Origin of the sequence: Enterococcus sp. DIV0175, from assembly GCF_050529075.1 — a bacterium.
Classification (GTDB): domain Bacteria; phylum Bacillota; class Bacilli; order Lactobacillales; family Enterococcaceae; genus Enterococcus_B; species Enterococcus_B thailandicus.
On record NZ_CP172880.1, the window covers coordinates 749,730 to 1,211,102 of the forward strand.

Sequence of the window (461,373 nt, forward strand, 5' to 3'; positions counted from 1 at the left end):
CATTTGCAATTTCTGTAGTTATTTTAAAGGCAGATGCTCGAGAAGAATCAGAAAGTTTTGAGCAATCGGTTCAAGAAATGAAACAAGCCAAACAAACTGCTAAAGGCTTGACTATTCGTCCAGAGGCATTTTCATCAACTAAAAAAATTATTTTTGCCTGTGATGCAGGTATGGGTTCAAGTGCAATGGGAGCTTCAATTTTAAGAAAAATGGTTCAGAAAGCTGGTCTTCCACAAACCGTGACAAATCAAGCGATTAGTCAGTTAGTAGATGAAGAAGGGACGCTAATTATTACCCAAGTTGAATTGCAAGAACGAGCAAAACAAAAAGCACCACATGCACAGTTTGTTGCAGTTGAAAACTTCTTGAATTCACCGAGATATGACGAGGTAATCCAACAATTAAGCCAAAAAGAAACAACCGAAACTAGGGAACTAATGGACGAACCATCAATCGAAATCGGACCACAAGACATGAGTAAAATCCAAAAAATCGTGATTGTCCACGACCAACGAGCAGGATCGGCAACGATGGGAATCAATGTCTTAAAGGAAGTGCTTCAAAAAAATGATATTCAAATTCCATTAAAAAAAATCAAGATTGATGAATTAGCTGATGATGAACATTCATTGGTACTTGCTAAAGAACATTTGACGAAAGAAATTCAAGAGCTTGCACCAAATGCTCTTCACTTACCAGTTGAAAGCATGGTTCAAATCAAACATTACGAAACCATTGCGCAACAGCTTAAAAAATCTGCTTAAAAAAGGAGAAAACGATGAAAGCACTAGATTTTAGTATGATCGAATTAAACCAAGCATTTGCTTCTAAAGAAGAAGCGATTCGTTATTGCGGAGAAAAGTTAGTTGAGGCGGGCTGCGTGGATGAAGCATACATCGACTCAATGATTCAACGTGATGAGATGTTATCTGTCTATATGGGAAACTTTATTGCTATTCCTCATGGGACAGATTCAGCAAAAAAATATGTTAAGAAATCTGGTATCTGTGTAGTACAAGTACCCGAGGGAGTCAATTTTGGAACAGAAAATGAGGAAAAAATTGCGACTGTGTTATTCGGCATCGCAGGTGTCGGAGAAGAACATTTAGCGTTAGTTCAACAAATAGCCTTATATTGTAGTGATGTTGACAACGTTGTTCAGTTAGCAGATGCATTAAGTAAAGAAGAGGTTTGTGAAAATTTAGCGATTGCATAAGGAGAGAGAAAGATGAAAGCAGTACATTTTGGAGCAGGAAATATCGGACGTGGATTTATCGGTGAAGTGTTAGCAGAAAATGATTTTGACATTACTTTTGTGGATGTCAATCGTGAAATCATTGATGCGTTGAATGAAAGAAACGGATATGTTATCGAACTTGCGGATGAGTCAAAGAAACGAATTGAAGTCCAACATGTTTCTGGAATCAATAATCAAGAAAATCCTCAAGCCGTAATTGCTGCGATTGGCGAAGCAGACTTAGTGACAACTGCGATTGGACCCAACATTTTGCCTTTTATCGCAGAATTGATTGCTAAAGGGATTGAGCAACGAGAAAAAGTACAGAATACAACACCTTTAGATATCATTGCTTGCGAAAATATGATTGGTGGTTCAGCATTTTTAGAAAAAGAAGTCCGTAAACATTTATCACAAGTTGATTTTTTAGAGAAGTATATTGGTTTCCCCAATGCAGCAGTTGACCGAATCGTTCCGTTACAAAAACATGAGGATCCGCTGTTTGTTCAAGTTGAACCTTTTAAAGAATGGGTGATTGCAGATCACGAACGAAAAAACACAGCAATCGAATTGGAAGGTGTCCTTTATGTAGCCGAGTTAGAACCTTATATTGAACGCAAGCTATTCAGCGTGAACACTGGACATGCAACAGCTGCTTACACGGGTGCTTTGCTAGGCTATCAAACGATTGATGAGGCAATGCAAGATGCGTTAGTTGTCGCACAACTAAAATCTGTGTTGCATGAAACAGGAAATCTGTTGATTGCGAAGTGGGGCTTTGATGAAAAGCAGCATGAGCAATACATTGAAAAAATTATTCAACGTTTCCAAAACAAATATATTTCCGATGCAATTAGTCGTGTTGCGCGGACACCTTTAAGAAAATTAGGAAATCAAGAACGCTTTACTCGACCAATCTTGGAATTAAAAGAAAGAGATATTGTTTCACCACATTTGACTGCGACGATGGGTATTATTTTTAACTATTATGATCCAAACGATGAACAAAGTTGCGAACTTTATGAAATGAAGCAAACAAAAAATATCGAGGAACTGATCCAAACCGTGACAGGAATCAACGATGCGAAAATGATTGGCGCAATCAAACAAAATGTGGAACGCTACGATAAACAAGTTGCGTAATGAAAAGTTCGACCATTACATCAGATAAAAAAGAGGCTGGGACTCATCAAGTTCCGGTCTCTTTCTAATTTCTAAAACAAGTGAAAGCCACTTGTCTTTTAGTAGCATGAACAATTTAGTTTCGTTTAGAAAAGAAATGAAGTGATTTACTGATTGTTTTAATAATAGTCAGATAAGTTTCTTTATCAAAATGCATCGCTTGATTTTGTCCATAAATAGTTTCTTCATAGTTTTTGGTTAGCTTGATTAAATGTTGGTGCATTGAAATCGCCTTTTCGACACGATAACTGTAGTCCTGTAAGCTTTCTGCGCGTTGTCTTGGAAATAGCTTTTCTACATGTGCTAGCAATTGTTGATAGGTTCTTTGACTATCCGAAGCGAAAAAAGCCACTTGGTAATAAAAAATGTGCCAACGAACTTTTTGACGAAAGGAAGGAATGAGTAATGGGACGAGCAAAAATATGAATAGAAAGAAAACGACGAATTTCCATAAAGACCTATCTGCGATTGTTGTATCAGAAAAAATAGGGTTATCTTCTGTTGAAGTTATTGCCTCTGAACCAGTTGTTGAGGAAACTGCTGTCGTTTCGGCTGCTGACGATTGTGACTGACTTTCTGGAACGGCTGTGGGAGTCGTTTCCTGCTCACTTTGTGCAGTTGCTGGGTTTGCAAATGCTGGTGTGGGTTCAAAAGGTAACCAGCCAAAGCCAGGAAAATAAACTTCTGGCCAAGAGTGAGCATTGCTATTTAAAATACTGTATTCCTTGAGCCCATTACTGTGGCTACCTGTTTGATAACCCATAGTAAAACCTTTTGTCCAGCGTGCAGGGATACCAAGTGTACGCAGTAAAACTACCATAGCCGAAGAAAAATTATCACAATAACCAACTTTAGAATCAAATAAAAAGTGATCGACATAGTCACGATTTGCAGGTGTGTGTGGTGTATCGACTTTTGAATAACGGAATTCGCCACTACTTTTCAAGTAATCTTGGATTGCAAGAACTTGATCGAGTAAGGTTGTTTTGGTAGTTGTTATTTCTTCAGCAAGAGAAGTTATTCGTTTTGGTAAATTTTCTGGTAGCTGAAGCTCTGTTTGATGTTCTGCTTGATCTGCACCAGTTAAAACACTATCGACTAACATCTCATAAGTATAAGAAAGATTGGTAATAGTGAATGTCGCTGTGAATGATGATGATTTATCTAAGACAAAACGTTGAGTATCTGGTAAGAAAAATAACGCACTATCCTGCATTAATGGAAATGCCGTAAGACTAGAATTTCCATAAGAGTAGGGAAGAAAAGTCTGTTCTTCTGTTGTCAACTGAAGGGTAGTTGGTTCAGCAACGATTGTTTCTGGATAATTGAGTAATTGGTGTGGCAACTCGTTTATTTTAAAAGAATCTCGACTATTTTCTGTCCAACCAGTACCAGTATAGACTCCTTTATTCTGGATTTTATAATAATGACCAGATTCTTGAACTGCCGTAAAAACGATGTCCGTTTGATCGTAGATTGGTCCCCCAAGAGTTTCATCATTTTCACTGAATCCAGTTCTTGAACGTCCTGCTTCTTGAAATGTACGAATTCTGGCATACAGTCCTTGTTTGTTGAAGAATTCTCTGACAGGAGCGCTCTTTGCTTCAATTATTTGTGTAACTTCAGGTAATCGTGTAGGAATCCAAGCACTAATGCTCAGCGAGCCAAGCAAAATAACCGTAGCAAAGAAGACGAAGAGCCATCGGTTACTCTTTTTTGGAAGTAATGATAACTGACGAATGAAAAGATAACTGAATAAAATGATAACAATAAAAATACACTCAGTTAACAAATCAAATTCGCGGAAAATACTTAACATCATGAAATAAAGCACCAGTGCTAGAAAGGGAAGCGCCCATAAGTCATAATCAATGGTTAGAGTAGCTAATAAATAAACAAGACATAACATGAGAATGAATGCTGGCAATTCAGGAAAGTAATGGAACTGATTGGTGACTAATTCGTTAAATTCGGATTGGATTTGGCTTGTCAGCTCAAAAAACCAATTACTTCTGACTGTTGCTGGAGGAAAATAAACAAACAAGCTAACCAAGATAGCAAAAAAAGCTAAAATTACTCGAATAATTTTAGAAGAAACCAGTCGGATAATCAGACAGAAGATACCAATAGTAGCAATCAACGGTAAACTTGTGGTGAGATTATTCGCAGTTAAAAAAGTTGGAGCGCCTGCACTTAATAGCAAGAAGGCGTAAAAGCTTCGCCACCATTTTTTCGCCGAAAGATTCAACTTGAGCACCTCCTAACTAAGTTTTTTTAATGGAAACTTTCGTTGACTCTCATCTTGTATAAATAGTTGATTATTTTCAAAATAAATGACGATAACGTTGATGGCTTGCTTTCTCCAACTTGAAAGTTGTTCATGGACTGCTAGAGAGAGTTCTGGAACAAACAGAAGTATCTCCTTGAAATCACGGACACTAAGGTCTGGTTGTTGTAGGTAATCATCTAAAGCACGTAACTGCGCAAAGAAAGCGGGAGAAAGTTGTGTACCTTGGTACTTCTGTTTAGCAAAAATCAGTTGATTTGGATAAGTTTTCTGGTAATAAGAAGCTAAAAAGGAAAAATATAAATCAAGCATTTTTTCAAAATTTGTTGCCGTTCCCCAAAAGAAACAGATTAAGTCAGTTTGTTGAACAGCAGGCTCATACTCACGAGAAAGCCATTGTTGATAGTAAGCGGAACGCTTCCAATCAATTTGTTTTAACGAATCGCCTTGACGATGCTCTCGAATCCCAGCAAGATTTTGAGAAGGTAAGAAGTTGTTTTTTTGTTGTTTACGTGTCAAAAAGCGCGCTAATTTTTGTGCTTCAGGTAATGTGTTATTTGGTAAGACTAGGGGGGTGAATATTATCTGTTTTGTTTTACTTTTTCGAAATAAACCTAAATAATCATAAGCGATGAATTGGACTGAAATTGTTTCAAAAATTCCTCTTTGTTGTGGCGTCCAAATGACTGATTGTTGTTGTTCTTTTTTTGAAATCATCAAAAAAGTCTGTGCTTCTGGTATAAATTCTTCTGGAAAATGTAATGTTAGGCGTGGTAAAAAAAGTGTTGGGACTTGTGACTTAGCAATGCGAACATTGACTGTTATTGAATTGTCTCGATAAACAAGTGTAGGAACGGTGAGAACCAGCTTGATTTTTGATAGTCGTCTGCTTAAGGAAAGCCAACTGAAAGTAATGTATAAGGTAAAGAGAATGACTAAAAACCAGCCAAATTGTTGATTAAATAAAAGCGTGAAGAGTAAAAATAAAAAATATATTAAAAAAATACTGCTATTAATGAGGTAATTCCAGTACTTTTTCATAACTATTTTACCGGAATTGGGATTTGTTTGAGCATTTCTGCTAAGAGTAACTCAATTTCTTCATCGGTCAACGAACGATCATGAAATAATAGACGATGTTTAAAAACAAATGGCAAGAGAACCTGAAAATCTATTGGTGCAACATATGTCCGCCCCTTGATGACTGCGTGGGATTTAGCCGCTTGAATAAAGGCTAAACTACCACGTGGACTGATACCCAATTTAATTGCTGGATGATTACGTGTAGCAGTGACTAATTCTAGCGCGTATCGTGCGACTGAAGGGTCAAGATACGTTGTTGAGACAATTTGCTTGATAGAAGTGAGGGTCTCTTTGGTGAAAATGACTTTTAATGTCGCTAAAGACTGTTCTTGTGTTTCCAATAATAAAGACAGTTCTTCTTCAAAAGAAGGATAACCAATGTGTAAACGGAATAAAAATCGATCAAGCTGTGCTTCTGGTAACGGATAAGTTCCTTCATATTCAATTGAGTTTTGCGTTGCTAAAACGAAAAAATGATTATCTAAAGGATAAGTTTGATTATCAATAGTAATATGTTTTTCTGCCATGGCTTCGAGTAATGCTGCTTGAGTTCGTGGAGTTGTTCGATTGATTTCATCTGCTAATAAAATAGTAGTGAAAATCGGTCCAGGACGGAATTCGAACTCCTTTGTTTTTGTATTATAAAAAGAAAAACCCAAAATATCCCCCGGTAAAAGGTCTGGCGTAAATTGAACGCGACTAAACTCACCTTGTATTGTTTTAGCCAAAGCTTTTACAAGTAATGTTTTTCCGACACCAGGAACATCTTCAAATAAAAGATGTCCACCAGAAAACAGAGCAACGAGCATTAATTCGATGATTTGTTGTTTTCCCACGATGACTTTTTGAACCTCGGCTATTAAATGATCGACTTTTTCTTTTACTTCATGTATTGTATTTTCGTTATTTTTATTCATTTTTCACATCACCTTCTCATAAAAAAACTTGTTTCTTTCATTGTAAAGGAAGCCGTACATTCCTACAAGCAAAGCAGTTTTGCTTAAAATAGTATGTTTTATCGATCTAAATTAAAAAATAAATGAGTTTTTAATGAAATAAATAGAAAATAAAAAATTGTTGAAGCTTTTTGCGTAGTTTATTACGACAGGTTTCTCTTCTCAGTGATCTAATGATGTGTGCAAAAAAGGAGGCAACTGTTTTAGCCAAAAAATGATTTTCCACAAAATTTTGTGATATCCCTGCGAAAAAAGCATACAGAGAAGTAGAGGATCGTAGCTTGGCTGGACCAAAACATATGAAATGGCAAAAATTGTTATCAAAAAATTCACAAAATTTATTTTTGCTGATGAATCAAATGAAAGATCTGACTTGGAAAAAAGCAGATCTTGCAGAAAAATTAGGTGTCGATGTCAAGACAATTGATCGACATTTAAGGCGTTTAGAGGTAATTGATTTTCCTGTACAACTGATTTACCAGAAAAAGTCGGTACGGCTGATTTATAGTTTAGGATACAGTGAACCTTATCTGCTATTTGATTTTTTGATTCATTCTGCATCATTTCGATTGTTGAAAGATTTAATTTTGGAAGAAAAGTATCAAGAAAATTATGATCGACCAACACAAGAACGTTTGCGAAAATGGTTGGGAGAGTATCACCTTTCTTTCTCTTATAAAAAAGGACAGATTTTTGGTTCAGAGAGGAAGGTTCGTTACTTACTCTTTAGTTTTTTGAAAGATTTTCCACATTTTTTTGTTGATGATGGAGAAGAAGCTTTTTCGGAAATTTTTATTCGTTTGTTAAAGCAACGAAAACGATTGTCTTCAGTGGAAATTTTAGGAGACAACCAAACGATGTTTTTTGAATTGTTTCCAGAACTACTTTTTCGAGAAGAACAAAAGCTATCCGTAAAAGAAAAAAACTATCTGTGTATTGTGAGATTAAGTTGTAATGTGATTACCAAAAAGCGTTGGGAACGACTAGAACAAACGAAAGACTATCGAAAGCTGACAATTGTTACCGAAAAATTAGATTCATTTTTTTGGTTAAATAGTGATTTTGAAACGTTCAACAAGCAAAGAATCACGCAAGTTCTTTATCAAGAGTGGTTGCGTTATTCAATTGGAATCCAGGAACGTTTATCGGACGAAGAAGTTCAGAAGTATCAACAAACATTGAATACTTTTCCTAATGCAAAAGAAAAACTTCATCAATTTCGATTAGCAATTCAACAAGCCTTGACGCATCCATCTGTTAGTTGGGGCCTAAATTTATTAAAAACAATGCAAGAACGCGGATACTTAGAAGTGCATCCACCCTCTGTAAAAATTGTTTTACTCTTTCGTTTTGACCATGAAGAAGCAAGACGGTTAGCTAGAATTTTGGATACCGCGCTTCGTCATCGTAAACGGACGTCTATTCATGTGTGTACGAGAAGTAAACCACCACATTATGCAGATTTGATTATTACCGATCATTTTTCACCGTTAGCTTATTCTAAAGAACAGAAAACTTATTTTTACCATTCTTCTCTTGGCGTGGAACAACTGTTAAAGGATCTTGACGAATGGATTTCGCTAAAATTATAGAATCTTCGATGAATAAAACCAAAATTTACTGTGCTATGCTATAATAACCTTGATAAAAAAGGAGGGAACTTCGTTGGAATTAAAGAAATTAGAGGTCCCAACATCTTCAATTACAGAAGTCAAACGATCCCCCATGGATGTATTTGCTCAAGCAAGAGAAGCCGGGACTGGTGTATATATTTTTAACCGAGAAAAAGTGGCAGGTGTTATGCTGACTCAAGAACAATATGAAGCATTAGTTCAAGAATTAGATGACCTACGCGAACAAAAAGTAGCAAACAAACAGCAAATGTCAGAGATGATTGCCGAGGTAAAACCATCATTTGAAACAACTGCAGCGACAACCAATGAACCACCTGTGACATCAGCGGTAGCCGGAATGGAAGAGTTGGTAGAAACACTTCAAAAAGTACTCATTACAGGAATGCCAATCGTAGCAAAAAATTTAGATGAACGAATGGTTTCACTTGGCTTTATCACGAAGAAAACAGGATTTGGCGGTGTCGTTGCCATGTTGGATGAACTAAATGAAACTGGAAAAATCAGTTATCAATTACGAAAAAGACAACAGGACCAATCCGTTATTGCAGAAATTATTGGGGAACAAGAAGCAAATTCTCCTGTTTTTGATAAATTGCTAATCAAGAAAATTTATATTCATGAAGGATAAAAAATAAGAGAGTCGCAACTAATTAGTTGCAGCTCTCTTGTTTTTTTGCGGATTAAAAAGGGTGAAGATGAAAGACTATTTTTGTGCATTCTTTCTAATTGTCGAAAGTGAAACTTTCTGGTTACGACTTTGTTTCGAATATGTAAAGAGAGTTGCCCAAAAAGCGCCAAATGCTTGAGGAACTAAATAAAGAAGCCCGAAAATAAGTACAAGCTGTGTCGGTTCAAAAGGTTGATAGAAAAGTTGCCAGTCAGAAAATTTTAAAGAATATATGTAAGAAACAATAGTGGAAATGATATTTCCAACAAGTAGCAGTCGCATTTGTCCTTTGATCTTCATCAGAAATCCACCAAGGATCGCGAGAAAGATCAGAATAATGAAGCCGGAAACCGAGTGATAATGAAAATCAAGCAATAACACAAGATACAAGTATGGAATCAGGAACAGCAGCAAAAAAATTTTTGACAGGTATTTTGTTAACATAACTAAAAACCTCCTTATACTTGTTTAAAAACCTTTAGTATAGTTATATTTTAAAAAGAAAAAAAACATTAAGCAAACCTTATCACACAATTTGTAGGTTAAATGAATAAACTCTCATTCTCTTATCTCTAAAAAAAAAGTTTTTCCCCCTAATTTTTTTAGAGAGAACATTGTATAGTGATAGGCAAGAAATTTTTATTTTGGGGAGGAAGTAAATGAGACAGAAAATCATGGGTAGACGTAGTTATTTATTTTTTTGGTTTTTTCCACTTCTTTTGCTTCCGTTTACTTGGGTGAATGCAATCGTTCAAGGAGCCGAGGTGTTAGGTTTGATTCAGGGAAGCGGATTTTTAGTAGCACGTAATTTTCCAACATTAACTATTTTTTATTTGCTAGTGAGTGTTAGTTTGTTGATACCAAGGTCTCTGATTAATAATTATAATTGGAAGCTGATTTACTTTTCTTGTATGTTGATTTTTACGTCGATGTTTGCATTATTACCAAGAATGATTATTGGGCCAACAGGACTTAGCCAAAGTGGCTTGAAAGACTTATCCGACTATTCCGCTATGTATTTTTTGACAATCCGTCCATTATTTTATTTGGCGGCTGCGTCATTTATTGTTTCAGTAATCATGTATTTGTTCGTTGAACTGAGAAGACAAGACCGCCAGAAATAGTTTCTTCTATTTAAAAAAGTGTTGAAAACTGTTCTAAAAATTGGCTTTCTTTTGATCAAATAACAGTATAAATAAAGTTTAAAAGGCAATTAAAAAAGAGATGTGAGCTTTGTAGTGAACCCAAAAAGTCTAAGTTTTTGGGCAGTACACTTGTTCACATCTCTTTTAACGTTGGTGACAACAAAGGATAAGTTTTATTGATTTAGCCAATATGTTTTTCCATCAGTTGTACGTTGCATAAATCCATATTCAATTAAGTAGCGGCGAGTCGAAACGAAATCTTCGACGTGTTGTTTCAAAATATCATTGATTGCACGCTCGGAATAATTTTTTTTCGGATCAAATTTTTGTGTTAAATAATTTAAGAGAATGATTTTTCTTTTTTCTTTACTTGGAAAAGTTTGAATAAAGTCATTATCATCTAAATAAGTTTGTAAGATTTTTTCCTGTTCAGCAGACGTGATGTTGTATCGTTCATCTAGCATTCGCGCACCTGTGTGAGGTGAAATGAATGTTTGACCACTTGCTGGTAAAAGCTTCATAAGAGCAGTCAGTCGTTTGGCTTGGCGCTCTTTTTCTTTTAATTTGAATCGATGATTTCTTACCGTTGATGGGGAGATTCCTAGGCGCTGAGCGATCACAGTGTCGCTTAAATTTTTTTCAAACAGTTGGATGATTTCGTATTGACTTTCGGATAACCCTAACGATTCTCTAGATAATTGAAGTAGGGCATGCAAGGGGCCACCATGTGCCAACCGAAGATGTTGTGTGATCGCTCCTTTTGCGGTTTGAAGTGCGCTAGGCGTAGTCAAATCTGGATAAATTTTTTCAAATTGAAAAGTTACGTCACAATAAAGGCACTGATAAGTTTCATGTTCAATTGTCCAGCCATTTAAATAATCTTGTTGTTCATAAAGTAATTCAGTTTCCATATAAAAACCTCCTTGTTTGTATTTATATTAACATTTTATCGTTTTGTTTGTAAAATGATAAACATAATTATTTTTGGTTTATTTTAGATTTTAAACTTTACAGGAAATTTACAGAAGTTCACGAATTGTTTACAACATCCATATCTGAGCTTTACAGTAGCTTGTTACACTTTACTTGTAACTAAGAGAGGAGTATTTGAATGAAAAAATTATGGTATTCTTTAGGCATCATTGGTTTCTTATTAGCAGGTTGTGGTTCGTCAGGTACAAGTACCGACTCAACTGCGCAATCAGATAAAGCAGGTTCAGAACAAGTAAAAATTGTAGCAGTTGGTTCAACTGCATTGCAGCCATTAGTTGATGCTGCACAAGATAGCTTTACCCAAGAAAACTCAAATTATCAAATTTCTGTTCAAGGTGGCGGAAGTGGCACAGGGCTAAGCCAAGTGTCAGACGGCGCCGTGACAATTGGAAACTCAGATGTTTTTGCAGAAGAAAAAGATGGAATCGACGCAACTAAATTGGTTGACCATAAAGTGGCTGTTGTCGGAATGGCACCAATCGTCAATAAAGATACTGGCGTCACAAATGTTTCTCAACAGGAATTGATTGATTTATTTACAGGAAAAATCACAAACTGGAAAGAACTTGGTGGAAAAGATCAAAAAGTCACAGTGATTAACCGTGCAAATGGTAGTGGAACTCGTGCTACTTTTGAAAAATGGGGATTGAATGACGAAACACCTGTGCAATCACAAGAGCAGGATTCGTCAGGAACGGTTCGCCAAATCGTTGCACAAACACCAGGAGCAATCAGTTATCTTGCCTTTTCTTACTTGGATGAAACAACTCAAGCTTTGAGCGTGGATGATGTGAAACCAGAGGAAAAAAATGTGGCAGACAATAGCTGGAAAATCTGGGCATATGAGCACATGTATACAAAAGGAAAACCAGACGCAGCTGTTCAAAAATTCTTGGATTACATGACAAGTGAAGATGTCCAAGAAGGACCAGTTAAAGATCTAGGTTATCTACCAATCACATCAATGAAAGTTGAACGTGATGTTAACGGAGAAATCAAATAAGAATATGAAAAAAAGCAGCGGCGAAAATCGTATCGATTCTCGTCGCTGTTTTTTTCATGTTAGTCACTTCATAAAGTAACTTCGAAAGTGGAGCCCACACCGGGATGACTTTCCACAGTAATCGTGCCGTGTAACAATTTGACATAGTCTTTGACGATTGCTAGACCTAAACCTGTTCCTCCAGAGTGTCGGCTGCGTGCTTTATCAACGCGATAAAAACGTTCAAAAATTCGTTCCTGGTCTTCTTGATCAATTCCAATTCCAAAATCTTGGACAGAAAACCATAAGTGATCATCTACACGATAACGAATAATAATTTGGCCACCTTCTTTTGAATATTGGATGGCATTTTCAATCAAGTTTTTGATAATTGGGTATAAAATTTCTGACTGAATGGTAAATGCGCCATTATTCCCCAGCAGTTTAACACTTAATTTTTTCTGTTTGATAAAGGGTTGGTAGCTTTGAATAATTTGTTCAAAGTAAGATTCTAGATAAATCGTTTGTGATTCATATAAATTTTCACCATCTTTAGATAACTGAATGATTTCGCGAATCAACTGATCTAAACGACGAGCATCTTTTTGCATGATTTCTAAAAAAGTAGTTAATGTTTCTGGATCATCTTTGGCACCATCAAGAAGTGTTTCCGTGAAGCCCATCAATGAAGTAACCGGCGTTTTTAATTCATGAGAAACATTTCCAACAAAATCTTTCTGGACTTTTTCGAGCCGACGAACTTTGGTTAAATCATAAGCTACGCCAAGAATTTGTCCAGTTCCATCTGCATTGATAAAGTAACGTAAACTGATGTCCAACGTTTGATTGCCTTCACTTAATTTGATTTCTTGCTGAACTAACGGATTCGTAGCAGAAACCTGATGAATCAAATGGATTAGCTGAGGTTCTTGAATGACCTCAGCATAAGGTTGCGAGGTCAGATAAGTCGTAACCCCAAGATGCATCTGCATTTTAGGATTTAGTAAACGTAAATGCGATTCGGAATCAATTAGAAAGACGCCAATCATTAATTCGTTCAGCAACGTGTACAACTGTTCTTCAGTGGTTGCGTAAGCACGATACATATTACTCATTTGTTCGCTTAGTGCGTTGATTGTTTGATAAAGTTCTTCCCATTGATCTGAAGTTTGCATAATGACTTCTGTTTCTTCGGGGTCGTTGACCATTTTTTTCAACACAGGTAGTACGGTATGCAAAGGTTCATTTCGCTGATAAGCAAAATAGGCGATCATTCCTGAAAGGATGCAAAAGAAAAGAAGAAAGAACAAGAATACCCAACGACGAAAATTTTCTGTGCGTGGTAAAAATCCGCTTGTTGGCTCGGCAATTCGGATCATGGCTTTTAATTGACCATTTTCTTTAATCGGTAAAGCGACATAGAGAAGCTGTTCATTTAAAGTCACACTTTGACGTAAGGAACTTCCCAATCGCCCACCGTCAAGGACAGCTTTGATTTCGGGACGAGTGTTACGGCTACCTGTCAGGTCATCATCACTGGTATCATACAAAACATTGCCATTAGCATCTAGTAGCGTGATTCGTTCAGAAGATTGATGAACAAATTCTGTCAAGGTTTCTTTGTTTTCCATTGAGTCAGGATTTGCCCAAGTAAGTTGTCGCGTTAATAGTTGTGCTTTCTTGGTCAAGTATTCTTCTTGTTGTTCAATAATTTGCTGTTGAAAATAATTTGAAATCAGTTGCCAACTACCAATAAAAACTGTTAGGAAAACGACCAAGAATAGGATACGTCTTGAGAAAATTTTCCAATTTTTCATAGTCGAGGCTCCTGAAATTTGTACCCAAATCCACGGACAGTTACTAAATATTTAGGATGTTTTGGATCACGTTCGATCTTTTCTCTCAGGTGACTGACATGAACATCGACGATTCGACTTTGACCAGCAAAATCAAAATTCCAGATACGTTCGAGCAAGGTGTCTCGATCAATTACGCGATCTTTTCGTTTCATAAAGTAAACTAACAATTCAAATTCTTTGGGAGTCAGTTCAATCAAACGACCGTCAACAGTGACTTGAAAATTAGTTAAGTTAGCGATGATTTGACCAACTGTTAAATATTCTGGCTCTTCTTCCTCAGCAGGCTTGCTTCGAGGTTCCATTCGACGAAAGATGGCTTTCATTCGAGCTAATACTTCGCGTGGGCTAAATGGTTTAATTAGGTAATCATCGGCACCAATTTCTAAGCCTAAAATTCGATCAATCTGATCATCTTTAGCGGTTAGCATCAAAATGGGTGTATCATTTTTTTCTTGGCGAAGCTTCTGTGTAATTTCCATGCCATCCATTGAAGGAAGCATCACATCTAAAATAATAAAATCAAAGGCTTGATCTAAAGCAAGTTCTAATCCCTCGCGTCCATCCGTTGCACTGGTAACTTGATAGCCTTCTTTTTCTAGGTTAAAGGTTAATAAAGTGACGATGGAAGGTTCATCATCAACAACTAAGATTTTTTTCATAAGCGCTCCTTTAAAACATATTCATGCTTTCCTATTTTAGCATAGAATCAAGGGGAGGGGCTATGTAACCAACTCAATAAATGGTATAATAATTAGGCACTTTGTTGGAAGGAAAGGAAGCGATTCAAATGATTGGTATCAGTGCTTGCTTAGGCGGTGTGTTATGTCGTTATGATGGGCAGCCAAAAGCTGTTTCGCAACTTGTCGCATTGGTTGAAAAACACGAAGCCATCATGGTTTGCCCAGAAGTTTTGGGTGGCTTACCGATTCCCCGAGATCCAGCAGAAATTGTCGGCGGAGATGGGTTTGACGTTTGGAATGGGAAAGCAAGAGTCATAACTTCCAAAGGTGTCGATGTGACAAAAGAATATCAGGCAGGTGCAATTCTTGCTTGGCAAAAATTAAAAGAACAACAGATTGATCAACTCATTTTGAAGGCAAAAAGTCCTTCTTGTGGTAGTAGTCAAATATATGACGGTACATTTTCTGGTACATTAACAGAGGGTGTAGGCGTAGCAACTGCCTATTTTTTACAACAGAAGATGAGCGTTCTATCTGATGAAGATTGGTTAGCACAACAGCAAGAAATTACGAAGATAAATGAGGTGAGTTGAATGGAAATTGAAAAAACAAATCGAATGAACGCACTTTTTGAATTTTACTCGACCTTATTGACTGAAAAACAAATGAATTATATGGAACTGTATTATGCTGATGATTTTTCACTTGGAGAAATTGCAGAAGAATATCAAGTCAGTCGACAAGCAGTTTATGATAATATTAAGAGAACTGGAAAAATTTTAGAAGACTACGAGAAAAAACTGCATCTTTTTTCAAATTACATCGTGCGTGAACAAGCCTTGGAACAACTGATGACTTATGTCACCGAGCACTATCCAAAAGATAATGAACTGATTGGTTCTATCCAGCAAATTCAAGATATCGAAGAGTAACAAACTAGAAACTAATTAAAGGAATGAAGAAAAATGGCATTTGAAAGCTTAACAGAACGTCTGCAACAGGCGATGGGAAAATTAAGAAAAAAAGGAAAAGTATCAGAAGCTGACGTCAAGGAAATGATGCGGGAAATCCGCTTGGCTTTATTGGAAGCCGATGTCAATTTACAAGTAGTCAAAGACTTCACGAAACGTGTGCGGGAGCGTGCTGTTGGAGTAGAAGTTCTTGAAAGCTTGTCACCAGCACAACAAATCGTCAAAATTGTTGATGAGGAATTAACGATTACCTTGGGTTCCGAAACAGCAGAACTAATCAAGTCACCAAAAGTCCCAACTGTTATTATGATGGTCGGGTTACAAGGGGCTGGTAAAACGACCTTTGCTGGGAAATTAGCAAACTTTTTGAAGAAAAATGAAAAAGCACGACCATTGATGATTGCAGGAGACGTGTACCGACCTGCAGCGATTGACCAATTAAAAGTCTTGGGACAACAATTAGATGTGCCTGTCTTTGATATGGGAACAGATGTCAGTCCAGTTGAAATCGTTCGTCAAGGAATGGAAGTTGCCAAAGAAAAGAAAAATGACTATGTCTTGATTGATACGGCTGGTCGTTTACACATTGATGAACTCTTAATGGATGAGTTGAAGCAAATCAAAGAAATTGCACAACCAAATGAAATTCTCTTGGTTGTTGATGCAATGACTGGACAAGATGCGGTCAACGTAGCTGACAGTTTTAATCAACAACTAGGTATTACTGGGGTTGTTATTACAAAACTTGATGGAGATACCAGAGGTGGGGCAGCGTTATCTATTCGTTCAGTAACTGGTGCACCAATCAAATTTATTGGGTCAGGTGAAAAATTAACAGATCTTGAAGTCTTCCATCCAGATCGTATGGCCAGCCGAATCTTGGGTATGGGTGACATGCTGACGCTGATCGAAAAAGCGCAACAAGATTATGACGAGAAAAAAGCAGAAGAACTTGCCCAAAAAATGCGGGAAAATTCTTTTGACTTCAATGATTTTATTGAACAACTGGATCAAGTAATGGGAATGGGGCCATTAGAAGATCTAATTAAAATGATTCCAGGAATGAATCAAGTACCAGGGATTGAAAACGTAAAAGTTGATCCAAAAGATGTAGAACGGAAAAAAGCAATGGTCTACTCAATGACACCTGCCGAGCGAGAAAATCCTGATTTGTTGAACCCTAGCCGTCGTCGTCGTATCGCTGCTGGTTCAGGAAATAGTGTAGTAGAAGTAAACCGCATGATTAAACAATTCAAGGAATCCCGTAAAATGATGCAACAAATGTCGAAAGGTGACATGAATATTCCGGGAATGGACCAAATGTTTGGTACAGGAGTCAAAGGAAAACTTGGAAAAATGGCGATGAATCGCATGGTTAAGAAAAACAAGAAGAAAAAGAAAAAACGTAAATAAGCAATTGCTGAATTGAATGAATTTGAGCTATGACAAACGATTGATTGAAATGTTGTCATAGCTTTTTTGTTAATGAAGGAAAGTGGAGGTAAGGAAAATGAAACGATGTTCTTGGGCAGAAAACACGGCATCAATGAAAGAGTATCATGATACGATTTGGGGTGTTCCGGAATATGATGATCAACGACTTTATCGCAAGCTAATGCTGGATATTAACCAAGCAGGATTAAGTTGGCAAACGATTTTAAATAAAACTGAAGCTTTTGATTCTGCGTATGATCATTTTTCTTTAGAAAAAGTGGCGGCATATGACGAAAATAAAATAGAATCTTTGCTTCAAGATAAAGGAATTATTCGTAATCGAAGAAAAGTTGAAGCTGCTATTCATAATGCTAAGGCCGTTCAAAAAATCCAACAAGAATTCGGAAGCTTTGCTACTTTTTTATGGTCGTTTTCTGATGGTGAAGTGGTGAATCATATGTATCAAACACAAGAAGAAATTCCGACAACGAGTGAACTATCTGATAAAATCACTAAAGAACTGAAGAAACAGGGGTTTAAATTTGTCGGTAGTACCACGATTTATGCATTTTTAGAAGCAGTTGGAATCATTAATGATCATGTCATTGATTGCTTTAGACATTCAGAAGTAAAGCAATCAACGATTCAAGAAGACGAATCAATTGATTGATAAAAATTCGAAGTGAAGGAGAGACATATGCGAAAAATCGTTTTTTACGGAGCTATTAGTTTGGACGGTTATCTGGCAACAAAAGAAGATGATTTACAATGGCTATTTGATACGCCGGCAGGTGAGGAAACAACTTATGAAGCATTTTATGAAACAATTGATACAACGATTATGGGGCGGAAAACGTATGAGGAAGCTAAGAAATCTTTAGGTACAGAATTGTTATACCCGGAAAAGAAAAATTATGTATTTTCGAGAAATCGATCATTGATTCTGTCAGACGCGACAGTAATCAATGATGATCCTGCCTCGTTTGTAGAAAACCTTCGACAAGAATCTGGCTCAGACATCTGGATTGTTGGTGGAGGCTCGTTGCTTAAACCTTTGTTAGAAAAACAGTTGATTGATGAATGGTGGATTCAAATCACACCAGTCTTACTCGGTGAGGGAATTCGCTTGTTTGAACCCGGTGACTATGAAGAAAGACTAGAATATGTTGGTGCACAACAATTTGGTCAGTTTCTTGAATTACATTATCGAAAAAAATAAAAAAGTTGTATGCCAAATTTTTATGTGGCATACAACTTTTTTTGCTGAATTGCTTGAAGCTGAACGCTTTGCGCGACAACCTTTATCCACGGTGCTCCCAAAGCAACTCCTAGATATAGCTTGCATCCACTTCAAAATATGAAAAGCTATTTTGAGTGACTGCTCGCTATCTTGTCGGAGCTAAGCGCTTTGAGCCACAACCTTTATCCACGGTGTTCAAGAAGTAACTCCTTCAAAATAAGAATAAATTTCACAAAAATTTGAGAAGCAATTTCTGAAAATTTATTCTTATTTATTGGAACTGTACACTTCTTTCACAACCTTTGTTTTACTTCGTCAATTTTTCCAAGAAGTCAATATACGCATTCACAATTGTTTCAAAGAATTTCATCGTACCATCAATGATTTTTCCATCTTCACCAACCAAGTTTGCAATATTACCAATGTAAGCTTCTGGTTGTTGAAGTGTTGGCACATTTAAGAAGACTAAAGATTGACGGATAATATGGTTAGCACCAAATCCACCGATTCCACCAGGAGAAGCAGTAACAACTAAACCAGGTTTTGTATCCCAAACGCTTTGACCATAAGGACGAGAACCAACGTCTAGTGCGTTTTTCAAGACTGCCGGAATTGAACGATTGTATTCAGGTGAAACAAAAATAACACCATCTAAATCTTTTACTTCGTTACGGAAACGAGTCCAAGCTTCCGGTGCATTTTCTGGTGTTTCAAGATCTTCATTATAAAAAGGAAGATCATCAATTTTAACAAAGACACTTTCATAGCCTTCAGGTAGTAAGCTTGCGAAAGCTTCAGCAACCTTTTTGTTATAAGAATCTTCTCTTAAACTTCCAATAAAAAAGCCAATTTTTTTTGTCATAAATAGAACCTCCTAATAATTATCTTTCATAACTATCTTACAAAAAATAAGTAAAACGAGCAAATAAAAACACTTGCTATTTAAATATCCAACAAAATAATCGAAAAAAATGTCTATAATCAATAAAAAAAGGAATTTATGAGACTGTAAAGAAAAAAAGCTTTACAGGGTAAAAAAAAACTGTTACACTACATCTTGTGAATAAATCAATGGAGGTGGAAATAAATAATGGCAGTTAAAATTCGTTTAAAACGTATGGGTTCTAAAAAGAGTCCTTTTTACCGTATTGTAGTAGCTGATTCACGTTCTCCTCGTGACGGACGTTTCATCGAAACTGTAGGTACTTACAATCCTTTGAAAGACCCTGCAGAAGTAGTTTTAAAAGAAGACTTAGTTCTTAACTGGTTATCAAAAGGTGCACAACCTTCAGATACAGTTCGTAACATCCTTTCAAAAGAAGGCGTTATGCAAAAACACCACGAAGCTAAATTTTCAAAGAAATAAGGTGAGCGGATATGAAAGATTTAAGTGAGCTAGTCTTAACAATCGTTCGTCCGTTAGTCACTCATCCTGATCAAGTTCGGTTAGAGGTCGTTGAATCGAAAGATTTTTATGAATACAATCTAACTGTAGCACCAGAAGATATTGGTCGTATCATTGGAAAACAAGGACGAGTTGCCAAAGCAATTCGGACTATCGTTTACGGTGTACGAATTAACGCGCCTAAAAAGGTTCGTTTAAATATCGTTGATGATAAGGAATAATCAAAAACTGTTTCGAATTTTTTCGAAACAGTTTTTTTTTGCTTTCTACGAAAGAATGATGTCCTTAAAAAGTTTCTATCGCAAAGATTACCTTATTCAACCGTAAACGTAAAACGTGGGTAGAACACAAAATGAGTTCAATCTATGTCCCGTATTTTTCTATTTTTTGACATAAAAGTAAAAAAGAATTCATTTTGAAAAACAAAACTAGAATTGACTAAACGCCCATGCTAAAATGAAGCAGAGAAAAAAGAAATGAGGAAAAATTGTGACTGAATATCTAAATGTTGGAAAAATTGTCAATACTCAAGGTTTAAAGGGTGAAGTTCGTGTTATTTCAACGACTGACTTCCCTGAAGAACGTTACCAAAAGGGTGCACAGCTAACTTTGTTCCAAGATGGAAAAGCACCGGTTGAATTGACGATCAAAAGTCATCGTAAACATAAAAATTTTGATTTGTTGAGTTTTGAAGGACACCCATCAATCAATGATGTCGAAAAATATCGTGATGGCATTTTAAAAGTGTCAAAAGAAGAAATTTCAGCGCTAGAAGAAAATGAATTTTATTACCATGAGATCATCGGCTTAGAGGTCTTGGATGAGGCTGGCGAAAAACTTGGAAAAGTGAAAGAAATCCTTTCTCCTGGAGCAAATGATGTTTGGGTAGTTCAACGTGAAAAGAAAAAAGATTTGTTGCTTCCCTATATTGCATCAGTCGTAAAGGAAGTGGATGTAGCCAATGGAGTAGTCCATGTGGAAATTCCAGAAGGGTTGATTGATGATGAAAATTGATGTATTGACCCTATTTCCTAAAATGTTTGAAGGTCCTATGGGTGAATCAATTATTGGGAAAGCTGTTGATAAAGGATTGCTAGACATCAATGTGTCTAATTTTCGTGAGTATTCTGATAACAAACACCAAACAGTCGATGACTATCCTTATGGTGGTGGAGCTGGAATGTTATTGAAAGTTCAACCAATCTATGACAATTTAAAAGCAATTGATGAAGCAAATCCAACTGTCAAGAAGCGAGTGATTTTGTTAGACCCAGCTGGTAAACAATTTAATCAAGCGATGGCAGAAGAATTTTCGCAAGAAGAGCAGTTAGTATTTATTTGTGGTCATTATGAAGGATATGATGAACGAATCCGAACCTTGGTAACAGACGAAGTTTCGTTGGGTGATTACGTTTTGACTGGGGGAGAACTTGGAGCGATGGTTATGATTGATGCCACTGTTCGCTTACTTCCCGATGTGTTAGGAAATCAAACTTCTGCGCAAACAGATTCATATTCTACTGGCTTACTTGAGCATCCGCAGTACACGAGACCTGCTGAATTTAAAGGAATGAAAGTCCCTGATGTATTAACGAATGGTAATCATAAGCTGATTGAAGAGTGGCAATTAAAAGAATCGTTACGTCGAACCGTTCAACGACGCCCGGATCTACTAGCTGACTTAGAACTAACACCGCAGATGGCGAAATTTTTAGCTGAAATCCAGCAAGAAGAGGCAGAACAGTAAAATACTGTTTGTCATGAAAATTTACTTTACACTCATTTGATAGTGTGATAATATTCTATGGTGAGTGCAAAGCACTTAACTATTACGATGTTCCGCTGTGAGTTCACTCATAAGAATGTTTGGAATAAGGAGAAGAAAACATGAATCCATTAATCGAAGAATTAACAAAAGAACAACTACGTTCTGACATCCCAGCTTTCCGCCCTGGTGACACTGTACGTGTTCACGCGAAAGTTGTCGAAGGTTCACGCGAACGTATCCAGTTATTTGAAGGTGTTGTAATCAAACGCCGTGGTGCTGGAATCAGCGAAACTTACACAGTTCGTAAAATTTCTAACGGAGTGGGCGTTGAACGTACATTCCCAGTACACACACCACGTGTTGCTCAAATCGAAGTAGTTCGTTATGGTAAAGTACGTCGTGCAAAATTGTACTACTTACGTGCATTACACGGAAAAGCTGCTCGTATCAAAGAAATCCGTCGTTAATTTATTATTCGACAAATCTGAGTCCTTGCTTAAGCAAGGACTCTTTTTTTGTATTAAATTGGACACTGCTTTTACAAAGAGTATCTTTAGCCTGGAAAAAGTAGCCAAAATAGAAAAAACGCCTAAAATTCATTTTGAAAACGTTGATTTTAGACGTTTTTTAAATTGAAAAATGTGCTGAGAACGACCGGTTTTCCAGTTTTATCTTACTCTCAAGAGACTTGTGCTTTAAAGTAAAAGTTCATAAGGGGAGATTTCTTTTGCTTTGGTAATAATAGTCGCAATTTGTTCTGGTGTTTCTTCTCCACCTTTTTTGATCCATAAATTGACAACGCCGACAATACTGGATAATAAAATTTCTTTCGCGTAATCGTCGGGTAAATTTTTACGAGAAAATTGAAGACTTTTGGACTTATCTAATTTTGAAAGAACCAGTTCATTTAAAATATCTTTGACCATCTGCATAAAATGTGGATCGCCACCTTCACTAGCTAAAGCCTGAATAAACTCAAAATCATTTTTTATGTAGATAAGTGCGTGCAAAATAGATTCATAAGGAATCAATTGAATAGGATCTTCCAAATTTTTAGGGTTTGTATCTAATAACAAAATTTGTTTGAGGTCATAAATAGCCTCCATTTCTAATTTTTCCATTAGATCATATTTATCGACGTAATGAAGATAAAAAGTTCCTCTGTTGATCTGAGACTGCTTTGCAATGTCACTTACTGTCATTGATTCAAAACCTTTTTCGTTAATGAGCTGGATAAACGATTTTTTGATTTTTTCTTTTGTTTGCGTATTTCTTTTCATTTAGATACACGACCTTTTTTGTGAAAAAAACCAGATATACGTTCATTTTCAATGAGTGAAAGAAGCATCTTCTTACTTTATATTAGTCGTTTTAAGGCCGGTTTTGAAACGTTTTACTAATAAAACTCTCACGTTTTTTAAAAAAATGAAAAAAATCTGATAAAAATTCGCAGAAAAAATAAATATACTAAGCATATAGAATAAACCAATGTTCTGTGTGCTTAATTCGTTTATGCACAAAATCAAAACAGTAAAATGAGCAGAAGGGAGGAGAAAAAGTGAAAAAGTTTACGAAAATGTTGGTCTTACAAGCAACAGTTTCACTATTCATTGCACCGACAATGTTGGCTTCGCCAGAAATCGTTCAGGCTGTGGCAACAGAGAGTGCGCAAGAAAATCAAAACCAAGTTGGCAATGTTTCGCTCCAAAAAGTTGAACAAGTCGAATCTGGTAATCTTGTTTGGACTGTATTGATTGAAAAATCATCGTCTGAAATGAATCGACAAATGACTTTCACTGTTACTGAACCTACTGATGTGCTTAGTGTTTACCAACCAGATAAAGAGCAACAAGTACAACCAGATAAAAATGGTATTTATCAAATTGGTGAAAATAATCAGCAAGCTCAAACAATGCAACTCGAGATCCAAACAAAAAAAATTCCCCAGCAATTCGATTACACGTTGAAAATTTCCCCAGTGATAAATGAGGGGGAAGAACAAGTTTTATTGAACCAGAAAGAAACGTATGATTTTTCTTTCACTGCAACAGAAGAAACAAGCAGCGAGGAAACGAACACAACAGAAGATGCGACAACAGCTACTGAAAGCTCGACAAGCGAAGCAGAAGAAACTGCCAGTGAAACGACTGAAACGACAAGTTCTGCTGAATCAGCCATGAGTTCATCGACTACGAAAACATCTGAAAGTACGAAAAGCACTTCTAGTTCAGCAACACAGCGTGCTGTGGCACCGGCAGTTGCGGCGAGAAGTGGTTTGGTACGTGCGTCGTTGGGGACAGGAAATCCAATTGTGCCAAAAGGAGCAATCAAGTTAGACGGTATTTTTTCTACGATTGCGAAAAGTAGACCTAATGGTACCAATATTTCTGCTGGAGAAGTGATTTTACCCGGTTCATCTGATCAGAACAACGGAATGCCATATGATGAAATCTCTCTTTCAGGAAGTAATCGTGCTGTCGGTGTTTGGTCTAACGATAAATATCGTTTAGATTTTAATCAAGACTTTCACGGAAGAACGTATGTGAACTTCGGAACTGAGCAAGCCGATGGATTTGCTTTTGTCATGCATAATGATGCAGCAGAAGATCAGGCACTAACGACAGCAAATGCAAATTCTGATGGACAAAACTTAGGTGTTTATGGTGGAACAAATTCATGGGGAAAAGAAGATAGTAAAAGACCCAATGTTTTTGCTATTAAAAATTCTGTCGCAGTTGAGTTCGATCTTTATGGTAACACTGATGCGAACGAAAGTGACGGCACAAATTATGATGGTCAATCGGCTGACACAAAAATCATCCCACATATGGCATATGCCTATCCTGGTGATTTAGCGAATGGTTATATCTCTATGGGGGAAAGTTCTTGGTGGAACACTGGCTTTTTAGGAATTGGTGCTCATGGATACACAGCGATGATTAATCATCGAGGTCTTACAACATTAGATGGTGTTCGAAATACCACGTGGTATGAATTTCGTTATGATTTCGATAAAGCGTCACAAAAGTTTTCTTATTATCTAGAAAATCCGGTAACAGGTGTCAAAACAAATGCGACAACGATTCCTTATGCAGATCTTGAAGCACAGCTGAAATTAAGCGCAAATGAAGGAAAAGCCTATTGGGAATTCACCGCAGCAAATGGGGCATCTAGTGGTCAAACAAAATTTGTCTTTACTCAAGTTCCAGTCGATATGGATGCAGAGGTGACTAATGATGTTGAATCAGAAGGTGCCAGCGTAGTCGATCAAAACGATAGTGAAAGCTATTCAAAAGATTTACCCGCAGCTAACTACGGCAATGAAGTAACCTTGAAATCAACCTTTACTTTAAAAGCTGATACTGAGGCAGGCTATTTCATTAAAACTTGGAGTTCTTTCATTGATCCGACTTTATATGACATTAGTCAGGGCGTTTCAAATGTAAAAGCTGAGTTCAATGGTGTAACAACTACGGGGGCAGCAACTGTTGATGAGAATGGAAATGTTGTTGTTACATTTGCAGATAAAGGACTGAATGTACCAAAGCCACTCACATCTATTGAACAAAAATTAAACTTATCTTATACAACAAAATTGAAGAACAAAGGTGAACCTACAAAAACATATCATGATAGTCAGATTTCTGGAACAGAAATTGGGAACAATACAGCTACTAACTTTAGTAGTGATGAAGTAGCCTACTGGGTTGTACCACAACCGGAACACCCAACAGTTTTATCTTGGGAAACACCTAATGTAGTGACTGAAAAAACAGAAACAAAAGATCGCTCAGAAGTAGCAGATGGTTATGATTTAACTTTCTATTGGAAAGATGAAGATGATGGTGATATTTTAAATTTCACAATCAATCGAAATGATCCTGATGCAACAAATGAGTTCGCTCAAATTGTCACAACAGGTTCAACCGAGTTTAATAGCCATAGCTGGCATATTCCTGCAGATAAAATTGTTCCAGGGGTGAACGATTATACGATTACCATGAAACGTGGCGACGAAGTTCAAACGTTGAAATTGAAATTAGATGTTACTGGAAAGCTTTCCTTTGAGACTGCACCAGACATGTTGAGTTGGACGGGAAGAAAAGCGAGTGAATCAAAAGGAACCTTGGCTAGGGATAGCGGGAACCCAATGACGCTCAGTGTCTTTGACAGTCGCGAAGATACCTCAACTTGGTCATTATATGTACAGGCTGAGTTGACAGATGCTACTGCACCATTTGATTTCGTCTTTAAAAAGGATGCCTCAAGTGCCGAACAAACAATCATGTCAGACCCTGTGCTTGTTATGCGCAAAGGGGACGTGACACCAACGGACTTTATGACGACTAAAACATGGAATGAATCAGAAGGTGTCTTACTTCAAAGTGATAATTATATGCGTGTCGGCGATTATAGTAATAAAGCAACGGTGAAATGGCGTCTGTATGATACGGAAGAACCAGAGTAGGGGGCGAGTAGATGAAGAAAAAAATCATTCAAAGCTTAACAATCTTATTTGGTCTTGCTCTTTTCAGTACCAACACAATGGCTAGCGAACAACCTAACTTTGATATGGATGAACAGCAGGTCACTTTTCGGATCGTCAATGAAAAAAATGAACAACCTGGAGAAATAGGTGGAAATAATAATCATTCATTACTGCCTAAGACCAACGAAACTAGCGTATTTATTCTTTCGTTTATTGGCACATTATTCATCGGAGTGGTGTTCTTGGTTTTCTGGTTGAGAAGGAGGCGAGACGAAGATGAAGAAACGAATTGAGTTTCTTTTCATCGGATTACTACTTTGTCTTTTGCTCCCAACTCCAGCTTTTGCTCAAGAAATTTTAGGAGAAGAAGATCAGACACCGATGAATGTCACGATTGTGGAAAGCCCAATCAAGTTAGAAAAAGTGACTGCGCCAACTTTTGGAACCTATCAAAAGTCCGCTCACGAACAAGAGATTCAAGCAACTAGTGACCTATTGATTGCTGTCAGGGACCAACGGGAAAATAAAAAAAGCCCTTGGCAATTGACCTATCAGCTTTCAACATTTACAAACGGTCAAGAATACCAAGTGAAAGTATTACTCGGACGAGGAAAATTAAGCACGAATCAATCCGGTGAAGTCGTTCAGGCTACACCGCAGAAAATCGCTGCCGATCCAAATGAGGCTGGGACAATCTTAGAAGCTTATTCTTCTCAATCAACTGAGTACTATTATCAAATTGATAAACAAAAGATTCATTTGGAACTGCCAGCGGATTTACCTACTGGGGAGTTTGTTGGCAAACAATTAGTTACTTTGTTAAATACACCGGAAATAGATTAGTTTTTATAACTAATTTTTTATAACAATCAAATTTAAAGGAGATTATTAAAATGAAAAACACAAAAATCGTAAGTATGACATTAAGCGCAATGGTATTAGCAACTTTAGGAGCAACAAGTGTTCAAGCACAAGAAGTAGTCGATCAAAAAGGTGAAACACCTACAGAAGTTGTCATCACTGATAACGACGATCCAACAGATCCTCTTGACCCAACAGATCCAGATCAAAAAATGTTAACTTTGGAAAAAGTACCAGCTGCCTATAACTTCGAATCAAAACTACAAAATGCAACATATAACTTGACTGCTGATTTAACAGATGAAATAATCGAAGTCTTCAATGACCGTATCGATCGTGAATGGTCTGTTAAAGCCAACGTTGCTTCTAATAAATTAACTCGTTCTTCTGATTCAAAAGAATTTACCGTTGATTCATTCCAAATTAATGGAACAGAAGTTGCTGCAACAGGTGCTGAAGGAATCGTAGCGAAAGCTGAAGCTACTAAAACAGCTGCAAACAACACTGGTTTGATTGAAACAGCTGTTGACAATGTGTCAATCGGTTTTACTGATGCAGATCGTGTATTAGTTGCAGGTGATACATTAGCTGGAAGCATCCAATACCAACTATACAACACAGCAGACGCAAAATAATTAGTAACAACAAGTAATAAATGAACGAATGACGAGGAGCTGCGCATTTGCGCGGCTTCTTTATTCAATGTTTAAAATAAGGAGAAATCAAGAATGTTCAAACAAATAAAGAAGTCGCGAAAGATAGTAAGTAGTTTCCTTTTGTTGTTGAGTTTGCTTTTGACAGCACCATTGCCAACATTTGCACAAGAAGATGCTGGTGAAGTCGGCTATGATATCCAAGCAGTCATTCCAGAGAACCAAATCGACAAAGAAAAAAGCTTTTTTGATTTACGAATGGAACCAGCACAAGAACAAACGATTCACGTGAAGATCAACAATACTTCCAACGCGGAGTCAACGTATAAAATCAACATCAATCAAGCATACACAAATAGCCAAGGATTTATTGATTACAATGAGAAAAAAGAATCAGAGAAAAATGATTATCCTTACGCAATTGATTCGATTGCCAAAGTAGCAGATACAGTAACTGTTCCTAAAAAGAGTAGCAAAGAAGTACCGATTACTTTGACAATGCCAAAAGACCAATTTGATGGTCAAATTTTAGCAGCAATTCAAGTAGTGAAAGAAACAGCTAAAGACCAAAAAGGGATTGTCAATAGTTATGGTTATATTTTAGGTTTAAAATTAACGGAAACAGATACAGAAGTACCACGAAAGTTAACGTTAAAAAAAGTGGAACCTGCTATTTCATTTGGAAAAACGAGTGTAGTAGCTATTTTAGACAATCCAACTATGGATGCTTATGGTCACTTAAAATATGAAGCAACTGTAAAAAATCGTAAAACGAACAAAGAAGTGCGTCATGTTACTTATGACAATGATATGCAATTAGCACCAAACTCAACCTATCGTTTTGCAATTGATTGGGAAAAAGAACCGTTAACAGCTGGTGAATACAGCTTGCATCTGGGTGTAACAGATGCGAAAGACAATGAATGGATTTTTGATGAAAACTTCACAATTTCAGCTAAACAAGCGAAAGAAATCAACGAAGCAACGATTGATGCCGGTAAGAAAGCAACTATTCCAATGTGGATCTATCTAGTCTTTGGAATTCTCCTTGGAGTAATCCTGCTAGGAATCTTCTGGATTATTCTTCTTAAGAGAAGGAAAAAAGAGGAAGAATCGGAAACAGAAACGAAATAAGATTCTATACAAAAAACTGCAAACGAAGTTGGACAGTCAGATGTCTGAACTTTGTTGGCAGTTTTTTAGTATTTTATTTTTTATTAGAAGGTTTAATATTCATTTAATTACGTATTATTTGGAGGTTTTACCTTGTCAAAAAAGCAGCACCCCAAACAAAATGATTAGGGTTACTGCTTTTTTTACTTGAGTAAAGATTCTAAACCAAGGTCAGCCAAAAAATTAGTTGAAGGCGAAAGCTTTGGATTGTAATAAAGTTCAGAAAACACAAGGTCGTCCACCTTGGTTTGATCGACAATCATTTGCGTCAAAACATTGAGTAGGTCCAACATATCTTTTTGGTTACTTATCAGTTGAGCGCCGAATAACTGTTTCGTTTTCGTATCGTACAGCACTTTGAAGGTTACAAAGAAATCTTTGACTGGATGATAGTTCGAAAAGTGCGTATAAGTTTTGGTAATCGACGAAGTTTCTAATCCATAAAAATCAGCCTCGTCTTGAGTGATTCCAGAACTACCCAGAAAGACGCCGAAAATTTCTGTTCCAATCGATCGCTGTGAGGTTGGAATTGGCTTAGGATCTGCTAAAGTAATATGACTAGCAGCTACAAGTGCTGTTTTTCGCGCATTACCAATCAGTGGGAGATAGGCTGGTTCACCATGGAAGCCAAAAGGCAGTTTGATTAAATCACCAATGGCATAGACATCCGGATCAGAAGTTTGCATAAAGTCATTCACTAAAATGGTTTGATCGAAATCAAGATCCACCAGACCCTCAACTAAGGCAACTTCTGGTTTGGGATTAACGGCAAAGACACAAGCATCAACCAGCTTGGTTTGTCCTGAGAAGAATTGAACTTCTAATTGCTCACGTTCATCAATCTTGACAGTTTGACATTGATTAAAACTTTCTGATAATCGTAAATCGATGGATTCAGGAATGTGTTGTAGCAAAATATCAGTGATTTCTTCATCAAAATAACGAAATACTGGGCGATTCATTTGCTCGATGATTGTAATTTTTTTAGTCGATTTTGTAGCTAGACTGCTAGCTAGTTCCAGGCCAATTAAGCCAGCACCAACGATTGCTATTTGATTGCTGTCGTTGATTTTTTGATAAGCTTCAATGGTTTTTGCGCGACTTTTGTAGGTGATGATGCTTGAATGGACCGCCTCTGATTCTGGAATCAATGGCGCAAAGCGATCGGAACCCATGGCTAAAATCAGTTTGTCAAATGTTTCTGTAGTAATTTGCTTAGTTGCATTATCTTGATAAAAAACTTCTTTCTTTTTCAAATCAATGTTTGTAACGGTCGTTTCAAGTAATAACTGGATTCCTAAGTGTTCAAGGGTCTCTTGGTCACCAACTTCCCCTTTTTCCATTTCGTCGGCTGAAAACAACCCTTTAAAAATTAAATTGATACTGCTTGGTATAAAGCCAAGTACGTTTGATTTTTCGATTAGGCATACTGTAGTTGTTGGGTCTAATTTTTTTAAAAATTTACTAGCGGCAATCCCAGCGTGTGAGCCGCCGATAACGATGACCTTCAATTATATTCCTTCTTTCTTTGAATAGTCTTTTAATAAACGAGTTAAAGCTTGGATATCCGCTTGGGTTTTAAAATCATTGATGATATATAAATCTTTAAATGAAAATTGTTGTATTCCAAAAGCGGAGTCTGAAATCAATAAGTCGTAGTCTTTCTTAACTTCAGCTTCTTCACAATGGATGTAAAATTTTGTATCGAACTCGTTCTTGATACTTTCCATCATGATATTTGTTTGTAAGTTGTCTCGACTACAAAAGACACCGATTTGAATCGTCAACTTAGAAAAGCGTCGCATTTGATTGATAAAATAAAGGTGAATTCGGGTAACTAATTGCTTTGTCGTTTCCAACAGAGAAAAACCGAGAATGTCTTCGGTTTCTTGAATAATTTGCTGAACCAGTTCAAAATTTGGCGTAAAAATTGATTGATTAACTAATCGATCAAATAGCATTTGTTCTTCAAAAAAGGTGATATTTCCTTTGAAATAAACAATCGTACTGTGTAACTGGGTTAAGAAATACTTCCACTCTTGGATAAATCGTGAATCAATTTCAGCCGAGTCAATTTGATAAGCTGTTTTTACGTGCTGAACAACCATTTTGTTCAACTCGATAACTTTTGTATTAAATGTTGGCCAGTCATCAGATTGAAGCAAGAAACGATTACTGCGTTCTATAACGAATAGAGAAGAAATAAACAAGTAGAGATAAGTCGCTTTGTACTCAAACTGAAACTCAGCGGACGGACTAACAGATAAAAAATAAGATTCACGAACTAATTGGTAGACAGGATCATCAAGATAATCATCACTCAGCATGGTCATTGACTCAACTGAAGGAGGATTATTTAATTTTTTTGTTCGTTTCTTTAAGATTCGAATCCAAAGATATAATTTCAGCCGAGTTGTGCTACCAAATGGCTGTTTTAATTTTTTCTCTAAAAAAGAGACAAACAACAGACTATTATGGTCGTTTTCTTTTCCTTGTATCTCTTCTAAAGGGACAGAGTTCCAAAACAACTGAAAGAAAAAGTAGCAAATTTGTAATTCATCGCCAGTTATTCTCCCTCGACGAATTTTAAGATTAAACTCGTCCAACAACTGATTTAGTCCCGTGATGTGACGGTAAACAGCGGCCTCGCTAATCAAAAACTTTTGAGATAGCGCATAGATAGAATAGGACGAATGATAATAGAGATGCCTTAGAATCTGATACTTGATTGATTCTTGCAAGTAATAATAGTAAAGTTTATCCAAGCTTGTTTGATTGCTTTTTTTTAAAGTGACTTGATTTTGTTCGTGATCGACTTCAAGACTTAAATCAAGTTCTAAGTCGTTCAGGATAAAAGTCAACTCTTCAACATTGTTATTAAAAAGAAAAGAAGTAATGGTTAAATCAATCAGTAACTTAGGAATATCTGCCGTTAAATTTTTATCTAACAAATAATGAATGATTGAAATTTGGATTTTGCCATTTTTTTCTAGCAAATTAAATAGTTCCATTGTCTGTTTCACCACTCTTCTATGCGTTCTACATTACTGCTTAATTGTAATTGTTTCCGTGAAAATAGACAAGCTTTGGGTGACGAAATGACTAAGTTAATAGTAGCTGTTTCCAAGGTGTTTTTTTGTCAACAATTTAAAAAATAAATTAAATAAATGATAAAAACAATTCAGTAAAACAGCTATACTAAAGTAGTAAAAGATGGAGGTTAACATCGTTCATCTTTTTCATTAAGCTAATACGTTGAGTAAAGATAAGACATAATTTTGTTCATATCCAGCACCTTTAGTGTTTCATAGTTATTGAATAGGATGAAGTGCAGAGAGCAGTTGTAAAAAAGTAGTACTGAATAATCTAGTAATTACAAACATAGCTGAAGTTACACGTTGAAAAAAAGAATTCTTTGATGACTTCCCCGTTACTCTGAAAGAGTGGTAGATCTATCTTTAGTAGATAAAAAAGTGCTTAATAACCCTATACATATGAAAAGTAAAAGAATTCAATTCAATTGATTTCTAGCTGGTGAAAAAGTAGTTCCATCCTTTTCATTGAATAAAAAAATGGAGAGAATAAAATGTGGGTGTGTGGTCTTATCGGTATAGCTTCACAAATCTATTTGATTACTTGTGTAGTGATTGACAAATACAGGTCCAAATAGATTAACAAAAAAGAGCGCACAGTTTTTCACTGTACGCTCTTTTTGACGTTAATTATTTAACTTTTAAAGTTAATAGAGATTTCAAATTGCTAGAATTTTCACCAGGTACGCCACTACTTAATCGTACTTCGAGAAGATCCCCAACTTTTGATTTTTGGCTAATTTTGATTTGAATCGTATCAGCTGTACGATTTGTTATTTGGCTACTGTATGCTTTGTTCTCAAAAACCTCAGCTACATAACTGTAATTTTGACAAACGACGAAACGATTACTTCCTTCAAATGCTGATTTGTCAAAATCAACATAAATGTTTTCCCCGTCGTAACTGATTTTCTTAACAGCATCATTCATTTTTTCGATGCCTAAATCAACATCTTTATCTAAAACAAGTGTTTCCAGTAATTTTCTACCACTCGTACTTTCACTTGGTTTACCAGGTGCACTATAGACTTCGATTTTTTGACCTTTCCAACCAGCGAAGACTTTGGCAACACCAGTTTTCTCGCCATAGTTTGTTGAATTGCTGTAATAACTTTTTCCTTTATAAGTTTCAAATGAATATTTACCATCCAAGTAAACAACGAAACGTTCTTCACTATTAAATTGTTCAGTCGTTAGATTTAAGTTGATATATGTTTTTCGTGTCCGTTCATTGACACCAACAGCAAGTAATTTATTTTCTTCAACAGGAGGATCAGTCGGATCAGTTGGTTCAGAAGTTAATACATTGTCCACGATAGAACCTAATTCCGCATCTGTTGTATCATAACCAAGTTCCCAAACGATTGCGCCACCGTATTCGTTTTCAATTGTCCAGTTCACTTTTTCTTCAATAGATTGAACATTATCATAAGAATAAAATTCTTTTGTGTCCGCATTGTAAATGTAAGGAGCTTTTGCTTGATCATCCCATTTAGCAACTAAGTTGTCATTCGGATCTTCGTTCGCTTGAGCTTCGAGGTCTTTGATTTGCCACCAAGGTTTTAGGCCAGCTGGTTGGTAAGGATCATCCCAAGTGCCACCGACTGGAGCACCACTACTTGCAGCACCTAATTCACCAGATTCCACATTTGCAAATCCACGTGAGTAGTAACTCATACCCACCATTAATTTGTTTTTAGGAATGTTATATGTTTCGCTGTATTCTTTCATTGCGGAAGAAACGTTGAATTTTTGGTCTTTATCTGTTTCAGTTGCATACAATCCAGAGTGATGCCCAGTTTGTGTATCAAATCCACCACGGAAATCATAAGTCATGACATTGAAGTTATCAACGTACTCATTGACTGTTTCAGGAGCGATAAATTCCATTTTTTCGTGTGAAGCTGTTACAGCAATACTTAATTGATAATATGTATCATTTTCTTTTCCTGCCACTGTTAATTTTTCACGTAGTTGTTTCATCAAGGCAATAAATTTTGTCTGGCGATCGGTGTTGTCCGGGTATTCCCAATCGATGTCAATACCATCAAAGTTATGATCTAACATAAATTTAACTGCTTCATCTGTGAAAGCATCCATTTTTTCAGGTGTTTTTGTCACAATATCAAAAGCCATATCGTTAACTGAATTGTTCCAACCACCGATTGAAACCATTGCTGCTACGTCATTTTCATCCGCCATGTCAGTGATTTGGCCGATATAGTTTTTCCCACCACCTGATACAGTATCATCAAAATCTGCCCAAGCATCGTTTGAAGTTAATTTTCCTGTCTTAGGATCAATAATCATGAAGCCATAGTTTACGTGCGTGATTTTATCGAAAGGTACGTCAACTGGATCATATCCTTTTCCATCAAGAACGCCTTGGCTATAGTTATAGTCAGCGTTATTTGGTTCATAATCTGTTTTGTAACCTTGCCAGTTAGCGAAGTAACCAATAACTTTTTTCTGATTTTGAACAGTTTCAGCTTGAACCTTTTGATAGTCATCAGCGGCTGCACCTGTAAATTTGTTGAAATTAAATGTTGCAATTCCAGCTGGAACATCTTTTACTTTTGTCCACATTGGTGCAGATCCTGGAGCTTGATTAGCTTCTGCCCAATAAGAGTTAGTCCACAGTGCATTTTTATAAATGACCATTGAACCACCAGCATAAGCTTTTGCTGTCCAAGTTTGTGCTGAAGCGATTTGTTCGTCATAATTAGCAATGATAACTTTTTGAGTTCCTTTAAAAATTTGGTTTTCTTTTCCACGTGTCCAAGAAGTGCCGTTGTCATTTGACCACATGTGTGCGTCTGTTAGGCCGTTGATGATATTTGCTGTGTCATCCATCACTAAACCAGAATTATTCCCTTGTGTTTCAGTTGCAAATGCTTGAAGTGGTGCAGAAGATAATAGTGTAAATCCTGCCATCGAAGCTGCTAGCAACGTTTTCCATTTTGTTGTCTTCATTTTTTTCTCCCCTTGATAAAATATTTTTTTGTAGCGGTCGAGGTGATTCCCCAGCAACCACATCTAAAGTTAAAGCCTATGATGTTCAAAGTAAATTTCTAAAATTACCGCGTGATAGGAAGAGAACGTTGTTATTTAATATAAAAGCAGTCTTGAAAGCAAATTGAGCTTTTTTTAGGGGGGAAATATTTTTTTTACGTGAATGTTTTTTAGCCAAAAATAATTAAAAGAAAAAAGAAACGGGGGCTTGTAAAAAGCTGGTAAAGAAAATCTGCCACTTTATCAGCCTTTTTCTTCGAGATAGTAGATGAATATACATTGAGTGAGCTGTTACTATTTTTTTGAAATTTATTTAGCTTATTACTAAACAAATCTTGCAAGGCATGCTATACTATTTTTTGTAACAGATATATAAACTGTATTACTTTATGTTGCTTGTTTATTATCTGAGTAGAAAGAAAATAAGCTGTTAAAGGAAGTTGTATGATGGAAAAAGAAATGAAACAAGGTTCTAGCGCTGTAGTAGAAAGCTTGATTAATCATCACGTAGATTATATCTTTGGTATTCCTGGAGCAAAAATCGATGGGGTATTCAATGAATTAGAAGACCAAGGCCCAGAGTTAATCGTGACACGTCATGAACAAAATGCGGCATTTATGGCACAAGCAATTGGCCGAATTACTGGTGAACCTGGAGTGGTTATTGCAACAAGTGGTCCTGGTGCAAGTAATCTAGCAACTGGATTAGTAACAGCAACTGCTGAAGGTGATCCAGTTTTAGCAATTGGTGGACAAGTAAAGCGAAGTGACTTATTAAAACTGACGCATCAAAGTATGGACAATGCAGCATTATTTAAACCAATTACGAAGTACAGTGCTGAAATCCAAGATCCAGAAACGATTTCAGAAGTGATTGCCAATGCATATCGTATGGCAAAAAGTTCAAAGAAAGGTGCAAGCTTTATCAGTATCCCACAGGACGTCGTTGATGCGCCGGTGAAAAGTGATGTAATCCAACCCTTAAATGACCCACAACTAGGATCTGCGTCTGCAAATGATATCAACTACTTGGCTGACCGTATTCGCGAAGCCAAGCTTCCTGTTTTATTGGTAGGAATGCGCGGATCAAGTGAAAAAGAAACTACAGCTATTCGCAAATTAGTAGAAAAGACTTCGTTACCAGTTGTTGAAACATTCCAAGCTGCTGGGGTCATCTCACGTCAGTTAGAATCACATTTCTTTGGAAGAGTGGGGTTATTTAGAAATCAACCTGGTGATATGTTATTAAAACGAAGTGATTTAGTAATCGCCATTGGTTACGATCCGATTGAATATGAAGCACGTAACTGGAATGCAGAAAAAGATGCAAGAATCATCGTCATCGATGAAACACCAGCTGAAATCGACTCATTTATGCAACCAGAAAGAGAATTGATTGGTGACATTGCAGCAACACTTGATCTACTTAGTGATTCTTTAGAAGCACAACAAGTATCAGTGGATGCTAACGAATATCTTGACTCGTTACAAGAAAAATTAACCGCTCGTGATGTTGTAGAACAGACAGAAGATGAAGGAATTTTACATCCATTAGAAGTCATCAATACACTACAATCAGCAGTTACGGATGATATGACAGTGACTGTTGATGTAGGTAGTCACTATATCTGGATGGCACGCCACTTTAGAAGCTATGAACCACGTCACTTACTATTTAGTAATGGAATGCAAACATTAGGTGTGGCTTTACCATGGGCGATTTCTGCGGCGTTAGTTCGTCCAAATACACAAATTGTTTCAGTTTCTGGTGATGGTGGCTTCCTGTTTTCTGCACAAGACTTAGAAACAGCTGTACGCAAAAAGTTAAATATCGTTCACTTGATTTGGAATGACGGTCACTATAACATGGTTGAATTCCAAGAAAAAATGAAATATCAACGATCATCAGGTGTTGACTTTGGTCCAGTTGACTTTGTCAAATATGCAGAAGCTTTTGGCGCAAAAGGAATTCGTGCAACAAATGTTCGTGAACTAGAACAAGCCTTAACTGACGGATTTGCTACTGAAGGACCTGTAATCATTGATATTCCAATTGATTATCGTGATAATGAAAAACTCGGAGAAACGATTTTACCAGATCAATTCTATTAAGAAAAAGGACGTGTATAAGATGACAGAGTCAAGTTTATATCAACACGGAACGTTAGGTGCCTTGATGGCTGGGTTGATGGATGGAACAGAAAAGATGGCTGAGATCTTGAAACATGGTACGTTAGGACTAGGAACACTTCATGGGTTAGACGGGGAAGTCATCGTTGTTGATGGGATTGCTTATCAAGGTCGATCAGATGGTTCGGTTGTACGTTTGAATGGTGAGGAAAAAACACCTTATGCAGCTGTAACAGATTTTACAGCGGATAAAAGTGTTGAAATCACAACGCCTCATACAGGAGATGTGTTAAAAGAAACAATTTTGGCAGAAGAAGCAGGAAAAAATTTATTTATTGCAGTGAAAATTACTGGATTATTTAAAAATGTGCATATCCGTATCATGCCAAAGCAAGAAAAACCTTACAAACGGCTTGTCGAAGTTTCGCAAAATCAACCAGAATTTCGCCAAGAAGAAGTTGAAGGGACATTAGTTGGCTTCTTTACTCCTGAACTATTTCAAGGCGTAGCAGCTGCTGGCTTTCACTTACATTTTATTGACAAAAGTAAGATATTCGGCGGACATGTGATTGATTTTGAATTGGCAAATGGCATCGTGGAAAGTAGTCGAATTGAATCACTCGTTCAACATTTTCCAGTCAATGATTCAACATTTGTTGACACAGAAATTGATTATGCTAACTTGGCAGAAGAAATTCAAACAGCAGAATAACCAGTTTTCATTTCCAACATACAAAAAAAGCGTGAGACACAAGTTATCATTTTTCAAAAAATAGCGTAATAGCTAATTCTTTTGAAAAATGCGAACGTCGTCTCGCGCTTTTTCTAAATTTAAATACCTAATAGTGGAGCCGGATCAACAAAATTAGACCATAAACTTGTTGAGATACCGAAGTGAAGGTGAACACCAGTTGAATTTCCTGTTGTTCCCATACCGCCTAAAAGTGTTCCGGCATTAACGGAGGCACCAACAGTTGTAGAGAAGCTGCTTAAATGCATATAGTAAGAATAATAGCCATCGGCATGTTGGATAATCACGTGATTTCCCGCAGACCAGTGATAGCCAGCTTCAACGACTTTTCCAGCTTTTGCTGCAAAAACAGGTGTTCCAGAAGCTCCAGCTAAATCAATTCCGTCATGAGATGTACCAGATGCACCTGTTGGATCAACACGATTACCAAAAGGACTTGTAATCACAAGTGAACTTAATGGCGCACTCCATCCAGAAGTATTTTCTTCTGGTTTTGTTACGTTGTCTGCTTCAGGCACTTCAGGAACAGAACTGACGGGTGAGCTGTCTTCTGTGTTGGTTTCTGTTTTCATTTCGTTTGAAGAATCAGACTTTTGCTCTTGTTCTTTTTGGACCGCTAGTGCTTGGGCTTGCTCTTCATTAGCAATGCGCTCCTTTTCAGCAGCTGCAGCTAGTTCTTTTTGTTTTTGCTCTTGGACTTTGCGCGCGTCTTCTTCTGCTTTTTTGCGAGCAGCTTCTTCAGCAGCACGTTGTTTTGCCAAAGCTTTTAATTGCTCTTGACGCTTTTTCTCTGCTTCAACTTTTTGTTTTTCAAATTTTTCTTTTTGTTTTTTCTCAGTAGCTAAACTAGCGGAGAGTTCATTGATTTTAACTTCTTGATCTAATTTTGCCTTTGTTAACTCGTCTTGTTTGGCTTGCAATTCATTGGTTGTTTCAGTCAAAGAGTGTAACTTTTCTTCTGATTTCTTTTGAAGCGTTTCTAATTCAGCTTGATCTTTTTGTTGTTCAGACATGATTTCTTTGTTTGCACTGATTAATTTTGTTACAGCATAAGCTTTTGTGATTGCTTCATTAATCGAATCAGATTCGGCCATCACTGACAAAATGTCGCTGGCATTTTGATTCGTTTGAACATTCCGCGCTTGTTTTTGAATTTGTTCTTCACGTTTAGCGATTTTCTCTTTCAAATCAGCAATTTTTTGAATCAAGTCAGTTAACATTTGTTCTTCAGTATTTTTTTGTTGAAGAATCTTATAACTTTCTTTTTCAATTTGGCTGACATTTTCTTTAATGATTGCCAATTCTTGTTCAGAAGCTGTTTGATTTTTTTGTAGTTGTTCAATTTTTTGATCTTGTTCATTGATTTTGTCGTCTAAAGTGTCTGCTTGCGCGGCAATTGGCGCACAAAGTAAACTTAGCGCGAATGAAAATGTGACCATTTTTTTAAGCTTAATCATAGTTTCCCCACTAACATCTTTTTTATCAATTTCAATTTTTACATTTTGTATTGTAAGGCAGAGTTGTGTGGAAGTTGTGAAGATTCATCCGTTGAGCGAAAAAAAGAAAAACTTAATATAACTGAAACAATTACAAAATAATTGATACAAACTCAATCGAATTGATAAGTGATCGTGAGTGAAAGAGAGGTATGATTGAGTAAACTGCGTAAAATAGTGAAGAGAAAGGAGCGAATTAGATGCATATAAAAGTATTTACCAAAAATAAAAAAACAGTATTTCCTATAATGAAACGATTACAAAAAGAGCAGTTAGAGCTAAAGGTGAGTTATCAATCTGCTCTGGCAAAGCTACATAATGAACCAGCAGATATTTTACTTATTACGGATGATCGCTTGACAGAGCTTTCGGAAACAGTGACGAATCGTTTTCCATTAGTTGTCGCTTGTACTCAGCCACTTTCAGAGAAAGAAAAAATTGTCTTATTCCAAAAAGGTGTGAACATTTTGTGGTCTTGGCCTGTTAGTTTTGAATTAATGAAGGCAAAAGTAGAATCTCTACGTTCAGCATTGCTGAAGCAAAAACAATTAAAAAATAATACGCAGCCTGTTTACCAGAAATTTCAAGTGTTGGAAGAAAAGCAAGTGATCTTGTTACATGAAAAAGAACTTTCTTTAACCAAATCAGAATATCGTTTGTTTGGCTTGTTACTGAATCATCCATTACGAATTTTTTCTCGTGAAGAGTTGTTGATTTTGCTAGGAAACGAAGAAGGTTCGGGAAGAGTGATCGACACACACATCAAGAATATTCGTAAGAAAATTGAAGAAGTTGCAGGAAGTGTCAACTATATCCAAACGGTTCATGGTCGTGGATATCGCTTTACCAATGCTACTCATTAAAATTACAGCTGGTGTTGGAGGGATAAGTGAGCTATAATTTCTGAATAAAAGGAGTGTGTTGTTACGATGTGGTCAGAAAAACAAAAAAGAGATGCGTATGAGCTTTTACTGTTACAACAAAAAGGATTACTTGAAGCTGAAAGTAATTGGTTAGCTAATCTTGCGAATTCTTCGGCACTCTTAGCAGATGCGTTACCAGAAACTGTCTTTGCTGGATACTATCTATTTGATGGAGAAGAACTAATTCTTGGGCCGTTTCAAGGAAGAGTTTCTTGTACAAGAATCAAACTAGGTAAGGGCGTTTGTGGGGAGTCAGCAGCAAAAAGAAAAACATTAATTGTCACAGATGTAAAAAAACATGAAAATTATATTTCTTGTGATTCAGCTGCACGTTCAGAAATCGTTGTTCCTTTAGTTAAAGACGGAAAATTAGTAGGTGTTTTGGATATTGATTGCGGAAAAGTCGCGGGTTATGATGAAATCGACAAACAATTTTTAGAACAATACGTGGCATTATTGGAACAAACATTGCCGGCTAAAACAGTTCTACTTGCTAATTAAGTTTAAATTAAGTACAAAAACAGTTCGACTGATTAAAATGGTTGCTAAAATTCAGCAATTAATTTAATCAGTTTTTTTATTATAAAAATACTTAAGTTATCATTTTTCTTCATTTGGTTTTAATGTTAATATAATTTCAATGGAATTATAAAATAATTAGAAGGTGATTAACTATGAAGAAAGAAGAAATCATTTTGGGACAAATTTATGAATGTCATGCGATTGGATTGAAAAAGAAAGTGACCGGCGAAATTATTAAAAAATTAGAGAACTCAGTGATTCTTTGTGTAGAAGAATATGATCGTATCGATCATGCAGAAGTTCAAGATAAAGCTGGAAAAGTAATGGCTAAGTATTCTGAAATTTGTAGTCAAGAAGTATCAGAATATGGTCTAATTGAAATTGCCTAATCCAGTAAGCAAAACCATTAAGCACTTGGCGGAGGTGTTTAATGGTTTTTTTTTTGAAAAAATGATTGAGATGTTTATTTGCTCTTTAAAAGTTACTGAAGAATGGCTATACTGGAAACTAGTTTTAATGATTATTTGAAAGGAATGAAGAAAATGGATATCCAAAAAATTGAGTACGACTCAGAAAAATATCAACAAACGTTAAACTTGCGAAATAAAGTCATGCGCGTTCCGTTGGGGTTAACGATTGAAGAAGAGGATTTTTCACACGAGGCGGAGCAATATATTCTTGGAGCATTTGATGATGAGTTCCTTTTAGGTGTTGGTGTGCTTAGTCAGAAGTTAGATGAATCAAAAATGAAAGTTGAGTATCTATGTGTTGATTCGCAAAGGCAAAGTGCAGGTGTGGGAAAACAATTACTCAGTCATCTTGAACTTTATGCGAAAAAAGAGCATGCGAAAACAATCGAATTAGAAGCGCGCGTAAGTGCCCAGTCATTTTACGAAAAAATGGGTTACGTTGCGTATGGGGATACGTATTTGATGGCGATTGCGCCGGTTGAGCATATTCGAATGGAAAAATTTTTATAGATTAATTGAATAAAAAGGAAAAGCGTGAGGAGAGATGTTCCTTGCGTTTTTTTGTTAAGATATAGATTTCATTTGCTTTAAGCAAGAAAAGGATTCATTTTTAGATGACAAATAGAAGTGAGTAAGGGGAATTTGCAGTTGTTGCAGTGAGTATATCTAGAAAGTTTGCATTAAAATTTATTGAGTAACTCTTGTCATTAAAGAAAACGGTTTCTTTTGAGGCGCTTTTGTGATTTAATGATCGTGGTGATAATACATATATCAATATTTTGTAAAGAATGGATAGTTTGGTAGAAAGGATAGTAGATTTTTTGGAGGTGGAAAAAAATCAATGAGAAGCAGGAGGTTTGTTTTCGTAATATTTTGTTTAGTTCTTTTAATAACGATGAGGGGATATTTAATTTTTTATTTTGAAAAGATATCAAACACATTACAACATACAAATTCAGAAAAAGTAAGGATTACTTTATCAGTAATGACTATTTTATTAGGCATAGTTATGTTTCTTCAACAATCTTTTTTTTCATTAAGAATTCCTCTATCTGTCTTTACACCATTAATCGGTTCAATCGGACTATTAATAGCGATAAGATTGAGAAGAGGGACTTATAGGAGAGTTAGTCTTTTAGCAAATAGTATCAGGATGTTAGTATTTCCGATATATTTAGTTCTCGTGTTTATCTTTCCGGCATTTTTTGTGTGAATAATAGCGAATCTATCAGAATGTCACCCTGCAAATCTTATGAAGTATTTTTTGTATAATCAATGATGAAGTTAATCATCAATCAAAATCAGATGATAGTAGATAAATTTAGTTAATATTCAGACCGACACTATAATTTTATAAAAAAGGCGACCTAGGTCTTTCTCTTTTTCGTGAAAGGCTGAAAATAGGTCGTCTTTTTGTTAGCAATAAAAGCTTTTAATGTCTTTTTTCTCGCAGGTAATTTAGCATCTTTACTTACAAGGAAGTTAAACAAATTTTCTCATTTTAAAGTGGTATATTTATCACTTCGTTTATGATTTGAATACAAAAAGCTTGTGTTTTGCTACTTTTCTCTATTTGACCAAAATAAAAAAACGTTGATTGAACAACGTTTTTTCGGATTATTGTTTGTCTCAACAATATAAATATGGAGACGGCGGGAGTCGAACCCGCGTCCAAACACATCGCCACTTAAAAATCTACGTTCATAGTCAACTCATTTAAGGTTTCGCTTTACAACTTGCCGAGTGACAGGCATTTTGTATTGCTAGTCTGATGAGCTCTTTTTCAACTTACAGACGGAAAGTTGAAACGTATCCCACTAAAGTTAGGACCCTTACTCGAGCACATGGGCGATACCGAGAGGATCTACGCTAACTGTTTTTAGGCAGCTAAAGCGTAAGAATAGTTTTCGTTTTTAGCAGTTATATTTAACTGTAACGTTTTAACGTAGACGTAACCTACGAAACGCAATTCAAGCTCAAACTGTGCCTGTCGAATCCGTAACGTCCCCGTAAAGTAACAAGGGTTACAGATGCATTATGCACAAAGATAGTATACCACATTTTTATTCATTTTCAATAAAAATGTATTGGCACTAAAATGCGAGAAGAGTTAATGAAAGGTTCAATCAATTTTATTCGCTGAATCATTTTTAGTTTCATGAAAAAATCTCGAAGCTGTACTACTTGCTTCGAGATTTAGTAACATTTTCTTGAATAAAATGGTCACTTTTTTTCTGATGTTAAACGGAATAGGAGAAGCGGAATAGCAATAGTCAAAACAATACACAAAGCCATTACCCAAGTAATCCCAACATTCATTGATGAAGGAGTTGTCACGATGCTGATCATGATCGTAATTCCGATAGATGCAAACATTTGACGAAGTGTGTTATTCAAAGCCGTTGCTTGGCTGATTTGTGAAGGTTCAATTTCTTTAAAAGCTTCGGTTAGTGACGGTGAAAAAATTAATCCAATTCCTAAGAGACAAAGCGCATAAGTCACGGACAACAAAGCTAAATTGATTTCTACTCGTGAAAGAAAGAAGGGGATAAAGGATACGAGCATCAAAAAGCTGTCAGCTATGATTAATTTCTTTGGTCCATGCTTGTCGTAAATTCGTCCAACAACAATTGAAGAAAAAGCGTTCAAAATGGCTCCTGGTAATAAGATAAGACCAGCAGTTAAGCTATCGACTGAAAGCTGCATTTGGGCAAAGATGGAGACCAGCTGTCCTAACCCAACCAAAATGATGTATGCCAGGATACTAATGCCAGTCATTTTTACAAAAGTGGGTTGTTTCAGTAAATAGATATTGATTAAAGGTTTTTTCATACGTAATTGTCGTTTCAACAAAAGACAGCCAATCAAAAAGCCAAGAATAAAAAGAAAAATCCCTAGAATCAGTCGGCCTTTCATCATGGTGATGCTTAGCATAATAAGAGAGATGGATAAGAAAGATTCGATGACTGAAATAAAATCAATCTGGACTGGTTTTGGTTGAGAATAATTAGGAAATCGCCAAAAACTGATGAGAAGGATTAAGAGCATGATTGGTAAGATACTAATAAATAAGTAACGCCAATTTAAATAATTTAAAATGATCCCCGCAACTGTCGGACCTACAGCAGGGCCAAAAGCAATGACAAAAGTAGACAAGCCCATAATCATGCCACGCTGGCTGGGTGGGTAGATTGTCATCATAGTAGTCATTTGAAAAGCCATCAAAAAACCACCGGCTGCAGCTTGTAATAGTCTACCTAATAATAAAAACCAAAAATTGGGTGCGATTGCTCCAATTGACGTCCCCACAGAAAAGACAAGTAACAAAGATAAAAAGACTGTACGACTTGAGTATTTTTCATAAACATTAGAAGTTAGTGGGGTAACAACGCCAACCATTAAGGTGTAGCCTGTGGTTAACCATTGAACAGTAGTTAATGATTCTTTCATGATGTCTTTGAGTAAAGGCAACGCTGTAACCATCATTGTTTGACTCATCATACTGATAAATGTTGCTGATAAGATGATGACAGTGATCAATTTTCGGTTTTTTACTAAAAGTTGTTTTTCCATTTTCGATTCAGGTCTCCTTGCGTTTCACTATTCATTAGCATTAAATGCTTCATAAACGAGTTTCAATTGTTCAGTAAACTGTGCTTGATTGATTTCTGGGTGGGCGTGAAAGAACGAAATCCACCATTCTTCCATTTCATTACCAAGTTGTTCTGCAATTTTTTTCCCTTTATCAGTTAAATCAACATGATAGGCACGTGATTCATTGCTTAGTGAGCGGGTAATAATTTCTTCTTTTTCTAAAAACTTCAAGTCTTTTGTTAATAAGCTTGGATCAATTGCCATCCGACGTGCAATATCTTTTTGGATTTGATGAGGATTTTTTAGAGCAAACATAATAATATCTGTTTGTGTTGCCCTTAAAAAGTCAAAACTATTTTGATGGTTCCATGATTTTTTCGTTTGGCGATAAATCGCAGCCAAATATTTACTTAAATTTATTTCATTCATAAAGATCACCTCATAAAATTTTAATGGACATCTCCATAAGTGGATATGTCCATTAAAAGATTTTTTCTTTTTTTGTCAATTTTTTTGATTTTTATATTGATTGGCACCGACTGATTGAATTAGTTAGTGAGAACTCTTACTGCTGTTGTTTTTTCTTAAGAGAAAAAGAAAAAAATCTCAAAACAGTAGTATCTGCTTTGAGATTCGTTACGGATTTTTTATTTTAAAAAAATTAAATTAAGTCAAAATGTTTCAATGCGTGGACGATGCCACCTTCAGTATTTTTCTTAGTTACGAAAGTCGCCAACTCTTTTAGTCCATCGTAGGCATTGCCCATTGCAATTTTATTGTCGCAAGCTTCTAGCAGAGCGAAGTCATTCGGACCATCACCAAATCCAAAAGTTGGGACATTGGTCAATCCTAATTCTTCTTTTAATCGTTTGACGCCAACACCCTTAGAAATTCCTTTTTTCACGGTATCAATTGAATAAGGACCGTTTCGATAAAAAGTTAGTTCAGGAAACTGTTCATGATAATACTCATCGCCACTTTGTGAAAGAATCAAAAGCATGTTGATTGGATTTTGACGAAAGGCAAAAGGATCAATCGGTGGCACTTCAGAATGAATAAAATTATAGGCATCAATCATTAGTTGATTGTGGCCAGTACACCAAATATTTTGGTGATTGTAGTACGAAAGTTCGTGGCCTTGTAACCGCACATGTTCATACATTCTTTGACATTCTTGTTCTGAAAAAAGCTCGGAATGGATTTCTTTTCCATCCACACGAATATAAGAGCCATTCATGGTAACAGCTGAAGTGATTCCAGCATCGTGCATAATCTTTTGGATTTCAATTTCTGTTCTACCTGTGGCAATGACAGGTAAGACATGATTTTCTTTTAAGGCATTCATGGCAGATGCAACTTCTGAGGTGATTGTTGAATGCGCATCCAGCAGTGTTCCATCTAGGTCAAAAAAAGTAATTGCTTGATAGTTTGACACAAAAAAAACTCCTTTATCTTTTCAATAAACCTATCTTAACAAAGAATGAACAAAAGACAAACCTTTCATGAAGAATTATTGAATATATTGGTTCGCAAGACTATTTGGAGTATACTAGAAAGAGAACTTTTTAGGAGGAAATCAATGATTTTTTTAGTTGTAGGAGTTGCTTTAACGACTATTGGTATTTTCTTTCGCTTATTTCCTTCCAAGGGAAATTTGCCATTGTATGGATACCACTCACCGTTAGCTGCTAAAACAGATGAACTCTGGCAGTTAGCCCAGAAAGTTAGTGGAAAATACTTTATTATTTTCGGCTTGATAATGGCTGCGATTGGCTATTTATTAAAAGTAACAGGAAACACGAATTACTTTTTAATTGAAATGCTGGTATTAGTTTTTCCAATTATGCCGATTTTTATTTTAACGGAAAAAAAATTACAGAAATTTGACCAGAAATCCGGAGGGGATGACTATGAACATTTTAATGATTGAAGATAACCAATCTGTTTCTGAAATGATGCAGATGTTTTTTTTGAATGAAGGCTGGGAGGCAACGTTCAAGTATGATGGGAAAGACGGGCTAGACGCCTTCTTAGAAAATCCTGCACACTGGGACATGATTACACTTGATTTGAATTTACCAACAATGGATGGCATGGTTGTTGGGCGTGAGATTCGGAAAATCTCAAGCACAGTACCTATCATTATGTTGACTGCACGCGATTCAGAGAGCGACCAAGTTATTGGTCTGGAAATGGGGGCAGACGACTACGTAACGAAACCGTTTAGTCCACTGACCTTGATTGCACGAATGAAAGCCTTGCACCGTCGAAGCGAACTTGTCGATGCAAAAGAAGAAACCAGTGAATCAGATAGTCATTTCGACATTCAAACAGAACATTTCAAAATGAATACCAAAACTCGTGAAGCTTATCTAGATGGTCAATTGATTGAAGGTTTGACACCAAAAGAATTTGATCTTTTATTTACTTTAGCGAAAAAACCACGTCAAGTTTTTTCAAGAGAACAGCTATTGGAATTAGTTTGGGATTATCAATATTTTGGTGATGAGCGAACAGTTGATGCACATATCAAAAAACTTCGTCAAAAAATTGAGAAAGTCGGTCCACAAGTAATTCAAACGGTTTGGGGCGTCGGCTATAAGTTTGATGATTCTGGTGTTGCCTAATGCGCTATCTTTATCAACAATTACTTGCTTTTTGTAGTATGATTGCCATGATTATTTTGATTGTCGGGGTTTCATTTACACAATTAACGAAGCAAACGATTGAAGAAAATAATTACCAACAGTTGTTTGGTTATGCTGAATCTGTTGAAAAAACGACACAAACATATGCTGCGAATTTTCCGCAACTGAGTCAAGATCAGGCGTTTCAAAATGCTTTGCTTTTGACAGAACAAGTGCTAACGGAGCAGAATGTTAACTTTATTTTTATTGACAAAAATGAGCGACTTATTTATCCAACAGACGATTCAATGCTGGATTTCACGATTAGTCCAGAGCAATGGAAAAATTTGCGTAACGGAAAGCAACAAAAATTTACTGATCATAAAAATATTTTAGGCCAACAGCAAGCAACTTCTTATGCATTAGTTCCGTTTAATTTGAATCATGAATTTTACGGTGCTTTGGTTGTGAGCCAACCAGCACGAAATATTGATAATAGCGTGCGTTCAGTTACCTTGAATCTTTTCAAGGGGTTTATTTTTTCAAGTATTGTTGCAGTTATTGCTAGTTATGTGTTTGCTGCTTTTCAGGTGAAGCGAATCAATCGTTTACGCAATGCAACAAAAGAAGTGACTAACGGGAATTTTGATGTCCAACTACCTGTTCATGACAAAGATGAATTTGACGAACTTGCAGATGATTTCAATAAGATGACGAATTCACTTAAAGAGTCGCAAGCAGAAATCGAAGAGCAAGAGAATCGGCGACGCCAATTTATGGCAGATGCTGCACATGAGATGCGCACGCCTTTGACGACAATCAATGGATTACTAGAGGGGCTTGCCTATGATGCGATTCCAGAAAATCAACGAGAGAATGCAATCAAGTTAATGAAAAATGAAACGGAGCGCCTTATTCGATTAGTCAATGAGAATCTGGACTATGAGAAAATTCGGACCGACCAAATTACGATGGTCATCAAGAAATTCAATGGAACAGAAACCTTGAGAAATCTTGTGACACAGCTTGAAGCAAAAGCAGAAGCAGCAGGAGATACACTGATTTTGGAAGCTCAGGAAGAAATTGATGTTTATGCTGACTATGATCGTTTCGTACAGATTATGGTAAATATCATTCAAAATGCGATTCAGTTTACTGAAAATGGTCAAATTACTATCAGTATTGAAAAAGGTTATCTTGAAACGATTATTAAAATCAAAGATACAGGAATCGGTATCTCAGAACAGCAGATGAAAAATATTTGGGAACGCTACTATAAGGTTGATCCATCAAGAAAAAATACTAAGTATGGTGAATCTGGTCTCGGCTTACCCATCGTGCAACAACTAGTTCGTCTGCATAAAGGGAAAATTGAGGTCGAAAGTGAAGAAGGAAAAGGAACAACATTTACTGTCCGACTTCCGGATGTAGAAATCAAAGAAGTGTCTCAAGAAAACTAAACCAAAAGCCAGATGTGGAAATTTCCGCATCTGGCTTTTTTAGTGATCATCAATTAGTAAGTATAGTGGAGTAAAATATGTGAGAAAAATACTTTAGGAAGCATCTTCTAAATGATCGATGTAGGGACTATGGGCAATAGTCGTATTGTTGGTGAACAGCAAAATTGTTTGATTTTTTTGACGAGCTAGTAAGCAAAGAATGTCTAACAATTCTTGTGTTTCTGCAATAGTTAAGTCGTCAAATGCGTCTTCTACAATGATTTGTGTGCGTTTAGCAAGTAAAGAATGTAAGAGTTGCAGTTTGATTTTTTCTAATAAAGAGAGGTCATCTGCTGACTGCTTTTCCCAAGAGGAATCCAGCTTTAATTGTGATTGATAAGCGGAACTGGTTGACTTGATATCTTTACTTGAAATGTCTAGGTAGACATGATCCTTTAACTTTAAATAAGGAAAGACAGGCCAATTTTTTTGAACAATTGTGTAGTTTGGCGAGTCATCTAGCAACAAGTTTTCTTTCCATTCATTAAGTAGTTGTTGTTGCTTTTCTTTAGAACTAAGAATAACAGTTAGACAATTGAAATGAGTCGTATTATTTGGTTGCTCCATGGTGGGTGAACCTCCCTTTTTGCAGTCTTCGAGAAAAATAGATAAATGACAAAATACTTATAAATAAGCTAACGAAAGTCAAAGTGAATAGTGTTTGAACAATTCCTTTAAATGTATCAACAAGTAAAAAATCACTCGTAAAATCAATCTGAAAAAATGCTTCTTGATTGATAGGAATGGTTAATCCACTAATTGAAGAAGGAACAGAAAAGTCAGGAAACTTAAATAAGGTAAGAACAGTTAGGTTGATTCTTTGTAACAGTGTTTCGTAAAGATGCTGGAAACTGATACTCCATAATAGTAAACCTAAGCAAGCAACAGTAATTGGTAAAAACATTTGAGTGTAAACAAAGAAGAATAACTTTTTTTGTGAAAATCCGGTTAAACGCCAGTTCATCAATTCTTGTCGATTTTGTTTCAAAATATGGATAAAAAAGAAGAAAAAACAAATCGCAAAGCAAAGCACAAAGACAAGAATAGCTGATGAATAGAAGTGACTAACGCTATCTAATTGTGGAATCTTTTCTTCTTGACTAGTTGAACTAAAGATAGCTAAACGGTTTTGGATTTGTTTGTGTAAAGTAGTTTGTAAATTATATAAATTAAAAGAGATAAGTAACAAAAAAGCAAAGAAGCTTGAAAATAAAATATATACAATTGTTTGCTTTTTATAATATGCTAAACGCGCAATAGCATAACGGATTATTTTCATACTTTTCACCTCTATTAGAGTATAAAAAATGAATATGAATAAAGTATGAAATTCTTTTTGATAAATTGCGAGTTATTCTGCAAAGAGGTGAGAAGCTGTTATTTAAGAGTACAAAAAAGCGTGAGAAGTTAGCTTCTCACGCTTTTTAATCGTTTATTCCTCTGAAGAAGAAGTATCAGTCGTTGGTGTACCATTTATTTCTTGGTACGTTTTTGTTTCATAAAGATTAGTTGTTGATTTATTACCGTTTTGACTAAATACGCTGGTTGATTTATCACCTAATTTTTTCTCAATCGCAGTCATTTTTTCTAAACCATTTTTGTAATCATAGTTGGCAGAGTCAATTGGATCAAGATTGCTATTCGTGTAGAAACGGAGTAAATCACCGTTATTGATTTGATCAGAAACAGCTAATTGTTTTGAAACCTCAACTTTCCATTCATCAATTTTTGCTTGAACTTCAGGGGAAGGATCGGTAATGGCTTCACCTGTTGCGTTATCATAAATCGTACCACTGTAGTAAGTGTAAGTTGGTGTAACGAAATCGCCATCACGGAAGCTTACCACTTGGTCATGGTCTTTAGAGAATAAATCTTGTCCAAGTTGGATATAATCTTTGGTGTCAACACCTAGTAAGTGAAGTAACGTTGGTAACGCGTCAACTTGACCTCCATAAGTATGGTTAATCCCGCCATTTGTTTGACCAGGTACATGAATCATGTAAGGGACACGTTGCATTTGTGCGTTATCAAAGTTTGACCAAGTATCACTTGATTTTCCAAGTAGTTCTGCTAAGGTCTTGTTTCTTGAATTGGAAACACCATAGTGGTCACCATATAAAACAATAACAGAATTATCATATAGTCCACTTGACTTCAAATAGTTAAAGAATTCTTCGACTGCTGTATCCAGATAATTCGCAGTTGCGAAGTAGCCGTTAATTGTTTCATCACTGGTTGCTGCCATCGGGAATCCTGCTTCTTCATTAGTAAATTTTGAATAAGGATAGTGGTTTGATACAGCAATGAATTTTGAATAAAATGGCTGTTGCAAATGTTCTAAATACTGAACGGACTGGTCAAAGAATGGCTTATCATGCAACCCGTATTGGAATGAGTTTTCATCGGTTACATCGTAATAAGATGAATCAAAGAAATAATCATAACCAAGATTTTTATACGTCTCATTTCTGTTCCAGAAGGTACCAGAATTTCCGTGGAAAACAGCACTAGTATAATCTTGTGTTTGGCTCAAGATGTCAGGTGCAGCTTGGAAAGTATTTTTTCCACCCAATTGAGTAAAGAGTGATCCTTGGTTTAATCCGAAGAGAGAGTTTTCCATTAATGTTTCAGCATCACTGGTTTTTCCAGCTTTGACTTGATGGAAAAAGTTATCGAAACTATACGTACTATTACTGTGAAACAGGCTATTAAGGAAAGGAGTTACTTCGTGTTCAACGCCTGCTTCATCTTTTAGTTTGTAATCAATCAGGAATTGTTGGAAGCTTTCTAGATGGATATAGATAACGTTTCTACCTTTTGCCACACCAAACATCTCGTCGTTTGGTTCAGCATAGTGTTCCTTAACGTAGTTTTCAACTTCTTTCATATCGTTAGGACTTGCTTCCGCACGAACTTGGTTGGTTTGATAAGTCTGGAAACCATCGTAAGCCATAAAGGCATTAAGACCAAGATATTTAACTAGATAATCACGAGAGAATGTTCTAGTTAATAGTTCTGGGCGATCAGCTTCAGCCAAGAAAAGATTACCAGAAAAAATCATAACTGCTAATGTTGAAATCGCAAATGCCATACGGGCCCGGACAGGACGTTCATCCATTTTGATTTTTTTAGTGACTAATAAAACCGTTAAGATAATAAAATCTATCCAGTACAATAAATCGTAAGGGCGGAACAAGCGAATGGCACTTTCGCCCAAACCACTAGCAACTTTTCCAGCGCCTAAAATAGTATTGATGGTAATAAAGTCTGTAAATTCACGATAGTAAGTGACATTTGAAAACACCCACAAAGTGAGTAAGAAAAAAATCACCATCATCGTGATATACGAAGCTCTTGCCCGTCTCACATACAAAGCAATCCCAAGTAATAACAAAGTAGTCGCAATTGGATTGATAAATAAGATAAAGTATTGCACTCCGCTTTCAATCCCTAAATTGAAATCAATCAAATAGGCGAAAATTGTTTTTAGCCAGACTAAAACAGCTAACAAAGAAAAAAATCCGAGCCGCTTATTTAAAAAAGCGGGCGTTTTTATACGTTTCAAAGTAATCTTCCTTTCTACACTCAAAAAAATAAGAATAAGAGTGTCATAAAACCCATAGTACACAACTTATATATTCTAATCTATTTTACTAGTCGAAGATTTTAGTGTCAATTCTAAGCGATGATTTATGGCAGTTGGTTAAGGGATTCTTTAAGCTTTCTTAGAGGTTTGTGGCTTAAGACAAGCTGTTTGATTTTTGTTATACTGAAGGATGAGAAAGTAAAAGCAGGTGAATGAATGAAAATAAAAGTAAAAAAACGAGCGAGCACTCAATTTAGAAAAGGTTATCCGCTCATTCAAAAAGAAGATTTAGTCGATACGCAAGTGGAAACGACGGAATGGATCGATTTAGTAGATCAACAAAATCAATTTGTGGCAAAAGGCTACTTAGGAAAGCAAAACAAAGGAATTGGTTGGGTATTAAGCCGAGACAACGAAGTATTTGATACAACTTTTTTTGAGAAAAAATTTGTGGTAGCAAAAGCAAAACGCACAACTTATTTTAGTGATGACTTAACAAATGCTTTTCGCTTGTTCAATGGTGAAGGTGATGGCATGGGTGGTTTGATTATTGATTATTATGACCAGTTTGCTGTCTTTTCTTGGTATAACCAAACACTGTACCTTCATCGAGAAAAATTAGTTGAAGCATTTAAAAAAGCATATCCGGAAATTTTAGGTGCGTATGAAAAAATTCGTTTTGATACGCAGGGTCTGCCAGAAAGTCAGTTTATTTATGGAAAAGAAGCACCAGAGCCATTGATTGTAAAAGAAAATGGTGTTCAGTTTGCAACCTATTTAAATGAAGGCTTGATGACAGGAATCTTTTTAGACCAAAAGGAAGTTCGCGGAGCGTTGGTTGATGGATTAGCGTTAGGAAAATCGGTACTAAACATGTTTAGCTATACAGGTGCTTTCTCAGTTGCGGCTGCGATGGGTGGTGCTGTTGAGACAACCAGCGTGGATCTTGCAAAACGGAGCCTGAAAAAAACGCAGGAACAGTTTGAAGTCAATGGTTTAGATCTTGAACAACAAAAAATTATCGTTATGGATGTTTTTGAGTACTTTAAATATGCGAGTCGTAAACAATTGACTTATGATGTCATTGTTTTGGACCCACCTAGTTTTGCCCGCAACAAAAAGAAAGTTTTCCGCGTGGCAAAAAACTATGGCGAATTGGTCAAAGACAGTCTGGAAATTTTAGCAGATGAAGGGGTGCTGATTGCTTCAACAAATGCGGCGAATGTCACGATTCAGCAATTTCAAAAGATGATTGAAGAAGAGTTCATTGCCAAAGGTGTCTCCTATCAACAAATCGGACTTTATCGCTTACCAAATGATTTTCAAACGACAAACGCTTTTCCAGAAGGAGATTACTTAAAGGTATTTGTTTATAAAATCAATCAAATGTAAGAAGGGAGTCGTTACGGATGATCCAAGTGAAAAATTTGCAAATCGGTACTGGTCGACCAAAAGTTTGTGCACCATTAACTGGTGTGACCCAAGAAAAAATCTTAAGTGAAGCACGTCTCGCGCGCGAGGCAGGCGCGGATTTAGTGGAATGGCGTGTCGATTTTTATCAAGAAATCTTGCAATTAGAAAAGGTTCTAGAAACACTAGTCCTTCTTCGACATGAGCTTCAAGGATTACCGTTGCTTTTTACATTTCGCACGCTAGCTGAGGGCGGAAAACAAGATCTATCGATTAGAGAATATCATGATTTGTATGAAACAGTTGTGACTGAACAGTTGGTTGATATGGTAGACATTGAATTGTTTCAGATTGAAAGCTTGGGACGCGGAATGATTGAGCGCATCAAAGATCATCAAATTCCAATCATTATCAGCAATCATGAATTTAAAGAAACACCATCAGATCCTGTTCTGCTTTACCGGCTAAATATGATGGAACATTTTGGAGCTAGCATTGGAAAATTAGCAATGATGCCACAAACAGAACAAGATGTTTTTCGCTTGCTTGAATTGACTAAACGAGCAAGTGCGTTTGTTTCAATCCCGTTGATTACTGTTTCAATGGGAGAAATGGGTAAGTTATCAAGAGTAGCAGGATGCTTAACAGGTTCGGCAGTTACTTTTGGGGCAATTTCAAAAGCGTCTGCTTCGGCCCCAGGACAATTACCTGTGAAAGAACTGCAACAAATAATTAAGAGTTTAGCATGAGTAATCGTATCAACCAACGATGAATGGTATTTGAATTTATCATGCTTGTTGCAATGAGGTGGAAATATGGCAAAGAAAAAACAAGTCAAAACAAATGCAATTCGACTCGTAGAGCAAAAAAAAATTGCGTATACAGAACACGAATATGAATGGGATGAAAATCATTTAGGTGCAACTACGATTTTTGAACAGATTCCTGGGAGTGAGCAACGAATTTTTAAAACATTGGTGGCTGTAGGAAACGTAACTGGTCCACTAGTTGCTGTCATTCCGGGAGAAAATGAAGTAGATTTAAAGAAATTGGCAAAAGTTTCTGGAAATAAAAAAGTAGAAATGCTCCATTTACGTGAGTTAGAAGCAACTACTGGTTATATTCGTGGTGGCTGTTCACCAATCGGAATGAAAAAACTATTTCCAACTTATCTTGATCAAATTGCGGAAAATTATGAACAAATCATTATTTCCGCTGGCAAAAGAGGACTGCAGATGGAGTTAGCTCCACAAGCAATCTGCCAACTGACAAATGGAAAATTTGTCGATATCAGAGCATAAAAAAATCCCCTTCAAGTTAGTATCCAGTTTAACTTGAAGGGGATTTTTTTTATAAGTAACCAATGAATAATTTAAGTGGACTAGTAATATTTTAAATGGCCTGGGCTTGTTGACCGGCATTCATACCAGAAACATGACCCGTAGCAAAAGCCGCAGTGATATTGAAGCCACCAGTATAGCCGTTGACATCGAGTAATTCACCCGCAAAATATAATCCAGCTACCAGTTTACTTTCTAAGGTCTTGGGATTAATTTCTTTTAAGGAAACACCACCGCCAGTTACAAAAGATTTTTCTATCGGGAAAGTTTTGTTTATCAAGAGATGAAATTCTTTACATAATTGGACAAAGTCTTGAATTTGTTTCTCCGACGTTTGTTGACCCGTTTGTTGTTCCAAATTCAGATGACTTAAATAAAAAGTTAGTAGTCGTTCAGGTAAAAAGCCGTGCCAAGTATTGACCAACGTTTTTTTCGATTGACGACTCTTAGCAGTTAGTTCTCGGATCAAGTCATGACTTGATCGAGTTGGGAAACAATCTAGAGAAATTGTAACTGGCTCGCCCGTTTTCTTTAATTCTTGATTGATAAAACTTGAGCAACGTAAGGCAGCAGGCCCTGAAATGCCAAAGTGTGTGAAAAGTAAATCCATAATGTGCTCAGTAATTACTCGTCCCTTTTTATTCAAGACACTTAAAGAAATATCTTGTAAAGACAATCCTTGTAATGTTTTTTCTTGAATAAAAGGTTCTTCGGAAATCAAGGGAGATTCCGTCGCGTATAATGGGGTAATTGTATGACCAACTTTTTTTACCATTTTGTAGCCATCTCCAGTTGAGCCAGTTGATGGATAAGTTCGTCCACCTGTTGTTAAAATCACACAAGGGGCTTGGAATTCTTCAAATTCTGTTCGAATGCCGTAGACTTGTCCGCTATTGTGTACCAATTTTTCAACTTTTGTACCAAAAAGGAGTGTGACGCCAAGTTCATTTAGACGAGTAATCAACGCTTCAATGATTGTTTTTGATTTATTTGTAACAGGAAACATTCGGCCATGGTCTTCTTCTTTTAAATGCACGCCTTGTGTTTCAAAAAAGTTCATGATATCAAAGTTATCAAATTGTGAAAAAGTACTATATAAAAATTTTCCGTTTCCGGGAATATGTGCGATTAAATCTTCCACTGGTCGATTGTTTGTGACATTACAACGCCCACCGCCAGTCATTAGCAATTTTTTTCCAGCTTTTTTATTTTTTTCAACTAATAGCACCTTGGCACCTTGTTCTGCGGCACTAATAGCTGCCATCATTCCACTGGTACCAGCGCCAACAACGATTACATCGTAGTTTGTTTCCATTCGCTTCACCTCACAAGTGAGTGTAGCATATTTCGAAAATAAACGCAGAAAAATTTTTGAGCCGAGGCTGAAAATAAGCTAAAATAAAAATTAGCTAATCGAAGGAGTGTGACACAATGACAAATGCAAAAAAATATGTCCAAACGATTCAAGAGAAACTACATCAACAAGATCGTGGAGAAGTCGAATTTTTACAAGCAATTGATGAAGTACTTCCAACAGTTACGCATTTTTTAGAAAACCATCCTGAATACATCGAACAAAATATTTTAGGAATTCTAGTAGAACCTGAACGAATCATTCAATTCCGAGTGCCTTGGCAAGATGATCAAGGGAATTGGTGTGTGAACCGAGGATATCGGATTCAATACAATTCAGCCTTGGGTCCATATAAAGGTGGGTTAAGATTTCACCCAAGTGTTAACTTGAGTATTTTAAAATTCTTAGCTTTTGAACAAATTTTTAAAAATAGTCTGACTGGTCTTCCAATTGGTGGCGGAAAAGGTGGTAGTGATTTCGATCCTAAAGGAAAATCGGACGGTGAAATCATGCGTTTTTGTCAAAGTTTCATGCTGGAGCTTTCAAAACATATTGGGCCTTCTTTAGATGTTCCTGCTGGCGACATTGGTGTTGGTGGAAGAGAAATTGGTTATTTGTTTGGTGCATATAAACGAATCAAACAATATGATGCAGGTGTGTTGACAGGAAAACCTTTGAATTTTTGGGGAAGTAAAGTTCGTACAGAAGCAACGGGGTATGGATTAGTTTATTTTGTTAAACACTTGTTAGCTCAAGAGCAAGATTCATTTACAGATAAAACAGTTTTTGTATCTGGGAGCGGAAATGTTGCAATCTATGCAATTGAAAAAGCGCAAGCACTTGGAGCGAAAGTGGTGACTTGTTCCGACTCAAGTGGCTTTATTTATGATCCAACAGGTATTGACTTAGAATTATTGAAAGAAGTGAAAGAAAAAAAACGTCAACGTTTAACTGAGTATGCAGCTCAAAAGACATCTGCTGTTTATCATGAAGGAAAATCGGTATGGTCGTTAGAAGAAGCATGTGCTATTGCTTTGCCATGTGCGACACAAAATGAAATCTCAGGTGACTTAGCAGAAATCTTAGTAAAAAATGGCGTACAAATTGTAGCAGAAGGGGCAAACATGCCAGCAACAGTAGAAGCTGTCACTGTTTTTCATGATGCAGGAGTTTGGTATTGCCCAGGAAAAGCTGCAAATGCGGGTGGAGTTGCAGTTTCTGCCTTAGAAATGAGCCAAAACTCTCAACGTTTAACTTGGGAAAGTGAGCAAGTAGATCAACAATTAGACGAAATCATGCAAACAATTTATGAAACATGTCGTCAAACTGCTGCTGAGTATGATGAAGAAAAAAATCTATTACTTGGTGCGAACATTGCCGGTTTTGCAAAGGTTGCGGAAGCAATGTCTGCACAAGGATTGGTCTAAATGTGAAATTTTCTTGTAAATATTGAAAGGTTCGTAGATATTTGCTTGAAAAAAAAGTAAAAAAAACGTAAAGTATACCTGTATAGTGAACTTTTAAGGAGGAGAACAAATGGCACACATTCATTTTGACTATTCAAAAGTAGCACCGTTTGTCAATGAACATGAATTAGGTTACATGCAAAGCCAAGTAACAGCGGCTGACAAATTATTACGTGAAGGTACAGGCGCAGGCAGCGATTTCTTAGGCTGGATTGATTTACCTACAAATTATGATAAAGAAGAGTTTGCACGTATCAAAGAAGCAGCTAAAAAAATCCAATCTGATTCAGAAGTATTAGTAGTAATCGGTATTGGTGGCTCATATCTAGGTGCACGTGCTGCAATTGATTTCTTGAACCATACTTTCTATAACTTATTAGATGGTAAAACACGTAAAGCACCACAAATTTTTTATGCAGGAAATTCAATCAGCTCAACTTACTTAGCTGACTTGATCGAAGTAATTGGTGATCGTGATTTCTCTGTTAATGTTATTTCTAAATCAGGAACAACAACAGAACCAGCAATTGCTTTCCGTGTGTTCAAAGAATTATTAGTAAAAAAATATGGTCAAGCAGAAGCAAACAAACGTATTTATGCAACAACTGATAAAGCACGTGGTGCAGTAAAAGTTGAAGCAGATGCTGAAGGTTGGGAATCATTTGTTATTCCTGATGATATCGGCGGACGTTTTTCTGTATTAACTGCTGTTGGTCTACTACCAATCGCTGTTAGTGGGGCAGACATTGATGCCTTGATGAAAGGTGCAGCTGATGCAAGTAAAGAATATGCAAGTGATAAACTAGAAGAAAACGAAGCTTATCAATATGCAGCGATGCGTAACATTCTTTACCGTAAAGGCAAAGTGACAGAATTGTTGATCAACTATGAACCAGGAATGCAATATTTCTCAGAATGGTGGAAACAATTATTCGGCGAATCTGAAGGAAAAGACCAAAAAGGAATCTATCCTTCAAGTGCAAACTTCTCTACTGATCTACATTCATTAGGTCAATATATTCAAGAAGGTCGTCGCAATATCTTTGAAACAATCGTTAAAGTGGAAAAACCTCGTAAATCAATCACTATTCCTGAACAAGAAGCTGACCTAGATGGTTTAGGCTACTTACAAGGAAAAGAAGTTGACTTTGTTAACACAAAAGCTTTTGAAGGAACATTATTAGCACATACAGATGGTGATGTACCTAACTTACTAGTTAAAATTCCAGAAATGGATGCTTACACCTTAGGTTATACAATGTACTTCTTTGAAATAGCTGTAGGAATTTCTGGTTACTTGAACGGAATCAACCCATTTGATCAACCAGGTGTAGAAGCCTACAAAAAGAACATGTTCGCCCTACTAGGCAAACCTGGCTTTGAAGACCTAGCAAAAGAATTGAACGAACGTCTATAATATGTTAGTGAAGGAAAGAAGTTGTGGCATATGTCGCAGCTTCTTTTTTAATACAGCAAAATGATTTGATAGAGCAAAACAAAAAGAGGTTTGCATCGTCTAAGATGTGCAAACCTCTTTTAGCTTTTTTCCGAGAATGATTTAGATGTCATGTGGGGTGGCCAGCTCCTTAATTAGATTCATGTAATGCTCGGACAGCTTGTTCGATTGTAATACCGAAAGCAACATTGTGTTCATTTTTTGCGTCAGTTGCCATGAAACGATTGGTTGAAGTGTCAAAGGCTACGCGATAAGTCATATTTGTTTTGTTAAAAGTCATGTTTCGTTCCCCCTTTCAATTATTGAGAAAAATTCGAGAAATTTTCAGTTAAACTCTCTGTAAATTTTCAAACCCATTTGTAGTTTAGCACCAACTCATTTTTCTTGCAATTAAGAGGTATCCATAAACAAATGGTTTATTTAAAACAAAAGAAATCAGCGATCTTCTGTTAATCCAATGAGTAGACCAATTGTTAAGGTAATAAAGATTACTGCTTGAATGAGAACCATGTCTATCCCTCCTTTCCTTCAGTGTATGAAAAAAAAGAAAAAACTGCACGAACGTGAAACAATAATAAAAGAACAGTTTTGTCACCTTTCTTACGTGACGAAAAAATATAAAATTTAAGTGATATTAAATGAAAAATAGCATAACTTAAAATCTGAATGAATTCTTGTTGGTTTAAAGAAAAAAATACAAAAAAAATAAAATAAAACGTTTTCATTTATTTGCTTTTCTGTTATTATAAATAAAACAAATAATAATTGAAGGAGTGAATTTTGATGTTAAATATCGAAGTGGGAAAGTCTTACATATGCAAACCTATTGGTGTAACTAATGAAGTCGTTGGTTATATCGAACATACCTATACCAACACAGCTGTTGTTTTAGTTGAAAGCTACGAGCAATGTGATCATTTTGTTATTGATGAGAAACAGTTTCGCGTATTAGTTAAGTTAACAGATATTTACGCACCAGTTGAGATGGTGTCGTAAACAATCACTTCTTTTGAGAAATTTGCAAAAGTTTTTTATACTTAAGGAAAGAGGAAGGGAGAAGATGTTATGACAAAGAAAAGAAATTCAGGGAAACTAGGAATTTTTCTCGCAATTGTCTCAGCGATTCCCGCAATTTTAGCCATCTTTCGAGCTGTTAAAGACGCGAAAAGAGAATAAGTAAATAAAAAAAGGGCGACCGCTAACAAATTAGCGATTGCCTTTTTTTTGATAAGTGAAGTGATGCTTAACCGACACCTAGTACGAAGTTAAGCAATTTATCTGAATAAGTGATTTCGTCATCAAGTGATTTTACTTCTTTGTTTAAAATCCCCATCTGATCGGTGATGATGCCATCTGCACCATAGAACATCATTCGACTGACTGCATCCGAGTCGTTGACCGTCCAGACATAAACTTTTTTACCATCCGCATGGGCAGATGAAATAAAATTCCGATTGATGGTGCTATATTCCATTGTTAAAAAGTCGGCAGAAGTAATCGGTGGTCCCACAATATTAAACGGTAAAATATAGCCAACGTAAAACTTTGGCTCCACTTTCTTTAAGTCTTCGACAGTTTGATAAGTCAAACTCTGTAAAATATGATGTTGTTCCAGAATTTCTGCCCGATATTTATCCGTGAAGCGCTCAACCAAATCGCTTGAGTCATATTTCGTTGTTTTAATTTCAATCAATAATTTCTGATTTAATTTTTTAGCAGCTGCCAGATAACTATCAAAAGAAACAAGTGGTGCTGCTTGCCCATTTTCTTTGACTGTTAATTTTTCTAGTTCTTTCAAGGTTAAATTTTGTGGTAGTTGATTGACGCCCGTTAAATTCTTCAAGTTAAAATCGTGCATCACGACGAATTGGCCATCTTTTGTTTCTTGAACATCCATCTCAACGTAATCAGGATGATAAGTTTGACTTGTTTTTTCTAGCGCAGGTAACGTGTTTTGAACACCATTTTGATTGCTAACACCACGATGAGAAACAGTTAAAGGGGTAGTCTGTGCAGCAGAAGTCAAATAATTCATATTATACAAACAAACGCCAACGCCAAAGAAAACACAAAAAAGAACAAGACTGGCATTCTTTAAGGTGGAATATCGATGTAAAGGTGGCTCAGGAGTGAACCATTCAGGAATTTCTGGCAAGAAGCCTTCATCATCCATGAAGTCGACAATAATGTAAAATATTCCAACAGTTGACATAACAATATTAAACAGAAGTATCAATTGTAATAGCGTCATTGCGAAGACAGCACTAATCAATGAATAATTAGGCAAAAAATTCTCAACAGCCGTTTGTGAAAGGATAATCAGAAAATAACCTAGTGAGGAAATTAGTAAGATACTACCACCAATGATAATAAATTGACCTAGAATCGCAAAGAAGCGTGATTTCGTAAGTCGCCAACTTTCTCGGATTGATTCGCGAAATGGTCGGTCGCGTAAGATCATTTCTGGTAACGCAAAAATTAGCCGAATGCCGATGTATGCTAAGAAAAGATAAACTAAAATGAATAAACTAACAATCACAAGCCGATTTTCAAAAATAAAATCCATAATAAATGAAGGGATTTTGATTTTTGATAATAAATCAGAGTTAAAACTTAACCCACTTAACGGCAAAATCAGTAGAAAATAAGCTAAGAAAAAGAGAAACGTAACTGGACGAACCTTTTTTAGCTGTAAGACAGTCATTCGAAGTAGCTGTTTTAAGGACACAGGTTTTCTTTTTTTGATAAAGTAAACACTAATCAATAAAAAAGTGAATTCAAAATAGACCAAAAGCAGAATCAGCACCAAAACGATAAAGAGCGAGCCTAGTACACCAGGGTGCTTAGAAAAAATGGTGGCGATATTATCATAAGATAAATAATCAATTGCACCACGATGTAAAATAAAACGAGTTGTACTATTCAATAACGGCAGACAAATAAATAAAATAAAGCCGTGCATCAGTAAAACATCGCGAAAATAATTTTGTGTTCCTTTGAGAAAGTCCCAAGCATTTCCTAAACTATGTTTTAAATAATTCATTTTTATCACCTACTAATTCTATTGTATCTTAAAAATAAAAAAAACACAGGTTAGAGGTCAGACCACTAATCTGTGTCAGAATGTCTTCATTTATTTTGTCCAATTAACCAAGTAAACCAGTCAAGTATTGTCCACCATAAATCAGTGCCATACTATATAAGAAAATAGAGAGTGGTTTAGCAAGGAAAATAATTAGTGAAAATTTCTTTACGGAAATATTTGTTAAGCCAGCCATCAAACAAAGCGCATCATCTGGCGCAACTGGTAGGAAAATTGCAAGTGCAAAAAGTTTCTCAAATCGACTTTGATTATCTAACCAACCAATATATTTATCGTAAGTTTTGTCGCTGATTAAAGATAAAATGAAGGGTTTTCCGTAGCGTCTACCTAATAAGAAGATAATAACCGATCCGATACAAATCCCCACATAGTTATAAACAAAACCAGCATAAGGACCAAAAATCAGAACGCCGGCTGCGGTACTGATGCCACCGGGGATGATTGGAATCACTACTTGTAGAATTTGAATCAAAATGAAAATAACAGGTCCAAGAATAACTGAGTGTCCAACAAGACCTCTCAATGCATTGATGTCCTTGAAGACTCCAAGATTGATAAAGTAAACAGTTAGTGCGATAGACGCGCCTAAACCGATAATTGAAATAAAGTTGATAAGTTTTCTTGATGCTGCAACGCTCATTTTGAATCATCTCCTTGAAGTTTTTTGATCTAAGGTTACTATACGCGATAAAGTGGCAAACACGCTACTTTTTTAGATGACACTATTCAAACAGTTTTGTAAGTTCGAAGTAAGTATAAAAGATTTGTGAAGAAAATGCATCCTACTAAAGACTTATTTAATTTTTATCGAAGAAATTTATTTAGTAACTATTTCTTTTTTAAAATAAATATAAATAACGATAGTTTCCTTATTTGGTGATTAGTTGTGTTTTCGCCATAGCTGACAAAAAAAGAGTGAAAAAATAAGGAAAAAAAGAAGACTAAAAAAATGAAAGGGAATGCATAATTTGATGAAGACACATTTCCTTATTAGAATTTCATTAAATAGTTTAGCTTAATTTGCTTTAAATATAACAATTATGAGTAAAATGTTTGCAAAGAAGGATGATTATCGGTTACAATTAAAGAACATATATGCAGTACAAAGTGGGGGAGTTTTTATGAGAAGAAAAGTCTATACCAAAGATCAAATTCTAAAAGCAGCATATGAAGTTGTTGCTAAAGAAGGCTTCAAAGGATTTACTGCTCGTAACATTGCAAAGAAGATGGGAATTTCGACACAACCTATTTATCTAGAGTTTAAAAACATGGAAGACTTAAAGAATACTCTTTTGGATTCTATTTTTGATCAACTCAAAGAAGAAGTTTTCCCTGTCGAGCATACTGGTGACAAAATTATTGATTTAGGTTTGAATTATATCAACTTTGCGAAAAAACATCATAGTCTGTACATGGCATTGTATATCGATGAGCATGGCGACGGTAAAAAAATGCATGATTTTTCATATAATTATTTCTATGAAGCTGCAAAGAAAGACGAAAAATACAGTCATTTATCTGACGAGTATTTAGATGCGTTACATACGGGTACTTGGGTAGTCGTAACTGGGTTAGCTTCATTGATGTCTTCAAACATTATGCAGCCAACTGAAGAGCAAATCATTTCTTTGATTTCTAGAACAATTGACTCTGTGTTGTCTTTAGAAAATCCAGAAATTATCCGCTAAAAAAATAAAAAAGGTTGGCGTAGTCGTTTGATTACGTGCAACCTTTTTCTTGTGACTTTAAATGTAAAGAATCAGTTGTGAAAATGTTGCTTGACATTTTGGGCGAAAAGATTAAAAATAGAAATCGCGGAAGGTTGGCAGAGTGGTAATGCAGCGGACTCGAAATCCGCCGAACCGGCTAATACCGGCGCGCAGGTTCAAATCCTGTACCTTCCTTATTTAAACTAAAACAAAACAAGATTGAGTATTCATATCTCAATCTTGTTTTGTGCTGTCACATAACGACTAAACAAAAATAGTTGTGAATAAATGCAGGTTTAATAGAATGAAAATGTGAAAAAAGTTAAAAAAAACGCTTTTCTAGCAGTTATGGAATTAAAAAATAGAATAGCGCAAATGAGAGAGTCAAAATTTCTTTTAAGCATGAGGGATTAAGATAGCATCATAAAAGAAAACATGTTAAATTAGTTATTGAAAAACTTTTTATTAAATGTTCAAAAGTTTTCATAACTTATTTTCATGTGACGAAACTGTTAGGGAAGAACCTTTCGTCAGCGCTTTTCGAGTGTGTTAAGATGAAAAGTATGAAATAAAAAAATGAAAAAGTAATTTATATTAGGATGTGAAAGTTAAATGTGCGGGATTGTCGGTTTTGTTAATGACAAAGATAACAAGAGTGCAGTTGTAAACGCGATGATGGATCGCATTGTACACCGTGGACCTAATAGTTCTGGTGAGTATGTCGATAAACACGTTGCTTTAGGTTTTAGAAGATTGAGTATTATTGATTTAGAAGGCGGAACACAGCCTATTTATAATGAGGATGGAACAAAAATCATTATCTTTAATGGTGAGATTTATAACTATCGTCCACTGCGAGAAGAATTACTTGCGGCAGGACATGTTTTTCGCACACACGCTGACACGGAAGTTCTTCTTCATGGTTATGAAGAATGGGGAACAGAATTATTACAAAAAATTCGTGGAATGTTTGCTTTTGCTATTTGGGACAATGAAAAAAATGAACTTTTTGGTGCCCGTGATCATTTTGGAATCAAACCTTATTACTATGCACAAATGAATGGTACGTTTATGTTCGGTTCAGAGATCAAAAGTTTCTTACCACATCCTGATTTCCAAAAAGAGTTAAATAAAGAAGCATTGAAACCTTATATGACTTTTCAATACTCACCTTTGAATGGCGAAACATTCTTTAAAGATGTGTACCGTTTACCTGAAGGCCATTATTTTACTTATAAAAACGATGAGTTAAACATTCAAGAATACTGGGATGCTGATTTTGAAACAAAAGGTACACATTCTCGCCAAGAATGGATTGACAAAATTGATGAAACAGTTAAAGCTTCGATTGAGGCACATACAATCAGTGATGTTGAAGTTGGTTCATTCCTTTCAAGTGGTGTTGACTCAAGTTATGTGACTTCGGTTTTAAAACCAGATCATTCATTTTCAATTGGTTTTGATGATAAAACATACAATGAAGCAATTGAAGCACGTAAATTAACAGAGATTTTAGATTTAGACAATACTGCGGCGGTTATCGACGGAGATATGTCATTCAAAGCATTTCCGTTGATCCAATATCATTTGGATGAACCAGATTCAAATCCTTCTTGTGTTCCTTTGTATTTTCTAGCTAACCTTGCTTCACAAAGTGTCCGTGTGGTTCAATCCGGTGAAGGGGCAGATGAATTATTTGCTGGCTATCAAACATATGGCTTCCATACGAATTCAAAATTTATTCGTGTGATTGCGCAAGGGTTGAAGAAATTGCCAAAAGGAACGCGTTATAGTTTAGGTCGCAAAATTGGTAAAATGAAAAACTTCCACGGACGTATTCATTTATATGAATCACTTGCGCCGGCTAAAGAGTATTTCATTGGTCATGCGCGTGTCTTTGAAGAAAAGGAAGCGGCTGATTTATTGACAGCAACTTATCAAGATGCACCATCTGTGAGTGAAATTATGGCTGTCCATTACGAAAAAACGGATGGAATCAAAGATGAAGTCAATAAAATGCAATATGTTGACCTTCATCAATGGATGCCAAAAGATATTTTGTTGAAAGCTGACAAATTATCAATGGCAAGTTCATTGGAAGTTCGTGTGCCATTATTGGATATTGAAGTGATGAAATTAGCACAACAAATTCCAAGCAAATATTTATTAAACCAAAACAACACGAAAGATATTTTCAGACAAGCAGCAAACAAACAGTTGCCAGAAGAATGGTCAAACCGTGTGAAATTAGGTTTCCCTGTGCCAATTAAAGCTTGGCTAAAAGAAGAACATGGTTATCAAGAAGTGAAAGCTTTATTTGAAGCAGATTTTGCAAAAGAATTCTTTGACCAAGATAAAATCATGGAATTGTTAAACAATCATCATGAAGGAGTCAAAGAAGAGCAACGTAAGATCTGGACGATTTTTAGTTTCTTAACTTGGTACAAAGTTTACTTTATTGATGAAACAATCCCTCAAGCAGAACCAATTGATTATGTAACTGTCTAAGAAGGATAGAAGAAAAAAGGATTAATTTCTATAGAAGAAAAAAGCTGAAAAATTCATTGATAAAATGTATGTTTCCGTGGATGAAACGCTTGAAATTATTCTAAATGAGCTAGTTTTTCACTGCAAAAAAAAGCCTAAGACAATCAATGTCTTAGGCTTTTTTTGTTTCTTACTTATAGAATAAATACAAATTATAGTTGAAGTAATTTTTCTAGATGATCGGCTAGACCATCCTCTTGGTTCGTTTTTTCCGTAATGTCATTAGCGATCCCTTTTAGTTGATCGGTGCCATTTGCCATTGCAACGCCCCAACCAGCATATTCCAATAATTCAAGATCATTGTGCTCATCACCAAATGCGATGACGTCTTCTTGTTTGATTTCAAGATAATTGGCTACTTGGTGAACACCCTTTGCTTTTTCAATCCCTTTAGAAACGATTTCTAAAATAGCTGTTGGTCCACCCCAAGTGCGGACATCTACATAACTACCAAATTGACGGGTCAATTCATTTGAAACTTGTTCTGCAAATTGTTTTTCTGTACGAACGAGCAAAGAAGTTGGATTAGTTGTCAGGTTTTGAGGAGAAAGCAGATTTTTTTCACTCGGGTTTGATGAAGCAAAGATTTTTTCATCGAAAAAATCTAAGCTATCAATAAAAAAAGTTTCGCGGTTTTCAGCGGCAACGAAGTCAAGATTCAATGCTTTTTTTTGTGAAACAATTTCAAAGGCGATCTCGCGATTGATTTGTGATTCTTTTTCGCCACTCCAAAGTTGATTAGGAATGTGTACAAGAGCCCCATTAAAGTTAACCATTGGGGTAGTTAATTCTAACTGTTGATAAAATTGATAACTCATTCGAAAAGGTCGTCCAGTAGCGATACTAACATAGTGACCTGCTGCAATGGCTTTTTTTAAGGTTTGTTCGGTTTTAGTTGTAATTAAAGAGTCTTGATTCAGAGTAGTCCCATCTAAATCAATGGCAATAAGCTTTTTATTCAATGGCGATAGTCCTTTCTCAGCTGATATTTGTTTTAGTCTAGCATATTTGACGCAATAAACAAGTGCGAAAATCAATAACTGAAGAATGAAAAACGCCCTTTTTTAGAAATAATGAAGAAAAACACGAACGTTTTTTGCTTTTTAATGTTTAAATATCATTTTTTAGTTGAAAAACGAATGAAGCGACGATATAATCAATAATTGTTCGAGGAAATTAGTTGTTGGTCTTATTTAATATCTTTCCTCATCAGAAAAAATCAGGGAGTGGAATTTTTTATGGATAAGTTTTTCGGATTGAAGGAAAACAAAACAAATGTATCAACAGAAATAATGGCGGGGGTTACAACATTCTTTGCAATGAGCTACATTCTTTTTGTTAACCCAACGATTTTATCAGCTTCAGGAATGCCATTTCAAGCAGTTTTCTTGGCAACAATTATTGCTTCGGTTATCGGGACGTTAGTAATGGGCTTGTTTGCGAATGTTCCTTACGCACAAGCACCAGGGATGGGTTTGAATGCCTTCTTTACTTTTACTGTCGTGTTTGGTCTTGGTTATTCTTGGCAAGAAGCTTTAGCAATGGTCTTTATTTGTGGGTTGATTAATATTTTTATTACAGTAACAAAAATTCGAAAAATGATTATTCACGCAATTCCAGAAAGTTTACAACACGCCATTGGGGGCGGTATTGGAATCTTCGTTGCGTATGTGGGAATCAAAAATGCAGGGTTCCTTTCTTTCAGTGCGGATCAATCAGCAATCACGAGTTCTGTAGTTGAAGGTGGTAAGGCAACAAACGTAACAATTAATGGTGGAATTGTTCCAGCCTTAGCAAATTTCAATAATGCACCCATTTTATTAGCAGTTATTGGTTTAGTTATTACAGCAATTTTAGTAGTTAAAAATGTGCGTGGTGCAATGCTGATTGGTATTGTAGTGACAACTATCTTAGGTGTATTGATGGGTGTGGTCGATCTTCAAGCGATTGATTGGCAAGCTAATTCATTAGGAAACTCAGTTAAAGAATTAGGAACAACTTTTGGTGCTGCTTTTGGAGCAGAGGGAATGCAATCTTTATTCAGTGATAGTTCAAGACTTCCACAAGTTTTAATGACAATCATTGCGTTTAGTTTATCAGATACATTTGACACGATTGGTACATTTATCGGAACGGGACGTCGTACAGGCATTTTCTCAAAAGAAGATGAGGATGCATTGGAAGATGGAAAAGGATTCAAAACAAAAATGGATAAAGCTTTGTTTGCTGATGCAATTGCAACTTCAGTTGGTGCAATTTTTGGTACGTCAAATACAACAACGTATGTCGAATCTGCTGCCGGAATTGGTGCGGGTGGTCGAACTGGTTTAACGTCGGTAGTCGTTGCAATCTTATTTGCACTAAGCAGTTTATTCTCTCCATTGATTGCTATCGTTCCTGCACAAGCAACGGCGTCTGCTTTGATTTTAGTCGGTGTAATGATGATGGCTTCATTTGCAGATATCAAATGGGCGAATCTTGATGAAGCTTTACCTGCTTTCTTTGCTTCAATTTTTATGGGGCTTTGCTATAGCATTTCTTATGGGATTGCTGCTGGTTTTATCATGTATACAATTGTGAAGGTAGTTAAAGGACAAGCAAAAGAAGTATCGCTTGCTTTGTGGGTAGTTGATATTTTATTTATCTTAAACTTTATTATTTTAGCGACAATCTAAACTAGTTAAGTAAATGAAACAAATCAATCAAAAATATCTCTGTTAAAATTTTTAAGGCAAAGAGTACGTCTGTTGACGATACTTTTTGTCTTTTTATTTAGTTGAGTAATAGAAAAGTCAGAATTTTTTGTCTTTTTTTGTTTTTGCTTTCACATTCGTTGCTTGTTGCTTTAAAAATAGGTATGATGAAGAAAGATGAAAGAGGGATGATGAATGGGGATTAAATGGAGAAAGAATTTAATTATTGCATGGATTGGTTGTTTTTTCACTGGTGCAAGTATTAGTTTAGTCATGCCGTTTATTCCTGTTTACGTCGAACAACTAGGGACGCCTCAAGATCAGGTTGAATTATTTTCTGGATTAGCGATTTCAGTTACTGCTTTTGCAGCAGCAATTGTTGCACCGGTTTGGGGAAATTTAGCAGATCGAAAAGGGCGGAAAATTATGATGGTTCGAGCGGCAGCGGGAATGACAATCACCATGGGCTCACTGGCTTTTGTTCCTAATGTGTATTGGCTGTTAATTATGCGCTTCTTTAATGGAATTTTATCTGGGTATATTCCAAATGCTACAGCAATGATTGCATCACAAGCGCCGAAGGAAAAAAGTGGTTGGGCATTAGGGACACTTTCGACTGGAGCAATTGCAGGGAATTTGATTGGTCCGTCCATGGGTGGTGCGTTAGCGCAATGGTTTGGCATGGAGAACGTCTTTATTATTACGGGTGCAGTACTTTTAGTAACGACAATCTTAACAATTTTTCTAGTAAAAGAGGATTTCCATCCAGTTGAGAAGAAAGATTTAGTCAGCACAAAAGAAATTTTTTCAAAAATGGATCATTTCTCTATTTTAGTGGGACTATTTATCACAACATTGATTTTACAAATTGGTGTGACTAGTATCAGTCCAATCTTAACGTTGTATATTCGCCAATTGAGCGGAGATATCAATAATGTTCTCTTTATTAGTGGGTTGATCGTTTCAGTTGCTGGGGTTTCAGCGGTACTGTCTTCTCCCAAATTAGGGAAGCTAGGGGATAAAATCGGTAACCATAAAGTGTTGCTTGCTGGATTGGTCTTATCGTTTTGTTGTTACCTTCCTATGGCATTCGTTCAAACACCGTTGCAGTTAGGGATTTTACGTTTTATTTTGGGCTTTTCAACTGGAGCATTGATGCCTTCGATTAATACGTTGATTAGCAAAATCACGCCTCAAGAAGGTGTGAGTCGAGTGTATAGTTACAATCAAATGTTTAGTAATTTTGGGCAGGTTTTAGGACCAATGCTCGGTTCAACTGTTGCCCATTCATTTGGTTACAGTGCGGTGTTTGTGGTAACCAGTTGTTTTGTCTTATCGAATATCGGACTCTCGCTTTTTAATTTTAGAAAGGTTTTACGTAGTAAATTTTAAAAAAACGAATCGTAGACAAAAAAACAGATTGGGAAAACTTGCTTTCCCAATCTGTTTTGATTTACTATGAGTGCGATGAGGCTTCTTTTTTTGTTGGAGCAACTGCACCGATTAAGATGATAATGATACCGGCAATTAGTGACATAATTGCTGTCAAAGCAAAATCGTAAGTTCCTTTTGTCAAGGCACTACCAATGTAACCAACAACTTGTCCTAAAACTAGGGACCAAAATAACGTTACAATATATCGCATGAAGAACACCTCTTTTCTATCCCAATTTTAACAGAATTTTTTTGAATGTAAAGCAAGGTACAACGCTTAATTGTACTAACGATAGTGAATTTTAACGAAAAAAAAGGCGGAATGCAAGATGTTTTTTCCACAACTGTATACGAGAACTTCATATTCTTTGTTACAAAGTACAATTCGCATCCGAGAGTATGTCCGTGAAGCTAAAAAACTTGGATACACTTATTTAGCTATCACTGATGAGGATGTTTTGTACGGCGCCGCAGAATTTTACCAAGAGTGCGTCAAAGAAGGAATCAAACCAATTATTGGCATACATCTTGAGTACACTTTTGAAGACAAAGACTACGGACTGTTAGTTTATGCAAAAGACAAGATTGGTTACCAACAATTGATGAATGTTTCGAGTAAAAAAATGATTGAAGGTACTATTGAACTGAACACATGGACGAAGACGGACCACTTGATTTTGATTGTGCCAGATAGTCATTCGATTGCAAATGATTATGGCACGGCAGAAACGTTTGCTAGTCATTGGCAAATGCTAAAAGAAAAAGTCCATTTCCACGATTTTTATGTGGGTGTAACTGGCCAAACCGTTTCGGATTCTAAAGAATGGTACGAGTTTCTGTCAACTGAAGAGGAACAACTGTGTGCATTACATCCGATTGCAAGCTTGCATCAGGAAGATTTGTTTGCATTGGAAACAATGAAACATATAAAAGAAGGTACACAAATTTCGTCAGAAGAATTAGCAGATAGTAGTCAACTAGAAAATAAAAACTTTCTTGAATCAGAGAGTAAGATGATTCAAAAATTTAATGAACTATATACGTACAAAGTTCTTGAGACAACTCAAAAATTAGCTGAATCTGTGAATTTTGAGTTTCAATTTCATCAAAAACTGCTACCGCATTATCCAGTACCAAATGATGAATCGGCAGCGGTATACCTCAAACAATTGTGTCAAAATCAGTTATCAAAAAGAGTAGAATCTTTGACACCAGAATATCAACAACGTTTAGACTATGAATTAAAAATTATTCATCAAATGGGATTTGACGATTACTTTTTAATCGTGTGGGATGTGATGGCTTTTGCACACAAACAAAAAATCGTTACTGGCGCGGGTCGTGGATCAGCTGCGGGTTCATTAGTTGCTTATGTTTTGGCAATCACAGATGTGGATCCTTTGAAATATAATTTGCTCTTTGAACGTTTTTTAAATCCAGAACGTTACACAATGCCTGATATTGACTTGGATATTCCTGATAATAAACGTGAAGAAGTCTTGAATTATGTCCGAGAAAAATACGGGCAGTATCATATGGCACAGATTGCAACTTTTGGAACAATGGCTGCCAAAATGGTATTAAGAGACGTTGCGCGAGTATTTGGTGTTTCACAAAGTGAGGCAAATCGCTGGTCAAAGGCGATCCCTAATCAATTAAAAATCACCTTGTCACAAGCTTACCAAACTTCGAATAAACTAGTTGAATTGGTGCAGGCAAATAAAAAAAATCAATTACTGTTTCAAACAGCGACCATTTTAGAAGGGCTGCCACGTCACATATCGACGCATGCGGCAGGGGTGGTATTGAGCGACCGCAATCTATTAGAGCTAGTTCCTTTACAACAGGGATCAGACGAAGCTTTTTTAACGCAATATACCATGAATGCCGTAGAAGAAATCGGATTGCTGAAAATGGATTTCTTAGGTTTACGGAACTTATCAATTATTGATTATGCGCTTAAATCAATCAAACGTGTAGAAAAAATCGACCTTCAACTTAAGCAAATACCACTGGATGATGCGAAAACTTTCCGATTGTTTCAAAAAGGGGAGACAACCGGCGTCTTTCAATTTGAATCGGCAGGAATTCGAAATGTTTTACGACGTTTGGGACCAGAAAATATTGAAGATATCGCTGCTGTCAACGCTTTGTATCGTCCTGGACCTATGCAAAATATTGATACCTTTATTGCACGAAAAAAAGGGAAAGAGGTTATTCAATACCCGGATGACGCATTAAAACCAATTTTGGAAAATACCTATGGAGTTATTGTGTATCAGGAACAAATCATGCAGATTGCTTCAACGATGGCTGGATTTTCTTTAGGTCAGGCAGATATTTTACGACGTGCAATTAGTAAGAAGAAAAAGGAAGTTATTGATAGAGAAAGAGAACACTTTGTAACTGGTTCACTAGCGCAAGGTTATTCTAAGGAAAAGGCAATTGAAGTGTACGATTATATCGAGCGTTTTGCTAATTATGGATTTAATCGTTCACATGCATTCGCTTATTCATTTGTTGGGTTTCAAATGGCTTATCTCAAAGCACATTATCCAGGAGCATTCTTTACTAGTTTGATGAATGCTGTGCGACACAATACCGCTAAGCTTAAAGAATACCTTGCTGAAGCTAGAAAGAACAAGTTAACGCTGAGTCCGCCTTCCATCAATCAAAGTGCTTATGGGTTTGAATTAGTCAATTTGCAATTGATTCGTTTTGGTTTGACAGCAATCAAAGGGGTACGGCGAGATTTTGTAGAAGAGATTATCAATGAAAGAAAAACAAATGGTTCGTTCAAATCTGTCGATGAGTTTTTGATTCGTATAGATAAGCGATGGCTCAAAGAAGATATCCTGAAACCTTTAGTTGCTGTAGGTGTATTCGATGAGTTAGAAAAAAATCGTAAGCAGCTCATGCTCGATTTAGAAGGAAAGATCCAAAACGTTCAATACAGTAGCGGCAGTTTGGACTTGATGGAAATCATGGCGTTGAAGGAAGAAGAAATTGCAGATTATTCATTAGATGAACGTTTGACACTAGAAGAAGAATATCTTGGTGTTTATTTATCTGGTCATCCAACAGAAGGCTATGAGCGATTGCGTTTAGCTAAACGTGTTCAATTGGTTACCGAAATTGTGCCTCAGCAGACAGTAAGTTTGTTATTGTACATCAAAAATATTCGTGAAATTCGGACAAAAAAAGGAGAAAGAATGGCTTTCGTGGAAGGAACGGATAGCTCAGGTGAAGTAACAGTTACTGTTTTTCCTAAGCTATATCGCCAATTCAGAAATCTTTTTGAAGTGAATCACGTACTGTTTGTACAAGGTCGTAGTGAAATAAGTCGCTATAACCAAGAATTACAATTGATTGGCGAAACATTTGCAGATGCGAAAGAATTTGAGAAAAACTTTCCAGATCAAACTTGTTATTTAAGAATCACGGAAGGACAAGAAGACCATGAAACAATGCGTCAATTGAAAACAATTTTTCAGAAACATCCCGGATACATTCCAGTTGTTTTATACTATGAAAAAACACAACGGAAAATCGTGTTATCAGAGGAAAACTGGGTAGATGGGAGTAAGAGTCTGCGAGGACAGCTTTCTTATTTACTTCAAGAGGAAAATGTTGTTTTCAAATAAGTTACGGTAAAAAATACTACGTGCTTTCATTTTTTTTCATTTTTTTAGCTATTAATCAAGACAAGTTAGAAAAATAATGTTAGAATGTTAGACGTGGTTATTGCAAACAAATGGTTATAGCCTAAGTCTTCTTAGGATAAAGTATTTTAATGAGGTGAATGTTTATATGAAACGCATCGGAATTTTGACCAGTGGCGGAGACGCACCTGGAATGAACGCAGCGATTCGCGCAGTTGTTCGTAAAGGAATCTATGAAGGTCTAGAAGTTTATGGAATCAACTACGGATTTGCCGGATTAGTTGCCGGAGATATTCGTCGTCTTGACGTTGCTGACGTTGGTGATAAGATCCAACGCGGTGGTACTTTCTTGTACTCTGCTCGTTACCCAGAATTTGCTACAGAAGAAGGTCAATTAAAGGGTATCGAACAATTGAAAAAATTCGGTATTGAAGGTTTAGTAGTTATCGGTGGCGATGGCTCTTACCATGGAGCGATGGCTTTAACTAAGCGTGGTTTCCCAGCAGTGGGAATTCCTGGAACAATCGATAATGATATTCCTGGTACAGACTTCACAATCGGTTTTGATACAGCAATTAATACAGTGCTTGAATCAATTGACCGCATTCGTGACACAGCTACATCACACGTTCGTACATTCGTTATTGAAGTAATGGGACGTAACGCTGGCGATATCGCTTTATGGTCAGGTGTTGCAGGCGGAGCTGATGAAATCATCATTCCAGAACATGATTTTGACATGGCTGCTGTTGCTAAAAAAATCCAAGAAGGCCGCGATCGTGGAAAAAAACATTGCTTGATCATCTTGGCTGAAGGTGTAATGGGCGGAAACGAATTTGCTGAAAAACTTTCAGAATTCGGCGACTACCATACTCGTGTATCTATCTTAGGACACGTTGTTCGTGGGGGCGCACCAAGCGCACGTGATCGTGTGTTAGCAAGTAAATTTGGTGCTTATGCTGTTGAATTATTACAACAAGGTAAAGGCGGATTATGTGTTGGGATTCATGACAATGAAATTGTTGCTTCTGACATCATTGACACTTTGGAAAACAACAAACACAAACCAGACTTATCATTGTACGAATTAAACAATACTCTTTCATTCTAATTTGATTTAATCAAAGGAATGAATAAGACCAGAGCAAACTTTGTTTGACTCAACTGAACTATCTATAATTAATAGCTATTTAAGCTGTAAAGCTTTAAATAAACAAAATTGAATGGGAGCGTTTTGTAAAATGAAAAAAACCAAAATCGTTAGTACATTAGGACCAGCAAGTAATTCAGTAGAAACTATTTCTAAACTGATCGAATCTGGAGCAAATGTCTTCCGTTTTAACTTCTCACATGGAGATCATGAAGAACAATTATCACGTATGGTAATGGTTCGTGAAGCCGTTAAAAAAACAGGCAAAGATGTAGGTATCCTTTTAGATACTAAAGGTGCAGAAATCCGTACAACAGTTCAAGGAACAACAGAAGCTGATTTTGGCCGTGCCGGCTATATCAAATTCGAAGTTGGAGATCAAACTCGTATCTCTATGGACCCTGAACATGTTGGTTCAAAAGAAAAAATCGCTGTAACTTATCCTGGATTGTTTGAAGACGTTCACGTTGGTGGACACATCTTATTCGATGATGGTCTTATTGACATGGAAATCGTTGAAAAAGACGAAGCAAACCGTGAATTAGTTGTAGTAGTTAAAAATGCAGGTATGCTAGGATCACGTAAAGGTGTTAACGCACCAGGCGTATCAATCAGCTTACCAGGTATTACAGAAAAAGATGCTGACGATATCCGTTTCGGTTTAGATAACGACATCGACTTTATCGCTGCAAGTTTTGTACGTAAAGCACAAGATGTTTTAGATATTCGTGAAATTTTAGAAGAAAAAAATATGACACACGTTCAAATTTTCCCTAAAATTGAATCTGAAGAAGGTATCGACAACATCGACGAAATCATCAAAGTTTCTGATGGTGTTATGATTGCTCGTGGTGACATGGGTGTTGAAATTCCAGCTGAATTAGTACCAATGGTTCAAAAACGTATCATTAAAAAATGTAACGCTGCTGGTATCCCAGTTATTACAGCTACACAAATGTTAGAATCAATGCAAGAAAACCCACGTCCAACACGTGCCGAAGCATCTGACGTTGCCAACGCTGTATTTGATGGTACAGACGCAACAATGTTATCAGGTGAATCTGCAAATGGTGACTACCCTGTAGAAGCTGTTTCAACAATGGCTCGTATTGACCAAGAAGCTGAAAAAGCTTTAGCTGAATTAGGTACATTCCAAATCAATCAATTTGACAAAACTGATGTTACTGAAACAATCGGTTTGTCAGTAGCTCGTGCTGCTAAAAACTTAGGTGTTAAAACAATCGTTGCTGCAACTGAGTCTGGTTACACAGCTAAAATGATTTCTAAATACCGTCCAGATGCTGACATCTTGGCAGTTACATTTGACGAACGCACAAAACGTGGTTTGATGTTAAACTGGGGCGTATACCCAACAGTTACTGAAAAACCAACAACTACTGATGAAATGTTTGAATTAGCTGCTAAAAAAGCAGTTGAATTAGGCTTTGCTTCAGAAGGCGATCTAATCTTGATCACTGCTGGTGTACCAGTTGGTGAACGTGGAACAACTAACGTAATGAAAATTCAAATGATTGGTTCTAAATTATTAGAAGCTCAAGGCGTTGGCCAAAAATCTGTTGTTGCAAACGCAGTAGTTGCTTCATCTGCTGAAGAAGCAATTAAAAAAGCAAAAGACGGCATGGTATTAGTTGTTCCAACAACTGATAAAGAATATATGCCTGCTATTGAAAAAGCAGCAGCAGTCGTAGTTGAAGAAGGTGGCTTAACTTCACACGCAGCAGTTGTAGGTATCGCTCAAGATATTCCTGTAATCGTTGGTGCAAAAGACGCGACTTCAACAATCGTTGATGGTGAATTAATTACTGTTGATTCACGTCGTGGTATTGTATACCGTGGCGAAACAACAGCTATCTAATTTGCTAGATAGTATAAAAAAAGCAGCTCCTCAATCTGAGGGGCTGTTTTTTTGTGTCTGAATAAATTCATTAATGACGCGGACAACTTGTTGCTGTAAATCAGTTGGCAATTGCTGTGTGCGCGTGACAAGTGAAATCAGAAAGCGTGGCTGTACAGCGTCAGTTAGTGGAAGTACAACTAACTGGTCTTCTGGATGAATCGCAATTTCTGTTAAAAAACCTATACCAACTTGTTCGCGAATCATACTTTTTAAAATGGATAAATCATTGCTTTGATACACAATTTTTGGTTCGATGTGTGCTTGTTTTGCTAATTTTGAAAAAGCAGTAGGATGGACGTAATGCTCGTTCAATAAAACAAATTCTTCGCTGATCAATTCTTTGAACGAAACAGCTTCTTTTTGGGCAAGTGGATGTTCTGGTGAGACAACAATCATAAACCGTTTGTCTAAGAGCAACTGTGTTTCTAAGGACTGATCAACAATTGGCTGAGTTGAACCAAGTAAAGCTAAATCAATTTGACCTTGATGAATCATTCCATACAAATCGCGGGAACCACCATCAATGATTTCTAATTGATTCATCAACTTTTGCCTAATGAAGTAACCGGATAATTTTGGAAAATATTCATTTCCGATGATTGGTGGCATGCCAAGACGAATTTTTTTTGTTTGTAGTTGTTGAATCTCAGCTTTTGCACGAGTGATTTCTTGAAGAATGGACTGTGCGTGGATAAACAGTTGGTGACCAGCAGGTGTGATCAATAGTTCATTGTGCGAGCGATCTCGGACGATGAGGACAGCGTTTAATTCTTTTTCAAGCCGTTGGACAGCATAAGTGATTGTGGGTTGGCTAACATGAAATAGATTAGCAACTTTTGTAAAGTTTTTTAGTTTGACTAATTGAACATAGTATTCAATATCTCGTGTGTTCATGTGTTAGCTCCTCTCTTTATCCATATAAATAATAGTTATTGTAATGGATTCGTTTCTTGATAGCAACTGAAAGTTCAACGAAGTCGTTTGCGAAGCTAGCAGGAAACGTTTAGATGGATACATTTGAAAAAATTTGCGAAATCAGTAACCGATTACTTGTTATTTCGATTGAACAGAAAAAATTCCAAAAAAATTTTTTGAGAAAAGAAATCAATTTGTCAAAAGACGTCTTAATCGAACTTTAGCAAAAAAGAAAAGGAAAATTTTGTTGGAAAAGTGAAAAAAGAAAACTGATTTTCCAAATAATGTACTGTTTTTTTATGAACTGTAAGGTGTCAAGAAAATTTCATTGACAAGGACGTTTTTGCCCTGTATAATTGCTTTTGTTGCTTAGGAGTGATGAAAAATGAAATGGTCTTTACTAGAATTACGAAAATATCAAGAGACACCATTAGTATTTCATGAAACACTTGATTTAAAATCAGGTTTAATGAAACGCGATAATTTAATACTCGATGTTGCACCAGTGGCTGTTGAAGGATTTGTTTCCGTTGATAAAAAAGGCTATATCGTTCATTACACTGTGCAAACGACTCTGACTGTCCCATCAACACGTTCACTCGAACCTGTTGAGTTAGTGATGGATTTTCCGGTTGATGAATTATTCATGACAGTAGAACAGTATCAAAGTCGAGACGAACGATTATCTGCTGATGAGATTTTGTTGATTGAGGGCACACAGCTTGATTTGACAGAGTCAATCGAAGATAATATTTTATTGGCAATTCCAATGCGTGTGCTTACTGAAGCAGAGGAAGCAGACGAAACTAACCTACCTAAAGGGGCAGATTGGGAAGTTATTTCTGAAGCAGAACATGAGCGCAGAAAAGTGGAAGAAGCTGAGACAAAAGTAGATCCTCGTCTTGCAAAACTATCGGAATTTTTTGATGATGAATCAAAGGAATAAAGATAACGAGTAAGATTGGAATATATTGTATCTAAATGGATGCAAGACTTTACAAGGAGGTGTAGCAAAATGGCAGTACCAGCTAGAAGAACATCAAAAGCTAAAAAAGCAAAACGTCGTACACACTACAAATTGACAATCAAAGGTTTAAACGAATGTCCTAACTGTGGTGAAATGAAAAAAAGCCATCACGTATGTACAAATTGTGGTTACTATGATGGTAAGGACGTAATGTCTAAAGAAGCTTAATACATTTTAATTAGAAAATGTAAAACCTCAAGGCTAACCATGGAGCCTTGGGGTTTATTTTTTTCTCGGAATCGCCAAAATATTTTGCACATTGGTTTGCATTGCACCAATGTTAGGCTATAATGAGAGAGATTAGGGGATTAACCCCAAATGTAGGAGGAGTTCATATGACGAAACAACAAATCGGCGTTGTCGGTATGGCCGTTATGGGCAAAAACTTAGCCTTAAATATTGAAAGCCGCGGTTATTCAGTCGCTCTATTTAACCGTACTGGTTCAAAAACAACAGAAGTAGTAGAAGAACATCCAGATAAAAACTTTAAAGCAACTTATACAATGGAAGACTTTGTTGCTTCAATTGAAAAACCACGTCGTATTCTTTTGATGGTTAAAGCAGGACCAGCTACTGATGCAACGATTCAAGAATTATTACCTCATTTAGATAAAGGCGATATTTTGATCGATGGCGGAAATACATTCTTCAAAGATACAATTCGTCGCAATGAAGAATTAGCAAACTCTGGAATCAACTTTATTGGTACTGGTGTTTCAGGTGGAGAAGAAGGCGCGCTAAAAGGCCCTTCTATCATGCCTGGTGGGCAAAAAGAAGCCTACGAATTAGTGGCACCGATTTTAGAACAAATTTCTGCTAAAGCAGAAGATGGCGCACCATGTGTAACTTATATTGGGCCAAATGGTGCAGGTCATTATGTAAAAATGGTTCACAATGGAATTGAGTATGGAGATATGCAATTGATTGCGGAGTCTTATGACTTAATGAAGAATATTCTTGGGCTATCAGTTGATGAAATGGCTGAGATCTTCAAAGAATGGAATCAAGGGGAACTTGATAGCTACTTAATCGAGATCACTGCTGACATTTTGACTCGTAAAGACGATGAAGGCACAGGCAAACCGATTGTTGATGTCATTCTTGATGCAGCTGGCAATAAAGGAACTGGTAAATGGACAAGTCAAAGTGCTTTAGACTTAGGTGTGCCACTTCCATTGATCACAGAATCTGTATTTGCTCGTTATATCTCTGCTTATAAAGACGAACGTGTCCAAGCAAGTAAAATTTTGTCAAATCCAAATAATTTTGAATATACTGGTGACAAAAAAGAATTGGTTGAGAAAATCCGTGAAGCATTGTACTTTAGCAAAATTATGAGCTATGCTCAAGGCTTCGCACAACTACGAGTAGCTTCAAAAGAATACGATTGGGACTTGCCATTTGGCGAAATCGCTAAAATCTGGCGTGCAGGATGTATCATCCGTGCTCGTTTCTTACAAAAGATCACAGATGCATATGATAAAGACCCAGACATCGAAAACTTATTGTTAGATGATTACTTTGTTGAAATCACAAAGAAATATCAACAATCAGTGAGAGATGTAGTTGCTTTAGCCGTTCAAGCTGGTGTACCAGTGCCAACGTTCTCTTCAGCAATTTCTTACTTTGACTCTTATAGAGCAGAACGCTTGCCAGCAAACATTATTCAAGCACAACGTGATTATTTTGGTGCACACACTTATGAACGTGTGGACAAAGAAGGAATCTTCCACTACTCTTGGTATCATGAAGAGTAAGTAGTTCTTGACTTTGCAAAACTGAAAATTTAGATAAATCATGATAGAGCTGAAGTCATTTGTTACGAATAGACTTCGGCTCTTTTTAAAATTGTTTATTCATGATAGAATGACTATAGATTTTTAAGTAGAATATCGGTATAATGATAGAGTTTGTAGAAATCGCGTAGAGGGAAAGGATAAAATAATAGATGAGTAATATTCTAATCATTGAAGATGAAAAGAACTTAGCTCGCTTTGTCGAGTTGGAATTAAAGCACGAAGGGTACAATGCTGAAGTTCATTATAATGGCCGCACAGGATTAGACGCTGCTTTAAATAATGAATGGGATGCCATTTTACTAGATTTGATGTTACCAGAGTTAAATGGATTAGAAGTTTGTCGACGTGTCCGTCAAGTAAAAAACACACCAATCATCATGATGACTGCTAGGGATTCAGTGATTGACCGCGTATCAGGTTTAGACCATGGAGCAGATGACTACATTGTTAAGCCATTTGCAATTGAAGAATTATTAGCCCGCTTGCGAGCTTTGTTACGTCGAATTGATATCGAAGGTGATAAAAACGTAGCAAAACAAACAACAATTACTTATCGCGACCTAACAATTGAAAAAGAAAATCGTGTGGTACGCCGTGGAAACGAAGTAATTGAATTAACCAAACGTGAGTATGAGCTATTATTGACGTTGATGGAAAACGTCAATGTAGTATTAGCCCGTGATGTTCTATTAAACAAAGTTTGGGGTTATGAAACAGAAGTCGAAACGAATGTTGTCGATGTATATATTCGTTACTTGCGCAATAAGATTGATGTTCCTGGGGAGGAAAGCTATATCCAAACTGTCCGCGGAACAGGTTATGTGATGCGCTCGTGATCAAACCGAAAAAATCGGAAAAAAGAGAACTGAAAGGTCCCTCCTTGACTATCAAGTGGGCCTTTGCAAGTTCTTTCTTTATATTTGTTGTTTTTACTATTTTTGCGGTTATTACTTATAAGTCTTCAATCAATCTGATTGTTGCTAAAGAACGAAACAATGTGGAACGAACGATTTCACAAGTGGCCTCTCGGTTAGCTAACTCAGATGAAGAGCTGACTTTAGTCAATACGTACCGAAATTTGACTAATACAACTACAAATGATAGTAATATTGACGACCAAACGACGAATATCGAAGGGAACTTAATGAAAATTGATTCTTTCATTGCAGAACTTGGTCAGTCATCATTGGATTTATTCGTCTACAATTTAGAAGAAAAGCTGATATTTAAAACGCAGCAGCATAGTCAATCATTGTTACAAACAACCAGAAAAGTTCCAACGATCGTTACGATTGATGGGAGAACAGGATTTTTATCTATTCAACCAATCTATTCTAAAGGAACCCGTGAAAAAATTGGGTATGCGCAAACTTTCTATGAGCTGTCCTCTTTTTATGATATACGCAATAAATTATTGTTAACACTGATTATTTTAGAAGTCGTTTCATTGATTCTAAGTAGTATCTTGGGGTTTTTCCTATCTTCTTATTTCCTGAAGCCGTTAAAAGTTCTGCGAGATACGATGGATACTATCCGAAAAGATCCACAGTCAGATATTCATATGCCTGAAATTGATACAAATGATGAATTAGCAGATTTAGCTGAGATCTTTAATGAAATGCTTGATCGGATGCGATTATACATGGAGCAACAAGAACAATTTGTTCAAGACGTGTCCCATGAATTACGAACACCAGTAGCAATCATTGAAGGTCATTTGAGTTTGCTAAACCGCTGGGGAAAAGATGACCCTGAAATCTTAGAGGAGTCTCTTAGCGCAAGTATGCAAGAAATTAGCCGTATGAAAAGTCTTGTTCAAGAAATGCTAGATCTTTCGAGGGCGGAACAAGTTGATATTCATTATGGTAATGAAACAACAAAAGGAAAAGAAGTTACCTATCAAGTTTACAATAACTTTAAGATCTTATATCCAGACTATGTAATCACTTTGGATGATGATTTATCTAAAGAAGTAATCTTGCAAATCTACCGTAATCATTTTGAACAATTAATCATTATTATTCTTGATAATGCGGTTAAATACTCTACGACGAGAAAAGAAGTGCATATTTCGATTTCTTCTACGTTAAGTGAATTTGAGATTGCGATTCAAGATTTTGGTGAGGGGATTCCACAAGAAGACTTGAAGAAAATCTTTAATCGGTTTTATCGAGTTGATAAAGCTAGAGCTCGCACAAAAGGTGGAAATGGTCTCGGCCTGTCTATCGCTAAGCAATTAGTTGAAAGTTATAAGGGGCGAATTATCGCTGAAAGTGTTGTTGGTCAAGGAACGATTTTTCGAATATTCATCCCAATAGTAAAATCTGAAGACAAGTAAAACGATTTCGTTTTGCTTGTCTTTTCCTTTTTTATAGAAAATAGCTACAAGGCGGGGGAACACAAGTATTTGATGGACGAACTATAAGCAGTAATTTATAAAACTTAGCAAGAAAATAGTAGAAAAAATAGAACAAAAAAGAAACATTTTTTTTGAATATTCGTTTTTAAAAATATTATTCAAAAAAGTAATTATTTCTGTTGCAATTTAAGAAATAGATTGCTATATTATTATTTGTTCTCTAATAATTCTTTACTTACTAACAACATTAATTTCTTTAAAAAATAGTGTTGACGAATAAAGAATGACATGTTAGAATAACAAAGTCGCTTAAGTAATAAGCTTTCAAAAGTTTGATATTTCAATAAAAAAGTTGTTGACAAATAACAAACCGAATGATAAACTTATCAAGTCGTTAAAAAAGCGGCGGAAAATTAAAAAACAAAAAGTGTTGACAACTTCTAAAGAATCTGTTAAGATATAAAAGTTGTTAAAACAAAAAAAGAATAGACCTTTGAAAACTGAACAAAGTAAGACAAACCAAATGTGTAGGGCGTCTTGATTCAATTCAAGACAACAAACATTTTTAAACAGCAAGCAATATGCTAGCAAACAAATTGAGCTTAACAATCGAAAGATTGTTCTAACTTTTATTATGAGAGTTTGATCCTGGCTCAGGACGAACGCTGGCGGCGTGCCTAATACATGCAAGTCGTACGCTTTTTCTTTCACCGGAGCTTGCTCCACCGAAAGAAAAGGAGTGGCGAACGGGTGAGTAACACGTGGGTAACCTGCCCATCAGAAGGGGATAACACTTGGAAACAGGTGCTAATACCGTATAACAATCGAAACCGCATGGTTTTGATTTGAAAGGCGCTTTCGGGTGTCGCTGATGGATGGACCCGCGGTGCATTAGCTAGTTGGTGAGGTAACGGCTCACCAAGGCCACGATGCATAGCCGACCTGAGAGGGTGATCGGCCACATTGGGACTGAGACACGGCCCAAACTCCTACGGGAGGCAGCAGTAGGGAATCTTCGGCAATGGACGAAAGTCTGACCGAGCAACGCCGCGTGAGTGAAGAAGGTTTTCGGATCGTAAAACTCTGTTGTTAGAGAAGAACAAGGATGAGAGTAACTGTTCATCCCTTGACGGTATCTAACCAGAAAGCCACGGCTAACTACGTGCCAGCAGCCGCGGTAATACGTAGGTGGCAAGCGTTGTCCGGATTTATTGGGCGTAAAGCGAGCGCAGGCGGTTTCTTAAGTCTGATGTGAAAGCCCCCGGCTCAACCGGGGAGGGTCATTGGAAACTGGGAGACTTGAGTGCAGAAGAGGAGAGTGGAATTCCATGTGTAGCGGTGAAATGCGTAGATATATGGAGGAACACCAGTGGCGAAGGCGACTCTCTGGTCTGTAACTGACGCTGAGGCTCGAAAGCGTGGGGAGCAAACAGGATTAGATACCCTGGTAGTCCACGCCGTAAACGATGAGTGCTAAGTGTTGGAGGGTTTCCGCCCTTCAGTGCTGCAGCTAACGCATTAAGCACTCCGCCTGGGGAGTACGACCGCAAGGTTGAAACTCAAAGGAATTGACGGGGGCCCGCACAAGCGGTGGAGCATGTGGTTTAATTCGAAGCAACGCGAAGAACCTTACCAGGTCTTGACATCCTTTGACCACTCTAGAGATAGAGCTTCCCCTTCGGGGGCAAAGTGACAGGTGGTGCATGGTTGTCGTCAGCTCGTGTCGTGAGATGTTGGGTTAAGTCCCGCAACGAGCGCAACCCTTATTGTTAGTTGCCATCATTTAGTTGGGCACTCTAGCAAGACTGCCGGTGACAAACCGGAGGAAGGTGGGGATGACGTCAAATCATCATGCCCCTTATGACCTGGGCTACACACGTGCTACAATGGGAAGTACAACGAGTCGCGAAGTCGCGAGGCTAAGCTAATCTCTTAAAGCTTCTCTCAGTTCGGATTGTAGGCTGCAACTCGCCTACATGAAGCCGGAATCGCTAGTAATCGCGGATCAGAACGCCGCGGTGAATACGTTCCCGGGCCTTGTACACACCGCCCGTCACACCACGAAAGTTTGTAACACCCGAAGTCGGTGAGGTAACCTTTTTGGAGCCAGCCGCCTAAGGTGGGATAGATGATTGGGGTGAAGTCGTAACAAGGTAGCCGTATCGGAAGGTGCGGCTGGATCACCTCCTTTCTAAGGAATATTACGGAGACTACACACGTTTGTCATCATTACTTTGTTCAGTTTTGAGAGGTTTACTCTCTTCATTTAAATACGGGGCCTTAGCTCAGCTGGGAGAGCGCCTGCTTTGCACGCAGGAGGTCAGCGGTTCGATCCCGCTAGGCTCCATTAACAACATTTGTTGTTAACTTTGTTCATTGAAAACTGGATATTTGAAGTAAGATCAAAACAAACCGAGAACACCGCGTTGAATGAGTTTTTTAATAAGTTCAATTGCTTATTTTTCTTGACTAGTTTCTATCGCTAGAAATGATGTCAAAACCCAACCGTAAGGTTGATAAGGTTAAGTGAATAAGGGCGCACGGTGGATGCCTTGGCACTAGGAGCCGATGAAGGACGGGACTAACACCGATATGCTTTGGGGAGCTGTACGTAAGCTATGATCCAGAGATTTCCGAATGGGGGAACCCAGCATCTTTTATAGGATGTTACAAATATGTGAATACATAGCATATTTGAGGTAGACGCAGAGAACTGAAACATCTAAGTACCTGCAGGAAGAGAAAGAAAATTCGATTCCCTGAGTAGCGGCGAGCGAAACGGGAAAAGCCCAAACCAACAAGCTTGCTTGTTGGGGTTGTAGGACTCCGATATGGTAGTTTTTTCAGATAATCGAATGACTTGGAAAAGTCAGTCAAAGAGGGTAAAAACCCCGTAGATGAAATTTGGAAGACACCTAGGAGGATCCTGAGTACGGCGGAACACGAGGAATTCCGTCGGAATCCGGGAGGACCATCTCCCAAGGCTAAATACTCCCTAGTGACCGATAGTGAACCAGTACCGTGAGGGAAAGGTGAAAAGCACCCCGGAAGGGGAGTGAAATAGAACCTGAAACCGTGTGCCTACAACAAGTCAAAGCCCGTTAATGGGTGATGGCGTGCCTTTTGTAGAATGAACCGGCGAGTTACGATTGCATGCGAGGTTAAGTCGAAGAGACGGAGCCGTAGCGAAAGCGAGTCTGAATAGGGCGTTTGAGTATGTAGTCGTAGACCCGAAACCATGTGATCTACCCATGTCCAGGTTGAAGGTGCGGTAAAACGCACTGGAGGACCGAACCCACGTACGTTGAAAAGTGCGGGGATGAGGTGTGGGTAGCGGAGAAATTCCAAACGAACTTGGAGATAGCTGGTTCTCTCCGAAATAGCTTTAGGGCTAGCCTCGGAATTGAGAATGATGGAGGTAGAGCACTGTTTGGACTAGGGGCCCATCTCGGGTTACCGAATTCAGATAAACTCCGAATGCCATTCATTCATATCCGGGAGTCAGACTGTGAGTGATAAGATCCATAGTCGAAAGGGAAACAGCCCAGACCACCAGCTAAGGTCCCAAAATATATGTTAAGTGGAAAAGGATGTGGGGTTGCACAGACAACTAGGATGTTGGCTCAGAAGCAGCCACCATTTAAAGAGTGCGTAATAGCTCACTAGTCGAGTGACCCTGCGCCGAAAATGTACCGGGGCTAAACATATTACCGAAGCTGTGGATAACACCTATGGTGTTATGGTAGGAGAGCGTTCTAAGGGCGTTGAAGGTAGATCGTGAGGACTGCTGGAGCGCTTAGAAGTGAGAATGCCGGTATGAGTAGCGAAAGACAGGTGAGAATCCTGTCCACCGAATGACTAAGGTTTCCTGGGGAAGGCTCGTCCGCCCAGGGTTAGTCGGGACCTAAGCCGAGGCCGAAAGGCGTAGGCGATGGATAACAGGTTGATATTCCTGTACCCGTTGTTTTTGTTTGAGCAATGGAGGGACGCAGGAGGCTAAGGAATGCAGACGATTGGAAATGTCTGTCCAAGCAGTAAGTCTTAGGTTGAGTCAAATGCTTAATCTTTTAAGGACAAGCTGTGATGGGGAGGGAAATAATAGTACCGAAGTTCCTGATGTCACACTGCCAAGAAAAGCTTCTAGTGAGAAAACAACGGCCCGTACCGCAAACCGACACAGGTAGTCGAGGAGAGAATCCTAAGGTGAGCGAGAGAACTCTCGTTAAGGAACTCGGCAAAATGACCCCGTAACTTCGGGAGAAGGGGTGCTGATCGTCAGATCAGCCGCAGTGAATAGGCCCAAGCGACTGTTTATCAAAAACACAGGTCTCTGCAAAATCGTAAGATGAAGTATAGGGGCTGACGCCTGCCCGGTGCTGGAAGGTTAAGAGGAGTGCTTAGCGTAAGCGAAGGTACGAATTGAAGCCCCAGTAAACGGCGGCCGTAACTATAACGGTCCTAAGGTAGCGAAATTCCTTGTCGGGTAAGTTCCGACCCGCACGAAAGGCGTAACGATTTGGGCACTGTCTCAACGAGAGACTCGGTGAAATTTTAGTACCTGTGAAGATGCAGGTTACCCGCGACAGGACGGAAAGACCCCATGGAGCTTTACTGTAGTTTGATATTGAGTGTCTGTACCGCATGTACAGGATAGGTAGGAGCCGTAGAAATCGGAACGCTAGTTTCGATGGAGGCGCTGGTGGGATACTACCCCTGCGTTATGGCCACTCTAACCCGCACCACTAATCGTGGTGGGAGACAGTGTCAGATGGGCAGTTTGACTGGGGCGGTCGCCTCCTAAAAGGTAACGGAGGCGCCCAAAGGTTCCCTCAGAATGGTTGGAAATCATTCGAAGAGTGTAAAGGCAGAAGGGAGCTTGACTGCGAGACCAACAAGTCGAGCAGGGACGAAAGTCGGGCTTAGTGATCCGGTGGTTCCGCATGGAAGGGCCATCGCTCAACGGATAAAAGCTACCCTGGGGATAACAGGCTTATCTCCCCCAAGAGTCCACATCGACGGGGAGGTTTGGCACCTCGATGTCGGCTCGTCGCATCCTGGGGCTGTAGTCGGTCCCAAGGGTTGGGCTGTTCGCCCATTAAAGCGGCACGCGAGCTGGGTTCAGAACGTCGTGAGACAGTTCGGTCCCTATCCGTCGCGGGCGTTGGAAATTTGAGAGGAGCTGTCCTTAGTACGAGAGGACCGGGATGGACTTACCGCTGGTGTACCAGTTGTTCTGCCAAGGGCATTGCTGGGTAGCTATGTAGGGAAGGGATAAACGCTGAAAGCATCTAAGTGTGAAGCCCACCTCAAGATGAGATTTCCCATTTCTTTAAAGAAAGTAAGATCCCTGAGAGATGATCAGGTAGATAGGTCAGAAGTGGAAGTACAGTGATGTATGGAGCGGACTGATACTAATCGATCGAGGACTTAACCAAGAATGGTAAAAGAAAAAAACTCGGTAGAGTTGAGATTACTTCAAATCCAGTTTTGAGTGAGCAAAAGCAAACTCAATAAGATAACACCACAGTGTGGTGGCGATAGCGAGAAGGATACACCTGTAACCATGCCGAACACAGAAGTTAAGCTTCTTAGCGCCGATTGTAGTGAGGGGTTGCCCCTTGTGAGAGTAGGACGTCGCCACGCTGGTGTTATTCCGGCATAGCTCAGTTGGTAGTAGCGCATGACTGTTAATCATGATGTCGTAGGTTCGAGTCCTACTGCCGGAGTTCTCAATTTGAGAAAAGAGTAATGAGCTTCTTTCACTCTGGAGAGTTGTCCGAGAGGCCGAAGGAGCATGATTGGAAATCATGTAGATGGTGAACGCTGTCTCAAGGGTTCGAATCCCTTACTCTCCGTTAGTAATATATCTGGCCCGTTGGTCAAGCGGTTAAGACACCGCCCTTTCACGGCGGTAACACGGGTTCGAATCCCGTACGGGTCATACAATTGAATTTGGAGGTTTAGCTCAGCTGGGAGAGCATCTGCCTTACAAGCAGAGGGTCAGCGGTTCGATCCCGTTAACCTCCATAATGAACTGGTTCCGTGGTGTAGGGGTTAACATGCCTGCCTGTCACGCAGGAGATCGCGGGTTCGATTCCCGTCGGGACCGTCATTATTTATTCAATTGATGTAATTTCATATGGCGCGGTAGCTCAGTTGGTAGAGCAACGGATTGAAGCTCCGTGTGTCGGCAGTTCGATTCTGTCCCGCGCCACCATGGAGGAGTAGCGAAGTGGCTAAACGCGACGGACTGTAAATCCGTTCCTTAGGGTTCAGTGGTTCGAATCCACTCTCCTCCATTTTATTAATAGGGGTATAGTTTAAAGGTAGAACAGCGGTCTCCAAAACCGTTAGTGTGGGTTCAATTCCTGCTACCCCTGCCATGGCGGATGTGGCGAAGTGGTTAACGCACCGGATTGTGGCTCCGGCACTCGTGGGTTCGATTCCCATCATTCGCCCTTTTTTATTGGGGTATAGCCAAGCGGTAAGGCAAGGGACTTTGACTCCCTCATGCGTTGGTTCGAATCCAGCTACCCCAGTTCTATAAATTTTATAGATTGATAATCGTATAATGGCGGTATAGCCAAGTGGTAAGGCAGAGGTCTGCAAAACCTTCATCACCGGTTCAAATCCGGTTACCGCCTTAGTACAATTTATCGAAATGCCGGCGTGGCGGAATTGGCAGACGCGCTGGACTCAAAATCCAGTGCCCGTTTAGGGCGTGCCGGTTCGACCCCGGCCGCCGGTATTACTAAGATGTTTTCATCTTAGTTTTTTACTGGGGAATTAAATAACATATGTATGATGGCGGATGTGGCGAAGTGGTTAACGCACCGGATTGTGGCTCCGGCACTCGTGGGTTCGATTCCCATCATTCGCCCTTTTTTATTGGGGTATAGCCAAGCGGTAAGGCAAGGGACTTTGACTCCCTCATGCGTTGGTTCGAATCCAGCTACCCCAGTTTATTTTAAAATAAGTTTTAATATGCCGGCGTGGCGGAATTGGCAGACGCGCTGGACTCAAAATCCAGTGACCGCGAGGTCGTGCCGGTTCGACCCCGGCCGCCGGTATCAATGAAAAACCAACATAAAAAATATGTTGGTGTTTTTTTATAGAAAATCTTTATTTATTATATTTAATGAAATAAAGATGTCTAGGACAAAATTATCCTAAAAAAAGCCTAAAATTCGTTTTTGAAAACGCGGATTTTAGGCTTTTTTAATTGAAGGATTCGTTAAGAAAAACTGTATCTTTAGTGTTGCCAGTCTCTTTTTTGCATTATAAGTTGTTTACCCATGCTTTAGCTGATTCTAGTTCTGCCATTGTTAACTCATGACCTTGATTTGAAGAATAGACATAAGTGAGGCTACCGTTACTTTCAAAAGCTTTAGCTAGTTCATCAAAAGATTCGTTCGAAACGATCGGATCCTCATTGCCATAAGAAAGCCAGACTGTTTTATCTTTACCGTCAATCGAGTGATTCTTTACACCCAGTGACATAGGATGAAAAAAGATTCCCTTAGATAGTCCGTGTTCTCTTTCTAGTAATAGGTGCGCAGCAATGTTTGCTCCGTTAGAGTAACCAAGTAGTATCCAGTCTTCTAACGGAATATTTTTTTCTACACTAATTTCTTTAATTTGCTTTAATAAGTTATCTGTTTCTTCTTCTAAATTTTTGAGATCGAATTGGTTGAGTCCATGTCGCTTAAAGAAACGGTTCATTCCATTTTCTTGGATATTTCCGCGAAACGATAAAACTGAGCTATCTGGATCAATAAATCTCGCAAGTTCGAGTAAAGAATGTTCATCTCCGCCTGTACCATGCAGTAAAATAAATTTTGCTGCATTTTTTGTTCCTTGTTCAAAAATGTAGTTCATATTGCTCACCTCGAGTTGTTATTATTTTTGTTAACGTTGCATGTTCGCATCGCTAGTATCAAAAGGTCTAACGATCTCTTCGATGGCCAAACGTTTTTCTTCAAAAGCAGGTGGTAAAGAAAGCTTTTCCCCTGCATGATTTTTCTCTTCATCTTCAAAGAAACCAGGACCGTCTGTTGCCAATTCAAAAAGCACATGTGAAGAGGCTAAAAAATATTCAGATTGAAAATAAAAACGATCAATAAAACCAGAATCAGGCAATTCTACTTGCTGAATTTGTTGAATCCAGTAGCGCAAAGCTTGCTTATCAGCAACTCGGAGTGCAAGGTGATGAATATTTCCAAAACCTTCGATTGCATCAGGTAAATCATTACGAACTTCAACAATAATGGTTGCGCCGTTTCCTCCTTCGCCAACTTCAAATTGATGGAAATTTCCTTCTTTAGCAGTTTCATGAAATCCAAGTAATGTTTTGAGAATTTGTTTAATATTTTCTAGTCGGCTGACTCGAACAAAAACTGGTCCAAGTCCGATAAGTGCAAATTGAGTAGGGACATTGCTTTTTGTCCAAGGCACACCAGCAGCAACTCCATGATTTTGTTGATCTGAAATCAATTGATAGGATTGATTATCAAAGTCTTCGAATTCTAAATATTTTTTACCAAAACGTTCCTTAATATCTGAATGAGCAACTTGATACTCTGATAAACGTTCATGCCAAAAATTTAAGGCAGAGTCGTCAGGAACACGGAAAGAAACGCGAGAAATACTATTTGTTCCTTTAGAACCTTTAGATCGATAAGGAAAATCAAAAAAAGTCATGTCTGTTCCAGGTGCGCCATTTTCATCGGTAAAATATAAATGATACGTCTCGATATCATCTTGATTAACTGTTTTCTTTGCCAAACGCAAGCCCAAAACATCAGTAAAAAAACGATAAATTTTGGTTGCGCTGGAAGTCATAGCTGTAACATGATGTAAGCCTCTAATTTGTGTGTCCATAATTGTTCCTCCAAGAAACACTTACAAAAAGTAGGTTTGATTTTCACTAGTATAGTAAGAATCTGCAGATAATGCAATTATTCTGTCCTTTTAGCAAAAGAAAAAAACGGTACCCAGCTTGGGTCCGTTTTTAGTTTGATTGAACATCTAAGATCGAATAGCTACGTACATCAAAACGATTACGACTTGTTGAATATTCAATTGGTTGACCATCTTTTAAGTAAACAATTTGTTGAACTTCTAAAATAGGATCAGTTGCAGAACAATTCAAGTATTCTTGATCAAATTCTGTGCTTTTATCTGCAGAAATTGTTCGGTAGGCACCAGCAAAGAAAATATTTAACGACTGATGTAAATAATCATAGATAGAAGATAGCAAATGCTCTTGTTTTAAACCAGGAACCAGATGGATAGGCATATAGGTATGCTCTAATATATATGGTTCATTTTCTAAAATTCGTAATCGTTGAATATTGTAGACAGGTTGTTCAGGCTGAATCATTAAATGTTCTTGTATTTGTTCATTTGGAAATTCAACGTCGAACTGGATAACTTGACTAGCTAATGACTGCTGACGTCGCGCCATCTGATGACTAAGCCCCTCGTATTCATTGGCTGGAGAAGTATCTTTTTTGAAAAAAGGATGGTTCAAAACTTTTGTTCCAGAACCTCTCTGGGAATAGACGAGACCTTCCATTGCGAGAATATTGATTGCTTTTTTGATTGTCATACGACTAGCATCAAATTCTTTGACTAGGTCAGTTTGATTTGGTAAAAAACTATCTGGTGGGTATTTTTTTGAGCGAATACGATCTCTTAATGTGTTCGCTATATCTTCATATTTTGGCACGACATTCACCTCTCTTTGAGTATAGCGAAAGTTGGAACAACGAACAACTACTAGAAGAAAGAAGTGAAAAGAAAAAGACCAAATCCATTAGACACTATCCAATGCTTTGGTCTTAATTTTGTTGTTTTAAATATCAGTCACGGGTTGTTTATCTAAAACTTTCAGGAACGGATACCAAATTAGTCCAACAATAATGAAATCAATCACTTGTAAAAGACCACCCAACCATGAATTAGTTGCAAGAATACCACTAGCGACGATTGGGACAGTCCATGGCACAGAAACACCGGTTGGAGGAGGAACGATTCCAGCTGCCATTACTAAATAGTTCAATGTGGTCACAACAAGTGGTGCAATCACCCAAGGTATTAAAATTGTTGCATTCAAAACAATTGGTAAACCAAAAATAGCTGGTTCATTGACATTAAAAATACCAGGTGCAAGGGCAAGTCGGCCAACGTCACGGTACTGTTTTTTCTTTAAGAAGAAAGCCATAATCAAAACTACGGCCAAAGTCATTCCAGATCCACCAAGTCCAACAGTAAATGTTTCCATAAAAGGTTTTGTAATAATGTGCGGAAGGTCTTTACCAGCTTGATAAGCTTCTAAGTTATCTAACATTAAAGTATTCCAAATTGGATCCATTACTGAGTTGACGATGATTTGTCCATGAAGCCCGAAGAACCATAAAAATTGAACAAAAAATAAAGCGAGTAAAGTTGCTGGCAAGCTACTACCAAGTCCTGTTAAAGGTTTTTGGATTACTTCGTAAACAACATCGTGTAAGTTAGTAATGAACATACCAGTCACAAGTGCGTTGATAAATAAAAAGACTGTTAATGTTACAACAGCAGGAATCAAAGCAGCAAAAGATTTCGTAACTGCAGGTGGCACACCATCAGGCATTTTGATTTGCCAGCCACGTTTTGTAATACGACAATAGATTTCCGCTGCTAAGAAGGCAGCAATCATGCCAATAAACATTCCTTTGGCGCCAAGTCGATCAAGTGTAAGTACACCGGAAACTTCCTCGCCACCAGCTGTAGTCATAACAAACGGAGTAAGAATCAAAAAGCTAGCAAAAGAAACAGCTCCACCAAAAATACCTTCAACGTCATAAGATTTAGATAAATAATAGCCAATACCAAAAGTAACAAATACTGACATGATACTCATTGTTGCATTTTGTCCATTTCCAAAGAGAGTAGATAAAGTTCCTTTGGTCGCATCATTGAAAAATGGAAGATTATTGATAACTACAACAATTGAACCAAACATTGTTAATGGAAAAGAAAGCATGAAAGCATCACGTAAAACGGTCAAGTAACGATTTTGCCCTAAGAGATTGGCTAAGGGCATGATTTTTTCGGAAAGTTTGTCCATAAATCCATTCATATTTTTCACCTCTAAGTTTTTTGCAATCGATTACAAACAAAATATAGCATCGATTTATGTAAATGTCTAGTCATTTGTATAAAAAGTGTTGATTTTTATTTATTCCTCAGATAAGATAGCGTTATCAACTAAAAAGCGAGGACCTTTAAAATGAAAAAATATAACTTTCCAAATAACTTTTGGTGGGGATCTGCTGCAAGCGGCCCACAAACAGAAGGACGCATTGCTGGAGACGGCAAAGGTGAAAACATTTGGGATTATTGGTATACAAAGGAACCAGAAAAATTTTTTAATGAGGTTGGCCCAGATAAAACATCACAGGTTTATACAAAATACAAAGAAGACATCCAATTGATGAAAGAAACAGGCCATAATTCATTTAGAACATCTATTCAATGGAGTCGATTAATTCCAAAGGGAACAGGAGAGATTAATCAAACTGCGGTCACTTTTTATCGAGAATATTTTCAGGGATTACGAGAAAATGGTATTGAACCATTTGTAAACTTATATCATTTTGATATGCCCTTAGCTTTGCAAGAAAAAGGTGGTTGGCTCAATCGAGAAACAGTGGATGCATATGCGAACTATGCTAAAACCTGTTTTGAGCTATTTGGAGATATTGTTAAAATCTGGTTTACGCATAATGAACCAATCGTACCTGTTGAGGGAGGGTATTTGTATCAGTTTCATTTTCCAAACCATATTAATTTGAAGGAAGCAATTCAAGTTGGTTATCATGAAAATATTGCGAGTGCTAAGGCAATTCAAGCTTATCATCAACTGAATCAATCAGGAGAAATCGGGATTATTTTAAACTTGACACCAAGCTATCCAAAGGATAATGGCAATCCAGAAGATGTCAAAGCAGCAAAAATTGCGGATGCGTTTTTTAATCGTTCCTTTTTGGATCCGGCTGTCAAAGGAGAATTTCCAGAAGATCTAGTTACAATTATTAAAGAATTAAACTTGCTTCCCGAAATTGTTCCAGGGGATCTAACATTGATAAAAGACAATACTGTTGATTTGTTAGGAATCAATTATTATCAACCACGACGGATCAAAGCAAAAGAAACACCGTTGGTCAATGTAGTATCACCAATGCCAGAAGACTTCTTTGATAATTATGAAATGCCAGGTAGAAAAATGAATCCCTATCGTGGTTGGGAAATTTACGAAAAGGGAATCTATGATATTTTAACGAATACGCGAGAAAACTATGGTAATATCAAATGTTTCATTTCAGAAAACGGTATGGGCGTCGAAGGAGAAGAACGATTTGTTAATGAGTTTGGTATAATTGAAGATGATTATCGTATCAAATTTGTTAAAGATCATTTGAAATATGTTCATCAAGCAATTGAAGAAGGAGCAAATTGTGTCGGCTATCATATGTGGACGTGCATGGATAATTGGTCATGGACAAATGCATATAAGAATCGTTACGGCTTCATTTCTGTTGATTTAGATAAAGAAGGGGCGCGTACCATCAAGAAATCTGGTCATTGGTTTAAACAAGTAGCTGATGATCATGGATTTGATTGATTAACCAAGCAATGAAGTAAATTATGAATGTGAAAGGCTGGAGGAAATGTCAAAATTTTTCTCCAGTTTAATTTTTTGGTAGGGTATCATTTCACTTCTGGGAATATTCGCAGTAGACTAATAGTAGAACGAATGAGAAAGAAGTGGAGAACATGCGAAATAAAGTAAAAAGTTCATGTACAACAATTTTAGTTGGTAAAAAGGCGAGCATCGATGGTTCAACAATGATTGCTCGAAATGAAGACAGTGAGAAAGCAATCGAACCTAAACGTTTTATCGTTGTTCAACCGGAATCTCAACCTAAAATTTATGAGTCTAAGATTAGTCATGTATCAATTCCCTTACCTGAAAATCCTTTGCGATACACAGCCACACCAAATGCAGATGATTCAATCGGAATTTGGGGTGAAGCAGGAATCAATCAAGCAAATGTAGCGATGACAGCAACGGAAACAATTACTTCGAATTCACGAATTTTAGGTGTTGATCCATATGTAGAAAATGGAATTGGTGAAGAAGATCTATTAACGATTGTCTTACCTTATATCTCCAGTGCCCGCGAAGGAGTTACACGACTAGGTCAGTTATTAGAAGAATATGGAACTTACGAGCCTAATGCCCTTGCGTTTTCAGATAATGACGAAATCTGGTACTTTGAAACAATCGGCGGGCATCATTGGGCAGCAATCAAGATTCCTGATGAAGCGTATGTCATTGCACCAAACCGAATGAATATTGATACTTTTGAGGTGGATTCAGAAAATACAATGTGCTCTGAAGATTTAGTTGAATTAATCGAAAACAATCACTTGAATCCTAATCCAGAGGAAGCACTTAATTTGCGCCACATTTTTGGGAGTGCCACAATCAAAGATCATCATTATAATAATCCACGTGCTTGGTATGGCCAAAAATATTTCACTCCAGAAATCGTGCAAGATCCAATGGATGATGATTTGCCGTTCATTTGCTATGCAAATCGAAAAATATCAGTTGAAGAGATTAAATTTGTTTTGAGTTCACATTATCAAGATACTGTATTTGATGCGTACGGCGTGGGAACAGATCAGCAAAAGAAAAGCTTCCGTCCAATTGGCATCAATCGCAATATTCAATGTCATATTTTACAATTGCGAAATGATGTTCCTAAATCAATCTCCGGTATTCAATGGCTAGCATTTGGGCCTAATACATTTAATGTGTTGGTTCCTTTTTATACCAATGTTGAACAAACACCTGCACGTTATTCTGACACGTCGACTAGTTTTGATTTTAATCATCTGTATTGGTTATTCTGCATGGCAGCATTGATTGGGGATTATGACTATGACCGCTTTACGGATATTTATGCTGACTATGAACAAGAAAGTATGGCTTCTTTTAGAAATAAACAGTTGCTAGCTGATGCACAAGCAACAAAGGATTTTAGCACCGACTATTTAGAAGAAATCAACCAACAACTTGCGGAAGAATGCTACAATCGAACGGTTGCGTTGCTAGGTCAAATGGTTGAAAAGGGAGCAACACAAATGACTTTGCGTTTTGATTTAGGTGATTAAATAGGACCACATTGGTTGTCCCTAGAAAAAAACAGTGATAAACTAAAGAAAAAGGAGGCGTTTACAATGACGGACACATATCAAAATATTTTAGTTGCAATTGATGGCTCAGAAAAAGCAGAAAAGGCATTTCTTGAAGCCATTGCGATTGCAAAACGAAACCAAGCAACTTTGCACATCTTATATGTTAATGAAGTAACAGGGAATTATTTTGGTGATTTTGCGTTTGTAACAACTAATTTACAAGCAGAGCTCGATGAAGTAGCAGAAAATCAAATGAAAGCTCATCGAAATTTAGCAATTGAAAAAGGGTGGACAGATATTGAAACGTATATCCTTTACGGCTATCCTAAGACACTTATTGCTAACTTCAATGAGTCAAAGGAACCAATCGACTTGATTATTATGGGGTCAACGGGATTAAATGCAGTGGAACGTGTTTTGGTAGGCTCGACTACTGCATACGTGGTGAACCATGCGTCATGCAATGTGTTAGTAGTAAAATAAATAAAGAGTAAAAAAAGCAATCAACAACAAGTGACGAAGGTGAGCCAATCAGTGGCTTCACAATAAGATACGTCAATTTGCTGGATTGCTTTTTTATTTCGTCGTTTTTATAAAATTGGTGATAGTAGTCGGGAAATTTGTTGTTTGAATAACAGCCAAGTCGACATTTCTTTGACTGTCTCTGTTGTCATAGCAGAACAGTTTTCTTCATCTTCAAGAAACTTGTTCGAAAGTTGCTCTAAAAATTTATGATCATAAATGACTGCACTGGTTTCAAAGTTTAAACGATAGCTACGGATGTCTTGGTTGGCGGAACCAACCATGCAGATTTCATCGTCCATAATCAATGTTTTTGCGTGTAAAAAACCAGCTTCATAAACTAGAATTTCAATGTTTTCCTTAATCAATTGTCGTGCATAATATTGTGTAGCACGGTAAATGAATGGATGATCGGGTTTATTTGGAATCATGATTTTAACATGGACACCTGAAGCAGCAGCAATTTTTAATGCAGCAATCACACTCTCATCAAGAACGAGATAAGGTGTTTGAATCCAAATTCGTTTTTTGGCTGAAGTAATCAGTTTGATAAAAGCTAACTTGATTTGTTCGCGTTCATTATTTGGGCCACTTGAAACTAATTGAATGTCAGCGTTACCATGTTGTTCATTATTTTCGTCAACTTTCTTAAAGAAATAATCCAAATGATAGCCAACTTTTTTTTCTTCTGAAACGGAAACGTTCCAGTCCATTAAAAAGCGAAGTTGAAGCAGTGAAGCAGCAGCACCGAAAATTCGAATATGAGTATCGCGCCAATAACCAAATTTCTTGGTTGTGTAGACATACTGATCGGCAATGTTGAAGCCACCAGTATACCCAATTTTTCCATCGATTACGACGATTTTTCGATGGTCATGGTAATTTAAACGAAAACGAAGCAGGGCTTCTTGAGAAGTTAGAAAGGTTTGAGCTTCTCCACCATTAGCGATTAGTTGGTTAAAATCTTTTGCTTTTGTACCGTGTGAGCCAAACGCATCATAAAGTAGGCGAACTTGAACTCCTTGCGCTGCTTTTTTTTCTAGTAAACGCAAAATCTGATTGCCAATCTCATCAGTTACAAATGCATAATACTCAATATGGATAGAATGTTGGGCTTCTTCAATATCTTTTAGTAAAGAGGTTAGCTTTTCTTGTCCATCAGTGAGTAATGTAAGTCCGTTTTTTCGAGTTAAAGGCATCTGATTCAAGGATGAGAAAAAGTCAACAAAGGTTTGTTTTTCGATTTCATTTGTTTGAGAATCATAGTGCTCGATGGTATCATCACGAAAATTTTGAAAATTCTCTAGTTCCTTTAAGTCGCTTTGTCGTAAATAGAATTTTTTCTTGTCTGTTAAACCGCGTCCAAAAAATAAATATAGAACAAATCCAACAATAGGTAACGCAAACAGAACAAGTAGCCAAGCCCAAATTGCTGCGACATCACGTGGCTTGATTAAAATAGTTATCAATGCAAAAACGGCATTAATTAAATAAATTGCTGAAACAATAAATCCTACCAAATAATTATCCTCCTTTATTTCAATAGTGTTAGTATAACATGAGTCGAAAAATAAACCTATGTGGGAGAACTGCCTTCAATCAACGAAAACCTAGTGAATTAGTTGAATAAACTGAATAAAATAGTTGCTTTTTGTCATTTAATACGATAGGATATTAGTACAGTTGAATATCTCCTTAGGGGAGTAACCGGCAACAAATCGTTGCGATAATATCAACAGTAAGTTAACCAATTGGTTTTCTGGTATTGTATGAAATGGTGAGACCTAAGACAAATGTTGATTTGTCTTGGGTCTCTTTTTTTTCAGTCAAATAATACTAGGAGCAAAAAGATTAAATGGGGGATGAAATTTGGAAAACAAAGAACAAGCACAACGAGTGATTTATCAAGAACCAATTGATTCGTTGATGCAGCAAACAAACAGCTCAAATAATGGTTTGAGCACGACGCTTGCAAAAGAAAAACTGGAAAAAGACGGACTAAATCAATTGAAAGAAGCACCGAAAAAGCCGACTTGGAAGTTGTTCTTAGAAACATTCAAAGATGCGATGGTAATTGTGTTACTGATTGTTGCGCTTATTCAAATGATCATGGGCGAATATGTTGAGTTCTTCGTTATTTTTGCGGTATTGATGCTTAACTCGGTTATCAGTGTGGTCCAAGCGAAAAAAGCAGAAGGTTCATTAGAAGCATTAAAAAATCTTTCAGCACCCGACGCTCGCGTCATTCGTGATGGCAAAGAAAAAACAGTGCCAGCAAAAGAATTAGTAGTTGGCGATTTAGTATTACTGGAAGCAGGAGATTACGTTCCAGCTGACGGTCGTTTATTAGAAGCTGGCTCATTACAAGTAGATGAAGGTATGTTGACAGGTGAATCGACTGCAGCTGAAAAAGAAGTTGTTGAAATTACAAATACTGTTCCCGTTGGTGATCGTGTAAATATGGTTTTTAGTGGAACCATTGTGACATATGGTCGTGGTAAATTCTTAGTTACTTCAACTGCAAATAACACTGAGATTGGTCAAGTTGCTGGTTTGTTGGAAAGTACAACAGAGCAAGCAACGCCATTACAACGTGGATTAGATAAATTTAGTAAGAAGTTAAGTTTAGCAATTCTTGCTTTGTCATTGCTGATTTTAGGCATCCAGTTATTACGTATTTTCCTTGGTGAAGGTACAGGTGACTTAACTGTTGATATTGTTAATGCGGTGATGTTTGCTGTTGCCGTTGCTGTTGCTGCGATTCCAGAAGCGTTGCAGTCAATCGTTACAATCGTGTTATCTTTAGGAACAAATAAGATGGCCAAACGTCATGCGATTATTCGTAAGTTACCGGCAGTAGAAACATTAGGTTCGACAAGTATTATCTGTACCGATAAAACAGGTACTTTGACTCAAAATAAAATGACGGTTGTTGATTATTACTTAGCAAATGGCAATTCCGGAGACTTTACAGACAATCCAGAAAAATGGTCTGATGATGAACGTCGCTTGATTGAAATCTCTGTGTTAGCAAACGATGCGTCAATCAGTGAAGACGGAACAAAACTAGGTGATCCAACTGAGGTTGCTTTTATTGATTTTAGTGAAAAATTAAATCAACCTTATCAAGAAATCCGTTCAAACTTTCCTCGTGAAGCAGAACTGCCATTTGATTCAGATCGTAAATTGATGTCAACTGCACATACATTTGACAATGAAAAATATTTGTTGGTTAAAGGTGGACCAGACATCGTCTTTAACCGTAGTAAAAAAGTCTTGTTGAATGGTGAAGTTGTACCAATGACAGATGAATTGATGACCAATTTCCAAAATCAAAACGAAGCCTTTTCTAATCGTGCTTTACGTGTGTTGGCTTTCGCTTATCGTCCAATCGATAACTTAGACTTAACTTTTGATGATGAAAATGATCTGATTTTAGTCGGAATCTTAGCAATGATTGATCCTCCAAGAAAAGAAGTAACACAAGCTGTTGAAGAAGCTCGTAGCGCGGGAATCAAAACAGTGATGATTACTGGGGACCATAAAACAACAGCTGTTGCAATTGCAAAAGAAATCGGTATTTTTGAAGAAGGAAACCAAGCATTAACTGGTACAGAACTAGATGCTTTATCAGAAGATGAGTTGATGAATATCTTAGAAAACGTGACCGTTTACGCACGTGTTTCTCCTGAAAATAAAATTCGAATTGTTCGCGCTTGGCAAGCGAAGGGGCATATTTCTGCAATGACTGGTGATGGTGTCAACGATGCTCCTGCATTGAAACAAGCAGACATTGGGATCGCTATGGGAACTGGTACGGATGTTGCCAAAGATGCAGCGGCAATGGTCTTAACAGATGATAACTTTGCTTCAATTGTTAGTGCAGTAGAAGTTGGACGTAATGTGTTTGACAATATCAAAAAAGCTGTTGCTTATCTATTTGCTGGAAACTTAGGTGCCATCATTGCAATCATCTTTGCATTGGTTGCTGATTGGTCAAATCCATTCACAGCATTGCAGCTGCTCTTCATCAACTTAGTAAATGACTCTTTACCTGCAATTGCTTTAGGAACAGAAAAAGCAGAACCTGCAACCATGAGTCGCCCACCGAGAGATCCAAATACGGGGATCTTTACAGGTAGAACATTGGTTTCAGTGACTTATCGTGGGATCTTGATTGGGATTGCGGTTATCTTTGCACAATGGTTAGGGATGCAGCATTCACCTGAATTTGGTGTAGCAATGTCATTTACAACATTGATTTGGTGTCGTACGTTACAAACATTCCCTGCACGTTCAAATACGCAAACAGCAATTCAAGCAGGCTTCTTTGCCAATAAAGTTGTCTTGATTGCAGTAGTTGTATGTAGTGCTTTGTTTAGCTTAACAATGATCCCGGGACTAAAAGAAGTCTTTTCTATTCCAACAGCTTTTGGCATATCAGAAATCTTGATTTGTTTAGGGATTGCTTTTGTAACCATTCTTTTAATGGAAATCACAAAACTAATTATTGTTCATGTTCAAAATGGAAAAGAAAAAGAATAAACAAGTGATTAGTCATAGAGTAGTTAGCTAGAAAAACAAAAAGAAGTGTGCTAAGTGATTGGCATACTTCTTTTTTGAAATTAAGGGTGAAAGAAATGAATGAAGAAGCATGGGACGAATTTGCAGAAGAATACTACGCAGTTCAAGAAGAGTCACAAGTGCCAATCGTTGCGGACATCGTAGACTTTTTATACAAGGAATCTGTACTGCCCGCAGAATCACTAGCAGATGTTGCCGGTGGATCAGGTCGTTATCTACCATTACTTGCTGAACAGGTTGCTAAGTATGAGTTAATTGATTTTTCAGCGTCAATGTTACGATACGCGCAACAAAAAGCAAAACGTTCTGGAGCAGAAAATGTGGTGTTCAAGAAACAAACTTTTGCTAAGTTTTTGGATTCTAAAGAGCAGTACGAGGTGATTTTTTCAGCGGCAAATCCAGCTTTTACTCAAACAACACAAGTTGAAAAACTGATGAAGAAAGCGAAAAAATGGTGTGTCATGGTACGAGTAATCCAATCAGAAGATGATCTTTTCACAGTTATAGATGACGAATTAGGTATAGCAGTGAGAGATCCAAACACCACACCCTTCATTAGTAACCAAATAGAAAAATTTTTACAGAGTAAAGAAATTCCAGTTAAGAAACAAGATTTTACTTATCAGATCAAAGAGACGATTTCACGAGAGCTGTTAACTGAATATTATGAAGCAGAGATGACAGCTGAGCTGAAAGAAAAAATTTCACAGTTATTTAGCCAAAAAGCTGAACAAATCAGTACAACGACAGTAACGTATCGCGTGCTTCTGTGGCAGATACGGGATTAGTCCTCAAAAAATTAGTGAGAATGAATAGTACTTTTTGTAATCAGAATAAAAGATAATTGATTATTTTAGCGTATCCGCATGATTGAATACAAAACTGCCCCGTACCAATTTTTTGTTGATTGGTACGGGGCAGTTGCTTTTTATTCTGCTTCTTTATAGTAACGGATATCATTTTCTACTTTATAAATTGAGAATGGTACGTCACTGTTATATGCTGCATGTTGGCCATGTTCTGGCAGAGTTTCACTAAATATTTGTTCATATTCTACTACAGAAACTTGTTGGCGGTTATCAAATAAAGATTGATGGTCTTCTTTATCTAGAAAATCTTGGTAATTTTCTTCTAAAATTCCCGTGAAGAATTCACTTACTGCTCCAGAACCATAACTAAATAGTCCAACGCGATCACCAGCTTGCAAAGCAGATGAATTTTCAAGTAAGGAAATCAAGCCAAGGTAAAGAGAACCAGTATATAAATTGCCAACACGACGACTGTATTGGATACTTTCATCATAACGAGTCAGCAAACGTGATTGATTTGCTTCATCTGTTTCATCTAGAACACTTTGCAACGCTTTTTTCCCCATTTTTGTATAAGGGATGTGGAAGCATAATGCTGGATAGTCTTCTAAGGTCAAACCAGTTTGTTTTTTATGTTGTTGCCAAACTTTTTGGAAAGCTTCGATGTATGTCGCATTTGATAATGGACCATCAACAACAGGAAATTCACTATAATCTGGGCGCCAAAAATCATAGATATCTTCTGTTAAAAAGACACTGTCATTTTCAATTGAAAGAATTCTTGGATTGGCAGTGACCATCATCGCTACAGCTCCGACCCCTTGAGTAACTTCTCCGCCAGTTGCTAAACCATAGCGAGCAATGTCACTAGCAATCACTAAAACTTTTCGTTCAGGATGATTGCGGACATATTCCTTTGCCATATGTAAAGCAGCGGTCCCTCCATAACAAGCTTCCTTTACTTCAAATGAACGAGCAAATGGTTGGATTTTTAATAAATGATGAATAATGACGGCACTGGCTTTTGAATGGTCAACACCAGATTCTGTTCCAACGATGACCATGTCGATCTGTTCACGGTCTTCAGCTGTAACTAATTTACTAGCAGCATTCGCTCCTAAAGTGATGATGTCTTCTGTTGCGCGGTTAACCGCCATTTGATCTTGTCCAATACCAATATGATATTTGGCAGGATCATCTCCACGACTCTCAGCTAGCTCTGTCATGTCTAAATATAAATTTGGAATAAAAAAGGAAAGACGATCAATCCCGATTTTCATTTCAACACCTCTTCACTCATAATTAAAACTTACTTTAATAAAGTATCACAAAATGTTTAAAAGGAATATAAAAAAGATAATATTTAAGGATTGTTAAAATTTTCAAGCGGAAAAAACTGTCGATAGTAGTGAGCTATTTGTTTTTACTTGAAAGAATGTTATATTTTTGTAGGAGGTGGCTTACTTGAAAGAAGTCGTAATTATAGATGCTGCAAGAACCCCTATAGGTAAATACCGTGGGAGCTTGAGCCGTTTTTCTGCTGTCGAATTAGGAACTTTGACTACGAAAGAATTATTGAAAAAAACTGGTATCAACAAAGAACAAATTGACCAAGTCATTTTTGGAAATGTTTTGCAAGCCGGTAATGGCCAAAATGTTGCTAGACAAATTTCAATCAACAGTGGGATTCCTACAAGTGTCCCCGCGATGACAGTCAATGAAGTATGTGGTTCAGGAATGAAAGCAGTTATTTTAGCACGCCAATTGATTCAATTAGGTGAAGCACAAGTCGTTATCGCTGGTGGGACGGAAAGTATGTCCAGAGCACCTTTGCTTCAACCTTATGAATCTGAAACAAATAGTTATGGTGAACCAATTTCAAGCATGGTCAATGATGGATTAACCGATGCTTTTTCAAATACGCATATGGGATTAACAGCTGAAAATGTTGCCCAACATTATCACATTACTAGAAAAGAACAAGATGAATATGCACTTGCTTCACAACTTAAAGCAGCTAAAGCAACAGAAGCAGGCGTTTTTAAGGAAGAAATTATTCCAATTGAAGTTGAGGAAACGCACTGGTTAGCAACAGATGAATCTATTCGCGGAAACAGTACGGTAGAAAAATTAGGAACATTACGTACCGTATTTGCTGAGGATGGAACAGTAACGGCAGGAAACGCCTCGCCATTAAATGATGGAGCCTCTGTATTAATTTTGGCTTCAAAAGAATATGCTATCGCAAATGATCTTCCTTATTTGGCGACAATCAAAGCAGTAGCGGAAGTCGGTATCGACCCATCAATGATGGGCATTGCGCCAATTACTGCCATTAATCATTTGATGGCTAAAACGGATATTCCTTTAGAAGAAATTGGTTTATTTGAAATCAACGAGGCCTTTGCAGCTTCTTCATTTGTTGTGAATCAGGAACTTCAGTTGGAAAGTGACAAAGTCAATATTTATGGCGGTAGCATTGCTTTAGGCCATCCAATCGGTGCAAGTGGTGCTCGAATCTTGACAACTTTAGGCTATGGGCTATTAAGAGAAGAAGAACGCTATGGTGTCGCTTCATTATGCATTGGTGGTGGTCTAGGATTAGCGATGTTACTTGAAGCAAATCTAGAATGGAATGAAGAACAATTTTTACAAAAAAAAAAGTTCTATCAGTTGACGCCAGCACAACGCCGAAAACAATTAGTTGAAGAAGGTGAGCTAACAGAAAACACTGCTGACCTGCTTGCTCAACAAACATTACCCGAAGAAATAGCGAATCACTTGATTGAAAATCAAATCAGTGAAGTTGAAATTCCCTTAGGCGTTGCACAGCATTTTAAAATTAATGGGATTAAAAAATGGATTCCAATGGCTACAGAAGAACCCTCAGTGATTGCAGCAGCCAGTAATGGTGCAAAATTATGTGGAGATATCAAGGCAGAAACACCACAACGATTGATGCGTGGGCAAATTGTTTTAGCTGGTCAACAAGCGTATCAGGACATCATTCAAGCACTTGAAGAACGCAGAGAAGAATTGATTCTGTGCGCAAATGACAGCTATCCATCCATTGTTAAACGTGGTGGAGGAGTTCGTGAAATCGCAAGTCGCGAATTTCAGGGAGAAGACCAAGCTTACTTATCAATTGATTTTTTGATTGATGTGAAAGATGCGATGGGTGCCAATATTGTTAATGCTATTCTAGAAGGTGTGGCGACAAAACTTCGTGAATGGTTTCCAGAAAGAGAAATTTTGTTTAGTATTTTAAGTAATTTAGCCACTGAGTCTTTGGCAACCGCTCATTGTATTATTCCATTTGATCGGTTAGCTGCTGATCGTCAAATGGGTGAACAAATTGCTAAAAAAATCCAACAAGCTGCAGAATATGCTAAATTAGATCCTTACCGTGCAGCAACGCATAACAAAGGAATCATGAACGGAATCGATGCAGTTATTTTAGCAACAGGTAACGATACTCGCGCAACGGGCGCAGCTATCCATGCCTATGCTGCTAAAAATGGCCACTACGAAGGCTTGACACAATGGCGTGTAACTGAGGATGGTTTGGTTGGAGAAATCACATTGCCGTTAGCTGTGGCAAGTGTTGGTGGTGCATCAAAGGTATTACCAAAAGCTGCAGCGTCTTTTGAGCTACTAAACGTCGATTCTGCAAAAGAACTTGCACAACTAATTGCAGCCGTTGGTTTGGCTCAAAATCTGGCTGCGTTACGTGCGTTAGTAACTGACGGTATCCAAAAAGGACACATGGCACTTCAAGCAAGAACATTAGCGATGACTGTTGGTGCAAAAGGAGCCGAAATCGAGCAAGTTGCGCAAGCACTAAGAAGTAAAGCAAAAATGAACCAAGAAATTGCGAAAGAAATATTACTTGATGTTCAGCAAGCAACATAAAATCAATTGAATAAACTATTTTTGATAGATAGGCAAAAACTGGGGCAAATTTATAGTCTTAGTTTTTTTGCTTTTTAATATCTTAAGATAAGATAGATTGTATTTTTTATAACATTATATTATTTTCTTTGGAACACTGTCATTACTTAAGTTATCGTTTTTTTAATTAAATGTATAAATGATAAAATAAAAAAGTAACAAAAATAAATATGAAGGAGAGAATCTATGAGAAAGAAAGTATGGCAGATGTTGTTCGTAGGAATAATTTTTTTGGGATGTATAGTACCAGCAATAACGGTAAATGCTGAGATGAGTGATTTTTATTGGGAAGGTCGAGCAAAAAATAGATACTGGATGAATGAACTTAAAGATAATACACGCCTTTCAGAGCTGTCAATTCCAGGAACACACGATTCAGCAACACATGCTATCAAAGACACTGTGGGACTGGGGTATGTGAAGACACAAAGTATTGATATCACGAGACAATTGACTAATGGAATCCGCTTTTTAGATGCGCGTGTGTGTGAAACAAATGGTTCTTTTGCGATGCATCATGGTAGTTTTTATTTGAATCAAATGTTTGGCGATGTTTTGAATCAAGTAACGAGTTTTCTTACAAAAAATCCAAGTGAAGTTGTTTATATGCGTCTGAAGCAAGAAAATAGTTCAGTAAACGATCAGATATTCAATCAAGTTTTAAATGAAAAATACCTAAAAAATAGTTGTTGGAAAGATTTTTTTATTACGGAAATAGTAATCCAACTTTAGGCGAAACGAGAGGGAAAATCGTCATTTTACGCAATTTTTTGGGAAATAGTGTTGGAATCTCCTATCCAAGTCAATTTGATATTCAAGATTATTGGGAGCCAGTGAATCCTGAAGATAAACGCTGGGCAATTGAGCAACAATTGGTAAAATCCACAAAGAGTGGAGGAACAGATAATATTAAATATATTAATTATTTAAGTGCATCAAATTTCTTTTATCAAATTAAAGGCTTTGCAGGAAAAATGAATCCATTCGTTGTAGATTATATTCGTAATAACCAAGTGAAACATGCAGGGATCGTAATAGCTGATTATCCGAGCAGTGAGTTAGTGAATAGTGTTATTGATTTAAATCAACGGCTTTTAAAAAATCCAGAGAACTATGGAGTATACGATAGCTCGATTGTAACAATCCAAACTTTACTGGATACAAATAAAATTGTCGACTGGAACCAAGCCAACGATTTGGGTATTATTTATCCAAATAAAAACGGAAGTAACCAAAAATGGCAAATGTGGTACGATTCAAATACAAAAGCCTATCGCATACATACATATGACTATGGTCACCTTGCACTAAGACAAGCAACTACCCCTTATAATACATCACGATATAATGTTGTGATTGAACGTGCGGGCGACAGTAACAGGGGATTATGGCAACTTATTCCAGCAGGAGAACATGGCAAGAACAAGGTATACTACTTAAAAAATTGTGCAAGTAATCTTTACCTAGATGTAAAAAACAGTGTTCATAATCAATCCGGTGAGTTGATTACTTACCCGTATACAGGAAAAACAAATCAAAAATTTGTGATAAATGTAATCAGATAAGAAAAGATGACACCCATGTCTGTCCTTTCGTTAGATTTTTTGTCTAACGGAAGGGCCATACGCATGGATGTCATCTTTTTTATTATTAGCTATTAGCGATTAACAATTGGCATTGCCGCAAATTGCTCAATTAATGGTACAAGCGTTAATTTCACTTTATACTTTCTTTCAAGTGCTTTTTCAACTGTAAACTCGTTTTCAGAAGTCATTGAGATTTCAGCTAATTGGCGTGGCTCATCTGCTGTTTTTTCAAAAACGATTGCAGCATCTGCTGTTTTTTCAACATAGAATTTTGGATATTCTGCAACAGCGGCTGCAAACTGATCAAAGGTTAAGTTAGAAGTTGTTGCTGGTGCTTCCTCAGTGACAGGTTCTGCGTTGACTTCTTCAGTTGCAACTGATTTTTCTGTTTTTTCTTCTTTCACTTCAGCAACAGGAGCGACTGGAGTTGAAACAACTTCTGCAGTTGGTTCATCGTTTTTCATTCGTTGATCGTTCCAATAAGAAACAATTTCAATCAACAAGTTATCACGAAAACGTTCAAAGATATCTTGTTCACCAGAACGAATGCGTTTTAACACACTCGTAAAGTTCTCATCAATTGGTACGTTAATACGAGTTGATTCGTTTGAATTTCCAGCCAAACCAATTGTTAAAATTTGACGATTCTTTGGATCAAGCATTACTTGTAAAGGTAAGCCGTAACGACGTAAACTTTCTTCTTCTAATGAATTGAATAGTTGACTTCTAATTCCATCTAAAGAGGGACGAAATTGATTTAATAATTTTTGTTTTTGTTTTTTCTTCATATTTTTGATTTCTCTCCTTCACTCATACCTTATCGATTATAAGAAAAATTTTGCCAATTGAAAAGGATTTAAAGGAAAAAACTTGCGTAAGTACGCATAATGACCCAATAATTGTTGATTTTTATCAAAAATTTTTGTTTTTTTTAATATTAAGCGGGGAAAACGAATAAAAAAGTTCTGCTCAGAAGAATGACGAAGAAGATAGATGGCTACAAAAAAACGGCTTGGACAAAGAGATTGTCCAAGCTGTTTTTACTCTTTTGGTAGTAACGCAAAAACGGTTAGTTCCGGCGAGTAGATAATTTCATGCTCGTTCCAGTGAGTCACCATCAACGAATGATCCAAGCGCTTTTTGACTTCGTGGATTTTTTGATTATGTGACATATTTCTGGCTGGAAAGTGTTGGATTTTATCGGGTTCAATCAAAAAGATAAAATCTGGATGAAATGTCCGAAGAATTTCTTCAGGTAACGCTTCTAACCTTTGAATGGGATTCATACAATCACCTACTAAATTAAAATTCAGCTGTATCAGGATTTTTGGCTTTACCTACGACACCATCTAATGAATCGATTTGTGCCATTTCTGTTTCAGTCAATTCGAAGTCAAATAACTCTGTGTTCTCTTTGATTCTACTTGGTGTGACCGATTTAGGTAAAGGTAAAAAGCCGTGTTGTAAAGACCAGCGTAATGAGATTTGTGCAATTGTTTTTCCATGTGCTTCAGCAATTGCTTGCATTTCAGGAACATCAAAGATTTTTCCTGTTCCTAAAGGACTGTAAGCTTCAAGAATCATGTCATGTTGTCGAGCATAGTCAACTACTTCAGGTTGTAGTTCACCTGGTGCTAAGAAAATTTGATTCACCATTGGCATGATTTTCGCTGTTTTTGCTAAAGTATCTAAATGATGAGGCAAGAAATTACTTACACCAATTGCTTTGATTTTTCCTGCTTCATATAATTCTTCAAAAGCACGCCAAGTTTCAGCATTTGCTTCTTCCCAATTTTCACGGAAAGTAATTGGATTTGGCCAGTGGATAAGAAAAAGATCAAGATAGTCTGTTTGTAGTTTTTCTAAAGACTCTTCAAAAGAAGACATTACTAAATCATAGCTATGATTGGTATTCCACAATTTCGTTGTTAAGAAAATTTCTTTTCTAGGAATACCACTTTCTTTGATTGCTTGACCAACACTTTCTTCATTTTTATAGCCTTGTGCTGTATCAATATGACGGTAACCTGCCGCTAATGCTTCTTTTACAGAGGCAACTGCTACATCGCCATCAGGTGTTTGCCAAGTACCAAAACCAACGACTGGGATTTCATAACCATTTGCTAAACGATATGTGCTTGTTAAGTTTTCCATGTTCACATCTCCATTTCTTTTTTCCTTTATATAGTTTAGCGCACTTTTTACAAAAAGTAAGGCATCATGCTTTGATTTTTATCACGAGAAAAAGGAAAAAGAAAACTTGAACAAAAATGTTTGTGACCAAGCTAGCTTTTTTTCGTTTTTTCGGTAAACTAGACAAGAAGGGAATGAGCTCATGGATATTTATTTAAAGAAGGCAATCTTGCATATTATTGATCGCGAAACAGGTTCACCTGTTTTTTCACAAAAAGAATTAGACTTAACGAAGGACTTCATTCGTGATTTTTTACAAAAAAAAATTCAAAAAATTTCTTCTGCACAAACCAAAACAGGTCACTTAGCAGAAGAAAGCCAATTTGCTAAAAGCGTCCAGCATTTTTCTGAAGATTTCATTGTAGCCAGTGAAGAAATCGTGGCGCGTTGGTATGAAATCTATCAAGAAAGTGAAGAGGCGCCAAGTGCCGATGTGTTTGTTGTGTTGTATGAACTAGACACAGAACTTTATGTGGCACTATTAAAGGTGAATTATCGTGAATCGTATACCCATTTCGTTGACGCAGATGAAACTGGGATTGAAAATAAATTAATCTTGAACCGCGCAATCTTAGGTTCTAAATCTCAAAAGGCAGATGAGGCAATTGCGGTGAACCTGAAAGAGCTATCGTATGAACTCTTAGAGAAAAAATATGAGTTTTCTGGAAAAAAAGAGTGGTATTTCTCAGAAAAAGTGATTGAAAGTGTACCAGCACCTTCGTTAGAGCAAAACGTCAAAGTAATTCAAAAAGTGGCGAAACAAATAGGTAAGAAATTTGAGACTGATGAATTTGATATGGTTGCTGATCTGAAAGAAGCTGTTTACGATACCATTGAGGAAAAAGGTCGTCTGGATCATGAAATGATTGCCGAAAAAGTATTCAAGGAAAATATCTCTGCCAAGATGGCTTTTAAGGAGGAAGTACAGGAACATGGCTTTGTTCCAGAAGCAATTCCTGTGAAAGAAGTACAAGAAATCTCAGAGAAAAAATTTGGCAAGCAAAAGTTCAAATTATCTAACGGAATTGAATTGATCGTTCCAGTAGATGTCTATCGCAATCCAGATTTGATTGAATTTGTGAACAATCCAGATGGAACAATTTCTGTAATGATTAAAAACGTTGATGAAGTCTTGAATCGATTGTAATAAAAATTTGATCAATCAACGAGAAACAATAGACAAAAGGTAAACAAAAAAGCAGTTCAGATAAATTTTTCTGAACTGCTTTTTGTTTCGAGAACATGAGAGGATTATTCCATTTTTTCTAAAGCCTCTTTTGGAACATCAGTTTCTTTGACTTCTTCCCAACTCATGACGCCTTTACGTGGATTGACCTTAAGTTTTAAATAGGCATTTAATTTTAAAGGACGTTCCCGCATTTCGTTCAAAGTAACTCGTTTCTTTTCGCCATTTTTATTGTAGGCATTTTGTTTGTACGTATACGCGGTATAAGATTCTCCGTTATCAGAGAGTTCAGTATGCTTTTCCCCATTTGTAGTAATTTCAGTGTAGTAAGTTTCGCCACCATAAAAATAATCATAAGCAAACAGACTGCCACCGAGAAAGACGGCTAGTAGGGCAATTAGTCCAATTAATTTTTTCATCTATTTCACCTCTGTTCTCTATTATTCCTGAAAAGTTGTGATTCGTCTATTGAATCCGCTCAAACTAATTTTTATTTATAAAAAGGATACAAAAGGTAAGCGTAGAAGAGAGAAGTTCAGCGAAAGTGTTCTTAGTTGACTTTGACCAATTTTGACGTATAATAATCATAGTTCCAACCTTACAAAAAGTAAGGAGGACATATTCGTTTTTATTTTATAAAAAAAGGACTATAATAAAAGCGTGAGAGCTGAAAAATTCAGTGATCTATATTATTTAGGAGGTTTGTAAATTATGGCAAAAGAACATTATGACAGAAGTAAACCACACGTTAACATTGGTACCATTGGACACGTCGATCATGGTAAAACCACTTTAACTGCTGCAATCACAACAGTATTAGGGAAAAAAGGCCTAGCAAATCCTCAAGACTATGCAAGTATCGATGCGGCTCCTGAAGAACGTGAACGTGGAATTACAATCAATACAGCGCACGTAGAGTATGAAACAGAAAAACGTCACTATGCACATATTGATGCACCAGGACATGCGGATTACGTAAAAAATATGATTACCGGTGCGGCTCAAATGGATGGTGCAATCTTAGTAGTATCTGCTACTGATGGCCCAATGCCTCAAACTCGTGAACACATTTTGTTATCACGCCAAGTAGGTGTTAAATATCTAATCGTTTTCTTAAACAAAACAGATTTAGTTGATGATGAAGAATTAATTGACTTAGTTGAAATGGAAGTTCGTGAACTATTAAGTGAATATGGTTTCCCAGGTGATGATACACCTGTAATCAAAGGCTCAGCTTTGAAAGCTTTGCAAGGTGATCCAGATGCTGAAGCTGCAATCATGGAATTAATGGATACAGTTGACGAATATATTCCAACGCCAGAGCGCGACACTGAAAAACCATTATTATTACCAGTGGAAGATGTTTTCTCTATTACTGGTCGTGGTACTGTTGCATCAGGTCGTATTGACCGCGGTGCCGTTCGTGTTGGTGATGAAATTGAAATCGTTGGTATCAAACCAGAAACGCAAAAGGCAGTTGTTACGGGTGTTGAAATGTTCCGTAAAACACTTGATTACGGTGAAGCAGGAGATAACGTAGGTGTGTTACTTCGTGGGATTCAACGTGAAGATATCGAACGTGGACAAGTAATTGCTAAACCAGGTTCAATCACACCACATACAAAATTCAAAGCAGAAGTTTACGTGTTGACAAAAGAAGAAGGCGGACGCCACACACCATTCTTTAATAACTACCGCCCACAATTCTACTTCCGTACAACGGACGTAACAGGTACAATCGTATTGCCAGAAGGTACAGAAATGGTTATGCCAGGCGATAACGTAACAATCGACGTAGAATTGATTCACCCAGTCGCAATTGAAAATGGTACAACTTTCTCAATTCGTGAAGGTGGACGTACTGTTGGTTCAGGTATCGTTACTGAAATTGAAGCATAAAAACTTTGAGAAAAACAATTTGTTACAATTAAAAAGGATTCCAGAAATGATTTCTGGAATCCTTTTTTTGCTATTTTTTAAACCATTTTTTAAATCCTTTTTGTAAAGGATTCATTTTTCCATTTTTTTCGACAGGAGCATTATCGATAATCAGTAATGCAATCATGACATACGCAATCCAACTATCTCGGGAATAAAGCGTATATCGAGGTGTCCAATGTGTTGCATATTTTTCTTTGTATTCACGTAATCCGTGGAAAGAATAAAAATGGGAGCCAAATTCATAAACCAAGTAAGCAATTCGTTCTTGAAGAAAACTTTTTCTCGACGTTCCTACATTTGAAAGGGGAGCCATTCCTAAGTTGAACCATTGAATATCTTGTTCTTTCATATGATTGAATAGGTGGATGAATAAGAAATCCATACTACCAGAAGGCGCTTTTTTTGGATCATAGCGCATCAAATCAATTGTTCCAACTTTATTATCAGTATAAGTTGGCATAATGTTAGCAAAGGCAACTATTTCTTGTTCGGAATTTCGGACAACGGCGATGGGGCCGCGTTGGAGATAATCTTCAGCAAAAAAACCTAGAGAGAATCCTTTTTCTTTACGGCTGCCAAGCCAGTTATCTGAGATTTGTTTAAATGTTTGCATTTGTTCTACTGAAAACGGTGGAGAAAGGACTTCGAATGTGAAGCCTTCACGTTCGATTCGATTAATGACTGCTCGCGTGCCCTTCATCTTTTTACCTGAAGTTGTGAATTCAGGTAACTCAACATACGCTTCTTCTCCCATTTTGATAAAATCATAGCCCACATCATGGAGAATCATTACAAGTTCTTCACTTGACTCATAAAAAACAGGTAAGTAGCCAAGACAATCTGCTTCTGTAATAAATGCTTCAATTGCTTTTGGAAAGTCTTCCTTTTTCCCAGAAGGATCACCCATAACAACACATTTATTATTATAAGAAGCAAACTGTAATAATACAGTTGGTTCACCATTTGCTTCGTAAGTAAACATTCGTTTATCTTTCAAGAAAATCAGTTGGCTATCAGAATTCCCTCCATAATTAACAAGTACAGCTTTTGCTTTTTCTTCATCAAAAGCTTCACCGACTAATTTCTTTTTCCCTTGTAAAAAGTGAACAAAGAGAATCATGATCAAGCTAACGGTAACAATGGCTAAGAAACCAGAAAGCCAAATTTTTTCAGATGGGAATAAAAAGAATGAAATAAAATGATGCTTCCGATGTGGAAAGGTTGGCAGATTATAGACGCCAATCACCAGATATAAAATAGTTAATGTGCCAATCAACAAGCCATCGACAGTTAACCATTCCCAAGAATAAACTAATTGTTCTCGGAAAAGTTCATTTTTTGAAGCGATGATGATTACTAATAATAATGTCAAGAAAATTGATCCAGTTAAGGTAAAATCACCAAGAATAACGTAAAGTAAAGCAAGTCCTACAATGATAATGGTTGGTAAATAGGCACGAGTGACCCGCGCGGCGATTCCTCGTCCCATAATCAATAGTAAGAAACCTAAAATAATGCTTGGAAATTGAATGATAAAATGGAATTTTAGCGGGTTCAAAGTATGTAACCAATGAAACTCCGAAAAAGCTTGTGGAATTGTAGCAGATAATACGAGCATGATTCCAGAAAAATAAAGTAAAACGACAACAATTTTGTGCGCGATTTCTGTTGCCAGTTGTCTAGGAATGCCAGAATATCTTTGATTGAAAGAGGCACCAATATTTTTGAAGAAAAAGACGATGCCTAATAAAAATGGAATAAAGTAATAGAAAATCCGAAAGAGCAAGATCCAGACTACTACAATTTCACGAGGAACTCCAATTGCTGATAACCCAAGAATCATCATTACATCGAAACTTCCAATCTCACCGGGAATCATTGACACAATCCCAATGACAGAAGCTGCAATAAATAAAGGAATTGTTTGCCATAAATCAATCGGAATCTCCATCAAAAAACCGACCGAAAGAAAACTTAGCAATACACCTGTCCATTCCAAAATAGAAACAAGAAGTAGTTGCCCACGTAGCTTCCAAGTCAACCCACCTAAGTAGCCTTCTTTCTTTAAGGTAGTGACTAACAAGACAACCGGGAAATATAATCCGCCGCCAATTAACCAAATCCAATATTGTTTGATAAAGGGAGTGACAGGCGTAAAAAGTACCAGCAAAAATGACAACAAACTATAGATAGAAAGTCCTGCCATCAAAAATAAGAAAATTTTTGAGAGGGCCTGCATGACTTTTTTTCCATCCTTTTTTTGTCCGTAAAGTTCTGAACGAAGACCGATACTTACAAAACCACCAAAACCAGCGACATTGTTAATCGAATTGATTAACCAACTAGTTTCGAGTAAATAACTCCAAGATAATTTTTGACCCAATAAACGATTTAAAATTATATCGTAACCAATCATTGGTGCGACACAAAGTAGCCCGATGATGAACATCAAAAATGTTTTCCAAATTGGGATGTCGGAGAAAGTTTGAGCAAGCTGATCGACAGATAAAGTTTTACCAATTGATAAGAGTTCTCCAAAAATAATAACAACAACAGAAATCAAAAAAATTGTTTTAAATAGTCCTAAATGATTTTTAAACCATTGAAGGGCTGTTTTTAACACATAAATCACCTACTATTCTTCTAAAAATTTGAGTACTTCCTGATTGAATCGTTGTGGATCCTGACGCGCTAATTGATGGCCACTTCCTTTTACTAATACAAAGGAGGCGTTAGGTAAAGTTTTCGCCAAGAAAAGGGAGTGTTGGAGCTTAATCACATCTTTTTTCCCAACTAAAATCAGTGTTGGACACGTAATATTACTTAATTGTGTTTCAGTCAAACCAACATTATGTAACAGTAAAGAAATCACTGCTAATTTTTTTCGCAACTTTGGCCAAAATAAGGAAGTAATCCAAATAATGCCATAGTGAAGATAGCTACCAATCAATGGAAGTAGACGAACACCTTGAACCAAGGTGTTTCCAGAGTTTAAAATCAAGCGATGAACATTTTTGGGATAGGAACTTGCAAAAACTAAAGCTAAATTTGCCCCATCACTAAATCCTAAAATGTCTACTTGTTGGATATTTTCCAAAGCTAAAATGGTTGCTAGATCTTCCGCCATTAAGTTGAAGCTCAAATTGGCTGATTCGTTTGTTGAGTGTCCTTGCCCACGACTATCAATTAAATAAACTGTGAAGTGTTGTTCAAAAAGCGGTACTTGTTGTGAAAAAAAGTTTCCATTACCACCATTACCGTGAAGCAAAAAAAGAGGGAATCCACTACCACTTTTTTCATAATAGATTTGACTGCCATCTGTCATTTTTGCATATTTCTTTTCTTTTTCCACATAATCACCTACTGTTTAAATTATAACGATTTTTTCTGTTTTTAGACAATTGTTTTCCTTGAAACTTACCGATCAATTTTGTAAGTTGACAAATTTTATTGGAAAATTTCATTTTTTATTAAGTAATTTACAGAAAACAAGGAAGAAATGGCGAATCTTGAAAAGAAATAGTAAGATAAAAAAAGATGTCTAAATAACTAGGTGATGTGTGATGAAGAAAAAAAGATTTTCAATACTGAAAGCTTTCTTTTTTACAGTAGTGCTCGCGCTGGTCGGAGGCGCAATCTTTTTTGCTAATCGGACGTACCAAGCTGTAAAAAAAGTAGAAGCTTATCAAACAGAAATAACAGAAGCTACGCAAAAATATCAAATGGAAAATTATGAAGCTTTAGTCAAAGCAATCATTTTAACGGAATCAAAAGGTTCTGGTAAAGATTTGATGCAGAGTTCTGAAAGTGCGCATGGGGAAGCTAACGTAATCGATAACCCACAAGAAAGTATCAATCAAGGTGTAAGCTATCTGGCAGAAATGATAACGGAAGCTAAAAAACAAGGTTGTGATTTAGCGACTGCGATTCAAGCGTATAATTTTGGAAAGGATTATATTGCGTATGTAAAAGAAAACGGTGGTGAAAACACAGTTAAGTTAGCTGAAAAATATTCTAAAACAATTTTGAGTCCACTGTTAGGAAATGAAGAGCAAACACAATATCGTTATTGGCGAGTCCAATCCGTTTTATATAATGGTGGGTACCTTTACCATAATGGTGGAAATATGTTTTATGCGGATATTGTTGCGATGAATGAAAAAATTATTCAAGCGTATGAAGAAATGTTTAAGTAAGCAAAAATAAACGCACGATCTGTCTGAATTTTATTTAGACAGATTCGAGGGACAGACTTTAATTTTTTAGTTGAGAATCTGTTTGAACCCTAAAAAACAAGTTGTTTTTAAGTCTGGAAACCGCTAGACTTAAAGACGTGATTATTTTTGAAAGTTGGCGAAAAATGGAAAATAAAAAAATGATTGGTCTAACACAGGAAGAAGTTAGGCAAAAGCTGGCGTTAGGTCAGCAAAATGACTATCAAGAAGATGCTTCAAAAACAACTAGACAAATTTTCAGCGATAATATTCTGACATTATTCAATTTCCTGAACTTTGGAATTGGGGTCTGCCTGCTATTAGTTGGTGCGTATTCCAACATGGCTTATATCGCAATCATTATCATGAATATCGTTATCGGAATCTACCAGGAAATTCATGCAAGAAATCTTGTCCGCAAATTGTCGATTGTTTCTCAATCTGAAGTAACAGTTGTGCGAGATGGAAAAGAGCGAGCGATTTCGACGAAAGAACTTGTACTAGATGATTTAGTAAAAATTGGTGCGGGAGAGCAAATTCCTGCAGACCTGGAAGTGTTGAGTGGTCGAGCAGAAGCAAATGAAGCTTTGTTGACGGGCGAATCAGATTTAATTATTAAGGAAGCTGGAGCAGAATTGCTTTCTGGAAGTTTCTTAACAAGTGGTTCAGTCTTTGCAAAAGTGATTCGCGTTGGCGCAGACAACTATGCAGTTCGTTTGACGAGCGAAGCTAAGAAGCACAAGAAAATTCAGTCTGAATTAGTTGACTCAATCAGAAAAGTATCAAAATTTACCAGTTTTGTCATTATTCCATTAGGAATTATTTTATTTCTACAAGCCTTGTTCATCAGAGATGCATCAATCAAACTATCCGTTGTTGCTTCAGCCGCTGCGTTACTAGGAATGTTACCTAAGGGATTGGTATTATTAATTAGTATTGCTTTGACAACTGGAGTTACGAAGCTAGCAAAAAAACGAATCCTTGTTCAAGACATGTATGCAATTGAAACCTTAGCCCATGTCGATACACTTTGCTTAGATAAAACGGGAACCATTACGGAAGGAAAAATGAGTATCCAACATGTAGAGGCGTTGGATGTACGTTATGAAAAGGCAATTCCAGAAATTATTGGTACTTATTTAGCAGAAAGCAATGATAATAATGTGACGATGCAAGCTTTACGTAATTATTTTGCAGTTTCCAATCGTTACCAAGTAGAAGAAGTCTTAGCGTTCTCTTCTGACCGAAAATGGGGCGCAATGGAATTTCCTGAACTAGGTGTAGTGTACGTTGGGGCACCAGAACGATTAGTTCCAGAAAATCAGTTGCCAGATCGACTAATGTCCGCACAAGCAAATGGCTATCGTGTCTTGATGCTAGGTGTTGCACCTAATCAAAAATTATCAGAGGATAAACCAACCGGTATTGATCCGATTGCTTTATTTGAAATTGACGATCCTATTCGAAAAAATGCACCAGAAACATTAGCTTACTTGCATGAAGAAGGCGTGGATATAAAAGTTATTTCTGGGGACAACCCTTTTACCGTTTCGAATATTGCGCGACGTGCAGGTTTACCGAATTACGATGCCTATATTGATCTTTCTGATTTAATTAATGAAGAAGATGTACGACAAGCTGCGCATGACTATACAGTTTTTGGTCGAGTAAGCCCTCAACAAAAGAAAATCTTAGTCAATGAGCTAAAGGAAAGTGGTAAAACAGTTGCGATGACAGGTGATGGTGTAAATGATGTGTTAGCACTTCGTGAAGCTGATTGTAGTATTGCAATGGCAGAAGGTGATGGCGCAACTCGTCAAATCGCCAACTTAGTTTTACTGGATTCGGACTTCACGACGTTGCCAGAAGTTTTGTTTGAAGGTCGTCGAGTGGTTAACAATGTGACGAAGGTTTCAGGAATTTTCTTTATCAAAACAATTTATTCTTTCATCTTGTCTATCTTATGTGCGATTACTGCGATTGGGTTCCCATTCATTCCCATTCAAATCACATTGATTGACTTAGCAATTGAAGGATACCCATCTTTCTTCTTATCTTTTGAGCAAGATAAACGAAAAGTCAATTATCGCTACTTGCCAACAGCGCTTATCAATGCATTACCAAATGCACTTTTAGTTGTCTTAAATGTTGTGACAGTTTATCTATTGGGACAACGATTGGATTGGTCGAATGGTGAAACGACAACATTAATGTATTATTTATTGATTGGAATTAGTTGTTTAGCTGTAATCAAAGCTTGTTATCCTTTCAACCCATTACGAATTTTCTTAGCTGTTACGACGGTTGTTGGAATTTATGTGGCAGCGATGCTTTTCCATGGCATTTTAGAAGTGAATTTAGGTGTGGGAAATCAACTTGGCTTATTCGTTGGGCTCATGGCAATAAATATTGTTCTTCGTCTAGCTTATTGGCGTGCCAATATTCAAGAAAAACTGTTGAATAAGTTTGCTTAAACAATTCATTAACTTCTTAAAACGTTATACTTGAAAAAGAACAGGAATATGATACAATCAAACATGTATAATTGTGTCCTTTAAAATCGCGCTGATTTCGGTTGGTGCGATTTTTTACCGGTTATTCTCCTGATAGATTTACTCGATTTTTATGGAGTATACAAATGAGGGGGTGGAAACAATGGTTCAGCGAATTCCTCAGGAAGTGATTGAAAATATTCGGAGTCAAACGAATATCGTTGAGGTGATTGGACAATACGTTCAATTAAAGAAATCTGGAAAAAATTATCTAGGACTTTGTCCCTTTCACGAAGAGAAGACGCCTTCGTTTTCTGTAGCTGAAGACAAACAGATTTTTCATTGTTTTGGTTGCGGGAAAGGTGGAAATGTCTTTACTTTTCTTCAAGAACTTGAAGGATTAACTTTTCCAGAATCAGTGGTAAAAGTTGCAGAATTTGAACAAATTCCCTTAGCAGATCAATGGAAACAACAAACGTATGCTACTGATGAAACAAATTCAGCTACGGGCAAGTTACTTACAGCACATGAAAAAGCTGTAGAGGTCTATCACCACATGTTACTACACACGAAAGCTGGACAGCCTGCACTTGATTATTTACTGAATCGTGGGTTAACAATGGAATTAATTGAAGCGTTTAAGATTGGTTTTGCACCAAATGAACGTTCATTTTTAGTTCAAGTGTTCAATAATGAATCATTATCAAGTGATGTTTTTGAACATTCTGGATTGTTTATCAAGCATGATGATGGTCATTTTTCTGATCGCTTTTATCAGCGCATCATGTTTCCAATCAACAATCCGCAAGGTCGAACGATTGGCTTTTCTGGTCGGTGGTTAGCACCAGAAAAAGGTCAAGAAAAAGATCAACCCAAGTATTTAAATAGTCCAGAGACAGAACTATTTAATAAGCGTCAAGTTTTATTTAACTTGGATAAAGCAAGAAGCGAGATCCGAAAAACTGGTGAAATATTACTATTTGAAGGATTTATGGATGTAATTGCAGCTTGGCAAGCCGGAATCAAAAATGGTTTAGCTTCAATGGGAACCAGTTTAACTGCTCAACAAATCCAGCAAATGGAGCGCTTAACGAAAGACCTGGTGCTTTGTTATGATGGTGACCAAGCAGGATTTGAGGCTACCAATCGTGGAATCGAACTTCTACGTGAAAATAGTCGATTACAGTTATCAATTGTAGTTGTACCAGAAAAGCTAGATCCAGACGAATATTTGCGAAAATATGGTGAAGCATCCTTTCAGGAATTGATTCAACATGGTCGTGAAACAGTCTTTACATTCAAAACACGCTATCTAAAGCAAAATAAGAATTTGGATAATGAAAAAGATAAGTTAGATTATCTTCAAGAAGTGTTGATTGAATTAAGTAAAGTTGTCTCGCCAATTGAGCAAGATATGTATCTTTCACAACTGACAAGTGAATTTCAAGTTAGTCGTGAAACGATTCAAAAACAATTGCGTGAATTGAAACGAGCAAACCGCCAAGAACAGCAACGGACTGCTGAGCCGAATATACCAATGGTCAAGCAGGAGTTACCGCAACAAAAGCAACCTCTGACGCAAGTCGAAAAAGCGGAGCAAATGTTGTTGTATCGGGTGTTTAAAGAAATTTCTGTTCGGAATTTGCTGAAAGAACAAGAGTTTCAATTTATCCACGATGAGTACGCAGAAATCTATTTTTTGTTTGATGCGTATCTATCACAATATGAAGAGTTTAACCTTGCAGATTTTTTAAACTTTTTGCAAGATGAAAAAATTAGGCGTTTAGTGGTGGAGATTGCCTATTTGCGAGTCGCTGAAGAAAGCTCTACGCGAGAAATTCAAGATTTACTGGCTGTTATCAGTAAATCTGGCTTAGCTGATAAAATAATCGAAAAAAAACAATTGCAGCAAGAAGCCAGACGTACAGGTAATAAACAGTTAGAATTAGAATTGACAATCGAGATCATTAATTTAACGAGACAGTTAAAACAAGCCAAATAGCTACTTGAAGGGGGCCTTCTTTTATGGCAAATGTAACAGATAAGAAAAAGTATGAAGCAGCAGTGACAGCTTTCATCAAAGAACACAAACCTAAAAGACAAGTTGTCTATGATGATCTATCAAACCAACTTGCTACACCATTTACATTGAGTGCTGAAGAAATGGACAAACTAATTCAAAAAGTTGAGGATGCTGGAATCAGTGTTGTCGATGAAAATGGTGATCCATCAATTCACAGTTTAAAAAGTGGTGAGAAAAAAGCTGAAAAAGCAAAAACAGAAGATTTATCTGCACCAACTGGTGTAAAAATCAACGATCCAGTTCGTATGTATTTAAAAGAAATCGGCCGAGTTTCCCTTTTAACAGCTGAAGAAGAAGTAGCACTTGCCTTGAAAATCGAAGAAGGCGACCAAGAAGCAAAACAACGTTTAGCTGAAGCAAACTTGCGTTTAGTTGTAAGTATTGCAAAACGTTATGTGGGTCGTGGTATGCAGTTCTTAGATTTGATCCAAGAAGGAAATATGGGCTTAATGAAAGCCGTTGAAAAATTTGATTACCGTAAAGGATTCAAATTCTCAACTTATGCGACTTGGTGGATTCGTCAAGCAATCACACGTGCGATTGCTGACCAAGCACGTACAATTCGTATTCCAGTTCATATGGTTGAAACAATTAATAAATTGATTCGTATCCAACGTCAACTACTTCAAGACTTAGGTAGAGAACCAACACCTGAAGAAATTGGGGCAGAAATGGACCTACCTACAGAAAAAGTACGCGAAATCTTAAAAATTGCGCAAGAGCCTGTTTCATTAGAAACACCAATTGGTGAAGAAGATGATTCACATCTTGGTGATTTCATTGAAGATCAAGAAGCTACAAGCCCTGCTGAACATGCGGCTTATGAATTATTAAAAGAACAATTGGAAGATGTATTGGATACATTGACTGACCGTGAAGAAAACGTGTTGCGTTTACGCTTCGGTTTAGATGACGGTCGAACAAGAACTTTAGAAGAAGTTGGGAAAGTTTTCGGTGTAACGCGTGAACGTATTCGTCAGATCGAAGCAAAAGCACTAAGAAAATTACGCCATCCATCACGTTCAAAACAATTAAAAGATTTCTTGGAATAAAAACTAAAAAGCTGGCACAAAACGTTAATTCGTTTTGTGTCAGCTTTTTTTAGTTGTTCAAATGGATAATTTTTTTCACATAATCTTTGCTTTCTAAAACTTGTTTTTGTGTGAAAAAATTTTTTTAACTCTTATTTTTAACGTTCGATTTACTGATTTGTTAGAAAATCGTAAAGATAAACTATTGGCTGATAGGCTAGAATGTGATAGATTAAATGTTAGCGTTAAACTTAGTTAAAGGAGCCGATCACTAAGTGAAAAAAAAATGTCCAAAATGTGGATCAAAAAAGATTAAAGGCCAAAAAGTTTGTCCAGATTGCGGCTTTAGCCTTGAAGAAAATGATCAGCACATTCAAAATGAACGAGATGTTGTCGAAACAACAGACCAATCTCTTGAACAAATTCCTGAAGAAAATAATCAACCAGATTTTCCAGATACAGAGTTAAATGACCCAATCGAATGGTCAGAGCTAAAAGATTTGCCACTTGAATCAGTTATGGAATTGTTTGATACGTCTGAAACCCCAGAAGAAACAGCAGTAAAAGAAACTGCAGGTGAACAATTGGAAGAAAAGAAAGAGAAAGCTGTCAAACCTATGAAAAAAAATCAAGATAACCAACCAGAAAATCAAAAAGAAACCAAAGTGAAACAAAAACTTTCGATTGATGAAACGGTTGAAAAAGAAAAACAAGAACGCATTGCACAGCTAAAAGAAAATGTTGAAAAAGAAGATAACCAGTCAATTCTTGCAGCGTACATTCAGGCTCATCGTGAAGACGTGGATGAAGAACAATCAAAAGAATTAATGCAAATGATTCACGAAAAGATTGCTGCTGAACAGGCACCTGAGATTGCAGAAGATGTAGCAGATATCAAAGAAGAAAACCGTACTGACACAGAAGCTATCGTGTCTGATTCTGCTAAGAGTGACGACAAAAAAGAAAAAAACATAGAACATTCAGAAGAGTTGGCAACAAAAGAAAAAACTGTTGAGCAAGTTGTCGAAGACCCGAAATCTAAAGTTGACGAAGCGAAAAAAACAGTAGAAAAAGCAGCTGAAGAACCAACAGTTGTTTCTAAGAAACAATCCATAAAGGATGAATCCTTAAAAGTTGCTAAAAAAAATGCAAACAAAGCTGTGCCAGTTCAAGTAAAAAAAGAGAAAATGAGTTCTCAAAAAAAAGCCGATGCAGTGAAACAATCAACGAAAGAAACGGTTGAGCAAACAACTGTGAAGCCTGAAAAGCTTGAAAAACCAACTGTAACATCCGCTACAGATAAAGCAGCTTTTCAAAAAGAATCAGAACCGACAATGTCAGAAACAAAACAACCAACTGAACAACCAAAAAAAGCTAAAAAAGGACCTTATCTTTTATTAGCTGCAGTTATTTTATTAGGTGTTGGTGGTTGGGCATACTATGACAATCAGCAAAAAGTCGAAGCCGAGCGAATTGCTGAGGTAGCCAGACAAGAAAAGCAAGTTTCTGAAATGAAACAAGAACTAGCTAGTTTTTATGTTGATGATACAAATGAGTTCATTCGTACAGACCACTTGAATCAAGACCTGCCAAAAATCAAGCAAGAGTTAAAAGAAGTTGACTCTACAAAAGATTATCAAAAATTAAATGAAACATACAACGACATTCAAGAAAAGATAATCAGTATTAAAAAAGTAAATGATTTGTTTACTGAACCTGTGATTGAAGATGATCATTTAGTTGAACAGCCAGTACTAAAAAATACTGATAAAATCGAGGCAATTGAAACAGATGATTCAGCTTTTGGAGCGCTTATTAAAAAAGCACAACAAGAGGCAAAAAAACAACTTGAGCAAATTGAAACAGCTAAAGAAAAAATAAAAGTTGTGTATCAAAATGAAAAAGTTGTTGATTCAGCTACACGGGATCAATACAAAGTAGCGAAAGAAGCGGTTGATAAAATCGTAAACAAAGAACTTGCCGAGCCGTTCAAACAACAATTAACAAAAGTAGATCAGCAATTAGTTGAGAAAGAAAAACAAGCGGCTGAGAAAAAAGCTGCGGAAGAAAAAGCAAAACAAGAAGCAGAACAAAAGGCAAAAGAAGAGCAAGCCGCTGCGGCTCAAGCAGCCGCCCAAGCAGAAAAAGCAGCTCAAGAAGCCGCGAAAGCAAGTACAGCTTCTGGTACGACTACTGTAGGTTCAGGTTCAACAGCAAATCAACCAATCATGGGAACGAATGCAAGTGATGTAGCAGATAGTTCTAATACAGCGTGGAACTGGGCATCTGGAGTGAGAGAAAGTGTCATTGCTACGTGTATTCAACGAGGCTATATTGTCGAAGGCGGCTATAAGTTAGAAAAAGCGCAAATTAAAAATGGTGAGGGCTATTATAATCTTTATGCGACTTCAACCAAATCATCTCTAATGAGTGGTATTGGGGAAAGTGCCTTACCATTTTATATCGTAACAATCAACTGTAAAACAGGTTGGTTTGGCGGGAATGGAAGTAATTAAAAAACTTACTAATCTAACAGATGACTGGCTTAGGCGAATCAGGATGAATGATTCGCCTAAGTTTTTTTTATGGAGTACTGCTTCGAACATTGTTCTTGGTGAAAGCTGTATGTTATGATAGCAGAGAAAAGTGACGGGAAATCAAAGCCTTTCAATTAAAAGGAGATCGAAATGAATAATTTATTAGCAAACATATTTACAGGAATTATTATTGATGAAAATGAAAAAAATTATTTTGTCCAAAAAAACGGGCAAACTTTTGGATTAAGCAAATCAGAAGGAGAGCATCAAATTGGTGAAGCGGTCGAAGGATTTGGTTATCAAAATCAAAAACACGAAAATCGTTTAACAACATTGATTCCTAAAAGTCGCATTGGTCATTATGCCTTTGGAACCGTAACAGCAACTAGAAGAGATCTAGGTGCTTTTGTTGATATTGGCTTACCAGATAAAGACTTTGTTGTTTCTTTAGACGAGTTACCCACGATGACAGAATTGTGGCCTAAAAAAGGGGATCGATTGATGATTGCTTTGAAGGTGGATGCAAAAGATCGCATTTGGGGTGAACTCGCAGATGAAAAAATCTTTAAGTCATTGAGTAAACATGGGAATGAAGAGTTAAAAAATAAAGATATTTCTGGAACAACGTACCGTTTGAAATTAGCAGGAACATATGTCTTAACCGATGATTTTTATGTGGCGTTTATTCATCCTTCCGAACGTTATCAAGAGCCACGATTAGGCGAACACGTGAGCGGCCGAGTTGTAGGCGTTCGCCCAGACGGTGTTTTGAATATTTCGTTGAAACCACGTGCGCATGAAGCCATCAGTGATGATGCACAAATGATTTTGACAATTTTAGAGCGCTCAGCAGAAAAACAATTACCATTTACCGACAAATCAGATCCGGAAGATATCATGAAAACTTTTGGAATCAGCAAAGGCGCCTTCAAACGTGCAATGGGTAATCTGATGAAGCAAGGATTAATCAAACAAGAAGATGGCGTCACAAAATTAATTGAAAAATCTAATTGAGAATATCTTGCATGTTTTTCTTAACTAGCTTATAATTATTATAATTTAACTGAGTATTATCATTTGTTTATTTGTAATTATTATAAATTGTTGGAGTTGAATTAATGGATGAATGCTATATTGGCAATGAAAAAAACGAAACAACAATTACATGAATCGGGTTTTAAGTTAACTCCGCAGCGAGAGGCGACACTGCTCGTACTTTTAGAAAATGAAAAAGAGCATCTGTCTGCTGAAGAGATTTTCTTTTTAGTTAAGAAAAAAAGTCCAGAAATTGGTCTTGCAACGGTTTACCGAACATTAGAAATTCTAACTGATTTAAAAATTGTCGATAAAGTGAGCTTCAATGACGGATTAGCACGCTACGATTTACGAAAAGAGGGTGCGAAACATTTTCATCATCACTTGTTATGTCTTAATTGTGGTGCTATCGAAGAAGTTGAAGAAGATCTTTTGGGAGAAGTCGAACAAGTTGTTGAAAAAAGATATCATTTTTTAGTGAAAGATCATCGTTTGACCTTTCATGGAATTTGTCACGACTGTCAAGAAAACGAAAAGAAAAAGTAGCCCGTCTGTTAAAAGACGGCTTTTTCTTTGTGCAGATAACGTAAATGGACTATCGAAATAAGGGTGTATCTGATATGATAGAGAAAGCATGAGGTGGGTTATAGTATGAAAGAAGAACTAAGTGAGTACCTTCATTATTTGAATATTGAACGTGGACTCTCGGCCAATACGCGTAAAAGTTATGAACGTGATTTGGAACAATATTTGCATTTTATGGAAGAAAAGAAGATTACTTCTTGGCAAATGGTCGATCGTTATCTAGTTATTCAGTATTTAGAAAAACTACATGAAGAACAAAAGGCGACTGCGACAATTACCCGAATGATTTCTAGCTTGAGAAGATTTCATCAGTTTTTGCGACAAGAACGCTATACAGACCATGATCCTATGCAGCATATTGATACACCAAAGAAGGCACAAAAATTACCAAGTACGTTGACACTTAAAGAAGTCGAAACATTGATTGAAACACCAGATACATCCAAAACATTAGGGATTCGCGACCGAGCAATTTTGGAAGTCATGTATGCAACGGGCATGCGGGTCAGTGAATTAATCAGTCTAAAATTAGGTGATCTTCATCTTTCTCTCGGCTTATTACAAACAATTGGTAAGGGAGATAAAGAACGAATCATTCCTTTAGGAGACTATGCAATTCAATGGTTAGAACGTTATTTGGATGAAGCGCGCCCTCTGTTAGTAAAGGATACTTCCGAACTACATGTATTTGTAAACAATCATGGAAAAGGACTCTCTCGACAAGGAATCTGGAAAAATTTAAAACAATTAGTACAACAAGCAGGTATTCGTAAAGACGTTACGCCACATACTTTACGTCACAGTTTCGCTACACATTTATTGGAAAACGGAGCAGACTTACGGACGGTGCAAGAACTATTGGGACATGCAGACATCTCAACAACACAAATCTATACACATATCACTAAGAAAAGAATGACAGATGTTTACAAGCAGCATTTTCCAAGGGCTTAATCAGAGGAAGGTGAAACAATGTTAACACATTACCGAAAAGAGAACCGAAAAATTGCAATGGGCTTATTAAGCTTTCATAAAAAATTGACGGATCAAACCGATTTGTTAAAAGAAATCGATGTTTATGAGGCAGAAAATGATTATGAACTGTTTTTCTTCACACCAGAAGACTCGACAAATATTCAAGGAATTATCGGTATTGAATGGATCGACAAGAATCAATTAGTCATTCATGATATTTCGTTGAACCCTTCTTATCGAGGAGAAAACATGGGATTCTTGATGCTAAATGAGCTTCAAGAAAAATATCCAGAAGTGACTTTTTTAGCAACTGAGGTTACGAAACCTTACTTGTCTAAATGGCAATGAAGCATAATGAAGAAAGAGTGAATCATTTGACTGAAATCAATATTAAACTAGATATTTTTGAAGGACCACTGGATTTATTGCTTCATTTGATTCAGCAAATGGAAATTGATATTTATGACATTCCAATTGCGACAATTACTGAGCAATACATGAACTATATTCATACGATGAAAACAATGGAGCTAGCGCTAGCGGGAGAATACCTGGTGATGGCAGCTACATTGATGGCAATCAAAAGTAAAACATTATTGCCTGTTCAGGAACTCGCCATTGAAGATGATTTAACGTGGGAAGAAGATCCACGAGACGAATTGGTTACGCAACTTTTAGAATATCGAAAGTACAAGTATGCAGCAGAAAAACTAGTTGAAAAAGCTGAGGAACGTAGTTTATATTACTCAAAAGAGCCAACGATGGTAGAAGACTTAGCAGAAAAAGAATTGCCTCTCAAACGTGGACAAGTAAAAAAAGTCGATTTATTTCGGGCGATGCAAGCCATTTTGGAGCGCAAACAATTTTCACAAAAAGTGGAAAAGACGATTGCCCCAGACGACACGACAATCGAAGAACGTATGAGTTTTATTAAGGAAAAGCTAGTGAACAGTCAAGCGGGCTGTACATTTGAATCATTTTTTGAAGCACCAACAAAAGCAGAAGTCGTGACGACCTTCATAGCGTTACTTGAACTGATGAAAAATGGACAGATTTTTGCTGAGCAGGCTGAAAATTATGATTCAATCATGCTTTATCCAGTAGTAGGAGATACAACGAATGACAAAATTAAGTGAACTAGAAGCTATCCTTTTTGTGGCCGGCGAAGCAGGAATCGGTAGTGAAGAACTAAGCTATTTATTGAATGTTGATAAACAAGAATTAGCTGAATTGATTTTAGCCTTAGAAAAAAAATACCAAGCAACTCTTGATTCAGCGTTACACATTTTTGAAACAGAAGACCATTTTGTCTTAACAACTAAGAAAGAATTAGCGCCACTCTTAAAAAAATATGCGCAAGGATCATCAAATACGTTATCACAAGCAGCAGTTGAAACGTTAGCAATCATTGCTTACAAACAACCAATTACACGTACAGAAATCGAACAAATCAGAGGTGTCCAAGCTTCTGGTCCCGTTCAGCGATTGGTTGCTCATAAGTTAATTGAAGAAAAAGGGCGGGTGGAAGGTCCTGGTCGTCCCATTTTGTATGGAACAACTGGCTATTTCCTTGATTATTTTGGATTAAAAGATTTAACTGAGTTGCCAGATACACAAGAATTAGAAAACGCGTTAAAAGATGATGAATCATTGGATTTATTTTTTGATGGAGTGAGCGAAGGAGAAAAAATGTAATGGAAAGATTGCAAAAAGTAATCGCGCATGCGGGAATTACTTCTCGAAGAAAAGCAGAAGAATTTATTTTGGCTGGTCGGGTAAAAGTCAACGGCACAGTTGTGCGAGAATTAGGTGTAAAAGTTGGAAAACACGATGTTGTTGAAGTAGACGAAGTGCCAATTTATCAAGAAGAATATGGTTACTATTTACTTTATAAGCCAAAAGGGGTCATTTCTGCAGTATCAGATGATAAAAACCGAAAAGTGGTTACTGACTTGTTGCCGATGGTAAAAGAACGAATTTATCCTGTAGGACGCCTTGATTATGATACATCTGGTATTTTACTATTAACAAATGATGGTGAATTTGCGCAACGTTTGACGCATCCAAAGCATGAGGTAGATAAAGTCTATGTTGCAAAAGTAAAAGGGATCGCTACAAAATCGGTGCTATCTCCTTTAACGAAAGGAATTAAACTAGAAGGACGAAGAACGGCACCTGCTAAAGTTCAAATCTTGTCAGTTGATCCTAAAACGAATCACAGTATTGTTGAGTTAACAATCCATGAAGGACGTAATCACCAAGTGAAAAACATGCTACAGGCAGTTGGCTTACCCGTACAAAAACTGAAACGAGAAAAATATGGTGATCTGACTCTTCAAGGGCTACGTCCAGGAGAGTATCGTGAGTTAAACAAAAAAGAAATCAGTACATTATTAAATCATTCAAAATGAAAGCTTACTTTTTGTAAGAACTAATTGTTGCTTTTTTTTCAAGGCTATGTATAATGTAAGTGTAAACAAAATAATATAAAAGGTTCGTCTTCAGGGGCAGGGTGCAATTCCCGACCGGTGGTTACAGTCCACGACCTATTTCTCTAAGAAATAGCTGAATCGGTGAAATTCCGATACCGACAGTAAAGTCTGGATAAAGAAGATAGAGCTTATTTGACTAATCATTTATCAGATAACTCTAACTCTATTTTCCCTGTGAAAGTAGAGTTTTTTTGTTTGAAAAATTAGTTGGATAGTTCGCTGAAGAGGAGTCCTAACAGGAGGATTTCAAATGAAGAACACACGGGTACAAAAAATGGTCATGGTAGCGATGTTTGCTGCAATCGGATTGGTTTTACAATTTATTGCTTTTCCAATTATGCCAGCATTTAGTTTTTTAAAAATTGATTTTAGTGATATACCTGTCTTGATCAGTATGTTTTTATTCGGGCCGGTAGCTGGTGTCGCAACAGCTTTCTTACGCTCACTTTTACATTTGGTGACAACAGGATTTTCACCAGACAATTTAGTTGGTGATGTTGCAAGTTTTTTGGCAACGACAATTTTTACGTTACCAATTTTCTACTTCTTCAAACAAAATAAAAAACATGCGAATAGAAACAAAATTTTAGGTGTTGTCACAGGAACTTTAGCAATGACAATTTTCATGAGTATCGCAAACTATTTTGTTATTACACCATTATATCTTATGTTTTTTGGATTGAATGCTAATCAAATGCTAGGTATGCCGTTGGTTAATTATGTATTGATTGGAATTGTTCCGTTTAACTTAATCAAAGGATTTATCGTTAGTGCTGCTTTCTTAGTTTTACATGCTAAGTTATTACCTTGGCTAAGTCGTAAACAGCATGCCTTAGAACAAAGACATACGATTTAAAATGTATATTCAAAAGGACCAGTAATTTTTTGGTCCTTTTTTTTTGAAAAAAAATGCAATAAAACCGTAAATGTAAACGTTTTATTAGTTGTTATTGAGTATTTTATTTTTTTATGCATAAACATGAATTTGTAATGAACGAATGTGAAATTCTTCTCTTTTTAAATGACGAATAGGTTTGTTTGAAAAACAAAAAGACAGGCTACAATTACTTTGAAAGAAGTATCTTAGCTGAAAGGAGGCAATGATTCGTCATTATAAATGGTTTTATGAACAAAAAGTATCATTTATTTGAGATATTATTTTTGTTCTGCCACTCTTTTTGATAAAATAACGATAGAACCAATGTTACTTGATTCTAAAAAATGAAAAAGGGAAAGGAAGAAGAAAATGGAACAAAAAAAGAAAAAATTTCAGATGCCGTCAGCGTATACGGTCTTATTCATTATCATTGCAATTATCGCTGTCCTTACTTGGTTTATTCCGGCTGGTCACTATAGTGTAGATGATGCAGGCAACATCATTGCTGGATCTTATCAACGAGTAAAACAAAATCCACAAGGTCTTTGGGATATTTTCATGGCACCAATCAATGGGATGTTGGGGGTTGAAGCAGGTGAGCTAACAAGTGCGACACCAGCTGCTATTCCGATTTCGTTCTTTATCTTGATTGTGGGTGGATTTTTAGGAATTATCAATAAAACGGGTGCATTAGATGCCGGAATCGCTTCTGTCGTTAAGAAATTTAAAGGCAAAGAAAAAATGTTGATTCCTGTGTTAATGATTTTATTCGCTTTAGGTGGTTCAACTTACGGAATGGCCGAAGAAACAATTCCTTTTTATGCATTACTAATTCCAGTTATGATGGCGGTTGGTTTTGATACTGTAGTAGCTGTTGCAATCGTTTTAGTTGGTTCGCAAGTAGGCTGTTTGGCATCAACTGTTAATCCGTTTGCCACAGGGGTAGCTTCTCAAGCTGTTGGTATCTCAATGGGTGAAGGAATTGGCTTACGTTTCTTGATGTTTGTGATTTTATTAGGTATTTCAATCGTTTATGTTTATCGTTATGCTTCAAAAATCGAAAAAGATCCTACCAAGTCTTTGGTTTATAGCCAACGACAAGAAGACATGAAACATTTCGATATCGAATCGATTGGTCGTCAAGAAACAATTACAAGCAAACAAAAATCTGTTAATATTTTATTCTTTATTACGTTTGGTATCATGATCATCAGTTTGATTCCTTGGACAACATTGAATGAAAACTTTACTATTTTTGAATCATTAACAAACTGGTTAACAGGACTTCCTGTAATTGGTACAGTATTAGGGATTGACATGTTACCACTTGGTGACTGGTACTTCCCAGAAATCACTATGTTATTCCTAGTTATGTCAATCGTTGTTGCATTCACATACGGCATGAAAGAATCTGAATTTATTTCAGAATTCCTAGCTGGTGCATCAGACTTGATCGGCGTAGCAATCGTTGTTGCTGTTGCTCGTGGTATCCAAGTTGTTATGAACAATGGTTTGATTACTGATACTATTTTACACTGGGGAGAACAAGGATTGAGCACATTATCTTCAAGCGTGTTCATCATTATTACGTTCATCTTCTATATCCCAATGTCATTCTTGATTCCATCAACATCAGGTTTAGCTGCGGCTACAATGGGAATTATGGGACCAATGGGTGAATTTGCTGGTGTAGGTAAAGACTTAGTTATCACTGCTTATCAATCTGCTTCTGGATTGGTTAACTTGATTACACCAACTTCTGCTATTGTTATGGGGGCTGTTGCGATTGCTCGTTTTGACATCTCTGTTTGGTGGAAATTCACAGGTAAACTGATTGCTATTTTATTTGTAGCTATCTGTGTGATTCTCGGTGTTGCGGCAATGATTTAGTTTTGCCTAGACAAAACAGTTAGAAACATCTATCATTAAATAATAAAGTAAACAAAGCTAACTGAGTTGGCTTTAAGAAGACTCGGTAGGCAAACTATCGGGTCTTTTATCTTATTAGGAGGTAAGTGGAATGAAACAATTTGTTACAAAAGAACATCATGAACAAGCGTTACAATCACTTAATGAACTAATCAGAATCCCTTCTGTATTAGACGAAGAGGATACTGGGAAAGGCCATCCTTTCGGAACAAAAGTTGTTGAAGCATTAGATAAGGTTTTAGCAATCAGTGAAAAATTAGGCTTCCGCACATTTAAAGACCCAGACGGCTATTATGGTTATTCAGAAGTTGGTTCTGGTGATAAATTATTTGGTATTTTGTGTCACATGGACGTTGTTCCTGCTGGGGATGAAAAAAATTGGGATACAAAACCGTTTGATCCAACTGTAAAAGATGGCTGGTTGATTGGACGTGGATCACAAGATGATAAAGGACCATCAATTGCGGCAATGTATGCTGTTAAATCATTGATGGATGCTGGGATTGAATTTAATACACGGATTCGCTTTATTTTTGGGACAGATGAAGAAAACTTATGGCGCTGCTTAGATAAATACAATGAAAAAGAAGAAGGAATCACACAAGGTTTTGCACCAGATGCTGAATTCCCATTGATTTATGCTGAAAAAGGATTACTACAAGCCTATTTGACAGGTCCTGGTACATCTGATTTTTCTGTGAAAGCAGGTGGCGCATTAAACGTCGTTCCTGATGCTGCACCATACGCTGGTGAAAAATTAGAAGAAGTGAAAGAAGCATTGAACAAACTTAGTTTTGATTTTGAGGATCATGGTGACTCAATTATTGTTCTTGGAAAAAGCATTCATGCGAAGGATGCACCAGAAGGCGTAAATGCTATTTCACGTTTGTCTATGGTTTTAGCTGAAGTCTTTGATTTTGCACCAATTGATTTCTTAGGTAAATTAGTGAAAGAAAACGCAACGGGTGAAAATGTTGTTGGAAAGACGAAAGATGAACAATCTGGCGAATTAACAATGAACTTTGCTAGTTTAGAAATTACACCAGAACAAACAAAAATTGGTGTAGACATGCGTATTCCAGTAACATTTAAAAAAGATGATTTAGTAGCAAAACTAACAGAAACAGCTAAAAAATATGAACTAACTTATGAAGATTTTGATTTCTTAGATTCATTATACGTGCCACTAGATAGTGAACTAGTAAAAAATCTTTTGCAAACTTATCGTGACATCACTGGCGACATGACTGAACCATTTGTTTCAGGTGGTGCAACTTTTGCTCGTACAATGAATCAATGTGTGGCATTTGGAGCAATGTTCCCTGATACACCAGATTTCATGCACCAAGCCAACGAACGTTGGGAATTAAGCAGCATGTATAAAGCAATGGAAATTTATGCTGAAGCTGTTTATCGCTTGTGTGCAAAATAAGTAGCTTGTGAGTAATCTTATAGAAACATCTTAATTCTATGAGAGAAAATTTTTTGTACAATGTTTAATCAAAGAGGTGTGACGATGCTGTCACATCTCTTTTTTTGAAGCAATTAAGAAATTTCTTTCGTCATTTTTTTGAAATACACGTATAATAAATTAAAAGATGATTGAAGGAGGGTGGTTGCTTGAAAAAATTAGGAAAAATATTTTTAGGCTTATTGGTTATTTTAGGTTTGATTAGTGTTGGAAGCTATTATTATTTAAAAGAAAATACTTATGAACCAAGCCAAACCGCATTAACAACCAGTAAAAAAGCGATTGATAATAAGGAGTATCTTTTTTTTAAAAGTCCAAAAAAGAAACTGGCACAACAACATCCAATCATTATTTTTTATCCAGGTGCTTTAGTTGAGCCAGAAAGTTACAGCGTTTGGGCAAATAAACTTTCTGAAACTGGCTACGATGTGGCAATTGTTAAAATGCCACTCAATCTGGCGATACTAGATAAAAATCGTGCAGAAAAAGTGATTGAGGATTTTCCTGATCGCACCTTTGTTTTTGGCGGACATTCACTTGGCGGGGTAATGAGTAGTCGGTATGTTTCTCAAAATGTAACAGATAAGAATAAAGGCATTTTTTTCTTAGCAAGTTATCCTGACAAAAAAGGAGAACTATCTCAGTCGAAAATTCCGGTACTTTCAATTACGGCATCAAAAGATCAAGTATTAAATCACGAAGCATATGAAGAGGCCAAACAATACTTACCTGCGCAAACAAAGTATGTGGTGATTAATGGTGGAAACCACAGTGGATTTGGTGCATATGGTGAACAGAAAAAAGATGGAGAAGCAGAAATTACGAACGAAGACCAGCAAATCGCTCTTGTAAATACGATTGAAAATTGGTTGAAGCAAAATGGTTGGTAATCCCTTTCACCACTAGTAAGTAAAAAACGTGAGTCTAGCGAAACAGCTTGAAAAAGTAGCGATTGAGCTAATTTTTTCAGACGGTTTCTGATTGGACTCACGTTTGTTTTTGAGCAGAAGCGTTGCTCATCCTATTTTATAGACAACTCTTCTTATGAAACTCATAATTGAATTGCCGAAGTAATGACAAATTAGTTTTGTTCCTCCAATAGTATTGCTCGAACGGGACACTTCTGATAGGCTTTCTTTACATACTCAGTTTCTGCTTCAGTGACAAATTGTTGATGTGCTTCTGGTTCTTGTGCAAAAAGCACGATTCCTTCTTCATCGTAATCAAAAATATCAGGAGCCTCAATTTGACAAAGACCGCAAGCAATACAACGTTCGGGTACAAGTTTACATAATAGTGACATTTTTAACCATCCTAACTTAAGGAGAATTGCTATGCTTTCATTTATTCTATCTTTATTTCCTACAAGAAACAAGTTGCGAGTCAGTTCTTTTTATCAATTACTGACAGGTAAAAAAACAACTTCAGTATTGATTTTTGGTTTCTTGAATGAATTGTTGCCAGCTCACAGTAGTTTACCAGAACTAACTCAGGAAACCTACCAGCAACGATTAACTGAGTTAGAAACATCAGGCTTGATTCAAATTGAAGAAAATGAAGTTTTCTTGACAGCAAGAGGGAGAGAACGCCAAGAGAAATTGAGTGTCTTATATCCTGAATTACGTTTTGACCTCTACGGTAGAAACTGGGAAGAGGTGTGGCGACTGACAAAATTCGCAATTCAAGTTGTTTCATATTTAGCTGCAAGTCAGTCAGATTACTTACCTGCAGAGACTAGCCCATTTTATACAACTAGAATCAAATCTTGGCTAGCCCATAGTGATTGTTCAAAAGAACAGCTAGCTGATACTTTTTATCACGAGCTATCGGCTTGTTTAAGCAAACTAACGACAGAGCAGGCCAATTTATTAGCCAATCAGTTTTCTGGTTTTGAACAAATCGGTTTACTGCCTTATCAGCTAATTGAGACGAACGAGGATGAAACGACAATTTATTTACAACAGGCGCAAGCTGTTCACGCTTTTTTGAGCCAATTGAAACAGTTTCCGGATTTCTTATTGGCTCAGTTGCTTTTACCTGTTGTGGCACAAAATTACAATCAAAGTATGCTGGTTACACGGCAACTTTTTCTTGAAGGATATTCACTTACTGAAATTATGGCAGGTCGTCATTTGAAAAAGGGGACAATCACGGATCATCTAGTTGAATGGGCCTTGTTCTTAGACGACTTTCCGTTTGATCAGTTGATTTCAAAAGAGACGAACCAATTATTAGCTAGTCAAACAGCTCCTGTTCAAACTTGGCGTTACCAAGAGTTAAATGAAACAGGTACACTTGATTATGGTGAATTTCGTTTTTATCAAATACGAGCATTAAAAGGAGGCCAAAAAGATGAACTTATCAGCTGAGTTAAAACGTTATTTTGGCTTTTCAACTTTTCGTCCAGGCCAAGAAGAAATTATTCAAACATTGCTGGATAAAGACGACGTACTAGCTGTCTTGCCAACTGGAAATGGGAAAAGTTTATGTTACCAGTTAACTGGCTATCTATCGGAAGGTTTGGTCATTGTGGTTTCACCCTTGCTATCGCTAATGGAAGATCAGGTTATGCAGTTGCAAAAAATGGGAGAAAAAAGAGTTGTAGCATTTAATAGTTTACTGACTTTTTCAGAACGGAAATACGTTATGGAGCATTTATCTCAATACAAATTTTTATTTTTAAGCCCGGAAATGTTAGTGCAATCAGAAATATTAACACAATTAAAAAGACAAAAAATCGGTCTTTTTGTGGTTGATGAAGCACATTGTGTTTCACAATGGGGGGTTGATTTTCGCCCAGAATATCAACGTTTGGGCGAAATAAGAACACAATTAGCGATTCCAGTGACTTTGGCACTTACAGCTACAGCAACAAGCGCAGTTCAACAAGATATTGAAACTGTGTTATTTACTAACAAACCCAAAATCGTTAAGCATTCTGTGAACAGAGAAAATATCGCTCTATTTGTAAGGGAAACAACTCAAAAGGCAGCTGAGCTAGAAGCCATTATGAAAGAAATCAATGGCGCAACCATTATTTACTGTGCAACTAAAAAAGAAGTGGAGCGTTTGTATGCAGAATTGCGTGGTCGCTTTTCAATTGGCTACTATCACGGTGGTCTAGATGCAAGCCAAAGACGCCAGTTACAGCAACAATTTTCCCAAAATCAATTGCAATTTTTAATTGCAACAAACGCATTTGGTATGGGGATAGACAAAGCGGATATTCGTTATATTATCCATTATGATTTACCAGATAGTCTGGAAAATTATGTACAAGAAATTGGACGTGCTGGCCGCGATCAGAAGCCAAGTACAGCAATTTTATTGTATCAAACAGGAGATGAAGTGATTCATCATTTTTTTAATCAATTAGCGAAAGAGCAGCGTCAAGGTTTTGAAATTTATTTAGCACATGAGCAAGAGATCGAACAACCCTTTGACGAACTTCAGCAAAAATGGCTAGAAATTGTCAAAAAAACAAATCAGCCAGATCAATGGATGGAAAAATTAAAGATTCAAGAAAAAGAGAAGCAGTTTCGTTTATATCAAATGTTACGTTATATTCATGCAACGACTTGTCGCAGAGAATTTATTTTGAACTATTTTGGCGAAAAATTGACAGAAAAACCACAAAATTGTTGTGACATTGATGAAGCATCATGGCTCCTTTTTGCAGAAACAAAAGTAGGAACAAGTAATTTTGAGAATAACTGGGAAGAGATTTTACTAAATTTATTTAAAAAAAACGTGGAGGGGTAATTTTTTTAGGCATGGCCCATTTTCCTATGGTATAATACTCACGAAAGAAATTAGGAGGTAGCAAAGGTGAGCAGAAAAGATAGACATCAATCATCAGAAAATAACGAAACACAAGAACCATGGGAGCAACCAATTTATGACACAGAAGATGAAAATTCTTCAAGAAGCTCTCAAAGACAGCAAAAGAAAGGAAACACTGTTTTCTTGTCACTCTTTTTGTTTTTATTAGTACTTTGTATCGCAATCCCAGCAGGTGCTTACTTCTGGATTAGAAATGGTTCAAGTAATAATGCAGCAAGTTCGTCTTCAACATCGACAACTTCATCAATCGTTGAAAGTTCAACTATGAGTTCAAAAGAAGAGTCAACAACTGTTTCTTCAACTACTGAAACAGTTCAAAGCTCTGAAACAGTAGAATCAAGTATCACTGAGCCTGAAACTTCAAGTTCAGTTGCACCAGTTACACCACCAGCTTCAAGTGAAACAGTAGCACAAGAAGCAGAAACAACGCCTTCTTCATCAACAGAAGTGGTAGCTGGTTCAACGACAGTTGTTCAAGCAGGTGAAGGACCAAAACAAGTAGCTGAGCGTGCTGGAATCACCATTGATCAACTATTCCAATTAAATGGAATGGATCCAAATAATTATATGTTATATCCTGGACAAGAATTACGAGTGAAATAATGTGAGCCGCATTTTGCGGCTTTTTTTTGAGGAGCGTTTTTATGACAAAGATTAGTATTGCAATTGATGGTCCGGCTTCTTCGGGCAAAAGTACTGTAGCAAAAATTTTAGCAAAAGATTTTCAATATATTTACACAGATACAGGAGCCATGTACCGAGCAGTGACTTATTTGGCAATCAAGCATCAAATTTCGTTTGCTGACGAAGCAGGATTAGTTACTTTGATTAAAGAAAATCCGATTTCTTTCCAACAACAAGCAGATGGTCAACATGTGTTTATTTCAGGACAAGATGTAACAGCTGAAATTCGACAACCAGATGTAACGAAAGCTGTTTCGGAGGTTTCTGCGCATGGAAAAGTTCGAGAAGAGCTGGTTGCTATTCAACAACAAATTGGTGAGAACGGTGGCGTAGTAATGGACGGACGTGATATTGGGACAGCCGTACTACCACATGCAGAGGTCAAAATCTTTTTAGTAGCGAGTGTTTCTGAACGAGCACAACGCCGTTATAAAGAAAACCAAGAAAAAGGAATCCCAACTGACTTAGAAACACTAACAAAAGAAATCCAAGAGCGTGATCATTATGATTCAACGCGTGAAATTTCTCCGTTGAAACAAGCAGAAGATGCCGTCCAAATTGATACAACTGGAAAATCTATTTTAGAAGTGGTAGCAATGATTAAAAATGTTGTTTCTGAAAAAGGCTACCAACTGTAAGTATTAATTGACAAAAAACGATGAAATTAGCGGAAAGTCAATAATTTTCAAATAAACCGGGCGAAATCGCTTTATTTTTTTTTAAGAATCAATTAAACTTAAATTAGTACCGTATTTACGGCATAATGTTGGTTAGGAGGACAAGTGTTATGACAGAATTTGATCAAAATCAAGCAGATAGCAATCAGTCAATGGAAGATGCAATGAAGAGCGTTCAAGAAGTTAGTGTTGGCGATGTAGTTAAAGGTGAAGTTTTAGCTATTGAAGACAAACAAGTAATTGTTGGAATCGAAGGTGCTGGCGTTGAAGGTGTCGTTCCAGCAAAAGAATTATCGACATTACCTGTAGATGACATTGATGAACTTGTTCATGTAGGCGATCTTTTAGACTTAGTTGTTATTAGTACAATTGGTAAAGATAAAGAAAACGGAAGTTATTTATTATCAAAACGCCGTTTAGATGCAAAAAAAGTTTGGGAAGACATCGAAAAAGACTTCCAAGCTGGTAAAATTATCGAAGCACCAGTAACAAACGTAGTTAAAGGTGGCTTAGTTGTTGATGTTGGCGTACGTGGATTTGTACCTGCATCAATGGTTGAAGATCACTTTGTAGCTGATTTTTCAGATTATAAAGGTCAAACGTTGAGCTTCAAGATTATTGAAATCGAACCATCAGAAAATCGCTTGATCCTTTCTCATAAAGCAGTAGTTGAATCTGAAAAAGAAGAAAAGAAAAAAGAAGTGTTAACTGCTATTCATGAAGGTGATGTCATTGAAGGGCGTGTTGCACGCTTGACTGACTTTGGTGCCTTTGTTGACTTAGGCGGAATCGACGGACTTGTTCACGTTTCAGAAATTTCACACAGTCACGTAGCAAAACCAAGTGATGCATTGGCTGTTGGGGATGAAGTAAACGTAAAAGTTTTATCAATCAATCCTGAACAAGAACGTGTATCACTATCAATCAAAGATACATTGCCTGGACCTTGGACAGATATTGAAGCCAAAGCACCAGTTGGAGCTGTTTTAGAAGGCACAGTTAAACGACTAACAAGTTTTGGCGCTTTCGTGGAAGTTTTTCCTGGGGTAGAAGGGCTTGTTCATATCTCTCAAATTTCACATAAACATATTGCGACACCTCATGAAGTACTTCAAGAAGGTCAAACAATTGATGTGAAAGTGTTAGAAGTTCATCCAGAAGAACATCGTATTGCTTTAAGTATCAAAGCACTGGAAGAAAAACCAGCTTCTGAAGAAGAACCAAAAAATATTGAATCATATGAATTACCAGAAGAAAATACTGGATTCACAATGGGTGATATTTTAGGTGATGCTTTAAAAGAAGAAGTTGAAGAAACAGCAGACGACGAATCAGATAAATAATTAAGTAACGTCAGTTTATGACTGGGACGAAAGTGAAAGCTTTTGTCTTGGTCTTATTTTTTTCGTTATTGATTACAGATAATCAAGAAAAATGTAAAATAGTTGGATGAATTGAATAACTAAGCTTGAAAGTTTGGGGTTCATTCGTTAAACTAAGTAGGATTGGAAACTTGTGAGGAGGAAAAAATATGGCAAATCCAACAATTGCAATCGTTGGCCGTCCGAACGTCGGTAAGTCTACGATTTTTAACCGCATCGCTGGCGAGCGTATCTCGATTGTCGAAGATACTCCAGGAGTGACTCGCGATCGTATTTACGCAAAAGGCGAATGGTTAGGTCGTGAATTCAGCGTGATCGATACAGGCGGGATTGATTTAGGTGACGAACCATTTATGGAACAAATCAAGCATCAAGCAGAAATCGCGATTGATGAAGCAGATGTGATTATTTGTGTAGTCAGTGGACGAGAAGGTATCACTGATGCGGATGAAATGGTTGCAAAGATTTTATATCGCAGTAATAAACCTGTTATCTTAGCAGTTAACAAAGTAGATAATCCTGAAATGCGTAATGATATTTATGAATTTTATGCATTAGGATTAGGTGATCCATACCCTGTTTCTGGGAGTCATGGTCTGGGAATTGGTGATATTTTAGATGAAGCAGTCAAATATTTTGCCACTGATACGGAAGAAGAAGACGATGATACAATCAAATTTAGTTTAATTGGTCGTCCAAACGTCGGTAAATCTTCTTTAATCAATGCAATTTTAGGCGAAGATCGTGTAATCGTTTCGGACATTGAAGGAACAACTCGTGATGCAATCGATACTCATTTTGTATCAGAAAATGGTCAAAAATTCTTGATGATTGATACAGCAGGTATGAGAAAACGCGGGAAAGTGTATGAGAATACTGAAAAATACAGTGTTATGCGTGCTATGCGCGCTATTGATCGTTCAGATATCGTTTTGATGGTCTTAAATGCTGAAGAAGGAATTCGTGAACAAGATAAACGTGTTGCGGGATATGCACACGAAGCAGGTCGCGGAGTCATCATTGTGGTGAATAAATGGGACTTAGTAAAGAAAGAAACGAACACAATGCGTGATTTTGAACAAAAAATCCGCGATGAGTTCCGTTATCTTGACTACGCACCGATTGTTTTTGTTTCTGCAGTGACGAAACAACGTTTGAATCGTCTGCCAGAAATGATTGAAGATGTCAGCATGAATCAAAATCTACGTGTTTCATCTGCAGTGTTGAACGACATCATTATGGATGCTGTGGCAATCAATCCAACACCAACAGATAAAGGCAAACGTTTGAAGATTTTTTATGCAACACAAGTGGCTGTTAAGCCGCCAACCTTTGTGGTATTTGTTAATGAAGAAGAATTAATGCATTTTTCTTACGAACGATTTTTAGAAAATCAAATTCGTAAGGCATTTACTTTTGAAGGAACTTCGATTCGAATCATTCCAAGAAGAAGAAAATAGGCATTTTACCATAGTCATTCTTTTTTTTCAAAGGATAAAGGTACTTTCTTTTATTACGTTTTAATGACCAAAAAAAGCACGTTAAAATCAGTAAAAACCTTGCCATTAAGCGGTTTATATGATATCGTGATAACAGAATATTGAAGTAAGTCAATATTTCTATTAAACATTCTGGACCACTCAGATTGTTTAATTGGTTGATGTTTTACATCATATCTCTTGTTGAGGAGGTGAATCTAATCCATGGCAAACAAAGCAGAATTAATCGAAAAAGTTGCTTCAGCTACTGATTTAACTAAAAAAGACGCAACTGCAGCTGTAGACGCTGTATTTTCAACTATTCAAGATGCTTTAGCTAACGGCGAAAAAGTTCAATTAATCGGTTTTGGTAACTTCGAAGTTCGCGAACGCGCAGCTCGCAAAGGTCGTAACCCACAAACTGGTGAAGAAATCGAAATCCCAGCTAGCAAAGTACCTGCATTCAAACCAGGTAAAGCATTGAAAGACGCAGTTAAATAATTGTGCAATAAAACCCATTGGAGCTTTAGGGCTCTAATGGGTTTTATCTTTTTTATATACTATAAAGAGAAAGAGGCGAAAAAGATACAAAATAATTAAAGACCATTTCTTTCTAAACAGCTTACTGATTTATTTTTTCATGAAACAGAATTTTTTCTTTTTTCTTCTCATTAAGTTGCACATAAGTTTTTTAATCTAATTTTTTTTTCCTTTTCAGAATAAGGATTTTTATATCTTTCTACATACTTAAAAATAGTTCAAGCGCCAATCAATAATTTCATACACAATTTTTAACGTCTCCTGTTGATGTCATAATAAGCATAATGCTAGGTTTATTTATCTTAGACATACCTTTACTTTGAAAGGTGTGTTTTTTGTGCTATTTTACAGGAAAATCAACACTACCAAAATTATCCCCCATCATACTTTCAGCAGTAAGAGTTACAGGCGTTTCTGTATCTGTCAATTCATAGGCAACTGCACTTGAAATGGAGCCACCGGGTTTAATTTCAGCTGATTGATCTTGTAAATATTTATCATCAGGCAAACTTGCAATAGTTAGTTTATTTACTTTATTTGGATCGTTATCTTGTATCGCTTTAAAATTTAGAATCCATGCAGTGTTGGGTGAAATCGGTGCTGAATTATCATAATCAGGATTTACTAAAGTATCAAACCAAAAAGCAATCACTGGTTTTTCCCCGTAGTCATTGCCAGCTTCACCAGGTTGGATAACTTTATAATCGGTAATCTTAATAGAATAAGAGTTCCCTTTTAACATAGTGCCATCGAAAGTTGCTTCTGACGCAGTTGCAACAAAATCACTTGTAGTTTCTACTTTTGAAGAAGTGGCCTTTGTTTCACTACTCTTTTCTGTAATCTCTTGTTGTGTGCTGCTTGATGCACTAGACTCACTGTTAGGCTTATTTCCGCATGCTCCTAAAAATAATGATGTAAATAATAACCCCAAAATAACTTTTCTCATTCTTAACTCCCCATTTCTTTGATATAATTATGTTGTAAGTATCTCAAAAATGAGGTGGAAGTCCGTGTTCACAGCACGGACTTTTTTTATTTCAGGTGACATTCCCAACCTAACCCCAAATTAAATTCTTCTAGCACACTTGTGTAGTTGAATTGACCATCATTTTCTTGAATCAAATAATTAATCATCGAAGTATTTGCTTCGTTTTCCATTTTTGAATGGAAGACAGGATTAGTGTATAACGCGTTAAAATCTGAATGATTAAGAGCGTGATAGAGTTCATGAAGAATCACTTGTTTTTGTTTTTCTTCCGATTGATTTTGATTAACGACCATCAGTTTCAACTCATCAAAATAATAGCCTCTTTTTTCTAATTCCATTACGACTAGCTCAATTCCATGACTAGCGAGTAGCTCCTTTATTGTTTTCATAAAAAAGACTCCTTACTTACTCATTCGTCCTTCTAAAAATGCGCGAATGGCCTCTCTGTCATTATCAGTCATTGGTTTTCCATCAAAGCTTTTCACATTGTCTAGAATTTTGTCGAGATCCTCAGGTAGTTTTACTTTATCTCCTAGAGCAGGTGTATCTGTTCGTCCAAGCAGATAATCTACAGAAACATGAAAATATTCTGCTACTTTTTCAAGAGTCTCAGCTTTTGGACTACTTGTTCGCCACTGATAAATCACATTTTTAGATAATCCAATATCTTCTGCCAGTTTGTTTAAACTGATTCCCTGTTTTTTTGAAAGTTCTGAAACTCTTTCGTATAAAATCATTGTAAAAGCTCCTTTTTTATATTTTTTTATAAAAATATTGTAAATTATAAAATAATGGGATAGTATTATTTATAGATTACTCATAGAAACACAAAACGAATGAGAAGAGTCGTTTTGTTACTTTTATTTTATAGAACTTTGGGATTTGTGTCAATGTAAGTTTGATTTATCTGGTTAATTATATTTTTTTATGAAGATAGTGAGAGGAGAAATTCACAATAAAATATATTTTTTACCTATATAAAATTAGTTAGGAGTGAAGTATTTTGCGAAAATCAACATTTAATTATATTAAGGATATTTTATCCGACTATTATCAAACAGATGCGTATATTAAACAAAGAGAAGAAGAATTACGTCATCCATTCATAGAAGCTGATTTAAATAGTTCGATTCGTGGTCAAGGAAGCCATAGTATAGCAACTGAAAGAATGGCCATCACCATTGCGATGGATCGCCGACTTTGGAATTTGGAAAGGAATCGTGACGTAGTGAAAGATTGTTTGGCGCGTGCGGATGAAAATACGAGAGAAATTATTGAAAAACTCTATTTACAAAAAAATGCAACAGTTAATTTACTAGGAATGAGTCAACGTTTGTTTATTAGTAAAAGTAAGGCTTATGAACTAAGAAATGAATTTTTTGAAACTGTTGCAGATGAGTTAGGTTTGTAACTATGGAAAAACTCAGGAATTTTTTTCATAGTCAACAGGCTAAAATAATATCATCAAGAAAATAAACATTTCAGAATGAACTAACTTGCTTCTTAAAAATGAAAAAAACTAAACTAGAATTGAAAGATTTTCTTGAAGTTATTATAAGGTGGTGATTTCTACTTAGATTAATGTTTTTTGTTTCAAAAAAATTCAAATAAGATGGTCAAAAATGGAGCTATTTTGTTTGAACCAAAAACAGGAGGAAGAAAAATGGAAGCACTAAAAGGAATTGACGTTATTTTGCTTTATCGTTTATTAAGCAAATCAAGTGAAGGACCCGCATGGAAAATGGCGTTTCAAACGGAACACGAAAATGGCTTAACCCGTGAGTCAGAAGCCACTGTGACGAAAGATGGAAATGTCCATACTTTGAGTCCCGTTGAATATGATTTCTCTGCAACTTCGATTGTTGCCAAAGGAGACACACATGTCAACGAGATGAAAAAAGCATTATTAGATGGCGAAATTGTTGAAATTTGGGAAATTAACAAAGCAGAAAATGGAATTGGTGAAGACGCAGATAAATATAAAGCAACTTATTATCAAGCTTATGTTTCGGAATTTACACCAAATGCGACAGCAGAAGATAATGTGGAACTAAGCTTAGCTTTCGCTGTTAACGGTGTTGGTCAGGAAGGATATGCTACGTTATCTGAAGACCAAGCAAAAGTGATTCAGTATACGTTTAAGGACACTGTTCCAGAAACAGTTTAATCTAATGATGGATTGTGTGGTTTCATGACTAACACAATCCATTTTTTATCAAAAACAATTGAATATCAGAATTAAAAAGGAGAGACAAGATGAACTTAGTGATTAAAGAAAAAGACTACCAATTTGTATTTGGCTATGGTTTTATCAAGGAAATGAATCGTCGTTATTCGGTAACAGAAAATGGCTTAACTTTGAAAATGGGCCTAGAAAGTATTTTATCGAATTTTTTTAATAAAGATGTCGAAACGTTAGTTGAGATGCTAAAAGTTGCAAACAGTACCGAGACACCAAAGGTTAGTGAAGACGATTTAGCAAATTATATCGTGGAAAATGGGTCTGAGGTATTGTTTGAAGAACTCTTAGAAGAGCTAAAAAAGTCGGAATTTACGAAGAACAAGACCCTACAGTTGCTAGAACGCATTCAAGCAAACCAATAAATTTTACTGAGCTATACCAGCAAGTGCAACTGAACTGTTTACGTTATTTAGAAATGAATGATTTTCTTGAAATTGATCGAATGACGATTTCTGAATATCAGTTACGACAAAAAGCATATCAGTTAAGACAATTGGATCAAGAATATTTTCTACATCTTGCAGCCTGGAAAAATTATGAAGTTCAAGCCCAGGCTAAAAAGGGGAAAAAACAAGTACCTGTTTATCCAACATTTCAGTCATTCTTTGATTATGAAAAACTACAAGAAAAAATTGTTGGCTATCTACCACAAGGTGAAAATCAAGAATTCTTGGATCTGGTCAAAAAAGCAAATACTTAAGAAAGGAGGTTATTTATGGGAGACTATACAGCGGAAAGTATTCTTGCAGCTTTTAGTGAAGGATCTTTGGGTGCAATGAATACAGGCATTGAGAAGGCAAGCAAAGCAATCAAATCAATGACAAGTAATCTTTCTGGTTTTGACTCACTTAATTCAGTTATTAACACAGTCACTGATTCATTAAAGGAAACGGTCAAGCAATTTGAACAGCTTACTAGTAAAGCTTCAACAATGGATCTAGCTGGTTCCTCTTCAAAGGAAGTAGAAAGTTTTCAAGACCTGATTGGAAAAATTTCCGAGGTAACAAGTGCTGTTAATAATGGGATACAAGGGGCTGGCTTTGGTGAAACGATGGCGGGGTTTGATGATGTTTTAACCACTTATTCTACAGTTGTTGAAATCCAGGATAAGATTGCTGGTTTAGGTACTGCATATCAAGCTTGGACAAAGGCTACGGAAGGTGCAACGATTGCACAGAAATTATTAACGACTGCAATGAATGCGAACTGGATAGCAATTATTATCACTGCTGTCGTGACTTTAGTTTCAACATTGATCTATTTATGGAACACCAATGAAACATTTCGTCAAGCGATCATTACTGCTTGGACAGCAATCCAGTCATTTTTGGAACCAGTAATCACAACGATCACGACTTTTGTTCAGACCATGTTTGCGATGCTCTTAACTTGGTGGCAAACAAATCAGGAGACGATTATGAATGTTGTCAGTACCGTATGGACAAGTATTCAGAATGTTTTTACTGTTGTTTTAGCTGCAATTCAACTAGTTGTTCAAGTTGTTTTGAGTCAAATTCAAGCATATTGGACTGCATGGAGCACGGTAGTACAAGTAATTGTTCAAGCAGCTTGGGCAATCATTTCTAATGTGTTCAAAACAGTATTATCCGTCATTTTGTCAGTAGTCAGTGGTGTGTTTAATCAGATTCAAAATACGATTCATTTTATTATGGGCTTTATTTCGGGAATCATTCAAACCGTATTAGCCTTAATTAAAGGTGATTGGGATGGTGTATTAGCGGGAATTCAGTCAATTGTCCGTACTTTTGGTGATTTTGTAACATCTTCTTTTTCAACCTTTATGGCAACAGCGAAAGAGATTGTCAATGGCATTATTGGAGGAATTCGAGATTTGTTTGGTTCCTTGTCAGAAATCGATCTTTTAGAAGCAGGAAAAGCGATTATTGATGGCTTTATCAATGGTTTAAAAGCAGCCTGGGAAGCAGGAAAAGAATTTGTTACTGGCATTGCAGATTGGATTGTTAAACATAAGGGCCCAGTTAGTTATGACAGTAAAATTTTGATTCCTGCAGGGCAAGCAATGATGTCAGGACTAAATCAAGGATTAACCAATGGCTTCTATACTGTTCAAAAAAATATTGGAACAATGGCGGATCATTTAGCCGATGGATTTCAACCAGTACGCGACTTAGATTTGGAAGCGACATTAACTCGAGCGAACGGTCAGATGAATACACAAGTTGAACATCGAATAAATTCTACAGGTTCCTCAAAGCCAGCAGTATTTACGATTACATTGGGCAAACAGAATTTTAGAGCTTTCGTGGATGATATTTCACAAGCTTTAGGAGAAGGAACAGAATTGAATTTAGAATTTTAGGAGGGAAAAATGGAAGAATGGAAAAATAAATTATATTCATTTAAAGATACCGTGATGAGCTGGCACATGTTCGAACAATTTCTTCCAACTTCTGCCATGAGCTATGATGGTATTTTTTTGGAAGAACTAATTGAAGGTTACCAAACGCTAAAAGTTGAGGGAAGAGAAATGCTTTCAGCAGAAATTGAACAACAAGCAATCCAAGTGGGCGCAATTGTGATGAACCAGACACTTCCAGTACGAGAACTGAAAATCACGTATAAACTTGAGGATCGTAATCCAGAAACTTTGCAGTTTAAGTTTAAAACCTTATTGAATCACTTGTATCGATCAAATGATGTTGAGATCCGTTTTTATGATGAGCTAGATTACTATTATTATGGACGTTATACTTCTGCCGAAACAGTCAGTGGTGAATCTAACTCTGTTATTTCTAGTTTTACAATTCTTTGTGTTGATCCATTAAAGTACACGAAAGAATTTGTGACAGATGGTTACGTTGGTATACCAACTTTTTTCCCGGTGACACCACGTAAAATCGAAGCGGTGTTGTCAAATAATCAATCAATTACTATTACTAATGGAAAACAGACCATTAGCATCAGTGATGCACCAATCCAAATCGGTGATAAGATCGTTTTTCAGTTTGCTGAGCAACGTGTATTAGTAAACGGAGCAGACTGGACACCAATCATTGATCTGGAAAGTGATTTTGAAAATTTTTGTCTGGAACAAGGGCAAGAGATAAAAAGCAGTAATGGAACACTAAAAATTTATTATAGGGGGGCGACTATTTGAATTCGACAGTTTATTTTTTTGATAACTTTCAGCATTTAATTAAACGAAAAGATGCGAAGAATTTAATTGAAGTTTCTCAAGAAAAAGAAATTACTGCAGAGAAAAAAGAATTATTGAACGACGTGCTTTATGTTACAACGAAATTTGATGAGACAATTGCAAACGCGCAATTTATGGCGGTTCGTGAAAGCGAATCGTCTTTTTCATTGTATCGAATTACTAAAGTAAGTGATCCGAATGAAACGCTTGAATTTACTGGAATTGGTTTTGCACTGGATGAATTGGATTCGTATGTTATCAGCCAGGTACTAGCAAAGAATCAATCGATTACTTCTTTACTCAATGAGCTATTGGCTTTTACTAACGGAAACTGGCGGCTGGGTTATGTCGAACCAGAGTTATCTAAGGTTACAGTAACTTTTGATTATCTTTCTGTACGAGAAGCACTAAAGCAATTGCAAACTTTCGGAATGGAGTTTTTATTTTTCTGCACGCTTGATGCGGATGGAATCAAAGATAAGTGGATCGAAGTACATCAGCAGATTGGTTCACTTTCTAATACGCGATTTACTTATGGCAGCAAAGCATTGACGGTGATTAAAGAAGTCGATCAAAGTACTATTTATACTTCAATAATCGGTCGTGGAAAAGGTGAAAATGTTGGAAATGGCCAAGGAAAGCGACTTGATTTTACCAATGTGGAATGGAAAAAAGCAAGCGGAGATCCATTAGATAAACCTAAAGGGCAAGTTTTCATTGAAGATCCTGTAGCAACAAAAAAATTTGGTATCCCACAAAAGAATGGAAAGATGTATAAACGAGAAACGGTTGTTGTTTTTGACGATATTGATGACCCACAAGAATTGCTAAAGAATACTTATCTGACTTTACTGGATTCGGCTAGACCATTGGCGCAATTTCGAGCAGAAGTAACAGACGGTGATGTTATTGGTAATACGGTAACTATTCATAGATATGACAAAGGGTATCATTATGCCACTCGAATCTATAAGACGAAAATCAATCGTTTAACTGGAAAAACAACGGTTGAATTAGGTGACAATTTAACAAAAGATACAAGAAAACAGTCAGCAAAAGTTTCAACTAACTTATCTGATTTGGAAACAACGAAAATGAACTTCTATCAATCAACTGAAATCGGAAAATATCAAGATGATATCATGCGTGGTGCTGGAGAAAATGGTGGCTCTGTTTATCAAGTAAATGGAATTGAAGCGGGTGTTAGCAATAGCCGTGAAGTATATGAAACGGTTTATATGGACGGGAAAAATATTCCTAACTCGAAGTATTTTATGATTGAAAATAATTCTGGAATTTCATTTAAGCAATGTAAGCAAGGCCAATGGAAAACAATCAAAGATGTTCATAATGGTCCTTCAACAACCGCTTGGTCATTAGATGGTCAATTCAATGCGAATTTTATTCGTGCAGGTATTTTGAATGGAGTACTTGTGGAGGGTGTCATGTTGAAATCGGCTCATCGAAATATGACTTACCAAGTCGTTTTAGATAGAGGATCATTAGAATTTCAATACTACAAAGAAACACCAGAAGATTTAAATTACACGAATGAGAATTGGCAAAAGGCAGTTGAGGGGGAAGTTGTAGGTAAAATCGAAGGAACTTCGGGAGCTGGTAAACCAAATGGATTTGCAGTCATCCAGTATCCGGGACAGATTTTTTCCATTAATTCTGCTTATGAAAGTGGTAGTTCGAGAGCAGTTTTCCAGATTCCCAAAGAATCGAATGGCGAAAAGAGGAAGTACAAACTTTTGGGAGAAGGTACGTTTAGTGAGGGAAAGGTTGTCTTTAAAAACGACGTAACGTTTGAAGGGAAAGTACAAGTAAATGGTCGACTAGACGCAAAGGAGCTGTACATTAATGGACAAAAAGTAATTCCAGGTCAAAATGGTGGACCTAACCCCGGTGGTGGCACAAGTACGGGAGGTTATCCAGCAGAGCTGACAACAGATACAGAAAAATGGGCATGGGATTGGTGGGCATTTGCTTTGGCTAATGGCTATAGCCCAATTGCTGCTGCAAGTATCTTAGGTAATATTAGTCGTGAGACTGGAGGAACGATGAATCCAGATTCAGATCAAATCAGCGGTCCAGCATATGGTTGGACACAATGGGATGGATCTGCATACCCGTTAATTGGTGCGGCAACTTGGGATGGTCGTGAATATGTTCAACGATTGATAACTGCCGCAAGGATTACACAAGACTATCGCTCTTCTGCTGCCCAAGCACGATTGATTGAGTGGTGTATGTATAACGGCCAATGGATTGGAGCAGTGAACCCACTTAGTGTCGAAGCTTTCAAAAATGTTGAAGATCTTTATACAGGAACCTTTGCCTTTTTGAAAAACTATGAGCGCGCTGGTGCAGAAGCGTTGAGCGAACGTGTTGAAGCAGCAACTTATTGGTACAACAAGTTTAAAGACTTAAAAGCTAGTGAATCAACTGGATAAGAAGGCTTGAAACATCTTGAAACGCTATTGAATCAACGAATTGGAAATGGTCAATGCTATGGCTTATCTGCTGAATATTCAGGTTATTTAGGTGGCTGTGGCTTAGGAGCAGGCACACAGTATGGATTAAGTCATGTGATTGGAAATACTTCTGCTGCTTCTGATATTGGGATTGCTTATGATTGGGACGCAGTTGGATGGAAAGTCATTCAAAATCCGACTTACGATCAATTAGTCGTAGGTGCAATTATCAACTGGGCGCGTGGTGGACGAGTCGGTACTTGGTTTGTTGATGATACCTATGGGCACACGGGTGTGATACGCGGATTAGACAATAATCGAATCCAAACTTATGAACAAAATACAGAGCTGGGTATGATTTGTGGAAAATTGGATCGTGAATATTTTAGTGCCAGTGCGATTGCTTCCATTGTTGTGCCAGTGAAATAGTTACTAGAGAGTACCGTGAAAAAATCAAAAATACAGGTTAAGAAGGAGTGGGCAATTTGGCAGAAATTACGCATAAAGTAACTTTATCAACAACGGAACAGAACAACTATACAAATATGATTAGAGTTCGACAAGCAGATGATCAAACACAAGTATTTGATGTCAAAATTATTGAAAATGGCCAAGTTAAAGCATTTACAGGTTTACGGCCATTTTTTTGTTTAATGGCACAAAAAATTACCGGACAAGGTGTTTCGGAGGAGCCTGTAAAAGAATTTGACGGCTCAAAAGGCACGTTAAAACATACTTTATCAGCTAATGCTTTTCAAATGGTTGGACGAAATGAGGCTTACTTTAGTTTTAGAAAAGAATTGTCGACAGGTGAGTGGGTAGAACAGTACAGTACACGTTCATTTTATTATACCGTTGAGAAGTCTATTTACACAGAGCCATTCAAAGACTCAAATTATTGGTTCACGTTTAAAGAACTGTATCGTTTATTTAATCAATATATTGAAGATGGAAAAGCTTCATGGGAAGATTTTGTAGATCAAAATCGAGACATTATTGAGGCGATTGATCCTGGTGGGGATATTTTGACTGAACTAATAGATTCGAGAAAAAATAGTTTCGATAATAAGTTTTCTAGTCTTTCTGAGAGGCTGGAAACAATGGATAAGACACTTGGAATGATTAGTTTCACATTTGATGGAGCATTTGCAGAGGATAAAGTAAGTAAATCTATTTTTGATGAATACGGTTTTGTTTGCAATTTTGCTCCACCTACTGATTGGATCAATATCTTTAATGGTGTTGAGTTTTATAAGCAGGCACAGCGTGAAGGATATGGAATCGAAGCATTTACTCGGACACATAAAGATATGACATCTTACGATCCTAACGTTGATGAAAGAATTATTGAACGCGAAATTATTAGCTCTGCAGAAATATATGAACAAATGGGAATAGCAACGACTGGTTTTGTCAGTCCAAATTCACAAATAGCTACACAATACGAAAAATATGTGATAAATAACTATGATTACGCAATTAATGGAGTTGGAGTACAAGATAATTCTATGCGTGCAGTACAAGATCCATTAATAAATGATAGATATCATTTGGTGAGAATGAGTTTAACTTATAACACAATTGAATCAATCAAAGCTGCGATTGACAAAACAGTTAGAGAAAAAAAGTTCTTACTATTTTATGATCACAAAACAGGTTCTAGTGAAACTGGTAATGTAACTGAAGATAAATTGCGAGTAATTCTCGATTATATCAAAGTAAATTATACTGATAAGAAAAAAGTTCAAGTTAGTCGGGTGTCTGATATTATTCAAGCAAAGTATGGCATTTTTTTAGATGGAAACTATAAATCAATTAGTAAACAATCCTTAAATTTAGCCCCACCAATTGGAAAAATTGGAGAAGCTGGTTTAATCCCTTACTACGATTATTGGGGATATGGTACTCACGGTAGTACGACTACGCAGGATACGTGTCTTTATGATTATATGAAACAAGCAATAGTCCTTAATTTAAAAAATTCAAAACAAGCTGAAAATAGAAGCATACAAATGTGTTTAGACTTATCTAAATATAAAGGTGATCAACGCCCACACTCAATTTATTTCAGTTTGCCAATTTGGATGAGTTCCTTAAGCTTAAACGCTGAGATAACAATGGATTGTCGTTTTTATGATACCGATGGAAAAATGATTGGCGTAACAAAAGTCAATCAGTTACCTGTGACTGATGAACGTTTAATTTTAGGAGCAGAGGTAGGCATTCCACGAGACAATCGAAATTTTTGTTGGGCACATATTTATATTAGGGTTAAAAATTCAAAATATAACACTGGTCAAATTTTTTTACAGCAACCTTCAGTAAAGGTAGATGACTCGTCATACACTGGGGAACCAGCAACTGACTATTCTGTAAATAGTCTAGAATTCTCAGAATTTAATATTACTATGGATAGAAGATTCCAATGGCTCAATGTAGAAACTCAATATGATGGTCTAGATTTAAATGGCAGGCAACATTTTGATGTTAAGCTAGGTTCGTCAGAAATTATTACAAAAATAGCTGGTTTATACGAGTTTAGATTAGAGTCTTGGGCTAGTTTGTTAAATGAAGTAACGACATTGAATGCAAGCTACTATATTGAAGTAAGAATCAATGAAAATAATATTGATGAAGCAAATAAAAATCATCGATTCAGTTTTTTAAAACAAAATTTTTCTACCAATGGTCAGGTTGGTGGTCAAACATCAATGTTGGTGCCTTTAAAGTCTGGAGATAAGGTTCGATTAGCTGTTTTCAAAAATGCAACGGGAGGAACATTAAAGAGTTCGAAGAAAACATATCTTACGATTCAAAAAATCGCTAATTATTAGAGCTAAAAAACACAGAATTATTGAGAAGGATTGTTGCAGAGGTTAATTAATAAGAAGGTAGTTATTCTTTTGAATAACTTATGGGGAGGAAAACATGAGTCTAGATAAATTTCGAGATGTCGATCTAGTAATTGACAAAGCAAATAGTCAATTGCTTGTAAGACAGTTTATATCACAAAATGATAATAACGGGCGTACTTTTACAGTACAAATAACAGACGAGGGGCGGATTGCTAAAATCCCTGGATTATCTCTTAATCTTAGATGGCACAACAAGAATACAGGGATAACAGATTTGACCGCATTTGAATTAATTGATTCAGAAGCAAGTGTATTTAGAGTAGCATACCCTAAACATATGATGAACCCAGGAATTGTTCAGGCGAATATACAAGTATTAAACGCAGGAAACAGTTTGTTTACAAGACCATTTGAAATTCAAATATTGTCATTAGCAGGTGAGGTTAAAGGCGTTATTGAAAAAGCAGAATTTAGTGCACTGGTTCAGGCATTAGCAGATGCTAATGGATGGAGAAGCGAACTGGATGATTTGATTATGAATAAAGCTGATCAATCGTTTGTGAATGATCAATTATCAACAATTGTTTCCGGTTCTCCAAAAGGAACTTTTGCTTCGCTTATGGATTTACAAAGTACTTATCCAACTGGAACAACAGGTATTTTTCTAGTTCTTTCAGATGGTCATTGGTACTATTGGCAGAAAAGTGTAAATTCTTGGTTAGACGGGGGGCTGTATCAATCACAAGGGGTTACTGATAAAAGTATTACTAGAACAAAAATTTCTTTTTTTGAAAAAACATTTACTGATTACAGCGAAACCGGGCGTTGGGAAACTGGTTTTTACTACGATCGTACTACAGGCGAAAAAATTATAAATGGAAACTATGGTACTTTGACACTTCAATTGCGACCAAATCACTCATACACTATTTTTGGTACGAGAAATGGGGAATCACGACACGTTACTTACTGGAATTCTGGTAATGGGTATGTTTGTGGTGCCAGTACAACTATTATCAATGTAAACAAAGATGTGGAAGTTCGTATTGGTATCAGAATTGATGAAAAATCAAATGTCAATATTGTTGATGATCTTCAGAGTTATTTATTTACCGATCCACAAAGTTTTGCTACCACTTCAAATGTTGCTAATTTAGTAGGAAACGGAAAAGTAGATTGGTATGTTTCAGATAAAATTGCTTCAGCGAAAGAAGTTTTACTCATGACAGAAACTGGCTTTGAAATTAATCCAGAACTTCTGTTAAGCTCAGCGTCAGTTGCCATCACTGCAAATGGTAAACGTTTCTCGATTAAATATGCTGATATGAAAGTTGATAGTACTAAAATTGAATGGTCTGCTACAAATGCTCACCGATGGTTATTTTTTAATCCTTATAATAAGACTTTTTATGCTGGAGTATATAATGAATCATTGACGAAACAGATTGATATACAAAATTCCTTCTTTTTAGGAATTGTATTTTATTCGGAAGATACATTCATTAGAAGACAATCAACAAATCTAATTCCTGTCGCATACTTGAATAAAAAATATCCAGCTGTATCACTACCTGCGTTGATTTCTTCTATGCAGTTAAAAACGGCAAGAATAAATTGCTTTAGTAATTCTGATAAGAAGCTTATTCTTGATTATGCATCAAGAAAAATTATTCTATTAAAAAACGAAGCATATATTATTGATAAAATTGGTTCTTATTCTTGGTGGGGAGGATCATCTTTAAAACTAACAGAAGATTATGTTTTAAAGATTCCTGATGAAGTAAATACAGGATACTTATTTGTTGTTGACGACCAAGAAAATACACATTTAACGATTAAGAATGCTTCTGAACTTTCCTCAAACGTCGAACAAAATGAGTTCTATTTGGGCTATTTCACGATGGGAGCTGAAACGAATAGTTTAATAATACCTCATCGGGTCATTCATACGTCTAGAAATTCAGGAGTTTTGAATATCTCATTTTTAGGTGACTCAATTACAACATTCGAAGGTTATATTCCTTTGGGAACAGGTCATTATCCATCTAGTGATGTAGCGACTGTTGATGACACATGGTGGATGAAAATAATCAACCAATCTGAAGGGCAACTTCAACTTTTGATAAACAATTCAAGAAGTGGTTCACAAATGACGGACACTGGTCAAGGTATTGGAGCGGATGCTGGTGTGAATCGTTGTGAAAATTTATCTAAGGATGGCATACTACCCGATATTATTGAAATTAGAATTGGAACAAATGACTATAATCGAGGCGTTGCACTTGGTCATTTTGATCCAATGAGTCAAGAAAAAGCAGTCAAAACGGATGAATTCATTAGTGCATACTGCGTAGCATTAGATAAAATGACGAAATTATATCCAAACGCTCGTATTATTTTGCATACCTTACCTTTCAATGGTTATGGTGGATTTCCTCGTGTTAGAGAAGACGGATTAACATTAAGTAGGTTTAATGATGCTATTAAATCAATCGCTAAACGATATAATTGTGATCTTGTTGACGAAGAAAGGGCAAACTTTAATATAGAAAATATCATGTTGCTAACAGAAGAAGGATTGCACCCTAAGGCTTCAGGAATGAAACGAATTTATGAACAAGCATACAATGTATTAAAAAAATATATAAATTAAAAGCGTACTCAATTGAGTACGCTTTTTTACGCAGAAATTTAACAAGAGAAAGGTGGCAACAGATTGATTATTGATAATTTATTACTATGGAATGAATTCCGAGGATTACTAAATAACATCTACATTCAAATTTTTGTTTGGATTGTGATTGCAGATATTGTAACGGGAATCTGCAAAGGGATTTTTGTTAAAGAAACGAATAGTACGAAAGGTTTGATGGGGATTGTAAAACATCTGCTTGTTGTTGGCTTGGTTCTAATTGCTTACCCGTATTTGAAAATTATGGGTTTTGAGGGAGTAGCAACAGCATTTGTCTTTTCTTATATTGCTGTTTATGGCATTTCCGTGATTGAAAATCTAGGACAGTTAGGAATTCCTGTACCAGAATTTGTCAAAAACCGTTTTAGTAAATTAAAAGAGACATCAGAAAAACAAGGTGAAGAAAATGGAGGAAAAAAATAATGGTCAAAATTATTAATAATTCCGTTTGCCGAGGTGTGGCAGGTAAGCGGGCTGGGAGTGTAAAAGGGGTTGTCATCCACAACACTTGGACCAACACAACTGCTGAACAAGAAATGAATCGCTTGGCAAATATGACGCCTAAACAATTAGAAGCTGGATTTGCCCATTATTATGTGGATGAAAAGACAATTATTCGCACAGAAGATACTTACAATCGCGCATGGCATGTAGCAAATTCTGATGGGAACAATAGTTATTTAGGTTATGAAGTTCGTGGGAATCGTGAAACAGTGAAGGACATTTTTTTACAAGCAGAACAAAATGTTTTTTGGCAAGCTGCGATTGACTTGCATTATTATGGCTTACCAGTAAGCCGTGATACGGTCAAATGTCATCATCAGTTTTCAGCAACTGAGTGTCCGAAGCGATCTTTGATGGAACATTGCGGATACGATTCGACTTTTGCAGTACCAACAGAAATTACCGGTAAAATGCAAGATTACTTTATTACTCAAATCAAAAAATATTATGATAATCCAGCTTTGCAGCCAGATGGAAGTAGTGAAGGAAACAATGAACATGATGAAATTATTGCTGAAAGCCCTGCAAAAACGGTTAATGGTATGACAGCAAAATTAGAAAAATTCACTGAATATCCAGTCGGCTCATTCCGTGAAGCTGGTTGGGCACATGCAGGAAAAGAAAAATTTAACTACTGCTTTATTTTTTTGATGGATGCAACAAACGGTCAAGAAATTGACCGTCAAAAAGCAAAAGATATTGATCGTCCTGATGTGAACGCAGCTTACGGGTTATCAAGCGACAATAGACCGGGGTTTGATGGGAGTCTTGATATCACTAAACATACTGGTAAAAAAGCTTATGTTAAAATTCGTTTGACTAATGATGTTAATGGTAATACAGTAGGCGGTGCAAAAGACGTTGATTTCAAAGAATATGTTTTAACGATTCCAAAACGATAAAAATACACACAAACAAACTCTGAAATTTAACAGACAGAGAAAATTTATTTTCACAAATGTTGAGTAAATAAAATAGAAAAGTGTCTGAAACACGAATCAAAATGATTCTGCTTCAGACACTTTTTCATGAATAGATGGCGACCAAAAAGCAAGGCTTTCTTACAACTACTTACTTTTGTCCCCGTCTCGTTCTACATAGAAATAAAAATGATTCACTTAGGCTATCAACTGATATATCCATTATTTTTTAACGCTTTTTGATGTTCACAAGGTTCCCCAACGATTGTGAAATTAGTGATTCTAGCGCTTTCTTGTTGATTCGTCCAATCATAAGTGTAGTTTTTCCCAGTCCAGATGCTATCACAAGCAAAACAATGATATTCCACTTCAATTAGTCCAGCTGGATTTTCAGCTTGGATCCACCCAATACATTTAGCTGTGCCATTTGTAATCGTAGCTTGGTCTAAATCAAAATCATAAGGATTATAAGTAAATTCTGTTAAAGGTATCGCTTTAGTAGCTAGTGCTTTTGCTAATACTGGATCGACTGTAACTTTTTCTTCTGGCACTTGCTGCTCTGCTGATGTTTGTTTTTCTGGTTGCAGCTGTGTCGTTTGCTGGGTTGCTTCAGTAATTCCTTCATTTGAAGTGGTTGAAGAAGCAGTCTGTTGGACTATTTCTTGTGTTGATACGGATGGTTCTGTTTTTTCTTTTGAGGTCAGAAGTGGGAAGGTGAGTAACCCCAAGATAAAAACGCCAACTAACACTACAATTCCTGCCAATACACCCACAATCACTTGCCATGTTTTCATTCTTTTCTCCTCCATTCAAGTTTAATTTTATTCCTCAATTAACAGTCCGTAAATATAAAGTTTTGCTAATAAACATAAAATAAAAACCGAAATAGAACTATAAAGCAACGGATTGCTTTATTCACCATCCGAAGGTTGCTTCAATATTTTTCTGAACCTGTTGCGGATTGGTAGGCTTTTCACTTTGAAGTCTAGTTGAGTCAGCAGTTGTGGCATTTGCAGACGCTGGAACAGATTGCTTAACACGAGGGGCTTTTAATAATTCAAGATAATCTAATTATTTTTGCAACAATGTTTTGATTAAGTCCTATTGGGTAGTCTTTTCTGGAGATTTACTTTTTTGGTAAATTGATTGTAGTTGAGTGTTAGTTGTGATAATTATTATCGAAATGATTTTAGTTGTTGAAATGATTTCAATTGTGATTGCTGAATGTTCAGAATTATTCTTGGTAGCATAACTTACTAAAAACAACAGTGAACAAGTAAAGTTGCGGAATCAAAACTATTTTTTTATTCTTTTCATCGTTAAACATACTTTCCTTTTGAAGAGGCTTCCTTTTATTTAGTAGTAAAATACATAAAAATAATTTAGTGTGGTTCATTTAATTATTTTTTGAGTGAAAAGTTTCTCTTTTGGGTTGAAGAAGATGTATTGGTTTTCTTTTCTTTTCAGGATTTTCCTGAATAATGGTAAAATAAAGAAAAGGGGGGATGCGTGTTGGAACTTACGTTTTCCATGGTTAATCAAACCACGACGATTTCTTACGGCGAAACGTTAAGCAGTCTGTTAAAACCATTGGCTATCAGAGAACCAATCTTGTTCTTAACGAATCAGCGTTATTATGATTTGTTTTCAGAAAAGATGAATCAATTCTTTGCGGATCAGGCGAATATTGATTGGTATATTTGCACGAATAGTGCGCAATGCAATAACTTAACAGAGCTTGCGCATCTCTTAGACTATGTGAAACGTTTTCCGGAAAATCAACGACTGATCGTGATTGGATTTGGAAATGAAGGGATTATGGAATTAGCTAGTTTTTTTCAAAAACACACGATCCTTTCAACGAAACTTTGGTTGATTCCTGTATCTGCTCGTTCGTTTGGTGGAGCATTGACAAACAAACGCAGCATTTTACAGTCGCCTTATCAGGCTGTATTAGAAACAGAAAATTTGCCAGAACGAATTTTCTTTGACCAAACGATTAGTGATCGCCAAGTTGAAGGCAAACAGATCGACTTTTTGACGTTCGTTGTTTGTGGATTGATTTGTGATTATGGTTTCTTACAGAACTTGTACAAAAATTACTCAACACAGCAAAAATTACACAACGTACCTTTTGCTGGGATGCTCGAAGAAATGATTCATTTTTACCAGGAAGAGGCGGAAAATCTTGCAACTTATGGTAAACTATTTGAGCAAGCTTTTTATCTAACAGAAAACGGACATTTATTATCAGCAAGCATGAAAAAATTTTTAGGATTACTTTTTCAACTAGTTTGGAACATTGAGCGTAACGAGATTTCTTTTCAATTAAAAAATTTTTTTATTTGGTTGAAGCATCTTGGTTATCCAATTGATTGGCTGGAACAGTTATCTGAAGCTGAATATTTAGAAAATGTCTTGATTTTAGCAGAAAAAAGCAAAAAGATTCTTGTTTTAGAAAAAATTGGTATAATAGAAGGATACCATTCGCCAAATGAGAATGAATTGTTGAAAATGATGACAAGATATCAAAGGATTGTCAATGAGATTAGAGGGAATTGAATGAAAACATACAGTGAAAAAATGTTACAAGCCTTGTCTGAAGAAGATTTAGCACAGGCTCAACTATTACTTGTACAGGCGTTAAAGGAAGATCCAGCAGACGTTTTAGCTGAATTGGGTGAAGAATTGTTAGCGATTGGTTTTTTAGAAGAAGCAAAACAAATTTTTGAACAACTTGTAGCGCAATATCCTGAAAATGATGGCTTAAATATTCCATTAGCAGAAATTGCGATTGAAGATAATGAGATTGACGAAGCATTTACGTATCTAGAAAAGGTAAGTAAAGAAAGTGATTATTATCCGCAAGCGTTATTGGCAATTGCTGATTTGTATCAAGTAATTGGTATTCCAGAAGTAAGTGAAGCAAAGTTAAAAGAAGCTGCTAGTTTGCTTCCTGATGAACCTTTGATTCAATTTGCTTTAGCAGAATTGTATTTTTCAGTGGATCGCTTTAAAGAAGCTGCTGTCATTTATGACAACTTGTTAAATAGCCAGATCAAAGAAATTTCTGGCATTTCGATGCAAGAGCGTCTAGGCCAATCACTAAGCATGCAAGGCGAATTTGAGGCAGCAATCAAACCATTAGAGGCAGCATTAGAGGAAGATCGCACAGATGATCGATTGTTCCAGTTAGCTTTTACAAACTTACAATTAAAAGAAAACCAACAAGCAATCAATTACTTACAAGAACTACGAACAGTTAATCCTCAGTACCAATCGCTTTATCTGTATTTAGGACAAGCGCTACAGGAAGAAGAATTGATTGAAGAAGCACAAACGGTATTGGAGGAAGGAATCAAAGAAAATCCTTATCAAGTTGAATTGTATCATTTGGCTTCTGAAAATGCTTTTCGTTTGCGTGACAAAGAAAGTGCAGAAAAATTATTGTTGCAAGCTCTTGAACTAGGTGAAAAACAAGATGATACGTTATTGACTTTAAGTAATCTTTATTTAAATGAAGAACGTTATGAAGACGTTATTAATGCAGTCAACCAAATGGAAGAAACAGCAAATCCATATGCCGAATGGAATTTGGCTCATGCATATAATGAATTAGAAGATTTTGCTGTCGCAGCGCTCCATTACGAGCAGGCTTTCCACGAGTTGCAACATGAACCAGATTTCTTGAAAGAATACGCATTTTTCTTACGAGAAGAAGGAAAGCTGGATCAAGCAAAAGAACTATTAAAACATTACTTACATCATGAACCTGGAGATATGGAGGCCCTGTCTTTACTAGATGATCTATCATAAGGGGTGATCAAGATGTTTATAAATGTGCGGGAAAAAAAGAATTTTTTAACGTGGATGGTGAACCATGTTTCATTTAGTCGCCGTGAAGTTTTTTGGATTTTGAATTACTTGTCAAATCATGAAGCGATTTTGAAAAATGTTCATTTTGTTGAGGGGGCGGATCAAACTACCCGTGGGTTACAAATCAGTGACCTGTCTGTAGCTGGTGAACCGATGAAATTGTTTTTAAAAGGGAAAGTGTTTACGGATACAGATCAAATTTTTCACGAAATTCGATTGAATCGAACAGAACCGTTGTATGTGGAATGTTTCTTTGAAGACGCTTGGCAAACGAGTGAATATCTATCAATTTTAGAAGACAATCCTTTTGCTACTTGGGATTTAACGATTGCAGAAGAAGAAACAGAAGCAGTCGAAAGGTACTTCCATGCAAAAGAGCAAGAGGCCCAGTTAAAGATGCTTTACGCACAAATTGATCAAGCATTAGAAGACGGAAATAAGGATGCGTTTTTGAAACTATCCGATGAAGTCAATCGTCAAATTTTAGCAGATGCACAAAGAGCGTCAAATAAAAATGGTGTTAGCTAAACAAAGAGTTTGTGGCTCCAAGCGATTAGCTTCAAGCAATAAGGATACTTTTCATAAAAATAGCTCTCTCTATTTTTATAAAAAGAGGACTTATTGCCAAAGAAGCTGCTTGGGGAACACCGTGAATAAGGTTGTGGCGCAAAACGTTCAGCTCTGACAAGATAGCGAGCAAGCACTCAAAATAGCTCTTCATATTTTGAAGTGAATGAAAGCTATGTGGAGGAGTTGTTTGGGAACACCGTTTATTTAGAAGAAAGGGCTGTGACAATATTTTTGTCACAGCCCTTTTTTTTGTCTGAATCTCAATCGTTTGGTTTGAGGTCTCAAATAGGTGAAACCTTCACCGGCAACTTCATGAACATTGATGACTGAGATGAATGCTTGTTCATCAATTTCATGAATGATTTGCTTGGCAGAGGTCAATTCACTGGAACTAACAACTAAGTAAATCAATTTTTTTGAATGACCAGAAAAGCCACCTTCACCATTTAAAAAGGTGACGCCACGTTGTAATCCAGTCATCAATAAAGGCGCCAGTTCTTCGCTTTTATTTGAAACCACTAATAGACCTTTGGCAGAATAACCACCATCAAGAATCGAATCAACTACTCGACTAAACACATAAGAAACAATCAGGGTGTACATCATTCGCTTCAAATCAAGATAAGTTAATGAAGCAAGCAACACGATAATATCAAAAGTGAGTAATGAACGTCCCATAGAAATACCATAGTTTTTTTCTAAAATACGTGCGATGATATCACTACCGCCAGTCGTTCCTCCCATCCGATAGACCAAACCGCTACCCACGCCAGCAATAAGACCTGCTAATAAGGCAACAATCAATAAATCATGTTCTAAATTGATTTCGATGGGAACACGTTGCCAAACCCAAAGAGCAACTGATAAGGAAACAGTTCCTAAAATGGTGTATGCTAATGAACGTTTGCCAAGAATTTTTCCACCAATGAGAATCAACGGAATATTGATAAGCAAAGTTGTATAAGCGGGATCAATGCCAAAGAGTGCGCGTAAAATCAAAGTAATCCCCGAAACGCCACCTTCAGCTAAGTGGTTGGCGATATTTAAATAGACAAGTCCAAAGGCATAGATACTTGTTCCGATAATAATAAAGAAAACCTCTTTAATTGTTTTTGATACTGTCATGTGATCCCTGCTTTCGATAAAAATAGCTGAAAAAGTTAGAAAATTTTTTCAATTCAATATTTAATGTAGCATGGAATTTTCATTTTCACAATTGCTCTTAGCTATGTTTTGCTGTAAAGTTTTGTTAGGATAGTCTTGAAAGGGGAACGTTATGAAGAAAGAACGGACATTAAGAAGTATGCAGATGGAAGTGGATGAGTATATCCAGCAATTCAAGGTCGGTTATTTTTCCCCATTAGCTCAAATGGCACGCTTGACAGAAGAAGTCGGTGAGCTTGCGCGAGAAGTCAATCACTCTTATGGTGAAAAGGCGAAAAAGAAAACAGAGAAAGAAAATTCTGTCGCACAAGAGTTAGGTGATGTACTTTTTGTTACAATGATTATGGCTAATTCACTGGATATCGATTTGACAGAAATTTTCGAGAAAAATATGGAAAAATTCAATCAAAGAGATCGCTATCGTTTTGAGAGAAAAGATGGCCAAGTCGACGAAGGATAAACAGCCAATCAAAGAGAAATGCTAAAGAGGTAGAAAAAATGAAATTAGAACAATTACCGCTGGAGTACCAACGAGCGATTCCAGTTTTACAAAAATTAGAACATGCTGGGTATGAAGCTTACTTTGTAGGTGGAAGTGTTCGTGACATTTTATTGCATCAGGAAATTCATGATGTGGATATTGCAACGAGTGCGTTTCCACAAGAAATCAAAACGTTGTTCCCAAGAACGATTGATGTCGGTATTGAACACGGAACTGTTTTGGTGTTAGAAGAAGAGGAACAATATGAAATCACAACCTTTCGAACCGAATCAACTTACCAAGATTTTCGTCGCCCAGATAAAGTCGAATTTGTTCGTTCGCTTGAGGAAGATCTAAAGCGACGTGATTTTACAATCAATGCGTTTGCTTTAAAAGAAGATGGAAAGATTATCGACCTTTTTGATGGTTTAGATGATTTGCATAATCATGTTTTGCGAGCTGTAGGAAATCCTCATGAACGGTTTCATGAAGATGCATTACGAATGATGCGTGGGCTACGATTTATCAGTCAACTGGGCTTTGAATTAGAACCAGAAACACTTGAAGCAATCAAAGAAAATCATGCTTTGCTGGAAAAAATCTCAGTGGAGCGAGTCAATATCGAATTTGTTAAAATGTTACTGGGAAAAAATCGTCAAGCAGGTTTGCGGGCATTTGTCGAAACCGAATGTTACATCTATTGTCCTGGTTTAAGTGGAAAAGGGGAAGCATTACTACGAATGGCTGATTTGCCAGAAATCCCCTTGAAAACAGAAAGCAAAGCATGGGCACTATTGCTAAATCAATTGGATTTATCTGGTTCAGCAGTCCGACCTTTTTTAAAAGAATGGAAGTGTTCCAATCAAATGATTAAAGAGGTGCAGGCACTGGTTCAAGGTTTGGATTTACGTCAAGAAGGACCATTGTTGCCAACAGCTCTTTATCAGTTAGGTGAAACAGCAGCTGTTCAAGTAGAAGAGCTGATGGTTTACTTTGAGAAAATGCCTGAGCTTGCGAAAGTGAGACAAGCTTATCAAGAACTTCCAATCAAATCGTTACGAGAATTAGCAATTGATGGAAAAATTTTACTAGCTACGATGGATCGAAAACCGGGTCAATGGGTCAGTGAGGCGCTACAATCAGCAGAAGAGGCTGTCATTAACCAAGTAGTGAAAAATGAGCGGGAAGCATTATTGACTTACGTGAAGGAGCAACTAAGTAACTAGAGTGTGAAGAGAGGAACCATGACAAAAAAGTATTTTTGTAGCTCCTCTTGTCCTAACAGATGTTGTTTCCAAAACAACTTATTAATCTAGCCTCTGTTCACTTCAAAAGGTTGAAAGCTATTTGATGTTTGCTCGTTAACTTGTTGGAGCTAAACGTTTTGCGCCACAACCTTAACTACGGTGTTCTCCAAGTAACTCCTCGAAATAGCTTGCAGCCACTTCAAAATAAGTCTAAATTATTCAAAAAGTTAGGAAACAATTTCTGATAATTTATTCTTATTTGTTGGAGCTGAGCACTTCGTGTACAATCTTTTTTGAACCATGAAAAAGGTTTTGGTTCGCACCATGTTCTGACTGATTTTTAGAACTTAAAATGTGACCACTTACATTTGTTATGCTAAACTTGTAGTGCAATGCTGATTATTATTTGGAAGAAGGAGATTTTTTATGAAAAAAGAAATGACAGCGCTAAAATTTTATTTCCGTAATGGAGAAACTTGGACGATTGATCGTCGTCATATCGGTGACTTATGGATCAAACAAATTACAACGAGTTTTGGACGAATCAATGGAAGTGAATTTGTTGAAATTCATCCATGTGCTGGATTTAAAATCGAAATTTTTCAAGAAGGCGATTCAGTTGCAACTCATGACATCAACTTGGGTGGCTTAGAAATGGGTATGTTTAGCCGTGCGTTAAAATATGAAGATATTGAACGAATGGAAATTTTGTATCGTAATGGTGCGCCTGACATGGTTTATTTCCCTTATATGGACAAAGGAACAGAAGGTTTGGATAATCAATATCAATCAACAAAAATTAGTGAACAAACTGGAAGCTTGTACATCGTAATCAATCCTGAACAGCGTGTAGAAGAAGTTTACGGTCAATTTTTCGAATAGAGAAAGTAGTAAAATGTATTTGTTTTTTTCCTCGATAACAATGGGGCGAAAAATGAATACATTTTTTGCTATGTTTACTTGTAAAATTGCTTGGTATAATGGAACGAAAACTTCATTTTCGTTTTCTGAAAAAACTTTTTAATTTTTTTGCGGAAAACTTGCTATCTTGCATCTTTTGGAATAGAATAGGGTCTTGAAAAATCATTGTAAACAGCAAACAGGGCAGTAGTAAAACAAAAGTTGAATTTAGAGACAAGAATTCATAGTTTTGCTATCAGATGTGCAGTTTGTATATAGGAGATCTGAAAAATGAGAGAGAGTTTTGAAAAACAAAAAAGACTGTTGCATGATCGCTATGGGGCATTTTCGATGGAAGATCGTCGTCGGATTCTTTGCTATTTACGAAAGAAAAATATTTTAACGTATCGTCAAATGGAACGTTTGAAGCATGAATTACTTCGTTTAGAATCAAAACGAGTACAGTGTGAATTAGATGGCAATGAAGTACAAGCTGAAGCTGTCGAAAGTAAGATTTTGAAAAAAAAGGAACAATTTTTAAAGGTACTTGCACAAAATAAAAAATAGAGGAGATGGGCCATGGAATTTGCTGAGTTAGTAATCATCTTTGCTGTAACGATTACTGCATCAAATATAGTCAGCCGCATCTTACCGGTAATACCAGCACCATTAATTCAAATATTTCTTGGAGTTATTTTAGGTCTAACTGAATGGGGAGAATCCATCAGCTTTGAACCAGAATTGTTTCTGGTGATGATTATTGCTCCTTTATTGTTTCGTGAAGGTGAAAAAGCAGATGTTACGTCGATTCTTAAAAATTTTGATACGATTTTATTTTTAGCCTTTGGTGGGGTCATTTTGACGTTACTTGGCGTAGGGATGACACTGTCATTTTTATTACCAAGTTTGCCCTTTGCTGCCTGTTTTGCTTTTGGTGCGGCACTTGGCCCGACAGATGCCGTTGCCGTTAGTTCATTATCAGGACGAGTGAATATTCCCAAAAAAGCTATGCATATCTTAGAAGGCGAAGGATTGCTAAATGACGCATCAGGTGTTACAGCCTTCCAATTTGCTTTAGCTGCATTGATTACAGGCTCTTTTTCTGCAGTAAATGCAGGGGTGAGTCTAGTGATCTCAAGTTTGGGTGGGGCACTTGTTGGTTTCTTGTTGGTTTGGGTTAAACGAAAAGTAATCAATATGATTGAAAAAGCTTCGGCTAGAGATGTAACAGGGTATTTATTAATCGAACTTTTGCTACCCTTTTTAGCTTATGTGTTAGCAGAAGTTTTTGGTGTTTCGGGAATTATTTCCGCGGTCGTTGCTGGAATATTACAAGCATCCAGTTTTCGGAAAATCACGATTTTTGATGCGGAGTTATCTAGTTTATCCAATAGCACTTGGACAACTGTGACATTTACGTTGAATGCACTCGTGTTTATTTTCTTAGGAATTGAATTGACGCAAGTCTTTTCTCCTGTTTGGGAAAATGGGTTATATTCTAACTGGATGTTGATTCTTGTCATTTTGTTGATCTCAGTTATGTTATTTGTTATTCGTTTTGTTTCAATTACAGCTTTTTATTTATTTAAAGGTGGTTTAACCAGATTTAAAGAGGAACTCAACGAAATTTTAATTTTAACCTTTGGTGGAGTTAAGGGAACAGTCAGTTTAGCAACGATTTTTATTTTGCCGCTAACAATTAATGGAATGGTCTTTCACCAACGATCATTGCTGTTGTTCTTAACTGCAGGAGTTATCTTGGTTACATTAGTTGTGGGGATACTCGCACTACCAATTTTAACTGAAGAACAAGAAATAAATGGAACAGATTTAAACGCACTGATGATTTTAGAAGAAGTTGTTGAAAGTTTGCGTCAAGAGGCAAAAGAATTACCGAAAAATTCGAAAGAGTATCTGGCAACAGAAGCTGTGATTGAAAATTATCAAGAGCGAATTCGAGAACTGTACTTTGAAGACTTAACGGAAGATGAAAAACAAGAAGTGCAAGAAATCCAAGCACTTATTTTATCGATTGAACGAGATGGCTTAGATGAAAGCTATCGTTCAGGAAAATTGACAGTCAATGGTTATCGTTTCTATTCACGATTTTTATCACGTTTTGAACGCTCAATCACAGGTGAGATTCTCTCATTCATCGGTTTTTGGCTATTATTTGTTCGTCGAGTGATTCGAATTATTTTACATCCAAAAATGTTTTGGGAACGTCGTAAAAGAGAACAACAAACAATTGTTACGAAAAAAGATATTAGTGATGTAAGAGATGTTTATCATAAAAACACGCAATTAATCATCGAAAGTTTGGATAACTTAACAGATGTGTATGGCGATGTGATGATTCAATTTTTTATTGAACAAAGAAAAGCGCAAGAAATGCGTATGATGTCGAAAAACTTTTTCTCTACGATGATGATTCAACAAGAAACTTTGTTTACGAAAAAAATGCTTCGAGGCTACTATTTAGAACGAAAAGTTGTTGATGAATACGAAGTTGCTGAAAAAATTACGACTTTTTCAGCGAATGATTATCGAAAAAATATCAATCTTTTAGAGTCCTATACAATGAACAAACCAGCTGATGCTTCACCTTTACGATTTGCGTATAGTCGAAAAAAGCGTGAGCTGCAAACGAAAAAATTGAAGCAACAGGTTCACGACAAATAATTGATGTAAGTAATGGCATTAAGCAAGCTTGAAAGAAAAATCATGGTGATTTTTCTTTCAAGTTTGCTTTTTTATTTTTGAAAACAGTTAAGTGAAAAAGTCTCATTATTCATATGGATTTTATGATACAATAACCGAGATAAGGAGGGGACAAGTTGAAAGAATTAAAAGTAACTGACCTCAAAAAAACTTACGGCGAAAAAGATTTGTTTAATCAAATTTCTTTTTTGATTCATGAAAAAGATCGGATTGGATTAATTGGAACGAATGGTACTGGTAAAACCAGTCTCTTAAATATCTTAGCCGGCATAGATAGTGGTGATGGTGATCGTCAAACAGTTTTTTATCCGACGAATTATCGAATAGGCTATTTGTCACAATCAACAGATTTTTCAGATGAGTTAACCGTTCTACAAGCAGTTTTCCAAGGAACAAGTCCACTCATTCGAACGGTACGTGCTTATGAAGAAGCTTTGTTACGTTTAAGTGCTAATGGGGATGATCCACTCGCACAAAAACAGTATGCACAAGCGGAAGAAGCAATGAATAAAGAAGACGCTTGGACAACAGATACCAATGCAAAAATTATTTTGCAAAAACTAGGTATCAGTGAATTAGACAAAAAAATCGGCGCACTTTCTGGTGGTCAAAAGAAACGCGTGAGCTTAGCTCAGGTCTTGATTGATGAACCAGATTTGTTATTGTTAGATGAACCAACAAACCATTTGGATTATGCAGCAATTGAATGGCTTGAATCATATTTGAAACAGTATCGTGGCGCATTGCTAATGGTTACCCATGATCGTTATTTCTTAGATCGAGTGACGAATCGAATCTTTGAGTTGGCATTTGGAGAGCTTCATGAATATAAAGGAAATTATGAAGCCTATGTTCTAGAAAAAGCGGAGCGAGATCGTGTAGAAGTCGAACAAGAAGAAAAACGTAAACGACTATATAAGCAAGAACTTTCTTGGATTCGCGCGGGTGTGCAAGCACGAGGAACAAAGCAGCAAGCCCGAATCAATCGCTTTGAAGATTTAAAAGAAAACTTGTATCAGGTAAACCAAGAAGCGGACCTTGAATTGAACATCGCAACACAGCGTCTTGGAAAAAAAGTTTTAGAAATCAAAGATGGCTATTATTCCATTAACAACCAAATTTTATTAGCTGATTTACAATTATTGATTCAAGCAAAAGAACGACTAGGAATTACTGGGAAAAATGGCGCCGGAAAATCCACCTTGTTAAATATTTTGGCAGGGCGAATGACTTTGGATAGTGGCACGTATTCTATTGGTGAAACAGTCCGATTAGCATACTACACACAGGAAAACGAGGAAATGGCACCAGACCAACGAATGATTTCTTATTTGCAAGAAGCTGCAGAAGAAGTTAAAACTGCTGACGGTGCTCAAATCGGTGTAGCCGAATTATTGGAACGATTTTTATTCCCACGGTATATGCACGGTACTCGAATCGGCAAACTTTCTGGTGGAGAAAAACGACGTTTATATTTATTAAAACTCTTGATTCAGCAGCCAAATGTTTTATTATTAGATGAACCAACCAATGATTTAGACATTGCAACATTAACTATTTTAGAAGATTATTTTCGAACATTTCCAGGTGCAGTTATCACTGTGTCCCATGATCGTTATTTCTTAGACAAAGTAGTCGATAAGTTACTTGTTTTTCAAGGCAACGGCAAGCAAGAGCTTTTTTACGGAGATATGTCTGACTATTTACAAAAGCAAAAAGAAGAAGATAAAGTAGTCATTGCTAAAGCAAAGCCAAAAGCTACACCAAAAGACGAAGCCAAAAAGAAAAAGCTCTCTTACATGGAACAAAAAGAATGGGCAACCATTGAAGATGATATCGCAGAGTTGGAAAATAAACTGGATGAACTGCAAGAAGAAATGAACCATCAAGGAGATGACTTTACACGTCTCCAAGAATTACAAAAAGAAGTGAGTTTGACAGAAGGACAACTGGAAGAAAAAATGGCTCGCTGGGAGTATCTTAGTGAGTGGGCCGATAATTAGGAGGAGAATGAATGGAACAAGCTTATCTTGATTTAGGAAAAAAGTTGTTAGAAGAAGGAAACCAAAAAGGTGATCGAACAGGGACAGGTACGCTTAGTACTTTCGGCTATCAAATGCGCTTTGATTTACAAAAAGGCTTTCCTTTATTAACAACCAAAAGAGTCCCATTTGGTCTCATTAAAAGTGAGTTACTCTGGTTTTTAAAAGGAGATACGAATATCCGTTATCTTTTAGAAAATAATAATCACATTTGGGATGAATGGGCGTTTGAACGCTACATCAAAAGTGAGGACTACACTGGTCCAGATATGACAGACTTTGGTCATCGAAGCTTAGTTGATGAAGCATTTAATGAACTTTATCAAGAACAAAGTAAACTATTTTGCGAAAAAATTATTAATGATCCAGAATTTGCAGCTGAATATGGCGACTTAGGTCATATTTACGGGTACCAATGGCGTCATTGGGAAACAAAAGATGGTCGTTTTATTGATCAGATTAAAGAAGTAATCGAAGCAATCAAAACAACACCAGATTCTCGACGTTTAATTGTTTCAGCGTGGAATCCTGAAGATGTTCCAAGTATGGCGTTACCTCCTTGCCATACCATGTTTCAGTTTTACGTCTTTGAAGGTCGTTTAAGTTGTCAATTATATCAACGAAGTGGTGATGTATTCTTAGGTGTTCCATTCAACATTGCTAGCTACGCGTTGCTTACTCATTTGATTGCACATGAAACAGGATTGGAAGTCGGAGAGTTTGTTCATACGCTAGGCGATGCGCATTTGTATTCTAATCACGTAGAACAAATGAAAGAACAGTTAAGTCGTGAAGTACGTGAGTTTCCAACATTAAGTCTGAATCCAGAAAAACAATCTGTATTCGATTTTGAAATGGATGATATCCAATTGGAAGGATACCAACCACATCCAGCAATTAAAGCACCGATTGCTGTGTAAGAAAGGATGAGAAGATGCTAGCTGCAATTTGGGCACAAGATGAAAATGGATTGATTGGTAAAAATGATCAACTTCCTTGGCGATTACCGAATGATTTGAAATTTTTTAAACAAACAACTGAATCAAATATTTTAGTAATGGGAAGAAAAACGTTTGAAGGTATGGGCAGTCGACCATTGCCAAATCGCCAAACAATTGTCCTTACGCATGATAAAAATTATCAAGCAGAGGGCGTAACCATCATGCACGAGTTAGAAGAAGTCCTTGCTTTTGAAAAAGAAGCAGACGGAATCGTCTTTATCGCTGGTGGTGCTGCTATTTACCAAGAATTTTTACCTTACTGTAGTATATTGTATCGCACCGTGATTCAGCACGCATTTGAGGGTGATACTTATTTTCCTGCCGTTAATTGGGAAGACTGGTCACTAATCAATGTCAGCACAGGTGAAGTGAACGACTTCAATCCGTATGCACATCAATTTGAAACGTACCAACGAAACGAAAAATAATGTCGACAAGCAAATTTAATTTTGTTTGTACGCATAAAAAAAGAACTTTACGCGAATTAGGCGCAAAGTTCTTTTTTATTTACCTATTTTAAAAAATCAAGTGAAAAATAAAACAGAAAAGTACATAAAGCCTGCACCTAACATAACAAAAAGGTGCCATACGACGTGCATGAAGCGAACGGATTTCAAACTATAGAAGAAGGCACCCACTGTATAAGAAAGTCCACCTAAAACCATTAGCGAAATCCCTACTAAACCTAGTGAATGGTAAAGGGGAACTGCAGCAATCAAACAAAGCCAGCCCATCACGATATAAATAAAGGTTGAAACTTTTGATACCGTTTCCTTTTTGTGTAAGGTTAGTGACTTATAGACGATTCCTGCAATCGCGAATACCCAAATCAAACCAAAAAGCGTCCAGCCTAGCCAACCTTTCACACTTAAGAGACAAAATGGTGTATAGCTTCCGGCAATCAATAGGAAAATGGAGCTATGATCAAAGACCTGAAAAACACCTTTTGCTTTGGTAAAAATCAATGAATGAAACAACGTTGAAGTTAAAAATAAAAGAATCATCATTGATCCGTAAATCGCATAAGTGACAACATGAAGGGGAGAATGAAGATGCGCGCCTTTGACGAGTAAAATGACTAAGCCAGCGATACTTAGTCCAGCACCAATTCCGTGAGTGATCGCATTAAAAACTTCGTTGACAATCAAGTAACTGCGACTAAATTTTGTTTTTTCCATGAAAACGGCTCCTTTGTTTGACGTATTTAATGAAAAATCATTGTTTGTCTGTTATACTAAAAAAAGAAATTGCCTTGAATGTAAGTTTAACATGAATAAGGCAGCTGTTAAAGGAAGAGTGAGAAAACAATGACAAATGTAAAAATTGTAACAGATTCTTCTTGTACAATGGAAAAAAATGTACGAGACACTTTAAATATTCATGTCATGCCACTATCAGTAATGATTGATGGCGTTATGTATCCTGATGACGATCAGTTAGATGGAGAAACATTCATGCAGATGATGTCTACTGCTAAAGCTTTACCAAAAACGAGCCAACCACCAATTGGCGAATTTGTTTCATTATATGATGAATTGGGTAAAGATGGTAGCGAAATTATTTCCATTCACATGACAAAAGGATTAAGTGGAACTGTGGAAGCTGCGCGTCAAGCGAGCAATTTAACTAAAAGTAAAGTAACAGTTATTGATAGCGATACAACAGATCAAGGTTTGTCTTTCCAAGTCATTCAAGCAGCAAAATTAGCAAAAGAAGGCAAATCTTCAACTGAAATTTTAGCTGAAATCAAAAAAATTAGCGACAACACCAAATTATATATTGGAATTGCTACCTTAGATAACTTAGTCAAAGGTGGACGAATCAGTCGTGCGACAGGGCTGCTGTCAAGTATGTTGAATATTCGTGTGGTCATGAATTTTACTCATGGAGATTTGATTCCAGTTGCCAAGGGCCGAGGAAAGAAAACTTTTGACAAATGGTTTGATAGTTTGAAAAAAGAACTAAAAGAGTTACCTAATGTTCATCAAATTGCGATCTCCCACGCTGATGCAAAAGAATTAGCATTAGAGTTCAAAGAAGGTCTACAAGAACTATTTCCTGAAATGCATATCCCAGTTTTACAGACAAATCCAGTAATTGCTACACATGCGGGTAAAGGTGCTTTTGCGATCATGTATTATGTCGATTAACAACTTATAGAGTAAGAAAAGAACTAGTTGAGTGGCATGTTCATTTCACTAGTTCTTTTTGTGTGCATTTTTTGAAAAAAAGATAAATTCCTATGATTTGTTTCGAAAGACTACCTTTTTCAAATAACTTTTGATAAGATTAGACACAATTGAAGACAGAGGTGAGAAAATGAAATTACTCAAGAGATATGGATTATTTTTTATTCCAATCGTCATTGCAGTCATCGTTTTCGCTGGATTATCACTGAGTATTCCGAAAGCAGAACCCTTAGTAAAGCCATCAGTTGCGACTAAAAAAACGTCGAACATGAAAAGTAAACTTCATTATGTAGCGATTGGTGATTCTTTAACCGAGGGAGTGGGAGACCAAACCAAACAAGGAGGTTTTGTTCCGCTAGTTGCAAATGATTTACGAGAAGACTATCAGCTGAAGACTGTTGAAACAGAAAATTATGGTGTCAATGGCGAACGAAGTGACCAGATACTTAAGCGAGTGAAGGAAAAAGAAACAATTCAAACAAACATTAAGACCGCTGACATTATCACATTGACTGTGGGTGGAAATGATTTGATGAAGGTGATTCAAAATAATTTTTTTGGGTTAACAACACGATCTTTTAAAAAACCTTTAAAAAACTATCAAGAAAATGTGACTGAACTTTTAGCAGAGATCCGAGAGCTAAACCCAAATGCGCCTATCTATGTTCTAGGTATTTACAATCCTTTTTATTTGAACTTTCCAGAAATCACAGATATGCAAACGATTGTAGATAATTGGAATCAAGGAACAGAAGCCATGGTCAAAGAAACGGATCACTGCTATTTTATTCCAATCAACGATTTACTATATCAGGGGTTAGATCAAAAAGTTGGTGTAGCTGAAGAACAAACAAATACAACAGATAGTATGGCAGAAAGCTTGAATGATATAAAAAATAATGTTTTGTATGAAGAGGATCATTTTCATCCAAACAACTTGGGCTATCAATTGATGGCAAATGCAGTAAAAGAAAAATTAGTTGCAACCAAAGAACAGTGGCTGATAAAGGAGGGTGACAAATGACAGAATCAGAAAATCCAAAGAAATCAGAAGTAGAAGTGAAAGAACCCTTGAACGAAAAACAAAGTCAAGCATCGAATTATTGGCGAATGGCTTTCTTGATTCTATTAGGTGTCGTGGTTGGTATCACCATTTTTCTAGGCGTTCGAATTTTTTCGAGCCAACCTGAGTACAAAAACATGCCAGAAATTACGGCAATCGAAGGCGAACCAGTCCTGACAATTAATTCAAATAAAGAAAAAGTCAATCAGTTGATTAGTTTTTTCTTAAGTGATTTTCAAAAAGAAGGCGACATTGAGTATAAATTTTATTTAGAAAATGAAGCCATGTTAAATGGTCAGTTTGAAGTATTAGGTTTTCCAGTGAATTTTTATCTCTATTTTGAACCCTATGTTATGGAAAATGGAAACGTTCAGCTGAAAGCAAAAAGTTTATCCATCGGCACATTAAGTTTGCCAATCAAAGATGTGATGAACATGGTTAAACGTAATTATAATTTACCTAAATGGGTCGAGATTGATACGAAAGACTTAACAGTCATGCTTCGACTAGATAAATTTAGAATGCAAAATGGCATGTATATCAAAGCAGATAAAATAAATTTAGTAGACGATGATATTCGTTTTAGTCTATACTTACCCGCAAGTGAAGAAACAACAAAAGAAAGTTCAAATCAATAAGTGAAATCAAAATAGATAAATAAAAGGAGGGCTTTGATGGAACGTGCAATTTTTGCAGGTGGCTGCTTTTGGTGTATGATTCAGCCATTTGACAGTTTACCAGGTATCTACTCAATTATGTCAGGATATACTGGCGGACAACTGGCTAATCCAACCTATGAACAAGTGAAGAGCCAAACAACTGGCCATACAGAAGCAGTTGAAATCATTTATGATCCACAAGTGATTTCCTATCAAGAATTAGTCGAGTTTTATTGGGAACAAACCGATCCAACTGATGCGTTTGGACAGTTTGAAGACCGAGGAAGTAGTTATCGACCTGTCATTTTTTATTCAACAAAAGAGCAACAAACGATTGCAGAAAAAAGCAAACAACGCTTAGCTGAGAGTGGTCGTTTTACAGAAAAAATTGTGACGACCATTGAGCCAGCACAGCCATTTTATTTGGCTGAAGTTGATCATCAAGACTACTATAAAAAGAATCCAGAAAACTTTGCACGCAATCATGCAAGAAGAGCGGCTTTTGTCGAGGAAAATTGGGGGAATCATCAGTGAATCGAAGTTTTTACCATTATTTAATGACTCTTCGTGGACCAAATCAGCTAGATCAAGTGACTGAATTTGCAAATGAAGCAGGAAAAGATATTCAATTTCCAAAACATAGTTCAGACTATGAAGAACTCTCTGATTATTTGGAAATGAATGTGGACTATTTAACTTCCATGGATGTATTTGATGCGGCTTGGGAACAATATTTGGAAAACAATCATGCTTCTTAAGCTTTTGTTTGTCTTTGAAAAAAAGATTAATTTCATCTCTTAGTCGCAATTTGTTTGAAATTTTTCTATAATAAAAGCAGAACTACAAATGAGGGATGAATGTTGACAACAAAACAGAAGTGGACGAATCGTTTTTGGTTAGCTGTGAAATATTTACTGATTTCGATTTTTCTGGCATTTATTTTACGTGGCTTTCTTTTTATTCCAGTACCAGTTGAAGGAAATTCAATGGAAAATACGTTGAGTCAAGGAAATATGACGGTGATGGAGAAATTTACCGAGATCAAACGATTTGATGTCGTCGTTTTTCAATTGGCAGATGGCACGATTTATATCAAACGAGTGATTGGCTTACCAGGTGAAACGATCAGCTACCAAAATGATACATTACAAATCAATGGAAAAGATATCAAAGAACCATTTTTAAGTAAAAATATCCAATCAGATCATGAGACTGCACCGTATACGACCGATTTCACCTTGCAAGGATTGACTGGGGAAGAAAAATTAGCTGAAGATAATTATTTCGTAATGGGAGACAATCGACGAATTTCAAAAGACAGTCGTTCTTTTGGTACGATTTCTCGTGAAGATATCTTGGGTAAGGCACGTATGGTGTACTATCCTTTAAGTGAAATCAAATGGATCAAATAATTGATGGCTTGAAATAGTATCAGTCAAAAAGACAATTGAATGAGATCAATTGTCTTTTTTTTGTTTTTTTAAATATAGCTAAAGTTATCTTTGGACAACTCACATTCGCTTATGTTAACGTTTTCTTAGAGAGGTAAAATTTTTTTGTTAGTTGTTTTATCTTATCTTTTTTTCGAGGAGGTGAAAATGGAAAAGAGAGCTGGAAGAATTTGTTTAAAAGAAAAAATAAAACAAAAAAGGAGAAAGAAAATGAAAAAGATGATTGGATTATTTTTTACTTTATTTTTATTGTTTCCTCAAGTAATGGTTCACGCAGATGAAGCAAGTCAAGCAGTTGACGCAAAAAGTAGTGAGAAAAACCAGCAAATGGAATATACAATTACTAGAAATATTATAGTAGGCTCATTTACTGAGGGTTGGGGAGTCGAGGGCATGAGAGTAACAGAAGATGCAATTGAATTTGATGTTAACATGGGAGATGATCTTTACCAGTGTGGGAACCCGATTGAGGTACAGACTTTATCCAGTGGACCAAGGGGTCAGTATCAAGTGGAGGGCAAACGAATTCTTCGTGAAAAGAAAAATGGGCAACGCTATTACACGATTCGATTTGACAAAAGCCAATACATAAATGGTTCTAATACAGTTATCCATATAAAGACAATTGTAGATTTTGACTTTGTTTACAACGAGCTGGTCATTAATCTAAATACAAAAATACCAGAAAATTACAATGACATACTTGTTTCGATTCAAAGCAAAATGGATAATTGGAAAGTTGTTGATTGGGATGAAACACATAACGTAGCTGTGAGTTGGAACAATGATGGGAATAGTAATCAAAAGTGGTATTTAAAATATCATGCAGCAAAAAATGCTTACAGTATCCATAGTTATAAACAAACTGCATATAGTTTGTTAGAAAATAGTGATAAAAAGGTTGGCGTCAAACCCAATGTTAGTAATAACGATAGTGCACTGTGGCAACTGATTTGGGAAAGTAGTCAAACCAACGGCGAAGCATTTTTCTTGAAGAACGTAAAAAGTGGACATGTAATGGATATTCAAAAAAGCAATCTAGATGGTGGAAATATCATCACCTTTAATAAGACAGGGACAGAAAATCAAAAATTTATTTTACATATTGAAGGCTACAAATAAAAGCGAATCAGTCTTTTATTTTTAATGAATGTGCTATTAGTAGATAAGAAAGAGGAAACACGTCATCTGTGTTTCCTCTTTCTTTAGATAGTTCCCTGCAAGATTATAAAAAATAAGAAGAAATCATCCCAAACTTGTGGGGGAATGGTATGGATTTCTTCTCGTATAGTAACTAACGAAGTGTATTTTTTGTTTCTACATTGCCATCCAAGAGGGTTCTAACATATTTCCATCTAGGTCTTGTACTTCAAGGCCAAACATTTGATCTTCTGGAATACCCATGTCCACATGATAATAAGACCCACCATTTTCTTTTGCTGTTTCGGCAAATTTTTTGACTGCTTCTGCATTAGGTAGACTGAAAGCAATCAGTGCGCCACTGGTTGTCTGTGCATCTGCAATTTTTCGGTCGTTGATAAATGTTTGATAAAATTCATGATTCAACAACATAATCCAAAAGTGATCATCCCATACCATAGAGCTTGCTTGTTCTGTCGAAAATTCTTGATTTTGCTCAAAGCCGAGTTTCGTATAAAATTCCGTTGACTTCTTTACATCTTTGACTGGAAAATTGACAAAAACCATCGTACTCATTTTTTTCGACCCCTTTCTATATTCTTATCATCTACTGTTTGTAAAACGCTGTCAAAAATTCTGCTTCGTTTTTTTCTTGGTAAAATAAATTTTGGAAAGGCATAGCGCTAAGAAAACAAACGATGCTTTCTTTTTTTTAGTTCAATTTATGCTAAAATAGCTTATAAGTGATCAAACTGTGAACAACAGAATGAAAAAGCATATTCTATTTGAGTTCCAATCAGTGAGATTGATATATCAAGGAGGAAACACAACTATGACCATTCAATGGTTCCCGGGACACATGGCGAAAGCTCGTCGTGAAGTTTCTGAAAAAATGAAATACGTTGACATCGTTTTTGAGTTAGTGGATGCGCGTTTACCGTTGTCATCAAGAAACCCGATGCTCGATCAAATTATTCAACAAAAACCACGTATCGTTTTATTAAATAAAGCTGATTTGGCTGATCCACAACAAACAAAGCAGTGGCAAGAATATTTCAAAAAACAAGGTCACGCTGCATTAGCAATCAATGCACAAGAAAACAAGGGCGTGAAGGGACTGATTCCGACCGCCAAAGAAGTGTTAAAAGAAAAAAGAGCAAGAGATGCTGCTCGAGGATTGAAACCCCGTGCAATTCGAGCAATGGTTTTAGGAATCCCTAACGTTGGAAAATCGACATTAATGAATCGCTTAGTTGGAAAAAAAATTGCACAAACAGGGAATAAACCTGGAGTGACGAAAGGGCAACAATGGTTACGTCATGGAACGGAACTAGAATTATTAGATACACCAGGAATTCTTTGGCCTAAGTTTGAAGATGAAGAGATTGGGAAAAAGCTGGCATTGACTGGTGCAATCAAAGATCAATTACTTCACTTAGATGATTTGGCCATCTATGGCTTGGACTTCTTTGCCCGTTATTACCCAGGAAGAATTCAAGAACGTTACCATTTAACAGAAGAGCAGGAGCAGGGTCTTGCGCCAGAAATTTTGATGGCGGTCACGGCTAAAAGAGGCTTCAGAGATGATTACGCTCGTGGAAGTGAACTAGTTGTGTTTGAAATCAGAGATGGCAGATTAGGTCGCTACACGTTAGATCGCTGTGAAGAAATGGGGCAAGAAGTGAATGAGTGAGTCGATTCAAGCCATTAAGGAAAAATTAACAACAATCACTTCCTTGACTGATCCTTCACTTGAATATTTGAAGCAAGATCCGCGAAAAGGGGTACAACAAGCACTCAACTCTTTAGCAAAGCGGCTTGAAAAAGAGGCTAAAATCAAAGAAAAGTATCAAGAAATGTTTGTTTTTGAAAAACAAGGATATGCCAATGGTCATCAATGGATTGCTGGCATTGACGAAGTTGGTCGTGGACCATTAGCTGGCCCTGTCGTTGCAGCAGCAGTTGTCTTATCGAAAGATGAAGAAATTCTTGGCTTAAATGACTCTAAGCAGCTATCTGAGAAAAAACGTGAATTACTTTATCAGGAAATTCAAGAGAAAGCTTTGGCTATTGGAATCGGGATTGTTGACGAAAAAGTGATCGATGAAGTAAACATTTATGAGGCAAGCAAGTTGGCAATGATTCAAGCAGTTGAAAAATTAACTGTCCAGCCAACCTACTTGTTGATTGATGCGATGAAATTAGATTTGCCCATTCAACAAGAAAAACTAATCAAGGGAGATGCACGCTCTGTTTCGATTGCTGCAGCGAGCATCATTGCTAAAGTTTATCGCGATCGTTTAATGGCAGATTATGACCAATTGTATCCAGGCTATGGATTTGGTCACAATGCGGGCTATGGAACAAAAGAACACTTGATTGGTATGGAAAAACAAGGAATTACACCAATTCATCGTCGGACATTTGCTCCAGTCAAAAAATATTTATAAAAATTTAAACACACCTTTTGCGTATCTTATTAAAAAGAAAGCAAGAGGTGATTTTTTTTATGGAAAAAATAAAAGAATATTTATTACGTTTGACTTACGCAAAAGGAATTAGTAGCCAGGGAAAGTGGCAAATACTTCAGTACTTATTGGCAAATCCAGAAGTACGCTTAACAATAGAAGAGATTTGTAAGATTGCCTCTATTACGATTCATCGTGAACTGTTTCGACAAAGCTGGTTGGAGGTCGAAAATCACTGGGAAACAATCAAACAAAACCAACAGTATATTACTTGTTTGGACCCATGCTATCCCTCACAATTATTAAATTTGACATATCCTCCCATTCTATTATTTTATCGAGGGGACCTATCGTTATTGACGTATAAAATGGTGAGCGTTGTTGGAGGAAGACGATCGTCAGTTCTTGCAAAGAAAACAGTTCTTCAGCTCTTACGTCCAGTGATTGCTGAGGGTTACGTGATTGTGAGTGGCTGTGCCAAGGGAATTGATACATATAGTCACTGTGCGGCAATTAAAGAAGGTGGACGAACGATTGCTGTTGTTGGAACAGGCCTGGAAAAATTTTATCCAAGAGAAAATGAACAACTACAAAGGAAAATTGCTGAGGAGCATTTGCTGTTAAGTGAATATCCGCCAGAAGCAGGACCAAGGAGACACCGCTTTCCGATGAGAAATCGAATCATTGCTGCCTTATCACTGGGTACTTGTGTAATCGAAGCAAGGAAAAAGAGTGGCTCACTAATAACAGCACAGCAAGCATTAGATTTAGGCAAGGCTGTTTTTGCCGTCCCTGGAAATGTTTTAACAGAACACTCTGAAGGCTGTCATCACCTCATTCAAGATGGGGCAATTTGTACGATTTCAGGACAGGATATTTTAGCAGAATTGAAAGAATAACATCACATTTCCCATTTGCTTTCCTTGACAAACGATTTCTGAATGGATATGATTAGCTACGATTTGTAGGAAACCTCTAGTATAAGTATATATAGTAGGAACTCGACAATGAAAGGAGTCCATTCAAGAATGGCATATAAATATTTAGTGATTGTAGAATCACCAGCAAAGGCCAAAACAATTGAAAAATATTTGGGCCGAAATTATAAAGTAATGGCAAGTGTAGGCCATATTCGTGATTTACCAAAAAGTAAAATGGGAATTGATGTCGAAAATAATTATGAACCTCATTATATTTCTATCCGAGGAAAAGGCGATGTTATTAAAAGTTTAAAATCTGCGGCTAAAAAAGCGCAGAAAGTTTATCTCGCAAGTGACCCGGATAGAGAAGGAGAAGCGATTGCTTGGCATCTAGCCTATTTATTAGGATTAGATCTTGAAGACAAAAATCGTGTCGTTTTCAATGAAATCACTAAAGATGCTGTAAAAGCTGCGTTTAAAGAACCTCGTTCAATCGATGTGGATTTAGTTGATGCACAACAAGCACGCCGCGCATTAGACCGATTAGTTGGCTATTCGATTAGTCCAATCCTTTGGCGTAAAGTGAAAAAAGGATTAAGTGCAGGACGCGTTCAATCTATTGCTTTAAAAATTATCATTGATCGTGAGCAAGAAATCCGTGAATTTATTCCAGAAGAATACTGGAGTATCGATGGAAACTTTAAAAAGGCACGTAAGAAATTCAAAGCAAACTTCTGGGGAATCGATGGCAAGAAGAAGAAATTACCAGATGCAGAAGCTGTGAAAGAAGTCACTGCTAGAATTGATGGTCAAGACTTTGAAGTGAAAAAAGTCGAAAAGAAAGAACGAAAAAGAAATCCAGCCAATCCATTTACTACGAGTAGTTTACAACAAGAGGCTGCACGTAAATTAAATTTCCGCACAAGAAAAACAATGATGGTTGCGCAACAACTATATGAAGGAATCGCATTGGGAAAACAAGGAACAGTTGGTTTGATTACCTACATGCGTACCGACTCAACGCGGATTGCTGACACAGCCAAAGCAGAAGCAGCTTCATTTATCCAAGAAACATATGGTGATGAATTCTCTGCTCACGGAAATAAAAAGGTGAAAAATGCTCAAGGCGCACAAGATGCCCATGAAGCAGTAAGACCAACTAGTGTTTTGCGCACACCTGATGAAATCAAACAATATTTAGATAAAGACCAATTAAAATTATATACATTGATCTGGTCACGTTTTGTTGCCAGTCAAATGACACCAGCGATTTTAGATACAATGAAAGTTACTCTAGACCAAAACGGTGTCATCTTTATTGCCAATGGTTCAAAGGTCAAGTTCAAAGGATTCATGCAAGTTTATGTTGAAGGTCGCGATGATGGTAAAGAAGACAAAGAAAACATCTTGCCTGAATTAATTGAGGGAGACATTGTTCAATCTGTGGACATCGAACCCAAACAACACTTTACGCAACCACCAGCAAGATTTAGTGAAGCAACGCTTATTCGAGCATTAGAAGAAAACGGTGTGGGTCGTCCATCAACTTATGCGCCAACATTGGATACGATCCAACGCCGCTACTATGTCAAACTGACACAAAAACGTTTCGAACCAACGGAGCTAGGAGAAATCGTTAACTCATTAATTGTTGAATTCTTCCCTCAAATCGTTGATATCCATTTCACAGCGGAAATGGAAAATGACTTGGATAAAGTGGAAGAAGGAAAAGAAGCTTGGGTCCAAGTAGTTGATCGTTTCTATAAACCTTTTGAAAAAGAATTAAGTAATGCAGAAGAAAAAATGGAAAAAATTCAAATCAAAGATGAACCAGCTGGATTTGATTGCGATGTCTGTGGGCATCCAATGGTGATTAAATTAGGAAAATACGGTAAATTTTACGCATGTAGTAATTTTCCAGAATGTCGTAATACCAAACCAATCGTGAAAGAAATCGGTGTTACTTGTCCCGTATGTCATGAAGGCCAAGTGATTGAACGTAAATCCAAGAAAAACAGAATTTTTTATGGTTGTTCTCGTTTCCCAGATTGCGAATTTACTTCTTGGGATAAACCAGTGGGCAGAAATTGTCCGAAATGTGATCAATATTTGGTTGAGAAGAAAGTTAAAGGTGGCAAACAGGTTGTCTGTGTAAATGGCGACTATGAAGAAGATGTTCAAAAATAATCGAAAAGAGGTTTTTACTTGAAAACTGTAAATGTAATTGGTGCCGGCCTTGCCGGAAGTGAAGCAGCTTGGCAAATTGCACAAGCTGGAGTTCCTGTTCGTCTATATGAAATGCGTCCAGTTAAATCGACAGAAGCGCATCATACTGAAAATTTTGCGGAATTAGTCTGTTCTAATTCTTTAAGAGGAAATAGTTTAGCAAATGCTGTTGGCCTATTGAAAGAAGAAATGCGTCGCTTGAATTCCGTAGTGATTACTTCGGCTGACGAAACAGCTGTTCCTGCTGGTGGCGCATTGGCAGTTGACCGAGATTCATTTTCAGAAACGATTACTCGAAAAGTGAAAGAGCATCCACTAGTAACGGTTATCAATGAAGAAATAACCAAAATACCAGAAGGCATTACTGTTATCGCAACCGGGCCGTTAACTTCTCATCCATTAGCAGAAGCAATCAAAGAATTTAATGGTTCAGATGGTTTTTATTTTTATGATGCTGCTGCACCAATTATTGATAAATCAACGATTGACATGGACAAAGTATATTTGAAATCACGTTATGATAAAGGTGAGGCAGCTTACTTGAACTGTCCAATGACAGAAGAAGAATTTACTGCGTTCCATGATGCGTTAGTTCATGCAGAAGTCGCAGAATTAAAAGCATTTGAAAAAGAAAAATATTTTGAAGGTTGTATGCCAATTGAAGTAATGGCACAACGTGGATTTAAAACGATGCTATTTGGTCCGATGAAGCCAGTTGGACTAGAAGATCCCAAAACGGGCAAACGCCCTTATGCTGTCATTCAATTGCGCCAAGATAATGCAGCTGCTTCTCTTTATAATATTGTTGGCTTCCAAACTCACCTAAAATGGGGCGAGCAAAAACGAGTATTCCGCATGATTCCTGGTTTAGAAAATGCTGACTTTGTACGTTATGGTGTCATGCATCGTAATAGTTTTATGAATTCACCAGAATTATTGAAACCAACTTACCAATCAGCGAAGCGTGAAGATTTATTTTTCGCGGGTCAAATGACTGGTGTTGAAGGGTACGTGGAAAGTGCAGCTAGTGGGTTGTTAGCTGGAATCAATGCTGCACGACTTGCAAAAGAAGAAGAGCTTGTTGTCTTCCCACAAGAAACAGCAATTGGAAGTATGGCGTACTATATCACGCATGCCGAAGGAAAACATTTCCAACCAATGAATGCAAACTACGGGTTGTTCCCAGAACTACCTGAACGAATTCGTGATAAAAAATCACGTTATGAAGCATTAGCAAACCGAGCATTAGCAGCTAATGAAAAAGTGATTGCAGAATTAGCTTCGCCTATTCCTGCAAAATAAACAAAAAAACGAATCGACTTAGTAAATTATGATTGAGCTATTCATAATTTACTAAGTTTTTTGTTGCGTAAAATGAACGCTTCACTGAAAAATTAGCGAGAAAAATGAAAACAAAACGAAAAATTGTGCGAATTGTGAACAAACTTAGAAATATTGATTAAATTCTGACAATTTATTTGTTTTTTTATAAGGGCTATGCTAAATTTATTTCTGGGATTGTAAGGAAGGTGAAAAAATGGCAGAACAAAGCTGGGAAGAAAAGTTTCTACGCTATTTGATTGTTGAACGAGGATACTCGGATAAGACGCGTCAAGCATACAAGGAAGATATTGATGACTTCAAAGATTTTCTAAAAGAATCTGGTGAGGAAAATTTGTTGAGTATTGATCACTTAGATGTAAGAGTCTATTTAGGTTTTTTATCAGATAAAGAATACAGTAGAAACACAATTAGCAGAAAAATTGCCAGTTTGCGTTCATTTTATCAATATCTTTTAAAAGAAGAACTGATCGAGGAAAATCCTTTTTCTTATGTCCATTTAAAGAAAAAAAATATTCGGTTACCGCGCTTTTTTTATGAAAATGAAATGCAGGCTTTGTTTGAAAGCGTTGCTGGGGATAAACCGTTGGACTTCAGAGATCGAGCAGTACTAGAAGTTTTATATGGTTCTGGTATCCGCTTAAGTGAATGTAGTGGGTTAAAGGTTAAGGACATCGACTTTCAAGCAGAGGTAATGTTGATTCATGGAAAAGGAAACAAAGAAAGATATGCGCCACTGGGATCCTTTGCTCAAGAAGCTTTACAAGAATATTTTGAAAAAAGTCGTTCGTTCTTGATGAATAAATACCATAAAGAGCACGATTTTGTTTTTGTTAACCACCATGGTGATCCAATTACACCAACTGGAATCGAATATATACTAAATCAGATAATCAAGAAAAGTAGTTTAGATAGTGATATTCATCCTCATATGTTGCGTCATACGTTTGCAACGCATTTATTGAACAATGGTGCAGATATGCGGACAGTTCAAGAATTATTAGGGCATGCGAATTTGTCTACAACTCAGATTTATGCCCATGTGACGAAAGAAAGTTTACAAAAAAACTATCGCTCTTTTCATCCACGAGCGTAGCAAGGATATTATTTTATTAGGAGGGTCTACAAATGGTAGAATCACAATTTCATTCAACCACGATTTGTGCAGTTGAAAAAGACGGAAAATTTGCAATGGCTGGAGACGGTCAAGTAACAATGGGAGAATCTGTTGTTATGAAAGGAACAGCTCGCAAAGTTCGCAGAATTTATAATGACGAAGTTGTTGTTGGTTTTGCTGGAAGCGTAGCAGATGCCTTTACTTTGGAAGAAAAATTTGAAGGTAAACTGAATGAATATAATGGCAATCTACAACGTGCGGCTGTTGAGTTAGCACAAGAGTGGCGAACACAACAATCCATGCAGAAATTAGAAGCAATGTTGATTGTTATGAATGATAAGGAAATGCTGTTAGTTTCTGGAACAGGTGAAGTGATTACACCAGATGATGGTATTTTAGCCATTGGTTCTGGCGGAAACTTTGCGTTAGCCGCTGCGCGTGCAATGAAAAATTATGCACAAAATGAGATGAGTGCAAAAGAGATTGCTGAAAATGCGTTGAACATCGCAGCGGATATTTGTATCTTCACAAACCATAATATCATTGTAGAAGAATTATAAGAGGTGATTAGAATGAATGAATTAAGACAAACACCAAGACAAATCGTGAGTGAATTGGATCAATACATCGTGGGACAAGAAGCAGCTAAAAAATCTGTGGCTGTCGCTTTACGAAACCGCTACCGTAGACTCCAGTTAGATGAAAAAATGCAACAAGATATTACCCCTAAAAATATGCTGATGATTGGGCCAACAGGGGTTGGAAAAACAGAAATTGCTCGTCGACTTGCAAAAATCGTCAATGCGCCATTCATCAAAGTGGAAGCAACTAAATTTACAGAAGTTGGTTACGTTGGCCGAGATGTAGAATCAATGGTTCGTGACTTGGTCGAAAACGCGATTCAAATCGTTGAGAAAGAACAATACAGTCGTGTGTATACAAAAGCCAAGAAAAATGCTGAAAAACGGTTAGTGAAAGTTTTAGTACCTGGTATCAAGAAGGAACAAAAACAATCAACAAACCAATTTGAACAAATGATGAACATGTTCAATGCCTCTGCACAACAGGCTGAACCACAAGAAGAAATCACCGAAGACATTCGAGTTAATCGTCGCACCGTCTTGGAACAATTGGAAAAAGGCTTGCTGGATACGCGTGAAGTGACAATCGAAGTGGAAGAACAAAAGAAGTCCGCGCCAATGATGAACAATGGCTTGGAACAAATGGGCATTGATTTGAATGAGACATTAGGCGCGTTAACACCGACTAAAAAAGTAGAAAGAACAGTCACAGTAAAAGAAGCACGCGAAATTTTAATTCGTGAAGAATCTGCTAAACTTGTGAAAGATGCAGATATTCATAGCGAAGCAATCAAATTGGCTGAGTCAAGTGGTATTATTTTTATCGATGAAATCGATAAAGTGACTCCAAAATCACAACAGTCTGGTGAAGTTTCTCGAGAAGGTGTACAACGCGACATTTTACCAATTGTTGAAGGCTCACAAGTCAACACGAAATATGGTACGTTACAAACAGATCATATTTTATTTATTGCTTCAGGTGCCTTTCATTTATCCAAACCAAGTGATTTGATTCCAGAATTACAAGGACGCTTCCCGATTCGCGTCGAATTAGATGATTTGTCAGCGGAAGATTTTGTGAAAATTTTGACAGAACCTAATAATGCATTGATCAAACAATATATTGCATTGATTGAAACGGAGAATGTTTCCGTTACGTTTACTAAGGAAGCAATCGAACGAATCGCGCAAATTGCTTTTGATGTGAATCGCGACACGGATAACATCGGTGCACGCCGTTTACACACAATCTTGGAAAAATTATTAGAAGATTTATTATTTGAGGCACCAGATATGCAGATGGGTGAGATTACGATTACAGAAGCATATGTCAATGACAAATTGGTTTCAATTGCACAAAATGAAGATCTAAGCCGCTATATACTTTAAGAATCGGAGGACGACTATGACGGATTTGCTAACGAAAACCCGAAAGATCAACAAACTTTTACAACAAAAAAATACCTTTGATATGGATGCTGATTTACCGTATGACAAAATGGCAGTGACACTAGGTGGAGTGTTGGACAGTAATACGTATATCATTGGTAGCGATGGCGTGCTACTTGGTTATAATGAACGTCATGATGTGAATAATGAACGTGTGAAAACTATGTTCGTTGAAAAACAATTTCCACTTTATTACACAGATACCGTAGATCAACTAGTTAAGACAGAAGCAAATATTCCAATCACTAGTGAAATTACAGCTTTTCCAGTAGAGTCAAGAGAAAAATATCCATTTGGCTTAACGACAGTCGTACCGATTTTTGGTGCGGGAGAACGTTTAGGAACAATTATTTTGTCACGAATGGAACAAGCATTTACTGACGATGATTTAGTTTTAGCGGAATATGGGGCAACAGTTGTAGGGATGCAAATTCTTTACCAACAGTCACGTAGCATTGAAGAAGATGTGCGAAGTGCCACAGCTGTGCAAATGGCAATCAATACTCTTTCTTACAGTGAATTAAAAGCAGTTCAAGCAATTTTCCATGCGCTTGATGGCGACGAAGGTCGTTTGACGGCGTCAAATATTGCCGATGAAATCGGAATTACTCGTTCCGTGATCGTTAATGCTTTGCGCAAATTGGAGTCTGCAGGTATCATTGAATCACGTTCTTTGGGAATGAAAGGAACCTACTTAAAAGTCCTTAATTCACGTTTTAAAGAAGAATTAGCAAAACATAGCTACTAAACGGAATCTTATTTTTCAGTTCACTGAGGGCAGTAGCAATTTCAAAAAATGGGGGAGTCACAATGACCGTAATTATTCAAAATGATCAGCTTATTGCTAAAATAGCTGAACATGGAGCAGAACTAATTAGCTTACAATCAAAAGAGCATAATCTTGAATATATTTGGCAAGGGGATCCAGAATTTTGGGGACGTCATGCACCGGTTCTTTTCCCATTTGTTGGTCGTTTGAAAAATGACGAATACATGTATCAAGGGAAAACGTATTCGATGGGGCAACATGGTTTTGCAAGAGATATGGATTTTGAAGTTATTGAGCAAGGACCAGAGCAAGCAAGTTTTCTGTTGAAAAGTACACCAGAAACGAAAAAAAATTATCCGTTTGATTTCGAATTAGTCATCACGTATGAATTAGGTGGCGACGGAATAACTGTTCATTACCAAGTGGAAAATGTTGGAGAAGAAGAAATGTATTTTTCAATTGGTGGGCATCCAGCGTTTAATGTACCATTGGAAGAAGGCTTGTCGTTTGATGATTTTTATTTGGCCTTCTCGCCAAGAAAATCAAGATTACGTTTACCATTGGCAGGACCTTATATCGATTTAGATCAACGAACATTGGGGCAAACAAATACGAACTTGGCATTAGATCGTGAGTTGTTTGACCAAGATGCACTTGTTTTTGAAACGAAAGGACTAAATGCCTATTCGATTCGTAGTGAAAAATCACGCCACAGTGTGACATTAAGCTATAAAGATATGCCTTACGTTGGTATTTGGTCACCTTATCCAAAAGAAGCGCCGTTTGTTTGTATCGAACCTTGGTGTGGGATTGCGGATACGGTGAATAGTAATGGAAGTCTGATGGAAAAAGTGGGAATCAATCAATTAGGTGCTCATGAAATTTTCCAAACAAAATACTCAATCACCGTGAAATAAACAAAAAAGTGAGCTACGACAAATGTCGCAGTTCACTTTTTTTGAGAAAGAAAAACTATTTTTTTTTGCTGCTATTTAAACCAAAAGGAATTCGACTTTCAGTTTTGTTTTTGATACGTTGAATGTTTTCTTTGTGACGAAGAAAAATAAAAGATGACACTAAGAAAGCAATGATAGTTAACAGCCAATTATGTTCAGGTAAAATAACCGGTGCAATAACCGGTAAGAAAATCGTTGATAAAGTAATCAACACAGCACTGATCATACTGCTTAAGCTTACCATGCTGGTGAAGTAAAGACTTACGACAAAAATTGTTGCAGAGTAGACGAAGAAAATGGGACTGAAACCTAGGAGCATGCCGGCGCTGGTTGCGACTGCTTTTCCGCCTTTGAATTTTGCAAAAATCGGAAAAGTATGACCGAGGATTGCACAGACCCCAAACCAAAGTGGATTGATTGTCGTGATGTGAAAAATAATTGGCAGACAAGTTGCCAGTGTTCCTTTTAAGATGTCCATTAGTAAGACAACGATTCCTGCTTTTTTGCCTAATACACGAAAGGTATTGGTCGTTCCAGTGTTTCCACTACCATATGCGCGAATGTCTTTGTTGAAAAAGATTTTTCCAATCCAGACGCCGGAAGGAATAGAACCCAAAAGATATGCTACAATAAGTAATAAGATCAATTTCATTTTTTTACCTCTTTCAAGTTGAAAACTAATGTTTATTTTAGCATGAATGAGTAGTAGGAACAATCGAAATTCACGAATGAAAGGAATGAGTAGGATGGCAGTTGAAAATCCAACCCAAGAAACAATTTTTGATTATTTAAAGTCAGCAAAAAATATTGCTGTTGTCGGTTTGAGTAATAAACCAGAACGAACAAGTTACCAAATCGCGAAGTTATTACAAGAAAAAGGATATCAAATTTTTCCTGTGAATCCAATTTTGGCTGGACAAGAAGTACTAGGTGAAAAAGTTTATGGTCATCTGACAGAGATTACAGAACCAATTGATATTGTTGATATTTTTCGACGTGGTGAATTTTTACCTGAAGTAGCACAGGACTTTTTGCAAACAGATGCAAAAGTTTTTTGGGCACAATTAGGAATTGAAAATGAAGAGGCAGCAAAATTATTACAAGCTGCCGGTCGAAAAGATATCGTGATGAATCGTTGTATAAAAATTGAACTAGCTAAAATGGACGATAACTAGTCTGAGCAAGTGCAACGACCAAATAAATAAAGTTTTAATGTGCGAAAGGTGTTAATTAAAAGCAGGTTGGGTGACTGTTTCTCTTGATTTTTTCCCAACCTCTTTTTTTTCGCAGTTTTTTTTAGTATGATTAGTTCGATGCGGTCTTTTAAATTCCGCAAGTATTATTGAAGGAGCGTTTGCCTTGGCAAAAAAAGTAATCAATGAATATAATGATGCTTCTATCCAAGTTCTTGAGGGATTGGAAGCAGTTAGAAAACGACCAGGGATGTATATCGGTTCCACTGATAGCCGAGGCTTACATCATTTAGTGTATGAAATTGTTGATAATGCAGTCGATGAAGCTTTATCAGGCTATGGAAATGAAATTGATGTAGTGATACATAAAGATAACAGTATCACTGTAGTAGATAGCGGTCGCGGAATGCCAGTTGGAATGCATGCTTCAGGAATTCCAACGGTTGAAGTGATTTTTACAGTGCTACATGCTGGAGGAAAGTTTGGTCAAGGAGGTTATAAGACCTCTGGTGGACTGCATGGTGTCGGTGCCAGTGTGGTAAATGCCTTATCAAAATGGTTGACTGTAACTATTGTTCGTGATGGTGTTGAATACCAACAAAAATTTGTAGACGGTGGTAAGCCACAGGGGACATTAAAAAAACTTGGTAAAACAAAAAAAGCAAATGGAACCACGGTTCATTTCTTACCGGATGATACGATCTTTTCAACAGTGAAATTTTCATATGAGATATTATCAGAGCGTTTGCGCGAGTCCGCTTTTCTTTTGAAAGGCGTTCGAATTACGTTAAGTGATCTTCGCGGTGAAGAAGAGGTTACAGAAGTTTTTCATTATGAAGAAGGAATCAAAGAATTTGTCGAATACTTGAATGAAGAAAAAGATACATTGACACCTGTTGTCTATTTTTCTGGTGAAAAAGACGGTATCGAAGTGGAAGTTTCTTATCAATACAATGATGGCTATTCGGAGAATATTTTGTCTTTTGTTAATAATGTACGGACGAAAGATGGCGGTACGCATGAAGCAGGAATGAAAACAGCGATGACGAAAGCTTATAATGAGTACGCTCGTAAAGTTGGACTTTTGAAAGAGCGAGATAAGAACTTAGAAGGTAGCGATTTTCGTGAAGGCTTAGCGGCGGTTTTGTCAATTCGTGTACCAGAAAACTTATTACAGTTTGAAGGCCAAACCAAGGAAAAATTGGGTACGCCAGTTGCTCGAACAGTCGTTGATAATGTCATTGGCGAACAAATGGGCTTTTATTTACAAGAAAACAGTGAAATGAGCCAAATGTTGGTCAGAAAAGCAGTGAAGGCTCGTGAAGCGCGAGAAGCTGCACGTAAAGCGCGAGAAGAAAGCCGTAATGGTAAAAAACGCAAAAAAGGCGAATCTTTGTTATCAGGTAAATTGACCCCTGCACAATCGCGTAATCCTAAAAAGAATGAGCTTTATCTAGTCGAAGGAGACTCTGCTGGCGGATCTGCCAAGCAAGGACGAGATCGTAAATTCCAAGCAATTTTGCCACTTCGAGGAAAAGTAATCAATACAGAAAAAGCGAAAATGCAAGACATTTTGAAAAATGAAGAAATCAACACCATGATTTATACGATTGGTGCAGGCGTAGGACCAGAATTTTCTGTTGAAGATTGTAACTACGACAAGATCATTATCATGACCGATGCAGATACGGATGGTGCGCATATCCAAGTGCTATTGTTAACTTTCTTCTATCGCTATATGAAACCATTAATTGAAGCCGGAAAGATCTATATTGCTTTACCACCTTTATACAAAGTTTCAAAAGGCCAAGGGAAGAAGCAAGTGGTTGAATATGCTTGGACAGATGAAGAATTAGCTGCAGAAATCAAAAAAGTTGGGAAAGGTTATTCATTGCAACGGTATAAAGGGTTAGGTGAAATGAATGCCGACCAATTATGGGAAACAACGATGGATCCAACTTCACGGACATTAATTCGTGTTCGAATTGATGATGCGGCACAAGCAGAACGACGTGTGACGACATTAATGGGGGATAAAGTTGAACCTCGGAGAAAATGGATTGAAAGCCACGTCCAATTTACAATGGAAGAAGACGGTAGTATTTTAGATAAAAAAGAAGACACTGAAATGACAGCTTCAACTTCAAGCGAACGATTAGATGAAGAGCATGAAGAGATTGAAAAGCCAATTCAGTTGTTTGATGTAGAATAGGAGGTCACCTGATGGAAAATCGACAAGAAATCCAAGAATTAACCTTAGAAGAAGTAATGGGTGACCGATTTGGACGTTATTCAAAATATATTATTCAAGAGCGTGCTTTACCCGACATTCGTGACGGGTTAAAGCCAGTCCAACGTCGGATTTTATATGCAATGAACAAAGATGGAAATACCTATGATAAAGGATTCCGTAAATCTGCGAAATCAGTCGGAAACATCATGGGTAACTATCACCCACATGGAGACAGTAGTATCTATGAAGCAATGGTTCGGATGAGCCAGGACTGGAAGCTTCGAGAAGTGCTGATTGAAATGCACGGGAATAATGGTAGTATGGACGGCGATCCTCCAGCGGCAATGCGTTATACAGAAGCGCGTCTGTCTAAACTAAGTGGTGAAATGTTAGCGGATATTGAAAAAGATACGGTTGATATGGTTTGGAACTTTGATGATACTGAAAAAGAACCAACTGTTTTACCCGCTAGATATCCGAATTTATTGGTGAATGGTTCAACTGGTATCTCAGCAGGGTATGCGACCGAGATACCAACGCATAATTTAGGAGAAGTCATTGATGGAACTATCTATCTGATTGACCACCCTAATGCAAGTTTAGATAAACTAATGGAGTTTATCCCAGGACCTGATTTTCCAACAGGAGGAATCTTGCAGGGAAAAGATGAAATCAAAAAAGCTTTTGAAACCGGACGGGGAAAAGTGATTCTACGTTCTAAAACCAAAATTGAAGCAATCAAAGGAAGCAAAGAACAAATTGTCATTTCAGAAATTCCTTACGAAGTGAATAAAGCAACCCTTGTGAAAAAAATTGATGAAGTGCGTTTAAATAAAAAAGTAGATGGGATTGCTGAAGTTCGTGATGAAAGTGATCGAACAGGTTTGCAAATTGTTGTGGAATTAAAAAAAGATGCAAACGCACAAGGGATCCTAAATTATTTATTTAAAAACACGGAACTACAAATCAACTACAACTTTAATATGGTAGCCATTGATCATATGACACCACATCAAGTTGGGCTAAGAGATATCTTAAGCAGTTATATCGGACATAGAAAAGATGTCATTACGAAACGTAGCCAGTATGATTTGGCAAAGGCACAAAAACGTCAACACATTGTGGAAGGCTTGATGAAAGCATTATCGATTTTAGATCAAGTGATTACGACAATTCGTGAAAGTAAAGATAAACGTGATGCAAAGAAAAACTTAGTGGATGTTTTTCAGTTTACTGAAGAACAAGCAGAAGCAATCGTGATGCTGCAACTTTACCGTTTAACAAACACCGATATTACTGATCTTCAAAAAGAATCTGAACAATTGATTGCGCAAATTACGGAACTAAATAAAATTCTTTCAGATGACAAAGAGCTGTTTTCATTGATGAAAAAAGAATTACGTGAAGTGAAGAAAAATTATGCAACGAAACGTATTACAAAAATCGAAGATGAAATCGAAGAAATAAAAATTGATACGAAAGTGTTGGTTGCGCAAGAAGACGTAGTCGTTAGTGTAACGCGTGAAGGTTATGTGAAACGAAGCAGCTTGCGTTCTTATAGTGCTTCGAAGCCAGAAGAGATTGGTATGCGTGAAGGCGATTATCTTTTGTATACTGGTGAATTAAGTACATTAGACCATGTCTTGTTTGTGACGAACAAAGCGAATGTGATCTATCGTCCAGTCCATGAGTTACCAGATCTAAAATGGAAGGAAGTTGGTGAGCACATTTCACAAACGATTTTGAATTTATCAATGGATGAATCAATTATCGCAGTGTTCCCCTATACGAAAATCCAACCAGAACAAACCTTTATCTTTATTAGTAAAAATGGCATGATCAAACAGACTAGAATGACTGAGTTTGAACCATGGCGTACGTATAAGAGTCGTCCGCTCAGCTCAATGAAACTAAAAGATGAGGACGAGTTGGTAGCTGTTTATTTGGAAGAGGGCCAAGCAGATTTAGACGTCTTTCTAGTTACGCATCAAGGGATTGGCTTACGGTATCCGCTAGTTGAAGTACCAGTCGTCGGTGCAAAAGCAGCAGGAGTGAAGGCAATCAATCTGAAAGATGATGACACGGTCATCAATGGCTTATTAGTTTTTGCTGAAGGCGATACACCAATCGTAATCGTCACACAAAGAGGAGCCGTCAAACGAATGCTTGCACAAGAAATCTCGCAAACATCACGTGCAAAACGTGGGGTGCAAGTTTTAAGAGAACTAAAGAAAAACCCTCACCGAGTTATTTATATGTCTGAAGGAACAAGTCGTGAGCTAACAATCGTGAATCAAAAGGGCAAACAAGTGGAATTTAATCCAACTGATTTTCCAATTGGTGATCGTACGTCGAATGGTTCATTTGTGTTGGACGAAAAGCAAGGCGGAGAGATTATTGCTGTACTTGAAGCACCCGTCCCAAAAATCGAAGAATAACTGTATCATTTTTTCTTGAAGGAGCACAAACTGTAGTAGTACAGTTTGTGCTCCTTTTTTCATTTGTTAATATCGAAGAAATCTTACTTTTTTATTAAAAGATGAAAGTGTTCACAATGCCTAATGCTTGGTATTAAAGCATTGTTTAAAGATACATCAATTAAAATCTAAAAATTGTTAAAGAAAAAACAAGAAAACCCTTGCAAAGATGACACTCTGTGTTATACTAATCACGTAAAAACTGTTACATAAAACAGAAACTTTTAGGAGGTCCATACAATGGAGCAATGGAATGGATTTAAAGGAAAAACCTGGAAAGAAGAAGTAAACGTTAGAGATTTTATCCAAGAAAACTATACCCCTTATGACGGTAATGACGAATTTTTAGCTGGCCCAACAGAAGCAACAACAAAACTTTGGGATCAAGTAATGGAATTGAACACACAAGAGCGTGAAGCTGGTGGCGTATTAGATATGGATACTAAAGTTGTATCTACAATTACTTCACATGGTCCAGGCTACTTGAACAAAGATTTGGAAACGGTTGTTGGATTCCAAACAGAAAAACCATTCAAACGCAGCTTACAACCATTTGGTGGAATCAGAATGTCTGAACAAGCAGCTGAAGCTTACGGATTTGAAATTGATTCAGAAGTTTCTCACATTTTCCGTGACTATCGTAAAACACATAACCAAGGCGTTTTCGACGCATACACACCAGAAATTCGTGCAGCACGTCGTTCAGGTGTTATCACTGGTCTTCCAGATGCTTATGGACGTGGACGTATCATTGGTGACTATCGTCGAGTAGCACTTTATGGTGTAGATTATTTGATTAAAGAAAAACAAGTTGATTTATCTAACTGTGGTATTGGTATCATGTCAGATGATATTATTCGTCAACGTGAAGAATTGAACGAACAAATTCGTGCGTTAAGTGAATTGAAAGAACTCGGCAATATCTACGGATTCGATATTTCAGAACCTGCTACAAATGCAAAAGAAGCTTTCCAATGGTTATACCTTGGATATTTAGCAGCAATCAAAGAACAAAATGGTGCGGCAATGTCATTAGGACGCACATCAACATTCTTAGACATCTATGTAGAACGTGATTTACAAAATGGCGTTATCACTGAAGAAGAAGCACAAGAAATCGTTGACCATTTCGTTATGAAACTACGTCTTGTAAAATTTGCTCGTACACCGGATTACAACGCTTTGTTCTCAGGGGACCCAACTTGGGTTACAGAATCAATCGCTGGTATGGGTGAAGACGGACGCCACATGGTAACTAAAAATAGTTTCCGTTTCTTACACACATTATCAAACTTAGGACCAGCTCCAGAACCAAACTTAACTGTTCTATGGTCAACTCGTTTACCACATAACTTTAAAACTTTCTGTGCTAAAATGAGTATCCAAACATCAGCTATCCAATACGAAAATGACGATGTTATGCGTAAACATTGGGGCGATGACTACGGAATTGCTTGTTGTGTATCAGCTATGCGAATCGGTAAACAAATGCAATTCTTTGGAGCTCGTGCAAACTTAGCGAAAACATTGTTATACGCAATCAACGGCGGGGTTGATGAAAAATCAAAAGCACAAGTTGGACCTAAATATCAACCAATTACTTCAGAAGTTCTTGATTACAATGAAGTAATGGAAAAATACGACGTTATGATGGACTGGATTACTGAATTATATGTAAATACATTGAATATCATTCACTATATGCATGATAAATATTCATACGAACGTATTGAAATGGCTTTACAAGATACAGACATCTTGCGTACAATGGCAACTGGTATTGCTGGATTCTCAGTAGCAGTTGACTCTTTATCAGCAATTAAATATGCAACTGTTCGTACAGTTCGCGATGAAAATGGAATTGTTGAAGATTACGAAATTGAAGGCGACTACCCTAAATATGGTAACAATGATGATCGTGTAGATGAAATTGCTATTCAATTATTAAAAACATTCATGACAAAAGTTAAACGTAACAAAACTTATCGTGATTCAACACCAACAACGTCAATTCTTACAATCACTTCAAATGTTGTGTATGGTAAGAAAACTGGTAATACACCTGATGGCCGTCGCGCAGGCGAACCATTTGCACCAGGTGCTAACCCAATGCATGGTCGCGATACACACGGAGCATTAGCAAGCTTGTCTTCAGTAGCAAAATTACCATATGAATATTCATTAGATGGTATTTCAAATACATTCTCAATCGTACCTAAAGCTTTAGGTCGCGACGAAGAAACGCAAGAAGAAAACTTGGCAACAATGCTTGATGGTTATGCGAAGAAAATGGGTCACCACTTGAATATCAACGTGTTCAACCGTGACACTTTATTGGATGCCCAAGAACATCCAGAAAAATATCCTCAATTAACTATCCGTGTTTCTGGATATGCAGTAAACTTCATTAAGTTAACACGCGAACAACAAAACGATGTAATTGCACGTACAATGCACGAATCAATGTAACAAAAGTCAAGGAGGCGGATGGACTGATTCAGTCGATTCGCCTTTTTTTACTCGAAAAGTCATTATTAGGAGGACACGTCTATGACAACACCTGTAACAGGTTTTATTCACTCAACTGAAAGTTTTGGGTCCGTTGATGGCCCTGGTATCCGTTTTATCGCATTTATGCAAGGATGTCGGATGCGTTGTCAATTTTGTCATAATCCAGATACTTGGAATATTGGCGGTGGTGTTGAACGTACAACAGACGATGTGTTAAATGAAGCACTTGCTTACCGAGAATTTTGGGGAGATAAAGGTGGTATTACCATTAGTGGTGGTGAGCCATTACTGCAATTAGATTTTTTAATCGATCTTTTTAAAAAAGCAAAAGATCAAGGGGTTCATACAACGATTGATACCTGTGGCAAACCATTCTCCCGCGAAGAACCGTTTTTCAGTAAATTTGAAGAACTAATGGAATACACGGATTTGTTATTATTTGATATCAAACATATCGATAACGATCAACATAAGATTTTGACAGCAAATGGGAACCAAAATATTTTGGAAATGGCAAAATATTTGTCAGAAATCGGTAAACCAGTTTGGATTAGACACGTCCTTGTTCCTGAACGTAGTGACTACGATGAGTATCTGATTCGGTTAGATGAGTTTATTAAAACGTTGAACAATGTTGATAAGGTGGAGATTCTTCCTTACCACACTATGGGTCGATATAAATGGGAAACATTAGGCTTGAAATACCCACTGGATGGAATTGAACCACCAACGAAAGAGCGTGTAGAAAACGCAAAACAACTACTGCATACAGAAGATTACCAAGGATATTTAACTAGATAGTTTTGAAACGGAAAAGGAAGTTAGTATTGCTCTTTTCCGTTTTTTTGCTATTATTAAATAGGAGAAAGAACAAAGGAGCGAATGACATGTCAAAAATTTTAGTTTTTGGACACCAAAATCCAGATACCGATGCAATTGGAGCGGCGATTGCATTCTCACATTTACAAAATGAATTAGGCAAACAAACAGAAGCTGTAGCATTAGGAACGCCTAATGAAGAAACACAGTTTGCCTTGGAATCATTTGGTTTAGCGGCACCTCGCGTAGTAGAGTCAGCGAAAGCAGAAGATGCAGCTGTCATGTTGGTTGACCATAATGAATTTCAACAAAGTATTTCAGATATTGCTGAGGTAACGATTTTATCAGTAGTTGATCATCATCGTATCGCAAATTTTGAAACAGCTAATCCTTTATACTACCGTGCAGAGCCAGTAGGTTGCACAAGTACAATCGTTTTAAAAATGTACAAAGAAAATCAAGTAAGCATTCCAAAAGAAATAGCAGGAATCATGCTTTCTGCTATTGTTTCTGATACATTGCTATTCAAATCACCAACTTCTACACAAGAAGACGAAAAAGCAGCGCAAGAACTTGCAGAAATCGCAGAAGTGGATCTAAATGTTTATGGTTTAGAAATGCTAAAAGCTGGTACAAAATTAAGTGATAAATCAGCTGCAACTTTGCTTGATTTAGATGCAAAAAGTTTTCCAATGGGTGAAAAAAACGTCCGCATTGCCCAAGTTAACACGGTTGATTTGAATGAAGTAATGGATCGTCAAACTGAGTTAGAAGCAGCAATGGCTGAAGAAATGACTACAAATGATTATGATTTGTTTGTCTTAGTCGTAACAAATATTTTAGATAGCGACTCAGAATTATTAGTTGCTGGAGATGACAAAGAAAAAGTTGAAGCAGCATTCCAAACAAAATTAACAAACAATCGTGCATTTTTAAAAGGTGTTGTTTCTCGTAAAAAACAAGTTGTTCCTCAATTAACAGAAGTTTTTAGTTAATTTACTGATCTAGCTGAGTCGAGTGTAAACTACGACTCAGCTTTTTTTATCACGAATAAAAGATAAAATTTAAATGGAATGAGGGAGCAAATGAATTATTTTTATTCACCAAAAAATAAAGTTTATCAAAAATTGGTGGCTGATCCGCTGTTCTCACCAGTTATTACTTATTTAAATGAACAGCCTGAGCCGGTCATTTTGAGAGAATTAAAAAAAGTATTTCCTCAGCGAAAGTTTGAACACTTTTTGGATCAACTAATTGAAGCTGGACTAATTCTGCGTGAGGAAAGAAGGTATAAGTTAAACTTTCCCATCTTTACAGAAAATGAAGCTAGCTATCAAGAAATCATAGCTAATCAAGTACAACGATTAAGTGAACAGTTGTCTAAATTTTCCCAAGTGGAACAACAATTCATCGTGGGAGAAACACTTTGGTCCACTTGTTTTGAAGAAGACAATCAGGCTTTTTATGGTTATGAGGGAAAAGGGGAAACGACACGAAAAACAATTGCCGGAAATGAAGACTATCAATTTGTTTCGATTTCTACTACAGAAAATTTTCCAGTAACATTGGCTAATTATTTCTTCGTTCAAAAAAATAAACCTACGCAGTTCCCCGATTTCTTTTCATTAGCAACTTTGCTGGGAGATGTGAATGAATCCTATTATTTTGATCAAGTAGAAGTAATTATTGAGCGCGTTCGATTAAATAAATTTAAAAATCGTCGTCCAAATATTTTTTTGGAATCCTTAATCCAAACGAAGACAATTCAAGCAGAACCAACGTTTGAATTACTGTTACCAGTTCTTGAGAGTAAAAAAGAGTTGATTGCCATCCAGTTTGCTGAGATTGTTGATTTAACAGAATCGGAACTTGCTTTTGTTAACAGAAGAATTTACGAAGAAGTGAAAAAAACACTTGGTTTAACAGTGTATTCTTATATCAAAGCAAAATAAAAAAGACAGACAAACGTTCAATCGTTTGTCTGTCTTTTTACTTATAGGATTTGTTTCGTTGATATTGCCACATTAGAAATGCTAAACAAATCACAAATAAGAAATCAAAGCAATTACTTACATCTTGAATAATCGTTGTTTGAATTGTTGGTGCAAATGCCAGAAACAAAAAGGCAAAGAAATTATAACCAAAACAAATGAGTGAGACCCAGCAGAAAAAAGGACTTAATTTTAATTCTTTAAAAACCAATGCGAAGAAAAAGAAAGAAAAAATTGCTAAGGTGACAACCAAGCCATTTAAAATGAAAAAGAACAGCGAATTTTGATTAAAGGTGTACAGTAACACAGCTAAAAAGGAAAACAATTTTAGTGCGATAAAAATAAAGGAAGCTTCTGCTAATGCTTCTGTTTTTTCTAGGTAGACGTAGCGTGAAAAAAAGATTGCAAACAGAAGCGATGATAAAGAAGACAAGATAAGTAAACCAGCGCTTTGGTCTAGCGTATTAAGCGTTGAGTAATCTAGTAAGAGCCATCCCAGCGCATGATTTGGTGCATCAGAAGTTGTAGAAAAGGTATGTAGTGCAAAGAATAGGATTGCCGAGAGTCCAAATAGCGAAGCTAATTGGAGATAAATCATTGTTTTTCGATTCATTCAACTTGTTCTCCGATACTGAAAATGATAGTTTGCATATATTATCATAACAAAACAATGAGCTTTTGTCGAGGTTTAGACAAAAATAAACCGGTTCAAACAAGTAATATTGTCTGATCCGGTAGGAGAAAACACTTTTGATTTTTCAATTAGTAAAACTTAATTTTTCTGACGTTTCCGAACTTTTTTTGTCCAAAATCCACCAGAAATATATTTTGGTTCGTAGGAAATAATGAATGCACGTTCTTCAACTGTTTTAATCAAGTTATATAGTTCACGTTCACTTTTACGAGGGGAAAGAATTTCTAAAACTAAACGTTCACCTTCAAGCCCCATTGCAGAAGTCTGTGTAACACCATAGCCATTTTCTCGTAAAATTCGAGGAAGGTTTTTATCTTCCGAAGTATTCGTTGGTAAAATTGTTGTAACCATGATGTAGCCAAGCGCTAATTTATCTTCGATTAAGATGCCAACACTTATCCCCACAGCATAGCCCAGTGCGTAAACAAATAGATTTAAAGGATTATCTAAACGATCAAGGACCAGCGAAAGTCCCATAATATAAATGATTATTTCAACCATACTAACAAGTGGTGCAATTAAACGATACCCTTTCATTGTCAGCATAAATCGTAGGGTATTTAGCGTAATATACGCAAAATTGATAATAAAAATCATCAGTAACATTTTTGGATCAACCATCAAACCACTCCTCCTATATCTTTCTTCTCTACAATAGCAAAAAAAACAAAAATTGGGAAAAATTTAAAGTATCTTCATTTGAAATAAATTAAAAAAGGATTATAATTATATTATAAAGACAGTGAGTAGGTGATGCAATGAAAAAAATCAATCAACTGATTTGTGTTAGCCATCTATTAAGTATGATCTTTAGTGTGTATTTAGCTGTTTATGCTGTTCAAGAAACGTTTGAGGTAGAAAATCTGTTCTTTCCGTTATCCATTATTGATTACTTCCTGATAAGTGTTATTTTCTTTTTAGTACTTTTTATTGGAAGTATGTTTGGTGGTGTAGCGAGTTTTCTTCGTTTTTCGATTTATCCGTTATTAACTCTGATCTTAGGAATAATCGGAATCGTTGCTCTTTTTTTATTTCCACAATGGTATTTAAGGCCAGCTTTACTGCTTTTTGGTAGTGTTAGTTTTTTTCAATTTTTAAGTAGTAGCTGGTTATTTTTTCAACATATAAATTTAATTAAGTTAGGTGACTCGAAATGAACCCAATCATGATGAAACGTAATGTGAAAGCAATTCCTGTATTAGAAGTTGTTTTAGAGGAACTAAAACAGACAAAAATTCCAGTGGTCATTTATTATCACGGCTGGCAGACAAGTAAGGAATTAGTTTTGACACAAGGCAGAAAGATTGCTCAATATGGGATTCGAGTTATTTTGCCAGATGCAATGAATCATGGGGAGCGAAAACAACCGGTATCCTCCATTCCTTCATATACGTTTTGGAATAGTATTTATGGTAATTTATTTGAATTTGACACACTAATAGAACATCTTGATAAACGTGGACTTTTACATGAAAAAGTAGCTGTAGGTGGTGTTTCAATGGGAGGGATGACTACTTGTGCATTACTTAGTCAGCATCCTAAGCTAATTGCAGGAGCCTGTCTAATGGGTTCTCCTGCGCCCCTTGCTTATGGACAAGGAATTCAAGCCCGTGCAAAAGAATTCGGCTTCCGTTTACCTAGGGACTATTTTGAATTGATTTCTTGGGTAGAAAGATATGATTTATCTTTAAGCCCTGAACGTTTAGCAGGAAGACCTTTGTTTTTCTGGCATGGAAAGGAAGATGAAAAAATTCCTTTCAAGCAAACCGCTGATTTCGTGAAGGCGAATCAATGGACCAAAGCGGGACGACAAATTATTTTTCATCCTTCAGAAAAGCAAGGTCATTTAGTTGAAATTCCATTGATGGAAGAAGCTGCTAAATTTTTTTACAAGTGTTTGATTAAAGAAAATCATGAAGGAAAGATGTAAGAGAATAGTATTTAGTAGTGAAAATAGAATGAGGATTTTTGAATAAAGAGCTGACTTTTTTGAGCAAAGTACTTATCTCTAGAAAAATGAGGTTGGAAATTTCTTTGATTCCAATCTCTTTTTTTTTGACTTTTTTGTTTAATGATAGAAAAGATATGGAAACTTGACTATAAAATGAGATAAATTTCGGTATAATAGAAGTTGAAATAAATTGGTCTATGTCCTTCATCGTGAGCTGTATTCGCGAAATTTTTGTTAGAAAGAGGTAGAGCTATGACAACTCTAGCAGACGTAGCAAAATTAGCAAATGTTTCAAAGATGACTGTATCAAGGGTTATCAATCATCCTGAACAAGTCACTGATGAGCTGAAAGAACTGGTTTTTTCAGCGATGGCTGAATTGAACTATCGCCCTAATATTGCGGCAAAAGCACTTGTTTCTAATCGATCACAAGTAATCAAATTGTTTATTTTAGAAGAAATCGACACAACAGAACCGTACTATATGAACTTGCTGATGGGAATCGCGAATCGAATTGGTCGAGCACATTATTCATTACAGTTAGTGACAACGAGTGGCTTCGATGTGGGTGCTTGTGACGGCTACATCATTACAGGAATGCGTGAAAAAGATTTTGATTGGATTGCTCGTCTGGAGAAGCCGGTCGTTTTATTTGGAGAAAATGATTTTGGCTATGATTATGTAGATAGTGATAATCAATACGGCACAACGAAAGCAACTGAATATGCTCTATCACAAGGATATGAATCAGTGGTTTATATTGGAATGGATGTGGCAGAGCCTTTTGAACGTGCCCGAGAAGCAGGATACTTAGCCGTTATGAAGGAACAAAATTTGCCGACAAAAACCGTTCGTTTTCCCAATCATTCAACAAAGACGGAAGAATATATTGATACGCATTGGGATGAATTTGATAAGAATACTTGTTTTGTTTGTAGTTCAGATCGTTTAGCTTTGGGTGTTGTCCGTGGGATTATGAAAGCTGGCGGGAAACTTCCGGAAGAGTATGGGGTAATCGGCTTTGATGGCGTCTTTTTAGATCAGATTAGTTCTCCTAAGTTAACAACGGTGAAGCAAGATATTATTCGGATGGGAGAAGCTTGTGGTGAAATGTTGTTGAAAAAAATTGATGAAAAAGGGGCAAGTCAAGGGTATCGGCGATTTTTTCCAGAAGTTATTTTGCGTGAAACGACCAAATAATACAAGTTTTCTTTAAAAAGAGCGTATGATTTCTGAAATTTATCAGCGCATTATTACTGAAATGGTTGAAATTATGCTATGATTGAGAAAAGTTCCGTTTTGAAAAGGATGAGTTAAATGAAAGAAATCAAGCGAAAGCATTTTCGTTTTCCCGCTTATGATGATGAAACAGGAGTAAAATTAAGTACTGAGTCTAATCGCGTTTTATTTGATGGTGTCGATGATTTGATGAGCAAAACAGATCAGCATCCGCAACAGCGTTATGGTCGGACAAAAGAGTTTCACTTTGATGAGAGCGAACGAGAACAGACACACCAGCGAAAACAAAGACGTACGATGAGTGGAACGACAAAAGGTACACCACGTCAAGAAAAGTTGGAACATTATAAAGAGAATTTACCAGAATATGGAAAGCACTATCAGCCTAAGACGACATCGACTGGTCGAAAGCAGCTTTTTGGTGAAAAAAATCACGTTCAAACGAATCAACAGGTGACATCACCTACACGTAATACAAAATCTTCAACAACAAATAACATCACTCATGAGCGTTCTTATTTTGTACCAAAATTTATTCCAGCATCCATTATTCCAGACCCTAGAGAAACACAGGTGACGGAAAATGAATTGATTCAATCAATGAAAAAAGAAGAAGATGCGTACTTGCTATTTGATACTGAGCCAACGCCGTATCAAGAGAAAAAAGGGGATAAAACGGTCAAGTCTTTTCACAAAGGTGAAGAAGAAACAAAAATGAAGGCAACAAATAAAAAGACAACAAATAAAAAGACAACTAAAACAAAAAAAGCACATGGTGTGTTAGAACGATCACTTCATGGATTGATTGAAGATCAAGGCAATTCATTGACAGAAAATAGTTATTTCAAGCAATAACAATGGATGATTGAAAATGATGAAAAGAGCAATGATGCAAATCATCGCTCTTTTTGTGTTTTGTTAACTATCTGTGAAAGTGGTTTGGGTAGTGTTTGTTAGTCGGTGGCGGAACGGATTTTATGCGATAACCTTAGATGTTCACAATTACTTGAATGTAGGTGAGCTACAACCTTATCCGCGGTGTTCCCCAAGCAACTCCTCGAAATAGCTTGCACTCACTGCAAAATATGAAAAGCTATTTTGAGTGCTTGCTCGCTATCTGTTCGGAGCTAAGCGGTTTGAACCACAACCTTTAGAAAGTAGGGAAAATCATGACAAAACAAATAAAAAAAATTGGCTTTTATCAAGGACTACCAATCGAAGAAAAAGATAGCTTCATCAAAATAATGGACGTTGCACCTGTTGCGACTGGCCACGATTTATTAGTAGCAGTTGACGCGGTTTCTGTTAATCCAGTTGACACGAAGCTTCGTCAGGGGGCGGCAAAAAAAGAGCAATTAACCGTTTTAGGTTTTGATGCAGTTGGACGAATCCTCGCAGTGGGCGATGCTGTTGAAAAGTTTCAAGTGGGCGAACGCATTTTTTATGCAGGAAGCAGCAAACGTCCAGGAAGTAATCAAGAGTTTCAATTAGTTGATGAAAGAATCGTTGCTAAAGCACCCAATTCTTTATCAGATGAAAAAGCAGCTGCATTACCATTAACTAGCTTGACAGCTTTTGAATTATTATTTGAAAAATTTCAATTAACACCACAAGCGAAAGCAAATGTAGGAAAGAAAATATTAGTTATCAATGGTGGGGGTGGTGTTGGTTCCATTTTGACTCAACTTGCTAACTGGAGTGGTCTTGAAGTATTTGCAACAGCCAGTGTTAAAAATTTTGAATGGCTTCGTAACAATGGCGTGGATCATCCCTTAGACTATCACAAAGATTTAAAGGAACAATTAATTTCTTTAGGGACGAATCGAGTCGATTATGTGGCCGTATTGTATGATGTGCTACCTTATTTCCAGCAACTACCAGAGCTTGTTCAGCCTGGAGGACGAGTAGGTTCAATCGTGGGTGTCAATCAGCCACTGCCAATTGGTGAATGGAAAAATCAATCAATTAGTTTTGACTGGGAGTACATGTTTGCGAAAACAGATTTTGACTATAAAATTGAGACACAAGGGGAGATCTTAGCAGAAATTGCTACTTTGATTGAGCAGAAAGTAATTCATAGTCATGTGGGTAAAATTTATCAAGGAATTTCTGTCGCCCATTTGAAGGAGGCAACAAAAGATGTCGAAGAGGGGCACGTTCAAGGAAAAGTGGTCTTAACTGGCGGTTTTGTTGACTAAATAGATAAAAAGAGAGCTAGGATATCTGTAGGGCATCCAAAAGTTAGGTTAAAAAAGCAAACTTTTGAGATTCAGTACATTCCGAGCTCTCTTTAAATTTGATAAAAGAATTGTATTAAATGGGTTCTTGATATTCAGGTAATTCTTCAAAAGGCGTTGTAGTTTCTTCTAAAGTCACCATTGAATCTTTCGCTGATTGAAAGAAATCAGGAAGCTGGACGTATTTTACTTTGTTTAACGTATAAGCTAAAACAGAACAGCTCAGTAAAGTATATAAGAAGTGTCTAAGATCAAGATATAAAAGGGACACTACTAAGATAACAAAAGTGACCAAGAAAAGACTCTTTCCGATTTTAACATGAAAATATTTTTCAATTGCTTGATATAAAATATCCGTTCCGCCCGTACTGCCCCCAAAGCGAAAAACTAATCCACAACCGATTCCAGAAAGCAGACCAGTCATCAGACTATTAATGAACAAGTTCCCAACGGCAAACTGTATATGAAGACTTTCCCATAAATGTAAAAAGAAAACCAACGCAAATGTTCCAACAATCGTACGAAGAAATGCGTGTTTTCCAAAAATAAATAATGAGATCAGTAATAATGGTAAATTAAAGACTAATGAAGTGATTGAAGGTGCAAATCCAAAAAGATTATTTAGCAGTAACGCAATACCTGTCACCCCGCCATCAGCAAGTTTTGAAGGTACATTGATTCCTGTTACAGCAAGCCCGTAGATCCCAGCACCTAAAATAATTCCACCAAGGTCTGTAAATAAATGTAGTTTTTTCATCTCTAACCCCTTTTCTGTTTGAAAATTTTCAGCAACCCCTATATTATACAAATAGAATCAATTCTTCAAGGGGTAAAAAGAAATTTTTTATCATCAGAAAACTTTTTCTTAGGCTAACAAAAATAAAGGAGAAGATTATGCGAGCTGCTGACTTATTAACTATATTGACAAATCCACCACGAAGCAAAGAATATCAAGGGATTTTCTTAATGACTAAAAATCATAAACGGCCAGTTACAACAATTGAAATCACACAAAAAAATGAAGTGATTTTACATTTTAATCAACAAAAAAACGTGCTGACAATGAAAGAAATCTTAGTCGGACTAATGATGAATCGTGAAAAAAATATCTACTATCAAGTGGATAATGAAATTATGCCATTATACGGTGTGAAAGAAACAGGAACAGAATTAATAATTTAAATAAAAAAATAAGCGTATGAAGCGTTGTTTTTTTTAAATGATATTTTCCGATGGGACGGTAAAATTTGAATAGATTTAAAGCGATAGATTTTGTTATTATTTAAATCGGGGAAAGCAATTACGTCACATAACGAAGGGGGGATGAAATGGGTCAGAAAAAGCTAATGATCGTTACGACATTTCTGTTAGCTATTTTCTTGATAAGTCCAGTAGCATTTGCCACACAGGGGAGCGAAGCATCACTTACTGTGCACGGAATGATTTATAGACGACCACTGGGAGAAACGATGATCAGTATGCGAGAACAATTGCCAAAAACAACAGATGTTCATTCGGCAGCATTGGTTTGGTTGGGGATATGTCTAGTCTGTATTTCATTCATCGGTTACCTGCTTGGACGAGAGGAAACGAACTTTTTTGGGGATAAGAACAATGTCATAAAAACAATCCAAAGTAGTTACCAATCTTTTACTAACTATGTAAGAAACGTCATTAAAAAAAGAGCTTTGTACATAAAACGTAGTTAAGCGTTTATCTTATCGTTCTTTGTAGGAAATTGTCAAAGAGCATAGGAGCACATAATGGAAATGAGTTATTTTTTTATAGAAAGTTTATCTGATGATTAAGTTGAAGTAACCTTACCTAGTTATAATGCCAAGTAATGCATTTCTGTAGGAAAAATTTGGGTACGAATATCAACATGGTAAAAAGAAATAAAAAAATTAAAAAGAAGTTAGGTTAAGAAAGAAATCCCCCAAAGATTCCTCTCTCATCCTAGCTTCTTATTTTGCTATTAGCGGACGTCCGTTGAATCTATGGTAGCAATGACTTAACAATAATGCCAATAATTATACTTGTGAAAAAAGTCACGGCAAAAAAACATAAAATAAATGACGCATTTTTTTGTCAAAAAAGTAAAAACGTCTTGTTTTTTAACAGTTATGCGCAGAAAACAACTTTTTTTTACATTTCTCACAAAAATTTAGTCTGCTCACCTATAATTGTAAAGGAACAAGCCAGTAAAGAAAATTATCTCCCCCACGAGATTTCCACTTTATTGGCTGTTTTTCTTCTTATTGATTTGTTGGACTGAACTGCAGAGGCAGAAGAGTCCTAAAAATTCCCCATCATTTTGTTGTTTTTAGCTAAAACAGAAAGACCAGAAAGATCATTATGATTTTTCTGGTCTTTTTGGTGTAGTAAGGCAACATATTTGGGGAAAGTATTTGATAGGTTTATACTTAAAAGATGACAAAAATTAATTGAGAAAGAGGAGACAAATGAATCAGTTTATTCAAATTCTTAGTGAACGGAAAGCAGAATTGCTAACGGCTACGTTCCAACATTTATCGATTTCTTTTTTTGCGTTGCTCATTGCAGCCTTGATTGCGATTCCTCTCGCAATTTGGTCAGTGAGTCATAAAAAATTAGCAGAAGTTTTATTACAAATTACTAGCGTATTACAGACAATTCCTTCATTGGCTTTATTAGGTTTATTGATTCCGTTTGTTGGAATTGGAACAGTTCCAGCCTTGATTGCTCTAGTTATTTATGCGTTATTACCTATTTTTCAAAATACGTATATCGGTTTAACTGAAATTGATCCATCAATTGAGGAGGCCGCAATTGCCTTTGGAATGTCTCGGATACGTCGCTTGATTAAAGTAGAATTACCCATTGCGTTACCAGTGATTATTTCGGGTATTCGTACAGCTTTGGTTTTGATCATCGGAACAGCCACTTTAGCGGCATTAATTGGTGCAGGTGGCTTAGGAACGTTTATCTTGTTGGGAATTGACCGTAACACACCTGTGTTAACATTGATCGGTGCAATTAGTTCAGCATTGCTAGCTATTATTTTTAGTAGTTTGATTCGTTTGTTGCAACGTGTTCGACCAATATACACCTTGATTGTGCTAGCCTTGACGATTGGCGTACTTGGAGGTATATCAGCATACCAAACATTTTTTGTGAAAGAAGAGTCTGTAGTAATTGCAGGAAAACTCGGTTCAGAACCAGAAATTTTGATTGAGATGTATAAAGAACTGATTGAAGAAAAAAATCCGGATCTTGCTGTCGAAGTAAAACCAAATTTTGGAAAGACGAGTTTTTTATTTAGCGCGTTGCAGAATGAGCAAATTGATATTTATCCAGAATTTACTGGAACAGTTTTAGAAAGCTTAGTCAAAGTTCCTGATGCAATGAAAGAAACAAAGTTGTCAGAAACAGATACGTATCAACAAGCAAAGGAATTGCTCCATCAACAAGAAGCAATGACTTTCTTACAGCCAATGGCTTATCAAAACACATACGCATTAGCAGTGAAAGAATCCTTTGCCAAAGCAAATCAGCTAGAAACAATTTCGGATTTGATCAAAGTGAATGACCAGATCAAAGCAGGTTTTACCTTAGAATTTATTGATCGTAACGATGGTTATCGGGGGATTCAATCAGTTTATCATCTAGAGTTTCCAAGTGTTCAAAGTATGGAGCCAAGTCTTCGTTACCAAGCAATCAAAAATGGCGACGTTAATGTGATTGATGCTTACTCGACAGATAGCGAGTTGAAAGAATATGGGTTAGTTGCTTTAAAAGACGATCGCCAACTATTTCCACCTTATCAGGGTGCGCCTTTGATGAAGGAAAATTTTGCTAACAAACATCCGGAAGTCGTGAGTGCCTTGAATCAACTTGGTGGAAAGATCACCGAAGAAGAAATGATTGACATGAATTACCAAGTCAATGTTGAAAAAAGAGAACCAGCACAAGTTGCCCATGATTTTTTAGTGACGATTGGGTTAAGCAAGGAGGCTGAAAAATGACAGAAATCATCGAGTTTCATCAAGTTCAAAAAAAATTTGCTGACAAAGTTGTGATTGACCAACTGGACTTCGTTGTTCATCCAGGTGAGATCTTTGTGTTAGTTGGTCCTTCTGGTAGTGGGAAAACAAGTACGTTGAAGATGATTAATGGTTTGATTAAACCAACAAGTGGTGAGATTTATTTTAAAGGTCAGAAACTAACTAGTTACAATTTACAAAAATTACGTTGGAAAATGGGGTATGTTTTACAACAAATTGCGTTGTTTCCAACCATGACCGTCAAGCAAAATATTGAAGTGATTCCAGAGATGTTAGGTTGGGAAAAGGGAAAACGGGAACAACAAGTAGACCAATTATTGGAAAAAGTGGGGCTGTCTCCAGCGGATTATCGGGACCGTTTTCCTCGGGAATTATCTGGAGGTGAACAGCAACGAATTGGGATTTTGCGTGCAATTGCTGCGAACCCAGAAATCATTTTAATGGATGAACCTTTTAGTGCTCTTGATCCTCTTTCACGCACTTCATTACAAGAGTTAGTGCTTTCCTTACACCAAGAATTAGGAACGACCGTCGTTTTTGTTACCCACAATATGGAAGAAGCAGTCAAACTGGGAAACCGAATTGGTGTTATGAAAGATGGTCGATTGATTCAATGTGATACGCCAGAAAAACTGTTGAAGCAACCGAATAACGCGTTTGTTCAAAGCTTTTTTGAAGAAACTAGCCAAAAAGAAATTTTGGTAGAAGAACTGATAGCGTTAGGCTTTTATGCTAAAGAAATAACAGATAAAAATGTTCCTGTGGTTGAGTTAACGACGCCGCTAACTCAAGTTTATGAGAAATTAGCCCAAGCACCAATTGTCCAAGTCCTCAATCAAGGAACTTTAGTTGGAGAGTTGTCTGGTCAAGATGTCTTTGCCTTTTTAAGTCGAAAGGAGTAAAAAAATGATTAAAGAGTATGACACAATCGTAATTGGTTCAGGAGTAGCAGGGTTAAGTGCCGCTTACGAGTTAAAAGCAAAGCAGCAGCAAGTATTAGTAATTGAAGAAAATTTATGGGGTGGGACTTGTCCAAATCGCGGCTGTGATCCTAAAAAAATCTTAATTGGTGGGGTGGAAGCACGCAATCGGATCAAGCAATTACTTGGAAAAGGCTTTTCTGAAGTGCCGCCATTAAATTGGCAAGAACTCCAGTCTTTTAAACGAACTTTTACTGACCCTGTTTCTGCAAATCGCCAAAAAGAATTAAGCCAGGCAGGAATCGATCATCTGACTGGAACAGCAAGTTTTCTGGATGAAGAAACAGTTGAAGTGTTGGGAAAGACATTTCGTGGAAAACATTTTGTGCTTGCAACGGGACAACGTCCGACCATTTTACCGATTGAAGGAAAGGAATTTTTACAAACAAGCACCGATTTTCTAGCGCTTGCTGAGCTACCAAAACAATTGATTTTTATTGGGGGAGGCTATGTTTCCTTTGAACTGGCAACGATTGCTCGTGCGGCTGGCAGTGAAGTGACCATTGTGCATCACAATCAGCGACCGCTAAAAGAATTTGATGAAGAGTTGGTTCAAGAAGCGATTGTCCAAATGAAAAAAGCTGGCATCCAGTTTGCTTTTGATGTGAATGCACAAAAAATCACGCGCCAAAATGAGAAATTACAGTTGATTGCTGGAAAAGAAATCTTTGAAGCAGATGCGATTTTTTGCGCAACAGGTCGCCAGCCAAATGTTGAATCGTTACATTTAGAGCGTGCCAATGTCGATTTTACGAAAAAGGGGATCATTGTGAATGAGTGTCTTCAAACAACAAATCCACAAATTTTTGCTTGTGGAGACGTTATCGAAAAACAGTTGCCAAAATTAACACCTGTTGCGACTTTTGAAGGCCAATACGTTGCACAAAAAGTGACACAACAACAGCAAAAAATAATCAACTATCCTGTCATTCCGACAATTGTTTATGGTAGCCCAAAGATTGCGACTGTTGGAACAACGAAAATTGAAGAGGATAGGCAAGTTGAAACAGTGACTCAAGAAATGACAAGCTGGTTTACCTACCATCGAGTGAATGAACCATTAGCCAAAGTAAAGTTATGTTTCAATAAAGAAAACTTTTTGATTGGCGCAAGTGTTTTGAGTGAGCAAGCAGATGAACTGATTGATTTTCTAACGATAGCAATCAATCAACGGTTGACGAAGGAAATCGTGGATCAATGGATTTTTGGCTATCCGACACTTGCTAGTGATTTGCCTTATCTATTGAAATAGGAAAGGAATAAATTAAGCAGAAGTGCTTGTTGCACCAATTTTGTTATGCTACACTAAAAAAAATGAATACTTGTTTCTGGGGATGTCGTAAACGGCATGAGAGTAAGTTGTGAACTTAGACCCATTGAACCTGTCAGTTAATACTGGTGAAGGGAGAAACATAGCAAACGCTTGTTTAAGTGGGACCTATGTTGCGTCCACAGACAAGCGTTTTTTTGTTCCAGTGTTAAATTTGATTCATTTAGGAGGTGAACAATTGAAGAAACATTTATATCCAGCAATCAGTGTCGGTGTTCTGCTACTGATTTGGCAAGTCAGTGTTCAGCTGTTACAGACACCAACCTTTATTTTGCCTAGTCCAATTGCCGTTTTTCAAGCACTGCTTGCTGATAGACAGACGCTGTTTTTTCATTCACTCACGACTTTGAGCGAGGCACTGTTAGGATTAGTAATTGCAGGAATCATTGCCTTTTTTACAGCATTATTGATGGACTTTTATGAGTTACTAAAGACCGCAATCTATCCCATTTTAGTAGTATCACAAACGTTACCAATTATGGTTTTGGGACCGTTACTCACGTTGTGGTTTGGTTTTGGACTGGCGCCGAAAGTGATTTTAGTTATTTTGATGAGTTATTTCCCAATGGTCGTTTCTTTTGCGGATTCATTGAGTAAAGCATCAAGGGAACAAATTATTTTTTTACGAACAATGGGCGCCAGTAGGGGACAGATCTATCGAATCTTCAAAATTCCTGAAGGGCTTGCAGGTTTCTTTTCTGGGCTAAAAGTTGCAGCGACTTATTGTGTTAGTGGCGCAATCGTTGGGGAATGGTTAAGTGCGCAGTCCGGATTAGGTTATTACATGATCCGTGTAAAAAACAGTTATCAAATCGACAAGGTTTTTGCAGCAATTCTTTGTGTAATCGTTCTTAGTTTATTGCTTAATGGATTGAGTGTGCTCATGAAGAAAAGTTATTATTATTGGTTATATACTAGAGGATAGGAAGAGGAAGAAAATGAAAAAAATGTTATGGCTAGTACCAGCTTTGTTATTATTTACCGCATGCGGAGCAAATAAGCAAGAAACAAGTACTACGGATTCAACAAAAAAGTTAACGGATGTCACTCTCGTGTTGGACTATGTACCAAATACAAATCATACAGGTATCTATGTTGCAAAAGAACAAGGTTATTATAAAGATGCTGGCTTGAATGTGAACATCATTGAGCCAGGAGGTGATTCGACAAGTATCGGCTTAGTGGGCGCAGACAAAGCACAATTTGGTGTGAGCTATCAAGAAGACATCACCTATGCACATGCTGACGGACAAGCTATTCCAGTTAAGGCGATTGCGACAATTATGAAGCACAATACTTCTGGATTTGTTGCAGCGAAAGATAGCGGGATAACGAAACCAAAAGACTTTGAGGGAAAAACCTATGCAGGTTGGCAAAGTCCTAGTGAAGAAGCAGTATTAAAAGCAGTCATGGAACACGATAACGCAGATTTTTCTAAATTAACGATTGTTGGAAGTACCGGGGAAGGACCCGAAGCTTTAGGAAAAGGTGTCGACTTACAATGGTATTTTGAAGGTTGGGATATGGTTAAAGCAAAAGAAGCAAAAATTGAATTGAACTATCTTCCGTTAAGAGAACTGGATGAACGCTTAGATTATTATACTCCTGTTATCATTACGAGTGATAAAATGATTGCACAGGAACCAAAAGTAGTTCAAAAATTTATGGATGCAACGAAAAAAGGTTATCAAGAAGCAATTAAGCATCCACAAGCAAGTGCAAAAATTTTGCATAAGTACGCGTCAGACAACGAACTAAGTTTCTTGGAAGAATCACAAGCATTTGTTTCAGAAAACTATACTGATGAGCCAGAAAAATGGGGATTGATGCAAGAAAAAGTATGGGATAACTATACTGATTTCATGAAAGAGAATGGATTAATCAAAGAAAAAGTAGAGGCAAAAGAATTATTCACGAACCAATTTATTCAATAGGAGGAAAAAATGTGGCAATTGAAATCAATCAGTTAACTGTAACGATTGATAACTTAGAGATTTTAAAAGAAATTGATCTTATTGTTGAAAAGAATTCTTTTGTATCAATCATTGCACCAAGTGGAGCTGGTAAATCAACCTTGTTGAAAGTTTTAACTGGGGTAATATCACCAACTTCAGGAGAGATTTTCGTCGATGGTGAGCCAATTATGGGATTAAACACAGCGTTTAGTTACATGCCACAAGAAGATTTATTATTACCATGGGCTAGTGTTTTTCAAAATGTTACATTGTATCAAAAAATCAATCATCAAAAAATTGACCAAGAAAAAGTAATGGAAGAACTACAATTATTTGGATTGAAAAAATATAGTGGTTTTTTACCAGAGCAACTTTCTGGTGGTATGAAACAGCGAGTTGCATTGTTGCGAACAATGATGAACCCAGCTGACTACTTGTTGTTAGATGAGCCATTTGGTGCGTTGGATGCGATGACTCGAAGTCAGATCCAAGATTGGCTACTTCAGCTACCGAAACAAAAAACGAGAACCACGTTACTAGTGACCCATGATATCGAAGAAGCTATTTATTTATCCAATCGAATCATAGTGCTGTCTGCTCGGCCAGCGCGAATCATTGCAGATATCAAGTTACCAGAAAAGCATCGAACAAGAAGCTGGCTTGGAGAACAAGCAACATTAAAGCAAAACATCTATCAGTTGTTAGAAGGTGAAACACATGTTGATTGATGGACATTGCCATTTGGCAGGAAGTACAGAATTAGCACAGCGACAACAAAAATATCAGATTTTGACGATTCTTAATTGTGATTCGCCGGAAGAATGGGAAGAAAACCAACGATTAACCAAAGAGGGAGACCTTCAACTGTTAAGTTTTGGGGTTCATCCTTGGAAGGCAGATCAATATCGATTTGAAGCCGTTTTACCTTATTTAGAAAAAGCGAATATAATTGGTGAAATCGGATTAGATAGTGTGTGGACAGAAGTGCCGCTGGCAACCCAACTTACTATTTTTGAACAACAACTAATTTATGCAATGGAACGGCAAAAGCCAGTTGTTTTGCATACAAAAGGATGCGAAGCAGAAATTTTATCATTGATCAAAAAATATCCCAATCGTTACTTGATCCATTGGTATTCGAGCATGGCGCTTCAAAAAGCTTATATCGACTTTGGTTGCTATTTTACCATTGGAATTGATTTGCTGCGAAATAATGCAGTGAAAGAATTAGCAAAAAAAGTACCACTTGATCGCTTGTTGATTGAAACAGATGGTTTGGCGGCCATCGAATGGGCATTAGATCGAAAAGTACAGGTTGATGATTACGTGTCGATTTTAAGGTGTCACTTACAATCATTAGCTAAATTAAGAAATATTGAGTCAACGATTCTGGCAGAGAAAATGACGAAGAATCTGCAAGTATTTATTAACGGCTAAATGTAAGATTCAAGTACTTCGCCAAATGTTAGTGGTCATGTTGGACAATAACGAGGTTATCAGTTTTCGCTTCTGTTAAAATGAAGAAAAGCTTGTCTCGTGGAAATTCTTTTAGTGATCAAGTTTGATTGATGCACTGCAAGAAAATACTTTCTACTTTGTAAAAGGCTGTGACAAGTTTTTGTCACGGCTTTTTTTGAGGGCATATGCAGAAAGGAGAATGGCCAAAACATCCGTTCATAAAAAGAAAAAATTATTCATGAGTGAGGGGGAAGTAAGATGCAAAATTCATTTGAAAAAAATATCGACCAGTTATCTCAAGAACAAAAGGAGTTATTATTTTTAATTCACTTAGCAATGGAAGAATTACAAGTTGTAGGGGAAGAAAATCAATCAATGAATCGTTTGCTTACACAATATTCTCTTAAAGAAACCTTGTTCGTTTTTGAACTTTATGTGTGTAATGTTCAATATGACATCAATAGAAACATGAGTAATAAAATTTCAATGACCAAATTTCACGAGTTGTTGCCAGACTATTCAATTTATGAGAAAAAATACCAGTATGAGTTATTAGGACAGATGTATCAGGAAGTTCGTTCGAATAAAAAAAGTGTCCATTTACAAGAAACAAGAATGCAAAAGGACTTGGTCACACAGCTGAACGATGCGAGAATGCGAAAAAAATTAAAGAAGATGGCAGCAAGTTGGTAATCTTCAATGTTCATTTTTATTTATGAGAATATTATTAAAAAATAAAAGAATAAAAGAAAAAATTGACTGATGAATAAAAGGACGATACATAGCAGAGTTTGATTGAGTAATAAGGGGACTTATTACTCGATTTTTTTGTTTTTATAACAATTTTAAATTATAATATTTGATTTTTCACTCTGTTTTGTTATAATAATCACATGCGAAGATAATAATTTTAATCTTTCTATAATTTTTTGCGGTGATTTTCCGAATATTTCGAAAAAAACGCTATATAAGTTAACTTTATAATTATGCTAATTTGCTTGAAAGATTACTAAAAAATTTTAAGTGGGAGGTGTTGGTCTTACAATTAGAAGGCTTGTTGTTTGAAAAACAAATAATGAATAACGAATTTTTTGAAAAAATAAAGGATAATTTTGATTATTTGTTATGCGGGAGAAAAAATGGATTCAGTCAGGTGTATAGCCTAGCAGTCGGTAAAAATTGATTTTGTAAAACGCTTTATAGCAATTATAATTCTACAGGAACTAAGAACTGGTTGGATGCTTGATTGTTATTTTTTACTGACTCTATTTTCAGGAGAATCAACATTTTTTATCTGTAAGGGGAAAGACAGTTTGTTCCTTTTGGACATAGTTAAGTAGAAATAAGTAAACAATTCTTGATAAACATAAGTTCCTTTCAATTGCTGGTTTCTTATTTTATGAAACCATTTGAAATGAAGGTATCTTTCAATCATGTGGTTCGTAGGATTGAACAATGTTACATATTTATTTATAGAGTGGGGTGTAATAATGAGAGCTTGTCTAGATAGTCGATTAAGTCGACAATTAGCAATTCTGGAAACCTTGTGGGATTCCGAATGGATGACCAGTGAGGAGTTAGCCGAACGAACAGGGAATTCTGAAAAAACGATTCGAACAGATATTCCAATTATCAATAAGTATATTTATCCTTTAAGTATCGAGACCTCATTTAAACTGGGGATATTTTTAAAAAAAGATGTAACTATTCCGAAATCATACATATATGCAGCTATTTTAAATGAAAGTTCAGAATATGATTTACTTGAACAAATCTTTTTTGCAGATAATCTAAAAAAGATCGATTTGAGTGAACAATTGTATACTTCTGAATCACAAATTACACGCTGGTTATCGAAAATCAACCAATCTTTGGAAAATTATGAGTTAAGAATCGATAATGCGTTACAAATCAATGGTGATGAACAAAAAATTCGTACGTTCTTCTCTTGTTTCTTTCTGGAAAAGTATGGTTCACCAGAGAAAAAATTTCCTTATGAGCAAGTTCAAGTGATTGATCGCTTGATCGAAGACTTTTTGAAGGAAAATATTGCAATTGTTTTTGCAAATTCCAAACAGCATTTTTCTCTTAGTCGCCTGAAGTTTCAATTACTAATTAGTATTGAACGGATGAAGAGAAAACATGAGATTCAAACAGAAAAATTAGTTAATGGATTTTCATTCTTGATGGTTGAAGCTAGTTTGTGTGAGGAATTTAAAGCAATATTTGGCTTGGAACTAACGAGTCATGTATTACAACAACTATTCCAAGAATATTTTTATCCATTTTATCCTTCTCGAGTGAAACAAGGACATGAAGAACTAAGTCCACTAAAAATCAAAAATAAAATCGAAGAAATCATTGATGAATTATCGAAGGTCTACCATGTCGAGTGTGATTACCGAGATAAAATCGTTCGTGATATTTACTGGACGACATTTCAAATTTGCGGGCCAACCTATATTTTGCATGACAAGAAAAAAGAGTTTTTTGAGGGTATTTTAGCGGATAGCCCAGACTTGGCACAATTTTTACATAAAAAGTTTCAACAGATTTTTTCAGAAGTGGAGCTTTTCAAACAAAGAAAAGTAGATGAGATGGTTCACCAAGCCATTTTTGAATTGATGACTTCTTGGGCAAGCTTACGCTTGGGCGTGCGCCAATCCACTATCACGGTGACCGCTGCATTGATGTTAGATACGACTTATGAACATATGAAAATGGTTAAAGAAGAGATCGAATTTTATTTCCGGCATAAAATCAAAATTGATATTATTGACCCTTATGTAAAACTCGATCGTGCCAATTTTTCCAACTATGATTGTCTACTGACAGATACGTATACAAGTAACACCTATCCAATTCCGACAATTGGTATTTCAAATTACTTAAATGATGATACGATCTCCAAACTACTGGACTTTGTTTATTTAAAAAGGGAAGAGTCCAAAGAGGTTTTTGCAAAAAGCCATTTAAATAGTATTGGCTTATTAAAGGAATGATGAAGTTATTTGTCAAAATAAAAAAACGGACACCCACTGGGCTGTCCGTTTTTTGTTTTGACTTTTTTTCTTAGTACCAACCGTTTGCTAACCAGAATGATTGAGCAGCTTCCCAAGAACCATAACGTGAAGAAACATAAGCGTCTGCTACACGTTCTTGATTAGCAGCTGAGTAGTCACCGTTCAAGTATGATGAATCTAATTGGTAACGACCGATGTAGCGACCGTTAGTTGCTGTATAAGAACCGCTTGATTCTCTTTGTGCGATCCATTCTTTTGCAGAGTTAGAAGTAGTAGCTACTGCTTCTGTTGTTTCAACTGCTGGAGTTGCTTGAACTGTTTCTTGAACAGGTGCTTGAGCAACTTCTTGTGTTGTTTCTTGTTGAACAGGTTCAGCTTGAACTGCTTCTGTTTGAGGTGCAACATCTGTTGTTGAGCCTTGCTCTGAGGTTGGAATAGTTAATGTTTGACCTGCAAAAATCAGATTGATATCTGAAATTGAATTAGATTGAGCAATATGGTTAATCAAGGAGTTATCGCCAACATATTTTTGTGAAATAGTTGATAATGAATCGCCTGATTGAACAGTGTACGCTTCGTCTGCGTGTGTTGTTGTTCCCATAAATAATGCAGCGCCGGCAGCCAGAGTTGTTCCTAATAGTACAGTTTTAAGTGATTTCATATAAAATAGTTTCTCCTTTTGAGTTGTTCGAATTTTGTTGTTGTGATCAACTTGGACTACTTTAACATGGAAAAATATTTCATAGGTAAAAGGTTCATGACAATTTGTGACAAAAGTCGCTTTTTTGTAATCTTTTTAGTAACGTACGTAAAATGAATGATTGGAAAGCTTGCTAAATCAAGAAATTACTTGAAATGTTTCTGACTTTAGGCTTGTTTAGTTACGAAAAAATCGATTATCCAAAATTTTTTTTATAGAAATAAAAAGTATGGATTTCAATTTTGTTTTGGTAGTAAAACAAAATGAAAAACTCGTTATAATTCATTTTGTAATTATTTTTGGAGGTGCTTATGAAACGGAATTATTCGATTGACTTGATTAAAACAATGGCTGCCTTTTTTGTGGTAGCTGTTCATTTTTTATTAAATAGTGGTTTTTATGATCAAACGATTCAAACAAATCTTACCCTTTTTTGGATGATGACAAGGCAAGTGACAATAACTGCTGTGCCATTGTTTTTATTGTGTACAGGTTTCTTGATGAATCGTAAGAAACTTTCTGTTTCCTATTTATTGAATCTGTTTCCTGTTTTGTTCTTGTATGTCAGCATTTCTTTAGTTGGCTGGCTGAGAATGGTTGTGATGGATGAAGGCGTGAGTTTGACTGATGCACTTTTTGGTATTTTGGATTATTCAACCAATACTTATTCTTGGTATGTGGAAATGTATATAGGGTTGTACTTGATGATTCCCTTACTAAATTTGATTTGGCAAGCAAATCAGAATCAGTTTTTCCATCGATATGTTGTTGGGGTATCGCTTTTTTTATTTTTTGGGCCATCTTTGTTGAACTCATTCGGAAAAGTGGTTCCAGATTTTTGGATTGATGCTTATCCAATTGGCTATTATTTCATCGGTGCCTATTTATTTGAATATCAAGAACAGTTTAAAAAGTTTAAGAAAACTTGGGTACTTTTACTCATAGCTATTTTCGCATTCTTTGTCTTAGACGTGATACTTGATTATCAGACAACGTATCAAGATTTTGCCGGGAATCAATACAACGGTTTTGAACCACTGATTGTTAGTTTTTTGATTTTTGTGTGTTGTTTGCGCATACCAGTAACGAAAGGATTTCAACTGCCTATCAGAAAGTTGAGTCAATGGACGCTTGGAATCTATCTGATGTCAGACGTTACAGACCAACTCGTTTATCCGATTGCAAGAATGTTGTTGCCAACGATGGAGCAGCGCTTGACCTATGGTTTTGTAATCATCTTAACTAGTTTCAGTTCAGCAGTTCTTTTTAGTTATCCATTTGAACGGAGCAGCGAATGGCTACGACGAAAATTGCGGGGCGGACAATCAGCAGAAAGGAAAGACCAACATGTTTCTTCTAAAATTCATTGATTATTATACGATTGGTTATCCAATTCTGATGTCTATTTTATGGTCGGTTGGCGCATACTTTTCGAGAATCAAGTACACCAAGCAAGAATCATTAAAAAGTTATCCAAAAGTTTCAATCGTTTTATCTGCTTACAATGAAGAAGAAACGATTCAAGAAGCGATGTCTGCTTTGAAACAACTTGCATATCCCAACTTGGAAATCATTGTGGTTGATGATAAAAGTACAGATAATACGTTAATGCTCCTTGAACAAATCAAACAAGGATTTTCTAAAGAAAAAGAATTGAAAATTCTTGCCCAACAAAAAAATGGCGGGAAAGCAACTGCGCTGAATACAGCTTTGGAAATGGTTAGTGGAAAATATTTGCTGGTATTAGATGCAGATGCTTTGTTGGCACCAAACTCAGTGGAAATCTTAGCTGCAGAGTTAGAGAGCTGTTCGATAATTGGTGCGGTGACAGGGAAGCCGGTGGTACGTAATCGCTCAACTTTGTTAGGAAAATTACAGACGTTGGAATACGTTGGAATCATTGACGGAATCAAGCGCACGCAAACATTTATGTTAGGTGCAATCATGACAGTTTCAGGTGTAATCGTGATGTATCGCGTATCAAGTTTAAAAGAGGTTGGTGGGTTTAATCCCGAGGTTATGACAGAGGATATTGATGTCACTTGGAAACTGCATCGCGCAGGTTGGCGCGTGACATATAACTGCCGCGCACTTTCTTATATTTTAGTCCCAGAACGTTATTTTAGTTTATTGAAACAAAGAAAACGTTGGTCGATTGGTGGATTGGAAGTACTTCTCGGGAATTTTTCATGGGTCATGGGGGGTGGCGATTTAAACTATAAGTTGTTACTCGGCGAAATGATTTTGAGTCATCTTTGGGGCTGGACATTTGTGTTTAGCACGTTTAATTATCTCGTTGCAACTTATTTTCGACAGGAATTACATGTCGCAGGTGGTGTTGTTGTTTTGTTCATTTTATTGTCTATCTTACTATTTTGGATTGGTGTCAATGGCGATGAGAATGATAGTCAGCTCAAACTGCAAGACAAACTAACTGTTCCTGTTTATTTGATGTTTTATTGGTTAACCAATCTTATTAGTGCAATTTCTTCGGAATTTGCTGTAATCACAGGGAAGACAAGTAAAGGAAAATGGGAAAGTCCAGATCGAGGTGTATAAAATGGATCATTTGATTATTCGAAAAAAGATGTTTACGCGTAATTTACTTTCGACAATGTATTTATTGATTGCGTGGTGGTTATTTTTAGCGTTATTGTTTTTGATGTTTTGTTCATTGTTAGGTTATTATTCTGATGCTATTGGCGCCATTTTTTTATTGGTTGACTTTCCGTTGACCCAAATAACAGATATTTTGCATCTTATTTTTGCTTTACTGGCGATTTTTATTGTGCCAATTTTGATTGGAATCGTCGCACTGAAAACAACAGGAGGTACGCAATGAAACGAGTGAATCGATTACTTACCAGTTTATTGAGCTTTTGTCTGATTGGTGTTGTTAGTTTTCTACTTTTTAACCAGACAAAACAACTAGTGGAAAGTGAAGTGAGTACTGGTTTTTCTTATGCTCCTTTATCAGATGAAGATGGAGTGATCGTTTTATGTTATCATCGTGTACTAGCAGATAATTTTGTGGTTGAGGCAGTTTCAAAAATGTCAAAAAATACCCAACTTCATCAATTTAATGTACCATTGAGTGATTTTACTCAACAAATGCAGGACTTAAAGGAAAGAAAAGTACCTGTTTTAACAATGGATCAATTACTCGAAAAACGTGCAAAGAAAGAGTTAACTGGGCGAAATGTGGTGATTACATTTGATGATATCGATGTTACGTTACCAAATAACGCTTTTCCAGTTTTAGAGAAAGAGAAGTTCCCCTTCACCGCTTTTGTGATTACAGGCGAGACTGGAAATAATCTTTCTGGCTCGCAGATGGCTAGTTGGTCACAGATAAAAAAGTTGGCGGCTTCGCCCTTAGCCACATTTGGCGTGCATACCAATGATTTACATTATCAAGAAAAAGGAAAACCCGTATTGTCGACTAACTTACCAAAAAAAACAATGATTGATGACTATAAAAAAAGTCAAGAAATCTTTAAACAGGAACTTGGGTATCAAGCTGATTATTTTGCTTATCCTTACGGGGCAAAAAACAAACGACTAACAGACTACATGAGTCAAAATCAAATCAAGGGTATCTTCAGTTTAGAAACTGGTGTTGTTACGAATGAAACGTTGACTACTGACATGCCGCGATTGATAGTCACTAAAGAAAATTGGCCGACATTATTACATTGGCTAGATAACGATACAAATTAAAAAAATTGCAAAAAATAATGAAGCTGATACTTCTTAGCGAGTTTCTCGTACAAACAAAAAAGAGAAAGGAGTTAACTAAAAAGCGTTATATTAAGATGCAGGAAAATTCAGGAGGGTGTTATGACGATTAACAAATTAGATTTACTCAGCGATTCAGCTCGGTACCAACTCGATATCTTACGCATATTTGACATGCGTAAGGGGCAATTCACTTCAGTTGAACTGTTAGTTGAGTTACTAGGAATCTCAAAGTTTAAAGTGAATAAGTATATTGCTGAACTTGAACAGGCATTAGTTGCAGCAACTAATGCCAAAGTTGTGCGATTATCGAAAGGTGAAATCGATATTCCAGACCTTTCCAATGAAGTGATTCGGCAGTTACAACTTTATTATTTGAAGCAATCTGATTTGTTTTTGCTCTTTCACGAAATGGTTCAATTTGGATCCACACCAGAAAAGTTTTCACAAAAACATTTTTTGAGTCGTTCAAAAGCATATCTGATCAAAAGTGAACTAGAAGATATTTTGGCACCAGGTGGTATTCAAATCAATGAAGGAACGTTAGTTGGAGATGAAGCCAAGGTTCGGCGAGAAATTTTTGATATTTACTATTATTTTTTCAATGGCTTAGAATCACCATTTGAGTCTTCACTTCGGCAAAAGACACATGAAGTGTTGGAGGTAATCATCCACACCTTGAATTTAGAAATGATTATGACTCGGATTGCTAAATTAGAATTGTTTTTGAGCATTACACTCTTACGCTTATCAAAACGAAGTTATGTGAATACAGTTGAAATTGAATTTGAAGATGTCTATGCAAAAGAAATTCGACAACAGCTTGTACTTGTTCAAAATAAATTGCAAAAGATCACTGTGATTCCAGAAGAAAAACAAGAAAATGAACAACTATGGCTTTTGGTTTTTTTATTAAGCGAGGAATGTCTTTCACTAACGACACAGCAAAAAACAATTAGATGGAACCAAAATTTAACTGAGTTGACTACCTTACAGGTCGATTATTTATTTCAAACGTTGAAGCTTGTTTTATCAACGGAACGAAAAACAGAAAAAATCGTAGAACTACAGCAGGTTTTGGAACTAACAAATTTTAAGTTGGCATTTGCCAATCATTCTCGACTGACATTTATTTCAGAGGATCAAGAGCGTTTCTTCGCTGAATTATATCCACAATTTCATCAAGTGGCTAAGAAATTTGTTGAATTAGCAAAAAATAGTAAGATTTACGATCAAGGATTATTGACGAATGGTAGTCTGTATTATGATTATATTTTCGCCATTATTTCGGTTATTCCACAAAAGTATTTATCTGATAAAGTTTACGTTTGTGTGGATTTTTCGAGAGGATCAGCGTATACAAAATTCATTGCGGAAAATATTTTAGCTTTTCAAAACTTGAATATTGAGGTTCAAAAAAAGGTCAACAATCAGACACAACTATATGTTAGTGATTTGTTGATTGATAAGTTGAACTGTCCGCAGATTATCTGGAAAAATCCACCAAGTGATCATGATTGGTTGTTGTTTGGCGAGATGGTAATTAAAGTGAGGAATGAAAATGAAAGTTAAATCCTTAATAGTTAGTGGTATGTTAGCAACGACTTGTCTGTATCAAAGTGTTATTTTGAGTGGGCTGGTCGATCAACCAATCCGGGACAAGAAAATTGAGTTGTCAAAAGAAAGCCTAGTGAATGATATTCAGGTGGAAAATAACGGAGAGACAGTCGTTTTTAAAAATCATCGCCGGATAAAAAGAAATGAATTGACAATGCTGGAAAATCGAATTTCGGCTATGGAAAAGAATCCGCAGGTACCTTCAGGCGGAGGCGCAAGTCAAACCTTGATTGGCCAGCGAATGGCTCGATTGAGTGGAAGCTTGGTTTATGGAATGAGGCAAGAATAATGAAACGCACGATTTATCAAGGGGTTTCGCTAATGTTGGGGGCCGTAAGTTTGTTCAGCCCGCTTTTATTAGTGACTGCTACAAGCACCACGCAAAAAATAAATCGACAGACAAGCGCGCAATCTGTAGTAGAAAAACAAGTTTATGGAAATCAAGCACAACTTGATTTAGGTGATGGTCAAAAAGTTCTCTCTAATAAAGCCTTTATCACGATGTACCGCAAGTCCTTGAAAAAAGAAACCTATTCAAAAGAACTTTTAACTGTCGACCAGTCTTCGGGAAAAGCAATTCCAGGAGCTGTTTATGAAGCAAAAGCTGAAAATGGCGAAACGCAGAAATTAACTGCTGATGAAACGGGACAAGTTTCGCTGACTAAATTGGCAAAAGGCCAGTATGTAATCCGCCAAGTGAAAGCTCCTCTTGGCTATGAACTTTCGGAAGAAACAGTCGAATTAGTTATTGAAAATCAAACAGTCATTCAACGGATTTTTACCAATCAGCAAAAAGAAAATACGATTTTATTAACAAAAATCACAGACGAGAATGAGCCACTTGCTGGCGTAGCATTTACACTTTATCAAGATGAAAAAGTGTTACGAAAAAAGCTTGAAACGAATCAATATGGACAACTAGCTGTCGACGGCTTAACGAAAGGTGAGTATTATTTTGTAGAAACAAACGCACCAAAAGAATACCAAATAGATTCAAGAAAATTGGCATTTACGATAGGGGGTGAAGCAAAATGATAAGAATGAAAAAACTTGTTTTCTTGACCAGTTTGGTTGCTTCAACTGTTTTTGGCTGCACGGCTTTCGCAGCTGAAAACCTTTATGATGAACCCTTGGCCATAGGATCAGAAAACTTGCAGGATTATTTTTCATTACAAGGATCAGCTTCTTATGATCCAGTAACTGAAATTATTTCGTTAACCCCTAATAGGCGATTACAAGCTGGAAATGTTTCGTTGAACAAAAAATTACCAGCTACCACCTCTTTTCATTTAGAAGCCGAAGTAAATTTAGGTGATAAAACAGATGTAGAAGGTGGGGGAGATGGGGTTGCGCTTGCGCTTCATACGGATGTGCCATCAGCCATCGGAAAACCAGGGAATGGTATCGGTGTTTTAGGATTAGCAGGCGTTCAAGCATTTAAATTAGACACGTTTTGGAACCGTAGTGAAGAATACGAGGAACCACCTGAAAACGTTGAACGGATCTTAGGAAGAAATCAACCATTTGGTGCGTTTTTAGTTTCCAATCCTATAACAGTTATGATTCAAGACTCTGTTCAATATTTAGCGAACAATCAAGATGCGCCAGCAGATGTTGATGGGCAATTCCATTCGTTTGTTGCTGATTATGATGCGATGAGCAAGGAACTAACGATTCGCTTTCATTCCAATCGGGGGTGGCTGACATGGAAACAAGTCTTGCCGCTACAGGAAAATTATGCAGTCGCATTCAGTGGCTCAACAGGTGTGAATGTCAATCATCAGAAAATAAAAGTTCGTTCTTTTGTAACCAAACCAGCTATCGTAACAGGACAGTTCAATCTACAGTTGACAGATCAAGAAACGAACCAACCACTTGCTGGTGGCCAATTTGAGATTCACGATGTCACAACAGGAAAATTGATCGAAACAATTACGACAGATGAGAATGGAAAAGCAAGTGTGCCAAAGCTTCCTCTTGGAACTTATCAGGTGAGTCAAGTAACAACGCCAACAGGATATGAAAAGACAACAAACAGGACTTTTTCCATAACAGAAGAGCAATTAACGCAACAACTAGACGTGGAAAATCAACCTATTTTGGGTAACTTGAAGGTAACGCTAACCAACCGAGCAGATGTGAAACAGAAATTATCTGGTGGTCGCTTTCATCTGATGGATGATTCTGGAAAAATTCTGAAAAAGAATCTTTTGACAAATGAACAAGGCATGTTTGAACTTACAAAGCTACCAATTGGAAAATATACATTAGTCCAGGAAAAAGCACCAACTGGTTATCAGATTATCGATAAGGAAACAACTATTTGGATTCAAGGTAGTCAGCTGTTAGAAGTGCCAGTGCAAAATGCAAAAGAACCAGAAACAGCCAAAACATCTGATGATGATAATTTTAAAGAAGCAGAGTCTCAAGAATCAAGTTCATTAATGATTAATTCGCTCACAACGGAATCAACTAGATCAGCGAGTTCAACAACAAGTGAAATCATAGCAGAAAAAGACAATCAAACAGTGGTGATCGAATCAAGTTCATCAACTATACACGAAGAGTTACTTCCCCAAAGTAATCCGATAATTAGCCAGTTGCCACTAAAAAAAGTGACGCAACTAACTATCCAACTGAAAAAAATCAATGGTGAACCAATCCAAGAAGGTTCATTTGAATTATTTAATACTCAAACAGGTCAGGTTCAGCAACTAGCCTTAGCTTTAAATGAACCGTTAACGCTGACGAATCTTCCGTTTGGAACGTATGAACTACGTCAAACAAAAGCAAAATTTGGTTTTGTACGAGCAACTCAAACGGTACATTTTGAATTATCGAGTCAACACTTAGTCGAAACAATCACGTTGCTCAATCAAAAATTGATTCCAACACAACTGACACAAAATGTCGTAGTGAAGGCGGATAAAAAAAGTCTCAATGGAGCTACAATTGAATGGATCACCAAGATTAAATTTGGAACAGATATTCTTGAAGCACCTGCAGTTTCTTTTCAAAATGAACTGGACCAATTAGTGGCAACAGATGTTAGTGGTAGTTATCATGGAGACCCAATCGAGAATATTGGTCATTTTGAGCAGAAAGATGCAATTGTACGATTTCTTTTTGATGAGAAAGACGGAAGTTATCATTATTTAGTCGCGCAAGAAATCCAAATGAAAATTGTTACGACCCCAGATCAATGGGGGACTCCAAAAGAGTGAGAGTAGTTTTTTTACGAAAAATTGTGTATGCTTCTTGGTAGAATGAGAAAGTTAGCTAAAGGAGCGGATAATTTGTTTATTTCAATGTGGGCACAAGATCGTAACGGTTTGATTGGGAAAGATGGTTTATTACCGTGGAAATTACCAAATGATATGCGTTTTTTTCGGGAGCATACAATGGATCGAATTTTAGTGATGGGACGAAAAACATATGAAGGTATGGGAAAATTAAGTCTGCCTTATCGTCATATTATTGTTTTAACAACCCGACCAGACCTCAAAGTTGCAGAAAATGCGGAAGTTATGCATTCAATTGAAGAAGTGTTAGCCTACAGTCAACAAGTAACAGAAGATATTTATGTTTCTGGTGGTAGTCAAATTTTTCGAGAATTATTACCAGAAACAGGCATTATATGGCGAACATTGATTGACGAAGAATTTGAGGGCGACACGTATATTGGTGAAATCGACTTTTCCGATTTCACGTTAGCCGAAGAACACGTGGGGATTTTAGATGAAGAAAATCGCTACCCACATCGTTTCCAAAAATGGGTGCGAAAAGACTAAGCGAAGGTATTAATAAAAGAGTTTGGGACAAAAATAGCTTAAATAGAAAAAAAGCCTAAAATTCGTTTTGAAAACGCTGATTTTAGGCTTTTTTAATTGAAAATATGTTAAGAACGACTGGATTTTAGTTTTGTCTCGCTCTCTTTAATGTTTCAGAATTTTTTTAGTTTAATTTTTCAGCAAGATCGTTCAACATTTCTTGGCTAGCAATTGGACCGTTGTACAACCAACTAGATTCTGGACCAAATTCGAGCAAATGATTTTCTTTGACTGCTTTCAGATTTTTCCAGGCAGGTTCTTCAAACATTGCAGCGCCTTGATCACTGTTGACCAAAATTAAATAATCGGCATCTAACTCAGCTAATTTTTCTGAAGAAACAGCAGACCAGTCTGAAGTAGCATCTTTAGAGATCTCTTTAACTAAGCTAGGGACACCAAAACCTAAATCGCCGTAAACAATACGACCACTTGAGCGATTTTCGCTCACCATAAAGGCAGAATTATTTGTTACCCATAAAACAGCTGCTGTTTTACCAGCGATTTTATCGGCTAATTCCGTTTTGATTTTTTTGGCAGAAGCTTGGTATTCACTGATGATTTCTTTTGCTTGGTCTTCTTTTGCCAAAGCTTTACCCACATCTTTTAATTGCTCTTCCCAAGTTACATCGCTACCATTTGTAACCACATAAGTAGGAGCAATTTTACTGTATTGTTCATATTTTCCACCTTCAACAGTTGCCGAAGAAGATATCAGAAGTAAATCAGGTTCAAAACTTAAAACTTTTTCGTAAGGTAAGTCATACGAAATCGTTGGAATATCTTTCAGATCATCTTGTAAATAATCCTGGATTGATCCACTACCAACGGTCCATTGCGCAACAGGTTTTTCATCTAGTGCAATTAGATAGTCTTCCAAGTAGCTTCCAATAATCCGTTTTGGTTGATTGGGAATTGTTACTTTATTGTCTAAAGTATCTGTCACGGTGTGCGTGCCATTGCTTTTTGCTGTAGTTGTCGAATTTGTTGTGTCTGTCGTTTTATTTGCTGTGGAGCAAGCTCCTAATAAACCAATTAATAATAGAGTCGTTGAGATTGTGAAAAACTTTGCTTTTCGTTTCATTTTCTTCCTCCTAGAATAATTGAGAATCATTCTCAGATGCTATTATTCCTGATAATTAAAGCACTGTCAACCAATTTTTTAGTGAAAGCTAAAGAAAACTTGTGCTTGACGAATTTGTGAAGTAGCGTCATAATTGAGAATGATTTTCAACGAAAGGATGGGTGAAATGGCAAAAATCGAAGCAGTCGATATTGCAGCAGGGTATCCCAAAAAGCAAATTATTGATGCCTTATCAGTAAAAATTCCTGAAGGCAAGATTACTAGTTTGATTGGGCCAAATGGGAGCGGAAAATCGACATTATTAAAAAGCTTCACACGAATCCTTCCTGTGAAAAAGGGGAAAATTATTGTGAATGATTCTGAAATTTCTACATATAGTTCAAAAGAATTGGCACAAAAAATTGCTTTACTGGCACAAAGTAGTGATCATCCGTTGGGAATGACCGTGGAAGAAATTGTTTCTTATGGTAGATATCCTTATCAAAAGCCATTTAGTGGTTTGACTGTAGAAGACCAAGAAGCGATTCAATGGGCGCTAGAAGCAACTAGCTTAGATACTTTAAAAACACGAGAGATTGCTACTCTGTCAGGTGGACAAGCGCAACGTGTGTGGATTGCCATGGCATTGGCGCAAGAAACAGACATTTTGATTTTAGATGAACCAATTACTTTTTTAGATCCTGCACATCAATTAGAAATTCTACATTTATTAGAAGAAATCAATCGCGTAAAACAAACGACGATTTTGATGTCCATTCATGATATCAATCATGCATCTCGTTTTTCAGATTATTTATTAGGATTGAAAGCTGGTCAATTATTGGTTGAAGGTTCACCAAAAGAAGTAATTACAAAAGAATGGATGCGAGAAATTTTTGAAATTGATGCACAAATCGTTCATTTGCCTGATTCTGACAAGCCAGTCTTTCTAACTTACGATTTACTTTCACGACAGGAGGTAAATCAATGACGAGTAGAAAGAAGAGTCGTTTTATTTGGCTGCTTATAGTAGTAAGTATGATACTTTTTTTACTAGCTGTCGCAAATGGTGTAGCAGAGGTAACGTTGAAAGACTTATGGTTATCTGTTGTTCAATTTGATTCAGCGAATCAAGCACAACAAATTTTACGAACGATTCGATTACCTCGAGTGTTAGGTGCGTTTGTCGTTGGCAGCAGCTTTGCTTTAAGCGGGGCATTGATGCAAGGCGTGACGCGTAATCCATTGGCAGATTCTGGGTTATTGGGAATCAATGCAGGTGCCTCTTTAGCTATGGCAATTAGTTTTGCTTTCTTACCAGCTGTTTCATCTTTTCAAACGTTTTTGATTTCTCTGGTTGGGGCATTAGCAGTGACGATTTTGGTGTTTGGCTTTCTCAAATTTTCCAAAATGGGAATCAATCCAGTTCAGCTAATTTTAGCTGGGGTGGCGATTAGCTCATTTTTTACTGCAATTAGTCAAGCGCTAACACAATTATTTAATTTGCAACAAGACTTAGCTTTTTGGTTTGTTGGAGGAGCGGCGAATATCACTTGGCGACAATTGACAGTTTTGTTACCTGTTTACTTAATTGCTTCAATTTGCGCTTGCTTGCTAGGTAAATCAATCTCTTTGGTTAATTTAAGTGAATCACATGCTGTAGCACTTGGTGGAAACCCACGAAGAACGCGCCTTATCTCTTTTGGAATGGTGGCGATTTTATCTGCAACTGCTGTGGCACTTGTGGGACCCGTTTCATTTATTGGTTTATTAGTACCACCGTTGATTCGTGGAGTAGTAGGTTCAGATTATCGTTACGTTCTACCTGGTTCTTTTTTAGCGGGAGGATGCTTAGTAATGGTAGCAGATTTGGTGGCACGAATGATCAATCCACCATTTGAAACACCTTTTGGCTTGATTATTGCTTTGATCGGTGTGCCATTCTTGCTTGTTCAAGTTAGGAGGGAAGAGGGATGAAAAAATTACGATGGCTGATTACCTTCTTGCTGTTCTGCTTGTTCATTAGTGTTTTACTTAGCTTGATGATTGGGACACCACTATTATCTATTCAACAAGTGATTGATGGGATTACTGGAACTGCGTCGCCAATTACACAGCTAATCGTACAAGAATTTCGTTTTCCACGGTTGGCAGTTAGTCTCTTGGCGGGAATGTGTCTGGGTGTTTCTGGGTACTTACTGCAAGGAGTTACTAGAAATGAGCTGGCAGATGCCAGTATTTTAGGAATCAATGCAGGAGCTGGCTATTTCGTCATGCTTTATTTAGGTTTCTTTTCACAAGCTGCAGCAACTTTCCTATTACCTTTTGCGGCTTGCCTAGGTGGCTTGTTGGCTGCTCTTTGTGTGTATCTTACTTCCTATACTAAAAGCGGTATGTTGAAAATGAACCGAATTTTACTTTCGGGAATTGCTGTAAACGCTGGGCTATCGGCGATGACTTTGCTAGTGACGATCAAAATCTCAAAAGAAAATTACGGTTTTGTAAATGCTTGGTTGGCAGGATCTATTTGGGGTGCTAGTTGGCCTTATGTTTGGGCATTGCTTCCATGGGCCGTTTTTCTTTTGCCACTTGCTTTTTATTATAGTCAACAGATTGGGCTACTTTCTTTTGGACAAGAACGTGCACAGAGTTTAGGCTTACATGTCCGAAGAAGTCAACGGGTGCTATTAATTCTGGCAGTGGGATTAGCTTGTGCTAGTGTTGCTGTTGCAGGTAGTTTATCCTTTGTCGGTTTGTTGGCGCCGCATGTTGCAAAAACAATTGTTAAAAAAGAGAACCATTGGACTTTTGTACTAAGTGGTTTGTTTGGGGCGTTATTGGTGAACGTAGCTGATATTATTGCGCGTGTCATCCTTCCAAGTGGTGAAATCCCGACAGGAATTTTGATTGCGTTAATCGGTGCGCCGTATTTTCTTTATTTATTGTTTCAAAAGCAAGCTTAAAGGTTGTGGCTCCAAGCTATAGTGAGGAGTTGCTTGGGGAACACCGTAAATAAGGTTGTGGCACAAAAGGTTGGGCTTCAGAAAAAATGAACAACAATCAAAAATATTTTTTTATCTATTCGGGAAGTAGCGAATAGAGAGTCCAATATCAACCCTTTCCCTTCAAAAAATCTAAAACGAAGAGTTCAAGCATTCATCTTGAACTCTTTTTCTTTTTGAAAATGAACGTTATTCCCTCGCAACAGCATTGCTATTTTATTCATTTTTCGATACCATGCTATCAAGGAAGGTAGGTTGGATGAGTGAATCAAACGAAAGCACAATTACGTCAAGCAGGCGTTCAAACATTAAAAGAACTAGCTTCAAATGAAAAAGTAGAAAAAGAACGACGGATCCATCAAAAACTATTTTCGAGTTCAGCATTTCAAAACGCACAAACGATTGGGATAACTTTAGCAAATGAATTCGAGGTAGCAACAGAACCTGTTATCCACTATGCAAAGCAACTGCATAAACAAATCGTGATTCCGAAAACATTGCCAAAGCGTCAAATGGCTTTTTATGAATTGACAGATGAAACGATGCTAGAACGGTCTAGTTTTGGTGTCTTAGAGCCGACAAATTCACGCCTTTTTTTACCTGAACAAATCGATTTATTAATTGTGCCTGGCTTGGTCTTTACGAAATCGGGTTATCGAATTGGTTTTGGTGGTGGTTATTATGATCGCTATTTACAGCAATATCCAAACCAAACAGCGAGCTTAGTCTTTACTGAACAGTTGAATGATGCGTGGTTGCCAGAATCATTTGATCAAAAAATTCAACAATTGTTTATTGATTAATTTTATTACTAATAGGAGGTTTTCATGGATTATCAACAAAAACGAAAAATTCAATTTTGGTTGAAAAAACCAATCTGGACCTATATTTTTTTAGGGATTCAAACAATTGTATTTGTATTGATGTACCTGTTTCCAGAGTTAAAAATAGAATCATTTGGCGGAATGTATGGTCCTTTCTTTGCATACTATCATGAGTGGTGGCGCTTGATTACTCCCATCTTTATTCATTTTGGTCTGATGCACTTTGCAGTTAACTCTGTAACACTTTACTTTATGGGTTCGCAAATCGAAACGATTTACGGACATTGGCGTTTCTTCCTCATTTATTTATTGAGTGGCGTAGCTGGTAATTTAGCTAGTTTTGCGTTGAACCAAGTAGGCGTGTTATCTGCAGGAGCGAGCACGTCCTTATTTGGGATGTTTGGTGCTTTTGTGATTTTAGGATTCCATTTTCGAAATAACCCTGCAATTACACAGATGGTGAGACAGTTCTCGTTATTTATCGTTTTAAGCTTAGTCTTTGGTGGATTTGATACATCGGTTGATATCTGGGGACATGTTGGCGGAGTTCTCGGCGGACTACTGTTAGGAAATATCTTGGGTTTGCCCGAACAAAGAGGAAACTTTTCGATTCATCAACGAATTATTTCTGGAATGATTTTTATTTTTCTTTTAGTAATTTGTTTGTTAGTGGGTTTAAAAAAGTATGGTTTACTTGTATAATGTGAAGGAAGTGCTTTAACATGGAAAGCTTGTATGACGTACAACAGCTATTCAAAAAATTTGGCATCATCATCTATGTCGGCTCACGAATTTATGATATAGAGTTGATGACGATTGAATTAAGAACGTTATATGACAATCGCTTGATTGATCATGATACGTACATGACGGCATGGCGCATTCTGAAAAGAGAGCACCGAATAGAAGAAAGCCGAAAGAAAGGAAACGTGTAATGGACAAGAAAATTATTGGAATTGATTTAGGTGGAACGACTGCAAAATTTGCAATTATGACTCCAGAAGGTGAAATTCAACAAAAATGGAGTATTGATACCAATATTTTAGATGAGGGTGTACATATTGTCCCTGAAATCATTGAATCAATCAATCATCGTTTAAACTTATATAACATGAAAGTGGAAGACTTTATCGGTATTGGTATGGGAACTCCGGGAAGTGTCGATAGCGAAGCTGGAACCGTTATTGGCGCGTATAACTTGAACTGGACAGAACTACAACCAGTGAGAGAACAAATCCAAGCAGGTACTGGAATTAAGTTTGCAGTTGATAATGATGCCAATGTTGCTGCTCTAGGTGAACGCTGGAAAGGTGCTGGAGAAAACGATCCTGATGTTGTTTTCGTCACATTGGGAACTGGTGTTGGTGGCGGAATCGTTGCTGCTGGCAATCTTGTACATGGTGCTGCTGGCGCCGGTGGCGAAATTGGCCATATCACAGTTGATCCAAATGGTTTTGAATGTACATGTGGAAAACGTGGCTGTTTAGAAACTGTTTCAAGTGCAACGGGTGTGGTGCGTTTGGGCCGTTTCTTGGCGGAAGAATATGCAGGTGATTCAACACTTAAAGCAATGCTTGATAATGGCGAAGAAGTAACGAGTAAAGACATCTTCGAATTAGCAGAAGGCGGCGATCCCTTTGCATTGATGGTTGTGGATCGTGTTTGTTTCTACCTAGGATTAGCATGTGGAAACCTAGGAAATACATTGAATCCTTCAAGTATCGTTTTAGGCGGCGGCGTATCTGCAGCAGGCGAATTTTTGCGTAGTCGTGTGGAAAAATACTTTATGGAATTCACTTTCCCACAAGTAAGAGAATCAACAAAAATTAAATTAGCAGAGCTTGGTAATGAAGCAGGCGTCATTGGTGCTGCATCATTAGCCTTGAAATTTGCGTAAAGATGGAGGCAACTCATGTTTTTTTGGATTAATATTTTTTTGATCGCAATTATTCTGGCGATTGTATTTTGGGAAGCATACTTACGTATCATGGCAAAACGTTCAGCAAAAATGTTAGAAGAAGAAGAGTTTCGTGAAGGAATGCGTAAAGCGCAAATCATTGATGTCAGAGAAAAGGATGTTTTTGATGCTGGCCATATTTTAGGTGCACGAAATATTCCTTATACAGTATTAAAAAATTCTTTAGGCTCAATTCGTAAAGACCAACCTGTCTATATTTACGATCAAAGAAAAAGCTTGAGCATTCGAACAGCTAACAAATTACGTAAAGAAGGCTTTAAAGAACTTTATATTTTAAAAGGTGGCTATGATGGCTGGTCTGGTAAAATCAAAAGTAAAAAAGTTTAATTGACTATTTCTTAAAGGATCGAGAAACTAGCAGAAAGCTGGTTACTCGATCCTTTTTTATTTTTGTACTCTAGCGTGTTTTTCGCTAAAATAAAGAGTGAAAGGAAAGGAGCAAAGAACATGATTCAATTGAAGCGAGCTTATCAAAAAGCAGAAGAAACAGATGGTTTTCGGGTTCTGGTTGATCGTATTTGGCCAAGAGGTGTTTCTAAAGCAGAAGCAAAACTTGATTTATGGCTGAAAGAGGTTGCGCCAAGCACAGAGCTGAGAAAGTGGTACAATCATACCCCAGAAAAATTTCCTGAGTTCTCTGAACGTTATCAAAAAGAATTGTTAGATGAAGAAGTTCCTCACCAAGCTTTTCAAGAATTACTGGCCATTTGTCAAAAAGAAAAACAAGTGACACTTGTCTACGGTGCAAAAGATGAAACAGAAAATCAGGCAGTAGTGTTGAAAAAACGATTGGATCAACAACTAGCTGTTTAAAATAAAGAGAAGGTGTAAGATGCAGATTGGCATTATCGGAGCAGGTCCACGTGGCTTGAGCATGTTAGAAAGAATTTTGCGCAACAATCAAACGAATCAATCACTTCAAATTTACTTATTTGATGTAGTTGGTCCCGGTGGAAGAGTTTGGCGAGTGGATCAATCGACAGACCTATTAATGAACTCGGTTTCACAACAGGTAACATTGTTTACAGATGCAACGCTTTCGACTGATGGTGTTGTTTCTGCAGGTCCTAATCTTTATCAATGGGCAAAAAAAGAGGGCCCCTCTTTCGTTGAGGAACAATCATTGAACAAGCAATCTTTTTTTCTCGCAGAAATGGAGCAGTTAGGAAAAGATGAACATGCAACACGTTGCCTTTATGGTTTGTATCAGCAATGGTTTTTCACGGAACTCAAAAAGGAATATCCCAATGTGATTACTTTCGTTCCCGCACTTGTTGATAGTGTTTCACGAGTGGAGTCTGGTTTTTACTTAGCGACAGATGATACAACGTTTTTTGTGGATCAATTGGTGTTGGCAAGTGGCCATTGGGAAAATGAGTTGATGAATGAAGAAATTGATCTTGCTGATTATGCGCAGCAACATGATTTGTTTTATCAACCGCCAAGTAATCCAGCAGACGTTTTAGTTGCTGATATACCTGCTAATGAACCGATTCTTTTACGTGGATTAGGGTTAGCATTTTTTGACTATATTGGGTTATTGACAGTTGGACGTGGTGGACGTTTTGAAGAAAAAGAAAATCAGTTTATTTATCACCCTTCTGGAAACGAGCCAGTTATTTACGCGGGGTCACGTCGTGGGGTTCCCTATTATCCCCGTGGCAAGAACCAAAAACAGGGTGGCGCGATGGCTCGACTCAAGTTATTAACAACAGAAAATCTAAAAAAATGGCAGAGAAAAGGAGAATTGACTGGTAAAAGATTTTTTGACTTGTTCAAAAAAGAAGTAGAATTATTTTATTATCAAAAAACGATTGAGGAACAACAATTAGCAATCAATCCTGTTGAATTTGAGCAAGTGTTTTTGCTAGAGTCAACAGAAGAATGTTTGGCAAATTATCCGCAATTAGAACCATTTATTTGGTCATGGGACAGCTTGGAACATCCTCTTTCCGCTTTTCCTAATGATTTTGAAAAGGGGGTTCGTTCCTTTTTGGCATGGCAAATCAATGAGGCGGAAAAAGGAAATGACACAGGTGCATTTAGTTCAACTTTAGATGCAATCAAAGACTGGCGTGAACCAATTCGTGAAGCAATCGCATGGGATATTTTTTCAGTTGAAGAATATCGTGAGCAATTGTGGTCTTGGTTCACACCGCTGAATGCTTTTTTAACCATTGGTCCACCTTTGAGAAGAAGTAAAGAGCTTGCTGCGCTGATAGATGCCGATATTTTCCATATTACAAAACCGCCGTTTGAAATCAAACGAGTCAGAGGAAGATTTTGGATTGAAACAGAAAATAAGCAACTCAATAGTCGCTATTTGATTGAAGCTCATTTGCCGATTAATAGTGTGTTTTATTCAAAAAATCCAGTCATTCAAAGTCTGAATAAAAATGGTTTGATTCGTTCTTATCAAAAAACAGAAATTGACGAACATTATTTTTCAGGTGCGATTGATGTAAACCATGCAAATCAAGTTATAGGGGCAAATGGAAAAGTGATTCCGAATTTTTATTGTTATGGGATTCCAATAGAAGGTGTTGATTGGTTGACGGCTGCTGTGGCACGTCCATACACAGATGCTTGGAATTTAAGGCAAGCAGATTCAATTGCTCGCCATTTGTTAACTAAGCAAGAGAAAACAAACAAAAAAGACAGCTAAGATGAACAAGTCGTAAGCGACTTGGACATCTTAGCTGTCCTTTTTTAAATAACTAATTAACGTGCAACGCGTTTACGCATCGCTTTTTTACGATTTTCTTCAATCATTGATTCTTTTTCATCGATTGGATCAATTACAGTTTTTTTAACTGAAGCGACAACACCTGCTACAGCAGCAACAGTTGCTAAGCTTCCGACTAATAATCCAGATACAAATTTTTTCATTAAAAACACCTCTTAATTGTTTGATACCTCTATTATGAAACAAAAACAGAAAAAAGGCTAGTTAGACGTTTATTTGGAAACCTTTACAAAAACGATTGAAAAAAATTACTAAATGTTTTATTATAAATTTACTAAATAAAATCATAGGAAAAGCTGGTGATTACTAAAAACTGTTTCGAAACTTCCGTGTTCTTTTGGTACAATGAAGGATGGATGATAAAAGAGCGTTAGTTATCAATAAAGGAGTGTTTAAATATGTCAATTTTAGTTTTAGGTGGTGCGGGGTACATCGGCTCACATGCAGTCGATCAATTAATCCAAAAAGGGTATGATGTTGCGGTTGTTGATAATCTATTAACAGGGCATCGTCAAGCCGTTCACCCAGATGCACGTTTTTATGAAGGAGATATTCGAGATAAAGCATTTTTACAAACGGTATTTGAAAAAGAAGCGATCGAAGGAGTCATTCATTTTGCTGCAAGTTCTTTAGTAGGTGAGTCAGTTGAAAAACCTTTAATGTACTTCAACAATAATGTTTATGGTATGCAAATCCTACTTGAAGTAATGCATGAATTTGATGTAAAACAAATTGTTTTCTCATCAACAGCAGCAACATACGGTGAACCCAAAATGTCACCAATTACAGAAGAAACACCAACTAATCCCAAAAATCCTTATGGGGAAAGTAAATTGATGATGGAAAAAATGATGAAGTGGTGTGACAATGCGTATGGAATGCGTTACGTGGCTCTTCGCTATTTCAATGTAGCAGGTGCAAAGGCTGATGCAAGCATTGGTGAAGACCATACACCTGAGACTCATTTAGTACCGATTATCTTACAAGTGGCATTAGGACAAAGAGAAGAATTAGCAGTTTATGGTGACGATTATGATACACCAGATGGGACTTGCGTTCGTGATTACGTTCAAGTAGAAGACCTGATTGCTGCACATATCAAAGCTTTAGAATATTTAAAAGCTGGAAATGAAAGTAATTTCTTTAATTTGGGAAGTAACAATGGTTATTCGGTCAAAGAAATGCTTGAAGCAGCTCGCGAAGTTACTGGAAAAGAAATTCCAGCAAAAATTGCACCTCGTCGTGCGGGTGATCCAAGTACATTAGTTGCTTCAAGTCAAAAGGCAAAAGAGATCTTAGGTTGGGAACCAGCATATACAGATGTTAAAGCAATTATTAAAACAGCTTGGGATTGGCATGTAAGTCATCCACATGGCTATGAAGAATAGGAGAATTGACAATGTCTATCAGTCAAACAATTTGTGACTTTGCAACGCTTTCGATTAGCTCCGGTGGCTTCATGGAAATGGATCGAATTTATCTTCAAAATCGATTATTAAGTTTGATAGGTGAAGAAGCGTTGACGGGAGAAGTCACACCACGTCCAGTAACAGTACCTGCAGTGGATTTGCTGGCAGAATTAGTCCAAGTAGCGAAAGACAATCAAGTCATTTCAGATTTGGCTGCAGAACAAGAAATGTTTGAAGCACAACTAATGGATTTTTTGACTCCGCCGCCGTCTGTTGTTAATGCTTTTTTTGCACAACACTATGCCAACTCGCCAGAAGAAGCAACAGAATATTTCTTCCAGTTGAGTCAGCAAAACGATTACATCAAAACGCGTTCAATTGCTAAAAATATCCAGTTTCCAGTACAAACTGCTTACGGAGACCTTGAAATTACAATCAACTTATCGAAACCCGAAAAAGATCCAAAGCAAATTGCTGCGGAACGAGAAGCAGTGAAAGTAGACTATCCAAAATGTTTGCTTTGTATGGAGAATGAAGGGTATCGAGGACGTTTAAATTACCCTGCGAGAACAAATCATCGGATTATTCGAATGAACCTAGATGGCGAAAGCTGGGGATTCCAATATTCACCTTATGCGTATTACAATGAGCATTCAATTATTTTGTCAGAAATTCATCGTCCGATGCAAATCAATCAAGATACTTTTCGCCGTTTGTTACGAATTACGGAGGTATTGCCTCATTATTTTGTGGGATCGAATGCCGATTTACCAATTGTAGGTGGTTCTATTTTATCTCACGATCATTACCAAGCTGGACGTCATGAATTTCCAATGGCGAAAGCACCAATGGAACGCTTAATCAAATTAACTGATTACCCACAAGTCATTGCAGGAATTGTGAAGTGGCCAATGTCAGTGATTCGCCTTCAATCACCAGACAAAGAACTCCTTGTAGATGCGGCAACAACCATTTTAGAAAAATGGCAAGGTTACTCGGATGCATCTGTCGAAGTTTTGGCGCATTCTGCCGATGGGACAGCGCATCACACGATTACTCCGATTGCGCGTCGGAAAGATGACTACTTTGAACTAGATTTAGTGTTGCGCGACAATAATGTATCTGAAGAACATCCAGATGGGATTTTCCACCCACATAAAGACGTTCAGCACATCAAAAAAGAAAACATTGGCTTGATTGAAGTGATGGGGTTAGCCGTGTTACCTCCACGATTAAAAATGGAACTTGAAGAAGTGGAAAAATATTTGTTAAACGAAGAAAACCACTTAGCTGATTATCATCGTGAATGGGCAGATGAGTTGCGGGCAACTCACACAATCACAGCAGATCACGTAACTGAAATTGTGCAGGAAGCTGTTGGTCAAGTGTTCTTACGTGTGTTAGAAGATGCAGGCGTGTTTAAGCGGACAGAAGAAGGACAAGCGGCATTTGCTCGCTTTACTGATTATTTATAATTGATCCAGTGAGGAGGAAACATCATGGCAACAATTAAAGATATTGCGCAGTTAGCAGGTGTTTCTCCTGCAACTGTTTCAAGAGTATTGAATTATGATTCGGAACTTTCCGTAGGTTTAGCGACTAAACAGAAAGTTTTTGAAGCAGCAGAACAGCTAAATTATACGAAACATAAAAAAAATCTTCCGGCGAATCAGGCAACTTTGCGATTGATTCAATGGCACAATGAAAGTGAAGAGCTCGAAGATTTGTATTATTTAGCAATCCGTCTTGGGATTGAGAAGAAGGCGGAAGAGTTGAATGTTGATTTGCTCAAGGAAACCTGGGATTCCATTAGTGAACGTGAAGTTGATGGAACGATTGCTGTCGGAAAATTCGACTTGCAACAACTGGCAGAGTTAGAAAAATCTCAACCAAAATTACTTTTAGTTGATTCTGATGGGACCGCAGTTGGGATTGACTCATTAACTGTCGATTTTTTTTCAAGTGTCCAAAAAGTTGTTGATTACTTTTTGTCATTAAATGCTAAAAAAATCGCAATGTTAACGGGGAAAGAATATACAAAAAAAAATCGGCAATTGTTGAATGATCCAAGAAGACTTGCTTTTGAACAAATCATGGTTAGTGAGCAACAAGAACCCTTTGCCATAATCGAAGCTGATTTTTCGGTTGAGGCAGGTTACTCAGCAATCAAACAATTTTTAGCCGAAACAAGTGAAAAGCCAGATGCTCTATTTGCAGCAAACGATGCATTAGCAATTGGTGCATTAAAAGCGATTCAAGAGAGTGGCTATCGTGTGCCTAAGGATATTGCAGTTATCGGATTTAATGACAGCAGCGTAGCTAAATATGTGACACCTGCATTATCAACGATAAAAGTTTACACTGAATGGTTAGGGGAGATTGCTGTTGAAACGATTTTACAATTGATCCAGACAGAAGCTCCCGTTCCAAGAAAAATCGTTGTTGGTACAGACTTGATTGTGCGAGAATCAGCGTAACAATCAAGTGGAATGATACCGATCAAAACTAGCGGAATTTTTGTAAGAACCTACTCATCAAGCAATGCTTGTATCAGACGACATTGCTTATGGTTCTTATGAGGCTTCGCTAGTTTTTTTGTTGTTATCTCAGATTAGGTTTCCGCTAAAAATGTGCTACAATAAGAAACGATAGTTAATGGAAAGGAATCAAAACATGATTACATTAGGAATTGATACAGCAAACCAAACTTTGGCTATAGGTGTCGTGGAGAACGATGTAGTTCTTGGACAAATTCAAACGAACATCAAACGAAACCATAGCATTACGTTGATGCCAGCAATTGATCAATTATTTGCAGATCTACAATTGGAGCCATCAGCGATTGATCGTATCGCAGTTTCTGACGGACCAGGTTCATATACTGGTCTAAGAATAGGCGTGACGACTGCGAAAACTTTAGCCTATACACTAAAGAAAGAATTGGTAGGTATCTCTAGTTTGAAAACAGTCGCAGCTAACTGTGTGAATGTGGAAGGTGTGATTGTGCCACTCTTTGATGCGAGACGTAAAAATGTTTATGCGGGCGCCTATCAATGGAAAAAAAATCAGCTAGAAACATTGATTGAAGACAAGCATTCCTCATTAGTCGATCTACTCACAGAATTAAAAACACTTGAACAATCCATTTATTTTGTTGGTAGTGATTGCCAAAAATTTGAAACAGAATTAAACGAAGCTTTACCAGAAGTAACAATCAATTTGATTCCTCAATGGGATATCCCAAATGGAACTGTGCTGGCAAATTTAGGAGCACAAGCTGTCCCTGTCTCTGATGTTCAAGCATTCTTACCACGGTATTTGAAAAAGGTAGAAGCGGAAGAAAAATGGCTAGAAACTCATACGCCTGGAGCCGAAAGCTATGTTGAAAAAATTTAAGCAATTAACGAAACATTTGTTCCGAGAATCGTCTTTTTATCCTGCTAAAGAGCTAGAAGTAAATCAAGATACCTATCAAATACGCCAATTGACGACAGCAGACATCAAAGATTTGTTGACAGTCGAGCGAGAAGTTTACCTTGGTGAACTACCTTGGACGCGGAGTGCATTTTTATCTGAATTTCGTTCTCCTTTGGTTCATTTGTATCTGGGCGTCTTTATTAATGAGGAATTAGTGGGATTTATCGGTTCACGAATCATTGGAACAGATTGTCATATTACAAATATCGCCTTGATGTCTCGCTATCAGCGAAAAAGCATTGGCTCGTTCTTAATTGACGAAATAGAAAAGTTTGCTATAATGAATCGCTGTGAGACTCTTTCGTTAGAAGTTCGCGTAGGCAATCGTGATGCGCAAAAGTTGTACCGAAAGCTGGGCTTTCAATCAAGAACCATCAAAAAAGGGTATTATACTGAAAACAATGAAGATGCCTTAGATATGGTAAAAATTTTAGAAAAAGAGTGAAGAATGTTGATTTATCAAAAAGCAGCATTTGATTACAATGACTTGGCAGAAAAACTCTGGTTGATTAGTAATCAGGCATATACACACGGTTCACCATGGACAAAAACACAATTTTTAACAGATTTACAGCAACCTCATACAGATTATTTGATAGCGATTGAAGCAAACGAAATCGTTGGCTTCTTAGGTTTTAGCCGTGTGGTTGATGAAGTTGAAATTACCAATATTGCAGTAAATTTAACCTCACAAGGAAAAGGTCATGCACGACAATTACTGAAAGCATTAATTCAGCAAGAAAAAGCAAATGATGTGTTTCAAGTTTTTCTAGAAGTTCGTAAATCAAATGAACGGGCAAAATGTCTGTATGAATCAGAAAAATTTCGAGTATTGGGTATTCGTAAATCTTATTACCAACAACCGGTAGAAGATGCCTTTATTATGAGTACCAAGTTAAAGACGGAGACGATGAAATGAATAGAGAATTGATTCTTGCGATTGAATCAAGTTGTGACGAAACAAGTGTTGCTGTTGTAGAAAATGGCACGAAAATCTTGTCGAATATTGTCGCATCACAAATAAATAGTCATAAACGATTTGGTGGCGTTGTACCAGAAGTTGCTAGTAGACACCACGTAGAACAAATCACACTTTGTATAGATGAAGCTTTGGCTGAAGCGGAGGTAACAGTAGCTGAACTTTCAGCGGTCGCAGTTACTTACGGACCAGGATTAGTTGGTTCTTTATTAATTGGTATTTCTGCTGCTAAAGCATTTGCATGGGCAAATAACTTACCTTTGGTCCCCGTTAATCACATGGCAGGTCATATCTATGCTGCACGCTTTGTTAAACCGTTTGAATTTCCGCTAATCGCCTTGCTAGTTAGTGGTGGGCATACGGAACTGGTTTATATGCAAGAAGATGGTTCTTATGAAATTATTGGGGAAACACGGGATGATGCAGCTGGTGAAGCGTATGATAAAGTTGGACGCGTCCTCGGGTTAAGTTATCCAAGTGGAAAAGAAATTGATGAATTAGCGCATCATGGAAAAGATAATTATCATTTTCCAAGGGCGATGATCCATGAAGCAAACTATGATTTTAGTTTTAGTGGATTGAAAAGTGCGTTCATCAACTTAGTTCATAATGCAGAACAGCGTGGGGAAGAGCTAGATAAAAATGACTTAGCGGCTAGCTTTCAAGCAAGTGTTGTTGAAGTGCTAGTGACCAAAACATTACGAGCATGTAAAGAATTTCCAGTGAAACAATTAGTTGTTGCTGGGGGCGTTGCTGCTAATCAAGGGCTTCGTGAAGGATTAGCGACAGCTTTAGCGAAAGAATTGCCAGAAGTTGAATTGATTATCCCACCACTGCGTTTATGTGGGGATAATGCAGCGATGATTGGGGCAGCAGCCCATGTTGAACGGCAAAAGGGAACCGCTGCTGATTTGCAATTGAATGCAAATCCTAGCTTGGTTTTGTAAAAACGGCTTGCTAGGTAAAGAAGAGTTTGTAGAGGAAATGCCCAGCTCGAATAAATAAGGATAAATTACCAGAAATTGTTTCTCGAATTTTTGAGTAAGTTGGACTTATTTTGAAGAAGTTATTTCTTGAACACAGAGGATAAGTCTATGGCGCAAAACGTTTAGCTTTAAGTAATAAGGAATCTTTTCTAAAAACAGCTTTCCATATTTTTGTGAAAAGAGGACTTATTACTGAAGAAGTTTCTTTGAAAATACCGCTTATTAGAAAAAAGGAGATGCGACATTTTGTCGCATCTCCTTTTTTCTTTTACTCATTAGCATCTCGCAATGCAGGAGTTACAGCTGTTTTGCAAAAGGTAAATTGTTTTTTTCGATAATCAAGTAACCCGCTGTCACGTAATTGTTTGATGACTTGTCCAGCAGTTTCTCTGGTAGTTCCGCTATTAACAGCTAGCTCTTTTAAAGTGATTGGGTAGGGGATACAAATGTGTCCATCTTCTGTTGGAACACCAAGTTCTTCTTTTAAAATAAATAAATTTTGCTTCACTCGATCAAAGGCGCTGGAAGTTAATCCAATTTGAATTCGTAATTCGTGCATCTCGACAACTTTTGAAATTTTATGGATAAGTGCAATCAATTGTTCAGAATTATTTCGCGCAAGTTTTTCATAAAAGCTAACAGGCAAGTAAAAGGTATCAATATCCGTCATTGCTTGTGCGGTGTAAGCGTAAGCTTGTGCTTCAAAAATTCCCGCCATAGGAAATAATGTGTTTGCATTTACATAGTCATAATAGTAATAAGTGGCACTTTCATCATAGCGTTCAAGACGAACGAGTCCTTTCGTTAAAATATAAAAGCGTTGACGCTCGTCGCCTTCATCAAAAAGGATTTGGCCCTTTTTGTAGGAACGAAGGACGGTATGTTCCTTAATCAATTGAAATTCTTCGTCAGTAAAATGCATGAAGTCTGGTTGGTATCTTAACTTGGAAAAATGGTAATCAATTTTAGTTATTCGCATGTCAAACCTCTCTCCTTATTTCTTCACTACTACTATTGTCCCGTTTTTCACTTGATTTGTAAAGATAAAGAAATAACGATAATTATAAGCAGTTTTGGTAGAGTAAAAAAAATTTTTGTTATTAAAGAAAAAATATTCATTAATAATCAGCTTAAATGAATATTAGGCGATTTGTTTATAATATATTGCATAAAAAATGCAATCAATACATAAGTAAACGCTAACAACGCTATTGATTCAATAATTTTTTTATATTCAGAAATATTTTTTTTATGAATAAATATTTTTTTTTGAGTGTTTTTGTCTGTAAAGAATGAATAAAACTTAATAAAATGAAGAAAAACGTTTAATTATTTAATAACGGAATATTAACGTGAAGAATCTCTCGTTTTGAATGCAAAGAAATTATGAAAAGGGTTACAAAATGACGGTATTCTATACATGTAATCAAAACGAAGGAGGCAACACAACATGGATAAACCAATTCACGTTTTCTCTGAAATAGGGAAGTTAAAAACCGTTTTATTAAAACGGCCTGGACAGGAAGTTGAAAACTTGACACCAGATATTATGGACCGTCTATTATTTGATGACATTCCGTATCTTCCGATTGCTCAAGAGGAACATGACTTATTTGCTAAGACGTTACAAAATGAAGGCGTTGAAACACTTTATTTAGAAAAACTCGCTGCAGAAGCAATTGATGCAGGCAATGTGAAAGAGCAATTCCTAAACAAAATGTTAGACGAATCGCACATTGCATCAAATGCTGTGAGAGATGGTCTTCATGAGTTCCTTCTATCAATGGAAACACAAGAAATGGTAGATAAAATTATGGCAGGTGTTCGTACGAAAGACATCGAAGTTCGTTCAAACAGTTTGTACGACTTGTCAGCAGACGATGAATATCCATTCTACATGGATCCAATGCCAAACCTATACTTTACAAGAGATCCATCCGCATCAATCGGAAATGGGATGACTGTAAACCGTATGACTTTTGAAGCACGTCGTCGTGAGTCAATGTTCACGGAATATATTTTGAACCATCACCCACGCTTTGCAAATAAAGGTGTTGAAGTTTGGTTAGATCGTGATACTACTGAACACATTGAAGGCGGAGATGAATTAGTCTTAAGTGATAAAGTTGTCGCAGTAGGGATTTCACAAAGAACCAACGCGAAAGCTTTGGAAACAATGGCACGTCGCTTATTTGCTAAAAATTCAGGATTTGAAAAAGTGCTAGCAATCAAGATTCCGAATAATCGTGCCATGATGCATTTGGATACAGTGTTTACCATGGTTGACTATGATAAATTCACAATTCATCCAGCTATTCAAAGTAAAAACGGAAAAATCGATGTCTTTACAATCGTTCCAGATGGTGATGACATCAAGATCACTCATTCTGATGATCTACATGCAACATTGAAAGATGCTTTAGGATTAGATGATCTAGTCTTGATCCCAACTGGTAATGGCGATGCAATCGTTGCTCCACGTGAACAATGGAATGATGGCTCAAATACTTTAGCTATTGCACCAGGTGTGGTTGTCACTTATAACCGTAACTATGTATCAAATGAATTACTAAGAAGCTACGGCATCAAAGTGTTGGAAATCAATTCAAGTGAATTGTCTCGTGGCCGTGGTGGTCCACGTTGCATGAGCCAACCGCTTGTACGTGAAGATTTGAAATAAGTTTGAGTATTCCAGCGACGGTCCTACTCTACTGTCAGCTGTCGCTGGAATTTCCTCTTAAATCAATGAAATTCCGTCTTAAATTATAAAAACAAACTAAAGGAGAATGTTTTATTATGAAAGAATCAGTATTTCAAGGAAGAAGCTTATTAGCAGAAAAAGATTTTACTAAAGAAGAGTTACAATATTTAATTGATTTCTCTCAACATTTAAAAGATTTGAAAAAACGTGGAGTTCCACATCATTATTTAGAAGGCAAAAACATTGCCTTATTATTTGAAAAAACTTCTACACGTACACGTGCAGCTTTTACAACTGCAGCTGTTGACTTAGGCGCTCATCCAGAATACTTAGGTGCAAATGATATTCAATTAGGTAAAAAAGAATCAACAGAAGATACAGCTAAAGTCTTGGGTAGTATGTTTGACGGTATTGAATTCCGTGGCTTCAGCCAAAAAATGGTTGAAGAACTTGCTGAATTCTCAGGTGTTCCAGTTTGGAATGGTTTAACTGACGAATGGCATCCAACACAAATGATCGCCGATTTCTTAACCATCCAAGAAAACTTCGGAAAAGTTGAAGGAATCACTGTTGCTTACTGTGGTGATGGCCGTAACAACATGGCAAACTCATTATTAGTAACTGGTGCTATTTTAGGAACAAATATGCGTATCGTTGCACCAAAAGAACTACAACCAGAAGAAGACATCGTGAAATTAGCAGAAGGCTTTGCAGCTAAATCAGGTGCAAAACTAATGATTACTGACGATGTTGATAAAGGTGTTGACGGCGTTGACGTACTTTATTCAGACGTATGGGTATCAATGGGTGAAGAAGACAAATTTGAAGAACGTATCAAATTGTTGAAACCTTATCAAATCAACATGGAAATGGTTGAAAAAACACATAACACAGATCGCTTGATCTTCTTGCATTGCTTACCAGCATTCCATGACACGAACACTGTGTATGGTGAACAAATGAAAGAACGCTTCGGTATTACTGAAATGGAAGTAACTGATGAAGTCTTCCGCAGCAAATATGCACGTCAATTTGAACAAGCTGAAAACCGTATGCACTCAATTAAAGCAATTATGGCTGCAACATTAGGCAACTTGTTTATCCCTCGCGTTTAATAAACCACATTCATCTCATGTACAAAACGAGGCAGAGGACGCAAGTACTTGCTGCCTCGTTTTGTCATTGATTAACATTGTCTGAAGAAAGGGCGAATAATATGGCAAATCGAAAAGTTGTTGTCGCTTTAGGCGGTAACGCAATTTTATCAACTGATGCAAGTGCAAAAGCACAACAAGAAGCATTGATGGAAACAGCAAAATACTTAGTAAAATTTATTGAACAAGGTGACGAGTTGATTATTTCTCATGGGAATGGTCCACAAGTCGGTAACTTATTGATCCAACAACAAGCAGCTGATTCTGAAAAAACACCAGCGATGCCATTAGACACTTGTGTTGCAATGACTGAAGGTTCTATTGGTTATTGGTTACAAAATGCAATGGGTGAAGTATTGAAACAAAAAGGAATTGATAAAGATGTTGTATCTTTAGTCACGCAAGTTATCGTAGATGAAAACGATCCTTCTTTCAAAAACCCAACAAAACCAATTGGTCCGTTCTATTCAGAAGAGGAAGCTACTGCACAAATGAAAGCAGATTCAAACGTAACGTTTAAGGAAGATGCTGGTCGTGGTTGGCGTAAAGTAGTTGCTTCGCCAAAACCAATTTCAATCAAAGAAGCACGTGTAATTGAAGCATTGGTTGATCAAGGCGTAGTTACTGTTTCTGTTGGTGGCGGTGGTATTCCGGTAGTTGAAACAGCCACTGGTTTAGAAGGTCGCGAAGCGGTAATCGATAAAGACTTTGCTTCAGAAAAATTGGCAGAAATCATTGATGCCGATTTATTGATTGTTTTAACTGGTGTGGACAATGTTTATGTGAACTATCAAAAACCGGACCAAAAGAAATTGGAAACTGTAACTATTTCAGAAATGAAACAATATATCAGTGAAGATCAATTTGCTCCTGGTAGCATGCTGCCAAAAGTTGAAGCAGCTATTCAATTTGTAGAAGCTCGACCAAATGCAAAAGCAATCATCACTTCTTTAGAAAACATTGAAAACTTACTAGCTTCTGAAGAAGGAACGATTGTTGTTGCTGATTAATTTGTTAAGTCTTTCGTGTAAACGAAATGATTTATAGCTATTCTTGCCCAGGTGGAGTTTCTTCTCCTTTAGACCATCTGGGCAGTTTTTTTATAAAGGAGCTAGCCAGAAATGTTTTTTTCTGCTATAATTCAAAGCAGTTTAATACTTTTATGATTTGTTGAACAAGAGAGTACTTGTGCTGATTCTTGCTGAGCGAGTTCGGATGATTGGTGGGAGCCGAATGAAGAAGACACAACGAAGCGCACTTGGAGAATTTCTGTCTTTGAGTTAATCAAAGCGGACGGTCATCTACCGATAGCAGATTGAGTAGGTCTTGATGTATAAGACAACTGGAGTGGTACCGCGGGTAATCTCGTCTCTAGTAATCACAGCGATTGTGATTGCTAGGGACTTTTTTTTATTGTCTTCAACAATCATGGAAAATTTAGGAGGAACTTAGATGAATAACAAAGACTTAGTTGCAAAAGCCGTTTATGATGTAGTGAAAGACGACTTGACACTTGAACAAGTACAACAATTATTAGAAAATCCAAAATCAGCGGATCATGGTGACGTCGCTTTTCCAGCTTTTTCATTGGCGAAAATCTACCGTAAAGCACCACAACAGATTGCAGCAGATTTAGCTGAAAAAATTGCACCAGAAAACTTTGAAAAAATTGAAGTTGTTGGACCTTATTTAAACTTCTTTATGAACAAAGAAGCAATCAGTCAAGCTGTACTTGAAGCAGTAGTTGAACAACAAGCACATTATGGTGATAGCACAATTGGCAATCAAGGTACAGTACCAATCGACATGTCCTCACCAAATATTGCAAAACCAATCTCAATGGGACATCTACGTTCAACAGTTATTGGAAACTCCATTGGGTTTATTTTAGAAAAAATTGGGTATCAACCCATTCGAATCAATCACTTAGGTGACTGGGGAACTCAATTTGGTAAATTGATCGTTGCCTATAAAAAGTGGGGGTCAGAAGAAGCAGTCAAAGCTGAGCCAATCAATGAATTATTGCGTCTTTACGTGAAGTTCCATGAAGTAGCTGAAACTGAGCCAGAATTAAATGATGAAGCACGTTCATGGTTTAAACGCTTAGAAGAAGGCGACACAGAAGCTATTGAATTATGGCAATGGTTCCGTGATGAATCAATGAAAGAATTCAATAAAATCTATGATTTATTAGAAGTTCGTTTTGATTCATTGAACGGTGAGGCATTCTATAACGATAAGATGGACGAAGTCGTTGAACTTTTAGAAGAAAAACACCTATTAAAAGAAGACAAAGGTGCAGAAATCGTTGATTTAGCTAGTTACGATTTAAATCCTGCTTTGATCAAAAAATCAGATGGCGCGACACTGTATATCACTCGTGACTTAGCTGCGGCACTTTACCGCAAACGTACGTATGATTTTGCCCAATCACTATATGTTGTTGGGAATGAACAAAGTTATCACTTCAAACAATTAAAAGCTGTCTTGAAAGAACTTGGTTTTGACTGGTCAGATGAAATGCACCACATCCCATTTGGCTTGATTACTCAAGGTGGTAAAAAATTATCAACACGTAAAGGGAAAATCGTTTTACTTGAAGAAGTATTAAACGAAGCAATCGATTCTGCAAAAGAACAAATCAGTGAAAAAAATCCAGACTTGGAAAACAAAGACATTGTTGCCAAACAAGTTGGGGTTGGTGCAGTAATTTTCCATGATTTGAAAAATGATCGTTTGAATACATTTGACTTCAACTTAGAAGAGGTTGTACGTTTCGAAGGTGAAACAGGTCCGTACGTTCAATACACACATGCTCGTGCAATGAGCTTGCTAGAAAAAGCAAACTTTGTTCCATCAGCTGATGCACATTATGCACTAAATGATGATAGCAGTTGGGAAGTAATCAAGTTGGTTCAAAAATATCCAGAAACTGTTTTATCTGCTGGTGAAAAATATGAGCCTTCAATTATTGCAAAACATGCAATCAAATTAGCTCAAGCATTTAACAAATACTATGCACATACAAAGATTTTGGCTGATGATGGTCAAAAAGAATCTCGTTTAGCATTAGTTTATGCAGTAGCTGTTCTATTAAAAGAAGATTTACGTTTACTTGGTTTACACGCACCAGACAAAATGTAATTGAAACGGATTCCGTTTAGTTAAAGACAAAAATAAAAAGCAGCAGACTCAAATGAAAAGTTTGAAGTCTGTTGCTTTTTTTATTTTATAGTTATCAATGTAATAAGTGCTCTTTAAAATACAGTTCAATTTTTTTTGCATCTTCTTCTGATTCAGAAAGGACGATGACCGTGTCAAATCCGGCAATCGTGCTGAGCATGTGTGGTGGCTTGATATCATCTAAAATGGAAGCAAATAAATGCGCATTGTCTGGTAAAGTACCGATAATTGTCAAAAAGTGGACACGTTCGACTTTTAGTACGATTTCTTCAATCATCCGAATTAAGCGTTGTTCTTCTTCATTTTTTGTTTCGTCATCGTCTTCACCATGAAATAAAACAAAACGGGGAAGACCATCAGCATCAGGTACCTTAACGATTTTCAAATCACGGATGTCGCGAGAAATTGTTGCTTGCGTTGCAGTTACCTGATAGTCACCTAATCTAGTTAATAAATCTTCTTGTGTTCGAATGGGAAACTCTTCAATAATTTGTTTAATCAATAAATGTCGGTCGGCTTTTCGCATCGTTTTCTCCTTTACAAAAGATTTCATCCGTATCATAACAAAAAAAGTTAAAATTGCCCACCCGCATTTTCTTTTTTGAATCAAAAGAGTTAGAGAAGATGGAGAACAGAAAATTCAAGTGAAAATAAGAATTTTACTTGAAAAAAACAAATTGTTCCGTTAAACTAATGAATGTTGAGCAGAAAACTCTTTTTCTTATTGCTATAGGTAAAATTTATCTGTATAATAACTAAGGATGCTTTTTGCATCAATAAATCCACATTTTTGTTGGATTGTCAGTAGGTGCTTGCAAAAGTTTGCTGGCAAGTTTGAAGACAAGAAGAGGAAAATAAAAAACCTAATTGGAGGAAACACAAAATGGCAGTAATTTCTATGAAACAATTACTAGAAGCCGGCGTACACTTTGGTCACCAAACACGTCGCTGGAACCCAAAAATGAAGAAATATATCTTCACAGAAAGAAACGGTATCTACATTATTGACTTACAAAAAACAGTTAAATTAGTAGATGCAGCTTATGACTACATGAAAAACGTTGCTGAAGAAGGCGGCGTAGCATTATTCGTAGGTACTAAAAAACAAGCACAAGAAGCAATCAAAGAAGAAGCAACTCGTGCAGGTCAATACTTTGTAAACCACCGTTGGTTAGGTGGAACTTTAACTAACTGGGATACAATCCAAAAACGTATTAGCCGCTTGAAACAAATCAATGCAATGGAAGCTGATGGAACTTTTGAAGTTCTACCTAAAAAAGAAGTTGCTGGTTTGAACAAAGAGCGCGAACGTCTTGAAAAATTCTTAGGTGGTATCGCTGATATGCCAAGAATCCCAGATGTAATGTACATCGTTGACCCTCGTAAAGAACGTATTGCTGTTCAAGAAGCTCATAAATTAAATATCCCAATCGTAGCTATGGTTGATACAAACTGCGATCCAGATGAAATCGACGTAGTAATCCCTTCAAACGACGATGCAATTCGTGCCGTTAAATTGATCACTTCAAAAATGGCTGATGCATTTATCGAAGGAAACCAAGGTGAAGACCAAGTGGTTGAAGAAGATTTTGTAGCAGAAAACAATGCAACATCAATCGAAGAAATCGTTGATGTCGTTGAAGGCGACAACTCTTCAGCAGAATAATTTTTGAATGATGGAGCTGTTTCAAAGGCTAGGCGACAAGCCTCACTCTCCTTTGAAACAGCTTTTTTTAAAGAAAAACACTACTTAGGAGGACTATAAAATGGCAGACGTTACAGCTAAAATGGTAAAAGAACTACGCGACATGACTGGCGTAGGTATGATGGATGCGAAAAAAGCATTAGTAGAAGTAGAAGGCGATATTGAAAAAGCAGTTGATCTTTTACGCGAAAAAGGAATGGCTAAAGCAGCTAAGAAAAATGACCGTATTGCAGCTGAAGGTTTAGCAGCAGTTGCTGTTAAAGGGAACACTGCAGCAATCGTTGAAGTTAACTCAGAAACTGACTTCGTTTCTAAAAACGAAATGTTCCAAGACTTAGTAAAAGAAATTGCAGAATTAGTTGCTGAACACAAACCAGCTGACATGGAAGCTGCAATGCAAATCAAAACTGAAAAAGGCACAATTGAATCTGAATTAATCGAAGCTACACAAGTTATCGGTGAAAAAATCAGCTTCCGTCGTTTTGAAGTAGTTGAAAAAGAAGATAACGCTGCATTCGGTGGTTACTTACACATGGGTGGACGTATCGCTGTATTGACAGTTTTAGATGGCACAACTGATGATTCAGTTGCTCGTGACGTTGCTATGCATGTTGCTGCTATCAATCCTCGTTATGTAAACGAATCACAAATTCCTGCTGAAGAATTAGAACATGAAAAAACTGTTCTAACTGAACAAGCATTAAACGAAGGTAAACCTGCTAACATCGTTGACAAAATGGTGGAAGGCCGCTTGAAGAAATTCAAAGCAGAAATCGCTTTGGTTGACCAACCTTTCGTTAAAGATCCTGACATGACTGTTGAAAAATTTGTAGCTTCTAAAGGCGCAACTGTTCAATCATTTGTTCGTTTTGAAGTTGGCGAAGGTATCGAAAAACGTGAAGATAACTTTGTAGAAGAAGTTATGAGCCAAGTGAAAAAATAATTCTGTTGAATAACAGATGGGAACGCACTCTATTGTGCGCTCCCTTTTTTTAGGCAAATGCCAAAAAATGTAAGCATTTAATGGCTAAATCAACTAATTATGGTAAAATGGCAATAGAAAACATTGGAGGAATGAACATGGTCACACCAAAATATCAACGTGTAGTCTTAAAATTAAGTGGTGAAGCTTTAGCTGGAGATGAAGGATTTGGGATTAAACCTCCAGTCATTAAAGAAATTATTCAAGAAATCAAAGAAGTCCACGAGTTAGGCGTTGAAATGGCAATCGTTGTAGGAGGCGGAAACATCTGGCGCGGACAAACGGGTGCTCAAATGGGTATGGAACGTGCACAAGCTGATTACATGGGCATGTTAGCGACTGTTATGAACGCTTTAGCCTTACAAGATACATTAGAAAACGTTGGTGTACCGACACGTGTACAAACTTCGATCGAAATGCGTCAAATCGCAGAACCATACATTCGTCGTAAAGCAGAACGTCATTTAGAAAAAGGCAGAATTGTTATTTTTGCTGGTGGTACAGGTAATCCTTACTTCTCAACAGACACAACAGCAGCGTTGCGCGCAGCTGAAATTGGTGCTGATGTTATTTTAATGGCTAAAAACAATGTAGACGGTGTTTATTCTGCAGATCCAAAAATTGATGCAAATGCAGTTAAGTTTGAAGAACTAACTCACTTGGAAGTTATTGCTAAAGGATTGCAAGTAATGGATTCAACTGCAAGCTCATTAAGTATGGATAATGATATCCCATTAGTTGTCTTCAATCTAAATGAACATGGAAATATTCGCCGAGCAATTTTAGGTGAAAATATTGGAACTACCGTAAGGGGGAAATAAAAATGGCAGATGCAATTATGGCAGAAGCAAAAGAGAGAATGGAAAAAGCAGCGCAAAGTTTACAACGTGAACTTGGACAAATCCGTGCTGGGCGCGCGAATGCAAGTTTATTAGACCGAATCACAGTTAATTACTATGGTGCACCAACACCATTGAACCAAATGGCATCAATCCAAATTCCAGAAGCACGTGTATTGATGATCACGCCTTTTGATAAAAGTATTCTTCAAGATGTGGAGAAGGCAATCATGGCAAGTGATATCGGTATCAGCCCAACGAATGATGGAAATGTTATCCGTTTAGTTATTCCACAATTAACGGAAGAACGTCGTAAAGAATTAGCGAAAGATGTAAAAAAAGAGTCTGAAAATGCAAAAATCGCTATTCGTAATATTCGTCGTGATGCAATGGATGCATACAAAAAACAACAAAAAAATGGTGACATTACGGAAGATGACTTGCGCGGACTAGAAAAAGATGTTCAAGCTTTGACTGATGACAGCATTAAAGAACTAGATAAAATCGCTGGCGAAAAAGAAAAAGAATTATTAGAAGTTTAATCTTCCTAGCTTTTTCAAAAGGAGTAGCAAAATCAGTACTGATTTTGCTACTCCTTTTTTGGTGGAAACTTAAAAATTTTCAAAAAAACAAACAAATTTTTTGGAAAAAATCATGATTTCATAGGAAATACAAAGAGATATTGCTATAATGTGTAAGATAGTGGGAATTTTTAAGCATAGGAGGAAAAAGAATGTTACGTTTTTTTCCGCAAAAAAACAAGTATATTCAAGAAAAAAGTGAGTTTCAATTTAACTCCGAGGGAAAGATTCCTCAACACGTTGCCATCATTATGGATGGCAACGGTCGTTGGGCACAAAATCGCCGATTACCTCGAGTTGCAGGACACAAAGAAGGCATGGAAACTGTAAAAAAAGTAACAAAAGTAGCATCAGGTTTAGGTGTGAAAGTATTGACTCTTTATGCGTTTTCGACTGAAAACTGGAAACGACCAAAAGATGAGGTCAACTTTTTGATGCAGTTGCCTGTTGATTTTTTCGACACATTCGTACCAGAACTTATCAAGGAGAATGTAAAAGTTCACGTAATGGGTTACGAAAACGTACTACCAAGTCACACGCAAGATGCTGTCCGCCGAGCAATTGAACAGACAAAAGAAAACACTGGAATGGTGTTGAATTTTGCGTTGAATTATGGAAGCCGAGCGGAAATCGTGACGGCAGTAAAAGAGATTGCGGCTGAAATCAGTAATCAAGAATTAGCTGTTGAAGCAATTGACGAAGAAAAAATTGCTGATCACTTGATGACAGGTTTCTTGCCGAATGAACTTCGTGATCCTGAACTAGTTATTCGGACGAGCGGGGAAGAAAGAATCAGTAATTTCTTGTTATGGCAAATTGCTTATAGTGAGCTTTATTTTACAAAAGCATTATGGCCAGATTTTGATGGCAATCATTTGAAGGAAGCAATTGCTTCTTATCAAAATCGTGACCGTCGCTTTGGCGGTGTTAAAAAATTGGATAAAAATGAGGAGGATCAATCATGAGACAACGAGTGATCACAGCTGTCGTAGCTTTAATCTTGTTCATTCCAATCATTTGGGTTGGTGGCATGGCTGTTGAGTTGTTAGGGGCGTTACTAGCGGTTGTAGGTGTCTACGAACTGTTTCGCATGAAAGGATTAACGCTATTAAGTTTTGAGGGAATCTTATCAGCAATAGGTGCAGTTTTTCTGGTGTTGCCAAAAGAACGTTGGTTTTTCTTTTTACCAGAAAATACAAATACATTTACGCTTTTTTATTTTGTTGTAATGATTTTATTGGGAACAAGTGTTGTATCAAAAAATACGTATACCATTGATGAAGCTGGATTTCCAGTTGTCGTAAGTTTGTATGTGGGTATGGGATTCCAGAATTTCGTGAATGCGCGAACGGAAGGCTTAGTTGTGTTATTATTTGGGCTATTCATTGTCTGGGCAACAGATATCGGTGCCTATATGTTTGGTCGTCGCTTTGGTCAACATAAACTGATCCCAGCAATTTCACCAAATAAAACAATTGAAGGAGCTTTGGGTGGTATCGCAAGTGCAATCGTTGTGGCATTGATTTATCTCTTGTTATTCCCAGGTAAGGAATACTTCAATTATGGAACACTAGTAATGTTGTTGTTAACAATTGTCTTCTCAATTGTTGGACAATTTGGTGATTTAGTTGAATCAGCAATCAAACGTCATTACGATGTAAAAGATTCTGGAAATATTTTACCAGGTCACGGTGGAATTTTAGACCGTTTCGATAGTCTATTATTTGTATTTCCTATCATGCAATTATTTGGTGTGATTTAAAAAGTTTGTGAGAAGAAGTACTCAGCTTCAATAAATAAACTGTCGGAAATTCTTTTCTAAATTTTTGAGAAATTTAGACTTATTTAAAGTAGAAAGCCAAAATCACTTTTGGATGGATCAAAAATTTTTGTTTTGAAATGATGAAAAGAGTAGTGGGTGTTGCCACTGCTCTTTTTTGTTTTCCTAAAGGTAGCTATTGGTGTCTGTGTCAGACTGTGGTAAAATTATGTTGTTTATCTTCACAAAAATTAGAAAAATGCTAGAAAAAAATAAAGGAGAAGCAAACTATGAAAACGATTCTAACTTTTATCATCGTTTTTGGTATTTTGGTTATTGTCCACGAATTTGGTCATTTCTTCTTTGCGAAACGATCAGGAATCCTAGTCCGAGAATTTGCAATTGGTATGGGTCCAAAAATTTATGGACATCAAGCTAAAGATGGAACGACATATACACTTCGGTTATTACCGATTGGTGGTTATGTAAGAATGGCAGGAAACGGCGATGATGAGACAGAGATGGCCCCAGGAATGCCACTATCGCTTTCACTCAATTCTGATGGTATCGTAGAGAAAATCAACTTAAGTAAAAAAGTTCAACTAACGAATGGAATTCCAGTGGAACTTGTTCGTTACGATCTAGAGGACGAGCTGACAATTACAGCTTTTGTTAACGGCGATGATACGGAGGCTGTGACTTACCCAGTAGATCATGATGCCACAATTATTGAGGCAGATGGAACAGAAATTCGAATTGCACCAAGAGATGTTCAGTTTCAATCAGCAAAATTATGGCAACGTATGTTAACTAACTTTGCTGGACCGATGAATAACTTTATTTTAGCGATTTTTTTGTTCATTGTGCTTGCATTCATGCAAGGAGGCATTCAGGTAACAAATACGAATCAAATTGGTGCAGTACTTCCTGATGGTGCAGCCGAGGTAGCTGGCTTAAAGGAAAATGACCATATCCTAAGTATTAATGATAAAAAAATCACGTCGTGGACTGATTTAACAAGTCAAATTACTGCAAACCCTGGAAAAACATTGAATTTTGAAGTTCAACGTGACGGAAAAGTTCAAGACATTGAAGTGACACCTAAATCAGTAGAATCAAATGGGCAAAAAGTTGGACAGCTTGGTATACAAGCACCGATGAAAACTGGTTTTATTGATAAAATCGTTGGTGGAACGAAACAAGCTTTCAGTAGTTCATTAGAAATCTTCAAAGCGCTGGGATCACTATTTACAGGATTTAGTTTGAATAAACTAGGCGGTCCAGTGATGATGTTCCAATTATCTTCTGAAGCAGCTAGTCAAGGAATGATGACTGTTATTGGGCTAATGGCGATGCTTTCAATGAACTTAGGGATTGTGAATCTATTGCCCATTCCAGCACTTGATGGCGGTAAGTTGGTATTAAATGTCATTGAAGGTGTACGTGGCAAACCATTGAGTCAAGAAAAAGAAGGAATCTTAACTTTGATTGGGTTTGGTTTCTTGATGCTATTGATGGTTTTAGTGACATGGAATGATATTCAACGATTCTTTTTTTAAATAGAGTTGACAAATAGGGTATAATAACAAGCGATAACTATTTTGAGGATTAAAGGAGTATATAAAATGAGACAATCAAAGATGTTGATTCCAACACTGAGGGAAGTACCAAATGATGCTGAAGTACTAAGTCATCAAATGCTATTGCGAGCTGGCTATGTTCGTCAAGTATCTGCCGGTATCTATTCTTACTTGCCATTGGCAAATCGTGTGTTAGAAAAATTGAAAACAATCATGCGTGAAGAATTTGAAAAAATTGGGGCAGTTGAAATGTTGATGCCCGCAATTCTTCCAGCAGAACTTTGGCAAGAATCTGGTCGTTATGATACTTATGGTCCAAACTTATACCGTTTGAATGACCGCAATGATCGTAAAATGATTTTGGGACCAACTCATGAAGAAACATTTACAGAATTGATTCGTAATGAAATCAATTCATACAAAAAATTGCCATTAAACTTGTATCAAATTCAATCAAAATATCGTGACGAAAAACGTCCTCGTTTTGGCTTATTACGTGGTCGGGAATTCATTATGAAAGATGCATATTCTTTCCACGCTTCAGAAGAAAGTTTAGACGAAACATATAAAGATTATGAAAAAGCTTATACTGAGATTTTCAAACGTTGTGGTTTAGATTTCCGTGCAATTATCGGAGACGGTGGCGCAATGGGCGGAAAAGACTCCAAAGAATTTATGGCAATCTCTGAAATCGGTGAAGACACGATTTGTTATTCAACAGAAAGTGACTACGCAGCTAATTTGGAAATGGCAACAAGCTACTATGTTCCTAAAAAGTCACATGAAACACAATTGGAATTAGAAAAAGTAGCAACATCTGATGTCAAAACGATTGAAGAAGTTGCAGGTTTCTTTGATGTAGAACCACAAAAAATCATCAAATCTGTTTTATTCATTGCAGATGAAGAACCTGTATTGGTATTGATTCGTGGCGATCATGAAGTCAATGACGTCAAATTGAAAAACTTCTTAGGCGCTGATTTCCTAGAAGAAGCAGCAGAAGAAGATGCACAAAAATATCTTGGTGCTGATTTTGGTTCTGTTGGTCCAGTGAACTTAGCGGACGAAGTAAAAGTTTATGCAGATCGCCATGTCCAAGATTTAGCAAATGCGATTGCTGGAGCAAATGAAACTGGCTTCCATTACATCAATGTAAATCCAGAACGCGATTTTTCTGTTCTTTCTTATGAAGATTTACGTTTTGTTCAAGAAGGTGATCCTTCACCAGATAATAATGGTGTTCTTGCATTTACAAGAGGAATTGAAATTGGGCACATTTTCAAACTAGGTACTCGTTATAGTGAATCAATGGGTGCAACTGTGTTAGACGAAAATGGCCGTGAAAAATTTGTGATTATGGGTTGTTACGGTATCGGTGTGAGCCGATTACTTTCAGCAATCGTTGAACAAAATGCAGATGAAAATGGCATCAATTGGCCTAAAGGAATCGCTCCTTATGATCTACATGTTGTTCAAATGAATTTAAAAGATGACTATCAAACAAACTTAACAAATGAAGTTGAGCAAGCAATGATGGCAGCAGGCTACGAAGTATTAGTTGACGATCGTAATGAACGTGCAGGAGTTAAGTTTGCAGATTCAGATTTGATTGGTTGCCCAATTCGAATTACGGTTGGTAAGAAAGCAGTCGATGGAATCGTTGAAGTAAAAATCAAGAAGACTGGTGAAATGGTGGAAGTACGTAAAGAAGAGCTTGCGAATACTTTACCAATTCTTTTAAACCAAGGCGAATAATTCAAATAACCTCGAAATTCGAGAGAGACGAAGTCTTTCTCGAATTTTTTTAATGTAAATCAAAAGAAAAACGAGTATACTAAATAGTATTGAAAAAAATTATTTGTCTCAAAACAAATAAACTAGAAAGGGCGTATTTTTTTGTCAGAAAAACGAGATTTGTTTGCAAAACTGTTAGAACAAATTCAACTAGAAGATGAAGAAAAAAATCATCCGTTAATTTCTACTGGCGAAATGGAACGTGTTGTTGTGCACCGTAAATCACGTTTATGGGAATTTACGCTTCATTTTTCTCAAATATTGCCAATCATGCTTTATCGTTCATTCCTACAACATTTGACAATAGCATTTAATGAAATCGCACAGGTCAAATTGATAATCAAAGCAGAAGATCAAACATTTGACGAACGATTGTTACAAGATTACTGGGCACAAGCTTTAGAAAGTCAACAATGTGATACACCATTAGTCCAACAAGTCTTAAAAACACAAGTTCCAATTTTAAAAGAAAGAAAAATTGTGTTGCCAGTGGATAAAACAGGAGCCATTTCCTATTTGAAGCAACAATATTTGCCTTTGGTAGAAGAACTTTATCTTAGTTATGGCTTTCCTAAATTTCATATCGAACCTGAAGTCGATGAAGAGCAAGCGGCTCGCGTGCTGGAACTTTTTGAAGAACGTAAGCAAGAGCAAGCAGAAGCCTTCATGAAGCAAGCGGCAGAAAGTCTCCTTGTTCATGAACAAAAGAAAAAAGAAAAGAAAGAACAAGCACCTGCTCTGGAAGGACCAATTCAACTTGGGCGTAATATTCCAACAGATGACCCTGTTACACCGATGATTGACATCGTTGAAGAAGAGCGCCGCGTAATTTTGGAAGGGTATGTATTTGATAAAGAAGTTCGTGAATTACGCTCCAAACGGAAAATTTTGACGTTGAAAATCACAGACTATACCTCTTCTTTCATTGTCAAAAAGTTCTCGAATGGTGAAAAAGATGAACAAATTTTCGATGCAATTAGTAAAGGAAGCTGGCTAAAAGTTCGCGGAAGTATTCAAGAAGATACATTTGTGCGTGATTTGGTAATGAATGCGCAAGATATTGTTGAAGTTAAACATGCACCGCGTAAAGACTACGCTCCTGAAGGGGAAAAGCGGGTCGAACTACATTTACACAGTAATATGAGTACGATGGATGCGACGAATAGTATCTCTGATTTTGTTGCGCAAGCAGGTAAATGGGGACATAAAGCGATTGCTATTACAGATCACGGCGGAGCCCAATCGTTTCCTGAAGCACATAGCGCTGGGAAAAAGGCTGGAGTCAAGATTTTATATGGCGTAGAAGCAAACGTTGTCGATGACGGTGTTCCAATTGCTTATAATGATACACATGATTCTTTGAATGATGCGACCTATGTGGTTTTTGACGTGGAAACGACTGGTCTATCAGCTGTATATGATACGATTATTGAATTGGCTGCAGTCAAGATGCATAAAGGAAACGTCATTGAAAGCTTTGATGAATTTATTGATCCCGGTCATCGTTTATCAAGAACAACGGTGGACTTAACAGGTATCACAGATGAAATGGTCCGCGGCTCAAAATCTGAAGAAGAAGTTTTAAGAATGTTTCTTGAATTTTCTGAAGGCTCGATCTTAGTTGCCCACAATGCGACGTTCGATATGGGTTTCTTAAATACAAGTTATGCACGTTACGGAATTCCAGAAGCAAAAAATCCTGTTATTGACACGTTAGAATTAGCACGCTATTTATATCCTCAATTTAAACGTTTTGGGTTAGGTGTATTGACTAAAAAATTCGGTGTCAGTTTAGAACAACATCACCGCGCCATTTTTGATGCGGAGGCAACAGGTCATTTAGCCTGGATTTTTGTCAAAGAGGCAATGGAAAATCATGAGATGTATTATCACGATCAGTTAAACGATCATGTTGGTGAAGGCGACTCTTATAAACGAGCTAGACCGTTTCATGCAACTCTTTTGGCGAAGAATCAAGCTGGTCTAAAAGATTTGTTCAAGTTGATTTCAATGTCAAATATCAATTATTTTGAGCGGGTTCCCCGGATTCCTCGTTCACAGTTGAAAAAATTTAGAGAAAATCTCTTGGTTGGCTCTGCTTGTGATAAAGGTGAAATTTTTGAAGCAATGATGCAAAAAGGGGTCGAAGAAGCAGAAAATCGTGCGAAGTTTTATGATTATATCGAAGTTATGCCAAAAGCAGTCTACGCTCCTTTATTGGAACAAGAATTAGTTAAAAATGAACACGATTTAGAAGAAATCATTCGAAATCTAGTCAATATTGGTAAAAAGTTAGATAAAGTTGTCGTTGCTACGGGTGATGTCCATTATTTAAATGAAGAAGATGGCATTTATCGAAAAATCTTGATCAACTCGATGGGTGGAGCAAACCCCCTTAACCGTCATAGTTTGCCAGATGTTCATTTCAGAACAACGGATGAAATGTTAACGGCATTCAACTTTTTGGGAGCAGAACTTGCCAAAGAAATCGTTGTTGATAATACCAATAAAATTGCGGATAGCTGTGAAGAAATCGTCCCTGTTAAAGATGAATTATATACACCAAAAATTCCTGGATCAGAAGATGAAATCACCGAATTGAGTTATAATCGTGCGAAAGAACTGTACGGCGATCCTTTACCAGAAATTATTCAAAAACGTTTGGAAAAAGAATTGAACTCAATCAACGGAAATGGGTTTTCAGTTATTTATTTGATTGCTCAAAAGCTTGTGCATAAAAGTAATGAAGATGGTTACTTGGTTGGTTCCCGTGGATCTGTTGGTTCAAGTTTTGTAGCGACCATGACAGGAATCACAGAAGTTAATCCATTAGCGCCACATTATTATTGTCCTAACTGTCAGTATTCGGAATTTTTTGAAGATGGCACGTATGGTTCTGGTTTTGATATGCCAGAAAAAAAATGTCCAAAATGCGGTGCGCGCTTAAATAAAGATGGTCATGATATTCCATTTGAAACATTCCTAGGTTTCCATGGTGATAAGGTCCCCGATATTGATCTGAACTTCTCAGGTGACTATCAAGCAGAAGCACATAACTACACGAAAGTTTTATTTGGTGAGGAGTATGTCTACCGAGCTGGAACCATCGGAACAGTCGCAGACAAAACGGCATATGGATTTGTAAAAGGGTATGAACGCGACCACAATTTACAATTTCGTAGTGCTGAGGTCGATCGTTTAGCTAAGGGCGCAACTGGGGTTAAACGAACAACTGGACAGCATCCAGGGGGGATTATTGTAATCCCTGATTACATGGATGTTTATGATTTTACACCGATTCAGTATCCGGCAGATGACCAGAACTCTGAATGGAAAACAACTCACTTTGATTTCCACTCCATTCACGATAACGTATTGAAACTTGATATTCTTGGACACGATGATCCGACCGTGATTCGGATGCTGCAAGATTTATCTGGAATTGACCCACAAACAATTCCAACAGATGACCCGGAAGTTATGCGGATTTTTGCCGGCCCAGAGGTATTAGGCGTCGATAAAGATCAGATTTTTTCAAAAACGGGTACTTTAGGAATTCCTGAATTTGGAACGCGTTTTGTTCGAGGTATGCTTGAAGAAACACATCCAACAACATTTGCTGAGTTGTTACAGATTTCTGGACTATCTCATGGGACGGACGTTTGGCTAGGAAATGCAGAAGAACTGATTCGCCGTGGGGATGCAACCTTGGCTGAAGTAATTGGTTGTCGGGATGACATCATGGTTTATTTGATCCATGCTGGTTTAGATAGTGGGATGGCATTTAAAATCATGGAAACTGTTCGTAAAGGTTTATGGACGAAGATTCCTGATGATTTAAGAGAAACGTATTTGACAGCAATGAAAGAAAACAACGTGCCAGATTGGTATATTGATTCTTGTTCAAAAATCAAGTACATGTTCCCGAAAGCCCATGCGGCAGCTTACGTGTTGATGGCTTTACGGGTAGCATATTTTAAAGTTTATTTTCCAATTCTTTATTACTGTGCTTATTTTTCTGTTCGTGCTGATGACTTTAATTTAGTTGCGATGTGTAAAGGGAAAGAAGCTGTCAAAGAAGCGATGAAAGAAATCACTGATAAGGGATTAGAGGCTTCAGTGAAAGAAAAAAATCAGTTAACTGTACTTGAATTAGCAAATGAAATGCTGGAACGTGGCTATGATTTTGGAATGATTGATTTGTATAAGTCAGATGCTACAAATTTCGTGATTGATGGTGATACATTGATTGCACCATTCCGCGCAGTTCCTAGTTTGGGAGCCAACGTGGCAAATCAAATCGTAGAAGCAAGAAAAAATGGTCCATTCTTATCGAAAGAAGACTTAGCAACACGAGGAAAAGTTTCTAAAACATTGATTGAATACATGGACGACAATGGTGTATTAAAAGATTTACCAGATGAAAATCAATTATCATTGTTTGATATGTTATAGGCAATTTTTCTTAACAAGAGGCATCAACGTTTAATCGTTGGTGCCTTTATTTTTTTTACAAGAAAAATTTTTATGAAGAAATAAAAATGAATCAAAAAAGAAAAAAATTTAGCAAGCCTTTATTTTAAACGAATCGAGTTGCTGAAGAAAGCAATAAATAACCAGCAAACTTGTCATTTTATGAAATTTGTGATATAGTTTTCATTGGTAATGATACTAATTGTGAGTGAGCGGAATTTTCGCTCACTCTTTTTAATGGAATTACGTAGCCAATTTTAAGGAGGCGAAATTTTTGAGTAGCGTCGTTGAAACAGTCACAGAAATGGTGACCCCGATTTTAGATGAACAAAATTTTGAACTTGTAGAAGTAGAGTTTACAAAAGAAGGCAAAAACTGGTTTTTACGAGTATTCATTGACAAAGAAGGCGGAATTGACATCGATGAATGTGTCTATGTCAGTGAAAAATTAAGTGAGAAGCTAGATGCTGCAGACCCAGATCCGATTCCTCAAGCCTATTTCCTAGAGGTGTCATCTCCTGGAGCAGAACGTCCATTGAAAAAAGAAGCAGATTATGAAAAAGCACTAGGCGATTACGTCCATGTGTCTTTATATCAACCTGTTGATGGAGAAAAACAATACGAGGGTTTTCTTCAATCATTTGATGCTGAGCAACTAACGTTAAAAATTCGCATTAAAACACGCGAAAAGGAACTAACCATTGAACGTAAAAATATTGCGAAAGCTCGCTTAGCTATTCAATTTTAATTACGGAGAGGAATCAAAATAATGAGTAAAGAAATGTTGAACGCGTTAGATGCTTTAGAAGCTGAAAAAGGTATCTCAAAAGAAATCGTGATCGACGCTTTGGAAGCTGCTTTAGTTTCTGCTTATAAACGTCACTATGGACAAGCCCAAAATGTAGAAGTAGAGTTTGATCAGAAAAAAGGAAATATCCATGTTTATGCGGTGAAAGAAGTTACAGAAGAAGTAATGGATTCTCAGTTAGAAGTATCGTTAAAAGACGCACTTTTGATTAACCCAGCATATGAATTAGGGGATACAATCCGTTTTGAAGTTACACCTAAAGACTTTGGTCGAATTGCTGCACAAACAGCAAAACAAGTAATTTTGCAACGTGTCCGTGAAGCGGAAAGAACAATTATTTATAACGAATTCAGCGAATACGAAAAAGACATCATGCAAGGAATCGTTGAGCGCCAAGATAAACGTTATATCTATGTGAATTTAGGTAAAATCGAAGCAGTTTTGTCTAAACAAGACCAAATGCCAAACGAATTTTATCAACCACATGACCGAATCAAAGTCTACGTTTCACGTGTTGAAAACACATCAAAAGGTCCTCAAGTTTTTGTAAGCCGTAGTCATCCAGACTTATTGCGTCGCTTATTTGAACAAGAAGTACCTGAAGTTTACGATGGATTAGTTGAAATCGTAAGTATTGCTCGTGAAGCAGGAGACCGTTCCAAAGTTGCTGTTCGCTCAAATGATGCAAATATCGATGCTGTTGGAACGTGCGTAGGACCTAAAGGCCAACGTGTTCAAGCAATTGTAAACGAACTAAAAGGTGAAAACATGGATATCGTTGAATGGAACGAAGATCCAGCAATTTTTATTGCGAACGCATTGAACCCAGCTCAAGTAATGGATGTCATTTTTGACGAAACAAATGCGAAAGCTTGTACAGTAGTGGTACCTGATTATCAATTATCTTTAGCAATCGGTAAACGTGGACAAAACGCTCGCTTAGCTGCAAAATTAACAAATCATAAAATCGACATCAAATCTGAATCAGATATGGCTGAGTTTTATGAAAAACAAGCACAAAAAGAAGCAGTTTCAGAAGAAGTAGTTGAAGAGGTTCATGATGAAGCAATCGTTGAATCAGACCTAACAGCTGATGAATACGAAACAATGGCTTTTGAAGAAACTGAAACAACTGAGACAACAGATCAAGAAGCTTAATTGTAAGGAGGCAAACGAGATGAAACAAAGGAAAATTCCTTTACGCAAATCCGTGGTTTCGGGTGAAATGAAACCGAAAAAAGAAATGATTCGAGTGACCCGTTCAAAAGAAGGAGAAGTTTCAATTGATCCTACTGGAAAAATGCCTGGACGAGGAGCGTATGTCTCAATTGAGCCGGAAGAAGTGCAAAAAGCTTGGGATAAGCAAATCCTCGATCGAGTTCTCGATGTAAAACTAACAGATGAATTTTATCAAGAACTATTAGATTATGTTACGCACCAAAAAGCCCGAAAAGAGCTTTTTGGAAAATGAACACAGTAAATCGACAAAAAGTCATGAATTTACTAGGTCTTGCGATGCGTGCTGGGAAGTTAGTAACCGGTGAAGAGTTAACCATTGCAGATATTCGTCGCCAAAAGGCAAAAGTAGTGTTTGTTGCGACTGACGCTAGTGATAACACAAGAAAAAAGATCAAAGACAAAAGTTCCTATTACAAAGTTCCTTGTTTTGAGCTATTTTCAGAAGCTGAAATTACGCAAATGATTGGAAAACCACGAAAAGTCTTCGGTGTCTTAGATGCAGGGTTTGCGAAAAAAATCAAGGAGCTAATTGAAGGTTAGGAAGGTGATTACATGGGAAAAAAAAGAGTCTATGAATTAGCAAAAGAGCTCAATCAATCAAGTAAAGTGATTGTCGAAAAAGCCCAAAATTTAGGGATCGACGTAAAGAACCATATGGGAACTTTAAATCGCGAAGATGAGAATAAATTGCAGCAAGCTTTCAAAAACCCAGTTGTACAAAAGCCAAACCAGAAACCCGTCAATCAAAAGCCAAATGATAAAACTCAAGAAAACACAAAAAATGTAACACAACAAAAAAATAAAAATAACCGCAACTATCAAGATCGCGGTCAAGGGAGCGGTCAAGTGAATCAAGGACAAAATAAATCATCCAACCAAAATAACCAAAACCGTCAAGGCGGAAATCAAAATCGTAACAACAATAACAATCGCGGAAAATTCAACAATAATAACCGCAATCGTTTTAACAAAAAAGGGAAAAAAGGGAAACAACAAACGTCAAACAAACCAGCTGTGCCACCACGTAAATTCCGTGAACTACCAGAAGTTCTAGAGTATACAGAAGGCATGAACGTTGCAGATATTGCGAAAAAAATTCACCGTGAACCAGCAGAAATCATCAAAAAACTATTTATGCTAGGTGTCATGGTCAATCAAAACCAAGCACTTGATAAAGATACAATCGAGTTATTAGCAACAGATTATGGTATGGAACCACAAGAAAAAGTACAAGTGGATATTGCAGATTTAGACAAATTCTTTGAACCAGAAGAATTGAATGAAGAAAATCTAGTTTCACGTCCACCAGTTGTCACAATTATGGGACACGTTGACCATGGTAAAACAACTTTATTAGATACTTTGCGTCACTCACGTGTAACAAATGATGAAGCAGGCGGAATCACTCAGCATATCGGTGCTTACCAAATTGACATCGACGGTAAACCAATTACTTTCTTGGATACACCAGGTCACGCGGCCTTTACAAGTATGCGTGCGCGTGGGGCAAGTATCACAGATATTACAATCTTGGTTGTTGCTGCTGATGATGGTGTAATGCCACAAACGGTTGAAGCCATCAACCATGCGAAAGCTGCGAATGTTCCAATCATTGTTGCTGTAAACAAAATTGATAAACCAGGCGCAAACCCACAACACGTTATGCAAGAATTAAGTGAATACGAACTTATTCCTGAAGCGTGGGGCGGAGATACGATCTTCGTTGAAATTTCAGCGAAATTTGGTCAAAATATTGAAGAACTATTAGAAATGATTCTATTAGTTTCTGAAGTAGAAGACTTGAAAGCTGATCCAACACAACGCGCAATCGGTACAGTTATCGAAGCACGTTTAGACAAAGGTAAGGGACCAATCACTACTTTACTTGTTCAACAAGGAACATTACATGTAGGAGACCCAATCGTTGTCGGCAATACTTACGGACGTGTTCGTGTGATGGTCAGCGACTTAGGTCGACGTGAAAAAGATGCGGGTCCAGCAACACCAGTTGAAATCACTGGATTGAACGATGTACCACAAGCTGGGGATCACTTTGTTGTCTTTGAAGATGAAAAAACAGCTCGTGCAGCTGGTGAAGAACGTGCCAAACGTGCAGTTGTTGAACACCGTGCCGCTACAAGCCGTGTAACATTAGATAACTTGTTCGAAAGTCTTAAAGAAGGCGAATTGAAAGAAGTTAATGTTATTATCAAAGCTGACGTACAAGGTTCTGCAGAAGCTTTAGCTGCTTCATTGAATAAAATTGATGTCGAAGGCGTTCGCGTGAAAATCGTGCATGCTGCTGTTGGTGCAATCAATGAAAGTGACGTTACCTTAGCTGCTGCAAGTAACGCAATCATCATCGGGTTTAACGTTCGTCCTACACCACAAGCGAAGAGCCAAGCTGATTCGGAAGAAGTAGACATTCGTTTACACCGAATCATTTATAAAGCAATCGAAGAAATCGAAACAGCAATGAAAGGGATGCTTGATCCTGAATTTGAAGAAAAAATCACTGGTCAAATGATCATTCGTGAAACCTTCAAAGTTTCAAAAGTTGGAACGATTGCTGGTGCATACGTGACTGAAGGATTTATTCGTAGAGATAGTGGTGTTCGTGTCATTCGTGACGGAATCGTTATCTATGAAGGCCAATTAGCTAGCTTGAAACGTTTTAAAGATGACGTGAAAGAAGTTAAAATGGGATTTGAATGTGGCGCAATGATTGAAAAATTCAATGACATCAAAGTTGATGACATCATTGAAGGCTTCATTATGGAAGAAGTTAAAAACGACTAATAAAAAAATAAAGGAGGCCGCTCATTATGGCTAACTATCGTGACCGTCGAGTCGGTCAAGAAATTTTAAAAGAGGTCAATGATATTTTACGTAAAAAGGTTCGTGATCCACGTGTTGAAAACGTAACGATCACGGATGTACATGTAACAGGTGATTTGCAACAAGCAACCATCTATTACAGCATCTTATCTGATCTTGCTTCAGATAAGAAAAAAGCTCAAGAAGGTTTGAGTAAAGCAAGTGGGCTCATTCGTCGTGAATTAGGTCATAACCTAAGCATTTACAAGACACCTGAGCTAATCTTTGAATTAGATGAGTCTGTCGGCTATGGTAACCATATCGACGAGCTGTTGCGTAATTTGAATAAGGACTAAACAAAAAGAGTAACAAACCTGGTATATCAGGTTTTGTTACTCTTTTTTTATTTAGATTAAAAAACAAAAATTTATTCGCAAAATTATTGGGTAAGTAGTTCCTATGTTATAATGAACAAAAAGACGCTCTTTGAAATAAAAATATTCAAGCTAGATGAGCATTCAAACTGAAGTTTTGCTATGAACGAATAGTGCGATTACGGAACCTCAAAAATTTTTAGCCGAGGTTTTAGAGCTATGCTGTTTTGAATGCTTCCAAAACACATTTTTCATCGACCCAGTTATCAATGGTGTTTTAGAGCTATGCTGTTTTGAATGCTTCCAAAACACACAAACCTAATTCAAGAACAGGTATGCTGTTTTAGAGCTATGCTGTTTTGAATGCTTCCAAAACATCTTCTCATGTACACATGCTAGTTCAGGCGTTTTAGAGCTATGCTGTTTTGAATGCTTCCAAAACTGAGGTGGTTTTGGCGGTTGCGTTGTTGGTGTTTTAGAGCTATGCTGTTTTGAATGCTTCCAAAACTATTCTTAAAGTCACACATAATCCACTAACGTTTTAGAGCTATGCTGTTTTGAATGCTTCCAAAACTATACAGAATTAAAAGAAGCTTCACGGCAATGTTTTAGAGCTATGCTGTTTTGAATGCTTCCAAAACAAAACTTTCCATCTCTCTTTTGATTTCCTCGTTTTAGAGCTATGCTGTTTTGAATGCTTCCAAAACAATCTGTATCAATAGTTTTCTTTATTCATTGTTTTAGAGCTATGCTGTTTTGAATGCTTCCAAAACTCCCTTCCCTTTTATTATATCATATATGAAGTTTTAGAGCTATGCTGTTTTGAATGCTGACCAAATTGATAGAGAAATTAACCAAAACATTACCCATTTATTGGGTAATGTTTTTTTGTTATAATGAGGTGAATATGGTAAGAGATTTTCTAGAAATTTTTGTATCTTTTGGATTGATAAAAAAATAAAAGGATGTGGCGATAATGAAAAAGATAATTGGGTTAAGTGTGATTGGCATGACTTTGTTTCTTGCTTCTTGCGGGAAAAATGAGCAAGTAACTTCAAGTAAAACGTCACAATCGACGGTTCAAACGAGTGAAACAACAACAACAACGACTGTCTCAGAAACGGCAACAAGTGATTCAAACACGGAAACAGTTGTTAAAGAAACGAATTCAACGGTAACGACAACACCAGCGAGTTCAACAGGTCAAAGTACAAATGCATCAGCAACAAACTCAACGAGTGAAATGCCTTCCTTTACACCAGAACAAAAACAAGCACTAGATGCTATTTACGAAAAATATCCAAAGTATAAGGATTCAGATATTGCTTTTATCTTTTGGCAAATGATTGATGGCGATTATCTTTTTAAAGCTTACAGTCTTTCTGCAAGTGAACGTGGAGGTTCTGGTACATTGACCTTTTTCCGAGTTTCACCGATAGGAGAAGTGCAAGAAACTGATCCTAGTGGAAACCCATATTAAGCAAATGATTGGAAAAATTAAAAACGGCAAGTCCTCAAATGATGAGACTTGCCGTTTTTTTATGCACGAAGCTTAAAATTCTTCGTTTGTCTTGGGGAAGACGTGTTTATTTGCCTGAAAGCCACCCATATAACCAATCAAAGGGTGCGAAGAAAATATTTTCCATCTAATCCCTCCTTTTGTATAAAAAAAGAATAACATGTATTCTATTTACACCCCGATGAATTTTATTACGTTTTTGTATCCAACATGTAAAAATCGTTGGAGTTGAATTCAAAAATGTAGTATTTATTCTTGCTGTGTTATAATAAATCAGTTGAATCAAAAAGAAATGGAGAGCAGAAATGGAAGGGCTATTACCGTTATGGAAAGAACGTGGGATGACAAGTCATGACTGCGTATTTAAATTAAGAAAAATATTACATACCAAAAAAATCGGTCATGGTGGAACACTAGATCCAGATGTAGATGGTGTGTTACCAATTTGTATTGGCAAAGCAACAAAAGTTATTGAATATTTAACTGATTCTGGGAAAACATACCAAGGTGAAATTACACTTGGTTTCAGTACAACAACGGAAGATAAATCTGGCGAAGTGGTTGAAAAACAAGCGGTGACAGAACGAATCTCAGAAAAAAAGATCGATCAAATCATGGACTCTTTTCTGGGAGAAATCACGCAAATTCCGCCAATGTATTCAGCGGTGAAAGTCAATGGCAAACGTCTTTATGAATATGCTCGCAACAATGAAACAGTTGAGCGTCCAAGTAGAAAAGCCCAAATTTATCGTTTTGAACGCACTAGTGAATTAAACTGGAATCAAGAAAAAGGTTTGTTATCTTGGCGTTTTGAAGTTGATTGCGGAAAAGGAACTTATGTGCGAACACTTGCTGTTGATACGGGAAAAAAACTAGGATTTCCTGCTCACATGTCTGACTTGACAAGAACAGCAAGCGCAGGAATGAATCAAAAACAAGCAATCACTTTGGCGCAAGTAGCTGAGTATATGGAAAACGGGACTATTTCTGAGTATTTATTACCAATCGAAGCAGGCGTTGAGAAGTTTCCACGAGTAGATATCAGTGAAGCTGTTTGGCAAAAAGTCAAGAATGGCATGCGTTTAGATTACAACGTGTTTGGGTTGCCAACGATGCCAGATCAAGAAATTGCTTTGTTTTATCAAAATCAAGTTGTTAGCATCTACCAGCCTAATCCAAAGGAAAAAGATAAATTAAAACCAAGTAAAGTGTTAAGAAATGAGGTATAACTGATGGAAATTATCAAAATTCGTCACCCTTATCAAAAAAATCAAATTCCAGCAGAGGAAGTAGTACTTGTCTTAGGATTTTTTGACGGGGTACATTTAGGCCATCAAAAAGTAATCGAAACAGGCAAGAAAATCGCTGACCAAGAAGGATTGAAATTAGCTTTGATGACGTTCAACCAACATCCTTCAATCGTGTTTAAAAAGATTGATCCAGCAAGTGTTAAATATTTAACTACGCTTGAACAAAAAGAAGAAAAAATGGCTGCACTTGGTGTAGATTTCTTATACGAAATTGATTTTACTTCTGCATTTGCACACTTGGCACCTCAAGATTTTGTCGATCAATACATTGTTGGTTTACACGCTAAATATGCTGTTTCAGGGTTTGATTATACCTATGGACCAAAAGATGTTGCAGATGTAGAACACCTTCCAGAATATGCAAACAATCGTTTTGAAGTTGTAACTGTTCAAAAAGAAGTCGAAGATGGCGAGAAAATCAGCTCCACACGTATTCGTCAGTTATTGGATGCAGGAAATGTGACAGAAGTAACCAAGCTTTTGGGGAGTGTATACGAGATTGAAGGTGTCGTGGTTCATGGTGACGCTCGGGGGCGCTTGTTAGGGTTCCCTACAGCAAATGTCAAAGTCAAAGGAACTGTTCATTTACCTAGAGAAGGTGTCTATGTCTCTGAAATCAAAGTTGGTGACAACTGGTATCCAGCAATGGGATCCATTGGCCATAATGATACGTTTGGCGAAGGCCGAGAGCTAACTGTTGAATTATTTATTTTAGATTTTAATCAAGATATATATGGTGAACATGTGGTTGTTCGTTGGAATGAATTTTTACGCGATCAAGTGAAGTTTACGGATGTTGATGGGTTAATTGCACAACTAAAAAAAGATGAGGCTGATACAGCGGCCTACTTTAAAAAATAAAGAGAAGTTAAGAGGGCTGTAACATTATTTAATAAGTTACTTCTAGAACACCTCTATTCATAAATAGGGAGTGTGGCAAAAATTATGTCACACTCTCTTATTTTTTTAGAAGATTTCGTTAACTGCAATAGTAAAAACGATTGGAGTCCTTCCCTTTGCTTCTTTTTCAAAATCCTAGTATAATAAGCATGTTTTTTTAAATTGGAATGAAGAGAGAACGGAGATAAGTAATGACGAACAATTTTTGGGCAGAATTACCAAAGCCCTTTTTTATTTTAGCACCAATGGAAGATGTGACAGATGTAGTTTTTCGCCATGTTGTTCAAGCCGCAGGCGCACCGGATGTCTTCTTTACAGAATTTACTAATTCGGATAGTTATTGTCATCCAGATGGTAGACAAAGTGTTCGAGGTCGTTTGACTTTTACTGAAGATGAGCAGCCAATGGTCGCCCATATTTGGGGAGACAAACCAGAATTTTTCCGTGAGATGAGCCTTGGCTTGGCAGAAATGGGCTTTAAGGGAATTGATTTGAATATGGGATGTCCAGTTCCTAATGTTGCTGGTCATGGTAAAGGGAGCGGATTGATTTTACGTCCCGAAGTTGCGGCAGAATTGATTGAAGCTGCAAAAGCTGGTGGGCTACCGGTCAGTGTGAAAACAAGACTTGGGTATAAAGACATAGCAGAAATGGAAAATTGGTTATCACATGTTTTAGCACAAGATATTGCTAATCTGTCAATTCACTTAAGAACTCGCGAAGAAATGAGTAAAGTGGATGCACACTGGGATTTGATTCCTCAAGTGTTAGCCATTCGAGACCGAGTAGCACCCCAAACACTAATTACTATTAATGGAGATATTCCTGATCGCCAAACTGGGCTTCAATTAGCTGAAAAGTATGGTGTGGATGGAGTGATGATTGGTCGAGGAATCTTCAAAAATCCGTATGCTTTTGAAAAGGAACCTAGAGCACACTCTTCAAAAGAACTGCTCGATTTGTTGCATTTACAATTAGATTTGCAAGATCAATATGCTGAGCTGGTTCCACGTTCGATAGTCGGATTGCATCGTTTCTTCAAAATTTATGTTAAAGGATTTCCAGGTGCTGGTGATTTGCGAGCGCGGTTGATGAATACGAAGACGACTGATGAGGTGCGGGAAATACTTGAACGTTTTGAATAAGGTTGTGGCGCCAAGCGTTCAGCTTCGAAAAAGTAAAGAACAACTGAGAAAAATAGCCTTTCATATTTTTGTACAGTTGAGAGTTATTTCGAGAAGTTGCTTGGTGAACACCGAGAATAAGGTTGTGGCACAAAACGCTTAGCTCCGATAAGATAGCGACCAAACACTCAAAATAGCTTTTAATGTTTTGAAGTGGATGCAAGCTATCTCGAGGAGTTGGTTTGGGAACACCGAGAAAAAGGTTGTGGTTCCAAGCGTTTAGCTTCGAAAAAGTAAAGAACAACTGAGAAAAATAGCCTTTCATATTTTTGTACAGTTGAGAGTTATTTCGAGAAGTTGCTTGGTGAACACCGAGAATAAGATTGTGGCGCCAAGCGTTCAGCTTCGAAAAAGTAAAGAACAACTGAGAAAAATCGTTTTTCTTATTTTTGAACAGACGCAAATTATTTTGGAAGTAGCATAGTTGAAAATCATTTGTTAGCTAAAAAGTATGGCATTGACTTGTCATACTTTTTTTATGTTTACATATAAATAAAATTTATCATGACCCGTGGTTTTGACTATAGCTAAAAGTGACGACTATACTTTCGCATGTAGTAAAACTTAGGAGGAATTTTTTATGCTTACAGGATTAAATTTATTGAACAATCCATTTTTAAACAAAGGAACAGCATTCACGAAAGAGGAACGCGCTAAATACGGGCTTACAGGTATGCTTCCTAGTACCGTTCAAACATTAGAACAACAATCAGTTCAAGCTTATGGTCAATACTTAAGTAAACCATCTGATTTAGAAAAACGAATTTTCTTAATGAACTTATTTAATACAAATCGTACACTTTTCTACAAATTAATGGGTGAACATCTAGTTGAGTTTATGCCAGTTGTTTATGATCCAGTAGTCGCTGACTCAATTGAACAATATAATGAAATTTTCTTGAAACCGCAAGATGCAGCTTTCCTTTCAATTGATGATCCAGAAAGTATTAAAGCAAGTCTGAAAAATGCTGCAGATGGCCGAGATATTCGCTTAATCGTTGTAACTGATGCAGAAGGAATTTTAGGAATGGGTGACTGGGGAGTTAATGGTGTAGATATTGCGATTGGAAAATTAATGGTTTATACTGCAGCAGCTGGAATCAATCCTGCACAAGTATTACCGGTATCTCTTGATGCTGGAACAAACAACCAAGAATTACTAAATGACCCATTATATCTAGGCAATCGCCATAAACGTGTTGAAGGCGAAACTTATTATCAATTTGTTGATCAATTTGTAAGTGCGGCAACTGAGTTGTTCCCCGAATTACTATTGCATTGGGAAGATTTTGGTCGTGGAAATGCAGCAACTATTTTAGAAAAGTATGAAGATCAAATTACAACATTCAACGATGATATTCAAGGAACAGGAATTGTTGTTTTAGCTGGTGTGTTAGGTGGCTTGAATATTTCTGGTGAAGCACTAAAAGACCAAACAATTTTAACTTTTGGTGCAGGGACTGCCGGTGTTGGAATTGCAAATATTCTTTTAGATGAAATGATTCGTCAAGGCGTTCCAGCAGAAGAAGCACGCAAACATTTTTACCAAGTAGATAAACAAGGTTTACTGTTTACAGATACAGAAGGACTAACTCCAGGACAAATTCCTTTTGCACGAAATCGTGATGAATTTGAAAATGCATCAGAATTGACAGATTTAACTGCAGTTGTGAAAGCAATCCATCCAACAATCATGATTGGTACATCAACACAACCAGGTGCTTTCACTGAAGAAATTGTTAAAGAAATGGCTGCTCATACAGCACGTCCAATTATTATGCCTTTGTCAAATCCAACTAAGCTTGCTGAAGCAAAAGCGCAAGATTTGATTACTTGGACAGATGGAAAAGCACTAGTTGGAACAGGGATTCCTGCTGCTGACGTTGACTATCAAGGTATAACTTACCAAATTGGTCAAGCAAACAACGCATTGATGTATCCGGGGCTTGGATTAGGTTTGATTGCTTCAACTGCAACGCGTGTGAATGCAGAAATCATTTCTCAAGCAAGTCGTGCCTTGGGAGGAATCGTTGATGTGACACAACCAGGAGCATCTATTTTACCTCCTGTTGCAAAAATTACTGAGTTTTCTCAAATCATTGCAGAAACTGTAGCCAAATCAGTGGTGGAGCAAGGGCTAAATCGTGAAGAAATTTCAGATATCAAAGCAGCTGTTGCAGACGCTAAATGGGTACCAGAGTACACAGAATTAACGGCTGAATAATTAGAAGTAGTTGTGTGCAAGACAATAAGAAAAGCGGACAGTTCATCCAAACGGTTCTACTTTTCTTATTGATTGCCAAAGGAGAAAGGATCTGTAAGTATGGTACAAAAAGCAACAGCTGTTTCAGCAGTTGAAGACGAAAAAAAGACGAGCATTTGGTCAACAAAAATTAGTGGTATCAGTTTGCCCTTGTATTTAATTATGGTTGCAGTATTGATCGTCGCAATGGCGTTGGGAAAATTACCGACGAACATGATTGGCCCAATTGCTGTATTAGTTATTTTAGGGAATTTATTTCATTTCATTGGTTCAAAACTTCCAATTGTAAAAAGTTATCTTGGTGGTGGCTCTGTTTTTGCTATTTTTGCTTCAGCAGCTATCGCGACTTTTGGTATTTTACCTGAATATGTCGTGCACGCGACTGAGAATTTTATCAATAATATGGGTTTTTTGGATTTTTATATTGCTGCATTGATTACTGGTAGTATTTTAGGAATGAATCGTAATCTATTGATGAAAGCTTCTGTCCGTTTTATTCCAGTGGCATTGATTTCAATGGTTGCTTCCTTTTTTGCAGTTGGTTTGGTAGGGATGTTGATCGGCAACGGCTTTGCTGATTCAGTATTGTATGTGTCACTTCCTGCAATGGCTGGTGGTGTTGGTGCAGGTGCGGTTCCGTTGTCTAGCATTTATGCAAATGTTTTAGGAACGGATGCCTCGTCGATTATTTCTCGTTTGATTCCTGCAACGGCAATGACCAATGTATTAGCCATTATCGGAGCAGCTTTAGTGGCACGCGCTGGACAATCAATGCCTAAAATTAATGGGAATGGAAAATTGATGGAAAAAGGCGATCTTGGTGATGGAAAACCTCGTACAGTGAAACCGAATATTTCTCAATTGGGTGTAGGATTGATGATTTCAATCACCTTTTTCATTCTTGGACAAATTTGTAATTACTTTGTTCCGAAAGTTCATGCGTATGCGTTTATGATTATTATCGTTGTCATTTGTAAAATTACGAATATCTTGCCTGAATATTATGAGGATGCAGCTATTATGTTCAATAACTTAATTGTGAAAAACTTGACTGCGGCTGTTCTTGCTGGTATCGGGATTGCGCTTTTGAATTTAAATGTATTAGCTTCCGCCTTAACTTGGCAGTTTGTTGTACTTTGTTTAACAAGTGTCATTGTTATTTCAATAGTATCTGGTTTTGTCGGTCGACTATTTGGTCTTTATCCAATTGAATCTTCAATTACTGCTGGGTTATGTAATAATTCAATGGGCGGTACCGGTAATGTTGCGGTACTTTCTGCTGCGAATCGAATGGAACTCATTGCGTTTGCTCAAATGGGAAATCGTTTAGGCGGAGCAATTGTCTTGATTATCTCAGGATTTTTGATGCAGTTGCTTTCATAGAAAAAGAAGTCAAGCATGTTTTTAGTGAACATGTTTGGCTTTTTATTTTTACGCAGATTGTTGGTGAAAATGCAACGCGATTGAAGGAAAATAAGTTGCTAAATGTTTGAAAAACCGTCAGACTAGAACAAACGCAGCATCAGCTGATAGGAAAGAGGGGGGAGATAACATGAAACCGAAGATTAGTCGAGAGGAAGTAGAGCAAATGCTTGTCACTGACGCTTACTTTGAGAAAAAACACTATCCATTGAAAATTTTTCAGACGATCGTTTCGCTTGTGGGATGGCTTTGTGTGATAGCACCTTTTATTTGGTTATTACTACCAGTTTTATCGCCAGAAAAAGCATGGAAGAATCATTTAGTTGTTTATAAAGATGAATTACAGACTTTAAAATTTCTATTTGTTTTCTTGAGCGTCACGTTTGTTATGATTGCTATCTTTTACATTGGATTGACGATACGAAATAATTTTCATTTCAAAAATCTTTTGCAGAAAAAGGTTCAATATGACGAAGAACAATTGGAAAAACGTCGTCAGTTACTAAACGAAGCGTTTGATGTTCGATTTGGTCCTGAAGCAGTTCGCAAAGAAGTGTGTAGTTATTCCGTAAAGGAAGAGCAAAACTTAGATACAAATTTTGTACGCAACCTTTATAAGAAAGGCAATGTGGAGCTATGATGACTTTTTTTCAAACTGGTAATGATATACTAGATATTATTTTAATGATCATGTTTTTGGTTCTAGTTACGTATCCAATTATTGGTGGATTTTCTTGGTTTATCGGTGTTTTATGTTATACCTTTCTTTTTAAATATAAACAAACAGAGTGGGATGATATCCCGGTAGAGGTTGAGCCATTCATTACGATCATAGTTCCTGCTCATAATGAAGAAATCGTTATTGAAAATACAATAGAGTACTTGATGACTAAACTAAACTATAAACATTATGAAGTATTGGTAACAGATGATGGCTCTACTGATAGTACACCTGAAATTTTAGCTCGGTTACAAAAAAAATATTCCAGGCTACGAGTCATTCGAATTGAAAAGAACAAGGGGAAAGCACATGCTTTCAATATTGGTATGGGGTTTGCAAAAGGGAAATTGATTCTAAGTAATGATGCAGATACAGTTCCGGAGCCCGACTCTTTGAACATGTACGTCAACTATTTTATTCGCCAAGATTCGACAAATATTTCTGCAGTTACAGCCAATATGGATGTGCAAAATAGAACGAAACTAATTGCAAAGTCACAAACGGTCGAATTTTCTAGTATTGTCGGAATCATAAAACGTACACAAATTGGCGTTTTAGGCAGTATCTACGCTTATAGTGGTGCAAACACGATGTACCGAAAAGACGCATTAATCGATGTGGGATTATTTAGACAAGACCGAGCAACGGAAGATATCAGTATTGCGTGGGATCATCAAATGGATGGTTGGCTTTCACTTTTTGCTCCACGAATCATGTTTTTTATGGAGGTTCCAGAATCTTTGAGGATGCTTTATCGCCAAAGAAAACGCTGGGCTAAAGGTGGAACAGAAGTTTGGTTGACGAATTTCAAAAAAATAGTGTTGCACCCATTTAGAAATATTGGCCACACGGTCATGTTCATTGACCAAACGTTCAGTATCATTTGGTCGTTTTTCTTTTGGATCTCTAGTTTGATTTTTTTGTGGAGTTTAATCAAGTTTATTTTGGAAGGGAACACGGAAAGAATCTATCACATGATTACGTTGTCTTTTCTTTTTGTCTGCTTTGAAATGATCTCAGGAATTTTTCAATTAGGAGCATCGCTCATCTTGGATGACCAAGGAAGAAAAATCAAGTATTTATTTTTTGCACCATTATATATGTTACTTTATTGGATGATAAATGCCTTAACGATTGTGACAACTTTTATTCCAGCGATCAAAACAATTCTAGGCTTAGGTTCAGGCACGTGGAAAAGCCCAGATCGAAAAGGCCCACCAACTTCAAAAAAAGATTCAACAGATGAAATGAATGAATAGAAAAATGATTGTTCATGCTTACGAAAGTACGAATGAAGGATACGCAAAAAACAACACAGGTAATCCCTAGATAGGGTTGCTTGTGTTGTTTTTTGTGAGAAGAATGTGTATAGGAAATAAATTATGTCAACTAAATATTGAATGGAAAATACTTGTATGCAGTAATAGTTTTTTAAACAAGTAGATTCGTTGTTCAAGAAAAAGTTGGAAATCAGTTCAAGATTACCTTACAGTCATTAATCAATCACTGTAACAGCTATCAATCGTTTTACTTGTTCTGAATCACCGGTTGGAATAGGGACAACGGTTGCTTGATCAAGAACGTTTTGTGTTAATGCGCGAATCGCTTCTGGATCACTCGCTTGATCCGCAGACATTTGCCAGTGAGAAGGTGTTGGGTAATGTGTAACTGTTCCATCGTGATTACTTGCATAAACGACAAGACCTTGGTAGGAATATTTTCCAGAAAGAGTAACTGTTTCAGTTGGGTAAGTAAGACTTCCATTGTCATAAGGATCAATCGGCTGACCTGCTGGACTAAGGTGAACATGTAATTCGAAATCATCTGGTATAGTAGAACCCATGAAAGTCAACCAAACACGAGCGTACTCAATTTGCAAATCAGAATAACCAGCTAGTGGATCTACTTGAGTTACTTGGGAAGAGCTTGTGTCAGTTAGTGGCTGCTCACTAGTGCTAGGAACCGCTAGTTCACTTGTTTGCGACTCTACCTGAGAAGGAGAAGTGACTTGAGTAGAGGAACTACTTGTTGTTGAGGCACTGGAATTTTTGGTTGTGCTGATTGTTGTACTTGAAGAAGCGACAGAGCTTTTAGTTGTTATTGATAAATTAGGTTTGCTTGCGGCTTTTTTAGTATGGCTTTGTTTAGGACTGCAGCCAACTAAAAGCAAGGCGAGGGCAGCAGAAAGTAAAATAGGACTCATTTTTTTCATCAAATCATCTCCAAATTTATGTTATTAAAAGTATACCATAACAGATAGTATTTTGTGTCGAATGTCTGAATTTACTTAGGTTATGAATGGTGTTTTTGATAAATTATCTAGCATGGATATTGTCATTTTTCCTGTTTTAATGAAACAATTAGGAAAACAATAGAACTTTTACGAGCAAACTAAACAATAACTTTGTCATCTATTTATAGTTAAGCCGTCTTCATAAAACAACAGTAAATGTTGAAAGAAGGAGTTTATGTTTTGATCATAAGGTAAAAAAGAGACAAAGGATGAATGAAGATGTTGTTGATTGATAGTAGATTTTGATATAAGTGGAGTTAATCAAAAGGAGTAAATAAGTGAACAAAAAATTAATTAGTTACTTAGTGTAGAGAAATGTAGAGACAGGAGAGAGGTTGATTTTTATTAGTAGATTTATAATTGGAAAGATTGGCTTGGTATGTTTTGTTGGGGAATCCATTCATTATATAAGGTGAAAAAATCGTTCGTTCAAATGTAGACAAGGAAGTGTCTGACTCCGACATGTCTAAGATTGAGTCAGCAATGAAACGTTAGAAAGAATTTATTTTTCTTGGTTTCCTATTTTAAGCCATCAATTTGATTCTAGTATATTGCTTAAACTAATACATAATAAAGAGAATTCAATGAATGAAACAACTAATTCCGCAGAACATAAAACTTCTGTGTATATTCATATTCCATTTTGTGAGCATATTTGTTATTACTGTGATTTTAAGATATCTGATGTTTTTTTATAAGCTATAAAATAAGTGACGATTATGAGTATAAAAGTACTTTTTATGGTGTCTTTAGTCAATAACGATGTTATCAATTTATAGTTTTATTGTCATATAAGACAAATATTAACTTTGGAGGATACATAATGAAAAAGAAATATCTAGGTTTGAAAGTGTGGGTTCGTGTAATAGCAGTAAGTTTTGCTTTGTCCGTTGTAGCAACAAGTGGTAGTGTGGTTGTTTTGGCAAATGAGTTGATTCTAGATGAAACTCAGAATAGTGAAAGCTACTTTAATGATGAAGACTTGGCAATTTATTACTCGAAAGAAGAAAAAAATTCCGAACTAGCTCTTGAAAAAATCAAGGAAAAGTATGGAGACGTGCCACCTAAATTTAACGAAGATGGAGAAATATTATTAACGCCTGAAGATGAATTAAGAATGGAACAAGCAATCAGTCAGTATTTAGCAATGACTGGATTCAATCCAAGAATGCGAGGCGTAGGGAAAAACTGGTGGAATTCAACTGGTTTTGTTGCTGGTGTTATTGATGTAGGATTAATAGCAATTGGATTATGGACGGCTGCAAGCAATTTTGGAGCGGTAAGAACGTTATTAAGAAATAATCGCAAAAATATTACTAGAATGGTTGAAAAACAGATTCTTTCAAAAGTAGGAATTGGCGTAGGGGGATTCTTAAATAGTATGATTGACATAGCATTAGTTATTTCTGGTGCTTCGGTTGGGGGGATTTTAGCAGAAGGTTTGGATCGTGCTGATGGAAAGAACGACAATTATATTTTAGCATAATAGGAGCATACTTGGATGCGTAAAAAGACAAAAGAAAAAATCAATCGTTTGATTAATATAGGCATATTTTGCTCGATTATCATGGCTATTTTCTCAGTCATCTTACTTCTTCAAAAAAGATATTTTTGGGCATTTTTGAGTATGATTGGAATGATTGTCGGTATTGCTTCTTTTTGGAATTTAAAAAAAGAAATGAAGTTGATTAAAGAAGGTGATTCTTATGATAATAATTGAAGGCTACGTTAAGCAGAGACAGATAAAAACATCGGAGAAATTACATGACTGAGAAAGAACAAGTACAAAAAATCGTAAAAAAATACAATAAGAGTATTGCTGATTTATCAGAAAATGCCTCCGCAAAAGAATTTAAAACGGTAATGAAATATGTAGCAGATGAGGCAAATCGTAAGCAACGAAAATTAGTGGGGTTGGATAAATAAAAAACTGATTGATATGTTCCAATTATGAAAACATATAAAAACACGAACAACTTTATAGACTATTTTCTGTAAAGTTGTTCGTGTCTTTTAAGTAGTTGCACCCATTATGTTTTTTCTAATGAATAAATAAGCAGACTACCAACTAAACTATTAACAAAATATACCAGTAAAGCAGAGATATTAAGAAAAAAATTTGATACTAAAAAAGTAGCGATAATCAAAAAAGTAAAAATGAGTAATTTTTTTAAAGTAAGACCGTATTTTATACAAGTGTACAAAAATAAGCAACTACCAATAAAAACAAGTGTAATCCAGACAGATTTTGGAAGATCAGATATGGTGACAAAACCTATATTAGAGCCGAGGATTAAGATAATACTTATGACCAACAAATTTCTATTCTTCAATAAAATCCCTCAATCTATTTTAAAATGTACCGCTGACGATATTTGGAAAAATTCCATTCATTTCGACTCCTAAATAAACACCTTGTCCGTTTGAGGCGGCTTGGATAACTTGATAGGTAAACCCAGCCAAACTTGGAAAGCCTAAAATCCCTACTGCTCCCGCAATAGCAGTTCCAACTGGACCGAGAGAAATGGTTCCTAACCCGACTATTGCTGCATAAATAGCTGACGGTCCGATTAAAGCTGCTGAGTAAAGAGCAGAAACTACATCAGCATGAGTGAAATATACTTTGCTCCCTTTAACATACATTCTGGATTGAATATTGGAAGTTTCGTTATCCCAAGAGATTGCTGGAGCTTTTAACATGGAATCAATTGTAACGATATCATCATCAGTAAAACCATATTCTGTTTTTAATGTATCATAATCAATTGATAAAGCAAGCTGATTATGATTGAAATAGAAGTATGGATATATATGAGTTAATTTGTTCATAAAAAGTTGTTGTTGTGAATTAAGATCTAAGGTAAAAGAATCTATGTTTGAAAGCTGAATACCATTAGAATCTACGACAGCTAAATCATCTGCATTTACAACTAGACTAGCACTACTTAGAAGTGAAAAACCTAACATTGATGTTGCGGCTAAACCAATAAATCCTTTTCTCATCATTTTATTTATCCTCTTTTCTTATATAAATTTATTTAACTCCAGTTGTTTGCCAAGCGCCTTCGAGTAATAATTCAGGATATGTTTCCATAAAATAACCTCCTTCATATAATGGTTGTTTGTAAAGTAATTATATAAGTAAATTTCTCATCAGATTATTTTGCATAGTAATTCGTCAAAAAAGTATTTTTAAATAGAGTAAAATGATTTAAAATTTTACAAAAAGGGAGGGGGTTGTATGGAGCACAATGAACTATTGAAACTTTTACGAAAAGAAAGGAATTTTACCCAAGAAAAGCTGGCTGAAGGGATTTCACATAGAAATACATTGTCTTCTTTTGAAAATGGGGGAATTAAAATAAGTTTTACTATTTTATTGAAATATCTTAAAAGACTAAATATTAGCTTAGAAGAATATGAATTCATATTGAATGAAAAAGAATTAGAAGGTAAAAAGAAAGTATCTGTTGAATTATCGAAAAAGTACCTCAATCCTTTTGATATAAATTTTGCAAATGAAATTCTGGATATGTATATTGATACCAAAGATTTCTATTATTACAGTTTATATGCTCAATATTATTTAGTTAGAGAGTATAAAGGTGACGCACTAGATAAAAATGAACAACGCAAAATTGCAAAAAAAATCATTAACTATTTAGATAAGATACAAACATGGGGAAGATTCGAACTTGTTATATTTTCAAATTGTTTGTTTTTGTTTGAAGATAATTATATAAGATTTAACTTTGTTGAAAGTATACAGTATATGAAGATTTATTTAGACAGTTCAAATTACTCAAGAGATTTACAAAATTTTATTATCAATGGCCTGTCTTTATCTTATACGAGAAAAAATGAAACAAATATCCAATTATTTTTAAGTGAACTTGATAAAATTATTTTTAATAGCGATGATATGCAAGCTAAAATGGTAAAAAATATTTTTAGTCTATTGTTAAATCATGATCAGGGGTTTGACGATGAGAATGAAAAAAGAAGAATCGTAAATACATTAGAATTGCTTGATGAAATGGAGTGGGTCGATTATATTGAAAAAGTGTATACATAAACATATGTGAAAAATATTCTAAGTCCACTATCCAACAAGGAATGGTTAGGATAATGTGTACCACGAAAATAACATATTATGAAAAAATAAAATACAAGTATTGAATAAAAAACAAACATCTGAAATAATACATTTTTGTTTAAGAATAAATAACTGTGTCAAAGATATCTTAAGAGAAAAATACCCTGAGTTTAATAAACACGTGACTACGCATACTTTTCGCTATACACATATTTCTCTTTTGGCTGAAGCTGGCGTCCCAATCAAAGCCATCATGGATCGAGTGGGTCATTCCAATATGAAAACAACACTGGAAATTTACAATCAAGTGTCTAGTGCAACGAAAGAAAAAGTAATCCAAGAAGTCGATTCTTGGATTTTTTAGTGGATTTGTTCATGAAATACAGTTAGTATGCTTTTATATGAGTGATCGAAAAGAAGGTCGAAAAATGGTACGACTTTTCGACGTAAGGAGAATTTAATTCAATGAATGAAACAACGAATTCCGCAGAACGTAAAACTTCTGCGTATATCCATATTCCATTTTGCGAGCATATTTGTTATTACTGTGATTAAAATATGTCTGAGAAGAATGGAAGCAGGTAAATAAGAAAATAATATTGATATAAAAAATAAAGAGTATTTGATTAATTTGTAATATAAGATTATAAATTATATCTAGGTGTGTTAATATTAAAGAGGTGAATAATCAACATGAGTGAGGTTTTTGAGGTGAATAATCAGCTACTATTAAATAGGGTCTTTACTCAAAATACTCTAAATGAAATCTTGAAAAATGGAGAGAGCTCTATTTTGAAAGTAGTTTCAGAAAGTTTAGGTAGCACAAATCAACCTGTTAAAGTTGCTATAAAAGATGTATATAATTTTTTGAATAAGAATTATCGTAATGAATATTTTTATAAAAATACTTTGTTAAATAAACTTTTATTAGGAAGACATTCAATAAATACTACAGTCGCTTTGTCAGAAATTTGGTTAAATAGATCTAAGGCAGACTTTGTTTTGATTAATGGAAAAGCTGTTGTATATGAAATAAAAACTGAATTAGATACTTTAGATAGATTGCATGGACAAATTAATGATTATTATAAAGTTTTTGATCATGTTGAAATAATAACCGGAGAAGCTCATAAAAATAAAGTACTTGAACACTACGAGAATACTAAAGTTGGAGTCTCCATACTAACTAAAAGAAATACAATCAAACAAATTAGAAAACCTACTATTAATAGAGAAAGTTTAGATTATAAGTCTATTTATAAATTTTTGCGTAAAAAAGAACAAGAAGCTATATTAAATAAGTTTTATTCTGAGCTTCCCGAAACCGATCAATTTTCTAGATATAGCTTTTATTATAAATTATTTCAAGAGATACCTATGGATAAGTTATATGATGAGATGATAAAAATATTGAAAAATAGAAGCAATATAAAAAAATATAGTGAACTTTTTCTTGAAATGCCTTATGAGCTAAAATCATTACTTTACTTTAGTTCATTTAAAGAAAAAGATTATATAAAATTGGAAAGCATATTAAAGGAGGAACAACATGTATTATCCATATCTGAGAGGAAAACAATATGAGCTATTAGCGTTGAGAGATCTATTAATGGAAAGAAAACTATCTAAAAAAATCATTCCTATAATTGAGCCTGTAAAAGAAACTGCATCTTTTAAAAAAACAGTTGATTATTTTTTAAATAAAAATCATACCTTATATACTATCGTTAATCCTAAAGTTGGAGAATATAGTATTTATGACAGTACTCATCCAATTCATGGAGAAAGATGCTCTTTTGAAAATGATGCTTTATTAATAGATAATACATCAAATAATTTTTTTTATGACTTTTCAAAATTTAAAAAATTCCAGAATTTAATAGTAATTTATAATGATTTTGATTCAATAAATTATGGAAAAAAGTTTCTATATGACAATAGTTTGATATCAAAATTAAATTTTGTTCCAGATGGTAGTAGGTTCTTGAGACAATTTAAACAGGAACCGGTGGGAATAATTCGTGATGCATTTGCAAAAAAAGATAGAAATGTAGACTATTTAGACACACCAGAGGAATTTTTTTCAGATGATCATTTATACTATCAAGAACAGTATGAAGCTTTTTCAGATTATTCAATAACAGGTAAATCTTATATAGATGGTGGATTTGCTCCCATAGCTGTTGCCATACATATAGTTTTTTTTGATGAGAATGATGTGTTGCGAATAAGACATTTTGTTTCGGATACCAATGAAGATATTACTGATCCGGCTGGGAAATTCAATGAAGCATTATCAAAATTGATTGAATGGGCCGAAACCATTGATGAAAAAAATGAATCGATAAGTTTAGAACAGTTTAGAAAACTTTCTAACGAGAAAAGATATCCTGGACTAGGATTTGTAAAAAAATTATGTATTATGCATCACTTAGAAATAATGGGTAATTTTTTGGATAATAGAGGCTCATAAAATGATTTTTTGTGAAGATTGTTTCAAGGATAGAGAAGTAGTATCAATGATTCAAAGTTTGAATAATAAAGGGAATTGTGAATTGGTTTCATCTCATAGAGATGTGCTTATATGTAATAGCGAAGATACTGATACTCTTGATAGTATTAGAATATTTATAAACCAAATTTTAGACTTATATACTGTAGAATCAAAGTTGTCCCAAGATTTTCCAAAAAATAAAAAGTATTTATTGAAAGATTCATTAGAAAAAAAGTGGTCAGTTTTTAATATAAATTCCGAAAAAATAGATGAACTATTAGAGTATTTATTCGAAGATGATAGCAGTATTGAAGAAGATATTTTCAATGAAAAAGTAGGGATACTAGCAGAATATGATGTGTCGTATGCTGATAAATTTATTTTAAAAGATAATGATTGGTCAAAATTTGTTGAAACGATTACGTATGGAAATAGATATCATACTAACACAATAAATTTAAATCTTTTGAAAAAATTTATTGGTTATAAGCAAATGGTTATTAAATGTAGTGATAGAAAAAAATATTATCGTGGAAGAGTTTCTTTAGAGGAAGAATATACAAAGAATGATATGTATTCTCCACCTAAAGGCAAAGCTTCTGCTGGCAGATTAAATCCTGAAGGGATAAGCGTTTTATATTTAACTGACAAGGAGCAAGCTTGCTATCAAGAAATAAGGGCATCGTTTAATGATAGTGTTTATATTGGTGAATTTGAATTAACTAGAGACGTAAAAATAGTTGATTTTAGAAATTTTGAATATATATCTCTGAATTCTGAAGTAGATGCTCTGGAGTATTATTTAAATAGAGATATTTTAAAAGAAATTTCAAACAATCTATCTATACCTACAACAGGAAGTAGTAAAAGTAAAGATTACATTCCTTTGCAGTATATCAGTGACTATATAAAAAGTTTAGATGAAAAATTTGATGGTATTATGTATAAAAGTGTGATGAATGAAGGAGCATCTAATTTGATGTTGTTTGAAAATGATGCTGTAAGTTGTATAAATGTCGAGAATAAAAGAATAAGAAAAATAATATATGATGTATAGAATATAAATAATGTTTATCTGGCACTCAACTTTGTTGAATATGAAGGACATCTATATTTAACGGATAATCATGGAGAAATTCTGACAGCAGATAATATGAAATAAAATGTTAAATTAGTTTATGATTTTTCAAAATAGTTATGGTATTAGTAGTAATTTTAAAGTTTGATTTTCTTTCTGATGTTAGTTGAACGTCTAGCCATATTTTAATAATTTAGATAGAATCACTTTTTGTAATCAATGCATGAGGTGGATCACTTTTATATGGACGTCTCCTGTTTGAGTGATTATCCTCATGTATTTTTAATTTGTAGAGTTTTTAATCGTGCTAAAGTTTATAGAAAATCTGAGCTTAGGGACAATTGACACTATGTAAACTGAATAAATTGTAAATATTTGAGCATATTATTTATTTTACTTTTTGAGATTAAAAATATGATGTTTTTATATCGGTAACAGGTATAGATAATCTTTCAAATATTTTATATACTTTAGTTATATAAAATATTACTTTCTTCTTGTGTAGTTCAGTATAATAATTTTGTTGTAGGATGTTTTTAAATACAAAAAACGGAGAATAGGGCTAAAGAAGCGAATATAAGCTTGTGAATGGAGATTCGAACAATGAATAACTTAGCTCAAATTATAGATAATTATCTTCAAAGCGAAGAACCTTATGCGCTTCAAATTGATGGTGAATGGGGAGCGGGGAAAACATATTTTATTAAAAATAATGTTATGAGCACTCTAAAGGAGAAAGGTAATTACCCAGTTTACTTTTCTGCATATGGGTTCAATGATTTAAGTGATTTAAAACAGGAATTATTTTACCAAATAATTTCAGTTTTAGGTTCAAATAAAAATACATTGTCATCAATAAGTAAAATAAATAAGAAATTTAAAAAAATTTCTAACATATTAGATAATAGTAAATTAAAATCGATTGGTTTAATTAGTGATTGGATTTTAGAATCATATAATAAGGTTAAACTAAATTCTTCTACAGCTGAACAATCAATAGTTATTTTTATAGATGATTTAGAACGGGTAAGTAAAGAAATTGATTTAAAAGATTTGTTAGGTTTTATCTTAAATGAGCTTTTAGAAAAAATGAAATGTAAAGTGATTATTCTGTCCAATAGTTCAGAGATTTCAGATTTAGAGGAATTCAAAAAAATTAAGGAAAAAGTAATATTTAGAACAGTAAAATTTAAATATGATATGTCAACTATTGAGGACATGATTTTAAAAAAAGCAGAAATATTTTTATTAAGAAGCATAGTTCATGGATAAAAACAGTGTTGGAAAACCAGCAGGTTATAACCGAGAAAAAAGGCTTAAACATGAGAACTCTCTTTTCTATAATCGAAATGTTTGATTTTGTTGAATCAAAACTACTTGTGGAGATTAATAAGTTAAAATCAGATGATTTAAAAACAAAGATAAGGAAAAGTATTTTTTTAAATATTTTTGTTATCACAAATGAGTATAAATTAGGAAATATTGATGGAGAAAGCTTAAAATCATTGAATGGATTAATGGATACTAGATACTTTTCCTATTATTTGAGCGAAGGTGAAACAAAAACTATTAAAGAAAAAATTATCGATCAATATCATAACCAATGTGAAGAATTTGATGATTATATCCTTTATTCAAGAGATATTAGTACATATATTTTAACAGGATATATAGATCAAAGTAATTATACGAGTGTTTGGGAGAAGGTTTTCTTTCCTAAATCTAAGGAAATCAGTAACCTAAATCAGCTGATAGATTTTAGACGTCTTACAGATGATGAACTAAAAACAATTCAGCAAAATATAGTAAAAGATGTTGAAGAAGATAAGTTTGATTTTCAAGAGTTAGTTACTGTTTACGGGCAACTTAACCATTTTGAAAAAATGGGTTTGATGCTTCTTGACAGTAATTACTCAGAAATAATTGAAAATAAATTAATAGCTTTGTATTGTTATGAGAGCTTAAATGATGATACAGATTTAGCTGATCGATTTTATAGGTCGGGTTTTTCAAATGTAAAACAAGAAAAATCTGAGTTGTTTAAAGCATTTAAACAAATTGATAATAAAAAAGTTAAAGACAAGATGAAGATGTTTCTTGATGGTTTATTTAATGAAGATTATGAAGTATTACGTAACATGAAGCAAAGTGGATTTCTGTTAAAGAATAATATTTTTGAAGCCATGTTAGAAACAGAGTCAATAAGTCGCTATATCGTGACAGATGATAATAAAGCTGATTTACTCTGGCAATATATCAATTCTGAATATTTAAGAATTAGTAATGCCAAAGATTTTCACGCAGGAGAAGTTGACGATATAAAGCTATTCTTAGAAGAAATAAACAATAAATCAGAAAAAATAAGTTTAGGGAGAATAGATCTTTTTAAGATTAACCAATTAGTTGAAACTTTAGAAGAATTAATAGAGCATCTAAAATGATAATGTAATATTGCACTGGCTTAGATTGAAATTAAATGGATAGCAATAGTAAATAATAAGAGGTAACAATAGTTTTAGAGGAGGATACAGAATGTTTGATACTTATGCTAGAAAACCAGCTGTATTTATTAGTTCTACTTGCTACGATTTGAAGCAAATTAGAGCAGATATAAAAAGAACTTTAGAAGATGATATGGGTTTTGATGTTGTTATGTCTGAGTTTGATTCTTTTCCACTCAATCCATCCCTAGGAACATTAGAAAATTGTTTAAGAGTAGTAGAACATAGGGCTGATATTCTTATCCTAATTATTGGTGGAAAATATGGGTTTATCACGGATAGTGGAAAGTCTATAACAAACCTTGAATATCTACAGGCTAAGGAAAAAGGAATTCCAATATACATTTTTATTAACAAATCAATCCTTTCCTCTCTTCCACTTTGGCAGGATAACCCTAATGTTAATTTTTCATCTCTTGTAGATACAAATAGTCTTTTTGCTTTCGTTGAAGAACTGATGGATAAAGATAGACGTTGGGTCTATGAATATGAGTCTGCTCAAGATATCTGTAATACATTAAAAAATCAATTTTCATATCTTTTTCATGATTCATTGAAAATGTGGGAAAAATTTAATCACAATAAACTCTCTACTCGTGTTCTTGAACAAAGTGCAGCAGCAATAAAATACGTACTTGAAAAAAAAGATTCCATATGGGAATATAGATTCTTCTTCCAAGTTCTTTGGGATAAATTAGATCAATTAGAGGATTATAAAAGAGATTTGAAATATAAAGTGTACTTAAATCCAAGTAATCTAATCGAAGAGCCTCTTGAGATATTAAGCTGGATAACTAATAAAACTACAAAATTAATGCAATGTGTAGATTCTCTTAGTTCGCTAATAAATGAAGCAATACCAGTAGCACTTGGGGAACCGGGGATTAAGTCAGACCTAGATTTCTTGGTTTATATTGCGACACGTATTTCAGAAATATATCAGAAAATTATTGATTGGGAAATTGACGTACAAGCAAAAATTGTTTCAGAAGACGCTGTTTCTTTAGTTAAAACTTTGACAGTAGCTAGTCAGACCGTCATAACAGAATTTGATAAATTAATAATGGACTCCAAAGAGAAATTAGGCAATGTTCCATCTATAATACCATCAGGAGAGACATATGTAATTGACTTAAGATTTACTATAAATTCACCAGATTTTTCTGAATTTAACTTAGAATTAGAGTGTTTTAAAAATAAAATAATACAGAATAACATGTTAGAGAGCGAATGAAATTGTTTTCTGAAAGGAAGGTAATTGATTTTTTCTTTTGCTGACAGAATTTTGTGTTAGTATTTTAGTGTGATTTTAAGACCAATATTTTTGTTTTTAATAATGAGTTAATTCTAAACGAAATTTGTGATCGTCAATTAATACCCGTAATATTTAAGTAAGTAGCCATTTTACTTATTGTTGTAGTAATATTCTTTAAATAGTTTGTAAGCTATATCATAAGTATATCTCTCAGTAAATTCCAAGTAGTGCATGATTCTTATTTTTAGTGCGGGCTTGTGTATACAGAAGTAATTTGCTATTTCGTCAAACGTTTTTAGTTTTTCTAAAGCATGTTTTAGGGCTTGGTCATTAGCCATTAGAATACCAGCTCCAATATCTGCTGCGATTTCTTTATCGAAGTCTTCAGGTAGATAGTCTTTTTGTAAAATTAAATCAGAAAATGCATGAGATTTACTATCATAGGAAAAGTCCCTATAGTAGTGCATAATCTCATGCATTTTTGTAAAGTTTTTGCATTCAAATAATAAGTTTGTATTTGTTGTAATAATGAATTCACCTTGGACTTTGTTGATCGATCCAAGTAGTTTCTTGCTTAGATTGTTTTTAAAGTTATAATCTACAAATTCAACATTTTCAACTTCAATCATGTATTGTTCGATGTCATGACATTTAATTTCTTCAATCTTTTTTGAAAAGTGTATAGCTGTCTTTTTAGCAATACTATTCGCGAGGTCTGAAACCTCAAAGTAAAGACCATCAATAATGCCTTCCAAAAGAATAATACTCCGTACCTATTTTTTATTTTTCTTTGCTTTTGCACGTTGAATTAAGAAGTCTAAATATTCGTTTAATTCTTCTTCTAGTTTCTCAATATCTTCAACGTCCATATCTGCAGTATTTAGTCTAAAGTGAGATCGAATATTTTCACCAGTACTAGGCTGTTGAGCTAGACTAGAGGAGCTATCAGAGACTCTTCCAGTAAGATAATCTGTTGATGTATTTAGAATATTAGCTAATTCGTTGATCATAGGAATGGATGGTTCAGTTCTTCCTCTTTCCCAGCTTCCAACAGTTTGTTTTGAAACATTCAGCAAATTAGCTAATTCTTGCTGAGTTAATTTTTGTAGCTTCCTTAGTTCTACTAGACGCTCTGGAAACATATGTCTACGCTCCTTCCTATATAAAAATGAACAGTAAAAATATTATAGCAAAAAAAAACAACAAAATGTTGACAAGCTACAAAATGTAGTTTATATTAAATGCATAAGGCTACGAATTGTAGTTTTTAATTGAATAAACAAAAAAGCATTCACGAGAAGAAAATGAATTTCTGTTTCGCAAACGCTCAGAATAAATCTAGACAATTTCATTCTAAGCGATTTGACGGAATAATTCAAGAATGAACTTTTCATTTGAGGTTATCAGTCTTTTTGAGGTGGCGTGTACCAGCCGATGAATGGTGCACAAGCTGGCAATGGAATCTGTAAATAGAGCCATGCTAATGACTAATTTGGGATAAAAGGTTTCTGGCTTATATCAAGGACTAGGCTTTCTGTTTTGACTACAAAATGTGGTAGGGCGTTGAAAACATTGGAGTAATTTCCGCTTGGTATATGAGGGGTGTTTATTTTAAATAATCAAATTATTTCTTATAACCATGTCGTGATGACACGTTGGAAATAGTTGCTCGAATTAAGTTGAAAGGAAAGACTTGATTTTGGCTTAGCAAAAGGAGGAGTGTTGTTTAGCGTATGTGGTAGGTCTATCTAATGTGCCGTGATGTGAATAAATTTCACTAGCCGTTGAAGAATTGATTCTATGAAATGAATGGATATGAGTCTATTTCATAACTTAGGTGAACTTTTAGACTGTATCAACCAAACATTCTACTACCACGAAAAAGAATCATAAAATTAGGTTTCTATTTTTCATTTGTTGGAAAATATTTTTCTAAAAGAAATAGCAAACTTAATTTGATAATAAATATACGAACACAACTGGTATTTCTGGTTGTGTTTTTTGTTTGAAATAAAAAGACAGCAGAACGGAAGGTGTTGCTCCTTGTGTGACCTTTATGTTTCGTGTGTAATGCTAAGCATAATTTTTATAGGAATGATCTATTGTATAAAAGAAAAAGAATGGGTAGACGTATTATTTTCTGGAGCAATATTTTTTCTTGGGTGTATCCAAGTAATCTATTTTTTAAATAATAGATAAATACCTCGAATAGATTGAAAAAGTATAAAAGCAAATACAACAATATATTCGAGATTCGACCAAATATAGGTTTGTATTCTAAATCGATATAATTTGTGGTGAATTCTGAAATCTGGAGTTCTTGGTCTTAATCCAATAATTTTTCTTGTTCTATTTAATTCGTTGTAATAATTTTTAGAGAATTTTTGATACATTTTATTAAGTTTTTTAGGTTTTATGGACTTGTTCTTTGTTTGAACAAGACTTTCTAATGGAATTAATAAGTTATCAGAAATATAGAATAGTAATTTTTCCTTGACTAAGGTGCGGTGTAATCTTGTTAAATGATCTATCACTTCATTTTTATTCTCTATTGTTATATTTACGAATAAATTACATTCGATATTTTCATAAAAAGGAATAAATATCTTTTCTATTAATCTAGAAGCATATTTTTGTGTAGAAGAAAGAGAATTTGTCTTTTTCGTATTATAAATTCCCCATAGTATATTGATAGCACCCATTACTGAATTTAAGTTATTTAGATTCAAAATATATGGCTCCTTTGGTTTGATTTTAATCTTAGCTAATTAATTATAACAAAAAATATTTTGAAAGAAGGAATTATTTTGGCAAATCGTATTCAAGAAGTAGCTTTGAATGAAAAGCAATTAGGCAATAAAATTAAAGCAGTATTTCGTGCAGAGCGAGATATGTATGTAAATGGAAGTCCAATTCGAGGTCGAGTGTTTTCGGCTTCTAGTGCACAACAACCTGATTTTGAAATTTTTGTTCCCGGTTTAAGAAATTCACAGTTCTTTGATGATCGAGAAGAAGTAAGTTTGGTTGATCCAGTTGTTCGTATCAGTGCCAAACGTAATAATATTGGAAACAGTCGTTCGTTAGATTTGGTTGTCTATGCGAAAAGATTGGCAGTTGCAGGAGGAAGTAAATAATGGGATTGAATTTCAAAGATAATACAATTGAAGATATTGAAGTTAAAAAGACTTTTGGAAAAATGAATTTTTTAGAAGTTGAACAAATATTTGAACGTGATGCAGATAATCGAGTGACTGAAATTGTACGTGAACAGCGTGTCACTGTTTATTCTGAAAAGTTGAATGATCAAGTAGAAATTGTGATTGCTCCAGATTATGAAGTGAAAGACATTGATTATGATGATGAAATTGAATTAACAGGTCATGTCACTGCGCGAGCGTGGTTAAGTATGTATAAAGGTTACAATGATTCTGTACAATCTGAACAAGCATTTAAAATTCGGGCAGCAGGTATAAAAAAGATTTCTACAAAAGGAATACTCCCACCAGTAAAGGAAAAGAAGGAAAATTAGGTAGGAAATAAGTATGGTTAGTTTTTCTTTCTTTCTAACAAAAAGGAAAGTCACTTTTTATATTTTTGACACGATTAGTATGTCGTGTTTTTTATTTTCTATAAATGTAAAAGATTGCATAAAAATGATTATTTTATTTTTTTGTATCCATAACCTTGTTATTGATTTATAGTAGCATTGTCTACGTAGGAATATTGAATAAATTAATACTTGCTGGAATAGAAATGAAGCGAAAAAGGATAAAAGTGGTTATTTTAATTTATATAAACTGGAGGGTGAAAATGAAGAGAAAAAGTAAATTGTTGTTAGGGGTAACTTTGTTGTGTGGAATTGGTTTTGCAGGTATTCAGCAGACATTTGCTGATGAAACTATCGAAACGTATGCGAGTACTATTCCGATGTATCGCTTGTTCAACAAATATAGTGGCGAGCATTTGTATACACGTAGCACTGGCGAAAGAGATAATTTAAAACGTGTTGGGTGGAATTATGAAGGTGTTGCATGGCAAGCGCCAACAAATGGCTCACCAGTTTATCGTTTATACAATCGTTATAATGGTGAACACTTCTACACAATTGATGCAGGCGAAAGAGATAAGATCTCCCATACTGGTTGGACGTATGAAGGGATTGCTTTTTATTCTTATAAAGGCAGTGGTGGCGTTCCAGTTACTCGTTTGTACAGTAAAAAAGTGAATTGGCACCATTATACATTGGATCAAAATGAAACGAGTATTATTAGTAAACAAGGTTGGAAAATCGAAGGGACAGGTTGGTATGCAAGTCCCGGAAGTAAACCAAATCCTGCTCCAAGCAATGAAAAAGTATTGAATGTGCCAGTTGTTTGGCAAGGAAACACTATGCTGTGCGAAGGGGCTTCATTGCTACAAGCTTTGCGTTACAAAGGCGTAACGAACCAAGATTTGCTGACATTTGTTAATTCAATGCCACGTGCGAGTGACAATAATCCGTATAATGGTTATTCAGGTGAATGGCGCCACAATGTTTCTGGCACGTATCAAGGAATGATGGCTAACCCAGTGATTCAATGGGCGAAAAAAGTTGGCGGAAATGCGGTGAACATTACAGGTAAAGGAACCAATGGGATCAAAAATGAAATCAGAAGTGGCAATCCAGTAGTGACTTGGGTCACTTACAATTATGCATCACCGCAATTTAAACAAATGCCTTGGGGACGTGCAGTTTGGAACGGGCACGTAGTATTAGTTGATGGTTTTAAAGATGGTGCTTATCATGTTGTCGATCCTGTATTTGGTGCAAAATGGATCAATGCAGGCACATATCAAAATGCGTTTAATGTAACAGGTATGGCGGTTGCTGTACGATAATTAGTTAAATATTAATAGTGAATTAAGGAAGGGCTTCTAAAAGATAGAAGTCCTTTTTTTGCTCAGAAGGGAATGTTATGAAAACAATCTTTTTTTATGTAATTGTCCCAATTATTTTATGTAAGTTTTTATTATAGAACTTGTTGTTTGGTGGTGAAAGTTACTTGACAGTATTGGAAAAGAACTTAGAGTGGAGGAGGTAAATTTATGATGCAAGAAAGTAAGCTCAGCATTCTTTTAGAAATTCTAAAAGATGTCAATGTTATTCTTGTTGACTCGAAGAAATGTTAAGATGTAACATAAATTTAAACGAATGAAAATGGAGAAAATTTATGGGACGAAATGATAAATGTTTTTGTGGAAGTGGGAAAAAAGTAAAAAAATGTCATTCAACGGTTAATGAAAATAGTAAATTAGCTTCTATTTATGTTGCTAATATCAATTTTGACAAATATGTTGATCAAGAGAAAATAAGTGCTAGTTGCCCTAAAAATTGTTCGGCTTGTTGTTCAGACTTTTTTTTTGTATCAGAAAATGAGTTTTTACTGATTTTAGATAGTTTATTAAGAAAAGGTAGTATAGCTTTAGTTCAGAAATATATTAAAAAATCTATAGAATATCATCAATATTTAGAGTCTGAATTTCCAGAAATTCTTTCTAACTTAGACATATTGATGCCTAGCTACAATAGTTCGTTATCTGAATCAAGTATTTTTTTTAATGATAACTATAATTGGGATCGGAGTAAAAAATGTATTTTCTTGGAAAACGGACGGTGTTCTATATATACAGATCGTCCACATATTTGTAGAATGTATGGTGTATGTGCTACCTGTGAAATTGTAGGTAACCCAAACCGTAAATTCTCAGAATCAATGGAGCTTGCGAAGACTGATATAATTGAGGGGGATAAATCAATTCTTAAGAGACCTTATCCATTGTTTTACTATTTTTCATTCTTCCTGAATTCTGATTATTATGATTTAACGATGAATAAGTTAACAATGATTCGAACTCAAGATGAGTTTCACTACGGAAAATTTACCGAAACATTATTATAACTTCCACTTTTTTAGAAGTAGGTATAAAACGAGTATTCTAGTTATTATTAACTTGTTTCCCAAGTTAAAACCTATTTTAAATACATTTGTCCCAACTTCTTTTTGTTCAAAAACGATATAACATAGATTCTAAGGAACTCATTTTTGTGAGTTCCTTTTTCTTTTGTCCGAAAAGAGGATAGATACACATGATGTAAGCGACATGTTCTAAATAATGGTAACGAGGAATGATAAATAAAATATGAAAAGAGGAAGAAAATGAGTCACAAAAAAGTATTTTTATATTCGGCATTATTATTGAGCTTAGGTGGTTTAGGTGCAGGAATTGGCAGTAGTTTTGCTGATGCAGAAAGTAGTGGAAAAGAAAAAGCTTCGGTCACTTATACTGTGCCAAAAGAAATGGAATATGAGTTGGTGGGCGGTGAGATCAAAGGCTATATTCGAGTACAACGTCCTAATGGAAATGTTGACTATATGATTACGCACGATTTTGTAGATAAAAATGGAACAGAAGCGTACTGTATGGATTCAGAAAAACCAGCTCCTAATGGGCATAAGTTAACTTTAGAAGGTAAGTTAGGTGATGAGTTCTATCGTATGTATGAAGCAGGTTACCGTACAAAAGGGGACTTGAATGGTTTACCAGTTGCAAATATCCAAGAAGCTCGTTATGCTACGCAGTTGGTTTCGTGGATTTTGTCTGGGAACTTTAAAGCTTCTGAAATTATTTGGTCAACACCAGAGCGCATGCCAGAAGAAACGGCTCGCGTGCAACAAGCTTTCAACAAAATTTGGGATCATGTGTGGAATGGCAAAACGTCAACAGATACCACGTATGATTTGAAAAAAGTCAATGAGTCCGAAGATGATATTTACTATAATTATAAATTCAAAACAGAAGCGAGTAAAACTGATGGGAAAGCGAGTGTAAGTTTTGATAAAAGCATTGAGGGCATGCGTATTATTGATAGAGCCGGAAAAGTTCTATCAAAAGATAATTTACCACTCAATCAAGAAATCACCATTCAAGTGAAAAAAGGAACGCCTTCAGGGGAGCTAAAGATTATTTCACAAGGTGATGTGAAAACCGTCCATGTCTTTAAATATGGTGGTGTTTCTGCTGTTCAGCCTGCCAACTCTTTGATTAGTGTGAACGATGAACATAAAACAAATGAACAGAAAATCAATTGGAAGTTGAAAGATATTGTGATCGGAACAACGGCAACTGATAAAGCAGATAATGATAAAACTTTAGCTCCAGATACAACTGCGACAGTGGTTGATGAAGTTTCTTATCAAAATCTGATCGTTGGCAAAGAATACACGGTTTCAGGTACTTTAATGGATAAAACGACAGGAAAAGCATTGCTAGTTGATGGAAAAGAAGTCAAAGCGTCAGCTAAATTTGTTGCGGAAAAACCAAATGGCAAAGTGTCCGTTGAGTTCAAATTTAATACTGCAGGCTTAGATGCAAAAGAATTAGTTGCTTTTGAAAGTATGACAGCAGACAACAAAGAAGTCGCTAGTCATGCAGATATTAACGATGCAGGGCAAACAGTCAAGGTTGGAACAAAAACACCAGAAATCGGAACCACTGCGACTGACAAAGATGGCAATGATAAAATCCTTGCGCCAGATAAGGAAGTAACGATTGTAGACGTTATTTCTTATAAAGGTTTAGTGGTAGGTAAAGAGTACAAAGTCGAAGGTAGTTTAATGGATAAAACGACAGGCGAACCGTTGTTGGTTGATGGAAAAGAAATTACAAGTTCTGCTAAATTCACTGCGAAAAGTGCTACAGGTCAACAAAATGTAGAGTTTACATTTAATACTACAGGGTTAGATGATAAAGAACTTGTTGTATTTGAAAATCTTTATTTGGGAAGCAAAGTAATTGCAACCCATACGGATATCAAAGATGAAGGTCAAACGGTAAGAGTTGGCAAAAAAACACCAAAAGTTGGTACGGTGGCTACTGATAAAACCGACAAAGATAAAATTCTTTCTACAGACAAAGAAGTAGTTGTTACTGATGAAGTGGCTTATCAAGGTCTAATTGTTGGCAAAGAATATACTGTCACAGGAAAATTGATGGATAAAGCGACTAACAAACCATTGCTTATCAATAAAAAAGAAGTGACTGGATCAGAGAAGTTCATTGCGAAAACACCTAATGGCAAAATTAACGTTGACTTTAAATTTCACACTTCTGGTTTAAATTCACAGGAATTAGTTGTATTTGAAAATCTAAAATTGGGTGACAAAGAAGTCGCAATCCATGCAGATATTAAGGACAAAGGGCAAACCGTCCAAGTTGACAAAAAGACACCAAAAATCGGCACGACTGCGACAGATAAAGCCGATAACGACAAAACATTAGCAACTGAAAAACAAGTAACAGTTGTTGATGAAGTTGCTTACGAAGGCTTGATTGTTGGTAAAGAATATACTGTCACAGGAAAATTGATGGATAAAGCAACCAATAAACCATTGCTAGTAGATGGTAAAGAGGTCACAAGTTCTGCTAAGTTTACGACTGAAAAACCTAATGGAAAAGTAAATGTAGAGTTTACATTCCATACTTCTGGTTTAGATGATAAGGAACTTGTTGTATTTGAAACTATTACATTAGATGACAAAGAAGTAGTTAGCCATGCAGATATTAACGATAAAAATCAGACGGTGAAAATTGATAAAGTGCCAAAAGAAATTATCCAAACTGGTTCAGAAAATTATCAAAACAAAGCGTTGATTGGCTTGATTGTAGCAGGTATTTCTGCTGTGGCAGGTTCTGTTTATTATGTCTTCAAACGTAAAAATAGTGTCAATAAATAATTTTGAAGGAGTATTGTTTCTTGATACTCCTATTTTTATGAAATCTGGAGGTTGTGATGAAGGCAGAGGAAAACAAAAAGAAACGTCGATCAATTGTTTCTGTGCTAATAGTGAGTATCTGTTTATTGATTACAATTGGTGGACTAAGTTTCTATGCTTTTTCAAATTATCAACAAGATCACTTTGATAAAATGACAAAAACGGTTCAATCAAAAGCTTTTGATGAAATGAAAAAGAAAGAAAAAAGTATAGCCAACAATAGCAAAGAAAATACGATTGAAATAGCAGATCCAGTTACTAAAAACAGTATAAATAATAGTTTGACTATTGATCGAAAAAAAGTCGATTATAGCGGAAAAAATGTCAAAGCTCTTACGTTAGAAGACATGAAGAAAGTCAATCCAGAAAAGATTATTTCTTCTTTCGGCGTGGGACGAATTGAAATTGTTAATATTGGCATGTTTTTACCTATTTTAGAAGGTGTCAGTCAAGAAAATTTATCTGTCGGTGCAGGAACGATGAAAGCAAATCAGCAACTTGGTAGAGGTAATTTTGCGTTAGCAGGTCATTACATGACTGATGCAGGTTTGTTGTTTGGTGGAATCAAAAATGTAAAAGTTGGTAGTGGTATCTACGTTACTTATTACTCCGATATGGCTTACTACACTATTACAGAGGTAAAGCATATTACAAAACATGATGGTGAGGTCATTTTGGACTCACAAGGTGAAGGGATTTTAACTTTGATTACTTGTGATAGTTCTGTTGACGGAACAGCAGGGCGCTATATGGTTCGTGCAAAAGTTGTAAATTAGAAAAATTGATTGTTGTTCTTTTGTAGCTTATAATGACTTAAAATACTGAGGAAAGGGTGCTTTAAAATGATTTTGACAGTTAAAGAAATTGAAGATCGTGTGAAGCCTGTTGCGGAAAAATATGACATACCAATTGTTTATATTTTTGGATCATATGCAAGAAATGAAGCAGATAAGCAAAGCGACATTGATTTTTTAGTGAGTACGAAGGGACTTTCGGAAGAAAATCGTTGGTTAGTCTATAGCGATTTTTTTGATGATCTCAAAGAAGCTGTTGAACATGAGATTGATTTAGTCGAAATTGAAGCATTTTTAGAATCAGGTCAGACAAGCTATCAAAAAGAATTTTTTGAAAGAATTTTGAAGGAGAGAGTAAAAATATTTGAGAGAAAATGATAGCAAAGACTTGCGTACATTGAAAGGTACGCTCATATATTGTGAAGATATAAAATCAGCACTCAATCGTTTTGGTAGAAACTACGAAGTTTTTGCGAACGATCGAGTGTTTTTTCATGCAGTCAGCATGTCGCTAATGCAAGTTGGCGAATTAGCCAATAAATTATCAGTAGAATTTAAAGAAAAAAATAATGGTGAAGTAGACTGGCGAAGGTTAAGGTATATTCGTAATTTGTTTGCACATGCTTATAGCAATGTAAGTAAGAAAACTGTTTTTGAATTTGCAACAGTGTTTATTCCTGTTTACGCAGAATTTTGCCAGCAAAAATTGGGAGAATTACAAAAAAATAATCAATAACAGAGTGATAAGTGGCTCTATGAACTTATCGCTTTTTTGTTAGGAGTGAGCGAATGATTTTATTAAAATCTATTATTCAATGCTTGAACTTTATGTGCGGGGTTTAAGGGAATGATAAAAAAATTGTTTAGGTATCGTGGTCGGCGTATTCGTTATTCGAGTAGAAATTTATTAAATCTATATAGATTGCTGTTGATTGCTCCCGTAGTAGCAGTTTTGAGCTACTTTGTTGCATATGAACAAATCTATCCCTTAGTGACAGAAAGTGTGAAGGAGTGGCAAGCATATGTGATACCAGTGCTAATCATTTTAGGTGGCTTGTTTGGATCGCTAGTGCTAATAAACTTACTGATAAAAACCTCAATTATTCGATCTGGATATTTTTCGAGGATGGAACAGCGACAAGTGTTAGCTCGTATGTTGATTGATAACAATTACTATACGAAGAAACACGTTAAGACAAATGATGGCAAGATGAAGGAAAAAATCAAATTTCCGAAAGTCTATTACAAATCGTCAAAAGAGAGTATCTTCGTTTCGTTTGAAACTTCTGGAAATAGATTTCAGGAAAAATTTGAATCAATTGGTGGCTTTTTAGAAACGGCTTTTCATGCAGATAATATTGCTACAGTTGATGAGAAAGGTTTCATTATTTATGAATTAGTTGTTGATGTCTACGACAAACGTATTTCAATTACTGATATGAAAGCCGATAAGGGCAAAGTACAGTTGATGAAAGGTTTGTATTGGCATTTTGATAAAGACCCACATTTATTGTTAGGTGGCGGAACCGGTGGGGGCAAGACGTTCACTTTACTGTCTCTAATTTATGCGCTGTGTGGGGTGGCAGATATTGAAATTTGTGATCCAAAGAATAGCGATTTGATGGCGTTAGGTAAACTTCCTTTATTTTCGGGTAAAGTGCATACTGGTAAAGAAAATATTGTGTCTTGTTTAAAAAACGGTGTTGAGTTAATGAACAGTCGTTTTGAAATGATGAATAATAGTCCTAAGTACACAATGGGGAAGAATTATGCTTTTTATGGTTTGAAACCTAAGTTTATCATCATTGATGAATTGGCTGCTTTTAAAGCAGAGCTGGCAAGTGATTATGGAACAGAGGGCGAATTTGATGAGTATTTGTCTCAGTTAATATTGAAGGGCCGTCAGTGTGGAATATTTATGATAGTTGCAATGCAACGTCCTGATGGTGAATTTATTAAAACAGCTCTACGTGATCAATTTATGTTTCGTTTGAGTGTGGGACGTTTATCAGAAACAGGTTTATTTATGATTTTTGGTGATGAAAACAAAAATAAAAAGTTCAAGTTTGTTGAGAAAATCAATGGATTGAAAGTTTATGGACGTGGTTATGTTGCTCGTGGGGGAGAGATTGCTCGTGAATTTTTTAGTCCACTAGTACGCGATAATTTTAATTTTATTGATGAGTTTATCAATATAGGTAAAAAGTTAGGTTGTGGATCAGTTTCAAATGAATTAAAAGTAGAATTATCAAATAAAATTTCTGAACATTTAGAGAAAGAAAAAGAAGCTCTGGTAGAAATCGACAATGACTTGGGCGCCGAAACAGAACTTCTTGATGAATTGAGTAACAAATTTAATAGTTGAGTTGTCTACCTTACAATGCAAATGTTGAAAAAGAGGTGTTTAAATGTATGGATTTGATGATGTTTTGTTAGCATTAGATCATGCGATTTCTTTGAAAACGTTGAAATCGTGGTGTATTAAAATTGAAAAAAATACAGATACAAAATTTCAACGTCGATACGCTAAAAATAAAAATGGGCGAAATTATAGCTATAAAGTTTTTGATGCGAATCAACTAGAACAATTTCAAAAATTAGTTCATTTGCGATCAGAAAATGTTGCTTTAGATAAAGCTATTGGTGCTATTTTTATGTCTGTAGAAGGCAAGCAAAAAGCAGTAGAAATTTCTCTTTCTAAATTGGAATTTGAAGAAAATAGAGAAAATACGAAAAAGTTGATTGAGCTAACTAAAAAAGCATTACAAGATGTTGCTGATTTGAAAAAACAAGTACTACAGTTAAGAAAAACAATTGGTGAATAGTACGGAGACTAGTGACCGCTAGAAATTGTCACTAACTTCGTAGCAGGAAAAGAGGTGGCGCCACAAGGCGCACACCTCTTTTTATGCGTAAAACGTAAGTGGTGACGTATATTTCAAGTGTTGCTAGTCGTGCGTGGGGTGGGCTTGTCCCGCCCCACGCGATCTACCCCCGTTTTATAACATGGGGGTAGAAATTACAAACCCATTAAAAAAAGTCGGTTACTTCCCTTGTCCCGCAAGGGATTCAGCGATTTGTATTTTGTTATATTTTTTATGATAACTTGTTATATTTTAGGAGGTAGGTTTAAACAGGTGCGAGGGATTGAATTGAAACGATTTCGTAAAGAATTAGGACTTAAGCAACAAGAATTAGCTAAAAAATTAGAGATTAAACAATCTTTAATTTCTATGATTGAATCTGGTAAACGTACAATTTCAAAAGAACTTGAAAAGAAAATTATTGAAGAGCTTCACTTATCTGGTGGGACTGCTTCTGTAGAAGCAAAAATTGACTTTTTAAGAGTTCGTTTTAAAACCTTAGATGTTCAAACGATAATCGAAAAGTTGCTTCACATGGAAATGATATGGTTTACTCATGAACCCAGAGGTTTTTATCACTACACAGAAACGTTTTCATATGGATCAATTCGATTGTTTAGAAACCCAGAAAATACAAACATGGGTATTATGTTGGATTTGTCTGGTGAAGGTTGTCGTCAATTAGAAGAAATTTTTGAGGAAGACAACAATCGGAGTTGGACTGAATTTTTTCGATCACTCTATGATGATGATATTTTTGGTAAAAACATTATTGTTGATACAAAAATTACTCGTATTGATATTGCATTAGACGAACTGATTGTTGACGGACAAAAGAATTTTGATTTGTACTTGTTAAAAGAAAAAATGGAACAAGGTTTAGTTAGTACGACATTTAAAAATTTTGATTTTAACGGTGGGTTTGCTTATGAGGGTGGAAAGATGGTTAACAAAGGCTTGTCACTTTATTTTGGTAGCCGTCAATCACCATTGTATTTCAACTTTTATCAAAAGGATTTTGAACTTGCTCGAAAAGAATCTATGTCAGTTGAAGAATCTCGGGAACGTTACAGAATTAAAAATCGTTATGAAATTAGGCTTTCTGATGAGAAGGCTTTTTTGTTTGTCGAATATTTTCTTTCGAGTGGTGAGAGCTTAGATTGGCTAGTGAAAGAAATCGTCAATGCGTCTTTAACAGTCTATGAAATTGAAGATGGTATGCAAGTTTATTGTCAAACATGGTATGACGTTATCGACAAATTGGAAGGTTTAAAACTCTCGGTTCAAGGGGAGAAACCTTCAATTGAGAAAACACTGCGGTGGTTATCGAATTACCTTGCGCCTTCACTGAAAATGATTAAGTTAATTGATAACTATTTAGGGACAAATGAACTGATGGAAAGAATTGACTTTGCAGAATTAAAGGAAAAGCATGAGGAACTGATCGAACAAGTTTGCGTTGGTGCAAAAGACCTATTGCTTACTACAGACAGCAACAATGAAGTACGTGATTATATGCGACAAGAATTTGAGTTAGAAGAAGAATATCCATTTTAAATTTGAGAGGTAAGAGAATTGGAAGTAAGCAGAGAGTTTATTTTAAGGATCACGAGGGAATGTGGTTTTATTAGTGAAAAACTAGATAAAACAACAGCAACTCTGAATAGAATCATGAAACAGGTTGAAGAATTAGATAGCGAGGGGAAACTAACCATTCCTTATTTAAAAAAACGAACAGCAATAGGGACTTCTGAAATTGGTATTCGGCAATATGAAATGAAAAGAAGTGATTATTTATATCCGGAATATGAGAAATTTATGAAGCCAGTAGATAAATTATGTTGGAGTGATTATTTCTTAGCAATCAAGAAATTTAAATTAACGGTTGCTGAATTTACAGATTTTCTGGATAGATATAAAAATTTTGTTCCCAATAATGCGAGTGAGTTACAACGAAAAGTCCGAGATATTCTAACTAAAAAAAGGTTTATTATTGATGGATATTTTGAAGGGGACTATGTTACATGGATTGGTGTTTATGCACGCCCAAAAGACAAACCTACGTATCTTGATCCGTCAAATGCAGAAGAAGCACGTTTACAAGAAAAATATAGCGTGGGTGGTTTCAAACAGGATTTTTCTGAATGGTTTGAGTGGGAAATTATAGATGGGAAATTGACAGATATTGGGGAAGAATTCTAATTCTTGCTCTTTTTTTGTGTGATTTTTTGAAGGAAGGTGATGAATTGCTACGAAAATTAGACAAAGGATTAACGAAGAATGAGTATGTTATTCGTTATATGAAAGATTTTAAACGTTTAGTGTTAACTGGTGATAGAGTGAGAAATCTAACTGTACGTGAAGAAGAATTGTTGCGTTGTGAGGAGCGCATGGCTGCTTTGTTTTATGAACAATTTGTTCGTAATCATAAACGTGCACCTGATGTATCAATTTTGGAAGGTGAAGTCAAAAGCAATTTTTTAGCACGATCTAAAGTGTTTGCTCGTGTAACGAAAGTAACGACTGAATATGAATTTGTACAACTTCATATCAATCAAATTCGCTTATTGAAACAAATGAGAAGTGAGTTATTTTCACCAGATAACTACAATCGAGTGTTAGAACATGAAAAGAGAGTAGCTCAACAATATTTTCGCAAACATGATGATTATCCTGCAGGGTACGAAATTTTGCGAATTAGTCAGTCGTATGATGTGGTCGAGCAAGGACTGAATTACCTTTTAAAAGCTTTTTATGAAATTTATCGTTGTGAGTATCGTAAATATCAAAAAATGGCGTAACGAGATTAAAAATAGAGAGGAATTTTGAAATGAATCAAAATATTATGCCCATTTTTCGAGAAAAAAGTGAGTTTTATAAAAAATATGCTAGGTATTCTGTACCAGAAATGCTAAAAATTTATGAATTTAATGTAAATGAAAATCCGATTGATGATGAGGACATTGTTCATATTGAAAAAACGAAAGCCTTTTTGATGAGTAAAGGAATCGTTGATGTCCCAATTTATTTTAAACAAGAATTTATTGCTGAGTATCCCTTAGAAAATACCAGCTTGATTGTAGAAGGTTACTATCAACGAATGCCAACAGGCGAAAAAAGGTATAACAGTTATTCTTATAGTTTTTATAAAGCTAGCTATCAATCTCATTTGGGGACTGTAGCAAATCGAATGTATGCAGAAAGAGTGAACAAAATAGTGTTTTTAAATACATTTGAAAAAAATTACCTTTAATTGAAGGAGGAGAAAATGGATTTAAAGAAGATTAAGAAAAAAGAAAAGAAAGAAAAAACGCCGTCTGTAAAAAGAATCACACAAAAGAAGGCAAATCGGTTCGTTCTTGCAGGTCTAGTTATTCTTTTTGTTCTTTCTGTGATTGGTGTTATTCGAGCGAATGCAGTAGCTAGTAATTTTACTCGCTTAAATGCAGAAGTTAAAACAATCAGTCAACAGTCAACTAAAAAAGAAGTTGTGAAAAAAGAGTTCGATGAATCGGCTCTTTCTTTTTATGCCCAAAATTTTGTGAAAGAGTATATCAATTACAATACGAAATGGGAAGATGATGTCAAAAAAGCTCGTTTAGATCGCTTATCGAAGTATTTATCATTTGATGTAAAAAGCGTTGATGAAACAGAGAATCATACAAAAGATTTTGTCCGTAAGTTTAAAGAAGCAGATGTTGTTCAAGTCGAGGAAACAGAGCTGAGTAAGCTTGTTCATTTAAATGTTGTTTATGAATTAGAACAAGAGAAAACAATGAAAACTGTTCAAGAAGAAATGGTGTTACCGATACAAGCAAAAGATAATCTTTTTTCAATTGTTAGTCGTCCTTATTTTTTAGCGACCACTTTACCACAAGGGAAAACAGAAGCATTAGAAGCAGTAAAAGAACAAGTGGATGTTCCAGTAAAAGAAAAACAATCCATTGAGAAATTTTTAAAGATGTTCTTTGAAAAATATGCGAATGGTAAAAAAGAAGAGTTAATGTTGTTGATGAAAGAACCAGAAAAAGCGACTGGAGCAGATAAGTTTGTTTCTTTTGATACAAATGAAATTAAATATTTTGAAGTAAAAGAAGAAGGTGTTCGTGGCGTTCAAGTATCAGTTACATTCGCAAATATCGAAACGAATTTAAAACACACGGAAGATTTTTCTCTTTGGATTTCAAAAACCGAAAATTCTTACTTTGTGAATACATTTAAACATTATTTTACCGAAAAGGCAGGGAGTTAGCTTATGAATACAGCAAATTTAGATAGTTTTTTAAAATCAGGTTTTATTACCATTTTAGCGTTTGGTGTCATTGTTTTAATTTTGAAGCATTGGAAAGGTGCAGAGTGGTTGAAAATTGGGTCAGTTATTTTGATTGCTTTGATTTTGAATGATTTTGCAATGAATCAAGGGAAAAACATTTTTACGCTTGTTAAATGGGTATTGAATTTATTTGGAATTAGCATGTAGGGGTGTAAATATGAAATATTATGATTATTCGAGGGGCTTAAAAGCCCCTTATTCTGTGCAAGTAATTAAGTCACCAAAGGGAAAAATTGTTTGGGTATTTGCCCAGCCAGTCAGCTTACCATACATACTTATGCTTATTTTTGGAGTGATTATGGTAGCGGTATTCTGGAAAACAGTTCAATTGCCAACAATTTTTGGCGTGAACTTAAATTTTTTACTTATGCTTTATCTGCCTAATAAATTGGCACGCTTTTTTTCTGAAACTGAATTTGATGGAAAAAATGCTTTTAGCTTTATAAAAGATTTTCTTGCTTATGTGAAGCAAATTGTTTTAGATAATCGTCCAATCGTGGCTTTTGAACGTGTAAACGAAATAGAAGAATTTTCATTTCAACGATAATGAAAAGAGGAGGAAAGAAATGCAACTAGAATATCCATTGATTGAACAAAGTAAAAAAAATATAGTATTAACGCAAGAAAAAACTGCGATTGCGTACTATCGTATTCGTTCTGAAACAGTAACTTTAACTGATACAGAAAAGAAACAAAAGACAAAGAAAAAAGTAGCTCGTGCATTGAAAAGGTTAAAACAAAATGGTGGCTTTGAAATTGATTTACTGCCTGTCAATGCTGATATTCGAGGAAAAATGGGTGCAATGCGTTCGTTAATTGACCAAGAAAATTATGCCGTTGGCGTGGATAAATTGAAAAAAACTTCTGTTGTCTTAGAGAATGAAATGGGTATGGTTTACGAGTATACATGGATTATAGGTGTTCCATTGCTGAAAAAAGATACTGCTGTAGAGCTGAAAGAAAGTTTCACCAAAGCAATCGACCATGTTTCTGAGAAAGTAGTAAAGGGAGTTGGTTTTGATATTGCACTTGATGAAGATTGGGAAAAGAGTTACCACGATCAGGAACAAGAAGTGTACCAAAACTTATCAGAGCTACTAGTTGAGCGTTTAACAGAAGATGAATTGTATTATTACCAATCTTACCAATTTTTGAAAAATATTTCCCATGAACGAAAAGATATTCTTTCAAGTCAAAATTTGGAAAATTTGATGGCAACAAAAATTAAACCGCTGTTTTCTGGTGGTTTACGTTTTAATTGTGAGTATGGCGAAAGCTATGTTTCTTATTTGCCTATAGGAGATATGGGCGTCTTTCTTGATGGCAACCATTTATTAGAAATTACTCAAAAGATGCCTTTTCCAGTAGAAGTGAAGGTACAGGCAACTTTTGCGGAAAGTAAGGGACAATTAGCACTTTCTGGGCGTTCTTCTCGAGCACGTACTCGAACGAAAAATATCATGCAGGAAGCACATTTGGCAGGCTCTAAACAGAAACGAAAAATCGTTGAAGGACAATTATCTTTAGATGATTTAGATCAAAAAATAGATGATAACGTGGATATTATTGATTGGAAAACAGTAATAGTTGTTAGTGGGAATACGAAAAAACAAATGCGTGCTCGCAAGAAGTACCTAATTAACCGTCTTGGAAGTCTAGGGATTCCATTATTAAAAGCAACATTTGATAACCCGTATCTCTTCCAATCAACGCTGTATGGTAATTTTATGCGTATGAAAAACGCTAAATGGCAACATACCAGTACTGTTGAAGCACTGGGTGAGTTAAACTTTTTTACGTCACTGAAAGCTGGCACCAATTTAGGGTATTACTTTGGTCGTGTGGATACGACACTTGAAGAAAAAGAAGATCGAAATAGTATTATTTTAAATTCCAAAAATTTAATCTTTATGAATATGTTTTTAGGAAACAAGCAAGATGTGAAAGGAAAGAAAACAAACAATCCACATTGGGCACTGACAGGCGATACAGGAAATGGGAAGTCTGTGACAGCTAAGAAGTTATTTATGGAATGTGCTACTTTAAAAGATAAAGTCTTGTATATTGACCCTAAAAAAGAAATGCGTCGTCAATTTATGCGGGCAATCAATAATAAAGCTTATCAAAAAAAATATCCATTAGATGTTGATTTTGTACGATCATTTAACTTTGTAACATTAGATGTTCGCGATCAAAAAAATCGTGGTGTACTTGATCCAATCGTTTTATTTGATGAAACAGAAGCGATTGCAACAGCGAAAGCTATGTTGACGAATATTTATGAAGGGACATGGAATCTAAAACAAAAAACAGAAATTAACGAAACTACTGCGAGTGTTGTTTCTGAGCGGAAATTAGGAAAACAAGTTGGTTTTTGGCATGTGATCGAGCGTTTGGCAGAAAGTGAAATTCCCGATGTTAAAGATATGGGACGTTTCTTACTTTCAACGGTCAAAGGATCAATTTTAGAATTAGCTTTTTCTCATGGTGAAGTGGAAGGACTATCTTTTGAGAAGAAAATAACGATTTTAGAAATTGAAGATTTAGATTTGCCAACGGATAAAGATGAACAATTAGATGAAAATAAACGATTATCTGTGACGTTGATGTTTGCGTTAGGGACATTTTGTTCAAAATTTGGTTCAAGAAATCCAAAAGAAGAAACTGTTACATTTTTTGATGAGAGTTGGATTTTCCAATCTTCACCTGAAGGAAAAGCAATTTTAAAATCAATGAAACGGATTGGTCGTTCGTTTAATAATTTCTTGGTACTCATTACACAATCAGTGAATGATTTAGATGATAAAGATGATGGCATGGGATTTGGTACAGTTGTTTGCTTTGATGAAGTACAAAACAGAGAAGGCATTTTACACCATTTAAACTTACCAGTAAACGACCAAAATATGAAATGGGTATCAAACATGGTGCAAGGGCAGTGCTTGCTTAAAGATATGTTTGGGCAAGTTAATCGTGTGGTTGTTCATGTCATTTTTGAGGAATGGTTAGAACTATTTAAAACAGTTGATGATACGGAAGCCTCGGTTATGGAAAATCGTTTTTCAGCGTAGGAAGGGGCTTATGATATGCAGTATTTAATTGATAGCTATAATGCTTACACAGTAGGCGGTGGTTTGTTAGATAAAGGGTGGCAAGTTGTCAATTGGTTTTTTGTAGACATTCCATTTTTTGTTTTAAAATTGTTTGCTTCATTTTTTCTTTTTTGTGAAGATGCGTTAAACAGTTCCGATTTCTTCATTGACCAACAAACTTCGTCTTACAGTATGTCGGTTAGTATTTTGAATAATTTCGGGGGAAAGAATATAGGTGGAGGTACCTTACTGGGACTAGCAGTGATTGTTAGTTCTTTTTACTTGCTCTATATGTTCTTTTTTAGTTCAAGAAATTTTTCAAAAACACTTTTACAATATCTGTTAGTCGTAGCAATATTCTTTGCTTGGTTTGGTCAAGTTTCAACAACAGGTCAAAATGGCGTACCAACAAGTTATAATACGTCTACATTTTTAATTAAGTCTGTGAATGAGTTTACGAAAGACGTACAGAAAAACTTCATTTCAGGAACAAACTATGGGAAAGATGAAGGTTCTACAGATGCGAATGGAGTTTATCAAAGTCCATTATTCGATGCTACTGTAAAACAAACGTTTAATTATGTGAACAGTGGTTCACTGGACGGAAAAATGAAAAATGGTGAGAAGTTAAATTATAGCAAACTATTAGAAAAGCCTAAATTAAGCGATGACGAAAAAGAAGAGTTTATAAAAGCTAGAACCAAATATATAGAAGGGTTAGAAAAAGAAAATCCATATTTTGAACAAAACGCAAATAAGATAATGGAAAAGGCTTTTGCCGTTTGGGTAGGGATTGTTAACTTAGGTATCCTATCTTTTCCTGTGACGTATATAAACGTGATGTTAACGATCATTCAAATCATTGTTAATTTGTTAATTTTAATCTTTCCAATTATTGTTTTGTTTTCGTTCTTTCCAAAGTGCCAAATGGTGATGTTCAAGTTTTTCAAAGCATTGATTGGAATTTTATTCTTACCGATTATTTTTGGTGTATTTCTGTCTGTGCTTTTTTGGGTAAATAAATTGATTGATCAAGCATTTTTAGGAATGGTGGATGAGATTAGCGATAGTTTACTAATGGTTTTAAGTGGAGAGATCATTCTACTCGGAACGATGCTAGTGATGATTATTGTGAAATTTATTTTCTTACGAAAACTCTGGAAAAATCGTTATAGAATCTTGACTTATTTTTCTGATGGTCAAATCGAGGAACCTGTTTTTGAAAGCAAGGTAACAGAAAAAGTGCAAGAAACTGCTGAATTGGGCGTAAATGCAGGAAAGGTTGGCTTAGGAGTCTATACTGGAAACATTCCATTAGCGCTAGAAGGCGCTTCAAATCTATTACCCCAAAATGATAAAGCGCTGAATTTGAGTCGGGAATATTTTGCTTATGGGAATGGCACGTCCGAATTAGGTCAGAGTTTATCTTCTTTGTTTAAAAAACGAACAGAAGGAGAAGGGGATTTGCCAATCGAAACAGAGGATATTGTTGAAACAGAAGATGTACCAGAAGGTGTGTCAGAAGTCGAAACACCAAACGACAACTTTGTAAGTGAAGAAAATCAAGATGATGATTTGCTTGAAGCAGATATAGAAACGCTTGATAGTGAGGGCGAAATGAATGAACCTGATTTAGGAATATATGATGAAGCTTCGTTACCTTCTGAATTAGAAATTGAAGCAGATATGTTAGATGTTCCTGAGTTGGATCAATTAGAAGAACAAAACAATGAAGATTATTCGATTGAGTTAGAACCAAGTGAAAAATCAGAAATGGAATCAATTGAGCGTGAGAATATTGAATCTTCTGAACCGATTAGTAATGATGTGGCTGAAAATAGTATGAATGTAGTTGTAGATAATTTTGATGAGTTACAATTTGAAAGAGACGAACGTGCTTATTTTGATGGTGAATCGGATCAAGAATTGATTGTAGGAAATACGGAAAATTCTTTAAATAATGTGCTTTCTTTTTATCATTCGGAAGAAAATTTTAGGAATTTAGAAGCAACAGAAGAAGAATTTTTCGGTTCAACATTTGAAGAAGAACGTATTGATTTTGCGGAAGGCTGGTAATTTTACCAGTCTTTTTTTATTTGAAAAAAAGTGAGGTGTGTCATGAAAAAAGTAATTTATTTTATGTTGGCGTGTAGTGTCTTCTTTTTATTACCATTTATTTTGTTTTTAGGTGTTTTTTCTTCTGAGGCTGATGGTGATTCTTCTCATTTTGATCCTGAAACACCACAGGAACAAGTTGCGCTTGATGTTGCAAATTTTGTACAGGCGAATGGTGGCACACAACAATTTGCGGCTGCGTGGCTTGGAAACATGGAACATGAAAGTGGCTTGATTCCTTCACGTATTCAATCGGATCTACCGTTTAACGAAACAACAGCGTTTAATCCTTCGATTGGAGGTTATGCAATGGGGTTGGGTCAATGGGATTCAAGCAGGCGTGTTGATCTGTTGAATTTTGCTAAAGAGGGTAAAAAGGATTGGAAACTTACAGCAGTTCAAATGGACTTTGCTTGGAACCATGATGGCTCTGATAGTGAATTATTGAAAAAAATGTCAAAGGGTACGGACGTAAATACCTTAGCCGTTGATATTTTGAAACATTGGGAACGTGCAGGCACAAAAGATGATCCAATTGAACAAACCAAAAGAAAGACTAGTGCTAACAATTGGTATAAACGATTGAGCACAGGATCAATGGGAAATGGTTCCAATATCGGTGGCGGAAAGATTGATGTTTTAGAAGCAGTGATGGGACAAACAATCAACGGTGGACAATGTTATGGGTTAACGGCATATTACGTTGAAAAGTTAGGTGGGCCACAAATGATGGGTTCAGGACATATGTTTGCAGGGGCTATTGGTAGTGACTACGATTGGAAAAAATATGGTTGGGAAGTGATTTTTAATCCGAAAGCTTCTGATATAAAAGCAGGGGACGTAATCAATTGGCCGGGTGGTGAGGCATTGTCACCGGGAATATACGGACACACTGGCATTATAACTAGCGTAGAGAAAGATGGAAAATTTACCACTTATGAACAAAATGCGGAACAAGGGCAAATTTGTGCGAAATACAATCGTCAATGGGGAAAAGAGTTTACAAAAGTTACGAGTATTGTTAGAAAAAAATAGAAAGGAAGAAAAAATGAGACGAAAAGTAATGTTATCAATGATCATTTTATTACCAGTATTTTTGTCTGCATGTGGGACAACACAACAAGAAACGACTTCGACTGTAGAAGAATCGAAGTCCATGCAGAGCGTAGAAACAGGAAACACTAAAAAACAAGAAGCTAGTTCTAAAGAAACGACAGTCACCACGGAATCAAAAAAAGAAACAGAATCAACTAGTTCAGACAAAGAGGATATAGTAGTAGATAATTTGAAGCTGTTGACTGCCTATGGAGAAGCCTATGCCAATTTTTCAAATATTGATCACCGCAACCGAAAATTAAAAGAACTGATGACAGAAGAATGTATCCAACTAAACGGAATCGATGTTGAAACAGGAATCATGTTAGAAAGTTCCGGAAAAATCGTCTCCATTTTTCAAAATGATGAAGAAGAGGCTGCTGTCTTACTGGAATGCCAGCAAAACGGCTCCACCGTCCACGTCCTATTAGTGGCACAAGTAGAAGATGGGAAGATTGCGGAAATGACATACAATATGTTGAAGAGGGAGTATTGAAGTAGTTATTCAATAAATACTAAATAAAAAGACAATCCATTTTTATATAAATATCGAGAAAAATGTTTTCTAATCTAATTAAAAGTTAAACTATGGAATTATAAAAATGTGATACAATTTTAGTGTAAAGTATTTTTGTAAGTAGAATATTGTAGATAAATAAATTTGAATATAGGAAAGTGGAGGTCAGGTTATGAGTGTGTCTTCTTTAGAGTCAAGAGAAAGAGAGTATATGAAAGATGCAGAAAAATTAAATAAAGATTTGCTTTCAGCACTCAAAAAAGAAAGTGATGCAGTTAAAAGTCTGGGGCAGTTTAGTTCTAGGTTACAAAAGGCTAAATCGACTTCGCAAATAAATATGTATAGTAGAAAAATAGAATCAGAAAATAAAAAAATAGCTGATGCAAAGAAGAAACAGGTAGATATACAGAAAAAAATTTCGGCTAATACGGTGAAAATAAATAATACTAGAAAAGATTTAATGAAAGAAAGAGCCAAGAAGGACAAAAAAGCACTAAATCGCCTTCAAAGAGAAAATCAGAAACAGCTTGAAGAGATTGTTCAGCAAGTTGAAGGGTCATTTATGAATGGAGTTTCAGGTAATAATAAAAGTTATGAACATGATATATTTTTTTCTTACGCACATGAAGATAGTGACTATGCTGACCCACTTGTGCAAATGATGATAGACAATGGAATTGATGTGGTTTTTGATAAAAATGATTTAGATTGGGGAGAAAGTATAATTGATTTCATTAATAATCATTTGAAAACAGTTAAATACGGAATTATCTTACTAACTCCAACTTATTTAGAAAAATATTGGGCAACATATGAATTAAAATCCTTGTTACAACGCCATTCAAGATCAGGTGGACAGAATATCATATTACCGATTTGGCATAATATTACAGCGGACGAAGTCGCTAGTAAAAACTTGGCGTTGACGGATTTTAACGCCTTATCTACTACAATCTATACTCAAGAAAAAATTGTAGAAAAAGTTATGGATCTGTTTCCAAATGATGAAATAGAAACAAGCGCTGAAGAAGAGTGATAGAAAAATGGACTAGAAAGCTGCGGTTGCTGACTGTAGCTTCTTACTTTTTTACAGATATTTGTAATCGAGGAGGACATAAATGAAAAAAATCTCTGACAAAGAGATTTGGGTCGGTAAGAAAAGCTTAATAGAACGTTTTTAAGGGTTAAAGAGAAGTGCATTGAATATCTGACTGATGGAGATGCGAGACAGTCCATATTCCATGAGTACATACTTGATTCGTCTCAGCATTTAGTTTGGATCAATTTAGAAAGATTTATCAAATTTTTAATATGAAGCACACGAATGAGAATTTTAAAATTTCTGATTCGTGTGCTTTTTATTTTGGGAAGGAGGAAGGATTGCTGCGGTCGTCAGATTTAAACCAGTATTTGCGAAGTTCTTATACAACAATTGATAAAAAAAGTTATTTACGCACATTTCAAGTCTATTATGATCCAGTCAAAGAAAAGACGCGAAAGAAAAGTGTTAATTGGAAAGCAAAAAGATTTAAAAGTGAAAAACAAGCGTTACGCTATTTAAGAGAGCAGATAAAAGAAGAATTTCGTACATATGCGATTTTTTCTGACGCGAAGAAATGTGAAACATTTGGTGAATTAACTGTTCTTTGGTTGAAGGCTTGGGCACCGACCGTTCGTCAAACAACCGTTCATTATCAAAAAGAAATTCTTAACCGATACCTTCAACCTTACTTCTCAGATAATCTGCGACTGCAACATCTAACTCCTTTATTGGTGGAAGGAATATGGGCGGATATCTTAACTATCCGCTCAAAGCAAACGAAAAGGCTTTTAGAAAAAGCGACATTGGAAAAGATTCGTTCCTTACTTAAACAAATTCTTGCTTATGGTTATCGGCATGATTTAGTCTTGTTTGATTTGAATAAGGTTGTGTTGAAAATTCCCAATGATCGAAAAATATTAGCGATTCAACGCAGAAAAAAGAAGTTTCTAGAAAAAGAGGAAATCCATACACTTTTACAGGCAATCGATGAAAAATATGAAAGGAATCATGAAATCAATAAGATGGGGAAATTATACTTGGATATGGCAGAATTTCTGATTCGAAATGGGTTGAGAATTGGTGAGTTAAGTGCGTTGACGGTTGAGAAAGTTGATTTTCATGCAAAGAAGTTAGTGATTGACGAAGCAGTGGTGGCAGCTGGGAGAACCATTGAACAATACATACGCAATCCTCCAAAGACTATTTCCTCCATTCGGGAAATCGATTTAGATGATCGTTCGCTTGCGATTATTCGAAATCGAATTCAAATAAATGAAGCGAGGCAAAAAGAAATGAGGCAACGAGAAACAGGAACTTTTATAAAAACATATCAAAGAAAGAAACAGACTGCCTATCACAAAAAGGTGAAGGCTTCCGAACATTTTCTTTTTTCGACTACGATTTTTCAGACTCAAAATGGTACACCCGTTGTTTATCATTCGTTTAATGAATTTATGAATGGACGTGGAAGTAATAAAAATCCAGTAAAATGTGTCAAAGATATCTTAAGGGAAAAATATCCCGAGTTTAATAAACACGTGACTACGCATACCTTTCGCTATACACATATTTCTCTTTTGGCTGAAGCCGGCGTTCCAATCAAAGCCATCATGGATCGAGTGGGTCATTCCAATATGAAAACAACACTGGAAATTTACAATCAAGTGTCTAGTGCAACGAAAGAAAAAGTAATCCAAGAAGTCGATTCTTGGATTTTTTAGTGGATTTGTTTCCCAATTACAGTTAGTATGCTTTTATATGAGTAGTCGAAAAGAAGGTCGAAAAATGGTACGACTTTTCGATGTAAGGAGAATTTAATTCAATGAATGAAACAACTAATTCCGCAGAACATAAAACTTCTGCGTATATCCATATCCCATTTTGTGAGCATATTTGTTATTACTGTGATTTTAATAAAGTTTTTTTAGAGGGCCAACCAGTTGATGAGTATGTTGAAATGTTACTAAAAGAGATGAAGTTGATGATGGAGAAACATCCTATAGAAGATTTAGAAACATTATATGTTGGTGGGGGAACACCAACTTCGTTATCCGCACAACAATTAGATCGTTTGCTAGCAGGCGCTCGTGATATTTTACCTTTTCGAACTGGAAAGGAATTTACTGTTGAAGCGAATCCAGGTGATTTAACGCGAGAAAAACTACAAGTCATGAAAAACTATGGTGTGAACCGTTTATCTATGGGCGTTCAAACGTTTGATAATCGTTTGTTAAAAAAAATTGGCAGAAAGCATACTGCTGAAGATGTATACCAAACAATGTCATTTTTAGAAGCAGAAAACTTTTCCAATGTAAGCATTGATTTGATTTATGCTTTGCCTGGACAAACACTTGAAAATTATCGTGATACACTGGAAAAAGCATTAGCGCTAGATTTACCGCACTATTCTTTATACTCGTTGATTTTGGAAAATAAAACAATGTTCATGAACTGGGTAAGACAAGGTCGATTAGAGTTACCCGATCAAGAAACAGAAACGCAAATGTTCGAGGAAACGATTGAAGCAATGGAACAACATGGCCGTCATCAATATGAAATTAGTAATTTTGGATTGACCGGTCATGAATCACAACATAATCTAATGTACTGGAATAATGACCATTATTTTGGCTTTGGTGCAGGGGCAAGTGGGTATCTTGATCAAACACGTTATCGAAACAAGGGGCCAATCCAGCATTATTTGCGTCCCTTGCGTGAAGGAAATTTACCGATTTTAGAAAAAGAAACGTTATCACGAAACAACCAGATTGAAGAGGAGCTGTTTTTGGGGTTGCGTAAAAAATCCGGAATCAACAAACAACATTTTTATGATCGTTATCAACAAACGATAGAGTCACTCTACCAGTCAACGTTAGATACGTTAGTGAAAGACGACTTGTTGGTGAACACTGAAGAAAGAGTTTATTTAACCCCTAAAGGTACATTTTTAGGGAACGAAGTTTTTGAAAAATTTTTGTTACCAAAAACAGAAATCAATGAATAAAAAATGTTTAAATTTAGTTAAATAAAAAGATAATCACAAATAATTGCGTAGCGAGAAGTCAAACAAACATTGATTTCCCGCTTTTTTTTGAATAAAACTCATCGTTAGCACTCGGGGCGGAAGAGTGCTAAAAAGTGATGTGTTTTTCTTGACAGAAAGAAGACGACTTGTTATATTAGTAAGTGGGTTAGCACTTAGAAGATAGGAGTGCTAATGAGAGGTGATGGAAGATGTTAACACAGCGTCAAAGTGATATTTTGCGTCTGATCATCCAAAACTATACGAGTAGTGGCGTACCCGTTGGTTCCAAAACGCTAATGGCTGAGGGAATTGAAGCAAGTTCAGCGACGATTCGCAACGATATGAAGGAGCTAGAAGAAGACGGGTTGCTGTTAAAAACTCATTCTTCCTCTGGTCGGATTCCATCTGCGGCGGGATATCGTTACTATGTGGATCATTTATTGAAACCAACTCGTGTAACAAATGATGATTTGCAAGTGATTAGGCAGTCTTTAGGAAAAGAATTTCATGAGATTAACGAAATCATTCGTCAGTCCGCTGAAATTTTATCTGAACTGACAAGCTATACGACATTCTCGTTGGGACCAGAAGTGAAAGATCGCCGATTAACTGGTTTCCGAATCGTACCGTTAAACCATCGACAAATTATTGCTATCGTGGTGACGGATAAAGGCAATGTTGAAAGCCAGGTATTTACTCTTCCAGCAAACCTGGGGAGTCAAGATTTAGAAAAAATGGTTCGGCTTGTGAATGACCGCTTGGTGGGTGATCCGCTAATGACGGTTTATCAAAAACTGCGAACAGAGATCCCAATGATCTTACATAAATATTTCCAATCAACGGAAGGTATCTCCTACTTATTTGATGCTGTTTTAGGTCAAGTATTTGAAGATAAGATTTATGTGAGTGGACAAATGAACCTGCTTGATTATGAACCCCATCAAGATTTGAATCAGTTTAAGTCGATGTTTTCTTTAATGAGGGATTCCGACGAGCTTACTCAAATGATTGTTCCGATGGATAGTAATATTCATATTAAGATTGGCTCTGAATTAGGGAATGATCTGCTACAAAATATGAGCATGATTCAAGCAAGTTATGAAATTGATGGACATGGCCGAGGAACAATTGCTTTACTTGGACCAACAAGCATGCCGTATTCACGAATGTTTGGGTTGGTCGATGTCTATCGAAAAGAATTAGCGAATAGACTGGCTGATTACTATCGTTTGCTTGATTTGTCTGGCTCATGATTGTAAGTCCGCATTTCTAAAATTGATAGCAGCTAATCTGATTTTTAATATGAACAATCAAGACAGCTGACTGAATAATGAAAGGAAGACTGTATCGTGAAAGAAAACCAAGAGGAATTAGAAAAAGAATTAAAAGACATCCAGCAAGATTTGGAAGTCGATACAGAAGCTGCGGAAGACTCAGGTGTTTCAGAAGTTGAAGTGGAAAATGTTGAAATCGTCAACTTGAAAGCTGACTTAGAAGAAATGGAAGATAAATTCCTACGCGCCCGAGCTGAAATTGCCAACATGGCAAACCGCGGAAAAAATGAACGTGAACAATTGCAAAAATATCGTTCACAAGATTTAGCTAAAAAATTATTACCTTCAATTGATAACCTAGAGCGAGCGCTAGCAACAGAAGTTTCAGATGAACAAGGTGCTAGCTTGAAAAAAGGTGTCGAAATGGTATTAGAAGGTGTTCGTTTTGCTTTGAAAGAAGAGGGAATTGAAAAAATCCCTGCAAAAGGCGAAACATTTGACCCAATGCTTCACCAAGCAGTCCAAACTGTTCCCGCATCTGATGAGGTGCCGGCAGATACGATTGTGGAAGTTTTGCAAGAAGGATATAAATTACACGATCGCGTATTAAGACCAACAATGGTCATTGTCGCGCAGTAATTCGTGCAACTATAAACTAAATTTTATTTAATGAGGAGACGTTAATATGACTAAAATTATTGGTATTGACTTAGGTACAACAAACTCTGCAGTTGCTGTATTAGAAGGAAACGAAGCAAAAATTATCGCAAATCCAGAAGGAAACCGTACAACACCATCTGTTGTTTCATTTAAAAATGGTGAAATCCAAGTTGGTGAAGTGGCAAAACGTCAAGCTGTAACTAACCCAAACACAATTTCATCAATCAAACGTCACATTGGTGAACCTGGGTATAAAGTAGAAGTTGAAGGAAAATCTTACACACCACAAGAAATTTCTGCAATGATTCTTCAATATATCAAAGGTTTTGCTGAAGATTACTTAGGTGAAAAAGTTGAGAAAGCAGTTATCACTGTTCCTGCATACTTTAACGATGCACAACGTCAAGCAACAAAAGATGCTGGTAAAATTGCTGGTTTGGAAGTGGAACGTATTGTCAACGAACCAACAGCAGCAGCTTTAGCTTATGGCTTAGACAAAACAGACCGTGATGAAAAAATCTTAGTATTTGACCTTGGTGGTGGTACATTTGACGTATCAATCCTTGAATTAGGTGATGGTGTCTTTGATGTATTATCAACAGCTGGTGACAACCATTTAGGTGGGGATGACTTTGATAACAAAATCATTGATTACATGGTTGCTGAATTCAAAAAAGAAAACGGCGTAGACCTTGGTCAAGACAAAATGGCTTTACAACGTTTGAAAGATGCTGCTGAAAAAGCGAAAAAAGATTTGTCAGGTGTTTCAAGCACTCAAATCAGCTTACCATTTATCACAGCTGGCGAAGCAGGACCTTTGCATTTAGAAATGACATTGACTCGTGCAAAATTTGATGAGTTAACAGCTGACTTAGTTGAACGTACAAAAATTCCAGTACGCCAAGCATTAAAAGATGCTGGTTTATCACAATCTGAAATTGATGAAGTAATCTTAGTTGGTGGTTCAACTCGTATTCCTGCAGTTGTTGAAGCTGTAAGAAAAGAAACTGGTAAAGAACCAAATAAATCAGTGAACCCTGATGAAGTCGTTGCAATGGGTGCAGCAATCCAAGGTGGGGTCATCACTGGTGATGTAAAAGATGTTGTTTTACTTGACGTAACACCATTATCATTAGGTATCGAAACAATGGGTGGGGTCTTCACTAAGTTGATTGATCGTAATACAACAATCCCAACAAGTAAATCACAAGTATTCTCAACAGCTGCTGATAACCAACCTGCTGTAGATATTCATGTTTTACAAGGTGAACGTCCAATGGCTGCTGATAACAAAACACTAGGAAGATTCCAATTAACTGATATTCCTGCAGCACCACGTGGTATCCCTCAAATCGAAGTTACTTTTGATATTGATAAAAACGGGATCGTCAATGTATCAGCGAAAGATCTAGGCACTTCAAAAGAACAAAAAATCACAATCAAATCTTCATCAGGTTTATCAGACGATGAAATCGAACGTATGGTAAAAGATGCAGAAGCTAATGCAGAAGCTGACAAAGCTCGTAAAGAAGAAGTTGATCTTCGCAATGATGTAGATGCCTTATTATTCTCAGTTGATAAAACATTGAAAGAATTAGAAGGTAAAGTAGACGCAGAAGAAGTTCAAAAAGCAGAAACAGCTCGCGATGAATTAAAAGCGGCAGTTGAAGCAAATAACATTGAAGAAATGAAAACAAAACGTGATGCTTTGAACGAAATCGTTCAAAACTTAACAGTTAAATTATATGAACAAGCTGCACAACAACAAGCGCAAGAAAATCCTGAAGCAGCACAAGGCGGAGCAGACGATGTCGTTGATGCTGACTTTGAAGAAGTCGACGGCGACGACAAATAATTAGTTCCCTAGTGTGCTAGGAGTAGACTAGAACAGAAAAGTTGGACTTTGATGATAGCTGTAGATTCAGTTGAAGCCATCTTTTCTGAAACGTCTACCTATTCGTAAAAAAGAGAAGGCTATGGGGAAAGTCGATTCGACTTTTTGCCACAGTCTTTTTCTTTTGAAAGAATGCAAGTAGCAGTTTTGGTTTCAACTAAAATGTGATATGATTACAAGCGATGTGAATTTGATGTATTAGAACCAATAGGAGGAAAGCCTATGGCAACGAAACGTGATTATTATGAAGTCCTAGGAATTTCAAAAGGGGCTTCAGAAGATGAAATAAAGAAAGCTTATCGTAAACTTTCTAAGAAATATCATCCTGATATTAACAAAGAAGCAGATGCAGAAGAAAAATTTAAAGAAGTGTCTGAGGCTTATGAAATTTTAAGTGATCCGCAAAAGCGGGCTGCGTATGATCAATATGGTCACGCTGGTACAGATCCAAACTATGGCGCTGGAGGCGGAGGCGGCTTCGGTGGCTTTGGAGGATTCTCTGGAGGCGGAGGCGGCTTCGGTGGTTTTGAAGATATCTTTGATTCTTTCTTTGGCGGAGGCGGAGGTCGTTCAGTTGATCCAACGGCACCTCGTCAAGGAGCTGATTTACAATACACAGTTGATTTGAGTTTTGAGGAAGCAATTTTTGGTATTGAAAAAGAAATCAAATATAACCGGGAAGAAGTTTGTCATACTTGTCATGGGAATGGTGCAAAACCTGGGACGGAACCAATTACATGTCAAAAATGTCATGGTTCAGGAACAATCAATGTTGAACGTCAAACACCATTAGGTCGCGTGATGAGTCGTCAAACATGTGATGTTTGTCATGGAACCGGAAAAGAAATCAAAGAACCATGTCCAACTTGTCATGGCTCTGGTCATGAAAAGAAAGCTCACTCTGTGAAAGTGAATGTACCAGCCGGTGTCGAAGAAGGACAACAAATGCGTTTAGCTGGTCAAGGTGAAGCAGGTGAAAACGGCGGACCATTTGGTGATTTATATGTAGTCTTCCGTGTTGAAGAAAGTAATATTTTTGATCGTGATGGTTCAGAAATCTATTACGAGTTACCATTGAGTTTTGTGCAAGCAGCTTTAGGAGATGAAGTTCAAGTTCCAACTGTTCACGGAGATGTTAAGTTAAAGATCCCAGCAGGAACACAAACTGGAACAAACTTCCGTCTTCGCGGAAAAGGTGCGCCTAAACTACGTGGTGGTGCAACAGGTGACCAACACGTGAAAGTGAAACTGATTACGCCGAAGAACTTAAATGAACAACAAAAAGAAGCGTTACGCTCATTTGCTGAAGCAGGTGGAATGAAAGTCGAAGAACAACAAGAAGATGGTTTTTTCGATAAAATGAAGGACGCTTTTGGCGGAAAAAAGCGTAAATAATAAAACGGTGAAGCTGACAAATGTGTCGCTTCACCGTTTTATTACTTATACGTTCAATGTAGTAAACTCTTTTGGAAATAAGCTGAGTAAAAAAGAACTGCGATGAACGCGTCATTCCTTCAGTAATGAATAGTAAAAGGGATAAAAGAAGAGCTTAGTGACGACTGGCTCTTCTAAAATACAAATCAAAAAAGCATCGTCAAAACCTTATTCAAGATTTTGACGATGCTTTTTCATGGGTTGAAACTGTTTCAGGTTCTTTTGTTAAATATCTAAAACTTTATCTAAAAAGTCTTTTGTACGTTCATTTTGTGGATTTTCAAAAATTTGCTCTGGCGTTCCATCTTCAAGGAAGTTTCCACCGTCAATGAACATGACACGATTGGCAACTTCTTTGGCAAATCCCATTTCGTGAGTAACGATGACCATGGTCATTCCTTGCTTCGCAAGTTTTTTCATGACGTTTAGAACGTCGCCGACCATTTCTGGATCAAGTGCAGAGGTTGGTTCGTCAAAAAGCATGATGTCTGGGTTCATTGCTAATGCACGGGCGATCGCAACGCGTTGTTTTTGTCCGCCGGAGAGCATTTCTGGTGACATATCTTTTTTGTCAGCCAAGCCAACTGTATCTAATAGCTTGATTGCTTTCTTTTCTGCTTCTTCGCGAGACTCCTTTTTCAAATCCATTGGCGCAAGAATAATATTTTCTAAAACAGAAAGGTGAGGAAACAAATTGAAATGTTGGAACACCATTCCGATATGTTGACGAACGAGATTGATGTTTGTGTTTTTATCCATTAAGTGAGCGCCGTCGATGATAATATCTCCGTCAGTTGGCTCTTCTAAACGATTTAAACAACGCAGAAAAGTACTTTTTCCTGAACCAGAAGGGCCAATGATACAAACGACATCACCTTCGTTGATTGAGACGTTGATATCGTTCAATACAGTATTGTCACCATATTTTTTTACAAGATGCTCAACTAAGATTTTTTCTGACATCTTACTTCACCTTCTTTTCTAAAACTTTCGCTAATTTTGTTAAAGCGGTAATCAAAACTAAATACATGATTGCAATGATTAGGTAAACGTACGTACTTTGGGTTGTACGGGCAACGATAATTTTACCAGCTTGAAGTAATTCGACAACACCAATTGCAGAGATGATTGTTGTATCCTTCAATGAGATAACGAACTGGTTAACGAATGAAGGGAGCATGATTCGAATTGCTTGTGGCAAGATGATTTTTTGCATCGTTCGATTATAAGATAAACCTAAACTTCTTGAAGCTTCCATTTGTCCGACAGGAACAGCATTGATTCCGCCACGAACGATTTCTGCAATATAAGCACTCGCGTTTAATGTCAATGTAATAACGCCGGCAATGAAATCAGGGATTGTAAATCCAACGATACCAGGTAAGCCAAAGAAAATGAAGAAGGCAAGTACCATCATTGGAATTCCGCGAATCACATCAACGTAAATGGTTGCGATTGTGCGTAACGCACGAATTGGTGAAGCGCTGAATAAGCCGAAAATGACACCAACAACTAATGCTAAAGCAAATGATACCAAAGCAAGTACGATCGTCATCCAGAAACCGCGTAATAGTGGTTTATAATTGTTTTTGATCAAGCCGATGATTGTTGATTCATCTTTGGTTGAATCGGCTGACTCATTTGAAGTAGCTACATACTTGTCGATGATTTTGTCATAAGCTCCTGTACGTTTTAACTCTTTAAGACCTTCATTGAACATTGCTAAAAGTTCTTGATTTTCACCTTTTTTTACTGCAAAGGCATACTTACCGCCAGATTCTTTTGCAATCGGTGTATCAATTTTTTGGCCTTGTTTGATGGCATAACCAAGGACAGGATAGTCATCCATTATTGCGTCAATCGCACCAACTTTTAACCCATCGTATAGTTGGTCAGCAGCATCAAAGTATTTGATTTTATAGCCATATTCTTCTTCGTGATTACTTAGAAATTCAGCACTTTCGGTTCCGACTTTGGCACCAACTGTTTTTCCTTTTAAATCTTTGTAGGCTTTAATGGATGTATCACCTTGTTTTACACCTAACTGGATTCCGCTATCGAAATAAGTGTCAGAAAAGTCGTAACTTTGTTTACGCTCATCTGTGACGGTCATTCCAGCAATCATGCCATCAGCTTGACCAGATTCTAACGCTTGCAAAGCAGCAGAAAAACCGCGGTAGTCCATTTGGATATTAAATCCTTGAAGCTCAGAAATCTGTTTCATTAATTCAACATCGATTCCTTCATACTTGCCATCTGTATTTTGAAACTCGAATGGTGCAAAGGCAGAGTCGCTAGCAACGACGTATTTGTCTTTTTTGGGTTGAATCATTTGCATCGTCTCGGCGGTGCTTGATTCCGTATTTTTTGTTTCTGCTTGGGCAGGATTGCTAGTTGCAAGTGTGACAAATCCTACCATTATGAAAATGAACGAGTAGAATAAATGCTTTCTTTTCATAATTACCTCCTAAATTCTCAATATCTGTTTATTATAGGGGAAAAGTAATGAATCAGACAAGTTCTGAAGCTTAAAAAAATGAAAAAAGTGACAAAACCTAACAATCAATGTTATAAAACCTAACATCTGCAGTCGAGGGAAAGAAGTGGCGAAAGTATGTTCGGTGTGTTATAATTTTTTAGTAAGGAATGCCTTTGCTTTCCTTTTCTTTTTGCAAGTCATAAAATGAAAAGGAATGAATGAAAAGGGGGACGAAAAATGATTGAAAGAGATACCTCTCAACGATTTGAGCTTGTCTCGAAGTACCAACCAGCGGGGGATCAACCTGAAGCGATACGCCAATTAGTTGATGGTGTTGTTGGTGGGAAAAAAGCGCAAATCTTATTAGGTGCAACCGGTACGGGGAAGACCTATACGATTTCCAATGTGATCCAGGAAGTAAATAAACCAACATTGATTATTGCACATAATAAAACTTTAGCTGGACAATTATATGGAGAGTTTAAAGAATTCTTTCCAAAAAACGCGGTTGAATATTTTGTTTCCTATTATGATTACTATCAGCCAGAAGCGTATGTTCCATCTAGTGATACTTATATTGAAAAGGACTCAAGTGTCAATGACGAAATTGATAAGTTACGTCATTCGGCTACGAGTTCCCTTTTAGAGCGAAACGATACGATTGTGATTGCATCTGTTTCTTGTATTTTCGGATTAGGTTCACCTTTTGAGTATCAAAAGCAAGTTGTTTCGGTTCGACAAGGAGCAGAACTTGACCGTAATCAATTGATTCGTAATTTAGTTGGGATTAATTTTGAACGAAATGATATTGACTTTCAGCGTGGTCGGTTCCGAGTGCGTGGTGATGTGGTGGAAATTTTTCCAGCTTCACGTGATGAACGTGCTTTGAGAGTCGAATTTTTTGGTGATGAAGTCGAACGGATTCGTGAAGTAGATGCATTAACTGGCGAAGTGCTTGGAGAAACAGAACATGTCGCTATTTTTCCGGCTACTCACTTTGTAACAAATGATGAGCATATGGAACAAGCCGTTGCGAATATCAAAACTGAACTAGAGTTGCGCTTAAAAGTGTTACGAGAAGATAATCAGTTATTAGAAGCACAACGATTGGAGCAACGAACAAATTATGATATTGAGATGATGTTGGAGATGGGCTACACTTCAGGAATCGAAAACTATTCGCGTCATATGGATGGCCGAAAAGAAGGAGAGCCACCTTATACGTTACTTGATTTCTTTCCAGAAGATTTCTTGATTGTCATCGATGAGTCCCACGTAACGATGCCTCAAATTCGCGGGATGTATAACGGTGACCGAGCAAGAAAGCAAATGTTGGTTGATTATGGTTTCCGTTTGCCTTCAGCACTTGACAATCGGCCGTTGAGATTAGAAGAATTTGAGCAACATGTCCATCAAATTATCTATGTTTCAGCTACACCGGGACCTTATGAACATGGGCAAACAGATACAGTGATCCAGCAAATTATTCGTCCAACCGGTTTATTAGATCCAGTGATTGAAGTTCGCCCTATCATGGGACAAATTGATGATTTGGTTGGTGAAATCAATGAACGCGTGGAGAAAAACGAACGTGTTTTTGTGACGACCTTAACGAAAAAAATGTCTGAGGACTTGACGGATTACTTTAAAGAGCTTGGTATCAAAGTTAAATATCTACACAGTGATATCAAAACACTTGAAAGAACGGAAATCATTCGTGACTTACGTTTAGGTGAATTTGATGTTTTAGTTGGGATTAATTTATTGCGTGAAGGATTAGATGTCCCTGAAGTTTCGTTGGTAGCCATTTTAGATGCTGATAAAGAGGGCTTCTTGAGAAGTGAGCGTTCACTTGTCCAAACAATTGGACGTGCAGCGCGAAATTCAGAAGGTAAAGTAATTATGTATGCTGATAAAATAACGGACTCCATGCGATCAGCAATGGATGAAACGGCACGGAGACGTTCGATTCAAGAAGCTTATAATGAAGAACATGGGATCGTACCGAAAACGATTATCAAAGAAATTCGTGATTTGATTTCTATTACGAAAGAGGCAAAAGATGAATCAAAAGGAACCGTTCAAGTTTCTTACAATGAAATGAGTCGAAAAGAAAAAGCTGATTTACTGATGAAATTAGAAAAAGAAATGAAAGATGCTGCGAAAGCTTTAGATTTTGAAACTGCCGCTAATTTACGTGATACGATTTTAGAATTGAAAGCAGCAGAGTAAAGAGCAGGAGGACGAGATGGCTAACGATAAAATTATTATTCATGGCGCCAGAGCGCACAACTTAAAAAATGTAGATGTAACAATTCCAAGAGATAAATTTGTAGTAATTACAGGGTTATCTGGTTCTGGGAAAAGCTCATTAGCTTTCGATACACTTTATGCAGAGGGACAACGACGTTATGTCGAAAGTCTCTCAGCCTATGCTCGTCAGTTTTTGGGACAAATGGATAAACCAGATGTTGATAGTATCGATGGCTTAAGTCCGGCGATTTCGATTGACCAAAAAACGACAAGTAAAAATCCTCGTTCAACGGTAGGAACAGTAACGGAAATCAATGATTATCTGCGTTTGCTTTTTGCTCGTGTGGGACACCCAATCTGTCCTAATGACCACATTGAGATTACCAGTCAATCGGTTGAACAAATGGTTGATCAAGTATTGGAATTGCCAGAACGGACAAAAATCCAAATTTTAGCACCAATTGTTGCAAAGAAAAAAGGGCAACATAAAAAAGTATTTGAGCGAATCCAAAAAGAAGGTTACGTTCGTGTACGAGTGAATGACGATACCTTTGATATTACTGAGGCTCCTGAACTAGAAAAGAATAAAAAACATGATATTGCGATTGTTATTGACCGAATTGTGGTAAAAGAGGGCATTCGTTCACGTTTGTTCGATTCTTTTGAAGCAGCATTACGTTTGGCAGATGGATATGCCTTGGTTGATGTGATTGGTGAAGAAGAAATGTTATTCAGTGAACATTACTCTTGCCCTTATTGTGGCTTTACAGTTGGTGAACTAGAACCACGACTATTTTCATTCAATGCGCCATTTGGAGCTTGTCCAGATTGTGATGGACTTGGTTTGAAATTAGAAGTCGACCAAGATTTAGTTATTCCTGATCGTGCGAAGACCTTGGCTGAAGGAGCAATTGTTCCATGGAATCCAATTAGTTCTCAATACTATCCTCAAATGTTGGCGCAAGCGTGTGAAAGCTATGGAATTGATATGAACACACCGTTTGATGAGTTGCCAACAGAGCATCAAGAAATTGTTTTGAATGGGACGGATGAATTATTCCATTTCCATTACGAAAATGATTTTGGTGGTGTGCGTGATGTTGAAGCTTCTTTTGAAGGCGTACTAAAGAATATCGCGCGTCGTTACCAAGAAACAAGTAGTGATTTTACGAGAGAACAAATGCGTCAATATATGACTGAATTAACTTGTCAAACATGTAAAGGATTACGTTTAAATTCGCAAGCATTGTCTGTCAAAATTAATGGAACAAATATTGGCGAAACAAATGAATTGTCAATCAAAAAGGCAGTTGACTTCTTCTCTAATTTAACTTTATCAGAACAAGAAACGATGATTGCTAAACCAATTTTAAAAGAAGTTAATGATCGACTATCATTCTTAGAAAATGTTGGCTTGGAATATTTAACTTTGAGTCGGGCTTCTGGAACACTATCTGGTGGGGAAGCGCAACGTATTCGCTTAGCTACCCAAATTGGCTCAAATCTTTCCGGTGTTCTGTATATTTTGGATGAGCCATCGATTGGATTGCATCAACGTGATAATGATCGTTTGATTGGTTCATTGAAGAAAATGAGAGATTTAGGAAATACCTTGATTGTTGTGGAACATGATGAAGATACCATGCGAGCAGCTGATTATCTGATTGATGTAGGACCAGGCGCGGGTGAGCAAGGCGGACAAATCGTTGCAGCTGGTACACCTGCGGAAGTTGCGAAGGATCCTCATTCGTTAACAGGACAATATCTTTCAGGGAAAAAGAAAATTGCTGTGCCAACAACGCGTCGTCAAGGAAATGGTGAAGCAATTAAAATTACTGGAGCAGCAGAAAATAATTTGAAAAATGTGACCGTGGAGTTTCCTTTAGCAGAATTTGTGGCAGTCACTGGTGTCTCTGGTTCTGGAAAAAGTACTTTAGTTAATGGTATTTTGAAAAAAGCTCTTGCACAAAAATTAAATCGAAATTCAGCTAAACCGGGTAAATTCAAAACGATTTCTGGCTATGAAACGATTGAAAAAATCATTGATATCGATCAAAGCCCGATTGGTCGGACACCAAGAAGTAATCCAGCAACCTATACAAGTGTCTTTGACGATGTTCGTGATCTTTTTGCACAAACAAACGAAGCCAAAATGCGTGGCTATAAAAAAGGGCGCTTTAGTTTTAACGTAAAAGGTGGCCGATGTGAAGCTTGTCGGGGTGACGGAATCATCAAAATCGAGATGCACTTCTTACCGGATGTCTATGTTCCTTGTGAAGTTTGTCATGGAAAACGATACAATTCTGAAACATTGGAAGTACGTTATAAAGGGAAAAACATTGCTGATATTTTAGAAATGACTGTTGAAGATGCTGTAGAATTCTTCCAACATATTCCTAAGATTCATCGTAAATTAAAGACAATCGTGGATGTTGGTTTGGGTTATATTACAATGGGGCAACCGGCAACAACATTATCCGGTGGGGAAGCACAACGGATGAAGTTAGCCAGTGAGCTGCATAAAATATCTAACGGAAAGAATTTTTATATTCTTGATGAGCCAACGACTGGACTACATGCAGATGATATTGCACGTTTACTAGATGTTTTGCAACGTCTAGTGGATGCAGGAAATACAGTATTAGTGATTGAGCATAACTTAGATGTCATCAAAACGGCAGATTACATCATTGATTTGGGACCAGAAGGTGGTGATGGTGGCGGAACGATTTTAGCCACTGGAACACCAGAAGATATTGTCCAAGTAAAAGAGAGTTATACTGGACGATACCTAGAAAAAGTGATGAATGAAAAGGTCTAAAAATTAAAAAATGGTGATATGGTTAAAAAAACTTTAAAAGATGATAAAACACTTGTTTTTTTAGATAGCATCTTCTAAAATACATTACAAGGTAGTTCTTTCTACACTGAATTGGTATAGATAAAAACTTCCTATAAGTTCAATCCGTTCAAAAAAGAATTGAGCAATCGGAGGAGTTTCCTTTGATTGCTTTTTTCTTTATGGTATGATATTCCTTGTGTAGTTAAATAAAGAATCAGTAGATTAATGAGTAAGTGAGAGATTGTGATGAATAGTAATGTAAATGAAGAATTTGTTCCTATATTATTAGGAAGTGATATGAACGTCTATGGTATGGCACGTTCATTTAATGAAGCTTATGGTAAAGTAGTGTGTCAAGCATATGCTTCAAACCAACTTGCGCCAACTCGTTACAGCAACATCGTGAGTGTCGAAGTAATTCCAGGTTTTGATAAGGATCCAGTTTTTATTGAAACGATGCTACGCTTGGCAAAAGAAAAATATTCAGATCAAAGTAAAAAATATTTGTTGATTGCTTGTGGAGATGGATATGCAGAGTTGATTTCTCAACATAAAGAAGAACTTTCAGCATACTTTATTTGTCCGTATATTGATTATTCATTATTCGAACGATTAATTAATAAAGTAAGCTTTTATGAAGTTTGCGAAGAATATCAACTTCCTTATCCCAAAACATTGATTGTTAGAGAACCAATGTTAGTGAATGGCCGCTTGGAACAAGACTTGCCATTTGAGTTTCCAGTAGCGTTAAAACCAGCAAATAGTGTAGAGTATCTTTCTATTCAATTTGAAGGACGAAAAAAAGCATTTATTATCGATAATCGTGAAGAATTTGACTTGATTTTAGGACGAATTTACGAAGCCGGATATACAAGTGAAATGATTGTTCAAGATTTTATTCCTGGAGATGACAGCAATATGCGCGTGTTAAATGCCTATGTTGATGAAAATCATCAGGTTCGGATGATGTGTTTGGGACATCCACTTTTGGAAGATCCAACACCTGCATCAATCGGTAATTATGTCGTAATCATGCCTGATTACAATGAAAAAATTTACCAGACAATCAAGAAATTTTTGGAAACAATCGAGTATACTGGTTTTGCGAATTTTGATATGAAATATGATCCACGCGATGGGGAATACAAATTATTTGAAATCAACTTACGCCAAGGACGTAGTAGCTTCTTTGTTACGTTGAATGGGCTAAATTTAGCGCGCTTCGTTACAGAAGACAGAGTATTCCATGAACCATTTACAGAAACTATTTATGGTACGAAAGATTCCGCAGACGCAAAACTATGGCTGGGCGTACCTAAAAAAATCTTTTTAACATATGCTAGAGAGAACGAAGATAAAAAAATTGCAGAAAAAATGATTCAGGAAAAACGTTTTGGTACAACTGTATTTTATGATGGCGATCGTTCATTGAAACGATGGGTACTAATGAAATATATGTTCCATAACTATATTCCTCGATTCAAAAAATATTTTCATGTGAAAGAAGGCTAGTCATGGAGAATTTTTTCAGTATTTTGGGCGGTATGGGAACAATGGCAACGGAGAGTTTTGTCCGCTTGATCAATCACCGCACGAATGCAACTAGGGACCAAGAATATCTAAACTATGTATTGTTCAATCATGCAACGGTACCGGATCGAACTGCTTATATTTTAGATCGTGAGAAGGAAAATCCAATTCCTTATTTGCTGGATGATATTGAAAAGCAAAACCTACTACAGCCAAACTTTATCGTATTGACTTGTAATACAGCACATTATTTTTTTGATGAGCTACAAGCAGCAACAAATATCCCAATCTTGCATATGCCAAGAGAAGCAGCCAACGAGTTAGTTCGTCAACAAACGACTGGTTCAGTAGCTATCTTAGGGACAGAAGGTAGCATGAAGGCAGGAATTTATGAGCGTGAAGTGAGACAATTAGGCTTTGACGTAGTGACTCCTGATGACAAACTACAAGCGAAAATCAATCATTTGATTTATCATGATATCAAAGAATCAGACTATTTAAATGAAGCTTTGTACTATGAAATTTTAGAGGAAGCGCTCGGACAACTAAACTGTGAAAAAATCATTTTGGGTTGTACCGAATTATCATTGATGCAAGAATTTGCTTCTGATAATACGTACCCAGTGATTGATGCACAATCAATTTTGGCTGATCGAACAATTGAGCTAGCAGAAAAATTTCGGGAACAATCTTCTAATGCTAAATAGTAGCGACAATTAATTGAATCGTTAACGATAGAAAAACTTGGAGCAAGTATCATCATTTGTGGTATTTGGTCCAAGTTTTTTGTAACAACAGGTTATTTTTCCATGAAAATTCCATAAATAGGAAAGATATAGCTAGCGATGATACGCCCGGAATGATATAATTTAAATGACAATTAGAGAGGGGTTCGAGAAGATGGCTGAAAATTTACAACTCGTAATTATTACAGGAATGAGCGGCGCAGGAAAAACTGTGGCGATACAAAGTTTTGAGGACATGGGATACTTTTGTATTGATAACATGCCTCCAAGATTGATTCCTAAATTTTGGGAACTAATCAAAGAATCTGGAAAGGTAACAAAAATGGCATTAGGTGTCGATTTACGTTCTCGTTCATTCTTTGAAGAAATTCAAAAAATGTTGATTGAAATTGTCAATACGGATTTCATTGATACTTCGATTCTGTTCTTAGATGCTTCAGATGAAGAATTAGTAGCCCGCTACAAAGAAACTCGTCGTACCCATCCGATGGCAATGGATGGCCTAGTAACTGAAGGAATCCGTAAAGAACGTGCAATTTTAAATGAATTAAAGGTGCAAGCATCCGTTGTTATCGATACGACAACGATGACGCCACGCCAATTAAGAGAAAAAATCATTGCTACATTCAAAACGCAAGAAGATCAAGGCTTCCGAATTGAATTTGTTTCTTTTGGATTCAAATACGGGTTACCGATTGATTCAGATATTGTGATGGATGTGCGTTTTTTACCAAATCCTCATTACATTCCAGAGTTACGTCCGTTAACTGGAATGGATCAACCCGTTTATGATTATGTGATGTCGTTTACTGAAACAGAGGATTTTTATAGTCAATTTCTTCATTTATTGGAGACTGTTTTGCCGGGATATGTCAAAGAAGGAAAGAGCAGCTTGACTGTTGCAATTGGTTGTACCGGCGGACAACATCGTTCAGTTGCTTTAACAGAACGTTTATCAAAAGCGTTGAGTGAAAATTATAAAGTGAATGTTACGCACCGTGACAAAGATAAGCGGAAAGAGACGGTGAATCGCTCTTGAATATGAAGACCTATCGAATTAGAAAACCAAAAATTGTGGTAGTCGGGGGTGGAACGGGTCTCCCAGTTATCTTGAAAAGTTTACGAAATCAAGGCGCAGACTTAACGGCCATTGTAACAGTGGCGGATGATGGAGGAAGTAGTGGTGCAATTCGGGAATCAATTTCAATGGCACCACCTGGTGATTTGCGAAACGTATTGGTGGCACTTTCTGATATGCCTCAGTTTTATGAAGATATTTTTCAATATCGTTTTAAGAAAGAGGATCAATTCTTAGCTAATCATAGTATTGGTAACTTGATTATTGCGGCTGTTTCAGAAATGAGAGGTAGTACGTACGATGCGATTCAGTTATTGTCGAAAATGATGCACGTAGATGGGCATATTTATCCATCGTCTGAAACACCTTTAACGCTCCATGCTGTATTTAAAGATGGAACAACAGCTGTTGGTGAATCAAAAATTGCGTTAGATCGTAAAACGATTGACCATGTCTTTGTGCGAAATACGACGGACGATCAAGTAGCAAAAGCAGCGCGTAAAGTTGTGAACGCTATTGCGGAAGCAGATATGGTTGTACTTGGTCCGGGAAGTTTGTTTACGAGTATCTTGCCCAACTTAGTTATTCCTGAAATCGGCGAAGCAATCGTTAAAACAAAAGCAGAAGTTGTTTACATCTGTAATATCATGACGCAAAAAGGTGAAACGGAACATTTCACTGATGCGGATCACATACGTGTGTTGCACGAACACTTACAGGAGAAATTTATTGATACGGTGTTGGTGAATACAGAAAAGGTACCAGAAGATTACATGGATCCTGAAATCTATGATGAATACCTTGTTCAGGTTCAGCATGATTTCAACGGGCTTAGAAATGAAGGTTGTCGCGTTATTTCAACTGATTTCTTGGAGTTGAAAAATGGTGGCGTGTTCCATGACGGCGAAAAAGTCGTTGAAGAACTTTTTCGGTTAGTTTTTGGATCGAAATATTAAATTAGGATTGTGAAAGAAAGGAGGAGAATAGAATGTCATTTGCATCTGATGTAAAAAAAGAGTTGACTGGTTTGGAAGTTCATCGTGAACATGCAAAAGCAGAACTTGCTGCTTTGTTGCGAATGAACGGCTCTTTAGGCATTGTCAATCAGCAGTTCATTTTAAATGTTCAGACAGAAAATGCTGCGATTGCCCGACGTATCTATTCTCTTTTAAAAGATCATTATAATGTTCGAAGTGAGTTACTTGTTCGAAAAAAAATGAAATTAAAAAAGAATAATGTCTATATCGTTCGCTTGAAGCAGGGGACAAAAAACGTATTGATGGACTTAGATATTATGGATGGCTTGATGTTTAATGGTCATGTATCTGATGAAATCATGGGAAATGCACAGAAAATGCGTTCTTACTTACGTGGTGCATTTATGGCATCTGGATCTGTGAACAATCCAGAGACAAGTCGTTATCATTTGGAAATTTTTTCCATTTATGAACAACATAATCAAGACATTTGTGACATGCTGAATTACTATGGCTTGCATGCACGAACACTTGAAAGACGTAATGGCTATATTTCCTACTTAAAAGGAGCAGAAAAAATTGCTGACTTTTTAACGTTGATTGGTGCGACAAATTCGATGTTGCGTTTTGAAGATGTTCGTATCGTTCGTGACATGAGAAACTCGGTTAATCGTTTGGTTAATTGTGAAACGGCGAATTTAAATAAGACGATTGATGCGGCATCTAAACAGATTGAAAATATTGAATTCATTGAAGCAAGAGTTGGTTTACATGCTCTACCAGAAAAACTGCAAGAAATTGCTGAATTAAGGTTGCAACATCCAGAAGTCAGTTTGAAAGAATTAGGTGAGATGATTCCATCAGGAGCAATCTCAAAATCGGGCATCAATCATCGAATACGAAAGATCAATGATTTTGCTGAGAAGCTAAGAGAAGAAGCTGTGTGATTGACTCAATTAGCGCATTGATTGAGCGAATCACTGTTAATAAAAAAGGTGAACCAAGACGGAATTCGTTTTGGTTCACCTTTTTTATTAGTTGATTAAAGAAGTTAATTCGTCTAACGTGATGCTTTCGTCAAAAATAGTTTGATCGAGTATAATCGTTGGGACGAATTGAATATGCGCAGCATTTGCTTCGTCAATGATTGCTTTTGCCATTTCCATATCTGGTTGATAAGTCAATCCTAATTCTTGCGTTGCGTATTGCGCAACTTCTTCTAAAGAAAGTTCTTTCCATTGGTCTTGCATCTCAAAAATCTGTTTGATTTCTGCTAAAGCTTTTTTGCCGTCGTTAGCAGTAATGTGATGATGCATGACATTACCGCGTTGTAAACTTTCTTTTTCTTTATCAAAGAGTTTAATTAGACGATTGACTTTTCCTTCTTGTACAAATGAGTCAAGTGTCAAAAAAGATTCTTCAAACCATTTTTTACAATAAGGACAAGCAAGATTGAGAAACTCAATCGTTGTTTGTGGCGCTGCTGTATCTCCGTAGTAAATTCCTGTTGTTTCGTTTGTTTTTGTTGCATCAATGACTGAAATATCCATAGAAACACCTCCAAATACATTTTACCGATTCAAAATAAAAAAAGATAGCGTTTTGTTTTCGGAGGATTTCACAAAATATTTCTTATTAAAAGAGTGTTTTATGAAAGTATGTGAATAAATGCTCGAAATTTATTTTTATTCCCCTCAAGTTTACGGTATAATGAAGCAGATTACTCGAGAGAAACTGAACAAGGATGATGATAAATGCGAAAAATGAAAACCATGGATGGGAACACAGCCGCAGCATATATTTCCTATGCGTTTACCGAGTTAGCTGCTATCTATCCAATTACACCAAGTTCAACAATGGCAGAATTAGTCGATCAATGGTCGGCAGCAGGAAAGAAAAATATATTTGGTCAACCAGTTAAAGTTGTCGAAATGCAATCAGAAGCCGGCGCTGCTGGCGTGGTTCATGGCTCCTTAAAAACAGGTGCTTTGACGACTACTTATACAGCATCACAAGGATTGTTATTGATGATTCCAAACATGTACAAAATAGCAGGTGAATTATTGCCAAGCGTTTTTCATGTGGCAAGTCGAGCAGTGACAACTAATGCTTTAAATATTTTTGGCGATCATGGGGATGTCATGGCCGCTAGACAAACGGGATTTGCGATGCTATCAGAAAGTAGTGTCCAAGAAGTAATGGACTTAGCTCCAGTCGCACACTTAGCCTCGATTGAAGCAGAAATTCCTTTTATGAATTTTTTTGATGGCTTTCGAACGAGTCATGAAATTCAAAAAATCGAAGTGTTGGAATATGATGAATTAGCGCCATTGATTAATCAAGAAAAATTAGCAAAATTCCGTCAAAGGGCAATGAACCCGAATCATCCAACCGTTAGTGGAACGAATCAAAATCCTGATATCCATTTTCAACAAAGAGAAACGATTAACCAATATTATGATAAACTTCCAGAAATCGTTCAAAAATATATGCAAGAAATTAATCAGTTGAGAAATACTAATTATGATTTGGTTACGTATCATGGTGCAGAAGATGCAGAAGAAATCATTATTTCCATGGGATCTGTTGCACAGACGATTGAACAGACAGTCGAATATTTAAATAAAAATGGTCGTAAGGTTGGCTTTTTGAATATTCATTTATATCGACCATTCCCAGTTAAAAACTTGCTAGAAAAATTACCAAGTACGGTTAAATCAATTGCGGTTCTTGATCGAAGCAAAGAACCAGGAGCTGGTGGAGAACCATTACTATTAGACGTTCAAAGCGTAATGTATGACGCAGAAATACGTCCAACAATTATTGGTGGACGATATGGTTTGGGTTCAAAAGATGTTACGCCTGATCAAATCGTGACCGTCTTTGATGAATTAAAAAAAGAAAAAGCGCAAATGAAAACGCGCTTTACAATCGGAATTGTTGATGATGTTACGTATACTTCACTTGAAAAACGTGAGACACTTGATTTAACGAACCCAACAACTTATCAAGCAAAATTCTGGGGATTTGGCTCAGATGGAACAGTTGGTGCGAATAAATCTGCGATAAAAATCATTGGCGATCATACGAATAAGTATGCACAGGGGTATTTTCATTATGATTCAAAAAAATCAGGTGGCTTGACCGTCTCGCATCTTCGTTTTGGTGAAACGCCGATCCGTTCGACTTATCTAGTTGAACATGCTGATTTCATTGCATGCCATACGCCAGCTTACTTGCATAGTTATGATTTGGTTAAAGGATTGAAACCTGGCGGAACATTCCTATTGAATACAATCTGGAGCGATGAGCAACTTGAAACACATTTACCAACGAAATTAAAAAAATATTTAGCACAAAATGACATCCAGTTTTATACAATCAATGCAATGAAACTTGCACAAGAAGTAGGACTTGGTCGGCGAATCAATACAGCAATGGAAACGGCCTTTTTTAAATTAGCTAATATTATTGAGTTTGAAGAAGTCTTGCCAATTTTAAAAGAAGAAGCGCTGAAAAGTTATGGGCATAAATCAATGACGATCGTTGAAAAGAATACACAAGCTATTGATCGAACAGTGGAGCTTCTTCACAAAGTGGATGTTCCAGAAAGTTGGAAAACGCTTGAAGTACCGCAAAAAGCCGCTCGTAAACAGTCAAGTTATGTAGAAGAAATTCTCGTACCTGTGAACGCACAAGAGGGCAATGAATTGTCGGTGAGAACATTAGTAAGAAATGGAATGACAGCAGGCGAAATGCCTGTTGGGACAGGTGCTGTTGAAAAACGTGGTGTCGCGCTTGAGGTGCCTGAATGGATCAGTGACCGTTGCACGATGTGTAATGAATGTGCCTTTGTTTGCCCGCACGCAGCAATTCGCCCATTTTTGGCAGATGAAGAGGAGATGGAAGAAGCACCAGAAGGGTTCATCGTTCGTGAAATGCGAGGCGCTGATGGCCAGAAATACCGAATCCAAGTTTCTGTGGAAGATTGTACAGGCTGTGGACTATGTGTGGAAGCTTGTCCTGCAAAAGGAAAAGCGTTAGTAATGAAACCTTACGAAGAACAAAAAGAACAAGCAGTGAATTGGGCGTTTGCCATGACATTACGTCAAAAAGAAAACCCGGTTAAAGGAAAAAACACTGTGTTATCAACTCAGTTCAATCAACCATTATTAGAATTCTCAGGTGCTTGTTCTGGTTGCGGTGAAACACCTTATGTGAAATTATTGACTCAAATGTTTGGGGATCGAATGATGATTGCTAACGCAACTGGTTGTTCTTCCATTTGGGGAGGAGCATCACCTGCTTCACCATATACGACAAATGAATGTGGACAAGGCCCAGCTTGGTCAAATTCATTATTAGAAGATAATGCCGAGTTTGGCTATGGGATGTTACTGGCTGCACAAACAAGACGTGAAGCTTTAGCGAAGTCGATGAGTGGAGTGCTACCAAAAGTTTCTTCAGAATTACGTTTATTGATGGAAGATTGGTTGAATCATTTGTTTGATAGTGAAGGCACACAACAACGGGCAGCAAAACTTCAAGCCGCGATAGAAGCAGAACTTGAAGCTGTTCCAGAATTAGCAATGATTTATCGCGAAAAAGATTTATTTGTAAAAAATAGCCAATGGATGATTGGTGGCGATGGTTGGGCATACGATATTGGTTTTGGTGGTATCGATCATGTGATTGCCAGTGGCGCAGATGTCAACATTTTGGTTTTGGACAATGAAGTTTATTCCAACACCGGTGGACAAACATCGAAAGCAACACCAGCTTCAGCGATTGCTAAATTTGCTGCCAGTGGGAAATATGCAGCGAAAAAAGACTTAGGCAAAATGGCGATGACTTATAATCATGTTTACGTTGCGCAAATCGCGTCGGGTGCAAACCAAATGCAAACAATCAAAGCATTTGAAGAAGCCGAAAAATTCCCTGGTCCATCTCTGATTATTGCCTATACACCATGTATCACTCATGGCTTATTTGGTGGGATGAAAGAATCAATCAAGGAAGCAAAAGAAGCTGTATCTTCAGGTTATTGGTCACTGTATCGCTATAATCCGACTTTACTCGAAAAGGGAAAAAATCCAATGACATTGGACTATAAAAAGCCAGATTTTTCAACGATGGCAGAATTTATGCGTAAACAAGTTCGTTTTTCTTCATTAGAAAATACAAATCCGTTAATGGCTAAAGACCTATTTGAAAAAACTGTGCATGATGCAAAAAATCGCTTTTATAGTTATGCGTCGATGTCTGGTGAACTCGAAAAAATCAAAGCGAAGTTAGAACCTGAACCCGCTTCAAATACGCCTGAGAAAGAGCAAAAAGAGAAGCGTGTTAAAAAAGAAAGACCTGTTGATCTTGAAGCACAAGAACGACGAGCAAAACGACGTGAAGAACGTGCAAAACGTCGTAAAGAACAAGAATAATGAAAAGAAAGACTTGCTAATGACGCCTTGAAGGTGAAAATTTAGTAAGTCTTTTTTTGACGAAAAAAGAAATTGTAACTTTCTTGAAAAAATTGTGATTTTATCTGGAAAAACGAAGCAGAAAACTCTTTAAAGAATAAACATATGATATAATGGGAAAGAAATCTCAAAAGAGAAGAGAGGCTTTTTATGTCATTTCAAATCGGGGAACTTTTTAATTTGAATTATTGGCAGCAAATGCTTTCCGGTGATTTTTTATCGCTAAACTTTTTTGTGAACATACTTGATATTCTGGTTGTCTGGTACTTGGTGTACAAACTGATCCAGCTGCTAAGAGGAACGAAGGCCATTCAATTACTAAAAGGGGTTGCGATTTTTATCGTGATTCGAATTTTAGCAGAAATAATTGGACTTCATACGCTATCCTGGTTGATGAATCAAGTCATTACCTATGGTGTTATCGCAGCAGTTGTCATTTTCCAACCTGAAATTCGTCGCGGGTTGGAGCATCTTGGAAGAAGTTCACTATTTAAGCAAACGAAGAGTGAACAGCAAGAAGATGAAAAAATGATTTTGTCATTCGATAAAGCGATCCAATATATGTCCAAGCGAAAAATTGGTGCATTGGTCACAATCGAACGTCATACAGGATTAGATGAGTATATTGAAACTGGAATTGCGTTAGATGCAGATATTACGGGGGAATTACTGATTAATATCTTCATTCCAAATACGCCACTTCATGATGGGGCCGTTATTGTAAAAGACGGTAAAATTGCAGTGGCCAGCGCATATTTGCCTTTATCTGAAAGTATGTTGATCCCGAAAGAGTTTGGGACTCGTCACCGCGCAGCTGTCGGTATCAGTGAAGTCAGTGATGCGATTACGATCGTTGTCTCTGAAGAAACAGGAGATGTCAGTATCACTTTAGATAACGAATTGATTACTGGTCTATCTCAAGAAGAATATTTAGCAATCTTGCGTCGTGAATTGATTGCAGATGAAAAAACAAAGAACAGAAAAAATGTTCTTCAATCCTTCCTAGATGGCATGACTAAGGGAGGGGGTCGTAAATGATCTCAAAAGAAAAAAGGACCAGTATTTTCTATGGGTTTATTGCTTTAATGTTTAGTATCGTTTTGTATTTCAATGCAAACAATCAATCAACTCAAAGTGTCTTATCTGGTTCTGAATCGTATACACAAACTGTGAGTGATGTGCCAATTCAGTTATCTTATGATTCTGAAAAATATTATATTCATGGATTTGTAAGTACGGCAAAAGTGAAACTTACTAGCGCTAATCGTGTTCAGCTAAATGCGGAATCAAATATTGATACGCGAACGTTCCGTTTAAGTGCAGATTTAACTAAGTTGAGCGAAGGAACCCATGAAGTTTCACTAAGAGTCAGAAATCTTAGTAGTGCAGTGAATGCGAAAGTTGAACCAACCACAATCACGGTGACAATCGAAAAACGGGTGGAAAAAGATTTTGAAGTAACGACAATCTTGCCATCTGAAACGACACCATCTGGTTATCAATTAGACACTGTTTCAGAAACACCAAAAAAAGTGTCGATTACGACAGGTGATAAAACATTAGCGGAAATCAACCAAGTGGTTGCTGAAGTCAATGCGTCGGACGTGACAGATGATGGTATCAATAGTAATGTAGCTGTGCAAGCTTTAAATAGCGCGGGAGAAGCGTTGAGCATCATTGCTGATCCAGTGCATGTAAGAGTACAAGCAGATGCAATCAAACCGACAAAAACGGTTCGTCTTTATGGAACACAGCAAGGTGTTCGTGCAGATGGTGTGAAAAGCTATGACTTTAATTTTTCAAAACTGGAAGCAGAAGTAACGGGAACCAGTGAGTTATTGGAACAACTGGGAGATAGTATCATCGTTCCAATCGACGTGTCAGGGATTACACATCGTTTGACGAGAGAGTATGAGATTCCGGTCAGTGATGGGCTAAGTGTTTCACCGAAAAAAGTGAGTGTCGAAATCACACCGGTGTTAGAAGAGACGACCAACAGAAGTTCATCTTCACGTTCAGAAAGCAGTGCAGATCGTACGTCAACAACACAATCTGGAACGGATACAAGGAGAACGACAACACCATCAACTTCAAATTCGTCTTCAAGTTCAGATACACAAGCTACGAGTACTGAAGAATCGATAAACGAGACAGTTGATTCAACTCAAAACTAATGGATGAAACCGAACAATTGAATGGGAAAATTTCTTAGAAAATGAAGTTAAAGGAGCAAGTTAATCGTTATGGGTAAATATTTTGGAACGGACGGTGTCCGTGGAGAAGCAAATAAAGAGTTAACACCAGAATTAGCATTTAAATTAGGGCGTTATGGAGGCTATGTTTTAAGTCAACATGAAGTTGAAGGGAAACGTCCTCGAGTTTTAGTTGGTCGTGATACTCGTATTTCTGGCCAAATGCTTGAATCTGCATTAGTTGCAGGGTTGTTATCAGTAGGGATCGAAGTCTTTCAATTAGGCGTTATCTCAACACCAGGTGTAGCTTACTTGACTCGTTTACAAAAAGCGAGTGCTGGAGTAATGATTTCTGCATCGCACAATCCTGCACAAGATAATGGAATCAAATTCTTTGGAGCAGATGGATTCAAATTGGTGGATGACCAAGAATTAGAAATCGAAGCATTGCTTGATGCACCAACTGATGAGCTACCAAGACCTTCTGCTGAGGGATTAGGAACTGTCGAAGAATTTCCAGAAGGATTATTGAAGTATTCACAATTTTTAGTTCAAACAATCAATGGTGATTTGTCTGGGCTAACAGTTTGTGTTGATGCAGCAAATGGTGCAACAGCAACTTCTGTCAATCGTTTGTTTGCAGACTTGGAAACCGATTTCTACACAATGGGAACAAAACCAGATGGCTTGAATATCAACGATGGCGTTGGCTCAACACATCCAGAAAAATTAGCTGAGATGGTTGTTGAAAAAGGAGCAGATGTTGGTTTAGCTTTTGATGGCGATGGTGACCGAATCATTGCGGTTGATGAACTAGGAAATATTGTTGATGGTGATAAAATCATGTTTATCTGTGCAAAATACTTAGCAGAAAAAAATCGCTTGAAAAAAGATACAATCGTAACAACGGTTATGAGTAACTTAGGTTTCCACAAAGCGGTTGAAGGAATCGGTTTGAAAGATGTGATTACTCAAGTTGGCGATCGTTACGTAGTGGAAGAAATGCGTAAAAATGATTATAACTTTGGTGGGGAACAATCGGGTCACATGATTTTCCTAGATTTCAATACAACTGGTGATGGAATGTTATCTGGTATTCAATTGTTGAATATCATGAAACAAACAGGCAAAAAATTATCAGAACTTGCTAGTGAAGTAACGATTTATCCACAAAAATTAGTGAATATTCGTGTCAGCGATAAAAATGGAGCAATGGATGTTCCTGCAATCAAAGCAGTTATTGATGAAGCAGAAGCTGAAATGAATGGGGAAGGTCGTATCTTAGTTCGCCCTTCAGGAACAGAACCATTGTTACGTGTCATGGCAGAAGCACCAACGGATGAAAAAGTAAATTATTATGTTGATAAAATTGCTGCAGTCGTAAAAGCGGAAATTGGTATTGACTAATTAAATAAAGAGCTAAAGCGGATTTTTGCTTTGGCTCTTTTTCTTGCTAAACTCCTGCCCAAAAATAAAATTCCATGCGCAAAATGGTCTTTCGGTTTGTACATGTGTATTAAAAAGAAGTAGCCGTGAAAAATTCACGGCTACTTCTTTTTTGAATTGATTGGGGAAGACTAGAATTAGAATATTTTATTCAACGGTTACAGATTTTGCTAAGTTACGTGGCTTGTCAACGTCGAACCCGCGTAACAAAGTCGCATAGTAAGCAAGTAATTGAGTAGGGACAACAGTCGTTAATGGCGTGAAGAACGGATGAACGGTTGGTAAAACCAACTGATCATTTTCTTTTGCTAACGCTTCTGTTGAAATGACTAACGTGTTTGCACCACGGCTTTCAACTTCTTTTAAATTTCCGCGAGTGTGAGCACCAGTGATAGGATCACTAATAATCCCAATTACTGGGGTGCCTTCTTCGATTAAGGCAATCGTTCCGTGTTTTAATTCTCCGGCAGCAAAACCTTCTGCTTGGATGTAGCTGATTTCTTTTAATTTCAAAGCTGCCTCAAGAGAAACGTAATAGTCAGAGCCACGTCCAATATAAAAAGCGTTTCGCGTATCATTCAAGTAGGCAGTAGCTAGCTGTTCTAAATATTCTTTCTGAGTGATGATCGTTTCCATAGCAGTTGCTGCTAAACTTAGTTCATGGGCTACGTCAAAATCCAAAGAAAGCATGTTCTTGTTTTGATCGCCGACAGCTTTTGCTAATAATGTTAAAACAGCGATTTGAGCAGTATAAGCTTTCGTTGAAGCAACAGCAATTTCTGGCCCAGCATGTAATAAAACAGTGAAAGAAGCTTCTCTTGATAACGTAGATCCAGCTACATTCGTAATTGTTAATGAAGGAAGCCCAAGTTGATTGATTTTCACTAATACTTGTCGACTGTCAGCGGTCTCGCCACTTTGACTAAGAAAAATGAAAAATGGTTTTTTAGAAAGCAAAGGCATATGGTAACCAAATTCACTTGCTAAATGGACTTCAACCGGGATTCCTGTCAATGTTTCTAAAGCTTGTTTTCCAGCAAGACCTGCGTGGTAACTGGTACCACAAGCAACGATATAAATGCGGTCACTGACCGCGAGTGTTGTTACTAATTCTTGATCAAGTGCAATCTGATTCTCAGCTGTTACATAAGTTTGCGCAATTTTACGCATGATGATTGGCTGTTCATCAATTTCTTTGAGCATGTAATAAGGATAGGTTCCTTTTTCGATGTCAGAAGCGTCAACTTGTGCTTCAAAAGACTCACGAGTGATGACATCTCCTTGAAAATTTTGAATGGTTACGTCATCTGCCGTGATGAGAACCATTTCTTGGTCTTCGATTTCAACAAACGTTTTTGTTTGGGCTAGCATTGCCATTGCATCACTGGCAATCACGTTAAAGCCGTTGCCTAACCCAATCAATAGAGGGCTTTTATTTTTGGCAACATAGATGACATCAGGAGTTGTGCGATCCACTAAACCAAACGCATAAGAACCTTTTGTTAGCTGAAGTGTCTTTAAGAAGGCTTCTTTAGTGGACAATCCATTATTAGCAAATACTTCAATTAAATGTGCAATGATTTCTGTATCTGTTTCGCCAATCAATGTATGGTCAGCTAAATAAGTTTCTTTTAGTTCTTCAAAATTTTCGATCACACCATTGTGAACTAAAACAAAACGACCACTTTGTGATGTATGGGGATGGGCGTTTTTCTCTGAAGGTATTCCATGAGTTGCCCAACGTGTATGACCAATGCCAATTGTTCCAACAACTTCTGGCGTTAAGCGATCCTTTAAATTTTGGATTCGTCCTTGTGACTTAATCAAATAATTAGTAGAGTCATTTGCAACAAAAATACCGGCGGAGTCATAGCCGCGATATTCTAACTTTTCTAATCCGTTTACTAATCCAGGAGTTACATTTTCTAATCCAATCATTCCAACAATTCCGCACATAAAAAAACATCCTACTTTCTTCAATAAATTTGTCTGATGTTTCCAACTGCATGAGTATGTTTTTGTTCGATTCTCACAAATCGTTTTTTTCATACTCTGTAGAGTGCAGCTCCCTAGGGTCACCCGCCGAAACTTTCGATAAACCCTTTCCTCGTCATCTGGTTACCCAGATCTGGCGCTATCCTTAATGGTCTACTATTCTCCTTTTTCAAAAAAGTTTTGGAAACATTTAAAATAATAACTTTTATTGGGCATATTTGTCAATAAAAATCTTTTTTTGTTAAATTGGTATATATCTAAAATGTATTTTTGGAGAAGGAACTGCCAGAATTTTATCGAAAATTGACTATCATCTTTTCCAGTAGTTCGGTACAATGGAAACAATCATAAATGTCTAAATTGTAGGAGGAAAAGATGGAAGCCAAAATAGAAATTCTTACGTTGGGTGAGTTAAAAAAACAACTGAAGGCACTAGAAGAGATGCCGGATGTAACAGATGAAACAAAAATTTTCTTGGATACTGGTTGGGACAGTATCCAAGAGCTAGCGCCAGATGCGGTAGCTGTAGCAAAAGCACAAAAGTTTGTTGTTCATGATGAGTTGACGAATGAAGCATTTGCGGGTTACGCATTAGAAGAAAAAGCGGAAAAAATGAATGCAGAAGAAGCAACAGAAACAGTAATCGTAATTAAAAATCTATATTAAACTTGTAAAGTAAGGAGAAAAAGATGAATAAAAAAAGATGGATTGCTGTGGCAATTGCTACAGGGTTGTTAGTGGTATCAATGGTAGCTTCAGGTATGACACGACCTGTAAGTGATGAAATCCAGTTAGATAGTTTTAATCGATTACTATATGGAGAAGATGAGTTGTCAGCAAACGTCCTTGAACCGGGTGATGAATCAGAGCAAATCGTTAAATTAACTGTTGATGGAACGATTCAAGGTGGTGGCTCTTCCGGTATTTTCGCGTCAGAAGGCTACGACCATGCCAGTTTTATGAAACAGTTAAAAGAAATTGAAGAAGATGATACGGTTAAAGGCGTTTTCTTAGAAGTGAATTCTCCAGGAGGAGGCGTTTACGAAAGTGCAGAAATTGCGAAAGAACTAAAGAAAATCCAAACCGAACGCAAAATTCCTTTATATGTTAGCATGACAAGCATGGCCGCAAGTGGTGGATACTATATTTCAGCTAATGCAGATAAAATTTATGCGACAGAAGAAACAATTACTGGATCAATCGGTGTAATCATGTCTGGTTTAAACTATTCAGGTTTATTAGAAAAACTTGGTGTAGAAGACACGACAGTCAAAAGTGGTGCGCTAAAAGATATGGGATCAAGCACTCGTCCGGAAACAGCAGAGGATCAAGCTATCTTACAAGCCTACATTGATAGTGCTTATGGTCGATTTGTTTCGGTAGTCAGCGAAGGACGCGACATGCCAGAAGCAGAAGTGAAAAAAATCGCTGATGGTCGAATTTATGACGGCGTGCAAGCGAAGGAAAATGGTCTGGTTGACGAATTAGCATTTCCAGATGAAGCACTAGCAGCAATGAGAAAAGACCAGAAACTAGAAAATGCACAGTTGATCGAATATAGCACTTCTGGCACTGGGTTTGCGAATACTTGGTTTGGCTCGAAGTTTGCAGAATTCCAAGGAATCAAGGTTTCTGAAACAAGCCAAATTTTATCCGTTTTAGAAAACCTTGGTACGGCAGAATCTCCTAAAGCGATGTATTACTACGGAGGTGAATAAGATGGCAGAAACTCCGGAAAAACAACCGACAAATGAACAACCAGCTACAGCAAATGAATCAAAAATAAATCCACAACCAGCTGTTGGACCAGATAAAGGATTTTCTCAAAAGGTACTGAACTCTTTTCGTAAAGAAGAATTGACAGAAGAACAAATCAAAGAAAAACAAGCTGAATGGCAACAATATACAGAGACTCCTACAGAGAAGAAAGAACTGAATGACTTTCCAACGTATTTTTACGCTGGATTTTGGATTCGTTTCTTTGCCTTTTTAATTGATTTGCTCTGTATTGGTGCAATCACACGCTTAACTCTTGGAGTGGCAAGTAATTTCGGGTGGTTGTCAATCAATGATTCCTACCTAAGTGTGTATGGCTTGTTAGGATTAGTCATTTATTTAAGCTACTTTGTTTTATTGACAAAATTAAATCATGGTCAGACCTTAGGAAAAATGATTTTCGGCATTCGGGTCATCAGCTTTGATGAAAGGAAATTGAGTTGGTCAACTGTTCTCGTACGTGAAGCGGCTTGCCGATTTATTTTGAAGTTTCCTTTATTGTTTATTGGCTATATTCCAACAATATTTAGTCAGAAAAAACAGCATTTGGGTGACTACTTCTCAAATACCAGTGTTGTAACAGTTAATTTGATCAAAGCGTTTAATCAAGAAATAAATGCTTAATTTCTAAAATTTGTTATTTTGATTGAAAATCGTACGAACGAAGCGAGGCTGGAACAAAAAGATGTTCCAGCCTCTTTTTTTGATTAGTGGCTATGATTAAACGGTGAGATAAAAGCAATATTTTTGAAAATTTAAGCAAAAGCCGTCAAAAAAGCAAAAAAATTTTTTTCAAAAATTCTTTCTTTCATGACGATTATGATTTTGATTGTCACGCTTTTTTTGTTTTGTTAAAATGGAAAAGGGTTAGGAGGAGTGACATGGTTGGACCAGTTGATTTTCCAGAAAAATATGAAAATTTAATGCGTGTCGCTCAACAAGCGCTTGCGCAACAGAATTTGGGAAAAGCAAAAGAATTATTTACCCGTGCGTATGAATTAAAGCAAACGTTTGAAGCAAACAGCTTACTCGTTTATTGTTTGTATGAGCTTGATGAAAAACAAGAAGCTTTGAGTCAAGCAGTGATCCATGAAACAGAATATCTGAAACAAGAAGAATTTGCCACTTTCTATTTTGACTTACTCATTGGTGCAAAAGATTGGCTATATGCACGTAAACTAATTGCAGCGACTAACTTTTCAGAGCACTTTGAGCATGCAATGATTGAAAAAATCCAGCAAGCAGAAAATTTTTCAGGACAATTAGCGAGGCAAAAAATACGTCAGACGCATCAAAAATTAGCCAATATCGCTGAACTGTCGCCAACGCAACAATTAACATTGATTAGTGAACTTGAGCAGTTACCCTATCATGAATTTATTCAAGCAACGAAAAAAATATTGATTCGTACAGATATCCATTTATTTGTGCGTGCAAAACTTTTAGAGCTTCTCGTACAAGTTGGAGAAAGCAAACCAGTAGCTTTTTTAACAATCGATGAGCAACTGATTGAAGTCGTGCCACAAGGGTTACCAAAACCAGCCGAGCAAAAAAGTTATCGCTGTTTAAGTAAGTTAGCACAAGCTTATGAAAATCAAGACGCATTGTTGAGTGCGGGATTAAAGGAAGAATTCATGATGCAGGCGGCAATCACGTACCCAATCTTTGACACTTATATTGGCGAAGCTACGCAATGGTTTGAGGAAACGATTAAAGTGTATCAAGGAACGACAGAAATGGGTTTCACTGAAGTGGAAGAAGAAAAGTTTTTAGCCAAACGAGAAAAAATCTTGTATTTGATGCAACAATTTCTTTGAACAGGAATGAAAAATCGTCAAAAAAAAGAAAAAAAACTAGTAAAAATCAAGGATTCAGACTATTCAATATGTTTACAATTTTAAAGCGTTAGTGTACTATTTAATGGTATGCATGAAACGCTTTTGATGTATAAAATGAATTTCAAAACTCGGAGGGAAATAAATGACTGCAACATTTGAAAAAAAAGGCACAAATGATGGTGTTTTAACATTTACGATTGCGCAACCAGAAATCCAAAAAGGACTAACAGCTGCGTTTAATAAAGTTAAAGGAAACTTAAACGTACCTGGTTTCCGTAAAGGAAAAGTTTCTCGTCAAGTCTTCAACCGTATGTACGGAGAAGAAGCTTTGTATGAAGATGCATTGAACGCTGTATTACCAGAAGCTTATGAAGCTGCTGTAAAAGAAGCTGGAATTGATCCAGTATCTCAACCAAAAATCGACGTTGAAAGCATGGAAAAAGGCCAAGACTGGACAATCACTGCTGAAGTAACTGTGAAACCAGAAGTTAAATTAGGTCAATACAAAGATTTAGTTGTTGAAAAACAAGACCGTGAAGTAACGGATGCTGATGTTGATGCACGTCTTAAACAAGAACAAGATGCACAAGCAGAATTAGTTATCCAAGAAGATGAAGCTGCAAAAGACGGCGACACTGTCGTAATCGATTTCGAAGGATTCGTTGGTGACGAAGCATTTGAAGGCGGAAAAGGTGAAAACTACTCACTTGAATTAGGTTCTGGTTCATTTATCCCAGGATTCGAAGAACAATTAGTAGGTCATAAATCAGGCGACAGCTTAGATGTAAACGTGACTTTCCCTGCTGAATACCAAGCAGAAGACTTAGCTGGTAAAGATGCAACATTCAAAGTAACTGTTCACGAAGTAAAATCAAAAGAAGTTCCTGAACTAGACGATGAATTTGCAAAAGATGTTGATGATGAAGTGTCAACATTAGCAGAATTAAAAGAAAAAATTCGTAAAGAATTAACAGAAGCAAAAGAAAAAGCTGCTGAAGACGCAAAAGACGAAGCTGCTATTCGTTTAGCTGTTGATAACGCTGAAATCGTTGAATTACCACACGTAATGGTTCACGACGAAGTTCACCGTTCAATGGATGAATTCTTAAACAACATGCAACGTCAAGGAATCTCTCCTGAAATGTACTACCAATTGACTGGTTCTACAGAAGAAGACTTGCATAAACAATTTGAAGGCGAAGCTGACTTGCGTACAAGAACAAACCTTGTGATCGAAGCAATCGCTGCTGCTGAAAACTTAGATGCAACAGAAGAAGAAATCACTGCAGAAATCAACGAATTGGCTGAATCTTACAATATGCCAATCGAACAAATCAAACGCGTGTTGACTGAAGATATGTTAAGTCATGATGTAACAATGAAAAAAGCAATTGATTTGATTACTGGAACTGCAACAGAAGCTAAGTAATAACTAAAGATGAAACAGATTTGATCCATCGGTCAAAAATGTGAAAATTTACTGGAAAGGCTGGGACTTGATTTAGTTTTTTAAATTATGTCCCAGCTTTCCTTTTTTTAATAAAAGCTACAAAAAGGCTGATTTTCAGTGCTTTTGCTTTTTTTTGTTTTATGTTATGATAATTGAAGACTGCAAAGTCGCTGATAGTTTCTTGCATTTTTTGCAAGCTAAGGGGTGAAGACCATGTATGATAATCCAAGTGGTAATGAGACCGTGCGTTGTTCTTTTTGCGGCAAGACCCAAGAAGAAGTAAAAAAAATCGTAGCAGGTCCTGGGGTCTACATCTGTAATGAATGTATCGACCTATGTAAAGAAATAATTGACGAAGAATTTTATGAAGAAGCAGTACGTGAATTCACTGAAGTACCTAAACCTCAAGAAATTCTTGATGTCTTAAATGATTATGTGATTGGGCAAGATCGCGCAAAACGATCATTAGCAGTTGCGGTTTATAATCACTATAAACGTGTCAATCAACAAGCAAGCGATACTTCAGAAGATGTAGAACTACAGAAAAGTAATATTTGTTTAATTGGTCCAACGGGTTCTGGTAAAACGTTCCTTGCACAAACATTAGCTAAAACATTGAATGTGCCATTTGCTATCGCAGATGCAACCAGTTTAACAGAAGCTGGTTATGTTGGAGAAGATGTTGAAAACATTTTATTAAAACTATTACAATCGGCTGATTACAATGTTGAACGTGCTGAAAAGGGAATCATTTACATCGATGAAATTGATAAAATTGCGCGTAAAAGCGAGAATGTTTCGATTACTCGTGATGTATCTGGTGAAGGCGTACAACAAGCCTTGTTGAAAATTTTGGAAGGGACAGTTGCGAGTGTGCCACCTCAAGGAGGACGTAAACATCCGCATCAAGAATTTATCCAAATCGACACGACGAATGTCTTATTTATCGTCGGCGGTGCGTTTGATGGAATCGAAACGATTGTGAAAAACCGAATGGGCGAAAAAACAATTGGTTTTGGTACTAATAATCAAAAAATCTCTGATGAAGAAAGTGTGATGCAACACATTATTCCAGAAGATTTATTGAAATTTGGATTGATTCCAGAATTTATTGGTCGTTTACCTGTAATGGCAGCGTTAGAAAAATTAACAACGTCTGATTTAGTTCGTATTTTGACAGAACCTAAGAATGCGTTAGTTAAACAATACCAAAAACTTCTTTCTTTAGATGATACTGAACTAGAATTCGAACCAGAAGCACTACAAGCAATTGCTAACAAAGCAATTGAACGTAATACTGGTGCTCGTGGCTTGCGTTCAATCATTGAGGAAATCATGATGGATGTAATGTTTGACATTCCTTCAGACGAAAACATCGAGAAAGTGATTATCACCAAAGAAGCAGCTGAATTGACGGGCAAACCGACAATTATTTATAAAGATACAGAGAAAAAAGCTGGATAATGCGAAAGAGGTTGGGACATAACTTTCAAGCTATGTCTCAGCCTTTTTTTAAAGGAGAGAAATTATGAAAGTTCATCAAGCTGATATCGTAATCAGCGCGGTTGCTCCGAAACAATATCCTGAAACGCAATTACCAGAAATTGCGCTAGCAGGACGATCAAATGTTGGAAAATCTTCATTTATCAACACACTGATTGATCGAAAAAACTTAGCTAGAACTTCAGGTAAGCCGGGGAAGACCCAAACGTTAAATTTTTATTTGATTGAAAATGCGTTACACTTTGTTGATGTACCTGGATATGGTTATGCGAAAGTTTCGAAAACGGAACGTGCGAAATGGGGAAAAATGATTGAGACCTATTTAACGACACGTGAACAATTGCGAGCAGTTGTGTCCTTAGTCGATGTTCGACATAAACCATCACAAGAAGATATTCAAATGTACCAATTTCTAAAGTATTATGATATTCCTGTAATTGTAGTGGCAACTAAAGCCGACAAAATTCCAAGAGGAAAGTGGAACAAGCATGAGAGCGAAATCAAAAAGGCGCTGGATTTTGATCATAATGATCAATTTATTTTGTTCTCTTCCGTAACGAAAAAAGGAAAAGATGAAGCTTGGAAAGCAATTGAAGATGCAATTGACTATCAAGCATAAAAAAGAAAAACCTGTGACATCAGTGGATTAGTCAGGTTACTTCGTGTCATAATTGCACCAAAAATAATTGATAAAAAGATAAGCCGACGATTGCAAAGCAACTGCAATCGTCTTTTTTTAAATTGAATTTAGCAAAAAAGGCATTTGGGAATTTAATTTTCTCCCAGATGCCTTTTTGATAGAGTTTATTTTTAGTATTAGAGAGTGAACTTAACGAAACAGTTCGGCTACTGCATTTGCTACTTTTGTTTCTTCGGAAAGGTAAGGAATAGTGATATGATCTTGACCTGCATTCATCTTGTTGTATTCAATGGAGGTTTCGATTGCATGCTCGTTTCTTGCCCAGCTACGGCGTGCAACTCCGCCCATTGTGTCCCAAGAAATCGCAGATTTGATGATTTCATCTGTTTCTTTTGACCCATCTAAAACTAAACCAAATCCGCCATTAATTGATTTTCCAATACCTACACCGCCGCCGTTATGCAAAGCAATCAGCGTCATACCTCGTGCTGCATTCCCAGCAAAACATTGAGTTGCCATATCTGCACAAACATTACTGCCGTCCTTGATATTTGAAGTTTCTCTAAATGGGGAGTCTGTTCCCGACACATCATGATGGTCCCGACCAAGCATTACTGGGCCTATTTTTCCCTCTCGTACCATTTCGTTAAATTTTAAAGCGATATTTACTCGTCCCATACAATCTTGATAGAGAATTCGCGCTTGTGTGCCTACTACTAATTGATTTTCTTCTGCATCACGAATCCAGTTGTAGTTATCACGATCTTGGTAGCGACGATTTGGGTCAATAACTTCCATTGCTGCCTGATCTGTAGCAACCAAGTCTTCATGGTTTCCGCTTAAACATACCCAACGGAAAGGACCATAACCATAGTCAAAGAGCATAGGACCCATGATATCCTCCACGTAAGACGGCCAAATAAATCCGTCTTTATCATCGATTCCATTTTTGGAGATTTCTTTAATGCCAGAGTCGTAAATAGCTTTCATAAAGGAATTTCCATAGTCAAAGAAATAGGTTCCTTTTGCTACTAAAGATTTGATTACATTATAATGACGGGCAAGTGTTTCATCGACAAGCTGATGGAATCGTGCTTTATCTGAACCTAATAATTCTGTTCGTTCTTCAAATGAAATTCCGGCAGGGCAATAGCCACCTTCATACACGTTATGACAAGAAGTCTGATCTGATAATAAATGGATAGTAATATTTTCTTTATCAATGTATTCAAGTAAATCAACAATATTTCCATGATAAGCAATAGAGGTTTTCTCTTTTTTGTCCAGGTATTCTTTTGCAATACGCATCGCTTGTTCTGGTGTCTCAGCTAAATTACTGATCCAACCTTGTTCTAAGCGTGTGTCGATTCGAGACCGATCTACTTCAGCAATAATGGCAACAGCATTGGCAATTTCTCCGGCTTTTCCTTGTGCACCACTCATGCCACCTAATCCAGAAGAAATAAATAATTTTCCAGCTAAATCTCCATTATCTGGAATGCCTAATTTTAATCGACCAGCATTCAAAAGTGTATTAAAGGTTCCATGAACAATCCCTTGAGGTCCAATGTACATCCAACCGCCAGCAGTCATTTGTCCGTAATTTGTCACACCCATTTCTTCAGCAATTTCCCAATCATCGATGTTATCATATTCTCCAACCAAAAGACCGTTGGTAATGATTACACGAGGTGCATCTTTTTTTGATTTGAATAATCCAAGAGGATGTCCTGATTCTAAGACTAGCGTTTGTTCATCTGTCAGAACTTCTAAGTATTTTTTGATTAGCTGATACTGCATCCAGTTTGAACATACTTGGCCTGTTTCACCATAAGTAACTAATTCATAAGGATAGAGTGCAACTTCAAAATCAAGGTTGTTATCAATCATTACTTGCATTGCTTTTGCTGCAATGCAGTTTCCTTTGTACTCTTCAATTGGTTTTCCATAGATTCTTTCTTTTGGATACCATCGATAACCATAGATTCTTCCACGAGTTCGTAATTCTTCTAGAAACTCGGGAATCACAATATCATGATATTTAGGATGAACATAACGTAATGCATTTTTTAAAGCAAGAATCGTCTGATCTTTACTTAAGCGAAAACCACGATCTGGCGCACGACGAATTCCTTCCTGAAAGACTGTTTTTTCTGGTAAAACATCATCTAACTTGATGGTCATTGATGCTTCAACTTCTGTTAACTCTACCATTTATTTTTCCTCCCTAACAAAATACTTGAAATTTAGAGAAACTGTGATTTGATGACTGCATCTTTAGTATAAATAAGAAAGTCAATAAACAGTCTATCTCTTTACTTAAATTCTATTATATAATATAGTTAAGCGCTTTCAATGTTTTGACATAAATTTGACAGTATTTAATAAAATATAAGGTGCAAGAAAAAAAGGAGTGAATAGAAATGAAAGCAGATAAACTTCTAATTAATTTTAGCCAAATTTTTTGTCCGATTGATAAAGGTCATCCTTTACGAGGAGCAGAAATGAGTGAGGCAACGATTATTGAAGACGGATATATAGCGATTAAGGACGGGAAAATACTCGAAGTGAAAGCAGGAAGTCCTCGTGAAGAATTAATGGGAAAAGAGACCGAAGTCATTGACTGCTATAAGAAACTAGCTACGCCAGGGCTAATTGATTGTCACACTCACTTAGTTTATGGTGGAAGTAGAGAAAACGAATTTTCAAAAAAACTAAATGGTGTCCCTTACCTTGACATACTTGCAGCAGGTGGGGGGATTCTTAGCACAGTAAATTCAACGCGAGCAGCTTCGTTCGATGAATTATATCAAAAGTCTACTCGTCTATTAGATGAAATGATTATTCATGGGGTCACGACGGTAGAAGCAAAGAGTGGATATGGGTTAGATTGGGAAACTGAAAAACGTCAATTAAACGTGGTAAAAGAATTAGAAACTGACCATGATATTGACCTGGTTTCAACCTTTATGGGTGCACACGCTATTCCACCTGAGTTTAAAGGGCAAGCAGATGAATTCATCGATTTACTGATCGAAGAAATGTTACCGAAAGTCAAAGAAGAATCACTGGCTGAGTTTTGTGATATCTTTTGCGAAAAAAATGTGTTTACAGCGGAACAATCTTATCGTTTACTTAGTGCTGCCAAGAAGATGGGCTTTAAGCTAAGAATACATGCTGATGAGATTGCATCAATTGGAGGTTCTAAAGTAGCTGCAGATTTGCATACGGTAAGCGCAGAACATTTAATGGTCATTACAGATGAAGACATCGATCGTTTGAGCGAAGCACAGGTAATTGGAAATCTGTTACCTGGAACGACCTTTAGCCTGATGGAGGATACTTATGCGCCCGCTAAAAAGATGATTGAACGCGGCATGGCAATTACATTAACAACTGATAGTAATCCAGGAAGCTGTCCAACCGCAAACTTACAATTCATTATGCAATTAGGCTGTTTTCAGTTAAAACTAACACCGATTCAAGTATTCAATGCTGTCACGATTAATGCGGCATACTCCGTTTGCAGAAATGAAAAAATTGGTAGCTTTGATACAGGAAAACAGGCAGATATCGCGGTGTTTGATGCGCCAAACATTGATTTTCCAATGTACTTCTTTGCAACTAATCTGGTTAGTCAAGTATATAAAAATGGGGAGTTAGTGGTCAACGAACGCCAAAGAGTCTGATTAATTTCATACTAAGCTGATTTGTATACGAAAGGAGGCACCTGTAATCTTAGGTGAAATTCCTTTCGTGTTTTATGTAATCTCTTTATTTGAACGAGAAAGTAAAATAATAGCAAAAAATCAATGTACATTTTTGTCTATGTTTTTGAGAACGAGTCATAGAATAAAAGAGAGAAGGTGAATACATGGGGAAGCGATTACGCTGTGAATTATTTGGTAATCCTAAAATTTATTTAAATGATGAACCCGTCTTTTTTGCATTTTCAAAAATCAACGCACTTATTTATTATTTAGCCCTTAATGGTTCAGTTAGTAGGGATGAAATTGCGGGAGTTTTGTGGTCTAATAAATCAGAAAAAAGTGCAAAAAAAAATCTTCGAAACACAATCTATCAGGCGAACAAAGAATTAGAAGAGGAGTTTATTGTTTCTCCAAATAAAGCAATTCTGCAATTGAATGATGCTTTGGTACAACCAAGTGATGTCGATCGTTTTTTACAAGATCCAGTAAATCACTTAGATGAATATCATGATGAGTTTTTAAAAGGTTTTTTCTTAAAAGATTCAGATGAATTTGATTTATGGGTGACAAAAATGCGCAATTATTTTGAACAAAAATTCATTCAAAGTTGCTATCAAAAAGTCGCCACAGATATTGAAAATAACCAGTTGATCGATGTAGAGAAAAACATTCGACGATTAATTGCAATTGATGAGTATGATGAGCGAAATTATCAAATGTTGATGAAATTTTATCAGGATAGTCACAGAAATGGAAAAGTTATTGAGACTTATTATGACCTTTCCAGTATATTGGATGAAGAATTAGGAATTAAACCAAGTGAAGAAACACGAGCAATCTATGAAAAAACGTTAGCCATTGTTAAAAGAAAAAAAGAACAGAAAAAAGTCAAAAATTACCGTTTTTTTGGTAGAACAGCGGAAGTGGAAGTGCTGGAAGCAAATCTTGACTGTTTTTTTCATAAGCAGCCATTTCAATCAATCATTGTTCAAGGAGATGATGGTATTGGAAAGACGGCTTTGTGTCAGCTTGTTTTGAGCAATACGGCACCAAAAATCTTGATTAAGGTGACTTGTTATCAAGCAGAACAGAGTTTTACATTAAGAGTGTGGCGGGAGATTATCAATCAGATTGATCAAATTGTACTAGATGAAAAAATAGTAAAAGAAGAAACCTGGCGTGCTATGTGCTATCGATTTTTTCCTAGTTTTATTGACAACCAGAGTGCAAAATTTGAAGAATCAGTGGATGATTCAGATATTAATTACCTCTCTCAGTTTTTGCTTGTTATCCTTAAAAAAATTGCCAAGCTTCATTCTGTGGTCTTTTTAATAGAAAATTTACAGTGGATAGATGAGCGAAGTCTGCAACTATTAACAAGTGTGTTACTACACAATGAAGATTGTATGTTTCTTCTAACCTTGCGGACAGATCATCACAAACGAATTACTGATTTTATCAATGCTGTTAGTCATTATGATAAACTCACACAAATTTTATTAGAGCCTTTCCCTAGAGAAGCAGTCAAAGCCTTTGTTGAAAAGCAAATACCAGATCAAAAATTTAGTTATGATTTTTATGACAGGCTCTATAACGAATCAGAAGGAAATCCACTTTTTTTAATGGAATACGTTCGACAGCTTAGAATAGGGACAAAAATTTCGTATATTACGCCAAAAATTCAAGAAGAACTTGAATTTTCACTGACACAGCTCTCAACATTTGATGAAGAGGTGTTAGAAATTGTTTCCTATTTTCGAGAGTTAGCGGAGCTATCGATGCTAGCGACTATTTTACGAACCAATCATGAGCAACTTGCGCAGGCGATTGAAAATTTACAACAGCGAAATTTATTGATTGAACGAGTATTTTCTGGAAAAATCAGTGTTTGTTTCAAGCAAAAAAAATTACAAGAATATATTTACTCAAAACAATCAACAACAAAGCTTCGTGTCATTCACGAACAAATTGCTTCCTTATTTGAACAACAATGGAAGTTGACAAATGACAACGAGCTATTAGCATTGATTGCGTATCATTATAAGTATGCCAATCAAGAATTGAAATCTCTTGATTATGAATTATCGAAATTGGAGTTGTCTTTGAAGTTTCAACATGAACTTTTTCCTATCTATAATGAACGAAGCGAAATAGCGATTGAACTTCAGCCAATTGAATGGCAAAAAGAATTTGAAAAATTTGAGCAAATTGGAGAGCAACTTAAAAAGAATGAAGAGTTATATGGTGAACAAGAGGATTATCAACTATTGTTAATGAAATATTTATATCTTGAGGGGCGTTACTTTATTAATCGTGGGAATTATATTCGGGGAATAGAAAACATTCAGCGGGTGATTGTAAAAGCAAGGGAATATCACAATGATTGCTATCTGGTGAAAGCTTATCGACAAATGATCTATTATTTTATCCAGACAGATAATGCAAGTGAGATGGCACAATATATAGAATTAGCGATGTCTATTTCCATCAGGACAAATGACCATGAATCAATCGGGATTTTATTGCGTTTAAAAGGCTTATATAACTTAATGGTGGGTGAACTAGAAGTTGCTGAACGATTGTTTCATGAATCCATTACAATTTTTACTATTTCTGATGAAGTCAGAGAAAAATATGCGAGCAATATCGCTGCATCCTATGATTATCTAGCAGAAATTGAACGTTTGCGGAAAAATTACCAGCGGGCTATTTCTTATCAGAAAAAAGCCATTGTTTTGTGTGAGGAAACAAACCTAGTTACCAGTTTGGTCATTTTTTATGTAGATATGGGTATTTCAGCTTTTGCTGCACAAGACTATAAAGAGGCCAGACTCTATTTGCAACGGTCAAATGAAATGTATGTCAATCTAACTTCTCCTTGGAAAAGGACACAACTCAGTGTCTATCTTGCACTAATTGATTTGTTAGAAGGTGAGTATCATGCAGTTTTTGAAGCTCTCCTACGATTTAATGAAATTCAAACGCAAATGACTAATCCGAGAGACTTGGGCATCTTATATTTTTATCAAGCAATCGTCAAGCATTTGTTAAATACACAGGTGATGGTGGAGCCGAATCTAAGTAAGTTACTTGAGAGAGAAGAAACGTATTATTACGAAAAAGCAGTCGAAAACCTTAGTCCTTATCGAGATCAATATGAGTTACATTATTTACGAGAAGTTGTTTTTGATAAGATATCGTCCTAATCAAAAATGAAGAGGGCAGCACTTCCTATACGAATGCTAAGTTAAGCCCAAACAAAAAAGAGCCGAGGAACGCAGAGGTACTCCTTGGCTTTTTTCTTTATTCAATGTCATTTTTAGCATGGAACTATCATCTTTTTTAACAGGAGAAGTGCTTCTTTTGGATATTTTTGAGAAAGTAGTCCAAGTGCGGAAAATAAATAATGTGTATCAATAAAAAAATTAGGTGATCTTGGCTTTAAATGAACCGTATCAGAGATACAAGCGTGTTTTAAAATCTGCTTAGGTTGTGGATGATGGACTAGAACGCCACCAGTTCCGATGACATTTGGGAAATCTCGTAAGTCCTTTCCGTTTTGATAGAAAATAGTTCTGTTAGGTGTTTGACTGGCACGCAGAGTACCAACATGTCGATTCACTGAAAGAGCAACAGCATGGGATGCTAATAGTACATCCAGTTGTTGCTCTTGCTTTGTATCAGGAAGATAAGTTGGTTGGACGATTCTTTTTTGAATACTTCTGTATAGTGCTTGTTTATCTCCGCAAAATAATCGTTGGAAGTCTTCAAAGCCAACTGCTTCAATCAGACTTTCTGAAGAATAACGCATACCTAGATCGCCTTCAACAGTTCTTTTTGAGTAAGGTTCTTCTAAACCTTCAAAAAATGTTTGATCATCTGTAATTGCTGGATTTCCCACACTAAATACATCTGTAGTTGCTCCACCAACGTCGACTACTAAAGTGTGGCCAATTCCTTCTATAGTCGGAAGACCGTCAGCTAATAACTGGATAGCCAGTAAAACAGATGTAGGTGTTGGAATAATGGGTAACAGACTTTTTTTTGCAACTAAATCAATACCGTTTGTGTGAATGATTTTTTTTAAGAAAATCTCTCTTGCAATTTTTCTTACAGGCTCTGCCTGTAGTACATTTACTTTAGGCATAACATTTTTTGCGTAGTAAATGGTTAGATGCGTATTAGTTAAAAGCGAACGAATTTCAGAAATTGCTGCTTCATTTCCTGCAACTAAAATGGTTCCTGAAGATACATAGCGATGGAGCATTTTGGCATTATGACAGATGATTTGTTGATTTCCTCCATTTGTTCCTCCTGACAAAAGGATGATGTCCGCATTTAGCTGATTCATCTCTTCTACTTGCTCTTTTGTCAGTCTATAATGATAGGTTTTGACTACTCTTGTTCCAGCGCCAAGTGCTGCACGTTTTGCTGCCTCTGCTGTGAGACTTTCAGTTAAACCAATAGCAATCATCCGAAAACCACCCCACGCAGAGGAGCAAATAAAGACATCATCAAACATTGGCAAACCAAGTTGATGCAACAAACTAGTTTCACCTGTTTGATAACATGTCATAATCCCTTGCTCATGAGAGGTAGGTAGGCTAAGATGAGCAACTACCTGTATGGTTGTTACGTTTATTGCAGTAAACTTTGTATAAGTACTTCCGAAATCCACGAGTAAAATGAACTTATTCATCTTTTGAACCTCCTATTTAGAAAAATATTTAATGAGAAAAAATTAATTTGTGTTTTACTTTCCTCATTTTAGAATCAATTAAACGTCAAAAGTATCGGAAATGGTTCTAAAATCTATGTACTGATTAAATTTTATATCGATCTAAAAAAGAAGAAGATTTTCTGTTTGTTTCTTCCTATTTATTTAATTGAGATGATTTTCATTCGGTTTAACAGTTACTTTCTATCCTTACAAAAAAAGACTGTCTATGTTATCAAAATTATCTAGAGAATGAATAGTTTTTCAGTTGGGCGTCAGTTACTTTTTAATCACTAATAATACTCTGAGTGTAAAAAAAAGTAGTCAAAAAAATGTCAAATGATTTGCCTCAAAAAAATAAGTGAATCTTTTGAAACGGAATTAGCTTGGATGAAATGGTCGTTGAATGATGAGAAAAGACTGATATCACGCTATTTATACGTGTTGACCAACCCATATAAGCATGATAAGGTAAATCCGTAAATGAAAGCGTTAACAAAATATGAATCTTGTTAACGTAGCAATCTTGATTTTTTAGAACAAGAACTGTGATGAGAAACTGCGTGTTTTTATTTTGTGCGGGAGTGATGACCTGCGCAAACGGAAGTCTATACTTTGGTAATTAAAAGAAAGTTAAAAGACGAAAGTGAAAAAAGAAAGGATGTTTTAAATGGCAAAATTAATTGAGTGTATCCCAAATTTTAGTGAAGGTCGCGACGAAAAAGTAATTGAAGGCTTAGTGAATACTGCAAAAAGTGTCAACGGTGTTACTCTTTTGGACTATTCATCGGACGCAAGTCATAATCGCAGTGTGTTTACCCTAGTTGGTGATGAAGAAGGGATTCAAGAAGTTGCCTTTCAATTAGTTAAGTATGCGAGTCAAAACATTGACATGACCAAACATCATGGTGAGCATCCTCGTATGGGTGCAACGGATGTTGTTCCTTTTGTCCCAATTAAAGATGTGACAACTGAAGAATGTGTCGAGATTTCAAAAAAAGTAGCTAAAAGAATTAATGATGAGTTGAACATTCCAATCTTCTTGTATGAAGAATCGGCAAGTACACCTACTCGTACAAACTTAGCAAAAGTAAGAAAAGGACAATTCGAAGGAATGGCCGAGAAATTATTAGAAGAAGAGTGGGCACCTGACTTTGGTGAACGAAAACCACATCCAACTGCTGGAGTTACTGCTGTAGGGGCACGCATGCCACTAGTTGCATTTAATGTAAATCTTGATACCGATAACATTGCTATCGCAAATAAAATTGCAAAGATTGTTCGTGGATCTGGCGGGGGATTTAAATATTGTAAGGGAATTGGTGTGATGTTGGAAGACCGAAATATTGCGCAAGTTTCCATGAATATGGTGAATTATGAAGGTACGCCATTATATCGAGCATTTGAAACGATTCGCTTTGAAGCAAAAAGATATGGCGTCAATATTATTGGCAGTGAAGTTATTGGGTTGACTCCTGCAAAAGCACTCATTGATTGCGCAGAATACTATTTGCAAATTGAAGAATTTGATTATAAAAAACAAGTATTGGAAAATCATCTACTAAACTAGGAGGACTGAGCATGAAATTAATTGATCAAAAAGTAAAAGAATTTGTAACGGTCTTAGGGTCTGATGCACCAGCTCCTGGAGGTGGATCAGCATCAGCGCTTGCAGGTGCAATGGGTATTTCACTAACAAAAATGGTGACAGAATTAACCATTGGAAAAAAGAAATATGCAGAATTTGCAGAAGAAATGAGTGCAGCGCAACAAGAAGCGACTCGTTTACAATCTGCGTTCGTACGCGCCATTGATGAAGATACAGAGGCATTTAATAAAGTGTCGGCAGTATTTACGATGCCAAAAGACACAGAAGAAGAAAAAGAACTACGCAAACAAACGATGCAACGTGCTTTAGAAGGTGCAACACAAACGCCTTTCAAAATGATGGAAATTGCGGTGGAAGCATTAAAAGTCACCAGAGAATTGATTGGAAAATCCAATACAAACGCAGCAAGTGACTTAGGTGTAGCAGCATTAAATTTGAAATCTGCATTGCAAGGTGCTTGGTTAAACGTCTTAATCAATCTTTCAGGAGTAAAAGACGAAGCATTTGTTACTCGATACAAAGAAAAAGGAAATGCATTGTTAAGTGAAGGAATGAGTCTGGCAGATGAAATCTATACTGCCATCGAAAAAATTGTCTAGCTAGGAAGGAAGAGAAAAATGACAAACTTATCAGATATCGAAATTGCAAATCAAGTTGAGATGAATCCAATTACGGACATTGCTGAAAAACTTGGAATTCCTAAAGAAAGCCTCGCATTGTATGGCGATTACAAAGCAAAAATCAATGTTAGCAAGCTAGAAAATTTAGACAAAGCGAAACGAGGGAAACTAATTCTTGTAACAGCAATCACACCGACGCCAGCTGGTGAAGGAAAAACAACTACTTCCGTTGGGTTAGTTGATGCTCTAACAAAAATTGGAAAGAAGGCAGCCATTGCGTTACGCGAGCCCTCTTTAGGACCAGTATTTGGTGTGAAAGGTGGAGCAGCAGGGGGAGGCTATGCGCAAGTAGTGCCAATGGAAGACATCAACTTGCATTTTACTGGCGATTTCCATGCAATTGGTGCGGCTAATAATTTACTGGCAGCTTTGCTAGATAACCATATCCATCAAGGTAACACATTAGGGATTGATAGCCGAAGAATTACTTGGAAGCGTGTTGTAGATATGAATGATCGACAACTACGTCATATTGTGAATGGTCTACAGGGAAGAATTAATGGCGTTCCCCGTGAAGATGGCTACGATATTACAGTTGCCTCTGAAATTATGGCGGTTCTATGTTTAGCAAATAACATTACTGATTTAAAAGAAAAACTAAAAAAAATCATTGTTGCATATAGCTTTGAAGGAACTCCTATCACAGCAGGAGATTTAAAAGCAGAAGGGGCAATGACCGCTCTTTTAAAAGAAGCAATCCAACCAAACATTGTACAAACACTTGAACATTCACCTGCATTTATTCATGGGGGACCGTTTGCGAATATTGCCCATGGTTGTAATAGTGTTCTCGCTACAAAGCTTGCATTGCAATATGCCGATTATGCAGTAACAGAGGCTGGATTTGGAGCAGACTTAGGCGCAGAAAAATTTATTGATATCAAGTGTCGGTTAGCCGAATTAAAACCAGACGCAGTTGTCTTAGTTGCGACGATTCGTGCATTAAAAATGCATGGAGGAATGAAAAAAGCTGATTTAGGAACAGAAAGCGTAGAAGCCGTTCTTAAAGGCCTTCCTAATCTGGAAAAACATTTGAGTAATATTCAAGAAGTATATGGTATGCCTGTTGTAGTTGCAATCAATAAATTTCCTACCGATACGGATGCTGAGTTAGCTGCTGTCGAAAAAGCTTGCGAAGAACGAAACGTTGAAGTAACACTATCAGATGTCTGGGCGAAAGGTAGCGAAGGCGGCATTGATCTTGCAAATAAAGTAATAGAACTAGCAGAAAAAACCAATAGTTTTAGTCATGTTTATGATCTATCCGATTCAATAGAAGAAAAATTAACGAAAATCGTTCAACGAGTGTATGGTGGAAAAGGGATAGAACTTGCACCAAGCGCTCGAAAAGAACTTGCGGAATTAGAAAAACTTGGATTTACTGAGTATCCTATTTGTATGGCAAAAACGCAGTATTCTTTCTCAGATGATGCGACTCTGCTGGGAGCACCTAAAGATTTCACGGTAACTATTCGCAATCTAAAAGTGTCTGCTGGCGCAGGATTTATTGTGGCTTTAACAGGTGCGGTAATGACAATGCCAGGTCTACCGAAATCACCAGCAGCAGAACGAATTGACGTAGATGCTGAAGGAAATATCTCTGGACTATTCTAAGATGAATGTAGAACATTTTAGGAGTAGCCAATATCATCAATCAACTTGGAGTGGAGGAAAAACAACCGAGCTTTTCCTCTTTCCCCCGGAGGCAAATTATCAGCGGAGAGTATTTGATTATCGAATTTCTAGCGCCACGATTGAGGAACAGTATTCTATGTTTACTGTATTACCTGGGTACAACCGACTTTTGATGCCACTTGAAGGAAGTGTCATACTGACGAATAGTGAACAAACGGTACGACTAGAAACGTTTGATGTGGGCGAATTTGACGGAGAACTTTCTACAACAAGTGTGGGGAAATGTGTTGACTTTAATTTAATTTATAAAAAATCCATGCAGGGGGAGATGAAGCGTGTTCAAACACATAATTCTCTATATTCAGTAGAAAAAGATTGTTATCTGTATTGTGTCGAACAATGTACAGTAAAAATAAAGCACGCTACTTATTTCTTGAAACAATCTGATAGTCTCGCGCTGACTGGAATAACAGAACGAACTGCGATAGAACTGTTACCAAAGGACGATGTCGTTAAACTAATTTATGTCAGTTGCAATTAGATTTGAATGAAAGCGCTTTAAGAAGAGGAGGGAAACCATGCAAAATGAGGAACAGATTCCGGAAATTTCAGACATTAAAGATCCAGAAGAATTTTCGAAGGGAGAAGAAAATGAAAAGTTCAGCCTGAGCGGTGCGACATTATATGGAATTAACGCGGTCATTGGTTCAGGAATTTTCTTACTTCCAAGGACGATCTATCAAGATTTAGGACCAGCATCACTAGTAGCGATACTTGTTGTCGTATTACTTGTGTTGATGCTTGCCGTTTGTTTTGCGGAAGTAGCAGGGTATTTTAGTAAAAATGGTGGGGCGTTTCAATATACAAAAGCAGCCTTTGGTGATTTTGTTGGATTTAACGTCGGAATTTTGGGCTGGTTTGTAACAATCATTGCCTGGGCTGCGATGGCTGCAGGATTTTCGAAATTATTAATTCAAACATTTCCAACATTAGAGGGACAAAATACCCTGATAAGTGTGCTATTGATTATCTTTTTATCAATAATCAACAGTATGGGGATTAAAACATCAAAGATTTTTACAATCACGATTACTATTGCAAAATTAATTCCAATTATTGCCTTTACTTTGATGAGTATTTTCTTTATAAAAAATGGGATTAATGCTGGAAACTTTACACCTTTTCTACAACTAAATCCTGATATGACCTTGTCTCAGGCGATGGCATCTACTTCACTAACTGTGTTTTACGCATTTATTGGATTTGAAGCTTTGCCAGTAGTTGCAGGGGAAATGCGAAATGCGAAGAAAAATGTACCAAAGGCAATTATCGGATCAATTAGCATTGTATCTATTTTGTATTTTATGATTATTGCTGGAACGATCGCGATGTTAGGCACAGGGATTCTTCAAAGTAATGCTCCAGTGCAGGATGCATTTGTTGAAATGGTAGGTCCGGCAGGAAAATGGATTATTTCAATTGGGGCATTAATTTCTATTGCTGGATTAAACATGGGGGATTCATTGATGATTCCACGTTATGGTGCTTCCATTTCAGACGAAGGATTATTGCCGAAAGTTATTGCAAAGAAAAATGCTAAAGGAGCACCGATTGTCGCCATTATTGTATCCGGGTTAATTACGATTGGCTTTTTATTAAGTGGTTCATTTGAACAATTGGCTGAATTGAGTGTGGTTTTCCGTTTCTTCCAATATATTCCCACAGCTTTGGCGCTGATTTGGCTTAGACGGAAAAAGATGGATACTGTACCAGCCTTTAAGCTACCTCTAGGACCGATTATCCCTGTTATCTCCATTGCGGTGAGTATTTGGATGGTAGCAGCAGCTAATCCATTCAACCTAATTGCTGGGTTAGTCGGAGTGATTGTTGCCAGTCTTCTCTATTTTGTGATCAATAAAGGAAGTAGACCTGGAACAACACCAGAGTAGAAATGTTGAATATAAGCGAATGAAAATTGGAGGATATTAGACATGAAAGCGGATGAAGAAACAATTATTTTAGATGGTAAAAGTTTGACATTGGAAGATGTGGTTGCCGTTGCAAGAAGAAATGTCCAAGTGAGCATCGCAGAAAGCGCAGAAGAAGCGGTCAACCGCTCTCGGAAAATCATTGACGACATCGTAACCGAAAAAAGAGTGGTATATGGGGTAAATACAGGGTTCGGTTCATTATGTAATGTGAGCATTTCCCAAGAAGACACAGCACAGCTACAAGAAAATCTTATTCGGACACACGCTGCTGGTTTTGGGGATCCTTTTGCAGAAGATGTCGTTCGTGCAATCATGCTGATTCGCGTGAATTCACTTGTGAAAGGCTATTCTGGTATTCGATTAAGTACGGTAAAAGCACTGATGACCATGTTAAATAAAGGAGTTCATCCATTTATCCCAGAAAAAGGTTCACTAGGTGCTTCTGGAGATTTGGCGCCATTAGCACACATGGTGATGCCTTTACTCGGTCTTGGAAAAGCTTACTACAAAGGAGAATTATTGCCAGGTAAAGTGGCAATGGAGAAGGCTGGATTAGCCATTATTCAATTGAGTGCAAAAGAAGGTCTTGCATTCATTAATGGAACAACTGTTTTAACGGCTGTGGGTGCGCTAGCAACGTACGATTCAATCGAATTGTTGAAACTTTCAGATATTGCAGGAGCACTTTCTTTAGAAGTACATGGAGGAATATCTAGCCCGTTTGAAGAAGACCTACACACCATTCGTCCACAAAGCGGACAGTTAGCAACTGCTAGAAACATTCGTCGGTTGATTGAAGGAAGTGGTTATATCACAGAGGCAACCCCTGATCATGTGCAAGATCCGTATACTTTACGCTGTATGCCACAAATCCATGGTGCTAGTAAAGATTCTGTCGCGTACGTGAAAGAGAAAGTTGAAATTGAGATTAACTCAGTGACCGATAATCCAATCATTACACGTGATGGAAAAGTAATTTCTGGTGGGAATTTCCACGGAGAACCAATGGCGCAACCATTTGATTTTCTAGGAATTGCCGTAGCTGAAATAGGGAATGTGTCGGAACGTCGTGTGGAACGATTAGTAAACAAACAACTAAGTAAACTCCCTTCTTTCTTAGTTAAATATCCTGGATTAAATTCCGGATTTATGATTACGCAATACGCTTGTGCTTCCTTAGTTTCTGAAAATAAAATCTTAGCACATCCAGCAAGTGTAGACTCTATCCCATCTTGTGAAAATCAAGAAGACTTTGTTAGTATGGGAACAACTGCTGCACGAACTGCCGCAGAAATCTTACTGAATTCTAGACGTGTGGTAGCAACTGAAATAATGGCGGCCTGTCAGGCAATAGATATCCGCGGTTATCAAGACAAACTAGGAAAAGGAACACAGGCTGCTTATCAAGCATTCCGCCAATTCGTGGCATTTATTGAACATGATAAAGAAATTGAAATGTATGAGGAATTAAACAAGGCAACAGAAGTCATGATTCATGGCGATTTATTATCTGCTGTAGAAAAAGAAGTAGATTTAGCTATTCAATTTAGCTAGTTGATTAACCAGATTGATGAGTGGAACCAGTAGAAAGAAAAGGTTGCTTCAGTCTTCTCTACTGGTTTACACTTTTTGTTTTCCTACAGCAATGCATTCTTGAATGAGGAGGCTGACATATGAAGTACCAAAAGCAAAAGAAAACAGCAGATATTTGCTAGGTGAATCTGAAAAATGGCCATTTGTTGAAAATAAAGCACGTGAAGTCTTCAATGAGGAAATGAAGGAAGTGTAGCAGCATGTTTCAGGCAAAACAAGAAAAGTTTTGGCAAGATTTGGTAACAAAAGTAACTATCGCGTTAATCTATGCATTCTTATATTCGATAGCCCTTAACTTTTTTTGGCAACCGGGACATATTTATGCAGGCGGATTGACTGGGATTGCGCAAATTCTTTCTACTTTATTTGATCGAACTGGAGGATTTACGTTGTCTATTTCGGTTATCTATTATTTGTTGAATGTTCCGATGTTTATCTTAGCATGGGTTAAGATAAATAAAAAATTTGTCTTTTTTACAGTAATCTCTGTAACTTTTGCTTCTTTTGCTATTTCAATGGTTCCAACGGTTTCGCTAACGAATGACCCCATCATTTGTGCTATTTTTGGCGGAGTTATCAATGGATTTTCTTTAGGTTTAGCATTGAAATATGGAATTGCTACCGGAGGAATGGATGCACTTATTATTACACTTAGACAACATACTGGACGAAGTGTTGGTGCAATCTCAATGGGAATTAACGGGCTAATTATTTTGACTGCAGGTTATCTGTTTGGCTGGCCTTATGCATTTTATAGTTTGCTTGCTATTTTTGTCAGTGGAAAGGTAACTGATTTAGTCTATGTCAAGCATCAAAAAGTTCAAGTTATGGTGATTACGCAACAGCCAAACCACGTCATCCCAGAATTACAAAAGGTTTTGAAGCGGGGAATTACGGTCATTCCCCAAGGATATGGTGCTTATGATTATCGTGCCCAAACAATTTTGATTACAGTCATTACTTTTTATGAGATGGAGCTTTTAGCAAAAATCATGAAAGAAGTTGATCCAAAAGCGTTTGTTAGTGTCTCGCAAGACATTAAAATTCTAAGTCACTTTGAAGAATTAGATATATTATAAATGAATCATTAAAATGGAAAATCAGTTTTTGAAGGTTGAGGAGATAGGTCGATGTTAAATCCAAATGAAATTCTACAACACAGTATTCGGGTGGGGAGTCAAAAAATTGAAAAAACTCTTTTAGCAAAGCTAATCTTGGGGTTCATCGGGGGTGCAATGATTTCATTGGGATATCTGGCATATTTTCGTGTATCTGCATCAATTTCTATTGAGTTCCCAAGCCTTGCAAGTCTGGTGGGAGCAAGTGTGTTTCCAGTTGGACTGATTGTCATCTTATTAGCAGGTGGTGAATTAGTCACAGGAAATATGATGGCAGTTAGCTGTGCATTTTTTGCAAAAAAAGTGACACTAAAGGAATTAATAAGTAATTGGGGAGTCATTACACTTGCGAATATTGTGGGTGCCATTTTTGTCGCCTATTTTTTTGGTCACTTTGTCGGGTTAACTCACACCGGTGTTTTTCAAGAACAAGTAATCAATGTTGCCCAGCATAAAGTAGAGAGTTCATTTTTTCAAGCTTTTGTTTCAGGTATTGGCTGTAACTGGTTTGTGGGTCTTGCTTTATGGTTAGGTTATGGAGCAAAGGATACAGCTGGGAAAATTTTAGGGATCTGGTTTCCGGTGATGGTTTTTGTCGCCATTGGATTTCAACACAGTGTGGCAAATGCGTTTGTCATTCCAGCAGCCATTTTTGAAAGCAGTGGGACTTGGCTGGACTTTATTCAGAACTTTATTCCCGTTTATTTAGGAAATATTGTTGGTGGATCTGCATTTGTTTCCGGATTCTACTATCTAAGTTATACTCATCATTAAATAAAAAATAACAGAGTAGAGGACAAAGCGTTAAGTGTCATAAGAGATGGGATGTTGCTCTATGAACGAAGAATAAGTATTCGCGGTTTTGCCCTCGCATTCGCTGCATGAATTTTTGTGTAGCAGCTCTAGAGGAGATGCTCGTAATGAATAAATTAAATGTACACGCTCTGACAACCATTAGTTTACTAATTGCTCTGATGGTTCTATTGTCTCAAGTATTTGGCTTTGAAACACAGTTAATAAAAATAACCTTTGATTTTATCCCCGAAGTAGTTATGGCGTCTCTGTTTGGTCCTTTTTGGACGGGCGTAGGTGCGTCTGTTGCAGATATCATAGGAAATACTTTGTTAGGGAAAGCGCCATTCTTTATCGGCTTTACACTTAACGCATTTATTGGTGGCTGTGTCTATGGTTTCTTCTTTTATAAAAAAAGTGTCACACTTAAAAATGCCTTTTTTTGTGTGTTGGTGAACACCTTGATTATTAGCCTGTTTTTGACACCATTATGGCTGTCCATAATGTATGATATTCCTTTCACGGATGGAAAACTTTGGGCCGTTCGTTTAATCAAAGCAGTTGTGATGTTGCCAATTCAAACGAGTCTTATCTTCTTCTTTGGTAATGCCATTCCAATAAGAATAATTGGTAAGCGATTCGTTTCGTAAAAAATAGAATGAATGACACTTCGTAAGCGTAGATACCTTAGATGAATGCCTGTCTTTTAAGCCAAATTCTTTGGCTGATCTTACCTATCGTATAGGAAGCATGTATCAAAATTCTGGTAGCTACTCTTTTTGTTTTGATTCTTTTGGATTAGAGTGCAGGAGAAGACGTTTGAGAAAAATAAAATTTCTTTTATCGTCAGAAAGGGCATGAAAAAATAGGAACTTACTTCGAGGTCACTCATCGATATAGCTGATTTGGATAGGCGTTGTATCGAGGATGACTAAACTTTCCTATCAATTAGCTATATCGTTTTTATTCATTAGATGAATAGATGGGTGAGGAGATATAGTGATGGAGAATAAAGAAAAATTAATCAATTGGAAAAAAAGTGAAGAGAATCAAAAAAATTCAAGATTGGGATTTTTCTTATCTTGAACGATGAGCGACAATTTTTTTTAAAAATAGAAGAAACTTTCTTCAGAGAAAATGAGCACAAAAAAATAGGACCCGAATAAAAAGATGATTTCAATTTTCTAACAGAAAATTGAAATCATCTTTTTTGAATCAACGAATGCTGTTTTTATCATTTAATTGTTTCTCTATATGAACCGAATCAGTCAGAAATAAGTTTCTTTTGTTTCGACTTCCATTGACTAAAAAACGCGATAGCTTCTTTTTTGTTTTTACTTCTTTGGTTTAGCAGCTTTGTTCGCTTTTTTTGTGTCAGGAGTTTCTGGTTTTAAAAAACGGTTGATCTCTTCGTTAGAAGCTACTTTTTTCTCTGGATCCACTGCGAATGACTCGAAAAGTTTGTCGAGATTATCTGTACGTTCGAATTTTAGTCCCATTTTTATCACCTCATTGATAGTGTACCATGTAATTCTTAAAAATCTACTATATTTTATGAAGTCGAAAAATTTTGGTTTTTGGCGTTTGTTAGTTATAATTAGATTATAAAAAGATTTGAAAGAGGTGAGAAAAATGTTTGGCGAAGAAAAACTATTGATGACTATCCAGATGAACCACCTAGAGGAACGTGACAAAATCCAAGAAATAACTGATTGGGGTATACTTATTCGTTTATTGATCCAGCCGACATTTTTTCGACCTTTTCATGAAGCAACTGAATCCTTTCATTTGAAAAAATTTCAATTGGCATTGGAGTTAGCGGTAGAGAATGAACAAATTTTTTTCGTAGTTGGAAACGAAGAAAATGAATGCAGCTTTCATTATGAAAATCAGCAACTATTAATTAAAAATGTGATTGATAAACAAGTCTTTAATGAAAAAGAAGCATTGATTCATGACTATCTTCGTATGAAAATGGCAACTCATGGTGTATTTGCTTATTTACGTGCCTATAGCGAATTCTTGACACACAATACAAAAGAAATTGAGCGACGAACATTATTTGAGACACAAGAAGAAATTGGTAGCCTTCCTAAGATGAAAGGGCAGGAAGGTGAAGTGATCGTTGATTGTAATCATTTTGCTGGCTATGATTTATTTTATCGCGGCTTGTGCCTGACTTCTTGTTGGGAGATGTATTACAGTGCGGCTTACTTCAAAGTTATTCCAAAACCAATTTTTCTTGATGTTCAGCAAGTGGAAAGTATTACTGAACTAGAGAATCAGGTATTGAAGATCCAGCTTTACAAAAATCCATTTAATTGGCGAAAAAAAGAGAATCTTCGTTTTCAAGCTTATTATCGTGACCAGTTAGGTTTTGATCACTTGGCTTGGGATAACGGTGTTGGCTTACTGAAAGAACCATTTATTGAATATGCATACACTGATCGAGTAATCCAGTCCGTCCAGTATCAAAATCAAAATATGCAACCTGTACCAAAAAAAGCTGCAACTTTCTTTGTCACAAGAAGCTATGATATCGAACAAAATCAGTATCGTGAACGTCGTGTAAAAGGAGCGTTAAATGCGCAAGCTTATTTTCCTTGGGTTGATGAAAACCGTGCGCAAATGATGTGTTACAAAATGATTGATCCAACTGTCGCAATGGACGAAGGAATTCAAGCCTATTGCTATTACATTCGTGAATATTTGGAAGTAGAAGTCCAAGATGAAAAGTATCAAGATTATCAAGTGGTTTTGAGATTGTATGTACCTCCTGAAGCTTTAGCGAATTTACCAATTGCTGAAATGAAGCAGCAATTAGCAGATATCCAAATAAGCCGACAGAAAAAGAAAAAAGGAACCATCTTCTTTGATTTGAAAAAAGGGGACAATCATTTAAGAGTCGTTTTCTTAGATTATCGTAAATTAGAAGCATTAACAACTATACAGAGAGCATGAGGTGGAAAAAATGGATAAAAAATTATATTATCGTGTTATGGGTCCGACAGTCGTATTAGCTGCATTGGTTTTATTTATCCCAAATTTCTCAATTCGTTCGTTGGTTGGCTTTTTGATTATGTTTTCTGGCTTGGGTATGTATTACCGATTATCAAGAAAAGTGAAAGTTCAAGCAATTTATACCAAGAAAGACCAATAAAGAATAGTAACGTTAGGAGAGTTATCTGTAGGATGACTCTCTTTTTTTCGGTTTTTTTCAAAAAATGTGCTGATTGAACGTTTTAGAAGTATAGTGATTGTTTTTGGATGTTTTGTGTTGCAAGCAAATAATTATTATGTTAATATTTGTCGTGAGGAGGTTGTGGAAATGCTTACAGAAGAACGCAGACAGAAAATTTTAGACTTGTTAGAGCAACACAAAATTGTTAAATCGCAAGATCTTGTAACCTTGTTAGATGCATCTGAGTCCACTATTCGCCGTGATTTACAAGAGTTGGAGAACGAAGGTTTTTTAGAAAGAATTCATGGTGGTGCAAAAAAAGAGCAGCTTTTAGGATTTGAACAAGCGATGAGTGAAAAAACGCTCAAAAACGTTCAAGAAAAACAACAAATTGCTCGTTTAGCCGCTGATTTGATTGAATCAGATGATGTCATCTATCTGGATGCTGGCTCAACGACGTTGGAAATGATCCCGTTTTTACAAGGAAAAAATGTGACGGTTGTTACCAATTCAGTCAAGCATGCTGCTAACTTAGTTGATTTACAAATACCAACGATTATCCTTGGCGGCCAAGTCAAGCTATCTACTAATGCGGTATTGGGTTCAAGTAGTGTGGAACAGTTGAGTGCATTTCATTTTAACAAGGCGTTTATGGGAATGAACGGCGCGCACTTGGTTCAAGGATTTACAACCCCTGACCCAGAAGAAGCAGCACTTAAGCGAATTGCGATGAGACAATCCGAAGAAGCATTTGTCTTGATTGATCAAACTAAGTTTAACAAGCTATCTTTTACTTCTGTTGCTCCTTTAGCGGCAGCCACAATCGTAACCGAGCGTTGTCCATTAGAATTTGTCGCAGATTATCGTGACCTGACAACAATTAAGGAGGCTATTCAATGATTTACACAGTAACACTTAATCCATCAATTGACTTTATTGTTCGTGTGGATGGATTAAAATTAGGCGACTTGAATCGCATGACAGAAGATTTTAAATTACCAGGTGGCAAAGGAATCAACGTTTCTCGTATCTTGAAACGAATCGATTCAAACTCAACTGCTCTTGGCTTTCTAGGCGGCTTTACCGGAGAATTTATCTCTGATTGGTTGAAGAAAGAACAAATTCATACTTTGTTTACCAAAGTCCATGAAGATACACGTATCAATATCAAATTGAAATCAGATGCTGAAACAGAAATTAACGGCTTAGGTCCAGTTATCTCTAATGAAGAAATCAATGAATTGAAACAAGCATTGAGTACGGTTGAAGCAGGCGATATTGTCGTGTTATCTGGAAGTACACCTGCAAGTCTTAGAAAAGGTTTTTATCAAGAGTTGATTGAAATCATCCGTGACAAAGGTGCTGATTTTGTGATTGATACTACGGGAGAGGATTTAAAAAATGCTCTTTCAAAAGAACCATTATTAATCAAACCAAATAACCATGAGTTAGCAGAGTTGTATCAAACTACTTTTGAATCAGTTGAAGATATCATTCCTTATGGCCGTAAGTTATTGGCAGAAGGTGCGCAAAATGTATTAATCTCAATGGCTGGCGATGGTGCCTTATTATTTACTAAGGAAGGTGCCTACCAATCGAATGTTTTAGTACGCCCTTTGAAAAACTCAGTTGGTGCCGGAGATTCGATGATTGCTGGATTTATTGGCTCATTTAGCAAACATCATGATGCAGTCGAAGCTTTCAAATGGGGCGTTGCTTGCGGAAGTGCAACAGCGTTCTCTGATGACTTAGCTTCTCGTGAAATGATTGATTCACTATTACCTGAAGTTGAAATTACAAAAATCGACTAAATTTTAAGGAGGATAACCATGAATATTAAAGATTTGATGATCAAAGAAGCAATGATCATGGATTTGCAAGCAACTGATAAAGCAGGTGCTATTGATGAAATGGTCCAAAAAATGTATGATGCTGGCCGTATTTCAGATATTGACACATATAAACAAGGGATTTTGGCGCGTGAAGCTCAAACATCAACAGGTCTAGGTGATGGAATTGCAATGCCGCATGCAAAAAATGCGGCAGTTAAAGAAGCAACAGTTTTATTTGCAAAAAGTAAGGCTGGCGTTGACTATGAAGCACTCGATGGTCAACCAACTTATCTATTTTTCATGATTGCTGCTCCAGAAGGCGCAAATGACACTCACTTGCAAGCTTTAGCGGCATTATCACGTTTGTTGATCAATCCGGATTTTGTGGCAAAACTAAAAGAAGTTCAAACACCTGATGAAGTGCAAGAACTTTTCCAAACAGCTGAGGACGAAAAAGAAGCAGAAGAAAAGGCAGAACAAGCTGCCCAACAAATTGAAGCGTTAACTGATTCAGATCGAAAATTTGTCGTAGCTGTGACAGCTTGCCCAACCGGAATCGCGCATACGTACATGGCAGAAGATGCTTTGAAGAAAAAAGCAAAAGAGATGGGCGTAGATATCAAAGTTGAAACAAATGGTTCTGAAGGAATTAAAAATCGTTTGACTGCAGAAGATATTGCACGTGCAGATGGCGTAATCGTTGCAGCAGATAAAAAGGTTGAGATGAATCGCTTTGATGGAAAAAAATTAGTTAACCGTCCAGTAAGTGATGGTATTCGTAAATCAGAGGAATTAATCAATCTTGCTGTTGAAGGGAATGCACCTGTTTTCCATGGCGATAGTAAAAATGATTCATCAGATGAAGGAAATGCTGATGGAACAATCGGTCAACGAATCTATAAAGATTTGATGAACGGTGTTTCGCATATGCTTCCATTTGTAATCGGTGGTGGGATTGCGATTGCACTTTCCTTCATGATTGACCAATTTATGGGTGTACCACAAGATCAATTGGCAAACTTGGGGAATTACAATCAAATGGCAAGCTGGTTCAACCAAATTGGACAAGCGGCATTTGGTTTCATGTTGCCAGTTTTAGCTGGGTTTATTGCATCAAGTATTGGTGACCGCCCTGGATTGGTTGTTGGTTTTGCTGCAGGAGCATTAGCTAATGCTGGTGGAGCTGGTTTCTTAGGTGCATTGATTGGTGGTTTCTTGGCTGGTTATGTCATTGTCTTCTTACGTAAAGTTTTCAAGAACTTACCAAAATCATTGGATGGAATCAAAACGATTTTATTCTACCCAGTCTTTGGACTATTGATTACTGGTTTCTTGATGTTGATGGTCAATGTGCCAATGAAAGCAATCAATGATGGATTGAATGGTTTCTTGACAAGTATGAGTGGTTCAAATGCTGCGTTACTTGGGGCTTTGTTAGCTGGAATGATGGCTGCTGACCTTGGTGGGCCAATCAACAAAGCAGCTTACGTGTTTGGTACAGCAACGCTTGCAACAACTGTCGCAACTGGTGGTAGTGTCGTTATGGCATCTGTTATGGCAGGTGGGATGGTTCCACCATTAGCAATTTTCGTTGCAACTGTGTTATTCAGAAATAAATTTAGTAAAGCAGATCAAGATGCTGGTTTAACAAACATTGTGATGGGGCTATCCTTTGTAACAGAAGGTTCAATTCCGTTTGCTGCTGCTGACCCAGTTCGTGCAATTCCAAGCTTCATCGTAGGTTCTGCTTTAACTGGTGGTTTAGTTGGCGCTTTTGGTATCAAATTATTAGCACCACATGGTGGAATTTTCGTTGTCTTCCTACTTAGTCATCCTGTATTGTACCTAGTCTTTATTGCAATTGGTGCAGTTGTTTCAGGTGTGATTTATGGATTATTAAGAAAAGCACCAGAAGCTGTTGAAGCTTAATTTTAGATAGATAAATAACGAAAACTTCTTGTCACTCTTTCTTGGGGAGGGTGATGAGAGGTTTTTTTGTTTGAAGAAATAACGGAAAGTAGCCGATAAATGTTTGACCTTGTAAAATGCAAATAGTATCATATCATTATAATGATGAAAATTATCATGTAAAATTAATTTTTTGCATATATTAATTAAAATAAAATGGGAGAACTGGGTATGGGATGGGGAAAATGGACGGTTTGTTGGCTGATGTTAATTTGTTTGTATACAATGCCGATAAAAGAAATAACTGCAGATGAACTGGAAAAAACCACAGATGCAGATGAGCAAGTGGTATCTTTGACGGAAAGTAGTTCAGAGGTACCGCTTTTGAATGTAGCGGAGCAAAGTCATTCTTCATCTGAATTAAAAAATGATGAAATTATAAATGCAGAAACGTCAGATGAAACAGTTGATAAGGTAGAAAGTAGTGCCGAGAAAACTATTTCGTCTAGTGAAACAAAAAATCAGTTGATTCCTTTTGCGTTAATAGGCGAAGGAACGGTGACAAATCCTTACACTGCTGGGACTGTGGGTGAGTTGAAAGACGTACTGACAGCAATCAAAAATGATGTTGGTACAGGAACCTACTATCTTAATTTAACGGAAAATATTGTTTATTCAGGTGCAGATGTATTTGAGATTTACAAAAGTATTGAAATTAATGGTCAAGGAAACTATATGCTATATGAAAACAGCTCGAGTACCACTGAAGCGAATGTGGGCTATCGAATAAAAGTTTCAGGTTTACAAGTCAAAATAAAAAATCTGAATTTTGGGAGCTCGACTTTGACAGATGATAAAGGAAACGTATATGGCAATCAAAGCTATTATGGAATTATTGGTGCAGGAGGTTCGTCTGCGATTCAATTTGATGCAACATTAGAAAACGTGAATTACTATGGAAAAACTGGTGCGCAACCTCTGCTGACGTGGAACACAGAATCCACTTTCACGATGATGGGGGAGAATCATTTTAAGAGTGAGGTTGGTAGCAATAGTCAAGAGTTTATGGAAGGGTACAACCTGTTCTTTGCCAAAGGATCAAAGACAACAATTGACCACCAGACAAGTGCAAGCTCGAGTTTGCTTTATGGTTATGGTACAGGAGGTTCTGGCGATAGAAAGATGCGAGTAACCCTTGAAGAAGATGCTGAAGTGGACTTTACTTCAAGTAAAACGTATTTCACATTTGGTTCCAATGGATTGATTCTAACTATTGGCAAAGGAGCAGAGTTTTTCTATACACAAACGGATAATAAGGCACTCACTTTCACAAATACTAGCTCTGCAAGCGCAGAAATCAACGCACAAAAAGATTCGCAAATGACTGTACTGAGTGGTGGAAGAATCACTTCATCTGGAGCGATTACGATGAATGTCAATGAACCGAATTGGCTACGATTTAAGAATACTGCCACGACGGGATTATTCAATAAAAATGTGACGTTTAATCGTTTAGATGGAAATGTTGGTGAAATTGGAGGCTATCAGTTCAATTATTTAAGTGCATCTCAGGAGTTATTGAAAAAAGAAGTAGCAGGAGCATCCACTTTAACATTAGCAGATAATTATTTTGAAAATCCGTCACTAAAACAAGCGATTTACCAGAAAAAAATCAAAATAATAGATTGGGAAAGTTTTTCAGATGTAGATGTTGGGAGAAGTAACTTAATAACAACGATTAAGGATTACGATCCTTCTGAACGAACGTTAACCAACAACACATTTAAATTAAGCAAAGAACGCCTATGGACGGGTGATGAAATCAAGAATGAAACGGCGCAACAAGAAATCGAAGACGCGACAGATGAAACGCAAGGTATGGTAACAAGTGAAACTTCAGCAAGTTCAACGTGGCATGTGGAAGAGTTAATATCAGGTTCTTATTATGTCTATGTAAAGATTTCTGGAACAATCAATGAAGACCCAGAACTCCAAATTTTTGCTAGCGAAAGTTTGTGGGTAGAAAAAGAGGTGGAGATTGCAAAAAGTCCGCTGAGTGTCGAGGTTCCTTTGGAGTTGCTTTTTCAAGTGAGGGAAGTGGGTGCGTTTGACACCAAGGAATCCGCTCAACCAATTTTAAGTGAGAGCAACTATCCCATTGATTTTACTATTGATTCTGTTCAAGATCTTTCTGTAGAGTCACCAATTACGTTAGTTGATCAAGTAACAGCAGGAGAAAGCAACCAATTACGACTTCAGTTGGCAGCTACCAATGACACTATATTAGGACCATTAATAGTAGGAGAAAATACTGTCGATTCCTTAACGATAGCACCATTTTTAACTGAGCCACTTGGTATCTATTTAAAAGGAGAGTATTCAGGCCCGATTTTTAAAAAATATGATACAAACTATACATTTACTTATAGTTTGACACCTCAAGGAGAGTCAAAATGATCGAAAAGACCGAAACGAATAAAAGGAAAAGACGAATGATTATCTTGATTGTCTTGGGAGTGCTACTCGCAAGCTGGTTCATTTATCGTCAATATTTCCAAGTGAAACCAGAAACGACAACGGTTGTCAGCGGTGAGTTTTTACCTGCAGAAAAAGACGCACAAAAAATATCTGACGAAGAGCTAAAAAAACTTGCGCAAAAAGCCGTAGATAGAAGTAAATTTAATTTGATGATTTCGCCAGAAGCGAAAATTGACGAACAAACATTACAAGGAAAATTGATGATTAAAAATTCCATCCAAAACAATTATCCAATCAATGTTGAGATTCGAGAAAAGCATACGAATAAACTTGTTTATACTTCCGGGGCAATTCAACCTGGGTATGAAATAAAAGATGTCACCTTAGAGCAGACATTAACAAAGGGGGAGTATCCGTCAGTTGCATTATTCAGTTTGTATGATCCAGAGACAAACGAAAAAAAGGGGCAAGTTGCCGCTGGAATTACATTAACAGTTGAATGATTGAAAAGGAGAAAGAAGAAAATGAAAAAAAGATTAGCTAGTTTGTTTATTGCAGGAAGTTTCGTAGGGGGATTGGTTCCCATTGCTGTTCAAGCACAAGATGTGATTGGTGACGGTAGTGCAGAAATCAAAGTGAATGGATCGATTGGATTGGATAATACGGATCCAACAGAAACAATTGATGAAGAGAGTGAAGATTGGATCAATGTAACTTTAGATACCGCGACGATTTTCTATAACATCAGTGGTCGTACCAATATTGAATCGCCAACATATACAATCAAAAATAATTCGGGTCGTCCCGTAGATGTGACGATTACAAAATTTGAAAAAACCAACAGTGAGTCGATCTCAGAGATTTCAAGTTTGAAATTCGTATCGCCTGAAGCAAGTGATACAGCATTAATTTCAAGTGGATCAGTCACAGATTTTGAGACAACGCCAGCTCGATTATTTACATTAGCAAACAATGAAGGAAAACTAACTTCAGCTGGTGAAAGTACTTCAGCGTCTGAAACAACATTTGGTTACCAAGGAGTCTTATCTTCAAGCACAGCTGCCAAAAGTGCACCAACATTTGATTTAACTTTACAATTAGATGCTGTTTCTTGGACTGCACCGTAAAGAATTTTTCAACTTCGCTTTGGTGTTGAAAGGGATCGCAGGTGATAACTTATGGATACGACACTAAAAATCAAAGGATCAATTGGTATGGATTCTGAAAGTTTGCCGGCTGAACAGGAAGAAGGTAACGAAAAAAACATTGAGACTGTATTACAAACAGAAACGAGAACGATTGAAGACTTCCCCAAAACAAGTGACTCGTCAAACGTTTTTTTCAGTGTACTTGGCATGCTTTTGGTTTTTATAGTAATTGGTCTCAACTATGGGTATAAAAAAAAGAGTGAGTATGAATGAAAATTCATAGCCACTCTTTTTTTGCTGAAATGCTAGCTAGACTTTAGTTGGATTTCTTTTTTGATTGATGCCATATTTGATTCATCTGTCAAAATGACCAGAATATCTCCAACTTTCATTACTGTGTCACCATGAGTGATCAATTCTTTTTTTCCTCGATAAATTGAAATAAGCAACATATTTTTGGGCCAATTAAAATCGCGAACCATCATGCCATCTAGTTGACTTTCAGCTGTAACAGGGAAATCAAAAGTGGTTTTCTTTCCAGATGATTGCTTTGGCTGATTGTCAACTAGTCGTTCAAGCAAAGATTCATAAATCGGATGTCCACCCAATAAATCATTTACGATATAGGCAACCAAAGAGGCAACGCCAAGTGGCATCAAATGATTGAGTGAGCCAACCATTTCTGTCACGAGGATTATTGCAGTCAGAGGTGCCTTTCCAATGGCTGTAAAGTAACCCGCCATAGCAATCACAACGAAATCTTTAACAAAAACAGGATCCATTCCAAAATAAAGAACAAGCAACTTTCCGTAAAGACTGCCAATTAGGGCGCCCAATGTCAAAATGGGTAAGAAAATTCCTCCTGGTAAACTACCACCATACGAAACCATGGAGAAAACAAAGCGAATGATTAATAGTAAAATAATTCCTTGAAGTGGCGGCGTTAGTTGTCCTAACTGCACGACGATTTGATTACCACCACCCAAAATTGTTGGCCATAAATAACCGATTGGTAAGACCAAAAGAAAAGGAATGAGTCCGTGATAATACTCAGGCAAGGGGACTCTTTTGTAAAATCGCGGCAAAGCGAGCAATGTTTTTTGATAAATAAAACCAAGAAGGCCTAAAATAATTCCTAAAATGATCAAAGCACCATAATAATGAAAAGGTAAAGAAGGCAACGCCCCCAAATAAAGTACAGGTTTCAGTCCAAAAAAATAAAGTGAAACAGCGTTTGCGACAATTGCTGAAGTAAAAGAAGTGAGCCAAACTAATGGTGAAAATGAATGGTGAACTTCTTCAATGACAAATAACAATCCAGCAACGGGTGCATTAAATGCTGCGGCTAAGCCAGCGCTAGCGCCGCTTGAAATCAAAATTTTTTCTTCAGAGCTAGAAGAATGAAAAAGTTGGCTCGTACCTTGTCCGACTGCTGCCCCTAATTGAATGGAAGGACCTTCACGCCCTAAGAATAGACCGGAACCGACGGAAAAGATTCCGCCAACCATTTTTTTCCACAAAACAGAAAACCAATTATAAGTTAGTTCACCTTGCAATTGACCTTCCACTTGGGGAATTCCGCTTCCTTTGATCGCAGGCTCATGCTTGATCAATTGACCAACTAAAAAAGCAGCAACCAGTGAAAAAAGAAACAAGCCAATGAGAATGCTTGGTGTTTGCTGGCTTTGCTGATAAAAAAATTGAATCTTCTTGCTTAATGTTTCAATCCCTAATCGAAAAAAACTGACCACGAGTCCAGCAAATAAACCCACAAGCATTCCTTTTAAAATAAAAAGAATTCGAGTGTCATCGAATGTTATTCGTTTAAATCGTTTTTCCATCGTAAAATTATCCCTCACTTTCTTTTAGTTTAGCATGAAATCTTTGTTCTGACGAGAGACGAAAAAATTGTTTCAGAAATTCGGATGATTTTCAGCTAGCTGGTTTAATGAAGAGTGGTAAAATGCTATAATTGATGAGATTGATAAAAGAAAGGATGTTGTGAATGTCATCCAAGCAAGAATTATTACAGGGGATGAATCCTCGCCAAAAAGAAGCGGTTCTTCATACCGAGGGGCCGTTGTTATTGATGGCAGGTGCAGGAAGCGGAAAGACCCGCGTTCTTACGCATCGAATTGCTTATTTAATTGAAGAAAAAGAAGTGAATCCTTGGAATATCCTAGCGATTACTTTTACCAATAAAGCCGCGAAAGAAATGAAAGAGCGTGTGAACGCAATTTTGGAATTTGGTGGCGAAGATGTCTGGGTTTCAACATTTCACTCAATGTGCGTCCGCATTTTGAGAAGAGATGTTGATTTTATTGGTTACAATCGGAATTTTACGATTATCGATTCTTCCGAACAACTTACTTTGATGAAACGTATTTTAAAAGAGCTTAATATTGATCCTAAAAAATATGATCCTCGAGGAATTTTGGGAACTGTTTCTCAAGCCAAGAATAATTTACAAATGCCTGAAGACTTTGAAAAAATGCAAGGCAGCTATTATGAAGAAATTGCTGCTAAATGTTATAAAGCTTATCAAAAAGAATTACAATACAATCAATGTATGGACTTTGATGACTTGATTATGAATACGATTCGTTTGTTCAATGAACATCCAGACTCCCTGACTTACTATCAAAATAAATTCCAATATATCCATGTGGATGAATATCAAGATACCAACCATGCTCAGTACACGTTAGTCAATTTACTAGCAGGACGTTTCCGCAATTTATGTGTTGTGGGAGATGCCGACCAAAGTATTTATGGCTGGCGTGGTGCAGACATGCAAAATATTTTGGACTTTGAAAAAGATTATCCTGATGCAAGTGTTATTTTATTGGAACAAAATTATCGTTCAACCAAAACAATTTTGGATGCTGCTAATCAAGTGATTGAAAACAATACCAACCGCAAACCTAAAAATCTCTGGACTGAAAACCAAGAAGGTGCTAAGATCACCTACTATCGTGGCGATAATGAACGTGATGAAACACGTTTTGTCATTGAAAAAATGCAACATGAAATGCGTGAAAACGGGCGAGATTATGGCGACTTTGCAGTTCTTTACCGAACAAATGCGCAATCACGTGTAATGGAAGAAACGCTATTAAAGGCCAACATACCTTATAAAATGGTTGGTGGACACAAATTCTATGATCGAAAAGAAATCAAAGACATTTTGGCGTATCTTAATGTGATCGCCAACCCGCAAGACTCAATCAGCTTTGAACGAGTAGTCAATTCGCCTAAGCGAGGAATTGGTCCTGGTTCAGTTGATAAGTTACGTCAATTTGCTTCAATTCATGAATGGGCATTGTTAGAAGCAGCTCAAAACGTGGACTTAGCAAATATTAGTGGGAAAGCTGGTCGTCAATTAGCAGAATTTGGAGCGATGATTGATGAAGTCACACAAATGGTTCCTTACTTATCTGTTACGGATTTAACGAAAGAAGTTTTGGAACGCAGTGGCTATCAAGAAGATTTGAAGATCCAAAATACACTAGAAGCACAAGCTAGACTAGAAAACTTGGAAGAATTTTTAAGTGTTACGCAAGAATTCGATAAACAATTTGAAAAACAGAATGAAGAAACAGCAGATGCACCTGAAGAAAAATTAACGGTTTTCTTGAATGATTTAGCGCTAGTTTCAGACATTGATAATTTAGAAGAAGATACGACGCAAGTAACTTTAATGACGCTGCATGCGGCCAAAGGTCTGGAATTTCCAGTGGTCTTTTTGATTGGTCTAGAAGAAGGCGTCTTTCCACTTTCCCGTGCTTTGATGGAAGAAAGTGAACTAGAAGAAGAACGTCGCTTAGCTTATGTAGGAATTACCAGAGCAGAAGAAGTCTTATACTTGACCAATGCTTTTTCGAGAACGTTATATGGACGAACACAATACAATCGTCCTTCAAGATTTATTGACGAAATTGACCAAGATTTATTGGAAATTCAAGGAATGCGACCAACACCAAAGAAAATTTCTCCATTTACGACAAAAACCACTACACCTAGTTATCAACAGCCACAAGTGACGACTGTTTCATCAAAAACAGCGACTGGTGGCGAAAACAATAGCTGGAAAGCTGGCGACAAAGTCAAGCATAAGAAATGGGGCGTTGGGACAGTCGTTCGAGTAAATGGAACAGCTACAGATCTTGAATTAGACGTTGCATTTCAAGGTCAAGGAGTTAAACGATTATTAGCGGCATTTGCACCAATTGAAAAAGTTTAATAGTGGGGGGAAAACGATGGCACAAGAAATGACGATTGATTACGCAACAAAAAGAGCAGAAGAATTGCGTGTACAATTAAATCGTTGGTCCCGAGAATATTATGTGGAAGATCAGCCAACGGTAGAAGATTCTGTTTACGATAAACATTATGCAGAATTAGTAGCAATCGAAGCAAATTATCCAGAACTAATCACCGTAGACTCACCAACTCAAAGGGTCGGTGGTGGTGTTCTTGCAGGATTTGAGAAAGTCACGCATGACATTCCACTCTATAGTTTAAATGATGTATTTGACAAGGAAGAATTGTTTGCTTTTGATCAACGTGTGCAAAAAGCGATTGGTCATCCAGTGGATTATTGCTGTGAGTTGAAAATTGACGGGCTTTCTGTTTCATTGCGTTATGAAAATGGACTCTTTGTCCGTGGCGCTACTCGCGGCGATGGAACGGTCGGTGAAAATATTACTGAAAATGTGAAAACTGTTCGTTCCGTTCCTTTGCGGTTGAACGAACCAATTTCGATTGAGGTTCGTGGCGAATGCTTCATGCCAAAAAAATCCTTCGTCGAGTTAAATCAAAAACGAGAAGCCGCTGGTCATGATGTTTTTGCTAATCCGCGGAATGCCGCGGCGGGTTCATTAAGGCAACTTGATTCAAAGATTGCAGCTAAGCGCAATTTGGATACTTTTTTGTACACTGTAGCTGATTTTGGTCCGATGGAAGCAAAAACACAGTACGAAGCATTGCAAGAACTGGCGAAACTTGGTTTTCATACCAATCATGAAGCACAGTTGTGTCATTCAATTGAAGAAGTTTGGACGTATATTGAAAAGTTTCATGATCAACGAATTGATTTGCCTTATGAAATTGACGGAATCGTAGTGAAAGTCAATGACTTTTCACTTCAAGACCAGCTTGGGTTCACGGTCAAAGCTCCTCGCTGGGCAACTGCGTATAAATTTCCTCCAGAGGAAGTCGAAACGGTCATCGAAACAATTGAATGGACTGTTGGTCGAACAGGAGTAGTTACGCCAACGGCAGTCATGACCCCTGTTCGTGTTGCGGGGACTACGGTGAGCCGTGCCAGTCTGCACAATGGCGACTACATCAAAATGAAAGATATTCGACTGCACGATACGGTACTAATCTATAAAGCAGGAGATATCATTCCAGAAGTTGCTCGCGTGATTGAAGACAAACGACCAAAAGATAGCGAACCTTATCCATTACCAACACATTGCCCTGAATGTGAAAGCGAGCTAGTCCATTTAGACGGAGAAGTTGCTCTTCGCTGTATCAATCCAAAATGTCCGGCACAAATGAAAGAAGGGCTCAATCACTTTGTCTCCAGAAATGCGATGAATATTGAAGGCTTAGGTCCAAGAGTACTTGAACAAATGTATGATAAAAAGCTAGTCGCAGATGTTGCAGATCTATATAAACTAACAGAAGAAGAATTGCTGACGTTAGACAAGATTAAAGAAAAAGCTGCTAATAATATTCTGACAGCAATTGCCAACAGCAAGGGAAATTCAGTCGAACGGTTAATTTTTGGCTTGGGCATTCGCCATGTTGGAGCGAAAGCTGCTAAGATTTTGGCAGAACACTTTGGTAATTTAGAAGCAATCAGTCAGAGTGATTTTGAGTCAATCATTGCGCTTGATAGCATGGGAACAATTATTGCAGATAGCATCGTGACGTACTTTAGTAATGAAGAAGTACATGAATTAATGGATGAATTAAAGGCTGCTGGGGTCAACTTTGACTACAAAGGCATTCGCTTGGAACAATTAGCTGAAGTAGAATCACCATTCAAGGATAAAACAGTTGTTCTAACTGGAAAGTTAACTCAATTTACGCGGGAAGAAGCGAAAGCTACGATTGAAAATCTTGGTGGAAAAGTGACTGGAAGTGTCTCTAAAAAAACAGATATCGTTGTAGCAGGTGAAGAAGCTGGAAGTAAGTTGACGAAAGCAGAATCACTAGGAATTGAGATTTGGACGGAAGAAAAGATGGCAGAAGCGTTAGCACAAAGTCATCCTGTGGAAACCGAAAACTAAGCTTTTTCAGATAAATTTCAATAAATAATTTCAGTGCTTCCACACTTGTGGTAAAATAGAGAGCAAAGTTTTTAACTCGTTTAAGAAAGAAGGGGTAGTATGGCGATTAGTGAAGAACAAGTCAAACACGTTGCCAAATTAGCAAAACTTGCGTTTGATGAAAAAGAGCTTGCAAGTTTTACAGACCAATTAGGTAAAATCATTGATATGGTGGAAATGCTTGAAGAAGTAGATACAGAAGGTGTTCCATTCACATCAAACGTGGTTGAAACAGTGAATGTAATGCGTCAAGACCGTGCACAAGCAGGTTGGAGTCGCGATGAGTTATTAAAAAATGTGCCAGAATCTGAAGATGGTTTTATTAAGGTACCCGCAATTATTGATAATGGGGAGGCAGGCGCGTAATGACAGAATTATACAACCGTTCATTAGAAGAATTGCATGGGATGCTTGTTTCTAAAGAAATCACTGCACAAGATCTAATGAGAGCAACATTTGAACGTATTAAAGAAACAGAACCAGAAATCGAAGCGTTTATTACATTAAATGAAGAAAAAGCACTTGAATTAGCAAAAGCATTAGATGAAAAAGGAATTGATGAAAACAATGTGTTAGCAGGTATTCCAATTGGGATCAAAGACAACATTGTAACAAAAGATTTGTTGACAACAGCGGCATCAAAAATCCTTTATAATTTTGACCCAATCTATGATGCAACAGTTATGGATAAAGTCTATCAAGCAGATATGATTCCTGTAGGTAAACTAAACATGGATGAATTTGCTATGGGCGGAAGTACAGAAACTTCTTACTTCAAGAAAACAAAAAATGCTTGGGATCATTCTAAAGTTCCTGGTGGTTCATCAGGTGGCTCCGCTGCAGCAGTTGCTGCTGGACAAATTCCTGTCTCTCTTGGAAGCGACACAGGTGGAAGTATTCGTCAACCGGCTGCATTTAATGGAATCGTTGGAATGAAACCAACTTATGGACGTGTTTCACGTTTTGGGTTGATTGCATTTGCTTCTTCATTAGATCAAATCGGACCAATGACAAGAACGGTTAAAGACAATGCATTAGCATTAACAGCAATCAGCGGATATGACGAAAAAGACGGAACATCATCAGGTGTTTCTGTACCTAACTTTGCTGAAGGCTTGACTGGTGACATCAAAGGAATGAAAATTGCTTTGCCAACAGAATATCTTGGTGAAGGTGTGGCACCTGGAGTCAAAGAAGCAGTATTGAAAGCGGCAGAAACATTCCGTTCATTAGGTGCAACGGTCGAAGAAGTTAGCTTGCCACATTCAAAATATGGTGTAGCAGTTTACTATATCATCGCTTCATCTGAAGCAAGTTCAAACTTGCAACGCTTCGATGGTATTCGCTTTGGCTATCGTTCTGAAAATGTGAAAAATTTGGAAGATGTGTATGTTAACTCACGTTCGGAAGGTTTTGGTGACGAAGTAAAACGTCGGATTATGCTAGGAACATTCTCATTGAGTGCAGGATATTATGATGCTTACTTCAAGAAAGCTGGCCAAGTGAGAACATTAATCAAACAAGACTTCGAAAAAGTTTTTGCTGATTATGACCTAATCATTGGACCATCTTCACCAACTGTAGCATTTGGCATCGGCGAAAATATCAACGATCCAATTACGATGTATATGAGTGATATTTTAACAATTCCAGTGAACTTAGCAGGACTTCCTGGTATGTCAATTCCAGCTGGACTTTCAGAAGGTCTTCCTGTTGGGTTACAACTAATCGGTAATTATTTTGAAGAAAAAACAATGTATCAAGCAGCGTATGCTTTTGAACAAGCGACAGAATTTCATAAGCAACAACCTGCTATTCTAGGGGGGCAAGGCGAATGAACTTCGAAACAGTCATTGGACTTGAGGTCCACGTTGAATTAAAAACAAATTCTAAAATTTTCTCACCAGCGCCTGCACATTTTGGAGCAGAACCTAACAGCAATACAAACGTGATTGACTGGGGTTACCCTGGTGTGTTACCAGTAATGAACAAAGCGGCTTTAGAGTTTGGGATGAAGGCAGCTTTAGCATTGAATTGCGAAATCTCAAAAGATACACATTTCGACCGCAAAAACTACTTCTATCCTGATAATCCAAAAGCTTACCAAATCTCACAATTTGACCAACCAATCGGTCACGATGGTTGGATTGAGATTGAAGTTGAAGGACAAAAGAAAAAAATTAGAATCGAACGTGTTCATTTAGAAGAAGATGCTGGGAAAAACATGCACGGTATCGGTGGCTATTCATACGTTGACTTAAACCGTCAAGGCACACCGCTAATCGAAATCGTTTCAGAAGCAGATATGCGTTCACCAGAAGAAGCATATGCTTATCTTGAAGCATTGCGTTCAATCATCCAGTTCACTGAAGTTAGTGATGTGAAAATGGAAGAAGGTTCTATGCGTTGTGATGCCAATATTTCTTTACGTCCTTATGGTCAAGAAGAATTTGGAACAAAAGCAGAACTAAAAAACTTGAACTCACTTTCATTTGTTAAAAAAGGACTTGCTTTTGAGGAAAAACGTCAAGCAAAAGTTTTACTTTCTGGTGGCGAAATCCAACAAGAAACTCGTCGTTTTGATGAAACAACAAATAAAACAATTTTGATGCGTGTCAAAGAGGGATCAAGTGATTATCGTTACTTCCCAGAACCAGATATTCCAAAATTTGTGATTGATGATGAGTGGATTCAACGTGTCAAAGCAACGTTACCAGAATTACCAGCATCACGTCGCCAACGTTATATCAATGATTTCGGATTGCCTGAGTATGATGCAATGGTCTTAACGTTAACGAAAGAAATGTCTGACTTCTTTGAGGCGACATTAGAAAACGGTGCAGATGCAAAACAAGCTTCTAACTGGTTGATGGGTGAAGTTTCTGCCTACTTAAATAGTGAAAAACTAGAATTAGCAGAAACACAATTAACACCAGAGAACTTGGCAGGAATGATCCGTTTGATTGCGGACGGAACAATCAGTTCAAAAATTGCGAAAAAAGTGTTCCGTGAGTTAATCGCAAAAGGTGGCGATGCACAAGGAGTCGTTGAAGCCAATGGCTGGATCCAACTATCTGATCCAAGTCAATTACTGCCAATTATCAATGAGATTTTAGATAATAACGAACAATCTGTTGAAGACTTTAAAAACGGAAAGGATCGTGCAGTCGGCTTCTTAGTAGGACAAATCATGAAAGCAACAAAAGGACAAGCAAATCCAGGTGTTGTGAATAAACTACTAAAAGATGAATTGACGAAACGTTAAGAGGAAAATCATGAAAAAAGCACGTGTCATTTATAATCCAACTTCAGGTAAAGAATTGCTGAAAAAAAACCTCGCTGATATTCTTCAAGCACTAGAAGACGCAGGTTATGAAGCAAGTGCTTATGCAACAACTCCCGAAGAAGACTCTGCGAAAAATGAAGCAACGAGAGTCGGAAAATTAGGCTTTGACTTGGTTGTAGCAGCAGGCGGAGATGGAACGATCAATGAAGTTGTTAATGGAATCGCACCTTTGAAGAAACGACCTAAAATGGCGATTATCCCGGCTGGAACAACGAATGATTATGCACGAGCACTAAAAATTCCTCGTGACAATATCAAGGCAGCTGCCGAAGTCATCAAAAAAAATCAGACGGTTAAAATGGATATTGGTCATGCCGAAAACAGTTACTTCATCAATATAGCAGCAGGTGGCTACTTAACGGAATTAACTTATGAAGTGCCATCTGAATTGAAAAGTATTTTTGGTTACTTAGCCTATCTCGCAAAGGGAGCAGAAATGTTGCCTCGAGTGAAACCAATCAAAATGCGTTTGAAGTATGATGAAGGAGAATATATTGGAAATGCGTCCATGTTTTTCTTAGGGCTAACGAATTCAGTAGGTGGCTTTGAGCAAATTGCTCCGGATGCAAAGCTTGACGATGGAAAATTTTCATTGATTATCGTCAAGACAGCCAATATTTTTGAAATTTTACACATTGCAGCGCTGATGTTGAATGGCGGACGTCATGTCGAAGATCATCGTGTGATTTATACAAAGACAAGCGAATTGTATGTTGAAACCGAAGATGATACAAATCGTCCAGTGATGATCAATTTAGATGGTGAATATGGTGGCGATGCACCGATGCACTTCTCTAATTTACATCAACATATTGAATTTTTTGCGAATACGGATAAGATTCCTGATGCCGCTATCACGGGTGTAGAGGAAGAAGAATTCGAAGAAGTTGGTAAGGAATTTGTAAAAGAAGTCGAACGATTAACAGACGAAGATATTGACGGTGACGGCAAGATCGCTGACGAGGAAAAATAGACAGACAACCGGTACTGATACTAGGAACCTAGGTCAGTGCCGGTTTTAGTTGTTGTGAAAAACAATGATTTATAGTAGAGTCAGAACTAGACAAGTAAGAAGTTAAAGGAGTAAATAATGAGCGAACAAACAGTGAAAAAAAATGAACGTTATACCGTAAAAATTATTGATTTAAGCTATGAAGGAATGGGTGTAGCTAAAATTGACGGCTACCCATTGTTTATTGAAAATGCGTTACCCGGAGAAGAAGTTGAAGTTCTTGTTTTAAAGGCAGGAAATAAATTTGGCTATGCAAAAGTAGAAAACTGGTTAACGACTTCACCAGATCGTCAACCTGTTGAAGACAAAACATTGATTCGTACAGGAATCGCTCCACTTGCACACTTAAGTTATGAAAAACAATTAGTGTTCAAACAACACCAAGTTGAAAATGTGATGGAAAAAATTGCGAAGCTACCGGAAGTGCCTGTTCTACCAGTAGTGGGAATGGCTTCACCAGTTGCTTACCGAAATAAAGCACAGATTCCTGTTCGTAAAATCGATGGTCATTTGGCTACTGGTTTTTATAAGAAAAACAGCCATGATTTAGTTTCCATTACAGATTTTTACATTCAAGATCCAGAAATCGATAAAGCAATCGTTGTTGTGCGTGATATCTTAGAACGTTTCCAAGTTCGTGCGTATAACGAAGCCAAAAACGAAGGACAAATTCGTCATATCGTCATTCGTCGTGGACATTATTCACATGAAATGATGGTTGTTTTAGTTACTCGTAAAGAAAAATTCTTCAAAGCAAAAGAAATTGCTAAAGTCATTCATGAAGAATTACCAGAAGTTGTTTCTGTCATTCAAAATATCAATGAAGAGAAAACAAATGTCATCTTTGGTAAAAAAGAAGTTGTTTTATTTGGAAAAGATTACATTGAGGATCAACTATTAGGTAAGACCTTCCGAATTTCTGCTAAGTCTTTCTATCAAGTGAATACACAGCAAGCAGAATATCTTTACCAAACAGCAATTGATTTTGCGAACTTAACCAAAGAAGATGTTGTAATCGATGCATATTCAGGAATCGGCACTATTGGCTTATCCTTAGCTGATCGTGTCGCTGAAGTCTATGGAATGGAAATCATTCCTGAAGCGATTGAAGATGCACAGTTTAACGCATTAACTAATAAAATCGAAAATGCACATTATGAAGTGGGCAAAGCTGAAAAGGCAATGAAAAAATGGCAAGATAAAGGTATCAAACCATCTGTCATCATGGTTGACCCGCCACGTAAAGGATTAGACGGCAGTTTCATTGAGTCAGCAATCGAAATGAACCCTTCTCGAATTGTCTATATTTCATGTAATCCAGCAACCTTTGCGCGCGATGCAAAATTGTTTGCCGAAGCAGGCTATGAAACAACAAAAGTGCAACCTGTTGATCTATTCCCGCAAACACATCATGTGGAATTGGTTGCCTTACTTACTCGTACAGAAAAATAATACTGATATCAAGGGTAGAGAAGTAATAGCTGGAAATAGCTAGATACAGCGAAATTTTGAATATTTGAGGGAGTTGAGATTTTTGAGTCTTGGCTCTCTTTTTTGTTTGTGGGAACATATCAGCTGGTTATTTGGGAGAGTTTGGTAAGTAAATCAGAGGAATGTAATCAAACAAGACAGAACTATTGTGGATCAGGTAATTTAATAGCATCAAGTTTAGATCTGGAAATGAAATAAAGGTAAAAAGCAAAGAGCATTCTTTTAAATAAGATTACTTTTTTTGGTTAACAGTTGCAAAATGGGTCATATCAACGTTTTAGCTATTATTTTACAAATAAAAATAGTACAATTATAAGATAGATAGCCTAGGAGAAGAAGACATGCTTAATGCAAAACTTAGAAAAAATGCAATTGATAACTATAATACAGCAACTAAACGTTATGAGAAGATAGCAATTACTTTAAGTGACAGCACAAACACTCTTTATGAAGAGCGTAAAAAAGCAGTGAAATTAGTAAAATTAGTTGAAGAACGTATTAATCAATTAGCGAATACACCAAAGGAATTTAAGGTTACTTTACAAAAAATAGAAATCGAAATAGAAAACTTCAAAATTAAACAAAATGAAATTAAAAAAGCAGAAGTGGAGGCGAAGGTTGCAGCTGGAAGTACAGGGACTGGTGTGACATTGAGTGCACTTGGATTGGCTGTTGCTACGATGGGGCCCACTGCTGCAATGGGGATAGCTACTACATTTGGGCTTGCATCAACTGGAACAGCAATTTCAACTTTGTCAGGTGCAGCTGCAACTAATGCTGCTTTAGCTTGGCTTGGTGGTGGGGCACTTGCAGCAGGTGGTGGAGGCATGAGTGCAGGAGGAGCATTACTTGCTTTAGCAGGTCCAGTGGGTTGGACGATTGCTGGTGTCATGCTTGTGGGCTCGGTTGGGTCAGGACTATTTACAAGCCATAAAAATAAAGAAATAGCTGATAAAGTACTTGCAGAAAGAGAAAATTTAGAAAAAATAATTAGAAATTTTACTAGGATGAATATCGAAGTTAAAGCACTGATTGGGACAACCCGTACTCAAATTAAAGGAGTATCAAAAGCATATATAGCATTAGATGGGAATGATTATTGTTTATTTTCGAAAGATGAAAAAATGCAGGCAGGTCTGCTTGTGAATTCTACCTTAACCTTGGCTCAAATTATTAATAAGGAGCTTAAATTAGATGCTTAGTGAACAAACTCTTGATAATAATGTAGAACAAGGTATTGGATCATATGTTGACTACCTTAACAATATTAGACTTTCGGATTTATTAAATTCATTGGATGCACTCCTTTCGAATGAAACAGATAAACTATCAGATTTAGCTTCTAGGTCAGCTAATGCGTTATCAAATCTAGATTTAGCAAAATTAGAAATTGAAAATCTTATAACTATTAATCGTGGTGGAAAAACGGGAGTACATGGGTTTATAGCTGAATTTGCTGAAACAGGGATTAGAAATGCACGAGCTGTTTTTGAAGGAATGCAAAAGAGTGTGGTATTACTGAATAATAATGGACCGGCGGATATTTTACTTCAAGGTAAAGAAGTTCAAATGAAATTTTATGCGAACATCCTAGAAGAAATTAAACAAGCTTCTCATTATGATGAAATGAGTATGATGTTTCCAAAGGATCATGTAGAAGTCATTGAAAAAATCATGAGTGGAGCTAAGATAGTTGATTATCAAGGAAGTACATTATCAATTTCTAAAATCAACAATATTAGAAAATCGATTGAAGATGAAAGTACATTGCGTGGTGTTCCATATGATGAGTGGTTAAAACCATCTTTGCTGAGATATCAAGATGTCCAAAAAAGGACAATTGACCAAACTTTTTGTGGGGAAGTCAATGACATCAACAAGCAAACAGCTCAGCAGCAAACTGCTATTAAAAAGGAAGCAGACCATGATAAATTAGTTGCTTATCAAAAGGCACAACCAACTTTCAGTGAGGCATCAAAAGTTGCTAGAATTGGCTCAGTAGTTCAAGGTGGATTGAATCTAGGAGTCTTTATTTATAAAAAGCATCGGGATGGAAAAGAAGTCTGGAATTTTGATTCTGACGACTGGAAACAGTGTGGAGCTAGTGCTGCGAAAGGAGCTGCAAAAGGTGGTATTTCTGGGTACACTATTTATGGATTAACGAATGTCTGCCATTTAGCTGCGCCAAGTGCGGGAGCAATTACATCTGGAATATTTGGATTGAGTAGCACAATAGTGAAGTATCGAAGAGGTGATATAGATACTGATGGATTTATTGACTTAGTAATTTTAAATGCTATTGATGCAACTGGAGCAGCAATCGGTGCAGCGATTGGCCAAATGATTATTCCTATTCCTGTTGTTGGTGCTTTAGTAGGTTCTATTGTTTCTACTACAGCACTAAGTTTAGGAAAAGTAGTTCTCAATAAACATGAAATTGAGGTCATCAATAGTTATCAGGAAAAAATCAATGAATATGTTACTAAGTTAGATATAGAATACCAAATAAAATTAGATGAACTTATGAACGAATATCTTAAACTTGGGGAACTTCAAAAATATTCATTCGACTTTGCTATTAATGTACAGTTGCGTTTTGCTTCTTCTGTTAATATGGCAAGACTGTCAGGCGTGACAGAGGAAGATATTCTCAAAAACGAAAGTGAGATTGATGATTATTTTATACGCTGATTTATTCCCGCAAACACATCATGTGGAATTGGTTGCCTTACTTACTCGTACAGAAAAATAATACTGATATCAAGGGATTCCTTGGATTACACGGAACTTTATAAAAGAAGGTAAACATACTTTTTTATAAATGTTCTGTGTTTTTTTAGTTGATACGCAATACTAGAGATGAAGCGCTGAGCTAGAGAGTTCAGCGCTTTTATGTTAGATGATACTTCGCTTTTCCCATCTGTAGGAAAAAAGTAAGTTTGTAGAAGAAGGATTATTTTTCCTATAATGAGCATGTAAATAAATGAAAGTGGTGAAGAAAATGAAAAATATTTTGTTAATTTGTGGTTCAGGAGCATCAAGCGGGTTTATGGCCGCAGCGATTAGAAAAGCGGCTAAAAAAAGAAAACTTGAATTCTCAGTCAAAGCGGCTAGTGAATCGCAATTGGACGATCGCATTGATGCAATTGACTACTTACTTATTGGTCCGCATCTGTCTTATATGTTAAATGATCTTCAAGAACAGACAAAAGATAAAAATGTTAAAGCAACAATCATTCCACAAGCAGTTTACGGCACATTGAATGGAGAGAAAGCATTAGATTTAATTTTAAAATTGGAGGAATAGATGATGGATAAAATTATGAACTTTATGACAAATTCTTTTGCGCCAAAAGTGAATAAGGTAGTAAAAAATCCCTGGATTTCAGCCATCCAAGATTCAATTATGATCGCTTTGCCGCTAGTTTTTGTTGGTTCGTTAGTGACGGTCATTTCTTTGCTAAAAAATATTTTCAGCGGAATGCCTGATTTCTCCATGATCAGTAATTTTTCATTTGGAATGTATGCGTTAATCGTGGCGTTCCTGATTCCTTATTATCTGATGGAGAAAAAAGGGTACGGTGGCCAAAAATTAATTTCTGGTGCAGCTTCGCTCGTGCTGTTTATGATGTTGCTGTTTCCTACTATTACGGCTGATGGTGAGGCAGTCTTCATTCTCTCTCGTTTCGGCGCTACTGGAATGTTTCTTTCGATGACTACGGGGCTGTTTGTCGCTTCCGTTATGAATTTTGCGGTTAAATATTCATTTTTTGATGAAGACACACCGATTCCCGACTTTGTTGTTGGCTGGTTCAACAGCTTGTTACCCATCACATTTGTGTTGCTTGTTGGCTGGTTAATCACTTTCCAATTACAAATCGACTTCTTTGATGTGGTTCTATTGGTCTTCAGTCCGTTAGCTAATATCGTTCAATCTTATCCTGGTTTCGTGCTATCCGTCTTCATTCCAGTGTTTTTATATACGTTTGGGATTTCCGGATGGGTAATGATGCCTGTCATTTATCCAGTTTATATGTCAGGATTGGCAGCCAATGCTGAAGCGGTGGCAAATGGTGGTCAAGCATTGAACATTGCTACACAAGAAACTTGTTACGCTTTTTCTTCAATGGGTGGGGTTGGAACAACGTTGGCTTTATCGGTCATGATGTTGTTATTAAGTAAGTCGGCGCAGCTTAAAGCAATCGGCAAAGCGGTCATTATTCCATCTATTTTTAATATTAATGAACCTTTGGTCTTTGGTGCACCAATCGCTTTCAATCCGTATCTGATGGTACCAATGTGGATCAACAGTATTATTGTTCCCACCATCGCTTATGTCACGATGTCGTTAGGATTGGTCAATGTTCCATCAAGTACCTTCTTATTATGGTATATGCCTTATCCAATTACTTCTTATTTAGCGACACAGGACTGGCGAGCCATTGTCGTTTGTGTTCTAATCTTCGTGATTACTTGGCTGATCTTTTTACCATTTTTCAAAGCCTACGACAATTCATTGGTAAAAAAAGAAGCTCAAGAAGCTTTGGAAGAGGCGGAAGCAGAAATCGAAGCGGCACACTAAAATACATTTTATATCAAAAGAAATTAGCAGGAGGTCACTTATGAAAGAGACAACATTTTTAGAGGAAAACGATCAATTGAATCAATTATCCATGAACATTTTAGTTCATGCCGGCAATGCAAGGGATCATTTAGTTCATTCATTAGAAAGCTTAGAGTCAATGGATTTTGAAACAGCTAAAATAGAAGTGAAAGCGGCACGTAAAGAAGTTGTGGTCGCACATGGATTACAAACAGATACATTACAGTTAGAAGCATCGGGTGAACAGATTCGCTATTCAACATTATTTTGTCATGCGCAAGATACCTTGATGACTGCGCAAAGCGAGATTTTGATTGGTGAGCATTTAGTTCGGTTGTTTGAAAACTTTAGTCAAAAATAGCAGAGAAAATGAAACGACACAATAATGCAAGGAGGAATTTCATTGGAAAAATATCAAATGCCTAGGGATTTTTTATGGGGTGGAGCCATTGCGGCCAATCAAGCAGAAGGTGGCTATAAATTGGATGGGAAAGGAATCAGTTTAGCTGACCTACACAAATATTATCCAGATAAAAGTAATGCTGAAATTGCCGAAGAACAGCACAAAGGAATGTCTATAGCCGATATCAAAGCGAATTTGGCTGATACTACTGGTTATTATCCAAAACGAAAGGGAATTGACTTTTACCATACGTATGAATCAGACTTAGAATTACTTAGTGAAATGGGATTTAAAACTTTCCGAACATCGATTGATTGGACACGGATTTTTCCAACTGGTGAGGAAGAGGAGCCGAATGAAGAGGGATTAGCATATTATGATCGCTTGATTGATAAAATTATCGAATTAGGAATGGAACCGATTATCACGATTTTACACTATGAAACACCCGTAGAAATTACGTTGAAATATGGTGGCTGGAACAATCGTAAAGTGATTGATTTATTTGTCAAATATGGGAAGGTTGTTTTAGAACGCTATCAAGCAAAAGTGAAGTATTGGATCGTAATCAACCAAGTCAATTTGATTCAATTCGAACCTTTCAATTCAACGGCAATTCCTTATGATACGGTAGATAATTATGAAGAAGCAAGTTTCCAAGCTGTTCATCATCAGTTTGTCGCCAGTGCGAAATTAGCTGCCTATGCAAAAATGATTAATCCTGCTATGATGATTGGGACAATGATGGCAGATTGTACAGCCTATCCATATTCTTGTGATCCTGATGATGTGAATTTGGCTTTGCGCCGTAATCGGATGCAGTATTTCTATACAGATGTTCAATTTCAAGGTGAATATCCGCAATATGCATTGAACTATTTTGCGGAAAACGACATTCATTTAGTTATTTCGGATGAGGATAGACAATTACTGAAAGAACATCCAATGGATTATCTTGCGCTTTCTTATTACTATTCACAAATGGTTGATGCTTCTAAAAACACGATGAGTCCGTCATCTGTAACACCGAATCCTAATTTGAAAGTCAATCCATGGGGGTGGGCTGTTGATCCGCAAGGGCTGTATAATTCTTTATCGCAATACTGGGATCGCTATCATAAGTCGATCATCATTGCTGAAAATGGGTTTGGTATGTACGACCAATTAGAAGATGGGCAAATCCATGATGATTATCGTATTTCTTATCTATCAGAACATATTGCTCAGATGAAACGTGCGATGTATGATGGAGCGGACGTCATTGCGTATTGTGCCTGGGGGCCAATTGATATTATCAGCTGTTCATCAGCTCAAATGGAAAAACGTTATGGGTTTATCTACGTCGATTTGGATAACGAAGGACGAGGATCTGGACAACGAATTAAAAAGGACAGCTTCGACTGGTATAAACAGGTGATTGCTTCAAACGGTGAAATTTTATAGATAATTGAAAAGCTGGTCCTTATGATCAGCTTTTCTTTGAGTGGGGGGATAAAATTGCTGACTAAAAAAGAAAAAGAGTTGCTTGATTATTTGGAGAAGAAAAACCATTGGACAACCTCGGATGAATTAGCTGGTTACAGCAATTGTACGACACGAACAATTCGTAATCGTGTTGCCAAGATCAATCAAAATAATCCGGATCTCATTTTGACTAGCCATTTAGGCTATCAGCTGAATTCGGAAGTCAGGATAAAGAATGAGGGGACCGAAGACCGAAAATCTCGAATCTTTTTAGAGTTATTGAAGCATTCGTCTGAAGGAGTCAACTTTTACGAGTTGGCAGAAGCACTTTTTGTTTCCGAGTCAACATTGAAAAACGACATTCAACAGTTGAAGAAAGAAATTACCAATGATGCAATCAAAATCGTCTTTGAACAAGAATATATCAAACTAACTGGCCCTGAGAGAGCCAAACGGCGTTACCTGATTTCACTACTATATAATGAAAGTGACTTGCAGGAGAAGCTAAAAATCAGCATTCAGCAAATGATTGGTTATCTTTCGCTGGAAAAGCTACAGCAAACGATTCAAGAAGTATTATCTGAGCACAGTATTCAGATTAATCAATATTCACTCAATAATATCGTCCTGCACTTTGCCATCAGTATGGAACGAATTCGTCAAGGGCACAACTTAAAGAAACGGTTGAATAATGAGCGCTTGCAAAAAAGCCAAGAATTTTTTATAGCTAAAGAAATCAGTGATAAATTAGCACAACAATATGATAGCCACTTTTCCTATGCTGAGCTGGAGCAATTATCCTTATTATTTATTGGCATGCAAAATGAAACGTTGACAAAACAAGAAAATCAGCAACTTTCTAGTTTTGTTGACCCAAAAATCATTGTCGCTTTGCAGGATGTTTTAGCAGAGGTAGAGCGAACCTACCTTGTCGAATTACAGAATGAAGAATTTTTCAATAAGCTGGCAATCCATTTACAAAGTCTCTACTATCGTTCTCATTACGAAACATTTACGCGCAATAGTAGCCTGCTAGATTTGAAAACGGCCTATCCATTGATTTATGATTTAGCTGTTTATATTTCTTCTTTGATTCAAGAACGGTTAGATATTTGGTTTAATGATGATGAGATTTCCTTCATTGCTTTACATATCGGGTCTTTTCTTGAAACGCAAAAACATATTCAGGCACAAGTGATGATTCGGCTGATTGTTAATGACTATCATGATATCAGCACTAATTTGAGCAAGCAAATTGAAGAATACTTTGGGGAACTTGTGACTATTGTAGTGATAGAAAAATGGCAGGCAACGACTAATGACTGCGACTTACTGTTGACGACCGACCGTAAGACAGCTTCTGAATATCCAGGTTCTGTGTTTATTCATCCATTTTTGACTAATAAAGATATTAAAAAAATAGAAAAGCGGATTGATTCATTAAAATCACAGCGTGAAAAGCAAAAAATGTATCAGGCAATCGAACGATTTATTTTACCGGAACTATATTTTAATCAGATTGATCCAGCTGGACTAATGCCAATTGAACTCCGCAGACAAATGAATCAGCGAATGGTGCAAGCTGGTCTTGTTGATGAGAACTTTTCCGAACGGGTAGAAAAACGTGAGCGTATGTCACCAACGAGTTTTCCTTCTGGTATTGCTGTGCCACATTCGGTTGAGTTAGAGGCGATAAAAAGTGGTGTTGCGATAATGACTTTGCAAGAATCGCTAATTTGGGCGAACCATTCTATCAAGTTAGTCGCTTATATCGCAATCAATAAAGATGAAGCAAATGATTTCAATGAGTTCTTTGAAAAATTTATTGAGATTGTTTCAGAGCCTGTCAACACCAAGCAGTTAAGTATGAGCGAAGATTTTGACGAATTTATTTTACGGTTAAAAACGATGGTTGATGCAGATGAGTAAAAACTTTTTACGTCGCTTATTCTTGGTGATTCTTGGTACGGTTTTAATGGGCGTCGGAATTGGAATCATTGTTAATGCAAATCAAGGTTTTGACTCAGTGAGTACGTTGATCTTAGGCTTGATGAACCATTCGTCGATTTCCTTTGGTCGATGGAGCCAAATCATCAGCCTATTGTTTCTGATGGTTACCTTCTTTTATAAGCGTAGTATGTTAGGAATGGGCAGTATCATCAATACTTTATTAGTAGGTGAAACAATCAGTTGGACAGCTCCAATCATTCAGGCTGTCGCTTTTCTTGCTAATAATAGGTTTGCTTCTTTGCTAGGATTTTGTGTGATGGCTTTAGGAACTGCTATTTATTTATCAGGTGGGTTAGGTTCAGGGCCTCTGGAAGGGCTGATGTTTTGTATCTGTGATTTCTTCCGCCTATCGCTGCAAAAAGGTCGGATATTACTGGATTTGATTATTGTTGTTATTGGTGTTTTTCTGGGGAGTTCTTTTGGAATAGGTACGTTTTTCGCTATTTTTCTATTAGGACCAATGATTCAAATCTGCCTGTCGATTTTGAAATACGGCAATATAAAAAATGAATTGTATCGTGAAAAAAGAAAAAAATTATCAGAATAGTAAGAAGTTTTTTCGAAGAATGCATTGATTAGAATGCGTTCTTTTTTTATACAGATAGTATTGAATGATAAATTATTGGTACTTAGAGGTATGGTTCAAGTCTTACAAATAAAGAACTTGAAGCAAAAGTCCTTGGCAAGATATTGGTGAACAGGTGAGCAACCGAACTTAAAATCTAGTCATAAAGAAAACATAAACGTTAAGGGTGAAAAATAGAAAATGGCTAGCTCCTATACTTTATGCTGAGGACTGGTTGATATGGATTAAAATTGCGAGTGATATATGTGTAGCAGAGCACAGGTATAAAGAATAGGAACGTTGCTTACAAGAATTTTCATCAACAAGATTTTTTGATAGAAGTAGGAAAGGTGACGACAGTTTATCAATACCCTCACCTTTTATCTGTCGTTAAACTTATCGAGTAGGTAAAACAGATTTATTACTGGTGTTATAGGAGGTATTTTTAAATCTGACTCCATACATCTAGATTTAATAGCACAGTCTGTTCCTGATTATATGAATAGTTTTAGAGCTATAAATGTGGTGGAACAAGTACTACGATTATTAGTCAAAAACGAAAAAATTCACCGGCTGGGCAGGGAACAACTTGACTATCGGAACGACCGCATTGTTTTCTACATCTATGAATGAAAAGTATAGAGAGTAAAGTAAGTAGCAGTCACTCTATTAAATAACAACAGTTAGCATGTGTTTTGCTTTTATATAAGAGTTTTTTAGTGTTATAATAAAAATAAGGAAAGGAGATGCGTTTTTATTTTTATTTTTTATTGATAAAAATGATGGATATATGCTAAGTCGAAGGTGCTTCATTTCTAGTTGGGAATAATAGGTAAAATCATGTTTATCTATCCATTCTCTATCCAGATTCTTCGTCAAACATCAAATGGAAAAGTGCGTGAAACAGAGGTCTGATAATCAATTCGAATTTTGTTGGGGAAAAGATTCAGAATGATTGTAAATCAAGCTTTGGTTATTAGCTCAGCCGATATTCTTAGAAAAATAATTGGAGTGTTTATTTTTGATAGCCCTTATAATCGTGCGATTCTATTAAAATGAAAGGAGAGATTTGTTCATAAGTGAAAAGAGTACATAATTGATTTTGTTCTATTTAGGCAATGGAAATTTGTTCAGATTAATATGTATGGTGAAGTTTAGCACAATAACCTTAAGTAAATTTAGAAAAATAAATTATTCATCAGGAGGAAATAGTTATGTTGAAAAAAATTACTAAGCTTACTATTGTATCTGCTACGATCCTACCTATAATTGTTGCAACAAATCAAGCATATGCAACTACGTTTAACGATGATCCTATCAGTTTAAATCAAAGAATTAATGCTGATGATTACGGAAAACTGTCAACGATGTCTTATGCGCTTTCGTTTCAAATGTATCAATGGGGTGACATTTCCTATGCAGAAAAGTTATCAGGGGATGAAACAAATCCTTGGGGTGTTTCAAGTGATGTTTATCTGGTAGGTATTAATAATGATATGTCTGTTACACAAACGCCGAGTACAGTAAATAGTAGTACTTTTAATAACAGTACTACTGAAAATCAAACGTTTTATACGCCTTCTTATACGGAGTCTTATACAGATTCAGTGACTGCAACTACGACACATGCAGCGAAATTTGGGACGAAAGCGACCGCTAAAATTGGTCTGCCAATGGTTGGTGAAACGAGTATGGAAGTATCGGCAGAATACACATTTACAAATAGTAATTCCAGTACGAAAACAAATACTAAGTCTTGGACTGTACCTGGACAACCAATAAAAGTTAAACCTGGTCATAAAATAGTTGCAAACTGGGTCTTTTATACTGGTAAAGCGACTGGAACGGTAAAATTACAAGAAAAAATTACTGCGACTATTCCGTACAAGAAAAATTCTTCTGGGACTCGTACAGGAAAGGGGTTAGGGGATGTCGTAGGAAATAAAGATATCTTTTACAATAGTTATTGGAACAAATATTTAACAGAAAATCGTTCTAACTGGGAAAGAGCTAGTCAAAGTGTTGCTAATCATAAGATCGGAGAAGGCAATTACAAAGTTAGCTATGGCTCAGGTTTCTTCTTGGAAGCACATGATTTAACAGATGGAACTGTCACGCGTATTCCTGGACAACTAACAGTTAGCCAATAGTTTTATCTAATGTACTGATGTGTTTGGAGATTAATTTTGTGTCGTTCATAAGTTATATTGATGAAAAATTAAGAAATATACTCAAAAGCTTACAATAGCTTTTATAGTGTATTTCTTTTTTGTTGATTACGTCTTACAAAATTTTAAGCACACCAAAAAAAAGAATGATTTTACTTGCTTTTTGTTGTATATTAAACAAGGAGAAAGTTGCTGCTGTTGCAGGATAAATAAAGGTGGAATTAAAATGAATTCAAAAGAAAAAATGTTAGAATTGATTAAAAAGAAACAAGGCGGAGGTAGATCAGAACAAAAAGATACACCTAAAAATGATCGCCGAAATATGCGTAAAGGACCAAAAATCTTTAATAAGTAATTGGTAAATGAAAAGGAGTTATGACAACTTAATTGTCATAACTCCTTTTTTGTATAAACAGATTGAAAACTTATTTCTTTAAAAAGCAAGTAGAATACGCTCAAAATTGGCGGAGTACTCGCCCAAGAATTTTCTTACTTCTCGATACGACTCATTGAGTCCAAATTTTTTTGAACGTTCCTAATAAAATTTGCGAAAATTTTTAGGTGTATAGCCTGTTTTCTTTTTAAACGTGTTAATAAATTGACTAGTAGAATCAAAACCAACTCGTTCGCCGACGAGTTGAATCGATAGATCAGGTTGATTGATTAGGAAGTTTTTTGCCTGACGAATGCGAAAGTCAATCAAGTACTGATAAGGACTTTTACCCATGAATTTTTTAAAAAGGCGACTAAAGTATTGAGGGGTGATGAATTGTTTTTGGGCGATTTGATCGATTGTTAGATGCTGTGCGTAATTTGCTTGAATCTCATTGAGACTTGGAAGAACATACTTTTGATATAATTCATCAATCTGCATGTTCTCTTGTGGTTGACTCAATTGGAGTAAAAACTGATAACACAAAACTGAAAGAGCCAAGTGATCGGTGTTCGCTTCAAAAGCAGCAATCATTTTTTCAATTTGGGTGGAGAACTGAAACTTCTCGGTGTCTTTTGCTAAAAGAAACTGTTCGTTTCCGACTAACAGATCTAAATGATTTTTTAAGTGCCCATCAAAAGTGACGAAATTCGTTTGCCAATCATCAGTTAGTGGATAGTAAGCATGGGGGACAAAAGGGGAAATCAACACGCCTTCGCCTGCTGCTAATGTCAATTTTTGTTTTTCAATCCAGATTTCTCCAGCCCCAGTTTCTGTTTGTAACCAATGGTATAAAGGATGTCCTTGTGTGCGTTGCAAACTTACTTGCTGCCAATTGGTTCCAATACTTTCGATGCTAATGGGTAATTGTCGAATCGACAAATTGAAATAAATGGTCAAAATGAATACCTCCTTGTTTCGGAATTTTATATTTTTTAGTTTAACATATTATACATTTGATTTGTGATGACGCTTACAATGGATATGAGAAGGAAAAGGAGGCAGTCATTAATGAAAAAAATAAAACGAATGTTCTATGGTGGTGATTATAACCCTGAGCAGTGGGAGAAAAAGATTTGGCTCGAGGACATGGAAATCTTTAAGTCTGCAAAGATCAATTCTGCGACAATCAATGTGTTTTCATGGGCGAAAATCCAACCAAGTAAAGATGTTTATGATTTTGGACAATTAGATGAAATCATGAATCAATTGGCGAAAGAAAATATTGAAATCGTTCTAGGAACGTCAACTGCAGCATTGCCAGCTTGGTTATATAAAGAATATCCGGAAGTTGGTCGGGTCGATTTTGAAGGACGCCGCCATCGCTTTGGACAACGCCATAATGCTTGTCCGAATAGTCTTGTCTATCAGCACTTTTCAACGCGATTAGCAGGTAAACTGGCAGAGAGATACAGCGACGTACCTCAATTAGCTGTTTGGCATATCAATAATGAATATGGGGGAATTTGCTATTGTGAAAATTGCGAGAAGGCTTTTCGGATTTGGCTTAAGAAAAAGTATCAAACAATCGAAGCTTTAAATACTGCTTGGAATTTAAATTTTTGGGGACATACTGTTTATGACTGGGATGAAATTGTGGTGCCCAATTGTTTAGGTGATGCAATGAATGAGGAAGAGACTGCTTTTGCGGGTTTGTCGGTTGATTATATGCGTTTTAATTCGGATAGTTTATTGGCTAATTTTAAAGCAGAGCGTGAAGCCATTCGACAATTTGATCAAGAAACACCAGTAACAACGAATTTGATGGGTACCTATAAAGGGTTAGATTATTTCAAATGGGCAAAAGAAATGGATCTTGTTTCTTGGGATAATTATCCTGCCTATAATACCCCTTGGAGTTCAGTAGCACTTGGTCATGATTTGATGCGAGGATTGAAAGATCAGTCGTTTATGCTTATGGAACAAACACCAAGTCAGCAAAATTGGCAACCGTATAATTCATTGAAAAAACCGGGAGAGTTGCGCGCTCAGAGTTATCAAGCGATTGCACACGGTGCAGACACAATTCAATATTTTCAGTTACGTCGAAGTATTGGCGGGTGTGAAAAGTTCCATGGGGCAGTGATTGAACACGCTGGAACAACGAATACACGAGTTTTTAGAGAAGTGGCAGAACTAGGGAATGAGTTGGAATCACTTGGAGATTTGCTGGTAGAAGCAACGTGTCCAGCGAAAGTAGCCATCTTATTTGATTGGGATAATTATTGGGCGTTCGAATATACAAGCGGGCCGAATCAAAATTTGAAATATGTTGAGCAGATTCAGCAAGTCTATGCTTATTTTTATCAGCAAAATATTCCGGTTGATTTGATTCCAATTGACCGTGATATTTCAAAGTACGAACTCATTTTAGCACCAGTACTCTACATGATAAAAGGAGAGATCGTTTCGCGACTTGAAGACTTTGTTCGTGCAGGTGGAACCTTCGTGACGACTTTTATGAGTGGAATTGTTGACCAGTCGGATAACGTTTTACTGGGTGGATATCCTGGGCCGTTGCGGAAACTAACAGGTATTTGGGTGGAAGAGCTGGATGCTTTAGCTCCTGAACAATCGAATCAAATTCAATTTGCAGATGGCGAAACTGGAACGGCAACCTTAGTGAGTGATTTGTTACATCTAGAAACAGCTGAAAGTCTGGGAAGTTACACGGATAATTTTTATGCAGGACAACCGTTTGCTACAAAGTGTTCCTTTGGAAAAGGACAAACTTATTATCTTGGTACACAGTTAGATACGAATTCACTAGCCAAAGTGTTAAATGAGGCTTGTGCAAGTGCCAAGGTTGAATCAGTTGTTGCTGAAGAAACGGCGTTGGAAATCACTTATCGTGAAAAAGGAAGGCAAAAATTTTATTTTATCATTAATTTGTCAGATCAATCACAAAAATTACCAACAAAATTTATCGGTCAAAAAGACTTGTTAAAGCAAACATCTCTAGTAGCAGAGTATCTTGTAAAGGCATATGAAGTTTTGATAGTGAAAGAGTCACAATAACTTATTAATTGAATGGGTTGAATGAATAGTAACCAAGAATAGTAACTAAGATAACAGTTAAGTAAGGTAATAATTAAATAAAGTGATAACTAAAATAATAGCTAATAAAATAATAGCTAAATAGTAGCTAAGAATGAGCTAGATGGGAGCAGAACATAATGACAAAACTAACAATTGCCATCCAAAACAAAGCAGGCGAACTTCGCACAGCAGCACGCGGTGAAGAACGAAAAGAGATGCCTTTAACCGATTCAGCGGAAAATCTCGTTCACCTTGCAATGAGAAATTTTAAGTATCAGGAAGGTGACCAAATTGTGGTTCAAGCGGATCAACCAGAAACCTATTTAATGGTTAAGCTAGATGAAACATTAGCTACTTCACTTATTTATTTATCAGGAAATAGCTGGAGCTATCCAATTTCATTTCTGCCTAACGTGCTAGCAGCGCGTCCTAAAGAGCGTTTTGCTGGAGAAAGTCATTATCTGAGTGCCCGAGTAGCGACTGCTGAAGAAATAACTATGTATCAAAATCTGGCATTGAATCCACATGATCAAAAGGTATTTACCGGAAGTTATCCCCACGCTGAGGCAAATGTCGAAACGAGAAACGACGCAACATTTTTTGCGTGCAATGCGATTGATGGTATTTACGCCAATCACTCACATGGTTCGTATCCTTTTCAATCTTGGGGCATCAATCAACAACAAGATGCGGCATTGACCATTTTATTTGGGCGCGAGGTGGAGTTGGATAAAGTAGTTTTTACTTGGCGAGCTGATTTTCCTCATGATAGTTATTGGACGCAGGTTTCTTTATGCTTTTCTGATGGGACAAAAGAAGTTTTTCAGACAACAAAGACAGCGAGACCACAGACGTTTGAATTCAACCAACGACGAGTCACAGCGGTCACTTTTGAAGAACTAATTCAAGCAGATGACGATTCACCTTTTCCAGCATTAACTCAGATTGAGTGCTTTGGTCGAAACGTGAATATTGAGGAGAATTAAAAATGATTGAGACCTATTTACAAAGTATCCAAAAAGAAGCGAAGGCTTACGTGGCAACAGCGACCATTACACCTTTGCCACTTGATGGATATGTCTCCTACTTGGAAACCGGCAATCGACTAGTCTTTGAAACTGCTTATTTTGCCAGAAGGAGACAGTTGGCGATTTTGGCACTGGCATATATGACTACTCATGAGCAGGAAACGAAGAAGTTACTGGAGCAAGTGATTTGGGAAATCTGTAATGAATATACCTGGGCGTTGCCCGCGCATTTACCAGTGGAAAAAAATCCGTTTAAGCAATCATCCGTTTGGTGGATTGACTTGTTTGCTGCCGAAACAGCCCAAACCTTAGCCGAAATTATGGAATTAATGGGTGCAGAATTTACTTTACTGACACAAAATAGAATCAGAGAAGAAATCGACCAACGACTATTCCAACCATTTGAAGAAAATCATTGGGAATGGGAAGAGAAAAAGAACAATTGGAGCGGCGCCATTGGTGGATGCATTGGGATGGCTGCTCTATCTTTACTGGAAAAAAACAGTGTGAGGCAAGGAGCAATCCTTCAAAAAGTAGACCATAGTTTACAGTCTTATCTAAAAGGTTTTGCGTTGGATGGTGCGTGTGAAGAAGGTGTGGGGTATTGGAGTTATGGATTTGGTTATTACCTTTATTTTGCGGAAAAACTAGCAGATATGTTAGGGGACGAAACCTATTTGAATTTGCCAAAAGTCAAAGAAATAGCTGCATTTCCGTATTATGTCGTTCGAAAAAATCAACAAGCCTTGCCATTTTCAGACTACAATTTTACTGAGTTGCCTAGTGGTTTACTTAGTTTTTGCCATCAGGTATTTCAAGTACCAATACCTGATGTAGTAAAGGTGAATGAGATTGATTTCGATCATTGCTATCGGTTTGCACAACTTTATCGTAATTTGATTTGGACGGAAAAAACGGAAGTTGAGCGACCAACTATTATGCATTATTTTTCAGATGTGGAATGGGGCATTTTTGAATCAGAAGCTCAAGACTTATTCTTCGCTGCCAAAGGAGGACACAACGAGGAAAGCCATAATCACATCGACTTGGGGCACTTTATTTTTGGAACACCAAATGAATTATTTTTAACGGATCTAGGGGCGGGAGAGTATACGAAAGATTACTTTGATGAAGGAAAGCGCTACCAGTATTTGGTAAATAATGCATCAGGTCATTCCTTGCCAATCATTAACGATTGCTGCCAACAAGCTGGTGCAGTGGCAGCCACAGCAACCAAATTTATTGATACGCCAAAAGGAAAACGCTTTTCACTTGATTTGACGAAGACTTATGAGCCAAGCGCAAATCTGAAACAATTTCAGCGAAGTTTAGTGTTGATTCCAGAAGAAAGCACGTTGGAATTACGTGATTATTTCAGGATGAAAAAAGCTGGAAATAAAATCATTGAAAGTTTTGTTACGACATATCCAGTTGAAAGGAACGGTCAAACAGTCAGCATCAAAGGACGCCAGACCTGTGAATTGATTTTTGGGGAGGAAGTAAAAAAAATTGACTGTCTGAAAAAAATGTACCACGACCATGAAGGAAACACTTGTCAGGCAACCTTGATTCAGACAACGTATACTATTTCAATGGAAGCAGAAGTGGTAGTCAAAATGAAGTTAGTCCACTAGCAAGATTCCTTTAGAAAAAAACGCAAAAGAGAGTGGGATAAAACTAAAAATTTAACTGTCTTTAATCCATTTTTCAATTAAAAAAGCCTAAAATCAACGTTTTCAAAAACGAATTTTAGGCTTTTTTATTTAGGCAACTTTTGTCCCAGCTTTTTTTGCTCTATTTAATTTCTTGACTCTTTTCATTTATTTTAGGTGCAGCGGTTGATCCTCGAACGACTAATTCAGTACCCAAAAAGATTCGTTTGGCGATTGTGGGTGTCAAGATTCGTTCATGCAATGTGCTGATGCCGACCTCGCCCATTTCTTCGGTGTAGGCTTTGACAGTAGAAAGTGGTGGAGTGATATAGCGCGAAATAGAAATATCGTTGATGCCCATAACACTAATATCATCTGGTACAGAAATGTTTTGCGCCGTTAGCGTATGAATGATTCCAATTGCAAAGGCATCATTGGCAGCCAAGATTGCTGTTGGGAGGTCGGTCCCCCAGCTTTGCAAAGCTTGTTTGGTTAATTCTTCACTATTTTTCACATTCAATTGGCTATTTTCCTGCACGATAAAGTAAGACGCATCAAATAAGCCATAATGTTTCATCATACTTAAGTAAGTGAGGGTAGTAGGCGTCTTGTACTGACAATAGCCATGAAGATTTTGACTTTCTTCTGCTCCAATAAATGCAATTTTTTTATGGCCTAATTCAAGCAGATGATTGATTGCAATTTCTGTTGCTTGTGTGAAATCCGTATTGATGCAGTCATATTCTGATAGCGGAAAATTTGTTCCAATAACGCAAAGATTAGCAGCTAACTCGTTTAGTTCATCAATTTTTTCTTTTGTAAATTTTCCGATGGCTAAAACGCCGTCAACATTTTGAATATTACTCAAATCCGTTGGTGAAAAGTTCACGACATTGTAACCTAGTTCAACTGCTTTTTTTTCTGCACTCATACGGATTGATAGGTAATAAATGTCTTCGAGTTCCTCGTCATTTGAACGCCAAGTAATAAATCCGATAGAACCAGCTGAGCCTTCTAACTCTTCATGCAAAACGTTTCGCTGAGCGGCTGCTTTTGCTTGATTTTTCTTTTTATATTTTGTGTAATTCAATTTCTCTGCAACTTCAAAAATTTTTCTCTTCGTTTCTTCAGTAGCGGAGAGAGTTGCATCATAATTCAATACGCGTGAAACAGTTGAGATCGAAACCCCAGCTTCTTTTGCGATATCAGTAATCGTAGCCATGTGTTCCCTCCTAATTGATTGTCTTTATTTATAGTATAAGATTCGAAAAAGAAACACAAGAAAAAGTTTTCTTTTTTTTACCAAAAAAACTATTGAAATTTTTAGTCATAAAAGGTAAAATTTAGTAAAATAATAGCTTTGATGAGGTAAAGGAGGTAAAAAGATAGGAAAATTTTTAATCTTTCTCCACATTTTAGTACTTATCGTGGTCTTTTCAGGTTGTGGAGGGAGTCAAGAAACCGCGCAGAACAATCAATTTACAAATGAAGTGACGCGTGAACTTAGGCAAAAAGCAAAGCGCTATACCGAACAAGAGTTGCAAAATACAGAAGTTCCTTTGCATGCGTTCATTCAATTAGAGGGAAAAATCATTCGCTCAGATGGAGGCAAAACCATTTTGCAAGGAGATCGTTTTATTTTGAGAAGTGGTTCAAGCAACTATCAAATATTTAATGAACAGAAAGAAACAATCTCAATTGGCGATCAAGTGACCGTATATGGTGAGTATTACGGTTTTATCAAAGGAATCATCATTGAAAAGGAGTAAAAGTATGGATTCTTTTTTAACAAAAGAAGAAATAAGTAATCAATTTGTAGCATTAGTTGAACCATTAGAACCATTTTTTAGTAAAAAAAATTTAGGACGATTAAAACTAGGCAGTCATGGAACAGTTTATACTGAATCAACTCGAGAAGTCGAAGCCTTCCTTCGACCACTTTGGGGATTGGGTCCGTTTTTGACTTCTGCAAAAGAGAACGTTTTGTTAGCAGAATACCTTCAAGGAATCACAGCAGGCACAAATCCTGACAGTCCATTTTATTGGGGAACAGTTACTGATTATGACCAGTTGATTGTTGAAATGGCATCATTGAGTTTATTTTTATTATTGAATAAAGAAAAAACGTGGGATCAATTAACAGAGAAAGAGCAAGCAAATCTGCATCAATGGTTGATTCAGGTAAATGAACGAGAAATTCCTCGAAATAATTGGCACTTTTTTCGGATTTTAGTCAATGTTGCGATTAAAAAGTGCAACATGCCATACTCACAACAACAAATTGAAAGCGATTTTATGGTTGTGGAAGAATTTTATCAGAAAAATGGCTGGTACTGTGATGGAGAAGAAACACAATTTGATTATTATATTTCGTTTGCCATTCATTACTATAGTTTAGTTTATGCTCGCTTTATGGCAGAAGAAGATCCTGAACGTGTAGCAGTAATCAAAGAGCGTGCAACCCTTTTTGCCCAAACATTCAAGCATTGGTTTGATGCAAATGGAGAAGCTATCCCATTTGGTCGAAGCTTGACGTATCGATTTGCGCAAGTTTCTTTCTTTAGTGCGTTAGTGTTTGCGGATGTGGAGGCGTTGCCGTGGGGAGAAATCAAAGGATTGATTAATCGCCATATGAAAAACTGGTGGGCACAAGAAATTTTTTCAACAGATGGATTATTAACGGTTGGCTATCATTATGAAAATCTTATTTTTGCCGAAGGTTATAACGGATTTGGCTCGCCTTATTGGGCATTGAAAAGTTTCTTGTTATTAGCTGTCCCAGCTGATCATCCTTATTGGCAAGCACAAGAACAACCACTTACGATTGACGAACGCTTTTTAGCTGTTCCAGAAAGTAAAAACTTTTATCAATACAATCGAGAGTTAACACATCTTCAAGCTTTTCCTGCGGGACAATTTGTTCAATTCCAAAATCATCCACATGCCAAATATAGTAAGTTCGTTTATTCAACAGTATTTGGTTTTAGTGTGCCTAAGCAAGATTATTGGTATTACGAAGGTGCTTACGACAATGTGTTAGCGTTGGCAAAAGATGGTCATTATTTCAGGTCGAAAGGTTTGGATACTCATTTTGCTATTTTGCCTGATCGAATTGTTCATGAATGGAATCCATGGAGTGATGTGTCCATTGTTTCAACCATTGTTCCGTTAGAAACGTGTCACGTTCGTATTCATGAAATTGAGACGAAAGAAGCATTAAGAGCTTATGATGGCGGATTTAGCGCACCCTACACGAGTGAGCTTCCAGTGGCAGAAGGGGGAGTAGCAGAGGTAGCTTCACCGATTGGGCTTTCGCGAATTGAAGGGCTTTTGGGATTTGAAGAGGCTGCTATTGTCAAAACCGAGCCGAATACGAATTTATTTTATCCACGAACGGCACTTCCACATGTAGTAGCAAACATTTCGCCAGGAAAAACAGTTTTAGTTTCACTTGTTGCCGGTTTGCTACCGGAAGAGCAAATGGAAAAACCAACAATTGAAATCAGTAATGAGCAAGTAAAAGTCCAACAAAATGAAAAAAGAATCGAAGTAGCTTTAGGCACTAGGAGGAAAGCATGGAAAAATTAGAGTGGTTGCAAGAAGAAATCGAGTTTGCTGTCAACAAAGTTCGCGAAAATCTCAAAACGTTTCAAGAAACAGTTCCACCAGCAGCAAGTGAAGGATTGGTCTATCCTGAAGAAGAAAATATCGATTGGACAGCCAGTTTTTGGGTTGGCATGTTGTTTTTGGCAAAAGAGCTGACGAATTCCACGGAATTTGATGCCACGATTGAAAAACAAATGGCTTCGTTCAAGCATCGATTAGAAAATAAAATTGAGTTAGAAACCCATGACATTGGTTTTTTATACAGTTTATCTGCCGTAGCGGATTATCAAGTCAACAAACATGAGACATCAAAAAAACTGGCAATTCAAGCAGCAGATTTATTGATGGAACGCTATTCTCCAACTGCTCAAATCATTCAAGCTTGGGGAAACCTTAATGACCCAGCGCAACGTGGACGAATGATTATTGATTGTTTAATGAACTTACCTTTACTGTATTTTGCTTCTGAGCAAACAGGAGATGAATCCTACAAAAAAGCAGCTTATGCACATGCGAAGCAAACACAAAAATATATCGTTCGGCCAAACAATACGACGTTTCACACCTACTATTTTGATGTGAAAACAGGTGAACCAATTGAAGGCAAAACACAACAAGGTTACTCCGATGATTCTTGTTGGGCGAGAGGACAGGCTTGGGGGATTTATGGCTTTACGCTAAGCTACAATCACACCGGCGATTATCAATTTTTAGAAACAGCGAAAGCGGTCGCTGACTATTTTATTAGCCAGTTACCAAAAGATCAAGTCGCTTATTGGGATTTATTATTCAATGATGGTAGTGGGCAAGAAAGAGATAGCTCCGCAGCGGCGATTGCTGTTTGCGGGCTGCTGGAATTAGCTAAACAATTACCTTTATCTGATCCAAAGCATGAAGAATACGAAGCGGTAGCAATCAAAATCATGCAAGCTTTAGCCCAAAAGTACACAAGTAAAAAGAGTGAACACTCAAATGGCCTGTTACTCGAAGGTGTTTATGATAAGAACTCCAATAAAGGGGTTAATGAATGTATGATTTGGGGCGATTACTATTATTTGGAAGCGCTAACTCGGTTGGCAAAAAGTTGGTACAGTGTTTGGTAATAAAAATATTTTTATTATAAAAATGGAGGAAATAAAATGAAGCGATGGAAAAAAGGAATCACTGCTGGTGTGTTACTAGGAACTTTAGGTTTGTTGGCTGCTTGTGGTGGTGGCGACAAAGCTAGCGCAAAAAATGGTGGTGATTCAGGCGATACAACTTTGACAGTCACAACTTGGAATTATGATACAACGCCAGAGTTCAATAAATTGTTTCGTGCATTTGAACAAAAGAATCCTGGAGTCAAAGTCGAAGCAGTTGATATTGCATCAGATGATTATGATACGAAATTGACAACAATGCTTTCTAGTGGGGATACAACGGATATTTTAACGATGAAAAATCTACTTTCGTACTCGACTTACGCTTTACGTGACCAATTAGTTGATTTGACAGATCATATTGATGGACTAGAAACGGAACCTGCGAAGGAAAGCTATGAAATGTATGAGATTGATGGGAAAAATTATGCGCAACCTTATCGTACAGACTTTTGGGTACTTTACTATAACAAGAAAATGTTTGACGAAGCAGGTCTTGAATATCCGAACAACTTAACCTGGGAAGAATATGAAGCACTTGCAAAACAATTATCGAAACCAGATGAACAAATTTATGGTGCTTATCAGCATACTTGGCGCTCAACTTTGCAAGCAATCTCAGCTGCTCAAAATGATAAAAACTTAGCAAAACCAGATTATAAATTTTTAGTCGATGATTACAAACGGATGTTGCGTATGCAAGATGAAAAAGCACAGATGGATTTTGGTACTGCAAAATCAACAAACGTCACTTATCAGTCACAATTTGAAAACGAAAAAGCTGCCATGATGTATATGGGTACTTGGTATATGGGCGCATTGTTAACAAATCTTGATGAAGGAAAAACAAACGTTGAATGGGGCATTGCTGAGATTCCACAAAAAGAAAAAGGAAAAGCAATCAAAACATTTGGTTCACCAACTGCTTTTGCCATCAACAAAAATTCAAAACAACAAGAATTAGCACAAAAATTCCTTGATTTTTGTTCCGGAGAAGAAGGCGCTGAAATCCTTGCGGGCGTAGGTGTCGTTCCTTCTTATCGAACAGACGAAATCAATAAATTATACTTTGGTCGTGAAGGAATGCCAACAGATGAAGTTTCTCAAAAAGCATTCGATCCAGAAAAAATCGCAATTGAATTCCCAATTGATGAAAATGGACCAGCCATTGATAAAATTCTTCAAGAAGAACATGAATTGATCCTAGTTGGAGATGTTACACCAGAAAAAGCGGTTGGGGAAATGAAAAAACGTGTCGAACAAGAAGTTGAATAAAGGCTTCATTTGATAACTGAAAACAGAGATGCGTCAAAAATGGCGCATCTCTTAGATAAAAAGGGGGAAAGGTTAAAAAGTTATTGCTTTTTAACAATCAGATATGGAAAATAAAGCAAATCCTGTCTCAAAGCTAAAAAGAAAAAATACTTTGATCGCGTGGTCATTCATTGCACCAAATTTTATTGGTTTTCTGTTATTTACGCTGATACCAGTTGTATTTTCGTTGATTCTCGCATTCATGAAGTGGGATTCATTCAGCACGCCAGAATTCATTGGATTGAAAAATTTTTCAAAAATGATGACGGACGAAACTTTTTGGATCTCATTGAAAAATACTTTTTTGTATACGATTGGCGTGGTTCCGCTGACATTGGTTTGTTCGTTAGGACTGGCAATCTTATTAAATCAAAAAATTCGTGGAGTGAAGTTTTTTAGAACAGCCTTCTTCTTTCCTTATGTGACGTCTTTGGTTGCAATCGCAGTTGTTTGGAATATGCTCTTTCATCCAACAATGGGACCAATCAATCAATTTTTAAAACTATTTATTGCGAATCCTCCGGGTTGGGTATCTAGTTCACAGTGGGCACTAACAGCAATTATTATCGTGAGTGTTTGGCGTGGAATGGGCTATTATATGATTTTGTATTTGGCTGGATTGCAAAGTATTTCAAAAGAACTTTATGAAGCTGCCGCGATGGATGGTGCGAATAAATGGAAACAATTTGTCAATATCACTGTTCCTGCACTAAGACCGACAACCTTTTTTGTAACGATCATGTTAGTCATTAATTGCTTCAAGATTTTTGATTTGGTGCAAGTAATGACGGATGGTGGGCCTGGTAGAGCGACGAATGTTTTGGTTTACCACGTTTATAATGAAGCGTTTGTCAAATTTAATTTCGGTTATGCTTCTGCAATTGCGATGATTCTATTTGTGATTGTATTAGCGATTACAGTGATTCAGTTCAAATGGAATCAAGTCCAAGAACGAGTTTAAGGAGGGGAATCATGAAAACGACAACTGTGACAGGAACCAAAGAAAAACAAACAACTAGCCATTTACTGGTGATTTGTTTATTAACGATTTTAGCTTTGCTGACATTAGTGCCATTTATCTGGATGCTCTCCGCTTCTTTCAAAGCAAATAATGACGTATTCACTGTTCCGATCCAATGGATACCGAAAACTTGGCATCCAGAAAACTATTCAGTGATTTGGACAAGAATTCCGTTATTAACTTTTTTTAAAAACACTGCAATTTTAAGTATTGTTATTACATTAATCCAACTATTTACGTCAAGTTTTGCTGCGTATGGTTTTTCTAAACTACAATTTAAAGGTCGAGACTTTTTGTTTTTGGCCTATATAGGGACAATCGCTGTTCCTTGGCAATCCTATATGATTCCCCAATTTATCATGATGAGACAATTAGGATTGACAGATAAGCTGCTTTCTTTGATTTTGTTACAAGCGTTTAACGCATTCGGGGTATTTTTATTAAAACAGTATTATAGTAGTATCCCTGATTCTTTGTGTGAAAGTGCTCGAATTGATGGCTTGACTGAGTGGGGGATTTATCGAAAAATCATTTTACCGTTAACCAAACCGGCACTAGCTAGTCTGACGATTATCACCTTTGTTAACACTTGGAATGACTATATGGGACCATTCATTTATCTTTCTTCAACTGAAAACAAAACAATTCAATTGGGACTGAAAATGTTTGTTGGTTTGTTTGATGCCGAGTATGCATTGATTATGGCAGCGTCTGTGCTATCTATTTTGCCAGTGGCAATCGTCTTCTTGGCGATGCAAAAATATTTTGTAGAAGGAATTGCTTCTTCTGGCGTGAAAGGCTGATGAATAAATGAGTCGTTAGATCGGAGTGATGTGAATGTTTAAGCAACAGAGTTTTGAAACGAATATTTATATGAAGTTATTTCATTGGGCCTATCTTTTTCTTGCAGGAAATTTGAGCTTTATGCTTGTCAGTTTTCCATTCTTTTTAGTTACCATCACTTCAGCAATTGATGTGAGGAACCTCTTCTTCTTTTTAGGGGCTTCTGTCTTCTTTCTGCCAGCAGCATTGGCTTTGATGGCTTGGATCAATAAGTGGCGAGAGGAAAAAGAAGTTGCACCATTCAAAGACTACTTTCATTTTTATTTTCTGTTTTGGAAAAAAAGTTTTTTATTAGGGAGCGTCGGGTGGTTAGGGTGTTTGATTGTTGGTGGTGATATTCTGTTTTTAAGCCAAGTAACATATGGTAGATGGCTTGTTCCATTTCTGTTTCTTTTATTGATTCTACTTGTAGCCATTCAGTTAAACAGTTATTATTTTCAGGTAAAGAATCCCGAAGCATCTGTAACGGTGCTTCTCAAAGTGGCTACATATGTGGCGTTGAAGAAATGGTACATCAGCTTATTGAATGCTGTGCTGGTTGGAATTGTGCCAATCATGATGATCTTGAAACCACAATTTGGGTTTACACTCTTTCCAGTCTTCTTCTTTGGACTAATCTATTTGAATTGTGGGCGGCATTATCGTGGGATTCTGTAGGTGAAACTGGTGATGCCAGTCATTTTTTAGAACGAATGATAATTATTTAATAGAGATTGGAACGAAGATTTGTTTCAGTCTCTATTTTGTTGACTAAATGAATCAGCTTCTTTCCTAAGTAAAAGAGTCATTTTATTGATTTTTGACAACTCATTACGAAAAAATAAAATTTTGGAAAAATCCTAGAATCTTTCTGACATTTTAGTAGAAGTATGCTATTTTAAAAAGGAAGTAAAGGAGGAGAAAAATGAATTTTTTAGTTGTTTTAAAAGATGAATCAGTTGAACGTTCAACTTTTATTTATGTTCAATTAAATGAAGAAAAAACGTTGCTGCATTTTTCACCAGAATTCCATTTAGAGGGATTAACCTTAGGGGAAGTTTATCGAACGAAAGGCACGTCAGGTATCCTAGCTTTTTTTGAAAAGGAACTTGATCTACCGGTCAAAGAGTCTATCGAAATCTCATTAACAGAGTGGGATCGAGTAACCACGGATTTATTTCCAACAGGTCTTGACGTGGAAATTGAGGAAGGTACCGTGCATTTAAGTACAGCTGAATTGCAACATCAGATGCGTTATCGAGTCGATGAGGAAGATTCTTTTTCGATTTTTAAACGACAACAGAAGATTTTAAAAAGTTTTTTAAAACCGCTTAGCAGAAAAAGGAACCTTTTGAAAACCACACAACTTTTGAAAAAGTATCCTAATCTGATACATACATCTATTCAATTTCCGCAGATTTTATCACTGGTTCATCGTTATTTGCAAGTTCAACAAGTACCATCGCGAAAACTTTCATTACCTTTAGCAGACACGTTTCGGGTAGTCAAACGAGCTGAAGAGAAAAAAGTAATCGTAATCGATTTTACAAAAAATCGAAATATGCTACATCAAATAACTATGGGAAAAGCCAATTAGGGCTTTTCCTTTTGCACTTTTTATTCTATTAAATAGTCAATGGAGGAAAAAATGGCTCAAGTTTGGTTACAACGAATGATTAAAATGTATCAAAAATATCAACAACTAATGAAAGGAAGATATGCAAAATTTGATGAACTGAATCGCTTTTTATTAATCTTGTCGCTTTTGTTTAGTCTATTTAGTCGCTGGTTGCCTTATGAATCTGGCAGATTATTCTCGTTAGTGTTTTTAGGACTTTTGCTTTATCGCTTCTTATCAACTAAAATCTATCCAAGATTGAATGAAAATCAGCGCTTTTTAAAAAAATGGCAAATGGTACGCAACTTTTTTCAAACAGTCACTAAAAGAAAAACAAAGACAAATAAGAAAACGGCTTACCAAACGTATACGTTTTTTTCTTGTCCAAATTGCCAACAAAAACAACGTGCTCCGCAAGGCCGTGGAAAGATTCGAGTAACATGCAAAAAGTGTGGTACACGATTTGAAACAAACGTATAGGAAGTGAAAATAATGAAAATGGTTTTGTTACGTCACGGTGAGAGTGAAGCGAATTTCATGAATTATTGGACGGGTTGGTTAGATGTGGCATTGACTGCGAAAGGTATGCAACAAGCGAGCCAAGCTGGGAATAAAATGAAAGAAGCTGGTTTAGAATTTGATGCTGTCTACACTTCAGTTTTGAAACGGGCAATTAAAACATCTCAATTCGCTTTAGAGGAAATGGGGCAATTGTGGATTCCGATTACCAAAACCTGGCGCTTAAATGAACGTCATTATGGTGAACTAGTTGGAAAAAATAAAGATGAAATGAAAGACATCTACGGGGCAGAACAAGTCAAAATTTGGCGTCGTGCTTATCGTGAAGTCCCGCCACTTGCCAAGGAAAATCAATTTGATCGAAGGTATGATTTTTTAGATCCTCGTTTGGTTTCCCGTGGAGAAAGCCTAGAAATGACGGTTAAACGTCTAATCCCGTTATGGGAAGATTCGCTTGCACCTAGACTTCGTGAGCAACAAAACCTCTTAGTTGTCGGACACGGAAACAGTGTGCGTGCGTTAACGAAATACTTGGAGGATGTGCCAGAAGATTTAATGGATACGATTGATATTCCAAATGCACAACCAATCCAATATACATTTGACGAGCAACTAACAATCATTGATAAAAAGATTTTATAAAAACTTTGAGTGACTTGTATGGAAAAAGGAGCAGGAACTTTGATAAAGAATTTTATTTGGGATTTTGATGGTACATTATTCGATACGTATCCGGCAATGGTTGATGGAGCGTGGCGTGCCTTACAGGATTTTGGGATTGTAGCGGATAAAAAGGAACTCTATTTTGTGATGAAAAAATACTCGACAAGTCAATTACGGCAAAACTATCAGTTGTCAGAGGAGAAATTCACGCCGTTATTTCATCAGTACGAAACAAAAAGTCGTGAAGTGTCAGCGCCATTTCAAGACACAAAGACAGTTCTAGAAAACTTGAAGGCGCGTGGCGGACGACACTTTATCCTAACGCATCGCTTAACTGATTCGACTTGGAGGCTTTTAAAAGACTTTGGCTTAGACGAGTTAATTGAATCGGTCGTTGGAATAGACCAAGAATTCCCTAGGAAACCAGATCCATCTTCCTTAAATGCGATCATTCAAAATTTTCACTTACAAAAAGTGGAATCAATGATGATTGGTGATCGCCGTTTAGATATTGAAGCAGGGAATAACGCGGGAATTGCAACTTGTTTATATGACATTGATTATTTTTTAGGTGATATTCCCGCAACTTATGTTGTGAATGAACTGAAGCAAATCATTGAGTTGCCAGAGATTATTTAAAATATTGTCCGCTTTCAATTTTCATATGCTATAATTTTTATAGAGGAGTGATGATATGGAAATTAGAAGACAAAAAGAAGTTGTTGAGGCTTTTCACTATGACCAAAAGCCTAAAGATCAAGAAATCCAAACTGACTTAAAAGTTGGTTTTTCGCCGTTGAATGAAACGATTGAAAATTATCCAGAAGAACACAGTATTGTGGGTGCTCGTTTAGAGTTTCGCTTAGTATTCGACCAATATGTACTATCTGGAAGTGTTAGTCAAATCAACCACATTTTGAATCGTAAAGTTCAGGGACAGGCAGATGTGACACAAGAAGAAGTGGATGAGTTAGTCGCTCCTTTGTTTGACATTGTTAGTCGAATGGCATATGAAATTACAGAAATTGCTTTAGATGAACCAGGTGTCAAATTAAATTTTCAATCAGAAAAAGAAGCATAAAAAAGAGTAGTGGTGATAGTTTAAAGCTATCGCTACTACTCTTTTTCTATTACTAAATGTAAGCAAAATGAATGCCATTTGGCAAAAAATGAGCTAGAATGAACAAGTCACTGAAAAAATACAAATTTTTTTCAGGGGAATAGTTGAAGAATTATTCCCGGGAACCTTTACTTCCTTTGATGGACTTGTCATTAAAAAATTTTAAGGAGGAAAAAAATGACAACACTCATCACAGTTTTAGTGGTTCTAGTTTTTGCGGCATTATTATATGTGTTTTATCGTATGCAAAAGCGCCATACTAAATTTTCAACGCGCGTCTTTACTGCGCTAGGAATCGGGATCGTTTTTGGCGGTCTACTGCAAATTATCTTTGGGGTTGATAATCAAGTCGTCACTCAATCAATGGAATGGATCGGAATCGTTGGAGATGGCTACGTTGCTTTCTTACAAATGCTAATTATGCCATTGGTTTTCATTTCAATTGTCGGCGCGTTTACCAAAATGAAAGTTTCGGAAAAATTAGGTAAAATCAGCGCAACAGTTTTAACAACTTTGTTAGCGACAACAGCAATCTCTGCATTGATCGGGATTGGGACAACGATGCTCTTTAATTTACAAGGTGCAAAGTTTACTGAGGGAGCAGCTGAAACAGCACGTATTGCTGAATTAGCTACTAGACAAGAAACAGTTGAAAACTTATCTATTCCTCAACAAATCTTATCATTTATTCCTAAAAATGTTTTTGCTGATTTAGCGGGAAGCCGACCAACAAGTACAATTGGTGTCGTGATTTTCGCCGCATTTGTTGGGGTTGCATACCTTGGTGTTAAACGTAAAGCACCAAAAGAGGCAGCCTTTTTCTCAGATTTGATTGATAGTTTATATAAAATAGTTATGCGAATCGTTACATTGGTTCTACGCCTAACACCGTATGGCGTACTTGCTTTGATGACAAACGTCATGGCTACAAGTGACTTCGCTGCAATTGTGAACTTAGGAAAATTTGTGTTAGCTTCATATATTGCTTTATTTGCGGTGTTAATCGTTCATTCGCTCATTTTAATGTCAGTCAAAGTGAACCCAATCAGCTACTTTAAAAAAGCTTTTCCTGTATTGAGTTTTGCTTTTACCTCACGTTCTAGTGCGGGTGCATTGCCATTGAATATTGAAACACAAACGAAAGCACTTGGTGTTGACGATGCAACAGCGAACTTTTCAGCAAGTTTTGGTTTGTCAATTGGGCAAAATGGCTGTGCCGGTGTTTATCCAGCAATGTTGGCAACAATTGTTGCACCAGCAGCAGGTATTAATGTCTTTAGTTTAGAATTTATTTTGATGTTAGTAGCAATCGTAACAATCAGTTCATTTGGTGTCGCTGGTGTCGGTGGAGGAGCAACATTTGCTTCATTGATCGTGTTAGGTGCAATGAATTTACCAGTAGCAATCGTTGGTTTAGTTATCTCTGTTGAACCATTGATTGATATGGCTCGTACTGCAACAAACGTTAGTGGTAGTATGGTAGCTGGAATTGTTACAAGTGCTCGTATCCATGATTTGGATCGTGACGTCATCAATGATGAGACAAAAGTTATTGACGTAAATGCATAAAGTCTAAGAACAACAACTTAAGAGATTGGGACAAAACTAGAAACCCAATCGTTCTTAACACATTTTTCAATTAAAAAAATGCCTAAAACCAACGTTTTCAAAAAACGAATTTTAGGCGTTTTTTTATTTAGGTTACTTTTGTCTCAACCTTTTTTCGTTTTCAAGAAATAAATATTCCGAAAAGTGGAAACATGAAAAAGAAATGAGAAAATTCTATTAAATAAACAAACCTAGAGTTTATAGAAGGTATATGGTAAACTAGCAACGATTAATCACCATTTAAAATGGTTTTAGGAGGAACAAGATGTTTACAAATGAAATAAAAATTATGCTTTATGTCGACGATGTTGAAAAAAATGCAGCATTTTGGACAGATAATGGTTTTGCAGAATTGGATCGTCAAGAAATGGATGGAACATTGATTGTTGAGATTGGCCCAGCAGTTGATGCACAAGCAAAATTAGTTTTATACGATCGTAAATTTATTGAAGCACATTCACCAGAGGTTGCGTCAAATTCACCATCTTTAATGTTTGCAAGTGAAGACGTCTTTGGTTTATATAAAAAAATGCAAGCAAACAAAGTTACACTAGGTGATCTTGTTCAAATTGGTGAAGAGTATATTTTTAATTTTGCTGATCCAGACGGTAATTATTTTGCAGTGACCGGCAAATAAATGAACACTTTTGTAGAGGATGTGTCACAGAATCTGCAAAAGGTTCTTTTTTTTGAACAATAAAATAATTATGTAAACCTAGAGATTTATAATTATTCAGTCTTGCGTAAAAATGCACAAGCAAATAAATCGTCAAATGCCTGATCCTTTCTTATACTATTTGGGAATCATCAGAATGAAGGGATGTCACAGTATGGATTACCAAGTTTTACTTTATTATAATTACACAACAATTGCAGACCCAGAAATGTTTGCAAAGGAACATCTAGCTTTTTGTAAGTCATTGAACTTGAAGGGGAGAATCCTTGTCGCAACGGAAGGAATTAATGGCACGTTATCAGGAACAATTGCAGATACGAATGCTTATATGGATGCAATGAAAGCAGATGCGCGTTTTGCAGATACCTTCTTCAAAGTCGATCCAAGTCCTGAGCATGCGTTTAAAAAAATGTTTGTTCGTCCACGTCCGGAACTGGTTTCTCTTAAACTAGAGGATGATATCAATCCGAAAGATACCACAGGCGCTTATTTATCACCGCAAGAATTTAAAGAAGCAATCCTTGATGAAGAAACTGTTGTGATTGATGCGAGAAATGATTACGAATATGATTTAGGCCATTTCCGTGGAGCTGTTCGACCAGAAATCCGTAGCTTTAGAGAACTCCCACAATGGATTCGCGATCATAAAGAAGAATTTATGGACAAGCGTGTCGTTACTTATTGTACAGGTGGTATTCGTTGTGAAAAATTCTCTGGCTGGTTAGTTCGAGAAGGTTTCAAAGACGTTGGACAGTTACATGGTGGAATTGCAACATATGGAAAAGATCCTGAAGTTCAAGGCGAATTATGGGATGGACAAATGTATGTTTTTGATGAACGAATTGCAGTTGAAATCAATCATGTCGATAAACAAGTTATCGGTAGAGATTGGTTTGACGGAACACCATGTGAACGCTATGTGAATTGTTCAAATCCTGAATGTAACCGCCAATTTTTGACTTCGGCAGAAAATGAAGCGCGACATTTAGGCGCATGCTCAAAAGAATGCGCGCAACATCCACACAATCGTTACCTTAAAGAGCATTCTTTAACAGATACAGAAATTACAGAAACCGTGGCGGCAAACTTTAAATAAATCAATTAATATAGTAGCTAAAAGAAAAGCACAAACTTGTTTTTCTTTTAGCTCTTTTTTTGTTGGAATCACTTGCAAAGTTACGCTATACTTTTTAGGAAAGGATGCGATGGTTATGAAATCTTTGGTCTATGCAATCAGCGATGTTCATGGAGAATATGAATTGTTTCAAGAATTAGTACGTGAGTACGATCCAACAATTCATCAATTAGTTTTGATTGGTGATTTAAACGATCGCGGACCGAAAACAAAAGAATGTTTTTTACTTGGAATGAAATTAGCAAAAGAAACTGGAGCCATTTATTTGCGTGGAAATCATGAGGAATATTTCTTGCAATTTTTACACTCTCCAGAAGATTGGTATGACGCGTATTTGCGTAATGGTGGTAAAGAAACCTTTGAAAGTTTACTACATCCAGGTGCAACAGAAGAATATTCTCCGAAGGAAATTGCAATGATGATTCGTTCAAGATATGACGAACTGATTCAATTTTTAGTGGAGAGGCCATTGTATTTTGAATGGAAACAGTATTTATTTGTTCATGCAGGAGTAGATTTAACGAAAAAAGATTGGCGAGAAACTAGTCCAAGAGATTTTATTTGGATTCGTGAACCCTTTCATCACGGGAAAAATCAAACGGGTAAGACAATCGTTTTTGGCCATACAATTACACCTATGTTGCATGGCGATATGCAAACAACGGACTTGTGGCGAAGCGACAATAAAATTGGAATTGATGGCGGTGCTGTTTTTGGAGGATCCATTCATGGCGTGATTTTTGATGAGCAAGGAATTGTACAAGATATCGAGTATCAAAACAATCAAGGACCGTGGCAACCAGATTTTTAATTTAGATAGTTGTACATGAACAACAAGTATCAATTTTACTAAAAAGTGTAGGACGATGTGTTCTATGCTTTTTTATTCTGTGATTCCATCCGTTTTTATTCCATAAAAAAAGTATGCTAAAATAGACAAGCGACTAACAAATCAAAGGAGAACATCTCAATGACAGAAAAGCTAAATCAAACAATTATCCAGCTTGTACAAAAAGAATTGGCAAGCTATAACACAAAACAATTAACAACGGTTCTTCATTTATTGAGTGAAGGAAATACGGTTCCTTTTATTGCACGTTACCGAAAAGAAATGACGGGGAGCTTAGATGAAGTCCAAATTCGGGAAATCGAAGAACGTTACGCATACTTAGAAAATTTAGAAAAAAGAAAAGTGGAAGTTTTACGCTTAATTGATGAACAAGGAAAGTTGACTCCTGAATTAGAAGCCGGGATCGTTCAATCAGTCAAGATGCAACAAGTAGAAGACTTGTATCGTCCATATAAACAAAAACGCCGTACAAAGGCAACGATTGCCAAAGAAAAAGGATTAGAACCACTTGCTGAATGGTTATTGCAATTGAATGACCAGAAAGTTGAAAGTTATGCACAAACATTTATTAATGAAGAAAAAGAAGTTTTTTCTGTAGAGGATGCGTTACAAGGTGCGCATGAAATCATTGCAGAGCAAGTCAGCGATACTGCTAAATTTAGAACATGGATTCGTTCTTATACTTATAATAAAGGTAGTTATGTAAGTTTAGTAAAAGATGCAGACGTAGACGAGAAAGGTGTCTATGAGATGTATTACGACTTCTCAGAGCCTGTTCATAAAATGGTTTCTCACCGCATTTTAGCAACAAATCGTGGAGAAAAAGAAGACATTCTGAAAGTCAATCTACAAGTAGACGAAACAGCAGTAATGGATTATTTGGAACGTCAATTAGTTGGTAATCCAGCGTCACCTGCTGCAAGTTATGTGCGTGAAGCTTATCAAGATAGTTACAAACGGTTTATTTCTCCAGCGATTGAACGTGAAGTTCGCAATGAGTTAACTGAAAAAGCGGATGAACAAGCCATTGCGATTTTTGGTGAAAATTTGCGTAACTTATTGTTGCAGCCACCTTTAAAAGGAAAAGTTGTGTTAGGCTTCGACCCAGCTTATCGTACGGGGTGTAAATTAGCAGTAGTTGATGCTACAGGGAAAGTCCTAGCAATCGAAGTAATCTATCCACACAAACCAGCTGCCCAAGCAAAACGTGAAGCAGCAAAAGGTCAATTTGTAAAACTAATCAATCAATATCAAGTGGATATGGTCGCAATCGGAAACGGAACAGCTAGCCGAGAATCAGAATTATTTGTAGCGGAGCAATTAAAAAACGTGAATCACACAGCATACTATGCAATTGTCAACGAAGCTGGTGCCTCTGTTTACTCTGCGAGCGAAGTTGCTCGAACTGAATTTCCTGATTTACAAGTTGAAGAAAGAAGTGCTGTTTCAATTGCACGACGTTTGCAAGATCCATTGGCAGAATTAGTAAAAATTGATCCGAAAGCAGTCGGTGTTGGGCAGTACCAACACGATGTTTCTCAAAAAAGATTAGCAGAGCAATTAGACTTTGTTGTTGAGACAGTTGTTAACCAAGTGGGTGTGGATGTAAACACGGCAAGCCCACAATTGCTACAGCATATCTCCGGGTTGAATAAAACAATTGCGCAAAATATTGTTACTTATCGTGATGAAAATGGTGCGTTCAACGCACGTACACAATTGAAAAAAGTTCCAAGATTAGGGCCAAAAGCATACGAACAAGCTATTGGATTCTTACGGATACCTGATGGAAAAAATGTACTAGACAATACTGGTATTCACCCAGAAAGTTATGCAGTAGCAAAAGAAATTTTAACCATGAATCAATTAACTGAGAAAGATTTGGGAACCTCTGAAGCAACAGAAGTCTTGAAAAAATTAAAACCAGAAGCTTTAGCTAAAACGATGGAGATTGGTGAAGAGACCTTGACGGATATTTTAGAAGGGTTGACACAACCTGGTCGTGATATGCGGGAAGAAATGCCCGCACCGTTATTGCGCCAAGATGTCTTAAGTATGGAAGACTTGAAAGCAGGCATGGAATTAAAGGGGACTGTCCGAAATGTTATCGACTTTGGTGCTTTTGTGGATATTGGGGTTAAGCAAGATGGACTCGTTCACATCTCAAAATTAAGTAAAAAGTTTGTTAAGCATCCAACAGATGTGGTTTCTGTTGGGGATGTCGTAACTGTATGGGTCGAACAAGTTGATGTGAAGAAAGGTCGTATTAGTTTAACTATGCTTTCGCCTTATGAGGAGTAAAAAGTGACACAAGAAGAATTACAAACGCTAGTTGAAGCCATTTCGATTGAGTGGTTTCAACGACCGTTTATGCATGAAGCTATTTTTAATGCACGCCTGAAAACAACTGGCGGGCGTTATCATTTGAATGATCATCATTTAGACTTTAACCCGACACTGTTTGCTCAATCTGATGAACAAACCATTGTCGGCATCATTAAACATGAGTTATGTCATTATCATTTGCATTTAGCAGGGAGAGGCTATCGTCACCGAGATAGTGAATTTAAACAGTTGTTGCAACAGACTGGTGGATTGCGTTATGCCCCCGCTGTAGCAAAAAAAACTAGTAAAATTGAATGTTATCAATGCGTACGTTGTCAGACAATGATTTATCGGAAACGAAAAATTGATACAAAACGTTTTCGTTGTGGACGCTGTCGTGGAAAATTAGTTTGGCAAGAAACAAAACGACCGAATAACGATAATGACTAAATAGATAGATAAAGGAGTATCGTTGAAATGATTGATAATTGGAATCTGCTACTAGCATTTTTAGCTGATCAGCCAGCTACGAGTTCAGAAGAACCAAACCAAACAGCTCCGCTACTAATCCTTGCAGGAAACGGGTTACCAGTTTTGGTTGATCATGCAGCTGACCTTTTACGAAACAAACAGATTGCTCATCTTTTTTTAGTAGGCGGGGTTGGCCATGCGACACCTGTACTTCGTAAAAATTTTGCGGATCAAGGATTTTTATTTGCAGAAACGCTTAGCGAAAGCGAGATGTATCGTTGCTATTTAAAAGAAAAATATCATTTTTCAGATGCGCAGTTACTTGTTGAGTCACATTCTACAAATTCTGGAGAAAATGCTCAATTTGCGTTAGATAAACTGCAAAAGATGCAGTTATCTCCACAAAAAGTTTTACTGATGAATGATCCTATACTACAGCGACGAACAAGAGCAACTTTTGAAAAAGTTTGGGGAAACACAGCCGTTGAATTTGAAAATTATGTACCAATTGTTCCACAATTGGAGCGTTGGCACGAGGAAGGATCAAATGCTGTTATGACATTTAAACAACCAGAATTAGATAATCAGTGGCCATTGAATTACTTTAAGTCATTAGTGCTTGGAGAGATTGCTCGCTTACATGATGATGAACATGGTTATGGTCCTAAGGGGAAAGGTTACCTTAATCATGTCGAAGTTCCAAAAGAAATTTGGATAGCTTATCAAGAAATTTTGACCCAGACAAATTGGCAATTTTGTCGTACGTAACTCATTATTTCGTAAGAAACGTCGTTTGCGAATAAATTTGGTTGAAATTTTTATTTGTTTATAAGATAATGAAAAACGTGTTGAATATGTGAATGAATAATGGATGATAGATAAGAGAAGAGGATTCAAATGACAAATCAAGAAAAATTATATCATTTTGTTGGTATCAAAGGTTCAGGAATGAGCTCATTGGCGCTAGTATTACATGAAGAAGGACTAAATGTTCAAGGATCAGATATTGAAAAATATTTCTTTACACAAAGAGATTTAGAAAAAGCAAACATAACAATCTTGCCATTTAGCGCAGATAACATTAAACCAGGTATGACAGTCATCGCAGGGAATGCGTTTCCTGACACTCATGAAGAAATTCAACGTGCCAAAGAACTTGGTCTTGAAGTGATTCGTTACCATGATTTTATTGGTGACTTTATTCAAAACTATACAAGTATCGCGGTAACTGGATCACACGGTAAAACAAGTACAACTGGTTTACTTTCACATGTGTTGACAGGCGTTCGCCCAACAAGTTATTTGATTGGTGACGGTACTGGACATGGCGATCCACGTGCAGAATTTTTCGCATTTGAAGCTTGTGAATATCGTCGTCACTTCTTAGCTTATTCACCTGATTATGTGATTATGACAAATATTGATTTTGATCATCCTGATTACTATACAAGTATTGAAGATGTACACAACGCGTTCCAAACAATGGCTCGCCAAGTGAAAAAAGCAATTTTTGCGTATGGTGATGATGAATATCTAAGAAAATTAGAAGCAGACGTGCCAATTTATTACTATGGAATTAGCGAAAATGATGATATCCAAGCACGAAATATTGAACGAACAACAACTGGTTCAGCTTTTGATGTGTACCATGAAGACGAATTTATCGGTCATTTTGTGGTTCCTGCTTTTGGAAAACATAATATTCTAAATGCCTTAAGCGTAATCGCTGTTGCTTACTTTGAAGACTTAGACCTTAAAGAAGTGTCAGAAGAAATGTTGACTTTCCCTGGCGTAAAACGTCGTTTCAGCGAAAAAATCGTTTCAGACATGACAATTGTTGATGACTACGCACATCATCCAGCAGAAATTCGTGCAACTATTGATGGTGCACGTCAAAAATATCCAGATAAAGAAATCATTGCTGTCTTCCAACCGCACACCTTTACGCGAACAATTGCGTTGATGGATGAATTTGCTGAAGCATTAGATTTAGCAGACCGCGTGTACTTATGTGATATTTTTGGTTCAGCTCGTGAAAAACAAGGTGATGTTAAGATCGAAGACCTAGGTGAAAAAGTTCAAAAAGGCGGACAAGTTCTGAAAGAAAATAACGTTTCACCATTGTTAGACTACCATGATGCAGTTGTTATCTTTATGGGAGCTGGTGATGTTCAAAAATTTGAACAAGCCTATGAAAAACTATTAAGCAATACTACAAGAAACGTCTTGTAATCACTAACAAATGACGAAATCAATCAAAAGCGGCCAAAAAAGTTTTGTCTTTTTGGCTGCTTTCTTGTATATAAAAAGTGCGGTTTCCATAACTTGCCTTTTTGCTTGGTTTTGGTACAATTGTTCTTGAGTAAAATAAAACTGGAGGGTTTCTATTTTGAATATAGGTAAGCCGAGAAAATTAGGAAAAACAATAAATGAGTTAGAGGAAGGCGACTCGTTGTCTTTAACAGAATCAATTGAAGACAATCAACTGTTGCTTTATTTAGGATTGACGAATGATGCTAATCCATTATACATTCAGCATGATTTTGCACAAAAAACGGAGTATCAACAACCAATTGTGCCATCTGTGATGTTAATGGGTATCATTACAAGTGCTATTTCTAAGCATTTACCTGGTCCAGGCTCACACGTTGTGAATTTTTCTGTGAATTTTATTGAACCAGTTTTCCACTACGAAACATTGACTTTCCAATTTGAGGTCATAAAAGTAGATAAAATGAAAGACGTCGTTACGATTTCTGTTGAAGCAGAAAATGGGGAAGGGAATCGCGTACTCGATGCTGTAGTAATGGTTCAGCCACCTGCTGACCCAGAACTAGAAATTGAATTTGAAAGTGAAGGTGAACTAAATGAATAATCAAAGCGTAGCAAATGAAGGAATCAATCGTTTCTATTCTAAAGTGTATGGCTTCCTAGGTGTGGGATTGGCGTTAAGTGCATTGACTTCATACTTAGCACTCTCAGTTTTTCCGCAACAAGTAGCAACATTTATTAATGGCTTTCCATTAGGTTTTATGGGACTTTGGATTGTTCAAATCATTTTAGTATTGGTTTTAAGTGCAAAGGCTCAAAAAAATCCAAGTTTAGCTATTGGTGGCTTTATTGCCTATTCATTATTAAATGGCTTGGTACTGGCTGTGACGCTTGCTTTTTATGATATTGGAACAATTACGCAAGCATTTTTGACTGCAACAGGCATGTTTATCGGGATGTCAGTTGTGGGAATGGTTACTAAAAAAGATTTGAGTGGGATTGGTCGCGCAGGATTAGCTGCATTGATCGGTGTGATCATTGCCATGTTTGTCAATATTTTCTTACTTCATAGTAGTGCAGTCGATTTCTTCATCTCAATCTTGTTAGTCTTGATTTTTGCTGGAATCACTGCTTATGACAATCAAAATATTCGTAAAGTGTACATTCAAAGTAATGGAACAGCAAACAGTGGTGTGGCAGTGTTCATGGCTCTTCAATTGTATTTAGACTTTATCAACTTGTTCCTTGCATTTCTACGAATTTTTGGACGAAACAATTAATTTTTAATATTGAAACGGGTAGGAGATAAACATTTTCTCCTATCCGTTTTTTCTTTTCGCTTTCCAAGACATTCTTTGTTAGAATAAATAAGAACTTTACGGATGAGGAGCTAATTGATATGACAAAAAATAAATTATTATTGGTCGACGGAAATAGCGTCGCCTTTCGCGCATTTTTCGCGTTGCATAACTCACTAGAACGTTTTAAAAATCGAAATGGGTTGCATACCAATGCAATTTACGCTTTTAACACAATGTTTGAGAATGTGATGCAAAAAGAACAACCAACACACGTATTAGTTGCCTTTGATGCAGGAAAAACAACTTTCCGTACAGAGATGTACGCTGAATATAAAGGTGGACGTTCAAAAACACCTGGTGAATTTAAAGAACAGATGCCTTACATTCGTGAATTGTTAACAGGGCTAGGCGTAAAATATTATGAACTACCAAATTATGAAGCCGATGATATTATTGGTACGTTGGCAGAAAAAGTAGATAAAGAAGCATTTGATGTTGTTATTCTTTCAGGAGATCGAGATTTGACACAGTTAGCTACTGATGCTATCAAAGTAGACATTACCGTGAAAGGTGTGAGCGATATTGAAAGTTACACACCAGAACATATCGCAGAAAAGTATGATGGTTTGACGCCTAAACAAATTATCGACATGAAAGGACTAGCCGGTGATGCTTCTGATAATATCCCTGGCGTAACCAAAATTGGTGAGAAAACAGCGATTAAATTGTTGAAAGAATATGGTTCAGTCGAAGGCGTCTACGAACATATTGCTGAAATGAAAAAAAGCAAGATGAAGGAAAATCTGATTAATGATCAAGAACAAGCTTTTCTGTCCAAAAAATTAGCTACAATCAACACACATGCACCTGTTGATGTCACAATTGATTCATTGAAATATGAAGGAAAAGACTTAGAAAAATTAGTTCCGTTTTATCAAGAAATGGAATTTAAGCAATTTTTAGCTAAGCTTGATATCCATGAGGAAGAGCCCGAGCTGGCAGATGTTCTATTTGAAGTAGTGACAGAGTATCAACCAGAAATGTTTACTACTGACATGGCACTTTATGTCGAAATGTTAGGCGAAAATTATCATACAGAAGACATTGTTGGCGTTTCTTGGGGGACAAAAGAAAAAATTTATGTGACCAATGATCTAAGTATTTTCGAAAGCGACGCATTTAAAGAGTGGTTGACTGATGGAACACGCCTGAAAAAAGTTTATGATGCCAAACGGACATATGTTGCCTTGAACCGTTATACTGGCAAGACACAAGGAATTGATTTTGATGTTCTTTTGGGCTCTTATTTGTTAGATACTAACGATAAAAGCAGTGATATCGAAGGAGTAGCCGCACATTATGGCTATCAAGATATCCAATCAGACGAAGCGGTTTATGGAAAAGGTGCCAAAAAAGGATTACCGGAAGAGGAAGAAGTTTTCTTTGCGCATCTTGCTCGTAAAGTTGCAGCAATCAATGCCCTGACACCAATTTTGAACAAAGAGCTAGAAGAAAAAAATCAAGCAGACTTGTTTTATAAAATGGAACTACCACTGTCACAAATCTTGGCAGAAATGGAAATTAGTGGAATTAAAGTCGATGCTTCACGTTTACAAGAAATGAAGATTGAATTTTCGGAGCGTCTAAAAGAAATTGAAGAAAAAATTTATACGGAAGCTGGCGAAGAGTTCAACCTGAATTCACCTAAACAATTAGGTGTTATCCTGTTTGAAAAAATGGGCCTGCCTGTTATTAAGAAAACCAAAACAGGTTATTCAACAGCGGTGGATGTGTTAGAACAACTGAGAGAACAAGCACCAATCGTTGACGACATCTTAGTCTACCGTCAAATTGCAAAAATCCAGTCAACTTATGTAGAAGGGCTATTAAAAGTGATCCAATCTGATGGTAAAGTGCATACTCGTTACGTTCAGACACTGACCCAAACTGGTCGCTTGAGTTCAGTTGATCCGAACTTGCAAAATATTCCGATTCGTTTAGAAGAAGGTCGGAAAATCCGTGAAGCATTTGTTCCAAGAAAAAAAGATTGGTTGATTTATTCTTCTGACTACTCTCAAATCGAGTTACGTGTATTAGCACACATTTCTGATGATGAACATCTGAAAGCTGCCTTTTTGGAAGGTCAAGATATCCATGCAAGTACGGCAATGCGGGTCTTTGGGATTGAAAAGGCAGAGGACGTAACACCAAATATGCGTCGCCAAGCAAAAGCTGTCAACTTTGGGATTGTGTATGGTATCTCGGATTATGGCTTATCGCAAAATCTTGGTATTTCCCGAAAAGCAGCACAACAATATATCGACACTTATTTTGATAAATACCCTGGCGTGAAATCATACATGGAACGTATTGTTCGCGAAGCAAAAGATCAGGGCTTTGTGGAAACACTTTATCATCGTCGTCGCTATTTACCAGAAATCAATTCAAGAAACTTTAACTTACGTTCGTTTGCAGAACGGACGGCTATCAATACACCAATTCAAGGTAGCGCAGCTGATATTTTAAAAATTGCGATGATTGATTTGGCGAAACGATTGAAAGAAGAAAAACTAGAAGCAACAATGTTATTACAAGTACACGATGAATTAGTTTTTGAAGTTCCGGAACACGAATTAGAAGCATTAGATCAATTAGTCAAAGAAGTAATGGAAAATGCTGTTTCGCTACATGTGCCATTGATTACTGATAGTAGTTGGGGCAAAACATGGTACGAAGCCAAATAAAAAAGAAAAAGGTGAAGAAGAAACATGCCTGAATTACCAGAAGTTGAAACGGTCCGTAAAGGGCTAGAACGTTTGGTCACAGGAAAAAAGATTCAAAAAGTGCAAGTCTTGTGGCCCAAAATTATTGAACAACCAGAAGCACCGATTTTTGAAGCAACGTTGATTGGTGAAACCATCGAATCAATTGGACGTCGTGGCAAGTTCCTGATTTTTCATTTAACCAATTACGAGTTGATTTCTCATTTGCGAATGGAAGGAAAATATTCCTTTGTGGAAGAAAATCAACCATTAGATAAACATACTCATGTCATTTTCTTTTTTGATGATGGCAGTCAGCTTCGTTATAATGACGTTCGTAAATTTGGTCGAATGACGCTGGTGGCAAAAGGACAAAGTGATTCTTATCGCGGAATCATGAAGTTAGGTCCAGAACCTCTACCAGAGTTATTTACTTTGGCAGAATTTGAAGCAGGTCTCAAAAAATCACATAAAGCAATCAAACCGTTGCTATTGGATCAACGCTTAGTCACGGGATTAGGCAATATTTATGTAGATGAAGCATTATGGGAAGCAAAAATCCATCCAGAGCAGCCCGCCAATACATTAAAAGGAAAAGAAATTGCAGCACTTCGCTTAGCAATCATTGATGTATTGGGAAGAGCGGTGGAAGCAGGTGGAACAACCATTCGTAGTTATCTCAACGCACTTGGTGAAGCAGGTAGTTTTCAAATGGCACTTCATGTTTATGGTCAAACAGGCCAGCCATGTGTGCGTTGTCAAACACCAATCGTCAAAACAAAAGTTGCACAAAGGGGGACTCACTATTGTCCAAAATGTCAGCAACTGAAAATACCAAAGTAGGTTTTGTTTTAGGTTTAACAGGAAGCATTGCAACAGGTAAAAGTACAGCTGCTGAAGTCTTTAAAAAGCATGGGATTCCAGTAATTGATGGTGATGTAGTAGCAAGAGAAGTCGTCGAGCCTGGAACCGCTGGTTTGTCTGCAATCGTTGAAGTGTTTGGTAAACAGATCTTAAATGAAGATGGTACGCTAAATCGAAAACAATTAGGTGCCATCGTGTTTGCGGATAACGAATTACGCCAAACATTAAATCGTGTGTTAAATCCGTTTATTCGCGGACGTATCAAACAACAAATTGCTGAAAAAAAACAGCATAATCCTTTGGTTGTTGTTGATGTTCCTTTGTTGTTTGAAGGACATTATGAACGTTACATGGATGCTGTAGCAGTTGTCTATACCACAGAAGCGATTCAGCTCGAACGATTGATGAAAAGAAATCAGTTAACAGAAGCTGAAGCGTTGAAACGAATAAAGACGCAATGGTCGATTGAAACGAAAAAAGAACGAGCTGACTTTTTGTTTGATAATACTCAGACAAAGGAAGCGTTGGTTCAACAAGTTGAGTTGTGGTTAAAACAACAATCGTTTATCACAAATGAAAAATAAAATAAGCAAAGTGCTTCGTCGGTTGAACGAAGTGCTTTGCTTTTTATTTTAGTGACTTTAAGTTGTTTGCAAAGCAAGTAAAATGAAAATCACGCGTTTAATCGCGTGGACGAAAGGATTAGCTAGTCGTATATTTTGAGTATCTTGTTTATTTTTGTTATGCTAAAGATAAGAATAAGGGAGGGATTTGTATGGGCAATATCAAGAATCAAAAAGATAAAGTTGTCGGATCTGCCAAAGAAAAAATTGGTAAGTTACTTGATAAAGATGAATTAAAAGATGAGGGTCGTGCGCAAGCTGAAGTCGGTAAAAAGAACGCAGACCAATACAAAGCACGAATTGCTGAATTAGAAGATCAACAAGCAGAAAAAGAAGCACGCCAACAAGATTTAACACAAGAACGAAAAAAAGAAATGTCTGATCGAACAAAAAAACCACTCCCAGATGCTGAACATATCCCTGATGAACAAAAAATCGAAGAGCAACGGTTAAAACATTATACTGGTATTGAAGAAAAATTGTAGTTTTTAGAAAGCATGAAGTAATGCGTTCAAAAGCAGACAATTAAAAATCATTCACAGTTTCGTTTCAACCGGCAAATGAGTTGTGATAAAATTTTGTCACAGCTCATTTTTTGCGAAAAATGAATAAAAACGCTTTATTAATGATGGAAACTGCATCTTTTTAGCTGGGAAAGTCGCTTAACATAAAAGTTTCATGTTATAATGCAACTAACTATGAAAGAGCAGAATGTTCTTTTTATAAAACTTAAATGATACATGAGGTGAACTAAATGAGATGTCCAAGATGTCAACATAATAATTCCCGTGTTATTGATAGCCGTCAAGCAGATGATGGTCGGGCGATTCGTCGTCGACGTGAGTGTGAAAATTGCTCATTTCGTTTTACAACATTTGAAAGAATCGAAGCTGCACCATTACTAGTTATTAAGAAAAACGGTGAACGTGAAGAATTTAATCGAGATAAGATTTTGCGAGGGCTGATTCGTTCAGCTGAAAAACGTCCAGTTGCTATGGAACAAATGGAGCAAATTGTGAACCATGTGGAAAATCGGGTTCGAAGTTTAGGAGAAAATGAAGTATCAACCAATTTAATTGGAGAATATGTCATGGAAGATCTCGTTAATTTGGATGAGATTGCATATATTCGTTTTGCAAGTGTCTACCGTCAATTTAAAGATATGTCCGTGTTCCTAAAAGAACTACAAGACATCGTGGAGAAGGCAAAAGAAAATAACAAATCCAAAGATGACGAAGACGAAAGTACAGAATAAAGGGGGCATTTCCTTGGAAAATGCTTGGAAAGAGCTTCAACCAAAAAATATCTACCAAGGAAGAAAGCAAAGTCCTTTAAAAGAAGAAAGCCGAAATGCGTTATTACATCTTTACCAACCCTTGATTGGGGGAGAAGCGCTTAGTCTTTACCTTACTCTTTTGACAGAAATTTCTTTAGAAACTGGCCAAGGACCAGAAGGACTTCACGCAGATTTATTGAGTAGTCTTGGTTGTGGTATTCCTCAATTTTACGAAGCACGAAAAAAACTTGAGGGAATTGGCTTATTAGATGTTTATTACAAAGAAGATCCTAGCCTAGGAACGTGCTTTCTTTATGAATTGTTAGAACCAATGTCGGTGAAACAGTTCTTTATGGATTCTGTTTTAAGCTTTTTACTATTAGAAAAGGTTGGCGAGCGTCGCTTCGACCAGTTAGTCAAGCGTTTCGAGCCAAAAAAATTTTCAACAGAAGGTTATCAGAAAAAAACCAAAAAATTTTTAGAAGTATATCAATTCAATGAAGCTTCATTTGACGCTGATAAACAGCAAATCGAAAAGCTGCAAGAAACATTTACTGAGCAAGCAAAAACCAAGCGATTGTCTGAGAAAAGTACGATTGATTGGGCTTTTTTAACAAACTGGTTACAAAAGAAACACATTGAAAAACCAGAGGAATCAATCATCAAACAACTCGAAATGTATCAGCAATTGTATGGTTTGGATGACTTAGCTTTAGGTGAAAAAATCGTTGAAGCATACGACTTCACAGAACAAAAAGTGTCTTTGAAAGAACTTCAAAAAATCTTTTTAGCAAACCCGGTTAGTCAATCATCCGTGGTAAAAGTGCCTGTAGAAACTTCAGACACTACCGAAACCACAAAGGCTGAACCAGTTACGAAACAAGGACAGTTGTCTGCAGCCTCTGTACAGTTAATCAAAGAGGCCCAAAGTGTTCCACCAATGAAATACTTAGAGTCAATCAAAAAAGAAAAAAATGGTTATGTATCTAAATCAGAAACGTGGTTGATGCAAGAACTTGTTTCTCGTTCGGGACTTCCAAGTAGTGTCATCAATGTGTTGCTGAACTATGTATTAGTTATCAAAAATCAAGCAAGTTTAGGGACAAACTATGTCAATACGATTGCTAACGAATGGGCACAACAGAAAATTATGACAGCAGAAGATGCGATTGCTCATATTAAAAAGAAAAGCCAAGAAAGCGCAGAGAAAAAGCAAACGAGAAACTACACAAATACTCGTCGAAACGTACGCCGAGAAAAATTACCTGATTGGGTAAATCAACCAAAAGACGAGAAGAAAATCAGTCAAGAAAAACAAGCGGAAATTGATCGGCGCTTTAAAGAATATCTTGCTAAAAAGGAGGGTGACAACTAATGGAAGATGTTGGAAGAGAATTAAAAAAGATTATCAGTAAACGCAACTACCAAGAAAAGTATGCCGAAATGATTCAAGAAGTATTGAATGATTCAGATGTTCAATCTTTTTTGGCAGAACATCAAGAACGTTTAACACAAGCAGATATTGAAAAAAGCTATGCAAAACTTTATGAATTTGTTCAAGAAAAGCGAAAATATCAGAAAAATGATCCGACAATGATTGCACCAGGATATGAACCAAAACTAGTGTTGAACTTTCATTATGTGGATGTCACCTATGTGCCGACTGAAGCATTAATTGCTCGACAAAAACAAGAAGAAATCCGTAGTCGTGTGAAAGCGATGGATATGCCTAAAGATATTCAAACGGCTACCTTTGAAGGATTTGAGCAAACAAGTGGTCGTAGTGATGCCTTTTTTGAAGCATTTAATTTTGTGGAACAATACACAAAGGATCCTAAAGGCTATCACAAAGGGCTATATTTAGTTGGAAGCTTTGGTATTGGAAAAACTTATTTATTAGGTGCAATCGCACACGACTTAGCTGTTGCAGGGTATACAACGACACTCGTTCATTTTCCAACATTTGCAGTTGAAATGAAACAAGCAATTGGTAAAGACCAAGTTTCGGATAAACTTGATGCGGTAAAACGTTCCCCTATCTTAATGATGGATGATATTGGGGCCGATGCCATGAGTAGTTGGATTCGTGATGAAGTATTTGGCGTTATTTTGCAATATCGAATGCAAGAACAACTACCGACCTTTTTCTCATCAAACTTTACGATGGATGAGTTAGAAAAACATTTGTCTGTTACACAACGTGGAGATGAAGAACCTTTAAAGGCCAAACGTATTATGGAACGTATTCGTTATCTAACAAAAGAAATTGAGATGACTGGGAAAAATCGTCGAAACGGCTAAAAGTGAATAAAAGAACGGAGATGTGGTTTATGAAGCGTATAGTATCTTGCTTAACCTTAGCGACAACCTTTTTATTATTGACCGCCTGTGGGAATCAGTCTACTAATGATGAACAAACAGCTGAAACGACTTCTAATTCGTTGGCACAAGATCAAAGTGTTTTTACTGGGACTGTTGAAGAAGTGACTGAAAGCGACGATGAGGATCAAATCGTTCGTGTGAAATTAATTGACGTCAAGGCAAAAATTGATCCTGAGAATATTGGGACCTCATTTGCGAATGACGGTGTCATCTTAAATGCGCCAACAGATAAAATCAAACCTAATCTGGATGCACTGTCTGAGGGAACAGAAGTCGAGTTGACCTTGGCTAAACAACCTGTGATGACAATGTCGTTACCACCGCAAATTCCAGGAAATTCAATTATTCAAGTTTTAGCTATCCAATAATTAATGAAGCAAACCAACCGGTTTTTTCATTTCGTACAAGTGACGAAGTGAAGAAACCGGTTTTTCTGTTTCGTGAAAAAATTGAGAGTTACAGTGCGGAAGTGGTGAAAAGTGCCGTAGATGCAGCTAAATTAGTCTAACGTTAGATCTAGCAATGGAAAATGCTCCTGCCACAGTTTACTCTTTTTTTCTAATTCTTTCTGGTTATTTATCTTATTTAGGAATTCGGAACAAAAAATTTGAAGTTAGGTATGTAGAAAAATCAATTTACAGTCTGGTTCTTGGTGAATTGATCTATCACTTTCAAGGAAGACGATACCCCAAGAGGAAATAGCTAAGAGCCAAAAAACTAGCAATCTTCTTAACACGCAAAACGCGATCTAAAGAGGAATCACTCAGTGTTTTCGTCCAATGAAAACCTATTTGCTGGTAATTATTGTTGGTTTTGTTTTAGGTGATGCCACATTACCATTTATTTACATTCATTTTACCTAGAAGTAATCGGGTTGGTCTGGTGGAAAAAAGGATTTTCTGTCACATCTCTCTCCTTATTTTATAGAGGAAATGCTATAATGATTGGAAAAGGAGTGAAGTTATGAACCATTTAGAGTTGTCGCAACGCCTAGCTACTGTAGGAGAGTTTGTCCCTGCAAAAGCTCGTTTAGCGGATATTGGCTCAGATCACGCCTATTTACCGGTTGCTTTGATGTTAAAAGGAAAAATTGAGTTTGCAGTTGCTGGTGAAGTGGTGAAAGGTCCATTTGAGTCCGCACAAAAACAAGTGAGAAAAGATGGCTTAGAAGAGCGCATTGTTGTTCGTTTGGCGAATGGTTTGGCAGCAATTGAACCATCAGATGAAATTAATGCTATCACGATTGCTGGCATGGGCGGCGCATTGATTCGTGATATTTTAGAAGCAGGGAAAACACGCCTAAATCAAAAAGAACGCTTGATCCTTCAACCAAATATTGGTGAGCGCACGCTTCGTGTCTGGTTACAAGAAAACCAATATCAGATTATTGAAGAAGTTATTTTGGAAGAAAATAAAAAAATCTACGAGATTATTGTAGCGGAAAAAGCTGCTAGTCCAGTAACTTATTCTCCAGAGGATTTGATGTTTGGACCTATTTTACGACAAATGAAGAGTGAGATTTTCCAAGTAAAATGGCAAAGAGAGCTTGCACAGCGCGAAGCAATCGTTCAGCAAATGATTGAAGCAAATAAAGGAGATAAAATCAGCGAACGCCAACAAAAATTTGAAACTGAAATCAAACAGATTCAGGAGGTGTTAGGATGATTAATGCACAAACGTTCATTAATCGCTTTGAACAGTATTGTCCACAATGGCTCGCAGAAGAAGGAGATCCAGTCGGGCTACAAATCGGCACATTGAATAAACCAATTCAAAGAGTCATGATGACGTTAGATGTTCGTCCTGAAGTAGTCGAAGAAGCAATTGCTAAAAAAATCGACTTACTGATTGCCAAGCATCCACCGATTTTTCGTCCAATAAAGCAGTTGACTACGGATGAACCGCAAGAAAAAATGTATACAGATTTATTGAAACATGATATTGCTGTTTACGCTGCACATACAAATATGGATATTATCTGGGACGGGTTAAATGACTGGTTTTGTGAGCGACTAGGTGTTCAAGTCGAGAACTATTTAGTGAAAACACATGAAGTAGGGTATAAAAAATTAGCAGTTTATTTACCTGTTGAGGATGCGACAATCATGCGTGAAGCGCTTGCAAATGCAGGCGCAGGCCAACTAGGTGAGTATTCAGGCGCAAGTTTTACCTCCGTGGGGCAAGGTCGTTTTACTCCTTCCCAACAAGCGCATCCAGCGATTGGAACGTCGGGTAAAGCAGAAAAAGTGCAAGAAGCAAAAGTGGAAGTGGTTTTTCCAGAAACAATAGAGAAAATTATTCTTCAAGTAATGAGAGAACATCATCCATACGAAGAAATCGCTTATGATTTGTTTTCGATTGATGCACCAGCACAAAGTTTTGGATTAGGACGTGTCGGAACATTGCCAAAACAGTTAGACCTAACAACATTCATTGAAAAAGTCAAAGTAGCACTTCAAGTCGATGACTTACGTGTGGTTGTACCGCCACAACTAACTGAGCCAAGAGTCCAACGAATTGCGATTTGTGGTGGAAGTGGTGAAAAGTTTTATCCTTCTGCGTTGAAGCAAGGCGCAGATGTTTACATTACAGGTGATCTCTATTATCATACAGCACAAGACATGCAAAGCGCAGGTCTGATTGCGATTGATCCTGGTCATTATATCGAGTCATTATGCAAAGAAAAATTTGTTGAAAAGTTTGAATTTTGGAAACAAGAAGAACAATGGGATCTTGATTTTTTTGTTTCTGAAACGAATACCAATCCATTCCAATTTCATTAAAAAGGGGCAGATATTATGTACGAAAATCTTTTACCACGTTTTTTAAAATATGTGAAAACTGAAACACGCTCAGATGCGACAAGCACAACGACGCCTTCAACAGCTACACAAATCGCTTTTGCGCAAGAGCTCAAAAAAGAATTAGAAGAACTAGGATTATCTGATGTTTTTTACAATGAGGAAAATGGATTTGTGATGGGAACTTTACCAAGTAATGTAGATCATCCCGTTCGTTCAATAGGCTTTATTTCCCATATGGACACAGCAGATTTCAATGCAGTTGGTGTTAATCCACAAATCATTGAAAATTATGATGGTGAATCAACAATTGTTTTGGACGAAGCAGGACGATACACGTTGAATACCAAAGATTTTCCTAACTTGAAAAATTATGAAGGACAAACACTCATTACAACAGATGGTAGTACATTACTTGGTGCAGATGACAAAGCAGGAATTGCCGAAATCATGACTGCAATGGAAATCTTGCTTAAAAATCCAACGATTCCACATGGTGAAATCAAAGTGGCGTTTGGTCCTGACGAAGAAATTGGTGTCGGTGCAGACAAGTTTGATGTTGACCAATTTAATGTGGACTTTGCTTATACAATTGACGGAGGCCCACTAGGTGAGTTGCAGTATGAAACATTTAGCGCAGCGCAAGCCAATTTAACGATTCTTGGGAAAAATGTTCACCCTGGAACAGCGAAGGATACAATGATCAATGCGTTACAATTAGCTATTGATTTTCACAACCAGCTTCCTGCAGATGAAGTTCCTGAAAAAACAGAAGGATATGAAGGTTTCTTCCATTTAATGGCATTAACAGGTAACCCAGAAGAAGCCACAATGAGTTATATTATTCGCGATCACAATCGTGAAAAATTTGAAGCACGTAAAGCGTTGATTTCAAGTATCCAAGAAAAAATGAATCAAGCATTTGACCAAGAACGAATCAAGGTTGACATGTTTGATCAATATTACAATATGAAAGAAATCATCGAAAAAGATATGAGCATTGTTGAACTAGCTAAACAAGCAATGCTTGATCTAGACATCAAACCTGTGATTGAACCCGTTCGTGGTGGAACAGATGGCTCAAAAATTTCTTATATGGGTATTCCAACACCAAACATTTTTGCTGGTGGCGAAAACATGCACGGGCGCTTTGAATTTGTTTCGTTGCAAGTAATGGAAAAAGCAACTGATGTGATTGTAAAAATTGCTGAGTTGAATACGAAAGATAAAAAGTAATTTGGTGATGTGAATTGAATTCATTAAAGTAAACCTAAAAAGTTGGGGCAAGTGAGTAAATCATTTGCCCCAACTTTTTTATACGTGTTTGTTGCGGACACTTTCTTTCAATTTTTTAATAAAAATCAAAACAATAATCTCAATTTTTTTCATTTTTGGCAAAAAAAAGTAAAATAGGGTAGAAGGTGGCGATAACTATGAAAAAATTACTAGTATTTTATAACAAAAGTTCAGGAAAAGATGAAGGAGAGAAGTTGGCTAAATGGTTTCAACAATATGCGAAGAATAAGCAACCAGACTTAGAGATTCAATTAACTCAAACAGGACCTGAAATTCGTGATGAAACGCTGATTGAAAAAGCTGAATCTTTTGATGCAGATACGTTGATTATCATTGGCGGAGATGGAACGATTCATCATATCGTTAAAGCCTTTCAAAAGACGATTGAAAATTATCACATTGGTTTGTTGCCAGGAGGCACGGTGAACAATCTTGCTCGCGTATTGGAAATTCCTTTAGAAAAAAAGGCAGCAGCAGATGCCATTTTAACTGCACAGACGAAAGCCATAGATTATGGAACAGTCAATGATTCAGTCATTATTTCAACGTTAACGGTTGGGTTACTGGCTGATACAGCAATGCGTGTGAGCCAAGAAGAAAAGCAAAAATTTGGGCCTTGGGCATTTGCTAAACGATTCATTAAATTGGTCGTGCAAAAACGTCGCTATCGTTTAACGATTCAAACGGATGATAAAAAGTGGGAGCAAAAAGCTCAGCTACTAACTGTTACCATGACGAACTCAGTAGGTGGGTATACAAATTTTGATGATTTAGCAAGTCCTGATGATGGGAAATTCCATGTAACAATCATTCCAAAATTGAACTTCTTTTCTTACGTCTTTTACTTACCTCGTATTCTACGAGGAAAATTTTATACTGTTCCGGGAATTGATTACTATACAACAAGTGAATTGCGACTGGCCAGTGAAAAGAAAGTGGGCACTCGAACAGATGGAGAAACGACAGATAATCTACCAATTAAAATGACAGTAATACCAAAAGGGTTGGTTGTTTATGTACCAAAAAATAAATAGTCTTTACATTCAATAGTAGTTTAGGGTAATCTTAAAAAGTACGATTTGAAAAGGAGAAAAGATGGAAGTTTTGATACACAACCCTTTATGGTTCTATTTGATTATTGTTAATTTGTATTTGTTTTGTCTGATGGGCTATGATAAACACCAAGCAAGAGTTGGTGCATGGCGCGTTCCTGAGAGCAATTTGATTTTTGTTAGCCTGCTTGGCGGTGGTCTAGGTGGATTGATTGCTCGCAAAGTTTTTCACCACAAGACATTAAAGAAAAAATTCACGATTGGCTTTACTGTCGGCGTGATTGTTGATGTGATTTTGATTTATTTTTTCCATTAAGGAGTAACGGATGTCGAATAAACGAACAAAAACGAAATTATTTTTAAACTTGCTATTATTCTTGTTGATTCTCGGTATCATTTACTATTTGATTCAGCATTCTTTAGCGGATATTTTAGCAGAATTATTATCAACAAGTCTTGTTGTATTGCTTGGTGTTCTTTTGCTGGGAACGATTTACCAGATCGCGGAAGGCCGTTCCATTAAAGAAATTGCGAAACCTTTTGCTCCAGAGTTTTCAACAAAGGATGGCTTTTGGACTTCCTGCTACGTTGCATTTTATCGAATTGTTTCTTTTGGTACAGGAACCCTGATTTCTGAAGTCTACTTTTATAACAAAAAAGGAATGAGGTTTTCGCAAGGCGTAGGGGTAACAGCTTTACACATGATTATGTACAAGATGGCGGTAATTACGTACGCGATAATTGGTTTACTGATTCAGTTTTCATTGTTTTATACAAAAGCGCCAAAAATGATTCCTTTTATTTTAGCAGGGATCATTTTAACAATTGTTATTGTGAGTGCCTTGTTAGTTTTATCAATGAGTATCAATGTTCAAGTATTTTTTGTAAAAATAGCTAATCGACTGTGTAAACGAAACAAGACACGAGCACTAGTTGATAATTGGAATATCCAAATTTATTCGTTACGCGAAACAGTGCAGACAATCGTAAAAGATCGAACAGCACTGGGCTGGATCTATTTTTGGAATTTAGTCAAATTACTCTTCTGGTACATCATTCCTTATCTGACTTTAGTTGAGAATCACCCATCAGTGGACTTCTTACTAACTTTTTCTTTTGTTAGTTTTGCTGTGGTTTTAGCGGGGGTGTTGCCAACTCCAGGTGGTATCGGTTCTTTTGAATTTGTCTATTTGTTATTGTTCCGCCCACTTGTCGGAACAGTTGATGCGGTATCTTCGTTATTATTGTATCGCTTTAGTTCATTTGTCTTACCATTTATTTATGGCATGTTCTATGTCCTCGTTGAGCGACGTGCAGTTATCAAAAAAGAAATCAGTGAAGTTAGACGAGAAAAAGTCAGCGAGTCTAGCCGAGAAGAAATGTAAAAAATCTAGAAGTGAAGAACAGAAGTAATTGTTCTTTTACTTTTAGATTTTTTTTTGGAATGTCAGAGTTTATTTTTTGACCAATGTTGACCAAAAGAGTATAATTTTTCTTGTAGGATTGATAGGTAAGAAACGATCATCCTTGAACTTTCAATATAGGAGGTAGTTTATATGAATATTGAAAAAATGACAACTACGCTTCAAGAAGCGATTGCAGAAGCGCAGCAAGTTGCTGTGACGCGAAAACATCAAGAAATTGATATTGCGCATCTTTGGAAAATTTTTTTACAACCAAGTCATTTTGGACGAAATTTCTATACGGACGCGGGAGTTGATGTTGATCAATTTGAACGCGAAGTTGACCGATTACTAGATGAATATCCAAGTGTTTCAGGTGGAAATATTCAGTATGGTCAAAATTTAAGCCAAAATTTATTTAGCTTGTTAAATGAAGCAGACCAATTAAAAGAAAGCTTTGGAGATGAATTTTTATCAACAGAAATCGTTATCCTAGCATTGATGAAATTAAAACATTATCCTTTAACAACTTATTTAGTTAAACAAGGAATTACAGAAAAAGAACTTCGAAAAAATATTGAAGATATGCGAGGAGGGGAAAAAGTGACCTCAAAAAATCAAGAAGAACAATACAAAGCATTAGAAAAATACGGTGTTGACTTAGTGCAACAAGTCCGTAGTGGCAAAATGGATCCGATTATTGGACGTGATGAAGAAATTCGAGATGTCGTTCGAATTCTTTCACGAAAAACAAAGAATAATCCTGTTTTGATTGGGGAACCTGGGGTTGGTAAAACAGCGATTGTCGAAGGATTAGCACAGCGAATCGTTCGCAAAGATGTTCCAGAAAACTTGAAAGATAAAACTATTTTTTCATTAGATATGGGGGCATTGATTGCGGGTGCAAAATTCCGTGGTGAGTTTGAAGAACGATTGAAAGCTGTTTTGAAAGAAGTAACAAAAAGTGAAGGCAGAATTATCCTATTTATTGATGAAATCCATAATATCGTGGGTGCTGGTAAAACAGAAGGCAGTATGGATGCTGGAAATTTACTAAAACCAATGCTTGCTCGTGGCGAATTGCATTTGATTGGTGCAACAACTTTGGATGAATATCGTCAATATATGGAAAAAGATAAAGCTTTGGAACGTCGTTTCCAAAAAGTACTGGTTAAGGAACCAACTGTTGAAGATACCATTAGTATTTTACGTGGATTGAAAGAACGATTTGAAATTCACCATGGGGTCAATATCCATGATAATGCTTTAGTTGCAGCTGCTACTTTATCAGATCGTTATATAACAGATCGTTTTCTACCAGATAAAGCAATCGATTTGATTGATGAAGCAAGTGCTACGATTCGTGTCGAAATGAATTCGATGCCTACGGAACTTGACCAAGTGACTCGTCGATTAATGCAATTAGAAATCGAAGAGGCAGCATTGAAAAAAGAATCAGATGATGCAAGTAAAAAGCGTTTGAAAAATCTACAAGAAGAACTAGCTGATTTACGTGAAGAAGCAAATGCAATGAAGATGCAATGGGAAACAGAAAAAGAAGAAGTCAATACTGTTTCAACGAAGCGTGCGGAAATCGAAAAAGCCAAACATGAGTTAGAAGATGCGGAAAATAATTATGATTTAGAACGTGCAGCTGTCTTACGTCATGGAACGATTCCTCAACTAGAAAAAGAATTAAAAGAATTAGAAGCAAAAGCAAAAAATGATGATATCAAAATGGTTCAAGAATCTGTGACTGAAAATGAAATTGCTCAAGTTGTCGGTCGATTGACAGGTATTCCAGTAACTAAGTTAGTTGAAGGGGAACGCGAAAAACTAATCAAGCTAAATGAAACATTGCATAAACGTGTTATTGGGCAAGATGAAGCAGTTGATGCCGTAAGCGATGCAGTTATTCGTTCGCGTGCTGGATTGCAAGATCCAAATCGTCCACTTGGCTCATTCTTATTCTTAGGTCCAACTGGGGTAGGGAAGACTGAGTTAGCTAAAGCATTGGCAGAAAACTTATTTGATTCTGAAGATCATATGGTTCGAATTGACATGAGTGAATACATGGAGAAACATTCAGTATCACGGTTAGTTGGAGCTCCTCCAGGCTATGTTGGTTATGAAGAAGGCGGTCAATTAACTGAAGCTGTTCGCCGCAATCCATATACGATTGTTTTACTTGATGAAATCGAAAAAGCACACCCAGATGTCTTTAATATTTTATTACAAGTGTTAGATGATGGGCGCTTGACAGATTCCAAAGGACGAGTGGTCGACTTTAAAAATACTGTGTTGATTATGACAAGTAACATTGGCTCACAATTATTGTTAGAAGGTGTAACAGCAGAAGGAACAATTCCAGAAGCAGTGGAAGAACAAGTACGTACCATTTTGCGTGGAAACTTTAAACCAGAATTCTTGAACAGAATTGACGATACGATTTTATTTACACCATTGAGTTTGGAAAATGTTAAGGGAATCGTTAACAAGATGGTTGCTCAATTAGCTCGTCGTTTAGAACATCAAGAGATTCAATTAGAAATCAGCGAAGCAGCAAGAACTTGGATTGCAGAAACTGCCTACGAGCCAGCTTACGGGGCACGTCCATTGAAACGTTTTATTACGAAAGAAGTGGAAACACCTTTAGCAAAAGAAATCGTTGCAGGTCATGTTTTACCAAAATCAAAAGTTACGATTGATTTTCTTGCTGGGAAACTCCAATTTTCAACAGAAGAATTGCCAGAAGAAGAATAAATGAATGAAAAAAACACTTCAATCATTTCGATTGAAGTGTTTTTTTATGGCATCAGTGCAAATAAGCAAGTTAGTATTTATTTCTTCGCTTTTTCTAAACGATAACTTTTGAAGTAAGCCAAATTTTTTCGGCTGTTCGTCCAAGCAAAGATTCCCATGAACAAGGCACCCATTGTATTCGTAAACAAATCACCCATTGTGTCCATCAGCGCAGCTCGACCAATAAATAAAGTTCCATTTGAAGCTGCAAATCTTTGTAAATTCATTCCTAAAAATTGATCGCAAAGGAACTCCCAGAATTCCCAAAAAACGCCACACGTTCCAGCAAAAGCAAAACCAAATAATAAAAATAACCAAGGACTGGTTTTTTCAATCGGCGCATCTTTCATTAAATAACCAATCAAACCATAACCTAACGCTGTCAGAACCATTGGACTAACTGCATGAAGAATCTTGTCCCAAAAAGGAATGATACTAATCAAGTGTAACCCTGTTCCTAAAAAGACAGAAATGAAAAGGAAAAACCAATAAAACAAAACAATAGCAGCAGGAATTCTTATTTTAAATAGTTTGAAAATAATTTGTGGTAAGAAAATCAAAACGATACCAGCTAAGGACTCGACGATAAATGTGATTCCTTGCGTAGTAGAATATTTTTGCGTAACAAATTCAAAAATATTGTAGCCAACAACAAATACCCCAAAAGCCAGTAGGGCAGTTTGTACTTTTTTTAACTCATTAATAATCATTGAGATGCCCCCTCAGATAAATATTCTTCAATTTTTTTCAATAATTCGGTTTCTGAAGCGACCACTTCACCATTCAATTTGATCAACCCAACAGTATAAAGATTTAGATAATGAAATTGGTTTTCTGCAACTTCTTGTAAAGCAGCAATTTTTTTAGGGTGTGTTCCACCTTGTTGACGAGTATCTGTGTATAAACCAATCACAGGGATTCCTTTTGCATAAGCAACACCAATTTCAGATGCCACTCCAGCATCAATCGTTAATCCATCGAGTAAAGCAACCATCAATTGGCTTTCCAAGACTTTTTCGGTGTCTGCCAATGCAATCATTTGACTGTCTGCGTAAGCTGTTTTGTCATTGATTGCTTCATTTTCTTGTGGTAAATAAACAGTAATTTTTGGTGAGATCTCACGAATTTGAGCAACAAGATTAGCGTTATATAAAAGGTCGCTTTTAGCGAACATAGGTCCAGCAAAATAAATGTTCATTGTGTATTCATCCTTTATTTTATATTTTAGAAATAGTCACTAAAGTAAGCTTCTGTATCTGGAATGATTCGCTCAAGTGACCGTAAAGTTTCTTTATCAGTTATGATTCGTTCGATTCGAGAAAGGTACGCAGCTCGGCGATAATTCATCATCAAACAAGTCAAAGTTTGGATATCCAAGTAAACAGCTTCACCAATTGGTTCATTAAGAATTTGTACTTGATCTTCTTCATCCCAAATCAAACCAAAGACGCCGTTATTCCAAGGTACAATCGGATCTGTCAAAACGAAATGAAATGGTTTTGCTGTGCTAGCAAAAGGAAATTTTTGTAAAAATTCTTTGACATCAACGATTCTTGCCATAAAGTAAGGTTCGATTTGTTCCGTAATTTGGCTGTCTTCAAGTAAGAAAGCCAGTGGTTCATTTTTATAAATGTCACCTTTTACCCAATAAATCATAGAGAAATGTGCAGAAATGAAATTCCATAGACCGTTGCGTGCTTCTTGATTCAAATAAAACATTTCTTTTACATGAAATACTTCTTCT

Annotated in this window: 403 protein-coding genes, 17 tRNA genes, 3 rRNA genes, 1 other RNA gene, 2 pseudogenes, 1 CRISPR repeat array and 3 riboswitches (2 of these 430 running past the window's edge); of the genes and pseudogenes, 352 read left to right on the plus strand and 74 right to left on the minus strand. The window is 36.6% G+C overall.

The annotated features are described in order from the left end of the window. The 3 genes in view from IGJ76_RS03640 to IGJ76_RS03650 are tightly spaced (at most 14 nt apart) and all read left to right on the plus strand, a layout consistent with a single transcriptional unit that may run on beyond the window. Positions 1 to 764: the 3' portion of a PTS mannitol transporter subunit IICBA gene (locus tag IGJ76_RS03640; protein ID WP_086270645.1), read on the plus strand. 1,000 nt of this gene lie to the left of the window's left edge; only the last 764 of its 1,764 coding nucleotides appear in the window; the start codon falls outside the window, past its left edge; it ends in the stop codon at positions 762 to 764. Between the two features lie 14 nt (positions 765 to 778). Further along, positions 779 to 1,216: a PTS sugar transporter subunit IIA gene (locus IGJ76_RS03645; protein WP_067483960.1), complete on the plus strand. Its 438-nt coding sequence runs from the start codon at positions 779 to 781 to the stop codon at positions 1,214 to 1,216. A gap of 12 nt (positions 1,217 to 1,228) precedes the next feature. Continuing rightward, the gene (locus tag IGJ76_RS03650; RefSeq protein WP_067483962.1) at positions 1,229 to 2,380 is read left to right on the plus strand and encodes a mannitol-1-phosphate 5-dehydrogenase; all 1,152 of its coding nucleotides are present in this window, start codon (positions 1,229 to 1,231) and stop codon (positions 2,378 to 2,380) included. A gap of 115 nt (positions 2,381 to 2,495) precedes the next feature. Here the strand turns inward: IGJ76_RS03650 and IGJ76_RS03655 are convergent, their stop codons facing one another. Genes IGJ76_RS03655 through IGJ76_RS03665 form a run of 3 tightly spaced genes read right to left on the minus strand, consistent with a single transcriptional unit; the run spans position 2,496 to position 6,706 of the window. After that, positions 2,496 to 4,667 carry a transglutaminase-like domain-containing protein gene (locus tag IGJ76_RS03655; protein WP_430596731.1) on the minus strand — a complete coding sequence of 724 codons (2,172 nt, stop codon included), beginning with the start codon at positions 4,665 to 4,667 and terminating at the stop codon, positions 2,496 to 2,498. 12 nt (positions 4,668 to 4,679) lie between these two features. Further along, complete coding sequence (locus tag IGJ76_RS03660; RefSeq protein WP_067483965.1) at positions 4,680 to 5,747, minus strand: DUF58 domain-containing protein; 1,068 nt, start codon at positions 5,745 to 5,747, stop codon at positions 4,680 to 4,682. Between the two features lie 2 nt (positions 5,748 to 5,749). Continuing rightward, positions 5,750 to 6,706 carry an AAA family ATPase gene (locus tag IGJ76_RS03665; RefSeq protein ID WP_231885413.1) on the minus strand — a complete coding sequence of 319 codons (957 nt, stop codon included), beginning with the start codon at positions 6,704 to 6,706 and terminating at the stop codon, positions 5,750 to 5,752. A gap of 338 nt (positions 6,707 to 7,044) precedes the next feature. Here IGJ76_RS03665 and IGJ76_RS03670 point away from each other — a divergent pair, with 338 nt between their 5' ends. Next, positions 7,045 to 8,337: a hypothetical protein gene (locus IGJ76_RS03670; protein WP_067484147.1), complete on the plus strand. Its 1,293-nt coding sequence runs from the start codon at positions 7,045 to 7,047 to the stop codon at positions 8,335 to 8,337. A 73-nt stretch (positions 8,338 to 8,410) separates the two neighbouring features. Continuing rightward, positions 8,411 to 9,007, plus strand: coding sequence for a prevent-host-death protein (locus IGJ76_RS03675; protein ID WP_067483967.1), 597 nt, complete (start codon positions 8,411 to 8,413; stop codon positions 9,005 to 9,007). Positions 9,008 to 9,082: 75 nt separating this feature from the next. Here IGJ76_RS03675 and IGJ76_RS03680 read toward each other — a convergent pair whose 3' ends face one another. Then, positions 9,083 to 9,346: a hypothetical protein gene (locus IGJ76_RS03680; RefSeq protein ID WP_231885416.1), complete on the minus strand. Its 264-nt coding sequence runs from the start codon at positions 9,344 to 9,346 to the stop codon at positions 9,083 to 9,085. Between the two features lie 359 nt (positions 9,347 to 9,705). On the opposite strand from IGJ76_RS03680, the gene IGJ76_RS03685 reads away from it, so the two are divergent. Further along, complete coding sequence (locus IGJ76_RS03685) at positions 9,706 to 10,170, plus strand: hypothetical protein (RefSeq protein ID WP_067483970.1); 465 nt, start codon at positions 9,706 to 9,708, stop codon at positions 10,168 to 10,170. 194 nt (positions 10,171 to 10,364) lie between these two features. On the opposite strand, the gene IGJ76_RS03690 is transcribed toward IGJ76_RS03685, so the two are convergent. Further along, a complete protein-coding gene (locus tag IGJ76_RS03690) occupies positions 10,365 to 11,102 on the minus strand; it encodes a DUF2087 domain-containing protein (RefSeq protein WP_067483972.1) in 738 nt (245 codons plus the stop codon). Between the two features lie 200 nt (positions 11,103 to 11,302). On the opposite strand from IGJ76_RS03690, the gene IGJ76_RS03695 reads away from it, so the two are divergent. Continuing rightward, the gene (locus IGJ76_RS03695) at positions 11,303 to 12,187 is read left to right on the plus strand and encodes a phosphate ABC transporter substrate-binding protein PstS family protein (RefSeq protein ID WP_071869133.1); all 885 of its coding nucleotides are present in this window, start codon (positions 11,303 to 11,305) and stop codon (positions 12,185 to 12,187) included. 68 nt (positions 12,188 to 12,255) lie between these two features. Here the strand turns inward: IGJ76_RS03695 and IGJ76_RS03700 are convergent, their stop codons facing one another. Next, positions 12,256 to 13,983 (minus strand): sensor histidine kinase, encoded by a 1,728-nt coding sequence (locus tag IGJ76_RS03700; RefSeq protein WP_067483976.1) that lies wholly within the window; start codon positions 13,981 to 13,983, stop codon positions 12,256 to 12,258. Next, positions 13,980 to 14,684, minus strand: a complete 705-nt coding sequence (locus tag IGJ76_RS03705; protein ID WP_067483978.1) for a response regulator transcription factor — start codon at positions 14,682 to 14,684, stop codon at positions 13,980 to 13,982. Before IGJ76_RS03705 ends, IGJ76_RS03700 begins: the two co-directional genes overlap by 4 nt. Before the next feature lie 128 nt (positions 14,685 to 14,812). Between IGJ76_RS03705 and IGJ76_RS03710 the strand changes: the two genes are divergently transcribed. From IGJ76_RS03710 to IGJ76_RS03730, 5 genes are all read left to right on the plus strand, one after another. Further along, positions 14,813 to 15,298 carry a DUF523 domain-containing protein gene (locus tag IGJ76_RS03710; RefSeq protein ID WP_140444153.1) on the plus strand — a complete coding sequence of 162 codons (486 nt, stop codon included), beginning with the start codon at positions 14,813 to 14,815 and terminating at the stop codon, positions 15,296 to 15,298. Then, entirely contained in the window at positions 15,299 to 15,637 is a 339-nt protein-coding gene (locus IGJ76_RS03715) for a putative DNA-binding protein (protein WP_071869132.1), read from the plus strand. Positions 15,638 to 15,670: 33 nt separating this feature from the next. Continuing rightward, the gene (ffh, locus tag IGJ76_RS03720) at positions 15,671 to 17,089 is read left to right on the plus strand and encodes a signal recognition particle protein (RefSeq protein WP_067483982.1); all 1,419 of its coding nucleotides are present in this window, start codon (positions 15,671 to 15,673) and stop codon (positions 17,087 to 17,089) included. A gap of 97 nt (positions 17,090 to 17,186) precedes the next feature. Beyond that, entirely contained in the window at positions 17,187 to 17,780 is a 594-nt protein-coding gene (locus IGJ76_RS03725) for a DNA-3-methyladenine glycosylase I (protein ID WP_071869131.1), read from the plus strand. A gap of 27 nt (positions 17,781 to 17,807) precedes the next feature. Next, positions 17,808 to 18,329: a dihydrofolate reductase family protein gene (locus tag IGJ76_RS03730; RefSeq protein WP_270345935.1), complete on the plus strand. Its 522-nt coding sequence runs from the start codon at positions 17,808 to 17,810 to the stop codon at positions 18,327 to 18,329. Between the two features lie 328 nt (positions 18,330 to 18,657). Here the strand turns inward: IGJ76_RS03730 and IGJ76_RS03735 are convergent, their stop codons facing one another. After that, entirely contained in the window at positions 18,658 to 19,212 is a 555-nt protein-coding gene (locus IGJ76_RS03735) for an NADPH-dependent FMN reductase (RefSeq protein ID WP_067483989.1), read from the minus strand. A 228-nt stretch (positions 19,213 to 19,440) separates the two neighbouring features. On the opposite strand from IGJ76_RS03735, the gene rpsP reads away from it, so the two are divergent. The 5 genes from rpsP (at position 19,441) to rplS (ending at position 21,990) form a co-directional block, all read left to right on the plus strand. Beyond that, positions 19,441 to 19,716, plus strand: coding sequence for a 30S ribosomal protein S16 (rpsP, locus tag IGJ76_RS03740; protein WP_005875628.1), 276 nt, complete (start codon positions 19,441 to 19,443; stop codon positions 19,714 to 19,716). Positions 19,717 to 19,727: 11 nt separating this feature from the next. Next, complete coding sequence (locus IGJ76_RS03745; RefSeq protein ID WP_067483991.1) at positions 19,728 to 19,976, plus strand: KH domain-containing protein; 249 nt, start codon at positions 19,728 to 19,730, stop codon at positions 19,974 to 19,976. A 268-nt stretch (positions 19,977 to 20,244) separates the two neighbouring features. Further along, positions 20,245 to 20,769: a ribosome maturation factor RimM gene (rimM, locus tag IGJ76_RS03750; protein WP_067483993.1), complete on the plus strand. Its 525-nt coding sequence runs from the start codon at positions 20,245 to 20,247 to the stop codon at positions 20,767 to 20,769. Then, entirely contained in the window at positions 20,759 to 21,502 is a 744-nt protein-coding gene (gene trmD / locus IGJ76_RS03755) for a tRNA (guanosine(37)-N1)-methyltransferase TrmD (protein ID WP_067484148.1), read from the plus strand. The genes rimM and trmD overlap by 11 nt, the downstream gene beginning before the upstream one ends. A gap of 140 nt (positions 21,503 to 21,642) precedes the next feature. Beyond that, a complete protein-coding gene (gene rplS / locus IGJ76_RS03760; RefSeq protein WP_067483995.1) occupies positions 21,643 to 21,990 on the plus strand; it encodes a 50S ribosomal protein L19 in 348 nt (115 codons plus the stop codon). 228 nt (positions 21,991 to 22,218) lie between these two features. Here rplS and IGJ76_RS03765 read toward each other — a convergent pair whose 3' ends face one another. Next, positions 22,219 to 22,803 carry a TetR/AcrR family transcriptional regulator gene (locus tag IGJ76_RS03765; protein WP_067483996.1) on the minus strand — a complete coding sequence of 195 codons (585 nt, stop codon included), beginning with the start codon at positions 22,801 to 22,803 and terminating at the stop codon, positions 22,219 to 22,221. A gap of 278 nt (positions 22,804 to 23,081) precedes the next feature. Here IGJ76_RS03765 and IGJ76_RS03770 point away from each other — a divergent pair, with 278 nt between their 5' ends. The 5 genes from IGJ76_RS03770 to IGJ76_RS03790 all read left to right on the plus strand — a co-directional run bounded on the left by IGJ76_RS03770 (position 23,082) and on the right by IGJ76_RS03790 (position 28,660). Continuing rightward, positions 23,082 to 25,991, plus strand: a complete 2,910-nt coding sequence (locus tag IGJ76_RS03770) for a lectin-like domain-containing protein (protein WP_430596732.1) — start codon at positions 23,082 to 23,084, stop codon at positions 25,989 to 25,991. Positions 25,992 to 26,002: 11 nt separating this feature from the next. After that, a complete protein-coding gene (locus IGJ76_RS03775) occupies positions 26,003 to 26,305 on the plus strand; it encodes an LPXTG cell wall anchor domain-containing protein (protein WP_270346741.1) in 303 nt (100 codons plus the stop codon). Beyond that, complete coding sequence (locus IGJ76_RS03780; protein WP_218658131.1) at positions 26,289 to 26,855, plus strand: hypothetical protein; 567 nt, start codon at positions 26,289 to 26,291, stop codon at positions 26,853 to 26,855. The genes IGJ76_RS03775 and IGJ76_RS03780 overlap by 17 nt, the downstream gene beginning before the upstream one ends. A 50-nt stretch (positions 26,856 to 26,905) precedes the next feature. Beyond that, positions 26,906 to 27,508, plus strand: coding sequence for a hypothetical protein (locus tag IGJ76_RS03785; RefSeq protein WP_430596733.1), 603 nt, complete (start codon positions 26,906 to 26,908; stop codon positions 27,506 to 27,508). A gap of 93 nt (positions 27,509 to 27,601) precedes the next feature. After that, positions 27,602 to 28,660 (plus strand): DUF916 and DUF3324 domain-containing protein, encoded by a 1,059-nt coding sequence (locus IGJ76_RS03790; RefSeq protein WP_430596734.1) that lies wholly within the window; start codon positions 27,602 to 27,604, stop codon positions 28,658 to 28,660. A 182-nt stretch (positions 28,661 to 28,842) separates the two neighbouring features. On the opposite strand, the gene IGJ76_RS03795 is transcribed toward IGJ76_RS03790, so the two are convergent. The 3 genes from IGJ76_RS03795 to IGJ76_RS03805 form a co-directional block, all read right to left on the minus strand. Continuing rightward, positions 28,843 to 30,210 carry an NAD(P)/FAD-dependent oxidoreductase gene (locus IGJ76_RS03795; protein ID WP_095803483.1) on the minus strand — a complete coding sequence of 456 codons (1,368 nt, stop codon included), beginning with the start codon at positions 30,208 to 30,210 and terminating at the stop codon, positions 28,843 to 28,845. Further along, the gene (locus IGJ76_RS03800) at positions 30,211 to 31,710 is read right to left on the minus strand and encodes a helix-turn-helix domain-containing protein (RefSeq protein ID WP_075491374.1); all 1,500 of its coding nucleotides are present in this window, start codon (positions 31,708 to 31,710) and stop codon (positions 30,211 to 30,213) included. Between the two features lie 711 nt (positions 31,711 to 32,421). Beyond that, the gene (locus tag IGJ76_RS03805; protein ID WP_071869124.1) at positions 32,422 to 34,764 is read right to left on the minus strand and encodes a glycoside hydrolase family 18 protein; all 2,343 of its coding nucleotides are present in this window, start codon (positions 34,762 to 34,764) and stop codon (positions 32,422 to 32,424) included. A 486-nt stretch (positions 34,765 to 35,250) separates the two neighbouring features. Here IGJ76_RS03805 and alsS point away from each other — a divergent pair, with 486 nt between their 5' ends. Next, entirely contained in the window at positions 35,251 to 36,915 is a 1,665-nt protein-coding gene (gene alsS, locus IGJ76_RS03810) for an acetolactate synthase AlsS (protein ID WP_075491373.1), read from the plus strand. A gap of 19 nt (positions 36,916 to 36,934) precedes the next feature. Beyond that, the gene (gene budA / locus IGJ76_RS03815; RefSeq protein ID WP_430596735.1) at positions 36,935 to 37,645 is read left to right on the plus strand and encodes an acetolactate decarboxylase; all 711 of its coding nucleotides are present in this window, start codon (positions 36,935 to 36,937) and stop codon (positions 37,643 to 37,645) included. 119 nt (positions 37,646 to 37,764) lie between these two features. Here the strand turns inward: budA and IGJ76_RS03820 are convergent, their stop codons facing one another. Continuing rightward, complete coding sequence (locus IGJ76_RS03820; RefSeq protein ID WP_086270647.1) at positions 37,765 to 39,141, minus strand: peptidoglycan DD-metalloendopeptidase family protein; 1,377 nt, start codon at positions 39,139 to 39,141, stop codon at positions 37,765 to 37,767. Positions 39,142 to 39,380: 239 nt separating this feature from the next. Here IGJ76_RS03820 and IGJ76_RS03825 point away from each other — a divergent pair, with 239 nt between their 5' ends. From IGJ76_RS03825 to IGJ76_RS03840, 4 genes are all read left to right on the plus strand, one after another. Next, positions 39,381 to 40,043: a winged helix-turn-helix transcriptional regulator gene (locus IGJ76_RS03825; protein WP_067484025.1), complete on the plus strand. Its 663-nt coding sequence runs from the start codon at positions 39,381 to 39,383 to the stop codon at positions 40,041 to 40,043. 66 nt (positions 40,044 to 40,109) lie between these two features. Next, the gene (locus IGJ76_RS03830) at positions 40,110 to 40,604 is read left to right on the plus strand and encodes a GAF domain-containing protein (protein WP_067484027.1); all 495 of its coding nucleotides are present in this window, start codon (positions 40,110 to 40,112) and stop codon (positions 40,602 to 40,604) included. Between the two features lie 173 nt (positions 40,605 to 40,777). Further along, the gene (locus tag IGJ76_RS03835) at positions 40,778 to 41,014 is read left to right on the plus strand and encodes a hypothetical protein (protein ID WP_067484028.1); all 237 of its coding nucleotides are present in this window, start codon (positions 40,778 to 40,780) and stop codon (positions 41,012 to 41,014) included. Positions 41,015 to 41,116: 102 nt separating this feature from the next. After that, entirely contained in the window at positions 41,117 to 41,605 is a 489-nt protein-coding gene (locus tag IGJ76_RS03840) for a GNAT family N-acetyltransferase (protein ID WP_083571979.1), read from the plus strand. 1,131 nt (positions 41,606 to 42,736) lie between these two features. On the opposite strand, the gene ssrA is transcribed toward IGJ76_RS03840, so the two are convergent. From ssrA to IGJ76_RS03860, 4 genes are all read right to left on the minus strand, one after another. After that, positions 42,737 to 43,104: a transfer-messenger RNA gene (ssrA, locus tag IGJ76_RS03845) on the minus strand. A gap of 214 nt (positions 43,105 to 43,318) precedes the next feature. Next, entirely contained in the window at positions 43,319 to 44,668 is a 1,350-nt protein-coding gene (locus IGJ76_RS03850) for an MFS transporter (RefSeq protein WP_430596736.1), read from the minus strand. A 27-nt stretch (positions 44,669 to 44,695) separates the two neighbouring features. After that, a complete protein-coding gene (locus IGJ76_RS03855; RefSeq protein ID WP_067484037.1) occupies positions 44,696 to 45,118 on the minus strand; it encodes a MarR family winged helix-turn-helix transcriptional regulator in 423 nt (140 codons plus the stop codon). Between the two features lie 232 nt (positions 45,119 to 45,350). Further along, positions 45,351 to 46,124, minus strand: coding sequence for a Cof-type HAD-IIB family hydrolase (locus tag IGJ76_RS03860; RefSeq protein ID WP_071869295.1), 774 nt, complete (start codon positions 46,122 to 46,124; stop codon positions 45,351 to 45,353). Positions 46,125 to 46,268: 144 nt separating this feature from the next. On the opposite strand from IGJ76_RS03860, the gene IGJ76_RS03865 reads away from it, so the two are divergent. From IGJ76_RS03865 to IGJ76_RS03875, 3 genes are read left to right on the plus strand one after another with little or no spacing between them, the layout of a single operon-like run. After that, entirely contained in the window at positions 46,269 to 46,619 is a 351-nt protein-coding gene (locus tag IGJ76_RS03865; RefSeq protein WP_067484041.1) for an SdpI family protein, read from the plus strand. Next, positions 46,600 to 47,316, plus strand: coding sequence for a response regulator transcription factor (locus IGJ76_RS03870; protein WP_067484043.1), 717 nt, complete (start codon positions 46,600 to 46,602; stop codon positions 47,314 to 47,316). The genes IGJ76_RS03865 and IGJ76_RS03870 overlap by 20 nt, the downstream gene beginning before the upstream one ends. After that, a complete protein-coding gene (locus IGJ76_RS03875; RefSeq protein WP_067484045.1) occupies positions 47,316 to 48,776 on the plus strand; it encodes a sensor histidine kinase in 1,461 nt (486 codons plus the stop codon). Before IGJ76_RS03870 ends, IGJ76_RS03875 begins: the two co-directional genes overlap by 1 nt. A 93-nt stretch (positions 48,777 to 48,869) precedes the next feature. Here the strand turns inward: IGJ76_RS03875 and IGJ76_RS03880 are convergent, their stop codons facing one another. The 3 genes from IGJ76_RS03880 to IGJ76_RS03890 form a co-directional block, all read right to left on the minus strand. Then, the gene (locus tag IGJ76_RS03880; protein WP_071869296.1) at positions 48,870 to 49,382 is read right to left on the minus strand and encodes a hypothetical protein; all 513 of its coding nucleotides are present in this window, start codon (positions 49,380 to 49,382) and stop codon (positions 48,870 to 48,872) included. Continuing rightward, positions 49,366 to 50,094, minus strand: a complete 729-nt coding sequence (locus IGJ76_RS03885; RefSeq protein WP_071869297.1) for an FtsX-like permease family protein — start codon at positions 50,092 to 50,094, stop codon at positions 49,366 to 49,368. Before IGJ76_RS03885 ends, IGJ76_RS03880 begins: the two co-directional genes overlap by 17 nt. Positions 50,095 to 50,247: 153 nt before the next feature. Further along, positions 50,248 to 52,380 (minus strand): LTA synthase family protein, encoded by a 2,133-nt coding sequence (locus tag IGJ76_RS03890; RefSeq protein WP_270344838.1) that lies wholly within the window; start codon positions 52,378 to 52,380, stop codon positions 50,248 to 50,250. A gap of 237 nt (positions 52,381 to 52,617) precedes the next feature. Between IGJ76_RS03890 and IGJ76_RS03895 the strand changes: the two genes are divergently transcribed. The 3 genes from IGJ76_RS03895 (at position 52,618) to ybaK (ending at position 55,112) form a co-directional block, all read left to right on the plus strand. Beyond that, a complete protein-coding gene (locus IGJ76_RS03895; RefSeq protein ID WP_071869299.1) occupies positions 52,618 to 53,793 on the plus strand; it encodes a class I SAM-dependent rRNA methyltransferase in 1,176 nt (391 codons plus the stop codon). Positions 53,794 to 53,810: 17 nt separating this feature from the next. Next, positions 53,811 to 54,560 (plus strand): type I 3-dehydroquinate dehydratase, encoded by a 750-nt coding sequence (gene aroD, locus IGJ76_RS03900; RefSeq protein WP_067484056.1) that lies wholly within the window; start codon positions 53,811 to 53,813, stop codon positions 54,558 to 54,560. Between the two features lie 66 nt (positions 54,561 to 54,626). Beyond that, entirely contained in the window at positions 54,627 to 55,112 is a 486-nt protein-coding gene (ybaK, locus tag IGJ76_RS03905; protein ID WP_067484057.1) for a Cys-tRNA(Pro) deacylase, read from the plus strand. Positions 55,113 to 55,203: 91 nt separating this feature from the next. Here the strand turns inward: ybaK and IGJ76_RS03910 are convergent, their stop codons facing one another. Beyond that, a complete protein-coding gene (locus tag IGJ76_RS03910; RefSeq protein ID WP_256924757.1) occupies positions 55,204 to 56,520 on the minus strand; it encodes an NAD(P)/FAD-dependent oxidoreductase in 1,317 nt (438 codons plus the stop codon). Positions 56,521 to 56,582: 62 nt separating this feature from the next. On the opposite strand from IGJ76_RS03910, the gene gdhA reads away from it, so the two are divergent. Further along, positions 56,583 to 57,932 (plus strand): NADP-specific glutamate dehydrogenase, encoded by a 1,350-nt coding sequence (gdhA, locus tag IGJ76_RS03915; RefSeq protein WP_071869301.1) that lies wholly within the window; start codon positions 56,583 to 56,585, stop codon positions 57,930 to 57,932. A 109-nt stretch (positions 57,933 to 58,041) separates the two neighbouring features. Then, complete coding sequence (locus IGJ76_RS03920) at positions 58,042 to 59,388, plus strand: glucose-6-phosphate isomerase (RefSeq protein ID WP_067484063.1); 1,347 nt, start codon at positions 58,042 to 58,044, stop codon at positions 59,386 to 59,388. A 169-nt stretch (positions 59,389 to 59,557) separates the two neighbouring features. Here IGJ76_RS03920 and IGJ76_RS03925 read toward each other — a convergent pair whose 3' ends face one another. Then, positions 59,558 to 59,707, minus strand: a complete 150-nt coding sequence (locus tag IGJ76_RS03925) for a hypothetical protein (protein WP_430596737.1) — start codon at positions 59,705 to 59,707, stop codon at positions 59,558 to 59,560. Positions 59,708 to 60,210: 503 nt separating this feature from the next. Here IGJ76_RS03925 and IGJ76_RS03930 point away from each other — a divergent pair. After that, on the plus strand, positions 60,211 to 60,423 hold the full coding sequence (locus IGJ76_RS03930; RefSeq protein ID WP_067484065.1) for a hypothetical protein: 213 nt from the start codon (positions 60,211 to 60,213) through the stop codon (positions 60,421 to 60,423). 247 nt (positions 60,424 to 60,670) lie between these two features. Here the strand turns inward: IGJ76_RS03930 and IGJ76_RS03935 are convergent, their stop codons facing one another. Then, complete coding sequence (locus IGJ76_RS03935; protein WP_270344837.1) at positions 60,671 to 62,470, minus strand: glycerophosphodiester phosphodiesterase; 1,800 nt, start codon at positions 62,468 to 62,470, stop codon at positions 60,671 to 60,673. Positions 62,471 to 62,573: 103 nt separating this feature from the next. Further along, the gene (locus IGJ76_RS03940; RefSeq protein ID WP_071869302.1) at positions 62,574 to 63,170 is read right to left on the minus strand and encodes a TVP38/TMEM64 family protein; all 597 of its coding nucleotides are present in this window, start codon (positions 63,168 to 63,170) and stop codon (positions 62,574 to 62,576) included. Between the two features lie 481 nt (positions 63,171 to 63,651). On the opposite strand from IGJ76_RS03940, the gene IGJ76_RS03945 reads away from it, so the two are divergent. The 3 genes from IGJ76_RS03945 to asnB all read left to right on the plus strand — a co-directional run bounded on the left by IGJ76_RS03945 (position 63,652) and on the right by asnB (position 66,747). Then, complete coding sequence (locus IGJ76_RS03945) at positions 63,652 to 64,218, plus strand: TetR/AcrR family transcriptional regulator (RefSeq protein WP_067484071.1); 567 nt, start codon at positions 63,652 to 63,654, stop codon at positions 64,216 to 64,218. 128 nt (positions 64,219 to 64,346) lie between these two features. Continuing rightward, positions 64,347 to 64,434 (plus strand) — tRNA-Ser (locus IGJ76_RS03950). Positions 64,435 to 64,851: 417 nt separating this feature from the next. Next, complete coding sequence (gene asnB, locus IGJ76_RS03955) at positions 64,852 to 66,747, plus strand: asparagine synthase (glutamine-hydrolyzing) (protein ID WP_270660621.1); 1,896 nt, start codon at positions 64,852 to 64,854, stop codon at positions 66,745 to 66,747. A 191-nt stretch (positions 66,748 to 66,938) separates the two neighbouring features. Here the strand turns inward: asnB and IGJ76_RS03960 are convergent, their stop codons facing one another. Beyond that, positions 66,939 to 67,748 carry a Cof-type HAD-IIB family hydrolase gene (locus IGJ76_RS03960; RefSeq protein ID WP_067484119.1) on the minus strand — a complete coding sequence of 270 codons (810 nt, stop codon included), beginning with the start codon at positions 67,746 to 67,748 and terminating at the stop codon, positions 66,939 to 66,941. Positions 67,749 to 68,024: 276 nt separating this feature from the next. Here IGJ76_RS03960 and IGJ76_RS03965 point away from each other — a divergent pair, with 276 nt between their 5' ends. Together IGJ76_RS03965 and IGJ76_RS03970 are read left to right on the plus strand one after the other, a co-directional pair. Next, positions 68,025 to 69,461 carry an NCS2 family permease gene (locus IGJ76_RS03965; protein ID WP_067484121.1) on the plus strand — a complete coding sequence of 479 codons (1,437 nt, stop codon included), beginning with the start codon at positions 68,025 to 68,027 and terminating at the stop codon, positions 69,459 to 69,461. A 213-nt stretch (positions 69,462 to 69,674) separates the two neighbouring features. Next, positions 69,675 to 70,871, plus strand: coding sequence for a multidrug efflux MFS transporter (locus IGJ76_RS03970; protein WP_067484123.1), 1,197 nt, complete (start codon positions 69,675 to 69,677; stop codon positions 70,869 to 70,871). Positions 70,872 to 70,935: 64 nt separating this feature from the next. Here the strand turns inward: IGJ76_RS03970 and IGJ76_RS03975 are convergent, their stop codons facing one another. Beyond that, positions 70,936 to 71,124 (minus strand): YjzD family protein, encoded by a 189-nt coding sequence (locus IGJ76_RS03975; protein WP_067484125.1) that lies wholly within the window; start codon positions 71,122 to 71,124, stop codon positions 70,936 to 70,938. A gap of 118 nt (positions 71,125 to 71,242) precedes the next feature. On the opposite strand from IGJ76_RS03975, the gene dnaE reads away from it, so the two are divergent. The 3 genes from dnaE to pyk all read left to right on the plus strand — a co-directional run bounded on the left by dnaE (position 71,243) and on the right by pyk (position 77,601). Beyond that, positions 71,243 to 74,557 (plus strand): DNA polymerase III subunit alpha, encoded by a 3,315-nt coding sequence (gene dnaE, locus IGJ76_RS03980; protein WP_270660618.1) that lies wholly within the window; start codon positions 71,243 to 71,245, stop codon positions 74,555 to 74,557. Positions 74,558 to 74,723: 166 nt separating this feature from the next. Then, positions 74,724 to 75,686: a 6-phosphofructokinase gene (gene pfkA / locus IGJ76_RS03985; protein WP_067484127.1), complete on the plus strand. Its 963-nt coding sequence runs from the start codon at positions 74,724 to 74,726 to the stop codon at positions 75,684 to 75,686. Between the two features lie 130 nt (positions 75,687 to 75,816). Then, the gene (pyk, locus tag IGJ76_RS03990; protein WP_067484128.1) at positions 75,817 to 77,601 is read left to right on the plus strand and encodes a pyruvate kinase; all 1,785 of its coding nucleotides are present in this window, start codon (positions 75,817 to 75,819) and stop codon (positions 77,599 to 77,601) included. A gap of 30 nt (positions 77,602 to 77,631) precedes the next feature. Here pyk and IGJ76_RS03995 read toward each other — a convergent pair whose 3' ends face one another. Beyond that, the gene (locus IGJ76_RS03995; protein WP_270344835.1) at positions 77,632 to 78,537 is read right to left on the minus strand and encodes a LysR substrate-binding domain-containing protein; all 906 of its coding nucleotides are present in this window, start codon (positions 78,535 to 78,537) and stop codon (positions 77,632 to 77,634) included. Positions 78,538 to 78,650: 113 nt separating this feature from the next. Between IGJ76_RS03995 and IGJ76_RS04000 the strand changes: the two genes are divergently transcribed. The 25 genes from IGJ76_RS04000 (at position 78,651) to IGJ76_RS04120 (ending at position 90,813) form a co-directional block, all read left to right on the plus strand. Next, positions 78,651 to 78,782, plus strand: a complete 132-nt coding sequence (locus IGJ76_RS04000) for a hypothetical protein (RefSeq protein WP_270344834.1) — start codon at positions 78,651 to 78,653, stop codon at positions 78,780 to 78,782. Between the two features lie 161 nt (positions 78,783 to 78,943). Then, positions 78,944 to 79,504, plus strand: a complete 561-nt coding sequence (locus IGJ76_RS04005) for a YceD family protein (RefSeq protein WP_270344833.1) — start codon at positions 78,944 to 78,946, stop codon at positions 79,502 to 79,504. Between the two features lie 69 nt (positions 79,505 to 79,573). Next, positions 79,574 to 79,753 carry a 50S ribosomal protein L32 gene (gene rpmF, locus IGJ76_RS04010; RefSeq protein ID WP_067484136.1) on the plus strand — a complete coding sequence of 60 codons (180 nt, stop codon included), beginning with the start codon at positions 79,574 to 79,576 and terminating at the stop codon, positions 79,751 to 79,753. Between the two features lie 167 nt (positions 79,754 to 79,920). Further along, the gene (gene gndA / locus IGJ76_RS04015) at positions 79,921 to 81,342 is read left to right on the plus strand and encodes an NADP-dependent phosphogluconate dehydrogenase (RefSeq protein ID WP_067484139.1); all 1,422 of its coding nucleotides are present in this window, start codon (positions 79,921 to 79,923) and stop codon (positions 81,340 to 81,342) included. A 191-nt stretch (positions 81,343 to 81,533) separates the two neighbouring features. Further along, complete coding sequence (locus IGJ76_RS04020) at positions 81,534 to 82,220, plus strand: response regulator transcription factor (RefSeq protein ID WP_002290973.1); 687 nt, start codon at positions 81,534 to 81,536, stop codon at positions 82,218 to 82,220. Next, a complete protein-coding gene (locus IGJ76_RS04025; RefSeq protein ID WP_067484140.1) occupies positions 82,217 to 83,722 on the plus strand; it encodes a HAMP domain-containing sensor histidine kinase in 1,506 nt (501 codons plus the stop codon). Before IGJ76_RS04020 ends, IGJ76_RS04025 begins: the two co-directional genes overlap by 4 nt. 651 nt (positions 83,723 to 84,373) lie before the next feature. Next, a 16S ribosomal RNA gene (locus IGJ76_RS04030) occupies positions 84,374 to 85,934 on the plus strand. 83 nt (positions 85,935 to 86,017) lie between these two features. After that, a tRNA-Ala gene (locus tag IGJ76_RS04035) sits at positions 86,018 to 86,090 on the plus strand. Between the two features lie 173 nt (positions 86,091 to 86,263). Next, positions 86,264 to 89,178: ribosomal RNA gene (locus tag IGJ76_RS04040) — 23S ribosomal RNA — on the plus strand. A 92-nt stretch (positions 89,179 to 89,270) separates the two neighbouring features. Then, a 5S ribosomal RNA gene (gene rrf, locus IGJ76_RS04045) occupies positions 89,271 to 89,386 on the plus strand. Together the 16S, 23S and 5S rRNA genes with 16 tRNA genes alongside form the textbook arrangement of a ribosomal RNA operon. Before the next feature lie 9 nt (positions 89,387 to 89,395). Next, positions 89,396 to 89,469, plus strand: a tRNA-Asn gene (locus IGJ76_RS04050). 40 nt (positions 89,470 to 89,509) lie between these two features. After that, positions 89,510 to 89,598: transfer RNA gene (locus IGJ76_RS04055), tRNA-Ser, on the plus strand. Positions 89,599 to 89,612: 14 nt separating this feature from the next. Beyond that, positions 89,613 to 89,684, plus strand: a tRNA-Glu gene (locus IGJ76_RS04060). Positions 89,685 to 89,697: 13 nt separating this feature from the next. Beyond that, positions 89,698 to 89,770 (plus strand) — tRNA-Val (locus IGJ76_RS04065). A gap of 9 nt (positions 89,771 to 89,779) precedes the next feature. Beyond that, positions 89,780 to 89,852 (plus strand) — tRNA-Asp (locus IGJ76_RS04070). 32 nt (positions 89,853 to 89,884) lie between these two features. Beyond that, positions 89,885 to 89,960 (plus strand) — tRNA-Phe (locus IGJ76_RS04075). 1 nt (position 89,961) lies between these two features. Beyond that, positions 89,962 to 90,042 (plus strand) — tRNA-Tyr (locus IGJ76_RS04080). A 10-nt stretch (positions 90,043 to 90,052) separates the two neighbouring features. Then, positions 90,053 to 90,126, plus strand: a tRNA-Trp gene (locus IGJ76_RS04085). 2 nt (positions 90,127 to 90,128) lie between these two features. Further along, positions 90,129 to 90,201: transfer RNA gene (locus tag IGJ76_RS04090), tRNA-His, on the plus strand. 9 nt (positions 90,202 to 90,210) lie between these two features. Next, positions 90,211 to 90,282, plus strand: a tRNA-Gln gene (locus IGJ76_RS04095). Between the two features lie 34 nt (positions 90,283 to 90,316). Further along, positions 90,317 to 90,387: transfer RNA gene (locus IGJ76_RS04100), tRNA-Cys, on the plus strand. A gap of 19 nt (positions 90,388 to 90,406) precedes the next feature. Beyond that, positions 90,407 to 90,491: transfer RNA gene (locus IGJ76_RS04105), tRNA-Leu, on the plus strand. 59 nt (positions 90,492 to 90,550) lie between these two features. Further along, a tRNA-His gene (locus tag IGJ76_RS04110) sits at positions 90,551 to 90,623 on the plus strand. Between the two features lie 9 nt (positions 90,624 to 90,632). Then, positions 90,633 to 90,704, plus strand: a tRNA-Gln gene (locus tag IGJ76_RS04115). A 25-nt stretch (positions 90,705 to 90,729) separates the two neighbouring features. Then, a tRNA-Leu gene (locus IGJ76_RS04120) sits at positions 90,730 to 90,813 on the plus strand. 208 nt (positions 90,814 to 91,021) lie between these two features. Here IGJ76_RS04120 and IGJ76_RS04125 read toward each other — a convergent pair. The 4 genes from IGJ76_RS04125 to celB form a co-directional block, all read right to left on the minus strand. Next, positions 91,022 to 91,621: an alpha/beta hydrolase gene (locus IGJ76_RS04125; RefSeq protein ID WP_430596738.1), complete on the minus strand. Its 600-nt coding sequence runs from the start codon at positions 91,619 to 91,621 to the stop codon at positions 91,022 to 91,024. Between the two features lie 30 nt (positions 91,622 to 91,651). Further along, complete coding sequence (locus tag IGJ76_RS04130) at positions 91,652 to 92,623, minus strand: ring-cleaving dioxygenase (RefSeq protein WP_430596739.1); 972 nt, start codon at positions 92,621 to 92,623, stop codon at positions 91,652 to 91,654. A gap of 130 nt (positions 92,624 to 92,753) precedes the next feature. After that, the gene (locus IGJ76_RS04135) at positions 92,754 to 93,473 is read right to left on the minus strand and encodes a GntR family transcriptional regulator (protein ID WP_067484773.1); all 720 of its coding nucleotides are present in this window, start codon (positions 93,471 to 93,473) and stop codon (positions 92,754 to 92,756) included. A gap of 126 nt (positions 93,474 to 93,599) precedes the next feature. Further along, complete coding sequence (gene celB / locus IGJ76_RS04140; protein WP_430596740.1) at positions 93,600 to 94,868, minus strand: PTS cellobiose transporter subunit IIC; 1,269 nt, start codon at positions 94,866 to 94,868, stop codon at positions 93,600 to 93,602. A 150-nt stretch (positions 94,869 to 95,018) separates the two neighbouring features. Here celB and IGJ76_RS04145 point away from each other — a divergent pair, with 150 nt between their 5' ends. The 3 genes from IGJ76_RS04145 (at position 95,019) to IGJ76_RS04155 (ending at position 98,479) form a co-directional block, all read left to right on the plus strand. Beyond that, the gene (locus IGJ76_RS04145; RefSeq protein ID WP_218658140.1) at positions 95,019 to 96,413 is read left to right on the plus strand and encodes a glycoside hydrolase family 1 protein; all 1,395 of its coding nucleotides are present in this window, start codon (positions 95,019 to 95,021) and stop codon (positions 96,411 to 96,413) included. A gap of 152 nt (positions 96,414 to 96,565) precedes the next feature. Next, the gene (locus IGJ76_RS04150) at positions 96,566 to 97,972 is read left to right on the plus strand and encodes a C69 family dipeptidase (protein ID WP_430596741.1); all 1,407 of its coding nucleotides are present in this window, start codon (positions 96,566 to 96,568) and stop codon (positions 97,970 to 97,972) included. 66 nt (positions 97,973 to 98,038) lie between these two features. Then, positions 98,039 to 98,479, plus strand: coding sequence for a universal stress protein (locus tag IGJ76_RS04155; protein WP_067484785.1), 441 nt, complete (start codon positions 98,039 to 98,041; stop codon positions 98,477 to 98,479). Between the two features lie 107 nt (positions 98,480 to 98,586). Here the strand turns inward: IGJ76_RS04155 and cls are convergent, their stop codons facing one another. Then, a complete protein-coding gene (gene cls, locus IGJ76_RS04160; RefSeq protein ID WP_067484788.1) occupies positions 98,587 to 100,038 on the minus strand; it encodes a cardiolipin synthase in 1,452 nt (483 codons plus the stop codon). Between the two features lie 349 nt (positions 100,039 to 100,387). Between cls and IGJ76_RS04165 the strand changes: the two genes are divergently transcribed. Together IGJ76_RS04165 and IGJ76_RS04170 are read left to right on the plus strand one after the other, a co-directional pair. After that, positions 100,388 to 103,063 carry a cation-translocating P-type ATPase gene (locus tag IGJ76_RS04165; protein ID WP_067484791.1) on the plus strand — a complete coding sequence of 892 codons (2,676 nt, stop codon included), beginning with the start codon at positions 100,388 to 100,390 and terminating at the stop codon, positions 103,061 to 103,063. Positions 103,064 to 103,158: 95 nt separating this feature from the next. Next, positions 103,159 to 103,890 carry a class I SAM-dependent methyltransferase gene (locus tag IGJ76_RS04170; protein ID WP_067484794.1) on the plus strand — a complete coding sequence of 244 codons (732 nt, stop codon included), beginning with the start codon at positions 103,159 to 103,161 and terminating at the stop codon, positions 103,888 to 103,890. 140 nt (positions 103,891 to 104,030) lie between these two features. Here the strand turns inward: IGJ76_RS04170 and IGJ76_RS04175 are convergent, their stop codons facing one another. Then, the gene (locus tag IGJ76_RS04175; RefSeq protein ID WP_430596742.1) at positions 104,031 to 105,191 is read right to left on the minus strand and encodes a hydroxymethylglutaryl-CoA synthase; all 1,161 of its coding nucleotides are present in this window, start codon (positions 105,189 to 105,191) and stop codon (positions 104,031 to 104,033) included. A gap of 184 nt (positions 105,192 to 105,375) precedes the next feature. Here IGJ76_RS04175 and IGJ76_RS04180 point away from each other — a divergent pair, with 184 nt between their 5' ends. The 3 genes from IGJ76_RS04180 to IGJ76_RS04190 all read left to right on the plus strand — a co-directional run bounded on the left by IGJ76_RS04180 (position 105,376) and on the right by IGJ76_RS04190 (position 109,427). After that, the gene (locus tag IGJ76_RS04180; RefSeq protein ID WP_430596743.1) at positions 105,376 to 107,823 is read left to right on the plus strand and encodes a hydroxymethylglutaryl-CoA reductase, degradative; all 2,448 of its coding nucleotides are present in this window, start codon (positions 105,376 to 105,378) and stop codon (positions 107,821 to 107,823) included. Between the two features lie 225 nt (positions 107,824 to 108,048). Beyond that, a complete protein-coding gene (locus IGJ76_RS04185; RefSeq protein WP_311798289.1) occupies positions 108,049 to 108,594 on the plus strand; it encodes a phosphatidylinositol-specific phospholipase C domain-containing protein in 546 nt (181 codons plus the stop codon). Beyond that, positions 108,552 to 109,427 (plus strand): RICIN domain-containing protein, encoded by an 876-nt coding sequence (locus IGJ76_RS04190; RefSeq protein WP_311798288.1) that lies wholly within the window; start codon positions 108,552 to 108,554, stop codon positions 109,425 to 109,427. Before IGJ76_RS04185 ends, IGJ76_RS04190 begins: the two co-directional genes overlap by 43 nt. 92 nt (positions 109,428 to 109,519) lie before the next feature. Here IGJ76_RS04190 and IGJ76_RS04195 read toward each other — a convergent pair whose 3' ends face one another. From IGJ76_RS04195 to IGJ76_RS04205, 3 genes are all read right to left on the minus strand, one after another. Next, positions 109,520 to 110,236: a hypothetical protein gene (locus IGJ76_RS04195; protein WP_071869050.1), complete on the minus strand. Its 717-nt coding sequence runs from the start codon at positions 110,234 to 110,236 to the stop codon at positions 109,520 to 109,522. A 252-nt stretch (positions 110,237 to 110,488) separates the two neighbouring features. After that, positions 110,489 to 110,734, minus strand: a complete 246-nt coding sequence (locus IGJ76_RS04200; protein ID WP_067484809.1) for a hypothetical protein — start codon at positions 110,732 to 110,734, stop codon at positions 110,489 to 110,491. A gap of 16 nt (positions 110,735 to 110,750) precedes the next feature. Beyond that, positions 110,751 to 111,602: an aldo/keto reductase gene (locus IGJ76_RS04205; RefSeq protein WP_218658149.1), complete on the minus strand. Its 852-nt coding sequence runs from the start codon at positions 111,600 to 111,602 to the stop codon at positions 110,751 to 110,753. A 181-nt stretch (positions 111,603 to 111,783) separates the two neighbouring features. Here IGJ76_RS04205 and IGJ76_RS04210 point away from each other — a divergent pair, with 181 nt between their 5' ends. After that, positions 111,784 to 112,788: a nucleoid-associated protein gene (locus IGJ76_RS04210; RefSeq protein ID WP_067484815.1), complete on the plus strand. Its 1,005-nt coding sequence runs from the start codon at positions 111,784 to 111,786 to the stop codon at positions 112,786 to 112,788. Between the two features lie 104 nt (positions 112,789 to 112,892). On the opposite strand, the gene IGJ76_RS04215 is transcribed toward IGJ76_RS04210, so the two are convergent. Then, positions 112,893 to 113,246 carry a YxeA family protein gene (locus IGJ76_RS04215; protein ID WP_067484818.1) on the minus strand — a complete coding sequence of 118 codons (354 nt, stop codon included), beginning with the start codon at positions 113,244 to 113,246 and terminating at the stop codon, positions 112,893 to 112,895. Positions 113,247 to 113,538: 292 nt separating this feature from the next. Here IGJ76_RS04215 and tuf point away from each other — a divergent pair, with 292 nt between their 5' ends. Then, positions 113,539 to 114,726, plus strand: coding sequence for an elongation factor Tu (gene tuf / locus IGJ76_RS04220; protein WP_067484820.1), 1,188 nt, complete (start codon positions 113,539 to 113,541; stop codon positions 114,724 to 114,726). 70 nt (positions 114,727 to 114,796) lie between these two features. Here the strand turns inward: tuf and mprF are convergent, their stop codons facing one another. After that, on the minus strand, positions 114,797 to 117,391 hold the full coding sequence (gene mprF, locus IGJ76_RS04225; protein WP_075491240.1) for a bifunctional lysylphosphatidylglycerol flippase/synthetase MprF: 2,595 nt from the start codon (positions 117,389 to 117,391) through the stop codon (positions 114,797 to 114,799). A 12-nt stretch (positions 117,392 to 117,403) separates the two neighbouring features. Continuing rightward, on the minus strand, positions 117,404 to 118,120 hold the full coding sequence (locus tag IGJ76_RS04230; protein WP_067484823.1) for an alpha/beta fold hydrolase: 717 nt from the start codon (positions 118,118 to 118,120) through the stop codon (positions 117,404 to 117,406). A 211-nt stretch (positions 118,121 to 118,331) separates the two neighbouring features. Here IGJ76_RS04230 and IGJ76_RS04235 point away from each other — a divergent pair, with 211 nt between their 5' ends. The 16 genes from IGJ76_RS04235 to IGJ76_RS04310 all read left to right on the plus strand — a co-directional run bounded on the left by IGJ76_RS04235 (position 118,332) and on the right by IGJ76_RS04310 (position 137,379). Continuing rightward, positions 118,332 to 118,964 (plus strand): lysozyme family protein, encoded by a 633-nt coding sequence (locus IGJ76_RS04235; RefSeq protein ID WP_067484826.1) that lies wholly within the window; start codon positions 118,332 to 118,334, stop codon positions 118,962 to 118,964. A gap of 179 nt (positions 118,965 to 119,143) precedes the next feature. Further along, positions 119,144 to 121,456, plus strand: a complete 2,313-nt coding sequence (locus IGJ76_RS04240; RefSeq protein WP_270344918.1) for a cation-translocating P-type ATPase — start codon at positions 119,144 to 119,146, stop codon at positions 121,454 to 121,456. A gap of 181 nt (positions 121,457 to 121,637) precedes the next feature. Further along, positions 121,638 to 123,476 (plus strand): DNA primase, encoded by a 1,839-nt coding sequence (dnaG, locus tag IGJ76_RS04245; protein ID WP_430596744.1) that lies wholly within the window; start codon positions 121,638 to 121,640, stop codon positions 123,474 to 123,476. A 23-nt stretch (positions 123,477 to 123,499) separates the two neighbouring features. After that, on the plus strand, positions 123,500 to 124,609 hold the full coding sequence (gene rpoD / locus IGJ76_RS04250; protein WP_067484835.1) for an RNA polymerase sigma factor RpoD: 1,110 nt from the start codon (positions 123,500 to 123,502) through the stop codon (positions 124,607 to 124,609). A gap of 254 nt (positions 124,610 to 124,863) precedes the next feature. After that, positions 124,864 to 127,104 (plus strand): cell division site-positioning protein MapZ family protein, encoded by a 2,241-nt coding sequence (locus IGJ76_RS04255; RefSeq protein WP_218658152.1) that lies wholly within the window; start codon positions 124,864 to 124,866, stop codon positions 127,102 to 127,104. A 171-nt stretch (positions 127,105 to 127,275) separates the two neighbouring features. Next, the gene (locus tag IGJ76_RS04260) at positions 127,276 to 128,139 is read left to right on the plus strand and encodes a CvfB family protein (protein ID WP_067484841.1); all 864 of its coding nucleotides are present in this window, start codon (positions 127,276 to 127,278) and stop codon (positions 128,137 to 128,139) included. A 108-nt stretch (positions 128,140 to 128,247) separates the two neighbouring features. Further along, positions 128,248 to 128,706 carry a Fur family transcriptional regulator gene (locus IGJ76_RS04265; RefSeq protein WP_067484844.1) on the plus strand — a complete coding sequence of 153 codons (459 nt, stop codon included), beginning with the start codon at positions 128,248 to 128,250 and terminating at the stop codon, positions 128,704 to 128,706. A gap of 105 nt (positions 128,707 to 128,811) precedes the next feature. Continuing rightward, positions 128,812 to 129,699, plus strand: coding sequence for a site-specific tyrosine recombinase XerD (xerD, locus tag IGJ76_RS04270; RefSeq protein WP_067484847.1), 888 nt, complete (start codon positions 128,812 to 128,814; stop codon positions 129,697 to 129,699). A gap of 18 nt (positions 129,700 to 129,717) precedes the next feature. Further along, positions 129,718 to 130,068 (plus strand): GNAT family N-acetyltransferase, encoded by a 351-nt coding sequence (locus tag IGJ76_RS04275; RefSeq protein WP_067484850.1) that lies wholly within the window; start codon positions 129,718 to 129,720, stop codon positions 130,066 to 130,068. 17 nt (positions 130,069 to 130,085) lie between these two features. Next, a complete protein-coding gene (locus IGJ76_RS04280) occupies positions 130,086 to 130,856 on the plus strand; it encodes a segregation/condensation protein A (protein WP_280522225.1) in 771 nt (256 codons plus the stop codon). After that, a complete protein-coding gene (gene scpB / locus IGJ76_RS04285; protein ID WP_067484853.1) occupies positions 130,840 to 131,415 on the plus strand; it encodes an SMC-Scp complex subunit ScpB in 576 nt (191 codons plus the stop codon). Before IGJ76_RS04280 ends, scpB begins: the two co-directional genes overlap by 17 nt. Next, complete coding sequence (locus tag IGJ76_RS04290) at positions 131,415 to 132,131, plus strand: pseudouridine synthase (RefSeq protein ID WP_067484857.1); 717 nt, start codon at positions 131,415 to 131,417, stop codon at positions 132,129 to 132,131. Before scpB ends, IGJ76_RS04290 begins: the two co-directional genes overlap by 1 nt. Before the next feature lie 82 nt (positions 132,132 to 132,213). Continuing rightward, a riboswitch (FMN riboswitch) is annotated at positions 132,214 to 132,339 on the plus strand. 123 nt (positions 132,340 to 132,462) lie between these two features. Beyond that, positions 132,463 to 133,068, plus strand: coding sequence for an ECF transporter S component (locus tag IGJ76_RS04295; protein ID WP_067484859.1), 606 nt, complete (start codon positions 132,463 to 132,465; stop codon positions 133,066 to 133,068). Between the two features lie 390 nt (positions 133,069 to 133,458). Continuing rightward, on the plus strand, positions 133,459 to 134,979 hold the full coding sequence (locus IGJ76_RS04300; protein WP_095803515.1) for a YfcC family protein: 1,521 nt from the start codon (positions 133,459 to 133,461) through the stop codon (positions 134,977 to 134,979). Positions 134,980 to 135,109: 130 nt separating this feature from the next. Next, positions 135,110 to 136,450, plus strand: a complete 1,341-nt coding sequence (locus IGJ76_RS04305; RefSeq protein ID WP_430596745.1) for a M20 family metallopeptidase — start codon at positions 135,110 to 135,112, stop codon at positions 136,448 to 136,450. 188 nt (positions 136,451 to 136,638) lie between these two features. Then, on the plus strand, positions 136,639 to 137,379 hold the full coding sequence (locus IGJ76_RS04310; protein ID WP_075491237.1) for an alpha/beta hydrolase: 741 nt from the start codon (positions 136,639 to 136,641) through the stop codon (positions 137,377 to 137,379). Positions 137,380 to 137,570: 191 nt separating this feature from the next. Here the strand turns inward: IGJ76_RS04310 and IGJ76_RS04315 are convergent, their stop codons facing one another. Next, positions 137,571 to 137,792, minus strand: coding sequence for a ferredoxin (locus IGJ76_RS04315; RefSeq protein ID WP_067484872.1), 222 nt, complete (start codon positions 137,790 to 137,792; stop codon positions 137,571 to 137,573). Between the two features lie 31 nt (positions 137,793 to 137,823). On the opposite strand from IGJ76_RS04315, the gene IGJ76_RS04320 reads away from it, so the two are divergent. The 7 genes from IGJ76_RS04320 (at position 137,824) to IGJ76_RS04350 (ending at position 145,054) form a co-directional block, all read left to right on the plus strand. Next, positions 137,824 to 138,858, plus strand: coding sequence for a helix-turn-helix domain-containing protein (locus IGJ76_RS04320; protein WP_376022133.1), 1,035 nt, complete (start codon positions 137,824 to 137,826; stop codon positions 138,856 to 138,858). Beyond that, entirely contained in the window at positions 138,842 to 140,251 is a 1,410-nt protein-coding gene (locus tag IGJ76_RS04325; RefSeq protein ID WP_430596746.1) for a RecQ family ATP-dependent DNA helicase, read from the plus strand. Before IGJ76_RS04320 ends, IGJ76_RS04325 begins: the two co-directional genes overlap by 17 nt. Before the next feature lie 66 nt (positions 140,252 to 140,317). Beyond that, entirely contained in the window at positions 140,318 to 140,935 is a 618-nt protein-coding gene (locus IGJ76_RS04330; protein WP_430596747.1) for an SAG1386/EF1546 family surface-associated protein, read from the plus strand. 41 nt (positions 140,936 to 140,976) lie between these two features. Continuing rightward, entirely contained in the window at positions 140,977 to 141,654 is a 678-nt protein-coding gene (gene cmk, locus IGJ76_RS04335) for a (d)CMP kinase (RefSeq protein WP_430596748.1), read from the plus strand. A 149-nt stretch (positions 141,655 to 141,803) separates the two neighbouring features. Beyond that, the gene (rpsA, locus tag IGJ76_RS04340) at positions 141,804 to 143,036 is read left to right on the plus strand and encodes a 30S ribosomal protein S1 (protein ID WP_067484886.1); all 1,233 of its coding nucleotides are present in this window, start codon (positions 141,804 to 141,806) and stop codon (positions 143,034 to 143,036) included. A 188-nt stretch (positions 143,037 to 143,224) separates the two neighbouring features. Further along, complete coding sequence (gene der, locus IGJ76_RS04345; RefSeq protein ID WP_430596749.1) at positions 143,225 to 144,535, plus strand: ribosome biogenesis GTPase Der; 1,311 nt, start codon at positions 143,225 to 143,227, stop codon at positions 144,533 to 144,535. A gap of 243 nt (positions 144,536 to 144,778) precedes the next feature. After that, entirely contained in the window at positions 144,779 to 145,054 is a 276-nt protein-coding gene (locus IGJ76_RS04350) for an HU family DNA-binding protein (RefSeq protein WP_002290178.1), read from the plus strand. Between the two features lie 379 nt (positions 145,055 to 145,433). Here IGJ76_RS04350 and IGJ76_RS04355 read toward each other — a convergent pair whose 3' ends face one another. The 3 genes from IGJ76_RS04355 to IGJ76_RS04365 all read right to left on the minus strand — a co-directional run bounded on the left by IGJ76_RS04355 (position 145,434) and on the right by IGJ76_RS04365 (position 146,818). Then, positions 145,434 to 146,039, minus strand: coding sequence for a DUF5067 domain-containing protein (locus tag IGJ76_RS04355; RefSeq protein WP_430596750.1), 606 nt, complete (start codon positions 146,037 to 146,039; stop codon positions 145,434 to 145,436). A gap of 86 nt (positions 146,040 to 146,125) precedes the next feature. Further along, complete coding sequence (locus tag IGJ76_RS04360; protein ID WP_067484895.1) at positions 146,126 to 146,470, minus strand: ImmA/IrrE family metallo-endopeptidase; 345 nt, start codon at positions 146,468 to 146,470, stop codon at positions 146,126 to 146,128. Between the two features lie 12 nt (positions 146,471 to 146,482). Beyond that, positions 146,483 to 146,818 (minus strand): helix-turn-helix domain-containing protein, encoded by a 336-nt coding sequence (locus tag IGJ76_RS04365; protein ID WP_071869064.1) that lies wholly within the window; start codon positions 146,816 to 146,818, stop codon positions 146,483 to 146,485. Between the two features lie 266 nt (positions 146,819 to 147,084). Here IGJ76_RS04365 and IGJ76_RS04370 point away from each other — a divergent pair, with 266 nt between their 5' ends. The 11 genes and pseudogenes from IGJ76_RS04370 (at position 147,085) to IGJ76_RS04420 (ending at position 160,931) form a co-directional block, all read left to right on the plus strand. After that, a complete protein-coding gene (locus IGJ76_RS04370; RefSeq protein WP_067484901.1) occupies positions 147,085 to 147,492 on the plus strand; it encodes a transcriptional regulator in 408 nt (135 codons plus the stop codon). 252 nt (positions 147,493 to 147,744) lie between these two features. Next, positions 147,745 to 148,248, plus strand: coding sequence for a phage major tail protein, TP901-1 family (locus tag IGJ76_RS04375; RefSeq protein ID WP_270608496.1), 504 nt, complete (start codon positions 147,745 to 147,747; stop codon positions 148,246 to 148,248). 89 nt (positions 148,249 to 148,337) lie between these two features. Further along, positions 148,338 to 148,685, plus strand: coding sequence for a tail assembly chaperone (locus IGJ76_RS04380; RefSeq protein WP_067484904.1), 348 nt, complete (start codon positions 148,338 to 148,340; stop codon positions 148,683 to 148,685). A gap of 53 nt (positions 148,686 to 148,738) precedes the next feature. Further along, positions 148,739 to 149,023: a hypothetical protein gene (locus IGJ76_RS04385; RefSeq protein WP_231885462.1), complete on the plus strand. Its 285-nt coding sequence runs from the start codon at positions 148,739 to 148,741 to the stop codon at positions 149,021 to 149,023. 15 nt (positions 149,024 to 149,038) lie between these two features. Further along, positions 149,039 to 150,664 carry a phage tail protein gene (locus tag IGJ76_RS04390; protein WP_413124860.1) on the plus strand — a complete coding sequence of 542 codons (1,626 nt, stop codon included), beginning with the start codon at positions 149,039 to 149,041 and terminating at the stop codon, positions 150,662 to 150,664. 9 nt (positions 150,665 to 150,673) lie between these two features. Further along, positions 150,674 to 151,462, plus strand: coding sequence for a distal tail protein Dit (locus IGJ76_RS04395; RefSeq protein ID WP_430596751.1), 789 nt, complete (start codon positions 150,674 to 150,676; stop codon positions 151,460 to 151,462). Next, positions 151,459 to 154,407 (plus strand): annotated as a pseudogene (locus IGJ76_RS04400) (phage tail spike protein). The gene IGJ76_RS04395 and the pseudogene IGJ76_RS04400 overlap by 4 nt, the downstream one beginning before the upstream one ends. 56 nt (positions 154,408 to 154,463) lie before the next feature. Continuing rightward, a complete protein-coding gene (locus IGJ76_RS04405) occupies positions 154,464 to 156,812 on the plus strand; it encodes a BppU family phage baseplate upper protein (protein ID WP_256924753.1) in 2,349 nt (782 codons plus the stop codon). Positions 156,813 to 156,906: 94 nt separating this feature from the next. Beyond that, positions 156,907 to 159,486, plus strand: a complete 2,580-nt coding sequence (locus IGJ76_RS04410; RefSeq protein WP_430596752.1) for an SGNH/GDSL hydrolase family protein — start codon at positions 156,907 to 156,909, stop codon at positions 159,484 to 159,486. Between the two features lie 63 nt (positions 159,487 to 159,549). Continuing rightward, the gene (locus tag IGJ76_RS04415) at positions 159,550 to 159,948 is read left to right on the plus strand and encodes a phage holin family protein (protein ID WP_430596753.1); all 399 of its coding nucleotides are present in this window, start codon (positions 159,550 to 159,552) and stop codon (positions 159,946 to 159,948) included. Continuing rightward, the gene (locus tag IGJ76_RS04420; protein ID WP_430596754.1) at positions 159,948 to 160,931 is read left to right on the plus strand and encodes a peptidoglycan recognition protein family protein; all 984 of its coding nucleotides are present in this window, start codon (positions 159,948 to 159,950) and stop codon (positions 160,929 to 160,931) included. Before IGJ76_RS04415 ends, IGJ76_RS04420 begins: the two co-directional genes overlap by 1 nt. Before the next feature lie 224 nt (positions 160,932 to 161,155). Here IGJ76_RS04420 and IGJ76_RS04425 read toward each other — a convergent pair whose 3' ends face one another. After that, a complete protein-coding gene (locus tag IGJ76_RS04425; RefSeq protein ID WP_067484931.1) occupies positions 161,156 to 161,743 on the minus strand; it encodes a cell envelope integrity protein TolA in 588 nt (195 codons plus the stop codon). A gap of 736 nt (positions 161,744 to 162,479) precedes the next feature. Between IGJ76_RS04425 and IGJ76_RS04430 the strand changes: the two genes are divergently transcribed. Genes IGJ76_RS04430 through IGJ76_RS04440 form a run of 3 tightly spaced genes read left to right on the plus strand, consistent with a single transcriptional unit; the run spans position 162,480 to position 165,353 of the window. Continuing rightward, positions 162,480 to 163,511: a hypothetical protein gene (locus IGJ76_RS04430; protein WP_086271109.1), complete on the plus strand. Its 1,032-nt coding sequence runs from the start codon at positions 162,480 to 162,482 to the stop codon at positions 163,509 to 163,511. Beyond that, positions 163,512 to 164,765 carry a tetratricopeptide repeat protein gene (locus IGJ76_RS04435; protein ID WP_075491761.1) on the plus strand — a complete coding sequence of 418 codons (1,254 nt, stop codon included), beginning with the start codon at positions 163,512 to 163,514 and terminating at the stop codon, positions 164,763 to 164,765. A gap of 12 nt (positions 164,766 to 164,777) precedes the next feature. Continuing rightward, complete coding sequence (locus IGJ76_RS04440; protein ID WP_071869071.1) at positions 164,778 to 165,353, plus strand: ReoY family proteolytic degradation factor; 576 nt, start codon at positions 164,778 to 164,780, stop codon at positions 165,351 to 165,353. 276 nt (positions 165,354 to 165,629) lie between these two features. On the opposite strand, the gene IGJ76_RS04445 is transcribed toward IGJ76_RS04440, so the two are convergent. Then, a complete protein-coding gene (locus IGJ76_RS04445) occupies positions 165,630 to 166,520 on the minus strand; it encodes a YitT family protein (protein WP_067484940.1) in 891 nt (296 codons plus the stop codon). Between the two features lie 151 nt (positions 166,521 to 166,671). Here IGJ76_RS04445 and IGJ76_RS04450 point away from each other — a divergent pair, with 151 nt between their 5' ends. The 8 genes from IGJ76_RS04450 (at position 166,672) to IGJ76_RS04485 (ending at position 175,379) form a co-directional block, all read left to right on the plus strand. Next, positions 166,672 to 167,019: a nucleotide pyrophosphohydrolase gene (locus tag IGJ76_RS04450; protein WP_071869072.1), complete on the plus strand. Its 348-nt coding sequence runs from the start codon at positions 166,672 to 166,674 to the stop codon at positions 167,017 to 167,019. Between the two features lie 38 nt (positions 167,020 to 167,057). After that, positions 167,058 to 168,266 (plus strand): CCA tRNA nucleotidyltransferase, encoded by a 1,209-nt coding sequence (locus IGJ76_RS04455; protein ID WP_284590874.1) that lies wholly within the window; start codon positions 167,058 to 167,060, stop codon positions 168,264 to 168,266. Between the two features lie 447 nt (positions 168,267 to 168,713). Next, a complete protein-coding gene (locus IGJ76_RS04460; RefSeq protein WP_067484949.1) occupies positions 168,714 to 169,169 on the plus strand; it encodes a hypothetical protein in 456 nt (151 codons plus the stop codon). A gap of 309 nt (positions 169,170 to 169,478) precedes the next feature. Continuing rightward, positions 169,479 to 169,754: a hypothetical protein gene (locus tag IGJ76_RS04465; protein ID WP_067484952.1), complete on the plus strand. Its 276-nt coding sequence runs from the start codon at positions 169,479 to 169,481 to the stop codon at positions 169,752 to 169,754. Between the two features lie 12 nt (positions 169,755 to 169,766). After that, the gene (locus tag IGJ76_RS04470) at positions 169,767 to 171,869 is read left to right on the plus strand and encodes a cation:proton antiporter (RefSeq protein ID WP_067484955.1); all 2,103 of its coding nucleotides are present in this window, start codon (positions 169,767 to 169,769) and stop codon (positions 171,867 to 171,869) included. Positions 171,870 to 172,024: 155 nt separating this feature from the next. Further along, positions 172,025 to 173,911, plus strand: a complete 1,887-nt coding sequence (locus IGJ76_RS04475; RefSeq protein ID WP_071869073.1) for an ABC-F family ATP-binding cassette domain-containing protein — start codon at positions 172,025 to 172,027, stop codon at positions 173,909 to 173,911. 11 nt (positions 173,912 to 173,922) lie between these two features. After that, the gene (locus IGJ76_RS04480; protein WP_067484961.1) at positions 173,923 to 174,870 is read left to right on the plus strand and encodes a thymidylate synthase; all 948 of its coding nucleotides are present in this window, start codon (positions 173,923 to 173,925) and stop codon (positions 174,868 to 174,870) included. A gap of 14 nt (positions 174,871 to 174,884) precedes the next feature. Next, entirely contained in the window at positions 174,885 to 175,379 is a 495-nt protein-coding gene (locus IGJ76_RS04485) for a dihydrofolate reductase (protein WP_075491763.1), read from the plus strand. Positions 175,380 to 175,475: 96 nt separating this feature from the next. Here the strand turns inward: IGJ76_RS04485 and trhA are convergent, their stop codons facing one another. Next, complete coding sequence (gene trhA, locus IGJ76_RS04490) at positions 175,476 to 176,129, minus strand: PAQR family membrane homeostasis protein TrhA (protein ID WP_067484965.1); 654 nt, start codon at positions 176,127 to 176,129, stop codon at positions 175,476 to 175,478. Positions 176,130 to 176,258: 129 nt separating this feature from the next. Here trhA and IGJ76_RS04495 point away from each other — a divergent pair, with 129 nt between their 5' ends. The 7 genes from IGJ76_RS04495 (at position 176,259) to IGJ76_RS04525 (ending at position 181,435) form a co-directional block, all read left to right on the plus strand. Beyond that, positions 176,259 to 177,101: a DegV family protein gene (locus IGJ76_RS04495; protein ID WP_075491765.1), complete on the plus strand. Its 843-nt coding sequence runs from the start codon at positions 176,259 to 176,261 to the stop codon at positions 177,099 to 177,101. A gap of 169 nt (positions 177,102 to 177,270) precedes the next feature. After that, a complete protein-coding gene (locus tag IGJ76_RS04500) occupies positions 177,271 to 178,164 on the plus strand; it encodes an SGNH/GDSL hydrolase family protein (RefSeq protein WP_067484969.1) in 894 nt (297 codons plus the stop codon). Next, a complete protein-coding gene (locus IGJ76_RS04505) occupies positions 178,161 to 178,841 on the plus strand; it encodes a YpmS family protein (RefSeq protein WP_082904106.1) in 681 nt (226 codons plus the stop codon). The genes IGJ76_RS04500 and IGJ76_RS04505 overlap by 4 nt, the downstream gene beginning before the upstream one ends. A 36-nt stretch (positions 178,842 to 178,877) precedes the next feature. Next, positions 178,878 to 179,396: a peptide-methionine (S)-S-oxide reductase MsrA gene (gene msrA / locus IGJ76_RS04510; protein WP_430596755.1), complete on the plus strand. Its 519-nt coding sequence runs from the start codon at positions 178,878 to 178,880 to the stop codon at positions 179,394 to 179,396. Next, complete coding sequence (locus tag IGJ76_RS04515; protein WP_067484975.1) at positions 179,393 to 179,620, plus strand: YozE family protein; 228 nt, start codon at positions 179,393 to 179,395, stop codon at positions 179,618 to 179,620. Before msrA ends, IGJ76_RS04515 begins: the two co-directional genes overlap by 4 nt. A gap of 99 nt (positions 179,621 to 179,719) precedes the next feature. Further along, entirely contained in the window at positions 179,720 to 180,274 is a 555-nt protein-coding gene (gene lepB / locus IGJ76_RS04520; RefSeq protein WP_067484978.1) for a signal peptidase I, read from the plus strand. Positions 180,275 to 180,523: 249 nt separating this feature from the next. Next, positions 180,524 to 181,435 carry an RICIN domain-containing protein gene (locus tag IGJ76_RS04525; protein ID WP_143139936.1) on the plus strand — a complete coding sequence of 304 codons (912 nt, stop codon included), beginning with the start codon at positions 180,524 to 180,526 and terminating at the stop codon, positions 181,433 to 181,435. Between the two features lie 195 nt (positions 181,436 to 181,630). On the opposite strand, the gene IGJ76_RS04530 is transcribed toward IGJ76_RS04525, so the two are convergent. Then, on the minus strand, positions 181,631 to 182,029 hold the full coding sequence (locus IGJ76_RS04530) for a VOC family protein (protein ID WP_075491767.1): 399 nt from the start codon (positions 182,027 to 182,029) through the stop codon (positions 181,631 to 181,633). Positions 182,030 to 182,285: 256 nt separating this feature from the next. Here IGJ76_RS04530 and ylqF point away from each other — a divergent pair, with 256 nt between their 5' ends. The 10 genes from ylqF (at position 182,286) to IGJ76_RS04580 (ending at position 193,241) form a co-directional block, all read left to right on the plus strand. Next, complete coding sequence (ylqF, locus tag IGJ76_RS04535; protein WP_067484988.1) at positions 182,286 to 183,146, plus strand: ribosome biogenesis GTPase YlqF; 861 nt, start codon at positions 182,286 to 182,288, stop codon at positions 183,144 to 183,146. Continuing rightward, positions 183,139 to 183,903 carry a ribonuclease HII gene (locus tag IGJ76_RS04540; protein WP_067484993.1) on the plus strand — a complete coding sequence of 255 codons (765 nt, stop codon included), beginning with the start codon at positions 183,139 to 183,141 and terminating at the stop codon, positions 183,901 to 183,903. The genes ylqF and IGJ76_RS04540 overlap by 8 nt, the downstream gene beginning before the upstream one ends. A gap of 59 nt (positions 183,904 to 183,962) precedes the next feature. Further along, positions 183,963 to 184,820 (plus strand): DNA-processing protein DprA, encoded by an 858-nt coding sequence (dprA, locus tag IGJ76_RS04545; protein WP_071869356.1) that lies wholly within the window; start codon positions 183,963 to 183,965, stop codon positions 184,818 to 184,820. A gap of 129 nt (positions 184,821 to 184,949) precedes the next feature. Further along, complete coding sequence (gene topA, locus IGJ76_RS04550) at positions 184,950 to 187,028, plus strand: type I DNA topoisomerase (protein ID WP_067484998.1); 2,079 nt, start codon at positions 184,950 to 184,952, stop codon at positions 187,026 to 187,028. 18 nt (positions 187,029 to 187,046) lie between these two features. Next, positions 187,047 to 188,369: an FADH(2)-oxidizing methylenetetrahydrofolate--tRNA-(uracil(54)-C(5))-methyltransferase TrmFO gene (trmFO, locus tag IGJ76_RS04555; protein ID WP_086271053.1), complete on the plus strand. Its 1,323-nt coding sequence runs from the start codon at positions 187,047 to 187,049 to the stop codon at positions 188,367 to 188,369. 235 nt (positions 188,370 to 188,604) lie between these two features. Further along, a complete protein-coding gene (xerC, locus tag IGJ76_RS04560; protein ID WP_067485004.1) occupies positions 188,605 to 189,504 on the plus strand; it encodes a tyrosine recombinase XerC in 900 nt (299 codons plus the stop codon). A 32-nt stretch (positions 189,505 to 189,536) separates the two neighbouring features. Further along, the gene (gene hslV, locus IGJ76_RS04565; RefSeq protein ID WP_067485006.1) at positions 189,537 to 190,085 is read left to right on the plus strand and encodes an HslVU peptidase proteolytic subunit; all 549 of its coding nucleotides are present in this window, start codon (positions 189,537 to 189,539) and stop codon (positions 190,083 to 190,085) included. Positions 190,086 to 190,097: 12 nt separating this feature from the next. Then, positions 190,098 to 191,495 carry an ATP-dependent protease ATPase subunit HslU gene (hslU, locus tag IGJ76_RS04570; RefSeq protein ID WP_075491198.1) on the plus strand — a complete coding sequence of 466 codons (1,398 nt, stop codon included), beginning with the start codon at positions 190,098 to 190,100 and terminating at the stop codon, positions 191,493 to 191,495. 16 nt (positions 191,496 to 191,511) lie between these two features. After that, positions 191,512 to 192,303: a GTP-sensing pleiotropic transcriptional regulator CodY gene (gene codY, locus IGJ76_RS04575; RefSeq protein ID WP_075491196.1), complete on the plus strand. Its 792-nt coding sequence runs from the start codon at positions 191,512 to 191,514 to the stop codon at positions 192,301 to 192,303. A gap of 62 nt (positions 192,304 to 192,365) precedes the next feature. Next, positions 192,366 to 193,241 (plus strand): aldose 1-epimerase family protein, encoded by an 876-nt coding sequence (locus tag IGJ76_RS04580; protein WP_071869353.1) that lies wholly within the window; start codon positions 192,366 to 192,368, stop codon positions 193,239 to 193,241. Between the two features lie 55 nt (positions 193,242 to 193,296). On the opposite strand, the gene plsY is transcribed toward IGJ76_RS04580, so the two are convergent. After that, a complete protein-coding gene (gene plsY, locus IGJ76_RS04585) occupies positions 193,297 to 193,932 on the minus strand; it encodes a glycerol-3-phosphate 1-O-acyltransferase PlsY (protein ID WP_075491194.1) in 636 nt (211 codons plus the stop codon). 94 nt (positions 193,933 to 194,026) lie between these two features. Here plsY and IGJ76_RS04590 point away from each other — a divergent pair, with 94 nt between their 5' ends. The 7 genes from IGJ76_RS04590 to IGJ76_RS04620 all read left to right on the plus strand — a co-directional run bounded on the left by IGJ76_RS04590 (position 194,027) and on the right by IGJ76_RS04620 (position 204,465). Then, positions 194,027 to 194,455 (plus strand): CoA-binding protein, encoded by a 429-nt coding sequence (locus tag IGJ76_RS04590; RefSeq protein ID WP_067485020.1) that lies wholly within the window; start codon positions 194,027 to 194,029, stop codon positions 194,453 to 194,455. A gap of 184 nt (positions 194,456 to 194,639) precedes the next feature. Further along, positions 194,640 to 196,685 (plus strand): DNA topoisomerase IV subunit B, encoded by a 2,046-nt coding sequence (parE, locus tag IGJ76_RS04595; protein WP_067485023.1) that lies wholly within the window; start codon positions 194,640 to 194,642, stop codon positions 196,683 to 196,685. 11 nt (positions 196,686 to 196,696) lie between these two features. Continuing rightward, the gene (parC, locus tag IGJ76_RS04600; protein WP_067485026.1) at positions 196,697 to 199,144 is read left to right on the plus strand and encodes a DNA topoisomerase IV subunit A; all 2,448 of its coding nucleotides are present in this window, start codon (positions 196,697 to 196,699) and stop codon (positions 199,142 to 199,144) included. A 279-nt stretch (positions 199,145 to 199,423) separates the two neighbouring features. Continuing rightward, complete coding sequence (gene pflB / locus IGJ76_RS04605) at positions 199,424 to 201,652, plus strand: formate C-acetyltransferase (protein WP_067485029.1); 2,229 nt, start codon at positions 199,424 to 199,426, stop codon at positions 201,650 to 201,652. Between the two features lie 81 nt (positions 201,653 to 201,733). Continuing rightward, positions 201,734 to 202,495 carry a pyruvate formate-lyase-activating protein gene (gene pflA / locus IGJ76_RS04610; protein ID WP_067485032.1) on the plus strand — a complete coding sequence of 254 codons (762 nt, stop codon included), beginning with the start codon at positions 201,734 to 201,736 and terminating at the stop codon, positions 202,493 to 202,495. Between the two features lie 86 nt (positions 202,496 to 202,581). Continuing rightward, positions 202,582 to 203,508, plus strand: a complete 927-nt coding sequence (locus IGJ76_RS04615) for a manganese-dependent inorganic pyrophosphatase (RefSeq protein WP_067485034.1) — start codon at positions 202,582 to 202,584, stop codon at positions 203,506 to 203,508. A gap of 90 nt (positions 203,509 to 203,598) precedes the next feature. Continuing rightward, positions 203,599 to 204,465, plus strand: coding sequence for a DUF1803 domain-containing protein (locus tag IGJ76_RS04620; RefSeq protein ID WP_067485037.1), 867 nt, complete (start codon positions 203,599 to 203,601; stop codon positions 204,463 to 204,465). 37 nt (positions 204,466 to 204,502) lie between these two features. On the opposite strand, the gene IGJ76_RS04625 is transcribed toward IGJ76_RS04620, so the two are convergent. Continuing rightward, entirely contained in the window at positions 204,503 to 205,117 is a 615-nt protein-coding gene (locus IGJ76_RS04625; protein WP_067485039.1) for a hypothetical protein, read from the minus strand. 159 nt (positions 205,118 to 205,276) lie between these two features. After that, the gene (locus tag IGJ76_RS04630; RefSeq protein ID WP_067485041.1) at positions 205,277 to 205,819 is read right to left on the minus strand and encodes a DUF2179 domain-containing protein; all 543 of its coding nucleotides are present in this window, start codon (positions 205,817 to 205,819) and stop codon (positions 205,277 to 205,279) included. A 137-nt stretch (positions 205,820 to 205,956) separates the two neighbouring features. Between IGJ76_RS04630 and IGJ76_RS04635 the strand changes: the two genes are divergently transcribed. From IGJ76_RS04635 to IGJ76_RS04655, 5 genes are all read left to right on the plus strand, one after another. Then, positions 205,957 to 206,355, plus strand: a complete 399-nt coding sequence (locus IGJ76_RS04635) for a hypothetical protein (RefSeq protein WP_067485042.1) — start codon at positions 205,957 to 205,959, stop codon at positions 206,353 to 206,355. Beyond that, a complete protein-coding gene (locus IGJ76_RS04640) occupies positions 206,352 to 207,128 on the plus strand; it encodes an alpha/beta fold hydrolase (protein ID WP_067485046.1) in 777 nt (258 codons plus the stop codon). The genes IGJ76_RS04635 and IGJ76_RS04640 overlap by 4 nt, the downstream gene beginning before the upstream one ends. Positions 207,129 to 207,401: 273 nt before the next feature. Next, entirely contained in the window at positions 207,402 to 208,349 is a 948-nt protein-coding gene (locus tag IGJ76_RS04645; RefSeq protein ID WP_067485049.1) for a LacI family DNA-binding transcriptional regulator, read from the plus strand. Positions 208,350 to 208,466: 117 nt separating this feature from the next. Next, complete coding sequence (locus tag IGJ76_RS04650) at positions 208,467 to 209,243, plus strand: hypothetical protein (protein WP_430596756.1); 777 nt, start codon at positions 208,467 to 208,469, stop codon at positions 209,241 to 209,243. A 314-nt stretch (positions 209,244 to 209,557) separates the two neighbouring features. After that, entirely contained in the window at positions 209,558 to 210,586 is a 1,029-nt protein-coding gene (locus IGJ76_RS04655; protein ID WP_376715572.1) for a zinc-binding alcohol dehydrogenase family protein, read from the plus strand. Positions 210,587 to 210,701: 115 nt separating this feature from the next. Here the strand turns inward: IGJ76_RS04655 and IGJ76_RS04660 are convergent, their stop codons facing one another. Continuing rightward, the gene (locus tag IGJ76_RS04660) at positions 210,702 to 211,382 is read right to left on the minus strand and encodes a YitT family protein (protein ID WP_071869388.1); all 681 of its coding nucleotides are present in this window, start codon (positions 211,380 to 211,382) and stop codon (positions 210,702 to 210,704) included. A 137-nt stretch (positions 211,383 to 211,519) separates the two neighbouring features. Here IGJ76_RS04660 and IGJ76_RS04665 point away from each other — a divergent pair, with 137 nt between their 5' ends. The 11 genes from IGJ76_RS04665 (at position 211,520) to IGJ76_RS04715 (ending at position 223,393) form a co-directional block, all read left to right on the plus strand. After that, the gene (locus IGJ76_RS04665) at positions 211,520 to 211,807 is read left to right on the plus strand and encodes a hypothetical protein (RefSeq protein ID WP_075491184.1); all 288 of its coding nucleotides are present in this window, start codon (positions 211,520 to 211,522) and stop codon (positions 211,805 to 211,807) included. Between the two features lie 146 nt (positions 211,808 to 211,953). Beyond that, positions 211,954 to 212,334: a hypothetical protein gene (locus IGJ76_RS04670; RefSeq protein ID WP_430596757.1), complete on the plus strand. Its 381-nt coding sequence runs from the start codon at positions 211,954 to 211,956 to the stop codon at positions 212,332 to 212,334. A 753-nt stretch (positions 212,335 to 213,087) separates the two neighbouring features. Then, entirely contained in the window at positions 213,088 to 214,629 is a 1,542-nt protein-coding gene (locus IGJ76_RS04675) for an ABC transporter permease/substrate-binding protein (RefSeq protein ID WP_071869391.1), read from the plus strand. Next, positions 214,626 to 215,570 (plus strand): ABC transporter ATP-binding protein, encoded by a 945-nt coding sequence (locus tag IGJ76_RS04680; RefSeq protein ID WP_071869392.1) that lies wholly within the window; start codon positions 214,626 to 214,628, stop codon positions 215,568 to 215,570. Before IGJ76_RS04675 ends, IGJ76_RS04680 begins: the two co-directional genes overlap by 4 nt. A 7-nt stretch (positions 215,571 to 215,577) precedes the next feature. Continuing rightward, entirely contained in the window at positions 215,578 to 216,900 is a 1,323-nt protein-coding gene (locus IGJ76_RS04685) for a dihydrolipoyl dehydrogenase family protein (RefSeq protein ID WP_075491210.1), read from the plus strand. Positions 216,901 to 216,967: 67 nt separating this feature from the next. Further along, positions 216,968 to 217,072: riboswitch (TPP riboswitch) on the plus strand. Between the two features lie 84 nt (positions 217,073 to 217,156). Further along, the gene (locus IGJ76_RS04690; RefSeq protein WP_071869393.1) at positions 217,157 to 217,903 is read left to right on the plus strand and encodes an ABC transporter permease; all 747 of its coding nucleotides are present in this window, start codon (positions 217,157 to 217,159) and stop codon (positions 217,901 to 217,903) included. A 13-nt stretch (positions 217,904 to 217,916) separates the two neighbouring features. Continuing rightward, the gene (locus IGJ76_RS04695; RefSeq protein ID WP_071869394.1) at positions 217,917 to 218,912 is read left to right on the plus strand and encodes an ABC transporter substrate-binding protein; all 996 of its coding nucleotides are present in this window, start codon (positions 217,917 to 217,919) and stop codon (positions 218,910 to 218,912) included. 11 nt (positions 218,913 to 218,923) lie between these two features. Further along, positions 218,924 to 219,661: an ABC transporter ATP-binding protein gene (locus IGJ76_RS04700; RefSeq protein ID WP_430596758.1), complete on the plus strand. Its 738-nt coding sequence runs from the start codon at positions 218,924 to 218,926 to the stop codon at positions 219,659 to 219,661. Continuing rightward, positions 219,651 to 220,370: a TatD family hydrolase gene (locus IGJ76_RS04705; protein ID WP_430596759.1), complete on the plus strand. Its 720-nt coding sequence runs from the start codon at positions 219,651 to 219,653 to the stop codon at positions 220,368 to 220,370. Before IGJ76_RS04700 ends, IGJ76_RS04705 begins: the two co-directional genes overlap by 11 nt. Positions 220,371 to 220,649: 279 nt before the next feature. Continuing rightward, on the plus strand, positions 220,650 to 221,084 hold the full coding sequence (locus IGJ76_RS04710) for a hypothetical protein (protein ID WP_430596760.1): 435 nt from the start codon (positions 220,650 to 220,652) through the stop codon (positions 221,082 to 221,084). 797 nt (positions 221,085 to 221,881) lie between these two features. Beyond that, the gene (locus IGJ76_RS04715; protein ID WP_075492236.1) at positions 221,882 to 223,393 is read left to right on the plus strand and encodes a helix-turn-helix domain-containing protein; all 1,512 of its coding nucleotides are present in this window, start codon (positions 221,882 to 221,884) and stop codon (positions 223,391 to 223,393) included. Positions 223,394 to 223,463: 70 nt separating this feature from the next. On the opposite strand, the gene IGJ76_RS04720 is transcribed toward IGJ76_RS04715, so the two are convergent. After that, the gene (locus IGJ76_RS04720; protein ID WP_071869456.1) at positions 223,464 to 224,075 is read right to left on the minus strand and encodes a LysM peptidoglycan-binding domain-containing protein; all 612 of its coding nucleotides are present in this window, start codon (positions 224,073 to 224,075) and stop codon (positions 223,464 to 223,466) included. Between the two features lie 350 nt (positions 224,076 to 224,425). Here IGJ76_RS04720 and IGJ76_RS04725 point away from each other — a divergent pair, with 350 nt between their 5' ends. The 9 genes from IGJ76_RS04725 to IGJ76_RS04765 all read left to right on the plus strand — a co-directional run bounded on the left by IGJ76_RS04725 (position 224,426) and on the right by IGJ76_RS04765 (position 233,260). After that, complete coding sequence (locus IGJ76_RS04725; protein WP_218658165.1) at positions 224,426 to 225,484, plus strand: acyltransferase; 1,059 nt, start codon at positions 224,426 to 224,428, stop codon at positions 225,482 to 225,484. Beyond that, a complete protein-coding gene (locus IGJ76_RS04730; protein ID WP_430596761.1) occupies positions 225,462 to 226,673 on the plus strand; it encodes a glycosyltransferase family 2 protein in 1,212 nt (403 codons plus the stop codon). Before IGJ76_RS04725 ends, IGJ76_RS04730 begins: the two co-directional genes overlap by 23 nt. Before the next feature lies 1 nt (position 226,674). Continuing rightward, complete coding sequence (locus tag IGJ76_RS04735; protein WP_067484153.1) at positions 226,675 to 226,956, plus strand: hypothetical protein; 282 nt, start codon at positions 226,675 to 226,677, stop codon at positions 226,954 to 226,956. Continuing rightward, a complete protein-coding gene (locus tag IGJ76_RS04740) occupies positions 226,953 to 227,834 on the plus strand; it encodes a polysaccharide deacetylase family protein (protein ID WP_270346753.1) in 882 nt (293 codons plus the stop codon). Before IGJ76_RS04735 ends, IGJ76_RS04740 begins: the two co-directional genes overlap by 4 nt. A 120-nt stretch (positions 227,835 to 227,954) precedes the next feature. Then, the gene (locus tag IGJ76_RS04745) at positions 227,955 to 229,424 is read left to right on the plus strand and encodes a helix-turn-helix domain-containing protein (protein WP_067484155.1); all 1,470 of its coding nucleotides are present in this window, start codon (positions 227,955 to 227,957) and stop codon (positions 229,422 to 229,424) included. Beyond that, entirely contained in the window at positions 229,414 to 229,758 is a 345-nt protein-coding gene (locus IGJ76_RS04750; RefSeq protein WP_067484157.1) for a hypothetical protein, read from the plus strand. Before IGJ76_RS04745 ends, IGJ76_RS04750 begins: the two co-directional genes overlap by 11 nt. Then, positions 229,758 to 230,504, plus strand: coding sequence for an MSCRAMM family protein (locus tag IGJ76_RS04755; RefSeq protein ID WP_430596762.1), 747 nt, complete (start codon positions 229,758 to 229,760; stop codon positions 230,502 to 230,504). The genes IGJ76_RS04750 and IGJ76_RS04755 overlap by 1 nt, the downstream gene beginning before the upstream one ends. Beyond that, positions 230,501 to 232,693 (plus strand): lectin-like domain-containing protein, encoded by a 2,193-nt coding sequence (locus tag IGJ76_RS04760; RefSeq protein WP_413124526.1) that lies wholly within the window; start codon positions 230,501 to 230,503, stop codon positions 232,691 to 232,693. Before IGJ76_RS04755 ends, IGJ76_RS04760 begins: the two co-directional genes overlap by 4 nt. 72 nt (positions 232,694 to 232,765) lie before the next feature. Next, the gene (locus IGJ76_RS04765; RefSeq protein ID WP_067484163.1) at positions 232,766 to 233,260 is read left to right on the plus strand and encodes a dihydrofolate reductase; all 495 of its coding nucleotides are present in this window, start codon (positions 232,766 to 232,768) and stop codon (positions 233,258 to 233,260) included. Between the two features lie 163 nt (positions 233,261 to 233,423). Here the strand turns inward: IGJ76_RS04765 and IGJ76_RS04770 are convergent, their stop codons facing one another. After that, complete coding sequence (locus tag IGJ76_RS04770; protein WP_349703214.1) at positions 233,424 to 234,380, minus strand: iron-hydroxamate ABC transporter substrate-binding protein; 957 nt, start codon at positions 234,378 to 234,380, stop codon at positions 233,424 to 233,426. Between the two features lie 139 nt (positions 234,381 to 234,519). Here IGJ76_RS04770 and IGJ76_RS04775 point away from each other — a divergent pair, with 139 nt between their 5' ends. The 10 genes from IGJ76_RS04775 to IGJ76_RS04820 all read left to right on the plus strand — a co-directional run bounded on the left by IGJ76_RS04775 (position 234,520) and on the right by IGJ76_RS04820 (position 242,828). Next, the gene (locus IGJ76_RS04775; RefSeq protein ID WP_370629917.1) at positions 234,520 to 235,350 is read left to right on the plus strand and encodes an ABC transporter ATP-binding protein; all 831 of its coding nucleotides are present in this window, start codon (positions 234,520 to 234,522) and stop codon (positions 235,348 to 235,350) included. Then, entirely contained in the window at positions 235,347 to 236,336 is a 990-nt protein-coding gene (locus IGJ76_RS04780; protein WP_430596763.1) for a FecCD family ABC transporter permease, read from the plus strand. The genes IGJ76_RS04775 and IGJ76_RS04780 overlap by 4 nt, the downstream gene beginning before the upstream one ends. Beyond that, on the plus strand, positions 236,333 to 237,322 hold the full coding sequence (locus IGJ76_RS04785) for a FecCD family ABC transporter permease (RefSeq protein WP_430596764.1): 990 nt from the start codon (positions 236,333 to 236,335) through the stop codon (positions 237,320 to 237,322). Before IGJ76_RS04780 ends, IGJ76_RS04785 begins: the two co-directional genes overlap by 4 nt. A 302-nt stretch (positions 237,323 to 237,624) precedes the next feature. Then, positions 237,625 to 238,164 carry a 5-formyltetrahydrofolate cyclo-ligase gene (locus tag IGJ76_RS04790; RefSeq protein ID WP_071868525.1) on the plus strand — a complete coding sequence of 180 codons (540 nt, stop codon included), beginning with the start codon at positions 237,625 to 237,627 and terminating at the stop codon, positions 238,162 to 238,164. Positions 238,165 to 238,188: 24 nt separating this feature from the next. Further along, a complete protein-coding gene (locus IGJ76_RS04795; RefSeq protein ID WP_075491106.1) occupies positions 238,189 to 238,887 on the plus strand; it encodes a rhomboid family intramembrane serine protease in 699 nt (232 codons plus the stop codon). 20 nt (positions 238,888 to 238,907) lie between these two features. Continuing rightward, on the plus strand, positions 238,908 to 239,120 hold the full coding sequence (locus IGJ76_RS04800) for a YqgQ family protein (RefSeq protein ID WP_067484177.1): 213 nt from the start codon (positions 238,908 to 238,910) through the stop codon (positions 239,118 to 239,120). Further along, positions 239,120 to 240,082, plus strand: a complete 963-nt coding sequence (locus tag IGJ76_RS04805; protein ID WP_067484179.1) for an ROK family glucokinase — start codon at positions 239,120 to 239,122, stop codon at positions 240,080 to 240,082. Before IGJ76_RS04800 ends, IGJ76_RS04805 begins: the two co-directional genes overlap by 1 nt. A gap of 15 nt (positions 240,083 to 240,097) precedes the next feature. Next, positions 240,098 to 240,490, plus strand: a complete 393-nt coding sequence (locus IGJ76_RS04810) for a rhodanese-like domain-containing protein (protein WP_067484181.1) — start codon at positions 240,098 to 240,100, stop codon at positions 240,488 to 240,490. A gap of 120 nt (positions 240,491 to 240,610) precedes the next feature. Further along, complete coding sequence (locus IGJ76_RS04815; RefSeq protein ID WP_067484182.1) at positions 240,611 to 240,976, plus strand: DUF488 domain-containing protein; 366 nt, start codon at positions 240,611 to 240,613, stop codon at positions 240,974 to 240,976. A gap of 19 nt (positions 240,977 to 240,995) precedes the next feature. Continuing rightward, positions 240,996 to 242,828 (plus strand): FAD/NAD(P)-binding protein, encoded by a 1,833-nt coding sequence (locus IGJ76_RS04820; RefSeq protein WP_430596765.1) that lies wholly within the window; start codon positions 240,996 to 240,998, stop codon positions 242,826 to 242,828. 56 nt (positions 242,829 to 242,884) lie between these two features. On the opposite strand, the gene IGJ76_RS04825 is transcribed toward IGJ76_RS04820, so the two are convergent. Continuing rightward, a complete protein-coding gene (locus IGJ76_RS04825) occupies positions 242,885 to 243,052 on the minus strand; it encodes a DUF3042 family protein (protein WP_067484184.1) in 168 nt (55 codons plus the stop codon). A 255-nt stretch (positions 243,053 to 243,307) separates the two neighbouring features. Here IGJ76_RS04825 and galE point away from each other — a divergent pair, with 255 nt between their 5' ends. The 7 genes from galE (at position 243,308) to tsaD (ending at position 249,721) form a co-directional block, all read left to right on the plus strand. Beyond that, the gene (gene galE / locus IGJ76_RS04830) at positions 243,308 to 244,297 is read left to right on the plus strand and encodes a UDP-glucose 4-epimerase GalE (protein WP_071868521.1); all 990 of its coding nucleotides are present in this window, start codon (positions 243,308 to 243,310) and stop codon (positions 244,295 to 244,297) included. Positions 244,298 to 244,308: 11 nt separating this feature from the next. Further along, complete coding sequence (gene galT, locus IGJ76_RS04835; protein WP_270660397.1) at positions 244,309 to 245,793, plus strand: UDP-glucose--hexose-1-phosphate uridylyltransferase; 1,485 nt, start codon at positions 244,309 to 244,311, stop codon at positions 245,791 to 245,793. Between the two features lie 24 nt (positions 245,794 to 245,817). Then, the gene (locus IGJ76_RS04840; RefSeq protein WP_067484187.1) at positions 245,818 to 246,795 is read left to right on the plus strand and encodes a LacI family DNA-binding transcriptional regulator; all 978 of its coding nucleotides are present in this window, start codon (positions 245,818 to 245,820) and stop codon (positions 246,793 to 246,795) included. A 196-nt stretch (positions 246,796 to 246,991) separates the two neighbouring features. Continuing rightward, positions 246,992 to 247,714, plus strand: coding sequence for a tRNA (adenosine(37)-N6)-threonylcarbamoyltransferase complex dimerization subunit type 1 TsaB (tsaB, locus tag IGJ76_RS04845; protein ID WP_430596766.1), 723 nt, complete (start codon positions 246,992 to 246,994; stop codon positions 247,712 to 247,714). After that, positions 247,698 to 248,240: a ribosomal protein S18-alanine N-acetyltransferase gene (rimI, locus tag IGJ76_RS04850; RefSeq protein WP_067484191.1), complete on the plus strand. Its 543-nt coding sequence runs from the start codon at positions 247,698 to 247,700 to the stop codon at positions 248,238 to 248,240. Before tsaB ends, rimI (IGJ76_RS04850) begins: the two co-directional genes overlap by 17 nt. A 6-nt stretch (positions 248,241 to 248,246) precedes the next feature. Next, positions 248,247 to 248,714 (plus strand): ribosomal protein S18-alanine N-acetyltransferase, encoded by a 468-nt coding sequence (gene rimI, locus IGJ76_RS04855; RefSeq protein ID WP_067484420.1) that lies wholly within the window; start codon positions 248,247 to 248,249, stop codon positions 248,712 to 248,714. Further along, a complete protein-coding gene (gene tsaD / locus IGJ76_RS04860) occupies positions 248,711 to 249,721 on the plus strand; it encodes a tRNA (adenosine(37)-N6)-threonylcarbamoyltransferase complex transferase subunit TsaD (RefSeq protein WP_067484193.1) in 1,011 nt (336 codons plus the stop codon). Before rimI (IGJ76_RS04855) ends, tsaD begins: the two co-directional genes overlap by 4 nt. A gap of 307 nt (positions 249,722 to 250,028) precedes the next feature. On the opposite strand, the gene IGJ76_RS04865 is transcribed toward tsaD, so the two are convergent. After that, complete coding sequence (locus tag IGJ76_RS04865) at positions 250,029 to 250,739, minus strand: Crp/Fnr family transcriptional regulator (protein ID WP_067484195.1); 711 nt, start codon at positions 250,737 to 250,739, stop codon at positions 250,029 to 250,031. 471 nt (positions 250,740 to 251,210) lie between these two features. On the opposite strand from IGJ76_RS04865, the gene arcA reads away from it, so the two are divergent. The 4 genes from arcA (at position 251,211) to argS (ending at position 256,759) form a co-directional block, all read left to right on the plus strand. Next, entirely contained in the window at positions 251,211 to 252,440 is a 1,230-nt protein-coding gene (gene arcA / locus IGJ76_RS04870) for an arginine deiminase (protein WP_067484197.1), read from the plus strand. A 116-nt stretch (positions 252,441 to 252,556) separates the two neighbouring features. Then, positions 252,557 to 253,576, plus strand: coding sequence for an ornithine carbamoyltransferase (gene argF, locus IGJ76_RS04875; RefSeq protein WP_430596767.1), 1,020 nt, complete (start codon positions 252,557 to 252,559; stop codon positions 253,574 to 253,576). A gap of 101 nt (positions 253,577 to 253,677) precedes the next feature. Further along, complete coding sequence (arcC, locus tag IGJ76_RS04880; RefSeq protein WP_067484201.1) at positions 253,678 to 254,625, plus strand: carbamate kinase; 948 nt, start codon at positions 253,678 to 253,680, stop codon at positions 254,623 to 254,625. 442 nt (positions 254,626 to 255,067) lie between these two features. Beyond that, positions 255,068 to 256,759 carry an arginine--tRNA ligase gene (gene argS, locus IGJ76_RS04885; RefSeq protein ID WP_067484203.1) on the plus strand — a complete coding sequence of 564 codons (1,692 nt, stop codon included), beginning with the start codon at positions 255,068 to 255,070 and terminating at the stop codon, positions 256,757 to 256,759. Between the two features lie 94 nt (positions 256,760 to 256,853). Here the strand turns inward: argS and IGJ76_RS04890 are convergent, their stop codons facing one another. Further along, on the minus strand, positions 256,854 to 257,324 hold the full coding sequence (locus IGJ76_RS04890) for an arginine repressor (protein ID WP_067484205.1): 471 nt from the start codon (positions 257,322 to 257,324) through the stop codon (positions 256,854 to 256,856). 357 nt (positions 257,325 to 257,681) lie between these two features. Here IGJ76_RS04890 and rpsB point away from each other — a divergent pair, with 357 nt between their 5' ends. From rpsB to IGJ76_RS05005, 23 genes are all read left to right on the plus strand, one after another. Then, positions 257,682 to 258,464, plus strand: coding sequence for a 30S ribosomal protein S2 (rpsB, locus tag IGJ76_RS04895; protein ID WP_067484207.1), 783 nt, complete (start codon positions 257,682 to 257,684; stop codon positions 258,462 to 258,464). Positions 258,465 to 258,564: 100 nt separating this feature from the next. Beyond that, the gene (gene tsf / locus IGJ76_RS04900) at positions 258,565 to 259,446 is read left to right on the plus strand and encodes a translation elongation factor Ts (RefSeq protein ID WP_067484209.1); all 882 of its coding nucleotides are present in this window, start codon (positions 258,565 to 258,567) and stop codon (positions 259,444 to 259,446) included. A 137-nt stretch (positions 259,447 to 259,583) separates the two neighbouring features. Further along, positions 259,584 to 260,306, plus strand: coding sequence for a UMP kinase (gene pyrH / locus IGJ76_RS04905; protein ID WP_067484211.1), 723 nt, complete (start codon positions 259,584 to 259,586; stop codon positions 260,304 to 260,306). 2 nt (positions 260,307 to 260,308) lie between these two features. Beyond that, positions 260,309 to 260,866: a ribosome recycling factor gene (gene frr / locus IGJ76_RS04910; RefSeq protein ID WP_067484213.1), complete on the plus strand. Its 558-nt coding sequence runs from the start codon at positions 260,309 to 260,311 to the stop codon at positions 260,864 to 260,866. Positions 260,867 to 261,057: 191 nt separating this feature from the next. After that, complete coding sequence (locus IGJ76_RS04915) at positions 261,058 to 261,870, plus strand: isoprenyl transferase (RefSeq protein ID WP_071868517.1); 813 nt, start codon at positions 261,058 to 261,060, stop codon at positions 261,868 to 261,870. Then, positions 261,867 to 262,667 (plus strand): phosphatidate cytidylyltransferase, encoded by an 801-nt coding sequence (locus IGJ76_RS04920; protein WP_067484217.1) that lies wholly within the window; start codon positions 261,867 to 261,869, stop codon positions 262,665 to 262,667. The genes IGJ76_RS04915 and IGJ76_RS04920 overlap by 4 nt, the downstream gene beginning before the upstream one ends. A gap of 287 nt (positions 262,668 to 262,954) precedes the next feature. Then, positions 262,955 to 264,223 (plus strand): RIP metalloprotease RseP, encoded by a 1,269-nt coding sequence (gene rseP / locus IGJ76_RS04925; RefSeq protein WP_071868516.1) that lies wholly within the window; start codon positions 262,955 to 262,957, stop codon positions 264,221 to 264,223. 66 nt (positions 264,224 to 264,289) lie between these two features. Further along, positions 264,290 to 265,999: a proline--tRNA ligase gene (locus IGJ76_RS04930; protein ID WP_430596768.1), complete on the plus strand. Its 1,710-nt coding sequence runs from the start codon at positions 264,290 to 264,292 to the stop codon at positions 265,997 to 265,999. A gap of 141 nt (positions 266,000 to 266,140) precedes the next feature. Further along, complete coding sequence (locus IGJ76_RS04935) at positions 266,141 to 270,493, plus strand: PolC-type DNA polymerase III (protein ID WP_270492481.1); 4,353 nt, start codon at positions 266,141 to 266,143, stop codon at positions 270,491 to 270,493. A gap of 292 nt (positions 270,494 to 270,785) precedes the next feature. Further along, complete coding sequence (gene rimP, locus IGJ76_RS04940) at positions 270,786 to 271,259, plus strand: ribosome maturation factor RimP (RefSeq protein ID WP_067484222.1); 474 nt, start codon at positions 270,786 to 270,788, stop codon at positions 271,257 to 271,259. A 21-nt stretch (positions 271,260 to 271,280) separates the two neighbouring features. Further along, positions 271,281 to 272,477 (plus strand): transcription termination factor NusA, encoded by a 1,197-nt coding sequence (nusA, locus tag IGJ76_RS04945; protein ID WP_075491098.1) that lies wholly within the window; start codon positions 271,281 to 271,283, stop codon positions 272,475 to 272,477. Positions 272,478 to 272,496: 19 nt separating this feature from the next. Continuing rightward, a complete protein-coding gene (gene rnpM, locus IGJ76_RS04950) occupies positions 272,497 to 272,790 on the plus strand; it encodes an RNase P modulator RnpM (protein WP_067484224.1) in 294 nt (97 codons plus the stop codon). Beyond that, positions 272,787 to 273,098, plus strand: coding sequence for a YlxQ-related RNA-binding protein (locus tag IGJ76_RS04955; protein ID WP_067484225.1), 312 nt, complete (start codon positions 272,787 to 272,789; stop codon positions 273,096 to 273,098). The genes rnpM and IGJ76_RS04955 overlap by 4 nt, the downstream gene beginning before the upstream one ends. Before the next feature lie 12 nt (positions 273,099 to 273,110). After that, positions 273,111 to 275,357: a translation initiation factor IF-2 gene (gene infB, locus IGJ76_RS04960; RefSeq protein ID WP_071868513.1), complete on the plus strand. Its 2,247-nt coding sequence runs from the start codon at positions 273,111 to 273,113 to the stop codon at positions 275,355 to 275,357. A 26-nt stretch (positions 275,358 to 275,383) separates the two neighbouring features. Next, positions 275,384 to 275,731: a 30S ribosome-binding factor RbfA gene (rbfA, locus tag IGJ76_RS04965; protein ID WP_067484229.1), complete on the plus strand. Its 348-nt coding sequence runs from the start codon at positions 275,384 to 275,386 to the stop codon at positions 275,729 to 275,731. A gap of 226 nt (positions 275,732 to 275,957) precedes the next feature. Further along, positions 275,958 to 276,588: direct repeats of the CRISPR family, unit length 36 nt; unit sequence GTTTTAGAGCTATGCTGTTTTGAATGCTTCCAAAAC. A gap of 137 nt (positions 276,589 to 276,725) precedes the next feature. Then, positions 276,726 to 277,229 carry a hypothetical protein gene (locus IGJ76_RS04970; RefSeq protein WP_430596769.1) on the plus strand — a complete coding sequence of 168 codons (504 nt, stop codon included), beginning with the start codon at positions 276,726 to 276,728 and terminating at the stop codon, positions 277,227 to 277,229. Positions 277,230 to 277,573: 344 nt separating this feature from the next. Next, complete coding sequence (truB, locus tag IGJ76_RS04975) at positions 277,574 to 278,497, plus strand: tRNA pseudouridine(55) synthase TruB (RefSeq protein ID WP_218658177.1); 924 nt, start codon at positions 277,574 to 277,576, stop codon at positions 278,495 to 278,497. Between the two features lie 3 nt (positions 278,498 to 278,500). Next, positions 278,501 to 279,439 carry a riboflavin biosynthesis protein RibF gene (gene ribF, locus IGJ76_RS04980; RefSeq protein WP_071868507.1) on the plus strand — a complete coding sequence of 313 codons (939 nt, stop codon included), beginning with the start codon at positions 278,501 to 278,503 and terminating at the stop codon, positions 279,437 to 279,439. A gap of 230 nt (positions 279,440 to 279,669) precedes the next feature. Next, positions 279,670 to 280,623, plus strand: coding sequence for a tRNA dihydrouridine synthase (locus IGJ76_RS04985; RefSeq protein WP_067484236.1), 954 nt, complete (start codon positions 279,670 to 279,672; stop codon positions 280,621 to 280,623). 619 nt (positions 280,624 to 281,242) lie between these two features. Then, a complete protein-coding gene (locus IGJ76_RS04990; RefSeq protein WP_067484238.1) occupies positions 281,243 to 282,886 on the plus strand; it encodes a malolactic enzyme in 1,644 nt (547 codons plus the stop codon). Between the two features lie 99 nt (positions 282,887 to 282,985). After that, positions 282,986 to 284,308 carry a 2-hydroxycarboxylate transporter family protein gene (locus tag IGJ76_RS04995; protein ID WP_071868505.1) on the plus strand — a complete coding sequence of 441 codons (1,323 nt, stop codon included), beginning with the start codon at positions 282,986 to 282,988 and terminating at the stop codon, positions 284,306 to 284,308. Between the two features lie 169 nt (positions 284,309 to 284,477). Beyond that, positions 284,478 to 284,987 carry a cell division protein gene (locus tag IGJ76_RS05000; RefSeq protein WP_430596770.1) on the plus strand — a complete coding sequence of 170 codons (510 nt, stop codon included), beginning with the start codon at positions 284,478 to 284,480 and terminating at the stop codon, positions 284,985 to 284,987. Next, positions 284,984 to 286,327: a glycosyltransferase family 2 protein gene (locus tag IGJ76_RS05005; RefSeq protein ID WP_430596771.1), complete on the plus strand. Its 1,344-nt coding sequence runs from the start codon at positions 284,984 to 284,986 to the stop codon at positions 286,325 to 286,327. The genes IGJ76_RS05000 and IGJ76_RS05005 overlap by 4 nt, the downstream gene beginning before the upstream one ends. A 236-nt stretch (positions 286,328 to 286,563) precedes the next feature. Here IGJ76_RS05005 and IGJ76_RS05010 read toward each other — a convergent pair whose 3' ends face one another. Then, complete coding sequence (locus tag IGJ76_RS05010) at positions 286,564 to 287,280, minus strand: hypothetical protein (RefSeq protein WP_075491087.1); 717 nt, start codon at positions 287,278 to 287,280, stop codon at positions 286,564 to 286,566. 904 nt (positions 287,281 to 288,184) lie between these two features. Here IGJ76_RS05010 and IGJ76_RS05015 point away from each other — a divergent pair. From IGJ76_RS05015 to IGJ76_RS05025, 3 genes are read left to right on the plus strand one after another with little or no spacing between them, the layout of a single operon-like run. Next, positions 288,185 to 288,847 carry a hypothetical protein gene (locus tag IGJ76_RS05015; RefSeq protein ID WP_430596772.1) on the plus strand — a complete coding sequence of 221 codons (663 nt, stop codon included), beginning with the start codon at positions 288,185 to 288,187 and terminating at the stop codon, positions 288,845 to 288,847. Between the two features lie 15 nt (positions 288,848 to 288,862). Further along, the gene (locus tag IGJ76_RS05020; RefSeq protein ID WP_067484249.1) at positions 288,863 to 289,081 is read left to right on the plus strand and encodes a hypothetical protein; all 219 of its coding nucleotides are present in this window, start codon (positions 288,863 to 288,865) and stop codon (positions 289,079 to 289,081) included. Positions 289,082 to 289,125: 44 nt separating this feature from the next. Beyond that, on the plus strand, positions 289,126 to 289,287 hold the full coding sequence (locus IGJ76_RS05025) for a hypothetical protein (protein ID WP_430596773.1): 162 nt from the start codon (positions 289,126 to 289,128) through the stop codon (positions 289,285 to 289,287). 426 nt (positions 289,288 to 289,713) lie between these two features. On the opposite strand, the gene IGJ76_RS05030 is transcribed toward IGJ76_RS05025, so the two are convergent. Beyond that, positions 289,714 to 290,367 (minus strand): hypothetical protein, encoded by a 654-nt coding sequence (locus tag IGJ76_RS05030; protein ID WP_067484252.1) that lies wholly within the window; start codon positions 290,365 to 290,367, stop codon positions 289,714 to 289,716. 235 nt (positions 290,368 to 290,602) lie between these two features. On the opposite strand from IGJ76_RS05030, the gene IGJ76_RS05035 reads away from it, so the two are divergent. The 8 genes and pseudogenes from IGJ76_RS05035 (at position 290,603) to IGJ76_RS05070 (ending at position 298,764) form a co-directional block, all read left to right on the plus strand. Next, on the plus strand, positions 290,603 to 291,436 hold the full coding sequence (locus IGJ76_RS05035) for a helix-turn-helix domain-containing protein (RefSeq protein ID WP_430596774.1): 834 nt from the start codon (positions 290,603 to 290,605) through the stop codon (positions 291,434 to 291,436). Positions 291,437 to 291,590: 154 nt separating this feature from the next. Next, positions 291,591 to 291,821 (plus strand): annotated as a pseudogene (locus IGJ76_RS05040) (tyrosine-type recombinase/integrase); the annotation flags it as partial. Between the two features lie 329 nt (positions 291,822 to 292,150). Beyond that, positions 292,151 to 293,041, plus strand: coding sequence for a sce7726 family protein (locus IGJ76_RS05045; protein WP_311798108.1), 891 nt, complete (start codon positions 292,151 to 292,153; stop codon positions 293,039 to 293,041). Then, positions 293,007 to 293,930, plus strand: a complete 924-nt coding sequence (locus IGJ76_RS05050) for a sce7725 family protein (RefSeq protein ID WP_311798109.1) — start codon at positions 293,007 to 293,009, stop codon at positions 293,928 to 293,930. The genes IGJ76_RS05045 and IGJ76_RS05050 overlap by 35 nt, the downstream gene beginning before the upstream one ends. A 46-nt stretch (positions 293,931 to 293,976) precedes the next feature. Continuing rightward, the gene (locus tag IGJ76_RS05055; RefSeq protein WP_311831667.1) at positions 293,977 to 295,008 is read left to right on the plus strand and encodes an RES family NAD+ phosphorylase; all 1,032 of its coding nucleotides are present in this window, start codon (positions 293,977 to 293,979) and stop codon (positions 295,006 to 295,008) included. Positions 295,009 to 295,632: 624 nt separating this feature from the next. Beyond that, the gene (locus tag IGJ76_RS05060) at positions 295,633 to 296,301 is read left to right on the plus strand and encodes a P-loop NTPase fold protein (protein WP_430596775.1); all 669 of its coding nucleotides are present in this window, start codon (positions 295,633 to 295,635) and stop codon (positions 296,299 to 296,301) included. An 8-nt stretch (positions 296,302 to 296,309) separates the two neighbouring features. Then, complete coding sequence (locus IGJ76_RS05065) at positions 296,310 to 297,470, plus strand: hypothetical protein (RefSeq protein ID WP_430596776.1); 1,161 nt, start codon at positions 296,310 to 296,312, stop codon at positions 297,468 to 297,470. Between the two features lie 91 nt (positions 297,471 to 297,561). Then, on the plus strand, positions 297,562 to 298,764 hold the full coding sequence (locus IGJ76_RS05070) for a DUF4062 domain-containing protein (protein WP_311798112.1): 1,203 nt from the start codon (positions 297,562 to 297,564) through the stop codon (positions 298,762 to 298,764). 170 nt (positions 298,765 to 298,934) lie between these two features. On the opposite strand, the gene IGJ76_RS05075 is transcribed toward IGJ76_RS05070, so the two are convergent. The 3 genes from IGJ76_RS05075 to IGJ76_RS05085 form a co-directional block, all read right to left on the minus strand. Then, complete coding sequence (locus IGJ76_RS05075) at positions 298,935 to 299,540, minus strand: ImmA/IrrE family metallo-endopeptidase (protein WP_430596777.1); 606 nt, start codon at positions 299,538 to 299,540, stop codon at positions 298,935 to 298,937. An 18-nt stretch (positions 299,541 to 299,558) separates the two neighbouring features. Continuing rightward, a complete protein-coding gene (locus IGJ76_RS05080; RefSeq protein ID WP_285603400.1) occupies positions 299,559 to 299,927 on the minus strand; it encodes a helix-turn-helix domain-containing protein in 369 nt (122 codons plus the stop codon). Positions 299,928 to 300,962: 1,035 nt separating this feature from the next. After that, positions 300,963 to 301,514 (minus strand): hypothetical protein, encoded by a 552-nt coding sequence (locus IGJ76_RS05085; RefSeq protein ID WP_075491394.1) that lies wholly within the window; start codon positions 301,512 to 301,514, stop codon positions 300,963 to 300,965. A gap of 78 nt (positions 301,515 to 301,592) precedes the next feature. Between IGJ76_RS05085 and IGJ76_RS05090 the strand changes: the two genes are divergently transcribed. From IGJ76_RS05090 to dnaJ, 28 genes are all read left to right on the plus strand, one after another. Continuing rightward, entirely contained in the window at positions 301,593 to 301,919 is a 327-nt protein-coding gene (locus tag IGJ76_RS05090; RefSeq protein ID WP_075491393.1) for a hypothetical protein, read from the plus strand. Beyond that, positions 301,919 to 302,314: a DUF961 family protein gene (locus IGJ76_RS05095; protein ID WP_430596778.1), complete on the plus strand. Its 396-nt coding sequence runs from the start codon at positions 301,919 to 301,921 to the stop codon at positions 302,312 to 302,314. Before IGJ76_RS05090 ends, IGJ76_RS05095 begins: the two co-directional genes overlap by 1 nt. A 281-nt stretch (positions 302,315 to 302,595) precedes the next feature. Next, complete coding sequence (locus IGJ76_RS05100) at positions 302,596 to 303,663, plus strand: C39 family peptidase (protein WP_430596779.1); 1,068 nt, start codon at positions 302,596 to 302,598, stop codon at positions 303,661 to 303,663. A gap of 332 nt (positions 303,664 to 303,995) precedes the next feature. Next, on the plus strand, positions 303,996 to 304,724 hold the full coding sequence (locus IGJ76_RS05105; RefSeq protein WP_311798115.1) for a YkgJ family cysteine cluster protein: 729 nt from the start codon (positions 303,996 to 303,998) through the stop codon (positions 304,722 to 304,724). A 258-nt stretch (positions 304,725 to 304,982) separates the two neighbouring features. Beyond that, complete coding sequence (locus IGJ76_RS05110) at positions 304,983 to 307,559, plus strand: VaFE repeat-containing surface-anchored protein (protein WP_430596780.1); 2,577 nt, start codon at positions 304,983 to 304,985, stop codon at positions 307,557 to 307,559. A gap of 56 nt (positions 307,560 to 307,615) precedes the next feature. Next, a complete protein-coding gene (locus IGJ76_RS05115) occupies positions 307,616 to 308,374 on the plus strand; it encodes a class A sortase (protein ID WP_430596781.1) in 759 nt (252 codons plus the stop codon). A 66-nt stretch (positions 308,375 to 308,440) separates the two neighbouring features. Beyond that, on the plus strand, positions 308,441 to 308,770 hold the full coding sequence (locus IGJ76_RS05120; protein WP_430596782.1) for a nucleotidyltransferase family protein: 330 nt from the start codon (positions 308,441 to 308,443) through the stop codon (positions 308,768 to 308,770). Beyond that, positions 308,757 to 309,128 (plus strand): HepT-like ribonuclease domain-containing protein, encoded by a 372-nt coding sequence (locus IGJ76_RS05125; protein WP_075491387.1) that lies wholly within the window; start codon positions 308,757 to 308,759, stop codon positions 309,126 to 309,128. The genes IGJ76_RS05120 and IGJ76_RS05125 overlap by 14 nt, the downstream gene beginning before the upstream one ends. 111 nt (positions 309,129 to 309,239) lie before the next feature. Continuing rightward, on the plus strand, positions 309,240 to 310,757 hold the full coding sequence (locus IGJ76_RS05130) for a cell division protein FtsK (RefSeq protein ID WP_430596783.1): 1,518 nt from the start codon (positions 309,240 to 309,242) through the stop codon (positions 310,755 to 310,757). A 43-nt stretch (positions 310,758 to 310,800) separates the two neighbouring features. After that, on the plus strand, positions 310,801 to 311,217 hold the full coding sequence (locus tag IGJ76_RS05135) for a hypothetical protein (RefSeq protein ID WP_270660364.1): 417 nt from the start codon (positions 310,801 to 310,803) through the stop codon (positions 311,215 to 311,217). Between the two features lie 312 nt (positions 311,218 to 311,529). Then, the gene (locus IGJ76_RS05140) at positions 311,530 to 312,813 is read left to right on the plus strand and encodes a replication initiation factor domain-containing protein (protein ID WP_430596784.1); all 1,284 of its coding nucleotides are present in this window, start codon (positions 311,530 to 311,532) and stop codon (positions 312,811 to 312,813) included. Positions 312,814 to 312,831: 18 nt separating this feature from the next. After that, entirely contained in the window at positions 312,832 to 313,458 is a 627-nt protein-coding gene (locus IGJ76_RS05145) for a Phi-29-like late activator (RefSeq protein ID WP_430596785.1), read from the plus strand. Between the two features lie 44 nt (positions 313,459 to 313,502). Further along, entirely contained in the window at positions 313,503 to 314,057 is a 555-nt protein-coding gene (locus IGJ76_RS05150; RefSeq protein WP_430596786.1) for a hypothetical protein, read from the plus strand. Positions 314,058 to 314,086: 29 nt separating this feature from the next. After that, positions 314,087 to 314,509, plus strand: coding sequence for a hypothetical protein (locus tag IGJ76_RS05155; RefSeq protein ID WP_430596787.1), 423 nt, complete (start codon positions 314,087 to 314,089; stop codon positions 314,507 to 314,509). A gap of 15 nt (positions 314,510 to 314,524) precedes the next feature. Continuing rightward, positions 314,525 to 315,508, plus strand: a complete 984-nt coding sequence (locus tag IGJ76_RS05160; RefSeq protein WP_430596788.1) for a conjugal transfer protein — start codon at positions 314,525 to 314,527, stop codon at positions 315,506 to 315,508. Positions 315,509 to 315,511: 3 nt separating this feature from the next. After that, positions 315,512 to 315,736 (plus strand): hypothetical protein, encoded by a 225-nt coding sequence (locus IGJ76_RS05165; RefSeq protein ID WP_075491379.1) that lies wholly within the window; start codon positions 315,512 to 315,514, stop codon positions 315,734 to 315,736. A gap of 10 nt (positions 315,737 to 315,746) precedes the next feature. Beyond that, positions 315,747 to 316,136: a conjugal transfer protein gene (locus IGJ76_RS05170; RefSeq protein WP_430596789.1), complete on the plus strand. Its 390-nt coding sequence runs from the start codon at positions 315,747 to 315,749 to the stop codon at positions 316,134 to 316,136. 19 nt (positions 316,137 to 316,155) lie between these two features. After that, positions 316,156 to 318,660 (plus strand): ATP-binding protein, encoded by a 2,505-nt coding sequence (locus IGJ76_RS05175; protein WP_430596790.1) that lies wholly within the window; start codon positions 316,156 to 316,158, stop codon positions 318,658 to 318,660. A gap of 15 nt (positions 318,661 to 318,675) precedes the next feature. Continuing rightward, on the plus strand, positions 318,676 to 320,757 hold the full coding sequence (locus IGJ76_RS05180) for a hypothetical protein (protein WP_430596791.1): 2,082 nt from the start codon (positions 318,676 to 318,678) through the stop codon (positions 320,755 to 320,757). 42 nt (positions 320,758 to 320,799) lie between these two features. Beyond that, entirely contained in the window at positions 320,800 to 321,831 is a 1,032-nt protein-coding gene (locus IGJ76_RS05185; RefSeq protein WP_430596792.1) for a phage tail tip lysozyme, read from the plus strand. A gap of 13 nt (positions 321,832 to 321,844) precedes the next feature. Further along, positions 321,845 to 322,387, plus strand: coding sequence for an EF0163 family protein (locus IGJ76_RS05190; protein WP_311798129.1), 543 nt, complete (start codon positions 321,845 to 321,847; stop codon positions 322,385 to 322,387). A gap of 193 nt (positions 322,388 to 322,580) precedes the next feature. After that, a complete protein-coding gene (locus IGJ76_RS05195; protein ID WP_311798130.1) occupies positions 322,581 to 323,444 on the plus strand; it encodes a TIR domain-containing protein in 864 nt (287 codons plus the stop codon). A 344-nt stretch (positions 323,445 to 323,788) separates the two neighbouring features. Continuing rightward, entirely contained in the window at positions 323,789 to 325,171 is a 1,383-nt protein-coding gene (locus IGJ76_RS05200) for a tyrosine-type recombinase/integrase (RefSeq protein ID WP_430596793.1), read from the plus strand. A 101-nt stretch (positions 325,172 to 325,272) separates the two neighbouring features. Continuing rightward, entirely contained in the window at positions 325,273 to 326,454 is a 1,182-nt protein-coding gene (gene hemW, locus IGJ76_RS05205) for a radical SAM family heme chaperone HemW (RefSeq protein ID WP_075491004.1), read from the plus strand. Between the two features lie 230 nt (positions 326,455 to 326,684). After that, positions 326,685 to 327,728, plus strand: a complete 1,044-nt coding sequence (gene hrcA / locus IGJ76_RS05210) for a heat-inducible transcriptional repressor HrcA (RefSeq protein WP_430596794.1) — start codon at positions 326,685 to 326,687, stop codon at positions 327,726 to 327,728. Between the two features lie 96 nt (positions 327,729 to 327,824). Then, a complete protein-coding gene (gene grpE / locus IGJ76_RS05215; RefSeq protein WP_067484263.1) occupies positions 327,825 to 328,388 on the plus strand; it encodes a nucleotide exchange factor GrpE in 564 nt (187 codons plus the stop codon). Positions 328,389 to 328,434: 46 nt separating this feature from the next. Further along, complete coding sequence (dnaK, locus tag IGJ76_RS05220) at positions 328,435 to 330,264, plus strand: molecular chaperone DnaK (protein WP_067484266.1); 1,830 nt, start codon at positions 328,435 to 328,437, stop codon at positions 330,262 to 330,264. A 261-nt stretch (positions 330,265 to 330,525) separates the two neighbouring features. Next, complete coding sequence (gene dnaJ / locus IGJ76_RS05225; protein WP_067484269.1) at positions 330,526 to 331,698, plus strand: molecular chaperone DnaJ; 1,173 nt, start codon at positions 330,526 to 330,528, stop codon at positions 331,696 to 331,698. A gap of 264 nt (positions 331,699 to 331,962) precedes the next feature. On the opposite strand, the gene IGJ76_RS05230 is transcribed toward dnaJ, so the two are convergent. Both IGJ76_RS05230 and IGJ76_RS05235 read right to left on the minus strand, forming a co-directional pair. Further along, positions 331,963 to 332,700 carry an amino acid ABC transporter ATP-binding protein gene (locus tag IGJ76_RS05230; protein ID WP_071868498.1) on the minus strand — a complete coding sequence of 246 codons (738 nt, stop codon included), beginning with the start codon at positions 332,698 to 332,700 and terminating at the stop codon, positions 331,963 to 331,965. 1 nt (position 332,701) lies between these two features. Next, a complete protein-coding gene (locus IGJ76_RS05235) occupies positions 332,702 to 334,195 on the minus strand; it encodes an amino acid ABC transporter substrate-binding protein/permease (RefSeq protein ID WP_430596795.1) in 1,494 nt (497 codons plus the stop codon). A 258-nt stretch (positions 334,196 to 334,453) separates the two neighbouring features. Here IGJ76_RS05235 and uvrB point away from each other — a divergent pair, with 258 nt between their 5' ends. The 7 genes from uvrB to whiA all read left to right on the plus strand — a co-directional run bounded on the left by uvrB (position 334,454) and on the right by whiA (position 344,589). After that, positions 334,454 to 336,448, plus strand: a complete 1,995-nt coding sequence (gene uvrB / locus IGJ76_RS05240; protein ID WP_430596796.1) for an excinuclease ABC subunit UvrB — start codon at positions 334,454 to 334,456, stop codon at positions 336,446 to 336,448. A 16-nt stretch (positions 336,449 to 336,464) separates the two neighbouring features. Then, the gene (gene uvrA / locus IGJ76_RS05245; protein ID WP_430596797.1) at positions 336,465 to 339,290 is read left to right on the plus strand and encodes an excinuclease ABC subunit UvrA; all 2,826 of its coding nucleotides are present in this window, start codon (positions 336,465 to 336,467) and stop codon (positions 339,288 to 339,290) included. 264 nt (positions 339,291 to 339,554) lie between these two features. Then, positions 339,555 to 340,823 (plus strand): D-aspartate ligase, encoded by a 1,269-nt coding sequence (locus IGJ76_RS05250; RefSeq protein ID WP_430596798.1) that lies wholly within the window; start codon positions 339,555 to 339,557, stop codon positions 340,821 to 340,823. 2 nt (positions 340,824 to 340,825) lie between these two features. Further along, on the plus strand, positions 340,826 to 341,548 hold the full coding sequence (locus IGJ76_RS05255; protein ID WP_095803549.1) for an amino acid racemase: 723 nt from the start codon (positions 340,826 to 340,828) through the stop codon (positions 341,546 to 341,548). Positions 341,549 to 341,741: 193 nt separating this feature from the next. Continuing rightward, positions 341,742 to 342,626 (plus strand): RNase adapter RapZ, encoded by an 885-nt coding sequence (gene rapZ / locus IGJ76_RS05260; protein WP_067484287.1) that lies wholly within the window; start codon positions 341,742 to 341,744, stop codon positions 342,624 to 342,626. Continuing rightward, on the plus strand, positions 342,623 to 343,621 hold the full coding sequence (locus IGJ76_RS05265) for a gluconeogenesis factor YvcK family protein (RefSeq protein ID WP_270608378.1): 999 nt from the start codon (positions 342,623 to 342,625) through the stop codon (positions 343,619 to 343,621). The genes rapZ and IGJ76_RS05265 overlap by 4 nt, the downstream gene beginning before the upstream one ends. 32 nt (positions 343,622 to 343,653) lie before the next feature. Continuing rightward, complete coding sequence (whiA, locus tag IGJ76_RS05270) at positions 343,654 to 344,589, plus strand: DNA-binding protein WhiA (RefSeq protein ID WP_067484292.1); 936 nt, start codon at positions 343,654 to 343,656, stop codon at positions 344,587 to 344,589. An 87-nt stretch (positions 344,590 to 344,676) separates the two neighbouring features. Here whiA and IGJ76_RS05275 read toward each other — a convergent pair whose 3' ends face one another. Continuing rightward, positions 344,677 to 345,192 (minus strand): DsbA family protein, encoded by a 516-nt coding sequence (locus IGJ76_RS05275; RefSeq protein WP_075491016.1) that lies wholly within the window; start codon positions 345,190 to 345,192, stop codon positions 344,677 to 344,679. A gap of 204 nt (positions 345,193 to 345,396) precedes the next feature. Between IGJ76_RS05275 and nifJ the strand changes: the two genes are divergently transcribed. From nifJ to glmM, 4 genes are all read left to right on the plus strand, one after another. Then, positions 345,397 to 349,080 carry a pyruvate:ferredoxin (flavodoxin) oxidoreductase gene (gene nifJ, locus IGJ76_RS05280; protein ID WP_430596799.1) on the plus strand — a complete coding sequence of 1,228 codons (3,684 nt, stop codon included), beginning with the start codon at positions 345,397 to 345,399 and terminating at the stop codon, positions 349,078 to 349,080. A gap of 189 nt (positions 349,081 to 349,269) precedes the next feature. Next, entirely contained in the window at positions 349,270 to 350,157 is an 888-nt protein-coding gene (gene cdaA / locus IGJ76_RS05285) for a diadenylate cyclase CdaA (RefSeq protein ID WP_067484300.1), read from the plus strand. Further along, positions 350,154 to 351,293 (plus strand): CdaR family protein, encoded by a 1,140-nt coding sequence (locus tag IGJ76_RS05290; protein WP_067484303.1) that lies wholly within the window; start codon positions 350,154 to 350,156, stop codon positions 351,291 to 351,293. The genes cdaA and IGJ76_RS05290 overlap by 4 nt, the downstream gene beginning before the upstream one ends. A gap of 69 nt (positions 351,294 to 351,362) precedes the next feature. Continuing rightward, a complete protein-coding gene (glmM, locus tag IGJ76_RS05295; protein ID WP_206897750.1) occupies positions 351,363 to 352,718 on the plus strand; it encodes a phosphoglucosamine mutase in 1,356 nt (451 codons plus the stop codon). A gap of 186 nt (positions 352,719 to 352,904) precedes the next feature. Here the strand turns inward: glmM and glmS are convergent, their stop codons facing one another. After that, positions 352,905 to 354,713 carry a glutamine--fructose-6-phosphate transaminase (isomerizing) gene (glmS, locus tag IGJ76_RS05300; protein ID WP_270345665.1) on the minus strand — a complete coding sequence of 603 codons (1,809 nt, stop codon included), beginning with the start codon at positions 354,711 to 354,713 and terminating at the stop codon, positions 352,905 to 352,907. A gap of 414 nt (positions 354,714 to 355,127) precedes the next feature. On the opposite strand from glmS, the gene IGJ76_RS05305 reads away from it, so the two are divergent. The 7 genes from IGJ76_RS05305 to yihA all read left to right on the plus strand — a co-directional run bounded on the left by IGJ76_RS05305 (position 355,128) and on the right by yihA (position 361,938). After that, on the plus strand, positions 355,128 to 355,418 hold the full coding sequence (locus IGJ76_RS05305) for a hypothetical protein (protein ID WP_270344569.1): 291 nt from the start codon (positions 355,128 to 355,130) through the stop codon (positions 355,416 to 355,418). Between the two features lie 23 nt (positions 355,419 to 355,441). Continuing rightward, positions 355,442 to 356,470 carry a signal peptide peptidase SppA gene (sppA, locus tag IGJ76_RS05310; RefSeq protein ID WP_430596800.1) on the plus strand — a complete coding sequence of 343 codons (1,029 nt, stop codon included), beginning with the start codon at positions 355,442 to 355,444 and terminating at the stop codon, positions 356,468 to 356,470. A 1-nt stretch (position 356,471) separates the two neighbouring features. Continuing rightward, complete coding sequence (locus tag IGJ76_RS05315) at positions 356,472 to 357,152, plus strand: RDD family protein (protein ID WP_082294006.1); 681 nt, start codon at positions 356,472 to 356,474, stop codon at positions 357,150 to 357,152. Positions 357,153 to 357,409: 257 nt separating this feature from the next. Beyond that, on the plus strand, positions 357,410 to 358,345 hold the full coding sequence (locus tag IGJ76_RS05320; RefSeq protein ID WP_067484316.1) for a hypothetical protein: 936 nt from the start codon (positions 357,410 to 357,412) through the stop codon (positions 358,343 to 358,345). A gap of 163 nt (positions 358,346 to 358,508) precedes the next feature. Continuing rightward, positions 358,509 to 359,795: a trigger factor gene (tig, locus tag IGJ76_RS05325; protein ID WP_067484318.1), complete on the plus strand. Its 1,287-nt coding sequence runs from the start codon at positions 358,509 to 358,511 to the stop codon at positions 359,793 to 359,795. Positions 359,796 to 360,029: 234 nt separating this feature from the next. Further along, a complete protein-coding gene (clpX, locus tag IGJ76_RS05330; RefSeq protein WP_067484321.1) occupies positions 360,030 to 361,280 on the plus strand; it encodes an ATP-dependent Clp protease ATP-binding subunit ClpX in 1,251 nt (416 codons plus the stop codon). Between the two features lie 64 nt (positions 361,281 to 361,344). Next, positions 361,345 to 361,938 (plus strand): ribosome biogenesis GTP-binding protein YihA/YsxC, encoded by a 594-nt coding sequence (gene yihA / locus IGJ76_RS05335; RefSeq protein ID WP_067484324.1) that lies wholly within the window; start codon positions 361,345 to 361,347, stop codon positions 361,936 to 361,938. 210 nt (positions 361,939 to 362,148) lie between these two features. Here yihA and IGJ76_RS05340 read toward each other — a convergent pair whose 3' ends face one another. Next, the gene (locus IGJ76_RS05340; protein ID WP_067484328.1) at positions 362,149 to 364,173 is read right to left on the minus strand and encodes a urocanate hydratase; all 2,025 of its coding nucleotides are present in this window, start codon (positions 364,171 to 364,173) and stop codon (positions 362,149 to 362,151) included. 209 nt (positions 364,174 to 364,382) lie between these two features. On the opposite strand from IGJ76_RS05340, the gene hutI reads away from it, so the two are divergent. Further along, positions 364,383 to 365,648: an imidazolonepropionase gene (gene hutI / locus IGJ76_RS05345; protein ID WP_071868492.1), complete on the plus strand. Its 1,266-nt coding sequence runs from the start codon at positions 364,383 to 364,385 to the stop codon at positions 365,646 to 365,648. 185 nt (positions 365,649 to 365,833) lie between these two features. Then, on the plus strand, positions 365,834 to 368,875 hold the full coding sequence (locus IGJ76_RS05350) for an AAA family ATPase (RefSeq protein ID WP_430596801.1): 3,042 nt from the start codon (positions 365,834 to 365,836) through the stop codon (positions 368,873 to 368,875). Positions 368,876 to 368,988: 113 nt separating this feature from the next. On the opposite strand, the gene glmL is transcribed toward IGJ76_RS05350, so the two are convergent. After that, the gene (gene glmL, locus IGJ76_RS05355) at positions 368,989 to 370,368 is read right to left on the minus strand and encodes a methylaspartate mutase accessory protein GlmL (RefSeq protein WP_430596802.1); all 1,380 of its coding nucleotides are present in this window, start codon (positions 370,366 to 370,368) and stop codon (positions 368,989 to 368,991) included. Between the two features lie 688 nt (positions 370,369 to 371,056). On the opposite strand from glmL, the gene ftcD reads away from it, so the two are divergent. From ftcD to IGJ76_RS05400, 9 genes are all read left to right on the plus strand, one after another. Further along, the gene (gene ftcD / locus IGJ76_RS05360) at positions 371,057 to 371,956 is read left to right on the plus strand and encodes a glutamate formimidoyltransferase (RefSeq protein WP_067484339.1); all 900 of its coding nucleotides are present in this window, start codon (positions 371,057 to 371,059) and stop codon (positions 371,954 to 371,956) included. An 11-nt stretch (positions 371,957 to 371,967) separates the two neighbouring features. Then, on the plus strand, positions 371,968 to 372,594 hold the full coding sequence (locus IGJ76_RS05365) for a cyclodeaminase/cyclohydrolase family protein (protein ID WP_067484342.1): 627 nt from the start codon (positions 371,968 to 371,970) through the stop codon (positions 372,592 to 372,594). A gap of 18 nt (positions 372,595 to 372,612) precedes the next feature. After that, a complete protein-coding gene (locus IGJ76_RS05370) occupies positions 372,613 to 374,289 on the plus strand; it encodes a formate--tetrahydrofolate ligase (protein WP_413124497.1) in 1,677 nt (558 codons plus the stop codon). A gap of 1 nt (position 374,290) precedes the next feature. Then, positions 374,291 to 374,851, plus strand: a complete 561-nt coding sequence (locus IGJ76_RS05375; RefSeq protein WP_270492498.1) for a HutD family protein — start codon at positions 374,291 to 374,293, stop codon at positions 374,849 to 374,851. 37 nt (positions 374,852 to 374,888) lie between these two features. Next, on the plus strand, positions 374,889 to 376,259 hold the full coding sequence (locus tag IGJ76_RS05380; RefSeq protein ID WP_067484349.1) for an APC family permease: 1,371 nt from the start codon (positions 374,889 to 374,891) through the stop codon (positions 376,257 to 376,259). Positions 376,260 to 376,301: 42 nt separating this feature from the next. Beyond that, positions 376,302 to 377,855 carry a histidine ammonia-lyase gene (gene hutH / locus IGJ76_RS05385; RefSeq protein ID WP_071868486.1) on the plus strand — a complete coding sequence of 518 codons (1,554 nt, stop codon included), beginning with the start codon at positions 376,302 to 376,304 and terminating at the stop codon, positions 377,853 to 377,855. A 239-nt stretch (positions 377,856 to 378,094) separates the two neighbouring features. Then, positions 378,095 to 378,973 (plus strand): YitT family protein, encoded by an 879-nt coding sequence (locus tag IGJ76_RS05390; RefSeq protein WP_067484353.1) that lies wholly within the window; start codon positions 378,095 to 378,097, stop codon positions 378,971 to 378,973. 51 nt (positions 378,974 to 379,024) lie between these two features. Continuing rightward, positions 379,025 to 379,786: a formate/nitrite transporter family protein gene (locus IGJ76_RS05395; protein WP_075491028.1), complete on the plus strand. Its 762-nt coding sequence runs from the start codon at positions 379,025 to 379,027 to the stop codon at positions 379,784 to 379,786. Positions 379,787 to 379,795: 9 nt separating this feature from the next. Next, positions 379,796 to 379,894: riboswitch (THF riboswitch) on the plus strand. Positions 379,895 to 379,923: 29 nt separating this feature from the next. Beyond that, entirely contained in the window at positions 379,924 to 380,454 is a 531-nt protein-coding gene (locus IGJ76_RS05400) for a folate family ECF transporter S component (protein WP_067484358.1), read from the plus strand. A gap of 684 nt (positions 380,455 to 381,138) precedes the next feature. Here IGJ76_RS05400 and IGJ76_RS05405 read toward each other — a convergent pair. Then, a complete protein-coding gene (locus IGJ76_RS05405) occupies positions 381,139 to 381,303 on the minus strand; it encodes an SPJ_0845 family protein (RefSeq protein WP_086271020.1) in 165 nt (54 codons plus the stop codon). Between the two features lie 133 nt (positions 381,304 to 381,436). On the opposite strand from IGJ76_RS05405, the gene IGJ76_RS05410 reads away from it, so the two are divergent. The 9 genes from IGJ76_RS05410 (at position 381,437) to IGJ76_RS05450 (ending at position 390,624) form a co-directional block, all read left to right on the plus strand. After that, entirely contained in the window at positions 381,437 to 382,765 is a 1,329-nt protein-coding gene (locus tag IGJ76_RS05410) for a hypothetical protein (RefSeq protein WP_095803552.1), read from the plus strand. Positions 382,766 to 382,775: 10 nt separating this feature from the next. Further along, positions 382,776 to 382,964, plus strand: coding sequence for a hypothetical protein (locus IGJ76_RS05415; RefSeq protein ID WP_067484364.1), 189 nt, complete (start codon positions 382,776 to 382,778; stop codon positions 382,962 to 382,964). Positions 382,965 to 383,132: 168 nt separating this feature from the next. After that, a complete protein-coding gene (locus tag IGJ76_RS05420) occupies positions 383,133 to 383,885 on the plus strand; it encodes a DeoR/GlpR family DNA-binding transcription regulator (RefSeq protein ID WP_071868483.1) in 753 nt (250 codons plus the stop codon). Next, on the plus strand, positions 383,882 to 384,796 hold the full coding sequence (pfkB, locus tag IGJ76_RS05425) for a 1-phosphofructokinase (protein WP_071868482.1): 915 nt from the start codon (positions 383,882 to 383,884) through the stop codon (positions 384,794 to 384,796). The genes IGJ76_RS05420 and pfkB overlap by 4 nt, the downstream gene beginning before the upstream one ends. Positions 384,797 to 384,814: 18 nt before the next feature. Further along, positions 384,815 to 386,746 carry a PTS fructose transporter subunit IIABC gene (locus tag IGJ76_RS05430; protein WP_067484370.1) on the plus strand — a complete coding sequence of 644 codons (1,932 nt, stop codon included), beginning with the start codon at positions 384,815 to 384,817 and terminating at the stop codon, positions 386,744 to 386,746. 210 nt (positions 386,747 to 386,956) lie between these two features. Beyond that, positions 386,957 to 389,182 carry a hypothetical protein gene (locus tag IGJ76_RS05435; RefSeq protein ID WP_271026994.1) on the plus strand — a complete coding sequence of 742 codons (2,226 nt, stop codon included), beginning with the start codon at positions 386,957 to 386,959 and terminating at the stop codon, positions 389,180 to 389,182. Continuing rightward, positions 389,179 to 389,706, plus strand: a complete 528-nt coding sequence (locus IGJ76_RS05440) for a hypothetical protein (protein WP_349702454.1) — start codon at positions 389,179 to 389,181, stop codon at positions 389,704 to 389,706. Before IGJ76_RS05435 ends, IGJ76_RS05440 begins: the two co-directional genes overlap by 4 nt. A gap of 21 nt (positions 389,707 to 389,727) precedes the next feature. Beyond that, positions 389,728 to 390,330 carry a hypothetical protein gene (locus IGJ76_RS05445; protein ID WP_075491036.1) on the plus strand — a complete coding sequence of 201 codons (603 nt, stop codon included), beginning with the start codon at positions 389,728 to 389,730 and terminating at the stop codon, positions 390,328 to 390,330. Positions 390,331 to 390,381: 51 nt separating this feature from the next. Next, positions 390,382 to 390,624, plus strand: a complete 243-nt coding sequence (locus tag IGJ76_RS05450; protein WP_075491038.1) for an LPXTG cell wall anchor domain-containing protein — start codon at positions 390,382 to 390,384, stop codon at positions 390,622 to 390,624. A 32-nt stretch (positions 390,625 to 390,656) separates the two neighbouring features. Here the strand turns inward: IGJ76_RS05450 and IGJ76_RS05455 are convergent, their stop codons facing one another. Beyond that, positions 390,657 to 392,192: a ClC family H(+)/Cl(-) exchange transporter gene (locus IGJ76_RS05455; RefSeq protein WP_071868479.1), complete on the minus strand. Its 1,536-nt coding sequence runs from the start codon at positions 392,190 to 392,192 to the stop codon at positions 390,657 to 390,659. Between the two features lie 164 nt (positions 392,193 to 392,356). Here IGJ76_RS05455 and pcrA point away from each other — a divergent pair, with 164 nt between their 5' ends. From pcrA to IGJ76_RS05540, 17 genes are all read left to right on the plus strand, one after another. After that, on the plus strand, positions 392,357 to 394,594 hold the full coding sequence (gene pcrA / locus IGJ76_RS05460; protein ID WP_071868478.1) for a DNA helicase PcrA: 2,238 nt from the start codon (positions 392,357 to 392,359) through the stop codon (positions 394,592 to 394,594). A gap of 16 nt (positions 394,595 to 394,610) precedes the next feature. Continuing rightward, positions 394,611 to 396,653, plus strand: a complete 2,043-nt coding sequence (ligA, locus tag IGJ76_RS05465) for an NAD-dependent DNA ligase LigA (protein ID WP_075491040.1) — start codon at positions 394,611 to 394,613, stop codon at positions 396,651 to 396,653. A gap of 99 nt (positions 396,654 to 396,752) precedes the next feature. Continuing rightward, on the plus strand, positions 396,753 to 397,058 hold the full coding sequence (gene gatC, locus IGJ76_RS05470; protein WP_067484390.1) for an Asp-tRNA(Asn)/Glu-tRNA(Gln) amidotransferase subunit GatC: 306 nt from the start codon (positions 396,753 to 396,755) through the stop codon (positions 397,056 to 397,058). After that, a complete protein-coding gene (gene gatA, locus IGJ76_RS05475; RefSeq protein WP_067484393.1) occupies positions 397,058 to 398,530 on the plus strand; it encodes an Asp-tRNA(Asn)/Glu-tRNA(Gln) amidotransferase subunit GatA in 1,473 nt (490 codons plus the stop codon). Before gatC ends, gatA begins: the two co-directional genes overlap by 1 nt. Further along, positions 398,527 to 399,957, plus strand: coding sequence for an Asp-tRNA(Asn)/Glu-tRNA(Gln) amidotransferase subunit GatB (gene gatB / locus IGJ76_RS05480; protein WP_067484397.1), 1,431 nt, complete (start codon positions 398,527 to 398,529; stop codon positions 399,955 to 399,957). The genes gatA and gatB overlap by 4 nt, the downstream gene beginning before the upstream one ends. Positions 399,958 to 399,967: 10 nt before the next feature. Then, on the plus strand, positions 399,968 to 401,011 hold the full coding sequence (locus IGJ76_RS05485; RefSeq protein ID WP_067484400.1) for a diacylglycerol kinase: 1,044 nt from the start codon (positions 399,968 to 399,970) through the stop codon (positions 401,009 to 401,011). Positions 401,012 to 401,128: 117 nt separating this feature from the next. Next, positions 401,129 to 402,502, plus strand: coding sequence for a 23S rRNA (uracil(1939)-C(5))-methyltransferase RlmD (gene rlmD / locus IGJ76_RS05490; protein WP_071868475.1), 1,374 nt, complete (start codon positions 401,129 to 401,131; stop codon positions 402,500 to 402,502). A gap of 380 nt (positions 402,503 to 402,882) precedes the next feature. Then, complete coding sequence (locus IGJ76_RS05495; RefSeq protein ID WP_071868474.1) at positions 402,883 to 403,743, plus strand: hypothetical protein; 861 nt, start codon at positions 402,883 to 402,885, stop codon at positions 403,741 to 403,743. Further along, the gene (locus IGJ76_RS05500; RefSeq protein ID WP_071868473.1) at positions 403,736 to 405,232 is read left to right on the plus strand and encodes a hypothetical protein; all 1,497 of its coding nucleotides are present in this window, start codon (positions 403,736 to 403,738) and stop codon (positions 405,230 to 405,232) included. The genes IGJ76_RS05495 and IGJ76_RS05500 overlap by 8 nt, the downstream gene beginning before the upstream one ends. Before the next feature lie 310 nt (positions 405,233 to 405,542). Then, positions 405,543 to 405,848: a PTS sugar transporter subunit IIB gene (locus IGJ76_RS05505; protein ID WP_071868472.1), complete on the plus strand. Its 306-nt coding sequence runs from the start codon at positions 405,543 to 405,545 to the stop codon at positions 405,846 to 405,848. A 3-nt stretch (positions 405,849 to 405,851) separates the two neighbouring features. After that, entirely contained in the window at positions 405,852 to 407,123 is a 1,272-nt protein-coding gene (locus IGJ76_RS05510; RefSeq protein WP_211276009.1) for a PTS sugar transporter subunit IIC, read from the plus strand. Positions 407,124 to 407,163: 40 nt separating this feature from the next. Further along, complete coding sequence (locus tag IGJ76_RS05515; protein ID WP_071868470.1) at positions 407,164 to 407,505, plus strand: PTS lactose/cellobiose transporter subunit IIA; 342 nt, start codon at positions 407,164 to 407,166, stop codon at positions 407,503 to 407,505. Between the two features lie 24 nt (positions 407,506 to 407,529). Next, the gene (locus IGJ76_RS05520; RefSeq protein WP_095803556.1) at positions 407,530 to 408,990 is read left to right on the plus strand and encodes a glycoside hydrolase family 1 protein; all 1,461 of its coding nucleotides are present in this window, start codon (positions 407,530 to 407,532) and stop codon (positions 408,988 to 408,990) included. Between the two features lie 54 nt (positions 408,991 to 409,044). Beyond that, entirely contained in the window at positions 409,045 to 410,940 is a 1,896-nt protein-coding gene (locus IGJ76_RS05525) for a BglG family transcription antiterminator (RefSeq protein ID WP_430596803.1), read from the plus strand. Then, a complete protein-coding gene (locus tag IGJ76_RS05530; RefSeq protein WP_071868467.1) occupies positions 410,933 to 411,568 on the plus strand; it encodes a YczE/YyaS/YitT family protein in 636 nt (211 codons plus the stop codon). Before IGJ76_RS05525 ends, IGJ76_RS05530 begins: the two co-directional genes overlap by 8 nt. Before the next feature lie 1,232 nt (positions 411,569 to 412,800). Then, positions 412,801 to 413,736, plus strand: a complete 936-nt coding sequence (locus IGJ76_RS05535; RefSeq protein ID WP_244897514.1) for an ETX/MTX2 family pore-forming toxin — start codon at positions 412,801 to 412,803, stop codon at positions 413,734 to 413,736. 244 nt (positions 413,737 to 413,980) lie between these two features. Next, positions 413,981 to 414,109 carry a hypothetical protein gene (locus tag IGJ76_RS05540; protein ID WP_067481724.1) on the plus strand — a complete coding sequence of 43 codons (129 nt, stop codon included), beginning with the start codon at positions 413,981 to 413,983 and terminating at the stop codon, positions 414,107 to 414,109. Positions 414,110 to 414,289: 180 nt separating this feature from the next. Here the strand turns inward: IGJ76_RS05540 and IGJ76_RS05545 are convergent, their stop codons facing one another. Beyond that, positions 414,290 to 415,087 carry an AraC family transcriptional regulator gene (locus tag IGJ76_RS05545; protein ID WP_071868466.1) on the minus strand — a complete coding sequence of 266 codons (798 nt, stop codon included), beginning with the start codon at positions 415,085 to 415,087 and terminating at the stop codon, positions 414,290 to 414,292. Positions 415,088 to 415,198: 111 nt separating this feature from the next. Between IGJ76_RS05545 and IGJ76_RS05550 the strand changes: the two genes are divergently transcribed. From IGJ76_RS05550 to IGJ76_RS05560, 3 genes are all read left to right on the plus strand, one after another. Continuing rightward, positions 415,199 to 417,205 carry a beta-galactosidase gene (locus IGJ76_RS05550; protein ID WP_430596804.1) on the plus strand — a complete coding sequence of 669 codons (2,007 nt, stop codon included), beginning with the start codon at positions 415,199 to 415,201 and terminating at the stop codon, positions 417,203 to 417,205. A gap of 158 nt (positions 417,206 to 417,363) precedes the next feature. Further along, entirely contained in the window at positions 417,364 to 418,212 is an 849-nt protein-coding gene (locus IGJ76_RS05555; protein WP_270607806.1) for a hypothetical protein, read from the plus strand. A 2-nt stretch (positions 418,213 to 418,214) separates the two neighbouring features. After that, positions 418,215 to 419,888, plus strand: coding sequence for a hypothetical protein (locus IGJ76_RS05560; protein WP_430596805.1), 1,674 nt, complete (start codon positions 418,215 to 418,217; stop codon positions 419,886 to 419,888). A 160-nt stretch (positions 419,889 to 420,048) separates the two neighbouring features. On the opposite strand, the gene IGJ76_RS05565 is transcribed toward IGJ76_RS05560, so the two are convergent. Further along, positions 420,049 to 421,128: a LacI family DNA-binding transcriptional regulator gene (locus tag IGJ76_RS05565; RefSeq protein ID WP_067481733.1), complete on the minus strand. Its 1,080-nt coding sequence runs from the start codon at positions 421,126 to 421,128 to the stop codon at positions 420,049 to 420,051. Between the two features lie 205 nt (positions 421,129 to 421,333). Between IGJ76_RS05565 and IGJ76_RS05570 the strand changes: the two genes are divergently transcribed. From IGJ76_RS05570 to clpB, 37 genes are all read left to right on the plus strand, one after another. Beyond that, a complete protein-coding gene (locus IGJ76_RS05570) occupies positions 421,334 to 421,675 on the plus strand; it encodes a hypothetical protein (RefSeq protein WP_095803558.1) in 342 nt (113 codons plus the stop codon). Between the two features lie 4 nt (positions 421,676 to 421,679). Beyond that, positions 421,680 to 423,494, plus strand: a complete 1,815-nt coding sequence (locus IGJ76_RS05575) for a DUF2264 domain-containing protein (RefSeq protein WP_430596806.1) — start codon at positions 421,680 to 421,682, stop codon at positions 423,492 to 423,494. Further along, positions 423,482 to 424,615: a glycoside hydrolase family 88 protein gene (locus tag IGJ76_RS05580; RefSeq protein ID WP_067481739.1), complete on the plus strand. Its 1,134-nt coding sequence runs from the start codon at positions 423,482 to 423,484 to the stop codon at positions 424,613 to 424,615. The genes IGJ76_RS05575 and IGJ76_RS05580 overlap by 13 nt, the downstream gene beginning before the upstream one ends. Positions 424,616 to 424,651: 36 nt before the next feature. Further along, positions 424,652 to 425,929, plus strand: a complete 1,278-nt coding sequence (locus tag IGJ76_RS05585) for an ABC transporter substrate-binding protein (RefSeq protein WP_430596807.1) — start codon at positions 424,652 to 424,654, stop codon at positions 425,927 to 425,929. Between the two features lie 103 nt (positions 425,930 to 426,032). Continuing rightward, positions 426,033 to 426,929: a carbohydrate ABC transporter permease gene (locus IGJ76_RS05590; RefSeq protein ID WP_067481743.1), complete on the plus strand. Its 897-nt coding sequence runs from the start codon at positions 426,033 to 426,035 to the stop codon at positions 426,927 to 426,929. Between the two features lie 122 nt (positions 426,930 to 427,051). Beyond that, on the plus strand, positions 427,052 to 427,792 hold the full coding sequence (locus IGJ76_RS05595; RefSeq protein ID WP_370629930.1) for a carbohydrate ABC transporter permease: 741 nt from the start codon (positions 427,052 to 427,054) through the stop codon (positions 427,790 to 427,792). 34 nt (positions 427,793 to 427,826) lie between these two features. Next, positions 427,827 to 428,489 carry a DUF624 domain-containing protein gene (locus IGJ76_RS05600; protein ID WP_067481747.1) on the plus strand — a complete coding sequence of 221 codons (663 nt, stop codon included), beginning with the start codon at positions 427,827 to 427,829 and terminating at the stop codon, positions 428,487 to 428,489. Positions 428,490 to 428,736: 247 nt separating this feature from the next. Then, positions 428,737 to 429,408 (plus strand): hypothetical protein, encoded by a 672-nt coding sequence (locus IGJ76_RS05605; protein ID WP_071868457.1) that lies wholly within the window; start codon positions 428,737 to 428,739, stop codon positions 429,406 to 429,408. Between the two features lie 51 nt (positions 429,409 to 429,459). Next, positions 429,460 to 429,909, plus strand: coding sequence for a hypothetical protein (locus IGJ76_RS05610; RefSeq protein ID WP_067481752.1), 450 nt, complete (start codon positions 429,460 to 429,462; stop codon positions 429,907 to 429,909). Between the two features lie 12 nt (positions 429,910 to 429,921). Beyond that, positions 429,922 to 430,590 carry a 2,3-bisphosphoglycerate-dependent phosphoglycerate mutase gene (locus tag IGJ76_RS05615; protein WP_071868456.1) on the plus strand — a complete coding sequence of 223 codons (669 nt, stop codon included), beginning with the start codon at positions 429,922 to 429,924 and terminating at the stop codon, positions 430,588 to 430,590. A 42-nt stretch (positions 430,591 to 430,632) separates the two neighbouring features. Then, on the plus strand, positions 430,633 to 431,250 hold the full coding sequence (locus IGJ76_RS05620; RefSeq protein ID WP_270607824.1) for an HAD-IA family hydrolase: 618 nt from the start codon (positions 430,633 to 430,635) through the stop codon (positions 431,248 to 431,250). A 55-nt stretch (positions 431,251 to 431,305) separates the two neighbouring features. Beyond that, positions 431,306 to 431,692, plus strand: a complete 387-nt coding sequence (locus IGJ76_RS05625; RefSeq protein WP_067481756.1) for a DUF1149 family protein — start codon at positions 431,306 to 431,308, stop codon at positions 431,690 to 431,692. A 216-nt stretch (positions 431,693 to 431,908) separates the two neighbouring features. Further along, positions 431,909 to 433,300: an L-cystine transporter gene (locus IGJ76_RS05630; RefSeq protein WP_071868455.1), complete on the plus strand. Its 1,392-nt coding sequence runs from the start codon at positions 431,909 to 431,911 to the stop codon at positions 433,298 to 433,300. Positions 433,301 to 433,604: 304 nt separating this feature from the next. Then, positions 433,605 to 433,976, plus strand: a complete 372-nt coding sequence (locus IGJ76_RS05635) for a VOC family protein (RefSeq protein WP_413124363.1) — start codon at positions 433,605 to 433,607, stop codon at positions 433,974 to 433,976. Positions 433,977 to 434,169: 193 nt separating this feature from the next. Continuing rightward, on the plus strand, positions 434,170 to 435,111 hold the full coding sequence (locus tag IGJ76_RS05640) for a rhodanese-related sulfurtransferase (RefSeq protein WP_067481762.1): 942 nt from the start codon (positions 434,170 to 434,172) through the stop codon (positions 435,109 to 435,111). Positions 435,112 to 435,226: 115 nt separating this feature from the next. Next, the gene (locus IGJ76_RS05645) at positions 435,227 to 435,961 is read left to right on the plus strand and encodes a metallophosphoesterase (protein ID WP_430596808.1); all 735 of its coding nucleotides are present in this window, start codon (positions 435,227 to 435,229) and stop codon (positions 435,959 to 435,961) included. A 159-nt stretch (positions 435,962 to 436,120) separates the two neighbouring features. After that, positions 436,121 to 438,301 (plus strand): Tex family protein, encoded by a 2,181-nt coding sequence (locus IGJ76_RS05650; protein WP_420673696.1) that lies wholly within the window; start codon positions 436,121 to 436,123, stop codon positions 438,299 to 438,301. Between the two features lie 3 nt (positions 438,302 to 438,304). Next, entirely contained in the window at positions 438,305 to 438,775 is a 471-nt protein-coding gene (locus IGJ76_RS05655) for a SprT family protein (protein WP_075491056.1), read from the plus strand. Positions 438,776 to 438,802: 27 nt separating this feature from the next. Further along, positions 438,803 to 439,564 (plus strand): YdcF family protein, encoded by a 762-nt coding sequence (locus IGJ76_RS05660; protein WP_071868451.1) that lies wholly within the window; start codon positions 438,803 to 438,805, stop codon positions 439,562 to 439,564. A gap of 129 nt (positions 439,565 to 439,693) precedes the next feature. Beyond that, a complete protein-coding gene (murC, locus tag IGJ76_RS05665; protein WP_067481770.1) occupies positions 439,694 to 441,028 on the plus strand; it encodes a UDP-N-acetylmuramate--L-alanine ligase in 1,335 nt (444 codons plus the stop codon). A 157-nt stretch (positions 441,029 to 441,185) separates the two neighbouring features. Continuing rightward, positions 441,186 to 441,671, plus strand: a complete 486-nt coding sequence (locus tag IGJ76_RS05670) for a MaoC family dehydratase (protein WP_071868450.1) — start codon at positions 441,186 to 441,188, stop codon at positions 441,669 to 441,671. Continuing rightward, positions 441,664 to 442,347 (plus strand): Bax inhibitor-1/YccA family protein, encoded by a 684-nt coding sequence (locus tag IGJ76_RS05675; protein WP_067481774.1) that lies wholly within the window; start codon positions 441,664 to 441,666, stop codon positions 442,345 to 442,347. Before IGJ76_RS05670 ends, IGJ76_RS05675 begins: the two co-directional genes overlap by 8 nt. Before the next feature lie 119 nt (positions 442,348 to 442,466). Next, positions 442,467 to 445,112, plus strand: coding sequence for a DNA polymerase I (gene polA, locus IGJ76_RS05680; RefSeq protein ID WP_067481776.1), 2,646 nt, complete (start codon positions 442,467 to 442,469; stop codon positions 445,110 to 445,112). Positions 445,113 to 445,136: 24 nt separating this feature from the next. After that, positions 445,137 to 445,973: a DNA-formamidopyrimidine glycosylase gene (gene mutM / locus IGJ76_RS05685; protein ID WP_067481778.1), complete on the plus strand. Its 837-nt coding sequence runs from the start codon at positions 445,137 to 445,139 to the stop codon at positions 445,971 to 445,973. Further along, the gene (gene coaE / locus IGJ76_RS05690) at positions 445,937 to 446,578 is read left to right on the plus strand and encodes a dephospho-CoA kinase (protein ID WP_086271013.1); all 642 of its coding nucleotides are present in this window, start codon (positions 445,937 to 445,939) and stop codon (positions 446,576 to 446,578) included. Before mutM ends, coaE begins: the two co-directional genes overlap by 37 nt. Positions 446,579 to 446,769: 191 nt before the next feature. Continuing rightward, positions 446,770 to 447,102 carry a hypothetical protein gene (locus tag IGJ76_RS05695; RefSeq protein WP_067481780.1) on the plus strand — a complete coding sequence of 111 codons (333 nt, stop codon included), beginning with the start codon at positions 446,770 to 446,772 and terminating at the stop codon, positions 447,100 to 447,102. Between the two features lie 269 nt (positions 447,103 to 447,371). After that, positions 447,372 to 447,872, plus strand: a complete 501-nt coding sequence (gene nrdR / locus IGJ76_RS05700) for a transcriptional regulator NrdR (RefSeq protein WP_067481782.1) — start codon at positions 447,372 to 447,374, stop codon at positions 447,870 to 447,872. Between the two features lie 13 nt (positions 447,873 to 447,885). Further along, complete coding sequence (locus tag IGJ76_RS05705; protein ID WP_429941359.1) at positions 447,886 to 449,268, plus strand: replication initiation and membrane attachment family protein; 1,383 nt, start codon at positions 447,886 to 447,888, stop codon at positions 449,266 to 449,268. Next, on the plus strand, positions 449,268 to 450,194 hold the full coding sequence (dnaI, locus tag IGJ76_RS05710; protein ID WP_311798146.1) for a primosomal protein DnaI: 927 nt from the start codon (positions 449,268 to 449,270) through the stop codon (positions 450,192 to 450,194). The genes IGJ76_RS05705 and dnaI overlap by 1 nt, the downstream gene beginning before the upstream one ends. 29 nt (positions 450,195 to 450,223) lie before the next feature. Beyond that, on the plus strand, positions 450,224 to 450,643 hold the full coding sequence (locus tag IGJ76_RS05715; protein ID WP_067481788.1) for a hypothetical protein: 420 nt from the start codon (positions 450,224 to 450,226) through the stop codon (positions 450,641 to 450,643). A gap of 595 nt (positions 450,644 to 451,238) precedes the next feature. After that, positions 451,239 to 451,940, plus strand: a complete 702-nt coding sequence (locus IGJ76_RS05720; RefSeq protein WP_075491060.1) for a tRNA (adenine(22)-N(1))-methyltransferase — start codon at positions 451,239 to 451,241, stop codon at positions 451,938 to 451,940. Beyond that, positions 451,937 to 453,058 (plus strand): Nif3-like dinuclear metal center hexameric protein, encoded by a 1,122-nt coding sequence (locus IGJ76_RS05725; protein WP_430596809.1) that lies wholly within the window; start codon positions 451,937 to 451,939, stop codon positions 453,056 to 453,058. Before IGJ76_RS05720 ends, IGJ76_RS05725 begins: the two co-directional genes overlap by 4 nt. Positions 453,059 to 453,073: 15 nt before the next feature. Next, complete coding sequence (gene pepT / locus IGJ76_RS05730) at positions 453,074 to 454,312, plus strand: peptidase T (RefSeq protein WP_430596810.1); 1,239 nt, start codon at positions 453,074 to 453,076, stop codon at positions 454,310 to 454,312. A gap of 197 nt (positions 454,313 to 454,509) precedes the next feature. Next, positions 454,510 to 455,406 carry a diacylglycerol/lipid kinase family protein gene (locus IGJ76_RS05735; protein ID WP_430596811.1) on the plus strand — a complete coding sequence of 299 codons (897 nt, stop codon included), beginning with the start codon at positions 454,510 to 454,512 and terminating at the stop codon, positions 455,404 to 455,406. Between the two features lie 61 nt (positions 455,407 to 455,467). Beyond that, entirely contained in the window at positions 455,468 to 455,740 is a 273-nt protein-coding gene (locus IGJ76_RS05740) for a DUF1294 domain-containing protein (protein WP_067481798.1), read from the plus strand. A 10-nt stretch (positions 455,741 to 455,750) separates the two neighbouring features. Further along, positions 455,751 to 456,809: a lysylphosphatidylglycerol synthase transmembrane domain-containing protein gene (locus tag IGJ76_RS05745; RefSeq protein ID WP_071868442.1), complete on the plus strand. Its 1,059-nt coding sequence runs from the start codon at positions 455,751 to 455,753 to the stop codon at positions 456,807 to 456,809. Between the two features lie 171 nt (positions 456,810 to 456,980). Then, positions 456,981 to 459,590 (plus strand): ATP-dependent chaperone ClpB, encoded by a 2,610-nt coding sequence (gene clpB / locus IGJ76_RS05750; protein ID WP_430596812.1) that lies wholly within the window; start codon positions 456,981 to 456,983, stop codon positions 459,588 to 459,590. Between the two features lie 77 nt (positions 459,591 to 459,667). Here clpB and IGJ76_RS05755 read toward each other — a convergent pair whose 3' ends face one another. The 3 genes in view from IGJ76_RS05755 to IGJ76_RS05765 are tightly spaced (at most 26 nt apart) and all read right to left on the minus strand, a layout consistent with a single transcriptional unit that may run on beyond the window. Beyond that, the gene (locus IGJ76_RS05755) at positions 459,668 to 460,339 is read right to left on the minus strand and encodes a hypothetical protein (protein ID WP_071868440.1); all 672 of its coding nucleotides are present in this window, start codon (positions 460,337 to 460,339) and stop codon (positions 459,668 to 459,670) included. Then, positions 460,336 to 460,827: a nucleoside 2-deoxyribosyltransferase gene (locus IGJ76_RS05760; protein ID WP_067481806.1), complete on the minus strand. Its 492-nt coding sequence runs from the start codon at positions 460,825 to 460,827 to the stop codon at positions 460,336 to 460,338. Before IGJ76_RS05760 ends, IGJ76_RS05755 begins: the two co-directional genes overlap by 4 nt. 26 nt (positions 460,828 to 460,853) lie before the next feature. Next, positions 460,854 to 461,373 carry the end of a GNAT family N-acetyltransferase gene (locus IGJ76_RS05765; protein WP_430596813.1) on the minus strand. It continues 701 nt past the right edge of the window, so the window shows 520 of its 1,221 coding nt (coding positions 702-1,221); the start codon falls outside the window, past its right edge; the stop codon is at positions 460,854 to 460,856.

Coding starts and splice junctions, on each gene's coding strand:
- IGJ76_RS03645 (WP_067483960.1), top strand. CDS start 779: ATGAAAGCACTAGATTTTAGTATGATCGAATTAAACCAAGCATTTGCT.
- IGJ76_RS03650 (WP_067483962.1), top strand. CDS start 1,229: ATGAAAGCAGTACATTTTGGAGCAGGAAATATCGGACGTGGATTTATC.
- IGJ76_RS03660 (WP_067483965.1), bottom strand. CDS start 5,747: ATGAAAAAGTACTGGAATTACCTCATTAATAGCAGTATTTTTTTAATA.
- IGJ76_RS03665 (WP_231885413.1), bottom strand. CDS start 6,706: ATGAATAAAAATAACGAAAATACAATACATGAAGTAAAAGAAAAAGTC.
- IGJ76_RS03670 (WP_067484147.1), top strand. CDS start 7,045: ATGAAATGGCAAAAATTGTTATCAAAAAATTCACAAAATTTATTTTTG.
- IGJ76_RS03680 (WP_231885416.1), bottom strand. CDS start 9,346: ATGAAGATCAAAGGACAAATGCGACTGCTACTTGTTGGAAATATCATT.
- IGJ76_RS03685 (WP_067483970.1), top strand. CDS start 9,706: ATGAGACAGAAAATCATGGGTAGACGTAGTTATTTATTTTTTTGGTTT.
- IGJ76_RS03690 (WP_067483972.1), bottom strand. CDS start 11,102: ATGGAAACTGAATTACTTTATGAACAACAAGATTATTTAAATGGCTGG.
- IGJ76_RS03695 (WP_071869133.1), top strand. CDS start 11,303: ATGAAAAAATTATGGTATTCTTTAGGCATCATTGGTTTCTTATTAGCA.
- IGJ76_RS03700 (WP_067483976.1), bottom strand. CDS start 13,983: ATGAAAAATTGGAAAATTTTCTCAAGACGTATCCTATTCTTGGTCGTT.
- IGJ76_RS03705 (WP_067483978.1), bottom strand. CDS start 14,684: ATGAAAAAAATCTTAGTTGTTGATGATGAACCTTCCATCGTCACTTTA.
- IGJ76_RS03710 (WP_140444153.1), top strand. CDS start 14,813: ATGATTGGTATCAGTGCTTGCTTAGGCGGTGTGTTATGTCGTTATGAT.
- IGJ76_RS03715 (WP_071869132.1), top strand. CDS start 15,299: ATGGAAATTGAAAAAACAAATCGAATGAACGCACTTTTTGAATTTTAC.
- ffh (WP_067483982.1), top strand. CDS start 15,671: ATGGCATTTGAAAGCTTAACAGAACGTCTGCAACAGGCGATGGGAAAA.
- IGJ76_RS03725 (WP_071869131.1), top strand. CDS start 17,187: ATGAAACGATGTTCTTGGGCAGAAAACACGGCATCAATGAAAGAGTAT.
- IGJ76_RS03730 (WP_270345935.1), top strand. CDS start 17,808: ATGCGAAAAATCGTTTTTTACGGAGCTATTAGTTTGGACGGTTATCTG.
- IGJ76_RS03735 (WP_067483989.1), bottom strand. CDS start 19,212: ATGACAAAAAAAATTGGCTTTTTTATTGGAAGTTTAAGAGAAGATTCT.
- rpsP (WP_005875628.1), top strand. CDS start 19,441: ATGGCAGTTAAAATTCGTTTAAAACGTATGGGTTCTAAAAAGAGTCCT.
- IGJ76_RS03745 (WP_067483991.1), top strand. CDS start 19,728: ATGAAAGATTTAAGTGAGCTAGTCTTAACAATCGTTCGTCCGTTAGTC.
- trmD (WP_067484148.1), top strand. CDS start 20,759: ATGAAAATTGATGTATTGACCCTATTTCCTAAAATGTTTGAAGGTCCT.
- rplS (WP_067483995.1), top strand. CDS start 21,643: ATGAATCCATTAATCGAAGAATTAACAAAAGAACAACTACGTTCTGAC.
- IGJ76_RS03765 (WP_067483996.1), bottom strand. CDS start 22,803: ATGAAAAGAAATACGCAAACAAAAGAAAAAATCAAAAAATCGTTTATC.
- IGJ76_RS03775 (WP_270346741.1), top strand. CDS start 26,003: ATGAAGAAAAAAATCATTCAAAGCTTAACAATCTTATTTGGTCTTGCT.
- IGJ76_RS03780 (WP_218658131.1), top strand. CDS start 26,289: ATGAAGAAACGAATTGAGTTTCTTTTCATCGGATTACTACTTTGTCTT.
- IGJ76_RS03785 (WP_430596733.1), top strand. CDS start 26,906: ATGAAAAACACAAAAATCGTAAGTATGACATTAAGCGCAATGGTATTA.
- IGJ76_RS03790 (WP_430596734.1), top strand. CDS start 27,602: ATGTTCAAACAAATAAAGAAGTCGCGAAAGATAGTAAGTAGTTTCCTT.
- IGJ76_RS03800 (WP_075491374.1), bottom strand. CDS start 31,710: ATGGAACTATTTAATTTGCTAGAAAAAAATGGCAAAATCCAAATTTCA.
- IGJ76_RS03805 (WP_071869124.1), bottom strand. CDS start 34,764: ATGAAGACAACAAAATGGAAAACGTTGCTAGCAGCTTCGATGGCAGGA.
- alsS (WP_075491373.1), top strand. CDS start 35,251: ATGGAAAAAGAAATGAAACAAGGTTCTAGCGCTGTAGTAGAAAGCTTG.
- budA (WP_430596735.1), top strand. CDS start 36,935: ATGACAGAGTCAAGTTTATATCAACACGGAACGTTAGGTGCCTTGATG.
- IGJ76_RS03820 (WP_086270647.1), bottom strand. CDS start 39,141: ATGATTAAGCTTAAAAAAATGGTCACATTTTCATTCGCGCTAAGTTTA.
- IGJ76_RS03825 (WP_067484025.1), top strand. CDS start 39,381: ATGCATATAAAAGTATTTACCAAAAATAAAAAAACAGTATTTCCTATA.
- IGJ76_RS03830 (WP_067484027.1), top strand. CDS start 40,110: ATGTGGTCAGAAAAACAAAAAAGAGATGCGTATGAGCTTTTACTGTTA.
- IGJ76_RS03835 (WP_067484028.1), top strand. CDS start 40,778: ATGAAGAAAGAAGAAATCATTTTGGGACAAATTTATGAATGTCATGCG.
- IGJ76_RS03840 (WP_083571979.1), top strand. CDS start 41,117: ATGGCTATACTGGAAACTAGTTTTAATGATTATTTGAAAGGAATGAAG.
- IGJ76_RS03850 (WP_430596736.1), bottom strand. CDS start 44,668: ATGGAAAAACAACTTTTAGTAAAAAACCGAAAATTGATCACTGTCATC.
- IGJ76_RS03855 (WP_067484037.1), bottom strand. CDS start 45,118: ATGAATGAAATAAATTTAAGTAAATATTTGGCTGCGATTTATCGCCAA.
- IGJ76_RS03865 (WP_067484041.1), top strand. CDS start 46,269: ATGATTTTTTTAGTTGTAGGAGTTGCTTTAACGACTATTGGTATTTTC.
- IGJ76_RS03870 (WP_067484043.1), top strand. CDS start 46,600: ATGAACATTTTAATGATTGAAGATAACCAATCTGTTTCTGAAATGATG.
- IGJ76_RS03875 (WP_067484045.1), top strand. CDS start 47,316: ATGCGCTATCTTTATCAACAATTACTTGCTTTTTGTAGTATGATTGCC.
- IGJ76_RS03880 (WP_071869296.1), bottom strand. CDS start 49,382: ATGGAGCAACCAAATAATACGACTCATTTCAATTGTCTAACTGTTATT.
- IGJ76_RS03885 (WP_071869297.1), bottom strand. CDS start 50,094: ATGAAAATAATCCGTTATGCTATTGCGCGTTTAGCATATTATAAAAAG.
- IGJ76_RS03895 (WP_071869299.1), top strand. CDS start 52,618: ATGAAAATAAAAGTAAAAAAACGAGCGAGCACTCAATTTAGAAAAGGT.
- aroD (WP_067484056.1), top strand. CDS start 53,811: ATGATCCAAGTGAAAAATTTGCAAATCGGTACTGGTCGACCAAAAGTT.
- ybaK (WP_067484057.1), top strand. CDS start 54,627: ATGGCAAAGAAAAAACAAGTCAAAACAAATGCAATTCGACTCGTAGAG.
- gdhA (WP_071869301.1), top strand. CDS start 56,583: ATGACAAATGCAAAAAAATATGTCCAAACGATTCAAGAGAAACTACAT.
- IGJ76_RS03920 (WP_067484063.1), top strand. CDS start 58,042: ATGGCACACATTCATTTTGACTATTCAAAAGTAGCACCGTTTGTCAAT.
- IGJ76_RS03925 (WP_430596737.1), bottom strand. CDS start 59,707: ATGACTTTTAACAAAACAAATATGACTTATCGCGTAGCCTTTGACACT.
- IGJ76_RS03930 (WP_067484065.1), top strand. CDS start 60,211: ATGTTAAATATCGAAGTGGGAAAGTCTTACATATGCAAACCTATTGGT.
- IGJ76_RS03935 (WP_270344837.1), bottom strand. CDS start 62,470: ATGAATTATTTAAAACATAGTTTAGGAAATGCTTGGGACTTTCTCAAA.
- IGJ76_RS03940 (WP_071869302.1), bottom strand. CDS start 63,170: ATGAGCGTTGCAGCATCAAGAAAACTTATCAACTTTATTTCAATTATC.
- IGJ76_RS03945 (WP_067484071.1), top strand. CDS start 63,652: ATGAGAAGAAAAGTCTATACCAAAGATCAAATTCTAAAAGCAGCATAT.
- asnB (WP_270660621.1), top strand. CDS start 64,852: ATGTGCGGGATTGTCGGTTTTGTTAATGACAAAGATAACAAGAGTGCA.
- IGJ76_RS03965 (WP_067484121.1), top strand. CDS start 68,025: ATGGATAAGTTTTTCGGATTGAAGGAAAACAAAACAAATGTATCAACA.
- IGJ76_RS03970 (WP_067484123.1), top strand. CDS start 69,675: ATGGGGATTAAATGGAGAAAGAATTTAATTATTGCATGGATTGGTTGT.
- IGJ76_RS03975 (WP_067484125.1), bottom strand. CDS start 71,124: ATGCGATATATTGTAACGTTATTTTGGTCCCTAGTTTTAGGACAAGTT.
- dnaE (WP_270660618.1), top strand. CDS start 71,243: ATGTTTTTTCCACAACTGTATACGAGAACTTCATATTCTTTGTTACAA.
- pfkA (WP_067484127.1), top strand. CDS start 74,724: ATGAAACGCATCGGAATTTTGACCAGTGGCGGAGACGCACCTGGAATG.
- pyk (WP_067484128.1), top strand. CDS start 75,817: ATGAAAAAAACCAAAATCGTTAGTACATTAGGACCAGCAAGTAATTCA.
- IGJ76_RS03995 (WP_270344835.1), bottom strand. CDS start 78,537: ATGAACACACGAGATATTGAATACTATGTTCAATTAGTCAAACTAAAA.
- IGJ76_RS04000 (WP_270344834.1), top strand. CDS start 78,651: ATGGATACATTTGAAAAAATTTGCGAAATCAGTAACCGATTACTTGTT.
- IGJ76_RS04005 (WP_270344833.1), top strand. CDS start 78,944: ATGAAATGGTCTTTACTAGAATTACGAAAATATCAAGAGACACCATTA.
- rpmF (WP_067484136.1), top strand. CDS start 79,574: ATGGCAGTACCAGCTAGAAGAACATCAAAAGCTAAAAAAGCAAAACGT.
- gndA (WP_067484139.1), top strand. CDS start 79,921: ATGACGAAACAACAAATCGGCGTTGTCGGTATGGCCGTTATGGGCAAA.
- IGJ76_RS04020 (WP_002290973.1), top strand. CDS start 81,534: ATGAGTAATATTCTAATCATTGAAGATGAAAAGAACTTAGCTCGCTTT.
- IGJ76_RS04125 (WP_430596738.1), bottom strand. CDS start 91,621: ATGAACTACATTTTTGAACAAGGAACAAAAAATGCAGCAAAATTTATT.
- IGJ76_RS04130 (WP_430596739.1), bottom strand. CDS start 92,623: ATGGACACACAAATTAGAGGCTTACATCATGTTACAGCTATGACTTCC.
- celB (WP_430596740.1), bottom strand. CDS start 94,868: ATGAATGGATTTATGGACAAACTTTCCGAAAAAATCATGCCCTTAGCC.
- IGJ76_RS04145 (WP_218658140.1), top strand. CDS start 95,019: ATGAAAAAATATAACTTTCCAAATAACTTTTGGTGGGGATCTGCTGCA.
- IGJ76_RS04150 (WP_430596741.1), top strand. CDS start 96,566: ATGCGAAATAAAGTAAAAAGTTCATGTACAACAATTTTAGTTGGTAAA.
- IGJ76_RS04155 (WP_067484785.1), top strand. CDS start 98,039: ATGACGGACACATATCAAAATATTTTAGTTGCAATTGATGGCTCAGAA.
- IGJ76_RS04170 (WP_067484794.1), top strand. CDS start 103,159: ATGAATGAAGAAGCATGGGACGAATTTGCAGAAGAATACTACGCAGTT.
- IGJ76_RS04175 (WP_430596742.1), bottom strand. CDS start 105,191: ATGAAAATCGGGATTGATCGTCTTTCCTTTTTTATTCCAAATTTATAT.
- IGJ76_RS04185 (WP_311798289.1), top strand. CDS start 108,049: ATGAGAAAGAAAGTATGGCAGATGTTGTTCGTAGGAATAATTTTTTTG.
- IGJ76_RS04195 (WP_071869050.1), bottom strand. CDS start 110,236: ATGAAGAAAAAACAAAAACAAAAATTATTAAATCAATTTCGTCCCTCT.
- IGJ76_RS04200 (WP_067484809.1), bottom strand. CDS start 110,734: ATGAATCCCATTCAAAGGTTAGAAGCGTTACCTGAAGAAATTCTTCGG.
- IGJ76_RS04205 (WP_218658149.1), bottom strand. CDS start 111,602: ATGGAAAACTTAACAAGCACATATCGTTTAGCAAATGGTTATGAAATC.
- IGJ76_RS04210 (WP_067484815.1), top strand. CDS start 111,784: ATGGATATTTATTTAAAGAAGGCAATCTTGCATATTATTGATCGCGAA.
- IGJ76_RS04215 (WP_067484818.1), bottom strand. CDS start 113,246: ATGAAAAAATTAATTGGACTAATTGCCCTACTAGCCGTCTTTCTCGGT.
- tuf (WP_067484820.1), top strand. CDS start 113,539: ATGGCAAAAGAACATTATGACAGAAGTAAACCACACGTTAACATTGGT.
- IGJ76_RS04235 (WP_067484826.1), top strand. CDS start 118,332: ATGAAGAAAAAAAGATTTTCAATACTGAAAGCTTTCTTTTTTACAGTA.
- IGJ76_RS04240 (WP_270344918.1), top strand. CDS start 119,144: ATGATTGGTCTAACACAGGAAGAAGTTAGGCAAAAGCTGGCGTTAGGT.
- dnaG (WP_430596744.1), top strand. CDS start 121,638: ATGGTTCAGCGAATTCCTCAGGAAGTGATTGAAAATATTCGGAGTCAA.
- rpoD (WP_067484835.1), top strand. CDS start 123,500: ATGGCAAATGTAACAGATAAGAAAAAGTATGAAGCAGCAGTGACAGCT.
- IGJ76_RS04260 (WP_067484841.1), top strand. CDS start 127,276: ATGAATAATTTATTAGCAAACATATTTACAGGAATTATTATTGATGAA.
- IGJ76_RS04265 (WP_067484844.1), top strand. CDS start 128,248: ATGAATGCTATATTGGCAATGAAAAAAACGAAACAACAATTACATGAA.
- xerD (WP_067484847.1), top strand. CDS start 128,812: ATGAAAGAAGAACTAAGTGAGTACCTTCATTATTTGAATATTGAACGT.
- IGJ76_RS04275 (WP_067484850.1), top strand. CDS start 129,718: ATGTTAACACATTACCGAAAAGAGAACCGAAAAATTGCAATGGGCTTA.
- scpB (WP_067484853.1), top strand. CDS start 130,840: ATGACAAAATTAAGTGAACTAGAAGCTATCCTTTTTGTGGCCGGCGAA.
- IGJ76_RS04290 (WP_067484857.1), top strand. CDS start 131,415: ATGGAAAGATTGCAAAAAGTAATCGCGCATGCGGGAATTACTTCTCGA.
- IGJ76_RS04295 (WP_067484859.1), top strand. CDS start 132,463: ATGAAGAACACACGGGTACAAAAAATGGTCATGGTAGCGATGTTTGCT.
- IGJ76_RS04300 (WP_095803515.1), top strand. CDS start 133,459: ATGGAACAAAAAAAGAAAAAATTTCAGATGCCGTCAGCGTATACGGTC.
- IGJ76_RS04305 (WP_430596745.1), top strand. CDS start 135,110: ATGAAACAATTTGTTACAAAAGAACATCATGAACAAGCGTTACAATCA.
- IGJ76_RS04315 (WP_067484872.1), bottom strand. CDS start 137,792: ATGTCACTATTATGTAAACTTGTACCCGAACGTTGTATTGCTTGCGGT.
- IGJ76_RS04320 (WP_376022133.1), top strand. CDS start 137,824: ATGCTTTCATTTATTCTATCTTTATTTCCTACAAGAAACAAGTTGCGA.
- IGJ76_RS04325 (WP_430596746.1), top strand. CDS start 138,842: ATGAACTTATCAGCTGAGTTAAAACGTTATTTTGGCTTTTCAACTTTT.
- cmk (WP_430596748.1), top strand. CDS start 140,977: ATGACAAAGATTAGTATTGCAATTGATGGTCCGGCTTCTTCGGGCAAA.
- rpsA (WP_067484886.1), top strand. CDS start 141,804: ATGACAGAATTTGATCAAAATCAAGCAGATAGCAATCAGTCAATGGAA.
- der (WP_430596749.1), top strand. CDS start 143,225: ATGGCAAATCCAACAATTGCAATCGTTGGCCGTCCGAACGTCGGTAAG.
- IGJ76_RS04350 (WP_002290178.1), top strand. CDS start 144,779: ATGGCAAACAAAGCAGAATTAATCGAAAAAGTTGCTTCAGCTACTGAT.
- IGJ76_RS04355 (WP_430596750.1), bottom strand. CDS start 146,039: ATGAGAAAAGTTATTTTGGGGTTATTATTTACATCATTATTTTTAGGA.
- IGJ76_RS04360 (WP_067484895.1), bottom strand. CDS start 146,470: ATGAAAACAATAAAGGAGCTACTCGCTAGTCATGGAATTGAGCTAGTC.
- IGJ76_RS04365 (WP_071869064.1), bottom strand. CDS start 146,818: ATGATTTTATACGAAAGAGTTTCAGAACTTTCAAAAAAACAGGGAATC.
- IGJ76_RS04375 (WP_270608496.1), top strand. CDS start 147,745: ATGGAAGCACTAAAAGGAATTGACGTTATTTTGCTTTATCGTTTATTA.
- IGJ76_RS04380 (WP_067484904.1), top strand. CDS start 148,338: ATGAACTTAGTGATTAAAGAAAAAGACTACCAATTTGTATTTGGCTAT.
- IGJ76_RS04385 (WP_231885462.1), top strand. CDS start 148,739: ATGAATGATTTTCTTGAAATTGATCGAATGACGATTTCTGAATATCAG.
- IGJ76_RS04390 (WP_413124860.1), top strand. CDS start 149,039: ATGGGAGACTATACAGCGGAAAGTATTCTTGCAGCTTTTAGTGAAGGA.
- IGJ76_RS04395 (WP_430596751.1), top strand. CDS start 150,674: ATGGAAGAATGGAAAAATAAATTATATTCATTTAAAGATACCGTGATG.
- IGJ76_RS04410 (WP_430596752.1), top strand. CDS start 156,907: ATGAGTCTAGATAAATTTCGAGATGTCGATCTAGTAATTGACAAAGCA.
- IGJ76_RS04420 (WP_430596754.1), top strand. CDS start 159,948: ATGGTCAAAATTATTAATAATTCCGTTTGCCGAGGTGTGGCAGGTAAG.
- IGJ76_RS04425 (WP_067484931.1), bottom strand. CDS start 161,743: ATGAAAACATGGCAAGTGATTGTGGGTGTATTGGCAGGAATTGTAGTG.
- IGJ76_RS04430 (WP_086271109.1), top strand. CDS start 162,480: ATGGTTAATCAAACCACGACGATTTCTTACGGCGAAACGTTAAGCAGT.
- IGJ76_RS04435 (WP_075491761.1), top strand. CDS start 163,512: ATGAAAACATACAGTGAAAAAATGTTACAAGCCTTGTCTGAAGAAGAT.
- IGJ76_RS04440 (WP_071869071.1), top strand. CDS start 164,778: ATGTTTATAAATGTGCGGGAAAAAAAGAATTTTTTAACGTGGATGGTG.
- IGJ76_RS04445 (WP_067484940.1), bottom strand. CDS start 166,520: ATGACAGTATCAAAAACAATTAAAGAGGTTTTCTTTATTATTATCGGA.
- IGJ76_RS04450 (WP_071869072.1), top strand. CDS start 166,672: ATGAAGAAAGAACGGACATTAAGAAGTATGCAGATGGAAGTGGATGAG.
- IGJ76_RS04455 (WP_284590874.1), top strand. CDS start 167,058: ATGAAATTAGAACAATTACCGCTGGAGTACCAACGAGCGATTCCAGTT.
- IGJ76_RS04460 (WP_067484949.1), top strand. CDS start 168,714: ATGAAAAAAGAAATGACAGCGCTAAAATTTTATTTCCGTAATGGAGAA.
- IGJ76_RS04465 (WP_067484952.1), top strand. CDS start 169,479: ATGAGAGAGAGTTTTGAAAAACAAAAAAGACTGTTGCATGATCGCTAT.
- IGJ76_RS04470 (WP_067484955.1), top strand. CDS start 169,767: ATGGAATTTGCTGAGTTAGTAATCATCTTTGCTGTAACGATTACTGCA.
- IGJ76_RS04480 (WP_067484961.1), top strand. CDS start 173,923: ATGGAACAAGCTTATCTTGATTTAGGAAAAAAGTTGTTAGAAGAAGGA.
- IGJ76_RS04485 (WP_075491763.1), top strand. CDS start 174,885: ATGCTAGCTGCAATTTGGGCACAAGATGAAAATGGATTGATTGGTAAA.
- trhA (WP_067484965.1), bottom strand. CDS start 176,129: ATGGAAAAAACAAAATTTAGTCGCAGTTACTTGATTGTCAACGAAGTT.
- IGJ76_RS04495 (WP_075491765.1), top strand. CDS start 176,259: ATGACAAATGTAAAAATTGTAACAGATTCTTCTTGTACAATGGAAAAA.
- IGJ76_RS04500 (WP_067484969.1), top strand. CDS start 177,271: ATGAAATTACTCAAGAGATATGGATTATTTTTTATTCCAATCGTCATT.
- IGJ76_RS04505 (WP_082904106.1), top strand. CDS start 178,161: ATGACAGAATCAGAAAATCCAAAGAAATCAGAAGTAGAAGTGAAAGAA.
- msrA (WP_430596755.1), top strand. CDS start 178,878: ATGGAACGTGCAATTTTTGCAGGTGGCTGCTTTTGGTGTATGATTCAG.
- lepB (WP_067484978.1), top strand. CDS start 179,720: ATGTTGACAACAAAACAGAAGTGGACGAATCGTTTTTGGTTAGCTGTG.
- IGJ76_RS04525 (WP_143139936.1), top strand. CDS start 180,524: ATGAAAAAGATGATTGGATTATTTTTTACTTTATTTTTATTGTTTCCT.
- IGJ76_RS04530 (WP_075491767.1), bottom strand. CDS start 182,029: ATGAGTACGATGGTTTTTGTCAATTTTCCAGTCAAAGATGTAAAGAAG.
- ylqF (WP_067484988.1), top strand. CDS start 182,286: ATGACCATTCAATGGTTCCCGGGACACATGGCGAAAGCTCGTCGTGAA.
- IGJ76_RS04540 (WP_067484993.1), top strand. CDS start 183,139: ATGAGTGAGTCGATTCAAGCCATTAAGGAAAAATTAACAACAATCACT.
- dprA (WP_071869356.1), top strand. CDS start 183,963: ATGGAAAAAATAAAAGAATATTTATTACGTTTGACTTACGCAAAAGGA.
- topA (WP_067484998.1), top strand. CDS start 184,950: ATGGCATATAAATATTTAGTGATTGTAGAATCACCAGCAAAGGCCAAA.
- xerC (WP_067485004.1), top strand. CDS start 188,605: ATGGCAGAACAAAGCTGGGAAGAAAAGTTTCTACGCTATTTGATTGTT.
- hslV (WP_067485006.1), top strand. CDS start 189,537: ATGGTAGAATCACAATTTCATTCAACCACGATTTGTGCAGTTGAAAAA.
- hslU (WP_075491198.1), top strand. CDS start 190,098: ATGAATGAATTAAGACAAACACCAAGACAAATCGTGAGTGAATTGGAT.
- codY (WP_075491196.1), top strand. CDS start 191,512: ATGACGGATTTGCTAACGAAAACCCGAAAGATCAACAAACTTTTACAA.
- IGJ76_RS04580 (WP_071869353.1), top strand. CDS start 192,366: ATGACCGTAATTATTCAAAATGATCAGCTTATTGCTAAAATAGCTGAA.
- plsY (WP_075491194.1), bottom strand. CDS start 193,932: ATGAAATTGATCTTATTACTTATTGTAGCATATCTTTTGGGTTCTATT.
- IGJ76_RS04590 (WP_067485020.1), top strand. CDS start 194,027: ATGGCAGTTGAAAATCCAACCCAAGAAACAATTTTTGATTATTTAAAG.
- parC (WP_067485026.1), top strand. CDS start 196,697: ATGGAAAATCGACAAGAAATCCAAGAATTAACCTTAGAAGAAGTAATG.
- pflB (WP_067485029.1), top strand. CDS start 199,424: ATGGAGCAATGGAATGGATTTAAAGGAAAAACCTGGAAAGAAGAAGTA.
- pflA (WP_067485032.1), top strand. CDS start 201,734: ATGACAACACCTGTAACAGGTTTTATTCACTCAACTGAAAGTTTTGGG.
- IGJ76_RS04615 (WP_067485034.1), top strand. CDS start 202,582: ATGTCAAAAATTTTAGTTTTTGGACACCAAAATCCAGATACCGATGCA.
- IGJ76_RS04620 (WP_067485037.1), top strand. CDS start 203,599: ATGAATTATTTTTATTCACCAAAAAATAAAGTTTATCAAAAATTGGTG.
- IGJ76_RS04625 (WP_067485039.1), bottom strand. CDS start 205,117: ATGAATCGAAAAACAATGATTTATCTCCAATTAGCTTCGCTATTTGGA.
- IGJ76_RS04630 (WP_067485041.1), bottom strand. CDS start 205,819: ATGGTTGATCCAAAAATGTTACTGATGATTTTTATTATCAATTTTGCG.
- IGJ76_RS04635 (WP_067485042.1), top strand. CDS start 205,957: ATGAAAAAAATCAATCAACTGATTTGTGTTAGCCATCTATTAAGTATG.
- IGJ76_RS04640 (WP_067485046.1), top strand. CDS start 206,352: ATGAACCCAATCATGATGAAACGTAATGTGAAAGCAATTCCTGTATTA.
- IGJ76_RS04645 (WP_067485049.1), top strand. CDS start 207,402: ATGACAACTCTAGCAGACGTAGCAAAATTAGCAAATGTTTCAAAGATG.
- IGJ76_RS04650 (WP_430596756.1), top strand. CDS start 208,467: ATGAAAGAAATCAAGCGAAAGCATTTTCGTTTTCCCGCTTATGATGAT.
- IGJ76_RS04655 (WP_376715572.1), top strand. CDS start 209,558: ATGACAAAACAAATAAAAAAAATTGGCTTTTATCAAGGACTACCAATC.
- IGJ76_RS04660 (WP_071869388.1), bottom strand. CDS start 211,382: ATGAAAAAACTACATTTATTTACAGACCTTGGTGGAATTATTTTAGGT.
- IGJ76_RS04665 (WP_075491184.1), top strand. CDS start 211,520: ATGCGAGCTGCTGACTTATTAACTATATTGACAAATCCACCACGAAGC.
- IGJ76_RS04670 (WP_430596757.1), top strand. CDS start 211,954: ATGGGTCAGAAAAAGCTAATGATCGTTACGACATTTCTGTTAGCTATT.
- IGJ76_RS04675 (WP_071869391.1), top strand. CDS start 213,088: ATGAATCAGTTTATTCAAATTCTTAGTGAACGGAAAGCAGAATTGCTA.
- IGJ76_RS04680 (WP_071869392.1), top strand. CDS start 214,626: ATGACAGAAATCATCGAGTTTCATCAAGTTCAAAAAAAATTTGCTGAC.
- IGJ76_RS04695 (WP_071869394.1), top strand. CDS start 217,917: ATGAAAAAAATGTTATGGCTAGTACCAGCTTTGTTATTATTTACCGCA.
- IGJ76_RS04705 (WP_430596759.1), top strand. CDS start 219,651: ATGTTGATTGATGGACATTGCCATTTGGCAGGAAGTACAGAATTAGCA.
- IGJ76_RS04710 (WP_430596760.1), top strand. CDS start 220,650: ATGCAAAATTCATTTGAAAAAAATATCGACCAGTTATCTCAAGAACAA.
- IGJ76_RS04715 (WP_075492236.1), top strand. CDS start 221,882: ATGAGAGCTTGTCTAGATAGTCGATTAAGTCGACAATTAGCAATTCTG.
- IGJ76_RS04720 (WP_071869456.1), bottom strand. CDS start 224,075: ATGAAATCACTTAAAACTGTACTATTAGGAACAACTCTGGCTGCCGGC.
- IGJ76_RS04725 (WP_218658165.1), top strand. CDS start 224,426: ATGAAACGGAATTATTCGATTGACTTGATTAAAACAATGGCTGCCTTT.
- IGJ76_RS04730 (WP_430596761.1), top strand. CDS start 225,462: ATGTTTCTTCTAAAATTCATTGATTATTATACGATTGGTTATCCAATT.
- IGJ76_RS04735 (WP_067484153.1), top strand. CDS start 226,675: ATGGATCATTTGATTATTCGAAAAAAGATGTTTACGCGTAATTTACTT.
- IGJ76_RS04740 (WP_270346753.1), top strand. CDS start 226,953: ATGAAACGAGTGAATCGATTACTTACCAGTTTATTGAGCTTTTGTCTG.
- IGJ76_RS04745 (WP_067484155.1), top strand. CDS start 227,955: ATGACGATTAACAAATTAGATTTACTCAGCGATTCAGCTCGGTACCAA.
- IGJ76_RS04750 (WP_067484157.1), top strand. CDS start 229,414: ATGAAAGTTAAATCCTTAATAGTTAGTGGTATGTTAGCAACGACTTGT.
- IGJ76_RS04755 (WP_430596762.1), top strand. CDS start 229,758: ATGAAACGCACGATTTATCAAGGGGTTTCGCTAATGTTGGGGGCCGTA.
- IGJ76_RS04760 (WP_413124526.1), top strand. CDS start 230,501: ATGATAAGAATGAAAAAACTTGTTTTCTTGACCAGTTTGGTTGCTTCA.
- IGJ76_RS04770 (WP_349703214.1), bottom strand. CDS start 234,380: ATGAAACGAAAAGCAAAGTTTTTCACAATCTCAACGACTCTATTATTA.
- IGJ76_RS04775 (WP_370629917.1), top strand. CDS start 234,520: ATGATTTTCAACGAAAGGATGGGTGAAATGGCAAAAATCGAAGCAGTC.
- IGJ76_RS04780 (WP_430596763.1), top strand. CDS start 235,347: ATGACGAGTAGAAAGAAGAGTCGTTTTATTTGGCTGCTTATAGTAGTA.
- IGJ76_RS04785 (WP_430596764.1), top strand. CDS start 236,333: ATGAAAAAATTACGATGGCTGATTACCTTCTTGCTGTTCTGCTTGTTC.
- IGJ76_RS04795 (WP_075491106.1), top strand. CDS start 238,189: ATGGATTATCAACAAAAACGAAAAATTCAATTTTGGTTGAAAAAACCA.
- IGJ76_RS04800 (WP_067484177.1), top strand. CDS start 238,908: ATGGAAAGCTTGTATGACGTACAACAGCTATTCAAAAAATTTGGCATC.
- IGJ76_RS04805 (WP_067484179.1), top strand. CDS start 239,120: ATGGACAAGAAAATTATTGGAATTGATTTAGGTGGAACGACTGCAAAA.
- IGJ76_RS04810 (WP_067484181.1), top strand. CDS start 240,098: ATGTTTTTTTGGATTAATATTTTTTTGATCGCAATTATTCTGGCGATT.
- IGJ76_RS04815 (WP_067484182.1), top strand. CDS start 240,611: ATGATTCAATTGAAGCGAGCTTATCAAAAAGCAGAAGAAACAGATGGT.
- IGJ76_RS04820 (WP_430596765.1), top strand. CDS start 240,996: ATGCAGATTGGCATTATCGGAGCAGGTCCACGTGGCTTGAGCATGTTA.
- IGJ76_RS04825 (WP_067484184.1), bottom strand. CDS start 243,052: ATGAAAAAATTTGTATCTGGATTATTAGTCGGAAGCTTAGCAACTGTT.
- galE (WP_071868521.1), top strand. CDS start 243,308: ATGTCAATTTTAGTTTTAGGTGGTGCGGGGTACATCGGCTCACATGCA.
- galT (WP_270660397.1), top strand. CDS start 244,309: ATGTCTATCAGTCAAACAATTTGTGACTTTGCAACGCTTTCGATTAGC.
- IGJ76_RS04840 (WP_067484187.1), top strand. CDS start 245,818: ATGGCAACAATTAAAGATATTGCGCAGTTAGCAGGTGTTTCTCCTGCA.
- tsaB (WP_430596766.1), top strand. CDS start 246,992: ATGATTACATTAGGAATTGATACAGCAAACCAAACTTTGGCTATAGGT.
- rimI (WP_067484191.1), top strand. CDS start 247,698: ATGTTGAAAAAATTTAAGCAATTAACGAAACATTTGTTCCGAGAATCG.
- tsaD (WP_067484193.1), top strand. CDS start 248,711: ATGAATAGAGAATTGATTCTTGCGATTGAATCAAGTTGTGACGAAACA.
- IGJ76_RS04865 (WP_067484195.1), bottom strand. CDS start 250,739: ATGCGAATAACTAAAATTGATTACCATTTTTCCAAGTTAAGATACCAA.
- arcA (WP_067484197.1), top strand. CDS start 251,211: ATGGATAAACCAATTCACGTTTTCTCTGAAATAGGGAAGTTAAAAACC.
- argF (WP_430596767.1), top strand. CDS start 252,557: ATGAAAGAATCAGTATTTCAAGGAAGAAGCTTATTAGCAGAAAAAGAT.
- arcC (WP_067484201.1), top strand. CDS start 253,678: ATGGCAAATCGAAAAGTTGTTGTCGCTTTAGGCGGTAACGCAATTTTA.
- argS (WP_067484203.1), top strand. CDS start 255,068: ATGAATAACAAAGACTTAGTTGCAAAAGCCGTTTATGATGTAGTGAAA.
- IGJ76_RS04890 (WP_067484205.1), bottom strand. CDS start 257,324: ATGCGAAAAGCCGACCGACATTTATTGATTAAACAAATTATTGAAGAG.
- rpsB (WP_067484207.1), top strand. CDS start 257,682: ATGGCAGTAATTTCTATGAAACAATTACTAGAAGCCGGCGTACACTTT.
- tsf (WP_067484209.1), top strand. CDS start 258,565: ATGGCAGACGTTACAGCTAAAATGGTAAAAGAACTACGCGACATGACT.
- pyrH (WP_067484211.1), top strand. CDS start 259,584: ATGGTCACACCAAAATATCAACGTGTAGTCTTAAAATTAAGTGGTGAA.
- frr (WP_067484213.1), top strand. CDS start 260,309: ATGGCAGATGCAATTATGGCAGAAGCAAAAGAGAGAATGGAAAAAGCA.
- IGJ76_RS04915 (WP_071868517.1), top strand. CDS start 261,058: ATGTTACGTTTTTTTCCGCAAAAAAACAAGTATATTCAAGAAAAAAGT.
- IGJ76_RS04920 (WP_067484217.1), top strand. CDS start 261,867: ATGAGACAACGAGTGATCACAGCTGTCGTAGCTTTAATCTTGTTCATT.
- rseP (WP_071868516.1), top strand. CDS start 262,955: ATGAAAACGATTCTAACTTTTATCATCGTTTTTGGTATTTTGGTTATT.
- IGJ76_RS04930 (WP_430596768.1), top strand. CDS start 264,290: ATGAGACAATCAAAGATGTTGATTCCAACACTGAGGGAAGTACCAAAT.
- nusA (WP_075491098.1), top strand. CDS start 271,281: ATGAGTAAAGAAATGTTGAACGCGTTAGATGCTTTAGAAGCTGAAAAA.
- rnpM (WP_067484224.1), top strand. CDS start 272,497: ATGAAACAAAGGAAAATTCCTTTACGCAAATCCGTGGTTTCGGGTGAA.
- IGJ76_RS04955 (WP_067484225.1), top strand. CDS start 272,787: ATGAACACAGTAAATCGACAAAAAGTCATGAATTTACTAGGTCTTGCG.
- infB (WP_071868513.1), top strand. CDS start 273,111: ATGGGAAAAAAAAGAGTCTATGAATTAGCAAAAGAGCTCAATCAATCA.
- rbfA (WP_067484229.1), top strand. CDS start 275,384: ATGGCTAACTATCGTGACCGTCGAGTCGGTCAAGAAATTTTAAAAGAG.
- IGJ76_RS04970 (WP_430596769.1), top strand. CDS start 276,726: ATGAAAAAGATAATTGGGTTAAGTGTGATTGGCATGACTTTGTTTCTT.
- truB (WP_218658177.1), top strand. CDS start 277,574: ATGGAAGGGCTATTACCGTTATGGAAAGAACGTGGGATGACAAGTCAT.
- ribF (WP_071868507.1), top strand. CDS start 278,501: ATGGAAATTATCAAAATTCGTCACCCTTATCAAAAAAATCAAATTCCA.
- IGJ76_RS04985 (WP_067484236.1), top strand. CDS start 279,670: ATGACGAACAATTTTTGGGCAGAATTACCAAAGCCCTTTTTTATTTTA.
- IGJ76_RS04990 (WP_067484238.1), top strand. CDS start 281,243: ATGCTTACAGGATTAAATTTATTGAACAATCCATTTTTAAACAAAGGA.
- IGJ76_RS04995 (WP_071868505.1), top strand. CDS start 282,986: ATGGTACAAAAAGCAACAGCTGTTTCAGCAGTTGAAGACGAAAAAAAG.
- IGJ76_RS05000 (WP_430596770.1), top strand. CDS start 284,478: ATGAAACCGAAGATTAGTCGAGAGGAAGTAGAGCAAATGCTTGTCACT.
- IGJ76_RS05005 (WP_430596771.1), top strand. CDS start 284,984: ATGATGACTTTTTTTCAAACTGGTAATGATATACTAGATATTATTTTA.
- IGJ76_RS05010 (WP_075491087.1), bottom strand. CDS start 287,280: ATGAAAAAAATGAGTCCTATTTTACTTTCTGCTGCCCTCGCCTTGCTT.
- IGJ76_RS05015 (WP_430596772.1), top strand. CDS start 288,185: ATGAAAAAGAAATATCTAGGTTTGAAAGTGTGGGTTCGTGTAATAGCA.
- IGJ76_RS05020 (WP_067484249.1), top strand. CDS start 288,863: ATGCGTAAAAAGACAAAAGAAAAAATCAATCGTTTGATTAATATAGGC.
- IGJ76_RS05025 (WP_430596773.1), top strand. CDS start 289,126: ATGACTGAGAAAGAACAAGTACAAAAAATCGTAAAAAAATACAATAAG.
- IGJ76_RS05030 (WP_067484252.1), bottom strand. CDS start 290,367: ATGATGAGAAAAGGATTTATTGGTTTAGCCGCAACATCAATGTTAGGT.
- IGJ76_RS05035 (WP_430596774.1), top strand. CDS start 290,603: ATGGAGCACAATGAACTATTGAAACTTTTACGAAAAGAAAGGAATTTT.
- IGJ76_RS05045 (WP_311798108.1), top strand. CDS start 292,151: ATGAGTGAGGTTTTTGAGGTGAATAATCAGCTACTATTAAATAGGGTC.
- IGJ76_RS05050 (WP_311798109.1), top strand. CDS start 293,007: ATGTATTATCCATATCTGAGAGGAAAACAATATGAGCTATTAGCGTTG.
- IGJ76_RS05055 (WP_311831667.1), top strand. CDS start 293,977: ATGATTCAAAGTTTGAATAATAAAGGGAATTGTGAATTGGTTTCATCT.
- IGJ76_RS05060 (WP_430596775.1), top strand. CDS start 295,633: ATGAATAACTTAGCTCAAATTATAGATAATTATCTTCAAAGCGAAGAA.
- IGJ76_RS05070 (WP_311798112.1), top strand. CDS start 297,562: ATGTTTGATACTTATGCTAGAAAACCAGCTGTATTTATTAGTTCTACT.
- IGJ76_RS05080 (WP_285603400.1), bottom strand. CDS start 299,927: ATGTTTCCAGAGCGTCTAGTAGAACTAAGGAAGCTACAAAAATTAACT.
- IGJ76_RS05095 (WP_430596778.1), top strand. CDS start 301,919: ATGGGATTGAATTTCAAAGATAATACAATTGAAGATATTGAAGTTAAA.
- IGJ76_RS05100 (WP_430596779.1), top strand. CDS start 302,596: ATGAAGAGAAAAAGTAAATTGTTGTTAGGGGTAACTTTGTTGTGTGGA.
- IGJ76_RS05105 (WP_311798115.1), top strand. CDS start 303,996: ATGGGACGAAATGATAAATGTTTTTGTGGAAGTGGGAAAAAAGTAAAA.
- IGJ76_RS05110 (WP_430596780.1), top strand. CDS start 304,983: ATGAGTCACAAAAAAGTATTTTTATATTCGGCATTATTATTGAGCTTA.
- IGJ76_RS05115 (WP_430596781.1), top strand. CDS start 307,616: ATGAAGGCAGAGGAAAACAAAAAGAAACGTCGATCAATTGTTTCTGTG.
- IGJ76_RS05120 (WP_430596782.1), top strand. CDS start 308,441: ATGATTTTGACAGTTAAAGAAATTGAAGATCGTGTGAAGCCTGTTGCG.
- IGJ76_RS05130 (WP_430596783.1), top strand. CDS start 309,240: ATGATAAAAAAATTGTTTAGGTATCGTGGTCGGCGTATTCGTTATTCG.
- IGJ76_RS05135 (WP_270660364.1), top strand. CDS start 310,801: ATGTATGGATTTGATGATGTTTTGTTAGCATTAGATCATGCGATTTCT.
- IGJ76_RS05155 (WP_430596787.1), top strand. CDS start 314,087: ATGAATCAAAATATTATGCCCATTTTTCGAGAAAAAAGTGAGTTTTAT.
- IGJ76_RS05160 (WP_430596788.1), top strand. CDS start 314,525: ATGGATTTAAAGAAGATTAAGAAAAAAGAAAAGAAAGAAAAAACGCCG.
- IGJ76_RS05165 (WP_075491379.1), top strand. CDS start 315,512: ATGAATACAGCAAATTTAGATAGTTTTTTAAAATCAGGTTTTATTACC.
- IGJ76_RS05170 (WP_430596789.1), top strand. CDS start 315,747: ATGAAATATTATGATTATTCGAGGGGCTTAAAAGCCCCTTATTCTGTG.
- IGJ76_RS05175 (WP_430596790.1), top strand. CDS start 316,156: ATGCAACTAGAATATCCATTGATTGAACAAAGTAAAAAAAATATAGTA.
- IGJ76_RS05180 (WP_430596791.1), top strand. CDS start 318,676: ATGCAGTATTTAATTGATAGCTATAATGCTTACACAGTAGGCGGTGGT.
- IGJ76_RS05185 (WP_430596792.1), top strand. CDS start 320,800: ATGAAAAAAGTAATTTATTTTATGTTGGCGTGTAGTGTCTTCTTTTTA.
- IGJ76_RS05190 (WP_311798129.1), top strand. CDS start 321,845: ATGAGACGAAAAGTAATGTTATCAATGATCATTTTATTACCAGTATTT.
- IGJ76_RS05195 (WP_311798130.1), top strand. CDS start 322,581: ATGAGTGTGTCTTCTTTAGAGTCAAGAGAAAGAGAGTATATGAAAGAT.
- hemW (WP_075491004.1), top strand. CDS start 325,273: ATGAATGAAACAACTAATTCCGCAGAACATAAAACTTCTGCGTATATC.
- hrcA (WP_430596794.1), top strand. CDS start 326,685: ATGTTAACACAGCGTCAAAGTGATATTTTGCGTCTGATCATCCAAAAC.
- dnaK (WP_067484266.1), top strand. CDS start 328,435: ATGACTAAAATTATTGGTATTGACTTAGGTACAACAAACTCTGCAGTT.
- dnaJ (WP_067484269.1), top strand. CDS start 330,526: ATGGCAACGAAACGTGATTATTATGAAGTCCTAGGAATTTCAAAAGGG.
- IGJ76_RS05230 (WP_071868498.1), bottom strand. CDS start 332,700: ATGTCAGAAAAAATCTTAGTTGAGCATCTTGTAAAAAAATATGGTGAC.
- IGJ76_RS05235 (WP_430596795.1), bottom strand. CDS start 334,195: ATGAAAAGAAAGCATTTATTCTACTCGTTCATTTTCATAATGGTAGGA.
- uvrB (WP_430596796.1), top strand. CDS start 334,454: ATGATTGAAAGAGATACCTCTCAACGATTTGAGCTTGTCTCGAAGTAC.
- uvrA (WP_430596797.1), top strand. CDS start 336,465: ATGGCTAACGATAAAATTATTATTCATGGCGCCAGAGCGCACAACTTA.
- IGJ76_RS05255 (WP_095803549.1), top strand. CDS start 340,826: ATGGAGAATTTTTTCAGTATTTTGGGCGGTATGGGAACAATGGCAACG.
- rapZ (WP_067484287.1), top strand. CDS start 341,742: ATGGCTGAAAATTTACAACTCGTAATTATTACAGGAATGAGCGGCGCA.
- whiA (WP_067484292.1), top strand. CDS start 343,654: ATGTCATTTGCATCTGATGTAAAAAAAGAGTTGACTGGTTTGGAAGTT.
- IGJ76_RS05275 (WP_075491016.1), bottom strand. CDS start 345,192: ATGGATATTTCAGTCATTGATGCAACAAAAACAAACGAAACAACAGGA.
- nifJ (WP_430596799.1), top strand. CDS start 345,397: ATGCGAAAAATGAAAACCATGGATGGGAACACAGCCGCAGCATATATT.
- cdaA (WP_067484300.1), top strand. CDS start 349,270: ATGTCATTTCAAATCGGGGAACTTTTTAATTTGAATTATTGGCAGCAA.
- IGJ76_RS05290 (WP_067484303.1), top strand. CDS start 350,154: ATGATCTCAAAAGAAAAAAGGACCAGTATTTTCTATGGGTTTATTGCT.
- glmM (WP_206897750.1), top strand. CDS start 351,363: ATGGGTAAATATTTTGGAACGGACGGTGTCCGTGGAGAAGCAAATAAA.
- glmS (WP_270345665.1), bottom strand. CDS start 354,713: ATGTGCGGAATTGTTGGAATGATTGGATTAGAAAATGTAACTCCTGGA.
- IGJ76_RS05305 (WP_270344569.1), top strand. CDS start 355,128: ATGGAAGCCAAAATAGAAATTCTTACGTTGGGTGAGTTAAAAAAACAA.
- sppA (WP_430596800.1), top strand. CDS start 355,442: ATGAATAAAAAAAGATGGATTGCTGTGGCAATTGCTACAGGGTTGTTA.
- IGJ76_RS05315 (WP_082294006.1), top strand. CDS start 356,472: ATGGCAGAAACTCCGGAAAAACAACCGACAAATGAACAACCAGCTACA.
- IGJ76_RS05320 (WP_067484316.1), top strand. CDS start 357,410: ATGGTTGGACCAGTTGATTTTCCAGAAAAATATGAAAATTTAATGCGT.
- tig (WP_067484318.1), top strand. CDS start 358,509: ATGACTGCAACATTTGAAAAAAAAGGCACAAATGATGGTGTTTTAACA.
- clpX (WP_067484321.1), top strand. CDS start 360,030: ATGTATGATAATCCAAGTGGTAATGAGACCGTGCGTTGTTCTTTTTGC.
- yihA (WP_067484324.1), top strand. CDS start 361,345: ATGAAAGTTCATCAAGCTGATATCGTAATCAGCGCGGTTGCTCCGAAA.
- IGJ76_RS05340 (WP_067484328.1), bottom strand. CDS start 364,173: ATGGTAGAGTTAACAGAAGTTGAAGCATCAATGACCATCAAGTTAGAT.
- hutI (WP_071868492.1), top strand. CDS start 364,383: ATGAAAGCAGATAAACTTCTAATTAATTTTAGCCAAATTTTTTGTCCG.
- IGJ76_RS05350 (WP_430596801.1), top strand. CDS start 365,834: ATGGGGAAGCGATTACGCTGTGAATTATTTGGTAATCCTAAAATTTAT.
- glmL (WP_430596802.1), bottom strand. CDS start 370,368: ATGAATAAGTTCATTTTACTCGTGGATTTCGGAAGTACTTATACAAAG.
- ftcD (WP_067484339.1), top strand. CDS start 371,057: ATGGCAAAATTAATTGAGTGTATCCCAAATTTTAGTGAAGGTCGCGAC.
- IGJ76_RS05365 (WP_067484342.1), top strand. CDS start 371,968: ATGAAATTAATTGATCAAAAAGTAAAAGAATTTGTAACGGTCTTAGGG.
- IGJ76_RS05370 (WP_413124497.1), top strand. CDS start 372,613: ATGACAAACTTATCAGATATCGAAATTGCAAATCAAGTTGAGATGAAT.
- IGJ76_RS05375 (WP_270492498.1), top strand. CDS start 374,291: ATGAATGTAGAACATTTTAGGAGTAGCCAATATCATCAATCAACTTGG.
- IGJ76_RS05380 (WP_067484349.1), top strand. CDS start 374,889: ATGCAAAATGAGGAACAGATTCCGGAAATTTCAGACATTAAAGATCCA.
- hutH (WP_071868486.1), top strand. CDS start 376,302: ATGAAAGCGGATGAAGAAACAATTATTTTAGATGGTAAAAGTTTGACA.
- IGJ76_RS05390 (WP_067484353.1), top strand. CDS start 378,095: ATGTTTCAGGCAAAACAAGAAAAGTTTTGGCAAGATTTGGTAACAAAA.
- IGJ76_RS05395 (WP_075491028.1), top strand. CDS start 379,025: ATGTTAAATCCAAATGAAATTCTACAACACAGTATTCGGGTGGGGAGT.
- IGJ76_RS05400 (WP_067484358.1), top strand. CDS start 379,924: ATGCTCGTAATGAATAAATTAAATGTACACGCTCTGACAACCATTAGT.
- IGJ76_RS05405 (WP_086271020.1), bottom strand. CDS start 381,303: ATGGGACTAAAATTCGAACGTACAGATAATCTCGACAAACTTTTCGAG.
- IGJ76_RS05410 (WP_095803552.1), top strand. CDS start 381,437: ATGTTTGGCGAAGAAAAACTATTGATGACTATCCAGATGAACCACCTA.
- IGJ76_RS05415 (WP_067484364.1), top strand. CDS start 382,776: ATGGATAAAAAATTATATTATCGTGTTATGGGTCCGACAGTCGTATTA.
- IGJ76_RS05420 (WP_071868483.1), top strand. CDS start 383,133: ATGCTTACAGAAGAACGCAGACAGAAAATTTTAGACTTGTTAGAGCAA.
- pfkB (WP_071868482.1), top strand. CDS start 383,882: ATGATTTACACAGTAACACTTAATCCATCAATTGACTTTATTGTTCGT.
- IGJ76_RS05430 (WP_067484370.1), top strand. CDS start 384,815: ATGAATATTAAAGATTTGATGATCAAAGAAGCAATGATCATGGATTTG.
- IGJ76_RS05435 (WP_271026994.1), top strand. CDS start 386,957: ATGGGATGGGGAAAATGGACGGTTTGTTGGCTGATGTTAATTTGTTTG.
- IGJ76_RS05440 (WP_349702454.1), top strand. CDS start 389,179: ATGATCGAAAAGACCGAAACGAATAAAAGGAAAAGACGAATGATTATC.
- IGJ76_RS05445 (WP_075491036.1), top strand. CDS start 389,728: ATGAAAAAAAGATTAGCTAGTTTGTTTATTGCAGGAAGTTTCGTAGGG.
- IGJ76_RS05450 (WP_075491038.1), top strand. CDS start 390,382: ATGGATACGACACTAAAAATCAAAGGATCAATTGGTATGGATTCTGAA.
- IGJ76_RS05455 (WP_071868479.1), bottom strand. CDS start 392,192: ATGGAAAAACGATTTAAACGAATAACATTCGATGACACTCGAATTCTT.
- pcrA (WP_071868478.1), top strand. CDS start 392,357: ATGTCATCCAAGCAAGAATTATTACAGGGGATGAATCCTCGCCAAAAA.
- ligA (WP_075491040.1), top strand. CDS start 394,611: ATGGCACAAGAAATGACGATTGATTACGCAACAAAAAGAGCAGAAGAA.
- gatC (WP_067484390.1), top strand. CDS start 396,753: ATGGCGATTAGTGAAGAACAAGTCAAACACGTTGCCAAATTAGCAAAA.
- gatA (WP_067484393.1), top strand. CDS start 397,058: ATGACAGAATTATACAACCGTTCATTAGAAGAATTGCATGGGATGCTT.
- gatB (WP_067484397.1), top strand. CDS start 398,527: ATGAACTTCGAAACAGTCATTGGACTTGAGGTCCACGTTGAATTAAAA.
- IGJ76_RS05485 (WP_067484400.1), top strand. CDS start 399,968: ATGAAAAAAGCACGTGTCATTTATAATCCAACTTCAGGTAAAGAATTG.
- rlmD (WP_071868475.1), top strand. CDS start 401,129: ATGAGCGAACAAACAGTGAAAAAAAATGAACGTTATACCGTAAAAATT.
- IGJ76_RS05495 (WP_071868474.1), top strand. CDS start 402,883: ATGCTTAATGCAAAACTTAGAAAAAATGCAATTGATAACTATAATACA.
- IGJ76_RS05500 (WP_071868473.1), top strand. CDS start 403,736: ATGCTTAGTGAACAAACTCTTGATAATAATGTAGAACAAGGTATTGGA.
- IGJ76_RS05505 (WP_071868472.1), top strand. CDS start 405,543: ATGAAAAATATTTTGTTAATTTGTGGTTCAGGAGCATCAAGCGGGTTT.
- IGJ76_RS05510 (WP_211276009.1), top strand. CDS start 405,852: ATGGATAAAATTATGAACTTTATGACAAATTCTTTTGCGCCAAAAGTG.
- IGJ76_RS05515 (WP_071868470.1), top strand. CDS start 407,164: ATGAAAGAGACAACATTTTTAGAGGAAAACGATCAATTGAATCAATTA.
- IGJ76_RS05520 (WP_095803556.1), top strand. CDS start 407,530: ATGCAAGGAGGAATTTCATTGGAAAAATATCAAATGCCTAGGGATTTT.
- IGJ76_RS05530 (WP_071868467.1), top strand. CDS start 410,933: ATGAGTAAAAACTTTTTACGTCGCTTATTCTTGGTGATTCTTGGTACG.
- IGJ76_RS05535 (WP_244897514.1), top strand. CDS start 412,801: ATGTTGAAAAAAATTACTAAGCTTACTATTGTATCTGCTACGATCCTA.
- IGJ76_RS05540 (WP_067481724.1), top strand. CDS start 413,981: ATGAATTCAAAAGAAAAAATGTTAGAATTGATTAAAAAGAAACAAGGC.
- IGJ76_RS05550 (WP_430596804.1), top strand. CDS start 415,199: ATGAAAAAAATAAAACGAATGTTCTATGGTGGTGATTATAACCCTGAG.
- IGJ76_RS05555 (WP_270607806.1), top strand. CDS start 417,364: ATGACAAAACTAACAATTGCCATCCAAAACAAAGCAGGCGAACTTCGC.
- IGJ76_RS05560 (WP_430596805.1), top strand. CDS start 418,215: ATGATTGAGACCTATTTACAAAGTATCCAAAAAGAAGCGAAGGCTTAC.
- IGJ76_RS05565 (WP_067481733.1), bottom strand. CDS start 421,128: ATGGCTACGATTACTGATATCGCAAAAGAAGCTGGGGTTTCGATCTCA.
- IGJ76_RS05575 (WP_430596806.1), top strand. CDS start 421,680: ATGGATTCTTTTTTAACAAAAGAAGAAATAAGTAATCAATTTGTAGCA.
- IGJ76_RS05580 (WP_067481739.1), top strand. CDS start 423,482: ATGGAAAAATTAGAGTGGTTGCAAGAAGAAATCGAGTTTGCTGTCAAC.
- IGJ76_RS05585 (WP_430596807.1), top strand. CDS start 424,652: ATGAAGCGATGGAAAAAAGGAATCACTGCTGGTGTGTTACTAGGAACT.
- IGJ76_RS05590 (WP_067481743.1), top strand. CDS start 426,033: ATGGAAAATAAAGCAAATCCTGTCTCAAAGCTAAAAAGAAAAAATACT.
- IGJ76_RS05595 (WP_370629930.1), top strand. CDS start 427,052: ATGCTCTCCGCTTCTTTCAAAGCAAATAATGACGTATTCACTGTTCCG.
- IGJ76_RS05600 (WP_067481747.1), top strand. CDS start 427,827: ATGTTTAAGCAACAGAGTTTTGAAACGAATATTTATATGAAGTTATTT.
- IGJ76_RS05605 (WP_071868457.1), top strand. CDS start 428,737: ATGAATTTTTTAGTTGTTTTAAAAGATGAATCAGTTGAACGTTCAACT.
- IGJ76_RS05610 (WP_067481752.1), top strand. CDS start 429,460: ATGGCTCAAGTTTGGTTACAACGAATGATTAAAATGTATCAAAAATAT.
- IGJ76_RS05615 (WP_071868456.1), top strand. CDS start 429,922: ATGAAAATGGTTTTGTTACGTCACGGTGAGAGTGAAGCGAATTTCATG.
- IGJ76_RS05625 (WP_067481756.1), top strand. CDS start 431,306: ATGGAAATTAGAAGACAAAAAGAAGTTGTTGAGGCTTTTCACTATGAC.
- IGJ76_RS05630 (WP_071868455.1), top strand. CDS start 431,909: ATGACAACACTCATCACAGTTTTAGTGGTTCTAGTTTTTGCGGCATTA.
- IGJ76_RS05635 (WP_413124363.1), top strand. CDS start 433,605: ATGTTTACAAATGAAATAAAAATTATGCTTTATGTCGACGATGTTGAA.
- IGJ76_RS05640 (WP_067481762.1), top strand. CDS start 434,170: ATGGATTACCAAGTTTTACTTTATTATAATTACACAACAATTGCAGAC.
- IGJ76_RS05645 (WP_430596808.1), top strand. CDS start 435,227: ATGAAATCTTTGGTCTATGCAATCAGCGATGTTCATGGAGAATATGAA.
- IGJ76_RS05650 (WP_420673696.1), top strand. CDS start 436,121: ATGACAGAAAAGCTAAATCAAACAATTATCCAGCTTGTACAAAAAGAA.
- IGJ76_RS05660 (WP_071868451.1), top strand. CDS start 438,803: ATGATTGATAATTGGAATCTGCTACTAGCATTTTTAGCTGATCAGCCA.
- murC (WP_067481770.1), top strand. CDS start 439,694: ATGACAAATCAAGAAAAATTATATCATTTTGTTGGTATCAAAGGTTCA.
- IGJ76_RS05675 (WP_067481774.1), top strand. CDS start 441,664: ATGAATAATCAAAGCGTAGCAAATGAAGGAATCAATCGTTTCTATTCT.
- polA (WP_067481776.1), top strand. CDS start 442,467: ATGACAAAAAATAAATTATTATTGGTCGACGGAAATAGCGTCGCCTTT.
- mutM (WP_067481778.1), top strand. CDS start 445,137: ATGCCTGAATTACCAGAAGTTGAAACGGTCCGTAAAGGGCTAGAACGT.
- IGJ76_RS05695 (WP_067481780.1), top strand. CDS start 446,770: ATGGGCAATATCAAGAATCAAAAAGATAAAGTTGTCGGATCTGCCAAA.
- nrdR (WP_067481782.1), top strand. CDS start 447,372: ATGAGATGTCCAAGATGTCAACATAATAATTCCCGTGTTATTGATAGC.
- dnaI (WP_311798146.1), top strand. CDS start 449,268: ATGGAAGATGTTGGAAGAGAATTAAAAAAGATTATCAGTAAACGCAAC.
- IGJ76_RS05715 (WP_067481788.1), top strand. CDS start 450,224: ATGAAGCGTATAGTATCTTGCTTAACCTTAGCGACAACCTTTTTATTA.
- IGJ76_RS05720 (WP_075491060.1), top strand. CDS start 451,239: ATGAACCATTTAGAGTTGTCGCAACGCCTAGCTACTGTAGGAGAGTTT.
- IGJ76_RS05725 (WP_430596809.1), top strand. CDS start 451,937: ATGATTAATGCACAAACGTTCATTAATCGCTTTGAACAGTATTGTCCA.
- pepT (WP_430596810.1), top strand. CDS start 453,074: ATGTACGAAAATCTTTTACCACGTTTTTTAAAATATGTGAAAACTGAA.
- IGJ76_RS05735 (WP_430596811.1), top strand. CDS start 454,510: ATGAAAAAATTACTAGTATTTTATAACAAAAGTTCAGGAAAAGATGAA.
- IGJ76_RS05740 (WP_067481798.1), top strand. CDS start 455,468: ATGGAAGTTTTGATACACAACCCTTTATGGTTCTATTTGATTATTGTT.
- IGJ76_RS05745 (WP_071868442.1), top strand. CDS start 455,751: ATGTCGAATAAACGAACAAAAACGAAATTATTTTTAAACTTGCTATTA.
- clpB (WP_430596812.1), top strand. CDS start 456,981: ATGAATATTGAAAAAATGACAACTACGCTTCAAGAAGCGATTGCAGAA.
- IGJ76_RS05755 (WP_071868440.1), bottom strand. CDS start 460,339: ATGATTATTAATGAGTTAAAAAAAGTACAAACTGCCCTACTGGCTTTT.
- IGJ76_RS05760 (WP_067481806.1), bottom strand. CDS start 460,827: ATGAACATTTATTTTGCTGGACCTATGTTCGCTAAAAGCGACCTTTTA.